Source organism: Arthrobacter sp. NA-172, from assembly GCF_043952055.1.
GTDB lineage: Bacteria > Actinomycetota > Actinomycetes > Actinomycetales > Micrococcaceae > Arthrobacter.
On sequence record NZ_JBINOT010000003.1, the window covers coordinates 388,494 to 848,496 of the forward strand.

381 protein-coding genes, 6 tRNA genes, 3 rRNA genes, 63 pseudogenes and 5 riboswitches (1 of these 458 running past the window's edge) are annotated in these 460,003 nt (G+C 63.2%); of the genes and pseudogenes, 267 read left to right on the forward strand and 186 right to left on the reverse strand.

The features are described from left to right. The 3 genes in view from ACF0H6_RS15825 to ACF0H6_RS15835 are tightly spaced (at most 8 nt apart) and all read left to right on the forward strand, a layout consistent with a single transcriptional unit that may run on beyond the window. On the forward strand, positions 1-260 hold the 3' portion of the coding sequence (locus ACF0H6_RS15825) for a 6-pyruvoyl trahydropterin synthase family protein (protein WP_395250526.1). The gene continues 139 nt to the left of window position 1, outside the view; 260 of the gene's 399 nt are visible here — the last part of the coding sequence; the start codon falls outside the window, past its left edge; it ends in the stop codon at positions 258-260. An 8-nt stretch (positions 261-268) separates the two neighbouring features. Continuing rightward, complete coding sequence (locus ACF0H6_RS15830) at positions 269-1,345, forward strand: glycosyltransferase family 4 protein (protein WP_395250527.1); 1,077 nt, start codon at positions 269-271, stop codon at positions 1,343-1,345. Continuing rightward, positions 1,342-2,529: a DNA glycosylase AlkZ-like family protein gene (locus tag ACF0H6_RS15835; RefSeq protein ID WP_395250528.1), complete on the forward strand. Its 1,188-nt coding sequence runs from the start codon at positions 1,342-1,344 to the stop codon at positions 2,527-2,529. Before ACF0H6_RS15830 ends, ACF0H6_RS15835 begins: the two co-directional genes overlap by 4 nt. Before the next feature lie 191 nt (positions 2,530-2,720). Here ACF0H6_RS15835 and ACF0H6_RS15840 read toward each other — a convergent pair. The 3 genes and pseudogenes from ACF0H6_RS15840 to tadA all read right to left on the reverse strand — a co-directional run. Beyond that, positions 2,721-2,864 (reverse strand): annotated as a pseudogene (locus tag ACF0H6_RS15840) (acylphosphatase); the annotation flags it as partial. Beyond that, the gene (locus tag ACF0H6_RS15845) at positions 2,861-3,247 is read right to left on the reverse strand and encodes a VOC family protein (protein ID WP_395250529.1); all 387 of its coding nucleotides are present in this window, start codon (positions 3,245-3,247) and stop codon (positions 2,861-2,863) included. The gene ACF0H6_RS15845 and the pseudogene ACF0H6_RS15840, both read right to left, overlap by 4 nt. 86 nt (positions 3,248-3,333) lie before the next feature. Further along, a complete protein-coding gene (tadA, locus tag ACF0H6_RS15850; RefSeq protein WP_395250530.1) occupies positions 3,334-3,843 on the reverse strand; it encodes a tRNA adenosine(34) deaminase TadA in 510 nt (169 codons plus the stop codon). A 23-nt stretch (positions 3,844-3,866) separates the two neighbouring features. Between tadA and upp the strand changes: the two genes are divergently transcribed. Beyond that, complete coding sequence (upp, locus tag ACF0H6_RS15855) at positions 3,867-4,502, forward strand: uracil phosphoribosyltransferase (RefSeq protein ID WP_395250531.1); 636 nt, start codon at positions 3,867-3,869, stop codon at positions 4,500-4,502. A 103-nt stretch (positions 4,503-4,605) separates the two neighbouring features. Here upp and ACF0H6_RS15860 read toward each other — a convergent pair whose 3' ends face one another. Together ACF0H6_RS15860 and ACF0H6_RS15865 are read right to left on the reverse strand one after the other, a co-directional pair. Next, positions 4,606-4,749 (reverse strand): hypothetical protein, encoded by a 144-nt coding sequence (locus ACF0H6_RS15860; RefSeq protein ID WP_395250532.1) that lies wholly within the window; start codon positions 4,747-4,749, stop codon positions 4,606-4,608. Next, positions 4,743-5,312, reverse strand: coding sequence for a TetR/AcrR family transcriptional regulator (locus tag ACF0H6_RS15865; RefSeq protein ID WP_395250533.1), 570 nt, complete (start codon positions 5,310-5,312; stop codon positions 4,743-4,745). Before ACF0H6_RS15865 ends, ACF0H6_RS15860 begins: the two co-directional genes overlap by 7 nt. A gap of 94 nt (positions 5,313-5,406) precedes the next feature. Between ACF0H6_RS15865 and ACF0H6_RS15870 the strand changes: the two genes are divergently transcribed. From ACF0H6_RS15870 to ACF0H6_RS15880, 3 genes are all read left to right on the forward strand, one after another. Next, positions 5,407-6,849: an MFS transporter gene (locus tag ACF0H6_RS15870; protein WP_395250534.1), complete on the forward strand. Its 1,443-nt coding sequence runs from the start codon at positions 5,407-5,409 to the stop codon at positions 6,847-6,849. A gap of 125 nt (positions 6,850-6,974) precedes the next feature. Beyond that, a complete protein-coding gene (locus ACF0H6_RS15875; RefSeq protein WP_395250535.1) occupies positions 6,975-7,352 on the forward strand; it encodes a VOC family protein in 378 nt (125 codons plus the stop codon). A gap of 55 nt (positions 7,353-7,407) precedes the next feature. Beyond that, the gene (locus ACF0H6_RS15880; protein ID WP_395250536.1) at positions 7,408-8,085 is read left to right on the forward strand and encodes an HAD-IA family hydrolase; all 678 of its coding nucleotides are present in this window, start codon (positions 7,408-7,410) and stop codon (positions 8,083-8,085) included. Here the strand turns inward: ACF0H6_RS15880 and ACF0H6_RS15885 are convergent. The 10 genes and pseudogenes from ACF0H6_RS15885 to ACF0H6_RS15930 form a co-directional block, all read right to left on the reverse strand. Beyond that, positions 8,020-9,087: a LacI family DNA-binding transcriptional regulator gene (locus ACF0H6_RS15885; protein WP_395250537.1), complete on the reverse strand. Its 1,068-nt coding sequence runs from the start codon at positions 9,085-9,087 to the stop codon at positions 8,020-8,022. The genes ACF0H6_RS15880 and ACF0H6_RS15885 overlap by 66 nt on opposite strands. Beyond that, complete coding sequence (locus ACF0H6_RS15890; RefSeq protein ID WP_395250538.1) at positions 9,084-10,379, reverse strand: neutral/alkaline non-lysosomal ceramidase N-terminal domain-containing protein; 1,296 nt, start codon at positions 10,377-10,379, stop codon at positions 9,084-9,086. The genes ACF0H6_RS15885 and ACF0H6_RS15890 overlap by 4 nt, the downstream gene beginning before the upstream one ends. Next, entirely contained in the window at positions 10,376-10,864 is a 489-nt protein-coding gene (locus tag ACF0H6_RS15895) for an amidohydrolase family protein (RefSeq protein ID WP_395250539.1), read from the reverse strand. Before ACF0H6_RS15895 ends, ACF0H6_RS15890 begins: the two co-directional genes overlap by 4 nt. Positions 10,865-11,536: 672 nt before the next feature. Further along, complete coding sequence (locus ACF0H6_RS15900; RefSeq protein WP_395250540.1) at positions 11,537-12,301, reverse strand: sugar isomerase domain-containing protein; 765 nt, start codon at positions 12,299-12,301, stop codon at positions 11,537-11,539. Then, a complete protein-coding gene (locus tag ACF0H6_RS15905) occupies positions 12,298-13,047 on the reverse strand; it encodes a 6-phosphogluconolactonase (RefSeq protein ID WP_395250541.1) in 750 nt (249 codons plus the stop codon). The genes ACF0H6_RS15900 and ACF0H6_RS15905 overlap by 4 nt, the downstream gene beginning before the upstream one ends. Further along, on the reverse strand, positions 13,044-14,309 hold the full coding sequence (locus ACF0H6_RS15910) for an AGE family epimerase/isomerase (RefSeq protein WP_395250542.1): 1,266 nt from the start codon (positions 14,307-14,309) through the stop codon (positions 13,044-13,046). The genes ACF0H6_RS15905 and ACF0H6_RS15910 overlap by 4 nt, the downstream gene beginning before the upstream one ends. Then, positions 14,306-15,838 (reverse strand): sodium:solute symporter family protein, encoded by a 1,533-nt coding sequence (locus ACF0H6_RS15915; RefSeq protein WP_395250543.1) that lies wholly within the window; start codon positions 15,836-15,838, stop codon positions 14,306-14,308. Before ACF0H6_RS15915 ends, ACF0H6_RS15910 begins: the two co-directional genes overlap by 4 nt. Positions 15,839-16,038: 200 nt before the next feature. After that, entirely contained in the window at positions 16,039-18,147 is a 2,109-nt protein-coding gene (locus ACF0H6_RS15920) for an ArnT family glycosyltransferase (protein ID WP_395250544.1), read from the reverse strand. A gap of 6 nt (positions 18,148-18,153) precedes the next feature. Beyond that, positions 18,154-20,309 (reverse strand): annotated as a pseudogene (locus ACF0H6_RS15925) (ArnT family glycosyltransferase). Beyond that, positions 20,306-21,653, reverse strand: a pseudogene (locus ACF0H6_RS15930) (glycosyltransferase). The pseudogenes ACF0H6_RS15925 and ACF0H6_RS15930 overlap by 4 nt, the downstream one beginning before the upstream one ends. Here ACF0H6_RS15930 and ACF0H6_RS15935 point away from each other — a divergent pair. After that, entirely contained in the window at positions 21,555-21,887 is a 333-nt protein-coding gene (locus ACF0H6_RS15935; RefSeq protein ID WP_395251381.1) for a hypothetical protein, read from the forward strand. The pseudogene ACF0H6_RS15930 and the gene ACF0H6_RS15935 sit on opposite strands and share 99 nt — an antisense overlap. A 37-nt stretch (positions 21,888-21,924) precedes the next feature. On the opposite strand, the gene ACF0H6_RS15940 is transcribed toward ACF0H6_RS15935, so the two are convergent. The 3 genes and pseudogenes from ACF0H6_RS15940 to ACF0H6_RS15950 all read right to left on the reverse strand — a co-directional run bounded on the left by ACF0H6_RS15940 (position 21,925) and on the right by ACF0H6_RS15950 (position 25,227). Then, positions 21,925-22,665, reverse strand: a complete 741-nt coding sequence (locus tag ACF0H6_RS15940) for a hypothetical protein (protein ID WP_395250545.1) — start codon at positions 22,663-22,665, stop codon at positions 21,925-21,927. Positions 22,666-22,667: 2 nt separating this feature from the next. Continuing rightward, positions 22,668-22,864, reverse strand: a riboswitch (cyclic di-AMP (ydaO/yuaA leader). 134 nt (positions 22,865-22,998) lie between these two features. Beyond that, positions 22,999-24,473 (reverse strand): annotated as a pseudogene (locus ACF0H6_RS15945) (sensor histidine kinase). A gap of 13 nt (positions 24,474-24,486) precedes the next feature. Continuing rightward, positions 24,487-25,227 (reverse strand): response regulator transcription factor, encoded by a 741-nt coding sequence (locus tag ACF0H6_RS15950; RefSeq protein ID WP_395250546.1) that lies wholly within the window; start codon positions 25,225-25,227, stop codon positions 24,487-24,489. Between the two features lie 337 nt (positions 25,228-25,564). On the opposite strand from ACF0H6_RS15950, the gene ACF0H6_RS15955 reads away from it, so the two are divergent. The 3 genes from ACF0H6_RS15955 (at position 25,565) to ACF0H6_RS15965 (ending at position 28,646) form a co-directional block, all read left to right on the forward strand. Next, positions 25,565-26,542, forward strand: coding sequence for a hypothetical protein (locus tag ACF0H6_RS15955; protein WP_395250547.1), 978 nt, complete (start codon positions 25,565-25,567; stop codon positions 26,540-26,542). A gap of 609 nt (positions 26,543-27,151) precedes the next feature. Next, the gene (locus ACF0H6_RS15960) at positions 27,152-28,021 is read left to right on the forward strand and encodes a winged helix-turn-helix domain-containing protein (protein ID WP_395250548.1); all 870 of its coding nucleotides are present in this window, start codon (positions 27,152-27,154) and stop codon (positions 28,019-28,021) included. 94 nt (positions 28,022-28,115) lie between these two features. Continuing rightward, entirely contained in the window at positions 28,116-28,646 is a 531-nt protein-coding gene (locus ACF0H6_RS15965) for a SixA phosphatase family protein (RefSeq protein WP_395250549.1), read from the forward strand. An 87-nt stretch (positions 28,647-28,733) separates the two neighbouring features. On the opposite strand, the gene ACF0H6_RS15970 is transcribed toward ACF0H6_RS15965, so the two are convergent. Together ACF0H6_RS15970 and ACF0H6_RS15975 are read right to left on the reverse strand one after the other, a co-directional pair. Then, complete coding sequence (locus ACF0H6_RS15970; RefSeq protein WP_395250550.1) at positions 28,734-29,666, reverse strand: LysR family transcriptional regulator; 933 nt, start codon at positions 29,664-29,666, stop codon at positions 28,734-28,736. Positions 29,667-29,780: 114 nt separating this feature from the next. Then, positions 29,781-30,014 (reverse strand): hypothetical protein, encoded by a 234-nt coding sequence (locus ACF0H6_RS15975; protein ID WP_395250551.1) that lies wholly within the window; start codon positions 30,012-30,014, stop codon positions 29,781-29,783. On the opposite strand from ACF0H6_RS15975, the gene ACF0H6_RS15980 reads away from it, so the two are divergent. Continuing rightward, a complete protein-coding gene (locus tag ACF0H6_RS15980) occupies positions 30,013-30,687 on the forward strand; it encodes an EamA family transporter (protein WP_395250552.1) in 675 nt (224 codons plus the stop codon). The genes ACF0H6_RS15975 and ACF0H6_RS15980 overlap by 2 nt on opposite strands. On the opposite strand, the gene ACF0H6_RS15985 is transcribed toward ACF0H6_RS15980, so the two are convergent. From ACF0H6_RS15985 to ACF0H6_RS16040, 12 genes and pseudogenes are all read right to left on the reverse strand, one after another. After that, positions 30,660-31,289, reverse strand: a complete 630-nt coding sequence (locus ACF0H6_RS15985) for a hypothetical protein (RefSeq protein WP_395250553.1) — start codon at positions 31,287-31,289, stop codon at positions 30,660-30,662. The two genes, ACF0H6_RS15980 and ACF0H6_RS15985, sit on opposite strands and share 28 nt — an antisense overlap. A 63-nt stretch (positions 31,290-31,352) precedes the next feature. Further along, positions 31,353-31,985 carry a TetR/AcrR family transcriptional regulator gene (locus ACF0H6_RS15990; protein WP_395250554.1) on the reverse strand — a complete coding sequence of 211 codons (633 nt, stop codon included), beginning with the start codon at positions 31,983-31,985 and terminating at the stop codon, positions 31,353-31,355. Next, a pseudogene (locus tag ACF0H6_RS15995) lies at positions 31,982-34,019 on the reverse strand (YhgE/Pip family protein). Before ACF0H6_RS15995 ends, ACF0H6_RS15990 begins: the two are co-directional and overlap by 4 nt. Further along, positions 34,016-34,732, reverse strand: coding sequence for an ABC transporter ATP-binding protein (locus ACF0H6_RS16000; protein ID WP_395250555.1), 717 nt, complete (start codon positions 34,730-34,732; stop codon positions 34,016-34,018). Before ACF0H6_RS16000 ends, ACF0H6_RS15995 begins: the two are co-directional and overlap by 4 nt. 75 nt (positions 34,733-34,807) lie before the next feature. Beyond that, a complete protein-coding gene (locus tag ACF0H6_RS16005; protein ID WP_395250556.1) occupies positions 34,808-36,265 on the reverse strand; it encodes a dihydrolipoyl dehydrogenase family protein in 1,458 nt (485 codons plus the stop codon). Between the two features lie 167 nt (positions 36,266-36,432). Further along, positions 36,433-37,119, reverse strand: coding sequence for an N-acetylmannosamine-6-phosphate 2-epimerase (locus ACF0H6_RS16010; protein WP_395250557.1), 687 nt, complete (start codon positions 37,117-37,119; stop codon positions 36,433-36,435). A gap of 27 nt (positions 37,120-37,146) precedes the next feature. After that, positions 37,147-38,106 carry an ROK family protein gene (locus ACF0H6_RS16015; protein WP_395250558.1) on the reverse strand — a complete coding sequence of 320 codons (960 nt, stop codon included), beginning with the start codon at positions 38,104-38,106 and terminating at the stop codon, positions 37,147-37,149. 664 nt (positions 38,107-38,770) lie between these two features. Next, complete coding sequence (locus ACF0H6_RS16020) at positions 38,771-39,688, reverse strand: dihydrodipicolinate synthase family protein (RefSeq protein WP_395250559.1); 918 nt, start codon at positions 39,686-39,688, stop codon at positions 38,771-38,773. 36 nt (positions 39,689-39,724) lie between these two features. Continuing rightward, a complete protein-coding gene (locus ACF0H6_RS16025; protein WP_395250560.1) occupies positions 39,725-40,543 on the reverse strand; it encodes an ATP-binding cassette domain-containing protein in 819 nt (272 codons plus the stop codon). Next, complete coding sequence (locus ACF0H6_RS16030) at positions 40,540-42,705, reverse strand: dipeptide/oligopeptide/nickel ABC transporter permease/ATP-binding protein (RefSeq protein ID WP_395250561.1); 2,166 nt, start codon at positions 42,703-42,705, stop codon at positions 40,540-40,542. Before ACF0H6_RS16030 ends, ACF0H6_RS16025 begins: the two co-directional genes overlap by 4 nt. 2 nt (positions 42,706-42,707) lie before the next feature. Then, complete coding sequence (locus tag ACF0H6_RS16035; RefSeq protein WP_395250562.1) at positions 42,708-43,664, reverse strand: ABC transporter permease; 957 nt, start codon at positions 43,662-43,664, stop codon at positions 42,708-42,710. Between the two features lie 29 nt (positions 43,665-43,693). Next, positions 43,694-45,334, reverse strand: a complete 1,641-nt coding sequence (locus tag ACF0H6_RS16040) for an ABC transporter substrate-binding protein (protein ID WP_395250563.1) — start codon at positions 45,332-45,334, stop codon at positions 43,694-43,696. Positions 45,335-45,695: 361 nt separating this feature from the next. Here ACF0H6_RS16040 and ACF0H6_RS16045 point away from each other — a divergent pair, with 361 nt between their 5' ends. Then, positions 45,696-46,424 (forward strand): FadR/GntR family transcriptional regulator, encoded by a 729-nt coding sequence (locus ACF0H6_RS16045; RefSeq protein WP_395250564.1) that lies wholly within the window; start codon positions 45,696-45,698, stop codon positions 46,422-46,424. Positions 46,425-46,919: 495 nt separating this feature from the next. Here ACF0H6_RS16045 and ACF0H6_RS16050 read toward each other — a convergent pair. Beyond that, positions 46,920-46,993 (reverse strand) — tRNA-Arg (locus ACF0H6_RS16050). A 284-nt stretch (positions 46,994-47,277) separates the two neighbouring features. On the opposite strand from ACF0H6_RS16050, the pseudogene ACF0H6_RS16055 reads away from it, so the two are divergent. Then, positions 47,278-49,113 (forward strand): annotated as a pseudogene (locus ACF0H6_RS16055) (phosphoenolpyruvate carboxykinase (GTP)). Between the two features lie 169 nt (positions 49,114-49,282). Here the strand turns inward: ACF0H6_RS16055 and ACF0H6_RS16060 are convergent. From ACF0H6_RS16060 to ACF0H6_RS16070, 3 genes are read right to left on the reverse strand one after another with little or no spacing between them, the layout of a single operon-like run. Continuing rightward, positions 49,283-49,732 (reverse strand): RrF2 family transcriptional regulator, encoded by a 450-nt coding sequence (locus ACF0H6_RS16060; protein WP_395250565.1) that lies wholly within the window; start codon positions 49,730-49,732, stop codon positions 49,283-49,285. A 23-nt stretch (positions 49,733-49,755) separates the two neighbouring features. Then, on the reverse strand, positions 49,756-50,208 hold the full coding sequence (locus tag ACF0H6_RS16065; protein ID WP_395250566.1) for a hypothetical protein: 453 nt from the start codon (positions 50,206-50,208) through the stop codon (positions 49,756-49,758). 26 nt (positions 50,209-50,234) lie between these two features. Then, positions 50,235-51,653: a phosphomannomutase/phosphoglucomutase gene (locus ACF0H6_RS16070; protein ID WP_395250567.1), complete on the reverse strand. Its 1,419-nt coding sequence runs from the start codon at positions 51,651-51,653 to the stop codon at positions 50,235-50,237. A gap of 148 nt (positions 51,654-51,801) precedes the next feature. On the opposite strand from ACF0H6_RS16070, the pseudogene ACF0H6_RS16075 reads away from it, so the two are divergent. Both ACF0H6_RS16075 and ACF0H6_RS16080 read left to right on the forward strand, forming a co-directional pair. After that, a pseudogene (locus ACF0H6_RS16075) lies at positions 51,802-53,975 on the forward strand (RecQ family ATP-dependent DNA helicase). A gap of 14 nt (positions 53,976-53,989) precedes the next feature. After that, a pseudogene (locus tag ACF0H6_RS16080) lies at positions 53,990-55,428 on the forward strand (MFS transporter). A 139-nt stretch (positions 55,429-55,567) separates the two neighbouring features. Here the strand turns inward: ACF0H6_RS16080 and ACF0H6_RS16085 are convergent. The 3 genes and pseudogenes from ACF0H6_RS16085 to ACF0H6_RS16095 all read right to left on the reverse strand — a co-directional run. Next, positions 55,568-56,736, reverse strand: a pseudogene (locus ACF0H6_RS16085) (DDE-type integrase/transposase/recombinase); the annotation flags it as partial. A gap of 276 nt (positions 56,737-57,012) precedes the next feature. Beyond that, positions 57,013-57,100 (reverse strand) — tRNA-Ser (locus tag ACF0H6_RS16090). 96 nt (positions 57,101-57,196) lie between these two features. Next, positions 57,197-59,457, reverse strand: a pseudogene (locus ACF0H6_RS16095) (prolyl oligopeptidase family protein). A gap of 119 nt (positions 59,458-59,576) precedes the next feature. Here ACF0H6_RS16095 and ACF0H6_RS16100 point away from each other — a divergent pair. Next, positions 59,577-61,543, forward strand: a pseudogene (locus tag ACF0H6_RS16100) (FAD/NAD(P)-binding protein). A 96-nt stretch (positions 61,544-61,639) separates the two neighbouring features. On the opposite strand, the pseudogene ACF0H6_RS16105 reads toward ACF0H6_RS16100, so the two are convergent. From ACF0H6_RS16105 to ACF0H6_RS16115, 3 genes and pseudogenes are all read right to left on the reverse strand, one after another. Continuing rightward, positions 61,640-65,958 (reverse strand): annotated as a pseudogene (locus ACF0H6_RS16105) (ExeM/NucH family extracellular endonuclease). Positions 65,959-66,333: 375 nt separating this feature from the next. Further along, entirely contained in the window at positions 66,334-67,113 is a 780-nt protein-coding gene (locus ACF0H6_RS16110) for a VOC family protein (protein ID WP_395250568.1), read from the reverse strand. A gap of 100 nt (positions 67,114-67,213) precedes the next feature. Beyond that, the gene (locus ACF0H6_RS16115) at positions 67,214-68,092 is read right to left on the reverse strand and encodes an undecaprenyl-diphosphate phosphatase (protein ID WP_395250569.1); all 879 of its coding nucleotides are present in this window, start codon (positions 68,090-68,092) and stop codon (positions 67,214-67,216) included. 153 nt (positions 68,093-68,245) lie between these two features. Here ACF0H6_RS16115 and ACF0H6_RS16120 point away from each other — a divergent pair. Together ACF0H6_RS16120 and ACF0H6_RS16125 are read left to right on the forward strand one after the other, a co-directional pair. Continuing rightward, a pseudogene (locus tag ACF0H6_RS16120) lies at positions 68,246-68,710 on the forward strand (ion channel); the annotation flags it as partial. Between the two features lie 64 nt (positions 68,711-68,774). Further along, positions 68,775-68,984 carry a hypothetical protein gene (locus tag ACF0H6_RS16125; RefSeq protein WP_395250570.1) on the forward strand — a complete coding sequence of 70 codons (210 nt, stop codon included), beginning with the start codon at positions 68,775-68,777 and terminating at the stop codon, positions 68,982-68,984. Between the two features lie 159 nt (positions 68,985-69,143). Here the strand turns inward: ACF0H6_RS16125 and ACF0H6_RS16130 are convergent. Continuing rightward, a tRNA-Ser gene (locus ACF0H6_RS16130) sits at positions 69,144-69,231 on the reverse strand. Between the two features lie 114 nt (positions 69,232-69,345). Between ACF0H6_RS16130 and ACF0H6_RS16135 the strand changes: the two genes are divergently transcribed. The 6 genes from ACF0H6_RS16135 to ACF0H6_RS16160 all read left to right on the forward strand — a co-directional run bounded on the left by ACF0H6_RS16135 (position 69,346) and on the right by ACF0H6_RS16160 (position 73,456). After that, positions 69,346-70,329 carry an NAD(P)H-quinone oxidoreductase gene (locus ACF0H6_RS16135; protein WP_395250571.1) on the forward strand — a complete coding sequence of 328 codons (984 nt, stop codon included), beginning with the start codon at positions 69,346-69,348 and terminating at the stop codon, positions 70,327-70,329. Positions 70,330-70,357: 28 nt separating this feature from the next. Further along, on the forward strand, positions 70,358-70,894 hold the full coding sequence (locus tag ACF0H6_RS16140) for a PadR family transcriptional regulator (protein WP_395250572.1): 537 nt from the start codon (positions 70,358-70,360) through the stop codon (positions 70,892-70,894). Positions 70,895-70,899: 5 nt separating this feature from the next. Further along, a complete protein-coding gene (locus ACF0H6_RS16145) occupies positions 70,900-71,361 on the forward strand; it encodes a GNAT family N-acetyltransferase (protein ID WP_395250573.1) in 462 nt (153 codons plus the stop codon). A 26-nt stretch (positions 71,362-71,387) separates the two neighbouring features. Beyond that, positions 71,388-72,041 (forward strand): bacterial proteasome activator family protein, encoded by a 654-nt coding sequence (locus ACF0H6_RS16150; protein ID WP_395250574.1) that lies wholly within the window; start codon positions 71,388-71,390, stop codon positions 72,039-72,041. A gap of 8 nt (positions 72,042-72,049) precedes the next feature. Next, positions 72,050-72,502: a hypothetical protein gene (locus ACF0H6_RS16155; RefSeq protein WP_395251330.1), complete on the forward strand. Its 453-nt coding sequence runs from the start codon at positions 72,050-72,052 to the stop codon at positions 72,500-72,502. A gap of 114 nt (positions 72,503-72,616) precedes the next feature. Continuing rightward, entirely contained in the window at positions 72,617-73,456 is an 840-nt protein-coding gene (locus ACF0H6_RS16160; protein WP_395250575.1) for an aldo/keto reductase, read from the forward strand. A 261-nt stretch (positions 73,457-73,717) separates the two neighbouring features. Here the strand turns inward: ACF0H6_RS16160 and ACF0H6_RS16165 are convergent, their stop codons facing one another. Further along, the gene (locus tag ACF0H6_RS16165; RefSeq protein ID WP_395250576.1) at positions 73,718-73,855 is read right to left on the reverse strand and encodes a hypothetical protein; all 138 of its coding nucleotides are present in this window, start codon (positions 73,853-73,855) and stop codon (positions 73,718-73,720) included. A 106-nt stretch (positions 73,856-73,961) separates the two neighbouring features. On the opposite strand from ACF0H6_RS16165, the pseudogene ACF0H6_RS16170 reads away from it, so the two are divergent. Beyond that, positions 73,962-75,863 (forward strand): annotated as a pseudogene (locus tag ACF0H6_RS16170) (acyltransferase family protein); the annotation flags it as partial. Between the two features lie 73 nt (positions 75,864-75,936). Continuing rightward, positions 75,937-76,086 (forward strand): hypothetical protein, encoded by a 150-nt coding sequence (locus ACF0H6_RS16175; protein ID WP_395251331.1) that lies wholly within the window; start codon positions 75,937-75,939, stop codon positions 76,084-76,086. 280 nt (positions 76,087-76,366) lie between these two features. Here ACF0H6_RS16175 and ACF0H6_RS16180 read toward each other — a convergent pair. Then, positions 76,367-76,439, reverse strand: a tRNA-Thr gene (locus tag ACF0H6_RS16180). A gap of 222 nt (positions 76,440-76,661) precedes the next feature. Between ACF0H6_RS16180 and ACF0H6_RS16185 the strand changes: the two genes are divergently transcribed. Continuing rightward, a complete protein-coding gene (locus ACF0H6_RS16185; RefSeq protein ID WP_395250577.1) occupies positions 76,662-77,405 on the forward strand; it encodes an HAD family hydrolase in 744 nt (247 codons plus the stop codon). A 6-nt stretch (positions 77,406-77,411) separates the two neighbouring features. Here the strand turns inward: ACF0H6_RS16185 and ACF0H6_RS16190 are convergent, their stop codons facing one another. From ACF0H6_RS16190 to tmk, 3 genes are read right to left on the reverse strand one after another with little or no spacing between them, the layout of a single operon-like run. Further along, on the reverse strand, positions 77,412-79,013 hold the full coding sequence (locus tag ACF0H6_RS16190; RefSeq protein WP_395250578.1) for an alpha/beta hydrolase: 1,602 nt from the start codon (positions 79,011-79,013) through the stop codon (positions 77,412-77,414). Positions 79,014-79,062: 49 nt separating this feature from the next. Then, positions 79,063-80,211 (reverse strand): DNA polymerase III subunit delta', encoded by a 1,149-nt coding sequence (locus ACF0H6_RS16195; protein ID WP_395250579.1) that lies wholly within the window; start codon positions 80,209-80,211, stop codon positions 79,063-79,065. Further along, entirely contained in the window at positions 80,208-80,852 is a 645-nt protein-coding gene (gene tmk, locus ACF0H6_RS16200) for a dTMP kinase (protein ID WP_395251332.1), read from the reverse strand. The genes ACF0H6_RS16195 and tmk overlap by 4 nt, the downstream gene beginning before the upstream one ends. Positions 80,853-81,004: 152 nt before the next feature. On the opposite strand from tmk, the gene ACF0H6_RS16205 reads away from it, so the two are divergent. Both ACF0H6_RS16205 and ACF0H6_RS16210 read left to right on the forward strand, forming a co-directional pair. Then, positions 81,005-82,189 carry a trans-sulfuration enzyme family protein gene (locus ACF0H6_RS16205; protein ID WP_395250580.1) on the forward strand — a complete coding sequence of 395 codons (1,185 nt, stop codon included), beginning with the start codon at positions 81,005-81,007 and terminating at the stop codon, positions 82,187-82,189. A gap of 10 nt (positions 82,190-82,199) precedes the next feature. Then, positions 82,200-82,538 (forward strand): DUF2516 family protein, encoded by a 339-nt coding sequence (locus ACF0H6_RS16210; RefSeq protein ID WP_395250581.1) that lies wholly within the window; start codon positions 82,200-82,202, stop codon positions 82,536-82,538. Between the two features lie 28 nt (positions 82,539-82,566). Here the strand turns inward: ACF0H6_RS16210 and ACF0H6_RS16215 are convergent, their stop codons facing one another. Further along, entirely contained in the window at positions 82,567-83,379 is an 813-nt protein-coding gene (locus ACF0H6_RS16215; protein WP_395250582.1) for a class I SAM-dependent methyltransferase, read from the reverse strand. Between the two features lie 131 nt (positions 83,380-83,510). On the opposite strand from ACF0H6_RS16215, the gene ACF0H6_RS16220 reads away from it, so the two are divergent. After that, on the forward strand, positions 83,511-84,257 hold the full coding sequence (locus ACF0H6_RS16220; protein WP_395250583.1) for a phosphoglyceromutase: 747 nt from the start codon (positions 83,511-83,513) through the stop codon (positions 84,255-84,257). 76 nt (positions 84,258-84,333) lie between these two features. On the opposite strand, the gene phoU is transcribed toward ACF0H6_RS16220, so the two are convergent. Continuing rightward, the gene (gene phoU, locus ACF0H6_RS16225) at positions 84,334-84,987 is read right to left on the reverse strand and encodes a phosphate signaling complex protein PhoU (RefSeq protein WP_395250584.1); all 654 of its coding nucleotides are present in this window, start codon (positions 84,985-84,987) and stop codon (positions 84,334-84,336) included. A 208-nt stretch (positions 84,988-85,195) separates the two neighbouring features. Between phoU and ACF0H6_RS16230 the strand changes: the two are divergent. Both ACF0H6_RS16230 and ACF0H6_RS16235 read left to right on the forward strand, forming a co-directional pair. Then, positions 85,196-86,402 (forward strand): annotated as a pseudogene (locus tag ACF0H6_RS16230) (sensor histidine kinase). Continuing rightward, positions 86,399-87,079 carry a winged helix-turn-helix domain-containing protein gene (locus ACF0H6_RS16235; RefSeq protein WP_395250585.1) on the forward strand — a complete coding sequence of 227 codons (681 nt, stop codon included), beginning with the start codon at positions 86,399-86,401 and terminating at the stop codon, positions 87,077-87,079. The pseudogene ACF0H6_RS16230 and the gene ACF0H6_RS16235 overlap by 4 nt, the downstream one beginning before the upstream one ends. Before the next feature lie 118 nt (positions 87,080-87,197). Here the strand turns inward: ACF0H6_RS16235 and ACF0H6_RS16240 are convergent, their stop codons facing one another. Beyond that, the gene (locus tag ACF0H6_RS16240) at positions 87,198-87,761 is read right to left on the reverse strand and encodes a hypothetical protein (RefSeq protein WP_395251333.1); all 564 of its coding nucleotides are present in this window, start codon (positions 87,759-87,761) and stop codon (positions 87,198-87,200) included. A 295-nt stretch (positions 87,762-88,056) separates the two neighbouring features. Between ACF0H6_RS16240 and ACF0H6_RS16245 the strand changes: the two genes are divergently transcribed. From ACF0H6_RS16245 to rlmB, 5 genes are all read left to right on the forward strand, one after another. Further along, positions 88,057-88,539: a CarD family transcriptional regulator gene (locus ACF0H6_RS16245; RefSeq protein ID WP_011690592.1), complete on the forward strand. Its 483-nt coding sequence runs from the start codon at positions 88,057-88,059 to the stop codon at positions 88,537-88,539. 97 nt (positions 88,540-88,636) lie between these two features. Continuing rightward, positions 88,637-89,419: a 2-C-methyl-D-erythritol 4-phosphate cytidylyltransferase gene (gene ispD, locus ACF0H6_RS16250; RefSeq protein ID WP_395250586.1), complete on the forward strand. Its 783-nt coding sequence runs from the start codon at positions 88,637-88,639 to the stop codon at positions 89,417-89,419. 26 nt (positions 89,420-89,445) lie between these two features. After that, positions 89,446-89,955 carry a 2-C-methyl-D-erythritol 2,4-cyclodiphosphate synthase gene (gene ispF, locus ACF0H6_RS16255; RefSeq protein WP_395251334.1) on the forward strand — a complete coding sequence of 170 codons (510 nt, stop codon included), beginning with the start codon at positions 89,446-89,448 and terminating at the stop codon, positions 89,953-89,955. 37 nt (positions 89,956-89,992) lie between these two features. Beyond that, complete coding sequence (cysS, locus tag ACF0H6_RS16260) at positions 89,993-91,456, forward strand: cysteine--tRNA ligase (RefSeq protein ID WP_395250587.1); 1,464 nt, start codon at positions 89,993-89,995, stop codon at positions 91,454-91,456. A gap of 91 nt (positions 91,457-91,547) precedes the next feature. Next, positions 91,548-92,543, forward strand: a complete 996-nt coding sequence (gene rlmB, locus ACF0H6_RS16265; RefSeq protein WP_395250588.1) for a 23S rRNA (guanosine(2251)-2'-O)-methyltransferase RlmB — start codon at positions 91,548-91,550, stop codon at positions 92,541-92,543. A gap of 82 nt (positions 92,544-92,625) precedes the next feature. Here the strand turns inward: rlmB and ACF0H6_RS16270 are convergent, their stop codons facing one another. Then, complete coding sequence (locus ACF0H6_RS16270) at positions 92,626-93,438, reverse strand: carbon-nitrogen hydrolase family protein (RefSeq protein WP_395250589.1); 813 nt, start codon at positions 93,436-93,438, stop codon at positions 92,626-92,628. Between the two features lie 31 nt (positions 93,439-93,469). Here ACF0H6_RS16270 and ACF0H6_RS16275 point away from each other — a divergent pair, with 31 nt between their 5' ends. Continuing rightward, positions 93,470-94,144, forward strand: coding sequence for a GntR family transcriptional regulator (locus ACF0H6_RS16275; RefSeq protein ID WP_395250590.1), 675 nt, complete (start codon positions 93,470-93,472; stop codon positions 94,142-94,144). Between the two features lie 4 nt (positions 94,145-94,148). Here the strand turns inward: ACF0H6_RS16275 and ACF0H6_RS16280 are convergent, their stop codons facing one another. After that, positions 94,149-95,516 carry an MFS transporter gene (locus ACF0H6_RS16280; RefSeq protein WP_395250591.1) on the reverse strand — a complete coding sequence of 456 codons (1,368 nt, stop codon included), beginning with the start codon at positions 95,514-95,516 and terminating at the stop codon, positions 94,149-94,151. A 142-nt stretch (positions 95,517-95,658) separates the two neighbouring features. Between ACF0H6_RS16280 and ACF0H6_RS16285 the strand changes: the two genes are divergently transcribed. Beyond that, on the forward strand, positions 95,659-96,345 hold the full coding sequence (locus ACF0H6_RS16285) for a DUF2848 domain-containing protein (RefSeq protein WP_395250592.1): 687 nt from the start codon (positions 95,659-95,661) through the stop codon (positions 96,343-96,345). A gap of 157 nt (positions 96,346-96,502) precedes the next feature. Further along, positions 96,503-98,611 (forward strand): annotated as a pseudogene (gene glgX / locus ACF0H6_RS16290) (glycogen debranching protein GlgX). A 69-nt stretch (positions 98,612-98,680) separates the two neighbouring features. Here the strand turns inward: glgX and glgP are convergent. Next, entirely contained in the window at positions 98,681-101,299 is a 2,619-nt protein-coding gene (gene glgP / locus ACF0H6_RS16295; protein ID WP_395250593.1) for an alpha-glucan family phosphorylase, read from the reverse strand. Positions 101,300-101,431: 132 nt separating this feature from the next. Between glgP and ACF0H6_RS16300 the strand changes: the two genes are divergently transcribed. The 9 genes and pseudogenes from ACF0H6_RS16300 to ACF0H6_RS16340 all read left to right on the forward strand — a co-directional run bounded on the left by ACF0H6_RS16300 (position 101,432) and on the right by ACF0H6_RS16340 (position 117,993). Then, entirely contained in the window at positions 101,432-103,513 is a 2,082-nt protein-coding gene (locus ACF0H6_RS16300) for an alpha-1,4-glucan--maltose-1-phosphate maltosyltransferase (RefSeq protein ID WP_395250594.1), read from the forward strand. 5 nt (positions 103,514-103,518) lie between these two features. Next, a pseudogene (gene treS / locus ACF0H6_RS16305) lies at positions 103,519-105,316 on the forward strand (maltose alpha-D-glucosyltransferase). A gap of 1 nt (position 105,317) precedes the next feature. Then, positions 105,318-109,003: pseudogene (locus ACF0H6_RS16310) on the forward strand (1,4-alpha-glucan branching enzyme). Between the two features lie 531 nt (positions 109,004-109,534). Next, positions 109,535-111,060, forward strand: a 16S ribosomal RNA gene (locus tag ACF0H6_RS16315). A 606-nt stretch (positions 111,061-111,666) separates the two neighbouring features. After that, positions 111,667-114,815, forward strand: a 23S ribosomal RNA gene (locus ACF0H6_RS16320). Positions 114,816-114,977: 162 nt separating this feature from the next. Then, a 5S ribosomal RNA gene (gene rrf, locus ACF0H6_RS16325) occupies positions 114,978-115,094 on the forward strand. The 16S, 23S and 5S rRNA genes sit together here, the layout of an rRNA operon. 470 nt (positions 115,095-115,564) lie before the next feature. Continuing rightward, positions 115,565-116,059, forward strand: a complete 495-nt coding sequence (locus tag ACF0H6_RS16330) for a hypothetical protein (RefSeq protein ID WP_395251335.1) — start codon at positions 115,565-115,567, stop codon at positions 116,057-116,059. Between the two features lie 73 nt (positions 116,060-116,132). Beyond that, positions 116,133-116,501: pseudogene (locus ACF0H6_RS16335) on the forward strand (GNAT family N-acetyltransferase); the annotation flags it as partial. A gap of 132 nt (positions 116,502-116,633) precedes the next feature. Continuing rightward, positions 116,634-117,993 (forward strand): annotated as a pseudogene (locus ACF0H6_RS16340) (FAD-binding oxidoreductase). A 75-nt stretch (positions 117,994-118,068) separates the two neighbouring features. On the opposite strand, the gene ACF0H6_RS16345 reads toward ACF0H6_RS16340, so the two are convergent. From ACF0H6_RS16345 to ACF0H6_RS16360, 4 genes and pseudogenes are all read right to left on the reverse strand, one after another. Then, the gene (locus tag ACF0H6_RS16345; RefSeq protein ID WP_395250595.1) at positions 118,069-119,475 is read right to left on the reverse strand and encodes a DUF4032 domain-containing protein; all 1,407 of its coding nucleotides are present in this window, start codon (positions 119,473-119,475) and stop codon (positions 118,069-118,071) included. A gap of 82 nt (positions 119,476-119,557) precedes the next feature. Continuing rightward, positions 119,558-120,641 (reverse strand): annotated as a pseudogene (locus ACF0H6_RS16350) (ABC transporter ATP-binding protein). Positions 120,642-120,848: 207 nt separating this feature from the next. Next, positions 120,849-121,652, reverse strand: a complete 804-nt coding sequence (gene otsB / locus ACF0H6_RS16355) for a trehalose-phosphatase (RefSeq protein WP_395250596.1) — start codon at positions 121,650-121,652, stop codon at positions 120,849-120,851. Beyond that, complete coding sequence (locus ACF0H6_RS16360) at positions 121,642-123,132, reverse strand: trehalose-6-phosphate synthase (protein WP_395250597.1); 1,491 nt, start codon at positions 123,130-123,132, stop codon at positions 121,642-121,644. Before ACF0H6_RS16360 ends, otsB begins: the two co-directional genes overlap by 11 nt. A gap of 185 nt (positions 123,133-123,317) precedes the next feature. Here ACF0H6_RS16360 and ACF0H6_RS16365 point away from each other — a divergent pair, with 185 nt between their 5' ends. From ACF0H6_RS16365 to ACF0H6_RS16380, 4 genes are all read left to right on the forward strand, one after another. Further along, positions 123,318-124,196: a DsbA family protein gene (locus ACF0H6_RS16365; protein WP_395250598.1), complete on the forward strand. Its 879-nt coding sequence runs from the start codon at positions 123,318-123,320 to the stop codon at positions 124,194-124,196. 248 nt (positions 124,197-124,444) lie between these two features. Beyond that, positions 124,445-124,521, forward strand: a tRNA-Thr gene (locus tag ACF0H6_RS16370). 558 nt (positions 124,522-125,079) lie between these two features. Next, positions 125,080-126,537, forward strand: a complete 1,458-nt coding sequence (locus ACF0H6_RS16375; protein ID WP_395250599.1) for a purine-cytosine permease family protein — start codon at positions 125,080-125,082, stop codon at positions 126,535-126,537. Between the two features lie 103 nt (positions 126,538-126,640). After that, positions 126,641-126,874: a fumarylacetoacetate hydrolase family protein gene (locus tag ACF0H6_RS16380; RefSeq protein WP_395251336.1), complete on the forward strand. Its 234-nt coding sequence runs from the start codon at positions 126,641-126,643 to the stop codon at positions 126,872-126,874. A gap of 543 nt (positions 126,875-127,417) precedes the next feature. Here the strand turns inward: ACF0H6_RS16380 and dctA are convergent. Beyond that, entirely contained in the window at positions 127,418-128,728 is a 1,311-nt protein-coding gene (gene dctA / locus ACF0H6_RS16385; protein ID WP_395250600.1) for a C4-dicarboxylate transporter DctA, read from the reverse strand. Between the two features lie 61 nt (positions 128,729-128,789). After that, positions 128,790-129,935, reverse strand: a complete 1,146-nt coding sequence (locus tag ACF0H6_RS16390) for a PrpF domain-containing protein (RefSeq protein ID WP_395250601.1) — start codon at positions 129,933-129,935, stop codon at positions 128,790-128,792. A gap of 126 nt (positions 129,936-130,061) precedes the next feature. Between ACF0H6_RS16390 and ACF0H6_RS16395 the strand changes: the two genes are divergently transcribed. After that, positions 130,062-130,979, forward strand: coding sequence for a LysR family transcriptional regulator (locus ACF0H6_RS16395; RefSeq protein ID WP_395250602.1), 918 nt, complete (start codon positions 130,062-130,064; stop codon positions 130,977-130,979). 151 nt (positions 130,980-131,130) lie between these two features. Here ACF0H6_RS16395 and ACF0H6_RS16400 read toward each other — a convergent pair whose 3' ends face one another. Continuing rightward, positions 131,131-131,811 carry a TetR/AcrR family transcriptional regulator gene (locus tag ACF0H6_RS16400; RefSeq protein ID WP_395250603.1) on the reverse strand — a complete coding sequence of 227 codons (681 nt, stop codon included), beginning with the start codon at positions 131,809-131,811 and terminating at the stop codon, positions 131,131-131,133. A gap of 239 nt (positions 131,812-132,050) precedes the next feature. Between ACF0H6_RS16400 and ACF0H6_RS16405 the strand changes: the two are divergent. The 5 genes and pseudogenes from ACF0H6_RS16405 to atzF all read left to right on the forward strand — a co-directional run bounded on the left by ACF0H6_RS16405 (position 132,051) and on the right by atzF (position 140,802). Then, positions 132,051-133,566: pseudogene (locus tag ACF0H6_RS16405) on the forward strand (amino acid permease). A 41-nt stretch (positions 133,567-133,607) separates the two neighbouring features. Next, positions 133,608-134,495 (forward strand): urea amidolyase associated protein UAAP1, encoded by an 888-nt coding sequence (locus ACF0H6_RS16410; protein ID WP_395251337.1) that lies wholly within the window; start codon positions 133,608-133,610, stop codon positions 134,493-134,495. Further along, positions 134,492-135,181: an urea amidolyase associated protein UAAP2 gene (locus tag ACF0H6_RS16415; protein ID WP_395250604.1), complete on the forward strand. Its 690-nt coding sequence runs from the start codon at positions 134,492-134,494 to the stop codon at positions 135,179-135,181. The genes ACF0H6_RS16410 and ACF0H6_RS16415 overlap by 4 nt, the downstream gene beginning before the upstream one ends. Before the next feature lie 2 nt (positions 135,182-135,183). Further along, positions 135,184-138,874, forward strand: a pseudogene (gene uca, locus ACF0H6_RS16420) (urea carboxylase). Next, complete coding sequence (gene atzF / locus ACF0H6_RS16425; protein WP_395250605.1) at positions 138,871-140,802, forward strand: allophanate hydrolase; 1,932 nt, start codon at positions 138,871-138,873, stop codon at positions 140,800-140,802. The pseudogene uca and the gene atzF overlap by 4 nt, the downstream one beginning before the upstream one ends. Before the next feature lie 126 nt (positions 140,803-140,928). Here atzF and ACF0H6_RS16430 read toward each other — a convergent pair whose 3' ends face one another. From ACF0H6_RS16430 to ACF0H6_RS16440, 3 genes are all read right to left on the reverse strand, one after another. Further along, positions 140,929-142,989 (reverse strand): phosphocholine-specific phospholipase C, encoded by a 2,061-nt coding sequence (locus ACF0H6_RS16430; protein ID WP_395250606.1) that lies wholly within the window; start codon positions 142,987-142,989, stop codon positions 140,929-140,931. A 127-nt stretch (positions 142,990-143,116) separates the two neighbouring features. After that, on the reverse strand, positions 143,117-143,968 hold the full coding sequence (locus tag ACF0H6_RS16435) for a phosphatase PAP2 family protein (RefSeq protein WP_395251338.1): 852 nt from the start codon (positions 143,966-143,968) through the stop codon (positions 143,117-143,119). Positions 143,969-144,088: 120 nt separating this feature from the next. Beyond that, entirely contained in the window at positions 144,089-145,252 is a 1,164-nt protein-coding gene (locus ACF0H6_RS16440; RefSeq protein ID WP_395250607.1) for an ROK family protein, read from the reverse strand. A gap of 255 nt (positions 145,253-145,507) precedes the next feature. Here ACF0H6_RS16440 and ACF0H6_RS16445 point away from each other — a divergent pair, with 255 nt between their 5' ends. The 6 genes from ACF0H6_RS16445 (at position 145,508) to ACF0H6_RS16470 (ending at position 152,486) form a co-directional block, all read left to right on the forward strand. After that, the gene (locus ACF0H6_RS16445) at positions 145,508-146,443 is read left to right on the forward strand and encodes an ROK family protein (RefSeq protein ID WP_395250608.1); all 936 of its coding nucleotides are present in this window, start codon (positions 145,508-145,510) and stop codon (positions 146,441-146,443) included. 80 nt (positions 146,444-146,523) lie between these two features. After that, the gene (locus ACF0H6_RS16450; protein ID WP_395250609.1) at positions 146,524-147,714 is read left to right on the forward strand and encodes an alanine racemase; all 1,191 of its coding nucleotides are present in this window, start codon (positions 146,524-146,526) and stop codon (positions 147,712-147,714) included. A gap of 28 nt (positions 147,715-147,742) precedes the next feature. After that, the gene (locus ACF0H6_RS16455) at positions 147,743-148,150 is read left to right on the forward strand and encodes a hypothetical protein (RefSeq protein ID WP_395251382.1); all 408 of its coding nucleotides are present in this window, start codon (positions 147,743-147,745) and stop codon (positions 148,148-148,150) included. Positions 148,151-148,164: 14 nt separating this feature from the next. Further along, positions 148,165-149,277 (forward strand): APC family permease, encoded by a 1,113-nt coding sequence (locus ACF0H6_RS16460; RefSeq protein WP_395251339.1) that lies wholly within the window; start codon positions 148,165-148,167, stop codon positions 149,275-149,277. Between the two features lie 112 nt (positions 149,278-149,389). Beyond that, positions 149,390-150,430, forward strand: coding sequence for an SIS domain-containing protein (locus ACF0H6_RS16465; RefSeq protein WP_395251340.1), 1,041 nt, complete (start codon positions 149,390-149,392; stop codon positions 150,428-150,430). A 310-nt stretch (positions 150,431-150,740) separates the two neighbouring features. Then, positions 150,741-152,486: a diguanylate cyclase gene (locus ACF0H6_RS16470; protein WP_395250610.1), complete on the forward strand. Its 1,746-nt coding sequence runs from the start codon at positions 150,741-150,743 to the stop codon at positions 152,484-152,486. Positions 152,487-152,560: 74 nt separating this feature from the next. On the opposite strand, the gene ACF0H6_RS16475 is transcribed toward ACF0H6_RS16470, so the two are convergent. Continuing rightward, positions 152,561-153,184 (reverse strand): PadR family transcriptional regulator, encoded by a 624-nt coding sequence (locus tag ACF0H6_RS16475; RefSeq protein ID WP_395250611.1) that lies wholly within the window; start codon positions 153,182-153,184, stop codon positions 152,561-152,563. Positions 153,185-153,391: 207 nt separating this feature from the next. Beyond that, positions 153,392-153,535 carry a hypothetical protein gene (locus ACF0H6_RS16480; RefSeq protein ID WP_395251383.1) on the reverse strand — a complete coding sequence of 48 codons (144 nt, stop codon included), beginning with the start codon at positions 153,533-153,535 and terminating at the stop codon, positions 153,392-153,394. 291 nt (positions 153,536-153,826) lie between these two features. Between ACF0H6_RS16480 and ACF0H6_RS16485 the strand changes: the two are divergent. Together ACF0H6_RS16485 and ACF0H6_RS16490 are read left to right on the forward strand one after the other, a co-directional pair. Beyond that, positions 153,827-154,027, forward strand: a pseudogene (locus ACF0H6_RS16485) (GGDEF domain-containing protein); the annotation flags it as partial. Positions 154,028-154,139: 112 nt separating this feature from the next. Further along, positions 154,140-155,057 carry a putative bifunctional diguanylate cyclase/phosphodiesterase gene (locus tag ACF0H6_RS16490; protein ID WP_395251341.1) on the forward strand — a complete coding sequence of 306 codons (918 nt, stop codon included), beginning with the start codon at positions 154,140-154,142 and terminating at the stop codon, positions 155,055-155,057. Positions 155,058-155,355: 298 nt separating this feature from the next. Here the strand turns inward: ACF0H6_RS16490 and ACF0H6_RS16495 are convergent, their stop codons facing one another. From ACF0H6_RS16495 to ACF0H6_RS16525, 7 genes and pseudogenes are all read right to left on the reverse strand, one after another. Continuing rightward, positions 155,356-155,970, reverse strand: a complete 615-nt coding sequence (locus ACF0H6_RS16495) for a PepSY domain-containing protein (protein WP_395250612.1) — start codon at positions 155,968-155,970, stop codon at positions 155,356-155,358. A gap of 358 nt (positions 155,971-156,328) precedes the next feature. Further along, on the reverse strand, positions 156,329-156,553 hold the full coding sequence (locus tag ACF0H6_RS16500; RefSeq protein ID WP_395250613.1) for a hypothetical protein: 225 nt from the start codon (positions 156,551-156,553) through the stop codon (positions 156,329-156,331). Between the two features lie 148 nt (positions 156,554-156,701). Then, positions 156,702-157,808, reverse strand: coding sequence for an ABC transporter substrate-binding protein (locus ACF0H6_RS16505; protein WP_395250614.1), 1,107 nt, complete (start codon positions 157,806-157,808; stop codon positions 156,702-156,704). 64 nt (positions 157,809-157,872) lie between these two features. Continuing rightward, on the reverse strand, positions 157,873-158,112 hold the full coding sequence (locus ACF0H6_RS16510; RefSeq protein WP_395251342.1) for an ABC transporter permease subunit: 240 nt from the start codon (positions 158,110-158,112) through the stop codon (positions 157,873-157,875). 31 nt (positions 158,113-158,143) lie between these two features. Beyond that, positions 158,144-158,470, reverse strand: a pseudogene (locus ACF0H6_RS16515) (ABC transporter permease); the annotation flags it as partial. 285 nt (positions 158,471-158,755) lie between these two features. Beyond that, positions 158,756-159,367 (reverse strand): ABC transporter ATP-binding protein, encoded by a 612-nt coding sequence (locus tag ACF0H6_RS16520; protein WP_395250615.1) that lies wholly within the window; start codon positions 159,365-159,367, stop codon positions 158,756-158,758. After that, positions 159,342-159,614 (reverse strand): ATP-binding cassette domain-containing protein, encoded by a 273-nt coding sequence (locus tag ACF0H6_RS16525; protein WP_395250616.1) that lies wholly within the window; start codon positions 159,612-159,614, stop codon positions 159,342-159,344. Before ACF0H6_RS16525 ends, ACF0H6_RS16520 begins: the two co-directional genes overlap by 26 nt. Positions 159,615-159,953: 339 nt before the next feature. On the opposite strand from ACF0H6_RS16525, the gene ACF0H6_RS16530 reads away from it, so the two are divergent. Both ACF0H6_RS16530 and ACF0H6_RS16535 read left to right on the forward strand, forming a co-directional pair. After that, positions 159,954-161,600, forward strand: a complete 1,647-nt coding sequence (locus ACF0H6_RS16530; RefSeq protein WP_395250617.1) for an ATP-binding protein — start codon at positions 159,954-159,956, stop codon at positions 161,598-161,600. Beyond that, the gene (locus ACF0H6_RS16535) at positions 161,597-162,268 is read left to right on the forward strand and encodes a response regulator (RefSeq protein ID WP_395250618.1); all 672 of its coding nucleotides are present in this window, start codon (positions 161,597-161,599) and stop codon (positions 162,266-162,268) included. Before ACF0H6_RS16530 ends, ACF0H6_RS16535 begins: the two co-directional genes overlap by 4 nt. 6 nt (positions 162,269-162,274) lie before the next feature. On the opposite strand, the gene ACF0H6_RS16540 is transcribed toward ACF0H6_RS16535, so the two are convergent. Beyond that, a complete protein-coding gene (locus ACF0H6_RS16540) occupies positions 162,275-162,592 on the reverse strand; it encodes a hypothetical protein (RefSeq protein ID WP_395250619.1) in 318 nt (105 codons plus the stop codon). A 129-nt stretch (positions 162,593-162,721) separates the two neighbouring features. Between ACF0H6_RS16540 and ACF0H6_RS16545 the strand changes: the two genes are divergently transcribed. The 13 genes from ACF0H6_RS16545 (at position 162,722) to ACF0H6_RS16605 (ending at position 171,898) form a co-directional block, all read left to right on the forward strand. Continuing rightward, positions 162,722-163,537: a hypothetical protein gene (locus tag ACF0H6_RS16545; RefSeq protein ID WP_395250620.1), complete on the forward strand. Its 816-nt coding sequence runs from the start codon at positions 162,722-162,724 to the stop codon at positions 163,535-163,537. Between the two features lie 177 nt (positions 163,538-163,714). Next, the gene (locus tag ACF0H6_RS16550) at positions 163,715-164,875 is read left to right on the forward strand and encodes an extracellular solute-binding protein (RefSeq protein ID WP_395250621.1); all 1,161 of its coding nucleotides are present in this window, start codon (positions 163,715-163,717) and stop codon (positions 164,873-164,875) included. Then, on the forward strand, positions 164,872-165,402 hold the full coding sequence (locus tag ACF0H6_RS16555) for a hypothetical protein (RefSeq protein WP_395250622.1): 531 nt from the start codon (positions 164,872-164,874) through the stop codon (positions 165,400-165,402). The genes ACF0H6_RS16550 and ACF0H6_RS16555 overlap by 4 nt, the downstream gene beginning before the upstream one ends. Beyond that, positions 165,293-165,835, forward strand: coding sequence for an ABC transporter permease (locus ACF0H6_RS16560; RefSeq protein ID WP_395250623.1), 543 nt, complete (start codon positions 165,293-165,295; stop codon positions 165,833-165,835). Before ACF0H6_RS16555 ends, ACF0H6_RS16560 begins: the two co-directional genes overlap by 110 nt. 130 nt (positions 165,836-165,965) lie before the next feature. Beyond that, positions 165,966-166,703: an ABC transporter permease gene (locus tag ACF0H6_RS16565; protein ID WP_395250624.1), complete on the forward strand. Its 738-nt coding sequence runs from the start codon at positions 165,966-165,968 to the stop codon at positions 166,701-166,703. A 32-nt stretch (positions 166,704-166,735) separates the two neighbouring features. Then, positions 166,736-167,845: an ABC transporter ATP-binding protein gene (locus ACF0H6_RS16570; RefSeq protein WP_395250625.1), complete on the forward strand. Its 1,110-nt coding sequence runs from the start codon at positions 166,736-166,738 to the stop codon at positions 167,843-167,845. Beyond that, on the forward strand, positions 167,842-168,345 hold the full coding sequence (locus ACF0H6_RS16575; protein ID WP_395250626.1) for a glycerophosphodiester phosphodiesterase: 504 nt from the start codon (positions 167,842-167,844) through the stop codon (positions 168,343-168,345). The genes ACF0H6_RS16570 and ACF0H6_RS16575 overlap by 4 nt, the downstream gene beginning before the upstream one ends. Before the next feature lies 1 nt (position 168,346). Then, on the forward strand, positions 168,347-169,393 hold the full coding sequence (locus tag ACF0H6_RS16580) for an inositol monophosphatase family protein (RefSeq protein ID WP_395250627.1): 1,047 nt from the start codon (positions 168,347-168,349) through the stop codon (positions 169,391-169,393). Further along, on the forward strand, positions 169,380-169,634 hold the full coding sequence (locus ACF0H6_RS16585; protein ID WP_395250628.1) for a hypothetical protein: 255 nt from the start codon (positions 169,380-169,382) through the stop codon (positions 169,632-169,634). Before ACF0H6_RS16580 ends, ACF0H6_RS16585 begins: the two co-directional genes overlap by 14 nt. Then, positions 169,609-170,247 carry a DUF6454 family protein gene (locus ACF0H6_RS16590; RefSeq protein ID WP_395250629.1) on the forward strand — a complete coding sequence of 213 codons (639 nt, stop codon included), beginning with the start codon at positions 169,609-169,611 and terminating at the stop codon, positions 170,245-170,247. Before ACF0H6_RS16585 ends, ACF0H6_RS16590 begins: the two co-directional genes overlap by 26 nt. Before the next feature lie 45 nt (positions 170,248-170,292). Next, on the forward strand, positions 170,293-170,469 hold the full coding sequence (locus tag ACF0H6_RS16595) for a hypothetical protein (RefSeq protein WP_395250630.1): 177 nt from the start codon (positions 170,293-170,295) through the stop codon (positions 170,467-170,469). 143 nt (positions 170,470-170,612) lie between these two features. Beyond that, positions 170,613-170,915 carry a DUF4193 domain-containing protein gene (locus tag ACF0H6_RS16600; protein WP_028266109.1) on the forward strand — a complete coding sequence of 101 codons (303 nt, stop codon included), beginning with the start codon at positions 170,613-170,615 and terminating at the stop codon, positions 170,913-170,915. A 437-nt stretch (positions 170,916-171,352) separates the two neighbouring features. Beyond that, positions 171,353-171,898, forward strand: coding sequence for a hypothetical protein (locus tag ACF0H6_RS16605; RefSeq protein ID WP_395250631.1), 546 nt, complete (start codon positions 171,353-171,355; stop codon positions 171,896-171,898). Between the two features lie 82 nt (positions 171,899-171,980). Here the strand turns inward: ACF0H6_RS16605 and ACF0H6_RS16610 are convergent, their stop codons facing one another. The 5 genes from ACF0H6_RS16610 to ACF0H6_RS16630 all read right to left on the reverse strand — a co-directional run bounded on the left by ACF0H6_RS16610 (position 171,981) and on the right by ACF0H6_RS16630 (position 177,101). After that, positions 171,981-173,540, reverse strand: a complete 1,560-nt coding sequence (locus ACF0H6_RS16610; protein ID WP_395250632.1) for an APC family permease — start codon at positions 173,538-173,540, stop codon at positions 171,981-171,983. Between the two features lie 320 nt (positions 173,541-173,860). Continuing rightward, positions 173,861-174,247 carry a flagellar assembly protein FliW gene (locus tag ACF0H6_RS16615; RefSeq protein WP_395250633.1) on the reverse strand — a complete coding sequence of 129 codons (387 nt, stop codon included), beginning with the start codon at positions 174,245-174,247 and terminating at the stop codon, positions 173,861-173,863. After that, a complete protein-coding gene (gene flgL, locus ACF0H6_RS16620) occupies positions 174,244-175,131 on the reverse strand; it encodes a flagellar hook-associated protein FlgL (protein WP_395250634.1) in 888 nt (295 codons plus the stop codon). Before flgL ends, ACF0H6_RS16615 begins: the two co-directional genes overlap by 4 nt. A 3-nt stretch (positions 175,132-175,134) precedes the next feature. After that, entirely contained in the window at positions 175,135-176,556 is a 1,422-nt protein-coding gene (gene flgK, locus ACF0H6_RS16625; RefSeq protein WP_395250635.1) for a flagellar hook-associated protein FlgK, read from the reverse strand. A 44-nt stretch (positions 176,557-176,600) separates the two neighbouring features. Next, positions 176,601-177,101: a flagellar protein FlgN gene (locus ACF0H6_RS16630; protein ID WP_395250636.1), complete on the reverse strand. Its 501-nt coding sequence runs from the start codon at positions 177,099-177,101 to the stop codon at positions 176,601-176,603. A 297-nt stretch (positions 177,102-177,398) separates the two neighbouring features. Here ACF0H6_RS16630 and ACF0H6_RS16635 point away from each other — a divergent pair. The 20 genes and pseudogenes from ACF0H6_RS16635 to ACF0H6_RS16730 all read left to right on the forward strand — a co-directional run bounded on the left by ACF0H6_RS16635 (position 177,399) and on the right by ACF0H6_RS16730 (position 191,568). Next, positions 177,399-178,266 (forward strand): annotated as a pseudogene (locus ACF0H6_RS16635) (flagellin). Between the two features lie 108 nt (positions 178,267-178,374). Next, positions 178,375-179,769 (forward strand): flagellar filament capping protein FliD, encoded by a 1,395-nt coding sequence (fliD, locus tag ACF0H6_RS16640; RefSeq protein ID WP_395250637.1) that lies wholly within the window; start codon positions 178,375-178,377, stop codon positions 179,767-179,769. 193 nt (positions 179,770-179,962) lie between these two features. Beyond that, the gene (locus ACF0H6_RS16645; protein WP_395251343.1) at positions 179,963-180,214 is read left to right on the forward strand and encodes a flagellar protein FliS; all 252 of its coding nucleotides are present in this window, start codon (positions 179,963-179,965) and stop codon (positions 180,212-180,214) included. Further along, entirely contained in the window at positions 180,204-180,494 is a 291-nt protein-coding gene (locus ACF0H6_RS16650) for a hypothetical protein (RefSeq protein ID WP_395250638.1), read from the forward strand. The genes ACF0H6_RS16645 and ACF0H6_RS16650 overlap by 11 nt, the downstream gene beginning before the upstream one ends. A gap of 135 nt (positions 180,495-180,629) precedes the next feature. Further along, the gene (locus ACF0H6_RS16655; protein ID WP_395250639.1) at positions 180,630-180,974 is read left to right on the forward strand and encodes a flagellar basal body rod protein FlgB; all 345 of its coding nucleotides are present in this window, start codon (positions 180,630-180,632) and stop codon (positions 180,972-180,974) included. Continuing rightward, positions 180,971-181,363 carry a flagellar basal body rod protein FlgC gene (locus ACF0H6_RS16660; protein WP_395250640.1) on the forward strand — a complete coding sequence of 131 codons (393 nt, stop codon included), beginning with the start codon at positions 180,971-180,973 and terminating at the stop codon, positions 181,361-181,363. Before ACF0H6_RS16655 ends, ACF0H6_RS16660 begins: the two co-directional genes overlap by 4 nt. Next, the gene (fliE, locus tag ACF0H6_RS16665; protein WP_395250641.1) at positions 181,363-181,734 is read left to right on the forward strand and encodes a flagellar hook-basal body complex protein FliE; all 372 of its coding nucleotides are present in this window, start codon (positions 181,363-181,365) and stop codon (positions 181,732-181,734) included. Before ACF0H6_RS16660 ends, fliE begins: the two co-directional genes overlap by 1 nt. Continuing rightward, positions 181,734-183,345 (forward strand): annotated as a pseudogene (gene fliF, locus ACF0H6_RS16670) (flagellar basal-body MS-ring/collar protein FliF). Before fliE ends, fliF begins: the two are co-directional and overlap by 1 nt. After that, positions 183,342-184,280, forward strand: a complete 939-nt coding sequence (locus ACF0H6_RS16675; RefSeq protein WP_395250642.1) for a flagellar motor switch protein FliG — start codon at positions 183,342-183,344, stop codon at positions 184,278-184,280. The pseudogene fliF and the gene ACF0H6_RS16675 overlap by 4 nt, the downstream one beginning before the upstream one ends. Continuing rightward, positions 184,243-184,377 carry a FliG C-terminal domain-containing protein gene (locus ACF0H6_RS16680; RefSeq protein WP_395250643.1) on the forward strand — a complete coding sequence of 45 codons (135 nt, stop codon included), beginning with the start codon at positions 184,243-184,245 and terminating at the stop codon, positions 184,375-184,377. The genes ACF0H6_RS16675 and ACF0H6_RS16680 overlap by 38 nt, the downstream gene beginning before the upstream one ends. Next, a complete protein-coding gene (locus tag ACF0H6_RS16685) occupies positions 184,367-184,999 on the forward strand; it encodes a FliH/SctL family protein (RefSeq protein WP_395250644.1) in 633 nt (210 codons plus the stop codon). Before ACF0H6_RS16680 ends, ACF0H6_RS16685 begins: the two co-directional genes overlap by 11 nt. Then, entirely contained in the window at positions 184,996-186,327 is a 1,332-nt protein-coding gene (locus ACF0H6_RS16690) for a FliI/YscN family ATPase (RefSeq protein ID WP_395250645.1), read from the forward strand. Before ACF0H6_RS16685 ends, ACF0H6_RS16690 begins: the two co-directional genes overlap by 4 nt. Then, positions 186,324-186,815 (forward strand): flagellar FliJ family protein, encoded by a 492-nt coding sequence (locus tag ACF0H6_RS16695; RefSeq protein ID WP_395250646.1) that lies wholly within the window; start codon positions 186,324-186,326, stop codon positions 186,813-186,815. The genes ACF0H6_RS16690 and ACF0H6_RS16695 overlap by 4 nt, the downstream gene beginning before the upstream one ends. Continuing rightward, positions 186,812-187,522, forward strand: coding sequence for a C40 family peptidase (locus tag ACF0H6_RS16700; protein WP_395250647.1), 711 nt, complete (start codon positions 186,812-186,814; stop codon positions 187,520-187,522). Before ACF0H6_RS16695 ends, ACF0H6_RS16700 begins: the two co-directional genes overlap by 4 nt. Continuing rightward, a complete protein-coding gene (locus ACF0H6_RS16705; RefSeq protein WP_395250648.1) occupies positions 187,522-188,157 on the forward strand; it encodes a hypothetical protein in 636 nt (211 codons plus the stop codon). Before ACF0H6_RS16700 ends, ACF0H6_RS16705 begins: the two co-directional genes overlap by 1 nt. Continuing rightward, positions 188,144-189,136, forward strand: coding sequence for a flagellar hook-length control protein FliK (locus ACF0H6_RS16710; RefSeq protein ID WP_395250649.1), 993 nt, complete (start codon positions 188,144-188,146; stop codon positions 189,134-189,136). Before ACF0H6_RS16705 ends, ACF0H6_RS16710 begins: the two co-directional genes overlap by 14 nt. Further along, a complete protein-coding gene (locus ACF0H6_RS16715; protein ID WP_395250650.1) occupies positions 189,136-189,576 on the forward strand; it encodes a flagellar hook assembly protein FlgD in 441 nt (146 codons plus the stop codon). The genes ACF0H6_RS16710 and ACF0H6_RS16715 overlap by 1 nt, the downstream gene beginning before the upstream one ends. A 46-nt stretch (positions 189,577-189,622) precedes the next feature. Then, a complete protein-coding gene (locus tag ACF0H6_RS16720; protein WP_395250651.1) occupies positions 189,623-190,795 on the forward strand; it encodes a flagellar hook protein FlgE in 1,173 nt (390 codons plus the stop codon). Between the two features lie 17 nt (positions 190,796-190,812). Further along, on the forward strand, positions 190,813-191,076 hold the full coding sequence (locus ACF0H6_RS16725) for a hypothetical protein (protein WP_395250652.1): 264 nt from the start codon (positions 190,813-190,815) through the stop codon (positions 191,074-191,076). Between the two features lie 270 nt (positions 191,077-191,346). Beyond that, a complete protein-coding gene (locus ACF0H6_RS16730; RefSeq protein ID WP_395251344.1) occupies positions 191,347-191,568 on the forward strand; it encodes a hypothetical protein in 222 nt (73 codons plus the stop codon). 67 nt (positions 191,569-191,635) lie between these two features. Here ACF0H6_RS16730 and ACF0H6_RS16735 read toward each other — a convergent pair whose 3' ends face one another. The 3 genes from ACF0H6_RS16735 to ACF0H6_RS16745 all read right to left on the reverse strand — a co-directional run bounded on the left by ACF0H6_RS16735 (position 191,636) and on the right by ACF0H6_RS16745 (position 193,968). Beyond that, positions 191,636-192,910, reverse strand: coding sequence for a type II toxin-antitoxin system HipA family toxin (locus ACF0H6_RS16735; protein ID WP_395250653.1), 1,275 nt, complete (start codon positions 192,908-192,910; stop codon positions 191,636-191,638). Then, the gene (locus ACF0H6_RS16740; protein ID WP_395250654.1) at positions 192,907-193,155 is read right to left on the reverse strand and encodes a helix-turn-helix transcriptional regulator; all 249 of its coding nucleotides are present in this window, start codon (positions 193,153-193,155) and stop codon (positions 192,907-192,909) included. Before ACF0H6_RS16740 ends, ACF0H6_RS16735 begins: the two co-directional genes overlap by 4 nt. 144 nt (positions 193,156-193,299) lie before the next feature. Next, positions 193,300-193,968: a TetR/AcrR family transcriptional regulator gene (locus tag ACF0H6_RS16745; RefSeq protein WP_395250655.1), complete on the reverse strand. Its 669-nt coding sequence runs from the start codon at positions 193,966-193,968 to the stop codon at positions 193,300-193,302. A 437-nt stretch (positions 193,969-194,405) separates the two neighbouring features. Between ACF0H6_RS16745 and ACF0H6_RS16750 the strand changes: the two are divergent. The 3 genes and pseudogenes from ACF0H6_RS16750 to ACF0H6_RS16760 form a co-directional block, all read left to right on the forward strand. Further along, positions 194,406-194,831 (forward strand): annotated as a pseudogene (locus ACF0H6_RS16750) (NAD(P)-dependent alcohol dehydrogenase); the annotation flags it as partial. After that, positions 194,806-195,159: a zinc-binding dehydrogenase gene (locus ACF0H6_RS16755; protein ID WP_395250656.1), complete on the forward strand. Its 354-nt coding sequence runs from the start codon at positions 194,806-194,808 to the stop codon at positions 195,157-195,159. The pseudogene ACF0H6_RS16750 and the gene ACF0H6_RS16755, both read left to right, overlap by 26 nt. Before the next feature lie 78 nt (positions 195,160-195,237). Continuing rightward, positions 195,238-196,824 (forward strand): arylsulfotransferase family protein, encoded by a 1,587-nt coding sequence (locus ACF0H6_RS16760; RefSeq protein WP_395250657.1) that lies wholly within the window; start codon positions 195,238-195,240, stop codon positions 196,822-196,824. A gap of 16 nt (positions 196,825-196,840) precedes the next feature. On the opposite strand, the gene ACF0H6_RS16765 is transcribed toward ACF0H6_RS16760, so the two are convergent. The 4 genes from ACF0H6_RS16765 to ACF0H6_RS16780 all read right to left on the reverse strand — a co-directional run bounded on the left by ACF0H6_RS16765 (position 196,841) and on the right by ACF0H6_RS16780 (position 201,518). Then, a complete protein-coding gene (locus ACF0H6_RS16765) occupies positions 196,841-198,292 on the reverse strand; it encodes a purine-cytosine permease family protein (protein ID WP_395250658.1) in 1,452 nt (483 codons plus the stop codon). 61 nt (positions 198,293-198,353) lie between these two features. Beyond that, entirely contained in the window at positions 198,354-199,220 is an 867-nt protein-coding gene (locus tag ACF0H6_RS16770; RefSeq protein ID WP_395250659.1) for a carbon-nitrogen hydrolase family protein, read from the reverse strand. Positions 199,221-199,267: 47 nt separating this feature from the next. Beyond that, positions 199,268-200,617 (reverse strand): APC family permease, encoded by a 1,350-nt coding sequence (locus ACF0H6_RS16775; RefSeq protein ID WP_395250660.1) that lies wholly within the window; start codon positions 200,615-200,617, stop codon positions 199,268-199,270. A 10-nt stretch (positions 200,618-200,627) separates the two neighbouring features. Beyond that, positions 200,628-201,518, reverse strand: coding sequence for a carbon-nitrogen hydrolase family protein (locus tag ACF0H6_RS16780; protein ID WP_395250661.1), 891 nt, complete (start codon positions 201,516-201,518; stop codon positions 200,628-200,630). An 81-nt stretch (positions 201,519-201,599) separates the two neighbouring features. Here ACF0H6_RS16780 and ACF0H6_RS16785 point away from each other — a divergent pair, with 81 nt between their 5' ends. Then, a complete protein-coding gene (locus ACF0H6_RS16785; protein ID WP_395250662.1) occupies positions 201,600-202,418 on the forward strand; it encodes a FadR/GntR family transcriptional regulator in 819 nt (272 codons plus the stop codon). Here the strand turns inward: ACF0H6_RS16785 and ACF0H6_RS16790 are convergent. Then, positions 202,321-203,274, reverse strand: coding sequence for a hypothetical protein (locus ACF0H6_RS16790; RefSeq protein ID WP_395250663.1), 954 nt, complete (start codon positions 203,272-203,274; stop codon positions 202,321-202,323). The genes ACF0H6_RS16785 and ACF0H6_RS16790 overlap by 98 nt on opposite strands. Beyond that, positions 203,219-204,004, reverse strand: a complete 786-nt coding sequence (locus ACF0H6_RS16795; RefSeq protein WP_395250664.1) for an alpha/beta fold hydrolase — start codon at positions 204,002-204,004, stop codon at positions 203,219-203,221. Before ACF0H6_RS16795 ends, ACF0H6_RS16790 begins: the two co-directional genes overlap by 56 nt. Positions 204,005-204,214: 210 nt before the next feature. Here ACF0H6_RS16795 and ACF0H6_RS16800 point away from each other — a divergent pair, with 210 nt between their 5' ends. Genes ACF0H6_RS16800 through ACF0H6_RS16825 form a run of 6 tightly spaced genes read left to right on the forward strand, consistent with a single transcriptional unit; the run spans position 204,215 to position 207,335 of the window. Further along, complete coding sequence (locus ACF0H6_RS16800) at positions 204,215-204,976, forward strand: phosphatase PAP2 family protein (RefSeq protein ID WP_395250665.1); 762 nt, start codon at positions 204,215-204,217, stop codon at positions 204,974-204,976. 9 nt (positions 204,977-204,985) lie between these two features. Further along, positions 204,986-205,636: a DedA family protein gene (locus ACF0H6_RS16805; protein WP_395250666.1), complete on the forward strand. Its 651-nt coding sequence runs from the start codon at positions 204,986-204,988 to the stop codon at positions 205,634-205,636. A gap of 26 nt (positions 205,637-205,662) precedes the next feature. Next, positions 205,663-206,337, forward strand: a complete 675-nt coding sequence (locus tag ACF0H6_RS16810) for a response regulator transcription factor (protein ID WP_395250667.1) — start codon at positions 205,663-205,665, stop codon at positions 206,335-206,337. An 11-nt stretch (positions 206,338-206,348) separates the two neighbouring features. Next, a complete protein-coding gene (locus ACF0H6_RS16815; protein ID WP_395250668.1) occupies positions 206,349-206,795 on the forward strand; it encodes a hypothetical protein in 447 nt (148 codons plus the stop codon). Further along, positions 206,686-207,168: an ATP-binding protein gene (locus ACF0H6_RS16820; RefSeq protein WP_395250669.1), complete on the forward strand. Its 483-nt coding sequence runs from the start codon at positions 206,686-206,688 to the stop codon at positions 207,166-207,168. Before ACF0H6_RS16815 ends, ACF0H6_RS16820 begins: the two co-directional genes overlap by 110 nt. Beyond that, positions 207,150-207,335, forward strand: coding sequence for an ATP-binding protein (locus ACF0H6_RS16825; protein ID WP_395251345.1), 186 nt, complete (start codon positions 207,150-207,152; stop codon positions 207,333-207,335). The genes ACF0H6_RS16820 and ACF0H6_RS16825 overlap by 19 nt, the downstream gene beginning before the upstream one ends. Positions 207,336-207,347: 12 nt before the next feature. Here the strand turns inward: ACF0H6_RS16825 and ACF0H6_RS16830 are convergent. The 4 genes and pseudogenes from ACF0H6_RS16830 to ACF0H6_RS16845 form a co-directional block, all read right to left on the reverse strand. Then, positions 207,348-208,480, reverse strand: a pseudogene (locus tag ACF0H6_RS16830) (ABC transporter ATP-binding protein). A 35-nt stretch (positions 208,481-208,515) separates the two neighbouring features. Continuing rightward, a pseudogene (locus ACF0H6_RS16835) lies at positions 208,516-210,119 on the reverse strand (ABC transporter permease). 4 nt (positions 210,120-210,123) lie between these two features. Beyond that, complete coding sequence (locus ACF0H6_RS16840) at positions 210,124-211,182, reverse strand: iron ABC transporter substrate-binding protein (RefSeq protein ID WP_395250670.1); 1,059 nt, start codon at positions 211,180-211,182, stop codon at positions 210,124-210,126. 177 nt (positions 211,183-211,359) lie between these two features. Beyond that, a complete protein-coding gene (locus ACF0H6_RS16845; RefSeq protein WP_395250671.1) occupies positions 211,360-211,932 on the reverse strand; it encodes a Chromate resistance protein ChrB in 573 nt (190 codons plus the stop codon). A gap of 137 nt (positions 211,933-212,069) precedes the next feature. Between ACF0H6_RS16845 and ACF0H6_RS16850 the strand changes: the two genes are divergently transcribed. The 15 genes and pseudogenes from ACF0H6_RS16850 (at position 212,070) to ACF0H6_RS16920 (ending at position 223,636) form a co-directional block, all read left to right on the forward strand. Then, entirely contained in the window at positions 212,070-213,176 is a 1,107-nt protein-coding gene (locus tag ACF0H6_RS16850; protein ID WP_395250672.1) for a COG4280 domain-containing protein, read from the forward strand. A 124-nt stretch (positions 213,177-213,300) separates the two neighbouring features. Then, entirely contained in the window at positions 213,301-213,555 is a 255-nt protein-coding gene (locus tag ACF0H6_RS16855; protein WP_395250673.1) for a flagellar FlbD family protein, read from the forward strand. Positions 213,556-213,559: 4 nt separating this feature from the next. Further along, positions 213,560-214,387 (forward strand): motility protein A, encoded by an 828-nt coding sequence (locus tag ACF0H6_RS16860; RefSeq protein ID WP_395250674.1) that lies wholly within the window; start codon positions 213,560-213,562, stop codon positions 214,385-214,387. Further along, entirely contained in the window at positions 214,384-215,178 is a 795-nt protein-coding gene (locus ACF0H6_RS16865) for a flagellar motor protein MotB (RefSeq protein ID WP_395250675.1), read from the forward strand. The genes ACF0H6_RS16860 and ACF0H6_RS16865 overlap by 4 nt, the downstream gene beginning before the upstream one ends. A 72-nt stretch (positions 215,179-215,250) precedes the next feature. Further along, the gene (locus tag ACF0H6_RS16870; protein WP_395250676.1) at positions 215,251-215,724 is read left to right on the forward strand and encodes a helix-turn-helix transcriptional regulator; all 474 of its coding nucleotides are present in this window, start codon (positions 215,251-215,253) and stop codon (positions 215,722-215,724) included. 10 nt (positions 215,725-215,734) lie between these two features. Further along, positions 215,735-216,133, forward strand: a pseudogene (locus ACF0H6_RS16875) (VOC family protein); the annotation flags it as partial. Between the two features lie 301 nt (positions 216,134-216,434). Next, a pseudogene (locus ACF0H6_RS16880) lies at positions 216,435-216,863 on the forward strand (hypothetical protein); the annotation flags it as partial. A 244-nt stretch (positions 216,864-217,107) separates the two neighbouring features. Beyond that, positions 217,108-217,227 carry a hypothetical protein gene (locus ACF0H6_RS16885; protein WP_395251346.1) on the forward strand — a complete coding sequence of 40 codons (120 nt, stop codon included), beginning with the start codon at positions 217,108-217,110 and terminating at the stop codon, positions 217,225-217,227. 260 nt (positions 217,228-217,487) lie between these two features. Beyond that, positions 217,488-217,961: a flagellar motor switch protein FliN gene (gene fliN, locus ACF0H6_RS16890; RefSeq protein WP_395251347.1), complete on the forward strand. Its 474-nt coding sequence runs from the start codon at positions 217,488-217,490 to the stop codon at positions 217,959-217,961. After that, a complete protein-coding gene (gene fliO / locus ACF0H6_RS16895; RefSeq protein ID WP_395250677.1) occupies positions 217,962-218,498 on the forward strand; it encodes a flagellar biosynthetic protein FliO in 537 nt (178 codons plus the stop codon). 41 nt (positions 218,499-218,539) lie between these two features. Continuing rightward, on the forward strand, positions 218,540-219,349 hold the full coding sequence (gene fliP, locus ACF0H6_RS16900; protein WP_395251348.1) for a flagellar type III secretion system pore protein FliP: 810 nt from the start codon (positions 218,540-218,542) through the stop codon (positions 219,347-219,349). Next, complete coding sequence (fliQ, locus tag ACF0H6_RS16905) at positions 219,349-219,624, forward strand: flagellar biosynthesis protein FliQ (protein ID WP_395250678.1); 276 nt, start codon at positions 219,349-219,351, stop codon at positions 219,622-219,624. Before fliP ends, fliQ begins: the two co-directional genes overlap by 1 nt. 1 nt (position 219,625) lies before the next feature. Further along, positions 219,626-220,387 (forward strand): annotated as a pseudogene (locus tag ACF0H6_RS16910) (flagellar biosynthetic protein FliR). Next, the gene (locus ACF0H6_RS16915) at positions 220,387-221,529 is read left to right on the forward strand and encodes a flagellar biosynthesis protein FlhB (protein ID WP_395250679.1); all 1,143 of its coding nucleotides are present in this window, start codon (positions 220,387-220,389) and stop codon (positions 221,527-221,529) included. Before ACF0H6_RS16910 ends, ACF0H6_RS16915 begins: the two are co-directional and overlap by 1 nt. A gap of 58 nt (positions 221,530-221,587) precedes the next feature. Then, positions 221,588-223,636: a flagellar biosynthesis protein FlhA gene (locus ACF0H6_RS16920; protein ID WP_395250680.1), complete on the forward strand. Its 2,049-nt coding sequence runs from the start codon at positions 221,588-221,590 to the stop codon at positions 223,634-223,636. Here the strand turns inward: ACF0H6_RS16920 and ACF0H6_RS16925 are convergent. Beyond that, positions 223,578-224,306, reverse strand: a complete 729-nt coding sequence (locus tag ACF0H6_RS16925) for a hypothetical protein (protein ID WP_395250681.1) — start codon at positions 224,304-224,306, stop codon at positions 223,578-223,580. The genes ACF0H6_RS16920 and ACF0H6_RS16925 overlap by 59 nt on opposite strands. Before the next feature lie 67 nt (positions 224,307-224,373). On the opposite strand from ACF0H6_RS16925, the gene ACF0H6_RS16930 reads away from it, so the two are divergent. Further along, positions 224,374-224,670, forward strand: coding sequence for a hypothetical protein (locus ACF0H6_RS16930; protein WP_395250682.1), 297 nt, complete (start codon positions 224,374-224,376; stop codon positions 224,668-224,670). A gap of 4 nt (positions 224,671-224,674) precedes the next feature. Then, positions 224,675-224,935 (forward strand): carbon storage regulator CsrA, encoded by a 261-nt coding sequence (gene csrA, locus ACF0H6_RS16935; RefSeq protein ID WP_395250683.1) that lies wholly within the window; start codon positions 224,675-224,677, stop codon positions 224,933-224,935. Positions 224,936-224,943: 8 nt separating this feature from the next. Here the strand turns inward: csrA and ACF0H6_RS16940 are convergent, their stop codons facing one another. Further along, positions 224,944-225,540 carry a hypothetical protein gene (locus ACF0H6_RS16940; protein ID WP_395250684.1) on the reverse strand — a complete coding sequence of 199 codons (597 nt, stop codon included), beginning with the start codon at positions 225,538-225,540 and terminating at the stop codon, positions 224,944-224,946. Between the two features lie 144 nt (positions 225,541-225,684). Here ACF0H6_RS16940 and ACF0H6_RS16945 point away from each other — a divergent pair, with 144 nt between their 5' ends. The 3 genes from ACF0H6_RS16945 to ACF0H6_RS16955 all read left to right on the forward strand — a co-directional run bounded on the left by ACF0H6_RS16945 (position 225,685) and on the right by ACF0H6_RS16955 (position 227,437). After that, a complete protein-coding gene (locus ACF0H6_RS16945) occupies positions 225,685-226,518 on the forward strand; it encodes a sigma-70 family RNA polymerase sigma factor (protein WP_395250685.1) in 834 nt (277 codons plus the stop codon). 89 nt (positions 226,519-226,607) lie between these two features. Continuing rightward, complete coding sequence (locus ACF0H6_RS16950) at positions 226,608-226,943, forward strand: ArsR/SmtB family transcription factor (RefSeq protein WP_395250686.1); 336 nt, start codon at positions 226,608-226,610, stop codon at positions 226,941-226,943. 35 nt (positions 226,944-226,978) lie between these two features. Then, positions 226,979-227,437, forward strand: coding sequence for an SRPBCC family protein (locus ACF0H6_RS16955; RefSeq protein WP_395250687.1), 459 nt, complete (start codon positions 226,979-226,981; stop codon positions 227,435-227,437). 5 nt (positions 227,438-227,442) lie between these two features. On the opposite strand, the gene ACF0H6_RS16960 is transcribed toward ACF0H6_RS16955, so the two are convergent. Continuing rightward, positions 227,443-228,984: an MFS transporter gene (locus ACF0H6_RS16960; protein ID WP_395250688.1), complete on the reverse strand. Its 1,542-nt coding sequence runs from the start codon at positions 228,982-228,984 to the stop codon at positions 227,443-227,445. Between the two features lie 82 nt (positions 228,985-229,066). Here ACF0H6_RS16960 and ACF0H6_RS16965 point away from each other — a divergent pair, with 82 nt between their 5' ends. The 8 genes and pseudogenes from ACF0H6_RS16965 to ACF0H6_RS17000 all read left to right on the forward strand — a co-directional run bounded on the left by ACF0H6_RS16965 (position 229,067) and on the right by ACF0H6_RS17000 (position 240,626). Beyond that, positions 229,067-229,615, forward strand: coding sequence for a TetR/AcrR family transcriptional regulator (locus tag ACF0H6_RS16965; RefSeq protein WP_395250689.1), 549 nt, complete (start codon positions 229,067-229,069; stop codon positions 229,613-229,615). Positions 229,616-229,720: 105 nt separating this feature from the next. Continuing rightward, positions 229,721-229,818: riboswitch (glycine riboswitch) on the forward strand. A gap of 186 nt (positions 229,819-230,004) precedes the next feature. Beyond that, positions 230,005-232,867 (forward strand): annotated as a pseudogene (gcvP, locus tag ACF0H6_RS16970) (aminomethyl-transferring glycine dehydrogenase). A gap of 12 nt (positions 232,868-232,879) precedes the next feature. After that, a complete protein-coding gene (gene gcvT, locus ACF0H6_RS16975) occupies positions 232,880-234,028 on the forward strand; it encodes a glycine cleavage system aminomethyltransferase GcvT (protein WP_395250690.1) in 1,149 nt (382 codons plus the stop codon). A gap of 397 nt (positions 234,029-234,425) precedes the next feature. Continuing rightward, positions 234,426-234,809 carry a glycine cleavage system protein GcvH gene (gene gcvH / locus ACF0H6_RS16980; RefSeq protein ID WP_395250691.1) on the forward strand — a complete coding sequence of 128 codons (384 nt, stop codon included), beginning with the start codon at positions 234,426-234,428 and terminating at the stop codon, positions 234,807-234,809. Beyond that, positions 234,806-236,125 (forward strand): serine hydroxymethyltransferase, encoded by a 1,320-nt coding sequence (glyA, locus tag ACF0H6_RS16985; RefSeq protein ID WP_395250692.1) that lies wholly within the window; start codon positions 234,806-234,808, stop codon positions 236,123-236,125. Before gcvH ends, glyA begins: the two co-directional genes overlap by 4 nt. Before the next feature lie 143 nt (positions 236,126-236,268). Then, positions 236,269-237,681, forward strand: a complete 1,413-nt coding sequence (locus ACF0H6_RS16990) for an L-serine ammonia-lyase (protein WP_395250693.1) — start codon at positions 236,269-236,271, stop codon at positions 237,679-237,681. A gap of 377 nt (positions 237,682-238,058) precedes the next feature. Next, the gene (locus ACF0H6_RS16995) at positions 238,059-239,132 is read left to right on the forward strand and encodes a lipid II:glycine glycyltransferase FemX (protein WP_395250694.1); all 1,074 of its coding nucleotides are present in this window, start codon (positions 238,059-238,061) and stop codon (positions 239,130-239,132) included. Between the two features lie 13 nt (positions 239,133-239,145). Beyond that, positions 239,146-240,626 (forward strand): annotated as a pseudogene (locus ACF0H6_RS17000) (threonine/serine exporter ThrE family protein). 24 nt (positions 240,627-240,650) lie between these two features. Here ACF0H6_RS17000 and ACF0H6_RS17005 read toward each other — a convergent pair. The 4 genes from ACF0H6_RS17005 to ACF0H6_RS17020 form a co-directional block, all read right to left on the reverse strand. Then, positions 240,651-241,961: a type II toxin-antitoxin system HipA family toxin gene (locus tag ACF0H6_RS17005; RefSeq protein WP_395250695.1), complete on the reverse strand. Its 1,311-nt coding sequence runs from the start codon at positions 241,959-241,961 to the stop codon at positions 240,651-240,653. Further along, the gene (locus ACF0H6_RS17010; RefSeq protein WP_395250696.1) at positions 241,954-242,181 is read right to left on the reverse strand and encodes a multiprotein-bridging factor 1 family protein; all 228 of its coding nucleotides are present in this window, start codon (positions 242,179-242,181) and stop codon (positions 241,954-241,956) included. Before ACF0H6_RS17010 ends, ACF0H6_RS17005 begins: the two co-directional genes overlap by 8 nt. Before the next feature lie 124 nt (positions 242,182-242,305). Further along, positions 242,306-243,145 carry a siderophore-interacting protein gene (locus ACF0H6_RS17015; RefSeq protein ID WP_395250697.1) on the reverse strand — a complete coding sequence of 280 codons (840 nt, stop codon included), beginning with the start codon at positions 243,143-243,145 and terminating at the stop codon, positions 242,306-242,308. Positions 243,146-243,160: 15 nt separating this feature from the next. After that, positions 243,161-243,928, reverse strand: coding sequence for a uracil-DNA glycosylase (locus ACF0H6_RS17020; protein ID WP_395250698.1), 768 nt, complete (start codon positions 243,926-243,928; stop codon positions 243,161-243,163). A gap of 149 nt (positions 243,929-244,077) precedes the next feature. Between ACF0H6_RS17020 and ACF0H6_RS17025 the strand changes: the two genes are divergently transcribed. The 6 genes from ACF0H6_RS17025 to ACF0H6_RS17050 all read left to right on the forward strand — a co-directional run bounded on the left by ACF0H6_RS17025 (position 244,078) and on the right by ACF0H6_RS17050 (position 249,946). Beyond that, on the forward strand, positions 244,078-244,413 hold the full coding sequence (locus tag ACF0H6_RS17025) for a DUF3263 domain-containing protein (RefSeq protein WP_395250699.1): 336 nt from the start codon (positions 244,078-244,080) through the stop codon (positions 244,411-244,413). A gap of 49 nt (positions 244,414-244,462) precedes the next feature. After that, positions 244,463-245,092 (forward strand): LytR C-terminal domain-containing protein, encoded by a 630-nt coding sequence (locus tag ACF0H6_RS17030; protein WP_395250700.1) that lies wholly within the window; start codon positions 244,463-244,465, stop codon positions 245,090-245,092. A 136-nt stretch (positions 245,093-245,228) separates the two neighbouring features. Then, a complete protein-coding gene (locus ACF0H6_RS17035; protein ID WP_059388209.1) occupies positions 245,229-245,432 on the forward strand; it encodes a cold-shock protein in 204 nt (67 codons plus the stop codon). Positions 245,433-245,488: 56 nt separating this feature from the next. Then, complete coding sequence (locus ACF0H6_RS17040) at positions 245,489-246,817, forward strand: ABC transporter substrate-binding protein (RefSeq protein ID WP_395250701.1); 1,329 nt, start codon at positions 245,489-245,491, stop codon at positions 246,815-246,817. A gap of 299 nt (positions 246,818-247,116) precedes the next feature. After that, positions 247,117-248,745 carry a chaperonin GroEL gene (gene groL / locus ACF0H6_RS17045; protein ID WP_395250702.1) on the forward strand — a complete coding sequence of 543 codons (1,629 nt, stop codon included), beginning with the start codon at positions 247,117-247,119 and terminating at the stop codon, positions 248,743-248,745. A 139-nt stretch (positions 248,746-248,884) separates the two neighbouring features. Then, positions 248,885-249,946, forward strand: coding sequence for an RNase H family protein (locus tag ACF0H6_RS17050; RefSeq protein ID WP_395250703.1), 1,062 nt, complete (start codon positions 248,885-248,887; stop codon positions 249,944-249,946). A gap of 92 nt (positions 249,947-250,038) precedes the next feature. Here the strand turns inward: ACF0H6_RS17050 and ACF0H6_RS17055 are convergent, their stop codons facing one another. The 4 genes and pseudogenes from ACF0H6_RS17055 to ACF0H6_RS17070 all read right to left on the reverse strand — a co-directional run bounded on the left by ACF0H6_RS17055 (position 250,039) and on the right by ACF0H6_RS17070 (position 253,398). Beyond that, the gene (locus tag ACF0H6_RS17055) at positions 250,039-250,329 is read right to left on the reverse strand and encodes a WXG100 family type VII secretion target (RefSeq protein WP_269997655.1); all 291 of its coding nucleotides are present in this window, start codon (positions 250,327-250,329) and stop codon (positions 250,039-250,041) included. 192 nt (positions 250,330-250,521) lie between these two features. Continuing rightward, a pseudogene (locus tag ACF0H6_RS17060) lies at positions 250,522-251,948 on the reverse strand (sensor histidine kinase). A gap of 2 nt (positions 251,949-251,950) precedes the next feature. Beyond that, positions 251,951-252,661, reverse strand: coding sequence for a response regulator transcription factor (locus ACF0H6_RS17065; protein WP_395250704.1), 711 nt, complete (start codon positions 252,659-252,661; stop codon positions 251,951-251,953). 86 nt (positions 252,662-252,747) lie between these two features. Beyond that, entirely contained in the window at positions 252,748-253,398 is a 651-nt protein-coding gene (locus ACF0H6_RS17070) for a LysE/ArgO family amino acid transporter (RefSeq protein ID WP_395250705.1), read from the reverse strand. Positions 253,399-253,467: 69 nt separating this feature from the next. On the opposite strand from ACF0H6_RS17070, the gene ACF0H6_RS17075 reads away from it, so the two are divergent. Together ACF0H6_RS17075 and ACF0H6_RS17080 are read left to right on the forward strand one after the other, a co-directional pair. Then, positions 253,468-254,376 carry a LysR family transcriptional regulator ArgP gene (locus ACF0H6_RS17075; protein ID WP_395250706.1) on the forward strand — a complete coding sequence of 303 codons (909 nt, stop codon included), beginning with the start codon at positions 253,468-253,470 and terminating at the stop codon, positions 254,374-254,376. Positions 254,377-254,485: 109 nt separating this feature from the next. Beyond that, positions 254,486-254,680 (forward strand): hypothetical protein, encoded by a 195-nt coding sequence (locus ACF0H6_RS17080; RefSeq protein ID WP_395250707.1) that lies wholly within the window; start codon positions 254,486-254,488, stop codon positions 254,678-254,680. Between the two features lie 11 nt (positions 254,681-254,691). On the opposite strand, the gene ACF0H6_RS17085 is transcribed toward ACF0H6_RS17080, so the two are convergent. From ACF0H6_RS17085 to ACF0H6_RS17095, 3 genes and pseudogenes are all read right to left on the reverse strand, one after another. Beyond that, positions 254,692-256,335: a DNA repair helicase XPB gene (locus ACF0H6_RS17085; RefSeq protein WP_395250708.1), complete on the reverse strand. Its 1,644-nt coding sequence runs from the start codon at positions 256,333-256,335 to the stop codon at positions 254,692-254,694. A gap of 10 nt (positions 256,336-256,345) precedes the next feature. After that, positions 256,346-258,807 (reverse strand): annotated as a pseudogene (locus ACF0H6_RS17090) (helicase-associated domain-containing protein). 49 nt (positions 258,808-258,856) lie between these two features. Further along, positions 258,857-259,072: a hypothetical protein gene (locus ACF0H6_RS17095; RefSeq protein WP_395250709.1), complete on the reverse strand. Its 216-nt coding sequence runs from the start codon at positions 259,070-259,072 to the stop codon at positions 258,857-258,859. Positions 259,073-259,303: 231 nt separating this feature from the next. Here ACF0H6_RS17095 and ACF0H6_RS17100 point away from each other — a divergent pair, with 231 nt between their 5' ends. From ACF0H6_RS17100 to ACF0H6_RS17110, 3 genes are read left to right on the forward strand one after another with little or no spacing between them, the layout of a single operon-like run. Beyond that, complete coding sequence (locus tag ACF0H6_RS17100) at positions 259,304-259,687, forward strand: cold-shock protein (protein ID WP_395250710.1); 384 nt, start codon at positions 259,304-259,306, stop codon at positions 259,685-259,687. Positions 259,688-259,694: 7 nt separating this feature from the next. Next, the gene (locus ACF0H6_RS17105; RefSeq protein WP_395250711.1) at positions 259,695-260,270 is read left to right on the forward strand and encodes a DUF3027 domain-containing protein; all 576 of its coding nucleotides are present in this window, start codon (positions 259,695-259,697) and stop codon (positions 260,268-260,270) included. Positions 260,271-260,314: 44 nt separating this feature from the next. Beyond that, positions 260,315-261,616: an MFS transporter gene (locus tag ACF0H6_RS17110; RefSeq protein WP_395250712.1), complete on the forward strand. Its 1,302-nt coding sequence runs from the start codon at positions 260,315-260,317 to the stop codon at positions 261,614-261,616. Positions 261,617-261,705: 89 nt separating this feature from the next. Here the strand turns inward: ACF0H6_RS17110 and serC are convergent, their stop codons facing one another. Further along, positions 261,706-262,836: a phosphoserine transaminase gene (gene serC, locus ACF0H6_RS17115; protein WP_395250713.1), complete on the reverse strand. Its 1,131-nt coding sequence runs from the start codon at positions 262,834-262,836 to the stop codon at positions 261,706-261,708. A 339-nt stretch (positions 262,837-263,175) separates the two neighbouring features. Here serC and ACF0H6_RS17120 point away from each other — a divergent pair, with 339 nt between their 5' ends. The 10 genes and pseudogenes from ACF0H6_RS17120 to ACF0H6_RS17165 all read left to right on the forward strand — a co-directional run bounded on the left by ACF0H6_RS17120 (position 263,176) and on the right by ACF0H6_RS17165 (position 276,044). Further along, positions 263,176-263,871, forward strand: a complete 696-nt coding sequence (locus ACF0H6_RS17120) for a metal-dependent transcriptional regulator (RefSeq protein WP_395250714.1) — start codon at positions 263,176-263,178, stop codon at positions 263,869-263,871. A 125-nt stretch (positions 263,872-263,996) separates the two neighbouring features. Next, positions 263,997-264,204, forward strand: a riboswitch (cyclic di-AMP (ydaO/yuaA leader). Positions 264,205-264,206: 2 nt separating this feature from the next. After that, positions 264,207-265,025, forward strand: a complete 819-nt coding sequence (locus ACF0H6_RS17125) for a M23 family metallopeptidase (RefSeq protein WP_395250715.1) — start codon at positions 264,207-264,209, stop codon at positions 265,023-265,025. A gap of 130 nt (positions 265,026-265,155) precedes the next feature. Continuing rightward, positions 265,156-265,337, forward strand: a riboswitch (cyclic di-AMP (ydaO/yuaA leader). A 5-nt stretch (positions 265,338-265,342) separates the two neighbouring features. Beyond that, positions 265,343-266,123 (forward strand): annotated as a pseudogene (locus ACF0H6_RS17130) (NlpC/P60 family protein). A 514-nt stretch (positions 266,124-266,637) separates the two neighbouring features. Further along, complete coding sequence (locus tag ACF0H6_RS17135) at positions 266,638-267,138, forward strand: HNH endonuclease (RefSeq protein WP_395250716.1); 501 nt, start codon at positions 266,638-266,640, stop codon at positions 267,136-267,138. A gap of 37 nt (positions 267,139-267,175) precedes the next feature. Continuing rightward, positions 267,176-267,799 (forward strand): molybdenum cofactor guanylyltransferase, encoded by a 624-nt coding sequence (locus ACF0H6_RS17140; RefSeq protein ID WP_395250717.1) that lies wholly within the window; start codon positions 267,176-267,178, stop codon positions 267,797-267,799. A gap of 31 nt (positions 267,800-267,830) precedes the next feature. Next, complete coding sequence (locus ACF0H6_RS17145; RefSeq protein ID WP_395250718.1) at positions 267,831-268,148, forward strand: DUF6457 domain-containing protein; 318 nt, start codon at positions 267,831-267,833, stop codon at positions 268,146-268,148. Beyond that, entirely contained in the window at positions 268,145-269,551 is a 1,407-nt protein-coding gene (locus tag ACF0H6_RS17150) for a molybdopterin molybdotransferase MoeA (protein ID WP_395250719.1), read from the forward strand. Before ACF0H6_RS17145 ends, ACF0H6_RS17150 begins: the two co-directional genes overlap by 4 nt. A 62-nt stretch (positions 269,552-269,613) precedes the next feature. Next, the gene (locus tag ACF0H6_RS17155) at positions 269,614-271,971 is read left to right on the forward strand and encodes an FdhF/YdeP family oxidoreductase (protein ID WP_395250720.1); all 2,358 of its coding nucleotides are present in this window, start codon (positions 269,614-269,616) and stop codon (positions 271,969-271,971) included. Position 271,972: 1 nt separating this feature from the next. Then, a complete protein-coding gene (gene fdhD, locus ACF0H6_RS17160) occupies positions 271,973-272,839 on the forward strand; it encodes a formate dehydrogenase accessory sulfurtransferase FdhD (protein ID WP_395250721.1) in 867 nt (288 codons plus the stop codon). Between the two features lie 170 nt (positions 272,840-273,009). Continuing rightward, a pseudogene (locus ACF0H6_RS17165) lies at positions 273,010-276,044 on the forward strand (alpha-mannosidase). A gap of 9 nt (positions 276,045-276,053) precedes the next feature. Here ACF0H6_RS17165 and ACF0H6_RS17170 read toward each other — a convergent pair. From ACF0H6_RS17170 to ACF0H6_RS17190, 5 genes and pseudogenes are all read right to left on the reverse strand, one after another. Next, positions 276,054-276,875, reverse strand: a complete 822-nt coding sequence (locus tag ACF0H6_RS17170) for an amino acid ABC transporter ATP-binding protein (RefSeq protein WP_395250722.1) — start codon at positions 276,873-276,875, stop codon at positions 276,054-276,056. Further along, positions 276,862-277,528: pseudogene (locus ACF0H6_RS17175) on the reverse strand (amino acid ABC transporter permease). The gene ACF0H6_RS17170 and the pseudogene ACF0H6_RS17175 overlap by 14 nt, the downstream one beginning before the upstream one ends. A 15-nt stretch (positions 277,529-277,543) precedes the next feature. Further along, positions 277,544-278,362 carry an amino acid ABC transporter substrate-binding protein gene (locus ACF0H6_RS17180; RefSeq protein ID WP_395250723.1) on the reverse strand — a complete coding sequence of 273 codons (819 nt, stop codon included), beginning with the start codon at positions 278,360-278,362 and terminating at the stop codon, positions 277,544-277,546. A 184-nt stretch (positions 278,363-278,546) separates the two neighbouring features. Further along, complete coding sequence (locus tag ACF0H6_RS17185) at positions 278,547-279,329, reverse strand: hypothetical protein (protein WP_395250724.1); 783 nt, start codon at positions 279,327-279,329, stop codon at positions 278,547-278,549. Next, positions 279,326-280,051 (reverse strand): hypothetical protein, encoded by a 726-nt coding sequence (locus tag ACF0H6_RS17190; protein ID WP_395250725.1) that lies wholly within the window; start codon positions 280,049-280,051, stop codon positions 279,326-279,328. The genes ACF0H6_RS17185 and ACF0H6_RS17190 overlap by 4 nt, the downstream gene beginning before the upstream one ends. 250 nt (positions 280,052-280,301) lie before the next feature. Between ACF0H6_RS17190 and ACF0H6_RS17195 the strand changes: the two genes are divergently transcribed. Beyond that, on the forward strand, positions 280,302-281,972 hold the full coding sequence (locus ACF0H6_RS17195) for an ABC-F family ATP-binding cassette domain-containing protein (protein ID WP_395250726.1): 1,671 nt from the start codon (positions 280,302-280,304) through the stop codon (positions 281,970-281,972). Continuing rightward, positions 281,969-283,883: pseudogene (locus ACF0H6_RS17200) on the forward strand (ABC transporter ATP-binding protein). Before ACF0H6_RS17195 ends, ACF0H6_RS17200 begins: the two are co-directional and overlap by 4 nt. Positions 283,884-283,898: 15 nt before the next feature. On the opposite strand, the gene ACF0H6_RS17205 reads toward ACF0H6_RS17200, so the two are convergent. The 5 genes from ACF0H6_RS17205 to ACF0H6_RS17225 form a co-directional block, all read right to left on the reverse strand. Beyond that, positions 283,899-284,366, reverse strand: coding sequence for a GGDEF domain-containing protein (locus ACF0H6_RS17205; RefSeq protein ID WP_395251349.1), 468 nt, complete (start codon positions 284,364-284,366; stop codon positions 283,899-283,901). Next, positions 284,341-288,198, reverse strand: a complete 3,858-nt coding sequence (locus tag ACF0H6_RS17210; RefSeq protein WP_395250727.1) for a response regulator — start codon at positions 288,196-288,198, stop codon at positions 284,341-284,343. The genes ACF0H6_RS17205 and ACF0H6_RS17210 overlap by 26 nt, the downstream gene beginning before the upstream one ends. Before the next feature lie 205 nt (positions 288,199-288,403). Then, entirely contained in the window at positions 288,404-288,820 is a 417-nt protein-coding gene (locus ACF0H6_RS17215; protein WP_395250728.1) for an NUDIX domain-containing protein, read from the reverse strand. Then, positions 288,817-289,272: a DUF6314 family protein gene (locus ACF0H6_RS17220; RefSeq protein ID WP_395250729.1), complete on the reverse strand. Its 456-nt coding sequence runs from the start codon at positions 289,270-289,272 to the stop codon at positions 288,817-288,819. Before ACF0H6_RS17220 ends, ACF0H6_RS17215 begins: the two co-directional genes overlap by 4 nt. Position 289,273: 1 nt before the next feature. After that, positions 289,274-289,346 (reverse strand) — tRNA-Arg (locus ACF0H6_RS17225). Positions 289,347-289,473: 127 nt separating this feature from the next. Here ACF0H6_RS17225 and ACF0H6_RS17230 point away from each other — a divergent pair. From ACF0H6_RS17230 to ACF0H6_RS17240, 3 genes and pseudogenes are all read left to right on the forward strand, one after another. Further along, positions 289,474-290,235, forward strand: a complete 762-nt coding sequence (locus ACF0H6_RS17230) for a hypothetical protein (RefSeq protein ID WP_395250730.1) — start codon at positions 289,474-289,476, stop codon at positions 290,233-290,235. Positions 290,236-290,368: 133 nt separating this feature from the next. Continuing rightward, positions 290,369-290,815 (forward strand): STAS/SEC14 domain-containing protein, encoded by a 447-nt coding sequence (locus ACF0H6_RS17235; RefSeq protein WP_395250731.1) that lies wholly within the window; start codon positions 290,369-290,371, stop codon positions 290,813-290,815. Next, a pseudogene (locus ACF0H6_RS17240) lies at positions 290,805-292,326 on the forward strand (putative bifunctional diguanylate cyclase/phosphodiesterase). Before ACF0H6_RS17235 ends, ACF0H6_RS17240 begins: the two are co-directional and overlap by 11 nt. Before the next feature lie 108 nt (positions 292,327-292,434). On the opposite strand, the gene ACF0H6_RS17245 reads toward ACF0H6_RS17240, so the two are convergent. Further along, positions 292,435-292,812 (reverse strand): hypothetical protein, encoded by a 378-nt coding sequence (locus tag ACF0H6_RS17245; protein ID WP_395250732.1) that lies wholly within the window; start codon positions 292,810-292,812, stop codon positions 292,435-292,437. 169 nt (positions 292,813-292,981) lie between these two features. On the opposite strand from ACF0H6_RS17245, the gene ACF0H6_RS17250 reads away from it, so the two are divergent. Next, a complete protein-coding gene (locus ACF0H6_RS17250; RefSeq protein ID WP_395250733.1) occupies positions 292,982-294,064 on the forward strand; it encodes a hypothetical protein in 1,083 nt (360 codons plus the stop codon). Here ACF0H6_RS17250 and ACF0H6_RS17255 read toward each other — a convergent pair. After that, the gene (locus tag ACF0H6_RS17255; protein ID WP_395250734.1) at positions 294,050-294,676 is read right to left on the reverse strand and encodes a hypothetical protein; all 627 of its coding nucleotides are present in this window, start codon (positions 294,674-294,676) and stop codon (positions 294,050-294,052) included. The two genes, ACF0H6_RS17250 and ACF0H6_RS17255, sit on opposite strands and share 15 nt — an antisense overlap. A 33-nt stretch (positions 294,677-294,709) precedes the next feature. Between ACF0H6_RS17255 and ACF0H6_RS17260 the strand changes: the two are divergent. From ACF0H6_RS17260 to ACF0H6_RS17315, 12 genes and pseudogenes are all read left to right on the forward strand, one after another. Next, positions 294,710-295,551: pseudogene (locus tag ACF0H6_RS17260) on the forward strand (inositol monophosphatase family protein). Between the two features lie 170 nt (positions 295,552-295,721). Further along, complete coding sequence (gene pcrA, locus ACF0H6_RS17265; RefSeq protein WP_395250735.1) at positions 295,722-298,280, forward strand: DNA helicase PcrA; 2,559 nt, start codon at positions 295,722-295,724, stop codon at positions 298,278-298,280. A gap of 271 nt (positions 298,281-298,551) precedes the next feature. After that, positions 298,552-299,721, forward strand: coding sequence for an ADP-forming succinate--CoA ligase subunit beta (gene sucC / locus ACF0H6_RS17270; RefSeq protein ID WP_395250736.1), 1,170 nt, complete (start codon positions 298,552-298,554; stop codon positions 299,719-299,721). Between the two features lie 11 nt (positions 299,722-299,732). Continuing rightward, positions 299,733-300,635 (forward strand): succinate--CoA ligase subunit alpha, encoded by a 903-nt coding sequence (gene sucD, locus ACF0H6_RS17275; protein WP_241708187.1) that lies wholly within the window; start codon positions 299,733-299,735, stop codon positions 300,633-300,635. A 143-nt stretch (positions 300,636-300,778) separates the two neighbouring features. Then, positions 300,779-301,183, forward strand: coding sequence for a tautomerase family protein (locus ACF0H6_RS17280; protein ID WP_395250737.1), 405 nt, complete (start codon positions 300,779-300,781; stop codon positions 301,181-301,183). Between the two features lie 200 nt (positions 301,184-301,383). Beyond that, the gene (gene iolC, locus ACF0H6_RS17285; RefSeq protein ID WP_395250738.1) at positions 301,384-302,385 is read left to right on the forward strand and encodes a 5-dehydro-2-deoxygluconokinase; all 1,002 of its coding nucleotides are present in this window, start codon (positions 301,384-301,386) and stop codon (positions 302,383-302,385) included. Then, positions 302,382-303,311 (forward strand): deoxyribose-phosphate aldolase, encoded by a 930-nt coding sequence (locus tag ACF0H6_RS17290; RefSeq protein WP_395250739.1) that lies wholly within the window; start codon positions 302,382-302,384, stop codon positions 303,309-303,311. Before iolC ends, ACF0H6_RS17290 begins: the two co-directional genes overlap by 4 nt. Before the next feature lie 20 nt (positions 303,312-303,331). Continuing rightward, positions 303,332-305,260, forward strand: a complete 1,929-nt coding sequence (gene iolD, locus ACF0H6_RS17295; RefSeq protein WP_395251350.1) for a 3D-(3,5/4)-trihydroxycyclohexane-1,2-dione acylhydrolase (decyclizing) — start codon at positions 303,332-303,334, stop codon at positions 305,258-305,260. Between the two features lie 33 nt (positions 305,261-305,293). After that, entirely contained in the window at positions 305,294-306,805 is a 1,512-nt protein-coding gene (locus ACF0H6_RS17300) for a CoA-acylating methylmalonate-semialdehyde dehydrogenase (protein ID WP_395250740.1), read from the forward strand. Between the two features lie 84 nt (positions 306,806-306,889). Further along, positions 306,890-307,801: a sugar phosphate isomerase/epimerase family protein gene (locus ACF0H6_RS17305; RefSeq protein ID WP_395250741.1), complete on the forward strand. Its 912-nt coding sequence runs from the start codon at positions 306,890-306,892 to the stop codon at positions 307,799-307,801. A gap of 33 nt (positions 307,802-307,834) precedes the next feature. Then, positions 307,835-308,848 carry a Gfo/Idh/MocA family protein gene (locus tag ACF0H6_RS17310; protein ID WP_395250742.1) on the forward strand — a complete coding sequence of 338 codons (1,014 nt, stop codon included), beginning with the start codon at positions 307,835-307,837 and terminating at the stop codon, positions 308,846-308,848. Positions 308,849-308,856: 8 nt separating this feature from the next. Then, a complete protein-coding gene (locus ACF0H6_RS17315; protein ID WP_395250743.1) occupies positions 308,857-309,726 on the forward strand; it encodes a sugar phosphate isomerase/epimerase family protein in 870 nt (289 codons plus the stop codon). Between the two features lie 82 nt (positions 309,727-309,808). Here the strand turns inward: ACF0H6_RS17315 and ACF0H6_RS17320 are convergent, their stop codons facing one another. Together ACF0H6_RS17320 and ACF0H6_RS17325 are read right to left on the reverse strand one after the other, a co-directional pair. Further along, complete coding sequence (locus ACF0H6_RS17320; RefSeq protein ID WP_395250744.1) at positions 309,809-310,810, reverse strand: sugar phosphate isomerase/epimerase family protein; 1,002 nt, start codon at positions 310,808-310,810, stop codon at positions 309,809-309,811. After that, the gene (locus ACF0H6_RS17325; protein WP_395250745.1) at positions 310,807-311,985 is read right to left on the reverse strand and encodes a Gfo/Idh/MocA family protein; all 1,179 of its coding nucleotides are present in this window, start codon (positions 311,983-311,985) and stop codon (positions 310,807-310,809) included. Before ACF0H6_RS17325 ends, ACF0H6_RS17320 begins: the two co-directional genes overlap by 4 nt. 157 nt (positions 311,986-312,142) lie before the next feature. Here ACF0H6_RS17325 and ACF0H6_RS17330 point away from each other — a divergent pair, with 157 nt between their 5' ends. From ACF0H6_RS17330 to ACF0H6_RS17380, 11 genes and pseudogenes are all read left to right on the forward strand, one after another. Further along, positions 312,143-312,397: a LacI family DNA-binding transcriptional regulator gene (locus ACF0H6_RS17330; protein ID WP_395250746.1), complete on the forward strand. Its 255-nt coding sequence runs from the start codon at positions 312,143-312,145 to the stop codon at positions 312,395-312,397. Next, entirely contained in the window at positions 312,363-313,163 is an 801-nt protein-coding gene (locus tag ACF0H6_RS17335) for a LacI family DNA-binding transcriptional regulator (RefSeq protein WP_395250747.1), read from the forward strand. The genes ACF0H6_RS17330 and ACF0H6_RS17335 overlap by 35 nt, the downstream gene beginning before the upstream one ends. Before the next feature lie 208 nt (positions 313,164-313,371). Next, the gene (locus ACF0H6_RS17340) at positions 313,372-314,367 is read left to right on the forward strand and encodes a substrate-binding domain-containing protein (protein WP_395250748.1); all 996 of its coding nucleotides are present in this window, start codon (positions 313,372-313,374) and stop codon (positions 314,365-314,367) included. Positions 314,368-314,431: 64 nt separating this feature from the next. Continuing rightward, positions 314,432-315,490 (forward strand): ABC transporter permease, encoded by a 1,059-nt coding sequence (locus ACF0H6_RS17345; protein WP_395250749.1) that lies wholly within the window; start codon positions 314,432-314,434, stop codon positions 315,488-315,490. Between the two features lie 12 nt (positions 315,491-315,502). After that, a complete protein-coding gene (locus ACF0H6_RS17350; RefSeq protein ID WP_395250750.1) occupies positions 315,503-316,438 on the forward strand; it encodes an ATP-binding cassette domain-containing protein in 936 nt (311 codons plus the stop codon). 125 nt (positions 316,439-316,563) lie between these two features. Next, positions 316,564-317,559 (forward strand): Gfo/Idh/MocA family oxidoreductase, encoded by a 996-nt coding sequence (locus ACF0H6_RS17355; RefSeq protein WP_395250751.1) that lies wholly within the window; start codon positions 316,564-316,566, stop codon positions 317,557-317,559. Further along, positions 317,559-318,377: a Gfo/Idh/MocA family protein gene (locus tag ACF0H6_RS17360; protein ID WP_395250752.1), complete on the forward strand. Its 819-nt coding sequence runs from the start codon at positions 317,559-317,561 to the stop codon at positions 318,375-318,377. The genes ACF0H6_RS17355 and ACF0H6_RS17360 overlap by 1 nt, the downstream gene beginning before the upstream one ends. Beyond that, positions 318,361-318,603 carry a hypothetical protein gene (locus ACF0H6_RS17365; protein WP_395250753.1) on the forward strand — a complete coding sequence of 81 codons (243 nt, stop codon included), beginning with the start codon at positions 318,361-318,363 and terminating at the stop codon, positions 318,601-318,603. The genes ACF0H6_RS17360 and ACF0H6_RS17365 overlap by 17 nt, the downstream gene beginning before the upstream one ends. A gap of 35 nt (positions 318,604-318,638) precedes the next feature. Beyond that, a pseudogene (locus ACF0H6_RS17370) lies at positions 318,639-319,743 on the forward strand (Gfo/Idh/MocA family oxidoreductase). Further along, positions 319,743-320,546 carry a TIM barrel protein gene (locus ACF0H6_RS17375; RefSeq protein ID WP_395250754.1) on the forward strand — a complete coding sequence of 268 codons (804 nt, stop codon included), beginning with the start codon at positions 319,743-319,745 and terminating at the stop codon, positions 320,544-320,546. The pseudogene ACF0H6_RS17370 and the gene ACF0H6_RS17375 overlap by 1 nt, the downstream one beginning before the upstream one ends. After that, the gene (locus tag ACF0H6_RS17380) at positions 320,543-321,583 is read left to right on the forward strand and encodes a Gfo/Idh/MocA family oxidoreductase (RefSeq protein WP_395250755.1); all 1,041 of its coding nucleotides are present in this window, start codon (positions 320,543-320,545) and stop codon (positions 321,581-321,583) included. The genes ACF0H6_RS17375 and ACF0H6_RS17380 overlap by 4 nt, the downstream gene beginning before the upstream one ends. A gap of 91 nt (positions 321,584-321,674) precedes the next feature. On the opposite strand, the gene iolB is transcribed toward ACF0H6_RS17380, so the two are convergent. From iolB to ACF0H6_RS17420, 8 genes and pseudogenes are all read right to left on the reverse strand, one after another. Continuing rightward, positions 321,675-322,568 (reverse strand): 5-deoxy-glucuronate isomerase, encoded by an 894-nt coding sequence (gene iolB, locus ACF0H6_RS17385; protein WP_395250756.1) that lies wholly within the window; start codon positions 322,566-322,568, stop codon positions 321,675-321,677. A 17-nt stretch (positions 322,569-322,585) separates the two neighbouring features. Further along, the gene (locus ACF0H6_RS17390; protein ID WP_395250757.1) at positions 322,586-323,326 is read right to left on the reverse strand and encodes a GntR family transcriptional regulator; all 741 of its coding nucleotides are present in this window, start codon (positions 323,324-323,326) and stop codon (positions 322,586-322,588) included. A gap of 216 nt (positions 323,327-323,542) precedes the next feature. Then, a complete protein-coding gene (locus ACF0H6_RS17395; RefSeq protein ID WP_395250758.1) occupies positions 323,543-323,992 on the reverse strand; it encodes a hypothetical protein in 450 nt (149 codons plus the stop codon). Positions 323,993-324,019: 27 nt separating this feature from the next. Then, on the reverse strand, positions 324,020-324,421 hold the full coding sequence (locus tag ACF0H6_RS17400) for a cupredoxin domain-containing protein (RefSeq protein ID WP_395250759.1): 402 nt from the start codon (positions 324,419-324,421) through the stop codon (positions 324,020-324,022). A gap of 301 nt (positions 324,422-324,722) precedes the next feature. Then, positions 324,723-325,544, reverse strand: a complete 822-nt coding sequence (locus ACF0H6_RS17405) for an IclR family transcriptional regulator (protein ID WP_395250760.1) — start codon at positions 325,542-325,544, stop codon at positions 324,723-324,725. Positions 325,545-325,664: 120 nt separating this feature from the next. Next, positions 325,665-326,925: pseudogene (locus ACF0H6_RS17410) on the reverse strand (aminopeptidase P family protein). A 31-nt stretch (positions 326,926-326,956) separates the two neighbouring features. Beyond that, positions 326,957-327,145 (reverse strand): annotated as a pseudogene (locus tag ACF0H6_RS17415) (MFS transporter); the annotation flags it as partial. 567 nt (positions 327,146-327,712) lie between these two features. Beyond that, a pseudogene (locus tag ACF0H6_RS17420) lies at positions 327,713-328,018 on the reverse strand (FCD domain-containing protein); the annotation flags it as partial. A 15-nt stretch (positions 328,019-328,033) separates the two neighbouring features. Between ACF0H6_RS17420 and ACF0H6_RS17425 the strand changes: the two are divergent. Both ACF0H6_RS17425 and ACF0H6_RS17430 read left to right on the forward strand, forming a co-directional pair. Then, positions 328,034-329,095 (forward strand): annotated as a pseudogene (locus ACF0H6_RS17425) (purine-cytosine permease family protein); the annotation flags it as partial. Positions 329,096-329,106: 11 nt separating this feature from the next. Beyond that, a pseudogene (locus ACF0H6_RS17430) lies at positions 329,107-330,069 on the forward strand (polysaccharide deacetylase). Between the two features lie 130 nt (positions 330,070-330,199). On the opposite strand, the gene ACF0H6_RS17435 reads toward ACF0H6_RS17430, so the two are convergent. From ACF0H6_RS17435 to ACF0H6_RS17445, 3 genes are read right to left on the reverse strand one after another with little or no spacing between them, the layout of a single operon-like run. After that, the gene (locus tag ACF0H6_RS17435; RefSeq protein WP_395250761.1) at positions 330,200-330,358 is read right to left on the reverse strand and encodes a matrixin family metalloprotease; all 159 of its coding nucleotides are present in this window, start codon (positions 330,356-330,358) and stop codon (positions 330,200-330,202) included. Further along, positions 330,345-331,133, reverse strand: coding sequence for a peptidase M10A and M12B matrixin and adamalysin (locus ACF0H6_RS17440; RefSeq protein WP_395250762.1), 789 nt, complete (start codon positions 331,131-331,133; stop codon positions 330,345-330,347). Before ACF0H6_RS17440 ends, ACF0H6_RS17435 begins: the two co-directional genes overlap by 14 nt. A 47-nt stretch (positions 331,134-331,180) precedes the next feature. After that, positions 331,181-332,326 (reverse strand): VIT1/CCC1 transporter family protein, encoded by a 1,146-nt coding sequence (locus tag ACF0H6_RS17445; protein WP_395250763.1) that lies wholly within the window; start codon positions 332,324-332,326, stop codon positions 331,181-331,183. Between the two features lie 268 nt (positions 332,327-332,594). Here ACF0H6_RS17445 and ACF0H6_RS17450 point away from each other — a divergent pair, with 268 nt between their 5' ends. Further along, positions 332,595-332,783 carry a hypothetical protein gene (locus ACF0H6_RS17450; RefSeq protein ID WP_395250764.1) on the forward strand — a complete coding sequence of 63 codons (189 nt, stop codon included), beginning with the start codon at positions 332,595-332,597 and terminating at the stop codon, positions 332,781-332,783. Positions 332,784-332,820: 37 nt separating this feature from the next. Here the strand turns inward: ACF0H6_RS17450 and ACF0H6_RS17455 are convergent, their stop codons facing one another. After that, positions 332,821-333,141, reverse strand: a complete 321-nt coding sequence (locus tag ACF0H6_RS17455) for a hypothetical protein (RefSeq protein WP_395250765.1) — start codon at positions 333,139-333,141, stop codon at positions 332,821-332,823. A gap of 14 nt (positions 333,142-333,155) precedes the next feature. After that, positions 333,156-333,276, reverse strand: a riboswitch (SAM riboswitch). A 116-nt stretch (positions 333,277-333,392) separates the two neighbouring features. Then, positions 333,393-334,927, reverse strand: a pseudogene (locus ACF0H6_RS17460) (sodium:solute symporter). A gap of 304 nt (positions 334,928-335,231) precedes the next feature. Here ACF0H6_RS17460 and ACF0H6_RS17465 point away from each other — a divergent pair. The 3 genes from ACF0H6_RS17465 (at position 335,232) to ACF0H6_RS17475 (ending at position 337,808) form a co-directional block, all read left to right on the forward strand. Beyond that, the gene (locus tag ACF0H6_RS17465; protein WP_395250766.1) at positions 335,232-335,807 is read left to right on the forward strand and encodes a helix-turn-helix domain-containing protein; all 576 of its coding nucleotides are present in this window, start codon (positions 335,232-335,234) and stop codon (positions 335,805-335,807) included. 250 nt (positions 335,808-336,057) lie between these two features. Then, the gene (locus tag ACF0H6_RS17470) at positions 336,058-337,470 is read left to right on the forward strand and encodes an ammonium transporter (RefSeq protein WP_395250767.1); all 1,413 of its coding nucleotides are present in this window, start codon (positions 336,058-336,060) and stop codon (positions 337,468-337,470) included. Next, positions 337,467-337,808: a P-II family nitrogen regulator gene (locus ACF0H6_RS17475; RefSeq protein ID WP_395250768.1), complete on the forward strand. Its 342-nt coding sequence runs from the start codon at positions 337,467-337,469 to the stop codon at positions 337,806-337,808. Before ACF0H6_RS17470 ends, ACF0H6_RS17475 begins: the two co-directional genes overlap by 4 nt. Before the next feature lie 63 nt (positions 337,809-337,871). On the opposite strand, the pseudogene ACF0H6_RS17480 reads toward ACF0H6_RS17475, so the two are convergent. Continuing rightward, positions 337,872-339,861, reverse strand: a pseudogene (locus ACF0H6_RS17480) (amino acid transporter). Positions 339,862-340,364: 503 nt separating this feature from the next. Between ACF0H6_RS17480 and ACF0H6_RS17485 the strand changes: the two are divergent. The 13 genes and pseudogenes from ACF0H6_RS17485 (at position 340,365) to ACF0H6_RS17545 (ending at position 357,692) form a co-directional block, all read left to right on the forward strand. After that, on the forward strand, positions 340,365-340,625 hold the full coding sequence (locus tag ACF0H6_RS17485) for an META domain-containing protein (RefSeq protein ID WP_395250769.1): 261 nt from the start codon (positions 340,365-340,367) through the stop codon (positions 340,623-340,625). A gap of 134 nt (positions 340,626-340,759) precedes the next feature. Beyond that, positions 340,760-341,825, forward strand: a pseudogene (speB, locus tag ACF0H6_RS17490) (agmatinase). Further along, positions 341,822-343,490, forward strand: a pseudogene (locus tag ACF0H6_RS17495) (thiamine pyrophosphate-binding protein). The pseudogenes speB and ACF0H6_RS17495 overlap by 4 nt, the downstream one beginning before the upstream one ends. A gap of 180 nt (positions 343,491-343,670) precedes the next feature. Next, positions 343,671-344,153: a MarR family winged helix-turn-helix transcriptional regulator gene (locus tag ACF0H6_RS17500; RefSeq protein ID WP_395250770.1), complete on the forward strand. Its 483-nt coding sequence runs from the start codon at positions 343,671-343,673 to the stop codon at positions 344,151-344,153. Between the two features lie 11 nt (positions 344,154-344,164). Continuing rightward, positions 344,165-346,207: an MFS transporter gene (locus ACF0H6_RS17505; RefSeq protein ID WP_395250771.1), complete on the forward strand. Its 2,043-nt coding sequence runs from the start codon at positions 344,165-344,167 to the stop codon at positions 346,205-346,207. Between the two features lie 248 nt (positions 346,208-346,455). Next, a pseudogene (locus ACF0H6_RS17510) lies at positions 346,456-348,190 on the forward strand (ABC transporter ATP-binding protein). After that, on the forward strand, positions 348,187-350,283 hold the full coding sequence (locus tag ACF0H6_RS17515; protein WP_395250772.1) for an ABC transporter ATP-binding protein: 2,097 nt from the start codon (positions 348,187-348,189) through the stop codon (positions 350,281-350,283). The pseudogene ACF0H6_RS17510 and the gene ACF0H6_RS17515 overlap by 4 nt, the downstream one beginning before the upstream one ends. 83 nt (positions 350,284-350,366) lie before the next feature. Beyond that, complete coding sequence (locus ACF0H6_RS17520) at positions 350,367-350,783, forward strand: acyl-CoA thioesterase (protein WP_395250773.1); 417 nt, start codon at positions 350,367-350,369, stop codon at positions 350,781-350,783. Between the two features lie 52 nt (positions 350,784-350,835). Then, entirely contained in the window at positions 350,836-351,576 is a 741-nt protein-coding gene (locus ACF0H6_RS17525; protein WP_395250774.1) for a copper homeostasis protein CutC, read from the forward strand. A gap of 184 nt (positions 351,577-351,760) precedes the next feature. Further along, complete coding sequence (locus tag ACF0H6_RS17530; RefSeq protein WP_395250775.1) at positions 351,761-353,683, forward strand: DUF5107 domain-containing protein; 1,923 nt, start codon at positions 351,761-351,763, stop codon at positions 353,681-353,683. A 143-nt stretch (positions 353,684-353,826) separates the two neighbouring features. Next, positions 353,827-356,060: pseudogene (locus ACF0H6_RS17535) on the forward strand (McrB family protein). 91 nt (positions 356,061-356,151) lie between these two features. Continuing rightward, positions 356,152-357,343: pseudogene (locus ACF0H6_RS17540) on the forward strand (McrC family protein). Positions 357,344-357,446: 103 nt separating this feature from the next. Then, complete coding sequence (locus tag ACF0H6_RS17545; protein WP_395250776.1) at positions 357,447-357,692, forward strand: PLDc N-terminal domain-containing protein; 246 nt, start codon at positions 357,447-357,449, stop codon at positions 357,690-357,692. Here ACF0H6_RS17545 and ACF0H6_RS17550 read toward each other — a convergent pair. Further along, positions 357,634-358,101 carry a very short patch repair endonuclease gene (locus ACF0H6_RS17550; RefSeq protein WP_395250777.1) on the reverse strand — a complete coding sequence of 156 codons (468 nt, stop codon included), beginning with the start codon at positions 358,099-358,101 and terminating at the stop codon, positions 357,634-357,636. The two genes, ACF0H6_RS17545 and ACF0H6_RS17550, sit on opposite strands and share 59 nt — an antisense overlap. Before the next feature lie 153 nt (positions 358,102-358,254). Between ACF0H6_RS17550 and ACF0H6_RS17555 the strand changes: the two genes are divergently transcribed. The 8 genes from ACF0H6_RS17555 (at position 358,255) to ACF0H6_RS17590 (ending at position 365,899) form a co-directional block, all read left to right on the forward strand. Next, positions 358,255-358,632, forward strand: coding sequence for a hypothetical protein (locus tag ACF0H6_RS17555; RefSeq protein ID WP_395250778.1), 378 nt, complete (start codon positions 358,255-358,257; stop codon positions 358,630-358,632). A 61-nt stretch (positions 358,633-358,693) separates the two neighbouring features. Then, positions 358,694-359,841, forward strand: a protein-coding gene (locus ACF0H6_RS17560; RefSeq protein WP_395250779.1) for an IS3 family transposase whose coding sequence is annotated in 2 segments (ribosomal slippage) — positions 358,694-358,967 and positions 358,967-359,841 — 1,149 coding nt in all. Because the reading frame shifts where the segments join, the coding sequence is not laid out codon by codon here. A gap of 43 nt (positions 359,842-359,884) precedes the next feature. Beyond that, a complete protein-coding gene (locus tag ACF0H6_RS17565) occupies positions 359,885-360,925 on the forward strand; it encodes a glycosyltransferase (RefSeq protein WP_395250780.1) in 1,041 nt (346 codons plus the stop codon). Positions 360,926-360,927: 2 nt separating this feature from the next. Next, positions 360,928-361,215, forward strand: coding sequence for a hypothetical protein (locus tag ACF0H6_RS17570; RefSeq protein ID WP_395250781.1), 288 nt, complete (start codon positions 360,928-360,930; stop codon positions 361,213-361,215). A gap of 409 nt (positions 361,216-361,624) precedes the next feature. After that, positions 361,625-362,263, forward strand: coding sequence for a DUF6318 family protein (locus ACF0H6_RS17575; protein WP_395250782.1), 639 nt, complete (start codon positions 361,625-361,627; stop codon positions 362,261-362,263). Positions 362,264-362,739: 476 nt separating this feature from the next. Beyond that, on the forward strand, positions 362,740-364,062 hold the full coding sequence (locus ACF0H6_RS17580) for an ISL3 family transposase (RefSeq protein ID WP_395250783.1): 1,323 nt from the start codon (positions 362,740-362,742) through the stop codon (positions 364,060-364,062). Continuing rightward, positions 364,055-364,690, forward strand: coding sequence for a hypothetical protein (locus ACF0H6_RS17585; RefSeq protein ID WP_395250784.1), 636 nt, complete (start codon positions 364,055-364,057; stop codon positions 364,688-364,690). The genes ACF0H6_RS17580 and ACF0H6_RS17585 overlap by 8 nt, the downstream gene beginning before the upstream one ends. Before the next feature lie 138 nt (positions 364,691-364,828). After that, on the forward strand, positions 364,829-365,899 hold the full coding sequence (locus ACF0H6_RS17590) for an alkene reductase (RefSeq protein WP_395250785.1): 1,071 nt from the start codon (positions 364,829-364,831) through the stop codon (positions 365,897-365,899). 71 nt (positions 365,900-365,970) lie between these two features. Here the strand turns inward: ACF0H6_RS17590 and ACF0H6_RS17595 are convergent, their stop codons facing one another. The 3 genes from ACF0H6_RS17595 to ACF0H6_RS17605 all read right to left on the reverse strand — a co-directional run bounded on the left by ACF0H6_RS17595 (position 365,971) and on the right by ACF0H6_RS17605 (position 371,149). After that, positions 365,971-369,612 carry a TM0106 family RecB-like putative nuclease gene (locus ACF0H6_RS17595; RefSeq protein ID WP_395250786.1) on the reverse strand — a complete coding sequence of 1,214 codons (3,642 nt, stop codon included), beginning with the start codon at positions 369,610-369,612 and terminating at the stop codon, positions 365,971-365,973. Between the two features lie 65 nt (positions 369,613-369,677). Further along, the gene (locus tag ACF0H6_RS17600) at positions 369,678-370,760 is read right to left on the reverse strand and encodes a DUF1648 domain-containing protein (RefSeq protein ID WP_395250787.1); all 1,083 of its coding nucleotides are present in this window, start codon (positions 370,758-370,760) and stop codon (positions 369,678-369,680) included. Then, positions 370,757-371,149, reverse strand: coding sequence for a GntR family transcriptional regulator (locus ACF0H6_RS17605; protein WP_395250788.1), 393 nt, complete (start codon positions 371,147-371,149; stop codon positions 370,757-370,759). The genes ACF0H6_RS17600 and ACF0H6_RS17605 overlap by 4 nt, the downstream gene beginning before the upstream one ends. 169 nt (positions 371,150-371,318) lie before the next feature. Between ACF0H6_RS17605 and ACF0H6_RS17610 the strand changes: the two genes are divergently transcribed. Further along, positions 371,319-371,777 (forward strand): nucleoside deaminase, encoded by a 459-nt coding sequence (locus ACF0H6_RS17610; RefSeq protein WP_395250789.1) that lies wholly within the window; start codon positions 371,319-371,321, stop codon positions 371,775-371,777. Between the two features lie 108 nt (positions 371,778-371,885). Further along, on the forward strand, positions 371,886-372,323 hold the full coding sequence (locus tag ACF0H6_RS17615; protein ID WP_395250790.1) for a CBS domain-containing protein: 438 nt from the start codon (positions 371,886-371,888) through the stop codon (positions 372,321-372,323). 107 nt (positions 372,324-372,430) lie between these two features. On the opposite strand, the gene ACF0H6_RS17620 is transcribed toward ACF0H6_RS17615, so the two are convergent. Then, on the reverse strand, positions 372,431-372,727 hold the full coding sequence (locus ACF0H6_RS17620) for a hypothetical protein (protein WP_395250791.1): 297 nt from the start codon (positions 372,725-372,727) through the stop codon (positions 372,431-372,433). Positions 372,728-372,864: 137 nt separating this feature from the next. On the opposite strand from ACF0H6_RS17620, the gene ACF0H6_RS17625 reads away from it, so the two are divergent. Then, a complete protein-coding gene (locus tag ACF0H6_RS17625; protein ID WP_395250792.1) occupies positions 372,865-375,234 on the forward strand; it encodes a Tex family protein in 2,370 nt (789 codons plus the stop codon). A gap of 7 nt (positions 375,235-375,241) precedes the next feature. Here ACF0H6_RS17625 and ACF0H6_RS17630 read toward each other — a convergent pair whose 3' ends face one another. Then, the gene (locus ACF0H6_RS17630; RefSeq protein WP_395250793.1) at positions 375,242-377,164 is read right to left on the reverse strand and encodes a glycogen debranching N-terminal domain-containing protein; all 1,923 of its coding nucleotides are present in this window, start codon (positions 377,162-377,164) and stop codon (positions 375,242-375,244) included. A 197-nt stretch (positions 377,165-377,361) separates the two neighbouring features. Here ACF0H6_RS17630 and ACF0H6_RS17635 point away from each other — a divergent pair, with 197 nt between their 5' ends. The 6 genes from ACF0H6_RS17635 (at position 377,362) to ACF0H6_RS17660 (ending at position 382,491) form a co-directional block, all read left to right on the forward strand. Then, entirely contained in the window at positions 377,362-378,390 is a 1,029-nt protein-coding gene (locus ACF0H6_RS17635; protein WP_395250794.1) for a LacI family DNA-binding transcriptional regulator, read from the forward strand. 67 nt (positions 378,391-378,457) lie between these two features. Beyond that, positions 378,458-379,726, forward strand: a complete 1,269-nt coding sequence (locus ACF0H6_RS17640; protein ID WP_395250795.1) for an extracellular solute-binding protein — start codon at positions 378,458-378,460, stop codon at positions 379,724-379,726. Further along, a complete protein-coding gene (locus ACF0H6_RS17645) occupies positions 379,723-380,763 on the forward strand; it encodes a carbohydrate ABC transporter permease (protein ID WP_395251351.1) in 1,041 nt (346 codons plus the stop codon). The genes ACF0H6_RS17640 and ACF0H6_RS17645 overlap by 4 nt, the downstream gene beginning before the upstream one ends. Then, positions 380,760-381,653: a carbohydrate ABC transporter permease gene (locus tag ACF0H6_RS17650; protein ID WP_395250796.1), complete on the forward strand. Its 894-nt coding sequence runs from the start codon at positions 380,760-380,762 to the stop codon at positions 381,651-381,653. Before ACF0H6_RS17645 ends, ACF0H6_RS17650 begins: the two co-directional genes overlap by 4 nt. 55 nt (positions 381,654-381,708) lie before the next feature. Continuing rightward, positions 381,709-382,209 (forward strand): hypothetical protein, encoded by a 501-nt coding sequence (locus ACF0H6_RS17655; protein ID WP_395250797.1) that lies wholly within the window; start codon positions 381,709-381,711, stop codon positions 382,207-382,209. 3 nt (positions 382,210-382,212) lie between these two features. Next, positions 382,213-382,491, forward strand: a complete 279-nt coding sequence (locus ACF0H6_RS17660; RefSeq protein WP_395250798.1) for a hypothetical protein — start codon at positions 382,213-382,215, stop codon at positions 382,489-382,491. Between the two features lie 160 nt (positions 382,492-382,651). Here the strand turns inward: ACF0H6_RS17660 and ACF0H6_RS17665 are convergent, their stop codons facing one another. Continuing rightward, complete coding sequence (locus ACF0H6_RS17665) at positions 382,652-383,734, reverse strand: LacI family DNA-binding transcriptional regulator (protein ID WP_395250799.1); 1,083 nt, start codon at positions 383,732-383,734, stop codon at positions 382,652-382,654. A 148-nt stretch (positions 383,735-383,882) separates the two neighbouring features. Here ACF0H6_RS17665 and ACF0H6_RS17670 point away from each other — a divergent pair. From ACF0H6_RS17670 to ACF0H6_RS17695, 6 genes and pseudogenes are all read left to right on the forward strand, one after another. After that, positions 383,883-384,765 (forward strand): annotated as a pseudogene (locus ACF0H6_RS17670) (ABC transporter substrate-binding protein). A gap of 73 nt (positions 384,766-384,838) precedes the next feature. Then, positions 384,839-385,627 (forward strand): amino acid ABC transporter permease, encoded by a 789-nt coding sequence (locus ACF0H6_RS17675; RefSeq protein ID WP_395250800.1) that lies wholly within the window; start codon positions 384,839-384,841, stop codon positions 385,625-385,627. Next, positions 385,624-386,400 (forward strand): amino acid ABC transporter ATP-binding protein, encoded by a 777-nt coding sequence (locus ACF0H6_RS17680; RefSeq protein ID WP_395250801.1) that lies wholly within the window; start codon positions 385,624-385,626, stop codon positions 386,398-386,400. The genes ACF0H6_RS17675 and ACF0H6_RS17680 overlap by 4 nt, the downstream gene beginning before the upstream one ends. Next, positions 386,400-387,444 (forward strand): annotated as a pseudogene (locus ACF0H6_RS17685) (Gfo/Idh/MocA family oxidoreductase). The gene ACF0H6_RS17680 and the pseudogene ACF0H6_RS17685 overlap by 1 nt, the downstream one beginning before the upstream one ends. Positions 387,445-387,503: 59 nt before the next feature. Next, complete coding sequence (locus ACF0H6_RS17690; protein ID WP_395250802.1) at positions 387,504-388,625, forward strand: NAD(P)/FAD-dependent oxidoreductase; 1,122 nt, start codon at positions 387,504-387,506, stop codon at positions 388,623-388,625. 639 nt (positions 388,626-389,264) lie between these two features. Then, positions 389,265-390,455 (forward strand): glutamate--cysteine ligase, encoded by a 1,191-nt coding sequence (locus ACF0H6_RS17695; protein WP_395250803.1) that lies wholly within the window; start codon positions 389,265-389,267, stop codon positions 390,453-390,455. Positions 390,456-392,461: 2,006 nt separating this feature from the next. Here ACF0H6_RS17695 and ACF0H6_RS17700 read toward each other — a convergent pair. Further along, positions 392,462-392,947, reverse strand: coding sequence for a DUF4386 domain-containing protein (locus ACF0H6_RS17700; RefSeq protein ID WP_395251352.1), 486 nt, complete (start codon positions 392,945-392,947; stop codon positions 392,462-392,464). Between the two features lie 40 nt (positions 392,948-392,987). Beyond that, positions 392,988-393,410, reverse strand: coding sequence for a DUF4386 domain-containing protein (locus ACF0H6_RS17705; RefSeq protein WP_395250804.1), 423 nt, complete (start codon positions 393,408-393,410; stop codon positions 392,988-392,990). Between the two features lie 4 nt (positions 393,411-393,414). On the opposite strand from ACF0H6_RS17705, the gene ACF0H6_RS17710 reads away from it, so the two are divergent. Next, positions 393,415-393,585 (forward strand): hypothetical protein, encoded by a 171-nt coding sequence (locus ACF0H6_RS17710; RefSeq protein ID WP_395250805.1) that lies wholly within the window; start codon positions 393,415-393,417, stop codon positions 393,583-393,585. Here the strand turns inward: ACF0H6_RS17710 and ACF0H6_RS17715 are convergent. Together ACF0H6_RS17715 and ACF0H6_RS17720 are read right to left on the reverse strand one after the other, a co-directional pair. Then, a pseudogene (locus tag ACF0H6_RS17715) lies at positions 393,520-393,783 on the reverse strand (DUF4386 domain-containing protein); the annotation flags it as partial. The gene ACF0H6_RS17710 and the pseudogene ACF0H6_RS17715 sit on opposite strands and share 66 nt — an antisense overlap. 13 nt (positions 393,784-393,796) lie before the next feature. After that, a complete protein-coding gene (locus tag ACF0H6_RS17720; RefSeq protein WP_395250806.1) occupies positions 393,797-394,516 on the reverse strand; it encodes a DUF4389 domain-containing protein in 720 nt (239 codons plus the stop codon). A gap of 201 nt (positions 394,517-394,717) precedes the next feature. Here ACF0H6_RS17720 and ACF0H6_RS17725 point away from each other — a divergent pair, with 201 nt between their 5' ends. Beyond that, positions 394,718-394,996, forward strand: coding sequence for a helix-turn-helix transcriptional regulator (locus ACF0H6_RS17725; RefSeq protein ID WP_395250807.1), 279 nt, complete (start codon positions 394,718-394,720; stop codon positions 394,994-394,996). A gap of 601 nt (positions 394,997-395,597) precedes the next feature. On the opposite strand, the gene ACF0H6_RS17730 is transcribed toward ACF0H6_RS17725, so the two are convergent. Continuing rightward, on the reverse strand, positions 395,598-396,503 hold the full coding sequence (locus tag ACF0H6_RS17730; RefSeq protein ID WP_395250808.1) for an MSMEG_6728 family protein: 906 nt from the start codon (positions 396,501-396,503) through the stop codon (positions 395,598-395,600). Between the two features lie 164 nt (positions 396,504-396,667). Here ACF0H6_RS17730 and ACF0H6_RS17735 point away from each other — a divergent pair, with 164 nt between their 5' ends. Then, complete coding sequence (locus tag ACF0H6_RS17735; RefSeq protein WP_395250809.1) at positions 396,668-397,693, forward strand: adenosine deaminase; 1,026 nt, start codon at positions 396,668-396,670, stop codon at positions 397,691-397,693. Positions 397,694-397,733: 40 nt separating this feature from the next. On the opposite strand, the gene ACF0H6_RS17740 is transcribed toward ACF0H6_RS17735, so the two are convergent. Together ACF0H6_RS17740 and ACF0H6_RS17745 are read right to left on the reverse strand one after the other, a co-directional pair. Continuing rightward, a complete protein-coding gene (locus ACF0H6_RS17740; protein WP_395250810.1) occupies positions 397,734-398,648 on the reverse strand; it encodes a hypothetical protein in 915 nt (304 codons plus the stop codon). Between the two features lie 41 nt (positions 398,649-398,689). Beyond that, positions 398,690-399,352, reverse strand: coding sequence for a DUF6318 family protein (locus tag ACF0H6_RS17745; RefSeq protein ID WP_395250811.1), 663 nt, complete (start codon positions 399,350-399,352; stop codon positions 398,690-398,692). A 339-nt stretch (positions 399,353-399,691) separates the two neighbouring features. On the opposite strand from ACF0H6_RS17745, the gene ACF0H6_RS17750 reads away from it, so the two are divergent. Then, entirely contained in the window at positions 399,692-400,231 is a 540-nt protein-coding gene (locus ACF0H6_RS17750; protein ID WP_395250812.1) for a PhzF family phenazine biosynthesis protein, read from the forward strand. Positions 400,232-400,259: 28 nt separating this feature from the next. Continuing rightward, the gene (locus ACF0H6_RS17755) at positions 400,260-401,084 is read left to right on the forward strand and encodes a glycosidase (protein WP_395250813.1); all 825 of its coding nucleotides are present in this window, start codon (positions 400,260-400,262) and stop codon (positions 401,082-401,084) included. A 63-nt stretch (positions 401,085-401,147) separates the two neighbouring features. Here ACF0H6_RS17755 and ACF0H6_RS17760 read toward each other — a convergent pair whose 3' ends face one another. Next, positions 401,148-401,903, reverse strand: coding sequence for an ArsR/SmtB family transcription factor (locus tag ACF0H6_RS17760; protein ID WP_395250814.1), 756 nt, complete (start codon positions 401,901-401,903; stop codon positions 401,148-401,150). 751 nt (positions 401,904-402,654) lie between these two features. On the opposite strand from ACF0H6_RS17760, the gene ACF0H6_RS17765 reads away from it, so the two are divergent. From ACF0H6_RS17765 to ACF0H6_RS17775, 3 genes are all read left to right on the forward strand, one after another. Further along, the gene (locus ACF0H6_RS17765) at positions 402,655-403,065 is read left to right on the forward strand and encodes a hypothetical protein (RefSeq protein WP_395250815.1); all 411 of its coding nucleotides are present in this window, start codon (positions 402,655-402,657) and stop codon (positions 403,063-403,065) included. Between the two features lie 79 nt (positions 403,066-403,144). Next, positions 403,145-404,515, forward strand: a complete 1,371-nt coding sequence (locus tag ACF0H6_RS17770) for an MFS transporter (protein WP_395250816.1) — start codon at positions 403,145-403,147, stop codon at positions 404,513-404,515. Between the two features lie 382 nt (positions 404,516-404,897). Then, positions 404,898-405,476, forward strand: coding sequence for a hypothetical protein (locus ACF0H6_RS17775; RefSeq protein ID WP_395250817.1), 579 nt, complete (start codon positions 404,898-404,900; stop codon positions 405,474-405,476). Here ACF0H6_RS17775 and map read toward each other — a convergent pair. Beyond that, positions 405,448-406,230, reverse strand: a complete 783-nt coding sequence (map, locus tag ACF0H6_RS17780; protein WP_395250818.1) for a type I methionyl aminopeptidase — start codon at positions 406,228-406,230, stop codon at positions 405,448-405,450. The two genes, ACF0H6_RS17775 and map, sit on opposite strands and share 29 nt — an antisense overlap. A gap of 66 nt (positions 406,231-406,296) precedes the next feature. Here map and ACF0H6_RS17785 point away from each other — a divergent pair, with 66 nt between their 5' ends. Next, positions 406,297-406,599, forward strand: coding sequence for a helix-turn-helix domain-containing protein (locus ACF0H6_RS17785; protein ID WP_395250819.1), 303 nt, complete (start codon positions 406,297-406,299; stop codon positions 406,597-406,599). 3 nt (positions 406,600-406,602) lie between these two features. On the opposite strand, the gene ACF0H6_RS17790 is transcribed toward ACF0H6_RS17785, so the two are convergent. Beyond that, positions 406,603-407,934, reverse strand: coding sequence for a DUF2254 domain-containing protein (locus tag ACF0H6_RS17790; RefSeq protein ID WP_395250820.1), 1,332 nt, complete (start codon positions 407,932-407,934; stop codon positions 406,603-406,605). A 222-nt stretch (positions 407,935-408,156) separates the two neighbouring features. Between ACF0H6_RS17790 and ACF0H6_RS17795 the strand changes: the two genes are divergently transcribed. Further along, positions 408,157-408,705: a hypothetical protein gene (locus ACF0H6_RS17795; protein WP_395250821.1), complete on the forward strand. Its 549-nt coding sequence runs from the start codon at positions 408,157-408,159 to the stop codon at positions 408,703-408,705. Positions 408,706-408,858: 153 nt separating this feature from the next. After that, positions 408,859-409,209 carry a hypothetical protein gene (locus tag ACF0H6_RS17800; protein ID WP_395250822.1) on the forward strand — a complete coding sequence of 117 codons (351 nt, stop codon included), beginning with the start codon at positions 408,859-408,861 and terminating at the stop codon, positions 409,207-409,209. A gap of 22 nt (positions 409,210-409,231) precedes the next feature. Here the strand turns inward: ACF0H6_RS17800 and ACF0H6_RS17805 are convergent, their stop codons facing one another. Further along, a complete protein-coding gene (locus ACF0H6_RS17805; RefSeq protein WP_395250823.1) occupies positions 409,232-409,435 on the reverse strand; it encodes a hypothetical protein in 204 nt (67 codons plus the stop codon). A 374-nt stretch (positions 409,436-409,809) separates the two neighbouring features. On the opposite strand from ACF0H6_RS17805, the gene ACF0H6_RS17810 reads away from it, so the two are divergent. From ACF0H6_RS17810 to ACF0H6_RS17825, 4 genes are all read left to right on the forward strand, one after another. Continuing rightward, the gene (locus tag ACF0H6_RS17810) at positions 409,810-410,190 is read left to right on the forward strand and encodes a hypothetical protein (protein WP_395250824.1); all 381 of its coding nucleotides are present in this window, start codon (positions 409,810-409,812) and stop codon (positions 410,188-410,190) included. Positions 410,191-410,243: 53 nt separating this feature from the next. After that, complete coding sequence (locus ACF0H6_RS17815) at positions 410,244-410,918, forward strand: RES domain-containing protein (RefSeq protein ID WP_395250825.1); 675 nt, start codon at positions 410,244-410,246, stop codon at positions 410,916-410,918. Positions 410,919-411,463: 545 nt separating this feature from the next. Then, a complete protein-coding gene (locus ACF0H6_RS17820; RefSeq protein WP_395250826.1) occupies positions 411,464-411,985 on the forward strand; it encodes a hypothetical protein in 522 nt (173 codons plus the stop codon). 250 nt (positions 411,986-412,235) lie between these two features. Beyond that, positions 412,236-412,844 (forward strand): hypothetical protein, encoded by a 609-nt coding sequence (locus tag ACF0H6_RS17825; protein ID WP_395250827.1) that lies wholly within the window; start codon positions 412,236-412,238, stop codon positions 412,842-412,844. A 191-nt stretch (positions 412,845-413,035) separates the two neighbouring features. Here the strand turns inward: ACF0H6_RS17825 and ACF0H6_RS17830 are convergent, their stop codons facing one another. Beyond that, on the reverse strand, positions 413,036-413,335 hold the full coding sequence (locus ACF0H6_RS17830; protein WP_395250828.1) for a hypothetical protein: 300 nt from the start codon (positions 413,333-413,335) through the stop codon (positions 413,036-413,038). Positions 413,336-413,613: 278 nt separating this feature from the next. After that, positions 413,614-414,111, reverse strand: a complete 498-nt coding sequence (locus ACF0H6_RS17835; protein WP_395250829.1) for a cysteine peptidase family C39 domain-containing protein — start codon at positions 414,109-414,111, stop codon at positions 413,614-413,616. Between the two features lie 203 nt (positions 414,112-414,314). Between ACF0H6_RS17835 and ACF0H6_RS17840 the strand changes: the two are divergent. After that, positions 414,315-414,593, forward strand: a pseudogene (locus ACF0H6_RS17840) (GNAT family N-acetyltransferase); the annotation flags it as partial. Between the two features lie 65 nt (positions 414,594-414,658). After that, on the forward strand, positions 414,659-414,979 hold the full coding sequence (locus tag ACF0H6_RS17845; protein ID WP_395250830.1) for an antibiotic biosynthesis monooxygenase family protein: 321 nt from the start codon (positions 414,659-414,661) through the stop codon (positions 414,977-414,979). An 82-nt stretch (positions 414,980-415,061) separates the two neighbouring features. On the opposite strand, the gene ACF0H6_RS17850 is transcribed toward ACF0H6_RS17845, so the two are convergent. Both ACF0H6_RS17850 and ACF0H6_RS17855 read right to left on the reverse strand, forming a co-directional pair. Then, positions 415,062-415,559 carry a DUF2306 domain-containing protein gene (locus ACF0H6_RS17850; RefSeq protein WP_395250831.1) on the reverse strand — a complete coding sequence of 166 codons (498 nt, stop codon included), beginning with the start codon at positions 415,557-415,559 and terminating at the stop codon, positions 415,062-415,064. A gap of 154 nt (positions 415,560-415,713) precedes the next feature. Beyond that, positions 415,714-416,253: a hypothetical protein gene (locus ACF0H6_RS17855; protein ID WP_395250832.1), complete on the reverse strand. Its 540-nt coding sequence runs from the start codon at positions 416,251-416,253 to the stop codon at positions 415,714-415,716. A gap of 250 nt (positions 416,254-416,503) precedes the next feature. Here ACF0H6_RS17855 and ACF0H6_RS17860 point away from each other — a divergent pair, with 250 nt between their 5' ends. Further along, positions 416,504-417,067 carry a YceI family protein gene (locus ACF0H6_RS17860; protein ID WP_395250833.1) on the forward strand — a complete coding sequence of 188 codons (564 nt, stop codon included), beginning with the start codon at positions 416,504-416,506 and terminating at the stop codon, positions 417,065-417,067. An 18-nt stretch (positions 417,068-417,085) separates the two neighbouring features. On the opposite strand, the pseudogene ACF0H6_RS17865 reads toward ACF0H6_RS17860, so the two are convergent. Next, a pseudogene (locus ACF0H6_RS17865) lies at positions 417,086-418,061 on the reverse strand (aldo/keto reductase). A 179-nt stretch (positions 418,062-418,240) separates the two neighbouring features. On the opposite strand from ACF0H6_RS17865, the gene ACF0H6_RS17870 reads away from it, so the two are divergent. Next, a complete protein-coding gene (locus tag ACF0H6_RS17870; protein WP_395250834.1) occupies positions 418,241-418,882 on the forward strand; it encodes a hypothetical protein in 642 nt (213 codons plus the stop codon). On the opposite strand, the gene ACF0H6_RS17875 is transcribed toward ACF0H6_RS17870, so the two are convergent. Further along, positions 418,826-420,061, reverse strand: a complete 1,236-nt coding sequence (locus ACF0H6_RS17875) for a hypothetical protein (RefSeq protein WP_395250835.1) — start codon at positions 420,059-420,061, stop codon at positions 418,826-418,828. The genes ACF0H6_RS17870 and ACF0H6_RS17875 overlap by 57 nt on opposite strands. Positions 420,062-420,309: 248 nt before the next feature. On the opposite strand from ACF0H6_RS17875, the pseudogene ACF0H6_RS17880 reads away from it, so the two are divergent. Next, positions 420,310-421,244 (forward strand): annotated as a pseudogene (locus tag ACF0H6_RS17880) (2-hydroxyacid dehydrogenase). Positions 421,245-421,407: 163 nt separating this feature from the next. Here the strand turns inward: ACF0H6_RS17880 and ACF0H6_RS17885 are convergent. The 5 genes from ACF0H6_RS17885 to ACF0H6_RS17905 form a co-directional block, all read right to left on the reverse strand. Beyond that, positions 421,408-422,097, reverse strand: a complete 690-nt coding sequence (locus tag ACF0H6_RS17885; RefSeq protein WP_395250836.1) for a DUF6308 family protein — start codon at positions 422,095-422,097, stop codon at positions 421,408-421,410. Positions 422,098-422,181: 84 nt separating this feature from the next. Next, the gene (locus ACF0H6_RS17890; protein ID WP_395250837.1) at positions 422,182-423,036 is read right to left on the reverse strand and encodes a hypothetical protein; all 855 of its coding nucleotides are present in this window, start codon (positions 423,034-423,036) and stop codon (positions 422,182-422,184) included. Next, a complete protein-coding gene (locus ACF0H6_RS17895; protein WP_395250838.1) occupies positions 423,021-423,992 on the reverse strand; it encodes an ADP-ribosylglycohydrolase family protein in 972 nt (323 codons plus the stop codon). The genes ACF0H6_RS17890 and ACF0H6_RS17895 overlap by 16 nt, the downstream gene beginning before the upstream one ends. Further along, positions 423,989-424,588 (reverse strand): ADP-ribosylglycohydrolase family protein, encoded by a 600-nt coding sequence (locus tag ACF0H6_RS17900; RefSeq protein WP_395250839.1) that lies wholly within the window; start codon positions 424,586-424,588, stop codon positions 423,989-423,991. The genes ACF0H6_RS17895 and ACF0H6_RS17900 overlap by 4 nt, the downstream gene beginning before the upstream one ends. Further along, the gene (locus ACF0H6_RS17905; protein WP_395250840.1) at positions 424,585-425,538 is read right to left on the reverse strand and encodes an ARPP-1 family domain-containing protein; all 954 of its coding nucleotides are present in this window, start codon (positions 425,536-425,538) and stop codon (positions 424,585-424,587) included. Before ACF0H6_RS17905 ends, ACF0H6_RS17900 begins: the two co-directional genes overlap by 4 nt. 92 nt (positions 425,539-425,630) lie before the next feature. On the opposite strand from ACF0H6_RS17905, the gene ACF0H6_RS17910 reads away from it, so the two are divergent. From ACF0H6_RS17910 to ACF0H6_RS17950, 9 genes are all read left to right on the forward strand, one after another. After that, positions 425,631-426,059: an NUDIX domain-containing protein gene (locus ACF0H6_RS17910; RefSeq protein WP_395250841.1), complete on the forward strand. Its 429-nt coding sequence runs from the start codon at positions 425,631-425,633 to the stop codon at positions 426,057-426,059. A gap of 46 nt (positions 426,060-426,105) precedes the next feature. Next, positions 426,106-426,318 carry an NrtR DNA-binding winged helix domain-containing protein gene (locus tag ACF0H6_RS17915; protein ID WP_395251353.1) on the forward strand — a complete coding sequence of 71 codons (213 nt, stop codon included), beginning with the start codon at positions 426,106-426,108 and terminating at the stop codon, positions 426,316-426,318. A gap of 133 nt (positions 426,319-426,451) precedes the next feature. Next, the gene (locus tag ACF0H6_RS17920) at positions 426,452-428,899 is read left to right on the forward strand and encodes a hypothetical protein (RefSeq protein WP_395250842.1); all 2,448 of its coding nucleotides are present in this window, start codon (positions 426,452-426,454) and stop codon (positions 428,897-428,899) included. Between the two features lie 381 nt (positions 428,900-429,280). Further along, positions 429,281-430,318, forward strand: a complete 1,038-nt coding sequence (locus ACF0H6_RS17925) for a hypothetical protein (RefSeq protein WP_395250843.1) — start codon at positions 429,281-429,283, stop codon at positions 430,316-430,318. A 170-nt stretch (positions 430,319-430,488) separates the two neighbouring features. Continuing rightward, positions 430,489-433,119 (forward strand): hypothetical protein, encoded by a 2,631-nt coding sequence (locus ACF0H6_RS17930; RefSeq protein WP_395250844.1) that lies wholly within the window; start codon positions 430,489-430,491, stop codon positions 433,117-433,119. A 560-nt stretch (positions 433,120-433,679) separates the two neighbouring features. Beyond that, positions 433,680-434,312, forward strand: a complete 633-nt coding sequence (locus ACF0H6_RS17935; protein ID WP_395250845.1) for a hypothetical protein — start codon at positions 433,680-433,682, stop codon at positions 434,310-434,312. Positions 434,313-434,346: 34 nt separating this feature from the next. Beyond that, positions 434,347-435,894 carry a hypothetical protein gene (locus ACF0H6_RS17940; protein ID WP_395250846.1) on the forward strand — a complete coding sequence of 516 codons (1,548 nt, stop codon included), beginning with the start codon at positions 434,347-434,349 and terminating at the stop codon, positions 435,892-435,894. A 128-nt stretch (positions 435,895-436,022) separates the two neighbouring features. Continuing rightward, positions 436,023-437,393 (forward strand): DNA cytosine methyltransferase, encoded by a 1,371-nt coding sequence (locus ACF0H6_RS17945; protein ID WP_395250847.1) that lies wholly within the window; start codon positions 436,023-436,025, stop codon positions 437,391-437,393. 109 nt (positions 437,394-437,502) lie between these two features. Continuing rightward, entirely contained in the window at positions 437,503-437,928 is a 426-nt protein-coding gene (locus ACF0H6_RS17950) for a very short patch repair endonuclease (protein ID WP_395250848.1), read from the forward strand. Between the two features lie 117 nt (positions 437,929-438,045). On the opposite strand, the gene ACF0H6_RS17955 is transcribed toward ACF0H6_RS17950, so the two are convergent. The 8 genes and pseudogenes from ACF0H6_RS17955 to ACF0H6_RS17990 all read right to left on the reverse strand — a co-directional run bounded on the left by ACF0H6_RS17955 (position 438,046) and on the right by ACF0H6_RS17990 (position 444,818). Next, on the reverse strand, positions 438,046-438,531 hold the full coding sequence (locus tag ACF0H6_RS17955) for an ATP-binding protein (protein WP_395250849.1): 486 nt from the start codon (positions 438,529-438,531) through the stop codon (positions 438,046-438,048). Next, positions 438,528-438,791: a hypothetical protein gene (locus ACF0H6_RS17960; RefSeq protein WP_395250850.1), complete on the reverse strand. Its 264-nt coding sequence runs from the start codon at positions 438,789-438,791 to the stop codon at positions 438,528-438,530. Before ACF0H6_RS17960 ends, ACF0H6_RS17955 begins: the two co-directional genes overlap by 4 nt. Beyond that, positions 438,788-440,350 carry an IS21 family transposase gene (gene istA, locus ACF0H6_RS17965; RefSeq protein WP_395250851.1) on the reverse strand — a complete coding sequence of 521 codons (1,563 nt, stop codon included), beginning with the start codon at positions 440,348-440,350 and terminating at the stop codon, positions 438,788-438,790. Before istA ends, ACF0H6_RS17960 begins: the two co-directional genes overlap by 4 nt. A 234-nt stretch (positions 440,351-440,584) precedes the next feature. After that, positions 440,585-440,731, reverse strand: a pseudogene (locus tag ACF0H6_RS17970) (sigma factor); the annotation flags it as partial. Positions 440,732-440,750: 19 nt separating this feature from the next. Next, positions 440,751-441,101, reverse strand: a complete 351-nt coding sequence (locus ACF0H6_RS17975) for a hypothetical protein (protein ID WP_395250852.1) — start codon at positions 441,099-441,101, stop codon at positions 440,751-440,753. Between the two features lie 490 nt (positions 441,102-441,591). Beyond that, entirely contained in the window at positions 441,592-442,182 is a 591-nt protein-coding gene (locus tag ACF0H6_RS17980) for a hypothetical protein (RefSeq protein WP_395250853.1), read from the reverse strand. A gap of 785 nt (positions 442,183-442,967) precedes the next feature. Further along, positions 442,968-443,636, reverse strand: coding sequence for an MFS transporter (locus ACF0H6_RS17985; protein WP_395250854.1), 669 nt, complete (start codon positions 443,634-443,636; stop codon positions 442,968-442,970). Between the two features lie 693 nt (positions 443,637-444,329). Next, complete coding sequence (locus ACF0H6_RS17990; protein ID WP_395250855.1) at positions 444,330-444,818, reverse strand: MauE/DoxX family redox-associated membrane protein; 489 nt, start codon at positions 444,816-444,818, stop codon at positions 444,330-444,332. Between the two features lie 1,251 nt (positions 444,819-446,069). Here ACF0H6_RS17990 and ACF0H6_RS17995 point away from each other — a divergent pair. Next, positions 446,070-446,258, forward strand: a complete 189-nt coding sequence (locus ACF0H6_RS17995; RefSeq protein ID WP_395250856.1) for a YegP family protein — start codon at positions 446,070-446,072, stop codon at positions 446,256-446,258. 516 nt (positions 446,259-446,774) lie between these two features. On the opposite strand, the gene ACF0H6_RS18000 is transcribed toward ACF0H6_RS17995, so the two are convergent. Next, on the reverse strand, positions 446,775-447,140 hold the full coding sequence (locus ACF0H6_RS18000) for a TfoX/Sxy family protein (RefSeq protein WP_395250857.1): 366 nt from the start codon (positions 447,138-447,140) through the stop codon (positions 446,775-446,777). 120 nt (positions 447,141-447,260) lie between these two features. Between ACF0H6_RS18000 and ACF0H6_RS18005 the strand changes: the two genes are divergently transcribed. Then, a complete protein-coding gene (locus ACF0H6_RS18005) occupies positions 447,261-448,013 on the forward strand; it encodes a GAF and ANTAR domain-containing protein (protein WP_395250858.1) in 753 nt (250 codons plus the stop codon). Positions 448,014-448,413: 400 nt separating this feature from the next. Here ACF0H6_RS18005 and ACF0H6_RS18010 read toward each other — a convergent pair whose 3' ends face one another. The 7 genes from ACF0H6_RS18010 to ACF0H6_RS18040 form a co-directional block, all read right to left on the reverse strand. Then, complete coding sequence (locus ACF0H6_RS18010) at positions 448,414-448,773, reverse strand: T6SS immunity protein Tdi1 domain-containing protein (RefSeq protein WP_395251354.1); 360 nt, start codon at positions 448,771-448,773, stop codon at positions 448,414-448,416. A 265-nt stretch (positions 448,774-449,038) separates the two neighbouring features. Further along, entirely contained in the window at positions 449,039-449,479 is a 441-nt protein-coding gene (locus tag ACF0H6_RS18015) for a hypothetical protein (protein WP_395250859.1), read from the reverse strand. Between the two features lie 147 nt (positions 449,480-449,626). Continuing rightward, on the reverse strand, positions 449,627-449,863 hold the full coding sequence (locus tag ACF0H6_RS18020) for a WXG100 family type VII secretion target (protein WP_395251355.1): 237 nt from the start codon (positions 449,861-449,863) through the stop codon (positions 449,627-449,629). Between the two features lie 131 nt (positions 449,864-449,994). Beyond that, positions 449,995-450,189 (reverse strand): hypothetical protein, encoded by a 195-nt coding sequence (locus ACF0H6_RS18025; RefSeq protein WP_395250860.1) that lies wholly within the window; start codon positions 450,187-450,189, stop codon positions 449,995-449,997. Positions 450,190-450,637: 448 nt separating this feature from the next. After that, positions 450,638-451,909: an RNA polymerase sigma factor gene (locus tag ACF0H6_RS18030; protein WP_395250861.1), complete on the reverse strand. Its 1,272-nt coding sequence runs from the start codon at positions 451,907-451,909 to the stop codon at positions 450,638-450,640. A gap of 7 nt (positions 451,910-451,916) precedes the next feature. Further along, entirely contained in the window at positions 451,917-452,336 is a 420-nt protein-coding gene (locus ACF0H6_RS18035; protein WP_395250862.1) for a YciI family protein, read from the reverse strand. Positions 452,337-452,546: 210 nt separating this feature from the next. Further along, entirely contained in the window at positions 452,547-453,782 is a 1,236-nt protein-coding gene (locus tag ACF0H6_RS18040; protein ID WP_395250863.1) for a flavin-containing monooxygenase, read from the reverse strand. A gap of 161 nt (positions 453,783-453,943) precedes the next feature. Between ACF0H6_RS18040 and ACF0H6_RS18045 the strand changes: the two genes are divergently transcribed. Both ACF0H6_RS18045 and ACF0H6_RS18050 read left to right on the forward strand, forming a co-directional pair. Then, the gene (locus tag ACF0H6_RS18045) at positions 453,944-454,303 is read left to right on the forward strand and encodes a VOC family protein (protein WP_395250864.1); all 360 of its coding nucleotides are present in this window, start codon (positions 453,944-453,946) and stop codon (positions 454,301-454,303) included. An 84-nt stretch (positions 454,304-454,387) separates the two neighbouring features. After that, positions 454,388-454,999, forward strand: coding sequence for a glyoxalase (locus ACF0H6_RS18050; RefSeq protein WP_395250865.1), 612 nt, complete (start codon positions 454,388-454,390; stop codon positions 454,997-454,999). A gap of 77 nt (positions 455,000-455,076) precedes the next feature. On the opposite strand, the gene ACF0H6_RS18055 is transcribed toward ACF0H6_RS18050, so the two are convergent. The 6 genes from ACF0H6_RS18055 to ACF0H6_RS18080 all read right to left on the reverse strand — a co-directional run bounded on the left by ACF0H6_RS18055 (position 455,077) and on the right by ACF0H6_RS18080 (position 459,357). Further along, the gene (locus ACF0H6_RS18055) at positions 455,077-456,162 is read right to left on the reverse strand and encodes a thioredoxin domain-containing protein (protein ID WP_395250866.1); all 1,086 of its coding nucleotides are present in this window, start codon (positions 456,160-456,162) and stop codon (positions 455,077-455,079) included. 156 nt (positions 456,163-456,318) lie between these two features. Next, positions 456,319-457,032: an ABC transporter permease gene (locus tag ACF0H6_RS18060; RefSeq protein WP_395250867.1), complete on the reverse strand. Its 714-nt coding sequence runs from the start codon at positions 457,030-457,032 to the stop codon at positions 456,319-456,321. Further along, complete coding sequence (locus ACF0H6_RS18065; protein ID WP_395250868.1) at positions 457,025-457,813, reverse strand: ABC transporter ATP-binding protein; 789 nt, start codon at positions 457,811-457,813, stop codon at positions 457,025-457,027. Before ACF0H6_RS18065 ends, ACF0H6_RS18060 begins: the two co-directional genes overlap by 8 nt. Positions 457,814-457,874: 61 nt before the next feature. Continuing rightward, the gene (locus tag ACF0H6_RS18070) at positions 457,875-458,651 is read right to left on the reverse strand and encodes an alpha/beta fold hydrolase (protein ID WP_395250869.1); all 777 of its coding nucleotides are present in this window, start codon (positions 458,649-458,651) and stop codon (positions 457,875-457,877) included. Between the two features lie 50 nt (positions 458,652-458,701). After that, the gene (locus ACF0H6_RS18075; RefSeq protein WP_395250870.1) at positions 458,702-459,082 is read right to left on the reverse strand and encodes a type II toxin-antitoxin system VapC family toxin; all 381 of its coding nucleotides are present in this window, start codon (positions 459,080-459,082) and stop codon (positions 458,702-458,704) included. Positions 459,083-459,090: 8 nt separating this feature from the next. After that, positions 459,091-459,357, reverse strand: a complete 267-nt coding sequence (locus ACF0H6_RS18080) for a type II toxin-antitoxin system Phd/YefM family antitoxin (RefSeq protein WP_395250871.1) — start codon at positions 459,355-459,357, stop codon at positions 459,091-459,093. Positions 459,358-459,612: 255 nt separating this feature from the next. Between ACF0H6_RS18080 and ACF0H6_RS18085 the strand changes: the two genes are divergently transcribed. Next, the gene (locus ACF0H6_RS18085; protein ID WP_028266315.1) at positions 459,613-459,816 is read left to right on the forward strand and encodes a cold-shock protein; all 204 of its coding nucleotides are present in this window, start codon (positions 459,613-459,615) and stop codon (positions 459,814-459,816) included. The last annotated feature ends 187 nt before the right edge of the window (positions 459,817-460,003 follow it).

Here is a 460,003-nt window from a genome sequence, read left to right on the forward strand (position 1 = left end):
CGATTGTGCTGGACATCGGCGCCGCCGGATCCATCGTGGATGGGGTGCTGGACGGCCTGAACTACCGGAACCTTGACGAGCACCCCGACTTTTCCGGCCAGCTCACGACGACGGAGGTCCTGGCGCGCGTCATCGCTGAGGCGGTTGCCGCGAAGGTCCGCGAGGGCGACGACGGCGGTGCGCTCGCCGGCGTCGACATCGTTCTTCGCGAGCATCCCGACGCGTGGGCAGGCTACTCGCTTGAGTTCCCGGGCAAGTAACCAGCCTTATGGTCGCGATCCGCTTTCTCATTCCCGGGAACGTCAGGCACAGCTCCGGCGGCAACAAGTACAACGCCAAGCTCGCCGAACACCTCTCCGCCCTGGGCGCCAACGTAGAGGTGCGGACGGTCGACGGCGGCTGGCCCGTCGGGCGGACGGAGGACCGAGGCCGGTTGGCCGGGGAGCTCGACGGCGCCACAACAGTGATTGCCGACGGTCTGGTGGCGTGCGGAGCACCTGACGAAATTGCCGAGGCGACGCGAGGTGCAGCCCGCGTTTGGATTCTCTCGCACGCGAGGCTGACAGGGCACCCCGACTTGGAGACGCGGGCCTTGAAGGCAGCCGCGGGCATCATTTGTACGAGTTCCCATGCCGCCGCGGAGCTGACCTTCGCCTACGGGGTAGACGACATTCTTGTGGCCACGCCCGGCGTCGAGCCTGTGGAGATCGCCTCGGGATCCCAGCCGCCCCGCATCATCGCCGTCGCTGCGCTCTTACCAAACAAAGACCAGATGTTGCTCGTGGAGGCGCTGAACGAACTGCGGGATTTGCCTTGGACTGCGGCGTTGATAGGCAACATGCACGCCGATTCCGCCTACGCGGCCAAGGTGAGGGCCGCCGTCGTCGGCTTGGGCCTGGAAGGGCGTATCGCCATCACAGGAGAACTCAGCGGCAGCCGCCTCGAGCAGGAATGGCGGGCGGCGGACCTCAGCGTCCTCGTTTCGAAGTCGGAAACGTTCGGAATGGTGGTCACCGAGTCCTTGGCCCACGGCCTTCCAGTGCTCGTTCGGAAGGGAACGGGCGCGGTGGAAGCGCTCGGGGACTCGGGCGCCGGGGCGGCCCTTCGACTTGGCCACGGCCCGGAACCTCTGGCACGGGCTCTCGAAAGCTGGCTAAGGAACGCCGCGCTGCGACAGACTTGGCGGGCGGCAGCATTGAGAGCCCGGGACGTCCTTCCGGGCTGGGATTCAACAGCATCCACGGTCCTCGAAGCACTCCTTGCCGCGCCGAGACAGCAGATCAGGGCAATACCGACGCCGGGGCTGCCGCTGATGCCGGGCAAACGGTGCAGAATGGGGCCATGACGTCGGCTGTGCTTTCCACGCAAACACTCACTCCGGAATTGCTCCGCGCTTGGGCCTGGCATAGGCAAGGCCTGGACGGCTCGCTCATTGGCAAGACGTCCGAGGAAGTCCTGGACCGCGCCGGTTGGGCCCGCTCCGTGGGCGGCGCCAATCCCTACCTGACGCTCTTCGCCCGCGCCGGAATTAGACGCGAACAGGTGGACCGGGATGTTGCGGAGCTCAGGATCCACGAACTCCCCACAGCCCGCGGTTGCACTTATGTCCTTGGCCGGAACGATTTCGCGTGGGGCCTGCAGGTTGGCCGGGACGCCGCAGCGGCGCCGTTCAAGGTCCTGGCCCGGCTCGGCGTCGAACGCGGCGAGATCACGCTGCTCGAAGAGCAAGTGCTGCACACCCTCACCGAGTCCAGCGACCCCATGGACCCCAAACAACTCAGGGACGAGCTCGGCGAATCCGTCCGTAGCCTCGGCGAAGAAGGCAAGAAAAAGGGTGCGGCCACCACCCTCCCCACGGCGTTGGGACTCCTGCAGGCCGACGGCCGCATCCGCCGCGTCCCCGTCAACGGCCGCCTCGACCAGCAGCGCTACGCCTACACGTCCTGGGTGCTGCCGCCCAGCCCCATCGATCACGACGCCGCCCGGGCACTCCTGCTCGAACGGTACCTCCGTTGGACCGGGGGAGCGACGTTCAAGCAGAGCCAGTGGTTCACCGCATTTACCGTCGCGCAGAGCAAAGCGGCGCTGGCCGCCGTGGGCGCCGTCGAGGTGACCACAGCCGCCGGCGAGCGGCTCTGGATGCTGCCCGACGACGTCGAGCGCCTTTCCGCGTTCAAGGCACCGCAGGAGGAACAGATCCAGCTGTTGGCTGGGACGGATTCTTTGGTGCTGTTGCGTCGGAATTCCGCGGACATGCTTGCTGGCGAGGACCGGGGCAGGAAAGTTCTGGACACGACCCTGGCGCTGCAGGCCGATCTGTCCGACCACCCGATCCTGAACCGGGGCCGGATTATCGGGCTATGGCAGTACGATCCGGGCAAGGAACGGATCGCGGCTTGGACCTTCGCAAAGCCGACGGCGGCCGTCGCGGCGCGGATCGCTGAGGTGGAGCGCTGGATCCGCGAGGACCTCGGTGATTTCCGCTCGTACAGCCTGGAACTCGCCCGCGTCGCGGCAGAAACGCATTGACGCGCTGGATGAGGCCAACGCGGAGAACTAGGGCGCCCCCCCTGCGCACGGACCGGCTTAGCCGACGTCGAACCCGGAGAACTCCCCGGTGGCCGCAGTGAATGTGGCATCCACGTGGCGCACGCGGCCAGGGCATCCCGGGACTTGAGCCACTCCAGCAAGGAATCGACGGCCTCCGGATCACCCTCCGCGATCACCTGCACCGAGCCGTCTAGCCGGTTGGCCGCTTCGCCGGTCAGTCCCAGCTGCCGGGCTTGGTGCAGTGTCCAGTAGCGGAAACCCACGCCTTGCACGCGGCCCGTCACCGTGGCCGTGATCCGCACAGCGGAGCTCATGTGGCGCCCGATCCATACGGTCGCGTGATCGCCTCGAGGAAATGCCCGTCCGGATCCGCGAAGTAGACGCCGCGACCGCCGTCGTTATGGTTGATTTGCTGCGGACGGGACCGCGCCGGGTCGGCCCAGTAGGAGATGCCTCCGGCTTGGATCCTTCCGAATATTCCGTCAAAGTCCTCCTCGCTGACGAGGAAGGCATAATGCTGCGGCGTGATCGGGCCGTCCGCCGCGTCGAAATCGAGGGCCACTCCTTGATCAACAAACACGGTCATGAAGGACCACGTGGGCTGCGGCTTCGGCAGTCCAAGCACGTTGGCCAGGAACTCCGCGGAGCGGTGCTTGTCCGTGGCGTAGACGATCGTGTGGTTGAAAGAAACCGTCATGGCGCTCTCCTCAGGTGTGTTTTCTGAGACCATCTGACGTCCAACACCATGCACATTTCAAGAGCTCTCCGGCTGTAGCGGGCGGGCTACTTCCGGTGGGTTGCGAAAAAATTGCGCAGCAGGGCCGAACATTCGTCCTCGAGCACGCCGGGGTAGACCTCCACCCAGTGGTTGAGCCTGCGTTCCCGCAGGATGTCGAACACTGATCCGGCAGCACCGGCCTTCTCATCCCACGCGCCGAAGACCACCCGCGGAATCCGGGCCAGCACAATGGCTCCGGCGCACATCGCGCACGGCTCCAGCGTCACCACCAAGGTGCAATCCTCAAGCCGCCAGCCGTCTCCGCCTTCGCCCAACTCCAGGGCGTGACGCTGCAGAGCGGCGGCCGCCTCGCGGATGGCGACAATCTCGGCGTGCGCCGTCGGGTCGCCATGCGCCTCCCTTTCGTTCCGTCCGGCACCCAGCACGCCGCCGTCGGGCCCTAGAACGACGGCGCCGATCGGCACGTCCTCGGTATCCAGCGCCCGGCGGGCCTCCTCGAGGGCAAGACCCATCCAGGCCACGTGCTCTGCGTGATAAGGCTCGTTGGTGCTCATGCCTCAATGATAGTTTTGGAGTCATGCGCACACTCGTCGTGGACCACCCGCTGGTCGCTCACAAGCTCACCGTTCTGCGGGATAAGAACACTCCTTCACCGGTCTTCCGGCAACTCACCGAAGAACTCGTCACGCTCCTGGCCTACGAGGCCACCCGCGAGGTCAGGACCCAACCGGTAGAGATCGAAACCCCTGTCACCAAGGCGATCGGTACCGCCTTCACCAAGCCGACGCCCCTGGTGGTTCCCATCCTCCGCGCAGGCCTCGGCATGCTCGAGGGCATGACCAAACTGGTCCCCACCGCCGAAGTGGGCTTTCTGGGCATGGCCCGCGATGAAGAAACCCTGGACATCATCACGTACGCCGAGCGCCTCCCCGAGGACCTCACCGGCCGCCAGATCTTCGTCCTGGACCCCATGCTCGCCACCGGTGGCACCCTGCGTGAGGCCATCAAGTTCCTCTTCAAGCGTGGCGCCTCGGACGTCACCTGCATCTGCCTGCTGGCCGCGCCCGAGGGCCTGGCCAAGCTGGAGGAAGAGCTCTCCGAGGCCAACGTGAAGATCGTTCTTGCCTCGATCGACGAGAGGCTCAACGAGAAGGCCTACATTGTGCCGGGCCTCGGCGACGCCGGAGACCGCCTCTACGGCGTCACGGGCTAGTTCGCCGCGGCTGGCTAGTTCGGCGGCAACGCGGGGTCACTTACGGCCCATGTTGCTGCTCGAAATGGGCCGTAAGTGACCCCGCGTTGGACGCAGCCGAGCGTCAACCTGCCTGGGGCTGCGCCCTGCTCGCCTTAAGAACGATGGGCAGCTTGGCCCGGAGGGTGCATTCGAGCAGCTCCTCGGCGGTCGCGTCCTGTTCGTAGATCTCCGGGAGGCGGATGCCGATCAGGGTGTTCATCAGCATGCCCTGCGCCAGGAAGTCGCGGGCGGTTTCCGGGAGCAGGCCGGCTTCATCGCGGACCAGTCGGTAGATGTCCAGGAATCCTTCCTGGCCCTGGCTCCAATAGCAGGCTCATGGCCAGCCACGAATGCCTGCATCAACATCATGAGGATCCCGCGGTCCTCCACCAGGTCCGCATAGGCGATGGCCATGAGCTGCTTGAGCTGTTCCGGCCTGCCGTTCCCTTGGGCCGGATCGAGCTGGTGCAGTTCTTCGGCCAAGTCCCCGGCGTCGTACGCGGCGATCACAGAGCGGAACGCACGCAACAACTTGTCTTGGGCGCGGTCAAGCGCCTCCAGGAACAGCGTCTCCTTGGTGCCGAACATCCGCACGACGTACGGCTGGCTGATGCCCGCGGCTTTGGCGACTTGGTCGGTGGTTGAACCCGCGTAGCCGCGCTCGGCGAAGACGCCGGTAGCAGCTTCCAAGATTAGTTCGCGCCGTTGAGCCGCAGGTATGCGTTCGGAAGTTGCCTGGCTGCCTGAGCCTTTTTGCGGGGCATCGGTGCCCACTTTTTTGTTCACCACACTTGACATGTTATCAGTTGATAACTAACTTTTCCTTTAAGTAATCATTCGATTACAACAACCCCAAAAGCGGCAGTGATCCCGTGGAGTCATCATGAAACGCACCATTCCCCTCTGGCTGGCCATAGTGGCGGCCTCCCTACCCGTCTTCATGGCCACACTGGACAACCTTGTGGTCACCAATGCACTGCCCGTGATGCACAAAGCCCTCGGCGCGAGCGTTGAAGAGCTCCAGTGGATTGTCAACGCCTACTCCCTGAGCTTCGCGGCGTTCATGCTGCTGGCCGTCGGCTTGGGGGACCGCTTCGGCCGCCGCCATGTCTTCATCGCGGGCCTCACCATCTTCACCCTGGCGTCCGCAGCGGCCGCCGTCAGCACGGAACCGTGGCAGCTCATCACTGCCCGCGCGGTACAGGGTGTCGGTTCCGCTGCGCTCATGCCGTTATCGCTCACCCTGCTGGTGGGCTCTGTCAGCGACAAGCTGCGTCCGCTCGCCATCGGCATCTGGGGCGGAGTCTCCGGCCTGGGCGTGGCTCTAGGCCCGCTCATCGGCGGTGCCGTGGTGGAGGGCTGGAACTGGGAAGCCATTTTCTGGCTCAACGTCCCCATCGGAATCGTGTCGGTCCCGCTCGCCCTCGCGGCACTTCCGAACAGCTTCGGCGCCCGCGTCCGCGCCGACGTCGTGGGCCTCCTGCTTTCCGGCCTGGGGCTCCTCGGGCTCGTGTTCGGCATCGTCCGCGGGAACGACGCCGGCTGGTCCAGTGCCCAGGTTCTCAGTGCCTTGATCGGTGGTGGAGTCCTGCTGGTTGCCTTTGTTTTCTGGGAATCCCGGGTGTCCGCCCCGTTGCTTCCCCTTCGGCTCTTCCGCGACCGCAGCTTCACCGTGGCCAACCTGATCGGCCTGACCTTCAGCTTCGGGATCTTCGGCTCCGTCTTCATCCTCATCCAGTTCCTGCAGGTGGTACAGGGCCACGGTCCGCTCGCCGCTGGCGTCATGACCATGCCTTGGACCCTGGCTCCCATGTTTGTGGCACCCCTCGCAGGCCTGCTAGCGCCGAGGCTCGGCACCAAGACCTTGATAATGACTGGCCTCGCCTTGCTCACGGCAGGCATGTTCTGGCTGGCGGGGGTACTCTCGGCGAGCATCCCTTACGAAACGTTGGTGCCGGGCTTTGTTGCTGCCGGGATCGGTATGGGCCTGGTTTTCGCCCCGATGTCGACGGCGGTGCTCGCCAACATGCGCGCCGAGGATCACGCAAAGGCGAGCGGCACCAACTCCACGCTTCGGGAGATTGGTGTAGCCCTGGGTGTCGCGGTCCTGACGGCAGTGTTCACGGGAGCTGGCGGCAAACTGACTCCCACGGGCTACGTGGACGCGGCCATCCCCGCGATCTACGTGGGCGCATCAGTTCTGGTCCTTGCCACGCTGGTGGCGTGGCTCCTTCCATCCCGTGCAAGCGCCCGCAGCCTTGCCAAGAAAGCGGCAAGCCACGCCGAAACCGAAGCAGCAGCCGAGCCTTCCCTCCAAACCGCCTAGGCAAGAACGCGGCAACGCGGGGTCACTTACGGCCCATTTCGAGCAGCACCATGGGCCGTAAGTGACCCCGCGTTGGAGCGATTGGCCCCTACCGGTTTGCCGGCTCCGCGGATAGCCTTTGGCCCATGGACTGGAAACTCGAACTTGTATTTGTCCCCGTGTCCGATGTGGACCGCGCCAAAGATTTCTACGTCAACAAAGTGGGCTTCAACGCCGACCACGATGAGCGGCCCATGGACGGCATCCGCTTCGTCCAGCTGACGCCACCAGGCTCGGCCTGCTCCATTTGCATCGGCGAAGGCCTCAACGATGCCCCCCCAGGTACCGCGCCCAGCCTGCAGATGGTGGTGGGCAACATCGAGGAGGCGCACAGCCAGCTCAAGGCCAACGGGGTGGACGTCAGCGACATCGACATTCAAGACTGGGGCCACTTCGTCTACTTCGCCGATCCCGACGGCAACAAATGGGCCATCCAGTACATCCCCAATCGGCCCAACGGCTAGGACTCACGCCGTAAGAGTGGTGCGGCGAGCGCGGAAGCCCGGGCATCATGGATGAATGAACCTGCCTGCCGAATCCGTGAAAACCCTGGCCGTCCGTGCTGTCCTTTTCGATATGGACGGCACTTTGGTGGATTCCACCGCGATCGTGGAGCAAGTGTGGAGCGAATTCGCCGGCCGGTATGGATTGGACATCGACGAGATCCTGCGGACTTCCCATGGAGTCCAGGCCAAGGACACGGTGCGTCGCTTCGCCCCGGCTGGGGCCGACATCGACGCGCTCGCGGCGGAACTCGGCCAGATGGAACGGACCCGGACGGACGGGATCGTGGCGTTGCCGGGAGCCGCGGATCTGCTTCGGTCCTTGCCTGCCGACGCTGTCGCCATGGTCACCTCTGCCGATCGGATTCTCGCCGGGGTCCGAATGAAGGCTGCGGGACTCGAGACGCCTGCCACCGCTGTCACCTCCGAGGCCGTGACCCGCGGCAAACCGGACCCTGAAGGCTACCTGAGGGCAGCGGCGCTGCTGGGAGTCGAGCCGGCCGACGTCGTCGTCTTCGAAGATGCCCCGGCGGGCATCGCTGCCGCCCTCGCCGCCGGCATGCGGACCGTGGTGGTGGGCGACGCCGGTGGCCAAGCCGCAGAGGGACTGTGGCAGATCCCCGACTACTCAGCTGTCACTGTCACGGCCACTCTGGACGCTTCGGGTCGCCGGGTGATCGAGCTCCGGTTCTAGCGTCAACGGACTGGATGCAGGGCGGACCGGTCCTGTTGTTCCCCTGAGGACGAGGGTTCCCTCGAAAATGATCCTCGCTCCGGTCAGGCTGGTTGAGCCTGGGTTCTCGGAGAGGGCGGCGACGGCTCGCCGGGCTGCTGCACCGACATTGACCGCGATCGTCGAAAGGGCAGGAAACGTTGTGGTCGCAAGGGTGTCGTCGCATCCGATGACACTCAAGTCCTTCGGGACGTCCACGCCCGCGGCAGCGAATCCGCCCATCAGGCCATGCGCGATCACGTCGTCGAAAGCGATGACTGCCGTGACTCCTGACGCTGCCACTGAATCGCCGAGCGCCTTCGCGGCTTCGTAGGTGCCCGGATCCGCACTGAAATGCGTGACCTCGAGGGCGTGGACCTTTGAGAAGTTGTCCACAGCCGAGTGGCGCTGCTTGTTCGCCCATGATTGCGGGGGACCGCCGACGTAGGCTATGCGACGGTGGCCGAGCTCGGCCAAGTGCGTCAGCGCGGAGCGGATGGCTGCAGTGGTGTCCAGCAGTACCCGGTAGGTCTCCGGAACATCGCGGTTGATGAAGGCCACCCGCTGGGAATCGGCGATTTGCCGGATGCGGGACGATGCGAGCCGGGAGGATACGACGATCAACCCTTCAACCTGGGGAGCCATCCGTGAGATGAGACGGTCTTCCCGAGTGGGATCTTCATCTGTGTCCGCCAGGAATACGGATAGTCCGAGGTCGCTCGCGTAGTTTTGGGCCGCCCGGACCAGCGGAGGGAAGAACGGGTTGGCGATGTCCGGCACGATGAGTCCGATCGCGCCGGCGCGTCCTGTCGAGAGGGCGCGCGCGTGATGGTTCGGCACGTAGCCGGCGGCTTCGGCCGCTTGTTGAACCAGTGCCACCGTCTCCGGTTTGAGTAGGTTTGGCCGGGTAAAGGCCCTGGACACCGTTGAGGGGGCGATACCGAGTTCGGCCGCCAACTGCGTGATGGTTGGGCGGCCCGTCATTGGAGCTCACCCACGAGTGTCAATGCGGTATGGATCAGGACTTCGGCACTGCCAGGCGCGAAGGGGGCCGGCATGCCGTAGTAGCGGTGCGCGTCCTCCACCTCGTATCCTCCGAAGTCATATTCGTCTGCGGTCGGGAAGTATCCCGGGCACCCGTTGGTGTAACCCGTGACGAATACGGGCCCCTTGACCCCGGAAGCGATGGCTTCCGTTGTGGCCAGGAATGGTTCTCCGGGTAATCCTACGAGGGTCAAGCCGTGCCAGTTGAAGACGGTCACCGGTGCGTCCCAGGACATTTCGTCGTCGGGACTGCGGTCCATGGCCCATTGCTTCCACGAGTTGAGAAGGGATCGCCGGCCCGGATCCGCCGAAATCGCTTCGGCCTCCCACTGCCGCCGCAACTCCGCGGGGGAAACCGCGTCACGCGAATTCATTGCGACGCCGATGGTCCTCCGGGCGGCGGAAGTCACCCCGGAATGGGAATAGGAATCGGAAGCGGAAAGGGGTAAGAGCGGTGTCCCCAACGCGGATGCCGCCACATGTTCTCCGATCTTTCGTGCCTGCTCCATCGTCCTGCCGGCTGAGCCGGAAAGCGAGTACGACGCGTCGGCGGGATGGCCCGAGTTGATGTTCCCGGCGGTCCCGGGCAGGAAGAGGGCCACTGAGCCGGGGGAACGCTCCTCCAGGACGCTCCTGGTGAACGCGGGGTAATCGCCGCTGATGAGCCGGTTTTCCGGACCCAGGACTACCGGGTGGCAGGGATAGAGAACGAGCCAGGCAATCACTTCTCCGGCTTCGTCGCTGAACGTGGCAACCTGGACTGGCGGGTCCACGGCACGTTCGGGATGGCGTCTATTCCTGGCAACGTCCACTCCGCGCGATTCGCCGTATTTCAGGGTGGCAAGCCGCTGGGAGGCCACGGCGGTCTCCGCGGCCTCGTGGCAAGCCAAGACGATCGACTCCAGGAGAGCCGGGTCGTGGCCTCCAAGTCGGCCCGGCATGACGCACGGACCCGCGTGCGTATGCGTCGCGGTGATCGCGACCCGCTCCGGCGCAAATGGCAACCCGTGCGCGATGCGGGTGCACGTGTCTTCATGGAGGCCGCACACATCCACGGTGATCCAGCACGTGTCGTCGACAGCCAACGCCCGGACGGTCAGGGGGTCATGGACGCCGGTGCTCGGTTCCGTCCTCGCCGCGAAACCCGCCATCCGCGTGCCTGAGGGCGGCAAGATCTCGACGACGGCGGCGCCCACACGCAGGGTGGGCGGACCGCGATGGATGGTAATCATTCCGGTCCGCCCGACACTTTTCGGCCGGCTTGGAAAACCTCGGTAATCGTCCCTGCTTCGGGTCCTTCCGCGGTGATCAGGACAAAATCTGCCGGGGAACCGACTCGAAGGTGGCCTAGCCCCGGCCGGGTGCCCGGGATCACACGGGCGGGAGTGGACGTCACCATTTTGAGGGCCTCAGGTAGATCCAGGCCGACGTTGTGGATCACGTTACGGAAACCGTCCGGGAGGGTGGCGGCGGCTCCCGCGAGCAGATCTGTGCCCACGTGGGAGAGCCTCCCGCCAGGGGCAAGGTCCACGAGGCCGCCCACGGAAGTACGGTGGCGGCCAGGCTCGCTGCCGGCCAGCGCTGTGCTGTCCGAGACCAGATATGCGCGTTCGGGGGTCTTTGCCCGGATCATGACTTTCAGCGTGTCGCTGGGCAAGTGGTGGCCGTCCGCGATGAGTCCCGCCGTGAGGCGGTCGTCGGCGAGTTGAGTCCACAAGGCATTGGGGTGCCCTGGGCAACGTGGTGGCGATGCCGTTGCCCAGATGGGTGGACAGGCGTGCTCCCGCGGTGATGGCAGCCGTGATTTGTTCAGGACTAGCGTGCGTGTGCCCGATGGCCACTTCGACGCCGAGTTCGCGGATTTGGGTGATCTGGGCCGGCGCGTCGGACGTATGCGGAGAGACCGTGACGATGCCGACCATTCCGCTTGCGCGAAGCCAGCGCCGGACCTCCTGGACGTCCAAGGGGCGGACGAAGTGGGCATCGTGGACGCCGCGGGGACCGTCTTGGTCCGAGATGAAAGGGCCTTCGATATGGACGCAGGGGATGGCTGCCCGGGTGGTTTGATCAATGTCGCAAGCCCGCTTGATCTGTTCGAGAGCGCCGGTGATTGCCTCTTCCGACGCTGTCACGATGGTTGGCACCCACGTGGTGACGCCCAGCTTCGCCAGCTTTGCGCTCATGTCGATGATCGTTTGCGTTGTGACGTCAGCGGCGTTGACGTCCAGTCCGCCGTAACCGTTGACCTGCCCATCGATAAATCCCGGTGCGATGACAGGCAGCGCCTGCTCAGAATCTGTGTCCCGCACCGAAAGAATGGTCGTGTCGTAGGCGATTTCTATGTTGATCCCCCGGCGGGGGTCTTTGCCCACCATCGTTTTGGGGTGTGTCACAGCTTGTGTACCCGTCCTTTGAAACGTGAAATGAATTGCTGGTTGGCTGCGTCCCCGCCAGGTGCATTTCCTGATCTCCACAATGGCGGCTCAATGCCGATGTCGTTCAGCTTGCTGATGGTGGACATCATGAGCCAGTTCAGGGTGAAGGCATTGGCGAACGTGGACACGGCGGCCGTTCCCTCGATGGCCCCCGGCACCTTCATGACAGCGTCTCCGATGGGAACCTTCGTATCGATGTGGTGGTCGACGACGTCGTGCAGGTTCAGTTTTTGCGGATGCCGTGCAGGGTGGTCGCTGGCTGTTTCCGCTGCGTGCTCCCGCGAGGAAACGCCGATGGTCTTGACCGAGAGTTCCCGTGCCGTCAGGGCCGCGTCGATGAGGGCACTGTTGATGCCGTAAGCGTTGACCAGGATGAGGACATCCCCTGGTCCGAGGCCGGCGTCCTCGATGACGATCCGGCCGTAACCGGGAGTCCGTTCCATGGCCATTGAGCGGAGGGCGCCGTTGGAGAGCAGTGTGCCTTCGTCCAAAATGGCGGAGACGTGCATCAATCCGCCTGCCCGGAAGAACACTTCCTGGCTTGCCAGGTTCGAATGACCGCCCGGGCCGTAAATGTGTACCAGTTGGTCCTCGGCCACTTGGGCCGCGAGTATGTCCGCGGCGATGCTGATGTTTTCGGCTTCTTCCAGGCGGATGCGCCCGAGGAGCTCGGTGATTTTCCTGAGGTAGTCCTCCGAGAGCTGTTCGCTTGCGTTCATCGGGGATCCGATTCGGCGTCGAGGTAGATGGTGACGTTGGGGTGCGTGCGCAGCGCAGTACCGGGATGGTCTCCACTGATCGGCTGGCTCAGTGTGTTGTGGACGGCCGTCCTTTTGGCACGACCGGGCACGGAAGCGATGATTTCGGAAGCGTGCAACAACCGCGGAATGGAGACGGTGATGGCGCGCTGGGGAACGTCGTCGAAACTCGCGAAATGCCCTTCGTCCACCTGTTGCCGGCGGCTCACTTGGTCCAAGGTGATGACGCGGGCGGGCAGCGGGTCCGCGAGGTCGGCCGGGGGATCGTTGAAGGCAAGATGCCCGTTGACTCCCAGCCCGAGCAGGACGAGGTCAAAGGGATCTTGGCCCATCAGCGTGCCATAGCGCTGCGCCTCCTCTTCGGCGGGGTTCCCCGGGTTGATGCGGTGAAAGGTGGTCGGCGGAAGGTGGCTGAAGAACTTACGTTGCAGCCAGTTTCCGAATCCTTGAGGTGCGTCCGCCTCAAGCGCGAGGTAGTCGTCCATATGGAAACACGTTATGCGGCTCCAATCGATGCCGGGTTCCTGGACGAGCGCATGAAGCGTTGCCTCCTGGCTGGGAGCTGCCGCCAGCATCAGCCGGACCTCCCGTTCGTTCCGGAGCGCCCTGCGTAGCGTTTCCGCTGCGTGCGCGCCGGCGTGTTTTCCCAAGTCGACCCGGTCCGGGTGTGCGGAAACGGCGGGGCTGTAGGTGGTCAGTGCTGTCACGTGTGAGTCCTTCGGGTTTCTAGTTCAGTGGTCAGGAGGAGCGATCGGGCTATATGGAAGGGGTCCTTGACTGGCAACGCCACGACCTTGTCGAGTGGTTTGCCCTCACGGTCGCGAATTTGCAGCCACTCCTGGCCGGAGGGGTCCGGAAAGGTATCGAGGGTGTAGGACCAGATCCGCTCATGCCAGTCCAGGAGGTCGGGACGCCCGAAACGCTCGGCGAGCAGCCTGCTTGCGTAGAGAGCTTCAACCTGGACCCACCACAGCTTGGTGTCCCACGTTTGGGTCACCAGGGCCTCGTAGGGGTCGTTGCCGAAGAGCCTGCCCCGAGGTTCTGCCCCGGTGATGTCGATGTATCGGAAGATGCCCCCGTGCCGGTCGTCCCAGCCGACTTCCAGGGCCTGGACGGCAAGGTCCGGTAGCCAGTCCGGAATACGAGGTGCAAGTTCGGGGATGATCTCGACGGCTTCCATGACCATCCAGAGCATCTCCAACAGATGACCGGGGGTTCGGTGGCGGGCCAGGAGCGTGTCCAGGTCATCGGTGCTGTCCGGCCGGTATTCCCACCAGGAGCCGGCCTTCCACATGCCTTCGGAGGTTCCGTCCCCAAGCAGTTGGGAAAGCGCAGCGCCAGCTGTTTCGGCGCTTTCAGCAGAGCCGCTGGCCAAATGCAGTTGGGCGCCCACATTCAGCAGCAGCATCAACCCGGCCGCGTCCTTGAATCCGGCCCGGACGGGGTATGGCTCGGACGGAGCGGTCCGTGCCTCGATCCTTTTTTCGGCGTGGGCGAGAAGTGCATGGGCTGATTGCAACCACTCTTCACGTTGCCGGCCTGCGGCTTGGGGAAGCCGGGCTGCCCCCGCCAGGCCCAAGGCCGCAAAGAGGTCAGCCAGAACGCTGACCGCGATCTCCCCGTGTGGCCCGGACGGTAGCGCCTGCCCCGCAGCCGATGTGCGGTATGCCGTCATACTGCTGTCCAGGATGGCGTGTGCTTGGATGAACCTGGCCGTTTCAATCGACAGGGTGGCCCACAATTTGGGATCTTCCGCGATGATTCCGGCCTCGCTGTCGAGCGCAATCCTTGAGCAGAGCCAAGCCCAGCGGCCTTGGGACCACGTGTATTTTTCGTTCGAAAGCAATCGCCCTGAGTTGGAAAAGCACGTGAATACTCCGCCGTCTTTCCTGTCGACTCCGTTCTCGAGCCACCAAGGGAGGACGCCCTTGAGCAGCTGATCCCGTATTTCGGACGCGGTTGTGCTCATGCCACGGTGCTTTCGACGGGAAGCGACGTGGCCGGCTCAAGGTCCCGGTCCAAGGACTCGACAAGGGCGTCGGACGCCTCATTGTGCCAGGGGCGCAACCAGCCGAAGACGCAATAGACGATGACGGAGGCAAGAACGGGAGCGGCCACGTTGATTGTCTGCGCACTGGCCGTGCCCAGGCTCGCGATGGGAGCAGCCAAGGCGTACTTCGCGAGTGCGAAGACGATCAAACCGGTGGCCCACGAGAACAAGGCTGCCGAGGGGCCGCAACGACGGAACGGCCGCAACATCCCCAGCAGCATGGGAACGGCGATCGGCCCCACCAAAGCCCCGAACCAGAGGATGATCAGGCCCAGAACCCCGCCGAACGAATCCGCGCTCAGGGCAATGACCATCGACAATCCGATGAACAGGAACGTGGAAATCCGGCCTCCCAGTAGTTCCGCACGCGAAGTCAGGGGCTGCCTGGAACCGCGCAACGCGGGGATGATGTCCCGGATGACGACGGCGGAAATCGCGTTGGCGTCCGAAGAGGTCATGGCCATCGTGTGTGAGAACATTCCGGCGACGACCAACCCGACCAGGCCGGCTGGCAGCAGCTGCTGGGTCAGAAGCGCATAAGCCTGATCTGGGTGCGTCAGATTGGGCAGGATCAGCGGTGCCGCCCACATGGGGAAGAAAAGCACCAGTGGCCACACGAGATAGAGTGCGCCCGAAAGCAGGACCGATTTGCGGGCCGCTGAGCCGGACGGGGCCGCAATGAAGCGTTGAGCCAGATTCCAGGTTCCGCCGTTGTAGGAAATCGTGCTGATCAAGCAGTAGGCAAGGAAGAACCCGATGGTGTAGTCGCCAGCGAATGGCTGGGAGTGGGAGGCTGGCAGGCGGGACCAGATTCCCGCGATCGAGGAAACGCCCCCGAGTTTGGCCATGGCGACGATGAGCATCGCGATCCCCGCTACGGACTGAATGATGAATTGGCCCATATCCGTCAATGCGTCCGCCCACAAACCGCCAACGGTCGAATAGATGAGCGTGACCCCGCCGACGATCAGGATGCCGACGGCGATCGGAACCCCGGCGAAAACGTTCAGGAGGATCGCACTGGCCGCCCACTTTGCCGCAACATCGAAGATTTTCAATGCGGCACCGGACCAAGCCAGTACCTGCTGCGCGGGCAGGTTGTAGCGTGTGGCCAGGTATTCGAGCGGGGAGATGATTCCCAGACGCTGCCTCAGGCGCGGCCAGCGCGGGGCGAAGAAGACAGCGCCAACAAGGCAGGCGATGGTGATGGTGAGCGCCCACCAGACATACAGTGCGAAACCGGTGGTGTAGGCGATGGCGGCGTAGGCCACGAAGACAGCTGCCGAATAGCCGGACATGTGGTGGGAGATTCCCGCCAGCCACCACGGCATCTTCCCGCCGGCTGTGAAGAAGTCCGCGGCGTTTTTCACTCGACTCTTGGCCCACCAGCCGATCCCAATCATGACAACGAAGTAGGCCCCTAAAACGAGCCAGTCGGCGAAATTCATACATCCTCCTTGATGCAACGAAAGCTTGGAAACGGGATCTGCAGTGGCGTCCACTTTTCTCTGCAAACGTTTGCAAAACAAGGGTCTTTTTGAAAGTTTTCTTCCGGGTCCTCCTCAGCTGGCGCGAGAGCGCCGCGTCAGCCCGCCCAGCCCGCTCAGCCCGCTCAGCCCGCTCAGCCCGCTCAGCCCGCTCAGCCCGCTCAGCCCGCCAGTGCGTACACCGTGGTTCCGCCGATGGTCTGCGCCGGGTAATTCGCAGCCACCCATTGTGCGATCTGGGCCGGAGCATCCGATCCACTGCTGCCCTGCATCATCCCGCTGGCGATGAAGTAGTGGATCTTGCCATGTGCCACGAGTTGCTGGAACTGCTGGAGCGTGGGGGACGGGTCCGTGCCGTTGAAGCCGCCCACTGCCATGACGGGCAGTTCGGTGGCCAGTTGGTAGCCGGCGGCGTTGTTGGAACCTACGACGGCGGCCGCCCAGGTGTACTTCGACGCTCCGGTTTTCAGCGCGGTAACCAATTCCGACGACGGCGTGGTGGCACCGAGCAGTCCGCCCATGCCCCCACCTTGGCGGTTACCGCCAAAGGCGCCGCCCTGCGTGCTCGGCTGCTGGAGAGCTTGCGGGGGAGTGTTGTTTTGGCCTGTGTTGTTCTGGCCGGCTTGTCCGAAGCCGTTCCGGCCGCCGAAACCACCACCGAAACCGCCGAACGTAGTCGTTGGACCGGCGCTGGGGATCGCGCCGCTGTGCGCCACGGATGCGGTAGAGAGGGAGTACGCCAGCGGACCGGCAAGGGACGCCGTCAGGGCGAGCACCGCCGTCGTGCGCTGAAGGATATGGGAGGTGAAGCGTCCCGCGGGCAGCAGGCCGGCTGCGGCTGCGAGGGCGCCCATCAGGACCAGCCAGCGCAGCCACGGACCATACGCGGCGGTGCTGCCCAGGAGATCGAACGCCGTGAGTCCGGCTGCGGCCACTGCCACGGCGAGCATTATCGCGGCGACAAGCTGCGCGCGGTGTTGCCACAGAAGCACCCCGCCCAAGCCAGCAAGTCCGGCGATCCCAGGAGCCAGCGCTACTGCGTAGTAGGGGTGGATGATGCCTGCCATGAAGCTGAAGACAAGCCCGGTGACCAGCACCCACCCGCCCCACACGATCACCGAGGCGCGGACGGGATCCGTGCGCGGGGCACGCCGGCCCAGCCACAGCAGTCCCGCTCCAAGAACCAACACGGACGGCAGCAACCATGCGATCTGGCCGCCGAACTCGCTGTTGAACATCCGGAAGAGACCGGGAACCCCCCAGCCGTTCCCGCCCCCGACGCTGCCGGTCTCTTGGCCACTGAGCCGGCCAAGGCCGTTGTAGCCAAGCGTCAGTTCCAGGATCGAGTTGTTCTGGGAACCGCCGATGTACGGCCGCATGTTCGCCGGGATGAGTTCGACGACGGCGAGCCACCAACCGGCCGCGACCACCATCGCTGCGCCGGCGCCGAGCAAGCGGAGGAGGCGACGGCCCACTCCGCCCTGCGCGGCAACCACGTAGGCCACCGCAAACCCGGGTACCACCAGCAGTACTTGGAGCTGCTTGGTGAGGAATCCGAAGCCCAGGAATACCCCAGCCAGGAGGAGCCACCGCAGCTTGTTGTCTTGGATGGACCTGAGCGTGGCGTAGCCTGCGGCGGTCATGAGCAGCACCAGCAGCGCGTCCGGATTATTGAACCGGAAGATGAGCGTGGCCACCGGGGTGATGGCCAAGACAGCGGCGGCCAGCAGCCCGGCCCGGTGGGCGAGCCGCGGATCGCCTGTGGCCGGGGCCGCGGCTCGCCGGACCGCCAAGTACAGGATCCATGCCGTGGCGACTCCCATGAGGGCCTCGGGAACCAGGATGCTCCAAGAGCTGAGCCCGAAGATCCGCACCGAGAGGTCCATGATCCAGAGCGACGCCGGCGGCTTGTCCACCGTGATGGAGTTGGCGGCGTCGGACGATCCGAAGAACCAGGCGGTCCAGTCCTGAGAACCGGCTTGGGCTGCCGCGGAATAGAACGGGTTGGCCCAGCCGGAAGCGCCGAGGTTCCAGAGATACAAGACCGCGGTCGCGATGAGTACGCCCGCGAGTTCCAGCCGGTGCCGGAGACCATGCGGGTCATGGGCGCGGACGGTACCGCTTCGCGTGGAACCGGGGCGGACGCGGCCCCGGTTCCGGCCCCGGTTCCGCGGGGCGTCCCCTTCGGGATGTGCCGGATCTACCAACGCCGACGGCGGAGCCGGTTGCGCCGGCTTGGAACCGGTGTCTGTGGAAGCGGAAGTAGTCATCGGACCCTACTTTGTCAGCTTGTAGACGGTGGAGCTGCCAACCGTCTGGGCTTGGAAGTTGGCCTGGACCTAGGCTTGCCACCTCGGAGCTGCCGCTTTGGCCTCCGAATCCACCGCCGCCCCCCATGCCGCCGCCTGCGATGTAGTAGCTGATCTGGCCCTTGGACACCATGTCCTGGAATTCTGCCAGCGTGGGGTAGGGATCGCCACCGTTCCAGCCACCGAGTGCGATCACGTTGGTGTTCGTGGCGAGCTCGAGGCTGGCAGCCTGGGTAGCCCCCGAAACAGCCGCGGACCACTTGGTGGTGGTTGAGGTAAGCAATGCGGTCAATGAGGAGTCGGCCGTTCCTTCGGAGCCGGGGCCCCCTGCGGCCTGGCCGCCGGCACCGGGCGCGCCCGTTTGACCGGCTGCGCCTGTCTGACCCGGTGCGCCTGTCTGACCCGGCGCGCCGAACCCGCCGGCACGGTTTCCGAAGCCGCCCGAGGCGGCGCTGGCGGGACCCGACGTCGGGATGGAACCGGAGTGGGCGGTAGCCGCCGTCGCGATGGTCCACGCTGCGGTACCGAGACCGCCAGCCAGAAGGGAAACGACGACGACGGCGGCGGCCGCTGCGCTTCGGAACCTGCCGGCGGGGTTCTGGCCAGTCGAATTCTGGGCAGCCGAATTCTGGCCGGCCGAATTCTGGGTGGGGCGCAGGGAGTCGAGGCGAAGCAGGATCGCCACTGCCGCCACCACACCGAGGATGACGATCACGATGCGAAGCCACGGAAGCCATGAAGCGTCGCGGCCCAGGAGAACTGCGGACCAGATGGAACTGCCGAGGACCACTATTGCCAGGACGATCCCTGGCGGGCAGATATCCGCGGCCACGCCAGAGCTCCACGCTGCCGATTCCCACCAAAGCGGCGATGGCCGGAGCGAGTGCTACCGCGTAGTACGGGTGGACAGTGCCGCTCATGAAGCTGAAGACCCCCGCGGTGATCAGAAGCCAGCCACCCCACAAGATGAGTGAGGCCCGGGTGCGGGAAGCACGGACTTCCCTGCGGGTGAACCACAGGCCGGCCACAAGCAGGATCAGTGCGGTGGGCAGAAGCCAGGAGACCTCACCGCCGAAGCTCGTCCCGAACATTCGGGTGATCCCGGCAGTTCCACCGAAGCCGGTGTTGCCGCCACCCGCACCGCCACCACCGAAGCCGCCGGCGGGGCCGCCAGCGCCTCCTCCACCGGGCATGCCTCCGCCGGAGCCGGTGATACGGGACAGCCCGTTGTAACCAAAGGTCAGTTCAAGGAAGCTGTTGGTGGTTGAGCCTGCCATGTAAGGGCGTGCCGAGACGGGAGTCAGCTGGAAAAGAACGATGTAGCTGCCCGCGATCACTGCGATGCCGGCCACTGCGCCGAGCAGGTGCAGCAATCTCCGCCGCAGCGTGGTGGGCGCGGCCCAGAGGTAGGCGAGTCCAAGGCCCGGAACAATCAGGAAACCCTGCAGCATTTTGCTCAGGAACGCGAGGCCCACCACGGCGCCCGCCGCTGCGAGCCACTTCCAGCCTGCACGTTCGATCGCGCGGGTAGTGAAGTAGGCCGCCAGTACCAAGCACAAGGTGAGCATGGCGTCGGGATTGTTGAAGCGGAACATAAGGGCTGCCACCGGGGTCAGCGCCAGCGCGCCGCCGGCCATCAAGCCTGCTCCGGGACCGGACACCCGCTTGACCGTCAAATACAGGAGGCCGACGGCGGCCACGCCCATGAGCGCCTCGGGTACGAGCATGCTCAACGGCGAGAAACCGAAGATCCGGCCTACCAGGGCGGGGATCCATAGCGACGCCGGCGGCTTGTCCACGGTGATGGCATTGCCGGCGTCGAGCGAGCCGAACAGCAAGGCCGTCCAGTCTTTGGTGCCAGCCTGGATGGCTGCGGCGTAGAAGGAGTTTCCATAGCCGGTGGCCGCGAGGTTCCAGAGGTACAGGAACGCGGTGGCCACGAGGAGTCCGGCGGCGGACGGCCGTACCCAGCGGGGCTGGTGGCCAAAGGCGTATCGGGTCCATCGGGGAGTGGGTCCGGTGGTGCCGGGAGTCGAGGGGCCGGTTGAGCGGCGGCCGTTGGCCGCCTCGGCAACGTCGGTTCCGGCCGTTTCTGCGCTCGCGGGAGAGATCGTGGAGGTCATGATGCTGCCGTTTCTGTGAGCGTGCTGGCTTCTGCGATGGGTTCAGTCGGCTGTTCTGCCTGGGAGGGCTGCGCCTGCTGTATTGGCTGCGCCGTTTGTGGGCGCTGCGCCGTTTGTGAGAGCTGCCCCGTTTGTGGAAGTTGCGCCGTCGGCTGGCGGAAGACCCACAGGCGGAATAAGAGGAAGCGGATCGCAGTGGCGGCGAGGTTCGCTCCGACCACCGTGAGGAGTTCACCCCAGCGGTCCGGCGTCGTCGTACTATGCACCAAGGAGAGGGCCCCGGAGGTGAGCGCGAGGCCGATACCGAAGACGATCAGCCCCTCGAAGTGGTGCCTGACAGGGTTGCCGCCCTGGATGCCGAACGTGAAGCGCCTGTTGGCGCCCGTGTTGGCGATGGCCGTGACGAGCAGCGCCAGGAAATTGGCTAACTGCGGGTCCATGAAGCCGCGGCACAACAGGAAGATCAGCACATACGCAAGGGTTGACGCGGCACCGATCGCTGCGAACCGGACCAGTTGCCCGAAGAGGCTGCTGCCCCGGCTCTGTTCGGCGGTGCGGGACGACGCCGGGAGCGGGCCCCTGGCGAGCGCGGCGCGCAGCTCCGGGATGGGGATGCGGCCGGAGACCAGATCCCGGGTGAGCCGGGCCATGCCACGCATGTCGGCCAGCGCGGTGCGGACCACGTCGACGCTGGAATCGGGATCGTCGATCCAGTCCACGGGTACTTCGTGGACCCGCAGGCCGCAGCGCTCGGCGAGGACCAGGAAGCTCCGTGTCGAAGAACCACGAGTTGTCCATGGTGTAGGGGAGGATCTGCTGGGCCACGTCGGCCCGGATTGCCTTGAACCCGCACTGGGCGTCACTGAAACGTGCACCCATGAACGAGTGCAGCATCAGGTTGTAACTGCGTGAAATGAATTCGCGCTTGGGGCCTCGCACAACCCGCGAGTTGCGCGTGAGCCGCGTGCCGATGGCAAGGTCCGAATGGCCCGAGATCAGCGGGGCCAAGAGTGGCGCCAGTGCGGCGAGATCCGTGGACAGGTCCACGTCCATGTAGGCCAGAACCGGCGACGGCGAGGCGAGCCACACTTTGCGGAGGGCGTTCCCGCGTCCTTTTTCCTCCAGGTGGACCACCACGAGCTCGGGCAATTCCCTGGCCACTCGTTCGGCAATTTTCAAAGTGCCGTCTGTGCTGGCGTTGTCCGCCACCGTGATGCGAAAGCCGTGCGGAAAGGAGTCACGCAAGTGGCCGTGAAGCCTGCGCAGGCACTCTTCGAGGTCGCGTTCCTCGTTGAAGACGGGGATGGTGACATCGAGAACCGGGACGGTGGTGCGGGTGTCCACGGGGGCGCGCCGCACGCTGCTGCGCTGAAGGGGGATCGCGGGATGAGTAGTAAGGCCCGGCGGCACCACCGCGGGGTCCTTCAGGGTTCCGGAGGTGGATTCGATGAGCGTCATGTATCCAGAGTGGCCTTGGCGAATATGAAGGCTTTAGGCGGAACCTGTGACCTGGCTGTGGATGTGCGGCCGCCGTCGCGAATCACTGAGTGGCCACAATACGTCGAGGTCCGCCCTTGAAAGGACGGACCTCGACGTATTTTGTGCGGTTTTTGGCTTAGTACCAGTTGTGGGACAAATGGAAGGACCACGCAGCGGACGGAGATCCGTAGCGTTCCTTGATGTAGTTCAGGCCCCAGCGGATCTGAGTCTTGTAGTTGGTCTGCCAGTCGGCCCCTTCGGACGCCATCTTTTCGGCCGGCAGCGACTGGCTAATGCCGTAGGCGCCGCTGGAAGCATTGGTGGCAGTGGTGCGCCAATCCGATTCCTTGTTCCACAAGGTTGTCAGGGCGGACATCTCGCCCTGACCCCAACCGTAGGAGGAAAGAATGCTGGCGGCGTAGGCCTGGGCGCCGGAGGGATCATCGACTGCGACCGGTGCGGCCGGTGCCGCTGGAGCGGGGGGCGCGACGGGCGCGACGGGCGCGGCAGCCTGGGCCGCGACGGCGGCTGGAGCGGGGGTGGCCGTCTGGCTCGGAGTCGGCGTGGCGCTCGGGGTGGCACTGGCGCTCGCGCTCGCCGACGGTGTGGCCGCGGCGGAAGGGGCGGCACTCTGCTGAGCAACTGCACCGGAATCGGACGTGCGGCTCATGTCCTGGGCATTGATGGCTTGACCGGCAGCATGGGTGGCTGCCCCGGCGCCGAGGAACACAGCAACAACGCCGGCAACAACGGCCATGCGTTGGGTGGTGCCGAGGTTTGCGGCAGCCCGTGTCAGGGCGGAACGTGACTTATTCTTCCGGGCAGGTTCGCCGCGGTGGCGCGCAACAGAGCGCGACTGATTCTTGGAACCAGACATGGTGATTGCCTCTCAACGCCTGCGGAGTTAGCTGTCGGATTCGGATGAGGTCATCCGGCCGTGGCCACGGAGAATCGTGGCGCTGCGGCTTCACCCCTAGGGCCGGCTCAACATGAGCGCTTGCCCGGAGACCTGGGTCCCCCGTCTCTGCCTAGAGTGTTGGGCACCGGGGAGTGGCAGAGCTCGGCGTCTACCCGGAGGTGGCCGGAATGATCCTGCGCACCCATTCGACGGTACAGGAGGTTTTCGCTTAAGTCACATTTGAGTAACGGAGATCACGACGGCGGTGTGCCGACTTGCGCTTGCCGCGCACCGCCCTCGTAGCTTATCCGTCTAAGCGGCTCCGAGTGCAGGAAGCCGTACGGCGAACTCCGTCCGGCCTGGTCCGCGAGACCACTTCAACGGTGCCGCCGTGGGCCTGGACGATGGATTCCACAATCGACAGACCCAGCCCGGATGTTCCCTCGGAACCGGAGCGGGCGGCGTCGGCACGGGCAAAGCGCGAGAAGATCCTGCCTTGGAAATCAGGCGCAATCCCCGGGCCGTTGTCCGTCACGGTGACTACGGCGCTCCCATCGGCCGAGCGCATGACTCCAGTGACCACAGTGGTTCCGGCCTCCGTGTGTTTGCGGGCGTTGGAGAGCAGATTGGCCAAGACCTGGTGAAGCTGGGTGGTGTCGCCGCGGACCGTGAGGGGCTCGTCCGGAAGCCGGAGCTGCCAGACGTGTTCGGGTGCCATGACTTTCTCATCGCTGACGGTTTCGATCACCAACTGTGTGAGGTCCACATCGCCGAACACGGGCGCTTTGCCCTCGTCCAGCCGGGCCAACAGAAGGAGGTCTTCCACGAGGGTGGTCATGCGTTCGGACTGGCTCTGAACCCGGCCCAGCGACTTCCGGCCGTCTTCCGTGAACGTTTCGGTCATGCGCAGCAGTTCGGTGTAGCCACGGATGGCGGTCAGCGGAGTGCGCAGCTCGTGCGAGGCGTCGGCCACGAATTGTCGTACCTTGGTTTCGCTCTGCTGGCGTGCCTCCAAAGCGCTGGAGACGTTGTCCAGCATGAGGTTCAGAGCATGGCCGACGCTTCCCACCTCGGTGCCCGGATGGGACGCCGACGGCGGAACGCGCACCGCGAGTGCCACTTCGCCGGCGTCGAGCGGAAGCTTCGACACTTTCGTGGCGACGTCGGAGAGTTCCTCAAGGGGACGCATGGTGCGGCGGATCAGCACAGTTCCCGCGAGTCCAATCAGCACCAGCCCGCCCAAGGAAACCAGCACCATGGTCCATACGAGCGAGGCCTCGGTGTTCTCCTTCGTTGCGAGAGGCAGGCCGGTGATGATGACGTCGCCGTAGGGGGTCTTGGTGGCCACCAGCCGGTAGCCGCCGTTCGAGAGGGTCCGATCAACCGGATGCCCGTCTTGGGGCAGCGTCAACAGGATGCCGGCGTCGCTGGACGAAAGGGGCTTGCGGGTGGCGTCGGAGGACAAGAATCCATCGTTGCTGCTTACTTGCCCGCCGAGGATACGCGCATTCAGGGTGCCGACGCTTTGACCGCGGGCATCCAACGGATCCGGCCGTCCATTGGGATCGCCTACGGGCGGGCGGCCATGCGAGGCCTGCATCAATTGATCGTCGAGCTGCTTCGTGAGGAACACGTCCATGGAGGCGTAGCTGACCACGCCAACCGCCCCGCAGATGGCCACCAGGAAGTCCCATGGAGACCAGGATCAGGCGCGTGCGCAAGTGCCAGGTTGAAGGGTTGAACCAGTGATGGTCGGTCTGGCGGGGGATACCCGAGAGCGCGGACATGACTGCGCCCCGGCTATTCGGCAGGCTTGATGACGTAACCGGCTCCGCGCACGGTATGGATCATCGGCAGGTGATTGGCTTCGATCTTCTTGCGCAGGTAGGAGATGTAGAGCTCCACGATGTTGGCTTGGCCGCCAAAATCGTAGTCCCACACGCGGTCCAGGATCTGGGCCTTGCTGACCACGCGCTTGGGGTTTTCCATCAGGTAGCGCAGGAGCTCGAACTGGGTTGCCGTGAGCTGGATTTCTTCGCCTCCGCGAGAGACTTCGCGGGTGTCGACGTTCAGAGTCAGGTCGCCCACCACCAGCTCGGCCGTGTCCATCGCGGCCACGCCTGAGCGCTGGACCAGGCGATGCAGGCGCAACAGGACTTCTTCCATGCTGAATGGCTTGGTGACGTAGTCGTCCCCGCCGGCGGCCAAACCCACGATGCGGTCCTGCACGTCGTCCTTCGCGGTGAGGAAGAGCGCGGGTACCTCAGGCGCAAAGGCGCGGATCCTGCCCAAGAGTTCAACGCCGTCGAACCCTGGAAGCATGACGTCCAGCACCAGGACATCGGGCCGGAAGTCCTTGGCGAGCTTTACCGCAGCGGGTCCGTCGCCCGCCACAGCTACGGACCAGCCCGCCATGCGGAGGCCCATGCTCATGAGTTCGGCGAGGCTGGGCTCGTCGTCCACTACAAGGGCGCGGATAGGTGATCCGTCCGGGTGGGTGAGCTGCGGAAGGTTGTTGGTCATGGAGTGCGAGGATGCCATGGGACAACTCTCCAGTCTGCCGGTTTGCCGGTGCTTAGCCGATGCTGTGAGCACGCTGTGAGTCTCAGCCTAGCCACCTGTCCGGAGGTTGTGCCGGTTCGGGGAGGAGCGGCGTGGGATTCTGCTGGATCATTCCTCAGTCCAGCGGGGCGATCCGCATGATTACGGGCGTCGCCGCGCGTTTGCCTTGGATGATCCAGCAGAATCCACCTCAACGTGCGCTTAGGTCACAGGAAGGCCTGCAGGTTGACACAGGCAACGCACAGCAAAGCGGCTGACGCTGTTTGGGACAAGAGCAATCACGACCAAACAGTCTCGATTTCCGATGGAGAACACCATGGATCAGCAAAACAACCCCTCCGTACCTGGTTCCGAGCCGGAGAATCGGCACCCGCAGCCGGTGATCCGTCCGCTCGATGAGGCTGGGCAGCCGGTAGCCGAGCAGGCACCCATGGCCGAGCCTGCCGCTGGCCAGCCTGCCGGCGAGCAGCCGGGGCAGCCTGCCGCTGGTTGGGGTGCGCCGCAGCAGCCTATGGGTCAGCAGCCTATGGGTCAGCAGCCTGGCGCTGGTTGGGGTGCGCCGCAGCAATATGCCGCCGGGCAGGACCGTCCCTCGTTCTTCAAGAATTGGACCCTGAAGAAGAGCCTCCTTGTCGGAGGTGCCGCTGTGGTGGTCGCCGCGGCGGCCGGAGCCGGTGCCTATGCGGCGGGAAACGGGACTGCGGCCACCACTACCAATGCTCAGGGTCCGGGCGCGGGCGGCCAGGCCGGCTCTAACGGCCAGGGTGGATTCGGTGGTCCGGGCGGCACGAACGCGGGTCCGGGCGGGCTCGGCGTCGGCATGGGCGGCCTCAACGCAGCGGTCCACTCGGAATACGTGGTTCTCCAGAACGGCAGCTACGTCACCATGGCGGGCCAACTAGGTACGGTTACTGACATCTCCGCGAGTTCCATGACCGTCAAGAGCGAGGACGGGTTCACTCAAACCTACGTCCTTGGATCGGACGTCGTGGTGGCACAGGGCCTGAGGCAGCGGGGGAGCAGCTCCAGCGGTACCACCCTGACACTCGCTGATGTGAAAGCAGGCTCAAGCGTGAGGGTTACGGCGCTCAAGGAGTCCGGCAAGTACACGGCCCAGCGCCATCCAAATCGTCACGGCCACAACCTCTGGCACCCAAGGTTCCGGCACTGCAAGCACCCCAAGCCCCGCTACCACCAACTAGCCCGGAATCCCCATCTAGGTAGCCGGGACATTCCCTTGGTGGGGGCCGGCATCCACGGTTCGCACGTCGGGTTGCTGTGGGGCGGGCGGTGACCGCCGAGATCCGGCCCATGAAAAAAGCGAAGCGGCGTGAAATCAGGCGCCATTTTGCGCTCCCATTAGCCTCAAACCGGGTTCTAGCAGACGGTTAGCCCAAAAATTTTCGTGAGAGCTCCACTCCCGATTGGACAAGACTTGTTTCACATCTCGAGATTCTAGGGCAAGCGCGTGACGCCAGTTGAGATTCAAGAAATGGCTATCTCATCAAATTATCTTCGAATATTGCATACATAATGCCCATTGTGACGAACGAGAATGGGTCACATTAGGACATGCTTGAATTGTGATGTGCGGCACAATAGTGTGATCCGTCTCGGAATGTGGACGGTTTGACCCTTTGTTACTTGCAAGTTCCCTTTGTTACGTTGCACACTTCAAATGTGAACAAGAACTCAACAGCATCTGCAGCCGCAGCGATCGAACCCAGCACACCCGCTGGTTTTTCGATGAGCTGTTGTCGAATGCATGCCTAACTTTCGATCCCAAAAAGTTTCAGGCATTCGCCCCCTGCCCAGCGTCGGGCGCCACTCCCCATCTCATTGCGGGGACAACACCAGCATTCGAAGCCGCGATGACGGCTATTCACTTTGAGGTAAGCAATCCATGTCAGTTGCATCAGGATACGTCCACATCTCCGTCCGTAACGCCAATAAGGCGGCGTCGAACACCGGCATTCGTCCCGGCTTCGGCAACCGCCCGGCCTACGCCCAGCCTGCTCTCCAGGGTGGCGGCCAGGCGCCCGGTTACGTGCCCCAGGGCTATAACCCCACTTCCTACGGGCAGCTCCGCGCCGTTCCTGCCAACGAGGCCTCGCCGATGACTGCACCCACGCCTGTCCTGGCTCCAGCAGACCGCGCCATCCGGCCCGTTGCCAACGACAATGTGGCCCGCGGTTTCGTGCTCTACATGGGCATCGACGAGGACACGGCGGCCGCCGCCGGAACCTCCATCGCCAAGCTCGCCCAGGAGATCCGGGCCTACGCCCAGTCCCTCGTTGCCGACGCGGAAAGCTATGCCGCCGTCGCGGTGGCACCGGCCAGTGCGCCAGGTTCCGCGCTCGACGTCGTCCGCTCGACTTTCGGTGACCCGACCGTTGGCAGCCGCCAGCGTTCCGAGGCGCTCCGCCCGCAGCCTGCGCAGGAAGCCCGCCCGTCCGGCGTCTTGATCGATCTCGCCCGCCGTGAAGTCCACCTCGACGGCGAGTCCCTGAACCTCACGTTCAAGGAATTCGAGCTCCTCAACTACCTCGTCGAAAACGGCACCCGCACCGTGGGCCGTGACGAACTTCTCGAGGGACTGTGGCGCAACGCCGAAGAGGTTCCCAACGAGCGCACCATCGACGTTCACATCCGGCGCCTTCGCTCCAAGCTCGGCCGCCTCGCGAACACTGTCCGCACCGTGCGCGGCCAGGGCTACCGCTTCTACGAGCACCCCGAGGTCATCGTCTGGGCGGCTCCGGAATACTCGATCTAACCTCGCTGCTCACCCAACTGGCTCGCAGTAGCCGTCGTTCTGACGCGTCTTAGCGACATCTGCTGCCAGTCAGTTGGGCTAGTAGGGTGGGGGGATGAGCGAGCATCACATCAAGCGGCTGGTGATCATGCGGCACGCGAAGTCGGACTGGCCCCTCGGGGTGCCCGACCATGAGCGACCTCTTGCCGAGCGTGGCCACCGGGAGGCTCCCCTTGCCGGGAAATGGCTCCTCAAGCACCACGTGATTCCGGACTTCATCCTCTGTTCGTCCGCGCTGCGGACCCGGCAGACCTGCACTTGGGTCTGCAGCGAACTGGGGGACAAGGCGCCGACGCCGAAACTCGAGGACGGCCTGTACGCCGCCTCCGCGCAGCGCATGTTGACCGTCGTCAACCATGTGCCGGAAACCGTCACCACGCTCATGATCTTCTCGCACATGCCCGGCGTTCAGGACCTCGCGATGCACTTGGCTTCCCGCGACTCGGACCACGACGCCTACATGGATGCGGCAACCCGGTATCCGACCAGTGCCATGACCGTGATGGAACTGGAGAAGCCGTGGGCTGAACTGGATGGGCAAGACGCCCGCCTGACCCACTTCGCCGTGCCCCGCCCCAAAAAGTAGCCCCACCCTCGGCGCGAACTGGCAGCTGATGCCCTCAAATTCGACGCGTGGGGGCATCTGCTGCCAGTTCGCGCGGAATGGTCCGGGCTAGCCGACGTCGAGGCCGGCGGCCACGTCCTGCAGCAAGCGCACCACGTGCCGAATGCTGGGGCTTGCCGTCATGGTTTTCCGGTAGACGAGGCCCACCTGCCGCTGCTGCATCGGATTGACCACGGGCACCGCCACCACGCCGGCGGGGAGATCGGGCCGGCCGAGCCGGGGTACCAATGCCACCGCCACGCCCATCTGGACCATCGCGATATGCGTGGAAAAGTCGGGGTCGTAGATCCGGATGTCCGGCACCCGCCCCAAGCCGGCGAGGATCGCCAGCAGTGCCTCGTTGCAGATGGCGCCTGCCGGTGTGCTGATCCACCTTTCGTCCACAAGGTCGGAGGGCTCGACGGCGGTCCGCCCCGCGAGCGGGTGCGCCGAGTTCAGCAGGACGTCCGCGGTGTCCATGCACAGGTTCTCGTGGACCATGTTCTCCGGAATGACCAGGGGCACCGAGTGCCAGTTGTGCACGACGCCGAGATCGGCTTCCCCGGTGGCGACCCTTTGGACGGCCTCGCGCGGGTCCTCGGCCAGGACCCGGATCTCGAGGTCCGAACCCGGGGCCCCTGGCCCCGAGACTGCCGTGCCAAGTTTCCTCAGCATCGGACCTACCAGCCCGCGGCAGGCGGTCGAGAATCCGACGAGCCGCAGTACGCCGCTTGGCTTCGCGGGATCGGCGAGCAGGGTGGCCTGCAGTTCTTCCAGCTCGCCCATGATGCGCCGTCCGTACTCGGCCAAGGCCATGCCCCGGTCGGTCAGCAGCACGCCGCGGCCATGGCGTTCCAGGACAGCCACGCCGCTCTGCTTTTCCAGCTTCTTGATCTGTTGGGAGACCGCGGAGGGGCTGAAGCCCATGGCCTCCGAGGCAGCCACCACCGAACCTTGTTGTTCCACGGCTACGAGGGCCCGCAGCGCCGCAATCTCAATCATGAAGCAAACATACATGGTTCGATGCAGAATTCAATGCTGGTGCTTCATCCACTCAACTGTCAGAGTTGAGTCGTGAATATCCGCCACTCAGCACTCGCCGTCCTTGTCGCCGTCCTATGGGGCCTGAATTTCGTCGCGATCGACTTCGGTCTGCACCCTGGCCGCGGCCTCAGCGGCGACAGTACAGCCGCAGACGTCCCGCCGCTGCTGTTCGTGGCCATCCGCTTCGTGCTGGTGGTCTTCCCCTGCATCTTCTTTGTCCGCAAGCCGGACGTCAGCTGGAAGGCGATCATCGGCGTCGGACTTTTCATGAGCGCGGGGCAGTTTGGCCTCCTTTACCCTGGGCATGGCTCTCGGCATGCCGGCCGGGCTGGCCTCGCTGGTGCTGCAGGCGCAAGTGCTCCTGACAGTGCTGTTGGCGGCGCGTTTCTTGGGGGAGCGGCCCAGCAGGCGTCAGTTGACCGGGGTGGTGCTGGGTGTTGCAGGGCTCGCCCTCGTGGCGGTGGGCCGCAGCCTCGTGGCTCCCGTGGTGCCCCTCATGATTGTGCTTGCTGCCGCATTGTCCTGGGCTGCGGGCAACATCATCGCGCGGAAGGCCAAGGCCGCGTCCGGATTGGGGTTGGTGGTCTGGTCCGGGGCTGTTGTCCCGCTGCCGCTTGCAGGCTTGTCGCTGATAGTTGACGGGCCTTCCGCAGTGGTCGGAACCCTCGCCAATCTCCAACCCGCCACCATCCTGAGCGCCCTGTATACCGCCATTTTCGCCTCGCTGGTGGGCTACGGGATCTGGAACCGGTTGCTCAGCCTGTACCCGAGCTCAGCCGTGGTGCCGTTCACGCTCTTGGTCCCGGTGGTGGGAATGACCGCGGCGTGGCTGCTCATCGCGGAGGTCCCGACGACGGCGGAACTCGCCGGCGGCCTCCTTCTGCTCGGCGGCGTGGCGACCGCCGTGCTACAGCGGCGCGCTGTTCCATCGGCACCGCTGCCCGAAGAGCCTCAGCGCTTGGGTGCCGCCTTGCGCTGAGCGGGGGATCCCGACGTCGGACGCTTGGGGGAGGCTGGCGGAGCTGGTTTCCGAGGGGTCGGCCGTTTCACAGCCCCCGACGCCGGACGGGCAGCGGGCCGCTGGGCGGGCCGTGCCGCCGGGGCAGGGCGCGATCCCGCCCGGGGTGCCTGCCGGGCGGCGGGACGGGACGCCGGACGTGACGCCGGCCGGGCCGTCGCCTTCGCGCGGTTCTTTCGGGCCCGGCGCGATGGCCATACCGCCCCCACGAACAGGAGCAACAGGGAACTGCAGCCTGCAACGGCGCCGAGGTAGAAGTAGATGTCCGAATCCTGGCTGCTTACCGCGCTGCCCAGGGCATTTTCGTCCTGGTTGAAGGCGAGGCCCCACATGCGCAGGAACGCGATTCCAAAGGCGACGAACAGGATCGAAGAAATGGAGCCGAGAACCAGCATGAAATATCTCCGCCGGGCGAAAACCTCGGCAACGGACGCCAGATAGCCCAACGCCAACACCCCGAGGAAGGTGTACGTCACCGTTTCCTCCAGCGTGATGGCAAGCAGCACCAGCAAGCCGGCGGACACCACGGCCGAGATGATCGCTAGCTTTCCGCTGTTCCCCATGGGACTAATCATCCCTGACCGGCTCGCGTCACCACGCTGTATGACGCGGCAGTTGCCATACCGTTACCGCAGCACGTAGCCGCGCATGATGGTCATGATGGCCGCAACGCTCTGCTCCCGGGTCCGTTCCGGATTGTAGGTCTGCCGGTCGAGTCCCACCACAAAGATGGCCCCGAACATGGCCGCTTCAAGGCTGCCGCGGGCAATTCCGGTATCCACGGTGTAGTTGCTGGAGACTTTCTCGATCGCCGCGCCGATCACGCCCAGCAATTCGCTGCGTAGCTCGACGAACAGCTTGCCCCACTCGCTGGGCGTGCGCCAGTTCTCGCTGATCCAGAGTCGTGCGAAAGAGGGGTAGTCGTCCATGAAGTCCATGGCTTGGCCCAGCATGGCTTCCATGGCGTCGAGCGGATCGGCGTGCAGGCCCTCGATCGTCTGGAGCCGGCCGAGCATAATGTCGACGCCGTGGCGCAGCAACTGTGCGATCAAATCGGCCTTGCTGCCGAAGTTGTAGTAGACCGTTCCCTTGGACACCCCGGCCGCGGCCGCGATTTCGTCCACCGTGACCCCCGCCGCGCCGCGCTCGCCGATCAGCTCCATGGAAGCGTCGAAGAGGCGCTGCTTGGTGGCGTTGGTGCGGGCCGGGCGCAGCTTTTTCTCCGCGGATTCTGTGGCCGCAGGCTCTTGCATGCTCATACCGCGATCTCCGGCTTCAGGGTCTTGAGGGTCCAGAACTTGTGCTTACGGACGGCCAGCGTGGAAAGCGCGGCCCCCAGCACAGTGTAGCCAAGCAGGCCCAGGACAATCGGCCAGATCATGGACAAGTCGCCGCCGTAGATCAAATGCCGCATACCTGTCACCACGTAGCCCATAGGCATGATCTCGTGCACCACGTGGAGCGGCATGGGGGTGGTTTGCCACGGGAACGTACCGCCCGAGGAGACCAGCTGGAGGACCAGCAAAATCAGCACCACGAACTTTCCAGGGGTCCCCAGCAGCGCCACGATGCCCTGGATGAGGGCCGTGAACGCCATGACGGCGGCCAGCATGAACAACCACATCCACACGGGATGCGCCGCGTTCAGGCCCAGCCCCAGGTCCACCACGAGGGTAAGGATGCTGGCTTGAAGCACCGACACTACGAAGAAGGGAAGCCAGCCTCCGACGGCGATTTTCCACGACGGGGCGTTCGACGCCAAGGCCCGCTGGGTGATGGGACGCATCGCCTGGACCAGCATGAACACGCCGATCCAGAGGGCCAACGTCAGGAAGAACGGGGCTAGGCCGGCACCGTAAGATCCCGCCTTGGCCTGGGAGACGTTGTTGACTGCGACGGGATCCGCGATCACCTTCGACACCGAGTTCTTTTGGGCGTCGTTCGGGTTGGGGACTTTGCCTGCGCCCTTCGCCAGTTCGTCGGCCAGGGTGTGGGCGCCGGTCGAGGCAGTGGCGGCACCGCTCGCAAGTTGCCCGGCGCCGTCGTCGAGCTTTGAGGCCCCATCGGCAAGGGACGCCGTGCCGTCGACGGCAGACTGCTCGCCCGCCGCCAAGGTGGAAGCCCCGGAGCTGAGCTGGTTCGCGCCAGCCGAAGCCCTGGCCGATCGCGCCTGTCAGTGCAGGCGTGGCACCCGCGAGTTTGGCAGCGCCAGCACTCACAGCAGCCGAGCCGTTGGAGAGCTGCTGGATCTGGGCGGCGTCGGCCGAGATCTTGGCCTTGGCATCAGTCACCGGGCCGGACGCGGCGGTGGCATCGAAGTCCGCCAGGATCTTGTTCGCCTGATCCTGAGTGATGACTCCGGCGGACACGAGCCGCGCGTTGGAGGCCAACACGCGGTCGCGCGCTCCGGCGTCGAGGGCTGAAAGCTGCCCGACGACGTCCTGGACTTTCGCGTTCAGCTGCGCGTTTCCGGCGGCTACCTGGGCGGCCCCGTCGGCCAGCTTTTGCGAGTCGGCCGGAAGGGATGCGGTCATGTTCTTCAGCTCCGTGAGCCCCGCGCTGAGCTGCCCGGCGCCGCCGTTCAGCTGATTGGCGCCGTCACGCAGTTTGAGTTGGCCCGCCAGGAGCTGCGACGCGCCACTGCTGAGCTTGCTGGTGCCGTCGTGGAGGGAGGCCGCGCCGTCGCTGAGCTTGCCGACGCCATCCGCCAGTTGGGCTGCGCCGTCGGATGCCTTGACGATGGAGGCGTGGATGGTGCCGAACCCTGTGAGCAACTGGTTGGCGGTTTCCTCGCCGACTTCCTTGGCCACTGTGGAGTGCAACGCGGTGGTGAGCTTGTCCACGATGGTGCTGAGGAGGTAGTTGTTCGCGTCGTTGGTGGTGACGTTGAGCATGGCCTGGTTGGCTGCATTGAAACTGCCCGGCGAAGCCAGGTTGGCCGAGAAGTCCTTGGGGATCTTCAGGGCGAACGCGTATTTACCTGATTCGACGCCGGCATCGGCCTCTGCCGCGGTGGTCACCCGCTGCCAGTTGAAGACGTGGCTCTCGACGAGGCTGTCGGCCACCTTCTTGCCTGCCTGCAGCTCGGCGCCATCGGCCGGCTTAGCTCCCGTGTCGTCGACCACCAGCGCGGCGTCGATCTGGTTGAGGTTGCCGTAAGGATCCCAGTTCGCGTACAAATATACGGCTCCGTAGAGCAGGGGCACCATGATCAACGCGAGGATGGTCAGCTTGGGCAGGAGCCCGCCGGTCATGCGCTTGAGCTCGGAGCGGGCCAGCCGCAGAACAGTCACTTTGCGGTCCTTTGCAGGGTTGCGGGTACTTCTTCGGGATCTTCTTGAGCGTCGTCGAGGGGTTCAGCGGGCTCGGCCGGAGCCGTGTGCGTGACCGCATTGCCGATCGCGGCGGCCGGGCCGTCCCAGTTGTCCGGGAGGGCAGAGACCACCGCGACGACGGCGAGCGGCCGCCCGGCGTCGTACGCCAATTGCTCCAGCCGGGGGAGCCAGTCCGCAGGGTCTGCGCTGTGCCGGTCCGGCGAATCGAGCACCAGGAGATCGAGCGCGGGGTCCGCGAGGGCCAAAGCCGTGAGGAGTTCCAGGCGGCGGTCCGCGGGGAGCTGCTCAATCCACAGCCCGGCGATGTCTTCGAAGCGATTGACCTTGAGCCACGGCTTGCTGAGGAGGGCGCCACGGTAGTGGCGGGGGATGAGGGCGAGGTCTTCGGTGACGAGGTCGCGGACGCTCAAGTGCTGCTCGGGCTCGTTGACGCCGGGGGCATCGATCAACGCGCTCGCGGTCCGGACTTTCTTGGTCTTGACCGAGTTGTCCCAGCTCAGGAGGCCATTGCTGGGTTTCATCCGGCCGCTCAGCGCCAAGGCCAATGCGGTGCGCTGGTCCTGTCCGTCACCGCTGACGAGGATCAGTTCGCCGCGCCTGGTTTCGAGGGAAGTGGGAGGGAGGAGATCGCCCCGGCGGCCGTCGATCTGGAGTTGCTGTACGGACAGCACAATTGGACCTTTCGCAGAACCTGTTATCTGCTCCAATCGTAACTGAACTGACCGGTCAGTTCAAATAGCCTTCCCTCACAGTCCGTATTTCTCAAGGAGGCGCAGCCACACTTCGCTGATCGTGGGGAACGACGGCACCGCATGCCACAGCCTGTCCAGCGGGACTTCGCCCACAATCGCTATGGTGGCGCCGTGCAATAGCTCGGCCACTCCGGGCCCGGCGAACGTCGCGCCCACCACCACTTTCCGGTCCTCGTCCACAACTAGTTGCGCCCAGCCTTCGTAATTGTCCGAATGCAGCTGGGCACCGGACACGTTGATGGGGATTTCCACCGACGATGCGTTGATGCCCTTCTGTAGCGCCTGCTTGAGGCTCGGGCCCACCGATGCCACCTCCGGGTCGGTGAACACCACGCTGGGGATCGCAAATTCGTCGGCCGTCTTTGCGACGGCGCTCCAAGGCTTCGGGGCGCCGTGCAGGGTGCCTCTGGCGCGGGCAACGATAGCGTCACCGGTGGCCCGGGCCTCGTACTTGCCTTGGTGGGTGAGGAAAGCCGAACCTGCTGCATCACCAGCGGCGTAAAGCCACAGGCCGCTGGTGCCGTCGCTGGCCGTCCCCTCAACCAAGCCGCTCGAGTCGGTGGTGAGACGCAAAGCCTTGCCGTCCTCGGCGTCGAGCCCCACGTTCTCAAGCCCCAGATTGTCCAGGGCAGGGCGCCGACCCGTCGCCACCAATAGTTCGTCGCAGACCAGAACGGTCCCGTCGCCCAGCGTCACACTGAAGGAATGGTCCTCGTGTTCGACGCGCGTGGTGTCTGTCCCGATGTGGAGCTCGACCCCGTCGGCCCTGAGCCCCGCCGCGACCAGCGCGGCCGCTTCCTCGGGAAATGTGCTGAGCAACCGGCTGCGGGCAACCAGCGAAACCCTTGAGCCGAGCCTCGCAAAAGCCTGGGCGAGTTCGACGCCGGCAACTCCGCCGCCCAGCACCACGAACCGTTCGGGGATGTGCTGCGCGGAAGTGGCACCGCGTGTGGTCCAGTAGGGGACGTTGCGCAGGCCTTCAATCCTGGGGATGACGGGCGTGGAGCCGGTGGCCACCACTACGGCATGGTGGGCCTTGAGGGCATAGCTGTTGCCGTCCTTGCCATCGACTTGGACTTCGCGCGGCCCCGTGATGCGTGCGCGGCCGCGAACGAGTTCGATTCCCGTGTCCACGAGCCACTGCACGGCGCCGTCGTCCTGCCACTTGTTCGTGAAGTAGTCGCGGTACTTCAGGACCGGTGCGGGGTCCAGGACCTTGGTAACGGAATCCGCTGCGCCCGGTACCGATTGGGCGGTGTGCAATGCGGTTCCCGGCCGAAGGAGGGCTTTGGAGGGTATGCACGCCCAATAGGAGCATTCCCCGCCCACGAGTTCTGCTTCCACAATGGCCACGGTAAGGCCACCCCGGACCGCCCTGTCGGCAACGTTTTCCCCAACTGCCCCCGCGCCGATCACAATGACATCGAATTCCCGGACATTCTCCTCAGCCATGGGAGAAGCCTACGCCCGGACGCAGGCTCGGATCAGGGGAACGGCGACGGATTCTGCTGGATCATTCCTCGGAGCAGAATCCATCGGGCCCGTATTTGAGCGGATCTCTTGTGACGCGACCCGAATGATCCAGCAAAATCACGCAGGGTTGGGTCCGTCGGCGGCTTTCAGGCGTCCAGCGCGCCCTTGAACCAGCCGGTAATGCTGGCCGGATGCGTGATGGCGGTTCCGACCACGACGGCGAACGCGCCCGCGTCGAGCGCTTGGCGGGCTTGAGCGGGGGTGTGGATGCGGCCTTCCGCGATCAGCGGCTTGCCGAGCCCGGCCCCGGCGATCTCAGCGAGGAGCTCCAGATCCGGGCCGTCAGTCTTCGAACGCTCGCCGGTGTAACCGGCCAGCGTGGTGCCGATGAGGTCGGCCCCGGCTTCGACGGCGGCAACGGCGTCGGCGTAGGAGCCGCAGTCGGCCATGACCAACGCGTGTGATTCCGCATGGATTCCGTCCACGGTGCGCTTGAAGCTCAGGCCGTCGGGCCGTAGGCGCCGCGTTCCGTCGATAGCCACCACATGGGCACCGGAATTCGCGACGGCGAGGGCGTGCCGGAGCGTGGGGGTGATGAACACGCCATCGTGCCCGTCCTTCCAGAGCCCGATCACCGGGACCTCGACAGCCGTGCGGGTGAACTGGACGTCCGCGAGGCCCTGGACACGGATTGCCGCAGCGCCACCAATAACCGCCGACGCTGCCACCTGGCCCGTGGTCCGGGGATCGCGCATGGGCTCACCCGGGTACGCCTGGCAGGAGACGATCAGCTGCGAGCGGAGGGCTTCGAGGCCGTCGGGGGTCAGGATCATGGGGTCTCCCTACAGAGGTTTTTAGTGTCAGTTCAGAACGAGCTTGGCGGCGCCTACGATGGCCGCGCTACTGCCCAGTGCCGCGCGAAGCACAGGAATGTCGGCGAGCGGGGCCATGAGTTCCTTGCGAATGGTGCGTTCCATGGGTTTCCACCAGTAGTCTCCGGCATCCGCCAAGCCGCCGGAAACCACCACGATTTCCGGGTCAAGGATGTTGACGAGTCCGCCGAGGGCCTGGCCGGCGGCACCAGCACCGACGCCGATTGCCTTAATGGCGGCAGCATGGTCGGCGGCACTGTCAGCCGAGACGGCACGCGCCAAAGCAAACACGGCGCGCGTATCCGGGACCTCGGGGGAACCGCCGAAGCGGACGAAAGATTCATGGATGGCCGGACCCGAAGCAATCGCCTCCACATGGCCCGAACCGCCGCAAACACAGGGCAGCGCCTTGCCGTCGTGATAGGCGTAAGGCGAAGCAAAATGCCCTACGTGCCCGCCTACAAAACGATGCCCCAAAACAGGAGTACCGTCCACCACGAAGCTGCCGCCAACCCCCGTCCCGAAAGCCACCATCAGCGAACTCGACGACCCCGCAGCAGCCCCACGCCACGCCTCTCCAAGAGCATGTGCATGCACGTCGTTGACCGCGCTGACTGCGACCCGCGGTAAGCCAAGGAGTTGCGCCAGCACGGCTGTCAGCCTGGTCCCGGCCCAGCCCCGAATCGCGTCGGTCGCCGAAATCACTTCACCATTCAGCGCATCAATAACGCCGGCCGAACCCACGCCAACACGCCCGACGTCGATTCCCTCGCCCGCCGCCCGCCGCATGAGCCGCCCCACGAGCCCGGCCGTCGCCCGCAAAATGGCATCGCCCCCGTCCCGATTGAGCGTAGGTATCTGCTCCTCGAACAACACCTCGCCCTCGCCCGACACAACCCCCGCAGCAGTCTTGGTCCCCCCAAGATCAACCCCGATCACGTACGTCATGTTTGTCCTCCGGATCGTTCCGTTGCTGCGTTCATTGTTGCTGGGTCACGTCTATGGTGCAGTTCGTCTCTGCTCAAGTCAGTTGTGGCTGGGACAGCGCGGACCCATCATTTCGCCGGCGCTTAGACACCTCCCGTCGTTCCGCTACGGTCGCTGAGCGACCTCCGCAGAACTCTGGTCGGCGATGCGCGCCTACACGAAACAATGCGCCCACGCTTTGCACTGTCGGCTCACCGATCGATCAGTCCGGCGGTCGTCCCGCCGATCGCCCGGCTAAGACCACCTCGCGCCAAGCGCGAAGCAGACGGTGCCGGAGACATCCAGGGCCCGTTCGGTTGGGTGGTTAAGCGGTAGCTGCGGCGGACGGGGTCGACCCCACAGGTGACATGTTTGCCCGAGTCTTTGGGTGGTTGTTGTTGACCTTCTCGAAGCCAAAGGTGACATGTTCGCTCGAGTGGCGGAGGGACGGTTTTGTGTAGTCCCGCATCGCCGACCAGAGCATTGCGGAAGTCGCTCAGCGACTGTAGCAGTGCGTCGGGAGGTGTCTAAGGGACGGCAAAACTGGACCTGCGACACGACCCGACCACCATCACGCACAAGAGTCGACGCTCGCCAACAGCCCCGACCACGGCACCAATCCAAGGTGACTGCAGGGTCGCGGACTTTAGACCAGCCCGTTGCGTTCCAGGATGACCCGGATTGCGGCGGTTTCTTCGGCGTTGAGGGAGAGCATCGGCGCGCTCATCGTGTTCGAATCGATGATGCCCATGATTTGGAGGGCGGTCTTGAAGGCGCCGAGTCCTGCTGCGCCGCCGGAGACTCGGCCGTTGGGGGTGTAGACGATGTCGAAGAGGTCGGCCAGGCGGTCTTGTTCGGCTGCGGCGGTGGTCCAGTCTCCGGCTTGCGCGGCGTCGAAGAGGCGGCGGTAACCGGCGGGGTCGACGTTGCCGAGGCCCGGGACCACGCCTTGGGCGCCGCCGAGAAGGGCACCGTCGACGACGATTTCGTGGCCCGTGAAGATGTCGAAGTTGGGGATGTCCTTGGCGGCGAGGAGGAGTTGGCGGAAGGAGACGTCGTCGCCGGAGGAGTCCTTGACGCCTGCGATGACGCCGTCGCGGCCGAGCCGGACCAGGAGGTCGGTGGGCAGTTTGAAGTGGGTGCGGACGGGGACGTCGTAGGCGAAGATCGGCTTGTCCACAGCAGCGTGGATGCTGCGGAAGTGGGTTTCGGTCTCCTGGGCGTTGCCGATGGCGTAGTACATGGAGGTGACCACGATTGCGTCGGCGCCGAGGTCCACAACTTTGCGTGCTTCTTCGATGACGCGGTTGGTGGTTTGCTCGTTGGCGCCCACGATCAGGGGCACGGCGCCGGCATTCGCGTCGGCGATCGTGGAGACGACGAGCTCGCGCTCCTCGTTGGTCATGTAGGGGACTTCACCTGAGGAACCGAGCACGAAGAGGCCGGACACGCCGCCGTCGAGCAGGTGCTTGGTGACGCTCTTCAGGGACGCGGTGTCAACGAGGCCGTCAGCGTGGCGGGGGGTGATGACCGGGGGAATGACGCCTTGGAACTGAGTAGACACAGAAATCTCCGTAGTTTGGATCTGAAAGGAAAAAAATTAGGTGTGGAGCAGGCTGGGAGCGGCGCCGAGCAGCTTCTTGGTGTAGTCGTTGCTCGGGTTGTCGAACACTTGGGCGGCCGGGCCTTCCTCCACGATCTCCCCGAAATACATGACGCAGATGCGGTCGGAGACGTAGCGGACGGTCTGGATGTCGTGCGAAATGAACACCATGCCGAGGTTCAGCTGGGTTTTCAGGTCGGACAGCAGGTTCAGGACTTGGGCGCGGACGGAGACGTCGAGGGCCGACGTCGGCTCGTCCGCCACGATGATGTCCGGGTCCAAGGCGAGGGCACGGGCGATCGCCACGCGCTGGCGCTGGCCGCCGGAAACCTGCGACGGCGTGACCTCGGCCGCCGATTGCGGCAAGCCGACCAGGGCCAGCAGTTCCTTGATTTTCGCTGAGCGGGACGTAGCGTTGCCGATGCCGTGGACCTGCAGGGGATCGGTGAGGATGTCCTCGATGGTCATGCGCGGATTGAGCGCCGTGGCCGGATCCTGGAAGACCACGGATACGGCACGTCCGAATTCCTTGCGCATCCGTGCGTTGCGTTTGATGGCCGGCTTGCCGTGGAAGAGCACCTGGCCCGACGTCGGGGTCTGGAGTCCCACGAGGACCGACGCCAAAGTGGACTTGCCGCAGCCGGACTCACCCACAATGCCGACCGTTTCTCCCCGGCTGATGCTGAAGTCCACGCCGTTGACGGCCTTGACGATGTTGGGCCGGAAGAGGCCGCCGGTGCGGGCCCGGTGGTGGACCTTGACGTCTTTGAGCTCGATGACCGGCGTGGCCGGGACAACCTGCGTAGAGTCACTCACTGTGCGTCCTCCTTCAGATGGCTGGCCCAGTAGTGGTCGCTGTCTGCCCCGCTGCCACCCACAGAGGTGAGGACCAATTGCTGGTTCGGATCGGCGTCGGGCCTCAACGAACGGGCCGCAAAGCGGTCGCCCGAAGCGAAGTCGCGCGGCGACGGCACGGTGCCGGGGATCTGGTGGAGGCGGACGGCGTCGGCCTCGATTGAAAGCACTGCGCCCAACAAGCCCCGCGTGTATTCGTGCTGCGGGTTCTGCAGGAGCTCCGAAGCCTGCGCAGACTCGACTACCTGGCCGGCGTACATGACCGTGATGCGGTGGGCGAGGGAGGCAACCAAAGCGAGGTCGTGGCTGACGAAGACCATGGCGAAGCCGAGCTGCTCGCGCAGTTCGTTCAACAGCTCGACTACCTGCTTCTGGACGGTGACGTCCAGGGCAGTGGTGGGCTCGTCGGCCACCACGATTTTCGGTGAGCGGGAGAGCGCCATGGCGATCAGCACGCGCTGGCGCTGGCCGCCGGAGAGCTCGTGCGGGTAGCTCGCAAGCGTGCGGACGGGATCGAGTTTCACCATTTCCAACAGCTCGGTGGGGGTCTTGCGGCCGCCACGTTTGGTCAGTTGGGTCAGCTGTTCCTTGATTTTCATGGACGGATTGAGCGAACTCAGCGCGTCCTGGTAGACCATGGCGATCTGCTCGCCGCGAAGGCCATGGTAAGCCTTGGGGTTGCTGTGCTTCGAGCCGGAATCCAGGAGTTCCTTGCCATCGAAGGTGATGGAACCGGTGATCTCGGCGGTCTTGGGCAGCAGGCCCATGATGGCCAGGGATGTGATGGATTTGCCGCAACCGGATTCGCCCACCAGGCCCATGGTTTCCCCTTCGCGGACGGTGAAGGAGACGTTGTCCACGATCGCGGTCGCGCCGAAGCGGCCGGGGAAACGGATGGACAAGTTCTTGACTTCGAGCACGTTCCGGGCGCTGGCGGGAACCTGGGGGAGCCGATCGGTGCGGGTGGCCTCGATGGAAGCCAGTAGTTCCAGTTCCCTGTCCAGCGCCGACATAGGGTCCAGCAGGGCATGGGCGTTTTCCGCAGCCGGCCTTGTATCAGCGGGCCTTGTATCAGCCGGCCGTGTATCAGTCAGGACCGATGCCGCATAAGCCTCCAGCGGGTCGCCGGTGGCGCCGCGAACGCCGTCGAGCTCGTGCTCTTCAACGACGGAAGGCTGGGCAACCGACGTCGCGATCTCAGTGTCGATGGCGGCACCGGCGCCAGCAACAACGGCGGTGGACCCGTCATCGTCTTTCACAACGGGAGCCTTGCGCAGCTTCGGATTTACCATGGCGTCGGTGAGGCCTTCGGCGAGGATGTTCAGTGCAAGCACGGTGAGCAAGATGGTGAGACCGGCGAAGGTGGTGGCCCACCATCCGCCGGAGAGGACGAGGTTCCGGCCGTAGGAGATGACGTTGCCCCACGACGGTGCGGGATCCTGGACACCGGCGCCGAGGAAGGACAGCGAGGCTTCGAGGATGATGGCGTCGGCAACCATGACTGTGGCGAACACCAGCACCGGGGCGGCGGTATTGCGGGCAATGTGCTTGAGAAGGATGTAGAAGCGGCCGGCGCCCATCACGCGTTCGGCGCGGACGTAGTCTTCACCGTATTGGGAGAGCACGTTGGCGCGGACCACGCGGGCAAGCTGCGGGGTGTAGATGATGGCGATCGCGATGATGATGGTGGGGACCGAGTTGCCGAATGCGGCGAGGAGTACTGCCGCGAGGGCGATGCCGGGGAACGCCATCAGGATGTCCATGAGACGCATGATGATCTCGTTGACGGCTTTGCTGGAGGTCGCCGCGAGCGAGCCGAGCAGGGCGCCGAAGACGAGTGCCAGGGCCACCGCTCCGAGGCCGATCATGAGGGAGGACTGCGAACCGTAGAGCAGTCGGGAGAAAACGTCCCGGCCAAGGCGGTCTGTGCCGAAGAAATGACCGGCATCCGGTGCTTGTGCCGGAATGAACGTTTCCAGGGGATCGTGTGGTGCGATCACAGGCGCGAAGATGGCGGCCAGGGCGATCACCACGAGGAACAACAGGGCAAAACGCGATCCCCAAGGCAGGGACTTGAAGCGGACGCCCGGGGCGCTGAGCCGTTCAGCAAGTTTGCTGCGCATGGCTATACCGTCCTGATTCGGGGGTTGATGAGCAGGTACAGGAGGTCCACCACGATGTTCACCAGAACGAAGGTGACCGAAATGGTGAGGACCACGCCCTGGACCAGGTTGACGTCCAAGTTGGTGATGCCGTTGAGGATCAGCTGGCCCATCCCGGGAAGTGCGAAGATCATTTCAATCACGACGGCGCCGCCCAGGAGATAGCCGACGCGCAGTCCCAGCACGGTCACCGGAGTGACCAACGCGTTGCGGAGGACGTTCTTGGAAACCACCTCGCGGTAGGGGACGCCGTTGCCGATGGCGGTGCGGACGTAGTCGCGGTCCAGTTCCTCGACCATGGACGTGCGGACCACGCGGATCAGGGAAGCGGAGACTGGGATGCCGAGCGCGAGGGCCGGCAGCGCCATCGAGTTGAGCCAGCCGCCAAATCCGGACTCCGGCGTCGCGATTCCACCCGACGGGAACAGGGGATTGTCACCGAGGGCGAACCACTGGATGAGCAGGATCCCAAGCCAGAAGGACGGGGTGGCGATCGCGGCGATAGAGAAGACCCGGACCAGCTGGTCCTGCCACTTGTCGCGGTACAGGGCACCGATGATGCCGAACACCAAGGACAGTACGACGGCGATGATCACGCCGAGGAAGGTCAGTTGCAGGGTCAGCGGGAAGGCCGAAGCGATCATGCTTGCCACGGACTTGGACGGCGGAGTGGTCACGCCAAGATCCAGGTGCAGTAACCTGCCGAGGAAACGGAAGTACTGGACGAACAGGGGATCGTTCAGGCCGTTTTCCTGGCGATACTGTTGCTTGGCTTCCTCGCTGGCGGCTTCGCCGAGGGCCGAGCTTGCCTGGTCGCCGGGGGCCGCTTGAAGGACGAGGAAAACCAACAACGTGATGCCCAGGATCATCAGGGGCAGCGCTGCGAGTCTGCGTCCAAGCAGACGCAATATCATGACCAATGTGTTCTCCGGTTACTTAGGTGCGGCGGCTAGGACGTACGCCCGACGCCGATGAAGGACAGGCCCGTAGTGGGTAGCGGCTTGAAGCCCGAGAGCTTCTTCTCGTCCCACGCACTCGGGAGCTGGCGGTGGAAGAGCGGGTACAGCGGGAGTTCCTCGGAGACGAGGTCCACGATCTGCCCGGTGATCTTCTTGGCATCAGCGGCTGCGGCCTGCGAGCCCTTGTCCATCAGATCCTGCAGTGCGGCGCTTTCCGGGGTGGTCCAGTAAGCACGCTTGGTCATCCAGGTGGCGCCGGAGTAGAACCAGCTCAGGAGCAGGTCTGCGTCGTTGCCGAAGACTGAGGGGTCGCCCGGGGCCGCGACCACGGAGAAGTCGGCCTTGCCGACCCTGTCTGAGTACAACGCGCCGGACTGCAAGTTCTTTGCGGTGACCTTGACGCCCGGGATCTTGTTCCAGGACTCCAACATCAGCGGTGCAACGTCCTTGACCCAAGCGGTATCCGTAGTGAGCAGCTCGAACTCGAGGTTGCTCACGCCGGCCTGCTTGAGGAGGTCGGCTGCCTTCTGGGGATCGTAGCCGTAGACGTTCTTGGCCTTGACGTAGTCCGGGTGGCCCTCCTGGAAGTACGACGACGCCGCCTTGGCGTTCCCGAACAAGGCCTTCTTGATGATGGCGTCCTTATCCAGGCCATAGTGGAGGGCCTGACGGACCAACTTGTTGTTGAACGGTGCCTTGGCGCAGTTGAACATCAGGAACAGCAGGCCGAAGGACTGCACGGATTCAACCCGGGACTTGGACTTGAGCCCGTCCATGTCCAGGTAGGGGACGTCCTCGATCGCTTGCACGCGGCCGGACTGTACTGCGGTGACACGGGCGGCCGCGTCCGACAGCAACAGCCAGGTCATGCCCTTGGCGAGTGCTGGCTTGGGCCCGTTGTAGTCGGCGAATGCTTCGAAGACGATCTTGTCGTCCTTGACGGCCGAGATCAGCTTGTAGGGGCCGGAGCCGACAGGCTTGGCGTCGAATCCCTTCTGATCGGCCGACGCGAGGGCCTTCGGAACCACCTTGACCACCGAGATTCGCGGTCCGAAGCCCGGGAAGGGGTACTTCAGGGAGAACTCGACCGTCTTGGCGTCAAGAGCCTTGACGTCTTTAATGAACGGGATGAACTGGGAGAACAAGGACTTGTTGGCCGGGTCCATCACGCGGGTGAAGGAGTAGACAACGTCGTCGGTGGTGACAGGGGCGCCGTTGTGGAACTTGGCACCGTCGCGGATGGTCACCTGGTACGTGGTGTCATTGACCTTTTTGGGGTCGCTCGCGGCCAGCGCGTTATATGGCTCGCGGGTTGCCGGGTGGAGTTCCACGAGGCCTTCGAAGATGTGCAGGTTGGCGGCCTGCGGCGTGGCGCCGGAGGACGTCAGTGGGTCGAAACCCGTGGACAGGGCATAGGAGATGCCTGCTTCGATGGTGAGGTCCTTGTTGACGGTAGCGGTGTTGTTTGCTGCGCCCGTCGTGGTGGAGGCAGGGCCGCCACATGCGGACAAGGTGGCCGTGAACGCTGCCGCGGCTCCAATCGCCCCTGTCAGCTGGAGGAAGTTGCGTCGGCTGGCGTCGTTGACCAGCGGCAGGTTGTTAATCGTGTTGCTCATAAGATGCCTCACCATTCAAGTTTTCTGGTTATCGGATGTAGGACATCCGATGCTCGTAAAGAAACTGTAAGGGCGGTCACACGAAGTCGTCAAGCGAGATATGGGTCACTGGCGACCCGGCTGGAGACTCTGGAGCTACCGGCGGGGGCTGCCGGTGGGCACTACGCCGCGGTTCACCTGCGCGGTCAACCCTGGGGATTCGGCCAAAAATAAGGGCGAACATCTATCAAGGAGATGGGACATCCGATATTGTATGTTGCGAAGCACTATATCCACGGTGGGCGCTAGGCTCACCTCAACATTAACACTGCACTGATTCCTTGTCCCGGTCCTCAAAGGATCCAGGCCAAGGATGAGTACTTTTGCAAGGAGAGCCATGACCACTTCCAGTGTCGTTCCGCAGGCGCGGTTCAGCGCACAGGCCCGGCTCAGGGCACTGCAGGCGGACATTATGGAATTGATCCTCGAACGCGAGCTCGAGGCGGGCGATCCTTTGCCCACCGAAAATGAGCTTTCCGTGGCGCTGGGGGTGGGGCGCAACACCCTGCGCGAATCCCTGAAAGTGCTGCAGGCCCTCGGGGTGATTGAGATCCGCCACGGCTTCGGTATGTTCGTGGCACCCAGCAACTTCGAGGCGCTCGCTGATGGCCTGACTTTCCGAGGCCGCTTGTCTCTGCGCCATCAGGGGCTCGAGGCTCTCCAGCTCGTGGATGTTCGCCAGGCCCTCGAATCGGGGCTGATCGGCTCATCGATGGATGTCATGACCACCGAACAGCTCGCTTTGATCGAACAGGCTGTCAAGCAGATGGAAGAGCTCGCCCAGTCCGGCGAGAACTTCGTTGCCGCCGACGCCGAGTTCCACCGTCGGCTGTTCGAACCCCTGAACAACGAACTCCTCATCAATCTCATGGGGGTTTTCTGGAAGGTTTACCGGAAGATCCACGTGGAAATCGGATCCGCCAATGAGGACCTCGTGGCCACCGCTGCGATGCACCGAAGCATCTACACTGCCGTCGCCACAGGCGATAAACCCGCTGCCGCCGAGTTGCTCAATCGCCACTTCGACGGAATCCGACGCCGCATCGGCGAGGCCGTCGCCGCGTAAGGCCGAGGACCACAGGCAAGGGCCGCCGTCGTACTTTTTCACGAAGTACGACGGCGGCCCTTTGCTTTTGCGCCCGCGGTCCGTTCCCTGGGCTGCCCTTCCTGACCTTGTTTGGTTTGAGAAGGCGCTTACGACACGGCGAGTCTCGTCATTCCGCGGCTTTGGCGTGCCAAAGAGGGGCAGGAAGGCGCGCGGAACGCAGGTGAAGGGGACGACGTCGGTTTGCCAGCAGCCTTAAGCCCTGGGTCGGCGTCGGATTCTGCTGGATCATCCCCCTTGTCGAAGGTCTCTGGCCGCGTGATTCGAGGGGTGACGGCCTCGGGCAGTGCCGATGATCCAGCAGAATCGTACGCGCACGTCCGGCCGCCTGAGTGAGGTCTGCTTGGAGTGGTGAAGGGAGCACTTCGCCTCCCTGGAGGACGGACGCCAACCAAGCCCGTGCCCGGAATTTAACGAAAAAAGACCCGCACCGGGGCCGGTGCGGATCTTCGTTTGTGCGCCCAGAGGGATTCGAACCCCCGGCCTTCTGTTCCGTAGACAGACGCTCTATCCAGCTGAGCTATGGGCGCATCTTGGTGATTCCAGGGAGTTTTCAAACTCGTTCCCCCCTCGAACCTCAATAAACTTTACGCGAGATCCCCGTCGGTGCCAAATTGACGAGGTGTAATCTGTCTAACTAGACCGGTCTACGTGACGTTGGTCACTAATTTTGCAACCTCCTCGATCAAGATCCGTGATTTTTAGGGGTTCTGCTTCGAGATCGTCAAGAGATCCCACGTCCGAACCCAGATTGGTCTACTCCGCGCACCCTAGCATTTAGGACACACCACTGAACCCGAGGAAGGGAACTACGATGGGCGATCTGGCGCGACTGCCGTTGCTTGAGAAGGCACCTACTACGCATGCACGCCTGTTGGCCTGGGTCGAGGAAGTAGCCGAGCTGACACAGCCGGACCGCATCCACTGGGTTGATGGCAGTGAAGCAGAAAACAAGAAGCTGACTGACGAGCTGGTCGAGGCCGGCACGCTGAAGAGGCTTAATCCGGAGACGTTTCCGAACTCTTTCGCGGCGTTTTCCGATCCTGCCGACGTCGCCCGTGTGGAAGAGCAGACCTTCATCTGCTCCGAAAACGAGCGCGATGCAGGCTTCACGAACAACTGGATGGCTCCGGCCGAGATGAAGCAGAAGCTGCGCAGCCTGTTCGCCGGTTCCATGCGCGGCCGCACCATGTACGTGATCCCGTTTGTCATGGGCCACCTGGATGCCGAGGACCCGAAGTTCGGCGTCGAGATCACAGACTCCGCCTATGTGGTCGCTTCGATGCGCATCATGGCCCGCATTGGCACAGACGTGCTGGAGCGCATTACGCAGACTGACGCGTTCTTCGTCCCCGCGCTGCACTCGCTGGGTGCTCCGCTGGAAGCCGGCCAGGCAGACGTTGCATGGCCTTGCAACCCGGACAAGTGGATTGTGCACTTCCCTGAAGAGCGTTCCATCTGGTCCTTTGGCTCTGGCTACGGCGGCAACGCCCTCCTCGGCAAGAAGTGCTACGCCCTGCGCATCGCATCTGTCATGGCCCGCGACGAAGGTTGGCTGGCAGAGCACATGCTCATCCTGAAGCTGACTTCGCCTGAGCAGAAGACCTACTACATTTCGGCTGCGTTCCCGTCGGCCTGCGGCAAGACCAATCTCGCCCTCCTGGATCCCACCATCAAGGGCTGGAAGGTGGAGACCCTCGGTGACGACATCACCTGGATGCGCTTCGGGAAGGAAGGCGAGCTCCGGGCCGTCAACCCCGAGGCCGGCCTTTTCGGCGTCGCTCCCGGCACCGGTTGGGGCACCAACCCCAACGCCATGCGCGCCATCGCCAAGGGCAACAGCATCTTCACCAACGTTGCCATGACCGACGACGGCGGCGTGTGGTGGGAGGGTATGACCGAGGAAACTCCGGCGCACCTGACTGACTGGCAGGGTAACTCCTGAACTCCTGGCTCCGAAAAGCCCGCGGCGCACCCGAACTCCCGCTTCTGCACGCCGATCGACCAGATTGACATGCTCGCCGAGGAATACTTCAGCCCCGAAGGCGTGGAACTGTCCGCGATCCTCTTCGGCGGCCGCCGGAAGACCACCATCCCGCTGGTCACCGAAGCCCGCGACTGGACCAACGGCATCTTCATGGGTTCAACGCTTTCCTCCGAGACCACGGCTGCAGCGGCCGGTGCCGTCGGCGTCGTGCGTCGCGACCCCATGGCCATGCTGCCGTTCATTGGCTACGATGCAGGCGATTACCTGAACCACTGGGTCAACCTGTCCGCGAAGGCCAACTCACTTGGGCAGAACCGGCTGCCCAAGATCTTCCTGGTCAACTGGTTCCGACGCACGGCCACGGGTGGCTTCGCCTGGCCTGGCTTCGGTGACAACGCCCGCGTTCTCAAGTGGGCCATCGAACGCCTCGAAGGCAAGGCCGACGCCGTCGAAACTCCCATCGGTTTCGTTCCGACCGGCGAGTCCATCGACCTTGAAGGCCTGGACATGACCCCCGCCGACGTCGAAGCCGCAGTCCGCGTTGACGCCGCCGAGTGGGATACCGAGCTGGCATCGATCGAGGAATGGTACGCAAAGTTCGGCGGCTCCCTGCCGGCTGCGCTGCTTTCCGAACTCGAGGGCCTGAAGTCCCGCCTGGCCTAGACCATTTAGTACCGACGGCGGTCCCGCACCTTGCGCTCAAGGTGCGGGACCGCTGTCGTCGTTTCCTCGGGGCCGTGGACCAGTCGGCTGAGACCCGACAAAGTTGCCTAATTTCTACACTCTGTAGGAGATTTTGGCCAGTCGGCAGTCCTTGAACTGCCAGCGGGAACTAGAGTGCGGGGCGCACGCCGAGTGATAGGAAAGCCGGCGCCATTTGCCGCAGATGCGGCAGGGAAGAAACGACGACGTCGTCCAGCTCACGGTAGAAGGCCTCACGGGCCCGGGCCAGGGCTCTTCGTAAGCCGCATTCGGTGATGAGGGGGCAGTCGCCGTTGACGGACTGGCATTCTGCGGGGTCCAGCCTGGTATCCAACTCCCGCAGGAGTTGCCCCACGGTGGCATACTGTCCGGCAGCGCTGCGCCTGGAACCGCCCTTGCGACCGCGTTCAACGTCGATCAGGCCGAGCTCCCGCAGCCGCACAATGGCTTTGCTGACATGGTGGTATGGGGTCCCCACCGCGTCTGCGATGTTCTGGGTCGTCAGAAGTACACCTGCGGGCGCGGACGACAAAACCAGGAGCGCGCGCAGGCTCACATCAGCGAAGGCGTTGATCTTCATGCCCTCAGCATACGGATTAAGGTCTAGTCCACCCAGACGATCGGCTCGTTGGTGTCGGCTTCGGCGTCGCCAAACGTGAAGCCGTGGTCGGTCTGGGCGTAGGGGATGACGGCCGCCATCAGGCCGCCGCTACGATGTTCGGCTGCCGCATGAATGCCATCTGAGCCGTGTTCCGGAAGGGTGACGTCGCTGGCGATCGCCACGGCCCGGTACCCTTCACGGCCTTGGCGCAGCAACTCGAGGATGTCCGCGAGCATCGCCTCCGTGTCGACGTTTCCCTCGGGGTCCGGCTCTCCGGGTGTGACCAAAACGAGCCGAAGTTCGTCGTCGTCGGCGAGTGTGACGGCGAAGGGCAGGAACCCGCCATTCTGTTCCAAGTGCTCTTGCGCCGTTGCCAGGGCGGCTCCCAAAGCCTCACGGACGTCGCGGAGTTCGCGATCCTCGGTATTTTCGAGGCCGTTCGTCGGGTTGTTCATGCTGCCGCTCGCCTTCGGGCCGCCGACTAAGACCGGACCAGCGCGAGCACGCGGTCGCGGACCTTTTCCATGGTGGCCACGTCTTTCGCCTCCGCGTTCAGGCGCAGGAACGGTTCCGTGTTGGACGGGCGAAGGTTGAACCACCAGCTGCCGTCCCTCGCGGTGAAGGTGCTGCCGTCCATGGTGTCGATATCGACGTCCGTGCCAGCGAAGTCTGCGCGAACACGCTCAATGGCGCCAGTTTTGTCATCGATTTCGGAATTGATTTCGCCGGAGGACACGTAAGGTTCGTACTGGCGTCCGAGTTCCGATAGCGGGCCGTCCTGCTCGCCGAGTGCCGCCAGCACGTGCATGGCTGCGAGCATGCCGGTGTCTGCGTTCCAAAAATCGCGGAAATAGAAGTGCGCTGAGTGTTCGCCGCCGAAAACGGCACCCTCTTCAGCCATGACAGCCTTGATGAACGAGTGTCCCACGCGGGTGCGGACCGCCTTGCCGCCATCCTTGGCTACGAGCTCCGGGACAGCCCGCGAGGTCAGCAGATTGTGGATGATCACAGGGGTTTCTTCACCAGCAGCCTGCGCGCGGGCGATCTCCCGACGCGCAACCATGCCCGTAATGGCAGAGGGAGATACCGGTTCGCCCTTTTCGTCGATGACGAAGCAACGGTCGGCGTCGCCGTCGAACGCCAATCCGATATCCGCACCGTGTTCGATAACCGCGGCCTGCAGGTCGCGCAGGTTTTCGGGTTCAAGCGGGTTGGCCGGGTGGTTCGGGAAGGAGCCATCCAGCTCAAAGTACAGGGGAACGATATCGAATGGCAGTGCGGGAAGCAGTTCGTCACCGAGCACTGCGGGAGTGGTCAGTCCGGCCATGCCGTTGCCTGCGTCGACGACGATCTTCAACGGACGTGAGTCGGTGAGGTCAACCAGGCCGCGCAGGTACTCGGAGTAGTCCTTCAAGACATCGCGGGCACTGACCTTTCCTTGCTCATCTGCTGCCGGGATGTTGCCGTCGTTGAGGTACTTCTCTGCCAGCGCTTGGATCTCCTTGAGGCCCGTTTCGGACGAGATCGGCTGTGCACCGGCTTTGGACATCTTGATGCCGTTGTATTCGGCAGGGTTGTGGCTCGCAGTGAACGTGGCCCCAGCCGCATTGAGGGCACCGCAGGCGTAGTAGAGCTCGTCCGTGGAGATGAGGTCCAGGAGCTGGACGTTAGCACCGCGGCGAGCAGCGCCGTCGGCGAATGCCTTGATGAATTCGGGGGAGGACGGGCGCATGTCGCCGCCCACCAACACTGTCTCGCCAGCCAGGCCCAAGGTGTCTACGAACGCCGCGCCAACCGACTCCACGATGTGGGAGGTGATGGATTCGCCGACGATTCCCCGGACGTCATAGGCCTTGAAGGAAGCCGAGAGGTCAAATGTGTTGTTCTGCTCGCTAGTCACGCGCTCAATCTTACTGTGGAGCACGGCCGGCATCACGCTTGTACCCGCGTATGTGGAAAACTCAGGCTTCCAGCTCTCCCAGAGACGTTTATCCACATAGATGAAGTTTCAGGTTCTGGCTGTCTGCGGGTGCTGGAATACTGAACCCATGCCCAACAATCCGGATGCTGCTCTTCTTGCAGCCGAACAGTCCACCACCCGCCTCCAAGCCCTTGAGGTGCTGAGGGAACTTGTGGGAAGTACGGATGCGCAATTCCACGACGGCCAATACGAGGCGATAGAAGCCCTTGTCGACGCCGGTCGTCGCGCCTTGGTGGTCCAGCGGACTGGTTGGGGCAAATCGGCCGTGTACTTCGTCTCGTCCCTCTTGCTCAGGCGGCGAGGCGCCGGGCCCACGCTCATCGTCTCGCCTCTGCTCGCACTCATGCGGGACCAAGTGGCGGCGGCAGCACGTGCCGGGGTGCGCGCCGTGGCGATCAACTCCGCCAACCAGCTTGAGTGGGACACCGTTCGCGAGCAGCTGGCTGCAGACGAGGTGGACCTACTCGCTGGTTTCGCCGGAGCGGCTCACGAATCCGTCCTTCCGGGAAAACCAGCTTCCTGAGCTCATTCGCCGAACGGGCCTCTTGGTGATTGACGAAGCGCACTGCATTTCGGACTGGGGCCACGATTTCCGTCCGGACTACCGGCGCATCTCCGATCTCATCGCGCAACTGCCGGCATCAGTCCCGGTTCTGGCGACTACCGCCACGGCCAACTCCCGGGTGGTCCATGACATTGAGGAGCAGCTCGGCGCGGGTGTGCTCACTATCCGCGGCGAACTTGGCCGGGAGTCCCTGCGGCTCGGCGTTTTGAAGCTTGCTGACTCGAGGGATCGCCTCGGCTGGTTGTTGACGCATCTGGCAGACATGCCTGGAAGCGGAATCATCTACACGCTGACTGTTTCCGCCGCAGAGGACACCGCCCGGTTGCTCGCCGAGGCAGGCCACAATGTCTTGTCCTATACCGGACGCACGGACCCTGCAGACCGTGAACGGGCCGAGCAACTCCTCAAGGACAACCAAGTGAAAGCGCTCGTGGCCACCTCGGCGCTTGGCATGGGGTTCGACAAGCCGGATCTCGGTTTCGTCATCCACCTTGGTGCCCCGTCATCGCCCGTGGCCTACTACCAACAAGTGGGCCGCGCCGGCCGTGGCGCTGCCAATGCAGATGTGCTCCTCTTGCCTGGATCCGAGGATCGCGAGATCTGGCAGTACTTTGCCACGGCATCCATGCCGTCGGAGGAAAAGGCCGCCGCAGTCCTCACAGTCGCTGGCCGAGTCCGGTTCCGCCTTATCCACTGTGGCCCTTGAGGCACGGGTGGACTTGCGTCGGACCCCGCTGGAACTCCTGCTGAAGGTCCTCGCGGTGGATGGCGCAGTGGAGCGGGTAGGTGGGGGCTGGAGGTCAACGGGACGTCCTTGGATCTACGACGCCGAGCGCTACGCCCGCATAGCCGAGGCCCGCGTGGACGAGCAAGATTCGATGGTGATTTACCAGGACACTGCAGGATGCCGCATGGAATACATCACCGCCGTCCTTGACGACGAGTCCGCACGTGCATGCGGTCGCTGTGACAACTGCGCAGGAAAGTGGTTCCCGGCAGACGTCGCAGCAGCGGCTGCCGACGCCGCAGGGCAGACTCTTCGACGTGCGGGTATCGTCCTCGAACCGCGGCTGCAGTGGCCCAGCGGCATGGATCGACTGGGCGTGGCCGTGAAGGGAAAGATCAAGCAGGAGGAGTTGTTGGCTGAAGGCCGAGTACTGGCCCGCCTGACCGATCTTGGCTGGGGCGGAGCCCTTCGCGAATTCTTTGCGGCGGGCGCGGCTGACCGCGAAGTCGATCCTGCCATGTTGCAAGCCTGCGTACAGGTTTTGCGCGAATGGTCGGCCGGAGATGGCCGGTCCGCCGGGTGGAGCGGTCAAGGGCGTCCAGCAGCTGTCGTGAGCATTCCCTCCAGAAAAAAGCCGTCACTGGTCGAATCCTTGGCACGGGGCATCGCCGGGATCGGCCAGATGCCGTATCTGGGTTCCCTCCAGCTTCAACACGGTGGACCGACGGGCGGAAGAGGCGGCAACAGTGCCTACCGGCTGGCCGGTGTCTGGGACCGCCTCGTGGTGGGACCGGAACTCGGACAGAGCCTCGAATCGCTGGACGGTCAGGGCATCCTCCTGGTCGATGACTTGGCGGACAGCCGCTGGACCATTACCGTCGCCGGCCGCGTCCTCAGGCAGGCCGGAGCGGGTTCGGTCTTACCCCTCGTCCTTGGCCAAGCAAGTTGAACGGGCCTAGCAGCTTGAACGGCCCAGCAGCGGACATCGAGCCCGAATCCAAGTGGCAGCCGCGCCTCGCCTTACTGGTTGCTGCCACGTTCTTCATGGAATTCCTGGACGGGACAGTCCTCACCACGGCGATGCCGAGCATCGCAGCCGATTTCAAGGTGGTCTCAGCAGACGTCAACGTCACAATGACGGCCTACTTGGTGACCGTGGCCATGGGAATTCCGCTCAGCAGCTGGCTCGCGGAACGCTTCGGGGCGAGGAGAATCTTCTGCCTGGCGATCGCGGTATTCACGACGGCGTCGCTGCTGTGCGCGGTGAGCCAGGATCTGACGTGGCTGACATTGAGCCGGGTAGCGCAGGGAGCAGGAGGGGCCATGATGGTGCCTGTTGGAACCCTCGTGGTGCTCCGTGGTACTCCGAAGCCGGAACTCCTCCGGGCCACAGCGTTCCTGATCTGGCCGGGACTTCTTGCTCCTGTCTTGGCTCCACTCGTCGGCGGAGCTTTCACCACGTATCTTTCCTGGCACTGGATCTTCCTGATCGATGTGCCCTGGGACTTGCTGCGTTCATTGCGGCTTTGAAGCTGGTTCCGCGGGCGGCGGGCGACACGGGCCGGCGGCTCGACTGGCTGGGCCTCGCGTTGACCACCTTCGGCGTCGGATCCCTTGTAGTGGGCCTGGAAGGCATTGGTGGTCATGGCGCCGGCCTGGTCCCGGCCGTCGTGCTGTTGGCCGGAGCGTCGGCTTTGGCCGGCGCGAGCTGGTGGATGCTCAAGGCCAAGGCCCCACTTTTCGACCTCCGGGTTTTCGCTACGCGCACCTTCCGCGCCACCTCTACCGGAGGGTTCGTCTACCGGCTGACCATCAGCTCGGTGCCCTTTTTACTACCGCTGTTATTCCAGGACGGCTTTGGCTGGGATCCGCTCAAATCCGGCGCCATGGTGGCGGCTGTCTTCGTCGGCAACGTCAGCATCAAGCCCGCCACCACCCCCATCATCCGGCGGTTTGGCTTCAAACCCGTGCTGGTTTTCGCCTCTTTCGCCTCGGCCGTCACCTTTGCCATGTGTGCCATGCTCACCGCAGGAACCCCGGAGCCCCTGATTTTCGCGTTACTGCTAGCCAGTGGCGCCTTTCGGTCTATTGGTTTCTCGGCCTACGCATCCGTGCAATATGCGGACATCGTTCCAGGGGAGCTTCCCTCGGCCAACGCAGTTTCGGCCACTCTTGTACAACTGGCAGCGGGGGCGGGCATCGCAGTCGGCGCACTGTTCTTACGCCTGTTCGATCATGTTTCCCTCTTCGGCGACGGTCCGTCCTCGGCCTACCGTGGCGCTTTCCTCGCCATGGCCGCCGCGATGCTCTTGAGCACGGCGGACAGCCTCACCCTGCACCGGCATGCCGGAGCCGAGGTGAGCCGCGGTGTTGTGAGCAAACCCGAGAAACGGCGCGGCTAGAGGTCCCTGGGGCGCCAATCGCCGGAACCTCCGTCACGGCGACTTCAGCGACTTTTGGCTCTCCCGCGATTCAGACGTGAGATCCCGCCCCTTTCACGCGCTGTGATGTCTCGGCACATCGTGGACACTTCATGTCTCGGGACATCGTGGACGGTTCATGTCTCAGGACATTGTGGACAGTTGGTTGGCCATAAATCCGCGGGGTTTGTTGTTGCCGACGTAGTTCGTGCCTTTCGGAGGGCGCTGGTGGCTGATGATTTCCGTTCCGCGGGTGTCGAAAAACATGATCGTTTCATCGTCGTAGAGGACGTGAATTTCGTGGCCGATGTATTCCTTGCCGAGTTTGAAGCGGGTGCCGACGACGGTGGCCTCGCCGTGTAGATTGGCGGTTCGCCGGACGCTGCGGCGTGCGTTCGCTTTGGTGGTTTCCGGGGTGGGCGGCTGCGGGGGCATGGCCTTCGGGGTGGTGTTCCATGCCTCGATCGGCGTTGTTCCGGGCGGGAGCGACTGGTGTTCGCGCTCGGTGTTGTAGTACTGGTCGAACGTGTCGATGTGGGCCTGGAGCTCTTCCATCGTGGCAGCCGGCGGTTGCTTGTTCAGGAATCTGTGCAGCGTCCGGTGGAAGCGTTCGTTCTTGCCCTGTGTGGTGGGTTTGTATGGTTTGCCGGTGATCGGTTCCACGCCTAGGGATTTCAGGTAGTCCACCAGGGCCCCGGTCCGTCCCATCCGGGTGGGGTTGAACGCGGATCCGTTGTCCGAGAGGAACTTCCGCGGTACTCCGTGGCGTTCGATCGCTGTTTTTACGACCCGGATGGCCGCTTCGCTGGTCTCTCCGCTCGCCACGAGCGAGGCCAGCGCCAAACGGGAGTGGTCATCGACGATCTGAAAGATTGCAACCTTCGTTCCCTTGGCAAGCATCCACTCGGTCGAGTCGATCTGCCAGCACCCGTTGGGCTCCGGATAAACGAACCTGCGAAGAGCGCTGCGGGGCTTCTTCCGTGGTTCCGGGACCACGACCCCGGCCCTGGTGAAGATCCGGGCCAGAGTCGCGCGGGAGGGCGGCTCGAAGCCTTGCCGGCGCATTTTCGCGGCCACACTCAAAGGCCCGTGGTCATAACCGGCCTGCTCCAGGGAATCCCTCGTCAACAGCGCCACTTCAACCATTCCCGAGCCGATTTGCGCCGGGCTGCTTTTCGGTTTCGTGGACCCCAATTCCATGGCCCTGATCGATCCGGAAGCCTCGGCCGCGGCCCTGACTTTATAGAACCAAGACCGGGACACTTTGTGCTGCCGGCAGAACCGCGCCACTGCACCCCTCGGAGCGTCCTCGGGCCATGTCGCCACCAAAAGCCGGATCTTGATATCCGGAGTGAAATTGCTCATGACCAGAGCAAATCCCGCCATAGTGTCCACGAAGTCCTGAGACACACTGTCCACGATGTCCTGAGACAGAAGTGTCCATTAAGTCATGAGACTCCACAGCCCCTTTCACGCGCTCAAAGAGCCAAGACCTCACGCATGGATGCCCCGCAAAAAGCTCAAAGAACGCAAAAAGGCCCCGGTCCGAAGACCGGGGCCAAAACGCGGAGACGGGGGGATTTGAACCCCCGGTGGAGTTGTGCCCCACACTTCATTAGCAGTGAAGCCCATTCGGCCGCTCTGGCACGTCTCCAGTTGCTATTGCTAGCCAACCAAGGATACGCAGAACTGGGCATCCAGCGCAAAACGGGGGCGCGGGCCGCCGTCGGGCGCTCAATCGTCGAGGGCGCTAGTGCCCAGCGCCTTCCTTGCCCGCGAGTGCCCGCCACAAGAAATGCTGGCTGCGGGCCTGGAGCGAGGCGGCCTGGCGGTTGTCCGAGGCACCGGCGTGGCCGCCTTCAAGTGCTTCGTGGAACCACACGTTGGGGATGCCCATTGCCTGCATCCGGGCCGCCATCTTCCGGGCTTGGACGGGCCCCACACGGTCGTCGGAGGTGGCAGTCCAGATGAACGTCTCGGGGTAGTCCACTCCGTCCCGCAGCAAGTGATAAGGCGAGAAGGTGCGGATGAATTCCCACTGTTCCGGGACGTCCGGATCGCCGTATTCCGCAATCCAGGAGTAGCCTGCCAAAAGTTTGGTGTAGCGGCGCATGTCCAACAGCGGGACGCCGCAGGAGATCGCTCCGAACAGCTCCGGATACTGCGTGAGCATATTGCCTACCAACAATCCGCCGTTGGAGCCGCCAACGCAGCCGAGGCGGCGTGGGCTGGTGACGCCTCGGGAGATAAGGTCCCGTGCAACGGCCGCGAAGTCCTCGAACGCGCGGTGTCGATTGGACTGCAAGGCTGCGCGGTGCCAAGCCGGTCCGTACTCGCCGCCACCGCGGATGTTGGCCACCACGTACACGCCGCCCCGGGAATGGGTTGCGGAGCCGTCTTCAGACTGGATGCTCTCGCTCCGGCGTTCCAGCCAAGCGCGACCGATCGCTCCGCTGTAGGCCGGGGTCCTGGAGATCTCGAATCCGCCGTAGCCCGAAAGCTGCGTAGGGTTCTCGCCGTCGAGGTCCAGATCCTTGGAAGCCACTTGGAAGTAGGGCACGCGGGTGCCGTCTGCCGAGGTGGCGAAGTGTTGTTGGACCTCGTAGTCCGCCTCGTTGAAGAACGACGGCGAGGACTTCACCACGGCGTGCTGGCTGGACACCCCGCCGTCGTGGCCGGCGTCGAGGGTATAAGTGGCGACGCCCGGGGAGAGTGTGCCGCGCATGAGAGTGGTGGGTGTGGTGAAGCCGGTTGCCACGAGCCAGTAGTCATTGCCGGCGTCGTCGCCTTCTTCTTCGTCCTCGTCGTCCACAGCGTAGGCGTTCACGTCGTGCAGCGGCGGGCACGCGTCCAGCAGGGTCACGGCCCAACCGCCGGCGGTGTCTTTATGGCCGGGATCGAGCACCCTGATCTCAGATGACACGTCATGCAGAAGGTTAAGAGGAGATAATCCCTCGTCCAGCTCCAGGACTGCAGGGAAGTGTGCTCATCCGGGGTGAACAGCACAGTGAAGTCGCGGTCCCCGGACAGATAGCCCTCGAAGTCGGCTGCCAGCAGCGATCCGGCCGGGTAGGTGGCGTCGCCAACCGTCCAGTCCTGCCGCGGACGGAACATGAGCCATCCGCGGTGGGAACTGAGGTTGACGTCCGTGGGGACATCGATGGCAAGCCACGCGTCGTTGCGCAGCACGGAGGTGGTCCGGTTGAAGAAATCGATCCAGTCCACGGCGAAGGTGCGTTCGAATCCCGGCGTTGAGTCGTGGGCAACAAGGGCCATCATGTGGTCTTCGGGGATCTCGAAAACCCGCTCGGCTTCGATCAATGTCTGGCCGCGCCGGAGCTTCACCCCGGTGCGCGCGTAGGACGAGCTGGTTTTCGGGAGGCCGTCAGCGGTTGTGGCAACAAGCAGGGTATCGGCGTCGAGCCAGCTCACGTTGCCCTTCGCCGTCGGAAGGTCGAAACCGCCGGCGGCAGGGTCGACGAAACTGCGGGTCTCGACGTCGAACTCGCGGTGGCGGTTGGCGTCGCCGCCGTCGGGGGACAGGGCGATGACGGCGAAACGATGTGGTTCGCCTTCAGCCGGGCGCAGGAAGTTGGCGCCGTGGAAGACCCATTCTTCGCCTTCAGCGGCGGCCAAGGCATCGATGTCCAGGAGCACATCCCATTCCGGGGCGTCACCGAGGTAACTTTCCCACGTGGTGCGGCGCCAGAGACCTTTGGGGTTCTGCTGGTCCTTCCAGAAGTTGTAGTAATGCTCGCCGCGCTTGTTGACCATGGCGATCCGGTCCGTGGAGTCCAGAACTTCGAGGATTCCGGCTTCCAAGGCGGGGTAGTCTGCGTCGTCGAGCAGGTCTTCGGTGCGGGCGTTTTGCTCCCGCACCCAGGCAAGCTGTTCCTCGCCGTGGATGTTCTCGAGCCAGATATTCTCGTCGACAGGTTCGGGGGCGGTTGCGGTTCCCTGGGCAGTTTCTTTGCCGGGCGCGGGCGCTTGATCAGCTGCTGTGGTGGTCATCCTTCATCCTAGAGTCACTGTCTGAGAAGGATGCAAGTCACAAGAAGTTAGGCTTGGGCGTGGATAAATCGCAGAACATGAGGGTGGGACTGATCGGGGCGGGTCCCCGTGGCACCAGCATGTTGGAGCGTCTACTGGCCAATTGGGCCGCGATGGAAACGGGTTCGCGCTCCCTGCACATCGACGTCGTCGACCCCTATCCGGCCGGTCCCGGACACGTCTGGCAGCCAGAACAGTCCCGGCTGTACCTCATGAACACGCAGTCGTTCTACCCCACCCTGATTCCCGAGGACGAGCGTCTAGCACCACCCTGGCCGGGGGTTCTTTCGATAAATGGCGGGCTTGGCAACGCTCCGCGGGCTGTCCGGGCCTGAGCACCGAGGAACGGGCCGAGCTTGGCGCCCTTGCCGCCCACGACTTTCCCAGCCGCGCCCTCTATGGCCGGTATCTGCGCTCTACGCTCGAGGAATTGCTGGATCGGCTCCCGCCCGGCGTCGAGATCGCCTTCCATCGGTGCCGCGCCGTCTCCGCGCATCCCTTGACGCCCGGGCCGACGCCTGAGCCGACGGATGGACCGACGGATGGACCGGCAGGCGCCTTGCCGGCGGGTACTGCGGGCGGAGGGTTCGACGTCGAACTCGACGACGGCGGCCACCTCACCGTGGATGCCCTCGTCCTTGCGCTTGGCCATCTTGAGTCCCGGCTCAACCCGGAGCAGCGTTCGTTCAGCGAAGCTGCGGGAGAGCTCGGGTTGCTGTACGTTCCACCGGCTGCGCCTGCCGACGTCGACTGGTCTGTTGTTCCCGACAGGGAGACGGTCCTGGTGCGGGGCATGGGCCTGAACTTCTTCGACGTGATGGGCCAGCTGACGGAAGGCCGCGGCGGACAATTCGTGGCGGGCGACGCCAGGCTCCCGGGAAAGCTTAAGTACTTGCCCTCGGGTCGTGAACCAAAAATCATCGCGGCGTCCAGGCGCGGTACTCCCTACCGGGCCAAAGCCGGGCTGGACGGTTACTACCCGAAGTCCGTGCGCTTGCGGTACCTGACGGAGGGCGCACTGGAGCGGTTCGCCATCGCGGGCATCCAGCCGGGATTCGACCACGACCTCTGGCCCCTCCTGCAGCGGGACACTCTGTGGGCCTACTACTCCACGTTGGCCGTTGCAGAGCCGATGGCTGTGTCTCATGCGACGGAATTCCTAGCTGCGCTCGAAGATCTTCTGAAGCCACACGCGCATGCCACCGTGCGATGGGAAAACCAGGTCGCAGAGTTGGTTACCGCCCACGTTGCAGCATCGCGCCGCCTGGATCTTCCAGGCCTCGCAGCGCCGTTGGCTGGCCGTTCCTTCGCGTCCAGGAAGGAACTCGACGCCGCCGTCGTGGACTACCTGGACGACGACGCCCGGCGCTCAGCGCTGGGTGAGTCCGATCCAGTGAAAATGGCCATCGGCGCTCTGCACACGGGACGGGCAATTCTGAAGAGTGCCGTGGCCGACGGCGGCATCACCGACGAATCGTGGGTGGGCGAGCTTCGGGGCTGGTTCGAGACTTTCGTTGAGGGACTCGCGAGCGGGCCTCCCGCTGTGCGGGCCGAACAGTTGGCAGCTTTGGCGCGTGCCGGCGTCGTGAGCTTCGTGGGTCCGGATCCGCGGTTCTACGTTGAACGGGCCCGGGGTGTCTTCCGCGCGGTGTCCGCCTGGGTACACGACGACGCAGTTGAGGCCAGGACGCTGATTGAGGCCATGTCTCCGGCCAACAGGGTGGGGGTGAGCATGTCCCCGCTCCTGCGGCAACTGCTCGACGACGGTTTGGTGCGGCCAAAGGTGATGATGACCGCAGAAGGAATGCCGGTGCAGACCTCGGGATTGGATGTCCAGGCCCACCCTTACCGTCTGGTGGGTGCCAACGGCTCCGTGACTCCCGGCATGTACGCCCTTGGCCTGCAGCTTTCCTCCGCCCAATGGGGAACGGCCATTGCCGCCGAAGCCCGGCCTTCCGACGGCCCGGCCTACCGAAGCGGCCAACGGACCCTCCGCGACGCAGACGAAATAGCCAGGGACATGCTCGGCCTACCCATCAAAAAATGAGCATGCTCCCCGCCCGTTCCTGCGAGTGGACATAATCCTGATATGTCCACTCGTCAGGCCCAGGGAGAGCATGCTCATCGGGGGTAGGTGCTGCGCTTAGCCCCTAAGGCACTTCTGGTACTCGAGCCAGGCGAAGGCATACTTGATCCAGCCCAGGACGTCGTACCACTTGCTTGGCAGGACCGGCGCCGTGCACTTCGGGGGCAGCGGAGCGGCAACCGTGACGGCAGCCTTCACCACAGTCCCGGACTCGACGGCGGTCAGCGCCAAGGTGCCTGTTCCGGCGGACGCTCCGCCGGGCACCTTGAGGTTTGCCGTTGCTGCTCCGGACGTTACAGCGACCGTTCCCAACTGCGTAACGATCCCCTTCGCATCCGTGAAAACGGCCTTGAGGGAGGCGTTCTGCGGACTGCCGAGCGAGGTCAGGTTCAGTTTGGAGACGGCCAAGGTCATGGCGTCCCCGCTCTTTACCCCCACCGCCGTGGTGTTCACGACCGAAACGGAACGGCGCGCGAAGTCCGGCGACACAGGATTGTGCGCCTTCAAATACTTGATCCACGCGTCACGGTCCACCAGTCCGGAGTCCTTGGTGTTGCTGGCCTCCGTGAAGACCCGGAAGTTGTCGCCACCTGCGGCCAAGAAGCTGAAGGTGCCGATCCGGTAGGACTTCGCGGGATCGATGAGCGCGCCGTTCACCCAAATAGCGGTGACGCGATCACCCGCCGCACGGGCGGCGTCGAACGTGTAGTTCACGTTCTTGGACACGCCCAGCTGCAGGTATGGCCGGCTCGGCACGGTGCCGTCCGCGTTGGTCTGCCATTGCTGCTCGAGAAGCGTCTTGAACTGCTTGCCGCTCAAGGACGTGGTCCAGAGGTTGTTCACGAAGGGCAGCACCGCGTTGGCTTCCGCGTACGTGATGGTGCCGTCGGGCGCGTAGTAGAGCTCGTTACGCAAGCCGCCGGGGTTCACGACGCCGATATCCGCCCCGCCAAGTTCTGTTGCCTTGAGCGTGTCCACCAAGGAGTCCGCCACGAGATTGCCCAGCGTGGATTCGCTGGCGCGATCATCACGCTTGGGAGCCCCGCCGGCGGGGTCCGGCGTGAATGCCGTGGTGATATCTGCAGTAACGGCACCAATGGGCTGATTTCCGACGGCGGCAGCCTCGGCCAGCGCCTTGTCCACGATGGCCTTGACCTGTGCAACCCGCGGATACGTTACGGACATGTCCGTTGTTGCGCGCTTGACGTTGCCCGCTGTGTAAGCCGTGACGGCCATGCTTTTGGTGTCCACGGTCAGGGTGATTCGTCCGATGTTTTCGCCGTAATTGCCGGTCTGGACAATCGGGCGGGTCTTGCCGGTCGGCTGGCCGTTGGCGTCGAGGATCGGGGCGTCCCAGGCGTATTCCTTGTGCGTGTGGCCGGTGAAGATGGCCGCTACATCGGGCGAGGTTTGCTTCACGAGCTTGGCGAACGGGCCGCCCGCAGCGACTTCCTGCTCGATCGTGACGCCTTCGGGCGTGCCCGATCCTGCGCCGTCGTGGATTTCCGCGACGATCACATCGGCCAGCTTGCCGGCCTTGATCTTGGCAGCCACCCGGTTGACCGCATCCACCGGGTCGCCGAATTCAAGGTCCGCAATGCCGGCCGGGCTGACCAATGACAGGGTTTCCTGGGTCACGGTGCCGATGACGGCCACCTTGATGCCGTTCATGTCAACCACCGTGTACTCAGGCAGCACCGGCGTGGTGGTGCCCTTCTGGTAGACGTTGGCTCCCAGAAGCGGGAACTTCGCGTTGTTGCCGCCGGCGATGACGCGGTCGCGCAGGTCCGCCCATCCGCCGTCGAACTCGTGGTTCCCCACCGCGGAGGCCTTGAGGTCAAGGGCGTTCAAAACATCGATAGTCGGCTGGTCCTTGGCCACCGCGGAAGCGAAGAGGGAAGCGCCGATGTTGTCTCCCGCGGAGATGAAGGCGGTGGCGCCAGGCGCCACCGCCGCACGGAGCTGTTCGAGGGTGCTGGCGAACAGGACAGTGTTGCTGTCGATCCGTCCATGGAAGTCGTTGATCCCCAGGAGCTGCAGGTCAACGCTGGCCGGGGTGGCCGGCAGGTTCAAGCCAACCACCCCACGGGATCGTGGTCGCTGGCCCGGAACTGGTCCGCGGCGTAGTAGTTGCCCACGTTGTTGTTGTACCTGCTGTACTCGAATGCGACTGACTCCACCGAGTTGATGTTCCAGATATCGGTTCCCGTGACTACATCGTGAGCGGCCGGGGAAGCCAGAATGTGATCGAGCGAGCCCACCATGCCACCGCCCAAATACGAGTGCTTGCCAGTGCTGGTTTCCAGATCCGCGTAGCCGGCGCCCGTGAGGACGTTGATCGGGTCTTCTTTGGAATAAGCGTTGAAGTCACCGATCAAGAAAACCTTGTCCGTGCCCTTGGAGGACTTCAACTGATCGGCAAAGCTCAGGAGCGACTGCGCCTGCTTTGTCCGGGCAACATTGGAGGCGCCTTGGCCCTTGTCCGTGTCGTCAGGAGTGACTGCTGAGCCCTTGGATTTGAAATGGTTCACGATGGCGATGAATTTCTTGTCATCGCTGGCCCCCACAGGCTTGAATACCTGGCCGAGGGGCTTGCGTGCGCTGGCGAAAGCGACGGTGTCGTTGTGGATGATCGACTCACCCAGGGGTTCTGCTGTGGCCTTCTTGAAAATGAAAGCCGTCCGGATCATGTCCTCATCGCTCAGCGGGGGAGCGTTGGCAGGCGTGCGGACGTAGTCCCAGATTCCCGGGGTTTCAACGTTGAGGGAATCTACCAACTTGGCGAGGGCATCGTCGCGGTTCTTGCCGAATTGCGCCGAGTTCTCGATCTCCTCCAAGGAGACGACGTCGGCGCCCGACTTGGTGACGGCGGAGACGATCTTTGCCTGCTGGCGCTGGAGGCTCTCGGCATTCGCCGCACCGCGGGCGTTGCAACCGTCCTTGACCGTGATTGGATTGCCGTCCCGGTCCGTGTAGTAGTTGCAGCCGGTGAGCTGGTCACCGGTGGTGGGGAAGAAGTTCAACACATTGAAGGAGGCGATTTTCAGGTTGCCGCCCACGTTGGCCGGGGCCTGGGGCCGGCTACCTGTGAAGCTGACGGGCTGCACGGAGTCTGCGGTGGCCGGGGTCAGCTGGGAGAGGGGCTGGAATTTCCAGGAGTTGTTCCCGTATCCGAGGATCACGTTGGTACGGAAGGTCGCTGCCGATCCGACCCGGACGGGATCGCTCGTGGTCAGGTAGGGGAGTTCCTGCGCCTTCGTGGACGCGTCCTTGAGGAAGTTGGTGGACGCGCCGTCGTCGAGCTTGATGCCGCGTAGGGCGTTGTCCGCAACCACCGCGTTGTACTCGGGCGAGCCGTAAGTCGCTACGGCAGTGGGCTGGACCAGCGGAGACGTCCCGGCGGCCAGACCGATCTCGCCGTACTGGTTGAGCGAGTAGTTGTCCGTCACGGTGAAGGCGCCCTGCGGCGCTATCAGCATGCCTTCGTAGCGCTCGCGGGTTGCCTCGTCGGCAGGGAGGGAGAAGTTGCTCGGCTTGACCTCGGGAGCGGCCTCGGTGAGCTTCTTGACTCCGGCCGCATCAGCGGTGAGCTGGGTCTGGTTGGAGAACTCGCTCACCACACCGGTGAGCTCGAGGAAGTCACCGATCCGGGTGTTGCCAACGGTTGACGGTGAGTAGACGAACAAGGCGTCCGACGCCGTCCTGGCCGCCGGATCGGTGTCGCCGCCACTACCGGGCGTCTGCACGTAGTAGCCGTTGAATCCGCCGGCGGCGTAAACGGCAGTGACTTTGCCGCGGGTGGTGACTGTGGCGCCGACGAACGGGCTGGCCGCGCCTGTGCCTTGAATTTCCGCGATCGTCTTGGCCGCCGGATCGGTATCGGGCGGAATGACGGCACCCGCCGCCGTCGGGGTGATCGAGGCACTAAGGCTCAGATCGGCCGCATTGTTGTTGGCGTCGGCTCCGTTAGTCCGGTTCAGGCTCTTGATGTCCGTGTTGCTTGCCGGTGCGAGGGCAGCTGCGGTCTCAAAGGTATTGGAATTGCCATAGCCGAGAAGATCGGCCACAGCGGCATTGTCCACTAGTGAACCCGTGGGGAGCGGGTTCACTGCGGTGCTTTGCTTCGCAAGGACGATCGTTCCGGCACTTCCGCTTGGGTTGAGCGTGCCGGAACCGTCGACGTCGGCGGCTGGCAATTCTGCCGCCGTCGAAGCCGCGCTGTTGCTGGCGCCCTTGATAAGGAAGTATCCCTTAGCCGGAATATTGCCGCTCAGGGGAGTGATGAAGGTGGGCGGATTGGCGTTGCTTGCTGCGCGATACTGGAGCGACCAGCCGTTCAGGCTAACAGCGGTATCGGAGTTGTTGTATAGCTCCACGAACTTGTTCCGGAACGGTCATCAGCGGGGCTGCAAGCAACCCCGCTGAAAGGACCATTCCGACTAAGAATTTCCCATTTTTAGATTGCACGTTCGAACTTTCATGAGGGCCCCGTGGGGCGCTGGGGATGATGCCCGTCGCAGGTGCGGGGGCGCATGAGGCTTACCCGGAGTCACTCCGGTTAAGCCTCATGTCCGAGCATCACATCAGCGCAGGGTGAATGCAGAGTGGCCGCGCGGTGACAGAACCAGCCAACCCAAGCGCATGCTCGGGGGGAATCAGGGGCGCAAAATCCGGGGCACAAAAAAGGACCCTGCTGCGGTGTTGGCCGTTGCTGGCCAACTCCCGCAGACAGGGTCCGCGATGTTGTGGGCTTATGAAGCCTGGTTCTCGATGAGCTTGAAGACGGCCCCAGTCGGGTCAGTCAGCGTGGCCATCCGGCCGTACGGAGTGTCCTCGGCCGGCTGAATCACGTTGGCGCCCAGTGACACGGCCTGCTCGATGCTTGCATCGACCTTGTCCACGGCGAAGTAAACGCCCCAGTTGGACGGCACTTCGGCAGGCAGGAAACCGGAAGCATCCATGATGCCGGCCTTGGCGTCGTCACCGGCGCCGAGGGTGGAGTAACGGAATTCAGGAGTGTCTCCCATGACCGTTGTTTCCCAACCGAAGACGTTCTGGTAGAAGGACACGGCCGAGGTGTAGTCCTTGGTCAGGAGCTCGTGCCAAGCAGGGGTACCCGTTTCCGCCGCGACCTCGTAGCCCTTCATCGCACCGAACTGCCAGGCGCCGATTGCCGCGCCGGAGGAGTCCGCGTACATCGCCATGGTTCCCTGTTCCGGAACATCCATCGGCTCCATGTACACCTGACCGCCGTTGGCTGTGGCTGCTTCGGTGGTGGCTTTGATGTCGTCAGTGCGCAAATACGTGGACCAGACGTCCGGCATCTGGCCCATGTCCTCTTGCTTCTGCATGATTCCGGCCACCATCTTGCCGTCCTTCGACGCGGTGATGTAGCCGCCATACACTTCCTGGTCCCCCGTCTCGTAGGTCCAGCCGAAGAGCGAGTTGTAGAAGGACTTGGCCTTCTCCGGGTCCGAGGTCATCAGGTCGATCCAGCACGGTGCACCGGGGGTGATATCAGGCTTAGGCATGTTTGCTCCTGTGTCGAGCCGAGGCCGAAGCCACGGTCATTCTGAGTGGTTGGTGGAGACAGACAAAACCCTATGCGTGGCCTCCGACAGTTTCAATGCCTTAGCCCATGACGAGCATCAGGACGAAGTAAATCGCGCCGCCGACTACTGAATAAATAGCGAACGGGGTCAGGGTCCGGGTTTCGAAGAAACGCAGCAGGAACTTGGTCGCGAACCATGCGGCGACGCCAGCGCAGAGCGCGCCGACCAGGAAAACGCCGCGCTCGTCGGCCATGTCCGGGCTGAAAAGTGCAGGTAGCTTGAGCACAGCGGCCGCACCGATGATCGGCGTCGCAAGCAGGAAACTGAACCGGGCGGCGTTCTCGTTGTTCAGGCCGGACAGCAAACCGCCCGCCATGGACGAGCCGGAACGGGAGATTCCCGGGATCAGGGCGGCTGCCTGGGCCGTTCCGATTCCCAAGGCGCGTTTCCACGAGAGTGTGGCGATTTCGGCGTCGGAAGCGGTTGCGCTCGCGTGCCGGGCTACCGGCTGCTGCCGTTCCCTTGACCGCAGGCGTTCGGCGGCGAACAGGATAAGTCCGTTGACCACCAGGAACGCCGCTGCGATCAGCGGGGAACCAAGGAGCTCCCGGATGGGCTTTTCCAAGGCGAGTCCGATGATTCCTGCCGGCACCGTGCCGATCACCAGCAACCAGCCTAGCTTCGCGTAGGTATCTGACGGCGAGATCTTCCGGTCCCTGATGGAACGTCCAAGTCCCTTGACGATTTCAATCCAGTCGCGCAGGAAAAAGAAAAACAGCACGATCGCTGTTGCCAGGTGGGTAGCGATCAGGAAGTTCAGGAAATGTGGCGCCTTCTGGTCCAGGCCCCAACCGAATAGTTTGGGCAAAATAACGCTGTGGCCGAGGCTGGAAATCGGGAAGAGCTCCGTAATTCCCTGCAGCAGGCCCATGATGACGGCCTGGATCATATTAATCATGCAGTTGATCCTAGTCAGCATCGGTTACTGGGAGGTGAACGTTTGCTGGGAGGAGGCCGCGCCGCCCCCAGGATTCGGGGCTAATCTCGCCCGACTCGCGACTAATATCGTCCAATGACGCAAGAACGATGGCGGCGGGTTTCCGAATGGCCCATGGTAGCGGCAGCAGTGCTGTTCCTGGTTGCCTACTCCTTCCAAGTTATCGCCAACCTCAACGAGTCCCAATCATTCATTGTCGACACCATTATCTGGGGAACCTGGCTGGTTTTTGCCCTGGACTACGCCATGTGCCTCGTGCTGGCGCGCCGCCGGGCCCACTGGTTCGTGCGGAACCTTCACGAGTTGCTGATACTGGCGCTTCCCGTTCTGCGGCCCCTCAGGCTGTTGCGGCTTGTCACACTCCTGAAGCTGCTCCATCGAACCGCGGGGAATGCCATGCGTGGCCGCATTCTCACCTTTGTCCTGGGATCCGCAGCTTTGTTGACCTACTGCGGCGCGCTCGCCGTGCTTGACACGGAGGAGAACGCGCCGGGCGCCAACATCACCAACTTCGGCGACGCCATCTGGTGGGCAATGGTCACCATCACCACAGTGGGCTATGGAGACCACTACCCGGTGACAATCGTGGGCCGGTGCGTTGCCGGCGGGCTGATGATCTGCGGGATCGCCGTCACTGGGTGTCGTGACCGCGTCAGTGGCGTCGTGGCTGGTGGAGCAAGTCTCGTCGGGGGCCGCGGCCGCGGCGACCGTTGCCGAGGAACCCATGAAGCGGGAGATCCGGCGGCTGGCCGAGCAGGTCGAACGGCTCACCACCCTGCTGGAAGCGTCCGACGGCGGCACGGGGCAAAGTGCCGAAGTGCAGGCTCCACCCGCAACAGGAACGGCGGACTAGGAATCTGGTACCCGGCGTCGGGCTGCTTGAGCGCCGTCTGGGGGACCGCACTTACTGAAGGCCGCCGGCGCCGCCGAACAAACCGAGAAAGCAGCAGATGCCCACAGAATGCGATTCTGTGGGCATCTGCTGCCAGTTCGCGCCCTAAAAGGCGCCACGCGGAAGGTAAGGGATTTGAACCCTTGGTGCGGGGTTACCGCACACTGGTTTTCAAGACCAGCTCCTTAGGCCGCTCGGACAACCTTCCCTGCCTAGTAGTGTTTCATAGGGAGTTGGCTGTGCCAAAAACCTGCCGCCGCGATGAACGCGGTTAAGGTGTCCGAAAGGACAACTGCGCTGAGTAAGGAATCGGGAGCACTCTATGAAAGCCGTCTTCATCTCCGAACCGGGCGGGCCCGAGGTCCTGGAAATCCGTGACGTCCCTGCGCCGGTTCCCGGCCCCGGCGAGGTTCTCATCGACGTCGTCGCCGCCGGCCTTAACAGGGCCGATGTGCAGCAGCGCCGCGGTTTCTACCCGCCGCCACCGGGGGCATCCGACATTCCCGGCCTTGAGGTCTCCGGCAGGATTGCCGCGTTCGGCCCCGGAGTGAGCAAGCCGTTTTCGGTGGGTGACAAGGTGGTGGCGCTGCTTTCAGGAGGCGGCTACGCGCAGCAAGTTGCGGTCCCGGCCGAGCAGGTTTTGCGATTGCCCGACGGCGTGGATCTGGTCACTGCCGCGGCCTTGCCTGAAGTGGCTGCCACTGTGTACTCGAACCTCATCATGACTGCCCAGCTGCAGGCGGGTGAGACGGTCCTTATCCATGGGGCAACCGGCGGCATTGGCACTATGGCCATCCAACTCGCCAAGGCGTATGGCGCAACGGTTGCGACCACGGCCGGAACGGCCGAAAAGGTCGGCACAGCGAAGGCCTATCTCGGAGCGGACATTGCCATCAACTATGCGGAGGAAGATTTCGCCGTCAGCCTCAAGGCACAAAACGGCGGCAAAGGCGCGGACGTGATTCTCGACGTCGTGGGTGCCAAATACTTGCAGCAGAACGTGGAAGCACTCGCGGACTACGGCCGGTTGGTGGTGATCGGGCTGCAGGGTGGCGTCAAGGGCGAACTCAACCTCGGCCAGTTGGTCAGCAAACGCGCCGCGATCATCGGCACAGCGCTACGTCCGCGGCCGGTCGCCGAGAAGGGCGTCATCATGAACGCCGTGCGCGAGTCGGTTTGGCCGATGCTGTCCGACGGCCGGATCAAGCCGTTCGTGGCCAAGTCGTTCCCGTTGGAGCAGGTCCGCGAAGCCCACGAGTACTTCGATTCCGGCGAGCACATGGGCAAAGTCCTGCTGTTGCTTTGAAAGCGTCCTGCCGCACCAAGGAGAGCGAATGTCCATCCGGTACAGCATCCTGGCCCTGCTTCAGGAGCGAGACCGCTACGGTTACGAGCTGCGCACGGCCTTCGAGGAACGGACGGGTGCCGTCTGGCCGCTGAACATCGGTCAGGTGTATACGACGCTGAACCGCTTGGAGCGAGATACTTTGGTCCGTAGGAACGGCGACGACGGCCACGGCCACGTGCTCTACAGCATCACCGACGCCGGGACCGCAGAGATCCGCCGATGGTTCGCAACTGCGGTGGACCGGGGAGTTCCGCCGCGGAATGAATTGGCCATCAAACTCGCGCTTGCGGTCACGACCGCGGGCACCGATGTCACCGCGCTCATCCAGGCCCAAAGGGAGATTTCCTTGCAGGAACTGCAAGTGCACACCCAGGCCCGCAAGGACGTGGCCGCCAACCAGAGAGTGACGGATACGGCCAGGCTTCTCGTCCTGGATTCCCTGATCTTCCATGCCGAGGCTGAGGCCCGCTGGCTGGATCTTTGCGAGGCCAGGCTGGTCCAGCAAGCCAACGGTTCCCGGTAAGTTCCATGGCAACGAACGCTGATGTCAGGATTCGGCTATTGGGCCCCGACGACGCCGACGCGTTGATCCGCCTCGCGGCGACCGACAACCTCTTCGACGAGGATCCTTCAGTCGAGCCTTCAGGCACGTTGACGTACGACGCCGCCCGTTCCTTTTTGGGCGACCCTTCCGTGCTGTTCTGGCTGGCTGAGTCGGGAGGGGAGACTGTTGGGTTCCTCCACTGTTGCATTCAGCGCCGGCGCATTCCCGGGCCATGGGCGGAGCTGCTTCTCCTGGAAATGGGGACCCATGTGGATTGGCGCCATCGCGGGATCGGCCGGTCCCTCCTGGCCGTCATGGAGGAATGGATGCGGGCGCAGGAAATAACCGAAGTCTGGGTCCCGGCCAACGTCTACGCCACTGGCTTCTACGAAAAATGTGGTTTCGCTCAGGACGAAGGCGAAATACTCGTCAAGGCTCTGGGCTGAGTTGCGGCCCGTGAGAGTATGAACGCATGAGCGATCAGGACGGCACTCAACCTCATGGCAAGAGCTTTGACGACATCCCGGTGGAGGGCACAACCTTGGACGCCGGCACCGCGCAGAGCACATCGGAAGCCGGTCCGAAGGACGGCGGCAAGCCTGGTGCCAAAAAGGGGAGCACACTGCAGGACCTCGTAGACGAACCTGCCAAAGTGATGCGGATCGGCACTATGATCCGGCAGCTCCTCGAAGAAGTGAAGAGCGCTCCCTTGGATGATGCAGCCCGGGGGCGCCTGGCGGAAATCCACGAACGCTCCATTAAAGAGCTCGAGGAGGGCCTCGCTCCGGAACTCGTGGAAGAGCTGGAACGCCTCAGCCTTCCGTTTCCCGGAAACTCCACTCCGTCGGATGCCGAACTCAGGATTGCCCAGGCCCAGTTGGTCGGTTGGCTCGAAGGGCTGTTCCACGGAATCCAGACTGCTATTGCCGCCCAGCAGGCTGCCCGGGAGCATGCTGTTGCCCAGCTGCAGCTTCGCCAGCTCCCGCCCGGAACTTTGATCGCCCCGGGCGTCGTTATTGGCGAGAATGGTGAGCCGCAACGTGCCCACCTCCCGGGTTCGGAACCGGGCCCTGGCAAACCGCCTCGCGTTGAAGATCCGGACCACGGTCCGGGCCAATACCTCTGAGCATGGGGTTGGGATTCTTTGCGACCGTCCGGCAGGGGCGGAAGGATGATGCTGAACTCGGCAGAGGATTGTGGAGGCGTGCCCACGATCGCTTTCACCGCGGCCTTGACCGGTATCACCAGGTCCTTGAGGGCGTGGAAGACGAAGAGCTCTATGGCGAACTCGTAGCCATTGCCAACGAATTGGCGGAGTTGTCGTCCAGGGTGCGTGCCATCTGTGTGGAGGCGCAGCTCCGTTCGCCCAGTGATGGGTTGGATATTCCCGGATCGCTTGCGGGTGTCCATCGTGCGCTGTCCAAAGCGGGGAACTCTCTTGCCACGACGGCGGAGGCCGCCGCGATGCTGCGTCTCGCCGTCGGGCCGGTTCCTGTGGGCGCGCTGTCGGTGCGACGACGCGCCGAAGCCGTTTATGAGCACGTGGAGGAAGCGGAACGCCAGTTGAGAAAGCAGACCGGTCCATAGGGTTCCCAGATAGGTGCAGGCGCGTCTATTCCCACATGGCAACTATTAAGCGCCTAGCTTAGACGGGCCGCAATGCGTAGCCACCCGGCGCGCGTGGCTGGCAGGATGGAGGCCATGACTTCGTCACCGAACCTTACTTTTAACGACGGCAACTCCATTCCCCAGCTCGGCTACGGGGTGTGGCAGGTTGAGGACGATGTAGCTGAAAAGGTAGTGCGTCAGGCCTTCGACGCCGGCTTCCGCCACATCGATACCGCCAAGATCTACGGCAACGAGGCAGGTGTGGGACGCGCCATCGCTTCCTCCGGCCTCACTCCCGAGGAAATCTTCATCACCACCAAGCTGTGGAACGCGGACCAGGGCTACGAGTCCACCCTCACGGCTTTCGAGGAGTCCATGAACCGCCTCGGCCTGGAAACCCTTGACCTGTACCTGATCCACTGGATGCAGCCCAAGCAGGACAAGTTCGTGGACACCTGGAAGGCGCTCATCGAGCTCCAGAAGCGCGGACGCGTCAAGTCCATCGGTGTCTCAAACTTCAGCAAGGAAGGCCTGCAGCGCATCATCGACGAGACTGGTGTGGTTCCTGCGATCCACCAGATCGAGCTGCACCCGTTCTTCAACCAGTCCGAACTCCGTGAGTTCGCCGAGGCCCGGGGCATTTTGACCCAGGCCTGGCCGCCTTTGGGCCAGGGCGGCGAGCTCCTCGAGAACGCCACCATCGCGCAGATCTCTGCCAAGCACGGCGCCACCCCGGCACAGGTGGTTATCGCCTGGCACATGGCCATTGGCAACGTAGTGATCCCCAAGTCCGTGACCGAGTCCCGGATCCAGGAGAACTTCGCAGCACTTGGCGTCACCCTGGACGAGGCCGACATCGAGGCCATCAACGGCCTGGACCGAGGCGCCGAAGGCCGCATCGGACCGGACCCCGCGGTTTCCGACTTCGCGTAGTCGGCCCAAGTCGCCCTTGCGGCGTCTTTGAAAGCGCCTTTGAAAAGCGCCTCTGCAGGCAAAAAGGAAGCCCCGCTCATTCCACGGAATGGGCGGGGCTTTTTCGAGCTTCCTATCAGAATCGAACTGATGACCTTTTCATTACGAGTGAAACGGTGGGGTAGAGCGGACGCCGCGCAATTTCTCCGGGCATCGGTGATACTCCCAGATGTCCTCTTCGGAATCGGGAACGCGGCGGACATTGCTGGCGGGTATCCATGCTCATTGCGGCCGGCGGTCGTCGTCCTGCCAGCGTGCTTGTGCGTGGGTCTGGTTCCAGCGTTCGGCGTGCTTGTACGTGGGTCTGGTTCCAGCGTTCGGCGTGCGCGTACGTGACCCGTCAAGGGTGAATGATGCCATGGCGTAATCGTAGCGGGCACTGAAAGGGGACCTGCCCACCGAAATGGACGGGGCATATGGCGGCATCGGATAGAATCTTTTGCAGGTCTCAAGTTGGGGGAATTCCATGTCGATTCAAACGGCACCTCGTCATGCCACAAATCCCGCAGTGGCCAAGGCACAAAACAGAAGCAAAATCCGTCTCGACATCCAGGGCCTTCGCGCACTGGCCGTTCTTTCCGTCGTCGCAGATCACTTCTTCAAGTGGCCGACCGGTGGGTTCGTTGGCGTGGACGTATTCTTCGTCATCTCAGGCTTCCTGATCTCGGGCATTCTCTTGCGGTCCTACGAAAAGCAGGGGCGAATTTCCTTTGCGGATTTTTACCGGAAGCGTGCCCGTAGGATCCTCCCCGCCGCGCTGCTGGTTCTAGCGGTGACGATCGCTGCTGTCTGGGCTTTATTCCCCAGTGGGCGCGCAAAAGAGGTAACTTGGGACGGCCTGTTCGCCCTGGTATTCGGAGCGAACTGGCGGTTCGTTATCGCCGGTACTGACTACATGCAGGCCGCTGGCCCAGTATCGCCGCTCCAGCACTTCTGGTCATTGGCGGTCGAGGAACAGTTCTACGTGGCCTGGCCGCTCATTATCGTGGGAGTCCTCGGATTACTCGTACATCGCATGGGCTGGGATTTCGCCAGGGCACGACGGGTTCTGACGTTGTCAATGGTCATCATCGTCGCCGGCAGCTTCCTGATCTCGGTGGCCCAAACCGCCAACGCTCCCACGATCGCCTATTTCTCAACAACGTCCCGCGTGTGGGAGCTGGGCATCGGCGCGCTACTGGCTCTGATGGTCCCGGTGCTCCAGCGAATACCAGCCGCGGCCCGGCCAGCGCTTGGCTATGTCGGACTCGGCGGAATCATTGCCAGCCTTTTCGTCATCACATCGGAGACCCCGTTCCCGGCACCCGGAGCGGCGCTGCCGGTAATTGCCACGGCAATGGTTATCGCTTCTGGCACTGGCGGCAGCAACTTCCTGTACCCGCTCACGAATCGGGTGGCTGTCTACGTCGGAGACATTTCTTATTCCCTGTACCTCTGGCACTTTCCGATCATCATCGTCGGTGCGGCGCTCTTGCCCCGCACCCGTGCCGCCGTTGACCTGCTCTTCCTTGCCGCTATGTTCGCGGTTTCGGCTGCCTCCTACCATCTAGTGGAAGACAAGGTACGGAAATCATCGTGGCTTGAACCAGGCGGGAAAAGCGGCCGGCCCCAGCCCGTAGGCAACAGGTTTAAGTTGGTCGCGGTCGGCATGCTCGCTCTACTGATCTTTGCCACCACGGCTATGGCTCTTGCTGTTCCGAATACGCCATCTGCGGCCAGCGCCTCGGCACAGCCTGCTGATGCTTCGGTCACCCCGGAGCAAGCGTTGGCTGCCCAAGTGAAAGCGGCCGTGGATGCCGATGTTTGGCCCGAGTTGCAGCCAAGCGCTGACTCCCTCAATGGCAACTTCGTTCCTGAGTGGAAGGATGACAAGTGCCTGGACACGAACGACCAGAATGTCGCGAGGTGCGTGTATGGGGACGCCACAGCCACCAAAACGGCCGTCCTGCTGGGCGACTCTGCCGCCATCAGCTGGATGCCAGGCCTGCGTGAGTCCCTCGGTAAGCAGGGGTGGAAGATTCAGGCTCTGACGCTGGGCCAGTGCCCCGCGATCGAAGTACCGATGACCCGGCCCAATGACCCGACCTTCGCAGAGACTTGCAGCGCTCACCAGCAGTGGGCCTTCGAGAAGGTACGCCAGATTCAGCCGCAAATGGTCATCGCATCAAGTACCCTCGCGACACCAGCCCGAATGGTGGGGGCGAAGGGGGATCCCAATGTGTTCAACACTTGGCGTGACGCGAGCACGAAGACGCTCACCAAGATTCGGGGGCTATCCAAAGCGCAGGTAGTGCTTTTGTCCCCGCCGCCTAATGGCAAGAACCTTGAGGTGTGTGCTACCAAGATCAGCAAACCGTCCGATTGCGTGTCTGATGGCGGGCCGTTCAAAATCGTACTTCAGGCTAATAAGGATGCGGCGGCGGCGGTGCCCGGAGTGCGCTATGTATCGACCTCATTCCTGGTTCTGCACACAGGAGGGCGTCTGCCCCTCATTCGTTGGCAACACTCCGGTCTCTGTCGAGGGGGAGCACCTAACGCCGGCCTTCTCTGCGAAGCTGGCGCCAGTTCTTGGCCGCGCCATACTGGGCTAGCCTCTAGCTCCGGACCCCTTCCCCGGGGCCCGGGCGCGGGTATTAGCAGGTAGTGGCGTCGAGGGTGAAGACGGCCACGGAGCCACCGTATCCGGGCACGACAAGGGCCCCCACCCTCATAGATAGAGGGTGGGGGCCCTTTCGTGGCTCGTTCGCACTCATGCGCGGTCAGTTCCGGATATGCTCGCTGACGGACCGTGCGTACACCGTGGAGTACACCTGAGCGATTCCCGGCAAAGAAAAATCCCCTAGAACCGTTGAGTTCTAGAGGATTTCTTCGAGCTTCCTATCAGAATCGAACTGATGACCTTTTCATTACGAGTGAAACGCTCTACCGACTGAGCTAAGGAAGCACCGCGTTATCGTCCGGACACCGGCTGAATCACGCAAGATACAACTGTAATAGAGTCACCTCGTCCGGGTCAAAACAGCGCCGGATCCGGCCCCCGCGGTGCCGTTGTTGCGGAATTCACTCGCCCGTCGCGCCCGGTTCAGGCCGTCTTCGCGGACCGGGGGCAAGCTGGGCGGACTAATGTGGCCGCACGATTTCGGCCATCGACCAGCGAAGGGGACCCATGAGCATGGACAGCAGCAACAGGATCGACACGGACGACGCCGGAGCACACCGTGCGCAGCGGCTCCGGCTTGCTGTGCTGGACATGGTGGGCACCACCATCACCGACGATGGACGTACGGAACGTGCGATGTCCCGGGCGCTGCAGGAGACCGGCGTCGAGCCCGGCTCGCCCCGATTCGAAAGTATGCTCGGCTATGCCCTGGACACCATGGGCTTTTCGAAGCTGACCGTATTCAGCCACCTTTTCGAGGATGCGGCACGGGCAGGGAGCGCCAACAAGGCTTTCGAGCGTGCCTACGATGATCTGATTGCAGACGGCGGCGTCCGCGCAATCCCCGGAGCCGAGGAAACCATCGACTGGATGCGGGACTCCGGCATGAAGGTCTGCCTGGCCACGGGCTTCGGACGCCACACCCAGAACATGGTGCTGGAATCGCTGGGCTGGATGGGGAAAGCCGATCTCAGCCTGTGTCCTGCCGATGCCGGCCGCGGACGCCCTTACCCGGACATGATCCTCACCGCCGTGCTGGCTCTTGACCTGGATGATGTCCGCGAAGTCGCCGTAGTAGGGGACACAAGCTCGGACATGCTGTCAGGTGTTCGCTCCGGTGCCTCCGCGGTAGTGGGCGTCCTTACTGGTTTCCACTCAGAGGCTGCCCTGCGCGCGGCCGGCGCCACCGCCGTCGTGCCCTCAGTGAAGTCCTTGCCCGCCCTGCTGGAGCCCCGCGCCGCACGGCTCTAGCCAGTGTCAGCACATAGTGCCGTCGGAAGGTACCTTCCCGTCCACGAAGTAGTTGTCCACGGCGTCGGAAACGCACTGGTTGGAGCGGCCGTAGGCGGTGTGGCCTTCGCCGTGCCATGTGACCAGCGAGGCGTTGCCGAGCTGTTTCCGCAATGAACCTGCCCAGGCCACAGGAGTGGCCGGGTCTCCGGTGGTGCCGACAACCACAATGGGTGCCTTGCCCGAGTATTTGACGGGAGCCGGCGTGTGCACCGGTTTGTATGGCCAGTCCTTGCAGTTGACGCCGCCGTAGGCGAAGTAGTACCCGAACGTGGGGGAGACCTGCTTGAGCCGGGCTTCCTCGGCCCGCATTCCCGCAGTGTCCGTGACCATGGGGTAGTCAAGGCAGTTGATGGCGTTGAAAGCGAACGCGGTATTCGAGCTGTAGGTCCCGTTCGGTTCGCGGTCCGCGCCCAGGTCGGCAATCCGCAGCATGAGCGAGACGTCGCCCTTGAACGCGGCATCCAAGGCCTGCGTCAGGACAGGCCACGATTCGTTGCTGTAGAGCGGCGTGAACAAGCCGCTGACAAAAGTCGAGCCATTCACCAAACGCCCGTCCTTGGCGCGCTTTGGAGTCTGTTCGACGTCAGCGATGAGGTTGCGGATCTGTTGCACGCCGTCGTCGGCGCTTCCGGACATGGGGCATCCGGAGTGCGCCTGGCAATCCGCTACATAAGTGTGGAGTTCTTTTTCGAATGCCTCCGCCTGGCCGGCCGTGAGGTCCTCGTTGTTGAGGGCAGGATCGACCGCGCCATCCAGCACGAGCTTGCCGACGTTGTCCGGGAACTCCGAGGCATACGTGGAGCCCAGTGAGGTTCCGTAGGAGAAGCCAAGGTAGTTGAGCTTCGCGTCGTTTAGCGCAGCGCGGAGGATGTCCATGTCCTTGGCGGAACTCTCGGTGTCAATGTGTGCCAGGGCTGGGCCGGACTTTTCCACGCATTTGGCGATGATGGCTTTGTTATCTGCCAAATCCGCCGCGATGCCCTGGTCCGTGTCTAAGCGGTACACTTGCTCGCGGGAAGCGTCGCGCTCGGAATCGCTGAGGCATGTCACCGGCGCCGAGCGCTTCACTCCGCGGGGATCGAAGCCCACCAGATCGAAGCTGGACCGCAGCTTGCTGGTGAAGTGGGTTTTGGCGGCGTCTCTGACAAAGTCGTAGCCCGAGGCCCCGGGGCCACCCGGGTTCACCAGCAGTGAGCCCTTCTTTGTGCCTTGGCTCTGGAGTCGGATCGCGGCGATGGAGATGGTGCCGCCATCGGGCTTGGCGTAGTCCACCGGCACCTTGAAGTTGGCGCACTGGAATCCCTGCTCGCAGGACGTCCAGGTCACCTTTTGAGAGTAGAAACTCTCCAAGCCCGCAGGTGCGGCGGCCGCGATGGACGGATCTGGCGTGCTGACGCTGGTGGACCCATTGCTGGACCCGTCGTTGGGTGCCGGCATGGAGAACACGCAGCCGCTGAGCAGCAGGCTCGCGGAAACAGTGGCGGCGACTGCCGCCGCCGCCCGCCGCAGCGAGGGGAACCGTGTCCGGGAAGGGGACCCGGAGGGCCGGCGTCGTGCGGGCGTCATGCGTTACTCCTCGTGCTGGGGAAGCGTGCTGTAGTTCTAAACTATCGGGCTATTGCTGAATCAGGCTGCTCGCCATGGACTCGACGGCAAGCAAGGGGGCCACGTTGGTGGTGGTGATCCGCACGCGCGCCTTGTTGATGGCATCCATGCGCGCCAGGGTGATCTCCGGCGTGGAGCCCGCGGCATACGCTTCCAATTCACGCCTGAGTTCAACGTTGACCAGTTCTACGGCGTTGCCCATCTGGATCACCAGGACGTCCCGGTAGAAGGACAGCAGATCGGTCAGGGTGCGGTCCAGGGAATCAGTGATGGAGCGCTTGGCCCGCCGCTTCTGGTCGTCTTCAAGTTGCTTCACCTGGCTCCGCATGGACGGCGGCAGTGTGCCCGACTCCGGAGCGCCCAGGCTCGCCAGGAGGGAGATCTTCTCAGCGGCATCACGTTCGTCGTTGGAGCTGTTGGCTTCATCCGTAGCAATCTTGACCAGTTTTTCCGCCATCATCACGGCTGCGGTGACACCGTGAAGGCCCAGCGGGAAACGGACGGTCTCCAGCCGGCGCTCGCGTGCTTCCGGATCGCGGGCCAGCCGTCGCGCAATTCCGATGTGGCTTTGGGCTGCGCGGGCGGCCCGGTCCGCAATGGCGGGGTCGACGCCGTCGCGCCTCACCAGCAGCGCGGCGACGTCCGACGCGGGCGGGAGCCTGAGGCTTACAGGGCGGCAGCGCGAACGGATGGTGACCAGCACATCCGCGGGCGACGGCGCACACAGCATCCAAATGGTCCGCGGCGTGGGCTCCTCGATGGCCTTGAGGAGCACGTTGGTGGTGCGCTCGGCCATCCGGTCCGCGTCCTCCACCACAATGATGCGCCAACGGCCGGTCGCCGGCCGGTCGCCGGCCTTGGAGACCAACTGGCGGGCTTCGTCGATGGTGATGGTGACCTTCTCCGTGCGGACAAAGGTCACGTCTGAGTGAGTCTCGCCAAGGATGGTCCGGCACGAGGCACACTCGCCGCAGCCGCGAAGGGCACCGTCATCCTGTTCGCAATTCAGCGCCGCGGCAAACGCCTTGGCCGCATTGGAGCGGCCCGAGCCCGGCGGCCCGGTGAACAGCCAGGCGTGCGTGAGCCCTTCACCTTGGGCCGCGGAGCGCAATTGCGCGACGACGGGCGCTTGGCCCTGGAGTTCATCCCAGACTGTCATGCGCGGCTCCGGAGCAAGTCCTGAACACGCGAGAGGATCCGGGTGGCGAGGTCCTCGATGGCATCGTTGGCGGGCAGCACGAGATAGGTTTCCGGGCGGGCCGTTGCCAATTCCAGGAACGCCGCACGGATGCGGGCGTGGAAGGCGTCGGGCTCTGACTCGAGCCGGTCCTCGGTGGCGTCCCCCGCAGTTCTGCGGTCCCGGCCATCACCCGGATGGACATCCAAAAGGACCGTCAAGTCCGGTTCGAGGCCTTCGGTTGCCCATTCGTTGAGGCGCCTGACGTCGATGGTTCCGAGGTCACGACCGGCACCCTGGTAAGCGACGGAAGAGTCGATGTAGCGGTCCGTGATGACCACCGAACCCTGCGCCAAGGCAGGACGAATGACTTGGCTTGCATGGGCGGCCCGGGAGGCAGCGAACATAAGGGCTTCGGTCCGAGGGTCGATGGTGCCATGACCGTGGTCAAGCACCAGGGACCTTAGCTTCTCGCCAATAGGCGTACCTCCGGGCTCGCGGGTGCGCAGCACGGGAAAGCCGAGGGACTCAAGGGCCGCGGCCAGACGGGCGGCTTGCGTGGACTTGCCTGCCCCGTCGCCGCCCTCGAAGGCGATGAAGAGCCCAGGGCGCTGGTCCGGCATGGGGCTCTGGTCCTGCTCAAGGCGCTGCGTAGTCACGGATCTAAGCGTACAGAGGAACACTGACATCACCGGACGACGGCGTCCTGCCGCCCGCGCGCGGCCCGCCCGTAACACCTTTCCAGCACTCACCCCTCCGGCCGTAGGCTGGGCCAATGAGTCTTTCCCGAGAACATGCCGCGGATCTGTCCCCTGACACTGTGGTGGTGGCCGCAGGCCGGCCCGAACGGAGCCACGACCAACCCGTCAACCCGCCCATCGTTCTGTCCTCCACGTACTTCGGCACGGGAGCACTCAGCGACGGCGATCGTGGCTACGGACGCTATGCCAACCCCACCTGGGATCCCTTCGAGGAAGCACTCGCGCAGCTTGAAGGCGCCGAACTGCCGGCCCTCCTTTACGCCTCGGGCCTGGCTGCGGTCAGCTCTGCGTTGTCGCTGGTGCCCGCCGGCGGGGTCCTGGTCATGCCCTCCCACAGCTACGCGGGATCGCTGGTCATGGCAACCGAGCTCGCTGCCAAGGGTCTCCTGGAACTGCGGACCGTCGACATCGCGGACACCGACGCCGTGAAGGAGCAGCTCGCCCCGCTCGGCGGCAAGCCAGCCAGCATGCTCTGGATTGAAAGCCCCACCAACCCGATGCTCGGCATCGCCGATGTTCGCGCCCTGGCCACCGCAGCCCATGAGGCCGGCGCCATCGTAGTCACGGACAACACCTTCTCCACACCGCTGGTGCAGCAGCCCCTCAGCCTGGGCTCCGACGTCGTCCTCCATTCGGTGACCAAATACCTTGCCGGCCACTCCGACGTCGTGCTCGGCGCCTTGGTGACCTCAAATCCGGACCTGCGCGCGGAACTCCTGCACCACCGCATCATCCACGGTGGCATCGCCGGTCCCTTCGAGGCCTGGCTCGCCCTCCGAGGCCTCCGCACGCTGGCGCTGAGGATCGAGCGCTCGCAGGCCTCCGCAGCGACCCTGGCCGCGCGGCTGAGTACCCACCCGCGGGTCGAGTCCATCCGTTTCCCGGGGCTGCCCAGCGATCCCGGCCACGAACGCGCGAAGTCCCAGATGAAGGGCTTCGGTTCCATCCTGTGCATCCAGCTCGCCGGCGACGGGACGCGCAGCGGAGCCGACGCCGCTGATCAACTGGTTCGTGCGTTGGAGCTGTGGCTCCCGGCGACGTCGCTGGGTGGCGTCGAGTCCCTCATCGAACGCCGACGCCGGCACACGGCCGAACCGCTGAGCGTGCCTGACAACTTGGTCCGGATGAGCGTCGGGATCGAGAACGTCGAAGACCTCTGGGCGGATTTGGAGCAAGCGCTTAAGTCGCTTGACCGCTAGGCTTGAGGACGTGGACGGAAAAATCTTGATTTCATACATCCAGAGTGGGATTTGGTTCATTCTGGGACTGGTTGCCTTTGCCTTGGAGCTGTGGGCGCTGGTGGATTGTCTGCGCCACAAACCCTCATCCTTTGAAGCAGCGTCCAAGCGCACCAAGACCTTCTGGCTCGCCCTGACCGGCGTCGCGGCCGTCATCGGTGGCTTTTCCGTCCTCACCGGCGGCGGAGGCCTGAGTATCTTCGGGATCGCTGCTGTCACGGCGTCGTGCGTCTACTTGGCTGATGTCCGTCCCGCGGTCAAGGAAATCGGCAACAGCGGCCGCAGCCAGGGCCCGTACGGCCCCTGGTGACCGTAGCCGGCTCCCAGCCACCGCAAGCTTAAGCCGGGACTACCGCTGCCCAATCGACCGTAAGTTCCCCCAAGCGCCAACGCGACATCCCGTCCTGAAGCGGCCAGCCGGCGTCGCGCATTGACCGGCACATGGCGGTCCACCGCTGCTTGTTGCCGAACGAGGCAAGCGGCGCCGCCTCCAGCCATGCCTGGTCCATCGCTTGCAGGAAAGTATGGATCCGTTCGCCGGGAACGTTTCGGTGGATGAGCGCCTTAGGGAGGCGTTCGGCCACGTCGGAGGGCAGTGCGAAGCCGCCGAACCGCATGGACAAGCTCAGGCTCACCGGTCCGTCCGCGCCCAGCGCCACCCAGGTCACCCGGCGGCCGATTTCATCGCACGTGCCGTCAATGAACAATCCTTCCGGTGCCAGGCGCGACTGCACCAAACCCCAGATCCCGGCCACATCCGATTCCTCGTATTGCCGCAACACGTTGAACGCCCGCACCAGGACCGGTTTGCCTGGAACCGGAAGCTCGAAGCCACCCACGTGGAAGCTCAACCCGGGCCGTTCCAGGGCCCTGGCGGTCCGGACGCGTTCAGGTTCGATCTCGATCCCGCACACGCGCACGTCGGGGCGGACTGTCTGGAGCCTTTCGAAGAGTTCGACGGCGGTAGCCGGGGAGGCGCCGTAGCCGAGGTCCACCACCAAAGGGTCGACGGCGGAGCGCAGCCGCCACGCCTGCGGGCCCACCAGCCAGCGGTCCAGGCGGCGCATGCGGTTGGGATTCGTGGTGCCCCTTGTGACGTTGCCGACGGGTTTGCCGCGCCTGCCCTGCACCCGCTCCGCCTTCTGCACCACCGTCCCACTTTATCCTCCAACGCGGGTTCACTTACGGCCCATCCAGCGCCCAAACACCGGCGCTAAGTGACCCCGCGTTGCCGTTCGTAACGCCCGGCGTGGCATCGGGACGCTCGGCTAGGATGAAAAGCATGACTTACAAGCTGATTCTGCTGCGCCACGGCCACAGCGACTGGAACGCCAAAAACCTGTTCACCGGTTGGGTGGACGTCGACCTGAATGACCAAGGGCGCGAGGAAGCAGCCCGCGGCGGGGAACTCCTGGTCGAAAACGATATCCTCCCGGACATCCTCTACACCTCGCGTCTCAAGCGCGCCATCAACACGGCCAACATCGCCTTGGACAAGGCCGATCGCGGTTGGATCGATGTCAAGCGTGACTGGCGCCTCAACGAACGCCACTATGGTGCACTGCAGGGCAAGGACAAGGCACAGACCCTCGCCGAATTCGGTGAAGAGCAGTTCATGGAATGGCGCCGCAGCTACGACACCCCGCCGCCGGCCCTCTCCGATGACAGCGAATTCTCCCAGGCCCACGATCCCCGTTACGCAGACCTCGGCGACGCCCTCCCGCGCACCGAATGCCTCAAGGACGTCCTGGTGCGCCTCCTTCCGTACTGGGAATCGGACATCAAGGAAGACCTCAAGGCCGGCAAGACCGTCTTGGTCACCGCGCACGGCAACTCCTTGCGCGCCTTGGTCAAGCACCTTGATGGAATCAGCGACGGGGACATCGCCGGCCTGAACATCCCCACGGGCATCCCGTTGGTCTACGAGCTGGATGAGGACTTCCAGCCGCTCAACCCGGGCGGAACCTACCTCGATCCCGAGGCTGCAGCGGAGTCCATCAAGGCTGTAGCAGCGCAGGGCAAGAAATAAGTTTCTGGAATAACGAACGCCGGCCGGCCCACCTCGCAAGGTGGGCCGGCCGGCGTCGTTATCTAGTTAAGCGGGGCTAGAAGCCTTCCGGCGCCCATTCGCCAGTGACCAGGTACGTCACCTTGCGGGCAACCGAGACGCCGTGGTCCGCGAAGCGCTCGAAGTAGCGGCTGGCGAGGGCGACGTCCACTGTGGTGGCTGCAGTCTCGCCCCAAGCGGGATTTGCGATCGCCCTGAAGACGCTCAAGTGCAGATCGTCCACACTGATGTTGAGCTTGAGGATGTCGCGGGCAACTTCGAGGTCCCGCGACTCCAGCAGGAGGGTGACCTTCTGGCTGATTTCGAGGTCGAGCCGGGCCATGTCCTTGAACGTTGCCGTCAGTTGCTCGGGGATGACCGTGGCCGGGAATCGCAGGCGGGCCAGCTGGGCAACGTGCCGGGCGAGGTCACCCATGCGTTCCAGCGAAGCACTCATCCGCAGGGACCCGACGATCATCCGGAGGTCGCTGGCCACAGGGCCTTGGAGTGCCAGGATATCGATGGCCCGCTCGTCGAGGCCGTTCTGCAGGAAGTCGATCCTGGCGTCAGCCGCAATGACATCCTGGGCGAGATCGACGTCTGCCCCTTCGAAAGCGGTGGTCGCGTTCTGGATTGCCTCAGTGACCAGCTTTGAGATCTCTATGAGATCTTCACCGGCCTGGATGAGCTCCTCCTGAAAAACCTTGCGCACGGTGGCGTCCTCTCCTTGGCAATCTCCTCCGCACCCCCTCGGACGGCGCGGAAAATCAACACAGCTATCTATGATCCAACTAGTAAGAGTGGCAGCGGTCCGTTAACGGCTGCGCATCTTTAGGTGAACGTTAGCTGAATCGGGGCCGTTTGGTGACTGTTCCATATTTTGCGGTGTTTTCAGCGCATAAGCTAGATCCGTGGATCCAGTGCTCATCGGTGTCATCGCAGGTCTTGCCGGCCTGTCGTGCGGCGTCTTTGGCGTGCTCGCATTCAGGCTCAGCGAGCGGCAGCGGAAAATCGTGGACTTGGACGTCACCGAACCGCTGCTTCCGGAGGGTGCCGCCGAGGTGCTGTCCGTCGTCGGGCGCGCTTTTGTGGTGGTGGACGCGATCGACGGCGTCGTCCGGGCCAGTCCCGCGGCCTACGCTTACGGCCTTGTCAGAGGCCACACCGTGGTTCACAAGCAGCTGCTGGATATGACCGCAAAGGTTCGGCGCGACGGCGTGATCGCTGGAGAAGACTTTCGAGTTGCCCCGTGGTCCGCTGGGCAAGGGCACCATCGTGGTACAGGTCCGCGCAGCCATGCTCGGATGGGAATATATCGTGCTTCTGGCCGATGACCGTACCGAAATTACCCGCACTGAGGAGATCCGCAACGACTTCGTTGCGAACGTCTCACACGAACTCAAGACGCCGGTGGGTGCCATTTCCCTGCTGGCCGAGGCACTTGAGGCAAGCCCGGACGACGAAGAAGCCGTCCGTCGCTTCGCCAAGCGCATGCACAAGGAATCGACGCGGCTCGCTGCCCTGGTCCAGGACATCATTGAGCTGTCCCGCCTGCAGGGCGCCAATGTGGCGCAGCGTGGGCACCCGGTGGACATCAACACGGTGATCGCCGAGGCAGTGGATCGCTCGCAACTTCCGGCCGAGCTCAAGAACATCAAAATCGTGGTCGGGGGCCGCACGGAAACCATGGTTTTCGGCGACCAGGACTTGTTGGTGACCGCTTTGCGGAACCTGATCGACAACGCCATCCGCTACTCGCCGGAGAATACCCGTGTGGGAGTCGGTGTCCGCGCCAAAGAAGGCGTGGTGGCCATTTCCGTCACTGACCAGGGCGAGGGACTTAGCCCCGAGGACCAGGAACGCATCTTCGAACGTTTCTACCGTGTGGATGCGGCAAGATCCCGGCAGACCGGCGGAACGGGCTTGGGACTGAGTATCGTCAAGCATGTGGTGTCCAACCACGGCGGCGAGGTCACAGTCTGGTCCCAGTCCGGGCAGGGTTCCACTTTCACCCTCCGCCTTCCGGAGATGGAAGGCCAGGAGAACAACGACGCCGGGGCGAAGCCCCGAAACGCGATTCAAACCACGGGCGCCGTACGCGCCCTTGAGCAAGGAGCTGGCGCTTGAGCAGGATTCTGATCGTGGAGGACGAGGAGTCCTTCAGCGACCCCTTGTCCTACCTTTTGGGCAAAGAAGGCTTCGATGTCCAGGTCGTGGACAATGGCAGCGATGCCTTGGTGGAGTTCGACCGCAACGGTGCCGATCTGGTGCTGCTGGACCTCCAGCTCCCTGGTACCCCGGGCACTGAGGTGTGCCGGCAGCTGCGGCAGCGTTCCAGCGTCCCGGTCATCATGCTGACCGCCAAGGACTCGGAAATCGACAAGGTAGTTGGCCTGGAACTCGGCGCGGACGACTACGTCACCAAGCCGTACTCTTCGAGGGAACTCGTGGCGCGCGTGCGTGCCGTGCTGCGTCGCCAGGGCGAGCCTGAGGAACTCATCACCTCGACTGTGCAGGCCGGTCCGGTCCGGATGGACATCGAACGGCACGTGGTCAGCGTCAACGGTGAAGGTGTAGCGCTTCCGCTGAAGGAATTCGAACTGCTGGAGATGCTGCTTCGCAACTCCGGCAGGGTGCTGACCCGCGGGCAACTGATCGATCGCGTCTGGGGTTCCGATTACGTGGGGGACACCAAGACCCTCGACGTCCACGTGAAGCGTCTGCGCAGCAAGATCGAGCCCGACCCCTCGGTTCCCCGCTACCTGGTGACGGTGCGCGGCTTGGGCTACAAGTTCGAACCCTAACCACCCGCAGGCCCGGAATGGCTTGCAGCCGCCTTACAGGGCGAATAGCAAAAGGAAGGGCTCCCACTGAACTGGTCCAGTGGGAGCCCTTCCTTTGTGTCTTCGGGGTCTAGCAGGCCTAGTGGCCGGTGCTGCTCGCGCTCGGCGTCGGGGTCGCGGTGCTGGTGGCTGAGCTCGTTGCCGAACCCGTGACCGAGGGGCTCGGAGTGGCCGTGGCCGGAATGTACTTGGCGTATTCCTTCAATGAACCATCCAGGACGGGGAACTGCACCATACGGGAATCGGAGCCGGCCTTGATGGTCACGGGGGCCATAGATCCCGGCTGCCCTCCGGTGGTGCTCAGGATGACGGCTTCGGTGGTGTCGGTGAGGTAGGTCTCGGACTTGGCCTTGACCGGAATCGTCGCTTGCGATCCGCCGGCGCCACTGATGGTCAGTGTGGCATCAGTCGAAGAGGTGTTGAACACCGCACCCACCACGCGGCCCGGCTTGTTGGCGTCCGTGGACACAATGAGCATGTTGCGCAGCTGCAGCGAACCGAGGTCTTCCCTGACGCCGTCCGACGGTGCATACTGCTGGTTGGTCTGCTGGGGATTGATGTAACCACAGCCGGCCACGGACAAGAGACCGATACCGACGGCGGCCGCCGTCATCGCCAGCTTGCCGCGCTGGACACGGTTCATCGCAGTAATGCGCACGACACGTACTCCTCTTAGAGTCATTGGAACACTTTTCAGGCATAGCCTATCGGCAAACCCGCTGAAACAAGGATTCCGATCACCATTGTGGCGGGCCGTCCCAAGGCGTATCGTGTTCCGGAGCATTGCGTCCTATGCACTTTTATGCCCTCCCGTCAAGAGGGTGCCGGAGGGCTGAAAAGGCCATTTTCCGCGTATTTACAGGGTTCAGGACCCCTCTCCGTGCCAATCGTATGCCTTAAGCGTGATAAACTGGTCTGCGGGAAAGGGGAAAGTCCACATGGTTTTTGAGGTCGGCGAGACAGTAGTTTACCCTCACCACGGTGCAGCAAAAATTGAAGAAATCAAGATGCGCACCATCAAGGGCGAAGAGAAAATGTATCTCAAGCTCAAGGTGGCTCAGGGTGATCTGACCATTGAAGTTCCAGCAGAAAACGTAGACCTTGTTGGGGTTCGCGACGTAGTGGGCAAGGAAGGCCTGGAGCACGTATTCGACGTTCTCCGTGCCGAGTTCACTGAAGAGCCCACCAACTGGTCCCGTCGCTACAAGGCAAACCTGGAGAAGCTTGCTTCCGGTGACGTCATCAAGGTTGCTGAGGTCGTTCGCGATCTTTGGCGCCGGGATCACGATCGCGGCCTTTCCGCAGGTGAGAAGCGGATGCTGGCCAAGGCCCGGCAGATTCTGATTTCAGAACTGGCGCTGGCTGAGAAGACCGACGAAGAGAAGGCCGCAAGCGTTCTCGACGAAGTTCTGGCTTCCTAACTAAAAGATTCAAAGATTTGAGCCCCGGCAGCAACAGCTGCCGGGGTTTCCTTTTGCCCGCCCCGCGGGCGGGTGGGCACCACGTAGGCTTGAGCGCATGACTACACCATCCCAGCGCGAGGCCACCGCCGTCGTCGTTGTTGCGGCCGGCTCGGGCGAGCGGCTTGGCTACGGCATGCCCAAGGCAAAGGTGCCGCTGGGCGGCGAGACCATTCTCACCCATGCCCTTCGCGGCGTCGCGACGGCGGATGTCGCCCGCCAGATCTGCGTGGCCATCCCCGCAGGGGACGTGGAGTTGCACGCGCTGTGCGAGGAATTTCGGCAGGAGTTGGGTGCTGACGGGCCGCTGGTGACAGTGGTCGACGGCGGGGCCACCCGTGCCGCTTCGGTCCGGGCCGCCCTGGAGGCGGTCCTCGAGGGAACGCGCGCCGTGCTCGTTCACGACGCGGCACGCGCGCTGACCCCGGACAGGGTCTTTCATCGCGTCGCCGTTGCGCTCTCTGCCGGCGCGAAGGCCGTTATCCCGGCCATGCCCGTGGTGGACACGGTCAAGACGGTGGCGGTAACGGAAGGGGACGACGCCGGAATCGCACCTGAGATTGTCACAGGCACCGCCCCCCGGGAGCAGCTGCGGGCCGTGCAGACGCCTCAAGGGTTCGACTATGAGACTTTGCTGCGTGCCCACGCGGCGGCCGCCGAATTCGACGATGCCCAGTCCGCGGCAGTCACGGACGATGCCATGCTGGTCGAGCTTCTTGGCGTGCCCGTCCACGCGGTCCGCGGCGCCAGCCAGTCGCTGAAGATCACCACACCGTTGGATCTCATCATCGCCGAAGGCCTCCTGGAAGGTCCGCTCGGAGTCCGGTGGGTGGAAGGCTGATGGACGTTCAATCCGGGAACCCCGCCATGCTGTTGCCGCGCACGGGCATCGGCGTCGACGTGCACGCTTACGCTCCTGAAGACGAGCCGCAGCCGCTCTGGCTGGGCGGGTTGTTTTGGGAAGGGGAGCGTGGTTTGTCCGGTCATTCCGACGGCGACTGCGTTGCCCACGCTGCTGCCGATGCCCTCTTCTCTGCTTGCGGCATCGGTGATCTGGGCACGCATTTCGGCACCGATCGGCCCGAATTCGCCGGCGCGTCCGGGGCGAAGCTGCTCGGAGAAGCGGCGAGGATTGTCCGTTCTGCGGGTTTCGAGATCGGAAACGTGGCGGTGCAGTTCGTCGCCAACAGGCCAAAATTCGGTCCGCGACGCGAAGAATCGCAGCGAGTCCTGAGCATCGCCGCAGGAGCTCCCGTCAGCGTCACGGCAACCACCAGCGACGGGCTCGGGTTCACGGGGCGCGGCGAGGGTATCTCCGCCGTCGCCACAGCCCTTGTCTACGCCGTGCCGGCGGCAGCGCAAGGCGATAGCGACTGAGCGAAGGCCGCTGCCGCACATCGGCTAATCTGGAGCGGTGACCCTGCGCTTTTACGACACCGCATCCGCCGAAGTCCGCGACTTCGTTCCCCTTGAAGCCGGCAAAGCCAGCGTCTACTACTGCGGAGCCACAGTGCAGGGCATGCCGCATGTGGGACATGTCCGGTCCGCGATCGCCTTCGACCAACTGACCCGTTGGCTCGAATACCGCGGGTTGCGCGTGACCGTTGTCCGCAACGTCACGGATATCGACGACAAGATCCTCGCCAAGTCGGCCCAGTCCTTCGGGCCGGATTGGGCCGAGGAGTCCAGCGCCAAGCCTGAAGAAGAATGGTGGGCCCTTGCCTACCGCTACGAGCAGGAATTCGAGCAGGCCTACGATGTCCTCGGCGTTTCCCGCCCCACGTACGAACCCCGCGCCACAGGCCACATCCCGGAGATGCACGCACTCATCCAAAGGCTCATCGACCGAGGCCACGCCTACCCGGCCCTCGACGACTCCGGTGATGTCTACTTCGACGTCCGCTCTTGGAGCAAATACGGCTCACTGACGCGCCAGAACATCGACGACATGCAGGGCGCGCAAGATGTCGAGCCCCAGTTCAGCAACAGGAAGCGCGACCCCCGCGACTTTGCGCTGTGGAAAGGCTTCAAGGACGGCGAGCCGACGACGGCGAGCTGGGTTTCGCCGTGGGGAGCCGGCCGCCCGGGCTGGCACCTTGAATGCTCCGCCATGGCTACGAAGTACCTGGGTCAGCAGTTCGACATCCACGGCGGCGGACTGGACTTGCGCTTTCCGCACCACGAGAACGAGATGGCGCAGTCCCAGGCCGCCGGAGACGGCTTCGCCAACTTCTGGCTGCACAACGGCATGGTCACCTACGAGGGTGGAAAAATGTCCAAATCGGTGGGAAATACCGTAAGCCCAGCCGAGATGCTGGAACTCGCGAGCCCCCGCGTTGTCCGTTATTACCTCGGTCAGGCTCAGTACCGCTCCGTCCTGGACTATCGGCCCACTTCACTGCAGGAGGCTGCGGCTGCCGTTGAACGCATCTACGGATTCGTGGCGAAGGCTTCCAAGAAGTTCGGTGGCGACTTCGAGGCCCACCCTGAGTCCAGTCCCGTGCCCGAAGCCTTCGCTGCCGCCATGGACGACGATCTCAATGTGCCACAGGGCCTGGGCGTACTGCACGAAACCGTCCGGGCCGGGAACACCGCTCTGGCATCCGGGGACGAGGTCGGGGCGCAGCAGGCGCTCCAAGCCGTCATGGCGATGACCACTGTTCTCGGACTCAACGATGTCCGCGGCGAAGTCCAGGAAAACTCCGAAACCGTCCAGGCTCTTGATGTTCTCGTAGAAGCCCAGCTGAAGGCGCGTGCCGAGGCCCGGGCCAACAAAGATTGGGCGGCTTCCGACGCGATCCGCGACACACTCGCGGCGGCCGGAATCGCCGTCGAGGATGGCGCCGATGGTGCCAGCTGGACCCTGAAACGGGACTGATTCCAGCGGCAAAAGGTGCCCGTAGTTTCGATTTAGGTTGATTCAGTAGACTTGATTGCAGACGTACTCAACACAATCAAGGGTGGAATTCATGGCCAACAACGGTCACCGGGCTGTCAAAAAGAAGAAGGGCCCCACCACTGGAACCGGGGGCCACGGTCGGAAGGCCCTGGAGGGCAGGGGTCCAACCCCTAAAGCCGAGGACCGTGAATACCACAAGGCGTTCAAGAGCAAGCAGCTGTCCGAGCGCTCGGCGGCCAAGCGCGCAGCCGGGGGCAGCACCCGCTCCAACCCGGGCGCACGCTCGGGCCCGAAGGGCCGCGCTACCGAAGAAGTAGTTACCGGACGCAACTCTGTAGTGGAGGCGCTGCGCGCCGGAATCCCCGCGAAGGCACTCCACGTGGCCATCCGGATCGAAATGGACGATCGCGTCAAGGAGTCCCTCAAGCTCGCGGCCGAACGTGGCATCCCGCTGCTGGAAACAGGCAAGCCCGAGCTGGACCGCATGACCGACGACGCCGTCCACCAGGGCCTCGTGCTGCAGATCCCGCCGTACGAATACCAGGACGCCTACGACCTCGCCGAGGAGACGGTCGCGAAGTGGAAGAAGGGGTACATCCCCAACGCGCCCCTCTTCGTTGCGCTCGATGGCATCACCGATCCCCGCAACCTCGGCGCCATTATTCGCTCGGTTTCCGCCTTCAGCGGTCACGGCGTGATTGTGCCCGAGCGCCGCTCGGTCGGCGTCACTGCCTCCGCCTGGAAGACCAGTGCCGGTGCTGCGGTGCGCGTCCCTGTGGCCCGGGCGTCCAACTTGAACAACGCCCTCAAGCAGTTCAAGGACATGGGTATCTTCGTGCTGGGCCTGGACGGCGACGGCGACGTCTCGCTGCCGGATCTGTCTTTGGCCACCGATCCCGTGTGCATCGTGGTGGGTTCCGAGGGCAAGGGCCTCAGCCGCTTGGTCCGCGAAAACTGCGACCAGATCATCTCCATCCCGATCGACTCCGCCATGGAATCGCTCAACGCGTCCATGGCCGTTGGCATCTCCCTGTACGAAGTCTCAAGGCAGCGCGCCGCTAAGTAACTCCCACCAACGCTCGCTCACTTACGGCGCTACAAACAGCAACGCTCGCTTACTTCTTTGGTGAGCGAGCGTTGCTGTTCCTTTAGATCTCGCGGCGGTTAGCCAGTACGGGGAGCTTGAGCCGAGCGTCGTCGACGACGGCGGGGTCCAGTTCCGCGAACAAGAGCCCGGCTTCGGCGTCGAGCTCTTCCAAGACCGTTCCCAACGGGGACACGACGACGGAGTGCCCCACTCCGGTGGGAGCGGCACCCTTGGGTTCAATCCCCGCTGTCGCAGGGTCGCCCTGGCCGCAGGCGAGCACAAAGGTTGTGGTGTCGATGGCCCGGGCGCGCGCAAGCAGCTTCCATTGTTCAGCCTTGCCGGGCCCGGATCCCCAAGACGCGGACACGATGTTCACCGCGGCGCCGCGGACGGCGTTGGCGGTAAAGAGCGCCGGGAAACGAATGTCGTAGCAAGTGGCTAGGCCAAAAGTCAGGCCGCCGGCGTCGAACGTCACGGGTTCGGTGCCAGCATCAACGGTGTCCGACTCGGCAAAACCGAAGGCGTCGAAAAGGTGGATCTTGTCGTAGCTGGCCTCCACCCCGGGGCCGGTTGCGATCAGGGTGTTCCGGACCTTGCCGTTCCCGCTGCCGTCGGATCCCAGCCCGGGGGTGAACATGCCGGCAACGATGACGATCTCAAGTTCCTTGGCAATCTCGCGCACCCGGCTGGCCCACGGACCATCCAGGGGCTCGGCAATGTCGATCAGGGAATTCCCGAATGCCCGCATGGTCGCCTCCGGGAAGACCACCAGCTCGGCGCCGCCCTCCTTGGCCCGGCGGGCGTAGGCTTCCAACAGGAGCAGGTTGTCTGCCAGCTCGCGGCCGCTGATGAGTTGTGCAAGTGCGATTCGCACAGTTACCTCCAAATTGGTGTATACGTAAAGTATGCAACGGAGATCAGGTGACGCGGCGACAGGCCGGCAAAAAGCCTACGAGTACTTGCGCGACCAGATCCTTGTGGACCCTGGCATGCAGGGAAAGTTTGTCAACGAACAGGAACTCGCTCATGACATTGGTGTTTCGCGTACGCCGGTCCGCGAGGCACTCCTTCTGTTGGTGTCGGACGGCCTGATCGAACTCATTCCGAACAGGGGTGCGCTGATCCCCGTGATTTCGGGGAGGCAGATTGCGGAGCTCTTTGAGTTGCGCGGCGTTCTTGAACGGCATGCTGCGGCTTCCACCATTCGCGCGGGCTCGGTTCCCCATGAGCTGATGGAACTGACCCTCAAGGAGCAGCGGGAGTTGATCAGCAATTTCGGCGGAACCGCTGACAACGTGCGCGGACGTGCCACGGAGTTCATCCGGCTGGACCAGCATTTCCATCAGCTCCTTATCGATGCAGCGGAGAACGAGCTCATTTCCCAGACCTACAATAAGCTTCGCGCCCGTCAGGTGTTCATCGGCGTCGAAGCGCTTTTCCGGACGCAGGACCGGCAGAGCCTGGTCTGCGACGAGCACGAGATTATCATTGACGCGCTCAGGCGAGGTGACGTCGAGGCCGCCCAGACCGCCATCGACCGCCACCTTGCCGTCACTCTGGACGTGGTCCTGCGCGCTTAGCGTCTCAACCCTTGTGGATAACGGGCTCACTGTCGACCAAGGCATGCAGGTAGTCCTCGTCCTCGGCGACATTCGAGTCCCGTCCCAAGGCGAGCCCGACCACAGTCAATCCGCAAGCTACCGCCACGTAAATCGCCACCGGAATCCAGCTGCCGAAAGCTGCCAGCACCCAGGTGAACATCAACGGCGCGATTGCCCCACCGATCACGCCTGCAAAGGTGTAGGCCAGCGAGGATCCTGTTGATCGCAGCCGCGGGGAGAACTGTTCCACGACGAAAGCCGCCTGCGGGCCGTACATGAACGAGTGGGCCAACAGACCCAGGACGATGCCGACGATGAGGATGACCGGCGACTTTCCCTCAAGGAGTACGAAGAATACGAATACCCACACCGCCCCGGCCACCGCTGCGGCCCCGTAGAGAAGACGGCGGTTGATCCGGTCGGAGAGTGCGCCGGCCAGTGGGATGGACACGAGCTGGAAAGCGGATCCGATCATGACAGCCACCAGTAGCTGGTTGCGCGGAAGGCCCAGGGCAGTTGTTCCGTAGGTGAGGGTGAATACCGTGAACATGGCATAGAGGACGTCCGGTCCTACGCGGCTGAGGATCGCAGCGATGAGCGGCCGGAGCTCATGTTTGAAGACTTCGGTGATAGGTGCGTTGGGAGCATCTCCGCGGGCTTCGATGGCCTTGAACACGGGCGTGTCTTCCAGCTTCAGGCGTATCCACAGGCCGAAACCGACCAGCACGGCGGAAACAAGGAACGCGATGCGCCAGCCGTAGTCAAGGAAGCCCTGCTCCGGGAGCACCGTGGTGAGCAGCGCCAGTACGCCGTTGGCCAGCAGGTTGCCTGCGGGCGGTCCAACTTGGGCGGCAGATGACCAGAAACCTCGCCGGCGCGGGTCGCCGAACTCGCTGGACAAGAGGACAGCAGATCCCCACTCGCCTCCGACGCCCACGCCCTGGGCGAACCGTAGGGCCACCAGGAAGGCGCCAGCCCATATGCCCACGTTGCCGTAGGTGGGCAGCAAACCGATGAGGAAGGTGGCGGCGCCGATCAGCACCAGCGTGGTGACCAGTACTTTCTTGCGACCGATCCGGTCACCGAGCCGGCCGAAGATGACGCCACCGATTGGCCTCGAGACGTAACCGACGGCGTATGTAGAGAACGCAAGCATGGTTCCGGTCAGGGGGTCGCTTGCAGGGAAGAAGATGGCTGGAAACACGATTGCGGCCGCGGCTGAGTACACGGCGAAGTCGTACCACTCCAGAGAGGTGCCGGTCAGGCTGGCAGCAAAAGCCCTGATCAGACTCTTGCGGTCCACGGAGCCCTGAAGTGCGGGCGGTACCTCAGCGGAATTGTTGGGGGCCATCAGGCGTCCTTTCTTTCTTGTGACTGGCATCACCGGTGATGCATGTTGTATACATTAGGCATACGATCTTCGAAAAGCGAGCGATTTTCGTAAACAGCGCGTAAATTCACCCATCCCCCTCACAGGAACTAAGGACTACACCATGACTGAGCTGACATTCGAACTCCCCAACGGCACCTCCGTTGCCGTCCCCGTGAAGAACCTGTTGAACGCCGGTTATGCGGGCAGGGAGCAAGACGAGGTCCAGGCGCACATCGCCGAACTCGCTGAACTCGGTGTCCCTGGTCCCAGCGTCACGCCTGCTCTCTACCCGGTCTCCCCGTACCTCGCCGGCCAGCCCGACGTCGTCGACGTCCAGCATGGCCGGACGTCCGGTGAAGCAGAATGGGCGATGATCATAAGCGATGAGGGAGCGCTGCTCACCGTGGCCTGCGACCACACTGACCGCGCACTCGAGATCCACGGAGTCGCGTGGAGCAAAAACGCCAGTCCCGACATCCTGGGCCGCAAAGCCTGGAAGCTCGACGACGTCCGGGAGCACCTCGACGCTATAACCATCCGGGGCTGGGTCACCGACGCCGAAGGGCAGGAGACCCTCATTCAGGACAGCACAATGGGCGCTCTGCTCACTCCTGATTACTGGATTGATGTCTTGCAGGAACGAGGCCTCAACGAACCCGGCACCGTCCTGCTGTCCGGTACCGTGGCCATGGTCCAGGGAGTGGATCAGTTTGCGCCGCAGTGGCGGGTGGAGCTCGGCGATCCCGTTACGGGTGAAACAATCGGTGCAGGGTACCGCGTCCGGGAAATGGCGGCTCCCATCGGCTAGAGAAGCGTTTCAGCAGGTGAACGGCCCATTCGGGTGTGCGGAAGGCCATGGGGCAGCACCGCGCCTGCGCGATCACTGCGCCCGCGCACTCTCACGCGCACTGTCATATGAGCAGCAGGCACGGGAGATTTGGCGACGGAGACTAAACTCTCAATCAATGGTTATGCCGATTTTTGACACCGCATCTACAATTGACGCCCCACGGCCTTCGCCGCTCGGGCTGAGTGCTCTGCGGCCTGGAACGTCCGACGGCGGGACGCCCCCGCAGGACCGCGTCAACGTCGCAGTTTGGGCGCCCGGACTGGCCCGGGTGGAGATCGCCTACAAGACCCCGGGAGATTCACTGGAAGGTCCACCTCCTGCCCAAACTCGAGGACGGCGTGCACCACGGGATCGTGGACGGATTGCCGTTCGGCACCCGATACGGCTTCCGTGCCGCGGGCCCCGGGGAAACCCTGCCGCTCTCCGTGCCAGCGCCGGACTTCGACGCCGACGACGCCGAGCAACTGCTGTTGGATCCTTACGGCCAAGCGGTGCATCAGCGCGGAGAGCAGCTGAGTTCGGTGCGCATGGAGTCGGTCTTTGACTGGGGTGACGACCAGCCCCTTCGTACGCCGTGGCGGGAAACCATTGTCTACGAGGCCCATGTCCGTGGCCAAAGCATGCTTCATCCGGATATCCCCGAGCACCTCCGCGGAACATACGCAGGTATGGCCCACCCGGCCATGATCGAGCATTTCCAGTCGCTTGGGGTGACGGCCGTCCAACTGCTGCCCATCCATTTCCATATGGACGAGCAGCACCTCCAGTACTTGGGCCTGACCAACTACTGGGGATACAACACTGCCGCCTTCTTCGCCCCCCACGCTGACTACGCCACGCAAGCCGCCCAGCAGGCCGGTCCCCACGCCGTCCAGGACGAATTCAAAGGCATGGTGAAGCTCCTCCATGCCGCGGGGATCGAAGTGATCCTCGACGTCGTCTACAACCACACGGCCGAAGGCGGACCCGACGGCGATACCTTCAGTTTCAGGGGTTTGGGTGAGCAGCAGTACTACCGGCACGATGCGCACGGCCGTTACCTTGACACCACCGGCTGCGGGAACACGCTCAATTTCGCCGAACCCAGGGTAGTGGATTTGGCGATTGATTCTCTCCGCTATTGGGTGGAGGAATTCCATATCGACGGTTTCCGTTTCGACCTCGCCGTGACGCTGTGCCGCAATGCGGGCAATGAGTTCGATCCGGCTCACCCGTTCTTGAAGCGTATCGAGGAGGACCCGGCCCTCTCCAAAGCCAAACTCATTTCCGAACCATGGGATGTGGGCTACGGCGGATGGCAGACCGGACGGTTCCCGAAAGGGTGGGTTGACTGGAACGACCACTTCCGGGACGGTGTCCGCCGCTTCTGGCTCTCGGATCGGGGCGCTGCCGAAGCCGGAATGTCCGGAGGCAATGTGGGCGTGCTCGCCGACGCCTTGACGGGGTCCACCCGGGTCTTTGAACCTTCGGGACGCTCCAGGCTGGCCTCACTCAACTTCATCACGGCCCACGATGGCTTTACCTGGCCGACCTGGTGTCCTACGACCGTAAGCATAACGAGGCCAACGGCGAGCAAAACCGCGACGGCCACGGCGACAACCGCAGTTACAACCACGGATTCGAGGGCCGCACGGAAAACGAGGCGATCCTCGCGGCACGTGCCCTTTCCAAGCGGAACCTCATGACCACGCTGATGGCCTCCATGGGCGTACCCATGATCACTGCCGGCGACGAGCTCGGGCGCACGCAGCAGGGCAACAACAACGCCTACTGCCAGGACAATCCCCTCACCTGGATCGACTGGATCCAGACCCCCGAGTCCCATGAGATGCTGCGGAGCACCAAACGCGTAATACGGCTCCGCAAGGAGTTCCTGAAAGCCCAGGACGCCAGCTTCCCGGAAGGCGAGACGGGCATGGATTGGTTTGATGAAAAAGGCCAGCCCATGACGGCGGCGCGCTGGCACGATCCCTCCCTGCGGGTTGTGCAGCTCCTGGTCAGTTCTGAGGGCGGTGCGTACCGCGGCCTGATCGTGATTAATGGGAATAAGGATGACCAGAAGATCGTCCTGCCGAAGGTGGTTGCGGAATCCGGCGCGGGAAGCCGAATGTTCGAGCTCCGCATGACCACGTCCGAGCTCAATGACCGCAGGCAAGGCGCGTTGGTTGCGGCAGGCGAGCGGGAAGTCGTCCAAGGCAACACGATCAACATCTACCGCACCTAGAAGCCGGCTGGCGCTGTTTAAAGAACCGGCAGGGTGGGCCTGTGCCCACCCTGCCGGTTCTATCCAGCGTTACGCGTTGACGATAAGCCCAAGCTCGGCCTTCGAGGCCAGTGAGGCGTGCTTCGGGAAGACGCGGACGGTGTAACCGAAGGATCCCGAGCGGTTGATCTGGACGGTGCCCGTGAAGAGGTGGCGCCCGTTGCCGAGATCCTCGAACGAGCTCAGCTCGGCCACGGTGATGTCCTCCAGCTCATCGCTTTCTTCGGCCCGCCCGTACGCCACTTCGACGCTGACGTCGTCCGGCGTCAGGGTGTGCAACGCGATGTAGGCGTTGACCTGGAGGGTGTCGCCAATCTGCGGCTCCTCGGAGACGCCGACTGAGTCAACGTGTTCCACGATCAGCTGCGGCCAAGCGTCACGGATCTTGGTGGTCCAGGCTGCCAGTTCCTTCGCTTCCTTGAAGGAACCGGCCACGGCACGGCGCCCCGATTCCGCGGCCGGGCGGTACAGCATGTTCACGTAGTCGTGGAGCATGCGATCGGCCGAAACTGCCGGGCCCAGGTGCGCCAGGGTGTGCTTGATCATGGAAACCCAGTGCGTCGGCACCGCTTCCGGACTGGACTGGGATGGACCGGCAGCGCCGGCGCCCTCGGACACCGTTGAACCGTAGAAGCGCGGGGCAACTTGGTTCTCCAGGAGTTCGTAGAGGGCCGAGGCTTCAATGTCGTCCCGTTCGGAGGGCGACGCGTCGTTGTTGGCAGTGGGGATCGCCCAGCCGTTTTCGCCGTCGTACATTTCGTCCCACCAGCCGTCCAGGACGGACAGGTTCAACGAGCCGTTGATGGCTGCTTTCATGCCGGACGTCCCGCAAGCCTCCAACGGACGCAGGGGGTTGTTCAGCCACACGTCACAGCCCGGGAAGAGGGTGCGGGCCATGGCGATGTCGTAGTTCGGCAGGAACACGATCCTGTGCCGCACGGCGGGGTCGTCTGTGAACTTAACCAGATCCTGGATCATTTTCTTGCCTGCGTCGTCTGCGGGGTGCGACTTGCCGGCAATGACCAGCTGGATGGGGTGCTTGGGATCCAGCAGCAGTGCCTTCAGGCGGGCAGGGTCGCGCAACATCAGCGTCAGGCGCTTGTAGGTCGGGACGCGCCGGGCGAATCCGATCGTCAGGACGTCGGGGTCAAGCACGGTGTCGGTCCAACGCAGTTCGGCATCGGCGGCGCCGCGCTTCTTCCACGCGGCGCGGAGCCGGCGTCGAACGTCATCCACGAGGGACACGCGAAGTTCGCGGCGAAGTTTCCACACGTCCTCGTCGCTGACGTTGTAGGCCAGGTCCCAACGGCCCAAAGCCTCGGCCTCGGTTCCAAACTGGTGGCGGGCCAACTCAGAGATGCGCGGATCCACCCACGAAGGCACGTGCACGCCGTTGGTTACCGAGGTGATAGGGATTTCCGAGTGGTCGAAGCCCGGCCACAGCCCGGAGAACATCTCACGGGATACGACGCCGTGCAGCTTGGCCACGCCGTTGGCCCGCTGCGCCAGGCGCAGGCCCATGACGGCCATGTTGAAGACCGCCGGGTTGCCGCCGTCGTAGTTTTCACGGCCGAGTTCCAGGACATTGTCCACCGGCACATCGGGCGCCAGCCCGGCTTCGAAGAAGTGCCTGATCTGCACGGTCTCGAAGCGGTCGATACCGGCCGGGACGGGCGTGTGCGTGGTGAACACGGTGGACGCACGTCCGGCGGCCAGCGCCTCCGACCACGTGAGCGGTGAATCCGAAGACATGAGCTCCTGGATGCGTTCGATGCCCAGGAAGCCGGCGTGCCCCTCGTTGGTGTGGAAAACCTCGGGAGCCGGGGTGCCCGTGAGCCGCTGGTAGACGCGCAGCGCCTTCACGCCGCCCATGCCGAGCAGGAGTTCCTGCTGCAAGCGGTGATCGCCACCCCCGCCGTAAAGGCGGTCCGTGATGCCGCGTGCGGCGTCGTCATTGCCGGGCACGTTGGAATCGAGCAAGAGGAGGGGAACGCGTCCGACGTCGGCCCGCCAGATGTGCGCGTTGAGCTTGCGTCCGTTGGGGAGCGGCAGCGAAATCATCACCGGCTTGCCGGTGCCGTCCTCGGACGGTTCGCGGAGCAGCGTGAGCGGGAGGCCGTCAGGATCCAGCACCGGGTATGTTTCCTGCTGCCATGCGTCCCGGGAAAGCGACTGCTTGAAATAGCCCGCTTGGTAGAGCAGTCCGACGCCTATCAGCGGCACGCCCAGGTCCGAAGCCGCTTTGAGGTGGTCGCCGGCCAGGATACCGAGGCCACCCGAGTACTGCGGAAGCACTTCCGTGATGCCGAACTCAGGGGAGAAGTAGGCGATGCATGCCGGGGCATCGGGGCCCAAGCCTTGGTACCAGCGCGGCTCACTGAGGTAGCGGTCGAGGTCCGCCGCAGCGTGTTGCACCCGCTCAACAAGCTCATGGTTGGAAGCAAGTTGTTCCAACTGCTCACGGCTGATTGATCCGAGAAGGCTGATGGGATCGTGACTGCTCTCCTCCCACAATTCTTGGTCGAGGCCCGCGAAGAGCTCTCGGGTGGGCCGGTGCCACGACCAGCGCAGGTTGGTCGCGAGACGCGCCAACGGCTGGATCGGTTCGGGGAGCACGGTTCGGACTGTAAACCTTCGGATTGCCTTCACGAGCGCCACACTAATCGACTCAGCGGACAGCAGGAACAGCTTTCGGTTTCTTTTAGGTAAATGACACATTGCGCCGGAGCGTCTTAGGCCCCCCCTTCGCAAAATGTGACTTTTCTCGCTAACGTCGAGGTTGTGACGACTACTGCGACACCGCGATCCAGCTCAGCATCCAAGTCCAAACAGAAGCCCGGTATTACCGAGGGTCTCAGATTCGGCAGGTTCCCCATCACGGCCGTCCAGCCTGTGATCGAGGAAGGCCGGTTCCCGGCCAAGGCCCTGCCGGGCGAAGGCCACCTGGTGATAGGTGCCACGGTCTTCCGTGAGGGCCACGACCAGCTTGGAGTGAGCGCCGTCCTGCTCGATCCCAAAGGCAAGGAACGCCAGCGCGTGCGGCTCGCACCGGCGCCGGGCGAGCGTGGCAAGGGAACCGACCGTTGGGAGGGGCTGCTGACCCCGACTGCGCCGGGAGCCTGGAGTTTCGCGATCGAAGCCTGGCACGACCGCTACGGCACGTGGCACCACAACGCCGAAGTGAAAGTCGAAGCGGATATCGACGTCGAACTCATGCTCGCCGAAGGTGTGGCCTTGCTCGCGGAGGCATCCGGAGAGAGCACACGAAGTGTGGCGGACAAGCGTACCCTTCGTGCCGCCTCTGAAGGACTTGCCGATACTTCGAAGACTGCCGAAGAGCGCCTTGCCGCCGGCTTCAGCGCGGAGGTTGCGGCCGTCGTCGAGCGCCAGCCGATCCGCGAAATGGTGACCGTCTCGGAACAATACCCGCTCCTCGTTGAGCGTGACCTCGCCGGCCGCGGCGCCTGGTACGAATTCTTCCCCCGTTCCGAGGGTGCCGTTTTCGATCCTGTCAACGGAACGTGGACCTCCGGCAACTTCACGACGGCGGCCAAGCGGCTCGACGCCGTCGCGGACATGGGCTTCGACGTCATCTACCTGCCCCCCATCCACCCGATTGGTTTCCAGCACCGCAAGGGCCGCAACAACACCCTGACTCCGGGTCCGCAGGATCCGGGCTCGCCGTGGGCCATCGGCTCTGAAGCAGGCGGCCACGACGCCATCCATCCGGAACTGGGAACGTTCGAGGATTTCGACGCGTTTGTGGCGCGAGCCAATGAGCTGGGACTCGAGGTGGCGCTGGGCCTGGCGTTGCAGGCCGCTCCGGACCATCCTTGGGTGAAGACCAACCCGGAATGGTTTACCACCCGCGTGGACGGCAGTATCGCGTATGCCGAAAACCCGCCCAAGAAGTATCAGGACATCTACCCGCTGAACTTCGACAACGATCCCGCCGGGCTGTCCAAGGAAATCCTGCGGATCGTCTTCCTGTGGGTGAGCCACGGCGTGAAGATTTTCCGCGTGGATAACCCCCACACCAAACCGGTGTGGTTCTGGGAGTGGCTGATCGGCAAGGTCAACAAGAAATTCCCCGACGTCGTTTTCCTCGCCGAGGCGTTCACCCGCCCGGCGATGATGCACGCACTGGGCCGGGCCGGCTTCCAGCAGTCCTACACGTACTTCACCTGGCGGAACACCAAAACCGAATTGGAATCGTATTTCCAGGAGGTCAGCCACGAATCCCCGGCTTACTTCAGGCCCAATTTCTTCGTCAACACCCCGGATATCCTCACCGAATACCTCCAATACGGCGGCCCGGCAGCGTTCCGCATCCGCGCCGCACTGGCAGCCACGGCCAGCCCCCTCTGGGGCGTGTACGCCGGATTCGAGCTGTACGAGCACGTGGCACGTCCGGGTGCCGAGGAGTACATCGACAACGAGAAATACGAGTTCAAGGACCGCAACTGGGATGCCGCGGCGGCCTCCGGGCACAGCCTGGCCCCTTACATCACCCGGCTCAACGCCATCCGGAAGGCCCACCCGGCCTTGGGCGATCTGCAGAATCTGACTGTGCACCACAGCACGGATGACGCCACGGTGGTGTTCTCAAAGCACAAGACCCTGCCCGACGGCCGCAAGGACACCTTGATCATCGTGGTCAACGTCGATCCTCACAGCACCAGGGAGAGCACCGTGACCTTGGATCTCTCCGCCCTTTCGCTGGACTCTGCCGACTTCACCTCCAATGGACGCTTCTGGGTGGATGATTTGGTCAGCGGCGAAAGCTGGGAGTGGGGCGAGTACAACTACGTCCGGCTGGACGCCCATGTAGAACCGGCACACATTCTCAACATCCGGAGGTAGCCTTAGTGAGCTTCAATCCGCAGGGTCAGAGTCAGTACTTCACGCCGAAGAACACTTTCGAGCTGAACGCCCCAGGCCTTCAACATGACCCTCATTGGTATCGGAAGGCTGTCTTCTACGAAGTGCTGGTAAGGGCCTTCGCGGATGCGAACGGCGACGGTTCCGGTGACTTCCACGGTCTGATCGACAAGTTGGATTACCTGCAGTGGCTCGGGGTGGATTGTCTGTGGCTGCCGCCGTTCTTCGATTCGCCTTTGCGTGACGGTGGTTACGACATTTCCGATTACACGTCCGTTTTGGACGAGTTCGGCACCATCAGCGACTTCAAGCGACTCGTGGCCGAAGCCCATGCCAGGGGCGTCAGGGTCATCATCGACCTCCCGCTGAACCACACCTCGGACCAACACCCTTGGTTTCAGGAGTCACGCAAGAACCCGGATGGCCCGTTCGGGGACTTCTACGTGTGGAGCGACACCGACGAAAAGTACCAGCGACGCGCGCATCATCTTCGTGGACACGGAAGAATCGAACTGGACGTTCGATCCCATCCGGCGGCAGTTCTTTTGGCACCGTTTCTTCAGCCACCAGCCCGACCTAAACTTCGAAAACCCCAAGGTGGTCGAGGCGCTCCATGATGTGGTCCGGTTTTGGCTTGACCAAGGCATCGATGGGTTCCGGGCCGACGCCATCCCATACCTCTTTGAAGAAGAGGGCACCAATTGCGAGAACCTGCCGGCCACCCATGGCTTCCTGCGGGACCTCCGGAAGATGGTGGACGAGAACTACCCGGGCCGTGTGATCATCGCCGAAGCGAACCAGCCGCCGCACGACGTCGTGGAGTACTTTGGCACGGAGGAAGAACCGGAGTGCCACATGGCCTTCCACTTTCCCATCATGCCGCGCCTGTACTACGCGCTCCGCGACCAGAAGGCCGCACCGATTATCGAGACTTTGCGCGATACCCCGGGAATCCCGGCCGGGGCGCAATGGGGAACCTTCCTGCGCAACCATGACGAGCTGACCCTGGAAATGGTCACGGCCGACGAACGTGCTGCCATGCTGGGCTGGTACGCGCCGGACCCACGGATGCGCGCCAACATCGGCATCCGGCGCAGGCTTGCGTCGCTGCTGGATAACTCCCGATCCGAGATCGAGCTCATCAACGCGTTGTTGCTGTCCTTGCCCGGTAGCCCCTTTCTGTACTACGGGGACGAAATCGGCATGGGGGACAACATTTGGCTCGACGATCGCGATGCCGTGCGCACGCCAATGCAATGGAATCCGGACCGGAACGCAGGCTTTTCCGACGCCGATCCCGGGAAGCTCTACCTGCCGGTCATCCAGTCGCTGGTCTACAACTACAGCATGGCGAACGTCGAGGCCGAAGCGGCCCACTCCGGCTCGCTCCTGCGCTGGACCCGGCAGATCCTCAGCGTCCGGAAGAACCACGCGGCTTTTGGGTTGGGGGAATTCCGGCACGTTCCGGCAGACCACGAGGTGGTCCTTGCTTATCTGCGGGAACTCGGCGAGGACAATCCGGAGGGCGAGGACGCAGAATCCATCCTGTGCGTTTTCAACCTCTCCCAGCATCCGGTGGCTACCACTTTGGATATCCCGGAATACGCCGGAAGGGGCTTGCGGGATGTGTTCGGAGGCCAGCCGTTCCCGGGCATCGGCGCCGACGGTTCGTTGACCCTCACGCTCGGCAGCCACGACTTCTTCTGGCTCCGGATACGGAAGGCGGGTTCCACCGGATCCGCTCCCTATACCCAAGCTATTCCAGTGCTCTCCATCGAAGGCTGACATGAGTCTCTTGGCGCCCATTACTGACCTAGCACCCCTGCTCAAGGAATGGCTGCCCCGGCAGCGCTGGTTTCCGGTCAAGGCAGGGCCATTCGACCTCGACTTCGTCGGCTCCTTTGCGCTCCACGAGCCAGCCGGCGGCATCGGTTTGGGAGTTCAGCTACTGTCCGTCTCTTACGCGACGGCCGACGGCGGCCGGCAGACTGACATCGTCCAGGGCCCGCTGAGCTACCACTCGGCTCCAGCGGCCGATTTGGCGACTGCCCTGGTGGGCCAACTCGACGGAGCGGGCGACGGCGGCCCGTCGGTCTGGGTGTACGACGCACCCCATGATCCAGTTTTCGTGACCGCTTGGCTTGAACTCATCCGGAATCAAGCCTCGGCCGAACCAGGGAGGGGGAGTGCACCGCGATCGGACATACCGTGCCGGGCAGCCTGCGGCTGCCCACTGCCTCAGGATCCGTGCGTGTTTCTTCCGGTGAGCAGTCCAACACTTCGGTGATCGTCGACGACGGCGTCTCCGCGGCGATCGTGAAGATCTTCCGCGTCGTGTCGGTCGGAAAGAACCCCGAGGTGGAGGTGGGAGCGGCCTTGACCTCGGCGGGTACGAAGGAAGTGCCGTCCACCCTTGGATGGATTACCGGAACATGGGAGGTACGGACACCCCTGGGCCGCCACGGCACGGCTTCGGCGGATTTCGCCGTTGCCCACGAATTCCTTGCCGGCGGGCAGGACGCTTGGCGCCTCGCCGTCGACGCTGCGGCATCAGCCAGGGACTTTGCAGCTGAAGCCCGGCAGCTGGGCCAGGCGACCGCCACCGTGCACCTGCGGCTCGCGGAAACCCTCGGGACCGCCCGGGAACGCGTTCCGGGCCAGGACATCACGCCCGAAGTAGCCCGGCGCGTCCGTCAGTCGTGGGCTGAGGCGGGCACCGCCGTCGGGCCCCATGAGCAGCAGCTCGAGGCACTCCTGACGCAACTGTCGGGCAAGGAAGCCGGGACGTTGCAGCGCATCCACGGGGACCTGCACCTGGGCCAGATCCTCTTGGTGCCTGGCGCCGTGGGAGAACCGGCCCGGTGGGCGATCCTGGACTTTGAGGGCGAACCCCTGAGGCCGATCGAGCACCGTAATATTCCCGACGTTCCCCTGCGTGACGTCGTCGGGATGCTCCGGTCGTTCGACTATGCGGCCGGTGCGGCCATCCGCGAGAACCCCGGCGCCCGGATTCCCGCCACGTGGGTTGACGACTGCGCCGAGGCGTTTCTGGCCGGCTATAGCGACATCACCCCTGGAACGATTGACCGCCGCTCGCCGCTCTTTGTGGCATTGTGGCTGGACAAGGCCTTATACGAGGTGATTTACGAGCTGCGGAACAGGCCGGACTGGTTGCCCATTCCGGTCAATGCTTCGCGGCAGCTCCTCGGAAATACGAGCCCCGGCACGGATGCCGCGGCGACATCGGAAGGTAAGGAAATGACAGGCTCTGCACGTACCGAACGGCCCCGAGTCCCGCTGTATGTGGACGCCGCTACCCTGGGCCGGGTGGCCGCTGGTGCGCACCACGCCCCGCACTCGGTGCTGGGCGCACACCTTGACGATCACGGTCACGTCACCATCCGCACAGTCAAGCACATGGCGGAGTCGGTCGCTGTGGTCACCGAAGCCGGTTCCATGCCGATGACCCACGAGACCGACGGCGTCTGGGTGGCGGTTCTCGAACCGCTGCAGCCTGGCCATGTGCCGGACTACCGCCTGGAAGTGGTTTACGGCGATTCCGCACCGAAGACCGTGAATGATCCTTACCACTACCTTCCCACCGTGGGCGAGGTGGACCTGCACCTGATCGGCGAGGGACGGCACGAACGGCTTTGGGACACGCTGGGTTCACATGTCCAGCACTACAGCTCACCGCTGGGCGATGTGGACGGCGTTTCCTTCGCTGTCTGGGCGCCCAACGCGCAGGCGGTCCGGGTCAAAGGCGATTTCAACTCCTGGGACGGTCGCGAGCACGCGCTGCGCTCCCTCGGGTCTTCAGGCGTCTGGGAGGTCTTCATCCCGGGCGTTGTAGCAGGGGCGTGCTACAAATTCGAGTTGCTCACTAAGGCCGGCCATTGGATAGAGAAAGCCGACCCGCTCGCCTTCGGCACCGAAGTTCCGCCCTTGACCGCGTCACGCGTAGTGGAGTCCAGCTACCGCTTCAAGGACGATGCCTGGATGACGGCACGCGCCAACAGAGATCCCCACAACTCGCCCATGAGCGTCTACGAAGTCCACCTCGGGTCCTGGCGCCTTGGGCTCGGGTACAAGGAACTGGCCAAGGACCTGGTGGAATACGTCAAGTGGCTTGGCTTCACCCACGTCGAGTTCATGCCCGTTGCCGAGCACCCCTTTGGTGGTTCGTGGGGTTATCAAGTCACCTCCTATTTCGCTCCGACCTCCCGCTTCGGACACCCGGACGAGTTCCGGTTCCTGGTCGATTCCCTGCACCAGGCGGGCATCGGCGTCATCTTGGACTGGGTTCCGGCGCACTTCCCGAAGGATGCTTGGGCGCTTGCCCGATTCGACGGCGAAGCCCTGTACGAGCACTCCGATCCTCGCCTCGGCGAGCACCCGGACTGGGGCACTCTCATCTTCGACTTCGGCCGCACTGAGGTTCGCAACTTCCTGGTTGCCAACGCCTTGTACTGGCTCGAGGAATTCCACATCGACGGCCTCCGTGTGGACGCCGTGGCCTCCATGCTCTACCGGGACTATTCGCGCGAGGAAGGGGAGTGGTTCCCCAATGTCCACGGTGGACGCGAAAACCTTGAGGCCATTTCGTTCCTCCAGGAAGTCAACGCCACGGTGTACAAGACGCATCCAGGCGTCGTCACCATTGCCGAGGAATCCACGGCGTTTCCCGGTGTCACTGCCCCGACAAGCGGCGGCGGCCTGGGATTCGGCATCAAATGGAACATGGGCTGGATGCACGACTCCCTCAAGTACATCGCCGAAAACCCGGTGAACCGTCGCTGGCACCACGGCACGGTGACGTTTTCAATGGTCTACGCCTTCACGGAGAACTTCCTTCTGCCCATCAGCCACGATGAGGTAGTGCACGGCAAGGGATCCATGCTGCGCAAGATGCCGGGGGACCGTTGGCAGCAGCTCGCCAATTTACGCGTTTTCCTGGCCTACCAGTGGGCGCACCCGGGCAAGCAGCTCATCTTCATGGGCACCGAATTCGGCCAGGAGGCCGAATGGTCAGAACAGCACGGACTTGACTGGTTCCTTGCCGACATCCCCGCGCACCGCGGTTTGCAGTTGCTCATCCGTGAGATGAACTCGCTGTATAGCTCGACGCCGGCACTCCACGTCCGGGACAACGAGCCCGGCGGCTTCCAGTGGATCAACGGTGCAGACGCGGACCGCAACGTGCTGACCTTCATCCGTTGGGATCATGAGGGGAAGCCCCTTGTGTGTGCCATGAACTTCTCCGGAGGCCCGCACCAGGACTACGTGCTCGGGGTGCCGTCAGCTGGCGTCTGGCAAGAAGTGCTCAACACCGACGCCGAGGTGTACGGCGGCTCGGGAGTCATCAACAGCGGCGAACTGATTGCTGCCGCACCGGGGGCTGAAGGCCAGCCGGCGGCATTGACGGTCACCTTGCCGCCGCTCGGGGCGTCCTGGTTCACGCCCGCGGGGTAGTTGTCTTTGCTTGGCCGCGTAGCACCGGCTGAGCTCGAAGGGCCCGGAAGCCCTGAGTTTCCGGGCCCTTCGCATGTCATTGGTGAGGTGGAGGAAGCCGCCCCCAGCGTGTTTTGCCACCCCGGAAAAGTGGTGGTAGAGTTAATACCCGCGCTGCTCCCCAGTGGAGATCGGTGAAGCTGACTGAAGTCCTCGTAAAACAGGCAAGATTCGTTGTGAAGAAATTTCTCGTGAAGAATCAGTCAAGAACGCCGATTTGACTAGGAGGCAAGCAGCCGGTAAGTTTGGAAAGTTGCTCCGGAGCGATCTTGGACCGTGTGGTTTGGGTGGTGTCGGGTGTGTCTGTTGTTTGAGAACTCAATAGTGTGCCAAGTTTGTTGATACCGGTTTATTTTATATGAATTGGTTGATTTGCCGGGCTGCCCGCACCCCCGTGTGTGGTGGTCTGGTTTTTTGGCTGGTTTCAAATTTTGTGCAGCTGTTTCTGCCGTTATTTCCGGTGGTTGTGGTTGTGTCTGTTTTTGTTTTACTTCAACGGAGAGTTTGATCCTGGCTCAGGATGAACGCTGGCGGCGTGCTTAACACATGCAAGTCGAACGATGATGCCCAGCTTGCTGGGTGGATTAGTGGCGAACGGGTGAGTAACACGTGAGTAACCTGCCCTTGACTCTGGGATAAGCCTGGGAAACTGGGTCTAATACCGGATACGACTAGTCTGACCGCATGGTCAGGTTGGTGGAAAGCTTTTGTGGTTTTGGATGGACTCGCGGCCTATCAGCTTGTTGGTGGGGTAATGGCCTACCAAGGCGATGACGGGTAGCCGGCCTGAGAGGGTGACCGGCCACACTGGGACTGAGACACGGCCCAGACTCCTACGGGAGGCAGCAGTGGGGAATATTGCACAATGGGCGCAAGCCTGATGCAGCGACGCCGCGTGAGGGATGACGGCCTTCGGGTTGTAAACCTCTTTCAGTAGGGAAGAAGCGAAAGTGACGGTACCTGCAGAAGAAGCGCCGGCTAACTACGTGCCAGCAGCCGCGGTAATACGTAGGGCGCAAGCGTTATCCGGAATTATTGGGCGTAAAGAGCTCGTAGGCGGTTTGTCGCGTCTGCTGTGAAAGACCGGGGCTCAACTCCGGTTCTGCAGTGGGTACGGGCAGACTAGAGTGATGTAGGGGAGACTGGAATTCCTGGTGTAGCGGTGAAATGCGCAGATATCAGGAGGAACACCGATGGCGAAGGCAGGTCTCTGGGCATTAACTGACGCTGAGGAGCGAAAGCATGGGGAGCGAACAGGATTAGATACCCTGGTAGTCCATGCCGTAAACGTTGGGCACTAGGTGTGGGGGACATTCCACGTTTTCCGCGCCGTAGCTAACGCATTAAGTGCCCCGCCTGGGGAGTACGGCCGCAAGGCTAAAACTCAAAGGAATTGACGGGGGCCCGCACAAGCGGCGGAGCATGCGGATTAATTCGATGCAACGCGAAGAACCTTACCAAGGCTTGACATGGACTAGTAAAGCGCAGAGATGCGTTCCCCTCTTGAGGCTGGTTCACAGGTGGTGCATGGTTGTCGTCAGCTCGTGTCGTGAGATGTTGGGTTAAGTCCCGCAACGAGCGCAACCCTCGTTCTATGTTGCCAGCGCGTGATGGCGGGGACTCATAGGAGACTGCCGGGGTCAACTCGGAGGAAGGTGGGGACGACGTCAAATCATCATGCCCCTTATGTCTTGGGCTTCACGCATGCTACAATGGCCGGTACAAAGGGTTGCGATACTGTGAGGTGGAGCTAATCCCAAAAAGCCGGTCTCAGTTCGGATTGGGGTCTGCAACTCGACCCCATGAAGTCGGAGTCGCTAGTAATCGCAGATCAGCAACGCTGCGGTGAATACGTTCCCGGGCCTTGTACACACCGCCCGTCAAGTCACGAAAGTTGGTAACACCCGAAGCCGGTGGCCTAACCCTTGTGGGGGGAGCCGTCGAAGGTGGGACCGGCGATTGGGACTAAGTCGTAACAAGGTAGCCGTACCGGAAGGTGCGGCTGGATCACCTCCTTTCTAAGGAGCGCCTTTATCGCCCTTTTCCTGCCGCATGGTGGGTGGGGGGTGTATTGGAAGCAAAGCCCATTGCGCAGGCGTCTGTTCTGCGGTGGGTGCTCATGGGTGGAATATCAACGAATCAAATTTTTTTGGCATGGCCTTTTCCGTGGTTGTGTCCTGGTGCCAGTACGGCGTCCTGTGTGTCCTGTGTCCCTTTTGGGGGGTGCGGGTGCGGGGTGTTGGGAACGTGCCGGGGTGTGGGTTGCGGGGGTTGTGTTTGGCGCACTGTTGGGTCCTGAGGCAACAGGCCCGTCGCTGGTGTCACCTTTGTGTGTCCTTCCCTGTTTTGGGGGTGGGGTGCTGGGGTGGGGTTGGTGGTGGTTTTGGGTGTTTCTGGTTTCCTGGCTGCATGGCTTTTCACGCTGTTTGGTGTGGGGGGTGTGTGGTACGGGGTTGTTGTTTGAGAACTACATAGTGGACGCGAGCATCTGACATGGGCAGGCCTTTTGGGGTTTGTTCCGTGTCTACAGCAATTTCTTTTTATGAACCTGGTGCCGGTGTGCGCTCCTTCGGGGGTGTGTGTCGGTGTCTGTGGTTCTCTCGAAATTTGTGTTGTTTTTGTGTGGTCAAGTTTTTAAGGGCACACGGTGGATGCCTTGGCATTAGGAGCCGAAGAAGGACGTAGGAATCTGCGATAAGCCTGGGGGAGTTGATAACCGAACGGTGATCCCAGGATGTCCGAATGGGGAAACCCCGCCAGACGCGTTTTGCGTGATCTGGTGACCCGCATCTGAACACATAGGGTGCGTGGGGGGAACGCGGGGAAGTGAAACATCTCAGTACCCGCAGGAAGAGAAAACAAGAGTGATTCCGTTAGTAGTGGCGAGCGAACGCGGATGAGGCTAAACCGTTCCATGTGTGATAGCCGGCGGGTGTTGCATGGGCGGGGTTGTGGGACTTTCCGTACTGGTTCTGCCGGACCGGTGGGGTGAGAGTGTGGGCATAGGTGAACGGTCTTGAAAGGCCGGCCGTAGAGGGTGTGAGCCCCGTAACCGTAATGTCGTGCACCGCCTGAGAGGATCCCAAGTAGCACGGGGCCCGAGAAATCCCGTGCGAATCTGTCAGGACCACCTGATAAGCCTAAATACTTCCTAATGACCGATAGCGGACCAGTACCGTGAGGGAAAGGTGAAAAGTACCCCGGGAGGGGAGTGAAACAGTACCTGAAACCGTGTGCTTACAATCCGTCGGAGCATCTGCAGCTTGTCTGTATGGGTGTGACGGCGTGCCTTTTGAAGAATGAGCCTGCGAGTTAGTGTTACGTCGCGAGGTTAACCCGTGTGGGGTAGCCGTAGCGAAAGCGAGTCTGAACAGGGCGAGTGTAGTGGCGTGATCTAGACCCGAAGCGGAGTGATCTACCCATGGCCAGGTTGAAGCGACGGTAAGACGTCGTGGAGGACCGAACCCACTTCAGTTGAAAATGGAGGGGATGAGCTGTGGGTAGGGGTGAAAGGCCAATCAAACTCCGTGATAGCTGGTTCTCCCCGAAATGCATTTAGGTGCAGCGTTGCGTGTTTCTTGCCGGAGGTAGAGCTACTGGATGGCCGATGGGCCCTACAAGGTTACTGACGTCAGCCAAACTCCGAATGCCGGTAAGTGAGAGCGCAGCAGTGAGACTGTGGGGGATAAGCTTCATAGTCGAGAGGGAAACAGCCCAGACCACCAACTAAGGCCCCTAAGCGTGTGCTAAGTGGGAAAGGATGTGGAGTTGCGAAGACAACCAGGAGGTTGGCTTAGAAGCAGCCATCCTTGAAAGAGTGCGTAATAGCTCACTGGTCAAGTGATTCCGCGCCGACAATGTAGCGGGGCTCAAGTACACCGCCGAAGTTGTGGATTTCAGAGTATAGACAAGCCTTCGTGGTTCAGTCCTCTGGAGTGGTAGGGGAGCGTCGTGTGGGCGGTGAAGTCGCGGTGGAAACCAGCGGTGGAGCCTACACGAGTGAGAATGCAGGCATGAGTAGCGAAAGACGGGTGAGAAACCCGTCCGCCGAATGATCAAGGGTTCCAGGGTCAAGCTAATCTGCCCTGGGTAAGTCGGGACCTAAGGCGAGGCCGACAGGCGTAGTCGATGGACAACGGGTTGATATTCCCGTACCGGCGAAGGACCGCCCATGCTGATCGGGGGATACTAACCGCCCGGAGCCTGCCCAATCACCCTTGTGGTGTGCGGGTTTTGGCCGAGCGCGGGATCTGATCCCGGGAGGTAAGCGTATTAACAGGTGTGACGCAGGAAGGTAGCCGGGCCGGGCGATGGTTGCCCCGGTCTAAGGATGTAGGGTCAGCGATAGGCAAATCCGTCGCTGTGTCTTGGATGACGTGCCTGAGATCTGACGGGACTCCCGCAAGGGGGGATCCGGTGATCCTATGCTGCCTAGAAAAGCATCGACGCGAGGTTCGAGCTGCCCGTACCCCAAACCGACACAGGTGATCAGGTAGAGAATACCAAGGCGATCGAGAGAATTATGGTTAAGGAACTCGGCAAAATGCCCCCGTAACTTCGGGAGAAGGGGGGCCCCAACCTTGAACGGTACTAGCGACCGGGAGGGGATCGGGGCCGCAGAGACCAGGGGGAAGCGACTGTTTACTAAAAACACAGGTCCGTGCGAAGTCGCAAGACGATGTATACGGACTGACTCCTGCCCGGTGCTGGAAGGTTAAAGAGGACCGGTTAGCCGCAAGGCGAAGCTGAGAATTTAAGCCCCAGTAAACGGCGGTGGTAACTATAACCATCCTAAGGTAGCGAAATTCCTTGTCGGGTAAGTTCCGACCTGCACGAATGGAGTAACGACTTCCCCGCTGTCTCAACCATAAACTCGGCGAAATTGCAGTACGAGTAAAGATGCTCGTTACGCGCAGCAGGACGGAAAGACCCCGAGACCTTTACTATAGTTTGGTATTGGTGTTCGGAGTGGCTTGTGTAGGATAGGTGGGAGACGTTGAAGCCCGGACGCCAGTTCGGGTGGAGTCATCGTTGAAATACCACTCTGGTCACTTTGGACATCTAACTTCGGCCCGTGATCCGGGTCAGGGACAGTGCCTGATGGGTAGTTTAACTGGGGCGGTTGCCTCCTAAAAAGTAACGGAGGCGCCCAAAGGTTCCCTCAGCCTGGTTGGCAATCAGGTGTCGAGTGTAAGTGCACAAGGGAGCTTGACTGTGAGAGAGACATCTCAAGCAGGGACGAAAGTCGGGACTAGTGATCCGGCGGTACATTGTGGAATGGCCGTCGCTCAACGGATAAAAGGTACCTCGGGGATAACAGGCTGATCTTGCCCAAGAGTCCATATCGACGGCATGGTTTGGCACCTCGATGTCGGCTCGTCGCATCCTGGGGCTGGAGTAGGTCCCAAGGGTTGGGCTGTTCGCCCATTAAAGCGGTACGCGAGCTGGGTTTAGAACGTCGTGAGACAGTTCGGTCCCTATCCGCTGCGCGCGCAGGAAATTTGAGAAGGGCTGTCCTTAGTACGAGAGGACCGGGACGGACGAACCTCTGGTGTGTCAGTTGTACTGCCAAGTGCACCGCTGATTAGCTACGTTCGGATGGGATAACCGCTGAAAGCATCTAAGCGGGAAGCTCGCTTCAAGATGAGATTTCCAAACACCTCGTGTGTGAGAGGCCCCCAGCCAGACCACTGGGTTGATAGGCCGGATGTGGAAGACAGGACTAAAGACTGTTGAAGCTGACCGGTACTAATAGGCCGATAACTTACATCACACCAACAAAACTGCTTGCGTCCACTATGTGGTTCCCAGACAACAACACTGTTGCACGGGGACAAAAAACCACAACTGAATAACACGACTGTCACAACACAACAGCCGCAACCACAACACTTCCCACACCACCCCCCCAAGGGTTGGTGACGGGTGAAAAGGTTACGGCGGTCATAGCGTGGGGGAAACGCCCGGTCCCATTCCGAACCCGGAAGCTAAGACCCACAGCGCCGATGGTACTGCACCCGGGAGGGTGTGGGAGAGTAGGACACCGCCGGACAACCAGTACAGGTCGAGACCCCCCAACCACCAGGTCGGGGGGTCTCCCTCATTAACCCCCCAAACCACACCACCCAAACCAAACCCGGCCCCGGCTGGCCGGCCCGGGGTCATGGGAAAAAACGTGGGTAAATCCCGGGCGGGTCATGCGCGGTCCGGCCCAGCCTGTACGGCGCCGGAAGCCCTCGTCCCTGCAACCCCCGGAACCTCGCGACGCACAAAATTCTTGCGGGTGCGCTCAATCCCTGTCGACACCGGAATTCACGCGTCGAAACCCATTTACCGTATCGCCCAGCTGCAAGCCCCCCAGCCTGCCGGCCTGGCCACCCGCCGTCGACCCCAAACCAGACACCCGCCGTCGAACACGGCAGGAGCGTCCGGCCATCAGGGCCTATTGGCGAGCTGGCGGCACCCCCGTGGGCCCACATAAGTGAGCGTGCGCCGGAAGGGAGGGCGGTAGTGTTGATGCACATGGAGAGCCTTTTCAGTCACGCCGCGTCGGACTCGGAATCCCAGCCAGACCAGTCCGGTGAGTTGGAGCCCGTGGTGTGCACCGTCGTCGTGCCCTCACCTGTGGCGCATGCGTTCATGGGCTTTACCGACCACCCGCATTTGTGGTGGCCCATGGAGGACCACAGTGTCTATGGATCGGGCTCGCATGTTGAATTTGAGGAGAACCTGATCCTCGAGACGGCGGACGACGGCCGCACCTCGGTATGGGGAACGATCGATGATTGGCAGCCGCCGTTGTCCTTCCATGCGAGCTGGTATCCGGGCAGTACTGCGATGTGGTCCACTGAGGTTCGCGTGGCTTTCCGGGCGGTTGACGGGGGTACTGAGGTGCGCCTGGTCCACGACGGCTGGGAAGGTGCCGAGGATCCCGTCGGCACCCGTGCAAACTACGCGGCTGACTGGCCAGGAGTTCTTGAGCGTTATGTCCGGTTCATGGGCGGCGGAAGTGAGTAGAATCCGTCGCCTTCAAGCGGCCGATTGGCGGTTGCTGCGCGACGTGCGGCTCGAAATGCTCTCGGACACTCCCATGGCCTACGTGGAGAGCCTCGCTGCGGCGCGACGCCAGACTGACACGCAATGGCAAGAGCGCGCTGCCACTATGTCGGACGACTCAAGCGTCACTCTGGTGGCGGACGACGGTACCGACGGGAGCAGGATCCGCGGACTCATGCGCGTAGTGATCAAACAGCCACAGGATGCGTCCCGGCCGCGGCAGGCCATGCTCATCAGCGTGTATGTTGCGCCAGAGCACCGCGGTTTGGGCCTGGCGGGCCGGTTGCTTGATGAGGCTTGTGCTGTAGCAGGCGCTGAACTTGGCGCCGGTGTGATCGAGCTTGGCGTCCACGAAGACAACGCCCGCGCCAAAGGTTTTTATGCTAGGCATGGATTCGAAGCTACTGGAGCCTCCCGCCCCTACCCGAAGGACCACGCCAAGCGCGAAATCGTTATGGCCCGCAGGCTTCCGCCGCTCTCGGTGGACTACACAGCAGGAAAAGCCAACGACGGCGCAAGCGAAGCCGGCCGATTCGTGGAGGGGCTTGCCGCCGCGCTCACTCCCGGGCAAATCGCCGTCGACGAACCCACCCGCAGAATCTACTCTGTGGACCAAGGCCCTGTCTTGGACTTTCAGTTGCCTGTGGCCGTGGTGTTTGCCGAATCCAGGGAAGATGTCCAGCACGTGGTGCGTAGCTGCGCCCAGCACGGGGTTCCGATTGTTGCGCGCGGCGCCGGAACCGGTGTTTCTGGTGGTGCCCATGCCAGCGAGGGGTGCATCGTGCTCAGCCTGGAACGGATGAATCGCATTCTGCAGCTCAACCCGGACGACGAGACCGCCGTCGTCGAGCCTGGTGTGGTGAACGCTGATCTGAACGCTGCGGCGGCAGAACACGGGCTGATGTATGCGCCGGACCCCGCAAGCTACAAGGTGTCCACGATCGGCGGCAATGTGGCCACGAACGCCGGCGGCCTTCGGTGCGCCAAGTACGGCGTGACCCGCGACTCGGTGCTGGCGCTCGACGTCGTCCTGGCCGACGGGTCTCTCATCCACACCGGGCACCAGACCTTCAAAGGGGTGGCCGGTTACGATCTCACGGCCCTGTTTGTAGGCTCCGAGGGCACTCTGGGGATCGTTGTGGGCGTGACGGTGCGCCTGCGTTACCTGCCCCGCGATGTCCAGACTGTTGCCGCCTTCTACCCGGACTTCCGTGGTGCCGCCGCGGGCGTCCATGGCGGTTGGAAGGGCGCGTATCCAGCCCGCCATCATGGAGATGCTCGACGCCGGAACGCTCGCGCAGCTCGACGAGCTGTACGGCTCGGACCTCCGTGAACGCGGGCAGGCCTTGCTGTTGATTCAGACCGACGGATTCGGGGCGGCCGCGGAAGCCGCGCTGGTGCGGGACGTCCTGGCGGCCGGCGGCGGCACGGTCACGACCGAGTCGGATGCGGAAGCCGAGCGCCTCATCGAGATGCGGCGCTCAAGCCGAGGGGACGAAGCGGACAACGAATACCGGGTAGGCGAGGACGTCGCCGTTCCGAGGTCACGGTTGGTGGACTACGTGGCCGCGCTCGAGGCGATGGCCGCCACCCACAATGTCCGGCTCAAGGTCGTGGCCCATGCGGGCGACGGCAACCTGCATCCCACCTTCTGGGTGGACCGCGTGGACATGAACGTCGACGAGGACGCGATGGCCAGCCTCAACAAGGCCCTTGACGACTCCATAGATACCGCACTGGAGATGGGTGGAACCATCACCGGCGAGCACGGGGTGGGGCAGTACAAGCTGCGCTGGCTAGGCCTTGAGCAGCCCGAACCTCTCCGCGAGTTGCAGCAACGCATCAAGGTGCTATTTGATCCAGCTGGGATCTTCAACCCCGGTAAGGCTATATAGCTAAACCCCGGAGTTTGTGTACAGGTCGGGCCCCTTAAGGCGGCTCTTAAGGGGCATCATCTGTACACAAACTCGCTAGTCGTCCGAATCCGGGTATTCGTCGTCGTCGTACCGGGACTCTTCGTTTTCGACTTCCAGGATCTTGAGCAACGCAGTGTCCGGATTGAGCATGATCGCTGCCTCGTCGCGCCGGTGGCGCAGCACGGTGTCCAGATACGACTGGACGGCCTCAGCCAAGGGGATGTGCCGGTCCTGCTTCTGGCTCATGTACCAGCGGTGTTCGAGGACTTCGTGGACCACTTCTGCTGGCTCAAGCTTGCCGGCGAGGTCGCGCGGGATGGACCGGACAATCGGCTCGAAGATCTGGCTGACCCAAACGTGCGCGCTGATTTCCTCGTCAAGGTCCGGGTTGTTGTCCGCCCGGAACGAATCCATGTCGTTGAGCAGGCGGCGGGCTTGGTTCTGTTGGGCATCCAAACCGGTGAGGCGGAGCAAACGGCGTTGGTAGTGGCCTGCGTCCACCACTTTCGGCTGGAGCTGGATGGTGGAGCCATCCGCGGTGGTTTTGATGGCGTATTCCTCGACGTCGAAGCCGAGTTCGTTGAGGCGGCGGATGCGCGCGCCCACTCGCCAGCGCTCACCGAGTTCGAACGATTCCTTTTCGGTGAGTTCAGCCCAAAGCCGGCGGTACGAGTCCATGATGAGCTCCGACGTCGCCACCGGGTCCACCTCCTCGATCAGGCCGCCTTCGAGCAAGTCCATGAGTTCCCCGGCGATGTTGACACGGGCGATCTCGAGATCGTACTCGCGCTGGCCCACGGAAAGGTCAGGATAAAGCTCGCCGGTTTCGGCATCGACGAGGTAGGCGGCGAACGCGCCGGCGTCGCGACGGAACAGGGTGTTGGAGAGCGAAACATCGCCCCAGTAGAAGCCGATCAGGTGCAGGCGCACCAGCAGCAGGGCTTGGGCGTCGATGAGCCTGGTCAGGGTGTCGCGGCGCAGCATCTGCGAAAAAAGCGCGCGGTAGGGCATAGAGAACTTGAGGTGCCGGGTGACCAACACGGGGTTCAGCGGCTTGCCGTCAATGGTGGAGCGGCCGGTAATGACGGCAACCGGCTCGACGCAGGGAACGTCCAGCCGGGCCAGCTTACGGAGCATGTGGTATTCATGCCGGGCGATGTGCTCCGACGTTTCCTTGATGGCGATGACGGAACCGGCCAGATGGGCGAACCGCACGATGTGACGGGAAATGCCGCGCGGCAGTGCGGCCAGGTTCGCGGCAGGCCAGTCCTCGAGGGCAACGTGCCAGGGCAAGTCGAGGAGCTCGGGATCCGCTGCGGCGGCCGTGATGTTGAGGGATCCGATCACGCTCGCCGGCGGGGCGGTGTCATTGGCGCTGGCGGCCTCAGTGCGCGGGAGTTTGCCGACCTGCGCGTAGTCGGTAGGTTCGTCATGCCACTGGGCACCGCTTTGCTCGCTCATGGGTCAATTCTTCCGTATGGGGGCTGCTGTTAACGACGACGGCGGCCCGTCCACTCGGAAGGGCCGCCGTCGTTATTGCGGGTTAGTCGCCCAGGCGCAGGCCCGTCTTGGTGTCGAACAGGTGCACGTGACCGGACTGCGGGCGTACTGAGATAGTCTCGCCCTTCATCGGGGGACGGCGGCCATCGACGCGGGCCACGATGTCGTGGCTCTTGCCGTCAAGCGTGGTGTGGCCGTAAACGTAAGCGTCGGCACCGAGCTCTTCGACGACGTCGACCTCGACCAGGAGGCCTTCGCCTGCACCAACGGTCTCGAGGTCTTCCGGACGGGAACCGAGCGTGACGGTCTTGCCGTGTGCCTCTTCGAGGACGTCGTGCGGTACCGGGTAGACCGTTCCACCGAACTGCACACCGCCGTCGACGACCGGAAGTTCCAGCAGGTTCATAGCGGGGGAGCCGATGAAGCCGGCCACGAAGACGTTCTTCGGCTTGTCGTAGAGGTTGCGCGGGGTGTCGACCTGCATCAGCAGACCGTCCTTCAGCACAGCCACGCGGTCGCCCATGGTCATGGCCTGCGGCCTGGTCGTGGGTCACGTAGACCGTGGTGACGCCGAGGCGGCGGGTCAGGGACGCGATCTGGGTGCGGGTCTGGACACGGAGCTTGGCGTCCAGGTTGGAAAGCGGCTCATCCATGAGGAAGACCTGCGGGTTACGGACAATTGCACGGCCCATGGCAACACGCTGACGCTGGCCACCGGAGAGTGCCTTCGGCTTGCGGTTCAGGTACGGCTCGAGGTCAAGAAGCTTCGCGGCTTCGCGGACGCGCTCGGCGCGCTCTTCCTTGGAGACTCCGGCGATCTTGAGTGCGAAGCCCATGTTGTCCGCAACGGTCATGTGCGGGTACAGCGCGTAGTTCTGGAAGACCATGGCGATGTCGCGGTCCTTCGGCGGAACGTCCGTGACATCGCGGTCGCCGATCAGAATGCGGCCCGAGTTCACATCCTCAAGACCTGCGAGCATGCGCAGGGAGGTGGACTTACCGCAACCGGAGGGTCCAACGAGGACCAGGAATTCGCCATCGGCGATGTCGATGTTGAGCTTATCGACGGCGGGCTTTTCTGTGCCCGGGTACAGACGCGTAGCGTTATCAAAAGTAACTGTTGCCACAGTTATCAATCCCTTCACCGGCAGGTACGTGCCGGACGATCCGTTGTGAATGGTTCATGTTTATTCAGTTGGACTCCCCGCCCTGAGCTGAAGCCCAGGCAGGGGAGTTCGTGTGACGCCGCACGGTAGTTGTGCGTCACATCACACCCCAGAGTATGGCAGCACTCTCCGCTATTCGCGAAAATGTTACGAAGGTCACATGTGAGTTCAGTCTCCTGCGAGTTCGCGGCGCCGCTCCCGCAGGACCGTTTCCAAGAGTTCCGCCACATGGACGGGCGCTTCGACCCGGAATTCAGCCTGGGTGAACCCCAGCCCGACCTTCACTCCGAGGTCGCCCGCACCCAACCTGGCAATCGCGTCTTCATCGGTAACGTCGTCGCCGGCGAAGATGATCCCCGTGGCTCCCGTGGCCTGGCGCAGGAACTCGACGGCCTCGCCTTTGGAAGAGTGCACCACCGATGTCTCAAGCACGCGCTTGCCGTCCTTGAGGAAGACTCCGGGGCGGCCCTCAAGAACCGCCCGCGCGGCGGCGACGGCGTCCTCCGCCACGTCGTCGGCTGCAAGGCGCGTATGGAGTACGACGCCGGCAGGCTTGTCCTCGAGCACGGTCCCCGGAGCTTCCTGCGAGATTCCAGCCAAGACCTCGCGGACTTCGGCGAGGAGCTCACGTTGGGTGTCGTCGAGCTGGAGCTCCGCCGAGCCTGCGCCCAGCCATGCCTCAGCGCCATGGCTGCCGATCAGAAGCGTTGCCTCCGGGGGAGAGGCGACCGCCCGCAGACTTGCCAGTGCCCGCCCGGAGATGAGCGCCGTCGTCGTCCGTGGAAGTTTGGCGAGTTCAGCGAAAGCGGTGGCTGACCGTTCAAGTGGCCGGGCGTCGTCGGCACGATCCACCAGGGGCGAGATGGTGCCGTCAAAGTCCATCGCCACCAAAAGCTGGTCTGTTCCCGCGATCCGGCGGACGGCGTCGAGCAGTTCCGGGGACAAGCTCAGCGGGGGAGTTTCAGGAGTCATCGCGCACCACGGTTTCGGCCAGGGCCGCGAGGAACTCGGCGGACCAGTGATCGACGTTGTGGTCGAGGATTTGCTTGCGCATGGACTTCATCCGGCGACGGGATTCGTTCGGAGGCAGGTGGACGGCCCTCATGATGGTGTTCTTGAGTCCGTCGATGTCGTGCGGATTCATGAGGAGTGCTTGCTTGAGTTGATCGGCCGCGCCGGTGAACTCACTAAGGACCAAGGCGCCCGTGTTGTTGGTCCGGGCTGTGACATATTCCTTGGCCACAAGGTTCATGCCGTCGCGCAACGCCGTCACCAGCATGACGTCGGCCGCGAGATACAGGGCCACCATCTCCTCGACCGGGTAGCTGTGGTGGAGGTAGCGGACGGCCGTGTTCTGCATCGTGTCGTAGCTGCCGTTGATGTGGCCCACGGTGCCTTCAATATCCTCGCGCAGGAGCCTGTATTGCCGTACGCGCTCGCGGCTGGGGCTCGCCACCTGGATGAGTGTGGCGTCCTCCACAGTGAGCCGTCCTTCCTTGAGGAGTTCCTCAAAGGCCTTCAAGCGGTGGGGGATGCCCTTGGTGTAGTCGAGGCGGTCCACGCCCAGGAGGATGGTTTTGGGGTTGCCGAGGTCCAGGCGGATCTGCCGGGCACGTTCGATGATGTCCGGGCGCTCCGCGAGTTCGCTGATTTGGTCTACGGCGATGGAGATCGGGAAGGCCTGTGCACGGGCAATATGCGTGATCCGGCCACCCGGTCCCTTGACGTGGATCTGTTGCTGTTTGACGCTTGCGCCAATGAAGCGGCGTGCCGAGCGCATGAAGTTTGCCGCGTCACTTGGGCGTTGGAAACCCACCAGGTCAGCGCCGAGCAGGCCTTCGATAATGGCCTGGCGCCACGGCAATTGGGCGAAGATCTCCGGCGGCGGGAACGGGATGTGGTTGAAGAAACCGATGCGCAGGTCCGGGCGTGCCTGACGGAGCATGCTCGGCACCAGCTGGAGCTGGTAGTCCTGCACCCACACGGTGGCGCCTTCGGCAGCGTGTTCGACGACGGCGTCGGCGAACCTCTGATTGACCTGACGGTAACTGTCCCACCAAGTGCGGTGGAATTCCGGCGGGGCGATGACGTCGTGGTAGAGCGGCCACAGCGTGGCGTTGGAGAAGCCTTCGTAATACAGCTCAACATCGTCGGTGCTGAGGTCCACGGGAACCAAGTCCATGCCGCCGTGGTTGAAAGGCTCCAACGCCTCGTCCGGGGCGCCGTGCCAACCAACCCACGCGCCATCGGTCTTGGTCATCATCGGCGCGAGGGCTGTCACCAAACCGCCGGGCGAACGGCGCCACCCGTCGTCGTTGTTATCCCCGTCCTCGCTGGTGCAGCGGTCCACGGGAAGGCGGTTCGAGACCACCATGAAATCGTATTTCGCTGACTTTGACGCCGGCGTGGTCTTGGGTGTGGAATCGAGTTTTTCGCTTGACGTTTCTTGCATTGATGCCCCTGGAATTGCTTTTGGCCCAACTCCTACCCTACCGGCGGGAATCATCCGGGACACCTGCTCGTTCCTCAGACTGGAGTCAATGACCTCAGCTTGGCTGTCAGTCTTCTCCCGTAAACTGGCCCCGTTGCCATAGCTAGAACAACTAGACCAACGCCGTCGATTAACCCGAGGAACTGATGAGCCCCGCAAACGAACCACGCCTGTCCAAGGCAGAGCGCACCGCCCAGGCCCGCGAAAAGGCCCGCCAGATCCGTGAGGCTCAGGTGAAGAAGGACAAGCGCAACAAGTTGCTGGTTGGCTGGGGCATCGTGGTTGCCGTCGTCGCGATCCTCGCGGTCATTGCCCTCGTGGTTACTCAGAACATTGCGAACAACGCTCCGATTGCGGACCAAGGCCCGACGCCGGCCAACGTGAACGTGCACGGCGGCGTGACGCTGCTGAAGGGCACCGATGTGACGAAGGTGGCCGCCGGCACGGTAAACCTGGCGGACCTGCCGGCAGCTCCGGCGACCAAGCCCGCCACCGTGACCGCTCCCGGCGCCGAAGCTGAAGCCGGAAAACCGGTCAAGGTGGTGGCCTACATCGACTTCATCTGCCCTATCTGCAAGAACTTCGAGACCACGTACAGCCAGCAACTGACTCAGTTGCGCAACGACGGCAAGATCACCTTGGAGTACCGTCCGTTCGGCTTCCTTGACGCCAGCTCCAGCACCAACTACTCCTCTCGCGCCGCCAACGCCGCGGCGTGCGTGGCCAACACGTCGCCGGACAAGTACTCGGCACTCGTTGACCTGCTGTACGCACAGCAGCCTGCCGAGGGCAGCGCAGGTATTTCGGACAACGACCTCAAGAAGCTGGCCACCCAGGCGGGATCGGCCAACATTGACTCTTGCATCGACAACAAGACGTACCGCCCGTTCGTCAAGGTAGTCACCCAAGAGGCGAAGAATATCGGGATCTCCGGCACGCCGACGGTCTTCATCGACGGTCAGCAGTGGGACAACAAGGCGGACTTCATGACAGTGCTGAATGCGGCTGTCGCAGCGAAGAAGTAGCTCTTGCAGGCCTGAGGCCTGAGGCCTGAGGCCTGGTCCTGCAACCTGCCGGTCCGCGCCCGCTGCCGCACAGCGGCGGGCGCCGGCTCGGCGGGAGTCCGCGGAATTTCCGTGGGCGGGAGGTCCTGGGCTACCCTTATCTAGCGCTCTTGCGCACCAACTCCGGTCCGCCGGGGTAACCCGCTCCGGCTTGCCGGGGCAACCCGCTCCGGTCCGCCGGGGCAACCCGCTCCGGTCCGCCGGGGTGCGCCTCCTTAGCTCAGTTGGCCAGAGCACCGCTCTTGTAAAGCGGGGGTCGTCGGTTCGAATCCGACAGGGGGCTCCATTTGTGGGCCCATCTTCCGCGCAATAAGTGTCGCGCTGGACTTGCGGACCGTTTTGAAAGTCACCTAGGCGTATCCGATTGGACCCGGGCCAAAGTGCTTGCCGCCAGCCTTGAAGGCACTGCCGACCGCGAAGCCGGGCAGTCACGACTCAGCGCCGACCGAGACCAGGGAACCCGCCCGGCGCGTCCGTGGCCTAAGCTTCAGGTTGCAGCCCGAAAGCCCGCAAAACGCGGGGTCAGCAGTCAGGGGTGCGTCGTGGCACCGGGGTGCCCGGTACGTGATTCCTGCCGGTCACTCGTACGAAAACACTCAGCCTATTTAAATTCACGGCGTTAGCCCGTGTTTATCAGAGATAAACAGAAGTTGCACACAGCGGCTACAAATGGTGCTCCTGCCTAGATACCGCGTACCTCGAACGTGCAAGTGCACATACTCAGGTGATCGTGTTGCCCCTAGTCTCTATTCGGCTGTTGTGCAGATCACAATATGCGCGGCCGCCATCGTCGGCGGCGGTCGGTTCCCAGAGGGGCCGACTCGAGTTCAAGGAAAGATGGATTTTGACCACCTCAACAACGGGCCAAGCCCAAAGCGGCGGACTTGAAGTCCGCTCTATCGACTACGTCCCATTGGGCGAGCGCCACGGAAAAGTGTCCAGTATCGGGCCACTGTGGTTCATGAGCAACGCGCAGATTGCCACACTGGCAGTGGGACTGATCGGCGTCACCACTGGCGGCAACTTGGTCTGGTCCCTGATCGCGATTGCCGTCGGTGTGCTCGTCGGGACGCTCTTCATGGCGGCCCATTCCTCGCAGGGGCCTCAACTGGGCCTGCCTCAAATGATCCAGTCGCGCCCGCAGTTCGGATACATCGGCGCCCTTTTGGTCTGGCTTTTCGCCTACCTCCAGTACGCCGGCTTCAACATCTTCAACACGGTGCTCGCCGGGCAGGCCATCGCAGGCTCCGTTCACGTAGGCTCGGACAACCTTTGGTTCTGGGTCGTGACGGTCGTCGCCGTCGTTGTCGCCCTTTTCGGATACGACCTGATCCACCGCTTCGAGCGCTACCTGACCTATCTCACGATCGCGATGCTAGCGTTGCTGACCATAGCGGCGCTCACCAAACTCGACCTCCCTGCAAATGCGCTAAACCTCGGCGACTTCCAGCCTGTGCCTTTCCTCGCCCAGCTGGGTGTTGCCGCGGGATACCAGATTTCCTGGGCGATCTACGTTTCTGACTATTCGCGGTACCTGCCCCCGAGCGCCGCGCGCCGAACCTTCAGCTACACCTTCTGGGGCAGCGCGCTCGGCGGAATCTGGGTGATGTTCCTCGGGGCGTTCATCGCTTCTTCCGCGGGCAAGGACTTCGACACCATAGGGTCGATCCGGGCGACGGCGGACAAGCTCTTTGGCGGCTTCGGCTCCATCGCTCTCTTCATCGCTGCCCTCGGCCTTGTCTCCGTCACGGCGCTGAACATGTACGGCGGCTCGCTGACCCTCATCTCCTCAATCGACAGCCTCCGGAAGATCAAGCCGACCCTCAAGCTGCGGATCGTCACCATAGCGATCACTGCCGTCATCTCCGTGGTACTCGCCAACGTCGCCTCCGACGACTTCCTGGCCAACTTCAACGACTTCCTGCTGCTGGTGCTGTACTTCTTCATCCCTTGGACCGCAGTGAACCTCATGGACTATTTCGTCGTCAGGAAGGGCCACTACGCCATCGCCGAGATCTTCAAGCCCGACGGCATCTACGGACGCTGGGGCTGGCCCGGCATCATCTCCTACCTCGTCGGCTTCGCGGTGATGATTCCCTTCTTCTCCGCGGGAAAGCTTTTCATCGGTCCCTCGGCCCAGGCGATGAGCGGTGCAGACATCTCCCTGTTTATCGGGCTGCCCGTAGCCGCCGTGCTCTACTGGCTTCTCGCGCGTAGGACAAACGTCGCGGCCGAGACCGCGGTTGCAGAAGCTGAGGAGGCAGAGCTCGACATCGCAGCGCATGAGAACGTGATGCCGTAGCACCACAGCGCATCTGAAAAGGCGATGCAAGGCATCGTCAGCACACGATGGCACACGTCGCTCGACGTGTGCCATCGTGATTTTGTGGCGGCGATGCCGCGAAGTGGTATGTGGCGATGCCACGAAAATGACTGCACCGGTAACCCGTCAGTTCGAATTCGAACTCGAGGTCGCCGCCGTGATCGGACGCAGCGGAACGACATTTATGGTGTCCGGTGCCGAAAGATACATCGCTGAGTACACGATTCTCTGCGACGGAGCTCGCGCGACCTCCAGGAATAGGAGATGCGTGTCGGCCCCGGGCCCGCGAAGGCGAAGGACGCAGCCACGTCGTTAGGTCCCTTCCCCGTCTTGCCGGGAGAGCTCGAGCCATGTCAGAGCGGCTCGGGATGGAAGAAATTCCGCCAACAATCCAGGACGTAATTCAAACGGGAAATTCCGCTTGCGTGATATCACTGTCATAAATCTCACGTTGACGGCCAATCGGAAAATCACGCCAAAGGATGGCAGGGACAAGGCCTGACAGCAAATGAGATCGCGGAGCGAACGCCGATACCGGATCATATGTCCGAAAATTAGTTTCGAGCCTCGCCGTAAGAATGCTGGTGAACATGGCAGCAGTCGTGGCGGAATGGTGAAGGAGGCAGGTGGCCATCGGGCCAGCCTGCCTCCTTCTGTTTGTGTCCCTCCGCCGCGCCCGTCGGTCGGGTTTTCTGTTGCGATTGAAATGGGTGGAGGGCTCATGCCTGCCGGTATTGACGGCAGCTGGTGGGGCCCGATGGGGCTTGTGCGGGCGGTGCCGCCGCGGATCGGGCCAAGTCCCTGCGGTGTTCGGCGCGGGCGCCCCGAACGAGGGGACAGTCGAGACCGTGTCTGGAGGTCAGTGGGCCAGGGCGGGCTCGGTCAATTGCACGGGCTCTGCCTCGGTGGGCACATATCCTGCTTGAAGTTCGGAGCGGAGTTTCTCGATGTCCAGGGCGCCTTGCCATTTGGCGACGGCGACGCAGGAGACGATGTTGCAGAGCGTGCTGGTGAGGGCGCGGGCTTCGCTCATGAAGCGGTCGATACCTACGATGAGGGCTACACCGGCGACAGGCAGTGTGGGTAGGACCGTCAGGGTTGCGACGAGGGCCACGAAGCCGCTGCCGGTCACGCCGGCCGCGCCCTTGGAGGTCAGGAGCATCATGCCGAGCATGAGGAGGATCTGGCCCCAGCTGAGTTGGATGTCGCAGGCCTGGGCGATGAACATGGAGGCGAGTGTGAGGTAGACGGCCGTCCCGGTGAGATTGAAGGAGTAACCGGTGGGGACGACGAGTCCGACGACGCCGCGGTCGCAGCCGATGCGCTCGAGCTTGGTGAGCAGTCGGGGAAGGACAGGTTCGCTTGAGGATGTTGCGAGGACGATGAGTATTTCGTCCTTGAAGTAGCGCAGGATCCGCCACAGGCTAAAGCCTGTGAGCTTTGAGAGGATGCCCAGCCCGACGACTACGAAGACGATGCACGCGGCGTAGAACGCGAGAATCAGCATGCCGAGGTTGCCGATGGAGTGGGCTCCGTACTTGCCCACAGTGAAGGCCATGGCGCCGAAAGCTCCGAGCGGAGCGACCTTCATGATGTAGCCGAACATGACGAACAGCAGCTTGTTGAAGCTGTTCACGACGTTCAGGGCCAGGACGCCGGGTGCGCCCAGCTTGCTGAAACCGAAACCGCACAGCAGGGCAATGACGAGCACGGGCAGGACGTCACCGTTGGAAAAAGCTCCGACGAAGGTTGCGGGGATGATGCTGAGAATGAAGTCCACGGGGTTGCTGCTGGGCAGCTGCTTCGTGTAAGTGGAGGCGACCGAGGGGTCCAGGTGGGTCGGGTCGATGTGCATTCCGGCGCCGGGTTGGAACAGCAGGACCGAGCCGAGGCCGAGGGCCAGTGCCAGGGCGGTGAGCACGTAGAAGAGGCCGAGGGAGCGGGCCAGGGTGGGGCCGACCTTTTTCGTGTCGGTCAGCGAGGTGATGCCACCGACGATGGTGCAGAACACGATGGGCGCGATCATGAATTTTACGAGTTTGACGAAGCCGTCCCCAACGGGTTTGAGGGATGAGCCAAGATCGGGCCATAGTGCTCCGACAAGGATGCCTAGGGCGACGCCGATGAGTACCTGGACGTAGAGGTGTCCGAGGATGGGTTTGATCTTCATTGAACAACTTCCTGGATGAACGGCCCCATCAAGAATGATGACAGGGACTGGGCTGTGTGGGCTAGGCCGGCAATTCGGCCGTTTGAGCGACGGCGATGTCGGCGGTGGCAAGGTGTCTGGCGGCCCGGTGCAGGGCAACCTCGGTGACCTGCCCGTTCTCGTCCGTCATCACTTCTGTGGTGATGACGCCGGCAGGTGTGCCGATGCGCAGCAATCGTGGAACTCCCGGCCCCGGGGCGTGGGCGGGGGCCAGCGCCTTGGCCACGACCGATCCCGGCAGTGCGGCTGCGAGAGTGAGAGCGACTGCTGAGGTGAGTCCGATGGCCGGATGGGGCGTGAGCATCGACAGCATCCGCACACGCAGGTCGTGGCTGTCCGCCGCGATCGGCCTGCCATCGGCCGCGATGTAGTTCCCAGGCGAAGCGATGACACCAACCTTCGGCACGGCGTTCTGCGGCGGATCCTCCGGCTTCCTCAGCCCCATCATCAGACCAGCCGACGCGCGGGCCTCAACCAGTGTTGGCAAGTGTCCGGAGAGGTTGCCGGCCATCGACGACAGGTCGATCCCTGCCTCATCGGCCGGAATGAGCGCTGCAGGTGCCCCGGCGTCGACCAGTGTTGCCGTGAGCATGGCCCCCGCGGCCGCAATCTCGTTCGTGACGCTCCCCGTTGGTAGCACCGCCCCGGTGCTACCGCCCCACGGGGCGTGGAAGGACAGTCTGACGGGAACGCCAGGCGCGGAGCTGCCCGAGACCCGGGCAAGGCCCGACGTCGGGATGCTGCCCCCCGGGGTGGTGATCGTTCCGCTGAGCACTGCCCCGGTGTTCAGGTTACGCATCCTGACCCGCGTGATGCCCTCGGCCGGGGGAACGATGCCGGACTGGACCGCGTACAAGGCGATGGCAGTGGCGCAGTTACCGCAATTGGAGCCCAGTTCCACGGATGGATCTCCAATCCCGACCTGAGCGAAGAGATAGTCAAGATCGGCCTCCCCGCCAGGTGTGGGCCAGATGACAGCGGCTTTCGACGTCGTGGAGGTCCCGCCGCCAACGCCGTCAAGCTGCCGGGCATCTGCTGCCCCGAAGGCATCTGCCAGCAGTGTGCGGATCTCCTCTCGGCTTCCCGCGTGAGCCGCCATGTCGTCGGCTGAGAAGAGCCAGCACTTACTTGTGCCACCCCGGTACCAGTGGCCTCGGAGGAGTCCCATTATCGTCTCCCTTAGGTGTCGTAGTTTCGCGCTTCACAGCGCATCGTCCTTCTACGATCCGCGACGGGACACTTCAGCACAATCACAAGAAAATCAATAGCCCTATAGTTTTGCTAAACTCATTCCATGCCCGACCTCGACCTGCACAGGCTTCATCTGCTCCGCCAGGTGGGCCGTTCCGGCTCACTGACATCTGCGGCGACAGCCCTCTCTTTTACGACTTCGGCCGTATCGCAGCAAATAGCGAAGCTCGAACACGAAGTGGGTGTCGCGCTGGTCGAGCGACACCCAAGGGGTGTGGAGCTCACAGAAGCCGGTCATGCCCTCCTGGGATACGCCGACGACATCGACAGAACGATTGAAGCCGCCCGGGCCGAGATGGAAGAGTTCGCTGGGCTGCGGCGGGGCCAGCTGCGGATGGGGGCGTTCCCGACCGTGGGTGCTTCCCTCATGCCGGATGTGGTGCTCGCGTTCCGCGCCCGCTATCCGGATGTCGCCGTGACGGTCATCAGCCTCCGCCGGGACGGCCTGCTGGAACGGTTGCGCCGGCGGGACATTGAACTCACCCTCCTGTGGGACTATCCCTGGCAACGGATTGACGACGATGATCTGACCCTGGTTAGGCTCACGAACGACCCCACGATGCTCCTCGTACAGCGCGACCACCCCCTCGCGAAGCGCGGCTCAGTACGGATCGACACCTTGAAGGACCAGGAGTGGATCGTCCGCGATGAACATCCCGTCGCCGACGTGCTCCGCCGGGTGTGCCGCGATGCCGGGTTCGAGCCCCGAATCGCCTTTGCCGCCAACGACTACCAAGAGACACAGGGCATGGTCGCGGCTGGCATCGGCATCGCCTTAGCCCCGCAACTGGCCCTGAGCGCGCTCCGTCCCGACGTCATCGCCGTTCCGCTCGCTGGCGCCCCTCAGCGCAGAATCCTTCTAGCCCACCTCGCCAACCGGAGACTCAGCCCGGCGGCCAAGCAAGCTACGGCCGTTTTTCAGTCGACCGCGAAGCGGACGCAAAGTCTGCACAACGATTAGCTGGCGCGCCTTCCGTTTGGACGGCGCACGGCTGGTACCCTGGCCGCGTCGGATTCATCGACGACCCAGTGGTTTCCGACGCGCTCCGCCTTGATGGCGCCGTGAGCGACAAGGTTACGCGCCCGGGACGGGGAGTGGCCCAGTAGCACCCCTACCCGAACTTGCGGATCAGTCCTGCGCTCATGGCCCGTACTTCATCCAGTTCCGCGGCCATCCCGGCAAGGACAAGGCCCGCGTCCGCCGTCTCCAGGGCTGAATCGGCGCCCACGAGGCCATCGGCACGGAGGTTGATCAGGGATTCGACCAGGCGAAAAAGGAGATCCCCACACGATGATGCGCCTTGCGGGCCAGCCGGGGCGAATTCCTCCACGGTTTGGCCCAGCTCCCGGTATAACTGCCGGAGTTGCCGCCGGTCATCCATGAAGCGTCGGAATCTGGGGGCGCGGGCTTCCGGCAGGTGGTAGAGGACGCCAAGGTTCCAGCGGGCGTTGCACAACTGGGTTCCGTCGTAGAGTGCCACCGCGTGCAAGCGGGCTGCAGCGGTCCGGGGATCGGACGGCGGCGGGCCGCCATGTACAGCGCTCGCGAACGCCAGGCCTCCCGCCACGGTGCCGTCGAGGAGTTCCGCCAGAATGTCGTCCTTGGTGCCGAAGTGGTGGTACAGCGATGACTGGCGGATCCCGACGGCGTCTGCGATCGCCCTGGTGGAGGTGTTGGCGAATCCTTGGCTTGTGAAGAGTTCGGAGGCGGCATCGAGGATCTCGTCCCGGGCTGTTGCGCCAGGGCGCACGGGTTGCTGTTTGCGGGGTCTGCCCGGTCCGGCTGAGGTCACCCCACATTCTTACATCGCCAGAGTCGCCTTCGTGCCCGATTCCGCGATCGTCGGCCCGGTCCAGTCTCAGGTGATTTTAAGTTCACATGCCGGAAACGCGCGGTCATCCACCTTTTACATCGGCGAAACGGTAACGCGACATCCGGCTGGAAAACTATCAATTGACCGGTATTGCGGGCGACTGTCAGAGACTACCGCTTGCGAGGTCACCATCCCCCGTTCCAGACTCGGAGAAACCGATGACTTCCACCCTTTCGACGGCTCCCGCCCACGCCGACGATGCAGACCTGACGTCGCTTGGCTATCAGCCGACGTTGCATCGCAAACTTGGCCGCTATGCTTCCTTCGCCGCAGGTTTTTCGTTCGTCTCCATCCTGACCACCATCTTCCAGTTGTTCGGTTTCGGCTACTCCTTTGCCGGGCCGGCGTTCTTTTGGACCTGGCCGATCGTTCTGGTCGGCCAACTGCTTGTAGCGCTGAACTTCGCCGAACTGGCTTCGCGGTACCCGATTTCCGGTGCCGTTTATCAGTGGTCGCGGCGGGTTGGCGGCGAAACCGTTGGTTGGTTTGCCGGCTGGTTCATGTCCATCGCCCAAGTGATAACTGCCGCCGCTGCGGCCATCGCCCTGCAGGTGGTCCTGCCCCAGCTTTGGGACGGATTCCAGCTGGTCGGTGGTGACCCCGCGTTGACTACCGTCACCGGGGCGAGCAATGCCGTTATTCTCGGCGCTGTGCTGCTGGTCGCCACTACAGCGATCAACGCCGTCGGTGTGAAGCTCATGTCTCACATCAATTCGATCGGCGTCACCTGCGAACTGGTCGGGGTCGCCGCCGTGATCCTGGCGCTCGTTTCCGTGGCGCAACGCGGCCCCGACGTTGTCCAGAACACGCAGCTCGTCAGTGGTTCGGATCTCGGACCGGTGGGCGCGTTCCTCGTCTCCGGCTTGATGGCCGCGTACGTGATGGTCGGGTTCGATTCCGCCGGTGAACTGTCCGAGGAGACCAAGAACCCGCGCCGCACCACGCCGCGCACCATCATCTCCGCGCTGCTGATCTCCGGACTCGGCGGCGGGCTGATGATCATCGGCGCCCTGATGGCTGCCCCGAGCCTCGACGACGGCAACTTGGCCAGTCAAGGCCTGCCCTACGTGCTGACCGCAGTCCTTGGGACCTTCTGGGGCAAGATCCTGTTGGTCGATGTCGCGATTGCCATCTTCGTCTGCACCCTCGCCATCCAGACCGCCGGCTCGCGCCTGGTCTTCTCCATGGCCCGCGACCGCCAGCTCCCCGCCGCGGCGGCACTGTCCGCGGTCAACCCGCGGAGCGGCACACCGCTGTGGCCTTCGGTGATGGTGGGCCTTCTCGCGATCGCCGTCCTGGCCATCAACATCGGTAACGCCGCCTTGTTCACCACGCTCTGCAGCGTCTGCATCGTGATGCTCTACCTCGCCTACCTGCTGGTCACAGTGCCGCTGCTGATCAACCGGCTGCGCGGAGACTGGCATCGCACGGGCAAGACGATGCCCGATGGGCTGTTCTCGCTCGGACGGTGGGGGCTTCCGATCAACATCCTCGCAGTCCTCTATGGCGCCTTGATGGTGGTGAACCTCGCCCTGGCCGCGGCCCGAGGTCTACGACCCAACCGGCGACAACGGACTCCTGCTGTTCTCTGCACCCCTGATGGTGGGAGCGGTGTTGGTCCTGGGCATCTGGGTGCGGAAGCGGAAGACCGCTGACCTCCCTCCGGCCGGATGACGCCGCCACCCAACGGAAACTGCCAGAGAGAAATGACCGACATGACACAGACCCTCGAACCCAGTGAAACTGCCGTGGGGACGGCGATAACAGCAGGGGCCCGCGCCCATGCGCGCTCGCAGCACGGCCGGACCTCCGAGACAATGATCCACGTGGCCGCCACCACGGCCCCGGAACGCCTGACGGCCGGGTTGGACGCCCGGGCACGCGAAGCAGTGACGTGGGCCGAATCGCTGGCCTTCGGCCGCTACGCGCACATGGAACTTGCGAGAGGGACACGGCTCCGGCTGACCGACCCCGACGGCGACGCTTGCGTCCATGCGGTTCTCTTCCGCGGCGGGGCGCACCACGAGCGACTCAATGTCGCGGATACCGTCAAGGTGCCGTGGCAGGCTTACCTCGGGCACGGCCACCCGCTGCTATCCGACGCCGGACGGCTAATGGCCACGGTCGTCGCCGATTCCTCGGGGCGCCACGACGCCCTCACCGGCACCACACATAGGGCCGGCAACGAGGTCAAGTACGGCGCGGGCAGCGCCCACAGCGCGTCACCGGCCGGCCGCGAACTGCTGAGTCTCGGCGCACTCAAGCATGGGATCAGCCAGCGGGAGCTCCCGCCGTCGCTGTCCTTCTTCAAAGGCATCAGTGTGGACTCCGACGGCGGCATCCGGTTCAGCGGCAGCGCCGGAGCGGGAGCCGCCGTCGAACTCTTGCTCCACATGGACTTGGTGCTGGTGCTCGCCAACACCGCCCATCCCCTCGACCCCCGCCCTACCTTCACGGGCAGTGCAGTGGACATCGTCGCCTGGCAGGCCCCGCAGGACCTCCGGGCCCTCGCCGCTGGAGAACTTGGGCTCGATCCGGGGCCGGAGCACCTCCTGGCGCTGCAGAACACCGAACACGACCACAAAGCGAGGACCTCCGCATGAATGCCATCACTGCCGCAGTTCCCCAGCGAGATGCCCAGCGCCGGCCAGATGCCCAGTCCGTTGCGCTGGGTTCCGGACAGGTCATCCTTGACGAATATGTCGAAGCCCGAGGGCCTTGGTCGGCAGTAGTCTCAGCCGGGGATGTGCTGACCATCGTGGACCTCGAAGGAAACCAAGCCGTGGATTGCCTCCTCTACTCGGCCTCCGACGCCGCCACCCGCTACTCTGCCGCCGCCACCATTGCCGCCCAGCGGTCCATCATTCTCACCACGGGGTCCGTCCTCCGCTCGGACGACGGCGATGCCCTGATGACCGTGGTGGCCGACGAGGTGGGTGTCCACGACACTATCGGCGGAGCCTGCTCCCAAGAGTCCAACACGCTACGCTACGGCCACCACACGCACGAACAGCATGCCTGCGTGGAGAACTTCCTGATCGAAGGATCCAGATGGGGCCTGGGGAAGCCGGACCTGGTCTCGAACATCAACTGGTTCATGAACGTACCGGTCGATCCCGATGGCGCCCTCGGTATCGTGGATGGGCTGTCCGCTCCCGGCAAGCGCATCGCGCTCCGCGCGGAAACGGACGTGCTGGTCCTGGTCTCCAACTGCCCCCAGATCAACAACCCCTGCAACGGCTTCAACCCCACGCCCGTGCGCATGATCGTCACGAGCCCGGAGGCATGACCATGAACCGTTTCGATACCCTGCTCGTCGCCAACCGCGGCGAGATCGCCTGCCGAATCATCGAGTCCGCCCGAAAGGCCGGGTTGCGGACCGTCGCAGTATTCTCCGAAGCGGACCGCGGCGCGAAGCACGTTCGCCTCGCAGACGAAGCCGTGCTGCTCGGACCGGCGCCGGCGAAGGATTCCTACCTGCGGGTCGACGCCATCATTGCGGCCGCCGCCGCAACCGGTGCCGGCGCCGTCCACCCCGGCTACGGTTTCCTCTCCGAAGATGCCGGGTTCGCCGAGGCCGTGGAAGCCGCGGGGCTGGTGTTCGTCGGCCCGACCCCCGAACAGTTGCGGATCTTCGGGACCAAGCACACCGCCCGGGATGCGGCGCAGCGGGCCGGCGTGCCCATGATCGCCGGTTCCGGCCTGCTGGAAGACCTCGACGCGGCCATCGAAGCCGCCGCGCGGATCGGGTTCCCGCTGATGCTGAAGGCCACCGGTGGCGGCGGCGGCATCGGAATGGCCGTGTGCCGGAACGAAGCAGATCTGACAGAGAGCTACGCCCGCGTAGCAAGGCTCGCCAGCTCCAGTTTCGGCACCGCAGGAGTGTTCGCCGAACGTTACATCGAGCACGCCCGCCACGTGGAGGTGCAGATCTTCGGCGACGGCGAAGGCCGCGTGGTGAGCCTGGAGACCGCGACTGTTCCCTGCAACGCCGGCATCAGAAGGTGTTGGAAGAAGCACCCGCGCCGGACCTGCCGGCAGCACTCCGGGAAGAGCTCCACCGCAGCTCCCGTGCCCTGTGTGCCTCGGTGGGGTACCGCTCGGCGGGGACCGTGGAGTTCGTCTACGATCCCCTCCGGCAGGAGGCATCGTTCCTTGAGGTCAACGCACGGCTCCAGGTGGAGCATCCGGTAACCGAGGCGATCACCGGCGTCGACCTCGTGGAGTGGATGCTCGACCTGGCCCAAGCATGGCCCGTCCTCGCGGGTATCCCCGAAAGCGTTCCGGTGACGGGCCACTCGGTCGAAGCCCGTATCTATGCCGAGGACCCAGCCCGTAACTTCCAACCCAGCGCCGGGACCGTCACCAATGCGCAGTACCCGAGCACCGACGTCGTGCGTATTGACGCGTGGGTGGAGACCGGCAGCGAGGTGACCACCAACTACGACCCCCTGTTGGGCAAACTCATCACCTTCGGCGACACCCGGGATGCGGCGTTTGACGCCCTCTCTAAGGCTCTTGCTCAGACCCGCATCGACGGCATCGAGACCAACCTGGGCATGTTGCGCGCAGTGACTGGGCTAGATGTGGTTCGGGCTGCGAACCATTCCACAAGCACCCTGGACTCCGTGGGCGATCCCGAACCCCGCATTACGGTCGAGCGCCCGGGCCTCCAGACAAGCGTGCAAGACTGGCCGGGCAGAACCGGGCTCTGGAAGGTGGGGGTGCCGCCCAGCGGGCCGATGGACGATCTGTCCTTCCGGCTGGGGAATAAGGCCCTGGGGAACGCGGAGGGTGCGCCAGGCTTGGAATTCACCATGGCCGGGCCCGCTCTGCGGTTCACCCACGCCACCACCGTGTGCGTGACCGGAGCCGACGTCATCGTCACGCTTAACGGCGAATCTATCCCAGCCTGGGAACCTATCACGGTACCAGCCGGTGGCCTTCTGGACATTGGCTCGGCCGACGCGGCCGGTTTGCGCGGCTATGTCCTGTTTCAAGGCGGACTCGACGTCCCTCACTACCTCGGTAGCGCCTCCACTTTCGCCCTCGGTCAGTTTGGCGGCCACGGCGGCCGCGTGCTCCGCGCCGGCGACGTGCTGCGCACAGCTGACCGGCTGCCGGCGGATACCCCTTCGCAGCCGGTTCCCGTCGAAAGCCGCCCGGCGCTCACGTCCCACTGGGAATTGCAGGTGGTCGAAGGTCCGCACGGCGCCCCTGAATTCTTCCGGCGCGAGGACATCGACGAACTCTTCGCGGCCGACTACGAGGTGCACTTCAACTCGGCACGCACAGGTGTGCGGCTGATGGGCCCCAAGCCGCGCTGGGCACGCACCGACGGCGGCGAGGCAGGACTGCACCCCTCCAACATCCACGACACCCCCTATTCCGTGGGCGCGCTCGACTTCACCGGCGATACCCCCATCCTGCTCGGCCCCGATGGCCCGAGCCTTGGCGGCTTCGTCTGCCCGGTCACGGTGGTGACCGGAGAACGCTGGAAGCTCGGCCAGCTGCGTCCCGGCGACACAGTCCGCTTCGTCCCGGTGACGCATGCGCAGGCCCCGTCGGCGAAAAGCCTCGAACCGGGACGGCAGCTGATCCTGCCCGATGGTGCTGCCACCCGCACAGACGGCCTGGCCGCCGTCGTGCGCGCCGGCACGCCAAAGGGCGACGGCGACGACGGCGTGCTGGGACGCATGCCCGGAAGTGAGATGCGGCCCGCGGTCACGTACCGCCGTTCCGGTGACGACAACCTTCTGGTCGAATTTGGCGACATGGTCCTGGACCTCGGCCTCCGCGCGCGGGTCCATGCCCTGCACCAGCACATCGAGGAGCTCCGGATCCCCGGAGTGGTGGACCTTACGCCCGGGATCCGTTCATTGCAGATCAAGGTGGATCCGTCGGTTCTGTCCACCCGGCTGCTGTTGGGCTTCGTCCAGGAGATCGTGTCCGCGCTGCCCGCGAGTTCGGAGCTCGTGGTGCCGAGCCGCACTGTCCGGCTACCCCTCTCCTGGACGATCCGGCCACGCGCGAAGCGATCCAACGCTACATAACCGGCGTCCGGGACGACGCTCCGTGGTGCCCTTGGAACATCGAGTTCATTCGCCGCATCAACGGCCTGGACTCGGTGAATGACGTTTTCGATACCGTCTTCAACGCCGAGTACCTGGTCCTGGGCCTTGGCGATGTGTACCTTGGCGCTCCTGTGGCCACGCCGCTTGACCCGCGGCACAGGCTGGTCACCACCAAGTACAACCCCGCCAGGACGTGGACGCCGGAGAACGCGGTAGGCATCGGCGGGGCCTACATGTGCATCTATGGCATGGAGGGGCCCGGCGGCTACCAGTTTGTCGGACGCACCACCCAGGTGTGGTCGCGCTATGCGGACTCTGAACCCTTCGAACCGGGATCGCCGTGGCTCCTGCGCTTCTTCGACCGCATTTCCTGGTACCCCGTCAGCCCCGAAGAGCTGCTTGACCTGCGTGCCGACATGGCCGCCGGCCGTGGCCGGGGTGTAGAGATCGAGGAAGGTACCTTCTCCCTTGCCGAACACGAGGCATTCCTGGAGGAGAACAGCGAATCGATCGGTGTCTTCAGGGATCGGCAGGCGGTGGCATTCTCAGTGGAACGCAAGGCCTGGGAGGACGCCGGCGAGTTTGACCGCGCGGAAGTCGCAGCCGCCGTCGCCGTTCCCGACGTCGGCGAGGTAGTAGTGCCCGACGGCGGAACGCTCGTTTCTGCGCCGTTCGCCGCCAGCGTGTGGAAGGTGGACGTCGCACCTGGAGACCGCGTGATCCAGGGACAGCCGCTGGTCTCCCTTGAGGCTATGAAGATGGAAACCGTCCTGTCCGCACCGTGCGACGGCGTGGTGCACCAAGTGCTCCCGACCGCCGGCTCCCAAGTGGTGGCCGGTGAGGCCATGGTGGTGCTCGTGGGCGCGGATGAACTGAGCGAACCTGAACTGGAAGAGGCGGCAGCATGACCACCCACGGGACAAAGACCGGTACAGCCACCGCCAAACGCGTCAAGGACGCGTTGGCCGCGATTGACGCCGTGGGCCGGCCCGAGATCTGGATCGAAATCCGCGGAGAGGAAGAGTTGCTGGCCGAGGCGTCCCGGATCGACGCCGCGGTGGCATCCGGCTCCGAACTGCCTCTGGCGGGGCTCCTGCTGGCAGTCAAGAACAACGTGGACGTCGCCGGTATCACGACGACCGCGGCCTGCCCCGGGTTCGGGTATGAGCCGGCGGAAGACGCGGTAGCCGTGGCCCGGCTGCGCGATGCGGGTGCGCTGGTGCTCGGCGCGACGAACCTTGACCAGTTCGCAACAGGGTTGGTCGGTACCCGGAGCCCGTATGGGGCAGTCCGGGATTCGCGGCGGCCTGATCGGATCTCCGGGGGATCAAGTTCAGGTTCGGCCGTGGCCGTGGCGCTGGGACTCGTGGACATCGCCATCGGCACAGACACCGCCGGCTCCGGACGTGTCCCGGCCGGACTACAGGGAATCGTGGGTATCAAACCCACCCTGAACGTGGTCTCCACCGCCGGTGTTGTCCCGGCATGCCGATCGTGGGACGCCGTTACCATCCTCGCCCGCGACCTGGGCACCGCCGAACTGGCCATGGGCATCATGGCCGGCGAATCCCGGACGTGGCCCACAGACATCCGATTTGCCGCGCCGGCGCGGCCCCGGATCGCCTACCCGTCATCACTCCCGGCGCTGCCCCCGGCCTGGGCCGCCGAATTCGGCACCCAGATCGAACGGTTGCGATCAGCCGGCGTGGAGGCCGAGCCGATCGAACTGGACGTTTTCCTGGAGGCGGCACGACTGCTTTACGACGGCGCGCTGGTGGCCGAGCGTTATGCCGCGGTCGGGAGCTTCATTGACGGGCAACTCTCCGGCGGCGCACTCTCTGGCGAGGCGGCCGCCGCCGTGCTGGATCCGACGGTAGCGGGCATCGTCCGGGCGGCTGGCCGTCTGCCCGCCCACCAGTATGTTGCGGACACCGCGGCGCTGGACGAACTGAAGCGTGCGGCGCTGTCCCGGCTTGAAGGCTTCGATGCTTTGATCGTGCCGACGGCACCCTTCCATCCGACGCTTGGGGAGGTCGCCGCGGATCCGATAGGCGTTAATTCCCGCATGGGGACGTACACGAACTTTTGTAACCTGTTCGATCTATGTGCAGTAGCTGTCCCGGCGGGCGTTGTGGCGGAAAGCGGCAGCGACGACGACGGCGGAGCGCCGTCGTCGTCTCAGTTCGGCCTGACGGTGGTCGGCCGGGCATTCGACGACGCCGTTGTCGCCGACGTTGCTCGCCGCATCGAGCGCAGTCCGGCGAGGCCAGAGCTCTTCGCGGCCGGCGCCGCGGTGGCGCGCGTATCCTCGGCGCCGTGGCCCGCAGGGGCGGGGGCCGCCGTCGTACCCTTGGTGGTGGTGGGCGCCCACCGGAAGGGCCAGCCGCTCGTGACAGAGCTGGAATCGCGCGGCGCCTTCTGGGACGGCCCGGTCAGGACTGCGCCCCGCTACCGGATGGTCTCGCTGGACACCCGACCGCCCAAACCCGGTGTGGTCCGCTCCGAGGATGGCGCCGAACTCGCCGCTGAGCGATGGTTGCTCTCCGAGGCGGCCCTGGGCTCCTTCCTCTCAGAGCTGCCCGAACCCATGCTGTTGGGCTCTGTGCTGCTGAGCGATGGTTCGAGGGCAGTGGGCTTTGCGTGCGATGCGGTCGCGGCGTCCCAAGGTGAGGACATTACGCACTTTGGGGACTGGTTAGCCGCGCCAGCGGCCAGCTTCGGTTCCGCGCCGGCGGCAGACACTGAGCCCGGAGCTGGACGGGAGTCGGCTTGGAAAGGCATCTGGCGCGATGCCGGGACGGCACTTGTCAGGGGGCTGCAGCGGGGGAGAGCTTAGGAAGGAGACCGGACGGCCTGCCCGCACGGGGTGCGCGGGCAGGCCGTCAGCTCTTGAACGCTTGAACCGTCAGGGTCAGAAGAGTTGCTCGAACCTATCCGAGGGCAACGGCGGGCGACGGCCCGGTCATCGGCCCAGCTGGGGGTCGGACGTGAGCGCCCGGCCGTCGTCGAGGCGCCCTGCAAGGTTGCGCACGAGCTTTGGATCTGACGCGGCGGTGATCTTGAGGTCGTACCAACCGCCGTGAGTCGGGATAATGACGGTTTTGGCCTGGCCCGGGTTGAGAGCGAGTACCTGCGATCCGGCGCCATACGCGTCCGTGAGAGTGAGCGAGGCCGCGGCCGGGCCAGCGTTCTCGATCAGGAAATGCGCGTGGCCGGACTTGCCGTCGCGGGTGACGGTCGCGCGGATGTCCGCGGCCGCCGTCGTGCCGGCGTAACGGCGGTACCAGCCCGCCGGGCCGTGCATCTGCACGTCGTATTCGGTGCCAAGCGCCCACGACGCGTCGAGGGCCGCGCCCGCACCGATCGTGTACGAGTACGGTCCCGCCGGAAGGAGATTCGAGCGGACCTGGACGTGGGCACCCAGCTCGCCCTGGTTCGACCAGCGAGCCGAGAGCTTGCCGCCCGCAACAGCGGCCTCGACGCCGAGCTCGTAGCCGAGCGGGCGCGAGGGGCGCGTGCCCTTCTCCTGGGCCGGCATCGAGTTGACCGCGGGAGGCGTCGGCACATAGCTCGGGTGCCGGTTGTGGTCCGCGGGCTTGAAGGCCGAGGTGTCCGGCAGGGCAGGGGCAGCGCCGCCATTCCTGGAGAAGTCGAACGCGCTCGTGAGGTCGCCGCACACGGCGCGGCGCCACGCCGAAATGTTCGGGGACTTCACGCCGAAGCGGGACTCGAGGAAGCGCACGATCGACGTGTGGTCGAACGTCTCCGAGCAGACCCACCCGCCCATGCTCCACGGCGAGACGACCAGCATCGGCACGCGCACGCCGAGGCCGTAGTGGCCCGGGACGTCGGACTTTCCCGAGAAGGTCATCCGGCCGTCGTACCACTCGCCGTCGGTCGAAACGGTGGACGCGCCGGGGATCTGCGCGGTGTTGGGGTGCGGCGGCACCACGTGGTCGTAGAAGCCGTCGTTCTCGTCGTACATGAAGAACACGGCCGTCTTGCTCCAGACATCCGGGTTGGACGTGAGGATGTTCAGGATATTCGCCGTGTACCAGGCGCCGAAGTTCGGCGGCCAGTTTGAGTGCTCCGTGTAGGCCTCAGGACCCACGATGTACGAGACCTGCGGGAGATTCCCGCTTGCGACGTCGTCACGGAAGATCCGGAACAGGTCGTCGCCGGCCTTCGCTTTCGTGCCGGTCAGCGCCTTCTCGTAGAGCGGGCTGCCGGGCTTCGAGTTCTGGTACTGGGTGAGGTAGAGCAGCGAGTTGTCGCCGTAGTTGCCGATGAACGCGTCGCTGGTCCAACCCCAGTAACCCCCGGCGGTGAGACCGTCTCCAACGTCCTGATACACCTTCCAGCTCACGCCCGCCTTCTCGAGTTCCTCGGGGTAAGAGCTCCACGAGTAGCCGACCTCTGCATTCCACAGGTCGGGGCCGCCGGCCTTGTAGTCGTTGCCGTCCCAGCCGGTGAACATGTAGTAGCGGTTGGGGTCGGTGGGGCCAAGGAGCGAGCAGTGGTACTGATCGCAGATCGTGAACGCGTCCGCGAGGCCGAAGTGGAACGGGACGTCGCCACGCTCGTAGAACGCCATGGTGGCCTCGGACTTGGCGGGGAGCCACTTGTCATACTTGCCCACGTTGAAGGCCTCGTGGGTGAGCTTCCACGAGTGGTCGAGGTCTTCCATGAACTGCGTGCCGAGATTCGGCGCGGTTGGGTGGTAGGGGAGGACGTCCCGCGTTCCGTTGTTCTGCGCGAACGCATCCTTCCCGCTCGGAAGGATGGCCGGATGCGGGTCGCCGAACCCGCGCACGCCCTTGAGCGTGCCGAAGTAATGGTCGAAAGCGCGGTTCTCCTGCATGAAGACGATCACGTGCTCGACATCCTTGATCGAGCCGGTGGCACGGTTGGCCGAGATGGTCGCGGCGCGCGCAATGCTCTCGCCGAGCATCTCCGAGATGGCCGTGCTGGCCGCGGTGGCTCCGGATAGTTGAAGAAAACGCCGACGGTTCAGATCTGACATGAGCTGCTCCCAGTGCTTGGCTTAACCGATGAAGACCCCCGAACGACTTTTCCAGCACCAAGCAAAGGCCAAGTGCAGGAAAGGCAAATTTTGGGGCAACATGTGGCCGCCTCGCCGGAGCCAGTGTTCACCCGCTTTGAGTCTCGCCTCGGGAGTGGCCGGGCTTCTCGGACTTTCGGGCGGTGAGGTAAAGGCGGTGGGCGGTGATGACCAGGACCAGCCAGGCGGCACCGAGGGTCCAGGCCGCCAAGACGTCGGTGAGCCAGTGGTGGCCTAGGAATACACGGCTCAGGCCGATGGTCAGGGCAAAAAGGGCCGCAGCGGTCACTGTCCAGGCACGGGCCCGGCGGGAGCGGCAACGCAGGATGACCAGGTAGGCGATGATTCCGGCGATCACGAACGAGTTCAGCGAATGCCCGCTGGGAAACGAGGGGGAATACTCATAAGGCGGCACGGCGTCGCTGAGCGGGGGACGGGCGCGGCCGATGAGCTGCTTGCCGGCAATTGTCATGAGGAGGGAGCCCGCCGCCGCGGTCACAATGAGGATTGCGGGGGTCCAGGAGCGGCGCCGGAGGACCAGAACTGTGGTGGCGATCGCGGCCAGGATCGGCATTCCGATTCCTCCGCCCAAATCGGTATAGGCGGTGGCCGCGGCGTCCAGCGCGGGGCTGCGCAGGGTCTTCGCTGCCTCCAAGACCGGGTGGTCCAGGGCAGCCACGCCATCTGCTTCTGTCACTGCCTCGTACACCCCGCCGGTCGCGAAGGCCAGCAATGATGCGACTACTGCTCCGGCGGCGAGGACCAAGATCAGCGCACCGTACGGGCCGAGATGGGCGCTGAGGCGTTGTGCGCTGGTGGCGAGCCACCTTCCCGCGGGGGTCTTCCACCGCGCCAGATCAGCGTCACCGAGGAACCGGTCGTCAGTGAGTTCGGCTTTGTCCCCGGCCGACTCGTCGTCCGACGTGCCTTTGGTTTGAATGCCCATGGTCTTCCGCCTCAGATCGTGGATGGATTTGATCAGTAAGCTTACCTTCTAAGCTGTTGGTTGACCGGACGCCGGCGGAAGGGACAGCTCTGCCGCTCAGGCCCATCGGGGGCGTTATCTCAGATCCGCGGTGATCTCCTGAGCTGGAGGCAGCGAGGGCAGCCCGTCGGGCATGACGCCGAGCTCCTGGTAAACCTTCTGCAAAGCGGCAACAGCCGCACCCAACGCCCCGGCGAAGTCGCCCAGCGAGGTGATTGTCAAACGGGTATGGAATTGAAGGTTCTGCACGATTGCCTCTTCGTACCTGGGCAAATGGGGGCCCAGCGATTTCGCAATGCCACCACCTAAGACGACGATTGAGGGTTCGCAGCTGACGATAACAGCGGTCAGCGCGATCAGGAGTGCCTGATCGAATTGGGCCCTGAGAGCCCGGATCTGGCTGTTATCAGAATCGTTGAAAAGATCGGCCGGGCTCTCCAACTCAATCCCAAGGTCCTGGGCACGCAGAAGCAGGCGCGGACCCGTGAGCATCTGTTCCAGACGTGTGCCAAGGGGCCCGACGGGAAGATGGCCAAATTCTCCCACCATCCCCCGGGGCCCGCGGATAATATGCCCCTCGAGGGCAAGTCCTACACCCAGACCGGCTCCGATCGTGAGCATTGCCGCGGTAGGGGAGTCCCGAGCGGCACCAAATTTTTGCTCACCAAGGAGTGCGAAGTTCGCATCATTATCCAGTAGGACTTGGCGGCCAACAGCGGACTCGAACGTGGCGAGGAACTCTTTGTCTTCAACCTGCGGCAGATTCGGTGCATTCGAAACGGACCGGTCGGTTCCGCTTACCGCACCGGGCAACCCGAGCGCAATCTGCCGAGTATCTGGCCAGAAATCACCGGCCGCGATTCTCGCTTGATCATTAAGCCAGAGAGCCAGAGCACCGCCGTCAAGTAGCTGCGGTGTCCTAACTTGCGATCTTGCCACGGGCTGGGCAACCAGGCTTACGACCACGAAACGGGTTGTGGAGGCTCCGAGATCTATCCCCAGCACATAGGAGCGTTGGGCGACCACGTCGATAAGGATGGAGGGCCGCCCCCGCCCTTCGGCCGGTGCGCCCGGGACCTCGAAGACGAGACCTTCGTCCAGTAGCTGCTCGATGGTTCGAGAGACGGTGGCGGCAGAGATGCCCGTTGCGTCAACAATCTGCCCCCGGGTGGTCGGATGCGCGCGGAAGAGTTCCGTCAGCACGGCGGCGCGATTGATATGGCGAGTGTGTTGAACCATCGGCGCTTCACCTCCCATATTGGTGCACCGTGAGACTAAATATACCTGCTCGTCCGCTGGATCAAGGGCAGATTGGGCCTTCCTCTCGATAGACGGCGGCAAAATATGACTCGAACCCTTGACGCCTGCCCACAATGCTCTATATTTATCTTCACATTGAAATTAAATAGGTAGACCTTGGATCCCACACACGAAGTGAACCGAATTGTCGCTCACACGAAAACAAAAACATCCCCGAAGTACACAGGAACGCACATGTCAAACCAAACCGCTCGACTGCTCACTCCCCATGTGATCGGGGTCGATCTGGGTGGTACGAAACTCCATGTCGCACTTGCCGGAGCAGATGGCGAGATCATCAGGGAAGCCGTTGTACCCACAGGAGAGCGACGGGGTGCCTACCTGGTCGATCACATAGCGACCGCCGTCAACGAACTTGTGGAGTCCAATGGCGTGGGTATCGGCGCGGTAGGGGTCGGGGCCGCGGGCGCATTCGATGCTTCCAGCGGCGGTTTCAACCTCACGTCAAATCTCGGCGACCTCGCCGGAACCGACTTTGTTGCACGGCTCGAAGACGCATTCGGTTGTCCAGTGGGTGTGGATAACGACGTGAACCTGGCAGCTCTGGGCGAATGGAAGCACGGTCATGCTGTCGGATTCGAGCAATTCGTGTTCATCGCGGTCGGTACCGGCCTCGGAATGGGGATCATCGCCAACGGCAACATCGTGCGCGGCTCGCACAATGCCGCCGGCGAAATCGGATTCTTCCCCTTCGGCGCGGACCCGCTTGACCCAGCAAATCATCGTCGCGGTCCACTTGAGGAAGCGGTCGCCGGCGACACTATTGCAGCGCGTTATAACGCAGTCACGAACAGCGCCGTCAACACGCGTGAGGTGTTCGACCGTGCGACGCTCGGAGACGCCGCCGCACAGGCAGTCATTGACGCCGAAGCACAGCTGATAGCGCGAGCGATCGTGAGCGTGAACGCGGTCCTGGACCCGAGCCTCGTCGTCCTTGGTGGCAGCATCGGATCACGCGGAGACTTCCTGAGCCGGCTTCTTCCGTGGCTCGGGAAGTTTGGAACACCGGACCTGGACGTGCGCACGAGCTTACTCGGCAACAGTTCGACCGTTTACGGCGCACTTGAACTGGCACGAGCCACCATCACCCACGACCCTCTCCGCTACTAGTGCTTCGATGATGCCCAGCAGCAGATCGATCTGACCCATTCGAAGCCAAGTCATATCCAACCGACAGAAAAGAAAATCACATGTTCCTCGATCTCCTGCGTCGTCGCAACCAGGAACTGATTGACGCCGCAATCAGATTCCATCAGGCCGGGCACCTCCCAGCCAACACCTACGTCCTCGATGCAGACGCGATAGCCCACAACGCCGCAATCATCACCGACGAGGCCAAGCGGCTCGGTCTGACCGTATTTGCGATGACCAAACAGATCGGCCGCAATCCCGACATCTCCAAAGTCCTGGCTGCTGCGGGACTTCCGGCCAGCGTCGCCGTCGACATGCACTGTGCCCGCGCCACCGTCTCGGCAGGAATGTCTCTTGGCCACATCGGGCATCTTGTACAGGTCCCCAAAGCCGAGGCGGGTGCGGCAGCCGCCATGGCACCGGAGAACTGGACCGTGTTCAACCTCGAGAAGGCACGCGAGGCGGCAGCCGCGTCCGCTGCGACCGGGCGCAATCAGAGGCTTCTGGCCCGGATATACGCTGACGATGACGAGTTCTACACCGGCCACGAAGGCGGGTTCCCGGCAACCGCGATCCTCAAAACGGCCGACCTCCTCGACAGCCTGGAATCAGCACACTTCGGCGGAATCACTACCTTTCCCGCGCTCCTGTTCGACCCGGCGGCTCGCCGGATCCGCCCGACCCGGAACCTGGCCACCCTTGAAGCCACGGCCTCGCTGCTGCGTGGTTCGGGCCGGGAACACATTGAGATCAATGCGCCCGGCACCACCTCGACCGTGATGCTCCAGGCATTGGCCGACGCCGGCGCAACCCAAGTCGAACCCGGACACGCGCTGAGCGGGACAACACCCTTGCATGCGCTCGAAGACCTTCCCGAACGTCCCGCGACCTGCTATCTGAGCGAGGTCAGCCATCTCTACGGCGGCCGCGCCTATTGCTTCGGCGGCGGAACCTACGTCGACCCGGTCTTTCCCAAGTACCAAGTAAAGGCAATCGTGGGCCGGAGCCCGGAGTCGGCCCGCATTGTTGACGCGAAGCTCCCACCCGCGGAAGCGATCGATTACTACGCACAGCTGTTCCCGGAAAAGGACAACAAGCTCAGTGTCGGAGAGAGCGTCGTCTTCGGCTTCCGGGCTCAGGCATTCGTTACCCGCGCTTACACCGCAGCCATTTCCGGGCTATCTACCGGAAACCCCCGCGTCGAGGGCATCTGGTCCTCCGACGGCTCCCCGACAACATGGCCGTACTAACTGCCACCCCAAAAGGAAAGAATCCACCATGTCCACCTCGCAAACCTCTTTACCAAGGCCATCGCGGTCGCAGTCCCTCAGACGAAACAGCCTGACCGTTGTCGGCTCTGTCGCCATGTGCATGGCCTTCATGGGGCCAGCGACCAGCGTTGCATTCAACACCGCACCGGCTGCTGCCGGGGCCGGCTTTGCGCTGCCCCTCTCGATCGTGCTCGCCCTCATCGCCTGCCTGTTCATGGCCAGCACCCTGGCCGCTTTTGCGAAGAAGCTTCCGGCATCAGGATTCGCCTATACGTACAACACCCACGGCTTCGGCCCGTCCGGTGGTTTCCTGTCCGGCTGGTTGCTCCTGCTCAGCTACGGAATGCTCGCACCCATGCTCCTTTCCGCGATCGGTTCTTACAGTTCCCAATTCCTGCAAGACCAATTCCGCTAACCGTCCCTTGGCAGCTGATGACCGTAATCTTCGCCGTCATCGTGTGGGCCATCAACGCCTCCGGCGTATCAGAATCAGCGAAAGCCGCCCTGCGTTTCCTGGTCATCGAGGTCGGCGTCGTCCTCGGCCTGGTCGGGACGATCCTTGGACACGGTGGGGCCGAAGGGCTCTCCTTCGGCCCGTTCAACCCCACGAACTCAATCACAGGTATCGGTGGTTTGGGCACGGGAATGCTTTGGGGCATTCTCATGTTCATCGGCTTCGAATCTGTCTCCACCTTGGGTGAAGAAGCGAAATCGCCCAAACGCAACATTCCCATCGCGTTGTTCAGCGCTGTCATCGTTATCGGTGTTTTCTATGTCCTGACCTCGTATGCGGCCGCTGTCGGATTCGGCCAGTCCGGGGCGGACGCATTCGCCGCCGATCAGTCCCCGTGGACAACGCTGGCGAACAAGTTCTGGGGGGCCAGCTGGGCGCTCGTCCTCACCGTGTTGGCGAGCCAATTCGCGAACTTCATCAGCGGAACCAACGCCGTTGTCCGGGTCATCTTCTCGATGGGCCGCGAGGGAATCCTGCCCAGAATTCTCGGCCGCACCAGCAAACGCCAGGTGCCTCAGTTCGCCCTGACCTGCTACCTCGCTTTTGGGCTGGTGTTCGTGCTCGTCCTCGGATCTCTCACCGACCCTCTGACCTTGTACGGGTTCGCCGGTACCATTCTCGGCCTCGGAATGGTCGTGATTTACATTTTGCTGAGCATCTCTGTCATCCGCTTCTACCGCAAGGAGCATCCAACGGAGTTCGGGATCTGGCGGCACGGAATCATCCCCGTTGCCACCGCACTGATGATGCTGCTGCCGCTTTGGGGCCAGATCAGCCCGGTGCCGGCCTTTCCCAACAACCTTGCTCCTTACATCATCGCGATATGGATCCTGATCGGCGTCGGCTATCTGATGTATCTCAAGCGGAAGAAGCCCGAGCTGGTGACCGCAATGGGCCGGGTCTTCGAAGAAGACCCCTCCCCTGGTGAATCCCCCGACGGCAGCTCCGCTCCCGAGCCCTCGAAGGCAACTTCCGCTGTTTCGACAACCAAACCGAAAGCGTCAATGGAAGACGGAAGGCAGTCATGAACCTCACCGAAACGGAAATTGACGCGGTGAGACCCGCAAAAAAGTTTCGAAGCAAGATCGTGCCGCTCACCAGGTCTGTCCTATGAGCATGCCAGCGATGCCCGGCCAATTCATGCGCTCAGAGATTGCCGAGCAGCCCTCCAGGTGGACCGATCTGATCCGAAGCCAGCGCGCAGATATTACGGCCGCGGCAGCACTGCTCACCTCGACGCAACCAGAGCTGCTGGTTTTTGTTGCGCGGGGGTCCAGCGACCATGCCGCCATGTACGGCCAGTATCTGGCGCACAACCTTCTACAGATACCCGCGCTTCTATCAACCCCCAGCACGGTCACGGCGTTCGGCACCGCACTGCGCTACCCACGATCGGTGATGATTGCGGTTTCCCAGTCGGGCGAATCGCCGGACTTGCTCGATACGGTCGTCTCAGGAAAGCGCGGCGACCTGCCAATCATCGCCTTGACGAACAACGACTCGAGTACGCTTGCCGGGATCAGCGACATCCACGTGATGCTCTCAGCGGGGGAGGAGATCTCCGTTGCAGCGACCAAAACGTACACTGCGGAACTCCTGGGTCTTTATGCTCTGTTCTCGCTCGCGTCAGGGGTCTCTTGGGAGGCTATCGAGGACAGGCTGGCGCTGGCCGTAAAGGTCGCGACGTCGATCGTGGCTGACATGGGTCCGGAGGTGTCGCATCTCACAGAAACCATCAACGGGTCCGATCGAGTACTTGTTGTCGGTCGGGGATACTCAATGTCCTCGGCAAAGGAGGGCGCCTTGAAACTCATGGAAACAAATGCCCTGGCGGCCTCGGGATGGAGCGCGGCAGATGCAACACACGGGCCGCTTGGTCAAGTCATTCCGGGAACCCCAGTCATACTGCTCACCGCAAGTCGCGCCGGCCGCGAGTCTGTTGAGACGTTCGGCGCTGCTGCCGAGGCTTTGGGGGGCCGCACGATCACCATCGGGGTCCCGAACGCGGAATTTGCAGGCAGTGCGCTGTTGGCCAACATCAACTGGGAAGCGGTCGACGCCGGATTGATTCCACTTCTTGAGATCATCCCTATCCAATTTCTCGCGCTGGAACTCGCATTGAAAAGGGGGAAGAACCCGGATCAGCCGACCGGACTCAGCAAAGTGACCAAAACATTTTGACGTGCGCAGAAAAGAAGGGCCCCGAAAGTTGGACGCTCTGCTCTATGGCTGACACTAAACCGAACAGGGCCGGAGGGGTCGCCCCGCCGCAGCTGGACGCCTACGGACTGGGTTCGACCTTTCCACGCCGGCAGCGAACAACGCGGCAGCCAACGGCAAGTTGGCCGGCCCCCGTGCCGCACCCCGGGACGGTATCGAACGGATCGGCGATCTGACCTCCTGCTTCCACCGCGGCTGAGGTAACGACGGCTGCAGGGCTGGCGACGCGGTGGGTTTTGAGGAACCCACCGCGTCTGCAAGCATGGACGCCATGGGTACCCCGTCGAAAGAATATTCCCATGGCGGGCCCGATGCGGCGGCTACTGGAGCCATGGCCGCCTTGAACGCGCTTCCATCGATGGTCGGCTATTGGGACCATGAACTGCGCAACCGGATGGCCAACGATGCGTATATCGAGTGGGTCGGTATGAGTCCGGAACGAATTCGGGGCATGCACATGAAGGATGTGGTCGGCGAAGCCGCGTTCGGAGCGAACCTCCCGTACGTCCAGGGTGTGCTCGAAGGGCAGCCGCAGCAATGGCGCAAGTCAATCATCAATTCATCCGGACAGAGCCGCGACGTGCAGCTCTCGTATATCCCCGATGCATCCGGGGGCAAGGTTGCCGGGTTTTACGCTCTCGTCACTGACATCACCGAACAGGCTGATGCTGAGCGCCGCGCGGAAGCCGACGCCGCACGCTACCGGACGCTCGCAAGGAGCATCCCTGGCGTCTTTGTGCTCCTTTTCGACTCCGATTTGCGCTACCTGGTGGCCGAAGGGCAGGCTCTGGAAACCTTCGGTCACACCAGCGGAAGCGTGGAAGGCCGCACCATCCATGAAGTTTTCCCTCCGGCACTCGCCGCCGAACTGGAGCCACGTTACCGAGCGGCGCTCGCGGGCCAGGAGGTGACCTGGACACGCGTTCTTGAATCCCGTGCATTCAGCCTCAAAGCCGGTCCGGTCCCCGGCGGGGCCGGGGGGCAGGCGGGTATGGTGATCGCCGTGGACGTCACGGAGAGGCTCCAGAGGGAACAGACGTGGGCGGCACTGCACGAAATTGCCACCGCAGTGGCACGCAGCGCTGAGCCGTCCGACATCACGGAAATGGTTTCGAGCATCCTTCGGCGCCTCTTCGCGGTGGACTCAGCCGCCGTCGTCCGGTTTTCCGGCCTGAGAACGGCCGAGATCGTTTCCATGTCGCCAGGGCTGCCCGCCGGGATCGATAGGGTGCACCACTTCGCGCCCGACGACGAAATGGCCTCCGCCAAGGTCGCGGCGACCGGACAGCCGGCCCTCGTGGTCTACAGCACGGAAGGCGGACGCGGGGGCGAGCAGATGATCTCCGGAGGCTTCGAAGCCTCGGCGGCAGCACCGATCAAGGTCCAGGGGCTCGTGTGGGGAGCTGTGGTGCTAACCTCCCGGTCGCGCGACGGCGTCGGGCAGGAAATGCTGGAAAGGCTCACGGAATTCGCCGAACTCGTCGAAATAGCCATCGGCAACACCGAGGCCTGGACGAGCCTCGAAAAGCAGGCTGCAACCGATGTTCTGACCGGCCTGCCGAACCGTAGGAGCTTCCAGACCCGGATGGAGCGTGAGATCGAAAAAGCAGAGGACACCGGCGGGCAGCTAAGCGTCGTGGTCATAGACGTGGATCGCTTCAAGGACATCAACGACAGCCACGGGCACGCCGTCGGAGATTCCGTCCTCACCGCGTTGGGCAGCAGGCTCCGTCGCTCGGCACGAAAAGGCGAAATGATTGCCCGATTGGGTGGTGAGGAATTCGTCTGGCTCCTGCCCGGGGTGCCTGCCGTGGAAGCGGCCGCAGCCGCCGAACGCATCGGGCGGGACATAGCGGGAACTCTTTTCGACGTTGCCGGCCAAGTCACCATTTCCTCGGGTGTGTGCGACCTGTCAATTGCCGGTTCCTCGCAGTTGTTGGACTGCGCCGACCGTGCGCTGTATGCGGCCAAACGCGCCGGACGTAACCGCAGCGTCCAATACGACAGGACCCTTTAGCGCCTGACAGCAGAGCTTCCGAGGCCGCGAGGGGAACGGGATCCATTCCGCATCGCGGCCCCGGAAACGCCGCACTAATCAGCGAGGATTTGGTAAAGCGCTCGCCGTGTTTCGTCGATCTTTTCCATTGCGGCGGTGCGCTGTTCGTCGTTCGCAGCGAAGCGGAACTGGTGAATAACACCCATGAGCTTTGCCACGCTCTGGTGAAACGCGGGACCTGATCCCTCTGGATCGGTATTCCACGCATTTTCCAGCTCCTCTGCGTGCTCGGCTACGTATGCCTTCCCGGCGTCGGTGAGAGTGAACTCGGTGCGCCGGCCTTCGCCGACCGGAGCGATGAGATCTTCGTCAACCAGCTGTTGCAGCGTCGGATAGACAGAGCCCGGGCTGGGACGCCAAGACCCGGAGGTCTTCTCGGCGATCGTCTTGATCAGGCCGTATCCGTTGGATGGGGATTCGGCCAGCAAGGAGAGGATCGCAAAGCGAACGTCGCCCTTGTTGGCGCGACGCGCTCCGCCAGGACCGAAGCCCGGTCCAAACCCCGGGCCGAAGCCCGGTCCGAAACCGCGGCCGGGTCCAAACCCGCGTCCAGGTCCGAATCCGCCATGCCCGTGGGGTCCGCGATGGCTCCTGCCACGCTCGAAGCGGTCCATTCCAGGTCCGCCAGCCATGTGTTTGTTGTCGTGAATGCCTTTCATAACGGCATCGTCCTTCCGTGTTGTGTAAGTTGCCCTCAGGGCTCGCAGGTTGTCCTGCGATAGTTAACGATATATCGGAGAATGTCGTTAAGCAAGGGATCGACCATGCCGTTTACTTTTCGTACACGTCGGGGTGATAAGAAGTGGTTCGTGCATCCTGATGGCGGTAGCCGTATGCCTTCCCTCCTGCGTCCACTTCCGTCGTCATTAGGGGACCTTGGGGCGGAGGCAATCGTTGTACCCGGCACTGCTTTGGCTGCGGATATTGATGGCATGTTCCGCCAAGACCGTAGCCTCAGGGCCGTCGCCGTCGAGCAAAGCGGCGCGTTTGAGCTCCTGACCCGGGACCAACTGGAATTCATGCTGACTGGCCGGCTCGGATACGGGCGCGCGCTGAACACCCGAAGGACAGCCTTGGAATTGTTGCCTCCCGGGGCCGGGTCCATGGCTGCCGACCTAGACCTTCAGTCCGCCGCGCAAGCCGTTCTGGCAAGGCCCGAATGGCAGCGATACCAGGATGTGCTGGTCCTCAGTGACGCGGGTCCCCGGATAGTCACGGTGTCGGACATCTTCGAGGCCGTTTCCGCGCTATTTCGCCACGCGTCACTCCACGACCCCCTGACGGGGCTGCCCAACCGGCGGATGTTCGAAGAGCATTATCCCGACATCAGTGCGGGTGCCGGGGCGCCCGGCGTCGGGATCCTCTTCATCGACCTTGACGACTTCAAAGGGGTCAACGACACTTACGGCCATCGCGCCGGTGACGCTGTCCTGGTCGAGTTCGCCAAGCGCCTTGCCCATAGCGTCAGGTCGCGGGACTCCCTGGTGCGCTTGGGCGGTGACGAGTTCGCTGTCCTCCTCACCGACGTCGACGAAGACACCGCCGCTGCGATTGCAGCCAGGAATCCTGGACAGCTTGGAAGAACCATTCGCCCACGACGGCTGCGAGCTGCACGTGGGTGCGACCATCGGCCTGGCCATGGGAATCGACGTCGTCGAAGAGGACACGCTCCCGGGCGCCGAGGTTCTGCTCCGGCATGCGGACGGGGCAATGCTCCGGGCAAAACAGGAAGGCAAACGGCGCATCGGACGCATGAGGGCGTCCCGGGAACCGGCCCGGCAGGCACATATCCGACGTCGGCTGGCCTCGGCCGTTGACGAATCAGCGCTGAGCCTCCAATACCAGCCGGTCCTGGACCTTGCGACGGGGGAGGACGCCGGCGTCGAAGCGCTCGTTCGCTGGGACGATCAGGAAATTGGTCCGGTGGGGCCGGATGAGTTCATTCCTGTTGCAGAACATACCGGCCAGATTCTCAGGATCGGCGCATGGGTCCTGGATCAGGCCTGTGCCCAGTCGCGGGCCTGGACTGACGCGGGGACGCCCCGGAAGATCGCCGTGAACGTTTCCCCGGTCCAGATCGCTGCCGGAACGCTTCCATCGGACATCCGCGCGGCCCTGGGCCGTCACGGAGTCCCGGCCGGGATGTTGGAAATCGAGATCACCGAAGGCATTGCCATAGCGGATGTTCCCGCCGCGGCATCGCAATTGCGTGAACTGATCGAGATGGGCCTTGGAGTCGCACTGGACGATTACGGGAGTGCCTATTCGTCCCTGGCCATGCTGAGGGTCCTGCCCTTGACCACGCTAAAAATCGACAAGGCCTTCATTAGGGATATCGACGTCGAGCCGCACGTAGCGACGATCGTCCGCGGGCTGATCCAAACGCTTAACTCCATGGGAGTCCGGGTGACGGCCGAAGGAGTGGAACGCCAGGAGCAGCTGGATATCCTGCATGATCTGGGCTGCGACACGGCCCAGGGATACTTGATATCCCGGCCCATGGCTCCCGCTGAATTTGGGAGTACCAAATGAATGGCACGGGGGGCGAGCAGTTCCCGCAGTCAGCTTGCCGCAGTCATTCGGAGATCGACGCCGGCACGGCAAGTTCGGTTACCCTGGTCTGCCGCCCAACTCGCGAGCAGTTTCAACCGTTCGCGCTGACCGCAGCGAGGGTTGCGACTTCAGCACACGGCGAAGCCGGGCACACGGTTCAGGGGCCTCCCGGCGGAGGAATTGCGATGATTCCCGAGCAATCACCACACCGGTGATAGAGCTGTGGGCGGACACAGCCTGATGCCGTATCCGCCCACGCAGGTGGTTGAGTTGGGGGTTAGTGACCGCCGCCGGGGCCGCCGGTTTCGGTTGCGGTGACCTTGAAGTTCGCATCCAGCTTCACGGTGGCGTGCGTGCCGTCCGACTTGGTGATGTGGGCTTCGTAGGCGGCGCTGCCGTCGTCTTCGGTGGTCATGTTCTCCACCGTGGCGCCGGAGTTGGCTGCCAGTACAGCAGCTTTGACCTTGGTCGCCGTGTCACCGGTGAGGTCGGTTTCGTTTCCGTGGTGGCCGCCCTTCCCGCCGCCCGGGCCGCCGGTTTCGGTTGCGGTGACCTTGAAGCTCGCATCGAGTTTGACGGTGGCGTGCGTGCCGTCCGACTTGGTGATGTGGGCTTCGTAGGCGGCGCTGCCGTCGCCTTCGGTGGTCATGTTATCTACCGTTGCGCCGGAGTTGGCTGCCAGCACAGCGGCCTTGACCTTGGTCGCCGTGTCACCCGTGAGGTCGGTTTCGTTACCGTGCGTGGGCGCGCCCGAGGCGGGAGCGGATGGGCTGGCAGTCGAAGTGTCAGTGGTTGCGGCGTTGGCAGGCAAGGCCATGGCGGTGAGAGCCCCGCCGCCAGCGACGGCGCCCACTAGGGCAACTCCCGCAGCGATTTTCCGGACTTTGTTCACGATGGTGCTCCTTAGAGATTCAACTCCGACGTTTTCGAAGCTATCCCCATCCTCGAACCCGACACTTTGGTGGCTCTATACCTACCCTGTGTCTGAACTGTGATAATTCGGGCGAGCTCACAGGAAAGGGCGGATCAGCGGCCCAACTCCGGGTCCTACCCCGATTCCGTTCCTAGTCGAGCGGGCGTGGAGGGGGGTCCGTCGACGGCGTCGTGACCTGGCGACCTGCTTTTGGTTCATCGACGCAGTAAATGACTGGCGCCACCGGAATTTCCCGCGTCGAAATGGATTTAGCGGGGCGCCAGACCGGATGCATGTCGAGAATACGCGGCGCGATGGTCCGTTCATGAACCGGTTTCTAGTCCCCGGAACGTTGGGTGGCTTTTTCCTGGATCGTCCCGCAGGGCACGGACGGGTGTATCTCGAGGGTGTATTTGCTCGTGTCGTGTTGGGTGACAAGTATTCCGTACCGGTGCTCGAGGGCAGCGGGTATCAGCTGGTTGACGGCGTCGGTGAGCAGGTCGTCCCTGCTTTGGGTCTGGCCGACGGCGATGTCGAGGCGGAACGGTGTGGTCTCGTCCACGGTGGTGTCCTTGTCTGCCGGGTTTCGCGACCGCAGGCTAGTGCCGCGGAAAGAGGTTCGATCGGTCTGCGTGGGTGTCACGCAGACCGATCGAGGTGTCACTGGCTGCTGGCGATGGAACGCCTAGGCCGGTTGTTTGGGGATGAGATTATCCGTTGGCGTCAGCAGGGGTGCTGGTGGCGGTGTAGCCCTCAAGCTTGAGCGCGGCCTGGGCGTACTTCTGGGTGAAGGTGTCGGCGATGTTGACCTTGGAGGTGTCAACGCCGATGGTCTTCTCCTCGTCGAAGATCGTCTTGGGGCCACCTGCAGGCATGATGCCGTCCGGGAGGAACTGACCCTTGTCCTGGTTCAGCGCGGCGACGTACTGGTCCTTGGAGATGGTGCTGTTCTGGACGTAGGACTGGGGCAGCTTATCGGCGATCTCCTGGGCGGAGTGGGTGCTGATCCAGTGCATCGTGTCCACAAGGGCGTTGACCACCTTCTGGGCTGCGTCCTCGTGGGTCTTGACCCAGTCCGACTGGGCGAGGAGGCCGGCCGACGGCAGGGTGCCGCCAAGCGCTGCCTTGGCTCCGTCGGAGGTGGCGAGGTCGATCGCAGAAACGGCGAGGTTCTTGTTCTCAAGGGCGCCAACGGTGGGCTGGGTGGTCATGACGCAGTCAGCGGAGCCGCGCTGGATCGCCGCGATTGCGGTTGCTCCGGCGCCGACGGCGATCGTGTGGTAGTCGCCCTTCGCGAGGCCGGCCTTCGCAGCGATGAACTGGGTAAGTTCATCGGTTCCCGAGCCGAGGTCGGTGACGCCGACGGTCTTGCCCTTGAGGTCTGCACCCGTTTTCACGTTTGCCTTGGGGTTGCACATGATGCGTTCACCCGGGGCGCTCGAGAGCTGCACGAGGTTGATGACGTTCTTGCCCTTGGACTGGAAATCGACGGTGTGGACGTACCACGCACCGGCCATGTCCACCTGCCCGGATGCCATCGCGTCTTCGGCGCCAACGCCACCCTGGGACTCGGTGGAAAGCTCCATCTTGACGCCGTACTTCTGGTAGTAGCCGAGCTGCTCTGCGAGCTGGTACGGCAGGTAGATCTGCTTGTCGATGCCGCCGACCATCATCTTCACGGTGGGCATCGAGGCGGTGTCCGCTGCAGCGCCGCCGCTTGCAGAGCTGTTGCTGCTTGCGGCGCTGGTGCCGCAAGCCGCGAGGCTCAGGGCGATCACTCCGGCAGCGCCGACGGCGTAGATCTTGTTCTTCATCATGGTTGTGCTTTTCCTTCTTTTGTGAGGATTCGAGCGTTGGGTAAGTGATTGAGGACGGCGAGCGTCAGATCGCCTGGGCTTCGGACCGGTTTGGTGGACGCCATTTGAGCAGCGTGTGCTCTAGCAGTGCGATGAGGTATTCCGCTCCGAGCGTGATGACTGCGATGATCACCATGCAGGCGAAGACCGTATTGGGATCGAAAGTCCCTTGTGCCTGGCTGATGATCAGGCCGATTCCTTGCTGGGCGCCGAGCACTTCGGCAACAAGCGCACCGATGATCGCGAAACCGAACGCCGTGTGCAAGCTCGCAATGATCCAGGTCGATTGCCGAGGGAATGGTCACGTGGATCGCTACCTGGAGCGGCGATGCACCCAAGACGCGCACGTTTCCGACCAGGTTCTGATCCACCTCGCGGACGCCCTGGAAGGCGTTGAAGAAGACGACGAAGAAGACCAGTACGGCTGCGAGCAGCACCTTTGGGAAGACGCCGAGGCCGAACGCCACGATGAAGATCGAGCCGAGGACGATTCTGGGGATGGAGTTCACGATCCGGATGTACGGGCCGACAACTTCGGACAGGTACTTGTTCGAGCCGAGAAGGATCCCGAGCACGACGCCGACGAGCGTTCCGAGCAGGAAGCCGTAGATCGCTTCCTGCATGGTGACCCAGAGGTTCTCCCAGATGGTGCCGAATGCCGTGCCCTTGGTGAAGAGATCGACCAGGCTGTTCCAGATTTCGGACGGCTGCCCGAAGAAGAACTTGTCCACCCAGCCCTCCGTCGTGAACCACTGCCAGCCACCGATCACGATGACCGCGAGGATGGCGCGGCCGGCCCAGACCCACGTGGTGCGGCGCGTCACGGCACGCCGGGCGGAAACTTTCAAGCTCTCTCGCTTGTGCTTGCTCTTGCTCTTGCACGGGAGCACCTCTGCTGATTGTGGTTGTCATGCTGCTGCACCTGCCGATTGCTTGTAGGCGCGGGTGACTTCGTCCTTCAGGGACTCCCAGATCTGGCCCTGCAGCTCCAGGAAGCGCTCCTCGTGCCGGATTTTCTGGACATCTCCACGCGGCCTGGGCAGATCGATGTCGAAGACATCCTTGATCGTGCCGGGGCTGCTGGTCATGATGACCACCTTGTCGGCGAGTGCGACGGCCTCGTCGAGGTCGTGCGTGATGAACAGGACAGAGGGGCGAAGTTCCTCCCAGAGCTGCAACAGCTCGTTCTGCATGATGGCCTTGGTCTGCACGTCAAGAGCGCCGAACGGCTCATCCATCAGCAGGATCCGGGGGTTGTTGATCAGCGCCGCCGCCATGGCGACGCGCTTGCGCATGCCGCCGGACAACTGGTGCGGAAAGCGGTCCTCGAAGCCGGCCAGGCCCACGCGGCGCAGCCAGTCCCTCGCGAGCAAGGTGGCTTCCTTCTTGGGCGTTCCGAGCAGGACCGGGCCGATCAAGACGTTTCCGAGAACGGTCTTCCACGGGAAGAGCGCGTCCGCTTGGAACATGTAGCTGACGCCGTTGGTGATGCCGTCAACGATCTGGTCGTGGACCCTCACTGAGCCGGCGCTTGGCCGCTTCCAGGCCGGAAACCTGAGCCAGGGTGGTGGACTTGCCGCACCCCGTCGGTCCGACGATCGCGCAGAACTGGCCCGGTTCGACCCTCAGCGTCACATCTCGGATCGCAGTGAACGTCTCGTTCTTGGGCGTGAGGTAACGCTTCGTCAGGCCGACGATGTCGATACCTGCCGCGTCGTCGGCCCTTTCGGGGGCCGTTGGCGGCCCGTGGTGATGGTTAGTATCCATGTGCTAAGACCTCTCTGTCTTGTGGTTCAACGGCATCGTGAAACCTGGGGAGTCGCTTTCCCGCGTGATGTGGATCACGGAAACTATGTAGAGCTTAGGAAGTGATCGTTCGTGCCAGAAGACTTCAGTAGCTTGTGGGCCTTAACAGCAAAAGTGCAGGTTTTGTGCGTTTCTGCACGCCGTAAATCCCATAGTGGCCGTGAACTTTGTCACCTAAGCTGCTAGTTAGAGAGTAGGAAGAGGTTGGCAGTGCACCCCGAGTTGCGTGGCTTGCGATTATCAACTGCGATCGTCCATGTCTGAGCCGTTTGCTCGGACCGGACCCACGGTGGAGTCCAGGTGAGGTTTTCAGAGGCCGTGAAGGCTCTGCGTTCGCGCTGGGGCGCCAGGCCCCTTGCCTCCCAGATCCTGGTGTGGTTGCTCTGCATCCTGTTGGTCACGGTCACCTTGGGTGCGCTTCTCTACACCCAAATCAGTAACCAGACCCTTGAGGATCAATACCGGCTCCGGGCGTTGGGGATCGCCACAACAGTGGCGCAAATGCCGGAAATCGTGACGTCGCTGGGCAACGGAGATCCACAACAATCCATTCAGGCGATCGCCACAAAGGTCCAGGCGGAAGCGCAACCGGCGTACGTCGTCGTGAGCGACCGCACCGGGAAGCGGTACTCCCACCCGAACCCGGACCTCATTGGCCGGACCCTTGAAGAACCGGTCGCCGTCCTGGACGGGCAGACCCATGTCGGCATCGACAAAGGCAGCCTGGGCGCCTCAGTCAACGCCAAGGCGCCGGTACGCGCGGCGGACGGAACCGTGGTGGGGCAAGTCTCGGTCGGGATTCTGGAAACCAAGGAAAGCAGCGAGCTCGTCCAGCAGGTTTGGCTGATTGCCGGCTATTCGGCGGTTGTGCTCTTGATCAGCGCCACTGGTTCAGCGCTGCTGGCCCGCAGAATCAAACGGGTCACTTTCGATCTGGAACCAGTGGAAATCGCGTCGCTCCTTCAAGAGCGCGAGGCGCTGCTGCACGGCATCCGGGAAGCGATGATCGGGTTCGACGACGACGGCCGCGTCACCGTTATCAACTCCGAGGCTCGCTCGCTGCTTCATCTGGAAGAAAATGTGCTGGGAGAGAAGATCGAGGACATTCTGCCCACAGGCCGGCTTCGTTCCCTGCTGACTGGCCAGATCAGCGGAACTGACCAGATTGTCATCACCGAAGACGCGTTGCTGGTAGTGAACCGGATGTCAGTTGCCTTGGCCGGACGAAGCATAGGCTCGGTGGTCACACTTCGCGACCGTACCGAGGTTGAAGGCCTCGTGCGCGACCTTCGCTCGGTGGAGGGCCTGATGGAGGCCCTGCGCGCCCAGGAACACGAGTACGCCAACCGTCTCCACGTGGTGGACGGACTCCTGGAACTCGGGGATGTGGACCAGGCGCGGAACTTCGTATCGCGGATTTCGGACACCTCGCGATCGCTCGGAGAGGGCCTGCGCTCGCGTATTGAGCCACCCGAACTCGCTGCGCTTTTGCTGGCCAAAATCACCGTGGCCGCCGAGCAAGACGTGAAGATAGCGGTCACCGACGATTCGCAGTTGCGCCAGCCGTTCCTGGAAACACAAGCGCTACTGACGATCGTCGGGAACCTCCTGGACAACGCCGTCGAGATTCTTTCGGACCAATCCACACCCCGTGAGGTGACCATCCAGCTGGACGATTCCTCGGGCGTCTTCATCAGCGTGACCGACAATGGGCCCGGTGTTCCCGCAGAATTGGTAGGCAAGATTACCGCCGATGGGTTTACCACCAAGGAACCCCGGCCGGGTATGCGCCGCGGGATAGGCCTTGCGCTGGTGAGCCGGATCGTTCACCGCGCAGGCGGCACTATGGATGTTTTCCCTGGCCCCGGGGGCCGCTTTGAAATCTGGTTGCCGGAACCGCAGACGGAAACCGAGGACCACGTCATGACAGGAATAACAATCGAATGATCCGCACATTGGTAGTCGACGACGACTTCCGCGTAGCGCGCATCCACGCCAGCCGCGTCGCAAAAATCGAAGGGTACGAATGCGTCGGGGAGGCCCACACTGCGGCGGAAGCCAGGGAAGCCGTTCAGCGGCTCAAGCCTGATCTGCTGCTCCTCGACGTGTACCTCCCCGATGAAGACGGCATCAGCCTGTTGCGGTCGCTGCAGGGAGCGGGAGAAAAGCTCGACGCCGTCATGATCACTGCCGCCCGGGACCTTGAGACCGTGAGGGCGGCCATGCGCGGCGGAGCGGTGTATTACCTCGTCAAACCGTTCGGCTTCGAGCAACTTCAAACCCAGCTCGAGGCGTATCGGCGCTGGCGGCGGGAGGCGGAGTCCCGGACCATGGCCGATCAGGCGACCGTGGACCAACTCTTCAGCCTGCGCCGGACGGCTGCCCCTGCCCAAGCCTCGCGGCGTCTGCCGCCCACCATGCAAAAAGTGCTCGACATGGTCATCCATGCCACCGAGCCCTTGGGTGCGTCGGAGATCGCGACCGGTGTGGGCATCAGCCGGCCCACGGCCCAGCGGTACCTGAGCGAACTCGAACGCAAAGGCCTCGTTGACCTGCATCTGGCCTACGGCACTACCGGGCGTCCGCTGAATACGTACCTGGCCAGGAAGGTTTGACGGCAGTTAGTGGGCAGAGCGCCGATTGCGCGCTTGGTGGGCCAATTGGACGAAGCCAAGAATGAATGCGGCCTCCACCAGCACCATCGGTCCGAGCCACAGCAGCTCGCCCTTGGCGATGAAAACGGCTGCCCCGATGAGGACGCTCATAGTGCCGAGAGCCAGCGCGTAGACAGCGAAACCGAAGGCGACTCTTGCGCTGCGCACTCCGGTCCGGAAACCAAAACCCTGAGGTTCTCCTCCGGGGTACCCCGCGACGCGGTCAGGTCCCGCGGGCTTGAGCCGGTCGAACTCATTCCAAGGATCCTGATCCTGCTCGGTCATGGTTCCATTATCCCGCGAATCCCGCGAGTCCCGCGAATCCGGCGGAACTTGGGTTCCGTTGCCATCTTCGAGCCCGGCCAGCTGCGTCATTTTCGGGAAACGTTCGGGAAGGTCGTGAACAATGGGGCCATGATGCCCGAAGAACTCACCGCGCCACCGCGGATCAAGGACACCGCTGCTATTGGTGAAGAGCGCCAAAATACTGCCTTCCGAACCGCCGCGTCGAAGGTACCAGAAGTCACTCTCTGGTTTTGGGTGGTGAAGATCCTCACCACCGGGATGGGCGAAACGACGTCGGATTTCCTGGTCCACCAGTTCGAACCGGCGGTCGCCCTGGCCTTCGGCTTCGTGGCACTGGTGATTTCCTTGGTCCTGCAGTTCTCGGTACGCCGCTACATCCCCTGGGTGTACTGGACCGCCGTCGCGATGGTCAGCGTGTTCGGCACCATGGCCGCCGACGCCGTTCACGTCGTTCTTGGCGTCCCCTACCTGGCATCAACTGTGTTCTTCATCGTGGCGCTGGCCGCCGTTTTCCTACTGTGGTACCGCAGCGAGAAGACGCTCTCGATCCACAGCATCACCACCCGGCGTCGGGAGCTCTTTTACTGGGCTGCCGTACTCACGACCTTTGCGCTGGGCACAGCCGCCGGAGACCTGACCGCCTACACGCTGGGTCTTGGGTACTTCGCTTCAGGCATCATGTTCGCGGTTGCTATCGCCGTACCAGCGCTGGCCCGCTGGCGTGGCTGGCTTGCTGCGATCCCGGCCTTCTGGTTCGCGTACATCCTGACCCGGCCGCTGGGAGGGTCCTTCGCTGACTGGACGGCCGTTTCCGTGGATCGCGGTGGTCTCAACTGGGGCACCGGCCCTGTCAGCCTGGTCATGGCGGTGGGGATAGCCATCCTGGTTACCCTTATGACGATCTCGCGGCGAACCCGCGCTTAGGACACTCCGGGTCCGCCCCATATTTCGTACTGTTGTTCGTATGTCCTGACATATTTGCGTTAATTCTGTTTCCGGTTAACCCCGGCTTCATAGCGCATGCCCCGCTCCTTCACCTTGCCCTTGGATGGTAGTTCCTGCATTTGGGGGAATTTTCCAGACAACCTGAAGGAAGCACCCATGATCAACCGCTACCTCGTCGCGGCAGCCGTCGCCGTTGTTGCAGCCACCGCTGTGACCGGCTGCGCGCAAAGCAGTACCGCGTCGGCCCAGAATAATGGCGCCGGCGCATCGTCTGACAAGACGATCACCGTGTTCATCAGCGGGGACACCAACGTCCAGAACCTGTGGGAAAAGAGTCTCGTTCCCGCGTTCGAAAAGGCCAATCCTGGCTACCACGTGAAGGTCACGCTGGATCTGCACGGCGAGCACGACGCCCAGACCCTCGCGAAGCTGACCAGCGCCACGGAGCAGAACAAGGAACCTGACTTCGATCTGGTGGACGGCGGGTTCGTGTCCAAGGCCTCCGCAGCCAATCTGCTGACTTCGGTGAGCTCACAGACGATTTCGGCTTTGAACGATGTCCCGCAGGATGTCATCAAGGCCGGTGGCACCGGTGGCATCCCCTACCGCGGCTCCGCGGTTCTCCTGGCATACGACACCAAGACAGTTGCCACTCCGCCGAAGACCCTTGACGATTTGCTCGCTTGGATCAAGGCAAACCCGGGCAAGTTCACCTACAACTCGCCGAAGTCGGGCGGGTCCGGCGGTGCATTCGTTGCCACCGTTTTGGACAAGTTCGTCCCCGCTGACGCCCGCGCCAAGATGACGGTGGGCTACGAGAAGGACCTCGAGAAGTACTGGGACCAGGGCTTCGCTACGTTGAAGGATCTCAACTCGTCCGTCTTTCAGAGCGGTGTCTACCCCAACGGCAACCAGCAGACCCTTGACCTACTCGCCAAAGGACAGATCTCCATGGCCCCGGTCTGGTCTGACCAGTTCATCACCGGCCTGACCAACGGCCAGATCCCGTCCACCGTGAAGGCAACCCAGATCAGCAACCCGTCCTTCACGGGCGGTGCCGCCTACCTCGGCATTCCCAAGTCCTCGCCCCGCCAGGAGGGGGCGCTGAAGCTTGCCAACTTCGTCCTCTCGCCGGACGCGCAGACCACGATCATCAAGGAAATGTCCGGTTTCCCTGCCATCAGCCTGGACAAACTGCCGGCTGATGTGAAGGACAAGTTCAAAGACGCAGACACCAACAACCTGCGTAAGGGCTACTTCGACCAGATGGGCAAGGACCTGAACAACCTCTGGGACCAGAAGGTTCCCGGCCAGTGACAACCACGCTTCAAAAGCCGGCGGATCTGCAACAAACAGTTCCGCCGGCTGGTGCCACGCGCCCCAAGCGCCTGGGCCAGCGCGCCATCGGCTTCTTCATGGCCCTCCCGCCGATCCTGTTGATCGCACTCTTCGTCGGTTTCCCGATCGTGCTCGCCTTCGGCTTCAGCATCGGCCTGACCGGTGGATTGAACCACACCATCGCCACCATTGGCCAGAACGTGCACGAGGCAGACGCCTGGTGGGGAACCTTGGCGGCGTACCAAGAGATGTTCACCAACAAGCGCTTCCTCGGGGACCTTCTGGTCACGGTCATGGTGACGTTGGTCAGCACGGCAACGGTCATCTTCGCTGGCCATGGGCATTGGGCTCTACCTCAAGCTCAAGGGCGGCCGGATGGCGCGTCTTCTCTCTGGCTTGGCGATCGTGCCGCTCTTCATCCCGGTGGTCATCGCCTCGTGGGCGATCCTGACGTTCTACTCAGGGACGGGCTTCCTGCGAAGCGTCTTTGCCCTCGTCGGGCTTGACTTCCCCGTGTGGGCGTTCACCATGGTCACGGTCATCATCGGTTCGGTCTGGACGTCCCTGCCTTTCGCCGTGCTCATGGTCTCTTCCGGACTGCAGTCCGTGCCGAACGCCATGATCGAAGCAGCGCGCGACGCCGGTGCCGGCTCCTTGCGCACGATCGTCTCGGTGATCGTTCCCATGGCGGCAGTCCCCATCATCATCGCGACGACGTTCACGGCCATTGGAATTGTTGGATCGTTCACGGTCCCGTACTTCACTGGGCCCAATTCACCGAACATGCTCGGAGTGGACATGTCCAACTACTTCTCTGCCTTCAACCAGCCCCAGCAGTCGGCGGTCATGGCCTTCACTGTCTTCCTGATTGCCTCCGGAATCGCCGCGCTCTACGTGTGGGCAAACTTCCGTTCAGCCAAGGAACAGGGGAAAGTCTGATGGCTATCACAGCTGCTTCCCGCACACGGGATGGTTACCGCAACCGCCGCCCGCTCACGCTGGACTCGATCATCCGCAGTGCGCTGGTGGGCCTGTTCGTGGCGCTCATGGTCGTTTTCATCCTGGCCCCTTGCTCTGGCTCGGCGTCCGTGCCTTCGCCGGTAATTGGACCTTCCCCAACCTTCTTCCCGATGATTGGACCCTGCGCTGGTGGCAGGTTGTCATCAACGACGGCGCGCTCGGCGTCGCAGTGCAGAACTCCTTGTTCTTCGCGCCGCTGACAGTGCTCGTTTCCGCCATCATTTGCTTGCCGGCGGCCTACGCGTTCGCCCGCTTTGATTTCCCGGGACGGCGTTTCTTCCTGATCAGCCTGTTCGCGACCAATGCCTTCCCCAAGATGGGGTTGTTTGTCACTCTTGCGGCGCTCTTCTACGCGTTGAACCTGATGAACAGCGTGCTGGGAATCCTGGTGGTGCACGTGCTGGGAACGGTGGTCTTCATGACGTGGATCCCGGCGGCAGCGTTCGCTGCGGTGCCGCGCAACCTGGAAGAAGCAGCGCGCGACGCCGGAGCCTCCAAATTGCGCGTGTTCGCTTCAGTGACTCTCCCTATGGCACTGCCGGGGATTATCGTCGCAGCTGTGATGTCGTTCCTGGCGTCCTTCGACGAAGCGCAAGGAACGTATTTGGTAGGTGCGCCGGCCTTCATGACCATGCCCACCCAGATGTACAGCCTGGTGCTGAACTACCCCACGCAGGTGGCCGCCGTCTTCTCCATTCTGCTGGCCATCCCCTCCGTCGCCCTCATGCTCGCGGCGCACAAACACATCCTCGGTGGCCAGCTCGCCGAAGGCTTCCAGATCAAATAGCGCCCTTGCGCTCAACGTCAGACAGAGAACCCATGACAACCCATGAATCCCTCACCAGCGCGGAGCTCCACGACCGGCCAGCTGCCAGTGACAACGCCCCCGCGGCCCCTGACGGTCCGACACTCTCCAACGGAGGCCTCAACATCCGCGGCCTGCACAAGGTCCTTGGCGGCCGCACGATCATTGACAACCTGGATCTGGCCGTCAAAGAAGGGGAACTAGTGTCACTTCTGGGGCCTTCCGGTTGCGGCAAGACAACTACCCTTCGCATGATCGCCGGTTTCCTGGAACCCGATTCCGGCTCCATCGAGGTGGAAGGCCAGGAAGTCTCCCACCTTGGCGCCGAGAACCGGCCCAGCGCGATGGTGTTTCAAAACTACGCGCTGTGGCCCCATATGACCGTTGCCAAGAACGTCGGCTTCCCGCTGAAGTTACGGAAGATGTCCAAGCCGGCCATCCAGGCCAAGGTTGACGCCGTGCTGGAGTTGGTCAGCCTGTTGCACCACAAAGATTCCAAGCCTGCCCGCATTTCCGGTGGCGAGCAGCAGCGCGTGGCATTGGCTCGGGCGTTGGTCCAGGAACCGAAGCTCTTGCTCCTAGATGAGCCGCTGAGCAACCTGGATGCGAAACTGCGTGTCAAAGTGCGCGAAGACATCCGTAACATCCAACAGGAGTTGGGCATCACAACGGTCATTGTCACGCATGACCAGGAAGAAGCGATGTCCATGTCCGATCGGATCGCCGTCATGAATGCGGGCAGGATCGAACAGTACAGCACCCCGGAAGCGCTCTATGCCCGGCCGGAAACGGAGTTTGTTGCCACCTTCATCGGCAGCATGAACCGGGTGGAAGGCCGCTTTCACGACGGTGTCATCACCGCGGGCCCGGACATTCTCGGGATCCGACCCGAGGACGTCATCCTGGGTGATTCGCCCTTCGCCGGTGCGCTCCCGGCGACTGTCGAGAGGGTGGTCCCGCGCGGACATTTCCAGGAGGTGTACTTGCGTCGCGCCGACGCCCAGCTTCGCAGTTTTGTCACCGGTGAGATCATGCGGCCGGGCCAGCAAACATACGCGGCAATACGCAAGGCCATGACTTTCAGGGACGGACGGCTGGTAGCCGAGGCGGGAGCGGCACGTTGAGCCGCATCGCCTCGACGGAAAAGACCCGCGCGACGGCTCACCGCGGGGACTCGAGCAACTTTCTGGAAAACACGCTCCCAGCCATCAGCTCGGCCATCGAGGCCGGGGCGGACCTCGTGGAAGTGGATGTCCGCGTCACGAAGGACGGGCAGGTAATCCTGCTGCACGACGCTTCCCTGCTCAGGATCTGGGGCCTGGACTCCGACGCCGGAGACATCGACTATGAGCGGATCAGCCAGTTGGGTGCGGGGGAAGAACGCGTCCCACTGCTCTCGGATGTGCTCGAGCTCTTCCGCGATGGCCGGTCCACCCTGCTTATCGACATGGAGGAACAGGGCCCCGCAGAAGCGGCTGCCGCCGTCGTCCGGGCAAGCGGTGTAGAGGTGTCCTGGTGCGGAAACCTGGACGGGATGAGGATCATCCGCACCCTTGACCCGGCAGCCCGGATCTGGCTGCCGTGGAACAAGAGGGTCGCTCCGCCGGCAGACCTCGCTGGCTGAGTTGAACCCCGAGTTCGTCAATTCGGAGTACGTGGTCCTCAGCAATGATCTGGTAAAGCAGATCCACGCCTCAGGGATCAAGGTTGCATGCTGGACCGTGGACAATCTCGAGTCCATGCGGTGGGCACTTGGACTCGGCGTCGATTCGATTACCAGCAATCAGCTGGATCTCCTTCAAAGCACCATCGCCGAAGATTCCGAAACGTGGAAATCGGCCCAAGGGCCAAGGACGTTGGCCGGGGATGAGATTCTCGAATCCCGCAAGGTCGCGCTTGAACTCGCCGAATGGGTCATCGGGTACATGCGCGACGCCGAACGCGGGGAGGTTTCGGTCAAGGCTCACCCCGCCGACCTGGTCACGGAAGTCGATGTCGCCGTCGAGCGTTATGTCCGCGAAGTGATCGCGGCACGGCTCCCGGGCCACACGGTGGTGGGCGAAGAAATGGGTGGCGTCGCGGTGCCCGGCGCGCCGTGCTGGTACCTCGACCCGGTCGACGGAACCACGAACTATGTAAACCAGATTCCCTGGACGGCGTTCTCGTTAGCCCTGGCCGTGGACCGCAATCCGGCAGTGGCTGTTGTCGCAGATCCTTGGCGAGGCGAGATTTTCGAAGCTGTGGTTGGCTGGGGAGCGCGCCTGAACGGCCGGAAGCTGTCTCTTGCTTCTGATGGGGCCCCTGCGGAAGCTCTCTTGGCTGGAACGGTGGTGGCAACGGAACTTGCCGGACATCTGCCGTGGCCCGGAATGCTGGAACTCTTGGATGCGCTCGGTAAGAGGCATAGCATCATGCGGATCATGGGATCGGCGACCATGACGGTGGTGGGCATTGCCGCCGGACGCGGCGCCGGAGCCGTCATCGGCGGCTTCAGCCCGATCGACCACCTCGCGGCGACCCTCATTGTTCACGAGGCCGGCGGCGTTGTCCTCAACTCCGCCGGTGAGATGGACATGTTCCCCGAACAAGGCGGTGTGCTGGCCGCCCGTCCGGAGCATTCTGGCGAACTCCATGAACTCTGGATTCAGGCACGTGCAGATGCCGGCGAATGAGGGGCTGGGTTCGCTTGCCGACGCCGTTTCCACCCTTGACCGGCGAAGCCGCTTCGAATTGCTTCGGGAAGTCCACCTCGACTTTCCGACTTACCACCCGCAAGGCATGGCGTTCGCGAAGGGACTGACGTTCCTGTCGTCCGTGGAGATCCTCGATCCGCCCGAGGCCCGCCGCGGACCCGGCCTTGCGCAGCCCCGGGCAGGGGAGCGGCCACGTGTTTGTCCTCGGGGGCGGCGGTGAGTTGCTCCGCGATATCCTGCTTGGCGAGGACGCCGTGTACCACCCGGGTGGAATCGATTACGACGGCTCCCAGGTGTGGGTTTCGGTGGCGGAATACCGGGCCGAGAGCAGTAGCATCGTCTATACGATCGATCCGGACAGCTTCGAGGTGCGGGAGCGGTTCCGGGTGGATGATCACATCGGATGGATTCTCCGCGATCCCTGGCTGGACTTCGTCTTCGGCGGAAGCTGGGGTTCCCGGCAGTTCTACACCTGGGACACCGAGGGCCGCCTGGTGGACACGTGGGAGAACCCCGGCCACTTCGTCGATTATCAGGATGCCCAGCTTCTTGGTCCGGGCCTCTTGTTGTGCAGCGGGATTTCGTTACTGCCCCGGTCTGATGGCACGTTCCTTGAACTCGGGGGACTGGCCCTCATGGAGCCATTGCGGCAACGAATCACGCGGGACGTCCCCGTCAGCGTGTTCAGCAAGGCCGGCCATGTCATCACCCGCAACCCGGTTACCGTCACCGCAAGTTCATCCGGGCTCCTGCTTCACGCGGCGCCCGACGACGGCGACGACGCCGGCGGAACCCGGATACTGAGTTACCGAATCATTTTAACACTGCTGTGACAGTCCGGAAACGGGTCGAGAACTGGGCGCGGATAGCGTGGCCGCATGATCGTATCCATCATGTCCAAGGTCAGTGCCTGGCTCGAGGCCGCCTACTTCTATGAGGCGGCTGAACTGGGGGCCTCCGGGGCCACTGAAGCCACCCGGTACGGCTGGCTTCCGGCTCTCAGCGGTATGGCCATTGCCGATGCACAAGCCCGGAAAATCAGGCGTGACGAGTAGCCGGAACCCTTGAGATTCCGGGGGTCCCGGGTAGCTAAATGTCTTGTTGGACACACTATTCGTTGATGGCGTGTACTATGCCCTAAACTGCTTCACTGAGGTGCCTGAAATGGCACTATGCAGCAACGAAAGTGAACACATCAATGGCTACCGATTACGACGCCCCACGCAAGACCGAAGAAGAGTCTCCCGCCGAATCGCTCGAGGCCCTGCAGGCGTCGCGCGGCTCCGGTGCCCAGACTGCCGTCATCGACGTCGACGAGAACGATACAGCCGAGGGCATTGACCTTCCCGGCGCCGATTTGTCCGGCGAAGAACTGACCGTCATCGTTGTCCCGGAGCAGTCCGATGAATTTACGTGTTCATCGTGTTTCTTGGTCCGTCACCGATCGCAGATTGCACTGGAAAAGAACGGCCTGAAGTACTGCCGCGACTGCGAAGGCTAGACCCGCGCGCAAAGCAGCCCCGCCAGACTGGGAACCAGCAACACCAAAACCAGTCGGGTGGGGCTTTTGCGTACTTGGCATCGCGAAGTCCCAGTCCTTTACGACCCTCTTTGCCCCCAATTGGTGGCGCGTGGACGCGGCGCGCCGTGTCGTAAGCGCTTTCCGAATCCAAAGAGGGTCAGGACGGCGCGCTGATCGTCAGGTGGCTGCGCACGGCGGCCTCCGGCGTCGTTATCCGGAATAACAAACGGAGGCGCGGAGCAGCGCCGGGACCTCGGAAAACCGCTGAAATCGGGCCGCTCGATGGCGACTCCGTGACCCATAACTCGATCCCCTAACAGTTGGGCGCCGAAGCGGATACGGAGTCCCCGAAAGGACCCCGACGCTCCTACGCTTGAGGTATCGATTCGCTCGAACACTCAAGGGGAGTGGCCCAAGTGAGAAAGTTTCACGTGTGGTTGGCAGCCTTGCTAGTGGCTGCCGGGCTTGGTCTCGTGGCACCAGGGACTGCCTCGGCAGCCCCGTATTGCGGAATCCTCTGGGGATCGTTGGCAAAGTCCGCCCCCGCCCTGACCCAGGCGCAAATTGTCAACGTCCGGACCGGCCAGCAACCCTGTTTTGACCGTCTGGTGATTGACTTGAACGGCACCGTTGGCGGCTATTCAATCCGGTACGTTCCGCAAGTACTGCAGGACGGCTCGGGACTTCCTGTTGCGCTCAGTGGCAACGCGTTCCTCCAGCTCACGGTCAATGCTCCGGCCTACAACTCCGCCGGGAACGCCACGTACAACCCGGCCGACAAGAGTGAACTGACAAACGTCGCGGGGTACAAAACCTTCCGGGAAGTGGCGTACGCCGGCAGCTTCGAGGGCTACACCAGCCTTGGCCTCGGTGTCCGTGCCAGGCTCCCCTTCAGGGTCTTCGCGCTGGCTGGCCCCGGAACAGGATCGCGCCTGGTGATCGATGTCGCCCATATGTGGTGAGGCGCGGCTGGCGGCTCGAACACACGCAGAAGCCCTGCACCGGGAAATTCCCGGAACAGGGCTTCTGTGCGTGTGGTCGGTGCTACTCAGGTACCACGAGGGCCGGGGTGTCCTTGCGAAGAGTTTCGCCGCGGAAGAACCCGGGCCGGACGCGGGCCATGATGACCATGACCACCGCGCCGAGGGCGAGAATGCCGATGCCGATGATGAACACCAAGCCGACGCCAAAGATTTCAGAACCGCTGCCAAAGTTCGGGGACCAGCTGTCCACTGCCGTTTGGATGAAGACCAGCGTGAGAACCACCCCGCCAACCACCGGGAAGAGCAGACGCATGAAGAAGTTGCGCACGCTGCTGAACACGCTGTGCCGGAAGTACCATGCGCAGGCAAACGCAGTCATCCCGTAGTAGAAGCAGATCATCAAGCCCAGCGCCAGGATGGTGTCGTTCAGGACGTTTTCGCTGACCACCTTCATGATGGCGTAAAACCCGCCGGAGATTGCGCCGGCCACGATGGTGGCGAACCCCGGGGAACCGAAGCGCTTGCTCACGGTGGAGAAACGGTGCGGCAGTGCGCCGTAGTGACCCATGGCCAGAAGGCTGCGGGCAGGGGAGGCCATGGTGGACTGCAGCGAAGAAGCGGTGCCCGAGAGTACGGCCAACGACATCAGGATGGCCAGCGGACCCATGACAGGCGAGGCAAGGGCGGCAAAGATGTTGGACTGGTTGTCCGGGTTGTTGAGCCCGATCCCGTCGCCGCCGATCCCAGCGACCATCATGGTGGCCACGATCACCGCAATGTAGAGCCCCAGCACGGCAATCGCCGTCGTCGTGCCTGCCTTGCCAGCTGTGCCCTTTCCACCTTTGGTCTCTTCGTTGACCGTCAGGCAGACATCCCAGCCCCAGTAGACAAAGACTGCCAGGGACATTCCGGCGGCGAATTGCTCGAAACTGCTGATCTTCGTGGGGTTGAACCAGTCCCAGCTGAACGCCAGCGCAGTGGGGGTGTCACCCGAAGCTGCGTGGGTGAGCGCCATGATGACGAAGACGCCCAAGACCACTACCTGGAACCCCACCATGGCGTACTGCACCAGTTTGGTGGCGTGCAGGCCCCGGTAGCTGACCCAGACGGCCAAGGCCACGAAGGCCAGACAGGTGGCGATGTTCAATGCCTTGTTGGAGGTGAGGTCGGCAAGATCGGGATTGCCGAAAACCTGGGCGAGGAAGAGGTAGAAGAAGTCCACCGCGACCCCTGCCAGGTTGGACAGGACAATGATGTTTGCCGCTAGGAGGCCCCAGCCGCCCATCCAGCCGATGAAGGGGCCGAACGCCTTGGTGGCCCAGGTGAAGGTGGTGCCGCTGTCAGGTGAGTCTGCGTTGAGCTCCCGGTAGGCGAATGCCACGAGGATCATCGGGATGAACGCCACGATGAAGATTGCGGGCAACTGCAGGCCCACCGCGTTCACTGCCGGACCCAGGGAGCTGGTCAGGCTGTAGGCGGGCGCAACCGAGGAAACGCCAAGGACGACGACGGCGAGGAGCCCCAGCTGCCCTGTCTTGAGTCCTTTGCCGCTGATGCCGTGTTCGGTGCCGGCTGGATCGTTGGCCCCCGCGGTAGCGCTTGGGCGGATTACTTGAGTCATGTGCTTGGCTCTTTCTAGATGGACCGAAAGTTATTGCTGGATGCTGCACTGGAAGCCGGCAATGGGGTCATCGAAAACTGGTGGCGGGCGGCGACGGTGGGGGCGCCCGGGCCGGTGGGGTAGTTCATGGTGGCTTGCTCTCCGGTGAGACAGGAGTCACTAAATGAATGACGTTCATTTAGTATGGACGTGGAGAAGCCCCGACACAAGTGGTTTGGCCAAAAAATTTTGGTTTGTGGCGGATTATCCGAGCGAGCGTCTGCCGGAAACGGCCTCAAAGCGAGCGAGCACCGGGTGCAAGCAAAGGGGGAGTGGGCTACTCAGGCACTGAGCTCGGCCCGCAGGGAGTACTCCCTGCCGTCCAGGACAAGCTGGGTGCAACGCCCGGTTTCCGGGTTCAAGACGATGGGCGCCGCGAGGTTGACCGTGGTCTTTTCAAGGGTCGGGTTGACCACCACCAGCGTGGTTGCCAATTCAGTCGCCTCCAGGCCGAGATCCTCCAGCGTCGAGCCGGGAATGGCCGGGGCGTAGTCCGGAACATAGACGGCGGCATCTGCCAGGAACATCCGGATGCGGGGGCTGGCGGACTCCAGCGCGTAGAGTCCCGGGGCGCCATCGATTCCCCGCAAGGCGAATCCCTCCGCGGTTTCCAGGCCCGGCATCGGCGCGGTGAAGCTCAGCTCGCGGGCTGCTTGCGCAGTACTCATTTCAGGAAGTCCATCAGCGTCGGTTGGAGCGTCTTGGCGGTGACCGCCAGGGCAACCTGGTAATTGGTTTCCTGCAGTTTCAAGTCCATGACAACCTTTCCCATGTCAGCGTCTTCGATATTCGAACGCTGTACCTCAAGCGAGGCCTTCAGCCCGTCCACGGAGTTCTGGGCGCTCATCAGCTTGGTCTGCCGTGCTCCGACGTCCGCGCGACCGTTGATCACGGACTTGATCTTGTCACCGATTGCCGTCAAACGGCTGCTGACATCCGCCCCGGAGCGGATATCCGCGACGACGTTGCTCACCAAAGCGAAAACCGAGGAGGCGCCGTCACCGAAGATCGCGCCGCCGTCGGCGTCTACCCGCACGGTCTGCGTCGCGTCAATCCGCCGTTGAACGCCCCCTCCGGGCGTTCCGTTGAACACTGGGGGAGTGGCGTTGCTGAATGCTCCAGCTGAATCCGAGTTTCCCGCAAAAACGTTGCGGCCGAGGTACTGCGTGTTCGCGCTACTCAGGAGATCCTTGTTGAGCCCTTCGATTTCGACGGCGATCGCCTCCTTGGCGGTGTCGTTGAGCGTGCCGTTGGAGGCCTGCACGGTGAGGTCGCGGATGCGGTTGAGGACGTTGGTCGCCTGGCCCAGGGCAGCGTCCGCCGTGGTCAGCCAGCCATTGCCGCCATTGATGTTATTCGAATACTGCCCGGCGGCGCTGATCTGTCCCCGCACGGCCAAGGCATTCGCCAGCCCGGCCGGATCGTCGGACGGCCGGGTGATGTTCGTGAGGTTGCTGGCCTTCTCTTGCAGGGCAGCGAGCTTCGCCTGACCCGCCTGAAGATTCAGTTGCGCGGTAGCAGCCATTGTCTGCGTGGTGACTCGGTTCAGCATGGGTTACCTTCCCACCAATCCGGTGTGATTGATCAGGACATCGAGGGTCTCGTCCACGGCGGTCATTGCCCGGGCGGCCGCCTGGTAGGCGTGTTGGTTGGTGAGGAGGCTGATGTTCTCCTCGTCGAGGCTGACGGAGGATCCTGAGGAACGCTGCCCGACGGCGGCCGTGCTCGCCGCGTCGGCTAGCTGCTGGTGCTGCTGTGCCGAGCGCGACGCCGTGCCGATCCCGGTGACGATCCCGGACCACATGGAGTCCGGGGAACCGGGCCCGACGCCGATTTGGGAGAGGGAGTCCGCAATGCTGCCGTCGAGGGCGCCGGAGCCCGGAGCTCCGGTGGCGATTCCTGCGGCACTCGTCGGGACGACGCTGAGGGACAACGCAGCGGGAGTGCCGGGGCTGGTCGCGAAGAAATCGAGGTTGGTGGCGCCGGTGGTGGAATGACCGGTGCGGTGCACTGCGTTGACGTCAGTCATGAGCTTGGTAGCGAACGCGTTGTACGACGCGGCGGCCTCGGCGATGGCCCCGCCGGCGCCTCCCGCTGCGGCCGGGGCGAGGAGGGAAACCGCGCCGGCGAGCTTGCCGCCGTCGAGCGGTACCGCCACACCGGGGCGGTCCGCCCACTCCAGCTGGACTGGTGAGCCGGCCGCGCCCATGGTTGCTTGGCCAGTCAAGGCGAGGTTGCGGTGCGAACTGCCGGAGACGATTGCATTCCCGCCGACGAATACATCCACGGTGCCATCGGCGTTGTCCCGGACAGATCCACCAGCCAAGGACGAGATAGTCTCAGCCACCTTGTTGCGGGCATCGATGAGCTCGTTGGCGGACCCGCCCGAAGCGGTCACGGAGCGGATGGTCGCGTTGAAGTTGGCGACCTGGGCTGCGGCATCGTTCAGGGTGGCAACGGTGCTTTGGGCTTCGCCGCGGACGCGGGTCCACTGCGCGTCCAAGGCCCTGTAGCCTGTCGAAACAGTATTGGCGAGCGCTGCACCCGCCTGAAGCAGCAAGCCGGCGGGCGCAGGCGCTCCAGGGTTGTTGGAGACTCCCTGCCACGAGGACCAGAAAGTATGCAGGGCCGTGGATATCCCGGCGGAACCAGGTTCCTGGAGGGTCCCCTCAATGCTTTGGAGCTCGGTGGACCGGTATCCGGCGTAGCCGGCCTGTGCAGCAGTGGAACGGACCCCGGCGTCGAGAAAGCTGTTGCCCAAACGGGCGATTCCATCGACAGACACGCCTTGGCCTGCCTGGACTCCCGTCGCGACAAGTCCCGTGCGGGCGGGGGCGCTGACGGCCGATTGCTCAATGCGTTGCCTCGTGTAACCGTCCGTGCCGGCGTTGGCGATGTTCTGCCCGGCCACGTTGATGCCCTGCTGCGCTGCGGTGAGGCCCAAGTAGGCCGTGTTGAGTCCGCCGAATGTGCTCACTGCTTTGTCCTTTGGTGGTCCGGTCTACGTCCGGTGGGTTTCGCTCAGAATTGCTGGTCGAAAAAACGGGATCGGGCCGATTCCCCGGTGCTGCCATGGGAGCCTGTCCGGCCGTGGGCATCGTAGGTTCCGGCCGCCGGCTTCAGGTCCGCCATGGTTTCCTGAGTGGAACGGACGGCCGCGCGCAAGAACTGATCGTTGGAGTCACGCAGTTCCTTGATGGTGGCAGTCTGTTGCTGCATGGCGTTCAGGTGCGAGGACAGAACGTCTGCCCAGGCCTCGTCAGGGGCAGCCGAAGCCAGCGCGCTAAGCGACGATTCGGCAGGCAAACCCCATTGCGCCGCCACTGCCGCCACTTCCACTGTCCGGGCAAGCCCAGCTTTGGACAAGTGTTCCAGTACCTGCTCGACTTCCCGTGTGCCGTGCGGTAACCAGCGGGATTTGCCCGCTGTGAGTAGCAATTGCTCCTCCTCAAGCTTGAACGTCAGCAGATCCAGCAGCTCGCGTTCTCGCCACAGCAGGGCCGACAGTTCATGGATGGCCATGTCGGGTCAACTCCAGTTCCGGGTGTTTCATGGGTGCGATCGCGCGGATTCGGCACTTCCCCTGTGCTTCACCGCGTTGAAGGCAACTATCGACCACCTTCGCCTGCGCGTTAGTAACTCTCAATACACGTTCAATGAACTTTGTCCAGTCAAGCGAGGTGAGGCCATGCGTCGAGTACGGCTCAAAATTAGCCTCCGCGTTTTCCTAACCACCGGCTTCCCGGTTCCGATAATCAAAAGTGACAGGCCACGGATGGCCTGGGAGCAGTACCGGACCCAATCACGGAGGAATACACCATGGGCATGGCAATCAACAACAACCTGATGGCTAACAACGCATACCGCAACCTCAGCAACACCCAGAACGCAGTGTCCAGCTCGATGGAGAAGCTCTCCAGCGGCCTGCGCATCAACCGCGCCGCGGACGACGCTGCCGGTCTGACCATCTCCGAGGGTCTCAAGTCCCAGGTGAGCGGTTCTGCGATCGCAGCCCGTAACGCACAGGACGGCATCTCGGTCATCCAGACCGCTGAAGGCGCCCTCGGCGAAGTCGGTTCCATCCTGGCCCGCGTGCGTGACCTCGCTGTCCAGGCCGGTAACGACTCGAACAACGCCGCGTCCCGCGGGGCGATCAACGCCGAGGCCAAGAGCTTGTCCGATGAAGTGGCCCGGATCGGTTCGTCCACCAACTTCAACGGCATCAAGCTGCTCGACGGTACCGCCGGTACCGCCGGCGTCATGTCGCTGCAGATTGGCGCGGGTTCGACCGCCAACGACAAGGTGGGCGTTGATTTCAACCCGGCCAACCTCGCCGCTGTCAACACGGCACTGACCGCCATCACCGGCGCCGCAGGCGGCGCCAACGACGGCTTCAAGGACGCCGGTACGGTGACGACCACGCTCGCCAGCCTGGACACGCAGATCGCGAGCATCTCGTCCGCCCGTGCCGGCCTGGGTGCAAGCCAGAACCGCCTCACGCACGCGATCAACATCCTGAACGTTTCCGGTGAGAACCTCCAGGCCGCACAGTCCCACATCGCCGACACCGACATGGCCGCCGAAATGGTGAAGTTCACCAAGAACAACATCATCGCCCAGGGCAGGCACCGCCATGTTGGCCCAGGCCAACCAGTCCGGCCAGGGCGTCCTCAAGCTCCTCGGCTAAACCCGGACGCGGATCCATCGTCGCCGGTGGCGGTCAGCTCGGGTCCCTATACCCGTCTGGCCGCCATTGGCCGTTGACGCAGCAGCATAACTTTGGAAGGAACCCTCGGTGGGTACATCTATTGACGGCCTCGCCAGCGGCCTGAACACTACTTCGATCATCGATTCGCTGATGGCCGTTGAGGCGTTGCCACAGCAACAACTTCAGTCCAAGGTCGCCACCGACCAATCGATGATCAACGCTCTGGGAAGCCTCAACACCCGTCTGACTGTGTTGGGCTCTCTGGCCTCGGCCGCCTCGGCGTCCGGCGCGACTAATCTGTTCACGGCCACCACAAACAGCCCGGCCGTCACTGCCACGGCCTCCACTATGGCTGCCGCAGGCTCGATCGATGTGACCGTGACCCAGCTGTCCTCCACGAAGATCGGTGTGACTCAGGCCTTTACCACCTGGCCCACCGACGCGTCCGGCAACCCGGCACACCTGACCCTGGTTGGCAAGACCGGCAAAGCCACCGAAATCACTCCGGCTTCCACGAGCCTTGACGATGTAGTCAAAGCCGTGAATGCCGCCGGCGGGGGGGCGACCGCGGTGAAGGTCCCGGCCGGAAATGGTACCTATCGCCTGCAATTGACCTCCAGCATGAGTGGCGCGTCCGGCGACTTCCGGGCTTATCAGGGCACCGCCGCCGACATCACGGCAGGGACCGCAACGGACTTGTTCGCACAACCGACAGCTGCCATCGTCAAGCCAGCGGCGGATGCACAGGCCATCCTGTATGCGGGAACCCCCGCGCAGCAGACCATCACCTCGTCCAGCAATACGTTCAGTGAGGTCCTCACGGGAGTCGCAGTGACCGCGACTGCCGTGAGCTCCTCGCCGGTCACCGTCACTGTTGCAAGCGACACTGCCGGGATCTCAAAGAAGGCCAGCGACCTGGTCTCCTCGGTGAACGATCTCTTGGGCTACATCGCAACCAGCAGCGCGGTGAGCACCACTACAAGCGCCGCCGGTGTCGCCAGCGCCAAGGGCGGTATCTTCACCGGAAACAGCTCCGTCCGGGCTGCCAGCGATGCCGTCACCGAAGCGGTGGTAGCCCCGGTGAATGGTAAGTCGCCCTCCGAGTACGGCGTCGTCATCCAACAGGACGGCACATTTACTTTCGACAGCACCAAGTTTGCCTCGGCGATGGCGGCCGACCCAGCCGGTACCCAATCGGCTCTTTCGCAGATCGCCACAAGGGTTGCCGCGGCCACGACGAACGCCTCGGACCCGGTGAACGGCTCCATACCGCAGCTGATCAAGGGACAGCAGTCCGAAGTGTCGGACCTGACGTCCCAGATCGCCGACTGGGACACCCGGCTCGCGGACCGCCGCACCGCCCTCAAAGCCGTCTACACCAACATGGAGGTCCTGCTGGGGAACCTGAAGTCACAGTCTTCCTGGCTCTCCGGCCAGATCTCCGCCCTCTCCTCTTCCTCATCCTCGTCGTCAGGAAAGTAAACCGTGACCGCTACCGCCCTCCGTGCCAGCCAGCTCAACCAGTACAACACCGACGCGATCCTCTCGGCCCCTCCCGCACGGCTCCTGACCATGCTGTACGACCGTCTCCTCCTGGATCTGGGCCGGGCCCGAATTTGCCCAGGAAAACGCCAATTGGGGTGTCGCGAGCGAAAACCTGCTGCATGCGCAGGCAATCGTCACCGAGTTGTCCTCCACCCTGAAGACCGATGTGTGGGACGGTGCCTCGGGCTTGCTGAGCATCTACCAGTACGCGATGGAAGCCATGATCGGAGCCAACATCTACCGCGACGTCAACCGGACCAAGGAATGCATCGTGCTCCTGGAGCCACTTCGGCAAGGCTGGCATGACGCAGCTTCGCAGCTGCCGGTTCAGGGCGCAGCAACCGGGACCGCAAGGATGAACGGCACGCTCGGTGTCGGCTGATTCGATTCGGCAATGGTCGGAGATCCTGAACCGCCTGGAAACCGACATTGCCGCCGCCTTTTCCGACGGTGAGTTTGTGCCATGGAGTCCTCCCGCCGATGCCGGGCCGCTGCCGCTGGAGCTGGCGGACAGGGCGCAGCGCCTCCTCGACGCGCAGCTGGAATCGATGACCATCCTCGACAAGATTCGGGGCGACGCCCTTGCCCACTTGGACGCCCTCAGCACAGTCCCGGGTAGCCGGAATCCCTCCCGTCCGTTGATCCTCGACGTTCAAGGCTGATCAGGTTCAGAAAACAATCCCCAAATCGGTTAACGGATCGCCCCCGCGTGCCGATAGTGGAAATCGAGCAGGGATCGCTCGATGCACGGCCATGGATCGGCCTCTTCACTTCTATTCGCGAAGGCAGGCCGTCTCGTGTTCGATTCAGTGACTTCTGTTGCCCTTGGTAGCGCCCTTGACGGGCTGACCCTGCGCCAGAACACCATCGCCAACAACATCGCGAACATCAATACCCCGAACTATCACGCCAAGCGGGTGCAATTCGAAGACGCCCTCGCCGCATCGGTGGCCTCCGGTGACGGGTCCGCCACGGCAACGGTCTCCACATCCCAAGAGCCCACGCAGCTCAACGGCAATAACGTGAACCTGGACACCGAAACACTTTCCAACGTGGACACCGTCCTGCGCTACCAATTTGCGTCCCGGGCCATCGGCGGCGAAGCCACGGCCCTCCGCACGGCCATGAGGACAAGCTCATGACATTCGATGCGATCGGGATCGCCAGCTCCGCCCTGACAGTGCACCGTAAGTGGCTCGATGCCGTTTCGGACAACCTGGCCAATATGAATACCGTGAGCCGCACCAGCGGCAAGGCCTTCCAGGCCCGCTACGTCGAAGCGGCCGAGGGCAGCAACGGAACCGGCGTCTACGTCAAAAGCACACCTCAAGGCAGCCCGACAGGCAGGCTCGTTTACCAGCCAGACCACCCCTTGGCCGACGCCCAAGGCTATGTGCGTTATCCCGACATCGACCTCGCCGAACAGATGGGTTCCCTGATCGTGGCCCAACGCGGATACCAGGCCAACGCGCAAGTGGTGGACCGTGCCCGTGATACTTACCTTGCAGCGCTTGAGATAGGAAAACCCTGATGGCATTGAACCCGATCGGTGCGATTCAAGGCGCCGGAGGTGGGCTCGGAGTGCAGGGCGTCAGCGGCACCGGCTATGCAGACAGCACAAGTAGCACCGGCGGAGCCACCGGAGCCACCGGAGTGTCAGGGGTCACCGGAGCGTCGGGCGGCAACGGGTTTGCTACCACGCTCACGGGTGCCATGGACAACCTCCAGTCACTGCAATCGACGTCGAACCAGCTTGCTGTGTCCGCAGTGACGGGCAACCTGGATGACATCCACAAGGCGACCATCGCCGCCACGCGCGCCCAGATCACCCTGGAATTCGCGGCCACGATAAGGAACAAGGGCGTTGACGCGTTCAACGAGATCATGAGGATGCAGGCCTGATGCCCCCACAGATTGCCGCTTTCTTTCGCAAGTTCGGGGAAGGAATCAAAGGGTTCACCACAGGGCAGCGCACCATCGCCATCATCGGTATCGCCGTCTTGGTCCTCGGCGGGGTGGCCTTGTCAGCATGGCTCGGCAAACCGTCGTACTCCCCACTTTTCTCCGGTTTGAAGGACACCGACGCCAACAGCATCGTGGAGCAGCTGCGTAAGGACAATGTTCCGTACGAGCTCAGCAACGGCGGCGCCACCATCCTGGTTCCGGACGACAAGGTCAACGATGAACGGCTGAAAGCGGCCGCAGCGGGCCTCCCGGCAGCCGCAGCCACGGGGTATTCGCTGTTGGACAAACTTGGAGTGACTTCCTCTGAATTCCAGCAGTCCGTTACCTACAAGCGCGCGCTCGAAGGCGAACTCGCCACCACCATCCAAGCCATGGACGGCGTCAAGACTGCCGCCGTGCAACTCGCCATTCCGGCAAAAACGGTCTTCACTGCCACGACCCCGGACGCCACGGCATCGGTGTTCGTCGAAACACAGCCTGGCATCACGCTGTCCGCAGACAAGGTCCAGGCGATTGTGCACTTGACGTCCGCGTCGATCGAAAACCTGAAGCCAACAAATGTCTCGGTGGTGGATTCCCAGGGCAATGTCCTCTCCGCCGTGGGAACCGGCGCTACCGGATCGTCGTCGAAACAGGCGGCCGACTATCAGCAGCGCACCTCCGATTCGGTGAAGGCCGTCCTGGACAAGGTGGTAGGCCCGGGCAACGCCACGGTGGCAGTCGCTGCCGACGTGACGGCGGAATCCGCGCAGCAGCGCAGCGAGACGTTTTCCACCTCCAAGGATGCGGCTCCGCTGAGTGAAACCACCAAGACGGAGAAGTACACAGGAACCGGAAGCGGCGCTTCAGGCGTCTTGGGTCCGGACAATATTGCCGTCGCCTGGCGGCACGAATGGCAACGGAACCTTCGACTCCACCGATACAACCAAGAACAACGCGGTCAACAAGGTCACCGAAGACCGGACCATTCCGCAGGGCGCGGTGAAGCGGCAGACCATTTCCGTCGCCATCAACCAGTCAGCGGCCGGCGGACTCAATGTCAACTCGGTCAAGGCGCTCGTGACTTCGGCCGCCGGCGTCGATCCGACCCGCGGAGACGTCGTCACTGTTGAGGTGCTCCCCTTCAGCACCACGGCTGCCGACGCAGCGACACAGGCGCTAAACGCGGCCAAAGCCCAGACGGATGCCAAGCAACAGTCCGATTTGATGAATACGCTCATCCTGGCGGGCAGCATCCTGCTGGCAGTGGTTGCGCTGATAGTCCTGGTGATGATCCTCCTGCGGCGCCGGCAGCAAAGAGAGCCGGTTGACCTCGGCGAACGGGTTGACTACGAGATGCTTCCGCACGTCGTCACGCCCGTACTCGAAGGGCCGCCCGCCACCTCGGCGATTGAGATGCCGCAGCCCCTTCCCGCCTTGCCGATGCAGGGAGCAGAAGCGCTCGACGGCGAGCGGCGGCGCGCCCAGATTGAAGCCATGGTTGCCGAGAACCCCGCCCGGACCGCGGACTACCTGCGCGGACTTATGGACGAAAAGCAGCCGGTATGAGGGCCGGGGAACTCGGTTTCGAGATGAACGCCTTGACCGGTGCCCAAAAGGTGGCCGTGGTGCTGATGCAGATGAGTCCGGGCAGCGCAGCCTCCGTCATGACCCAGTTCTCGGAGTCGGAAGCCGAGGACATCGCCGCGGAGATCGTGCGCTTGCGCCGTGTTTCCTCTGCTGTGGCAGACCACGTCTTGACCGAGTTCCACGACCTTGCGGTCAGCGGGCGCCGCACGGCCCGCGGCGGCCAGGAATTCGCCGTCGGGCTCCTGGAAGCGTCCTTCGGCGCGGACAAAGCCGCCGGATTCATGGACCGTCTCGCTTCCACCATGGCCGGGAAGTCCTTCGAATTCCTGGAGATGATCGACTCCGGGCAGATCCTGGCCCTGATCGACAGCGAGATGCCGCAGACCATTGGTTTGATTCTGGCGCATTTGCGGCCGGGCAAGGCTTCTGCGGTCATGGCCGGACTGGGCGACATCCAACGGAGCGAAGTGGCCCGTTGCATCGCCACGATGGGGATGGCTTCCCCCGAAGCCGTGGGAATCGTGGCCGAGACCCTCAAAGTGCGTGCCGGTGCGGTCATGTCGCAAAGGAAGTCGAGCGAGATTGTCGGTGGCATCCAACCACTGGTGGACATCATCAACCGATCCGACGTCAACACTGAACGCTCCGTGCTGGACGGCTTGGAATCCCTTGACCCGGACCTCGCCACGGAAGTTCGCGCCCGGATGCTGACCTTCGTGGACATCGTGAAGTTGGAACGCCGCGATATCCAGCAGATCCTGCGCGGCGTCAGCCCCGAAGTGCTTGCAGTTGCCATGAAGGGAGCGCCCGCCGTAGTGCTCGAGGCCGTGCGCACCAACGTTTCCGGCCGCAAGCCTGGAGATCCTGGAGTCCGAGATGGCTTCTGCCGGGCCGGTGCGTGCCTCCCAGGTTGAAGAGGCCCGGGCCGAGATTGTCCGTTCCATCCGTGAACTCGAAGCTGAAGGGGCCATCGTTGTCCGGCGCGGCGAGGAGGACGACTTTGTCTACTGAGGCCGCCACCGTGACAGCCATGGAGTTCGCGCGGGTGGTCTTCCCCGATGTCCAGCCGGCTGCCCGGTCCGGCAGGGAAGACCGGGGCTACACCCAAGGCCACGCGGCGGGGTACGCCGCCGGGATCCGGGCTGCGGCCGTTCAAGAGCAGCGTCTCCGCGAACAGCTCCGAACTGAACACCACGCAGTACTCGACGCCGGTCGCTCGGCTGTGGCGCACGCTGTCCGTGCGCTCGAAGCCGCGGCCGCCGCGTCCCAGCAACGCCAGGGCCTTGCGTTGGAGGAAGCCCAGGAGGTCTTGGCGGCAAGCGCGATCGAGCTTGCAGAAGCCATCCTGGGCTACGAACTCACTCAGGGGAAGAACACTGCCCGCGCCGCCTTGGCCCGCGCGCTGGGGGCGGCGTCCGGCGTCGAGACCGTGACCTCAGTCCGGCTCAACCCCGCAGACGTCGCGGCACTGGCCGCCGTCGACGCCGGGAACCCTGCCGGCGTCGAGCTCAAGGCAGATCCGGCACTCAACCCGGGGGACGCGATCGCTGAGCATCCACAGGGCTGGCTGGACGCCCGGCTAAGTACCGCTTTGGACAGGGCCAAGCAGGCCCTTCTCGGGAACGACGCATGAGCGTCACCGACTACCGGCCGCACGCGGACCGTTTCGCAGCCGCCCTCGCTTCCGCGGCCCCGCAGCGTGTGGGCACCGTGACGTCCGTGCTCGGCCTTGGCCTTGAAATCGCTGGTCTGGATTGCGCCGTCGGAGATCTCGTGACGGTGGGCGACGCACCCGGGCTCGACGCCGAAGTGGTCGCCTCGGTCAGCGGCGCCGTGCGTTGCATGCCACTTGGACGGTTGACCGGAGTGGCCGCCGGGGACCCGGCACGCTCCAAGGGCACTCCGATCCTTGTCCCTACCGGTCGTGGACTTTTCGGGCGCGTGCTCGATGGGCTCGGGCGCCCGATCGACGGGAAAGGCCCACTGCCCGCCAGTCCCATGGTCCCCGTGGATAACGAAGCGCCGTCGGCCATGCACCGTGCCCGGGTAGACACTCCGCTGCAGACCGGCGTCCGCGTCCTGGACACCATGACCACCCTTGGCCGCGGCCAGCGCATGGGGCTCTTTGCGGGCTCCGGCGTCGGCAAGTCCTCGCTGCTATCCATGATTGCGCGTGGGACCGATGCCGAAGTGTCCGTGATTGCCCTGGTGGGGGAGCGCGGCCGTGAGGTGCGCGAGTTCCTGGAAGACGACCTTGGCCCCGAAGGCCTGGCACGTTCCGTGGTTGTAGTGGCCACGTCCGATGAACCTGCGCTGATGCGCCTTCGCGCGGCAGTGACGGCCACCCGCATTGCCGAATCGTTCCGCGAAGCGGGCAAAGACGTGGTGCTCATGATGGATTCGCTCACCCGCGTTGCCATGGCCCAGCGCGAGATCGGCCTTTCGGCCGGCGAGCCGCCCGCTACCCGCGGCTACCCGCCGTCGACCTTTTCCGTCCTCGCCCGGTTGCTGGAACGTGCCGGAACTGCCGAAACCGGCTCCGTGACCGGGATCTACACGGTGCTGGTGGACGGTGACGACCACAACGAACCGATCGCCGACGCCGCCCGCTCGATCCTGGATGGACACGTCGTGCTGGATAGAAAGCTCGCTGTCACGGGGCACTTTCCGTCGGTGGACGTGCTTGGTTCAGTGTCCCGCGTGGCCTCAAAGGTCAACACTGGCGATCGCACGGCGCTCGCGGCATCGTTGCGCCGGGTACTTGCTGCGCGTCGCAACGCCCAGGACCTGATCGACGTCGGCGCATACCACCGGGGCAGCAACCCGTTGGTTGACGCGGCACTGGACAACGAGTCAGCGATCAACGGCTTCCTTCAGCAAAGCATGGACGAATCGACCCCGTACAGCGAGTCATGGCCGGAGCTCTTCCGGCTCGCGGCAAGCCTCGAAGGAGCAGCGTGAACCGTCAATTCTCCCTGGCCGGGCTGCTGCGTCTGCGCCAGACCCAACAGGATGCCGCCGCCAGCGGATTGGCCCGGGCCAACTCCCGGTCCGCATCCATGCGGGACCGCCGGGCCGCTGCCCGCGAGGAGCTGGCAGAGTCTGCTGGAACCGCGGGGACCTCGGCCTCGCTGCTGGCGATTGCCGCATCCCGGGCGTCGGCGCAGAGCATGTTGTCCGAACTTGACGCCTTGGCTGCCAGCGCGGAGGCCGAAGCCGCCGAGGCCCGCGCGGAATACACCGAAGCCAAGCGCCGGGCGGTGGGACTTGAGAAGCTCGAAATCCGGCACACTGCCGCCTTCGAGGCATCCGCTTTGCACGCCGAGCAGGGGATGCTGGACGAGATTGCTTCGTCCGCGTGGCACAGAAGTGCCGCGCAGCCAGCCCCTGTCTACCCGGCGGCAGCGGCAGCACCTGCAGCACCGAGTGGGCGGAAGGCCAACTCATGACTATGACCGAGGCCATCGGGCACATCCAGAGCATCCAATCGATGCTGCAGCAACTGAGCCAAGGCGTTCTCCCGCAAGCCACTGCCACCACCGGCGGAACGGCGGCCACTTCAGCGGATGCGGCCTCCTTCGCGCAAGCGTTGAGCACCGCCGTCGGGGGTTCGCAGTCGTCCGGCACCGCCGTGGGCGGCTCCCAGGCGTCGGGCATGAGCCAGCTAGCCTCCGCCTTGGGGCTTGACAGCTCTGCCCTCACCGGCGCCGGGGCCCTCACCGGCCTCAACGGAGCCACGAGCACGGGCGCGCTTTCCGGTGTCAGCACCGGGGCTGCGGGTGGCGTTACGGGCGATGCCGTGGTGGCCGACGCCAAGAAGTACATTGGCGTGCCGTACGTATGGGGCGGCACAAACCCGGCGACGGGCATGGATTGCTCAGGCTTCGTGCAGCGCGTCTTCAAGGACCTCGGCGTCGACCTGCCCCGCGTGGTCAGCGATCAGATGCAGAAAGGCACGCCAGTGGCGTCCCTGGCGCAGGCCAAGCCCGGCGATCTCTTGGTGAGCTTCGGCGGCAACCATATCTCGATCTATCTCGGCAACGGCAAGGCAATCGACGCGCCCGTGCCCGGCCAGACCATCCAAATCCGCGATGCGTGGGAGCAGCAGTCCAATCTGACTGCGATCCGCCGCATCGTCCCCGCGGGAGGCTCGTGATGCAGTTGCCCCCCGCAGGTGCCCCTGCCCCCCGCTCGGCGTCTCCGCAATCCGGTACCGCTTCCGGCACGAAGTCTGGGGCGGCCGCTGGCTTTGATGCCGTGATGGGCGGCGTGCTGGCGTCCGGCGCTCAGGCATCCGGCGCTCAGATGCCGGGCGCTCAAATATCCGGCGCTCAGGAAAAGCAAACGTCCGACGACGGCGGCCGAGGAAAGCCTGACTCCGCGGACTCCGGGACGGCCGTCCGAGCCGGTGAACACCGAATGGCAAAGGACGCCAAAGATGCGGCCAACATGGCCGACACGGCGAATGCTGCGAATGCAGCTGGAAGTGCTGCCGCCGCTGCCGGAACAGCGACGGCGGCCGTCGCTGCGCAGGCAACTGCGCTGGGTCTCGGCTCGGATCAAAGTTCGAGTCTTGGCGCGGGCAAGGACGGGCTGGCAAGGGGTACAGCCCAGCTCGAGGCGCTTGCAGGCACGCCTGCGGCGCCCAGGCTTTTCGATGTCCGGAGCGGCATCAATGGCCGCCGGTTCGACGCCTGGCGGACCAGGCGCCGTAACAACGGCCACGGTCCCGCAGAGGGAAAACGCAACCGCTCTTTCGGGCGAGGGTGGTGCTGCAATGGCTTCGGGTAAGGCCCCGGCTACGCTGGCTGGCACAGCCATGGTTGCCGCTTCCGGGACCGCCGTCCCTCCGGACGCTTCCCCTGCGTCTGCCAGCGCTTCAGGCGCGACGCCGTCTGAGCCCGTGACGTCCGGCTCCCGGCAAGCGGGTCTATTGACACTTCCAATCCAGAACAATCCGGTTCGGGCCGGCACAGTCAAAGCCAGCCCAGCCCAGCCTGGACCAACCCAGCCCGGACCAACCCAGTCCGGACCAATCCAGCCCGGACCAATCCAGGCAGCAAGCGCGACCGGTCTCGAAGCCGCGGACAGCGTCACCGCAACCCTGGCAGGGGAGCTTGGCGCCGCCGTCGTACTTCCTGCCGGAAAACCAGGGACGCAACAGGACCCTCAAAGTGTGCCCGGAACGGACGCTCCCGCTGCTACGGGAGCAGGAATTCCCGCTGGTATTCCTGCGGCTGTGCAACCGCCACAGCCGCAGCAGCTCAATTCGACGCCTGCCCCCGTTCTGGCCACGCCCGTGCCGCAAGCAGATCCCGCGAAGCTGCTGCCGCAAGTAACCGGCCCCCTGTTCTCCCTTGCCTCGGCGGCCCCGGGGAGCCACGTGATGACGCTGAAGATGTCGCCGGAGGACCTTGGCCCGCTGACTGTCCGGGCCCATATCGACGGCAACGGCGTGCGGATCGAATTGTTCGCCCCAGGAGAAGCGGGCCGCGAGGCAGTCCGCAGCATCCTGCCGGAACTGCGGCGCGGACTCGGGGAATCCGGTTTCGGGGCCAGCCTGGACCTGTCCGAACACAGCGCTCCGGCCGATGCCGGCGCGGGCGGCGCGGGCGGTTCGGACCCGCGGGACCGGCGCCCGGCGGAAAGCCCGGCGTTCCCACGCGGCAGCGACAGTGAGCCGGTTCGCATGGCGCGGACCGCCGTCGTACTTCCCCGAAGCAGTACCAGCAGGCCTGGACATTCTCGTCTGATGAAGGAGAACCAATAGTGAGCATCCAGCCCATCGCGGCAAGCAGCGGAGTCCAGTCTGGAACCACTGTGCCCAAACCGGCGCAGACCCTGGACTCGAACACCTTCATGAAACTTCTGGTGACGCAGCTGAAGTCCCAGGACCCTAGTGCCCCCATGGACACAAACCAGATGATGAGCCAGACAGTCCAGCTCTCCATGATGGAAAAAATGACCGAGCTCACCTCCGGTTCCAAGGAGAGCTTTTCGCTCCAGATGCGCACTGCCGCAGCGCAGATCATCGGCCACAACGTCAGCTACGCGCTGGCGGACGGCACCAAGGGATCCGGCGTCGCGAGCTCGGTGTCCTTCTCCGGGAGCGTTCCGGCGGTGGTGATCGGGGGAGTGAACGTTCCGCTCGATTCCGTCAGCGGGATCACGGACGCAGCCGCGCCCCCAGCCGCCACCCCCACTGCCTGACGTTCCACAAACCTCTGCCACGAACCACCCGAAGAAAGGCAACACCATGCTTCGTTCGCTGTACTCCGGAATCTCCGGCCTCCGAGCCCACCAGACCATGCTGGACGTCACGGGCAACAACATTGCCAACGTGAACACGGCCGGCTTCAAGGCCTCCTCCACCCAATTCCAGGACACGCTCTCCCAGATGACGCAGGGCGCCGGCGCACCGCAAGCCGAAATCGGCGGCACCAACCCGGCCCAGATCGGTCTGGGAGTGCGCGTGGCAGCGGTCAGCACCAACTTCAGCCAGGGTTCATCCCAGAACACCGGGCGAGCCACGGACATGATGATCTCCGGCGACGGTTTCTTCATTACCAGCAAGGCCGGACAGCAGCTCTACACGCGTGCCGGCGCCTTCGACATGGACGCCGCAGGCCGGCTCGTGAGCCCCGACGGCGGCATTCTGCAAGGCTGGTCTGCCACCAATGGAACGGTGAACCTTGGCGGCCCTACTGGCCCCATCGCGCTCTCGCCGAACACCACGTCGGCCGCAGTCGCCACCACCAAGGCCTCGCTGAACGGCAACCTCCCGTCCGACGCAGCCCTGGGCACCAGCGTTGAGCGCCAGGTCAAGGTGTACGACGCCGCCGGAGCTTCCCGCAGCCTGACCCTGACCTTCAGCCGTATTGCGGCCGGTTGGAATGTGGCCGGGGCAGACGCCAACGGTGCCACGGCCAACTCGACACTTGCGTTCGCGAACGGTGCCCTGACATCCGGCGGCAGCATGACCGTCGGCGGGACAACGGTGGACATGTCCACCGTTACCGGCTTCGCGGCCATGGATACCCTGACCGTCGCCAGCGAGGACGGCTCTGCGGCCGGCAAGCTGGAATCATTCACCCTGGGCGGTGACGGCTCGCTAATCGGTTCGTTCAGCAACGGCAGCAAGCAGGTACTCGCGCGCGTAGCTCTGGCCCACTTCACCAACCCGGGAGGTCTCGAGAAAGCCGGCAGCTCCACCTACGTGGCAACCGCCAACTCCGGGACGCCACAGTTGGGCGCCCCGGGCGACGCCGGACTTGGTACCGTGACTGCCGGTTCCTTGGAAATGTCCAACGTGGACTTGTCCCAGGAATTCACCAACCTGATCGTGGCCCAGCGTGGCTTCCAGGCCAACGCCCGCATCATCACGACGTCGGACGAAGTCCTGCAGGAGCTGACCAACCTGAAGCACTAAATCCCCGGAGAACATGGTTGTCTCCTAGTTTCGGCTTCGGAATGTTCATCGTGGTCGACCAGGCTCTCTTCATCATCGAAGTGCTCCCCGACAGGGCTGCCGCCGGGCGGGATCTCGGTCTATCCCAGCTCGGTACCAACCTCGGTCAGACGATCGCCCCGATCGTCGCTGGCGTGGTCGTCGCCATCTCCGCTGGCGCCTACGGCCCGGTCTGGATCGCTGCAACGGTGCTTGTGCTCATCTCGGCGGTCGCGATCATCCCGATCAAACGGGTGCGATAGCGGTTCGCTAAGGGTCAGATCGACAAGATGGTTCTATGCTTACGGGTTTCGTGACTGGTTCTCCTGCGACTCGCGGAACACCTCGATAAGGGCGGTGCCGAAACCTCCTCGAGAGTGCACCAATCGTCGCAGGCTCTAGCGAAATCCTCGCTCAGCTCGTCCCTCCGTCGGCGGCGGAATTGTCCCGACGTCGTCTGGACAATTCGGTCTGGTGTCGAACCAATTGTCCAGACACCATCTGGACAATTGAGATGGAGTCACAACGTTGCGGTGCTCAACAAGCTCGATGACCAGGAACTCCGCAGATGGCATACATCACGAGCAGTGAAGCATGGGTGGTCGGTGGCTGTCCCTGGAGCATCAGATCATCACCAGACTCCACTCCCGCACGGGCGCGGCCCCGAACAACCTCGAGGCCCTAGTCCGAGGTCGTGGACCCGTCGGCGATCGTCGCTTAGGTGGGACGGCCTGAGGCCCCGACCATCTCAGTAGCTGCCGCGCCGAAGGGTGACGGCGGGTCCCGGCGGCGGCCCTCAGCGCACGGTCCGCGTCCGAAATGTCAGGTGGCCGGCGGCGTCTGACCGGCGAGGGCGCGGCGGGCCGTCCCGCCCGCAAGCAGTTCGCCGGCCCGCGCTGCGACGAGTTCGCCCAGGAAGCCAATCTCCTCAGGTGCGGGCACCTTGGCCGCCGCCGCGGCCGCCGACTCCAGCACGGTAACCGCCGTCGCCCGCGCATCCCCGGCATCCATGCCCCACGATTCACCTTCCCGGATGACGTGATCCAGGGTGAGGTAGTTCAGCCTTGATTGACCGCCCACGACATGGCCGGCGTTGTTGCTCGGGGCGTACAGCAGCAGGGTGGGGGCGATGTCGTAGAGCGGGGCGAGCAACACTTCGCCTCCGTCCCGAAGCAGCATCGAATAGTTTTTCGAGTGCGCATCACCGTTGCCGATCACGAGGTTGAAAGTGATGGCCCGCAGCAGCGCGCGCCGGAATTCCCGGTCGTCCCGGGTATGCGGTGCCGCGGCTCGCGCGAGCTGGGTCAGGCGGGACGGCGGGGCGGTGGAAGGTTCGTACTTGGAGGTGCTGGCCAGCGCCAGGGCCTGGGTGAAGTCTTCCTGGTGAAGCCGGCTACCGTCCGGAGTCCGGTCGTACCGGGTCACGACGATTGCTTGGCGGGACCCGAACGTCTCCAGATGCGCTTGTGCGGCGGGCAGTCCGGCGGCAGCGGCCACCTTCAGCGCCCAGTCTTCAGAGGCGAGCAGGTGCGGCACCGGCGAATCGAGCGGCTCCGGTTTGATGATGTGCGTGGACACTGCCCCGCGGCCCGGCCAGGCCCAGCCGTCATCGTGCCGGCTTAGCAGCACCTTTGACTGAATCCCGCTCAGCGAAGCGGTAACCGCGAAGTCATCGGGCAGTTCCCAGGCCGGCAGTGCCTCGACGACGCCGACGACCTCATCGAAAGTCATCGGCTGGGATTCGACCGGTCCATTAGGGGACGTACCTGTCGGGAGCGCCTGGACGGCGCCGGCACAGTCGGCGCCAAGGATGGAGAGCAGCCCCAGGGCGTCAGGGGTCGAGAGCCCGTTCTCTGAAGCGAGATGCGAACGAACTTGGCCCTCCGGCAGGAGCCCGTCAAAGTAGTTGTACACCGCGGGCCCGTCGATCTTCTTCCGGTTCACCGGCAGCGACAGGGACAGCAGAACGGAGGAGACGCCGTACTCGCCGACGACGTCCGGGTCGTACTGGAACGACATCCTCAGGCCAGACCCGGCCAGGACGCCGACGTGCACCCCGTGCAGGAATACTTCCAGGCTCTTGTTCCGCGGGCTCATGCCTTGACCTGCAGCTTCGCGAACCGCGGGACCAAGGCGACATCGCGGCCTAGCACCCGTATGGCGTGCATGGCGACGACTACGGAGACTGCTTCGCCGTGCTCGAGCCTCACGATGGTCCGTCGTGCGATGCCGAGCCGGTCCGCCAGGTCCTGTTGGGTCAGGGACGCTTCCTTTCGGGCATCGCTGATGGCCTGCCCCAGGGAGACGGCGTCGACAGCCCGGTAGAACGGCGTTTGTGACATATATTGATCGTACGGGCCTAATCTTCATTTGTGCCAGATATGTCCCATTTGCCCACGACGAGGGTTCGTGATGATCTGGCACACGCGCTGTCCTCGGGCCGCAGACAGGCAGGCATGGTTTCGGGCTCGCTGGAGATGGCTAGCTCACTTCATCAACCGGCTGAGGCCGTCAAGGATGAGGTTTAGCCCGAAGTCGAACTCGTCTCCGAAGTCGTAGCCGGGTTTGAGGACGTGTTCGGTGGCAATTTCCATCATGTGGGGGTATTGCCCAGTCGAGAAACGTTCGACGATCGGCGCTGTGATCGCGGAGGCGGTGTCCCGGCCATCGAAGGGGAGTGCGGCTTCCTGGAGCGCGAATCCGTAGATGTAACTGTCGAGCAGGGCATAGGCGTGGGCTGTCATCTGAACCGAAAAGCCCGCCGCCCTCAAGGTACCCAGCGTCGCTTCGTGGTGGCGTAGGTTGGCTTCGCCAGGGGAAGAACGGCTTTCCAGCAGCCCGATCGCCCACGGGTGGCGTTTCAGCGCGCTGCGCACCGCGTGCGCCCGTCGGTACATTTCCTCCCGCCAGCCGCCCGAGGGGGAAGGTATTGCGATTTCGCTGAAGACCATGTCAACGATGCCGTCTAGGATCTCATCCTTATTCGCCACGTAGTAGTAAAGCGACATGGGTTTCGTTCCCATGCTCTGGGCGAGCGAGCGGATGGTCAGCGCGGCGATTCCCGACTCGTCAGCGAGCTCCACAGCGCAACCGAGCACCCTCTCGCGGCTCAGCGCAAGGCGCCGCGGGGGGAGGTGCTGTGCAGTATCCGGCATCGGGACTCCTCGGACTTTTGGTGATTAGTGCAGTGCTCTAGCGATTTAGTACATTGTACGATAATCTTTTTGGTACAGCGTACGAAAAAGTGGCTGCAAACTGCCATTGTCTGGAAAGGAACGGCCATGACCTCTGCTCAGCATGCTGCGGAGACTCCGATTTCGAGCGGCCCACCCGCGGCGCAGCCGCACGCTCCCGGCACTATGCGGGCCATCGTGCAGGAGGCCTACGGTTCAGCCGACGTTCTGCACATGGCGCAGATCCCCAAACCGAATATTGCCGGGAACGAGGTGCTGGTTCGGGTCCATGCTGCAGGCCTGGACCGGGGCCCTGGCATGTAACCCGGGGCCTGCCATACGCGCTGCGTCTGGCCTTCGGCATCCGGGCCCCCAAAAACCCGGTCCCCGGGCTGGACCTGGCCGGCACGGTCGTTGCGGTGGGAGCGGCAGTGACCCGGTTCGCCGTCGGGGACGAAGTCTTCGGGGTCGGGAAGGGCACTTTCGCCGAGTACGCGACGGCCCGCGAAAGCCAGCTTGCGCTCAAACCGGCGAACATCAGTTTTCAACAGGCCTCCGTGGTCTCGGTTTCCGCTTGCACTGCGCTGCAGGCCCTTCGCGCTGCGGGCCAGATAACGCCGGGCCGGAAGGCGCTGGTCCTTGGCGCCTCCGGCGGAGTGGGCAGTTACGCTGTTCAGCTCGCCAAAGCAGCCGGGGCCGAGGTCACCGGCGTTTGCAGCACAGCGAAAATGGACTTGGTGCGCTCGCTTGGCGCTGATCACGTCGTCGACTACACGAAGCAGGACTTCGCCGACGGCACTGAACATTACGATCTGATCCTTGATATCGCCGGGAACCCCACGCTGGCACGCCTCCGCAGGGCGCTCACCCCTAGCGGCGCGGCCGTTATCACCGGCGGCGAAGAAGGCGGCTTCCTGGACCGGCAGTATCGACAGGCAATTCCGGGCCCTGGCGCTGTCCCCGTTCATCAGCCAGAAGCTCACCATGGTTATGGGCACGCAAGGCGTTGCAGACCTCGAATACCTTGCCGGGCTGCTCGACGCCGGAACCCTTACCCCGATCATCGACCGCAGCTATCCGCTGGAGCAGGTTCCGGACGCCATGCGCTATTTCGACGCCGGCAGAGTGCGGGGAAAAATCGCGATCACCATCCAGGAAGCCCAAGGCAACTGAAACAGGCACTGGCAGTACCCAGCAAACTTGCAGCTCCTGCCCGGTTCCCGCACTGTGTTCCGGTTCTATCCTGAGGGGGTGGAGCAGAGTGCGGAGTCCGGGAGTGGCGATCGGGAAGCCTCGCGGAAAGACCGTGAGTCCCGCTTCAAGTTGAGCCGGCGGGGGTTCCTTACCGGTGCGGGGATGGCAGGCGCGGGATTGGCAGCCGGGCTCGGCATCGCCAGGACAGGTGTGTTGCCCGGAGGAACGGCTCCAGTCAGCGCGGCTACACCGATGGCGGCAGCGTCGCCCTCGCCGTCGGCGAGCAGCACCGCTTCCGCCCCTGCGGTCCGCAGCTTCCTCTCCACCGCCTTGACGGCACCGCACGTCACCAGCTGGTCCACGGGCCCTACCGGTGCGGGCCTGCTGTTCATCGGGCCGATGGGCCACGGCACTAACGGGTTGATCATGGACAACCGGGGCGAACCGGTGTGGATGGAACCGACCGGTGCCGGCGTGACCGACCTTCGGGTACAAGCCTTCGAAGGCCAAGCGGTGTTGACTTATTGGACTGGAATCGGGACGGGCGGACACGGCGCCGGAAAAGGCATCATCATGGATGTCCACTACCGCACCGTGGCCGAAGTCAACACAAGCAACGGGCTGCAAGCGGATCTGCACGAGTTCACCATCACCCCCGCCGGAACGGCCTTGATGATCTCCTATCCCACAGTCCAGCACGACCTGACGTCGGTGGGCGGACCTGCGCAGGGCTACATGTTTGATTGCCATGTCCAAGAAATCGGCATCCGCTCCGGCAAGGTCCTCTTCGACTGGACGGCCTCGGACCATGTCGACCTGACTGAGTCCTATCTACGCCCGTCCGATAACCCCAAGGCCGACGGCTCCGACGCAACGAAAGCGTTCGATCCGTTTCACCTCAACTCCGTGGACGAGAGCGGGGACGCACTCCTTGTTTCGTCCCGCCACACGCACACCGCCTATTTGATTGGCCGTTCGGATGGGAAGATCCGCTGGCGCCTGGGCGGGAAACGCAGCGACTTCTCGATGACTCCGGAATCTGTCTTCGCTTGGCAGCACGATGTTCGGCGCCGGCCCAACGGCACCATCAGTATGTTCGACAACCACTACAACCAAGGCACCACCGGGACATCCCGCGGCCTGCTGCTGGCCGTCGACGAAAAGGCGCGCACCGCCGTCGTCAAGCAGGAGTTCAGCAGGGGCGGCCACCGGGGCGACGCCGAAGGGAACCTTCAGTTCCTGGACAACGGGCACGTCTTGGTGGGCTGGGGCGCGGACCCTGCCGCCACCGAATTCACTCCTGACGGGAAAGCGGTATTCGAGGCGACCGGCTTGGGGGACGCGTCCTACCGCGCCTACCGGTCTGCGTGGACCGGACACCCGGACACTGTCCCCGATCTGGCCGCGGTTCCGGGTAACGGGTCCACAATGCAGCTTTACGCCAGCTGGAACGGCGCAACCGAGGTTGCCAAGTGGAGATTCCTCACCGGAACCGGTCCCGGGTCCATGTCCGAAGCAGTGACGCTTCCGCGGCGCGGCTTTGAGACCTCGACGGCGGTGGCCGTTGCGCCGAAGGCCGCCGTCGAGGCTTTGGACAAGTCCGGCAACGTTTTGGCGACATCCACGGTCATCGCCACCGCCTGAGTCTTGTCTGACCGCGTTACGGCAATATGTGTTCGCGCGCGGCTGCCTCCAAGGCCTCGGCCTCTTCCCTGGCCAAGCGAGTCTCTGCCTCGACGTCGATACGCCGGGTCATCAACCAATACAGCCCGGCGGAGACGGGGAGTCCGATAAACAGCGAGATGTCGGCGCCGTCGAGGGCGTGGGCTATGAACCCGACGAAGAGCTTACCGGCCGAGAAGAAGGGAATCATCACCACAAAGCCGACCACGTAGGAGATGATGCCGGGCCAGCCCCAGCGTCCGTAGATCCCGTCCGGCTTGAAGATCTCGGCGATGGCGTAGTGGCCCTTCCGGACGATGAAGTAGTCGGTGAGGTTGACCGCCGTCCACGGAATGAAGAAGTACAGCACCAGGAGCAGGAAGTCGTTGAAGTTGGCCAGGAAGTCGGCCGAGGCAAGGTTCGCCAGCACCACGGAAATGAGGGCAGTGATGGCGATGGTGATGATCCGGAGCCTTAGCGTCGGCCGGATCTGCCGCACGCTGTCGATGGACGATATGAGGGTCAGCGAACCGCCATACATGTTGAGGGCAGTCACGGAAAGCAATCCCAATGCGGCGACGAACAAGGCGATGCCACCGAATCCGCCGAAGAGCTGATCGGCCGTGGACTTGATCGAGCCGATGGTTTCGAAGTTCTCGCCGGCCGCAGCGCCAATGTACGCGCCCAGGAACATCACCCAAATACCGCCGAGTGCGCTGCCCCAGAACGTCCACCGGAAGGTTCCCCGTCCGCTGGTCGGCGGAAGGTAGCGGGAGTAGTCCGAGACGTAAATGGCCCAGGAGATCTGGTAGCCGGCCGCGACCCCCAGCTGGCCCAGGAACGGCACCAGATGGAAGTCGGCCAGATTGTATGCGCCGGCGGGAATGGCCAGTTTCACGGCCGCAATGGTGAGCAGAGCCAGCATGATGATGGTCAGGTAAGTCAGGTAGCGCTCAAAGGCATGGATGAGGTCGTAGCCGAACAAGGCGATGACGACGGCGACAACGGTGACCACCCAGAACCACAGGTTTTGGGACCCGAAGTTCACCGACTCCGAGATTGCCTGGCCGGCCAGGATGGTGTTGAAGATGTTGAAGCCCGCGTACTGGAGATAGGCGAAGAGCCACACCAGCAGGGCGCCGATGTAGCCGAACTGCGGCCGGGACTGGATCATCTGCGGCAGTCCGAGTTGAGGGCCCTGCGAGGAGTGCGCGGCCATGAACAGCGTGCCGACGAGCACTCCGATGGCGATCGCGAGCAGCGACCAGATCAGGTTGCCGCCGGTAGTGATGCTGATCAACCCCACTGCCAGGGTGGCAATCTGGGCATTGCTGACGAACCATAGCGGTCCGATGTGCGAGACCTTGCCGTGCCGCTCGTTCAGTGGAACATAGTCGATCGACCGGACTTCCAGCCCGCGGCCTGATCCTTTGTCCGTCGTAGTGCTCATGGCGTTTCTCCTTCGACACGTCGGTCCGTCTTGACTTTGGTTTAGCACAGAGTGGCCCTGCCTAGAAGGGATCGTGAGATTCCTGATGGAGGGACCGTGGAGCCCGCTCCCGGGAGCGGGCTGACTTCAGAGGAGCCGGTGGTGCTTCCACATGGGAAATTGGTCCCGGGCCGCCTGAACAGCGTCTGTTGAAATGTCCAGGGTTGCGGTGTCCGGCTCCGTACCCAGGGCAATGCAGGACGGTCCCCATCGGATCAATGAGCATGCTGTAGCCGATGGACACCGGCGGAGTTTGCGAGACAGCCGCCACGAACACCCCGTTTTCTATTGCCCGGGCCTTGGCCAAGGTGGCCCATTGCTCGGTCTTGGCCGTGCCGGGAACCCAGGAAGAACAGACAAGGAGAACCTGGGCCCCTGCATCGGCCAAGATGCGCGCCAGTTCGGGGAAACGCAAGTCGTAGCAGGTCATCAAGCCGAAGGTTGTGCCGCCGCATGAAAAGGTGACGGGTAGGGGCTCCGGGGCCGGCTTGATGTACTCCGACTCGCGGAAGCCCTGGCAGTCGAAGAGGTGTATCTTCCTGTAGCTGGCAAGGCGGGAACCGTCCGGACCGAAGACCACCAGTGTGTTGAAGGCCCGGTCCCGTTCTCCGGATCCTTCCCGTTCTCCGGACGCTTCGAGTAGACCGGCGACTACCGTGATGCCGTGACGTCCCGCCATGGCGGACAGCCTCGCTGCGACCGGTCCGTCAAGGGGTTCGGCCATGTCCACGAAACTCCGGTCCACCCGGCTCTTCTCATACGTTGCGTACTCCGGAAACACAATGAGGTCAGACCCCTCCTGGACGGCCCGGGCACAGTAGTTTTCCATCAGCTCGAGGTTTCGCTCAACGTCGGTGCCGGAATCGATCTGGGCTAGGGTGATGCGCACAACTGTCCTCGTCTCTCAGTGATCCGGCATCACACTCTGATCTGTCTTCATACAAGGGCAGTTTCTTTTTCCTCCATCACCATTTCCGGGGGTGCTTTCCGGAAGCCTTTGGTGATGATGCCCAGGACAACGATGCCGACGCAGAGCCAGATTAGCCCAAGCGTAATGGCGTTCGAATCCAGCTGGGAGAGCAGGAAGCCGTCGATGATGGCTCCCGCCGCCGGCAGAACAACGTAGAACAGGACGCTGAGGCGGTGGCCCGAGCGTCGCTGCCTCAGATAGTAGGCAATGACGGAAACGTTGACGAGAGTGAAAGCCGTAAAGGCGCCGAAGTTGATGAACGATGTGGACGTGGCAACGTCCAGGAACATGGCGATGATTCCCACCGCGCCGGTAATGACCAAGTTGAAAACAGGTGTGTTGAACGACTTGTTCAGCGTCCCGAACACTTTCTTCGGCAGGACCGAATCCCGGCCCATGGCGTAAAGCAGGCGTGAAGCGCTGGCCTGTGCCGCGAGCCCGGAGGCAAACTGGGACACGACGAGTCCAGCCAGGAAAATGGCGCCGAAGAATTGTCCACCGATCTTCAGGGCAATGTCCGATGCCGCTGACGCTGAATCGTCGAAGGTCCCGCCTGGGTGGATTAGTTGGGTGGTGTAGGAGACGACGACGAAGATCGCGCCGCCAATGAGTGCCACGAGCATGATCGCCTTCGGGACCGTCTTTTTTGGCTCGATGGTTTCCTCGGTGAGGGTGGATACGGCGTCGAAGCCCAGGAACGAGTATGCGGCGATTGCGGCTCCGGCGGTGATCTTGTCGAAGCTCGACGTGTCGTTGAAGAAGGGAGCGGTGCTGACCAAGGCGCTCGCGCCGGAGGTTGAGACCAAGGTTCCCACGGACAGGGCAACGAACAGGACAATCACCAGAAGCTGAAAAGCCATCAGTAGATAGTTGGCCTTGTCCGCGACTTTGACGCCAACCACATTCAGCAGCGTGGTGATGGCAATGAACGCCAGAATCCAGACGCCGATGGGAATATCAGGGAACTGGGCTGTCAGGTAAGAGCCGCCGATCAGCCAGATGACCATCGGCAGGAACAGGTAGTCCAGCAGGACGGCCCAACCAGCCAGGAACCCGATCCGGGAATCGATGGATCGCCTGATGTAGGTGTACGCGGAGCCCGCCACGGGATACGCAACAGCCATGCGTCCGTAGCTCTGGGCGGTGAAGAGCATGGCGACCATGGCCACCAGATAGGCCGACGGCGATGCGCCGCCGGTGGTCTCTGCGATCACTCCGAATATCGCCAGCACGATCAACGGGGTCAGATAAGCCAGCCCGAAGAGGACCAGCGAGGGCAGTTTTAGGGCGCGCGTGAGGCTCGGTTGCGTTGTCACCGGTGGTTCCTTAGGAGTTGGAGGACCGCGGGGTCCACGTGGTCGGGTCGAAGCGGCCTTGGTAGACCGGCAGCTCGATGGCCGGTTCGCCGGCGCGGAATTGGGACCAGGGACGGTTGAGGTTTTCGGTTCCGTGCGTGCGGACATGTTCGACGGCGGAAAGGTCCAGTTCCGCAGCGAGAAGGGTCGGGGCGTCGTCGTCGGCCTCGGCAATGGTGTTTCCCTCAGGGTCGACGATCAAGCTCAGCCCCTTGCCAGTCGGGCCCGCGCAGTTGACGCTGACCATGAAGACCTGGTTCACAATGGCGTTTGCCTTGGCGAGGACGAGTTCTTGCTTGCGGTCCGGCGTCGTGGTTTTCACGACGTTGAGGATGACTTCGGCGCCCATCCACGCCAGCTGGCGGGTTACCTCAGGGAACCACGCGTCGTAGCAAATGTTCAGGCCCACCCTGCCGATCCCTTCCAGGTCAACGGTGGTGAATCGGTCGCCGGGGTCGTAGGGCTCAAAGGGGCGCCAAGGGAAGACCTTGCGGTAGTAGCCGGCAAGATCGCCATCCGGGGAAAGGACCAACTGGGTATTGAACAATTGACCCTCAGGGCCGCGTTCGCAGACGCTGCCCGGAACCAGCCAGATGCCCAGGTCCGCTGCGAGCTGCCGCAGCTCGTTGACGCGCGGGCCGTCCAGCGGCTCGGCCGAGTCCTGCAGCACTTCGGTACGTTGCAGGTCCGGGTTGGAATCCCCGAAGAGGTGCAGCTCCGGGAAAACCACGAGCTTGCTATGCGGTTGGATCGCGACGGCGGCGGCGACCTCGTCTGCGAAGGCCTGGAGCGGCTCGCCGATCAGCCGGGGCGGCGCTTGGGCGGCGATGAGGGGAAGGATGCGTTGCACGGTTTTCTCCACGTTGTCGTTGTGACTCGTCTCATATTAGATCATAATGATCTAATAAAGGGAAGGTGGATTTTGCCCCGTAAAGTAGCGAACATGACCCGTCAGCTTGAAGACACCACCGGCGACTCGCCCATCGAAGCTGCCCCTCTGCTTGGCATCGACCGCAGGAGCGCGATCGACGCCGTGCGGCTGCGGATCGGGATGGCCATCTCCTTGGGGCTGCTGCAGCCGGGCGAGAGGTTGCCGGACCAACAGGACGTCGCGCTCGGCCTGTCGGTGAGTCCGATCACCGCGCGCAGGGCCTTGGCAAGCCTGGCCGACCAGGGCATCGTGGTGCGCCGTCGTGGACGCGGCGGCGGAACGTTTGTCGCTGACGAGCCGCCGCGGAGCGTCTTGGAGCAGCTTGCCGCGTCCCCCGCCGAATCACATGCGGTGAACCGATTGGTGGACCGGCGCCTGCTTTTCGAATGTGCCGTAACGCATTTCGCCGCGGTCAATGCCACGGGTGAGCAACTCGACGAACTGGAGCGGCTCACCCAGGAAATGGCCGCATCGAGCAACTGGTCGGAGTACCACCAGACCGATGAGCGGTTTCACCGGCTAGTCGCGGCGTCCTCTGCTTTAGGCCCGGCCGTCGATGTCTACAACGAGGCCTTGGCGGAACTGTATGCGTACTTCATCCCGTACCCCATAGAGCTTCTCCACGAATCCAACCGGGATCACATTGCACTTGTGGATGCATTGCGGGCCGGTGACGGTCGCGGCGCCGTCGAGGTGTCGTGGCGGCACGTCGACGTGTTGCACAAGACCATGTTCATGGGTCTGGCAGCCGCCTCCGTGCCACCTCAACAGCGAGTCGTTCCCGGCTGGCGGCCCGGTCTGCCACCTTGCGGTCCCGCTCTGCACGGGTGATGGTCCATTCCGTGGCGGCAAGCTCTTGTTGCAACGCAACCAGCTTGTCCTTCGTGGCTTTGACCTCGACGGCGAGCCGCTCACCGCGGTCCACGGCCTCCGACTTTTCACGCTCGGCCCGGGCCAGTTCCAGGTCGGCCTTGACCGCATTGTGCTCTGCCTCGGCCAACGCGACTTTCGCCTTCTCGCGTTCGCGCTTTGAGTCGGCGCCTGCGCGCTGCCGGCCGCCGTCGTCGGGCACTTCCCCGGCGGGAGGCGCCGCCGCAATGGTCGCAAAGTCGGGCAACGCCACCGCCCCGAGAAGGTCCACAGCTTCCAAACCGTTCGTGGAAAGTGTGCGCACCAGCATCCCGCTGCGGAGCGCCACGGCGGCGCCGGGATCCGTCATGGCGGCCCGCAAGGTGGCCTCGATTTCCACCGCTGCGGCGCCGCTCACCTTGACGCCCAGGCCTTCGGCTATGGCGCGGGCCCGCTCGACGGCGGCCGCCAAGACCCGCGGGCGCTGCTGTCCCAGCGATCGCAGGCGGCTGGGGTCCTGCTCTTCCTGGGCCTTGCCGAGGGAGGCTCCAAGCTCCAGGACCACGGCGAATTCCTTGGCGCCGTGCCGGACCAGCATGTTGACCGCCCACGCCGGCGTCGAAGGCTTGGGCAACTGGGAGATCTGCTTCGCCAGCTCCGCATTCCCGCCGGACTTCGCCTCCTTTGCCCGGGCACTGCGGACCGCCGTGAACGCGGAAGGAACCAAAGTGTAAAGTTCGACGGCGGTCGCGGTCAGCTCCACGGTGGCAGCCAGAGCCCGGCTAATCGGCGAGGAATTGAGCGAGCGCGCCTGCCATGACCTCCGGCTCCCATCCATGGTTGGCGCCTGGAATGGTGGCCTTGCGTGCACTCGGGATGTTGGCCACGATGGAGTCGGCTGCTTTGGGCATGATCGGAATGGTTTGCTCGCCGACGATCGCGAGCGTGGGCTGGGTGACCCCGGACCACAATTCGGCGCGAGGCGCCGACTGGGACCACGCGAGGGATTCGGCGTCGGCCAAAAGGCTGGGGCCCAATTCGAGCATGATGGGCCATCCTGGACTGTTCTTGGCGCCAGCCAGCCACTCCGGCGGCATGTCCTTCATGTAGTACTCGATGGTGCCGGCCTTGTCGCCGGAGGCGATCCGTTCCTGGAGCCCGGCGAAGAACTCAGCCCCGCCAGTGCCGAGTTCATCGCTCAGGGGGACTTCCCACAGCGCGAGCTTCGTGACAGGTAGGCCCGCTGCCGCGGCGGCCAGGGAAATTGCACCACCGGAAGAGCTTCCGAAGAGGGCCGCCGAGCCGCCTGCGATCTCGATGAGCGCCGCCAGATCGTCGATATCGTCCTTCAATGTGAAGGACGAAGCGTCCGCGCTTTCGCCGCGCCCGCGCCTGTCGTAGTTGAAGACCGTGAACCCATTCGCCGCGAGGAGCTTTCCCATCTCCGTCGTGGTGGGGTCGAAACCCCTGAATTGCATAGCACCAGCGACCAGGACCACCGCCGGGCCGTCGCCGTGCTGCTCATACCCGATGCGGGTACCGTCTTTCGAGATCGCAAATTCGGACATCCCAAATCCTTCGAAGTAGAGGGCAAGCGTTCCTCAACTCTGTGCCCGGCACGTCGCGCGGTCAAGAGAGCGCAGTCAAGAGAACAGGTCAAGAGAACAGGTCATGAGGAGGGTGCCCGGTGTGGGGGAGTTCTTAAGAGCTTCTTAAATACCCTCAGGCAGAGTGGAAACAGGCCGCGCAACGGCCGCCAACTTGAACCGGAGAATCCCATGTCACAATTCGCCAGCCGGAACGCCGCTGGAGCCGGCGCGTGCGCCGTCGTCCGCAACAGGGTGCCCCTGCTTCCGCAGCCCAGGTATTGGCTATTGTGGGCGATTGCCCTGTCTGCAGCAGTCCTCGCCATCGGCTTCACTGTGCAGATGGCTGCGGGCGTGACCGCTGGAGAACTGGGCGTTGACCAGGAACTCAGCCGCCACCACGTGGCTGCGCTGACGACGCTGGCCATGGCCCTGAACACCCTCTTCGCCCCGGTGGCGGGAGCCTGCATTATCCTGGCTATCGGTTTGTACCTCTTCCTGGTGCGCAAGTCCTTCGTGCGGGCCGTCATGTTTGTCCTGGTGGCGTGTTCGGGATGGGCGGCCAGCGAAGTTTTCAAGCTCATCGTTGCCCGCTACCGGCCCAATCCTGCGCTTCTTTTCGATCCGCTGGCCCCGGAAACCGGGTCCAACAGCTTTCCCAGCGGCCACACCGCCTTCGCCGTAGCCCTCGCCTTTGCCCTGTACTTCCTGGTGCGGGGCACCCGGTGGGGCGTTATCACCGCTTGGGCCGGAGCCGTCGTGGCCGTCGTGGTGGCATGGTCCCGGATATACATCGGGGTGCATTACCCCAGCGATGTGGTGGCATCCTTCCTGGCAGCCACCGCCGCTGTCATAGCGTTGTCCGGTCTCTGGAACCGATACGCGCCGCGGTTCTTGGGAGCTGCCCCAGACGAAGCCCCAGAAGAAGCCCCATCAAACTCCAACGGATCCTGAGGAGGACCAATGCACGCACTGTCTGCCATGCCGGCATTCCTTGACCCCGCCAGCCTTCTCCAAGGCTTGGGCCCGGCCGCGCTGGGCGTGGTGGCGCTCATGGTGTTCATCGAATCCGGGCTGCTTTTCCCCTTTCTGCCCGGTGATTCATTGCTGTTCACCGCAGGTTTGCTCCACCAGCAACTGCAAGTAGGACTGCCCGTATTGATCGGCATCGTGACGGTTGCCGCCATCGCCGGAGACCAGATCGGCTACATGCTTGGCCGGAAGTTCGGCCGGCGCTGGTTCAAGGACGATGCCCGCATCCTGAAAACCGCACATTTGGACAAGGCCGAGGAATTCTTCAAACGCCGTGGTGGACCGGCGATTGTCCTGGCCCGCTTCGTTCCGGTGGTGCGGACATTTGCACCACTGAGCGCAGGAATTGCCCGTTATGACTACAAATCCTTCACCCTCTGGAACATCGCGGGCGCCCTCATCTGGGGATCGTCGGTCACCCTCCTGGGATCATGGTTGGGACACTTTGACTTCGTGGCAAAGAACATCGACGTCATTGCCGTCATCATGGTCGCGGTCTCGGTCCTGCCGTGGGGAGTCGAATTCCTGAAGCAACGCCGGAAAGCCAAAGTTGGCGCCACGAACGGGCAGGCTGACGAGTAAGAGGCGTTTGACGGAAGAATGGCAGCATGACAACAGCTGAGCGGCCGTCCATCCTTCTGATCGAGGATGACGCCGCCCTCGGGCCGCTCATCAGTGAGCTGCTCGAGCAGGACTTCTCCGTCCGCCTGGCCGTCAACGGTCGCGATGGCCTCCACCTCGGCCTCACGCAAAGCTGGGACGCGATGGTCATTGATCGCGGGCTGCCCGTTATGGACGGCATTTCCCTGATCGAAGCCCTTCGCGCCAAGGGAATCGCCACCCCGATCCTCATCCTGACGGCGCTCGGCGCCACTGATGAGAAGGTTCGGGGCCTCGACGCCGGCGCGAATGACTACATGAGCAAACCGTTCGATGCAATGGAACTGGCCGCCCGACTGCGGGCCCTCACCAGGACGTACGAGCTGCCGCCCAGGACCTTGGGGATCGGGGATTGGGAGCTCGACGCCGGTGCCCGCGCCGTGCGTTCCGTGTACGGTGACGTGGTTACCCTGACACCGAAAGAAGCCGGGCTACTCGAAACCCTGGCCAGCGAACCCGAACGGGTTTTCACCCGTGAAGACCTCATCAACGCCCTGTTCAACCCTACGGACCAGCCCGGCGTGATTGATACCTACGTCCACCACTTGCGCCGCAAGATCTCCAAAACGGCGATCCGGACAGTCCACGGCCTCGGATACCAGATCGGCAACCCCCATGACTGAGGACCCGCGATATGACTGACAAGCCGGACCAGGCGACGCTGCGCAAAGCCTCGCTCAAGATCGCCCTGCGTATCAGTGCGGCCTGCGCGGTCTTGGTGCTCTGCCTCCTGGCCGCCGCCGCGATCTATCTTTTCAACCAGGCGCAGCAGTCCGGATTGCCTGGATCGAGTGAATCCGATTCGGTCTACGCGTTCGTGGATACCAAGGATTTCCTCAAGGCCATGATCGTCGCCGGAGTTGGCGGGATCCTCCTTGCTGGCGGCATCGGCTGGCTCAGTGCGCGGAGCGCCATCAGGCCATTGAGCGAAGCCCTGGCTTTGCAACGACGCTTCGTGCAAGATGCCAGCCATGAATTGCGCACACCCCTGCGCCATCCTGGATGCCCGCGTCCAGCTTGCCCAACGCGATGCGGCCCAGGACTCGAAGACAGGCCAGGCGCTCGCCCGGATCCGCAATGACACGGCGACCCTCACCGGCATTGTCAACGAATTGCTTGTGGCTGCCACCGGCTCGCCGCCCGATGCCGACTCGGAGCCAAGCGACCTCGCCAAGGTCGCCGCCGCCGTCGTCGAGAGTTTGCAACAGCTCGCCGGGGAGAAGGACGTCCGCGTCACCTTCACTGAGAACGGCCGCCCCTACGCACTCATCGACAGCAACGGGTTCCGTCGTGCTGTCCTGGCATTGGCAGACAACGCATTGGAACACACTCCCGCGGGTGGCCAGGTGGAAATCACGACGGCGGTGCTCGGCAACCGGGCAGTGGTCACCGTCTCGGACTCCGGAGCCGGGATCATGGGCGTGGACCAAGCAGGATCTTTGATCGCTTCGTGAAGACACGCAGCCCGGAAGGCACGACAGGGCCGCGCAGCTTCGGGATCGGCTTGTCGCTGGTCCGGGAAATCATCACAGCGGCCGGAGGCTCTGTGGGGGTCGAGCGCAGTGGCCCGCGCGGAACGGTCATGAAGATCACGCTGCCGCTTGCCCTCGCGCAGCCGTAGAGCAAGGAACCGTCAGCCCTCTGCCGGGAAGGCCACGCCTTCGCCCACCACGCGGAGGCACAATTCCGTCCCGGGTTTGGTGATGGATGCGTTCCAGTGGCGGATGGTGATGATTTCGCCGCCCCCTGGGACCGGCCGGGGGGCGCCCTCGGTGGCAGCACCGTCGCTGGAAGTGCGCGGCGCGAGCTTGATCCGGACGGTGGTCTCGGGTCCGAAGTAGTCGGTATCGACCACGACGCCGCGGATGGGGCCGTCGGGGGCGATCCGGATCTGCTCCGGGCGCAGCATCAACTGCACAAGGCCCTGTGCCGGGGGACGGCGAACCGGAATTCCGCCCAGCGAACACGTAGCCAAGGATCCCTCCATCCAGGCGTCCAGGACTGACGGCGTCGCCGAGGAATTCGGCCGTGGCGCGGTCTGCGGGACGGGTGTACACCACGAACGGGTTACCGATCTGTGCCAGCTTCCCGCCGCGCATGATCGCTACTTGGTCCGCGAAGGAAAGGGCCTCGGCTTGATCGTGCATCACCAGGATGGTGGTAACGCCGGCGTCGCTCAGGACCTTTGCGACGGCGCGTCGCGTGGCGACGCGAAGGCCGGCGTCGAGGGCCGAGAACGGCTCGTCGAGCAGCATCAGCTCCGGTTCGCGGGCCAGGGCGCGGGCAAGCGCCACCCGCTGCTGCTGGCCACCGGAGAGTTGGTGAGGCCGGCGCTTCGCCATGTCCGCATCGAGCGACACCATGTCGAGGAGCTTCCTGGACCCGCGTCTTCACGGCTCGGCGGCCGCCGTCGAGCGTTGATCTGTCCAGCCCGAACGCGATGTTTTGTCCCACCGTAAGGTGCGGGAAAAGGGCTCCGTCCTGGGCGACGTAGCCTACTTGGCGCCTATGCGCCGGTAGCCAGACGCCGTTCCCGGCCACCACCTTGTCATTGAGGCTGATGGACCCGGTATCCGGGTGTTCGAAACCGGCGATCAGTCGCAGCAAGGTGGTCTTGCCGGAGCCGGAGGGTCCTACGATGGCGGTGGTCCCGCCCTTGGCCACGGAAAGATTCACGCCCTTGAGCACCGCCTGGGGTCCGAAGTTCTTGGTGACCTCGGCGATGTCCAGGTGGCTGTTGGTGGTGGGCGCCACGGATGCCGCGATGCGGGGTGACGGAAGGCTTGAGGGGGGTTGTTCGGTCACTGTCCGGCTACTTTCTTGGACTGTTGGAAAAGCAGGTACGTCATAGGGGCTGACAACAGGATCATCAGGAGGGCGTAAGGCGCAGCGCCCGAGTAATCGATCTCGCTGCTCTTGCTCCAGAACTCGGTGGCCAGGGTGTGCGTGCCATTGGGGGACAGCAGCAGTGTTGCCGTCAGCTCATTGACGATGGCGAGGAAGACCAGCGCGGCCCCGCCGGCTGCGGCGGGAGCGGTCAACCGCAGGGTTACCTTCAAGAAGGACACCAGCGGGGCCTTCCCGAGGGACTGCGCGGCTTCGTCGAGTTCTTTAGGTGCCTGGGACAGTCCGGAGCGGATGTTGACCAAAGCCCGTGGCAGGAACAACAGCACGTAGGCGGCCACCAGGACTCCGGACGTCTGGTAGACACCCGGGACCATTCGGATGCTCACGGTCACGAACGCGAGGCCCACCACGATTCCGGGCAAGGAACTGGTCACGTAGTTGGAGAGTTCCAGCATCTTGCTGAACCAGCTGGGGTGCCGCACGGCCAGATAGGCCATGGGGAAGCCGACGACGATAGTCGCCGCGGCGCCCAGGGAGCCATAAGCGAGGGTCTGGAGTAACGCCGGGAGGAATTCCTCGGCCGACCAGACACCGGCGCCTCCCGCCACCACCCAGCGCAGGACAAACCAAATCGGCAATCCGAAGGCCAGTGCCGTGAGCGCCAGCAAGGCGAGCTGGGAGGGGAACCTGGTAGTGGCCAAGTGGCAGCCTCGTCGGCTTCGACTGGGCGCCGGACCCGATGCGGGCGTAGCGCGCAGTGCCGCGGCTCCTGACTTCCGCGAGGAGCAGGATGAGGCAGAAGAACACCAGGACGCTTGCCAACATGTTGCCGGCGGTGCCGTTGAACGTGGATTGGAACTGGGTCATGATCGCCGTGGTGAACGTGTCGAAACGGATCATCGCGAACGCGCCGTATTCGGCCAGCAGGTGCAATGAAACCAGGAGTGCGCCGCCCGTCATCGCGATCCGCAGCTGTGGCAGGACGACGCGGAAGAAGACCGCCCACGGCCCCAGGCCGAAGGGATGCCGCGGACTGTTCGATCGCTGGGTCAAGGCGTCCCAGCGTGGCCGCAGCGGGAATGTAGACGAGGGGGAAGTAAGACAGGGTGGCAATGAGCACGCCGGACCAGATGCCCTCGAGGGAGGGGACTGCGGATACCCACGCATAGCTGTTGACGAACGCGGGGATGGCCAACGGTGCTGCCAGGCCCACGGCCCACCAGCGGTGCCCGCGAAGTTTGGTGCGTTCCACAAGCCACGCTCCGCCGACTCCCAACACCAGGCACAGAGGCACAGTGAAGACCACAAGCATCACCGTGTTCAGCAGCAGCTCGCCAACGCGCGGCCGGAAGATCAGCCCGGCGGCCGTGTTCCAGCCGGTCGCCGCCGTCATGTAAATGACGTACCCGAGCGGGATGAGCGAAAACAGTGCGATCAGCACTGCCAGGAGGGACAGTGCGGAAACGCCGAAAGGCGGGCGGGGGCGCTTGCCCCTGCCCGCCGTCGTCGTGCTGCCCGACGTCTTTGAACGGACGGGAGCCGATAGATCAGTGGTCACAGAATTACAGCAGTCCTGCCTTGGTCATCAGGTCGGTGACCTTCGTGGAGTTCAATTTGGCCGGGTCCACAGTGGGAGCCTGAAGATCCTTGATGGGAACGAGTTTAGCGTTGGAGTCTACTTTGGACGCGATGGCGTACTCGTAGGAGGTTCCGTTCTTGAGGACTTCCTGGCCCTGCTTGCCGGTGATGAACTTGATGAAGGCCTGCGCAGCCGCTGAGTTCTTGGAAGACTTCAGCACACCGCCGCCAGAGACGGACAGGAAGGCGCCCGGATCCTGGTTCTTGAAGAAGTACGGGGTGACCTTGTTGGAGTTCTCGCCGGTCTTGGCCTGATCGCCGTAGTAGTAGTAGTGGTAGATCAACGCGGCATCGACCTCGCCGGCGTTGACTGCCTTCATGGCGGTGCTGTTGCCCTTGTAGGCCTTGAAGTTGTCCTTCATGCCCTTGAGCCATTCAGTAGTGGCGGCCTCGCCCTTTTGTTCCAGGAGGGCGGCAACGATGGCTTGGAAGTCGGCGCCCGACGGCGACGCTGCCCACCGGCCCTTCCACTCCGGCTTGGCCAGATCCAACATGGACTTCGGCAGCTTGTCGTCGCTGATCTTGTTCTTGTCGTACACCAGGACGGTGGAGCGGGCGGCGATGCCCGTCCACTTGTTGGTGGAAGGACGGTACTCTGCCGGAACCTGGTCCACGGTGGCCTTGTCGATATCGGCGAAGAGGCCGGCGTTCTCAACCTGAGCCATCGCCGGGGAGTTCTCGGTGAGGAAGACGTCGGCCGGGGACGCCGCGCCTTCCTGGATGATCTGGTTGGACAGTTCGGTATCGGAACCCTGGCGAACGGTGACCTTGACGCCGGTTTCCTTGGTGAATGCGTCCACCCATTCCTTGGTGAGGGTGTCGTGCTGGGCGTTGTAGACCGTGATTTCACCTGTCACCTTGGCGCTCGCCGAGGCGTTGTCGGTGGCTGCGGAGGATGCAGTGCCGTTGCCGCAGGCGGCGAGGGTGAGGGCTGCGGTGGCGGCGAGTGCGATGCCGGCCAGCGCATTTGCGCGAATCTTCATGAGGGCTTCTTTCTGCGAGCAAATCTTCGGGAGCCCGGGGGATGAGGGTCAGGCTCACAGATTGAAACTTTAGGTTAGCCATACCTAAATTGCCATCCAGAATGCTCGATCGTGACCGGAATCACATGTATTACGCAAGGTTTGCATGACCTAATGCGAAAGGGGGTCCGGCGCCGCTCAGTGGGCCTCGGATTCTTCTGCGTAGACCCTGCTTGCGTAGTCTTCCAGGGCTTGTGCGCATTGGGCGAGGGCGGCGTCCGCTTCCTTTGAACCAGGTGCGCCGAACGTATCCCGCGTCCGGATTTTGGCGAGCCAATTGACGAGCTTTGTGCAGTCGACCTCGTTTTCTTCGAGTTCGGCGTAGGTGAAGTGGTTGGCCTGGTACTCCTTCTCGATTCCGGCGAGGAAGTCCGTGCAGCGGTCAACGATCTCTTCGTACTCATCGGTGCGGGCCGATTGGTAGAGGTTCAGGATGTGGGAATCGCCGGCCAAGACGGTGGAGGACATGAGGATGGCCGTTCCGGGCATTTCCAGGATCTCGTGGCGCAGTTTCTGGAGCGCCCGCTCCGCTGCGGGCGCCTTCGGCAATGCGGCGATCGAGTTTTGCAGGTAGACCGCGCCCAGCCCTTTGAGCCGCCGCCACACCGCAGCGCGCAGCCTCGTGGGTTCGGAAGGAATGCGGTAGACGAGGATCAGCCATTCGGCTGTGACGCTCGCGTCCGGACTGTCGGGCGAATCGGCAGGGCTCATGATGGGATTTTACCGTAGAATCTGTTATGTATGCAGAGTCACGATCAATAGGTTCATAAGCTAACCGCCGTTACTTTTACGCCTCCGAGAGAGAGCGACACCCGTGAATACCACCGCGTTACTCCTGTCCGTCTTCCGTGGCCTGCCTGGTCGAAGCAGTAGAAGCCGCCACTATCGTTCTGGCGGCAGGTACTGCGCGCGACTGGCGTTCGGCCCTTTCCGGCATGGGCGCCGGGCTGCTGGTCCTGGCCGCCGTTGTCATCGTCTTCGGACCCGCGATCGCTTTGATCCCCCTCGATGTTTTGCGTGTCATGATCGGGGGACTCCTGCTTGTCTTCGGCCTCCAGTGGATGCGCAAGGCCATCCTTCGCGCCAGCGGCCACAAGGCCCTTCACGATGAGGACGCGATTTACCAGCGTGAACTCGCCGCGGCCAGGTCCGCGTCAGGAATTTCGCGCTTCGGAGTGAGCGACTGGTACGCGTTCACGCTCGCCTTCAAGGGCGTCCTGCTTGAAGGGCTGGAGGTCGCCTTCATCGTGGTCACCTTCGGGAACATCCAGGGTCAACTTGGGTTGGCCGCGTGGGCTGCGGTGGCCGCAGTCGTTCTGGTGGCCGTTGCGGCGATCATCGTGCGCGGCCCGCTCTCCCGGGTACCTGAAAACACCATGAAATTCATCGTCGGCATCATGCTGACAAGCTTCGGAATCTTCTGGGGAGCCGAAGGTGCCGGGGCGGTTTGGCCGGTGGCGGACCTTTCCCTGCTGATCATCATCCCGGCTTTGGCCGTGGTTGCCTTAGCCATCGTGGTGATACTCCGCCGGCGTCCTTCCAAATCCGCGGCAGCTCCCGCTCTCGCTACTGTGCCCGCGCCAAGCATGTCCTCCCCGGGATTCGCTGGTGGCATCCGGGCTGAAGGATCCCTCGCAGCAGGGGACTCCGGAAGCGCGCCCGCGGCGCAAGCCGTGGCGACGACCCCCGGCGCGACCCCCGGCGTGGCCCCCGGTGCGACCCCACACGACCTGCCGCGCAGGACCTCGGTGGCGACCTCCCTCAAGCAGTTCGGCCTTTTCTGGTACGACTTCATTATTGGAGACGACTGGAGGGTAGCCCTTGCTATTGCCGCGTCCTTCGCAGTCACCGCTTTGCTGAGCACTGCAGGTGTTGGCGGCATCTGGTGGATCGTTCCGGTCGTTGCCGTACTCACGCTTCCCCTGGCACTTTCCCGACTGGTCCGGAGGTCCTGACCGCGGATCCCGCCCCGGCGTGCCTCGGGGTCGGCGCCGCCGTTCCTAACGGGGGCGGGCCTCCGGCCGACAGTAGGAAGTGAATCGCCATCCAGCGTCTTCCTACCTAAAGCAGAAACGGCCCATGATCGTTGTCACCCGCCTGAACGGCACCCGCTTTGCCGTGAATCCGGACATTATTGAACGGATCCACGAAAGTCCGGACACCCATTTGGTGACCCTCGACGGCGCTACTTACGTGGTGCGGGAAACCCTTGTCGAGGTGGTGGAACTGATTGCGAACTACCGGTCCTACATCCTTCGGCGGGCACAGGATCTCCCCACCGTGACGGGTTATCCCTTCAGCCTGGTCCGCACCCCGGAACCGGACGGAAAGTAAATCCATGGATCCCTCAACAATCATTGGCCTGCTCTTGGCCTTCGGCTCAGTGGTTGCCATGGTGACCCTCGAGGGCGCCAACCTCTCTGCGCTCCTCATTCCCGCGCCCATGGTCTTGGTCTTCGGTGCCACCCTTGCGGTGGGCCTGGCCGGAAACACCTTCCGCGACACCATCCGTGCGTTCAAGGACCTGCCCAAGGCTTTCAAGGGAAAAACGGACAAGCCACAAGACAGCATCGACCAGCTGATCGGTTTTGCTGAGAAGGCCCGCAGCGAAGGCCTCCTTTCCCTCGAAGAGGCAGCTGCCCAGGAGACGGATCCGTTCCTTGCGCGAGCCCTGCAGAACATAGCCGACGGTACGGATACCGAAGAGCTGCGTATCCTCATGGAAGACGAGATCGACACCAAGATGCGCAGCGACCACGTCGCCGCAAAATTTTTCGCGAGCCTGGGTGGCTACGCACCCACCATCGGCATTATCGGCACGGTGGTTTCACTGACCCACGTGCTTGAAAACCTCTCCTCGCCAGACCATCTGGGTCCCATGATCGCCTCGGCGTTCGTGGCCACCTTGTGGGGTTTGCTGTCTGCGAACTTCATCTGGCTGCCGTTCAGCTCGCGCCTCAAGCGCCTGTCCGAGCTGGAAATTGAACGCATGACCCTCCTCATGGAAGGCATGCTCGCGGTTCAGAACGGAACCCAGCCGCTGCTGCTGGCCGAACGGCTCCGCGCCATGGTTCCCGCAGACCGTCTCGGCAAGAACAAATCCGCGAAGAAGAGCAACGACGACGACGGCCGCCCCGGCAAGTTCGCTTCGTCCAAGGCAGCATGAGGTCCCGACGCCGTCGCGGTTCAGCTCCGGCGGAGGAACACGTCGACGAACGCTGGATGGCCTCCTATATGGACATGGTCACCGTGCTGATGTGCATGTTCATCGTGTTGTTCGCCATGTCCACCGTGGACCAGACCAAATTCGACAAACTGCGCAACTCCCTGGCCACCGGCTTCGGCACGGTGGTGAGCCAGAAAGTCGACACGGCCACAGGCACGGTGGTTCCGCCGGAGTACGCCAAATCCGATGCACAGGGATTCTCCTCGATGGACCTCGCCCTCAAGGAAGTCGATCGGCTCAACGCCTTGCGCGATGAGATGAAGTCGAAGCTCGACGCCGCAGGGCTGGGCGCCAATGTGCAGTTCCAGATCAACGAACGCGGCCTCACGGTGAAACTCGTGGGCTCGCAGACTTTTTTTGAACCCGACAGGCCGGAGCTCACGGCCCGCGCCAGCCAGGTCCTGGGGACGATTTCTCCCGCCTTGGCCAGCGTCGGACTCGAAATCATGGTGGAAGGCCATGCCGCCAACGGGGTCACCTCCTACCCTTCCACCTGGGAGCTCTCCTCTGCGCGTTCCGTGAATGTCCTCAGGTACTTCGTTGACCGTGGAGGCATTCCTGCGGGCCACATTGGTGCTGTCGCATTCGGCTCGGCCCGGCAGGTCAACGACGATTCCACGGAAGCGCTGATGGAACTCAACCGCAGGGTGGACGTCGTCGTTCTTTCAGACAAACCCGAAGTGGTCCGCGCCCTGATCCCGGAGGCACTCAAGGCGAGGGCGGGGCAGTAGGCCCGCAATTGGCTAGGCCCCAGGCGGCCGGATTCCGTGGAAATGGCCGGCGCGCCGGGGTACGCTCAGGTCATGACCCCGGAAGATATCGCCAGGCTCACTTATTTGCGCCGCGCGCGTGATCTGATCGACCGCGAGTACGCAAAGCCCCTGGACGTACCAACCATGGCGAACCATGCTTTCATGTCGCCGGCGCACTTCTCGCGGCAGTTCCGGGCCGTCTACGGCGAGACCCCCTACAACTACCTCATGACGCGCCGGATCGAGCGGGCGATGGCGCTCCTCCGCGGCGGAATGAGCGTCACCGATGCGTGCATGGAAGTCGGTTGTACGTCTCTTGGGTCCTTCAGCTCGCGATTCACCGAGCTGGTGGGATTGACACCCAGCACGTACCGCGCACGGGAACACTTGGCCGTAGCCGCTATGCCTGCCTGCGTGGCTAAGATCCGCACCCGTCCCAGCCGAAAAGGACAGCCAGCCCCCGAAAAACCCGGCCAAAACGAACCGAGCAGGATTCGAGAAGCGCTGGTCGTAGCGGCGGACTAACGTCATTTCCATGACTATTTCACTGCAGTACTCACACATCACTGTCAACGACGTCGACGAAGCCCTCGGTTTCTATCAAGGGGCTCTCGGCCTTGAGGTACTCAACGACGTGGCCCAAGGCAAGTTCCGTTGGGTCACCCTCGGCAGCACGGCCCAGCCCGGTGTGGAGATCGTGCTTTCGGAACCCCACGCCGGCCGTTCCAAGGCCGACGGCGATTCCCTCCAGGAGTTGCTCACCAAGGGCGCCCTGGGACCCATCGTGTTCCGCTCCGACGATCTCGACACGCTTTTTGAGAAAGTCAGGGCTTCCGGCGCGGAGGTCATGCAGGAGCCCATCGACCAGCCGTGGGGTCCCCGCGACTGCGCGTTCCGCGATCCGTCCGGCAACATGGTCAGGATCAACCAGGGCACCGGCCGCCTAAGCAATCCTGGTGACGCGCAAACGGTTCTGCGCTACGCGTATTCCCTGGCGCCACTGGAATTCCATGTGCGTCAGGGAGCATCCGCGTCGCCACCTAAAATCCGCGTCGCCAGGGATCAACCGCGTCCCCACCTAGAATCCGAGTCGCCTTACGCCCACGCTTTCCTTGCCGATAGTGGCAACCGTGAGTGAACAGGAAGATCAATCGGCGTCACGGCAGCGCACCGTGGACGTCTACGACTTCCGTAGGCCTACCACCTTGCCTCGCCAGCACAGCCGGGTCCTGGAAGTGGCCTTCGAGACTTTTGCCCGGCAATGGGGAACCCAGCTCACCGCCAAGGTCCGCGTGAAATCCACCGCGACCTTGGAACAGCTCATCATGCAGAGCTATGACGAATACGCCGCGTCCCTTCCTTCGGTCACCTCCATGGTGTTGTGCCGCATCGAGGGCAGCGAATCGCGGCTGGTCATGCAATTTCCCGCCACGGCCGCCCTCTCCTGGGTCACCCGCATGTTGGGCGGAGGCACCGAGATGGCCGTCCCGGACCGAAAATTCACCCAGATCGAACAGGCACTCATCAGCCGCATGGTGGAAGACGGGCTGGAGGACCTGAGCTATTCATTGGGCGCCCTTCTGACCACTCCGGCGCGCATGGATGTCATCCAGTACAACTCCCAGTTTGCCCAGGCCGCGGCTCCTGCCGAGCTTATGATCGTGGCCTCCTTCACTGTGAAGGTGGGCGACAGTGTGGCCGCAGCGAGCCTCGCGATTCCCGCCGACGTCCTCCTTTCCGGGCTCGGCGACGTGAATCCCACAGTCCACAGCGGTGACGCCGAGGCCCTTGTCCGTGCCCAGGTCACCCAGGTCCCGGTTGACGTGGCCATCCAGCTGAGCCCCACTCCGGTGACGCCCGCGCAGAGTCCTGGGCCTCGCCGTCGGGGATGTCATTGCGCTGCCGCATCTGGAGAACCGGCCGTTCAACGTCACCATCAACGGCACCCGGCTTGCAACTGCCGCGCCTGCCCGCAACGGCTCACGTGCAGCCGCAGTCATCGTCAAAATCGAGGAGAACCAGCGATGAGCATCACCCTGACCCTGCACGAGTCCGCGGCCGAGCGCCTGGCAGTGCAGTTGCCGACTCCTGCCGCGCTGCATGTTTCCGGTATTGTCCCGCCCCAGGCAGCCGCGCCGTATGCGCCTCTCGCCGTCACGGCCACTTTTGTGGGGGCAGTGACAGCGGACTTCGCGCTCGTCCTCACAGACCGTTCATTCCTGGCCGCCGCGGGTGGCGGGCTAAGCGGTAGCGGTGTGGTGTCCGCCGTCGACGTGCTGCGTCCGGCGATGGAACAGGCAGCTTCAACGTTCGACGCCGGAGTGCTGGGGGAGTTGCGCGAAGAAGACGCCACGGCCCTGCTGTCCGACCCCGAAACGGCCGTTTTTGAATTGCGCCAGTCTCCGGCGGGCGACGGCGGGCAATCATTTGGCTGGTTGGCCGTCCGCGTGCGCGAACACGGAACCGTGCAGGACGCCGCTGCCGCACGGAACGCCCAGTCCGGTGCGGTTTCGTCACGCCTCGGACTGATCAGCAACGTCGAAATGGCCCTGACCGTGGAGATCGGCCGTACCCGCATGTCCGTGCGCGACGCCCTCGCCCTGGAACCGGGCAAAGTGATCGAGCTGGACCGCTCGGCCGGTGCCCCCGCGGACGTCCTGCTCAACGGGCGCTTGATCGCCCACGGTGAAGTTGTTGTGGTGGACCAGGACTACGCAGTGCGCATCACCCGTATCCTCGACGTCGCCGAGGGAATCTACTAGATGGATTCGATCATCCTCGGGCTGCGTGTGCTCGTCGCCCTGGGTGCGGTGCTGGGGCTCATTTGGTTCCTGCAGCGCCGCGTGCTCAAAGGCAGAGGCAAAGGCAAAGGCCGACGCCGGGCCAACACCACCCTGGCGGTAGTCAGCCGGCAGACTGTCGGCCAAAAGGCTTCGGTGGTGGTGGTCGACGCCGGAGACAAGCGGTTCCTTTTGGGCGTCACCGAACATGCCATCAACGTCCTGCACAGCGGTGACGTTCCGCTCGAGCTGCCGGAAACCACGACGGCGGAGGCCCGGATCCCGGCCGAACCCCAAGACGTGCGGACGGAAAGTTTCGCGGACATTTTCCGCGAGGCCGGCAACGGACCGGCTCCGGAGTTCACGAGTGCAGGGCCCCAAGCTACTGAACTCAGGCGCCGCAGCGAGGTCCATCGCCGCGGCGAGCTGGACAAGCAGGCGCAGCCCCTGCACGGCTCCATCCTTGCCGGTTCAACGTGGCGGCAGGCCGCCGAGGCCATCAGGGGACGTCGGAATTGATCCTGAATTCTGGGGCTGTCGATGCCCCGCGTCCGGGCCGCATGTGGTTTGCCGTGTTCGGCGTGCTGCTGCTGACGGCCCTTTTCTTGTGGCTGGGCATGTCCTCCGGGCATGCGGCACCGATCGCCCCCACGCTACCCACTGCCCCCGCGGTCCCGAGCGCACCGGCGTCGCCGTCGAGCGGCAACGTCAGCATCGACATCAACGGACTGGACGGCAAGCCTTCCACCGCCGTTGTGACCCTGATCGGGATCACGCTGCTTTCCGTGGCCCCGGCACTCCTGCTCATGATGACCTCGTTCACCAAGATCTTCGTGGTGCTGGCCATGACCCGGAATGCCTTGTCCCTGCCGTCCGTCCCGCCCAACCAGGTGCTGGCCGGGCTGGCATTGTTCCTCTCGCTGTTTGTCATGTGGCCCGTGATATCCGAGATCAACACCGTGGGCATCCAGCCCTACCTGAACGGTACGCTGGACTTCAACGGCGCTGTCTCGGCCGGATCCGCACCACTTCAGCACTTCATGGTGGCTCACACCCGCCAAGAGGACATTGCCCTCATGACCCGCGCGGCCAAGATGGACAATCCCGCCAACCCGCAATCGGTTCCGCTGCAGACGCTGATCCCGGCGTTCATGATCTCTGAGCTCCGGGCCGCCTTCATCATCGGCTTCGTGATCTTCATTCCGTTCCTCGTGATCGACATCGTGGTCTCGGCCGCGCTGATGTCCATGGGCATGATGATGCTCCCGCCGGTGATGATTTCCTTGCCTTTCAAGATCCTCCTGTTCATCCTGGTGGACGGTTGGGGATTGGTGATCACTGCACTGATCCAGAGTTATTCGAGCGGCTGATGAATACCAACGCAGTCCTGGACATCTGCCTCCAGGCCCTCATCATCGCCGCGAAGCTTGCGGCCCCGGCTTTGATTACCGCCCTGGTGGTGGGCCTCGCTATCTCCCTGCTGCAGTCCATCACCCAGCTGCAGGAGGCCACGCTCTCCTTCGTGCCCAAAGCTGTAGCGGTGGCGGTGGCCCTGGTGGTGTGCGGACACTGGATGATCACGGAGATGGTCTCCTTCACCAACGAGCTCTTTGCCCGGATTCCCGGGCTCATCGGCGGAGCGTGACGTGCAGCTCCCCATCACCCAGTCCTGGCTGGAGGTCCTGTTGCTGGCCTCCATCCGGATGACGGCCTTCCTACTGGTGGCTCCTCCCTTCTCGCACAACTCCATCCCGGCCCGCATCAAGGCGATGCTGGGCTTGGGCCTCGGCTTGGCCGTCACCCAGCGGCTCTCCGTGGGGTACGCCCCGAAGGATACGGCGGGATTCATCACGGCCGTGGTCGCTGGAGCTCGTGACGGGACTGGCGTTGGGCTTCCTTGTTTTGCTGGTCTTTTCAGCCATCCAGTCTGCGGGCAGCCTGATGGACCTCTTCAGCGGCTTCCAGATGGCCCAGGCCTTCGATCCCCAGATGATGGTCAACGGAGCCCAATTCACCCGCTTGATGCAAATGGCCGCCCTCGCCCTGCTTTTCGCCTCGGACGGCTACCAATTGGTGATCGCCGGCCTGACCGGCAGTTTCACGGCGTTGCCGCTGGCCGGGGGATTGGGCAACTGGCCAAGCCGGTTGACGCGATGGTCTCGGCGGTCACTGGAATGTTCCTTTCCGCCGTGCAGATCGCCGGACCGTTGCTGGTAGTGCTGATGCTCGCCGATATCGGGTTGGGGCTCCTCACCCGTGTGGCGCCCGCCCTCAATGCTTTCGCAATGGGCTTCCCGCTCAAGGTCTTCATCACCTTGGCGCTGGCAGGATTCCTCTTTTTGGCCCTGCCACGGCTCGTGGCCATGCTCGCTGAACAAGCGGCAAACACCTTGATGGGGGTGGGCTGATGTCGGATTCACAGGAAAAAACCGAGAAAGCCACCGACAAACGGATGCGGGAAGTCCGTTCCAAAGGACAACTTTCCCGCTCGCAGGACCTTACCGCGTGGCTCGCCGTCGGTTCCGCGGCCGCGATGATCCCTGCCACCATCGAGCGGGCTTCGAATGCCGCCGCGGACCAGTTGTTCAGCGTCCGCAGCGTGATTGCCCACCCTGAGCCCGCCAAGGCCATTGCGGCCCTTGAATCCGGGTTCGGTTCCTTGGCCGGGGTTTTGGGTCCCCTGTTCATCGTGGTCATGGTGGTGGTCCTGGCGGGCTCAGCGCTGCAGGGCGGCATTCATTTCAAGAAGTTCCGGGCCGAATTTGAACACTTCAACCTGCTCAGCGGACTCAAGCGGATCTTCGGCGCGCAGGCACTGTGGGGTGGCGTCAAAGCGCTCCTGAAGACCGCCGTCGTCGGGCTCGTCCTGTATGCGGTGGTACAGGGCCTCATCCCGGTGCTGCTCACCGCCGGGGGCCTGCCGGTGTCCGGCATCATTTCCGCCGCATCCGGCGGTATCAGCGCATTGATCCAGTTCGCCGTGCTGGCGGGTGTGGCCCTGGCCGGCGCGGACATCTTCGTGGTCATGCGCCGCAACCGCAAGAAGACGCGGATGTCCAAGAAGGAAATCCAGGACGAAAACAAGAACAGCGAAGGCGATCCGCTCATCAGGTCCCAGCGCCGCTCCCGCCAGTTGAGCATGAGCCGGAACCGCATGATCGGCGCCATCGCGGACGCCGACGTCGTGATCGTTAACCCGACGCACGTAGCCGTCGCGCTCAAGTACGACGCCGGCAAAGCGGCACCGCGCGTTGTGGCCAAAGGGGCGGGGGTCATCGCTGCCCGTATCAGGCAAGAGGCAGAGGCGAAATCGGTTCCGATGGTCCAGGACATCCCGTTGGCAAGGGCGCTTCACTCGGCCTGTGAGCTGGGACAGGAAATTCCGGTGGAGCTTTACCGGGCCGTGGCAGGAGTCCTGGCGTTCGTGATGTCGCTCAAGGCCAGGGGAGCGGTACGCGGAATGCACCATATGCCCGGTGTCGCATCAGCCTTCGCCGGAACCGGCGGAGCCGCAGGAGCCAGCGGAGCCACAGCAGGAGCCCCCGCGTGAAACGCAGCAGTTCCCAAGCCAAAGCCAAGCCACAATCTTCCCCGAACAGGACACAGCAATGAACAACAGATTCGCCAGGCTCACCGTGCCGGTGGGAATCGTGGGCATTGTGCTGCTGCTGGTGGTTCCTGTTCCAGCGCCCTTGCTGGACTTCCTGATCGTCTGCAATATCTTGTTGGCACTGCTGATCCTGCTCACCAGCATGTTCGTCAAGAAGCCGCTGGACTTCTCGGTGTTCCCGTCCTTGCTGCTCGTGGCCACGCTGTTCCGTCTTGGGCTCAACGTCGCCTCCACCCGGCTGGTTCTGGGGCAGGGCTTCGCCGGACAAGTGATCGACGCCTTCGGCAAAGTCACCGTGGGCGGATCCATGATCATCGGCGCCGTCGTGTTCCTGATCCTGGTGGTCATCCAGTTCGTGGTGGTCACCAAGGGTGCCGAACGCGTGGCGGAGGTGGGCGCCCGATTCACCCTGGATGCCATGCCCGGTAAGCAAATGGCCATCGACGCCGACCTCAATGCCGGCCTCATCACCGATGCCCAGGCGCGCAAGCGCCGAGCCGACGTGTCCGCCGAAGCCGACTTCTACGGTGCCATGGACGGTGCCTCGAAGTTCGTCAAGGGCGATGCCATTGCCGGCATCATCATTATCATCATCAACTTCGTGGGCGGCATTGCCATCGGCGTGCTGCAGCGTGGCATGAATGTTGGCGACGCCCTGAACTCCTTTGGCCTGCTGACGATGGGCGACGGGCTCGTGACCCAGATCCCGGCGCTCCTCATGGCCGTGTCAACAGGCATGATCGTCACCCGGTCCAATGCCGAGGAAGACATGGGCCGCACGGCTTCCTCGCAGCTCATGCAATCGCCCAACGCGATGCTCATCGCGGGAGTCGCCGCGGTAGCCATGGCCCTCATCCCCGGCATGCCCATCCTGCCGTTCCTGCTGGTAGGTGCCTTCCTGCTGTTCGCTTCCAGGCGACTGGCGACGCAGCAGAAGAAGCAGCTCGAGGTTGACGACGCCGAGGAAGCAGCCACCCAGAGGTCCGAAGAAGATCCCAACGAGCGGCTCATGCAGGACATGCGCGTCCATCCCGTGGAGATCCTATTGGCTCCGGACCTGGTGGACATGGTCTCCGGCGCCTCGGACGATCTCCTGGCCCGGGTGCGCTCCCTGCGCCACAAGATCGCCATGGAGCTGGGGATCGTCATCCCGCCGGTCCGCACGCGCGACAACATGGAGCTGCCGCCTGCCAGCTATGCCATCCGCATTGCCGGGGTGGAAGCCGGACGTGGCACGGCGCCATCGGGCAAGTTGCTGGCGCTGGGCGACTTCCTGGACGCCTTGCCCGGCACCTCCACTGTGGAACCGGTCTTCGGGCTGGCCGGAAAATGGATCCCCACTGAAATGCGGCACAGTGCAGAAATGACCGGGGCAACTGTGATTGACCGGGTGTCCGTGCTCGTGACGCACCTGTCCTCGATCGTCTCGGCCAATGCCGCGCGGCTCCTCACCCGCGAAGACGTCCGGGTCTTGACGGAAGGCGTGCGGAAGCAGAGCCCTGCCGCCGTCGAAGAACTCATTCCGGGCCTAATGTCCCTTGCCGAGGTCCAGCGGGTCCTGCAGGGACTGCTCGAGGAACAAGTTCCCATCAACGATCTCCCGCGCATTTACGAGGCACTGGCCCTTCGCGCCAAGGTTTCCACAGAGCCCGAGGCGCTGATCGAAACCGCCAGGCAGTCCCTCGGGCCGGCGCTCGCTGCCAAGTTCCTGGACGGCACGGTCCTCAACGTGATCATGATCGATCCGCTCCTGGAACAGTCCATGCTCGAGGACATGCGCCCCGGCGAAGGTGGCACGCAGATCGTCATGAGCCAGGCGCGCCTGGACGCCGTCCTGACGTCCGTCAAGGCGTCCGTGGAATCAGCGGCCGCTGCGGGAAGGCAAGCCGTGTTGGTCTGCGCCCCGGCGTTGCGGCCGGCCGTCCGGCGGCTCGTGGCGGCTCCCGACGGCGGTGTTCCCGTGTTGTCCTACCGTGAAGTGACATCAGTCAACCTTCAGATCGAAACCGTGGGGGTGGTCCGCCATGCCGAAGCAATCCAGTCCTAGATACCGCCTGAAAGGCGCATCCCTGGATGCCATCCGGGAGAAAGCCGAGCAACTGTACGGCCCGGGGGCGCGGATCGTCGCAGCCGAGAAGGTCACCAATCCCGGGATCGTCGGGCTCTTCGCTGCCAACCGCTACGAAGCGACTATCGAGGTTCCGCCGGGAGATCCGGTGGTTGTTGCGGGTGCAATGGTGAATGATGGCGAGGAGGGCCCGACGGCGGAGGCACGGCTTGGCGTGGCGGCACACGCGTTGCAGGGGCCCGCCATTGCCGCTCTGCTGGAGCAAGCGGACGCGGCTGAGTTGGACCTTCACCGTCCGTCCGCAGCGGTATCCTCCGCATCCGTATCCACTGCCGCCGTATCCACTGCCTCGCCGGACTTCGCGGGATTGTTGGATCAGCTCGGCAAAGAATTTCAGGCGCGTTCCGCCGAACCGCCAACGCAAGCGACGCTCGCCGCCCTGCCGGCCGCCGCCGTCGTCGAGCACGCCGTTTCCACTGTGCTGCCTGTCCCTGCCCTGCCACCGGTTCCACTCTGCGGCAGTGGAAACCTCATCGTCCTTTTGGGCCTCGGTGACGACGCCTTGGGAGCCGCACTGGAAATGTCCATCGCGGAGGGCGGCGCCGACGTCCGGACAGCCGGAGCGTTGACCGCTTTCGGGCACCTCCATGTGACGGGGCGTCAGGGTGCGACTGCGGCCCGCGCCCAGGCGGTGCTCACCGGCCAAACCGTCACTGGTGGCGTATGGCCTGGGGAAGTCGGGCGAGGCCGTGACGCATGCCGCACGCATCGCCAGCCTCGCGGCAGACCAACTGTGGCTGGTTGCCGACGCGGGGCGGAAAGCGGAAGACACCAAGGCCTGGGTGCTGGCACTCTCCGCCGGCCTGGCCGCCGGGCGGGCTTCGCTCGACGCGCTCGCGGTCTTCGGTGCGGCGGAAACCGGGAGCCCGGAAACCGTCAACGGCCTTGGCCTCCCGGTCGGCTGGGTGGACGGCAAGGCAGCCCGCGTTGCGGTGCTCGGAAAGGTAGATTGAGAGCATGCTGGTACTGACACGCAAGCCGGGCGAACAGATCATGATCGGTGATGACATTGTCATCACCGTCATGGAGGGCCGCGGCGACGGTGTGCGGATCGGAATCCAGGCGCCCCGCGGCGTATCCATCCAGCGCCGCGAAGTGGTTGAGGCGATCGCTGCTGCCAACCTCGCGGCAGCCCAGGCAGGGCCCGAGGCCGAGGAACTCCTCGCGGGGCTGCGTCCGCCCGCCCCGAAACCGGCCAAGGACCAGACCAAGGACTGAGCCAGGGATTAGCCAGGTTTCAGGAATTCCTCGAGGAGCGGCAGGGAACAATCCTTCGTCACAGCCAACGCGCGCTGAATATTGGCAGTCACCGCTAACAGCATGACGTCAGCCGCGGCATCCGGATCAGCTGCGGCATCCGGATCAGCCGTGGTGCCGGGCGCGCGGGATCCCAGCTGGAGGGCCTCGACGTTGGCTGCAGCGGTAGCCCCGACCTGGTTCAGCAGGAGCACCATGGCGTGATGGTGTTCCTGAAGCAGTTCCGGCCAGATTCCCGGCGGCGCGACGGATGCGATGGTCGGCAAAGTCGCGTTCGCAGGGGCGCCCCATTGGATGGCCACGGCCGAAGATTCAATGTTCCGGGCGAGGGTGTCGAACCGCAGGTTTTCCAGGACGTTCTCTACGTCAGAGGCTGTGAAGTTCAGCCACCGCCAGTTGCCGGCCCGGACGTGGAACAGCTGTGATTCCAGCCGGAACAACAACAGTTCCAATCGTTTCCGCTCACGCCACAGCGTCGCCGATAACTCATCTGCCCCCACGGTTCCCCATTCCCCGGTTTTGGCCTGCAGAACGTGGTTCCGAGGACCGTTTAGCATCTTTTTCATGAGCGTACACGCGTTGTTATTAATCAGATGATATGTTCGCTGAATAGATGTCTGTTCCGAGTATTCTTTGATCCGCTGCACCGTCTCAGCAGCTGGCTCCGGGATCGCTGGAATCAGGCTTTTGCAACTCAATAATCCGGTCTCATGGGGGGACTACTCTTGAATCGCGAAGAACGCAACGAGTTGGTGCTGCAGCATCTGCCGCTCGTTGGCTACTTGGTGTCCGAGCTCTGCGCCAGAGCTTCTCATTTGTCGCGCGACGATTTCGCGTCGGTTGGGTCCGTGGCGCTGATAACGTCCGCCGATTCTTTCGATCCGAACCTCGGAGTCCCCTTCGGCGCTTTTGCGCGCCGTAGGATCGTCGGAGCCTTTGCAGATGAGATGCGGTCCAGTGACTGGGCTACACGTTCTGCACGCAAACGCATCAAGGAAACCATGTCTGTCCAGGAAACCCTGTCGGGTGTCCTTGGCCGTACCCCGACAGTGGCCGAAACGGCTTCAGCCTTGGGCGTCGAACGCAGCGTGGTTGAAGCAGCCCTCGCCGACGCAGCCAGGACTCTTTCCCCGCTGGACGACGTGGTGGTAGACACCGTTGCCGCGGACACTATTTCCCCTGAGCATTCAGTCCTGGCCGATGAGCGCCTCAAGTATCTTCGTGCCGCCGTCGAGGCCCTGCCGGAAAAGATGCGCTACGTGGTCGAAGAGATTTACTTCGCCGGAAGAACCGTCAAGGAACTCGCCGAGGAACTCGGTTCCACCCACGCTGCGGTGTCTCAACAGCGCGCCGAGGGCATCCGGCTCATGCGGGATGGCCTTTCGGCGCACTATGCTGACGACCCCGAGCAAAGCTATGAGCCCCAATCACGGATTACCGCCCGACGCCGGCACGACTACCTCTCGACGCTCGCCACCGCTACTTTGGGCGGAATTACCCGTGGTTTCAGTTCCCCCGAGGTGGCATTCAACCGCGCCATCTAGTTTGACCGAGAGATATCAGACGGTGACTCAGCACCCCTGATGAAATTCAACCCCTTGACTTTCACATGCTTAAGCGAATACTTAAGCATGTGCTTAACAATCAAGGCGCCGCGGATCTCGATTCCGTCTTCCACGCCCTTGCCGACCCCACGCGAAGGGCCATCGTGGCCCGGTTGTGCGAAGGGCCAGCGTCGGTCTCGGAATTGGCGAAGCCCTTCGCCATGAGCCTTCCGGCGATTGTCCAGCACCTCCAGGGCCTGGAACAAAGCGGACTGGTGCGCAGCGAGAAAATCGGGCGGGTCCGCAGCTGCAGCATCATCCCCGAAACGGTTCGGGAGGCGGAGGCCTGGCTTGGCTTGCGCCGGACCTCGGCCGAGCGCCGGCTGGACCGTCTGGAAAGTTTTCTCAACCAAACCACCCAATAAACCAAGACCACCAGCCAATCAATCAAGGAGTAGCCATGAGCACCCCCATCACTCACGCAAGCTTTACCCTCGAACGCAAACTCGACGCCCCGGTGTCGCGCGTCTGGTCAGCATTTTCGGATTATGGCAACAAGAAGAAGTGGTTTGTCGGCCCGGAAGAGTGGACGCAGGGTGAATCGAGCCTCGACTTCCGCGAAGGTGGATCCGAGACGGACACCGGTGGCCCCGAAGGCGGCTTCGTGTCGAGCATGAAGTCGGTCTACCACGACATCGTCGAGAACCAGCGGATCGTCTACAGCTACGAGATGTATCTCAACGGCGAGAGGATGTCAGTTTCGCTGTCCACCATCGAAATGGAGTCCGACGGCGACGGAACCCGCCTTACCTTGACCGAACAAGGTGCCTACTTCACCTCGGAAGACCATGTGGAGGGCCGCAAGGAGGGCGCCGAGGGACTCCTCGATGCCCTCAAGGCCTTCGTGGAAGGCAACTGACGGCCCTACTTTGCGGTCGGCACGCGGCGGAGCACGACGGCGGCAAGGACTGCCGCTCCGGCCATCAGTACCAGCCCGATCGCCGCGGTGATGTGGACGCCCGATTCAAAGGCTGCACGCGCCGCGGCGGTCAGGGCCCCGGCCAAAGGCTGCGGCAGCGTCGCGGCGGTGTCCATGGCTCCGGCAAGCGTCTCCCGCGAGCGATCGGCCGCATGGCCTGCCAGTTCAACCGGAAGCACCAAGTGCTGCTGGTAGGACGCGGTCAGGATGGAACCAAGCACGGCCGTACCCAGTAATGAACCGAGCTCGTAGCCGGTCTCGGAAATCGCCGAGGCTGCGCCCGCCTTGTCGGCAGGGACTGCGCCCAGGATGAGATCGTTCGAGATGGTCTCAGCCGAACCAACTCCCACGGCCAGAAGCAAGAGTGCCGTCAAGAGATAGCCGGGCCCTTGGCCGTGGTTTCCGACTGCTGCCACGAGATATCCCGCCGCGCTCAGGGTCAGGCCGAACGCCACCACCAGTCCCGGACGGATCCGCTTGACCAAGGGAACCACCACGAGGCCTGCCACGATGGTGGCGAGCAGTGCCGGAACCATGGTAATTCCAGCCTCCATGGGGGACCGTCCCTCCACAAGCTGCAGATGCTGCGCGAAGAAGTAGATGAACCCTGTCATGGAGAACAGGGACAGGATGTTGGCCGTAATGGCCGTGCTGAACACCTTGTTGCCAAAAAGCCGCACGTCCAACATGGGGGACGTCAATGCCCGCTGTCTGCGGACAAAGACGATTCCCATGGCCAGGCCGAACGCCACGAAAGCTGCGGGGCCCGGACCGAAGCCGTGAACTGCGATCTCCTTGATGCCATAGACAACCGGCGCCATGGTCAGGATGGACAGCACAATGCTGGGGACGTCCGGCTTGCCTGGGTTGCGATCCTTGGACTCGGGAATGAGAAACGGGCCGAAAGCGATCAGGGGCAACAGCAGGGGGACGGCCACCAGGAAGACGGCTCCCCACCAGAAGTGCTCCACGAGCCAGCCACCGAAGATCGGCCCCAAAGCGGCGCCGCCGGAGAACCCGGCTGCCCACACGGCGATGGCAAGCCGGCGGCGGTTCGGATCCGGGAAGATGTTGCGGATCAGGGACAGCGTGGACGGCATCAGCATGGCGCCGAAGATGCCCAGCCCGGCGCGTCCCGCGATGAGCCATTCGGCCGACGGCGCAAAGGCTGTGGCTGCGGAAACGGCGGCGAAGCCGGTGCCGCCGATCAACAGCAAACGACGCCGGCCGATCCTGTCGCCCAGATTGCCCATGGATACCAGCAAGGCGGCCAGCACCAACGCATAGGCATCCACGATCCACAGCAGCTGCACGCCCCCCACGTCCAGCGTCCGCGCGATTTCCGGCAGGGCAAATGTCAGCGCGGTATTGTCCACAGCCACCAGCAGTACGGGGAACATCAAGAGTGCCAGGGCAGTCCAATCGCGCCACTGGGCGGATTGGGTCGAAGGGGTGCGGGGGTGCTGGGTTGTGGATGGGCTGAACATGAAGATAACTATACCGTCTGGACGGTATAGTTTCAATCTCACCTATCTAACTGTTGTATCGAACTAAGGGATGATGGACACCATGCCGCGAAAACCTATTGCCCGGGACGCTGTCCTGGATGCCTTTGAAGCCCTGTTGATCGAGGTGGGGGAGCGTGCCGCTACGCTCGACGCCGTCGCCAAACGTGCGGGCGTTTCCAAGGGCGGCTTGCTCTACCATTTCCCCAACAAGGAAGCCATGATCAGTTCCTTGCTGGAACGCATGGACGCTTTGGCCAAGCTGGACATCGAGGCGATGAAAGCGGCCCCCGAGGGTGCCTCCGCTTTCTTCATCAAGTCCTCCCTCTGGGCCGATACCCCGATGGACCGCGTGTTTGTGGCCGCTACGCGGCTCGCGGAAGTAGCCCATGAAGAAACCCGCAGGCGCTTCGCCGGAATCCAGCAACAATGGCTGGATGTCCTTGCCGATGAAGTAGGGCCGGAGATGGCGAAGGCTGTCCGTTATATGGGCGATGGGCTGTACTTCAACGCCATGCTTGAAGGCGGAGCCGGCGATACAGAAGGTAACGCAAGCGAAAGGAATGCCGACGTCGTCGCGCTGCTCGCCGCCGTCGAACGCCTCCGTGACTGAGCGCGGTGACTTTATTTGCGGACGCGGGCAGTCCGTAGGACAATTGACACTTGTGGCAGCCGTCACCGGCAACCACGATCTGATTCACATAACTGAATACGCCTTTGACCTGCGGCGGGAGAGTCCTGCAAGCAAGTGATGCAGGCGCCGTAGGAGCAAACCCTCCCCAGGAATCTCTCAGGCCCATGTACCGCCGCGGCAAGGCAACTCTGGAAAGCAGCAAGCTGTTTACCGGTGTCCTGGACACCCGAACATGCTGTGCTCACCGACGGTGCAAGCGAAGCAGTGCCACAAGCACGTTTCGCGGAAACTCTCAGGTCCAATACAGAGCGGGGAGGAACCCGATTAGCTATGGCGTACCCTGCGCCCCTTAGTAATGGAGTTCCTTCGTGACGGTTAATTCAACCTCCACCACGTTCGTTGACCGGCACATCGGTGCCCAACGCCAGGCCGACATTGACATCATGCTCAAGTCTGTTGGCTACGACAGCGTCGATTCGCTCGTGGACACCGCGGTTCCCAACGACATTCGCCAGGACGTGGCACTGACTCTGCAAAACGCCCTGAGCGAGGTGGAAGTACTTGCTGAGCTGCGCAAGTTGGCCTCCAAGAACAAGACGGCTGTGCAGATGATCGGCCAGGGCTACTACGACACGGTCACGCCACCGGTGATCCGCCGCAATATCCTCGAATCTCCGGCCTGGTACACCGCCTACACCCCGTACCAGCCGGAAATCTCCCAGGGCCGCCTCGAAGCCCTGCTGAACTTCCAGACCATGGTCCAGGACCTCGTCGGCCTGCCCATCGCCAACGCCTCCTTGCTGGACGAAGCCACGGCGGTCGCCGAAGCAGTCCTCATGATGCGCCGCGCGAACAAGAACAAGACGGCGCACGACGGCAAGACTGTCCTTGACGCCGACTGCCTCCCGCAGACCATCGCGATCGTCAGGGGCCGCGCCGAGGCGCTGGGCTTCGAGGTCGAGATCGCTGATCTGTCCCAGGGCCTGCCCGACGGCGACATCAACGGTATCGTCCTGCAGCAGCCGGGCGTTTCCGGCCGGGTGTTCGACCACGCCGCCGTGATCGCCGCCGCCAAGGAACGCGGTGCCCTGGTCACGGTCGCCGCAGACCTTCTCGCCCTCACCCTCATCACGCCTCCGGGCGAGCAGGGTGCCGACATCGCCGTCGGCTCCACCCAGCGATTCGGCGTTCCGCTGTTCTTCGGCGGTCCGCACGCCGCGTACATGGCTGTCCAGAAGGGCCTCGAGCGCTCCATGCCGGGCCGCTTGGTGGGCGTTTCCAAGGACGACGCCGGTACTCCCGCCTACCGTCTCGCCCTGCAGACGCGCGAGCAGCACATCCGCCGCGAGAAGGCCACGTCCAACATCTGCACCGCTCAGGCTTTGTTGGCCATCGTCTCCTCGATGTACGCCGTCTACCACGGACCCGAGGGCCTGAAGGCGATCGCCGAGACCGCCCACAACCACGCCCGGACCCTGGCGGCCGCGCTGAAGGCAGCGGACCTCGAGGTCCTGCACGGCAGCTTCTTCGACACCGTTACCGTCCGCGTGCCGGGCAAGGCTGCCGAGATCGTTGCAGCTGCCGAGGCCAAGGGCATCAACCTGCGCGGCATCGACGCCGACACTGTGGGCATCTCGGTTGACGAGACCACGACGACGACGGTCCTCGCCGACGTCGTCAGCGTGTTCGGTGCCTCGCCCGCCGGCTCGGTAGAGGGCTTCGCGCTGGATGCCGCCGTCGAACGTACTTCCGACTACCTCCAGCACCCGGTGTTCAACACGCACCGTTCCGAGACCCAGCTGCTGCGCTACATCCGCAGGCTTTCGGACCGCGACCTCGCGCTGGACCGCACCATGATCCCCTTGGGTTCGTGCACCATGAAGCTGAACGCCACGGCCGAGATGGAAGCCATTTCCTGGCCGGAGTTCGCCTCGATCCACCCCTTCGCTCCGGATTCCCAGACCGAGGGCTGGCGTGAATTGATCACGGACCTGGAGTCCCAGCTGACTGAAATCACCGGTTACGACCAGGTCTGTCCATCCAGCCGAACGCCGGATCCCAGGGTGAGCTCGCGGGCCTGCTTGCGATCCGTGGCTACCACCACTCCCGCGGCGATGAGCAGCGCAACGTCTGCCTGATCCCGGCGTCGGCGCACGGCACCAACGCCGCCTCCGCAGTCCTGGCCGGTATGAAGGTTGTTGTTGTCGCCACGGCCGCTGACGGCACCATCGACCACGCGGACCTGCAGGCAAAGATCGAAGCCAACAGGGACGTGCTCTCGGCCATCATGATCACCTACCCGTCCACGCACGGCGTGTACGACGCCGACGTACGGGAAGTGTGCGATTCCGTCCACGCAGCCGGTGGCCAGGTGTACATCGACGGCGCCAACCTGAACGCCCTCGTAGGCTTGGCGCAGCCGGGCAAGTTCGGCGGCGACGTGTCCCACCTGAACCTGCACAAGACCTTCTGCATCCCGCATGGCGGCGGCGGACCCGGCGTTGGCCCGGTCGCAGCCAAGGCCCACCTGGCGCTGTTCATGCCCGGCAACGCCGCGGCATCGTCCGAGGGCGGCGTTTCTTCGCAGGGCACTCCCATCTCAGCTTCCCGCTTCGGTTCCGCCGGTGTGCTGCCGATTTCCTGGGCGTACGTGAAGCTCATGGGCGGCGAAGGCCTCACCGAAGCCACGAAGTCCGCGCTCCTTGCCGCGAACTACATTGCCTCCCGCCTCAACGAGCACTTCCCCGTGCTCTACACCGGCGAAGGCGGACTCGTTGCCCACGAGTGCATCCTGGACCTGCGCGAACTGACGGCCAAGACCGGCGTCACCGCCGAGGACGTGGCCAAACGCCTCATCGACTATGGTTTCCACGCTCCCACCCTGGCGTTCCCCGTTGCGGGCACCCTCATGGTGGAGCCCACCGAGTCCGAGGACCTCGGCGAGATCGACCGTTTCATCGAGGCCATGATCACCATCCGCAAGGAGATCGACCAGGTGCTGCCCACGGCGAGTTCACCGTGGAGAACAGCCCGCTGCGGCACGCGCCGCACACGGCTGCCGCCGTCGTGAGCTCCGACTGGAACCGTGTGTACTCCCGCGAGCAGGCCGTCTTCCCGGTCCACCACCTCAAGCAGGACAAGTACTTCCCGCCGGTAGGCCGCATCGACGGCGCCGCGGGCGACCGTCACCTGGTCTGCTCTTGCCCTCCGATCGAAGCCTTCGAGAACTAAGGATCGACCAACATGACTGAGAATTACACTGCGCTTTACGAAGAGCACAAGAAGCTCGGCGCTTCCTTCACCGATTTCGGTGGTTGGCAGATGCCTTTGAAGTACTCCTCCGAATTGGCCGAGCACCACGCCGTCCGCCAGTCCGCAGGCCTTTTCGACCTCTCCCACATGGGCGAAGTCTGGGTCACGGGCCCGCAGGCTTCCGCGTTCCTGGACTACGCGCTGGTAGGCAAGATCTCCGCCATGTCCGTGGGGAAGGCCAAGTACTCGTTGATCTGCCAGGAAGACGGCGGCATCATCGATGACCTCATCACATACCGCCGCCCGTCGTCCGTTGAGGGCTCCGACAAGTTCCTCGTGGTGCCCAACGCCGGCAACGCCAAGGTTGTTGCTGAGGCTCTGGCCGAACGTGCTTCAGGCTTCGACGTCGTCGTGGAGGATGCTTCCGCAGCCACCTCGTTGATCGCCGTCCAGGGTCCCAAAGCCGAGAGCATCCTGCTCCGCCTGGTCCCTGCCGCCCAGCACAGCCTCGTGACGGAGCTGAAGTACTACGCCGCCGTCGAGGTGCCTTTCCTTGTGGCCGGTGCCTCGTCCGAACTGCTGCTCGCCCGCACCGGCTACACCGGCGAGGACGGCTTCGAAATCTTCGTAGACAACGATTCCGCTGCCGCCCTGTGGCAGGCCATCGCAGCCGTTGCCGAAGATGGCGAATTGGTCCCTGCAGGCCTGGCCTCGCGTGACTCGTTGCGCCTTGAAGCCGGCATGCCGCTCTACGGCAACGAGCTCTCCCGCGAAGGAAACCCCTTCGCGGCAGGCTTGGGTCCGGTCGTCTCGCTCGCCAAGGAAAGCGACTTCATTGGCCGCACAGCACTCGAAGCATTGAAGGCCGACGGCGTCGGCACCACCAGCGGCCGCAAGCTGGTTGGACTCAAGGGCCTCGGCCGCCGTGCCGGACGCAGCCACTACTCGGTCCTCAAAGATGGCGTAGTGGTCGGCGAAGTCACTTCCGGCCAGCCGAGCCCGACGCTCGGTTACCCGGTAGCGTTGGCGTATGTCGACGTCGAACACGCTGAAGCAGGCACGGCTGTGGACGTAGACTTGCGCGGCAAGTCCGAGCCCTTCGAGGTTGTCGCCTTGCCGTTCTACAAGCGGGCGAAGTAGTTCGCCTCGCTTCAAGCCCGTCGGACCCGACATCCTCTGCATGCTCGGTCGCGTAGACGCCCGCTGAGCGGACGTGACGCTCCCTTAGACGCATGCTGCCGGATGCCGGGCCCGAAGGGGCTCGGTACCTCACCTTCGGTGCCGCCCACTGAAACTGGATCGGCCCACGGGAACCACGGGCCACCGACTAAACCTGAAAGGGCCACTGTTCTTTTCCGGAACTGTTGGCCCCGAAAACTGAACTTGGCATGGGCAGGTGAGTGGATTCCGGAAGCGTGCGTCTAAGGGAGCGTTACGTCCGCCCAGCGGGCGTCTTCGCGACCGAGCACGCGGAGGGATTCGCTCACCCGCCACCCAACCGACCAAACTGTTTTAGACCAAAGCAAAGGAAAAGCACATGGCAAAAGTTGCACCTGAACTGCAGTACTCCGACGAACACGAATGGGTCGCTCGGGAAGCGGGCAATCTTGTGTCCGTTGGTATCTCCGCCGTGGCCACTGATGCCCTCGGCGACATTGTGTACGTTGACTTGCCCGAGGTCGGCGCGGATGTGACTGCGGGGGAGACCTGCGGCGAGGTTGAGTCCACCAAGTCCGTGTCGGACCTGTACTCCCCGGTGACGGGCGAGGTCACGGAAGTGAACTCCGCCGTCGTCGACGATCCTGCCCTGATCAACAACGATCCGTACGGTGCGGGCTGGCTGTTCAAGGTGGCCGCCGAATCCGACGGTCCGCTTCTCTCCGCTGAGGAATACGCTTCCAAGAACGGTGGCGAGCTGTGAGCGCGGCTTCCGCAACCGCTTTCGAGCAGGTTGTTTCGCCTTCCCTGGACGCGCTGCTCTCTGATCTGGATCCGGAGATCGCGGGCAAGATCGACGACGAACTCACCCGCCAGCGCAATGGCCTGGAAATGATCGCCTCGGAGAACCACACTGCCGTGGCTGTCATGCAGGCGCAGGGTTCGGTGCTGACCAACAAGTATGCCGAGGGCTACCCGGGCAAGCGCTACTACGGTGGCTGCGAGCACGTAGACGTGGTGGAGCAGCTGGCCATCGATCGCGTGAAGGCCCTGTTCGGTGCCGAATACGCGAACGTGCAGCCGCACTCCGGCGCCCAGGCGAACGCGTCCGTGATGCACGCCCTCATCAAGCCGGGCGACACGATCATGGGCCTGAGCCTGGCCCACGGCGGACACCTGACCCACGGCATGCGGATCAACTTCTCCGGAAAGCTCTACAACGTGGTCCCGTACGGGGTTCGCGAGGACTCCCACACGGTGGACATGGCCGAGGTGGAGGCCTTGGCACTGGAGCACAAGCCGGCACTGATCGTGGCCGGATGGTCCGCCTATGCGCGCCAGCTGGACTTCGCGGAGTTCCGCCGGATCGCCGATCTGGTGGGCGCGTACTTGATGGTGGACATGGCGCACTTCGCGGGCCTCGTGGCCGCGGGCCTGCACCCGTCCCCGGTCCCGCATGCCCACGTCACGACGTCCACCACGCACAAGACTCTCGCCGGTCCGCGCGGCGGGATCATCCTCTCCAACGACGCCGACATCGCCAAGAAGATCAACTCTGCAGTCTTCCCGGGTCAGCAAGGCGGCCCGTTGGAGCATGTCATCGCGGGCAAGGCGGTCGCGTTCAAGATCGCCGGCACGCCGGAGTTCAAGGAGCGCCAGGAGCGTGTGCTTTCCGGTGCCCGGATCCTGGCCGAACGCCTCGTCCAGGAAGACGTCACCGTGAAGGGGATCTCCGTGATTTCCGGTGGCACCGACGTGCACCTGGTGCTCGTGGACCTGCGCAACTGCGAACTCGACGGCCAGCAGGCCGAAGACAGGCTCGCCGCGATTGACATCACGGTGAACCGCAACGCGGTTCCGTTCGACCCGCGCCCGCCGATGGTCACCTCGGGTCTGCGGATCGGCACCCCGGCCCTGGCCACCCGCGGTTTCGGCGAGGCGGCGTTCCGTGAAGTTGCGGACATCATCGCCGAAGCACTGATCGCCGACGCCGACGCTGATCTCTCGGGTCTGCGTCACCGCGTGGAGGCTTTGGCCGCCGCGCACCCGCTCTACCCGGGCGTTGCGAACCTCAGCTAGCTGCCTCAGGGGCCGACCCCTTTGAGTTTGTGTACACGTATTGCCCTTTAGGGGCGTGATAACGGGCACGATCTGTACACAAACTCGGAGGGGTCCGGCCGCCCCCAACCCGACCACCCACTTACGTAATTAAGGAAACCGACATGGCTGTTGGCGTCTTCGATCTTTTCTCTATTGGGATTGGTCCTTCGAGTTCGCACACTGTGGGGCCGATGCGGGCTGCCGCCGTGTTCGCGGGCGAGTTGAAGGACTCCGGCGTCGTGGAACGCGTGGCATCCCTGCGCGTTGACCTGTACGGTTCCCTGGCTGCCACGGGCCGGGGGCACGGGACCATGACCGCGGTGCTGCTGGGCCTGGAGGGGTACCACCCCGAGGAGATCCTCCCTGAGGAAGTGGAGGAACGGCTTGCGTCGATCGCGGAGACCGGTCAGCTGAACCTGGCTGGGGAAGTATCCCTGCCGTACGGCGAAGCGGACATGATCCTGCACCCGCTCACGGTTCTGCCCCGGCACACGAACGGTATGAAATTCCAGGTTGCAGACGCCGACGGCGAGACCCTCCACGAGGCGACGTTCTTCTCCGTAGGCGGGGGATTCATCGTCCGGGAGGGCGAGGAAGACGCTGCCCGGAAGGAGTTGGAGGAATCCAAGAAGGAACTCCCGCTGCCCTTCCGCACCGCCGCGGAATTGATGGGCCGTTGCGCGTCCAAGGGCCTGGGCATCAGCGACATCATGTTCATCAACGAGCGCGCCTCACGGAGCGAAGAGGAAATTCGTGAGGGCCTGCTGCACATCTGGTCCGTCATGGAAGCCTGCGTCGAGACGTCCCTGAAGCGTGAAGGTGTGCTGCCCGGCGGACTGAAGGTCCGCCGTCGGGCCCCCGACTGGCACGAGCGGCTCTTGAAGGAAACCAAAGACCAGGACCCTGATTACCGGGACCCGAAGTACTGGCAGGAATGGGTGAACCTGATCGCCCTGGCGGTGAACGAGGAAAACGCCTCGGGTGGTCGGGTGGTCACCGCTCCCACGAACGGCGCCGCCGGGATCATCCCCGCGGTGCTGTACTACGCCCTGCATTTCGCTCCCGGGATGGACAAGGCCACGCAGCAGGACCGCGACGACGTCGTGGTGAAGTTCCTGCTGGCCGCGGGGGCCGTCGGGGTGCTTTACAAGGAACAGGCCTCGATTTCGGGTGCCGAGGTCGGCTGCCAGGGCGAGGTCGGCTCCGCGTCCTCGATGGCCGCCGCTGGCCTGGCGGAAGTCATGGGCGGCTCTTCAGGACAGGTGGAGAACGCCGCGGAAATCGCGATGGAACACAACTTGGGTCTGACCTGCGATCCGATTGGCGGGCTCGTGCAGATCCCTTGCATCGAACGCAACGCGATCGCGGCAGCCAAGGCAATCAACGCCGCGAAGATGGCGCTCTGGGGCGACGGCACCCACCGTGTTTCGCTCGATGAAGTCATCGTGACCATGCGCGAAACCGGCAAGGACATGTCCTCCAAATACAAGGAAACTGCCATGGGAGGCCTGGCCGTCAACGTCGTCGAATGCTGACACCCATCTCCTGGTGAGCGAGGTGGCGTCCGCCGGTTGGCCAGGTTGGCCTAGCAACGCCGCGGAGGCCATGGCTGCGAAGGCCGACCACAGGCTGCTGCTGCGGCCGGTCGAGAGTGGCGGAATGGGGCGGTAGACGATCATCGGATCCTCCTGGTTCGGATGGTGTGTTGATACCACTTTCCGCCTCCGGAATAGTTGTGGACTTTGGGGAACCTTTGCCCTGCCTGTGAGAAAAACGAACGGCATCCATGTGAAGGCGTCGGAACGGGCCAGGCGGTAGCTCTCCGTGAGGGCCGATAGACTTGAGGCTGAACGCCTGCGCCGCACACCGGCGCCTGCTGCCTCAAGTACGCAACTGATTGGACACGGCCCCCTTGCGAGAATTTACCGCACGCTTTGCCACCGCCGAGGAAATCGAACACTGGGACAAGCACGTCACGGCCAACCCCAACGGCGGCAACCTCCTCCAGTCCGAGGCGTTCGCGGACGTGAAACAGCACTTCGGGTGGAAGCCCCTGCACCTCGTTTACGAATCCCCGGACTACAGCAGCTACAACCTGGTCTTGGAGAAGTCGTTTCCGCTGCTTGGCAAGCTGTGGTACCTCATCAAGGGCCCGGACGTGGCCGGCGTCGAGGACATTCCCGGGATCATCAGGGCTAACCAGGAATTCGTGAAGCGGAGCAAACTCGGGGTGTTTGCCATCAAGATCGAGCCGGACATTGTCCTGACTGATGGCGCGCGCGCCGCGATTGAGGCCACCGGAGTGGTCAAGACTCCCAACTTGCAGCCGAACGACTCCACAGCCCTGCTGGACATTTCCCCGGAAGAGAACCAGCTCCTGCGCAACCTCCATTCCCGTGGCCGCAACGCGGTTCGCCGGGCCATCCGCGAAGGCGTCGAGGTCCAGGACATGGAACCCACGGAGGAGAACTTCCGTTCCATGTATGCGCTGATGACCAACACCGTGGAAGCGAAGTCCCAAGTGCGGGTCCGCGAATTCGGGTATTATCGCCAGTTTTGGACCAATTTCATCGAGCGTGGCCAGGGCAGGCTTCTGTTTGTCTTCGAAAACGGTGTTCCATCGGTTGGTGCGTTCGTTATCAACTACGGCCGGAAAGGCACGTACAAGGACGGCGGCTCCCTGCAGAAGCGTTCACAGTACGGCGATTCGCACTTGGTCCAATGGACGGCCATTAACCAGGTCAAGGAACTGGGCTGCACTGAGTACGATTTCTGCGGCACGCCGCCCGCAGACCGGCTCAAGGACACCTCGCACCCATTCCATGGACTCGGGCTCTTCAAGACCAGCTTCAGCAAGACCGTCACAGACTTCGTGGGTTGCTATGACCAAGTCATCAACCCGCTGAAGTACAAGCTCTGGACGGCAGCCGGAGAGCGCATCGCCCGGCAGATCTACACCCGCCGTACGGGCCAGCAGTTCTACTAGAGGAAACACCCGCGTGACTGACCGCCCCGACAACAGGCCCACCACGGACGGCTTGCCCAAGACGCAGCCGCTCAATCCATCCCAGGTGCGCCCAGAACGCCAACGCCAAACGGATGCTCCGCAAGCTCGTGCAGGGTGAGAATCCTCCCACTGCGCCCATGAGCATCGTGGATCGCTTAGCGGGAAGTCCCTACGCGAACCCCATCATCCATGTGGGTGGTGTTGATGAATCGGCCCGCAAGACCATCGACTTCGCGCTGCACATGGCCGAGTCCATGTTTCGTTACGGCGCGGGCGCCTTGGAAGTCGAGACCAGCATCATCGCGGTCACGGCTGCGCTCGGCCTGAAGAACATCGAAGTCGACATCACCAACCAGTCGGTCCAGATCAACTACGCGCCCAAAGACCAGACCCCTCTGACCCTGCTGCGTGTGGTCCGTTCCTGGACCAACAACTACGCAGGTCTGGCCCAGGTCTCACCAGCTCGTCACCGACATCGTGGCCGGCGGGGTGGGCAGGGTGGAAGCCGTGCGCCGGCTGGATGACATCATCCGGAGCAGCAAGCCATACCCACGGTGGATGGTCACTATGGCATTCGGCGTCTTCTCCGCTGTTTTCGTCGGGGTCCTGGGCGGGGGACTTGGGGCATCCGCTTTGGCTTTCGTCTCGAACATGCTTGTCAATCTCGTGGCCCGGCAATTGGGCAAGTGGCGCACGCCCGATTTCTTCGTGACAGCGGCCTGTTCCTTCCTGGTCACGTTCATCGCACTCATGCTCCACTGGACCGGGGCGAACATCCCGCCGTCCATCGTCGTGGCGGGCGGCATTCTCCTGCTGTTGCCAACAGGGCGGCTCGTCTCTTCCGTGCAAGACGCCATCAATGGATTCCCCGTGACTGCGGCCGGACGTTTCCTGTCCACCATCCTGACCTTTGGCGCGATCGTCGCGGGTATCGCCGTCGCGGTGGTTGTGGGTGACCTCATCGGCAGCGCCGCGATCGACGTCACGCAAACATTCCCCGAGGCGTATCCATTGTGGGGCCAGACGATCCTGATCGCCATCGCCGTGATTGCCATCGGCATCACCGAGCAGACCCTGCTCAAACTTCTACTCCCGACGGCGGCAGTGGGTTTGGTTGGCTACTTCGTCTTGTGGGGGGCTTCCAACCTGGGCTTCGGAGACCGGCTCTCGCCGGCGATTTCCGCCGTGATCATCGGCCTGCTCGCCCGCATGGTGGCGCTCAAGCTCGGGGCGCCGCAGTTGGTGGTGGCCGTCCCGGCAGCCCTCATCCTGTTGCCTGGGCTGAAGATATTCCGTTCAATGTATGTGTTGACGGTGCAGGAAGCGGACGTCTTGCTGGGTTCGGGTGGCATGCTCAACGCCGGAGCAATCGTGCTAGGCGTGGCCGCAGGAATCGTGCTGGGCGACAACCTTGCCCGGCCGCTGACCAAGGGACTGGCGAGCAACGAACGCCGCCGCGTGCGCCGGCGGTAATGGAGTCTAGGGTGCGCGCGGAGTTCACCCATGCTCAGCGCGCGGAACTGATGGTACCGGTCCCAGGGTGAGCAGCGACGGGTGGGCGGCGCCAACGCCCGCGGGCTTACCGTTGAGAAGGTTGCGGGTGCCGTGGGCGATGTACCAGCGCACCTTCTCTCCGACGGCAGACGGGTCCGTCCCTCCGACGGCCTCGTCAAGTTGTTCGAGCGTATCGGTAACGGCCGCTTTCGCGTGCCGCTCGTCGATTCCCCAAGAGACCCCTTCTGCAACAAGGTCTTCGACCGTTAGTGACGGCTGATAGGCGCGCGAGTTGATTCGCAGGGACATGTTCAACTGGCCGTTGGGTGCGAGGGCATGGGACGATACGTCGTAAAGCGGCGCCAGCGTGACCGAGCCGTCGGCGCTGCGAAGGATCGAGAAGTTTTTGGCGTGGGCGTCGGTGTTGCCGACCGCGGTATTGAAGGCCGTATGGGCGAGCAGCTTCTCTCGGTCGTCGGAGCCGCCCCCGAGGATATCCCGACGGCGTTGGAGCAGTCCGGCAAGATTCCGCAGGTTGGCGCCCGGATTGACACCTTCGAATTTGCTGTCTGTGTCCCAAGGGAGGCCAAGGGCTTGGGCGCCATCCTCCTGGTGGATGCGTTCAACGCTCCGGCCGGCGATCCTGCGGTCATAACGCTCCAGGACGAGGACAGTGCGGCCGGCGAAGGTTTGCACTCCGCTGGCGTAGTTGGTCAGCCCGACCCTCCTGGAGAGATCCAGGCAGTAGGACTCGGTGTGCAGGGCGAGCTCGTTCCCCGCCGCCACCGGCTTGATGATGTGGGTGGACGCGGCGCCATCGACTCCCGCGTGCCACAGCCCGTCCAGCAGGGCCAAGGTGGTCTTGGGCTGGTACCCGGCCAAGGAGCCGCCTCCGCCGACCGCGCCCAAGGCATAGTCGTTGATGAGAGTCAGGCGCTCCGCGATCTGTTCGGCGGTAACGGGCTCGTAAGACTCTTCAGGCTCCCCGGGGTCCCCGCCGATTCGGATGGCACCGGCAACGTCCCGGCCCGCGTAGGAAACGAGCGCATATACGTCATCACGGTTGGCATTCGCCTGCCGCGCCAGGTTGGACCGTCCGGAGCCTTCCGGTAACAGTCCGCCGAAGAATGCAGTGGCGGCCGCTGGTGAGGACTTGCGAGGGCCAAGAGGGAGGTTGGCGGAGAGGATACGTGAGCCGACACCGAACCTGTCCATTCCGGCATCTGAGGATTCGAAGACGACCGTGTCAGGACCTGCCCGGACCAGATGGCCGATGACCGTGCCGTACAGGTGGACCTCCTGCGCCTCAGCCACGGTCCGCCCCTTCCCGGAAGGACAGTTCAATGCCAAGCTTTTCCATGACGGTGAAGAACTGCCCGTTGAGCACCTTTGGCTTTCCGGTCTCAAGTTCGGACAGGTACCGCTGACTCACGCCGAGGCGGTCGGCGAGCTCGCGTTGGGAGAGGCGGGCGCGCTGGCGGATGCCGTAAACCACCAGGCCGAGGTCTGAGACCGACTTCATGACGCCGTGCACCGGACCTCCTGATGAGCTTTTCGTAATAGAGGCAATTTGATTACCTTTTCGTAATCATATCCAATTTAATACGACAATGTAGTCACAGTTGCCCGTTGGGGAAAGCTCGGATCGTCCGCCGGCGCTAGATCTGCCCGATCGGGAGTTTCTTCTCTGCCTGGAAATCGTCCTCCACGCGGCCTTGGGCCCAGTATCCGGAGAGGGATACTTGGGAACGCTCCAGCCCACGCTGCTTGAAGAAGATGTCCCGCAGGCCCTTCATGTAGCCGCGTTCACCGTGTGCAAACACGTCCACCCGGCCGGTCAGCCACTCTGCTTCGTTCAACGCATCAAGGAGGATCGGGCTCGATCCAGCCGGAATGCCGGCACGGAAGAGCCAGCGCAGCTCGAGGCCCAAGGGTGCCGCGATGTCCAGGATGTCGGCGTCGCTGTCGACTTCAAGGAAAGCAATGCCCTTGGCATCTGCTGGCAGGGATTCAATCACGGCGGCAATCGCCGGGAGCGCGGCGTCGTCGCCCGCGAAAAGGTACCAGTCGGCGTCGGGCGCTGGATTGTAGGCGCCGCCCGGACCTGTGAAGACCAGTGCATCGCCCGGCTGGGCAGCCAGGGCCCAAGGCCCTGCCAGGCCTTCGTCGCCGTGCACCACAAAGTCGATTGCCAGTTCCCGGGCTGCCTCGTCCACCCAGCGGACCGTATAAGTGCGGGTGTATGGCCACTGATCGCGGGGCATGGTCTCGCGGATGGACCACAGATCCAGGGGCAGCTCGTAGTCGACGCCGGGCTGCGGGAACACGATCTTCACGTAGCGGTCCACAAAAGCGTTGTTCACGTAACCGGCAAAACCGGGTCCGCCTGCAATGATGCGCACCATGTGGGGTGAAAGCTGTTCCGTGCGCAGCACAGTCAGGCTCACCTGGGGGCGGGTATTGCGGGATGCCGACGACGTAGCGGGCAGAGATGTCATGTAGGCAAGCCTAAGCTAAGGCAACGGTGGGAGTTCCCAGATGACGGGATCTGCGCCTTGATCAACCAGCGAGGAATTGGCCCGGCTGAACGGGCGCGAACCGAAGAAACCCCGGGACGCGGACAGCGGACTGGGATGAGCGGAGATGATCGCGGGCGCGCCTTCCAACAAAGGCTGCACCGCTTCGGCGTCCCTGCCCCACAGCATGGCGACGAGCGGACTCTGCTGTCCCACAGCGGCGCGGCGCCGGGCGACGGCGGTGACTGCCGCCGTCGTGATGGCCTCCCAGCCCTTGCCCCGATGCGAGCCGGCGGCACCTGCCGCGACGCTCAGGACCCTGTTCAACAGGAGGACGCCTTGGCCTGTCCAGGCGGAGAGATCGCCGTGGACCCTCGGTGGCAGGCCGAGATCCGCTTCCATCTCCCGGTAGATGTTTGCGAGACTGCGGGGAATGGGCCGGGTGTGCCCCGAAACCGCGAAGGAAAGCCCGACGGCGTGTCCCGGCGTCGGGTAGGGGTCTTGGCCGAGGATCAGCACCTTGACGTCGGCCAGCGGCTGCCGGAAGGCACGCAGGATGTTCGACGCCGCCGGCAGCACTTGGGTTCCCCGGGTTGCCTCGCTGGCCACGAACGCGAGCACTGAGCGCAATTCATCCTCGACGCCGGACAGTGCCTCCGCCCAGTCCGGGGCCATCAAATCCTCCAAGGCCATTCCCGGGAGTGCCTCGAATTCGGGGGAGTGATCCTCGAACCCGAACTCAAACAATGCTTCTTTGCCTACCACCCAGCCATTGTCCCTGTACTTGGGCGGTGGGGGAAAGTGCCGAGGTGGAAAGCGGCGCCGCGGTCCGGCGGGGCAAATGACATCCTTGTTATTCGCCCGTTACCATGGGCGGGGGACAATATTCAGTCAATGCGTCAAAGGAGTGTGTCGTGGCAGAACCCGCACGGGAACCCATGGCGTCCGAAGCAACTGGATTGGTGCTTGCGGACTTGTCCGCCGAGCTCCGCAGCGATTCGCCGCTGGGCGAGCGTGAGCAGCAGATGCTCGCCTTGGAGCGGCAGTGGTGGAAGTATGCCGGCGCCAAGGAGCAGGCGGTCAGGGAGCTGTTCGATCTCTCTGCGACGCACTATTACCAGCTCCTCAACGCCCTCATCGACACCGAGGATGCTCTCGCGCATGATCCTATGCTGGTCAAGAGATTGCGTAGACTACGTATGTCACGTCAGAGGGCCCGCACTGCGCGCCGTCTCGGTTCCGACGCATAGAGCACCCGCTGATCACCCAGCAAGCAAGCAGCAAGGACAAGGCTTCACCATGACCAAATTTGCCCGGGATGAATTCGACCGTGTCCCGCAAAGCTCGTCGCGCCAAGGTGTCCACCGGCTCGTCGCGTCGGCCTCCCGGCCCGCGCTCTGGCCCGTGCTGGTCCTGGGCGGTCTTGCGTTGGCCGTGGGCCTCGTTGCCTTCCTCGTCCTTCCGAAGCTTGGGTTAACCTCCTCGACCACGCCGCAGGCTGCCATCGCGGCGGGCGCCTCCAAGAGTCCCACAGCTTCGCCGACTGCCAGCGGCCCGGCTTCTGCAAATGGCTCAGTCCAGCCGTCCAGCCAGCCGAGCCCGAGCGCAACTTCCAGCACGCCCACGGCTAGCACCGCGCCTAGCACGGCGCCGCTGGACAAGACCGCGGCAGTCGCGGTCTACAACGGCACCACCACCGGTGGCCTGGCTGCCCGTGTTGCCGGCGTAGTGCAAGGCGGCGGCTGGCCGCTGTCCACGGTCGCAAACTGGGGCGGCATGCCCCAGCAGACCTCTTCCGTCTTCTACAACGGCGCCGCCCAGAAGGGCAATGCGGAAGCGCTCGGCAAGCTGCTGGGGATCGCCAACCTGGTGGACAGTGCCGAATTCCAGCAGCCGGTGGTCGTCATTCTGGGGCCCGGCTACAAGTAACTCGGTTACGCCTCAATAACATTGCGGCCACCCTCACCCAAGGTTGCGCTACTGCAACGTGACTGTGGTTACAGTAGTTGTGAGCTGGCCCGGAGATCCCGGAAGCTGGCCACTGCTAGTTGAAAGTGTGGGGATCATGGCTTTGGGAACCGTCAAATGGTTCAATGCCGAAAAGGGCTACGGATTCATCACCGTGGATGAGTCCGGTGACGACATTTTTGTACATTGGTCCGCCATCCAGATGGATGGCTTCCGTGCGCTCGAAGAAGGACAGCGGGTCGACTTCGAACTCGGTGAGGGCCAGAAGGGCCCGCAGGCAGAGAGCGTGCGGCTTATCTAGTGGGTGTTGCGGCAACGAGGCATTTCAGGCACCTAGGGGCGCGGCGGACACGGCTCTTGGATGCACAGCCATCCGGAGGGCGCCGGTCCCGGACATTTTCGCTGGTAGCACCCCTCCTCGCAGGCTGTGCAGCGTTGGCCGTCGGATTGGCCGGGTGCTCCGCCCAGGTGGGAAACGCGCGGCTCGACGCCGTCACCCCCAGTGGAGACGGCGTCCTGCACATCGGGATGATCCTGGACAATACCGGCAGTTCCGCGTTCCTTAACGAGTCCGAACTTGCAGCAGCCAAGCTGGCCGTCAAGCAGATCAACGACGCCGGCGGTTACAAAGGCCATCCTGTGGAGTTACTCCCGGCATCGGCGGCCAGTGACGGCAGCAGCGCTGCGGCCTTCACTGCCGACACTGCGTCACAAGCCAAGGCGTTGCTTGCGGCCCACGCCGACGTCGTGGTGGGGCCAACGGATTCGAGCCATGCGCCCGCCGCGATCGATATTCTTTCGCCTGCCCGTATTCCGCTCATCTCACCCGCAAACACCGCGTCGGGGCTCAGCAGCTACAAGAGCGGCGGTTTCTACTTCCGAACCTCGGCCGCCGACGCCGCCCAAGGCAGCGTCCTGGCGAAGCTGGCGCACGATTCCGGTGCTAAGACACTCTCCGTTCTGCACGAAGCCGGGGACTACGGTACGCGCGTCTCCGCGGCGGTCATGGATGCTGCACGCAGCCTCGGCATGAACGCTGTGTCCAACGTGGAATTCGCGTCCGGCAAAGCAGCTCCGGCAGCGGCGAGCATCAAATCCGGGACGCCGGACGCCGTCGTCGTGGTTGCCCGCGATGGTGCCCAAGGCGCCCTGGCCGAGCTGATGAACGCGGGGCTGAGCGGCAAGAAACTGATCCTGAGCGACGGCGCTATACGCCAGTACGGATCCGCCCTCGGTGCCGGCGGCCTCGACGGTGCGCGGGGGATTCTTCCGGGCGTGTTCCCGGGCGTGGACTTTCAGGCCGGACTGACGGGGATCGATCCCAAACTCAAGGACACGACGTACGCCGCTGAAACGTACGACGCCGTCACCCTCGCGGCGCTTGCTGCTGCGGCTGCGGACGACGACGCCGGGGCATCGATCGCTGCTTGGCTCACCACCGTGGCCGGCGGGACGCGTCCGACGTCGGGCGCCGCGGCATCAAAAGAGCGCGCGTCTTGCACGTCATACAAGGACTGCGTCGAGGTGCTGAAGGCGGCCAAACTGCCGGATTACGACGGCGAATCCGGCACCATAGGATTCGACTCCAACGGCGACGTCACATCGTCCAATTACATGGTTTTCACCTACGGCGCTGACAACACTGCGCGGGTGAGTGGCAAGGAGACGGCCTCGCGGACCCCGTGATGGCTTTGCTGGTAGCGAACTCCCTTGGCGTGGCGAATGGTTTCCAGCACTTTCTGCTTGCACTCTCCTCGGGTGAGTGCTAATTATTGATTAGCACTCTCAAGCACTGACTGCTAATGCTTCGTGCGGCTCCGGCCGCTCGGAAGATGGTGGCGGTGCATGGGGGAACAAAGAACACCTTGCTGGGGTGAGATCCGGACCACGCGGCGTACAGAGGCCGAATGCGAAGGATCGTCCGTCGCGGGCACCGCAGTAAAGGCACCTTCTGTAACGACTGTCCCGAAAGGACTACCGCCGTTATGGCCAAGATCATTGCATTTGATGAAGAGGCACGCCGCGGTCTCGAGCGGGGTCTGAACATCCTCGCCGACGCCGTCAAGGTCACCCTCGGCCCGCGTGGACGCAACGTCGTCCTCGAAAAGAAGTGGGGCGCCCCCACGATCACCAACGATGGTGTTTCCATCGCCAAGGAGATCGAACTGGACGACCCGTTCGAGAAGATCGGCGCGGAGCTGGTCAAGGAAGTTGCCAAGAAGACGGATGACGTCGCTGGCGACGGTACCACCACCGCAACCGTTCTGGCCCAGGCCCTGGTCAAGGAAGGCCTGCGCAACGTAGCTGCCGGCGCCGACCCGCTGTCCCTGAAGCGTGGCATCGAGAAGGCTGTTGAAGCCGTCATTCGCGAGCTGCTCACGTCCGCCAAGGAAATCGAGACCAAGGAAGAGATCGCCGCCACGGCTTCCATCTCTGCCGGCGATACCGAAATCGGTAACCTCATTGCTGAAGCCCTGGACAAGGTCGGCAAGGAAGGCGTCATCACGGTCGAGGAGTCCAACACCTTCGGCCTGGAGCTTGAGCTCACCGAAGGCATGCGCTTCGATAAGGGTTACATCTCCGCCTACTTCGTCACCGACGCTGAGCGCCAGGAAACGGTCCTCGAAGACCCGTACATCCTGATCGTCAACTCCAAGATCTCCAACGTGAAGGAACTCGTTGCGGTCCTGGAGAAGGTCATGCAGTCCAACAAGCCGCTGCTGATCATCGCCGAAGACATCGAGGGGGAGGCCCTGGCCACCCTGATCGTCAACAAGATCCGTGGCACCTTCAAGTCCGTCGCCGTCAAGGCTCCGGGCTTCGGTGACCGCCGCAAGGCACAGCTCGCCGACATCGCCATCCTCACCGGTGGCCAGGTCATCTCCTCCGAGGTCGGCCTGTCCCTTGAGAACGCAACCCTCGAACTGCTTGGCAACGCCCGCAAGGTAGTTGTCACCAAGGACGAGACCACCATCGTCGAAGGTGCCGGCGACGCTGACGCCATCGCCGGTCGCGTGGCTCAGATCCGTGCCGAGATCGAGAACTCCGACTCCGACTACGACCGCGAGAAGCTGCAGGAACGTCTGGCCAAGCTGGCCGGCGGCGTTGCAGTCATCAAGGCCGGTGCCGCAACCGAGGTCGAGCTCAAGGAACGCAAGCACCGCATCGAGGACGCAGTCCGCAACGCGAAGGCTGCCGTTGAAGAAGGCATCGTCGCCGGTGGTGGCGTTGCCCTCATCCAGGCCGGTGCCAAGGCGTTCGCCAACCTGCAGCTCGAAGGCGACGAAGCAACGGGCGCCAACATCGTCCGCGTTGCCATTGACGCTCCGCTCAAGCAGATCGCCTACAACGCTGGCCTCGAGCCGGGCGTTGTTATCGACAAGGTCCGCGGCCTGCCGTCGGGCCACGGTCTGAACGCTGCAACCGGCGTTTACGAGGACCTGCTGGCTGCCGGCGTCAACGACCCCGTAAAGGTCACCCGCTCGGCCCTCCAGAACGCTGCCTCCATCGCTGGTCTGTTCCTGACCACCGAGGCCGTTGTTGCCGACAAGCCGGAGAAGAACGCTCCGGCCATGGGTGGCGGCGACGACATGGGCGGCATGGGCGGCTTCTAAGCCCCCGCGCTGGCCTACTAGCCACACGCACGACGGCGGTTCCCACCTCAGGTGGGGGCCGCCGTCGCCGTTAACGGACGCTCGCTCACCTTTGTGGGGGAGGGCGGAAGTGTCGGGGCGGTCTGGCAGGATGGAAACCATGACGATTATTGCTGCAGCCGATGGTTCTGCCCTCGGCAATCCCGGGCCTGCCGGTTGGGCCTGGTACGTGGACGACTCTTGCTGGAGGGCCGGCGGGTGGCCGCACGGAACCAACAACCAAGGCGAGCTCATGGCGGTGCTGGATCTCTTCCGGGCCACGGCACATGTTCCAAATGAAGAGCTCAGGATTCTCTGCGACAGCCAGTACGTCATCAATTGCATCACCAAATGGATGCCAGGATGGAAGCGCAAGGGCTGGCGCAAAGCTGACGGAAAGCCCGTCTTGAACGTCGATCTGCTCAAGGACATCGACAAGGCCATTGTGGGCCGCAAATACACGTTCGAGTGGGTCAAGGGGCACGCCGGCCACGACCTCAACGAGGCCGCCGATGAGCGGGCCCGGGCCGTCGCCACTGCATTTCAGCAGGGCACCTCAGTTCCGAGCGGGCCGGGCTATCCGGGAGCAGGTGATGCTCCACGATCCTCCTCCGGTGGGTCTCAGCCCGGTGTCTCAGCGCCCCAGGGTGTACCCGTGGAAGCGCCTTCCCTTTTCGACGATGCCGATGAAGATGCCGACGGCCCCGAGGAAGACCTCACATTGTTTGGCGGTCAGGACCTTTCCATCGAGTCGGAGCTGAAAGCTGGGCAAGAGGTGTTCACCGAGCCCACTCTGTTCGCTGAATATGAAGACGTTGCGGCGCTCGGCCAGAATGGCGGTCGCTCTGACGAAGAAACCGTCATCCTTCTGGAGAGGGAACTCCTGAGGCCGGAAGTCAGGGAAGACCTCGGACGTACGGGGATCCTGCTTCACCCGGACTTCACTGAAATCGGCAGCTCGGGACGGTTCTGGTCCCGCGATGAGCTCATGATGGCGATGGAGGAAGACCCGAGGCAAGCTGAGGAGATTGAGGTCATCTCGGCTGACCGCATCTCCAACAACACCGTGCTGCTCAGCTACAGAAGTTATGGGCGAGCCGGCTCGGCACTTCGGAGCTCGATCTGGTTGCTGGACGACGGCCGGTGGCGCTTGCGCTTCCACCAGTCGACGCCGGAGAAGTAGTTTCGGGGAAGCAGTAGACACGGCACGCCGTAGCGGCCAGGCGTCTGGAACCCGCAGGAAGCGTTCATCCCGTGGGTTCCCTGCCGCAGCGGCTAGTAGCTGAACCGCTGCGTGTTGCCCTGCTCGGTCTGCAGGTAACTTGCCGCGGCGGAGGACAGTGCCAGATTGATCGATGCCAGCGATGCCTCGACCTTGTTTTGGGTCAGCGTCCATTCTGAGACGAGGGCCTGAAAATTGTTGGCGGCCGATCCCTTCCACGTGGCCTGAAGCTCGTCCAAACCACGTTTCATGGCCTGCACGTCGGAGCTGATGCGATCCACCGTGGCCTTGACGTTGGCTGACTTGAGTTGGAGCAGTTCTGTATCGACGGAGATAACGCTCATAGGGGCGTTGCCTTTCAACTAAAGGTGTCCGCAGGTGCGGCTGGCGTGTGGTCCACAAAACGAGCCTAAAAGCCGTCTAAAGACCTTGCCAGAGCCGAACCTTCCTATGTGGATAACTCGCGCTAGTCAGAGACCTCCGCCTCGGCAACGCCTTCAGCAATACTCACGTCTTCAGGCATCTCGGACATCTCGTCACTGGAAAGGGAGGCTGACAGACAGGGTTGCCCCGCCGCCGTCGGTCTCTTCGACCCTGACCGTACCGCTATGCGAGCCCACGATGGCCGCCACGATGGCGAGCCCGAGGCCGCTGCCACCGGTCTCCCGCGTACGGGAAGTATCCGCCCGGTAGAAGCGCTCGAAAATCCGGGGCAATTCCTCGGCCGGGATGCCGCTGCCGTGGTCCCGCACTTCGAGGACGGACAACATGCCGGACGGAGTGTTCCGCACCCCCACCGCGAGCTCGATCGGCGTTCCTTCGGGGGTGTAACGCAGGGCGTTCCCCACCAGATTTCCCAAGACCTGCCGGAGCTTGGCCTCGTCACCTTGGACCGGGGCAGGCGCCGCCGCCCCGCCGTCGAGCCCTGTCAGTGAAATCTTTCGCTCGCCGGACGTCGCGTGGGAGTCCACTACCGCGTCGTTCGCGAGCAATTGCAGGTCCACAGGTTTGAGCTGCAGGGGCCTTTGTTCATCCAGGCGGGCGAGCAGAAGCAGGTCTTCCACCATGGATCCCATGCGTTTGGCTTCGCTCTCGATCCTGCCCATGGCCGTGCCTACATCTTCAGGCGTAGTCAGGGCCCCGTGGCGGTAGAGCTCGGAGAAACCGCGGATAGTCACCAAAGGGGTACGCAGCTCGTGGGACGCATCGGCAGCGAAGCGCCGCAGTCGCTGGCTTCGGACGCTGCGCGTGCGGCGAAGGACGCTTCGATGTGCGCGAGCATCGCGTTGAGGGAGCCGCCTAGGCGGCCGACCTCGGTGACGGGGTTTTCGATCTCGACGCGACGCGAAAGATCGCCTGCGGCGATGTCGGCTGCGGTCTTTTCCACGCGGGAGAGCGGACGGAAGGAGCGGGCCACCGTCCAGGTGGCGATAAAGAAGGCGAGCACCAGGGTGAGGAGCCCCACGCCGACCACCACCAGCGTGGCGTGTTCCATGACCTTGTCAACGGGGGACAGGGGGAGCCCGACAATCACTACGGCGTTTTGTCCGGTCCGATTGTCTACCACGTTGACCGCGACGACGCGCCAGTCGCCGCCCGTTGTGCCGCTTACCTGGAACGGTGCGTAGTTGCGGTTCTTGGCCTCAGTGGGACTGATGTTGGCGATGCTCGGCCGATCGGTCTTGCTGCCGCCGAACGAGTAGGGCTGCTGGCCCTGGACATATAGCGTCAGGGAGTAGTCCGTGGGCACGGCGGGGTTGGGCTCAGACAGGTTGGCGAAAGACTGCTGCTGTTGGGCGAGCTGGACCGCGGCCTTGAGCTTGTCGTCCACTTGCCCTTGAAGGTAGCTCTTGACCAGCGTCAGTGTTCCGGCGCCTGTCGCGGCCAGGGCGAGGAGCAGCAGGCCCATGATGATGGCGACCAGCTGTGTCCTCAGTGACGCAGATTTCCAACGGTTCAACAAGGTCAGCGCTTCTCGGCCGTCCGCAGCACGTAGCCAACGCCACGTTTGGTCTGGATCAAGGCAGCGGCGTCCGGATCAATGTCCACCTTGCGCCGGAGGTAGGAAATGTAGGACTCCACGATCGAGGCGTCGCCGTTGAAGTCGTACTCCCAGACGTGGTCCAGGATCTGCGCCTTGGAGAGCACCCGGTTGGGGTTCAGCATGAGGTAGCGCAGGAGTTTGAACTCGGTGGGGGACAGCTCGATGATGGTGCCGCCGCGGCGGACCTCGTGGGCGTCGTCGTCGAGCTTCAGGTCATCCACGCGGATGACGGCGTCGTCGTCTTCCATGGGCTGGGTCCGGCGCAGGACGGCGCGGATCCGCGCCACCACTTCGTCCAGACTGAATGGCTTCGTGACGTAGTCGTCGCCGCCCACGGTCAGGCCCGTGACTTTGTCTTCCGTGTCGTCCTTGGCGGTCAGGAACAGGACAGGGAAATGCTTTCCGGCGGCCCGAAGGCGGCGGGTAACGGTGAACCCGTCCATGTCGGGCAGCATGACGTCCAGCACCGCAAGATCGGGCGCGTGGAGATCGGCGGCAGCGAGGGCTTCGCGGCCGTTCGACGCCGCAACGACCTCAAAGCCAGCAAAGCGCAGCGAGGTGGAGAGCAGCTCACGGATGTTGGGTTCGTCGTCTACGACGAGCAGCTTGGCTTCGGGGCCGTTCTTTTTCATACATTCATGATGCTCCCAGTTTCTGGGAGTTGACTGGAAGCTTGTTGGGAGAATTATCGGGGTGCCGTGGTTATCTGGCTTGGCACTCAGGTGCCCATGGCCAGTCCGACGCCGAGCCCCACCATGGTCACAGCAATGGTGCCGTCGAGTATCCGCCACGACGCCGGGCGGGCAAAGAATCCGCGCAGCAGTTTCGCCCCGAAGCCGAGCGAACTGAACCACAAAACGCTGCCCGCCATGGCTCCGGCGCCGAACCACCATTGCAGCCCGGCCCCTTGCGCGTTGGCGACGGATCCCAACAGCACCACGGTATCCAGGTAGACGTGGGGGTTGAGCCACGTGAGTGCCAGGACGGTCGCCAGCGCGGCCCCCAGCCCCTTACGGCCGGCTGCTGTGGGCTCGGGCACCGATGACCCGGCCCCCGTGGTCACGAGCGCTTGCGGCCTGAGGATCCGCCGCGCCGCCATCACTCCGTAGGTGACAAGGAATGCCGCACCCACAAAACGGAGAACGACGACGGCGGCAGGCGCCGCGGTGAGCAGGGCACCTGTGCCGAGTACCCCCGCCGCGATGAGCACGGCGTCGGAGACTGCGCATACGGCAACGATTTGCCAGACATGCTCGCCGCGGATTCCCTGCCGCAGGACGAAAGCGTTCTGCGCGCCAATGGCGACAATGAGGGCAAGGCCAGTACCGAGGCCAAGGCCGGCGGCGTGGAAGATGTCGGGGGAGTTCATACTTCGAGGCTAAGTTTCACCTTCAGCATTAGTCCAGCTAAACATTCTTAGGCATCGTAAGATCAGCTTATGGCCAGATTCTCTTCTGAACAGCTGCATACCTTCGCCGCCGTGCTTACCGAGGGCACTCTTGACGCGGCCGCCCGATCGCTGAACATCACGCCGTCGGCCGTCTCTCAACGCCTCAAGGCGCTGGAGCAGGCGTCCGGGCGCGTGCTGCTGCAGCGCAGCAATCCGGTCCAGGCCACGGAGTCCGGACAAGTGGTACTCCGGCTCGCGCGGCAACTCGCCCAATTGGAGGTCGACGCCGAGCTGGAACTGGGCATGCCTGGCGAGTCGCCGATGGTCTCGGTGCCCATCGTGGTCAATGCGGATTCCCTGTCTGTCTGGTTCCTCAAAGCCCTGACGCGGGTACCTTCGGAGCTGAATGCTGTCTTCGATCTTCACCGGGACGACGAACAGTATTCAACGTCCATGCTGCGCGCCGGAACGGTGATGGCCGCCGTGACCGCGACTCCCGAGCCGGTACAAGGCTGCCGGGTGGAGCCGTTGGGAAGCATGCGCTACCTTGCCGTCACCACCCAAGGATTCCGGGCCCGGTGGCTTCCCGACGGGGTCAATGCCGCCAGCCTGAGTGCAGCTCCTGCCGTGGACTTTGACCGCAAAGATGAGTACCAGCACCGTTTCCTGGAACGCATGGGCGGCGCCGGGCGGGGGATGGAGCCGGCAGGACCGCGCCATTACGTTCCGTCAAGCCAGGAGTTTGCCGAAGCCATCCGCCTGGGGCTCGGGTGGGGACTGCTGCCTGAAGCCCAATGCGGCCGGGACATCGCCGATGGATACCTGGTGGAACTCGCGCCCGAGCGGCCGTTGGACGTGCCCTTGTACTGGCAACGGTGGCGGACGCCGTCGCGGATACTGGACGCCGTGACGGACGCTGTACGCAGCACCGCGGCGGAAGTGCTGCGCCCGGCCTGAGCCGTTGGGCAGGGATCTGCAGGGAACGCTCCTGCAGATCTGGCGGCCAAAAGCCAACACGCCGCGGGCACAGGCCTAAATTGTCGCAGGCCGGTTTCACACTGGAGCCATGGAAAACATTCAAGCCACCGAGTTCCACGTCACCTATCTGGACACGCTCTCCGGCCGCGTTGAGTGCGAGGCATTCAACGACCAGACCGCCGCCGAAAGGTTTGCCAACGCTCAGCTCGCGGATGAAGAAGCGTGGGCCGTCGTCGACGCCGTGTTGGCCACCCAGGAGCGCGCGCAACAACTGGTCGCATAGCTGGAACAGGCCTACCCGGCGGCTACGTCCTTGGCGTCCATGATCCGGTACGCGTAGCCCTGCTCGGCGAGGAAACGTTGCCGCCTCGCCGCAAAGTCCTGGTCCAGGGTGTCCCTGGCAACCAACGAGTAGAAGCGTGCCGCACGCCCGTCCTGCTTCGGGCGGAGCAAGCGTCCCAATCTTTGCGCCTCTTCCTGCCGGGAACCGAAAGAACCCGACACCTGGATGGCCACCGATGCCTCGGGAAGGTCGATCGAGAAGTTGGCCACTTTAGACACCACGAGGGTCTTGATCTCGCCCGCGCGGAAAGCATCAAACAGTTTCTGCCGCACCTTCACGGTGGTCTCGCCTTTGATCACCGGCGCATTCAGGCGCTCGCCGATCTCGTCCAGTTGGTCGATGTATTGGCCGATCACCAGTAACTGCTCATCCTGGCGCAGAGCCACCAACTGCTCCACCAGCTGCGTCTTGGTTTCCGACGTCGCGCACAAACGGTACTTGTCCGCATCCTCCGCCATCGCGTAGGCCACGCGCTCATCCCGGGGAAGGTCCACGCGGACCTCCACGCAGTCAGCTGGAGCAATGTAGCCCTGGGCCTCGATGTCCTTCCACGGAGCGTCGTAGCGCTTGGGGCCGATCAGGCTGAAAACTTCGCCCTCCCGCCCGTCCTCGCGCACAAGGGTAGCGGTCAAACCGAGCCTCCGCCGAGCCTGCAGGTCCGCGGTCATCCGGAAAATCGGGGCTGGCAGGAGATGGACCTCGTCATAGATGATGAGTCCCCAGTCGTGCCCGTCGACGAGCTCCAGGTGCGGGTAGAGGCCTCCGCGCTTCGTGGTCAGGACCTGGTAAGTGGCGATCGTGACAGGCCGGACTTCCTTGACCGCGCCGGAATACTCGCCAATCTCCTCCTCCGTCAAGGAGGTCCGTTTGAGGAGCTCGTCCTTCCATTGCCGGGCCGCGACCGTGTTGGTCACCAGGATCAGCGTGGTGGTGGAACTCGTGGCCATGGCGGCCGCGCCCACCAGTGTCTTGCCCGCGCCGCAAGGCAGGACCACCACGCCGCTGCCGCCCGCCCAGAAGTTCTCCGTGGCAAGTTTCTGATAGGGCCGCAGGTGCCAGCCGTCCTCGTTCAAAGCGATCAGATGCGGGGTACCGTCCACGTAGCCAGCGAGGTCCTCGGCCGGCCACCCGAGCTTGAGCAACAACTGCTTGAGCTGCCCACGCTGGGAAGAATGCACCACCACCGTTTCGCCGTCGATCCTTGGCCCCAGCAGCGGTGCGATTTTCTTGGCCCGGATGACTTCCTCGAGCACCGGGTAGTCGTTGGTCCGCATGACCAATCCGTGCTGTGGGTCCTTCTCCAGGCGCAACCGGCCATAGCGGGACATCGTCTCTTCGATATCAATCAACAGCGAGTGCGGAACCGGGAAACGGGAGTAGCGCAGCAGTGTGTCGAGAACTTTCTCGGCGTCGAGCCCCGCGGCGCGTGCATTCCATAGGCCCAACGGGGTGAGCCGGTAGCTATGGACGTGTTCGGGGGCGCGTTCCAGTTCGGCGAACGCCGCAATCGCGTGCCGGGCCTCGGTGGCGAGCTCGTGGTCGACTTCCAGCAGGATGGTTTTGTCGCTCTGTACGATCAGCGGACCGTCGCTCACTATCTGTTCCTCACTTGTGCGGATCGCCCACCGGTTCCACGTCGATAATGCGGTGGATGGACAAGACTTTTTCTGTGTCCCTCGCGGCGTCGAACACCCGGACGCGCCCGCCGGACACAGATACGGGAACAACTGTCTCGGTGTTGGAATTCCCCAAGCCGTCAACCACATTCATCGTGACCGCTTGCTTGAGGCGGATGGCCCTCTGCAACGTTTCGAGTCCCAGTTGCGTTGCCGCCTCACCCGTCGACTCGCTCTGGACCCCGCGATGGTGCCTGAGCACGGCAAGTTGGGCGTCGACGTCGTCGGCCGGTGGTGCAATCCTCGGCGCCGTGTAAACGGGGCGGACGCTGCCCGCCACCGCCGTCGTCCTCTTGTAGCGCACGACGGCGGACTCGGCCTCTTGCACGGCAGGCGACAGTCCCAGCTCGCGCAGCACCCTCGCGGTTTCCCGCGGGCTCGCCGAGGAGGTCAGCACGGTGGGGGCGATCCGGACAAGGCCCAGGCTTGCGGCACCCGGCTCGTGGACGAGTTCGGCAATCGCGGCCTCGTCATCGCTCTGGATGAAGCTAGGGCTACTGGCGACGCGAAGCCTGCCGTGCCGCGAGGCGATGTCCTTGATCAGGTATTGGAGCGGTTGTGGAACGTCGGTGGCGGAGTGGGCGCGCAGGAACGCGAGGATGGTCTCGGCATCCTGGCCGGCATCGAGCGCCCGCCGGATCGAATCTCCGGAGAAACGGAAGATGGTGGCCGGTCCTTTGCCTTCGGCCTCTGCCATGAGGAGCAGTTTTTCGCTCAATTCAGGCGCCAGGTATCCCGGGGCGACGGCGGTCAGGTCTGCCTGGAGCAAGACGTGGTTGACCGCAGCAGGCAAGTGTTCGCCAAGGATGCTGAGCGCCAGCTCTGGCTCTTCGGCGGCAATCGCGGAACCTAGCTGGGTGAGGGCTCCCGAACCCATAAGCCCCAGGATTTCCGCCTCGTGGAGGATGCCCCGGACCAGGGAGCTGAACCGCCGCGACATCCTGGGCTGGCTCCATTCGGCACGTTCCATGACGGCTTCGGCGTCGAGCACCGGGGCCTTGCCGTCCGGTGCCACGACCTCCCGGGTGAGCTCGTCGAGGATCTCGAGGATCCGCTTGCGGACCAGGGAGCATCGGGGCGTTGGGCCTCGGCGGACAATGCGTTGATGGCGTTTCCTGCGGAGCCCGAACGCGATCCTGTGGGCGCCGGGACGGGGAGTGTCTGCCCCACAAGCGACGGAGCGCGCTCGCTCGCAAGCCAGGCGTTGACCAGCCAGAGCCACTGTTCTTGGCGGGGGAGCGTGAGCCATTCCAATGACGGCGGCTGGACCCAGGTGGAGCTGTCCACGTCGAGGCGCAGCAAGCCGGAGAGGGCGCAAAGCTCCAGGATCAGGGCAGTCTCGGACATTTCCAGGCGGAGGCCGTCGGCCAGGCGCCTGAGCTCACGGATTCCTACCCCGCCGCTGCGCAGGGTAACCACGGGCTGCTCCCGGACCGCATGCAGGAGTTCGCCCACCAGCCGGAGTATCTCGGCGATGGCACCCATGGCGGCGTTCCGGCGCAGGGCGGCGCTTGTCTGGCCCAGTTCCGGCACGGGGGGTTTCAGGGTGAAATGGTCAACGATTGCGCCGCCGCGCAGGGATAAACCGACGCTGTGCGGCAGCTCGACATGGCTGGCGTCCAAGGGGACAAGCAGGCCGCGGGCCAAGAGCCAGTCCACGGGTCCGACGTCGCGGCCTTCATGCAGCACCGAGGCCTTCCGCTGCGCCTGCGGTACGGCACCCATGGCCCAGCCGCCGAACTTGTTGAGAAGAGGACGGGTGCGCAGCGGGGCTTCGGAGAGGATGTGCTCGAGATTCTCCGGCGTCGACGTCCAGCGCTGCAATGCCAGTGCCGCGTCCATCGGGGTTGTGGCAGCCAGGACGTTAGCCCCACTCTGGTGAAGCTCGGAAACGAGCTGAACTATGCGCTGGGCGAAGGCCGGTTGCAGCCGGACCAGCTCGGTGTAGCTGCGGCCCAAACCGGCAGGGTAGATCCCGATGACGTCCTTGAGGCTGCCCACGGGTAGGTAGAAGCGTTGCCGTCCGGGATTGTGCACTGTGGCTGGCGGATCGGCGCGGTGGATGAGTGCCAGATCCTGGAGTTTGTTCAAAATCGGTTCAAGGGCGGCAAGCGTGCTGCCGTTGATGCACTTTTTCAATCCCGCCGCGGAGGCGCTGTGGCCCGTGTCGGCGTTGGTGCAGAGGTGCAGGGTCTCCAGTACCTGCATTTCCGGCTTGTTGAGCCGTTCGAGGGCCCGTTGCACGCTGACCCGTGCGCTCGCCCTCGCTGCGAGTGCCGCGAAGTCCGGGGCGATGGGGGAGATGAGGTCCGGCCGCGCGGCAAACAAGGCCCGCAGCGAATCGTCGCTGCGCGCTTCCAGTTCCTTGCTGAGCGCGCGAATGAGGGACATCAGTTCAACGTTACCGCCAGCCGGGCCCGCCGTCGGGCTTTCCGGCGGCTCATTGCCGACGCCGTGCCCACACCGAGTCGAGCACCAACGCTGCCATCAAAATAAAGGCGACCGGCAGCCCGTACAGAGCGGTGGATGTCACCCAGACCGGCGCCACGTTGTTGCCCAAAGCGATCGCCATCACAGCGGCCACGGCTGCCAAGGACAAGACCGCGACGACGGCGGCAACGATCACGAGCGGGCGGCGGTAGCCGTGGGGAATCATGTAAGCAACGCTAACAGTCCCGCACCCCATCCGGTCCTCTGTGTCCGGGGTGAACAAGGGCGGCGGGATGTTCGTTCGCGGACCCAAAGCGCGAATCCGTGGCCGGGCAGGATAACCTTGAAGCAATAGACCAACACGGACCAGGCAGTTACCCCTATTCCCGCAGTATCCTGCGGATGCGGTGACGTGCCGGACGTGTCTCCCAAAGTAAGAACGAAGAAGGTTGATTACGTGCCCACCGGCAAGGTCAAGTGGTATGACAAGGACAAAGGCTTCGGATTCCTCGCTGCAGAGGATGGCCAGGAAGTATTCCTCCCCAAATCCGCGCTGCCCGAGGGCGTAGCGGAGCTCAAGGCAGGGACCCGTGTTGAGTTCGGCGTTGCCGACGGCCGCAGGGGAGCCCAGGCGCTGGGCTTGCGCGTGCTGGACAAGTTGCCGTCCATCGCCAAGGCCAAGCGCATGAACGCCCGTGAGCTCGCGCCAGTGGTGCAGGATCTCGTTTCCGTCCTCGACAACCTTTCGGGCACGTTGTCCGCCGGCAAGTACCCCGAGGGTGCCAAGGGGAAGGCCATCGCCGCAGCCCTCCGCAAGGTTGCCGACGAGCTGGAAGCCTAAAACTGCCATGACATCGGAATCCGCAGAAGCCGTTCCTGAAGTGGCCGGATTTGATGCCGTTGCTGGAGCGGCAGGAACGGCAAGAACGGCTGGCCCCGCTGAGCGGAAGCCGGCCGCGGCGAAACCTCGCACCGGCATCCCTGTGTGGCGGGTCGGCAAGCCGGATGCCTTCCTGGCGGCCGCCGTCGACGTCGCCCGCAATGCCGTGGAATCCATCGCAAATCCGGGTGAAGTAGGGCCGCCCATTGCTGCGCGCTCTGAAGGTGAACGCCTCGTCACGCACCTGTTCGAATCGCAACTCGCCGGTTACGGCGGTTGGCAGTGGTACGCCGTCGTGACCCGCAACTCGCGTTCAAAAGTTGTCACGGTCAGTGAGCTCGGCCTGCTGCCGTCGGAGGACTCGATCCTCGCGCCGGAATGGGTTCCTTGGGCAAAGCGCGTCCGTCCTGAGGACGAAGCGGCTGAGGAGCAGGGCGAGGACGCCCTTGCTGAAGGCAGCTCTGTTGATGGGGACAGCTCCGGCAATGGGGACAGCGACGCTGACGCCGAAGAAGCGGACGACGACGAAATCGAGGCTGACTAGCCGTTGAGGGACCCAGCGAGTCAATTCTTTGAAGGTGGAACCTAATGTCCACCTTCAAGTCGCTGGGTGTCCTTAACTACCGCATTTGGTTCCTCGGCGCCCTTGTTTCCAACATCGGCACGTGGATGCAGCGGACAGCTCAGGACTGGCTGGTTTTTGCCCATCTGAGCAACCACGATGCCGGCGCCATGGGCGTTACCTTGGCCCTCCAATTGGGTCCGCAGCTGTTCCTGGCCCCACTGGCCGGACTGCTCGCCGACCGCTACAGCCGGCGCAGGCTCTTGGTCATGACACAGTCGGCCATGGCTCTGCTGAGCGCTGGATTAGGAATCCTGGTGCTCAGCGGCGCCGCGCAGTTGTGGCATGTCTATGTATTCGCACTGTTGCTCGGCATTGTCTCGGCCCTTGACGCTCCCGTTCGCCAGACCTTCGTCTCGGAGCTGGTCACGGATGACTACCTCGCCAATGCCGTGGCCCTGAATAGCGCCTCCTTCAACGTGGCCCGCATGATCGGTCCGGCCGTGGCCGGCATTTTGACAGTTGCCGTGGGTCCGGGCTGGGTGTTCATGATCAACACCCTGACGTTCCTAGCGATGCTTGGCGCAATCCGGGCCATCCCCCTCGCAACCCTGCGCGTCCAGCCGCGGGCGGCCGCTGGCAAAGGCCGCATCCGTGAAGGACTCCGCTACGTGCGCAACCGGCCGGACATCATGGTGGTCCTGGTCGCGATCTTCATCATGGGCACCTTCGGCTTGAACTTCGTCCTCTTCATTGCGGCCATGGTCGGGACGGAATTCGGCATGGACGCGGGCGCCTTCGGGCTGCTCAACTCCATCATGGCAATCGGCTCGGTCGCGGGCGCGCTGCTGGCCGCCCGGCGTGGCCGGCCGCGGATGCGGCTCATCTTCGCGGCATCCGGCGGGTTCGGCATCGCGAGTGGCTGCGCTGCCTTGGCCCCGAATTACACCATGTTTGCCTTGGCCCTGATTCCGTGCGGGCTGTTCGCCTTGACCATGATCACGAGCGCCAACGGCTATGTGCAGTCAACAACGGAACCTGTCATGCGCGGCAGGGTCATGGCGCTCTACATGGCCATCTTCATGGGTGGAACCCCCATCGGGGCGCCCTTTGTCGGCTGGGTGTCCAACGTGGCCGGGCCCCGCTGGGCTGTCGGCGTCGCTGCAGCCGCCGGCGCCAGCACCGCCGTCGTCGGCATCATTTGGATCGTCCGCGCCCGGCAACTGAGGCTCCGCTTCGATCGAAGCGCCCGCGGATTGCGGTTCTTCCGTCTGGAGAGCCGGCCAGTCCAAGGCGGGGACGACGACGGCGACCCGCAGTTCACGTAACGGGCTGCGCCCTTCAATCGAACAGCGCCTATTAGCCAAAAGCGCCGGCGGGAAGGTTCCCGTCGGCGCTTCAGGCGTAGGTCGGCCCGTTACTTCTTCAGTTCGCCTACCACGAAGTCGATGCTGGCGAGCAGCGCCGAAACATCGTCCGGGTCGATGGCCACGAAGGTGGCGATGCGCAGTTGGTTGCGGCCCAGCTTGCGGTACGGCTCCGTGTCAACGATTCCGTTGGCGCGCAGCACCTTGGCGATGGCCGCGGCGTCGATCGAATCATCGAAGTCGATCGTGGCAATGACGTTGGAGCGGTCCTCGGCCTTGGCCACGAACGGGGTGGCGTACTCGGAGGCCTCGGCCCAGTTGTAGATGCGGCTCGCGGAGTCTCCCGTGCGTCCGGAAGCGAAGTCCAGGCCGCCATTGCTGTTGAGCCACTGAACCTGCGCGTCCAGAGTCACTAGAGTGGACAGGGACGGCGTGTTGTAGGTCTGGTTGAGCTTCGAGTTGTCGATGGCCGTCTGGAGATCCAGGAAATCGGGGATCCAGCGGCCACTTGCCTTGATGCGGGCGGCTCGCTCGAGGGCTGCGGGGGAGAAGAGGCCGAGCCACAGGCCGCCGTCGGAGGCGAAGTTCTTTTGCGGTGCGAAGTAGTACACGTCGGCTTCAGCAACATCGACATCCAGGCCGCCGGCTGCAGAGGTCGCGTCCACCAGGATCAGCGCGCCGTCGTCGCCGCCCTGGACCCGCTTGACCGGGGCGGCCACGCCCGTGGACGTTTCGTTCTGCGGCCATGCGTACACGTCCACGCCTGCCTCGGCCTGGGAAACCGGACGCGTTCCGGGTTCCGATTTGATGATGGACGAGGCCTCGAGGAAGGGGGCCTTGTTGGTGGCTGAGGCGAACTTGGAGCCGAACTCGCCAAAGGAGAGGTGCTGGGCCTTCTTTTCCACCAAGCCGAAGCTGGCGATGTCCCAGAACGCGGTGGAGCCGCCGACACCGAGAATCACCTCGTAGCCCTCGGGTGCACGGAAGAACTGGCTCAGGCCTTCGCGGACGGACCCCACCAGGTTCTTGACCGGTGCCTGGCGGTGAGAGGTACCGAGGATCGTTGCCGAGGCCGCGGAGAGGGCCTCGATCTGCTCCGGGCGGACCTTGGAGGGGCCGGCGCCGAAGCGGCCGTCCTTGGGCAGCAAATCGGCAGGGATAGTGATGCTGTTGTCGCTCACGGGATGCTCCAATGGTGAAGTAGCGGCCTAGATGGGTCGTGGCAGGTGGCAAGCTGCCCCCTTCGACTTCCCAATTCTGCCTGACCCTGCACGCCCGGGCAGAAACGAAGCTGTCATAGTCCACCACGTGGAAAGCAATTGTTTCGCCGGGCACAGGATGGCACGGCGTACCGGGCGCTCGACAGGCGCGGAAATTATCCGGAGTAATTCCAAATAAGCTAAGCTTGGAGCTGGCGCCCGGACCGGGACCGCCGGCGGTCCGGCCACCTGATCGACCACTAAGGCGGCTGCGGTACGGTAGAAAATACGCAAGATACTGTGCTCGAGGAGCTGAGCTGGATGACGGATCTGATCGATACCACTGAGATGTATCTTCGGACCATTTTGGAGCTTGAAGAAGAGAACATCGTGGCTCTTCGCGCACGCATCGCGGAGCGCCTGCGGCACTCCGGTCCCACCGTTTCGCAGACGATCGGACGGATGGAGCGTGACGGTCTGGTGATTGTGTCCAATGATCGGCACCTTGAGCTGACTGAAGCGGGCCGGAAACGCGCCACCGAGGTCATGCGCAAGCACCGGCTCGCCGAACGGCTCCTGGCGGACGTCATCGGCCTGGACTGGGCCTATGTCCACGATGAAGCGTGCCGCTGGGAGCATGTCATGAGTGAGCGCGTGGAACGGCGGATTTATGAGCTGCTGGACCACCCCACGGATTCGCCCTACGGCAACCCCATCCCCGGACTCGAAGCGCTGGGTGGAGCCGCGTCCCACGCCTTTACGGATGGCGTGGTCAACCTTCTTGACGCGATGAATGAATACTCACCTGAAAACCGGGTCACCGTCAGCCGTCTGGCTGAACCGATCCAGGTGGAACCGGAACTTCTGGTGCAGCTCGACGAGGGCGGAATCCGCCCCGGTGCCAGGGTTTCCCTGGAACGCGTAGGGGAGTACATCTCGGTTCGTGTGCCCAATATCGACGGCGCGCTGGAGCTGCCGCCTGAGGTTGCGTCGCACGTATTCGTCACGGTCGCCTAGCCGGCCCGGCGATGCGAGCGGCAAAGATAACGAAATTATTACCACGGGGCTTAATCCCCTAGAGTTAAATACCGGCGCCGATACCAAAGCGTTACCTGATCCGAAGCCGAGTTCTGCCAGTGGATCAGGTGGATTAGTCCATTCACTGGCAGAAGCGGAGGAACCACCATCGGCGGTCGAAAGACGGCCTTGGGGTGAAGTCCGCAGCGGAAGTGCAACCAGCGCAAGGCCCCTCCGGGTAGCTTGCGCTTCGCGCCCTTCGCGCGGACCGGGTCCACGATCTCTCTGGCCCGAATCCGACAGCTAACTTCGCAGGCTTGCCAGAGAGGAACACTTTGACCACGCAGAACACCAGGGGCCGCAGGCGCGCGTCCGGTCCTACTGCTGAGCTGCGGAGCACGCACGACGTTGCCCAGGGCCGGCCCCGCGATCCCCATCGCGAACTTCGCCGGCGCAAAGGTCCCTTGCGGCAGATGGCCGAATTCGCCGCCGCGAGCGGAGCAGGACAGAAGGCCGGAGTGGCCCTTGCTACTACGGGCCTCATCCTGACGGTCGCCATGCCGGGCACCGGCGCCATGACGGCCGCGGCCGAATCGAACCACGCCGCCTCGGCCGTGGGCACCCAGCCCGAGATTCCCGCCGCGGCAAGCGCCACGATCGACTTCAGCCGTGCTGCGGTCTCCACCACGGCGGATCCGGACACCAGGCTCAAGCAGCTCTTGAGCGCGCAGTCCGTCGGCACCATCAAGACGTCGTCCTCCAAGGGCGCCCTGGGGGCGCCGCTGGACACCCTGACCACGGCCTCGCCTTTCGGTTACCGGGTGAATCCCATCACGGGCGGTTTGGGGGAGTTCCACCGGGGCCAGGACTTCGTGGCCCAGTGCGGCACCCAGGTTCATGCGGCCGCGGCCGGCAAGGTCACTTTTGCCGGCTGGCATCCGTATGGCGGCGGAAACCGCATTGTGGTGGACCATGGCAACGGCCTGGAAACCACGTACAACCATTTGTCTTCGTTTAACGTCCAGGTGGGCCAAACGGTCAGCCGCGGCGATGTCATCGCATTGAGCGGCACCACCGGCGCCTCTACCGGCTGCCACCTCCACTTTGAAGTCATGGTCAACGGCGACGTCGTTGACCCTTTGGGCTGGCTGTAGCCAATCCGATGGAAGTCTCTCGCATGCTTGTCACACGCCGTGACCTGAATGTGACTTTTAGTTAAAACTCATGTACCGTCTTACACGCATCAACTTTTAGAGAGTTGTTGCACTCGGGTGGATTGCCTAGCTCTGCCACTGCCCGAGGTTCCGTTCGCAAAACATCGTCTGGCAGAGGCGGGGGACCCACTTTTGGTCATCTTCACCGATGGCCTTGGGGTTAAGTCGCACGACTTCCGAGAGGGAGAAGTGTGGCCGGATGACTCCCATCCGAATCCGACAGCTTACCTCGCGGGCATAGGGAGAGGCCTCTTAACGTGTCTTCACGCTCTACTGTCGCGCGCCACCGTGCCGCGGTCACCAAGACCAACTCACTTGCCGTTATCGCCAAGTCTGTCGGCAGCAACGCCGGTGGCGTAGGCCGTCAGGCAGCCGTCATCGCGGCTGCTTCCGGCCTGGTGCTCACTAGCGGTATCGCAGCCAACGCTGCAGAAACCAACGTCCCCCGCGAATCGACGTCGACCTCCGCCCTGGAAGTCCAGTCCATCGCCCAAGCCAGCATTTCGGCAGACTCCTCCGTGGCCATCAAATACGAGCGCCCCGCGGTCTCCACCGAAGCTGCTCCGGTGGTCGCGGCTCCGGTTGTCGCAGCTCCGGTTGCCACCCAGGAAGCTGCTCCGGCTCCGCAGGCTGCAACGGGTGCCGCTGCCGGCTCCTCAACGCTTTCTGTGACCGCTGCTGTTTCACCCGTCACCAAGGTTGCCAGCGGCAAGGGCGCAGCGATTGCTGCCGCAGCTTACGCCCAGCTTGGCGTTGCCCAGGATCTGCACCGCCCTGGCTTCGAACTCCCTGGCCGCTGTGGGCATCAACTTCCACGGCTGGCCGGCAGACTACCTCTCCCTCGGCCGTACGGTCAGCGCTGCTGAAGCTCAGCCTGGAGACTTGGTCTACTACCAGAACGGTGGCATGGGCAAGGCCCACATCGCCGTTTACGTCGGCAACGGCATGGCAGTCCACGGCGGCTGGAACGGTGGAACCACCGCCCTGTACAGCGTCAACATCGGCTCCGGCCCGGTCTTCATCCACGTTGGTGGCTAAATAGATTTGCCGGAACATCCCCGCTGGCTTTGGCCGCGGGGATGTTCTGTTTTAACCGGAGTGCGCCAAATCGACGCACCCAGTGCCTCGCGACGCGCAAAATACTTGCGGGGGCGCTAAATCCCTGTCGCCACTGGAATTCACGCGTCGAAATCCATTTGCCGTGTCGCTCAGCGCTTGCGCGGGGTTACAGGCCGGGTGGGAGCAGCAGCCATCCCAGGAACGCGTCCAATTCAGCCCTCCGGATCACGTCGGGGCGTTCACCCGACCGGGAAGCACGCTCCTCCCATACACACGTTTTGTCCTATAACCCGCAGATCCCTCTGGCCGTCGGAAGGTTCCCGCCACATGTCCGGCACATGAACTTTGCCCGACACAGCCACCGAACCGATGCACGGATTCGGTGATCTGGCATCCGCGTGTTTACTCTTATGGTGTCGATCCACAGCCCGTACATGCAGAGGGCAGCCGGCCCTCGCGCCCCTGACGGGTGCGGCCGTGAAGAGGTACGTGCATGCGCACACTCGTTCTGAATGCTGGATATGAACCGCTGGCGGTAGTAACCTTCCGCCGGGCGCTGGTCCTTGTGCTCACCGGAAAAGCGAGCGTAGTGGCCGAAGGCGACGAGCCTGTCGTCGGGCCACAGGAGATTCTCGGACGTCCCTCCGTGATTCTGCTCAATCGCTACATCCGGCCGAGATACAACACGATCACGGCGGTTACACGCCGCGGCGTTTTGCGCCGCGACGGTCATCGTTGCGCCTACTGCGGTAAAGCAGCCCACACCATTGACCACGTCCACCCCAAATCCAGGGGCGGCGCGGATTCCTGGGAAAACCTGGTAGCAGCGTGCCTGCGCTGCAACAACGCCAAGAGCAACCACACACCGGCCGAGATGGGCTGGAAACTGGGGTTCGTTCCTGCGGCGCCCACCGGGACTATCTGGCAGATCAAGGAGCTCGAGAAACCTGCGCCAGCATGGGATCCCTTCCTCCTGCCCGAATCGGCGGCTTGAACCGAAGCTGAGCCTGCTTCCCGGGTAATCTGGGCGGGTGGACTTTGATGCGGTGATCTTGGCGGGTGGTAAGTCCTCCCGCCTCGGAGGCGTGCCCAAAGCCCAGCTCAGGCACGGCGACGCCTCGCTCCTTCAGCGCGCCCTCGCCGCCGCGAACGGTGCCGGGAGTGTCGTCGTCGTCGGGCCGGATCCTGGAACATTGCCCGACGGCACGTTGACGGCCCGTGAGTCCCCGCCGTTCGCGGGACCCGCCGCGGCGATCGAAGCAGGACTCCTTGCCCTTGAATCCCACGCCCCCTCGACGGAGCCACCCAGGGAGAACCCCGCGCCTTGGGTACTAGTCATGGCCTGCGACATGCCCCTCGCCGGCGCCGCGGTTCCGGTTTTACTCAAGGAACTTGCCGGACACCCGGAGGCTGAAGGGGCCATGTCCGTCTCCGCCGATGGCCGGAAACAACCTTTACTCGGGATCTACCGATCTTCGGCGTTACAACGGGAAGTGCTGGCTTCGGCCCAACAGGGTGGCTTGGCCAACGCTTCAGTATTCCGCCTGCTTGCTAGGCTTGATCTGCTGGCCGTACCCGTCCCTGCCGGCTCCACCGATGACGTGGATACCTGGGACGATGCCGCGGCGCTTGGAGTGGACGGCGGCTTGCCGTGACAAAGGCTGTACCGGACTGTGGAGGCGGATCGTGAAGAGCCAGGAAGAAACGCTGGAGGAATGGTGCAGGAGCCTGCTGCAAGCGTATGAGCTTGAAGACGTCGAAATCGACATCAACAAGATCCTGTCCTTGGCGGGCGTCGCAGCCCATTCAGTGGTTAGGCCGGCAGCTCCCTTGACCACTTTTATTGCCGGTTTCGCAGCGGGACTCGCCGCAGGCTCGGGACAGGCGACTGAAACCGCCTCCATGGAGACCGCGATGGGACTGGCACGCACGCTCGCCAGTGACTATACGGACCCCGGAACCACGAACCCCGGAACCACGGACCCCGGAACCGACGCCGGATGACGGCTGCCCCTGAACAGCATGCCGTGACACCGGGTTCCGAGAGACCGGGTTCCGAGACGCCGCGTTCTGAGAAGCCGGGTTCCGAGAACGTTGAGCATGTTCCGCACGCCGACCACCTTTGGGCGGAGGCCCGGCAACTTGCCTTCGACTCCGCGACACCTATTCCTGCGGCGCCCGTGGCCCTGAAGGACGCCCTCGGCAGGGTCCTGGCCTTGGATGTCCACGCCTTGCAGGACCTCCCGCACTATGCCTCGTCTGCCATGGATGGCTGGGCCGTGAATAGCAGCGGACCGTGGATTTTGGCTGAGCCCGGCCACCGTTTGGCCCCGCACCAGGCGAGTCCGATCGTCACGGGTGGCCTGATTCCGCCCGGGGCCAAGGCGGTACTCCGGAGTGAAAGCGGTGCCTTGACCACCGACGAGGACGGTTTGCCGGTCCTCGCGCTTGGCGGGAACGCGAAGCCTGGGGAGCCGCGCAATGGACAACACATCCGCATCGCCGGAGAAGAAGCCAAAGAGGGCGAACTCCTGATCAAATCCGGCGTTCTCCTGAACCCGGCCCACCTCGCCCTCGCTGCCCTGGCTGGCCGAGATGAGCTGGAAGTCCTCGGCAAACCCCTCGTGAAGTTGCTCCTGACAGGCTCAGAAGTGGTGAGCGAAGGCGTCCCCGCGCCCGGGAGCGTGCGGGATACCTTCGGTCCCCAGCTTGGCGCCGTCGTCGAACTTCTCGGCGGAATCCGCGGCGAGCAAATCAAAGTGGGGGACTCCTACGAGGAATGGTTGACGGCCCTCGAGGAGGGCGAGTTGTCGCCTGAAACGCCACCGGCCGACGTCGTCATTACCACCGGGGGAACGGGCCGTTCAGGAACGGACCACTTCCGGCGGGCCATTGCGGAACTTGGCGGCCGCTTGCTGATTGATGGAATTGCGATGCGGCCGGGGCATCCCGCCGTTCTCGCTGAGCTGCCGGACGGGCGCTTTGTGCTGGGGCTTCCCGGGAATCCGCTGGCGGCCATGATGGTCCTTTTCACGATCGGCACGCCGTTGCTCGCGGGGCTGGGACACGGCAAGCTGCCCGCGGTGGGAGAAGTGCCTTGCGGCGCAATGCTCGACGCCGACCCCGGACGCACCCGCTTGCTTCCGTTCAGGTTCGTGTACGGCTTGGCATCGCCGACACAACATGCGGGGCCAGGGATGATGCGCGGCCTCGCCAGCGCGGACGGAGTCATGGTGGTACCGCCCCACGGCGTCCAAATGGGCGAGGCTGTGCCTGCTTTCCCGTTGCCGTGGGGGCCGCCGCTTCCCCGGCCGAAGCCCACGCAGGACAAGGCGAAGAAACCTCCCGCCAAGCCCGCCCGCAAGGTTTCGTCAGAACCTGTGGACTGGAGCGCCCTGACCGGCTGAGGACTTCCGGCTCCGAATGGACGCGGGTGGATTAGCGGGTCAGGCCTTGCAATGATGGGGTAATGAACAGGCATGCTCCCGAGCAGGACATCAATGAAGATGACCTCCAGATTCACCCGCCCAAGCGCTCCGCCGCCGGCGTCAAGGCAGTCACTGTGGCATTGGAGCGGGGCTGGTCCCAGGCCGGTGTGAGCCGGACCGTCAAGTCCATGCTCCGCGTCAACCAGCACCACGGCTTCGACTGTCCAGGATGCGCGTGGCCTGAGTCCATCACGGGTAAGCGCAGTCCCGCAGAGTTCTGCGAAAATGGGGCTAAAGCCATCGCCGAGGAGAGCACCACGCGCGTGGTAGATGCCGCGTTTTGGGCGGAGCACTCCTTGGCCGAGCTGGACAGCAAGACCGAATACTGGCTTGGCAGCCAAGGTCGCATCGCCGAGCCGGTTGTCATCCGCCCCGGCGAAACACACTATTCGCCGATCAGTTGGGTGGATGCTTTCGCCCTGATCGGCGAGCACGTGAATGCCACCACTCCGGATCGCTGCGTGTTCTACACCTCAGGCCGTACGGCGAACGAGACGGCTTTCATGTACCAGCTGTTCGCCCGCAGCCTGGGAACAAACAACCTGCCCGACTGCTCGAATATGTGCCATGAGTCTTCCGGCAGCGCGCTCAACCCGACCATCGGGATCGGCAAGGGCACAGTCTCCCTCGAGGACATCCACGAGGCGCAGCTGGTTCTGGTGGTGGGACAGAACCCAGGCACGAACCATCCGCGCATGCTCTCTGCACTGCGTGACTGCAAGAACAACGGCGGCAAGGTTGTGGCGGTCAATCCCTTGCCGGAAGCAGGACTCCTGAACTTCAAGGATCCGCAGTCCCTTAGTGGTGTGGTCGGTGGCGGCACGGACATCGCCGATGAATTCCTGCAGATCAAAGTCGGCGGCGACCTCGCACTGTTCCAGGCCCTGGGCCACCTCCTGCTGGAGGAGGAGAAGCGGCAGCCGGGCACCGTGGTTGATCGAGCTTTCCTCGAGGCGCAGACCGACGGCTTCGAAGCCTACGCCGAGGCAAGGGCAACCCTGGACTGGGCGGAAACGGAACGGGCTACGGGCCTGAGTCGCATTGAAATCACCAAAGTGGCCGGAATGCTGGCCGCTTCGAAGGGCACGATCATTTGCTGGGCGCTGGGCCTGACCCAGCAGCCGCACTCCGTGGATACGTTGCGCGAAATCATCAATCTGCTGCTCCTGCAAGGAAACTTCGGCAAGCGCGGGGCTGGGGCGTGCCCGGTCCGTGGCCACTCCAACGTCCAGGGCGACCGCACCATGGGCATCTGGGAGAAGCCTTCGGAGGGTTTCCTGGCGGCCCTGGATAAGGAGTTCGGGTTCACGACGCCCCGGGAACACGGCTACGACTCCGTGGAAACCCAGCATGCCCTGGAAAAGGGTGACGTGGATGTGTTCGTTTCGATGGGCGGCAACTTCGCGGCGGCGGGCTCGGACACCGTCGCGCTGGAGGAAGGGCTCAAGCGTGCCGGGCTGACGGTGCACATCTCCACCAAGCCCAACCGCGCCCACGTGGTCCACGGCAAGACGTCGCTGATCCTGCCCACCCTGGGCCGAACGGACACAGACGACAAACACCCAGGCGGCCGGCAAATCCTCTCCGTGGAGGACTCCATGTCCGTTATCCACTCCACCCAGGGCCGCCTGACCCCGGTCTCGGAGCACCTGCTCAGCGAACCCGTCATCGTCGCACGCATGGCGCAAGCCGTCCTCGGCGATGGCCACCCGGTGGACTGGCGTGCCATGGCTGAAGACTACGACGTCGTCCGGGACCACATCTCCCGCGTGATCCCGGGCTTCGAGGACTTCAATGCAAGGGTCCGGACCAAGAACGGTTTTGTGCTGCCCAATCCGCCACGGGACACCCGGACGTTTGCCACGGACATCGGCAAAGCGCGCTTCACGGTGAGCCCGTTGGAGTACCTTGAGGCCCCGGCCGGCCATCTGATCCTGCAGACAGTCCGTAGCCACGACCAGTACAACACCACGTTCTATGGGCTCGACGACCGCTACCGGGGCATTTCCGATGGCCGGAGGGTCATCCTGGTCCACGAGGACGATCTCAGCGAGTTGGGCTTCGCGGACCGGGACATGGTGGACGTCATCTCCACCTTCGCTGGAACGGAGCGCCGGGCGGACAAGTTCCGGCTGGTTGCATACCCCACGGCCAAGGGGTGCGCTGCCGCGTATTTCCCGGAGGCCAACGCCTTGGTCCACCGGGAGCTCGTGGCCCGCATTTCCAACACTCCCGGCTACAAGGCCATGACGGTGCGGTTCGTCAAGCATGGCGAAGCGGTTAAGCACGGCGAAGCGGTTAGGCATGGCGAAGCCGTTTCCGAGACGGCAGGAATCTGAAATGGGACGTGTGACCGAGCGCCGCAGGGTGCACCGCTTTGTCCTGGACGGCTCGGCCGAGGCGTTGGAGCACCCGGTCCGTTACCGCGAGGACTTCCTGGCCGTCGAAGAGCCGCTCGAGGTGCGCCTGGGCCACATGTCCTTCTCGGTGACAATGCGCACTCCCGGGGACGACTTTGATCTTGTGGCGGGTTTCCTGGTCTCCGAGGGCGTCATTTGGGACCCGGCCCAGCTCATCTCGCTGCGCTTCTGCGCCGGCGAAGATGAGAATGGCGTGCAGACCTTCAATGTGGTGGAAGCGCAGTTGCGTCCCGACGTCGTCCTTCCGGACACAGGGCGCAACGTCTACACCTCCAGTTCATGCGGGATTTGCGGGACCGACTCCATCGAAGCTGTGCGCAAATCCTCGCATTTCAGCCCAGCGCAGGATCCCCTGGAGGTGCGGGTGCAAGTTATCGCTTCCCTTCCAGACAGGCTCCGCGAGGCGCAGGCGGTCTTTGACAAGACCGGTGGAGTGCATGCAGCCGGACTCTTCAAAATCCACGACGACGGCGGGGCCGAGCTGTTGTGCCTCAGGGAAGACGTGGGCCGGCACAACGCCGTGGACAAGGTGGTGGGCTGGGCATTGCGCGAAGGGTTGCTGCCCTTGAGCGGCACTGTCCTGCAGGTCTCCGGAAGAGCATCATTCGAACTCGTCCAAAAGGCGGCGCTGGCCGGAATCCCGGTTCTGGCAGCCGTCAGTGCGCCCTCGAGCCTCGCCGTGGAACTCGCCGAGGAAACCGGCCTGACTTTGGTGGGGTTCAGCCGGGGGTCCAGTCTGAATATCTACGCGGGCAGTGGCCGGGTGGGGGTCCCAGCGAACAAATAGGGATTTCCGTGGATGGCCCTCAATCGCTTGGCTATTGGTCCGGAACCACGTAGATTTTTATCCATCGAATGGAATCGTTGTTTCCCCCGACCAGGGACCTTGCCGATTTAGCCTGCCCATAGCGGTAAGGAAGCACCTCCACCCAGCCCACCGCCAAAGGGGACTTCACATTGCACGACGACCGCCGGATCACTGAGAAGCGGCTCGAACGTTTTGTCCGGGAGCGGATAGCCCCCGCGATCTATGGCCGCGTGCTGCCCCTGGAACTCAGTACGTGGGAGGTTACCGGGGAGCCGGTTCCGGTCTCGGAAGCGCTCCACCAGGTCTTTGAACCCCAGGAGCACGGAGCCGCGTGGGGCAAGGCATGGAGCACCAAGTGGCTGCGGCTCCGGGGCGAGGTACCCGAGGGGTGGGGAGCTGCCGATGGCACCACGGTGGAGATCGTCGTCGATCTTGGCTTCAGCAACGACGCTCCCGGATTCCAGTGTGAAGGCATTGCCTGGCGCCCGGACGGCACCATCATCAAGGCCATTTCCCCGCGCAACCAGCACGTCCCGCTGAAGCTTTTGGGTGGCGGCCTCTCGGTGGACTTCTACGTCGAAGCCGCGGCCAATCCGGATCTCAGCCAGGGCTGGACCTTCGCGGCAACTCCCCTGGGACAAGTCCACCTCCGGAGACGAGCCCCGCTACCGGCTCGGACGCATAGCCATAGCCGAGCTCAACGAGATGGTGTGGGAGCTCCACCAGCGACATCTGGACGCTCAGCGGGCTCATGCACGAGTTGCCGTTCGAGCTTCCCCGGCGCCACGAGATCCTCCGCGCCTTTGAGCGCATGCTGGACGTCATGGACCCGGACGACATCGCGGGCACCGCAGCCGCCGGCAGGGAAACACTGGCCGATGTCTTGAGCCGTCCGGCGTACGCCTCGGCCCATGAGCTGCTTGCCACCGGCCATGCCCACATTGACTCGGCGTGGCTTTGGCCGGTCCGCGAAACCATCCGTAAGTGTGCCCGCACGTTCTCGAACGTCGTTGCCCTCATGGATGAGAACCCCGACTTCGTTTTTTCCTGCTCCTCGGCGCAGCAATTGGCCTGGATGAAGGAGTTCTATCCTGAGCTGTTCGTCCGGATCAGGGAAAAAGTCAAAGCCGGTCAATTCATACCGGTAGGCGGCATGTGGGTGGAGTCAGACACCAACATGCCCGGCGGCGAGGCCATGGCCCGCCAATTCGTGGAGGGCAAGAGCTTCTTCCTGCAGGAATTCGGTGTTGACTGCCAGGAAGCTTGGCTGCCGGATTCCTTCGGATATTCCGGGGCCCTGCCACAGATCGTGAAATCTGCGGGCTCGCGCTGGTTCCTGACCCAGAAGATCTCCTGGAACCAGGCCAACAAGATGCCGCACCACACGTTCAATTGGGAGGGCATCGACGGCACGCGGCTTTTCACTCACTTCCCGCCCGTGGACACCTACAACGCCGAACTCCACGGCCGCGAACTCGCCCACGCCCAGCGCAACTACCGGGAACACGGCCGGGGCACCATTTCGCTGGTCCCCTTCGGCTATGGCGACGGCGGTGGAGGCCCCACCCGCGAAATGGTTGCGGCAGCCCACCGAACGGCGGATCTCGAAGGCTCCCCGAAGGTGCGCATGGGAACCTCGAAGGAATTCTTCACGCAGGCCGAGGCCGAGTACCATAACCTACCGGTCTGGGTGGGGGAGATGTACCTTGAGCTGCACCGGGGCACCTACACGAGCCAGGCCAACACGAAGCAGGGGAACCGCCGCTCGGAGCACCTGCTGCGCGAGGCCGAACTGTGGTGCTCGACGGCGGCAGTCCGGACTGCCGGTTCGTTCACCTACCCGGCAGCTGACCTGAAGCGCTTGTGGCGCCTTGTGCTGTTGCAGCAGTTCCACGACATCCTGCCGGGCAGCTCGATCGCATGGGTCCATCAGGATGCCGAGCGGAACTACGCAGCAATCGCCCGGGAGCTGGAGGCCATCATCGCGAACGCCGCCGCGGCCCTTCTCGGCGAGGGAAACACGATGTTCCTCCTCAACGCGTCCCCGCATGAACGCAGCGGGGTTCCCGCGCTCGCCGCTGCCGAGCCGGTTCACCCGGACAGCCCCGTGACCGTCACAGAGAGGGCCGGCGGCTACGTCCTGGATAACGGCTTCATCCGTGCCGTGCTCGACGCCAACGGATTGCTGACTTCCCTCTCTGACTACTCAACCGGTCGCGAGGCGATTGCGCCGGGGCAGTTTGGCAACCATCTTGAACTTCACCGGGACACGCCCAATGAGTGGGATGCCTGGGACATCGATGAGTTCTATCGCCGGAACGTCGTCTCGGTGGTCGATGCGCGATCGGTGACGCTGGAGCGCGGTGGGTGGGACGCCGTCGTCGTCGTGGAACGGACAGTAGGATCCTCCACCATCACCCAGCGAATTTCCCTTGAGGCCGGCGCGGAGACCCTCGGAATTTCCACCACGGTGGACTGGCAAGAACACGAGAAGCTACTGAAGATCGGGTTCCCGCTGGATGTCCGGGCGGACCGTTCCGCCTCGGAAACGCAATTCGGGCACGTTTTCCGGGCCACCCACACCAATACCTCCTGGGAAGCAGCCAAGTTCGAATTCTGCGCCCACCGCTGGATCCATGTCGCAGAGCCCGGTTACGGCGTGGCCATTTCCAATGCGTCGAGCTACGGGCATGATGTCACCAGGGCCATCCGCGACGACGGCGGAACCACCACCAACGTCCGTGCGTCCCTGCTGCGCGCCCCCAAGTTCCCGGACCCGAAGGCAGACCTCGGTTTGCACGTCCTGGAGCTGAGCATCCGGCCTGGCGCCACCATTGGCGATGCCGTGGAGGAGGGCTACCGGAGCAACCTGAAGCCGCGGCTGGTGGCTGGCGGAAAGCCCGTGGAACCGCTCTTCACAGTGTTCAACCAAGCGCTGGTGATCGAAGCCGTCAAGCTCGCTGAGGACGGTTCCGGAGACGTCATTGTGCGGCTCTATGAATCTCTGGGAGAACGTTCCACAGGCCTCATCACAGCCAACTTTGACTCACGGGAGGTGCGATCCGTGGATCTCTTGGAGCGTCCTGTCGAGGCTCCCGGCGTGGTGCCGGGGACGGACGCCGCCGAGCTAACCCTGCGTCCGTTCCAGTTGGTCACCCTGCGCTTCAGCTCACCCAACTGCTAGTTAGTTGGGTCAGACGTCGTGTTGCAGGCGCTTGACGAATTGCTTGGTGCGTTCCTGACGCGGCTCCCGCAAGACTTCCGCAGCTGGTCCTCGCTCGACCACTACGCCGGCGTCCATGAAGATGACTTCGTCGGCAACCTGCCGGGCGAAGGCGAGCTCGTGGGTCACGATCACCATGGTCCACCCCTCGTCGGCGAGTTCCTTGATGACGCCCAGCACTTCGCTCACGAGCTCAGGATCCAGGGCCGAAGTTGGTTCGTCGAAAAGCAGCAGTTGGGGCTTGAGGGCAAGGGCCCGCACAATTCCCACCCGTTGTTGCTGGCCGCCTGACAGCTCGAAAGGGTAGGCATCGCGTTTGTCCGCGAGACCCACCCGCGCCAGGAGCCGTTCGGCCTCGGCCACTACTTCCGCCCGGGGCCGCTTCTGGACTTGCAGCGGTCCCTCGATGATGTTTTTGAGTACCGTCATGTGCGGGAACAGGTTGTAGTGCTGGAACACCATGGCGCTGCGGTCCCGAAGGGCGGCGATCTCGCGCTTGCCCACGGTGCCGGCGAAATCGAGGGTCAGTCCCGCTCCGGAGCCGCGCACGGTGCCGGCATCGGCGTCCCCGAAGGTGACCGTGCCGGCGTCGGGCACTTCAAGGCCGTTAAGCGATCGCAAAACGGTGGTTTTCCCCGAACCGGAGGGCCCGATCAGGGCAACCACTTGGCCGCGGCGCACGTCGATGTCGATGCCGCGCAACACCACGTTGCTGCCGAAGGCTTTGGCGAGGTCGCGGGCGGACAGGACAAGTCCGTTGCTCGGCAGGAGAGGAGGCTCAGTGGGCGACATAACGGTCCAATCTGCGCTCCAGGGCGGACTGGCCCGTGGAGAGGACGAGGCAAATGACCCAGTAGACCAGCGCGGCTTCGAGATACAGGATCATGAATTCCTGCTGAACGCGGCGATCTGCTGGGCGTTGCGGAAAAGCTCGGTGACCAGCATGAGTGAAGCCAGCGAGGTGTCCTTCACGAGGGAAATGAAGGTATTGGACAGCGGAGGCACCGAGACCCTATGGCCGCTTGCGGGAGGATGATCCGCACGAGCGTCTGTGGCCGCGACATGCCGATGGTGTGCCCAGCCTCCCATTGGCCCTTCGGCACGGACAGGATCGCGGCGCGGATGACCTCGGCCGCGTAACCTCCCACATTGAGCGAAAACGCGATGATGGCGCTCGGCCACGGTTCCAGCTTCACCCCGAGGCTCGGGAGGCCATAGAAGATCACGAACAATTGCACCAGCAGGGGAGTTCCGCGGATCACGGAGACATAGAAGCGCGCGACGCCGGAGAGCAGCCTGTTGGGGCTCAGGCGCAAGAGGGCAACGAGCAGCGCCAACGCCAGTCCAAAGGCGAACGATGCCAAAGTCAGCGGAATGGTGCCTGTGACGGCACCTCCGATGATTGGGCCGAAGGAACTCCAGACGAGGTCCCAGTCGAAGGTCATCAGTCCGGCACCCGGCTACTTGGTAACGTCTGTGCCGAAGTACTTCTCGGAGATCTTAGCCAGGGTGCCGTCGGTTCGAAGGTCCGTGAGCGCTTTGTCGACCGCGGCCTTGAGTTCGGTGGATCCCTTGCGGAAGACCATGGCGCTTTGGGTCTTGTCAGTGGTTTCTGCTGCGATCTTCAAGCCCGAGTCCGGGGTGGTCTTGGCGTAGTCGAGGTAGGTCAGTTTGTCGTTCACCGTTGCGTCCACGCGGCCTTGGCGGACGAGGGTAGCGGCCTGCGCCCAGCCCTCGACCGACTGGACGTTGGCGCCTGCGTCGACTGCCATCTTGTAGAAGTTGCTGGTCAGGGACTGGGCGGTTGTCTTGCCCTTGAGATCGGCGAAGCTCTTGATGGACGAGTTGTCCGATTTGGTCACCACAACGCCGGTGGAGACAGTGTAAGGCTCGGAGAAGTCGTATTTTGCGGTGCGCGTGGAATTGATGGAGATCTGGTTGGCGATGGTGTCGAAGCGCTTGGATTCGAGGCCGGCGAAGATGCCGTCGAACTGGGTCTCCTGGAAGGTTGCCTTCACGCCGAGCTTGCTGGCCACGGCCTGGGCGATCTCGACGTCGAATCCCGTGAGGGGACCGGCCCCGTTCTCGTGGAAGCTGAACGGCCGGTAGGTGCCTTCGGTGGCGATGACGATCTCGCCCTTGGACTTGACGGCAGACAGCGAGGTGTCTCCACCCGACGTCGACGACGGCGAGGAACCCCCGCCGCACGCGGTAAGGGCCAGCGCGACGGCGGCAAGGGTTATGGACAGTGCTGTGCGGCGGGTAGGCAAGCTCTTCATGAATGCCATCTTAGTCACGGGTCCGCTGCGGCTGCCGGGCGGCCGTCGCAGAAGGACGCTTAAAAAGGCTGAGTGGGGGCGGTCCCCAACAGCCCGCCACCACTCATCCCCCCAATTGTGATCTTGCACGCGCCACAGACCCTGGAAACCCGTTCATTGATTCAAAGGTCAGGCTGCATCGCCTTCACACATTCATGATTATGCCACGACATAATGGTTTTGTGAAAGAGGATGTCCGGTTTGTTTCTACCGTTTCGATGACGTTACCGCTCGGGTACTGCGGCGTGCAACGGCCTTGGACAGCCAGATGCCCCCCAAACCAAGGGCACTCGCCAAAGCAGCCGAATAGTTGATGAGCGGCCGGAGCCAGGTGTTCGATTCCGGGATGAGCGGAAAAAGCTGCGAAACAATCAGCAATCCAAGGCCCAGGAGCAGCATCGCGGAAGAGAGCCGCAGCAGGACCGGACCGGAGCTTCGCACCGATCGCCATATTCCCGGGACCAGGCGATGCGGCAACGAAGCCAGGGTAGAACCTTCCTAAAGCCGCGTAAATCTCAAGCGACGGCCCCCAGGTCAACCCCGTCAGGCCGACAGTAGAGCCTCTGGTGTCCGAGACGAAAAAGAAGCAAGCCGTCAGGACCGCAGTGATCGTCAAAACGGCCAAACCCAACGGCCCCCAGATAGCACGCTCTCCGCTAGGTGAATCGAACGCGCGGGCCACCTTGACGCCCATCAGCAGGAACGTTCCGCAGAGAAAGAACCGGAGCAAGAGGTTGCAGAGGTTGAAGCCGCCAAGCAGTCCGTCAATGAAAAGGTAAGGGCCCTCGATACTGAGCAGGATGTCAAGGGAAATCGACGCGAACAGGACAAACATCATCCGGTTCTCGCCTCGTACGGCGCTCGGAATGCGGATGGCTGTCAACGCGAGGCAGACGAACAGTGTGGCCCAAGGCAGAACGGCGGTCATCCCAGGTTCTCCCAGATTCTGTTGGAGCGGTCGAGTTCCTGTTCTTGGCGACGCAAGGTCTTGCCCAGGGCGTGCAGACGTTCTCCGGCCAGCAGCGCCAGTTCGCCTTCGGTCATCCGGTCAAGCGCCTCCCGCCTGGCCTCAGGGGACCAGCCGGCTTCAGCCTCCGTGACAAGGCCGCTGGCCACAAGGCCTCCGGCCGGTCCGACGCCGGCGGCCCGGGACGTTGCCAAGGCCAGTTCCGGCGGTAGCCGGTTGGCCGTGAGATGCGCGGAAAAATTTTGCGGTGCGATTCCGGTGGCGTCGCTGACCCGGTGGCGCAGCTCGCCGTCGTCGATCGCGTCCACCCAGTTCCTGACGGAAGTCGAGTGCGGCGTGACCGCGAGCACGAACCCCGGGACGCCGTCCAGGTGCTCGGAACGCTCCACGACGGTCCGCAGCAAATCCGGGGTGGAGATCTGGCTGACGAGCTCGGCGTCCGTGGGCGGAACCGGAGTCCCGCGAAGCGACGCGTAGGCCTCGAATTGGGCCAGGGCGTCGAAGGGATTCACATCGAAAGCCCGGCTGATGCTCACCAGGGAGCTCTCTGCCACCTTGCCCCGGACCAACTGTTGGGCCAGCGTTGTGCGCTTCACTCCCGAAAAGCGGCAGACATCGGCAGTGCTGGCGTCCGGGGCGATCCCGTGCAGCCAGCGTTGGAACGCCTTGGAAGGGAGGGACATGAGCCACTTTCTGTAGAGATGTGCCCCGCCTGTTTGGGTGAGCAAGGACGGAACCGCGGATGCAAGGGCTGCTGGGATCGATTTTACGATGCGGGCACATTGAATTATGCTTGATTCTCGAACCCGCTGGTCCGCACACCCCCCAAGTACGGACCGGCGGGTTCTTCCATGCCCCGGCATTATTGCATGGCCAGCCACTCCATAAAGCCGGCCTTTCCGCTCGCGAGCGGAGCAGTGAGAGGATAGACCAATGACTGCAACGCTTGTCGCCAAAGAGCTCTCCGGCGGCCACGGTCACCGCACCTTGTTCTCGAAGCTCTCCCTCACAGTTGCGCCTGGAGACGTCGTGGGTGTTGTCGGCGCCAACGGTGCCGGGAAGTCCACGCTCTTGCGCATTCTTGCCGGAGCTGACCGCCCCCAGGAGGGCACAGTCAGCCTTGCCCCCAGCGACGCCTTTGTGGGGTGGCTGCCCCAGGAACACGAACGCACCCCCGGCGAAACGGTGGCCGCCTACATTGCCCGGCGCACGGGTTGCGCCCAAGCCACGGCAGACATGGAAGCCGGGGCCGAGGGCCTCGCCGCCGGGACGACGGACGCCGATGACGCCTACGCTCTCGCTTTCGATCGCTGGATGGCATCGGGAGCGGCGGACCTTGAGGACAGGATCCCCGCTGTGCTGGCGGATCTCGGGCTCGAAGCCGGGCCCGATGCGCTCATGACGGGACTGTCCGGCGGGCAGGCCGCGCGCGTCGCATTGGCCGCGCTCCTGCTGAGCCGATTCGACGTCGTGCTCCTCGACGAACCCACCAATGACCTGGACCTTGACGGACTCGCCCGGCTTGAATCGTTCGTCCAGGGCCTGCGCGGCGGCGCGGTGCTGGTCTCGCATGACCGCGAGTTCCTGGCCCGTTGCGTCACCAGGGTGCTGGAACTGGACCTTGCCCAGAACAGCGTGGCGGTCTACGACGGCGGTTACGATTCCTTCCTCGAAGAACGGGCGGTAGCAAAACGCCACGCCCGCGAACGGTACGAAGAGTTCGCCAACACCAAAGCCGACCTGGTGTCCCGGGCCCGGACGCAGCGCGAATGGAGCTCGCAAGGTGTCCGCAACGCCATGAAGAAAAGCCCGGATAACGACAAGATCCGCAGGGCCGCGAGCGTTGAGTCTTCGGAAAAGCAGGCCCAGAAGGTCCGGCAGATGGAATCGCGGATCGCCCGGCTTGACGAGGTGGAAGAGCCCCGAAAGGAGTGGCAGTTGCAGTTCAGCATCGGCCAGGCTCCACGCTCCAGCTCCGTCGTCGCGACGTTGCGGGACGTCGTGGCCCATCAAGGCGATTTCACGCTGGGGCCCGTCAATCTCCAGCTCAACGCCGGCGAACGCATTGGCATCACAGGACCCAACGGCGCTGGTAAGTCCACTCTCCTGCGCCTCCTGCTGGGGCTTCAACGGCCCGACGCCGGCGACGCCTCCATGGGTGTCTCCGTGGCGATCGGCGAGATCGACCAAGCCAGGGGTTTGCTGGCCGGACACCTCACGCTGGCCGACGCGGTCGAAGCTGTCCTTGCTGACTGGAACTCCGCCGAGGTCCGGACACTCCTGGCCAAGTTCGGCCTCAAAGCGGACCACACCGCCCGGACCGTGGATTCCCTGTCTCCGGGCGAACGCACCCGTGCGGCGCTCGCGCTGCTCCAGGCCCGCGGCGTCAACCTGTTGGTCCTGGACGAACCCACCAACCACCTCGACTTGCCTGCCATCGAGCAGCTTGAGGATGCACTGGATAGCTACGATGGCGCACTCCTCCTCGTCACGCACGATCGCCGCCTGCTCGAAAACGTCAGGCTCGATTCCCGCTGGCACCTTGACAACGGCACTGTGACCGAACTGCAACGCACTTCCGGAATGGGGCATCACAAGCCATGAGCATGGATGGCGTCGCCTGGCGCTCGCTCTACAACATCACCAGCGCCAAGAGCGGTTCCCAGCCGTTCTCCAAGGAGACCCTCAAGCGGGTCATGGGGTTCGCGAAACCGCACCGCAAGCGGTTGATCGCCTTCGTGGCGACCTCCATCGTGGGTGCCTTTCCTGGCTGTGGCCACACCGGTGCTGGCAGGCCAAGTGGTGGACGCGATCATTGCCCGCTCCGGGGTGGATGTGGTGATAGGACTCGCCGCGCTCATCGCCGCAGTGGCGGTGGCTGACGCGGGGCTGGGCCTCGTGACCCGCTGGTTGTCCTCGGTGATCGGCGAAGGCGTGATCGTTGATTTGCGGACACGGGTGTTCGACCATGTGCAGCGCATGCCCATCGCGTTCTTCACCCGTACCCGCACCGGAGCCCTCGTCAGCCGCCTCAACAACGACGTCATCGGCGCTCAATCGGCGTTCGCGGGAACCCTGTCCGGGCTGGTCAGCAACGTCGTCTCCCTGGCCTTGACTCTCGTGGTCATGCTCAACCGCTCGTGGCTGGTCACCGTCCTGGCTATGGTGCTGCTGCCGATCTTCCTCATTCCCGCCCGGCGCATGGGTTCCAAGCTGGCCGACCTGCGCCGAGAAGCCGCGTCCCACAACGCGGCTATGGGAACCCAGATGACCGAGCGCTTTTCCGCGCCCGGCGCCACGCTGGTCAAACTGTTCGGCCGCCCGGACGAGGAATCCGCCGAGTTCGCAGCCCGTGCCGGCCGGGTGCGGGACATCGGCGTCCGCACAGCCATGCTGCAGTTCACCTTCATCACCGCGCTCACCCTCGTTTCGGCCTTGGCCCTCGCGCTCGTCTACGGCCTGGGTGGCTGGCTCGCGCTCAGCGGGCAGCTAGCAGCCGGCGACGTCGTCGTCCTGGCACTGTTGCTCACCCGCCTCTACGCGCCGCTTACGGGGTTATCCAACGCCCGCGTGGAGATCATGAGCGCTTTGGTCAGCTTCGAGCGAGTCTTCGAGATCCTGGATCTTGATCCCCTCATCAAGGAAAAGCCCGACGCCGTAGCAGTGCCGCCGGGGCCGGTTGCGGTGGAATTCGACAACGTCCGCTTCGCCTACCCTTCCGCGGACAAGGTGTCCCTCGCGTCGCTGGAGGACGTGGCCACCCTGGACACCCGCGGCGGCGAGGAAGTCCTGCATGGAATCAGTTTCCGGGTAGAGCCTGGGCAGACCGTGGCGTTGGTTGGTTCATCAGGTGCCGGCAAGTCCACTGTGGCGCAACTGTTGTCGCGCTTGTACGACGTCGATTCCGGCGCCGTCCGCTTGGGCGGCTTTGGGCCGGGGACCGGGCTGGACGTTCGCGACGCCACGTTCGATTCCCTCCGGGACACTTTGGGAATGGTCACGCAGGACGGCCACCTGTTCCACGAAAGCATTGCCTCCAATCTGCGCCTGGCCCGGCCGGGCGCGAGCGACGAGGAAATGTGGGATGTACTGCGGCGGGCCAGGCTCGAAGACATGGTGCGGTCCCTGCCCGATGGCCTTGAGACCGTGGTGGGGGAGCGTGGCTACCGGCTTTCGGGAGGTGAGCGTCAACGGCTCACCATTGCCCGGCTCCTCATCAAGCAGCCGAAAGTTGTCATCCTCGACGAAGCCACCGCCGCACTGGACTCCACGAACGAAGCTGCCGTGCAGGCAGCCTTGGGCGAAGCGCTCGAGGGGCGCACCGCCGTCGTGATTGCCCACCGGTTGTCCACTATCCGCGCCGCAGACGCGATCCTGGTGGTCGAGGACGGTTACATCGTGGAGCGCGGAACCCATGCCGAGCTCCTCGCCGCGGACGGCCGCTACGCGGAGCTGTACAACACGCAGTTTGCCGAGGCCACGGCTGTGGCCCAGGAGGCTGTTCCGGAGCTGTAAAGCGTGCTGTGAGGTTCAGCTCCGGACGATGTGGCGAACTTCCGGAGCAACTTCCAAGCGGTTCCGCCCTGCGGCTTTGGCCGAATACAAAGCCATGTCGGCCTCTTTGAGGAGCCGTTCACTGCTGACCCGGTGGCCCGGCAGATAGGCCGAAAGCCCCGCGCTGAGAGTCAGCGTGCCCGAGGGGTTCCCGGAATGCGCAATGCCTAGGTTCCGTACCGCCTCCAGCGCACGGACCAGCCTTGTTTCCGCCCCGGATGGCGTCTGGCCCGGCAGGAGGAAGATGAATTCTTCACCGCCGAAGCGGTAGATTCCGTCGCTTTCCCGCCCATGGCTGGCCAACGAGTCCGCAACTGCCTGCAGCGCGGAATCGCCCGCCGGGTGGCCATAAATGTCGTTGTACTTCTTGAAATTGTCCACGTCGCAGATGGCCAGGCTGTAGTCGGTTCCGTAGCGCTCACTCTGATGGTGCAGCTGATCCAGGTCCTTCCGAGAGCCTCAGGCGGTTATGGAGCTTCGTCAGGGGATCGGTCCGGGCTTGTTCCGCGAGGGCGGCGCGGTAGCGGGCAAGGTCCGTGTGCAGCGACGTCACCCTTTGCGCCACCAGAAGCCGGGTATGCAGCGCGAAAGGGTCAAGTGGCTTCGCAACGTAGTCGTCGGCACCCGCATGCATGCCTGCGACGACGTCGTCCCGTGAATCCTTCGAAGTGACAAGGACGAGATACGTGTAGGAATCCTCTTCCACGGAGCGGATGGCCCGGCAGAGCTCGAGTCCATCGAGTCCGGGCATCATCAGGTCCGTCACGACAACCTGCGGCCGGTGTTGCTTGTACAGCTCCCAGGCGGAATTTCCGTCCGCGGCCACGATGCACTCATGTCCTGACCGCTCCACGGCGGCCTTCGCGACCAAACGCGAACCGAAGTCGTCGTCTGCCACCAGCACTTTCATGGGGACACCGAGAGGGCACGGTCCAATGCCTGCGTCAACCAGGGTCAGCTCGGCTTCAAGTTCGGCGAGAAGTGCGGGATCAACGCTCTCCGCCTTGAGTGATCTGCGTTCCATTTCCTCGCACATTCTCGCTGCGCGGGTGGCTCCAATGTTGGCTGCTGCGCCCTTCAGCTTATGGACTATCTGCCTGAAGGCCTCGCCGCCTCCGTTGTCCAAGGCTTGGCGGAGGGCTTCCAGGCTGGGCTGGATGTCCTCCCGGAAAGCGTGGGCCGCGGCAGGCAGCAGCCCCAGCCCATCCGCCGGTCCGAGGTCACGCAATGTTTCCAGCCGCGCGGGATCGAGGGCGGGCTCGGTGTTTGCCTTTATCGAGGGTGCAGGTATCCACCTGGCGAGGACCTGTTCGAGCTTGTCCACGTCCACGGGTTTGGTGAGATAGTCGTTCATGCCAGCGGCGAGGCAACGCTCGCGGTCCTCATCCAGGGCGCCGGCTGTCATGGCGATGACCGGGAGCTTCCTGCGGCCATTTTGCCGCGCGCGGATGGCCTTGGTGGCCTCGAAACCGTCCATGACGGGCATGTGGCAGTCCATGAGGACGGCTGCGTACTCGGTGGCTGCAGTGGCGGCAACTGCTTCGCTTCCGTCAGCTACAACGTCGGCTTCGTACCCAAGCTTCGCGACCATGCTCCGGGCCACGAGCTGATTGACCTCATTGTCCTCAACAACCAGGATCAGCCCGCGCGAAGGCTGGCTAATACTTACCGGCACCACCGTCGCCACCGGGGAATTAACCGGAGCAGCAACCGGACGGGTCGCCACAAGACGCATCAGCCGATCGTAGAATTCGGAACTGCGCACGGGCTTCGTCAGCCACTGCTGGACCCCGGCGGCCGCGAGTTCGGACTTGTCCACATTCATGGTGGAGGTCAGCATGATGATCCGGGTCGATTCCAGCGCGACGTCGGCGCTGAGTATGTGGGCGAGTTCGAGCCCGTTCATGTGGGGCATCATCATGTCGAGCACGGCAATGTCGAACGGCCGTCCGGCCGCAGCCTCCTCGCGGCAGCGTTCCAACCCCTGTTGGGCGTCGCCCACCGCCTCCGGATTCATCCGCCAGGCGGCTAATTGCGTCTCGAGTACCAGCCGGTTGGTCGCGTTGTCATCCACCACCAGGACCCGGAGGCCCGTCAGCTGATCCGGAGAGACCGACGGCGGAACCGTGGCAGGACTCGACACTTCCAAAGGAAGGGTGGCCCAGAAAGTGCTGCCGTTTCCCAAGGTGCTGTCCACCCCGATCTCGCCGCCCATTACCTCGGTCAGCCTCCGTGAGATCGCCAGTCCCAGGCCTGTTCCGCCGTATCGCCGGGTGGTCGAGGCGTCTGCCTGTGAGAACGATTCGAAGAGCCTGAGATGATCACCGGGATCGATTCCGATCCCGGTGTCCCGGACTTCGAAGCGCACCCGAACATTCCTGGCACCGTTTTCCACCACCCGCACGCTGATGACGACTTCCCCCGCGGGTGTGAACTTCACTGCGTTTGACGCGAGGTTGAGCAAAATCTGCCTGATGCGCCCGGCGTCGCCCACCAGCATCGCCGGAACTTCCGGCCGGCAGTACGCGATCAGTTCCAGGCCTCTGGCCTGTGCGGACTCAGCCAGGAGGGCTGCGAGCTCCTCCACGAGGGTGCGTGGATTGAACGGAGCGGGGTCCAGGTCGACCTTGCCCGCTTCGAGTTTCGAGAAGTCCAGAATGTCGTTGATCAGGGTCAGGAGGGCTTCGCCCGCACCCTTGACTCCCTCGGCATATTGGCGCTGGCTATCTTCCAAAGGAGTGTCCAGCAGCAATCCGGTCAGTCCAATCACGCCGTTCATCGGGGTGCGGATTTCATGGCTCATGGTCGCCAGGAACTCCGATTTCAAGCGGCTGGATTCTTCGGCGGCTTCACGGGCAGTCACCAGTTCTGCCTGTGCGATCCGGCGCTCTGTGATGTCCTGGGCTATCGCTGCGACTCCATGGACGCCGCTAGTGCCGCGGATCGGAGACAACGTCAGGGAGACGGGCACGATGGAGCCGTCGCTCCGGACCCGTTCTGTTTCGAAGCTGTGGGTTTCCTTCCCGGCTCCGATCGCTGCCAAGAGCTCTTCTTCCTCCGCGCGGAGGTGCTCCGGAATGATGATTGAAACATGCCGTCCAATGGCCTCGGCGGCGCTGTACCCGTAGATTCGTTCGGCCCCGGGGTTCCAACTGGTGATGACGCCGTCCACGGTCTTGCCGACGATTGCATCTGCTGAGGAGTTGACGATCGCGCCCAGGCCTTCAAGTTCCGCCGTGCGCTGAGCAACCTTGGATTCGAGATCCCGAGTGAGGCTGATGTTTTCCAGGATCATGAGTACCTGGCGGGTAACGGCCAGGGCAAGGACGGTAAGTCCGACGGCCTGAAGGAAGGGATCGCTGGGACGCCCGACGCGTATGGGAGCCACCATGACTGCGCCGAAGACGGGGACATAGGGGAGGAGTTCCAAGGCAAGCGTGTAGATGCGTCGGTCCTGCCGCGGACGTCGGCCATAGGGGACAAGCGGAGCGACGGCGATCAGCAGGAAGGCTGCGATCCAGCCCAAGGCCAGCGGTGTCCCGGTCACCCCGGTGACGCCGTCGGAAGTCAGGTCCACGTAGGTGCTGTCAGTGATCGCCAAGATGAGGAGCCCGCCACCCAGGCAGACCCACCTGAGACGTTCGCCCGGGGCCCTCCGCATGGTGAGCACCAGGACGATGGAGACCATGATGATATCCGCAACCGGATAGGCAAGGCCTGTGATGCGGACTAGGGGCTCCTGCCCTTCAGCCTTGACCATTGATCCGAGCACAGTGGCCCAGCTCATGAAAAGCACCGCCGAGGCGATCACAGCAGCGTCCAGGAGTGTCCGCAAGAAAGCAACCTTGGAAACCCGGGGACGCGGGAACAGATAGACGGCGATCGCGGCGGGGACCGCGTATCCGACGAAGCCCGCGTCGGCCAGCGAGGGATAGGGGTAGTTGTGATCCCTCGTGAGCCCGAAGAAGGTCCAGATCGATTGAGCTATGGCCCAGACAAGGGTGGCGAGTGCCATGACCCACCACGCGCGGGAGCTTTCGTCTTTGCGCCGTGCTGCCCGGGCGCAACTGACAGTGGCGAGCAGCACGGCCGCCAGGATGGCGAGATCCCCGGTTGACTGCGCTGCCGAGGTGCCTTGGTTCGCCCCGAGGACAAGGGCCAGGACAATCAATGCCGCCCCTGCGGCAACAGCCGTCCACACGAGAGCGGGCCTTGACCTGCGTTGCCCGCTCATGGAGAAAGACAAAGCGTCGCGGCGCTCGTCAAGAGATTGCATGCGATCCCCCAGCTGGACCTGACAATGCAGACCTGAATTAAGTGCAGACCTGGATTAAGTTAAGACAAACCTTGCCACCACCAGCTTAAAAGCTCCACTGGTTATGGGAGGCAATACGGGGAATATTAAGTATTCTCGCCACGCAAATTATCCGGCGCCCTGTCCGGCGCCCTGTCCGGCCCCGAATTGCCGCGGCCGGAGGCTCCTACTTTTGCGCAAGCAGGGGCAGGACGTGGTCCGTCAGGAGCGGGGCCAGATCGTCCGGAAGTTCAGCGCTGAGGTCCAGCCAGCGGATCTCTGCGATCTCGGCCGAGGGATGGGCGTCCCACGTGCCCGGGGCGGTGAACACGGTGGCCTCGATATCCGTAGCTGCCTCGTTGGCGGCGACGGCGAGCCAGACACCCAAGGGCTCCAGGTCCGCGGGACCGACGTCGATTCCGACTTCCTCGGCCAGCTCGCGGGATGCTGCTTCCGCCGCGGTTTCACCAGGTTCGGGCTTGCCTCCCGGGTGCATGAACTTGTTAGTCCCGCGTTTGCGCACCGTGAGCAGACGCCCGGCGTCGTCGTATACGCAGACCGCGCTGACGACGATCAGGTCCTTGGCCGGGCTGTCCTGGGTCATTGCTCTCTCCTGAGCCGGGATTCCAGCAGCAGGTCCTTGGCCGGCCCGTGGACGTCCCAGGCGTAGCTGAAAGCATCCGGCCCATCCCAGCGGTAGTTTACCCGGTAGTCATCGGGATCGCACCAGTGCCGGTCCTCATTCGCGCTGCCAGTAAAGCTCATGCGGTGGAAGGGTTTGCCATCCGGGAAGTAGACGTCCAGGGCCGCAGGCGATTCCGCGGGCCGCAGGAGATATTCGCGGAAGGCCGGCCCGGTGTGCGTAGGCCAGGACATGGTGCCGTCCTCACGAAGGAGGAGGCCGCCGTCGGGCGTTTCGGAATAGCGCACGACGCCGGTAAAGGTGCCGCGGGTGCCGCTCGCCCGGTCCCAGAGGGACCGATCCACGGTCCAGGAGCCTTGCAGGTATGCCCGCAGGTCTTGCGTCGGTGACGATTCGCGCAGTTGGTCTTTCAAGTGCCCTCGATTGGAATCGAACCAACGACACCGGCTTTAGGAGAGCCGTGCTCTATCCACTGAGCTACGAGGGCTTGTGCGCCTGCTAGGAAGCCCCTGGGGGCCGCTGGCCGGGCACGCATACAAGCATACAAGCTGCCGGGCGGGCCCCGGAACATTGGCATCAGGCACCACTGCGGCATCCGGCGCTAGGCTGGCCGGATGAGAGAGCAGATGACCGTGCCCGAAGCGCCCGGCGGCTACCTCCCGGACCTCGCCACCGTCCGCTCGAACATCGGCGGCTGGGCACAGTTGAGCGTGGTGCAGTATTTCGTGGCTGAATCGGCGGTGATCGAGGCCTGGCGTGGACCCGAGGCGTACCACCGCCGGACCGGCTTCATCAGCGATCTTGGCGCGATCAACTGCGGCGTTTACGAACAGCGCAACGTATGTTCTCCACTGCATGTGCTGATGAATACGTCCTTCGTGGTGCAGGGCCTTGGAATGCTGTTCGGGGCACTCCTGCTCAGTTCCGCGCTCCTGTGCATAGCTGCCCGTCCCGGTCTCCGCATCCAGCAAGGTGCCGCGTACCGCAAGGCGTGGGCCACCGCCGTCGCGATCCGCGCCCTGACAGGTGTCTCCGGGCTGGGGACTGTCATTGTGGGTTTTGTGCCGGAGGACCTCAGGTCCCCCTGGCATCTCACCGGCGCGCTCATGTTCTTCGGGGGCGGGGCACTGGCGTTGGTGGGGCTCGGACTGCTGTGGCTGCCGCACACGCGGATGAGTTGGTTCATTCTGGTGTGCGGAACGGTGTCATTTGGCGCGCTCGTGGTGGGTGGCCTGACCCGGATGGATGTCCCGGAGCCTGGAACCTTGGAACGGCTGATGGGCTATCCGATCACCATCGGATTTTGCGCTGCCGGGCTAGTGGTAGCGCAAAGGGTCCGGGAAGTGCGGCGGACGGCGCGGTTCGCGAAACACTGATGTCTCCCGGGTAGCCTCATGTGAGTGAGTGTGTGCATTATCATGAGTGCACTCACCGGAATGGCGCCGGGCTGAGGGTTCCACGCAGTTTTGGCGCAGACTTGATTGATCGACACGGCAGAACATAGGACCCATGACCGCCCAGGCACTCCCCGTCCACGATTCACGGCTTCCCGACGACGCGTTGGATGCTCAGCCGGAAGAGGGCTTCGCTGATGCTGCTTCAATCAAAGTCAGCTTGGCGGAAGATGGCATCGTGGACGTCATCCTGCCGCCCAACGCGGTTGTCCGCTCACCGGAAGCCCGCGCGGCCGCGGCCGCCGTCCGCGCGATCGCGGACGGGCATAAGCTGCCCGTACTGATGACCGTGACCGGAGTGCTATCCGTCACGGACGACGCGCGCTTGGCCTACACGAACTCCGTGGTTGTATCGGCATGCGCCTTGCTGGGGGAGAGCCCGGTGGACAGGGTGATTGCGCACTTCCTCTTGCGTGCGAAGCCCGGTGCCGTACCAGGTCGGTTCTTCACTTCCGAGGCAGAAGCGCGTGACTGGTTGAGAGAGCACCACCGTGAATCCTGAGCCTCAGGACCCTCGGCTCCTTGCCCTCGTTGAAGGGGTAGTCCGGATCGCGGACGGCGACCTCAGCACGAGGATCCCGGTTTCCGGTCCGCGCGATGAAGTGGCTGCCGTCATCACCGGGATCAACCTCATGGCTGACGATCTTCAAGCTATTTACCAGGAGCTCGAGGAACGGGTCGAGAACCGCACCGCCATGTTGCGCGAGGCTCAGATCGAACTCGAACGCATGGCGCTCACTGATCCGCTGACCCAGCTGGCCAACCGCACGGCGCTCGACAGGGCATTGAGTTACGAGCTCCTCGAAGCGGAGCGCGGCGAACTGCCTCCCGCGTTGCTCGTTTTGGACTTGAACTCCTTCAAGGGGGTCAACGACACGTTGGGGCACAGCGCAGGGGACACCGTCTTGAAAGTCACTGCCCGGCGCCTGCTCGCCGCGGTCCGCGATACCGACATGGTGGCCAAGGCTCGGCGGTGATGAATTCGCCGTCATGCTGCCCAAATCCAATGCAGCACACGCTCGCGGGGTCGCTAAACGCATCCTCCGGGCCGTGGGCGAGGGCATCGACATTGGCGAAGTCCGGATCGTCTGTGGAACGAGTGTGGGGCTCCGGGTTGCCGAGGCGGGGCAGTCAGTGGACGATCTCGTCATGGAAGCCGATACGGCCATGTATGCCGCAAAAGCTGAGCAGCGGAGCAGCGTCAAGGTTTTCGAGCCGGCTCTTTTGTATGCGCGCCGGCTTCAAGGCCTCATGATCTCGGAGCTGCGTGAAGCCATCCGGACTGATCAGCTAGTTCTCCACTACCAGCCGGTGGTCGAGTTGGGCTCGGGCCGGATAGAGGGCGCCGAAGCCCTGGTGCGGTGGAACCACCCCGCCAGGGGGTTGCTGATGCCGGATGCGTTCATTCCCCTGGCCGAGGAAACAGGCATCATCATCGATCTCGGCTATTGGGTCCTCCGCCACGCCATGCGGCAACTGCGCGAGTGGCAGGATGGTCCAGGGGTCGACCATGACTTCAGCATGCGGGTCAATATTTCGACAACCGAACTGCAAAGCCTGGAATTGATCGAGCATGTGCGGGAAGTACTTGCCGAAACCGGGGTGGAGGCATCAAGGCTGGTCATCGAACTCACGGAGTCGATGGCAGTCAACGGAAGCGACATCGACAGATACTCGCTGACTGGCCTCCGGCGCTTGGGGATCCGCTTGGAGATCGACGACTTCGGCACCGGGTATTCGTCCATCAGCTATCTACGCAGCCTGCCCGTCAATGTGGTCAAGATCGACCGCTCCCTGATCCAAGGCCTGGGGACGGATGACAAAGAGCGGGACTTTGTGGCGGCAGTTCTCCAACTCATCCACGCGTGTGGGATGCAGGCCGTCGCCGAAGGCATCGAAACGGCGGAGCAGGCGGCAGAGCTTGCCCGGCTTGGCTGCGCCAGTGGTCAGGGATATTACTTTGGCCGACCCATGGCGCCGGAAAAATTCGCGGAACTACTGCGGGGCACTTGAGCGAACCTGATCCTCAACGAATGTGCGAGCAGCAGAAAGGGCACCGGACCGAGGTCCGGTGCCCTTCTGTTGCCGCTACTTGTTGCCGCTACTAGTCAGTAGTTGCTACTAGTTGGCGGGGGTGGAGTTGGGCCACCAGCCAATTGCCTGCGGCGTGACCTGGGTGGTTGCGTTGGGCCACCAGCCAATTGCCTGCGGCGTGACCTGGGTGGTTGCGTTGGGCCACCAGCCAATTGCCTGCGGCGTGACCTGGGTGGTTGCGTTGGGCCACCAGCCAATTGCCTGCGGCGTGACCTGGGTGGTTGCGTTGGGCCACCAGCCAATTGCATGGGCTGAGTTCTTGGCGACGTTCGGCCACCAGCCAATGGCTACCGACGACGAGTCCTGCGAGGGGCTCTGGCTGCTGGCGGACAATGCTGCCGAGCCGGTGATTCCGGCGAACAGGATTGCTGTGGCAGCAACGAGAGCGGCGATGGTTCTTTTCATGCGGAAGCTCCTGATTTATGTGACTGCTGAGACTGAAGTGAACGAAGTGAAGCACGCTCATTATAAGAGTAACGACACGCCGTGTCACGAGTGCTAAGTCACCTCGCCCGGAAAGATGCTAAATACGTGCCCGCGCCATTGACCGGGCGCCTCGGGACATAATGGAACCATGCGAGAAAAGAAAGTCGCGCCCTCGTACGCCGAAGTGGAACTTGAGGCAAGGGGTCACCGGGCCAGCCATGACTTCACCAAGGCCGCCGATGGGGCGCGCTCAGCTGCCGGCATGGCGCGGGACGAAGGCGATTCCGCGGGGTGGTGGAACATGACTTTCCTTCAAGCAGAGAATCTTCTGGACGCCGGCGATTTCGCCGAGTGCACCACGTTGGCCCAGGCCCTCTCGGAGGCCTCACTGGCTATCGCTTCGCCCCAACATCGTGCCCGGGCGTTGACCTTGATGGCGAACTCCCTTCGGAGCGAAGGGCTCTTGGAGATGGCCACCCGGGCCGCGGCGTCGGCAGTTGGACTAGTCGACGACGACGAGGACATGGAAATCGACGTTCACGCACGGCAGGCGCTAATCGCTGCGTTTGGTGAGTCCGGCAAGCTTGAAGAGGCTTGGAAGGAATGCTTGTCTCTCTCGGCAAGAATCTCCGATGAGATGGATGACCAGTTGGCGGGCAAGGCGTACTGGGTGATCGGCAATGTTGCGTTCCTTTGCGACAAAGTCGAGGAAGGGCTCCAGTACCACGAGCTTGCTGCCGAAACTTTCTCGCCGTCCCGGAACCTCGATGTGTGGGCCAAGTTCAACAAAGCATCCGCCGCGATGAGGCTGGCTGCAGAAGTGGCGGATGCGGCGACCCTCCGGTGCATTGAACGGGCGGAACTTGCCACGGATGTCGTGGGAGGCAGCGAAGAGGAAATTCTCCTGCTTCGACTTAACCGCGCACATTGGAACTATTTGGCGGGAGATGCCGGAGCGGCGCTTGAGCTACTGGAGGAAATCAGTGGCTCCGCCGATCAGCTGCCATCGCAGATCGCAGGGGAAATATTCCTCCTGATGGCGCGCGCCCAAGCCGATACCGGGCGTGAGCAAGAGGCGAAGGAAAGCCTTATAGAAGCGGCTGATCGCTTCGACAAAGCCGGCGCCCATCAGCGTGCACTCCAGGCCCGGGAGATGCTCTCTCCGGAGCCTGCGTTCTCAACAGGAGTAGCGCGGCGCAGAGCGCCAGTCAGCCGCTTAGGCAGTTTTTGAACGCCGCCGCCCCAGTACCAAGGCCGCACCGCCGGCCAAAAGGCTCAGCAGGAACAGCACCCAGCCCACAACGGTGAGCGTTGACGCCAAAGCCACCTGGCCGGCGTCGGGCACTACGGATCCCAGCGCGGCGTCGACCGCTATGTTGCTCCACAAGCGGACTACGGCGAACAGCAAGGGAGCCGCCCACAGCGCCCAACGCAGAGCCTTGCCAGCCACATTGGTGCCGACCAGCAGAAGCCACGTGAAACCGAAGATCAGCGGAAACAGCGTTCCGGCGGTTTTGTGGATGTAGCTGAGTTGGCCGCGGGCGTCGTCGGTCATGGCGCCGTGCAATTGGTGGACGTAGTCCGTGGAGAATCCGCCAATGAGGGAATCGGGCATGGCCATGCCGCCGGACAATTGCGTCATCTGGTTCAGGGTCAGGAGATGCACGTACCAAAACAGGAAGAGGCTGGCCACCACTCCGGCAATCACCACGAGCCTCGCGTTGCTCTGTGCCTGCTGCGGTGATCGCTGCGTGGTGGGGTTGATCACCGACGGCAACTGGTGCTGCGGGACGGCGGCATTGGCGCCGTGCTTCTTGATGCGTTGGGCTGGGGTCTTGGCCATGTCATTCATTATCCCGGCACATAAGCTGGACTCATGACCACCGGCAGGCATTCCGCTACAGAACTTGACCCTTCGCTTGACGACTACGAACTGGCTGCGGCCCTGTCCGGGAAGCCGGGCAGCTTGCCCTGCTGATGCGGATGGGCGGTTTGCAGGGAGAACGCAAGACTTCGGTTTCGGACGTTGTGACGGCCGCGGACCACGCGGCCGAGGCGTATGTCCTCGAGCAATTGCGCCGCTGCCGCCCGGATGACGGCATCCTGGGCGAAGAAGGAAGCTCAGTGGCGGGAAGCAGCGGCCGCACTTGGGTGATCGACCCCGTGGATGGCACCTACAATTTCCTGCATGGCTCCACGTATTGGTGCTCGGCGATTGCCTTGAGGCGCGATTTGCCGGCATCACACGGTATCGCCTCTGATCCCGAGGTCATCCTCGGTGCGATCTACCAGCCGGAGCTGGACAAGCTGTGGACCGGCGGCGAAGGCCACCCCGCGACGCTCAACGAGGAACGAATCTCCGGCCCGTCAAGCAAGGCCATTAGCGAGCTTGGCGCCGCAACATACATCCACCCCACCTGGCTTGCCGATCCCCGGGCCGCGATGCCGTGGCACGCGGCGGCCGTGTCGGTCGCTTCGCTGCGCATGTTCGGATCCGGCTCCTGTGATCTCGGCCGGGTGGCCGACGGCGAGCTGGGTTGCTGGTTCCAGCACAGCTGCCCCGAGTGGGACTGGCTCCCTGGCAAGGCGATCGTCCGCGCGGCAGGTGGGGACACCGACGTCGTGCGTGTCAACGGCCTGGACTGGTTCATCGCGGGAGGTCCAACGGCGGTCCGCGAGCTCCGTGCTGCGCTCACCTCGGTCCCGCAATTTACCTGAGCATGCTCTCCTCTGGTTACTAGAGGTGGACATAGTGCGTTTATGTCCAGTGGTGCTGGCCAGGGCTGCGCATGTCCCTCGCGAGTGGGGGTGGGCGAAAAATGGGCATGTCCCCCTGTGGCGCTGGGCGGCCCTTTGTGTCAGGGCCACCGCCTAGACTGGTAAACACCATGGATATGTTGTTTGACCCATACGCAGATGGCCCTTTCAAAGCCGCCAGCCGAGCCACCACCAAGGACGCTCCCGCCATGCTCTCGCACGCCGGAAGCGGCCTGCCGGGCTGGGGAAGCGGCATGCCCGACGCCGGCCGCCGCCTTGCGCAGGAAGGCAGCTTCGGCGCTGGCGGAGATGTCGCGCCCGGCAGCGGGGCGGGCCGGGGCCACTCCGGGCTGCCGTCTGCGGAGGCACTGCTTGAGGGATTGAACCCGGAGCAAGAGGAAGCCGTCAAACATGCCGGCAGCCCATTGCTGATTGTGGCTGGCGCAGGTTCGGGCAAGACCCGCGTGCTCTCCAACCGCATCGCCTACCTGATCGCCACCGGTCGCGCCCACCACGGCGAGATCCTTGCCATCACGTTCACCAACAAAGCTGCTGCGGAAATGCGGGAACGCATCGAGGCCTTGGTGGGCAACCGTGCCAAGACCATGTGGATCTCCACCTTCCACTCCTCCTGCGTGCGTATCCTGCGCCGCGAGGCCGCCAATGTGGGGCTGAACTCGAACTTCTCGATCTACGACTCCGCGGACTCCCTGCGCCTCATCACTCTCGTGGCCAGAAGCCCGGCCCTGGACCCCAAGCGCTTCGCGCCCAAAGCCATCCAGCACAAGATTTCGGCCCTCAAGAACGAGCTCATTGACGACGACGCCTTCGCTTCCAGCGCCAACCACAACGAACCTTTCGAGCAAGCCGTCGCTGAGGTCTTCAAGGGCTACACCCAGCGGCTGCGCCAGGCCAACGCCATGGACTTCGACGATCTCATTGCGCAGACCGTCTACATGTTCCGGGCTTTCCCGGCGCTCGCAGAGTCTTATCGCCGTCGTTTCCGGCATGTGCTCGTGGATGAATACCAGGACACCAACCACGCCCAGTACGCCCTGGTCCGGGAAATCGTCGGCGAGGGCCAGCAAGCGAGCGAGCTGACCGTCGTCGGTGATTCCGACCAATCCATCTACGCCTTCCGCGGCGCGGACATCCGGAACATCGTCGAGTTCGAGAAGGACTATCCGGAAGCCCGCACCATCAAGTTGGAGCAGAACTACCGCTCCACGCAGAACATCCTCAGCGCTGCCAACTCAGTCATTTCCCGCAATCCGAACAGGCCGGACAAGAAACTCTGGACAGCCGAGGGCGACGGCGAAAAGATCATCGGCTACGTGGGTGAAAACGAGCACGACGAAGCGCAGTTCATCGCCAAGGAAATCGACCGACTCCAGGATGAGGACGGCCTGCGTCCCGGCGACGTAGCCATCTTTTACCGCACCAACGCCCAGTCCCGCTCCATCGAAGATGTCCTGGTCCGCGTGGGCCTGCCGTACAAGGTGGTTGGCGGTACCCGGTTCTACGAGCGCAAGGAAATCAAGGACGCCCTCGCGTACCTCCGGGTCCTGGTAAACCCGGACGACGACGTCAATTTGCGCCGCGTCCTCAACGAACCCAAGCGCGGAATCGGCGATCGTGCCGAAGGCGCGGTGGCAGCCTTGGCCGAGCGTGAACGCAGTTCCTTCATGGCAGCGGCACGCAAGGCGGACCAAGCTCCCGGTATGGCCACCCGTTCCGTGAATGCGGTCCTGGGTTTCGTGAAGCTCCTGGATGACCTGGCCGAGGTGGCTTCCGGCTCGGGCGCTGCGGCTGCCCTCGAAGCGGTCTTGGAACAGACCGGATACCTCGCCGGGCTTCGTGCCAGCACCGATCCCCAAGACGAATCCCGCGTCGAGAACCTCGCCGAATTGGTGGCTGTGGTCCGGGAATACGAGCGTGACAACCCTGAGGGCACGCTGGGCGAGTTCCTTGAGCAGGTCTCCCTCGTGGCCGATGCCGACCAGATCCCGGATGCGCCGGAGGGTTCCGAGGACGCCGCCGCCGCCGTCGAGGAGGCCAAACGCATGGGCGTGGTGACTCTCATGACCCTCCACACGGCCAAGGGGCTGGAATTCCCCGTGGTCTTCCTGACCGGCATGGAACACGGCCTTTTCCCTCATCAGCGCTCCGCGACCGATCCCAAGGAGCTGGCGGAAGAGCGTCGCCTGGCCTATGTGGGCCTCACACGGGCGCGAAAGCGCCTCTATGTGACCCGCTCGGAAGTCCGCAGCATGTGGGGACAGAGCCAGTACAACCCTGCCAGCCAATTCCTCGAGGAGATCCCCACCGATCTCGTGGAGTGGAAGCGCGAAGGCACCTCCCGGCAGTCGGGCTGGGGGAGCGCCCCCATCGGCTCCGGTCGTTACGGCGGATCCTTCTGGGGCGCGGGAACCTCCCGGGGTGCCGCTCCCAGCGCTACCGCAGGGTTCGACGCCGACGTGCCGGCCGCCGTCGTACGCAATCGTGTTCAGCCGCAAAAGGAAGTGGTCGCGGTTGTTGTAGGCGACAAGGTCAACCACACCAGCTTCGGCAACGGCACGGTGATCGGCGTTGAAGGCGCCGGTGACAAGACCGTGGCGAAGGTCAAGTTCGACGTCGGCGAAAAGCGATTGCTGTTGCGTTACGCACCGCTGACCAAACTGGATTCCTAAGCGTCTTGTGCTAGCACAACGGGGGCCGGACGCGCCGGAAAACCGCGTCATATAGCGGTTTTTCTACGCGTGATAGAAGTGTGTGGTTACTCACTTAACGGGTACTGTAGAACCGGCTGGCCTCCCCAGGGGGCTAAAGTTCGAGAGGAACTTGCGCAATGTGACCGGCTGCCTGGCGGCCGTTCGATGCGCACCTATCCGCAGCCGGTTTTCGCGGTCACCGTGGTTCCGGCTGTACAGAAACTACTTCGACGTAGAAGGACACTAAACCGTGGACCTGTTTGAATATCAGGCGCGCGATATGTTCGAGGCGCACGGTGTACCCGTGCTCGCTGGCATCGTGGCGCACACTCCTGAAGAAGCAAAGGCTGCAGCCGAGAACATCGGCGGCGTCACCGTCGTCAAGGCGCAGGTAAAGGTCGGTGGCCGTGGCAAGGCTGGCGGTGTCAAGGTCGCAAAGTCTGCTGACGAAGCGCTTGAGCACGCCACCAACATCCTTGGTATGGACATCAAGGGCCACACCGTCAACAAGGTCATGATCGCCCAGGGCGCCGACATTGCTGAGGAATACTACTTCTCCGTCCTGCTGGACCGGGCAAACCGCAACTACCTGGCCATGTGCTCGGTTGAAGGCGGCATGGAAATCGAGCAGCTTGCCGTAGAGCGCCCGGACGCACTCGCCAAGATCGCCATCGATCCCGCCGTCGGAATCGACCAGGCCAAGGCCGACGAAATCGTTGCCGCCGCTGGTTTCTCCGAGGAACTGCGCGGAAAGGTTGCCGGCGTCATCCTCAAGCTCTGGGATGTCTTCAAGAAGGAAGACGCAACCCTCGTTGAGGTTAACCCGCTGGTCAAGACCGGCGCTGGCGACATCGTTGCCCTCGACGGCAAGGTCTCCCTCGACGAGAACGCCAGTTTCCGCCACGTCCACCACTCGGAACTCGAGGACAAGGACGCCGCTGACCCGCTCGAGGCCAAGGCCAAGGCGCAGGACCTCAACTACGTGAAGCTCGACGGCGAAGTGGGCATCATCGGCAATGGCGCCGGTCTTGTCATGTCCACCCTCGACGTCGTTGCTTACGCCGGCGAAAACCACGGCAACGTCAAGCCGGCCAACTTCCTGGACATCGGTGGTGGAGCTTCCGCCGAGGTCATGGCCGCCGGCCTGGATGTCATCCTCGGTGACGAGCAGGTCAAGAGCGTTTTCGTGAACGTCTTCGGTGGCATCACCGCTTGTGACGCCGTGGCAAAGGGCATCGTCGGCGCACTGGCCGAGCTTGGCACCAACGCCAACAAGCCGCTGGTTGTCCGTCTAGATGGCAACAACGTCGAAGAGGGCCGCCGCATCCTGGCCGAGGCCAACCACCCGCTGGTTACCCTGGCAGCCACCATGGACGAGGGCGCCGAAAAGGCCGCCGAGCTCGCCAACGCAGCGAAGTAAGGGACGCGAACATGAGCATTTACCTGAACAAGGACTCCAAGGTCATCGTCCAGGGCATCACCGGTGGCGAAGGTACCAAGCACACCGCCCTGATGCTCAAGGCCGGCACCAACATTGTGGGCGGCGTCAACGCCCGTAAGGCTGGCACCACGGTGCTGCACGGCGACAAGGAAATCACCGTTTTCGGCACCGTCAAGGAAGCCATCGCGGAGACCGGCGCCGACGTCTCGATCGTCTTCGTTCCGCCCGCATTCACCAAGGCCGCCGTCGTTGAAGCCATCGAAGCAGGCATCGGCCTGGTTGTTGTCATCACCGAAGGCGTGCCGGTTCAGGATTCCGCCGAATTCTGGGCACTCGCCCAGGCGACGGTGGACGCCGACGGCAAGCAGATCACCCGGATCATCGGCCCGAACTGCCCTGGCATCATCACCCCTGGCGAAGCCCTGGTTGGCATCACCCCGGCAAACATCACGGGCAAGGGCCCCATCGGCTTGGTTTCCAAGTCCGGTACCTTGACCTACCAGATGATGTACGAGCTGCGCGACCTCGGCTTCTCCACTGCGATCGGCATCGGTGGCGACCCCGTCATCGGCACCACGCACATCGACGCCCTGGCTGCATTCGAGGCTGACCCGGAGACCAAGGCAATCGTCATGATCGGCGAAATCGGTGGCGACGCTGAAGAGCGCGCAGCCGACTTCATCAAGGCCAACGTCACCAAGCCGGTTGTCGGCTACGTTGCTGGCTTCACGGCCCCCGAGGGCAAGACGATGGGCCACGCAGGCGCCATCGTCTCCGGCTCTGCAGGTACCGCACAGGCCAAGAAGGAAGCTCTCGAAGCAGCAGGCGTGAAGGTCGGCAAGACGCCGTCCGAGACCGCCAAGCTGCTCCGCGAGGTCTTCGCAACGCTCTAAGCGACACCCCCGACGGCGCCCGTCACCTTCCACGCGAAGGTGACGGGCGCCGTCGTCGTTTAAACTGTTGGACATCCGGGCGAGCTTGTGCGCACTCAAAATAGTTTGTTAGCATGTCAGGACAAACTATTGAAGGAGAATCCATGCCGCTCGTTCGCATCGACGTCAACGAAGGCCGCACTCCCGAGCAGCTCGGGGACCTCAGCGGGCGCATCCATGGCGCCATCCTCGCCGAGTACGGCATTCCTGAGCGGGACTATTTCCACATCCTGACCGAGCACGGTCAGGGCCAAGTCGTCGCGCAGGATGCCGGTCTTGGTTTTGAGCGCACTTCCGGCGTTGTCATGATCCAGATTTTCACGCAGGGCGGACGGAGCCGCGAAGCCAAGCAGTCCTTGTTTGCTGCCATCGCCGCAGAGCTCGGCGAGATTGGCATTGCTGGTGAGGACGTCTTCCTGGGCTATGTGGAAAACACGGCTGATGATTGGTCCTTCGGCTTTGGTCGCGCCCAATATGTCACTGGTGAACTCACCGTTCCAGCGAGGTAACTCCCGCTGTTTGGTGCGAATTCAAGCATCAGTTGAGGCTATTACGTTTCGTTGTAAATATGTCAGTACAAACCTTTGACAGGACATGAATTCTGGTGCAAAGTAGTGCTTGTGGCCCCGCTCACGTGCGGGCCGGCCAAAGCACCGGAGCTCTCACCGTCCCGCAACAAGAGTTCACAACAGAAAGGTCCGCGATCACCGTGACCCACGAACTGCTCACGATCGGGCGCATCAGCGTTGATATCTACCCGAACGACATTGGGGTCGGACTGGAGGACGTGCAGTCTTTCGGGAAGTACCTTGGTGGCTCGCCGTCCAACGTCGCGGTAGCGGCCGCCCGCCATGGCCGCCGCGCCGGGGTCATTACGCGGACGGGCGATGATCCGTTTGGCATCTACCTGCACCGCGAGCTGCACAAGTTCAACGTCGACGACGCATTTGTCACCCCGGTGCCGGGCCTTCAAACCGCCGTTACCTTCTGCGCGATCCAGCCTCCGCACGATTTCCCGTTGTACTTCTACGGACGTTTCCCCACAGCGCCTGACCTTCAGATCAGGGCCGAAGAACTGGACCTGGAGGCAATCGAGAACGCCGGGATCTTCTGGTCCACCGTCACGGGTCTCTGCCAGGAGCCCAGCCGCTCGGCCCACCTCGCAGCCCACGAAGCCCGTCCCCGCACCGGCCTCAAAAACGGCCAGTACACCATCCTGTACCTGGATTACCGGCCCATGTTCTGGGGTTCCGAGGAAGAGGCCCGCGCCGAGGTTGCGAAGATTCTGCCCCATGTGACCGTCGCCATTGGCAACGACAAGGAATGCGCGGTCGCTGTGGGCGAGGGGACGCCGGATGAGCAGGCTGACCGCCTGCTGGCTGCCGGCGTCGAGATCGCCGTGGTCAAGCTCGGCCCCGAAGGCGTCATGGCCAAGACCCGCACCGAACGCGTTGTCTCCGCTCCGGTCCCGGTTGAGACCGTCAACGGCCTGGGTGCCGGTGACTCTTTCGGCGGGGCGTTCTGCCACGGACTCCTGTCCGGCTGGCCGCTGGCCCGGGTCTTGGATTACGCCAACGCGGCCGGGGCGATTGTCGCCTCCCGGCTCTCCTGCGCCGATGCCATGCCGACGCCGGAGGAAGTCACCTCGTTGCTGACCGAACGCGGCCGCCTGACCACCGACTCTGCTGTTTCCGAAGGAGCAACACGTTGAGCTTCAATGATGACCCCCGCCGGTACGAGCACCTGAGTGCCATTCGGCTTGAGGATCCCGACGCCGTGGCCCGCGCCGCAGCCGCCCGCCGTCGCCACCCGGGCCTGAAGTACGGGGTCCAGAACTTCATCGTCGCGGCTGACCATCCGGCCCGCGGCGCCCTGTCGGTGGGCAATGATCCGACGGCCATGGCGGACCGCCGGACCCTGCTGGACCGGTTGCAGATCGCCTTGGCGAATCCCGCCGTCGACGGCGTTCTGGCCTCGCCGGACATCATGGATGACCTGCTGCTCCTCGGAGCCCTGGAGGGCAAGCTCGTCTTCGGTTCCATGAACCGCGGAGGGCTCGCAGGGCTGGTCAACGAAATCGACGACCGCTTCACGGGGCACACCGCAGCAGCCCTGGACGCACTGGGCGCCGATGGCGGGAAGATGCTCACCCGGATCTGCCTCGGGGACCCGGATACGGCGTCGATCCTGGACGCCACGGCCAAGGCGGTGGACTCCCTCGCGGCGCGCAAGCTCATCGCCATGGTGGAACCGTTCCTGTCCGTTCGCGAGGCAAACGGCAAGGTCCGCAATGACCTCTCCGCCGACGCCGTCATCAAGTCCGTAGCGATCGCACAGGGCCTCGGTTCCACGAGCGCTTACACCTGGATGAAGCTGCCGGTGGTTGCCGAGATGGAACGCGTCATGGCCGCCACGACGCTGCCCACGGTCCTTCTGGGCGGGGATCCTGACGCAGGCCAGGACGAAGTGTTCGCCAGCTGGCAGGCCGCGCTTGCCTTGCCTGGAGTCCAGGGGCTGACTGTGGGACGCACCCTTTTGTATCCGGCCGACGGAGATGTGGCCGGGGCCGTTGCCACCGCCGCCTCGCTCTTGAAGACGCCAGAGCTGCTGAAGACACCTGCGAAAGTATCGGAGTAAGAGTAATGTCAACGCGCAGAATGACGGTCGCCCAGGCGGTTGTCGAGTTCCTGTCCAAGCAGTACACCGTGGACACCGTGGGCGGGAGCGAGTACCGGGAGCGCCTCATCCCGGGCACCTTCGGAATCTTCGGACACGGCAACGTAGCCGGTGTGGGCCAGGCCCTCAAGCAGTACCAGCAGCTTGATCCGGCAATCATGCCGTACTACCAGGGCCGCAACGAGCAGGCACAGGCGCACCAGGCTGTCGGCTATGCCCGGCACACCCGTCGTCGCCAGACGTTCGCAATCAGCACCTCGATCGGCCCCGGCTCGAGCAACCTGCTGACCGGAGCGGCCCTGGCCACCACCAACCGGCTCCCGGTCCTGCTGCTGCCGAGCGATACTTTCGCCACCCGCGCCGCTGACCCGGTGCTGCAGCAACTCGAGCTGCCCTACGCCTACGACATCACAGTCAACGACGCTTTCCGTCCGCTCTCGAAGTTCTTCGACCGGGTCTCCCGCCCTGAGCAGCTGTTCTCCGCGTTCCACCATGGTCTGCGCGTCCTGACGGACCCGGCCGAGACCGGAGCGGTGACCATTTCGCTGCCGCAGGATGTCCAGGCCGAAGCACTCGACGTGCCGGAGGAGTTCCTCGCCGAGCGTGAGTGGCGGATCCGTCGCCCGGAAGCCGACGACGACGACATCCGCCGCGCAGCCGAGGCCATCCGTGCCGCCAAGCGTCCGCTCATCATCGCCGGCGGTGGCGTCCTCTACGCCTTCGCCAACGAAGAACTCGCGAAGTTCGCCGAGCTGACCGGCATCCCGGTAGGCAACACCCAGGCCGGCGTCGGCGTCCTGCCGTGGGACCACAAGTTCTCGCTCGGAGCCATCGGCTCCACGGGCACGACGGCGGCGAACGCCATCGCCGCCGAGGCTGACCTCATCATCGGCATCGGTACCCGTTACGAGGACTTCACGACGGCGTCGCGCACGGCATTCCAGAACCCCGACGTGCGCTTCATCAACATCAACGTGGCCGCGATCGATGCTTACAAGCACGGCACCACGCTGCCGATCGTCGCCGATGCCCGCAAGGCGTTGGTCAAGCTGAACCGGGCCTTGGGCGGCTACCGCGTCGGCGCGGACCTCGAACAGAAGATCGCGGCCGAGAAGCAGCGCTGGGACGGCATCGTGGATGCGGCCTTCGACACCCGCTTCACGCCGCTGCCGGCGCAGAACGAGATCATCGGTGCCACCAACCGGGCCATGGACGCGGCCGACGTCGTGATCTGCGCCGCCGGTTCGCTGCCGGGCGATCTCCACAAAATGTGGCGCGTCCGGGATCCCTTCGGCTATCACGTGGAATATGCCTACTCGTGCATGGGCTATGAGATCCCCGGTGGCCTGGGCGTCAAGCGCGCCGCTCTGGCGGAAGCCGCCGCGGGCGGCGCAGACCGCGACGTCGTGGTCATGGTGGGGGACGGCTCCTACCTGATGATGCACACCGAACTGGTCACCGCCGTCGCCGAACGTATCAAATTGATCGTGGTCTTGATCCAGAACCACGGCTACGCCTCCATCGGCTCGCTCTCCGAGTCGCTGGGTTCGCAGCGCTTCGGCACCCAGTACCGGGTCCTGGACAAGCAACAGCACTCCTTCGACGCCGGCGAGAACCTGCCCATCGACCTTGCCCTCAACGCCGAATCCCTCGGCGCGAAGGTGATCAGGATCGAACCGGGCGAGAAGGTCATCGCAGAACTCGAACAGGCCATCCGCGACGCGAAGGCCGCCCCGGAAGACACCGGACCGATCGTCATCCATGTCGAATCGGACCCCCTGCTGGACGCCCCGAGCTCCGAATCCTGGTGGGACGTGCCCGTCTCGCAGGTCTCCGAACTCGAATCCACCCAACAGGCCTACCAGACCTACACCGACCACAAGAACCGCCAGCGCAAACTGCTCGGCTAGACCCTTTCAAGCTACAGACAAGGAAGTCCGCACATGTCGACGACGACCACCCTGACCACCATCAAGCATTTCATCAACGGTGTTGAAACTGCCGGCGCAGGCGATCGCAGCCAGCCGGTCTACAACCCGGCCACCGGTGCCGTGTCCGCTCAGCTTCGCTTGGCGAACCGGGCCGATCTGGACGCCACAGTGGCCGCTGCGAAGGCCGCGGCGGAAAAGTGGGGCGATTTCTCCCTGGCCAGGCGCACAGCGGTGCTGTTCAAGTTCCGTGAACTCGTCGCCTCGCACGTGGATGAACTCGCGGCCCTGATCACGGCCGAGCACGGCAAGGTCATCTCCGATGCCAAGGGCGAGATCGGCCGCGGCCTGGAGGTCATCGAATTCGCCTGCGGCATCCCGCAGTTGCTCAAGGGCGACTATTCGGACCAGGTTTCCACCGGCATCGACGTTTTCTCCTTCCGGGAGCCCCTCGGCGTGGTCGCCGGTATCACCCCGTTCAACTTCCCGGTCATGGTGCCGCTCTGGATGGCGCCGATGGCGATCGCCACCGGCAACGCCTTCATCCTCAAGCCCTCCGAACGCGACCCCTCCGCGTCTATGCTGCTCGCCAAGCTCTGGAAGGACGCCGGCCTGCCCGACGGCGTGTTCCAGGTCCTCCACGGCGACAAGGAAACCGTCGACGGCCTGTTGACCCACCCGGACGTGGACGGCATCTCCTTTGTCGGCTCCACCCCCATCGCCCAGTACGTCCACGAGACGGCAACCAAGCACGGCAAGCGCGTGCAAGCGCTCGGCGGGGCAAAGAACCACGCGATCATCATGCCCGACGCCGACCTGGACAACGCCGCCGACCACCTGGCCGCTGCCGCGTTCGGTTCCGCAGGCGAGCGCTGCATGGCCATCTCGGTCGCGGTTGCCGTCGGGGACGCCGCAGAGCTGCTGGTCAAGAAGGTCGAAGAACGTGCCCTGGCCGTGAAGGTCAAGAACGGCACCGAGCCCGACGCCGAAATGGGCCCGGTCATCACCCCGGCCTCCAAGGAACGCATCGTGCGGATCGTCACCGAAGCCGAAGCCGCGGGAGCGGCGATGGTCGTGGACGGCCGCGACCTCGTGGTCCCGGGCCACGAAGAGGGCTTCTGGGTTGGCCCCACCGTGATCGACCACGTCAAGACCGAAATGACAGCTTACACCGAGGAAATCTTCGGACCTGTGCTCGTGGTGGTCCGTGTGGGGGACCTGGACGAGGGCATCAAGCTCATCAACTCCAACCCCTACGGCAACGGCACGGCCATCTTCACCTCGTCCGGGGCGAACGCCCGCAAGTTCCAGCGCTCCGTCACTGTGGGCATGGTGGGTATCAACGTGCCCCTGCCCGTGCCGGTGGCCTACCACTCCTTCGGCGGCCGGAAGGCCTCGCTCTTCGGTGACAAGCACGTCTATGGTCCCGAAGGCGTGTCCTTCTACACCCGTGGCAAAGTGGTCACCTCCCGCTGGCCCGAACCCACCCACGCCTCCGGCGCCTCCTACAACTTCCCCTCCAACTAGCTCCGAGTTTGTGTACAGATCGTGTCCCTTAAACGGCCGCTTTAGGGGCACGAGCTGTACACAAACTCCGGTAAGGATTGAGCAATGACAGAGAACAAACTCATCATCGGTACGGCGCCGGACTCCTGGGGAGTCTGGTTCGCGGATGACCCTAAGCAGACCTCCTGGGAACGCTTCCTGGACGAAGTGGCTGAGTCCGGCTACAAGTGGATCGAACTGGGCCCCTACGGCTACTTGCCGAATGACCCCACCCGCCTCGCCGAGGAACTCAAGCAGCGCGACCTCAAAGTCACGGCTGGAACGGTCTTCACGGCCTTCCACCGCGGGGCCGCGCAGTACGAGGAAGCCTGGGAGCCCGCACGCAAGGTTGCCGAACTGACGGCTGCCATGGGCGGCGAACACATCGTGGTCATTCCGGCCATGTGGCGCGACGACGTCACCGGCGAGGCCGTGGAGAGCGGTGAACTGTCGCAGGAACAGTGGAATGATCTGTTTGCCGGCCACAACCGCATGGGCAAGGTGTTGCTGGAAGACTTCGGCCTCAAGCAGCAATTCCACTCCCACGCAGATTCCCACGTCGGCGCCCAGGCGGATATCGAACACCTGCTCGCCGAGACGGATCCCCAGTACCTCAACCTGTGCCTGGACACCGGACATGCGGAATATTGCGGAGCCTCCAGCCTGGAGCTGATCAAAAACTACCCGGACCGCATCGGCTACCTGCACTTGAAGCAGATCAACCCGGAGGTCCTGAAGACCGTCAACGAGGAAAACATGACCTGGGCGGCCGCCAACCTGGCCGGCGTCATGACCGAACCGCCGAACGGCCTTCCGGACTTGCGTGCAGTCATCGAAGCCGTTGAAGGACTTGACCGCCCGATCTTTGGCATTGTGGAACAGGACATGTACCCCGTGGCCTTCGACGTTCCGATGCCCATCGCCAAGCGCACCCGCAACTACTTGCTCTCGTGCGGCTCCCGCACGGCTGTCAACTAGCCTCGCAAGCTCAGATACCTAAGGACAGAAACAATGACTGACATTCTCCGCGTGGCCGTCATCGGCGCAGGCCGCATGGGCGCCGACCACATCAAGCGGCTCAGTACCCGCATCCACGGCGCCGAAGTAGCCGCCGTCGTCGATGTCGACCTCGCCCGTGCGCAGGCCGCCATCGCAGGGATCGACGGCGCCGTCGCCCTCGCCAGCGCCGAAGAGGCCCTCAACAACGGCGACGTCAATGCAGTGCTCATTGCCACTCCGGGGTTCCTGCACGAGGAAATCCTCTACAAGGCGCTGGAGAAGGACTTCCCGATCCTCTGCGAAAAGCCGCTCACCCCGGACGCCGAGAGCGCTTGGAAGGTTGTCCAGGCCGAAACGGCACTCGGCCACAAGCGCATCCAAGTGGGCTTCATGCGACGTTTCGACGCCGAATACGCCGCCTTGGGTTCGGTAATCCGCGATCATGAACTCGGCGAGCTGCTCATGCTGCACCACCAGCACCGCAACCCGAACACCCCCGAGGGCTTCACCAACGAGATGCTCATCAATGACTCCGTGGTCCACGAGTTCGATGCCATCCGTTTCTTCACCGGCGAGGAAATCACCTCCGTGCAGGTCCGCCTGGGCAAGGCCACGCGCAACGCCCCGAACGGCCAGCACGACCCCCAGCACGTCCTGATCGAGACCGAGTCCGGTGTCCTGGCCGACGTCGAAATCTATGTGAACGCGAAGTTCGGCTACGAAGTTGCCACCCAGGCATCCTTCGAGGACGGCATCGTGAGCATCGGTAGCGACAGCGGTCCTTACTTCCGCAGCGCCGGCCGCTGGGGCGGCAAGGTCACGCCAGGTTTCGAAGAGCGCTTCGGTGCCGCGTACGACGTCGAGGTCCAGGCTTGGGTCGACGCAGCCCGGCGCGGCGAAATCGGCGGACCCACCGCCTGGGATGGCTACGCCACCGCTGCTTGCTGCGAAGCCGGCGTTGAGGCCCAGAAGTCGGGCGAAAAGGTCACGGTACAGCTCAACACCAAGCCCGAGCTGTACAAGTAGGAGTGGCCATGAAGATTGCCCTCGATCCCACCCCGTTCCACCACAGCCACAGCCTGCTGGAGTTTCCGAGGCTGGCCGCCGATCTCGGCTACAAATACCTCCAGCTGACCCCGCACGCTGACTTCATCCCGTTCTTCAACCACCCGAAGGCCGACGACGAGCTGGTTGGCCAGTTGAAGAAGGCCTGCAAGGATGCCGACGTCAGGGTAGCCTCGGTGCTTCCCGTGCTGCGTTGGTCCGGCCCGGACGAAGACGCCCGCGAGGCCGCTGTCCGTTATTGGAAGCGTGCCATCCAGATCACCGTGGACCTTGGCGTGCAGACCATGAACACCGAATTCAGCGGCCGCCCGGAAAAGGCCGAGGAATCCGAAAGGGCCTTCTACCGCTCCATGGAAGAACTTCTTCCGATCATCGAGCGCGAGGGCCTGGATGTGCTGATCGACCCCCACCCGGACGACTTCGTGGAGGACGGGCTCGCCGCCTTGCGCGTCATCCGGGGTGTGAATTCGCCCAACATCGGCATGGTCTACGTTGCCTCCCACACGTTCCACATGGGCAACAAGCCGCTCGACATCATGCGGGCCGCGGGGGACAAGCTGCGCCTCGTCCACGTGTCCGACACCATGGACCACCATGCCTCCCACGGGCTGCGGTACATCACCAACCCGCCCGGCAATGCAGTGCGCGTGCACCAGCACCTCAAAATCGGCGACGGCGACGTGAACTGGGATGAGTTCTTTGGCGGACTCAAGGAAATCGGCTTCCTGGACAGGGACAACACCGTCATGGTGTCCAGCGTCTTCGCCGAGGACGACAACGCCAACGAGGTCTCCCGCTACCAGCTGGAGACCATGGGCAAATACATCGCCAAGGTCTGAGGAAACACCCGAGTTTGTGTACAGATCAGGTCCCCTAAGAACGTTCTTAGGGGACCTGATCTGTACACAAACTCGAGGCTTGCTATGCGGCGAGAGCAGCGTCGGCGTCCCGCAGGACCTTGGCCGCCACCTCGAGTCCTTCGATCCGGCCGAGGGAGGTGTCTTCGTGCTCGATGTTGACCAGCATGCCCGGATCAACCTCGTGCAGGGCACGCAGGAATTCGGTCCAGAACGCCGTGTCGTGTCCGCGGCCGAGGGCCACGAAGTCCCACGCAGAGTCCTTCGGCCACTCATTGGCCCACTCGTCGCCACCGAGGTTGGTGCGTTCTTCGTCGGGGGAGAGCCTGCGGAAGCTGTTGTCGAGGACGCCGTAGAGGGCAGCATTGCCGGTGTTGACGCGGACGTCTTTGGCGGCGGCCTGGAAGATCAAGGGCCCGAGTTCGCGGACCACGGCGACCGGGTCCATTTGCTGCCAGAACAGGTGCGAGGCGTCCAACTCGACGCCGACGTGCGTGGCGCCCGTGAGTTCGATGAGCTTGCGCACGTCGGCGGTGTTGAACACGATGTTCTGAGGGTGCAGTTCGAGGGCGACCTTCACGCCGTGGTCAGCGGCCAGACGGTCCGTCTCGCGCCAGAACTTCGCCGCGATATCCCATTGGTAATCCAGCACGTCCAGGGCTGCCGAGTTCCAGGCGTTGACCACCCAGTTGACCGTGGTGGCTCCAGGCTCGCCCCCGGGCAGCCCGGACATGGTGACCACCCGGTCCTGGCCCAGCCGTTGTGCCAGCCGGATGGAGCGGCGGATGTCCTCGGCGTGCTTCTCGCCGATCTCACGCTTGGGGTGCAGGGGGTTGCCGTTGCAGTTCAGGCCTGCGATTGCGACGCCTGTCCCCTCGAAGATGCCGAGGTAATCGTCCCGCGCGGCATCCGATACCAGGATGTCGTCCATGGTGGGGACGTGGACTGCGGGCAGGAACCCGCCGGTGTTGATTTCGATGCCGGTCAGCCCGAGGTCAGCGATGACCTTCAAGGCTTCGGGAAGGGAGCGGTCGTGGAGGATTGCGTTGTAGACGCCGAGTTTCATAGCGTGACCATCTTTCCGTTGTTGAGCGCGGATTCCGTGACAGCACCGAGCAGTTCCATGTTGCGGACGCCTTCGTCGAACGTGGCGCAGCGGGGGAGGGACTCGGCCTCGGGAAGGCCGGCGACCTCTTCGAGGAACGCGCGCGCCTGGTAGCCGAACGCGTCGTTCTGGCCGAATCCCACTTCGGGGGCGTCCATGGCGAGGCCACCGGCGATGTACGGGTGGCCGGGCCCAGGATGCACCTGGCGGTACCCGTTCTCGTTGCCGGAGCCGTCGTTAAGGAAGAGCTGGATTTCGGAGGGGCGGCGCTGGTCGAACTTTGCCGCACCGTTCTCGCAGAACACTTCGAAGTTGAGGCTGTTGGCATGGCCGGCGGCAACGCGGGAGACTTCAAAGCTGCCCGCACCGCTTTCGAACGCTGCGTTGAAGGCGGCGTAGTCGTCGTTCTCCACGGCTTCAAAGGTGTCGCTGACCGCGACGTGGTCGTGGCCCATCACGGCGGCGAGGGGCAGGGGGCGCTTGTTGATCACGGTGCTGAGGCGTCCGCCACTAATGGATTTGATGTCGCCGCACAGAAACTCGGAGACGTACGTGAGGTGGCTTCCGACGTCGGCCAACGCCCCTGAACCGGGGCCGCCTTTGTAGCGCCAGCTCATGGGGGCTGACGGGCTGAAGCCGTAGTCGGTCCAGTAGCGGCCGCTGAAGTGCAGCACCTTGCCAAGGACCCCGGTGCGGATCAAGTCGCGGATGTAGGCGATGCCCGGTGTGCGGCGGAACGTGAAGCCGATGCGAGCGATGCTCGAAGCGTTGCGGGCCGCTTCCGCCATGGCGCGGGCATCCTCGAGGGAGTCGCTCAGCGGCTTCTCGCAGAGGACGTGCTTGCCCGCAGGCAGGAGCCCCTCGACCACTTCGCGGTGGAGGGAATTCGCGATGACCACGCTGACGACGTCGATGTCGTCCGCCTCTGCGATCGCCTGCCACGAGGTGTCATGGCGTTCGTAGCCAAACCGCCGGGCAGCGAGGGAGCCGAACTCCGCGTTCACGTCGCCGATCGACACGAGGCGCACCGGCGGAAGCACCGGGCTGTAAAGGGCGGAAGCAGTGCGGTAGGCCGCCGCGTGTGCTTTGCCGGCCATTCCCGCGCCGATGACGGCGACTCCTAGGCTCTCAGCCATTGATTTCTCCTTCGAAATTCAGCCCGGGTGTCGAACACCCTTTTCGGCTTTTTGGAGCGCTACAATTTAGCACTGGACTCAAAGCCTAATCATGTGAGTATGTCCTGTCAATGTTTCGCGACTATCCTCTATAGAACAGAAGAAAGGCCCCTGAAGCATGAGTCCGGCAAGCCCCAAAACCCGCCGCCCTACGATCTATGACGTTGCCAAACATGCCGGCGTCTCGCCGTCGTTGGTGTCTTTGGTCCTCCAGTCGCCGGAGAGGGTCAGTGACAAGCGTCGCGAAGCCGTTCGGGCAGCAATGTCGGAGCTCGGCTACCGCCCCAGCCGGGCCGCTACCACGCTGGCGAGCAACCGGACAAAGAGTGTTCGGCCTGGTGATCGACGACTACCGGAACCCGTGGTTCGTTGACCTGCTCAGGGGGATGGAGTCTGTTCTCTCGGACCTCGGGTACCACGTCATGCTGGCCGACTCCCAGCCCGGCGAAAACCGCATCAAGGAGGCCTCGGACGGACTTCTCGCAATGCATGTTGACGCCTTGGTGATTGCCGCGGAACCTAGCGAGTCCATGCTCGCCGGAACGTGGGTTCCCACAGTGGTTGCCGGGTGGCGCCGCGGGGTGCCAGCCGGCGCCGACCTCATCACGAACGACGACGACGGCGGGGGCGGCATGGCTGCTAGCCACCTGCTGGGGCTCGGTCATACCCGCATCGGCCACCTCTCGGGGTGCGACGGCGCGTCAGCCCACCGGCGCGCCGGTTTCCGACGCCGGATCGAGGCGGCCGGCGTCGAACTCTTGATTGCCGAGTCGCAAGGTACCTCGGAGGAGGACGGCTACAGCTCCGCGTCTTGGCTCCTGGACAACCATCCGGAGACGACGGCGATCTTTGCCGCCAACGACACCATGGCTCTGGGCGCATTCGCTGCCCTTAGGGCGCGCGGACTCGATGTGCCCGGCGACGTCTCGGTGATCGGCTACGACAATTCCCCGCTGGCCAAGTCGAGGTACCTGGACATCACGTCGGTAGACAATCGCAGTGATGTGGTCGGGATCGACGCTGCGCACAGGCTCCTCGCGAGGATCGAGGACCCTGCCCTCAGGCCGGAGCGCACGCTGATTGATCCTGTCCTGGTTGTCCGCAACACCACGGCGAGGGTGTCGCACGGCGCATCCTGATCCCCACCGCCACCCTCGCCTCGCACGCTCGGCCAGGGAACCTTGGCGGGGTGGGCCCATGTCATCAAACGATCCTTTCACGTAAAAACATCCTAATGTCAGGACAAAGTCTTGACAAAGGGTGAGGTAAGTCACCATGATCTGTTGTAGAGGGCCTCGAGCTCCTGCAGAGTGGCAGGGCCGCAACCCTTATCAAAGGAGATAAATCGTGAAGAAGTTTTCCTGGCGGAAGGCGGCGCTTGTGGCGGCCGTTGTTCCGATGATGGCCCTAAGTGCATGCTCCAGCACCGGCGGCAAGCCCGCGGACAGCGCGAACGCGGCCGGCGGCGGACAAGCCGTCAGCACTCCCCGAATGAAGGTGGCACTGATCACCCATGCCGCAGCAGGCGATACCTTCTGGGACATCGTCCGCAAGGGTGCGGAGGAAGCCTCCGCGAAGGACAACGTTGACCTGCTGTACACCAGCGACCCCGAAGCCGGGCGCCAGGCCCAGCTTGTCCAGCAGGCCATCGATCAGAAGGTTGACGGCATCGCCGTCACCCTCGCCACTCCGGACGCACTCAAGGATGTCCTCAAGAAAGCCACCGACGCCGGCATCCCCGTGGTGAGCCTCAACGCCGGAGAGAGCGTTTCGGCCCAGCTCGGCGCTTTCACGCACTTCGGCTCGAACGAGAAGCTCGCCGGCGAGGCCGTGGGTACCAGGCTCGCGTCGCAGGGTTACAAGCACCCGGTCTGCGTGATCCAGCAGCAGGGCCACGTCGGCCTCGAAGCCCGGTGCGCCGGCGTCAAAGCGAAGGTCCCCGGAACCGAAATCCTCTACGTTGACGGCAAGGACATGACCGCTGTCCAGTCCACCGCCACCGCGAAGCTCCAGGCAGCCAAGGACGCTGACGTCATTATCGGCCTTGGTGCTCCGATCACCCTGACCCTGCTCAAGTCCGTCACGGACGCCAGCAGTTCCGCCAAGGTGGCCAGCTTCGACCTTAACGCGGACCTCGCGCAGAAGATCGTCGATGGTGCAGTGATCTTCACCGTGGACCAGCAGCCGTGGCTCCAGGGCTACATGTCCGTTGACTCCCTCTGGCAGGCAAAGCGCGGCGGCTTCAAGCTCGGCGGCGGCCAGCCTGTCCTGACCGGTCCCACCATCGTGGACAAGTCCAACGCCGCCGATGTCCTCAAATTCGCCCAGCAGGGCGTCCGCTAGATCCAGAATTCCGGCCGCGCGGCGGGTGACCGTCGCGCGGCCTGACTAACAAGGAGTTCTTCCCATGGCAAACACAGCAACCCTGCCGCCGGCGCCGGCTTCGGCCCCCGGCGATGAACGGATCGGGCGCCGCAGCCCCGTCCAGAAATTCCTGGCGAGGCCCGAAGTCGGCGCCCTGGTAGGAGCCGTCGTCCTTTTCATTTTCTTCGCGTCGGTGTCCCCGACGTTCACGCAACCGAACGCCCTCGCTACCGTGCTGTATGGTTCCTCGACCATCGGGATCATGGCGGTAGGGGTATCGCTGTTGATGATCGGCGGCGAGTTCGACCTCTCCACCGGTGTCGCAGTGATCTCCTCGGCCCTGACGGCCTCCCTGTTCAGCTGGAACTTCTCGCTGAACGCGTGGGTCGGCGTCGCACTGGCCCTGGTGGTCTCGTTGGGAATCGGTTTCATCAACGGCTGGATCCTGGTCAAGACGAAACTTCCCAGCTTCATCGTCACCCTCGCCACCTTCCTGATGCTCACCGGCCTGAACCTGGCCCTGACGCGCCTCATCGGTGGGTCCGTGTCCTCGCCGTCCATCTCCAAGCTTGACGGTTTCGATTCTGCCCACGCGGTGTTCGCCTCCTCGATCAGCATCGGCGGGGTCGAAATCAAGATCACGGTGTTCTTCTGGATCATCCTGGTGGCCATCGCGTCCTGGGTGCTGCTGCGCACGAAGGTGGGCAACTGGATCTTCGCGGTCGGCGGTGACGCCAACGCCGCCCGTGCCGTGGGTGTTCCAGTGACGAAGACCAAGATCGGCCTGTTCATGGCAGTCGGCTTCTGCGGCTGGATCCTGGGCATGCACAACCTCTTCGCGTTCGACGCCGTGCAGTCCGGTGAAGGTGTGGGCAACGAATTCCTCTACATCATCGCCGCAGTGATCGGTGGCTGCCTCCTGACCGGCGGTTACGGCTCGGCGGTGGGCGGCGCGATCGGTGCCTTCATCTTCGGTATGGCCAACAAGGGCATCGTCTACGCACAGTGGAACCCGGACTGGTTCAAGTTCTTCCTCGGCCTGATGCTGCTGCTGGCCACCATTGTGAACTTGATCGTCAAACGCCGCGCGGATCTCAAGTAAAGGGACGGATCAATGAATGCGAAACAGATCGACCAACAGACCCTGCTCAAGGATGAGAAGGATCCGCTGACCCACACTCCCGTTCACCTGCTCTCCCTGGACGGGGTGGGCAAGCATTACGGCAACATCATCGCCCTCCGCGATGTCACCATGGCCGTGGACAACGGCCGTGTCACCTGCGTCCTGGGCGACAACGGTGCCGGCAAGTCCACGCTGATCAAGATCATCGCCGGCCTGCACCAGCACGACGAAGGCACGCTGCACATCTTGGGCGATGTCCGGAAGTTCAACTCACCCAGGGACGCGCTCGACGCCGGTATCGCCACGGTGTACCAGGGCCTGGCCGTGGTCCCGTTGATGCCGATCTGGCGGAACTTCTTCCTCGGCTCGGAGCTGACCAGCGGCTTCGGCCCGTTCAAGAGCATGGATGTCCAGAAAATGAAGGACATCACGCTCAAGGAACTGGCAGAGATGGGGATCGACCTGCGCGACGTGGAACAGCCCATCGGCCAGCTCTCCGGCGGTGAGCGCCAGTGCGTGGCGATCGCCCGGGCTGTGTATTTCGGCGCGAAGGTCCTGATTCTTGACGAACCGACGGCCGCGCTGGGCGTCAAGCAGTCCGGCGTCGTGCTCCGCTACATCCTGCAGGCCCGCGACCGCGGACTGGGCGTCATCTTCATCACCCACAACCCGCACCACGCCTTCCCTGTCGGTGACCGGTTCCTGCTGCTCAAGCGTGGCAAATCGATCGGCTACTACGACAAGAAGGACATCACCCTGGACGAGTTGACGGCCCAGATGGCCGGGGGCGCCGAACTAGCCGAACTCGCGCACGAACTCGAACAACTCGGCGGCCACACCGAAGCACTCAAAGCAGTCCAGGCCGAAGTTGCCGGTGTGACCGAAGTCGCTGACACCTCAACGGAAAACAGCCCCCGGCACGCTTAGCGGTCAGGGACACAGCGGTCAGGGAAACAGGCAGACGGAGACGGGGGTCCCACGGAAGACCGGATGGGCCCCCGCTCGCCATGCCATCGCGGGAAGATGCACGACGTAGCAGACGGGAAGACAGCATGCCGATCCGGGTTGGCGTTATTGGCGCCGGTGTCATGGGCGCAGACCACATCAAGAACCTCTCCAGCACTATCAGCGGGGCCGAAGTCACTTTTGTGGCAGACCTCGACGCCGGACGTGCGGCGGCCGCGGCGCCGCCATCCGCACGGATCACCACAGATCCTTCCGAGCTGATCAACTCCAGCGAGGTCGACGCCGTCGTGGTCGCTTCGCATGACTCCACCCACGCCGGACTAGTGCTGGAATGCTTCGAAGCGATGACCCCTGTGCTGTGCGAGAAGCCGCTGGCTCCTACGCTCCTGGAAAGCCGGGAAGTGGTGGAGGCAGAAGCCGACATCTTGGCTGCAACGGGTGCCCGGCTGCTTTCCATGGGTTTCATGAGGCGGTTCGATCCCGGTTATGTCGCCCTGCGGGAATCCACCCAGGCACGCATCCAAGGCGAGCCCCTGATGGTTCACTGCATCAGCAGGACGGCGGCCGCGGGACCGGGGACGAGTTCGGAATCCGCCATCACCAATTCGGCGATCCACGAGCTCGACATCATCCCCTGGCTGCTCGGCTCGCCCATCACTGAAGTGTCGTGGCAAGCTGGGCGGAGGTCCCGGCACACTACTGGTGATCTGAAGGATCCAGCCTTCATGCTCCTGCGCGCGGCTGACGGCACCCTGGCCACCCTCGAGCTCTTCCTCAACGCGCAGTACGGCTATACCACCCGGTGTGAGGTCGTATCGGAGCTCGGCACTGCGGCCCTGCCGGAACCCGCCGCGCTGGCCGTGAACCAGGACGGACAGCGGCGCGCCGAAATCCCTGCTGACTGGCGCCCGCGCTTCGCAGACGCATACCGCTTGCAGCTCCAGGCCTGGATCTCAGCCCTCGAACGGGGCGAACCGGCTCCCTTGGCCACAGGTGAGGATGGCTTGCGGGCATCGCAGCTTGCCCAGGCCATGATCCGTTCGCTCCACAGCGACGGCGCCTTTACGAAAGTGGTGTACTGATGGTTTCGTCCGGTCTTCCTGTTTCCCGGGTGCCGGATTCCTTTGACGCCCCCGCGCTGCGCTGGGGAATCATGGGCCCGGGATGGATCGCCGAACGCTTCACTGAATCGGTCCAGGCGCATTCGCGGCAGGTGATCGCCGCCGTCGGATCCCGTTCTTTGGCCCGGTCCAAGGCGTTCGCGGACGCTTTCGGCGTGCCGACCACCTACGGGAGCTATGAAGAGCTCGCCGAGGCTCCGGAGATCGACATCGTGTATGTGTGCACGCCGCACAACTTCCACCACGCGGCTGCCGTGCTCGCCATCGACGCCGGCAAACACGTCCTCATCGAGAAACCGATCGGCCTGAATGCTGCTCAGGCGCGGGATATCGCCGCGCGAGCCAAAGCAGCCGGCGTTTTCGCCGCCGAAGCCATGTGGAGCTTCTTCCTGCCGAAGTTCGACGTGATCCGGCAAGTGCTCGACGCCGGGACGCTGGGTACCGTGACCACCGTCCTTGCGGAATACGGCGAGCACTTCGAGCGGAGCCACCGAATCTTCGACCCCGCACTGGCTGGTGGGCCTCTGCTGGATCTGGGCACCTACCCGCTGGCCCTCATCACCGAGGTCCTGGGCGCGCCGGAACGCTTGAGCGCTTTCGGCCAGCGGCACGAATCCGGCGTCAACGCCCAGCTTTCCGCCATCATGCAATTCCCCGGCGGAAAGCCAGGCCGTGATGAATACGCACCTGCACAATTTCACCCCCACCGCGGCAACGATCGTTGGCTCCGAGGCCACGTTGACCATCGACGGCCCCTTCAACATGCCCGGCGGGTTTGAGGTCCGGTTCCCGGACGGGACGCGGCTTCGCTATTCCGAACCTGCCGGGGCGCACTTCGAAGGCTTGCACTACGAGGCCGCAGCGGTAGCCCGCGCCATCGCGGCCGGGGAGACTGAAACCCCGCAGCGCACGTTGGCTTCCTCCATCCGGACCATGGAAGTTGCCGACGAAATCCGCCGCCAAGCGGGCCTTGAATTCCCGGGCGAAGGCAACGCGCCCGCCTGAGCAATTGTTGTACTGACTATCGAAAGGACGGGCCCATGGCCTACATCGAACAGCATTCCGCCGGACTTCCCACGCCCGTGCGGCTGGGCCTCATAGGCTCCGGCTGGATGGGAGCGTTCCACGCAGAGAGTGTAGCCCGACGGATCCCTGGTGCGGTCCTGGCGGCCGTCGCCGATCCCAACGTTGACTCCGCGGCTTCCGTGGCTGCCCAGCTTGGTACGGCGAAAGTCACTGCGGATGCAGCGGACATCCTGGCCGATCCGGACATCGACGCCGTGATCATCGCCAGCCCGGCCCGGTTCCACGCATCCCTCATCGCCCAAGCCGCCGCGGCCGGCAAGCATGTGTTCTGCGAGAAGCCCGCTGGGCAGAGCCTCGAAGAGCTCGACGCCGCCCTGCTCGCCGTCGATGCGGCCGGAGTGCATTTCCAGATCGGTTTCAATCGCCGCTACGCCACCGACTTCCAGGCCGCCAAGAAGGACCTGGCTAACGGCGTTGCCGGCGAACCGCAGCTCCTGCGCTCACTGACCCGCGACCCTGGCACCGGGAGCATTGGACACGCGGCCAGGATTCCGGCATGGACGATTTTCGCTGGAAACCCTCATCCATGACTTCGACACCCTGAACTGGTTCAACGAAGGCGCCGAACCCGTGGAAGTCTACGCTGCGGCGGACGCGCTCGTGGAACCGAGCCTGCGCGATCAAGGATTCCTGGACACCGCCGTAGTCACTATCCGCTACAGCAACGGTGCGTTGGCGGTGGCCGAAGCGAATTTCAGCGCACTCTACGGCTATGACGTCAGGGGTGAAGTGTTCGGCTCCAAGGGCATGGTCCAGGCCGGACGGACCACTGAAACCGCAGCCCTGCGGTACACCGCTGATGGTCTTTCCGCGGATACTCCTCGGCTCAACGTTGAGCTTTTCCGCGAGGCCTACACCGACGAACTAGTGGATTTCACGGCGGCAGTCCGCGCTCGCCGCGATGGCACGCAGCCGCCGTCGGGCGCTTTCACCCTCACGCCGGGGGCCGCGGACGCGCGGCGCGCCCTGGCGATGGCGTTGGCCTGCATCGAATCGGTCCAGCAAGGCCGCCCGGTGGCAGTTACGGCTGTCTCGAGCAACAGCAAGGCCGGTGTCTGATGCGCTTGGCCGTTTGCGCGGAAATGGTCTTCACGGAGTTGCCGTTCACCGAACGGGTGCGGCGGATCCATGAGGCCGGATTCGACGTCGAACTCTGGGACTCACGGACCAAGGACATTGTGGCGCTCAAGGCGAGCGGCGCAGTCTTTTCCTCGATGACCGGATACACCTCCGGAAGCCTCGTGGACCCGGACACCGCCGATGACGTGGTGAGGACAGCTGAAACCCTGATTCCGACCGCGCTCGAACTCGGCGTCAGCCGCATGGTGGTGCACTCGGCGGAGCTTATCGACGGGCAAGCTGCCCGCCCGGTGTACCGCCCCAACGGGGGCATGTGGCTCACGGGTGTGCGCACCCTGGAGCGACTTGGTTCGCTTGGCGAGAAGCATGGCTTGACGTTCTGCCTCGAAAACCTCAACACAATATTGGATCACCCCGGCATTCCCCTGGCCCGTGCCAAGGACACCTTGGCGTTGGTGGAAGCGGTGGGACACCCCAACGTGAAACTCATGCTTGACCTGTACCACGCCCAGCTCGGCGAGGGGAACCTCATCGAGTTGGTCCGCACCGCCTTGCCGCATATCGGCGAAATCCAGGTGGCGGACGTGCCCGGCCGCTGCGAGCCCGGGACCGGCGAAATCAACTACTCGGCGGTGGCCCGTGCGCTCGCGGCTGCCGGCTACGAGGGAACCGTGGGCATGGAGGCGTGGGCCAGTGGCGACGACATGGCCGCGCTTGAGGCCTTCCGGAGTGCGTTCGCTCCCCAAGACAACAAAGTACTTTCAACGGAGGTAGCACTATGAAGGACGTCGTTCTCGGATTGGTTGGAGTGGGGCGGATCGGCGTCATGCACGCCAACAACATCGCAGCGCTCAACGGGGAACTCAACGCCCAGGGCATCAACGTGACGCTGCGGCTCACGGACGTCGCAGAGGAACACGCGCGCCGGGTGGCGGAAGGCCTCGGCGCGGAATTCCTGCCGTCCGTGGAAGCACTGATCGCCTCCGGCGTGGATGGGCTGGTCATTGCGACCGGCACGGGCACGCACCCGGAGCTGATCCGCGCGGGTGTCGACGCCGGGATTCCGGTTTTCTGCGAGAAGCCGGTGGCGATGAATGTGCCGGATTCGCTGCCCGTCCTTGACCATATCCGCGCCAAGGGCGGAGTGGTGCAGATCGGCCACCAGCGCCGCTTCGATGCCGGCTATCTCGAGGCCAAGCGCGCCTACCAGACCGGGGAGCTCGGTTGGATCCACTCGCTTCGCGCCGTGACCTGCGATATGGCGCCGCCTCCCGTGGAATTCCTGGCGACCTCCGGCGGGCTGTTCCGGGATTGTTCGGTTCACGATTTCGACATCCTGCGTTGGCTGACCGGCCGCGAAATTGTGGAGGTCTATGCAAAGGGTTCCAACAACGGAGATCCTGCCATCGGCGAAGTGGGCGATGTGGACACCGCGCTGGCGTTGATCACCTTCGACGACGGGACGGTTGGCACAGTGTCAGCAACCCGCTACAACGGCGCCGGGCACGATGTCCGCCTCGAAATCCAAGGTTCCAATCGATCCCTCATGGTCGGCCTGGACGAAAAGACCGCCATGGAATCAGCCGAGGCCGGAATCGCCTTCCCCTCCGGCGAACCCCACAAGACCTTCGCCGAACGCTTCGACCAGGCGTACCGCTCCGAAATGGCGGCCTTCGTCGAGCTGGTCCTGGGACTCAGGGATAACCCGTGCACCCCGGACGACGCCGTCGCGGCCTCCCGTGTGGCCGATGCCGCGCAGGAGTCCCTGGTAAGCGGGGTCCCGGTCAAGGTGGCGCTTGCCACGGCCGAGGCCAGTTAAGCGAGCCAAGCGACGCTCGCTCACTCATGAGCCGTTTTCCCGCAACGCTCGCTCCGATTTTGTGAGCGAGCGTTGCGGGATTCTAGCCTTGTTAGCCGCCGAACGGCAGCCGCGGGTCGATATCCTGTCCGTCCCAGCTTTGCCGCACCCAGCCGTGGTGGGGATCGTCGCTGATGAGCCATTCGCGTACGGGCCCCGGGCCGGCCATGACGTTCAGGTAGTACATGTCGTAGCCGGGGGCAGCCATGGCGGGGCCGTGCCAGCCGTAGGGAACCAGCACGACATCGCCCGTGCGCACCTCTGCGGCCACATCGATCGGGCGGCTGTCGGAAGCGTAGACGCGCTGATAGCCGATCGCATCTGCATCGGCGGGGGCTCCGGAACCGTCAGCAACCCGCGTCTCGAAGTAGTAGATCTCCTCGAGCTGGGTCTCGCCGTCCTTTTCCTCGTCGTGCTTATGCGGGGGGTAGGAGGACCAATTGCCCGCGGGAGTGATCACTTCGCAGACAATGAAACGGTCCGCCTCGAGGGCGGCAGGCGTGCCGAAGTTGTGGACCTGGCGAGAGCAATTGCCTGCTCCGCGTAGCTCAACGGGGGTTTCCGCAGCGGTCACCAGCCTGGTGGGATACGAGGTGTTGGCCGGGGCCGTCGCGACGGCGACGCGGCCGCCGTCGTGCGAACTGATGGTGACGGCGGCATTCGTGCCGGAATACAGGACATCGCTGGGGCCATGGAAAACCGACGCCCTACCGGCCAGGTGATGCTCGACGTCGTCGACCGTCACCGTGAAGGAGCCGCTGAGCGGCACAATGATCCGTTCCTCTGCCGCAGAGGGGAGCTCGACGGCGGTGCCCGCGGCGAGCGTGGCGACCTTCAGCCCCGTGTGGGCCCAACCGTCCACAGCCAAGGCGGAATCGGAGGTTCCGAGCGAAATGTCCCAATCGCCGTCGTTGGCGGTTCCCAGTGGATAGACCCAGTTGGCCATGAAGTGGTGTCCTTGCGTTAGCGCTGTACGAGTGTCATTTCAAAGCTGTAGGAATCGGCGCGGTAGACGTGGTGGCCGGTTTCGACCATGCGGCCCGTGTCGTCGACGGCGGTGCGTTCCATGGTGACCAAGGCCGAGCCGACTTCAGCTTCGAGCAAGGGCGCCTGGTAGTCGTTGGCGATCATGGCCCCGATCCGCTGCGAGGCGAGGCGGAAGTTGACCCCTCCGCGGCGCAGGATGGCATAGAGGCCCTCCGAAGCGAGCGCGGACTCGTCCATGGTGGCGATGTCGTCCCGGACCCAGTTCTCCATGAGCGCCAGGGGCTTGCCGCCCACTTTGCGCAGGCGGGTGAAGTGGTAGACCTTCGAACCGGCCGGCAATTGGAGGGCGGTCAGCGTGGCTGCGTCGGCCTCCATGTGCGAGAAGCTGAGGACCTGCGTTGTGGGCTTCTTGCCGTTGTTGGTCAGGTCGTCATAGAGGCTGGAGAGCTCAAGGGGCCGGCGGACCTGGCTCGATACCACCTGTGTGCCGACGCCCCGCTTGCGGACCAGCAGGCCCGAACGCACCAGTTCATCCATAGCCTTGCGCATGGTGGGCCTGGACAAGTTGAGCTGGGCGGCGAGATCGATTTCGTTGTCCAAGCGGCTGCCGGGCTCCAGCACTCCGTTGTGGATGGCGGCCTCGATGCCCTGGACCACCTGGTGGTACAAGGGCACAGGGGAAGAACGGTCGATTGTGAGGCCAAGTTGGTTCGCCATTGCATGCTCCCTCGTGTCCCGGGACTGTCCCGGACGTGGCAGCATGTCCTTTCATGTTCGCTTGATAGGACATACTGCTTTACTGATGATAGCAGGAGGGGTGCGCTGGTCAAGGGTGATAAAGCTGGGCGTTTTTGGGCATTTGAGGGTGCAGTTTGGAACATGTCCAGACATCAGAACGAACGTGGCGGGCGCGCAACTACTGCGGCGTGCCTTTCAGCGGCGGCGCTTGCGGATGCCGCGTCGCTGCCTGAGAAATCCGACGGCGGCAAGCACTGCGCCCAGTCCCTCGGCGATTGCGCTGAGGGTCTTCTCGAAAAACCATACGGGTTCGTACATGGACGGGATCGGACCTATCGCCGGGATGTCGACATACCGGTAGAGGAGGACCACCACGAAGGCGCTGCCGGCGACCAGCAGCGCCGCCGCGTACGCCGGCCGGCTGCCGCGGACCAGAACATACAGGCCGACGACGAGTGCGGCGGCGGCTTCGAGGCGGAACAAGTTGCCTTGCCCGATTCCGTCCGGGGCGGCCAATTGGTAGCCGGGGGCAAGCTGCAAGTGCACTATCGCGTCGATCACCAAGGCCGCCACGACGAGCAACCGCAGAACGATGTCCATCGGCTTGCGCCGCGCCCGTTGAAGGGTCCTCATCTCACTGCTCATTTCGGCATGCTCATTCATCGCGCTCATTTATTTCACGACCAAAATTCCATGCATATTGGAGTGGTACGTGCAGTGGTAGGGATAACTGCCCGGTGCGGTAGGCGCGGTGAACTCGGCTGTTCCGCCCCCGCCCGCCACGGCCGCGTCGAAGGCCTTGCCGTCGTCGGAAGTGACGGTGTGCGCCTGGGCGTCTTCGTCCTTCACTGTGATCTTGGCGCCGGGGCTGACCGACACGGGTCCTTGATAACCGAAGTCCTTGATGGTGATGGTGAGCTGCTCGGAACTACCCGACGGCGGAGCGCTCGCGGATGCGGCGGAAGCCGGGTTCGGCGATGCGCCCTGGCCGGTTCCGGACGCCCCGCACCCGCCCGCGGCGATCAGGGCGGCTGCTGCAACAATGAAAATCATGGCCTTGGGGTTCGTTCTCATGATTGATTCCTGACTGCTCATACCGCGCGACTGGCACCCACATTGATGAGACGTACCGGGGAGCGCTCAGGTTCACCAACACGGGCAAATGCCGGCTCAGGAGACAAGCAGGCGTCGAACAAGCAACAGTGCGGACATGCCCAGTGCGGACATGCCCAGCCTTAGCCCGGAACGGTGGACATGTTGCTTATATGTCCGCTGCTGGCGCCCGAGGTCGAGCATGTCCCTCGGGGTCGGATGCATATGTCCGCTGCTGGGGCGTGGGACCGGGCATGTCCCCTGGGGTAGCGGGTGATTCGGGCTACTGCGGCGCCCGGCCGCCGAGCCGCGTGGTGATTTTGTGGGCCGCGTCCCGGCAGGCCTCGCCGAGGCTTGCGAGCGTGTCCTGGGAGACCCGGAACTTGGGCGCGGGGATAAGAACGGAGGCCACAATGTCTCCGCGGTGGTCATACACCGGCGATGCGACGCCGACTTCCTCGATGGATGTTTCGCCGAAATTGATGGCCCAGCCCCTCTCCACAGAGTCCCGAATCCGGAGCAGGTAGGCCTCGAGTGCTTCCTCGTCGAGGCCGGGCAGGGTGATGGAGCCGCTGCGGAGAAGCTTGCGCACTCGGTCCGAATCTTCGGTAGCGAGAAAGACCTGCACCGAGGAGCTGAGTGCCTCGTTGTAGCGGGCGCCCAATGGAGCGAGGTGCTTGACCTGGTGACGGCTGGCGATCTGTTCCACGCACATGGATTCGCTTCCGTTCCACACCATGAGTGCGCTGGTCTCGCCGGTCCGTTCGCTCAGTTCCCGCAGCACGGGATAGGCCACGCGCCGCTCTTCGAGTTCTGCAAGCAGAGGGCCGGCGAGGGCTATCATCCCCAAGCCCAACCGGAAGCGGCGGGAATCGGCGTCGCGCTCCACGAGGTGTTCCTGCTCAAAGGTCGCCAGGATGCGGGAAACGGTGCTTTTGTGCAGGCCGATCCTGCTGGCGATCTCGGTGACTCCCAGTAGGGGTTCCTCGGCAGTGAAGCTACGGAGCACGGCAATGGCGTTCACAATGACCGAGGTGCTCTTGGCGTCGCCGTTGCTGGTGGGCTCGCGGGTATCGCTGGTTTCGCTGATTTCCGGGGGAGTCATAATGCTCACTATATTTCTTCGCGAATGGTGGTCTGAGCATGCTCTCCCCAAGCCCTGAGCAATGGACATATGCGCATTATGTCCAATGGTCCAGGCGAGGGGAGGGCATGCTCGGTGGGGTTAGGCGCCGATGATGCTGTATTCCGGGCCGAACGGGAACTTGGTGATGTTCTCGGCACCGTCTTCACCGACCACCAGGATGTCGTGCTCGCGGTATCCGCCGGCACCCGGCTGGCCGTCGAGGACCGTGATCATCGGTTCCATGGAGACCACCATGCCCGGCTCCAGGAACGGTGTCGATGTCCTCGCGCAGCTCCAGGCCGGCCTCGCGGCCATAGTAGTGCGAGAGAACGCCGAAGGAGTGCCCGTAGCCGAACGTGCGGTTGGCCAAAAGACCGTGGGACACGTAGATCTCGTTGAGCTCGGCGGCAATGTCCTTGCAGACAGCGCCGGGCTTGATGAGTTCCAGGCCGCGCTTGTGGACCTCCACGTTGATGTTCCACAGTTCCAGCGAGCGGGCATCGGGTTCGCCGTAGAACAGGGTGCGTTCCAGCGCCGTGTAGTAGCCCGAGGTCATGGGGAAGCAGTTAAGGGACAGGATGTCGTGTTCCTGGATCTTGCGGGTGGTGGCCCAGTTGTGGGCTCCATCCGTGTTGATCCCGGACTGGAACCACACCCAGGTATCGCGGATCTCGGAGTCAGGGAACGTCCGGGCGATTTCGTGCACCATGGCTTCCGTGCCGATCAAGGCCACCTCGTACTCGGTGATCCCGGCCGTGATGGCGTTGCGGATCGCCTCGCCGCCCAGGTCGCCGATGCGGGCGCCATGCTTGATGATTTCGATTTCCTCGGGAGACTTGATCATGCGCTGGCGCATCGCAGCCCGGGCGACGTCCACAAGCGTCGCGCCGGAGAATGCGGCCTGGATCTTGTTGCGGTTGTCCAGCGGGAGGGAGTCGTCCTCCACGCCCAGGCGCCGGACGTTGATGCCGCGGGTCCGCAGCACTTCCTGAATGGCAAAAATGTAGTTGTCCCGGCGCCAGTCGGTGTAGACCAGGTTGTCTCCGTAGCTGCGGCGCCACGGCATTCCGGCGTCGATGTTGGCGGTGACAGTGACCGTGTCATCCGCCGTGACCACCATGGCGTAGGACCGGCCGAAGTAGGTGAACAGGAAATCGGAGTAGTACTTGATGGAGTGATAGCTGGTCAGGACAACGGCGTCGAGGTCCTTTTCGGCCATGATCCGGCGAAGACCGGCGAGGCGCCGCTCGAACTCTGCGTCGGAGAAGGTCAGCGAGACCTTCTCCCCGTTGTTGAGGACCTTGAGGCGCTCAAGCTTGGAGACGTCGTTGACTGCTTCAGCCTGGGAGGTGATGGTCACGTGGGGTGTTCCTTTCAATGGAGGGGTTGTTTCAGTCCTGCTGCAGGGGCTTCTTGGAAGTCTCCACAGCGAAGAGGACCGCGATGGGGGAAACAATGGAGGCCGCCACGAGGTACCAGCCGGGTGCCAGCTGGTTGTGGGTCAGGCCGATGAGGAGCGTTGCCATGAACGGGGCGGTGCCGCCGAACAGGGCGTTGGACAGGTTGAAGCTGACGGCGAAGCTGTACGGGTTGCATTCAACGCAACACTGTTGCACCAGATTAGGCGTGATCCTCACCACAAGTCAATGCTTATTTTTTCTCTTCTTCCGTTACCGCGAAATTCACACATTGAGCCAGCGGCCACGGCGATGGCGTGGATGGGAAAACCAGATAGTTGCGCCAAATGAGACAGGGTTGCGGCAAATGAGGTGGAAGGAAGCGCACGACGGCGGCCCGCGCCTTTCGGTGCGGGCCTGTGCGGGTCTGGAGCGGGCCTAGTGCATCCTCACCCCCGGCCGCCGTCGTGCGCTTAAAACCGTTCCCTCCAAGGCGCCTTCGTGGCACACTAGGGGAACTATCGAGTGACTGGGGGGATCCGGGTCAGGAGATTGGTATGCGCGCTCTGATGCACCCCCGCACCTCGCTTCGCCACTTAGTGGGGAAGAAGCCATGATGATCGGTTGGGCTTACCTCATGGCGGGAATAATGACAGTCGACTCGCTCTTGCTGGGATTGCTGCTGATGAATCTGAAGTGGCCCAGTCGCTGGAAAAGGGGCGGTTAAGCCCAAGGTTCATGCCGAAGGACCTAGAGCACCTTCCGGATGGTCTCTTCGAAACTCACCACGTGGTGCAAGGCGAGCGCTGCTGCGCGGTCCTCGTCGCCGTCGGCGATTGCGGTGAGTAGCTCGGCGTGCTCCGCAACGTGACCGCTCACCGAAGGCATCTTGTCCAGCATGTGGCACCAAATCCGGGTCGCCAGGTTGTCGTAGCGGATCAGCACATCTTCAAGGTGCGGGTTGGCGGCGGCCTTGTAGATGAGCCGATGCACTTTGATGTCGTAGCGCATGAGTTCTTGCTGCGCGGCGTCGTGCGCTTCCAGGCCGCTGATCGCGGCACGGAACAGCCCAACGTCGGGCCCAAAATCTTGGTCGCCTTTGTGATCATGGCCGCCCAGGCGACCATCGCGTGGTTCGGCTACAAGGCCATTGCGGCTTTCGAGAAGTGGACCGTACCGCCAACGATCGTTGTGCTGATCGCCATGTCCGCTGTGGCCTGGTTCGGCATGAACATCGATTGGGCCTACGCGGGTCCTCCGGGGGCTGTCCTTGAAGGCGGCGCGCGAATCGCGGCCATGACCACTGTGATGACCGTTATCGGCATCGGCTGGGGCATCACCTGGTTCACCTACGCGGCCGACTACTCACGCTTCGTGAGCAAATCCGTTCCGAAGCGCAAGGTCTACCTCGCCTCGGTGTTCGGCCAGTTCCTGCCGGTCGTGTGGCTGGGCATCCTTGGCGCTAGCCTCGCCACGAAAAGCGGCACGGCTGATCCCGGCCACCTCATCGTGGACAACTTCGGCGTCCTCGCCATCCCGGTGCTCTTCCTGGTGCTCCATGGTCCGATCGCCACGAACATCCTGAACATCTACACCTTTTCCGTTGCTGCCCAGGCATTGGACATCAAGGCCAAGCGCCGTTCCCTGAACCTCTTCGTCGGGATCCTGGCCCTGCTCGGCGTCGTATTCTTCATTCTGCAGGAGGATTTCGCCTCGACACTAAGCACCTGGCTCGGCGGCCTGGTGGCTTGGGTGGCCGCTTGGGGCGGCATCATGCTGGTGCACTACCTGTGGGTGGACAAGCGCAACCCGACCGGCGTCGAACGCCTTTTCGACCCCGTGGGTACCCGGCGTCTCCCGGCGTTCAACTGGGCTGGAATCACCGCACTCCTTGTGGGCATTTTCGCAACCTGGTTGTTCATGTACGGCGTGCTGCCGATTATGCAAGGCCCCATCGCCACGGCCATGGGCGGGATTGATCTCTCGTGGCTCGCAGGTGGAATCGTGGCCGCCGCCGTCTACCGTGCGCTCGGCCCGCGTGTTCACGCCCGCTACCTTCTGGTGCCTTCGGTAGGGGCTGCGGCGTCGCAGCCGGTTGCGGAAGACGCCGTCGCCAATCTGGTCAACGACTGAAAGGAAACCCGATGACCACCAACGCTTTTCCTGACGAATCACACCCCATCAGCTGGCCAGAAGGCTTCAAGGCTGCGGCGTCGTTCACTTTCGACGTCGACGCCGAATCCTGCACCATCGCTCACGATCCCACGAGTACACGGCGCATGTCCCTCATGAGCCACCAGTCGTACGGGCCCAGTGTCGCTGTCCCGCGGCTTTTGAAAATTCTCGAACGCCAGGAAGATCCTGGGAACCTTCTTTATTCCGGGCTTCACGGCCGAGAGCTACCCCGACGTCGTGCGGCGGATCGTCGACGGCGGGCACGAAGTTGCCCACCACGGCTACCTGCACGAGCCCATGCAAGGAATCGACGCCGCCACCGAGGCCAGCTACATGGACCGCGGGCTCGAGGCCCTCGCCAAGGTGGCCGGGGTCCGGCCGGTCGGATACCGCGCACCGTGGTGGGAGCTGAACTGGCACTCGCCGGCGCTGCTCGCGGACCGCGGATTTCTCTACGATTCAAGCCTGCTCGACGGCGACGCCCCCTACCGCATGGCGGTTGCCCCGGGTGATTCGCGGGACACTGATTCGCGGGACATCGTGGAGATCCCGGTGGATTGGGCGCTGGACGACTGGGAACAATACGCGTTCTACCCGGGAGTGACAGGCAGCGGCGTGATCGAAAGTCCGGCCAAGGTCCTGGAGATGTGGACCCTGAAGCTGAGGCGCACCACGCTCAGGGGAGTTGCTTCGTCCTGACCAACCACCCGTTCATTTCGGGCCGTCCGTCCAAGGCGGTTGCCCTGGAGCAGCTGATCGAACGAGTCAAGGCCATGGACGGGATGTGGGTGACCACCCTCGAACGGATTGCGGAACACACCAAAGCCACAGTCAAAGAGGTCCACACCCACGCCCGGATCGAGATCCCGAGCCATCCTGGCGCCGGAGCCATCTTCAAGCCCGCCAGAGTGCGCGAACCCTCCCTCACCTAGGCCCGAATCCCGCCCTTCCCCCAGGAAGCATGTCCAGCCTTGGCCATGAGCAGTGGACATAGTGCTGATATGTCTAGTGTTTGAGCCCAGGGGTGGGCATGTCCCGTGGGGGAGGCAGGGGAGCGCCGGGCTACAGGTCGTCCCGGCATGGGGCCGAGGCCAGTTTGTACAGGCCGTTCAGGTCCCCGGCGGCCAAGCCGTCGGGTGCGCCGATTTCGGGGTACATGAGCTGGACCGGATCTTGCACATGGTCAAGGCCCACCACGTGGCTCAGTTCATGTTGGATCACCGCCGAGACGTACTTTGAACCTCCGGGGATGCCCAGCAGTTCGGTGATTTGCGGGGCATCCAGGTGCCAGGCTTCCCGTCACATAGCTCTTGGGCCCGGTACCGAAGCTGTACATGGTGCTTCCACCGGTGCCGATGACTGTTCCAGCCAATGCGGGCGCCGCCTCGGGGGTGGTCCATGAGATGAGCAGGGGTGCCCAACGGTCCCCGTAAAGCGCCGGTTGGTATGGCTTGCGCTTCTCGGAAGGGTTTTCGGTGCTTGTGCCGTCGTCGATGAATTTGAGGCCGGTGGCTGCGGCGATCTTGGCAATCGCATCATTGATGAGCCCGGCAGAACCGGCTGGGGCGAGGGCGGCGTTGACCACATAGTGCAATGGCCGGCACGGGGAGTAGCCCACGGGCGTGCCGTCTGCGTTGGTGGCCAGGAATTTGTAGGAGGCGCTGGCCTCAGCCGGCTTGGCGGGGGTGCCGAGCGGGTGACCGGCCTCCTCCAGTCCCAGCGGCGGGGTGTCCGGGGCACGGGCGGCTTTGCGCGCGGCCTGCCCGGACCCGGCGCTCTGCGTGGGAGCCGCGCCCTGGGCGGAGCTGGGGCTTGAAGGCCGGGCCGAGGAACCGGGGAGCAACGCGGTGATGCCGGGATCGCCGCGGAGGAAACCACTGATCAGCACGGCCACCGCGGCCACGACCGCCACCACCATCAGATTTCGGACCAAGGCCAGGACGGTGCTGGAACGCGGAGGCGGCGGACCGCCGTCGTTCCCGAAGTTAGAATGCAATTCTTCCCCCAAATCATTGATTCCCCGCGATGAGCGGTTCCTCGCTGTTATCCGATTGCAGCGCCGAACACGAGCCCCAGCCCGTAGGTTGCGGCGGCCGCGCCGAGGCCGATGGCGAGCTGCCGGAGGCCGCGGGTCAGCGGTGAAGTTCCGGACAACAAGCCGACGACGGCGCCCGTCGACAGAAGCGCGATGCCCACCAACGTACCGGCCACGGCAAGCGCTGCGAAGCCGGTCATGCCGAAGATAAACGGCAGGATGGGAACGATTGCTCCCGAAGCGAAGAAACAGAAGCTGGAAATGGCAGCGCCCCAGGCGGATCCGACAGCCTCGTGCTCGTTCACCGTCTCCTCCGCTTCAGGATGGAGCGAAAAGCTGGGATCGCAATCGCAACTGTAGAGGCCCATGCGTTCGGCCGCCCGGTGCTCGGCAGCCTCGTGGGACATGCCCCGGGCCAGGTAGACGAGGACCAATTCGTTGTGTTCGATGTCCAGGGACGGGGCCGCAGTCAGAGTGGCCTGGGTGGGGCGGGTGGCCTTCAGGAGCTCCAGTTGCGAGCGGACGGAGACGTATTCGCCGGCTCCCATGGACAGCGCGCCCGCCAACAGGCCGGCGACACCGCTGAACAGGACCACAGTGGCCGGGACGCCCGTGGCTGCCATGCCCATGACGAGCGAAAGGTTGCTGACCAGGCCATCGTTGGCCCCGAAGACGGCGGCGCGGAAGGTGCCGGACAGGCGGTTCCGGCCGCGGGTCGCCAGGCCCCGGACTACTTCTTCGTGAATTTGTTCGTCGGCCGCCATGGCACGCGTTGCGGCCGGATCCTTCGCGTAAGGGGAGCGGCCTTCGGCGCGTTGGGCGAGGGCCAGTACGAAAACCGAACCGAAGTTCCGGGCCAGGAATCCGAGCATCTGGCTGCGGATGGAGGCTGCCTTCGGCATACCTGCGTGTTCACCGAGGAGCTTGAGCCAGTGCGCCTCATGGCGGCCTTCGGCCTCTGCGAGGGCCAAAAGGATCTCGCGTTCTTCGCCGTCGCGGCGCTGGGCCAGTTGGCGATACACGGCGGCCTCGGCGCGTTCGTCGGCCAAGTACTGCCGCCAACGCTTGATGTCCGACGACGACGGGGGAGCCGTTTCGCTCCGTGTGTCCTCGAACGGGCTGTTTGGATGCGGGGATTTTGTGTGCGGGCGCACCGGGACTCCTGGGTTGCTGGGGCGGGCTTCATCGCCTCATTGCAGCTTCACTTTATCGCCATTTTCCGCGGTTTTTCGGCTGGCAATCCTTAGCGATAGTTTTAGGCGCACCTCAAACCGGCCACCCCGCCCGCTGGGTCTTGACCCTCGGATGGGGCAGTGCTGGGATGGATGGACAGGGTCCACGAATTGGCGGGGTAGCGTGGTGACCGGCTGCCTCATGTGCCTGTGCGATGGGCTCAGCGGCACGTCGAACGGAGGTTGCACCATGGACAGCACCGAGACCCACGCCCCCCACCCCGACCGTCCCACGGTCGAGACCGATCCCGCCTATGACTACAGCGAAGACCTGGAGGTGGACGAGGACTGGGAGGAGCAACCCGAGGTCCTCGACGACGACGAACGGGTAGTCCCGCTCGACGCCGAGGAGCGCCGTGAGGACGAAGAGATCGAATAGCTCCGACTCGCTGAACCGACTTGCTAAATCCCGGCGCCTAAAACGCGCTCAGGATGAAATGCCGCTCGACGCCCGCGCGGTGCCCGGTTGCCGCAACCGTGAGGGTGAGCTTTCGCGTCGCCGGGAACCAGCGCGCAGGCTGGACCGCTTTTGTCAGTGCTTGGGTAATAAGCCGCGGCTCGTGATGCCAATGGCGTTCCAGCCGGCCGTCCACCACGAACGTGATGGAGCCCCGCGAGAGGTCGACGCCGGGAATCACCCGGACGAACTCGTCAACCCGGCGGGGACGGGACAACAACGGGGTGCTGGAGCGGGTGGTGAGTTGGACTGTGGCGGTGGCGCCGTTTTCGAAAGGCATGGCCTTCTCCTGTGGAGTTGCTCTTGCCCGCTCGGTTGTCTCTGGTCCGGGGTCGGGCCGCTTCTTCATCCGAACCACCCGTGAACATGGGGTTGGCGTGTGGCAAGTCGGAGCTTGGCGCCACATCTCTTGAAGCTGTTCCTACATTACATGCAGACGCGGCGCCGCACCCCTCGAAGGAGAAGGTGCGGCGCCGTCGTCGTGATTACTATGCCGTCGTGATTAATTCGCAGTGACTAATTCCGTGAAGCTCAGTGGGTGGCCACCGGGTGGACATCCACGGGGAGATCCTCGGTGACCGCTCCGGCAACGCGGCGTTCCCAGGCCTCGCGGACCGCGGGCTCCGTGGGAGGCGTGAGCAAGGAGAGCACCACGTAGACCAGCAGCGACGCGCCAAGGCCGTAGTAGATGGGCTCGTTGGCGTAGACGCCGTCTTCGCTGGCGATAATCCCTGTTGCGTAGGCCACCAGCAAGCCCAGTGTCAGCACGGAGCCGACCGCCATGGACCACGCAGCGGCGATGCCCGTGCCGCGCTTCCAGACCAGGCTCACCCAGAATGGCGACCAGGAGGCCGCCCACCAGGATGTCGTACGCGATGGTCAAGGCAACAACAACGTCCTGCGCTGCCATGGAGATCAACACCGCCACAATGCCCAAGCCGAGGACCCAGTAGCGGTTGGCCTTGACGTCGTGCTCGGGGTTTTCGGAGTCGTTGGTGTTGATCGTCTTGCCGAACCAGCTGGCCACGAACGGAACCACGTCGGCGCGGGCCACCGTTGCTGCGGCAATGAGGGCTCCGGAAGCGGTGGACATCATCGCGGCGACTGCTGCGGCCATGACCAGGCCGCCGATGCCGATCGGCAGGATGTGGGTGGCCACCTCGGCGTAGACAACGTCCTTGCCCAGGGCCTTGACGTCGATGTTGGGCAGGGCAACGCGGGCGGCCAGGCCGATCAAAGCGCCGGCGACGCCGTAAAGGACGCAGTAGATGCCAGCGGTGGCGCCGCCCCAACGGGCCACCTTGGGAGTCTTGGCGGTGAAGACGCGCTGCCAGATGTCCTGGCCGATCAGCAGGCCAAGGGTGTACACCACGAAGTACGTGATGATGGTCTGGGCGCCGATCCCGTCCAGCTGGAAGAAGCTGGCGTCAACACGGGCACGGATGCCGTCGAAGCCGCCTGCGGCGTTGAGTGCGAACGGGAGCATCAGGAAGAAGATGCCGATTGTCTTGATGATGAACTGCACCTGGTCTGCGAGCGTGATGGACCACATGCCGCCGATCGTGGAGTAGATCAGGACGATGGCGCCACCGACGGCGATGGCGAGCCAGCGCTCCCAGCCGAACAGGACAACGAAGATGGTGGCGTAGGCGCCGGTGGACGTGGCGCACAGCATGAGGGTGTAGGCCAACATGACGATTCCGGAGGTCTGCGTGGCCCGCTGGCCGTAGCGCAGGCTCAGCATCTGGGAGACCGTGTAGATCTTCAGCCGCTGGATGGTGCCGGCGAAAAGCAGGCTCAGGAGGAGCACACCCGAACCGATGGCGACCACCAGCCACATGCCGGAGATGCCGAACTTGTAGCCGAGGCCGACGCCGCCAACCGTCGAGGCACCACCGAGGACGACGGCGGCCATGGTGCCGGTGTAGAGCATCGGACCCAGGCCGGCGGCCTGCCACCAGGAAGTCGCTGTTGTTCTTGGTGCGGGATTTGCCCCACCAGCCGAAGGCCAGCATGGCGAGCAAATACACCACCACGATCGCAATGTTGATGAACGAAGAGTCCACGGTTGGCTCCTGAGACTGACGCGCAGAGTTTCTGGGGAATTCCGACGCCTTCCCGCTCGGAATGCATGCGGGTCGCGGAAGATCTCTGCGCTGGTGATTGGGGAGAGGAGTCTGTGATGTGTGCCTCACAAACAACACTTGTTGCCTATGAGGATACGTAGTGATGCGAGTTACAGTCAAGACGCCGCCGTTCCCAGGACGCGCGACGCCAACACTTCAGGTGGTTTAAACGACGGCCATGCCGGCGATCCGGCTACTATTGCTGCAATGACAGGGCCGCAGCAACGGCCTGAAAGGTTCGTGAATGAAGGCTCTCCCCGTTGAACCGAGCAACGTACCCGTTGCCATCGGTTCGAGAATCCGTGCCGCCCGCCAATCGCAGCGGCTCACCATAGAACAGGTCGCTGACGCCACAGGCCTGACCAAAGGGTTTCTGAGCCGCGTCGAGCGGGACCTGACATCGCCGTCGGTCGCTTCCCTGGTGACGCTTTGCCAAGTCCTTTCGGTATCGATTGGCGATCTTTTTGCTGCCCCCGAAACCCACTTGACGCGGCGCGATGATGGTCCGCGGATTTCGCTCGGCGGGCAGGGGATCGTGGAGCGGCTCCTGACAGCCCGGTCCGAACGCCGTTTGCAGATTCTGCAGGCCACCATCGAGCCTCGCGGCCGGGGAGAAGCCGAACTTTACGCCGTTGACTGCGACGTCGATGTCCTGCACGTGGTGAAAGGGCGCATCAAGCTGATCCTCACCAACGAGGAGTATGAGCTCGAAGAGGGGGACACGCTCTCCTTCCCGGGCCGCGAACCCCACACGTGGGTCAACCCCACGGACGAGCCCGTTGAGGTGCTCTGGATCCTGGTGCCTGCAGCCAGCCGCTGACGCGATCCTCGCGACACGCCTCCCGTTACACGCCGGAAACCTGGCGGACTTCAGAAGTTAACGCACCGGTCTGCCGTGTTACGTGCCCGAAATGATTCGTGCCGAATGCCGAAACAGGGCGGCGGTACGTTCGAGTCAGGTTTACTCGTCAAGGTCGGTATCTCGCCAGATATCAGGACCTGTTCGTTTTAAAAAATGGTCTCGCCGTGCGGGCGCCATGGAGCGCCGTATATGCAGGAAGGCTCCCGAAATGAACTCAGCACTTTTTAGCGTAGGGCTGGATGTTAATCCCCAGACCCTGGATCCCGGCTCCACAGCCTGGATGCTCGCAGCTTCCGCCCTTGTACTTCTCATGACGCCCGGTTTGGCGTTCTTCTATGGCGGCCTCGTCCGCATGAAATCGGTCCTTAACATCATGATGATGAGCTTCGGCGCGATGGGCGTCGTTGCGGTGGTCTGGGCCCTGTGGGGCTACGGACTCGCGTTTGGCCCGGATACGCTCGGCGGCTTCATCGGAGACCCCTTCGCGAACTTCGGACTCAGTGGTCTGGCCAGCGTCATTGGCGGAAAAGCCCCCGGGCTGCCGGACATGGTGTTCATAGGCTTCCAGGCCACCTTCGCGATCATCACCGTTGCCCTCATCAGTGGAGCGGTGGCCGAACGTGTCAGGTTTGGCCCATGGCTGTTGTTTGCCGGCCTCTGGGTCACCATCGTCTACGCGCCCATTGCCCACTGGGTCTGGGGCGGCGGCCTCTTCGGTTCAACCGGGATCATCGGCAGCAAGATCTCAGCCCTAGATTTCGCCGGTGGCACCGTAGTCCACATGAACGCAGGCATGGCCGGACTGATGCTGGCCGTAGTGCTTGGCAAGCGGCTCGGATTCATGAAGGACCCCAACATCCGGCCGCACAACCTCCCCTTCGTCATGCTTGGAGCCGGTCTCCTGTGGTTCGGCTGGTTCGGTTTCAATGCCGGCTCGGAACTGGCGGCTGACGGAATAGCCGCGCTCGCCTGGACCAACACACTCCTTGCAACGAGCGCAGCGCTCCTCGGCTGGCTGCTTGTCGAGAGGCTCCGCGACGGCCACGCCACCTCCCTTGGTGCCGCATCCGGCGCCGTCGCGGGCTTGGTGGCAGTCACCCCGGCGTGTGGATTCGTGGATCCGATAGGTGCGATCCTCATCGGCGTGGTCGCGGGTGCAGTGTGTGCACTGGCCATCGGGCTCAAGTTCAAGATCGGCCTTGACGACTCCCTGGACGTTGTTGCCGTCCACTTTGTCGGCGGACTGTGGGGGACGCTGTCCCTTGGATTCTTCGCCGTCCCGTCCGCCAAGACGGAAGGCGGTCTCCTTTACGGTGGCGGCCTGACGCAGTTCTGGCCCCAGATATTGACGGCCGTGATTGTCACTGTGTGGACCGCGGTGATGACCACGCTGATTGGCCTCGCCATCCATAAGACAGTGGGCATGCGTGTCAAGGAGCATGAAGAACTGACCGGCATAGACCTCACGGAGCACGCGGAAACGGCTTACGAGCTGGCCATGGTGGGCGGATCATTCCGTCCAGGGGAGCAAAACGGGAAAGCTCCGTCGGGCTCCGGCGGCGACGAGGAAATAAGCGCAAACGGGAAAACAGAACGGATCCGCAGCAAGGCCTCGACGTGAAACTTGTCACGGCCATCGTGAGGCCGGAGCGGATCGATGAGGTCCGGCAAGCTTTGGAAGTCTATGGGGTCAATGGGATGACTGTGAGCCAAGCGAACGGCTACGGCCAGCAGCGGGGCCATGTGGAGGTGTATCGGGGCGCGGAGTACAGCTCGGATCTGCTCCCCAAGGTCCGTGTGGAGGTCCTGGCCATCGACGATCTGGTGGACGGAATAGTGGACGCCATCATCGCGGGTGCCAGTACGGGCCAATTCGGGGATGGCAAGATCTGGACCATCGAGGTCTCCCAGGCTGTGCGCGTCCGGACCGGGGAGCGTGGGGCCTCGGCGATCAGCTAGAAAGACTGTGTTGGTGCCGCGTCCCTGGGGAGCGGCACCAACACTGCCATGTTCAGCCCATGTTCAGCCCACGTGCACCCAGGGCCTGCGGGTGATGTCCGGCTCCGCTTCGCGCAGCACTTCCCGGGTCACCGGGGCGATTTCGCCCACGCCGAAGAAGAGGAACTTGCTCAAGTTGGCGATCGGATTTCCCTCGGTCCAGCGGAAATAAATGTGCGGCATGAGGCCCGTGACGTCGCGGATATGGAGGAGCACCGCAGCCACAGTGTTGGGCACGTTGTTGCTGTGGATCTCCAGGATCTTGAAGCCGTGCCGGAGCTTGCCTTCCACCAGGAAGTTCCTGCTCAAAATCGGAGCTGTCGTCCACGATGATCTCGATGAAGATCGCATCGCTGTCTTCCGGCAAGTGGTTGGCCTGCTGGGCATGCTGCAGCTTCAATTGGTACCGGTCGGCGCTCAGCCGCTTGGGCTCGTGGGCGATGATCCGGATGGGGCCTTCCTCATTGGTGGCCGTGAATTCGAGCGCCATCTGGTCCATCTTGATATGGGTTGCTCGCAGCTCGAAGGAACGGCGTACCCGCGAAGCGAAGCTCACCAGGACGATGCCGAGGATGAAAAGCGCCGCGATCCTGATCCCGTCCGGGCGTTCCACCACATTGGCCACAGTGGTGTAGGCGAAGACAACCGCCACAGCACCGAAGGCGAAGGTCTTGACCTTCTGTTTCTTCCTGCGGGCCGAGAGCGTGACCGCGATCGAGGCGGAGGTCATGAGGACCAGCACACCGGTGGCGTAGGCGCCGCCTTGCGCCTCCACATTCGCTTCGAAGACCAGCGTGATGATGAAACCAACGGCAGTGAAGACCAGGACCAACGGACGGACGGCCTTGGTCCACGCCGGGGCCATGCCGAAGCGCGGCAAGTAACGCGGCACCAGGTTCAGCAAGCCAGCCATGGCGGAGGCGCCGGCAAACCACAGGATGGCGATGGTGCTGATGTCATAGACGGTGCCGAAGCCGTCGCCCAGGAATTGGTGCGCAAGGAATGCGAGGGCTCGCCCGTCTGCTTTCCCTCCCGGCCGGAATTCAGCGGCAGGAATCAGGAACGTGGTGATGAAGCTCGAAGCCACCAGGAAGGCACTCATGATGAGTGCCGCCGTCGTGAGCAGTTTGTGGGTGCCGCGGATGCGGCCCACGGGATTTTCCTCCGTGTCGCTCGCACTGCCCTTGATCTGGGGCATGACCGCGACGCCGGTCTCGAACCCCGAGAGGCCCAGGGCAAGTTTCGGGAAGACCAGGAGCGCGATACCCACCATGACCAATGGGTTGCCGTGCTGCTGGTTCAGGGCCGCCCACCAGTCGGTCACCACGTGTGCTTCGGTCACCACGTGCGTCAGGCCGACCGCGACGACGACGGCGTTTAGCACCAGATAGATACCCACCAGGACCACTGCGACGTTGATGGCCTCCTTGAAACCACGCAGGAACACAACGCTAAGGCCGGCGATGAGGGCCAGGGTGATGGTGATCTGCTGTCCATGGAGCCACTCCGGAGCGAAAGGGTTTTCGATCGCGTGGGCGCTCGCGTCCGCGGCGGAGAGGGTCATGGTGATCATGAAGTCCGTGGCCGCAAAGCCCAGCAAGGCCAGAACGAAGAGTTTGCCGCCCCAGCGGGGGAGGAGGCGCTCGAGCATTGCGATGGAGCCTTCTCCGCGGTGACTTTCGGAAGCAACGCGCCGGTAGACCGGCAGGGCGCCGAGGAGGGTGACCGCAACCAGGACGATCGTGGCCAACGGTGAGACGATGCCGGCCGCGAGCGCCGCAATGGCGGGCTGGTAGCCGAGGGTGGAGAAGTAATCGACGCCGGTGAGGCACATGACCTTCCACCAAGCCTGGGGAGTGTGGTCATCGTCCGGCTTGCCGTGGGGGCCTTGGCGCTTTCCGGATGTTTCCGGCATGCCGTCGAGCAGCCAGCCCTTGAATTGCCCCTTTTTGATTTCACCGGCGGGTTTGCGCCGGTCAGAGGATTCGGCCGGCGGCCTGGTCAGCGTTGTCACATGGTCCTTTCGTGCAGCCTGGAAGCTGCTCCTGAAGGAGCGTACGGGCGGGCCGGAAGAGGGGCGTCCGTTTTTATGGAATCTTTACGCCACCTGTGATGGGGGTCACACGTCGGCGCGACGCATTCACGCATATGGCATGTGAGCGGCATTAAGTAGGCGTCCCATCCGATGACAAAACCGTCTCCGGTATATACGCTCCGATCAGCGTTCACATACCAGGGGGCACAATGAAGCGCACGGGCCGTTACCGACGAAAGCTGGTAGCTCTGCTTTTTCTTGGCACAGCGCTGACTTCCTGCGCATCCAACCAAGCGCGGGAACCTGGAACCGCCGTTCCTACCCCTCCTCAGACCAGCACGCCGCCCCTCATGACTACGTCCGCACCTCCTCACGAGATTTGTGAGCCATTTCTGCCCTCCGCCCCCTGTACCGAGTACATCAGCATCGCCGGGACAGCCAACGGCGCTGACCTGCCATGGGTGGCATCAGGAGGAGTCGTTGTGCATCTGAACTCAGTGGATGGTTCCCTCCAGCTCGCAGCCAGAACCCCGTGCGCCCCGGTCGGCGGGCCGGCAACAATCAAGGGCAACACGCTGACCGTTGGCAAGCTTGCGGTGGGGGCCGTGGGATGCGCGGGCGATGCTGCGACGGAGCAACAGTGGGTTGTGGAATTCCTGAGGCTGCCCATCGAGATGTCATATAGCCAGGGCACGCTCATCTGGAAGAACGGCGCCGATGCGCTCAGTTTCAAAAGCAAGTAGCAATCGGAGGTGAAGGGGCCGCGCTGGGATCCGTTCTTCTGTAAACATGTGATGCATATAAGGCAACTTTGAGTGTATGATTGCTGTCACAGTCATCCATCCGATCTCACCTATTCACTAAGGAGTGGCGCATTTTGGAAGAGCTTCGTATTGAGGCCAATGGCAACCTTGGTCCCATTGATTCGGCCCGAATCCCGCGCTATGCCGGTGCTGCCACTTACGCCCGTTTGCCCCGCCTTGACCAGGCTTTCCAAGGCTGACGTCACGGTGGTCGGCGTTCCCTTCGACTCCGGTGTTTCCTACCGCCCCGGAGCCCGCTTCGGTGCCAACCACGTGCGTGAAGCCAGCCGCCTGCTCCGCCCGTACAACCCGGCCTGGGACGTCAGTCCCTTCGAGAACATCCAGGTTGCCGACGCCGGCGACATGGCCGTGAACCCGTTCAACATCAACGAGGCCATCGAGACCATCCAGCAGAACGCGCTGGATCTGACCGCGAACGGCAGCAAGCTCGTCACCCTCGGTGGCGACCACACCATCGCCCTGCCGCTGCTCCGCGCCGCCGCAGAACGTGCCGGCGAGCCCGTTGCCATGCTGCACTTCGACGCCCACCTGGACACCTGGGACACCTACTTCGGCGCCGAATACACCCACGGCACCCCGTTCCGCCGCGCCGTCGAAGAAGGCATCCTGGATACCGAGGCCATCAGCCACGTCGGTACCCGCGGACCGCTCTACGGCAAGAAGGACCTCGATGACGATCACCGCTTCGGCTTCGGCATCGTCACCTCGGCCGACGTCTACTACCAAGGCGTCCTCGAAACCGTGGCCAAGATCCGCGACCGCATCGGCAACCGTCCGCTGTACATTTCCGTGGACATCGACGTCCTGGATCCGGCCCACGCTCCGGGTACCGGCACGCCTGAGGCCGGAGGCATCACCAGCCGCGAGCTCCTCGAAATCATCCGCGGGTTCCGTGGCATGAACCTTGTGGGAGCGGACATTGTCGAAGTTGCGCCGGCCTATGACCATGCCGAAATCACCGGAGTCGCCGGCAGCCACGTTGCCTACGAACTGGTCACCCTCATGGCAGACAACGCCGTCGAAGGCAACCGCCACGGCGCCCTTAACGGCTACGCAGCCCAGGCCCTCGGCCAGGAATCCCGGCGCCCGGCCGGTTTTTCCGCGGCGGTCACGAAGTGACGGACCAGCGCAACGGCGGGGACCTCGTCGTCGAGACGCTTGAAGCGCTCGGCGCAAAGACGGTCTTCGGTATCCCGGGCCAGCACGCGCTGGGCCTCTTCGATGCGATGGGCCGCGGCAATCTGCACTTCGTCTCCTCGCGTGTAGAGAACAACTCCGCTTTCGCGGCGGACGGCTACTCCCGCGCTACAGGCGAAGTCGGGGTGCTGTTCCTGTCCACCGGTCCCGGCGCGCTGACGTCCTTGGCGGGGCTGCAGGAGGCATATGCCACGGGCGTGCCGATGGTCGTCGTCGCCAGCCAGATCCCCTTGGAAGGTCTGGGCGCGCGCCGCAAGGGCATGCTGCACCAGCTCGACGACCAGAAGGCCTCGGCCGCGAACGTCACCAAGAGCCAGCGCCTCATCCAGCACGCGTCCGGTATTCCCTCGGCCATCCAGGACGCCTGGACCGAGGCGATTTCCTCCCCGCAAGGCCCGGTGTGGATCGAAATTCCGCAGAACGTGCTCCTGGACCCCATCATGGTGCCGCCGGTGGAGGACGCCCTCGCTGAAGCGGCCGATAACCCGCCCCGCGTGGAGTTGGTCCGCGAGGCAGTGAAATGGCTCTCGACGGCGGAGCGTCCCGCGATCATCGCCGGTGGCGGCACCCGCCGCGGCCACGCAGAAAAAGCGTTGCTCTCGATCGCCGAGAAGCTGCGTGCTCCGGTCATCTGCACCCCCGGCGGCAATGGAGCCTTCCCCTGGCACCACGAGCTGTCGCTGCAGTCCTGGATCGAAGACCGTCATATGACGGACGTGCTTGAGGACGCCGACCTGCTGATCGTCGTCGGCTCTTCCCTGGGCGAGGTGACGTCCAACTATTTCACCTTCGAACCGCGCGGGCGCATCATCCAGATCGACGCCGAGCCACGCGTCCTGGAGTCCAACCGGCCCGGCCTGGGCGTCCGCGCCGACGCCGGGCAGGCCCTGGCTGCGTTGGACTCTGCCTTGGACGAGGTCCTGTCTTCGGACACCGGAGCCAGCCGCAACTGGCGCGGTACTTCGCCCGAGGAGCTGGTCAAGGAATCCCTGGCCAAGGTCAAGGCACGCCTTGAATCCCATGGACCTCGGCAAGGAACTGGCTTTCATGGCCGATATCCGTGAGGCCGTTCCGGCCGATATGCAGACCTTCTGGGACATGACCATCTCCGCTTATTGGGGATGGAGCTGCTGGGATTCCCGCGAGGGGCAATTCCACTCGGCCCAAGGCGCCGGCGGTCTCGGCTTCGGCTTCCCGGCGGCCATCGGCGGCGCCGTGGGGCTGGAAACGGTCGGCAAGCCGAGCCGTGTGTTGGCGGTCTCCGGTGATGGTTCCTCCATGTACTCCATCTCCGAGCTCGCAACCGCCAAGCAGCACAACATTCCGGTCACCTGGCTGATCGTGGACGACGGCGGCTACGGCATCCTGCGCGAATACATGGTGGGCGCCTTCGGCAAGGCCACGGCCACCGAGCTCGCCCGTCCGGACTTTGTGAAGCTCGCCGAGGCGTTCGGCGTCCCGGCCCGCCGTGTTGCCCCGGAAGAAGTCGGGGACGCGCTCCGGGAAGGTTTCGCCGCGGACGGCCCGAACGTCGTCGTCGTCGAAACCCTCCTGAAGATGTTCGGCCCCACTCACCTGGGCGACTGACTCACCTCCTACCCCCACCTCCCAGCGCGAGCTGGCAGCACGTGCCCTCAAATTCGAATTTTGAGGGCATCAGCTGCCAGCTCGCGCTCGGCGTTTAACGCACCTCACACTTTATTAGTTTCCCAAAGCAATCAATTAGGCGTATAGTTGCTTTAGGCAAACAAAAGTGAGGTGTCTTCCATGGCTGTCGCATCCAGCACAGCAACCGAACTCGTCCATCAGATTTTCGATCTCCAGAGGGTCTTGCGTTGCATCGTGACCGCGAACATCGCGAAGGATGCCGACGTCGGATTCGCCTTGCAGGGGGTGATGCGCTTCATCGGCGAGGGGGAGTCCCGGGCCACGAAGCTCGCCTCGCGCCTCGGCGTCAGCCCGCCGGTCCTCAGCCGGCACATCGCCGAACTGGAAGAACTCGGTTTGGTGGTCCGGCGCCCGGATCCCGCGGACGGCCGGGCCCAACTGGTGGCCCTCTCCGAAACCGGCATTGAAAAGGTCCGCGACTTCGAAGAACAGCGCAGCATGAACCTGCGGGCCTACCTCGAGGAGTGGAGCGAGGAAGACGCCTTGGAGGCAGGGCACGTGCTGGAGAAATTGACCACATCACTCAACCACTCAGTCCGGGCAACGGCGGCCGGCTCCCACCACTCGAACCACACAGCTTAGGAGCAGCAGCAATGACAACCCGAATACAAGAACGTTCGACGGCGGTGCCCGCGTCATCCGCGCCCATGACGCACCGCCAGATCATGGAAGCCCTGACAGGCCTCCTCGCGGCCTTCTTCACCGCTATCCTGAGCAGCACCATCGTTGCCAACGCCCTGCCGACCATCATGTCCGATCTCCATGGCACCCAAACGGACTTCGCGTGGGTCATCACGGCCGCGCTCCTCGCGAACGCCGCCACGACGCCGATCTGGGGCAAGCTCGCCGACCTCTTCGACAAGAAATTGCTGGTCCAGCTGAGCATCGTGGTCTTCGTGGCCGGCTCGGTCATGGCTGGTTTCTCCCAGAGCATTCCCTTCCTGCTGACCGCCCGCGTCGTCCAGGGCATCGCCATGGGCGGCCTTACTGCCTTGGCCCAGGCCATCATCGGCACCATGATTCCGCCGCGGGACCGTGGCAAGTACTCGGGCTACATGGGTGCGGTCATGGCGGTCGGTACCGCAGGCGGACCGCTCCTTGGCGGGTTCATCGTTGACAGCCCGCTCGGCTGGCGCTGGACGTTCTTCGTCTGCGTGCCGCTCGCCGTCGTCGCGCTCATCCTCCTGCAGGTGACTCTCAAGATCCAGCACATCAAGCGCCCGGCCAAGATCGACTGGCTTGGCTCCATCCTGCTGACCTCGGGCGTCAGCCTGCTCCTGATCTGGGTTTCCTTCGCCGGCAACCCGGACTACTACGACTGGATCTCCTGGCAGTCCGCGCTCATGGTCGGCGGCGGAGTACTTCTCCTGGCCCTGCTGGTGCTGGTCGAATCCAAGGTTGCCCAGCCCATCATCCCGCTGAAGATCATCTCCCAGCGCACCACCGCCCTGGCGATCCTGGCCTCCGTGGCCGTCGGTATCGCCATGTTCAGCTCGTCGACGTTCCTGGGCCAATACTTCCAGGTAGCCCGGGGCGCCACGCCTACCGAGGCAGGCCTTCTGACGCTGCCCATGATTGCCGGCAACCTGATAGGGTCTGTGGTTTCGGGCCAGCTCATCAGCCGCTTCGGCAAGTGGAAGCGCTTCCTCTTGGCGGGTACTGTGCTGCTGGCCGGCGGCCTTGCCTTCACCGGCACCATCGACCACACCACCGAGCTGTGGATTACCTGCTGCTACACCGCCATCTTCGGCCTGGGCCTTGGCCTGCTGATGCAGAACCTGGTTCTCGCGGTCCAGAACACCGTCCGCGCCCAGGACATCGGTACGGCCAGCGCGTCCGTGGCATTCTTCCGCTCCGTCGGCGGTGCGATCGGCGTTTCGGTACTCGGCGCGATCATGGCCACGCACGTCAAGGACCTTGCTACGCAGGCGCTCGTTGCGGCCCACATCCCGGTGAGCGGTGGCTCAAGCAATGCGGGCATGGACCTGACGGACTTGCCCGCCCCGATCCGCGACATCATGCGTGCCGCCTATGGGGATGCGACCGCCCAGATCTTCATGATCTCTGCGGCCATTGCCCTGGTCGCGTTCGTCGCAGTGCTGTTCATCAAGGAAGTTCCGCTGCGGAAGACCGTGGATGCAACACCTGAGAAGGAACTGGTGGCAAACGCTTCCGGCGAGGCCGGCATGACACTGGACACGTCGGCGCTGCCGGTAGTCGAGCCTGCCGCTGAGCGCCACCAGGCAGCCGACGACGGCGGCACCCCCTTGGGTGCCAGCCGGTCCCGTGCCGCGATTGAGAAGGAGCACGACGAGCTGGACCTTGAGTTCGCCCGGATCCTGACCCAGGAACGGCCGGACCATGCACCCGTCTTGCGAGAAGTCCAGGAGCAGCTTGCCCGCACCCAGCGCCTGCTGGCCGAGCAGCAGGTTCAGTTGAGCCAGACGCAGCGCGAACTCCAAGTACGCGTGCACGAACAGCAGGCTACCGCGGCGGAACAGTCCCGGATCGCCGAGGAGCTGGCCGCCTTGCGCAAGGAACTCAAGCGTGAGCGCCGCCGCCAGGAAAGGGCTGCCTTGCTGCTCCTCGCCGGCGACAACCCCAAAGCCGGAGAGGCCGGGCGTCACGCGGGCTAAAGGGAGGCGCGCCGGCTAACCGCCGGCTAGCCGCCGACTAACGGTCGGCGGGACGCGGGCCGCTGCAGAGAGCTTGGAAGCGCTGCAGCGGCTCAGCTACGCCGCAAGGATGATATTTAGCGATCGATATTTCGCTGAGGCAACGGATTTCGTAGAGTTGAGGGACTAATACTGTCGGCGCCTCCTGCTATCTGTAGAACCCACTGGCGCTTAACTCATTCGCGCACTCTTATTAAGGATCCGTGGGCATGCTTGTCACCCTGATACGGCGCTACTCCAAGCCGTATTTGCCGCAGATACTGGCCGTCATCGTCTTCCAATTGGCGTCCACCATTGCAACCCTCTACCTTCCAAGCCTCAACGCCAAGATCATCGATGAAGGGGTTTCCCGCGGGGATACCAACTACATCTGGCAAACCGGGGCCTTGATGCTCGTCGTCGCATTGGGCCAAGGTGGTTGCGGCCATTGCCGGCGTGTACTTCGGTTCACGCGTGGCGATGGCCATGGGCCGCGACTTGCGTAGGGACGTCTTCCGCAAGGTCAGCAGCTTTTCGGCCAAGGACGTCAACACATTCGGCGCACCTACCTTGATCACCCGCGGCACCAACGACGTCCAGCAAGTGCAGATGCTCATGCTCATGGGCCTGAACTTCATGGTGTCCACGCCCATCATGTGCGTCGGCGGCATCATCATGGCCGTGCGGGAGGACATCAGCCTCTCCTGGCTCGTCTGGGTGTCGGTTCCTGTCCTCGTGGCAGTGGTCGGTTACCTGGTGGTTCGCCTCATGCCGCTCTTCCGCTCCATGCAGATGAAGATCGACACCATCAACGGCGTGCTCCGCGAACAGATCATCGGCATCCGTGTTGTCCGGGCCTTCGTCCGCGAACCCTATGAAGCAAAGCGGTTCGCCGACGCAAACAAGGATCTGACCTTGGTTTCCGTCAAGATCGGCAACTTGTTCGTCCTGATGTTCCCGGCCATCGGCATGATCCTGCACCTTTCGACGGCGGCAGTGCTGTGGTTCGGCGGCCAAAGGGTGGACGCCGGCAACATGCAGGTGGGCTCCCTGACGGCCTTCCTCCAGTACCTCCTGCAGATCCTCATGGCCGTCATGATGGGTACGTTCATGGCCATGATGATCCCGCGCGCCTCCGTGTGTGCGGACCGCATTGGCGAGGTCCTCGACGTCGAACCCTCCATTCACGATCCCGAGGCGCCAGTGGCGCCGGCGGAGAAGAAGGGCCGCGTCGAATTCCGCGACGTCACCTTCAAGTACCCGGGTGCTGAAGCTCCTGTGTTGAGCAACATTTCCTTTACGGCTGAGCCCGGCCAGACACTTGCCATCATCGGTTCCACGGGTGCAGGCAAGACCACTTTGGTGTCATTGCTGCCGCGGCTGTACGACGTCGCGTCCGGCGATGTCCTGCTCGACGGCGTTCCGGTCACCAGCCTGGACCGCAACGAAATCAGCAGCCGCGTGGCCACCGTGCCGCAGAAGCCGTACTTGTTCTCCGGAACCATCGAGCACAATCTGCGCTTCGGCAAGACCGACGCCACGGATCAGGAACTCTGGGATGCGCTGGAGACCGCGCAGGCCAAGGACTTCGTGATGGAAAAGTCGTCCGGCCTCAACCGGCGGGTAGCCCAGGGCGGCATCAACGTCTCCGGTGGCCAGAGGCAGCGCCTCTGCATCGCCCGGGCCCTGGTCACCCAGCCCAAGGTCTACCTTTTCGATGACTCCTTCTCCGCACTGGACGTGGCCACTGACGCCCGGCTTCGCAGGGCCCTCAAGGACAAGACGCAGGACGCCACGGTCATCATCGTGGCCCAGCGCGTCTCGACCATCGCGGATGCGGACCAGATCCTGGTCCTCGACAACGGCAGAATCGTCGACCGCGGTACGCATGAAGAACTCCTGGAAACGTCACCCACGTACCAGGAGATCGTCGAATCCCAGCTGAGCGCGGAGGAAGTGGCATGAGCGAACAGAATCAGCAAAAGCGTGGCTGGGCCGGGAAGGCTGAGGCGGCCAAAGAGGCACGGGCAGCTCAGGAAGCGAAGGACGCCGAGGCAGCGGGCGCCGTGGCCGTGGCGGACGACGACGATATCGAAGAGGCCGAGTACACGCCCGGCGAAGCCGACGGCGGGATGTTCGGAAACCTTCCGGCAAAGAAAGCCAAGGCTTTCGGGCCGTCGGCAAAGCGCCTCCTGGGGCTGCTGAAACCTGAGTCCGCCGGCGTGGTTTTCGTCATCGGCCTCGTGGTGGTCTCCGTTGTCCTGAACGTCATCGCGCCGAAGATCCTCGGTAGCGCCATGGATGTCATCTTTGGTGGCGTGATGGGCAAGCAGTTGCCTCCCGGCGTCACCCAGGCGGCGTTCGCCGAAGGTCTCCGGCAAGCGGGCCAAAACAACTTCGCGGACATGGTGTCCAAGATGGAGCTCACCAACGGGATCAACTTCTCCAAGCTGACGTTCCTGATTTCGATCGTGCTCTTGATGTACTTCGTGGCCAACATCTTCCTGTGGGCCCAGGGTTACGTCCTGAACAAGATCGTCATGAGGGTCATCAACCGCCTCCGTAACGACGTCCAGACCAAGCTCAACCACTTGCCCTTGAACTACTTCGATACACGTCAGCGCGGCGACATCCTCTCCCGCGTGACCAACGACGTCGACAATGTCCAGCAGGGACTCCAGCAGGCGTTTTCGCAGCTGGTCAGCTCGTTGCTAACGGTTGTGGGCATCACGGTCATGATGTTCATCGTGTCCTGGCAGTTGGCCTTGATCGCGCTGGTTGCCTTGCCGCTCTCCGGTGTCCTTGCTGGTGTGATTGGTTCGCGCAGCCAGAAGCTGTTCGCTGCCCAGTGGAAGAACACGGGCTCGCTCAATGGCCAAATCGAGGAATCGTTCTCCGGCCACGAACTGGTCAAGGTCTTCGGGCGTGACGCGGACATGCTGGAGCGTTTCGACGAGCGCAACGAGGCGCTGTACAAAGCCTCGTTCGGGGCACAGTTTGTTTCGGGCATCATCTTCCCGGCCATGAACTTTGTCTCCTACCTCAGCTATGTGGGCATCGCCGTCGTCGGTGGTTTGCGCGTTGCATCCGGTTCCATGAGCCTTGGCGACGCGACGGCGTTCATCCAGTACTCGCGTGAGTTCACTCAGCCCCTCGGCCAGATCGCGGGCATGGCCAACATGCTGCAGTCCGGTGTGGCTTCCGCTGAGCGGGTTTTCGAGTTCCTCGATGCCGACGAAGAACTGCCTGAGAACGCCGCCCGTCACTTGCCGCCGCGTACGGACGGGCACGTCGAATTCGAGAACGTGTCCTTCAGCTACGTTGCGGACAAGTCGTTGATCGAGAACCTGTCCCTCAGCGCGGAACCGGGACACACTGTGGCGATCGTCGGGCCCACCGGCGCGGGCAAAACCACACTGGTCAATCTCGTCATGCGTTTCTACGAGCTCAACTCCGGCCGTATCACCCTGGACGGGGTGGACATCAAGGAGCTGAGCCGTTCCGAGCTCCGCTCCAAGGTGGGAATGGTGTTGCAGGACGCTTGGCTGTTCGGCGGCACCATCTACGACAACATCAGGTACGGCAACCTCGACGCCACCGAGGAGCAGATCATGGAGGCGGCCAAGGCCACGTACGTGGACCGCTTCGTGCGCGCCTTGCCGGATGGGTACCAGACCATCATCGACGAGGAAGGCAACAACGTCAGTGCAGGCGAGAAGCAGCTGATCACCATTGCGCGGGCCTTCGTTTCCGACCCCTCACTACTGATCCTGGACGAAGCCACCAGCTCAGTGGACACCCGTACCGAGCTGTTGCTGCAGAAGGCCATGGCTGCCCTCCGCACGGACCGCACCAGCTTTGTCATCGCGCACCGTCTGTCCACCATCCGCGACGCCGACACCATCCTCGTGATGGAAAACGGCAGCATCGTGGAGCAGGGCAACCACAACGAACTGCTCGCATCGCAGGGCGCGTACTATCGCCTGTACATGTCGCAGTTCGCGGGTGAGGATGCCGGAGAAACCGTGGTGGATGATTCGACGGCGGTGCACACCTGAGCGCGGATATAGCGGCGGGGGCGGATCCGGCGGCTACGGAAACGCCGGAGACCCCCGGCCAGCGCATCAAGGTGCTAGTCCCGATGCGTTGGGGAGACATGGACGCGTACGGACACATCAACAACGTCCAGATCGTGCGCATGCTCGAAGAGGCCCGCATCGCGGCCTTCGGTCCGCCGCGTGGTGCCGGACTCCCCGGAGTGGAGCCGCCGGTGTCCGTCTTCGACTCTGTTGAAGACGGAGTCATGACCCTTGTGGTGGAGCATAAGGTCCGGTACGTCCGGACCCTGGAATACCGGAACATTCCGGCGGTTGTTGAGATCTGGGTCGGCGCCGTGAAGGGGGCAAGTTTTGACCTTCACTACGTCATCAAGGATCCCGTGACCGGTCAGGACTGTGTCAACGCAAGTACCCATCTAGCGTTCGTCGATGAGTCCACCGGCCGTGTCCGCAGGCTCACTCCCGAGCAGAAGCAGCAGCTGGAGCCCTATCGGGCCTGAGCGAAGCGTTACAGCAGCGCCCTGTGCACCCCGGTGGCCGTAGAGTTTCCCCATGAAACTCGAGATCGTCGCCGTTGGTGCCCAGGGCGCTGCCGTTGCCGCCGAAGAAGGCGCGGAGCGGATTGAACTTTGCAGCGCCTTGGAGCTCGGAGGACTGACCCCTAGCCAAGGGCTGATGGAGGCAGCCCAAGAGGCCGCGGCCGGACGGCTGGAGATCCACCCGCTCATCCGTTGCCGGCCGGGCGATTTCCTGTACTCGGGCGCGGATTTGGACACCATGGGCCGCGAGATCCGGTTCCTGCTCACCCAGGGAGCCCACGGAGTGGTGATCGGTGTGCTGACTGCCGCTGGCCAAATCGACATCCAAGGCACGCGGAAGCTTGCCGACACGGCATTGGAGACCAACCCCAACGCCCAACTGACATTTCACCGGGCCATCGACCAGACGCCGGACCCAACGGCCGCCGTCGGGCAACTCGTGGAACTTGGATTTACGCGGGTGCTCAGTTCCGGCGGTGCTGCCGCCGTTAGCGAAGGGATCGCGACCCTTGAGCGCATGGTCCAGCGGGCGGCGGGGCGGCTTGAAGTCATGGCAGGCGGCGGACTCGCCCTGGACGACATCCCAGCCCTGCACGCGGCAGGGCTTAGCGCGGTCCACTTGTCAGCGAAGAAGACCGTGTCTACATGGATAAACGGCGCCAGTTCCGTCAATGCGCCCGGTCCCCACGACCCGACGGCGTACATGGTCACCGACCGCGACTTGGTCAGGGCAGCCCGCGCCGCCACCCGCTGACCCTCCCCAACTGATCCCCACCGCCACCCTCGCCTCGCAAAGTCCCCACCGGCTCCCAGCCTTCATAACGACATCTAGTGCGAGTTAGTTGGGTGGATCCCTTTACACGGGGGCGTCGTGGGGTCGAGGATGGGTGAAACATTGCGATCGAAAAAGGCTTACAGGAGTCATAAAAGTGCAAAATGTGTCCTTTTCCACCATCACCCTGAACATGGCCGAACTGGGTCCCAACAGCCCCTTGCCGGTGGTCATGGCGGAGCTGGACCAGCCGTACAGGATCGGCGAAGGCGTTCCGGAGGAATTGCAGGCCGCCGCCCGCTACGGCCAAGTGCCCAACATGTTCCCGTACCTGATGCAGGACGGCTACTCACGCGAGCGGACCGCACACGAAGTGCCCGCCGTCGTCCTGGAGAACAGCAAACTGCGGGCCGTCGTCCTCCCGACCCTGGGCGGCAGGCTCTGGGAACTCTTCGACAAAGCCTCGGGCAAGCACCTCCTCCACACCCACGGGACGCTGCAGTTCGCCAACATCGCGCTGCGCAAGGCCTGGTTCGCCGGGGGTCTCGAATGGAACATCGGCACCCGGGGGCACTCGCCCACCTCGTGCGATCCCCTCCACACCGCTATTATCAAGACGCCCGAAGGCCATGACGTCCTGCGGATGTGGGAGTTCGAGCGCCTCCGCGGAGTGGTCTTCCAAGTGGACATGTGGCTTCCGGAGGACTCCGACGTGCTCCTCACCGCGGTCCGTATCCGCAACCCGCATGACCACGACGTCCCCATGTACTGGTGGAGCAACGCAGCCGTCCCCGAAACGGCGGAGTCGCGCGTGATCGCTCCCGCCACGGAGGCTTTCGGCAGCGACTACACCACGGATATCGCCCGCGTCCGGCCCACCGAGCACCAGGGGATGGATGCGACTTGGCTCGTCAACAGCCCGCACGCGGCGGACTTCTTCTTCGATATCCAGCCCGGACACCGGCACTGGATTGCGGCGGTAGATCACGACGGCGACGGCCTCGCCATGCTGTCCACGAGCCTCCTGCGTGGAAAGAAGTTGTTCGTGTGGGGTCAGGGCGACGGCGGCAAGCGCTGGCAGGAATGGCTCAGCCCGGGCGCCGGGCCGTACGCGGAAATCCAGGCCGGGCTGGCGCAGACCCAGTTCGAGCACCTAGTCATGCCCGCCGGCGCCGAATGGAGTTGGGTAGAGGCCTATGGGAATGCGAAGCTGGATCCTGCGACCTCGCACGGCCAGGATTGGGATGCGGCCGTGGCCCACGCCAGCTCCCGGCTCGAAGACCTGGTCCCGGATGCCGAGTTGGAAGACGCCCTCAACGAAGCCACGAGGAACTACGCGCTGCTACCGGACGAAATGTTGCTGCGAGGCAGTGGTTGGGGTGCTTTGGAGAGCGCCCGACGGCGGCGCTCAGGCAGCGGGTGGCTGGACGAGGCCGGCACCCCCTTCTCCGATGATGCAACTCCTGACGCGATCGAGGAAACAGGCCCTTGGCACAGCCTGCTGGATGGGGCGAGATTCCTGGGCGCGGAGACCTTCGTGGCTGGAGCCGATTGGGAAGAATTGCTGGCCAAGGATGGCGGAGCGGAAGCGCAGTTCCACTTGGCCACGATGAAGCACGCCCGCCAGGACCTCGCCGGTGCGGTCGTCGGGTACGGTGCGGCCCTCGAATCGAACGGCCTCTCGCACCGTTCCACCGTCCTCGCCCACCGGGGCCGGGCCCTCGCCCTCCTCGCAACGGACAACATCGAGGAAGGGCTGAGTGAGCTCGCGGTCGCAAGCCGACTTGACCCGTCCAGCGTCCCCCTTCTCAGTGAAGCCATGACCCTCAGCATCCGGCACGGAAGCCGGGCCCAGGCACTCGCCTTGGCGAGCGAGGCACCTGCCGGAATGTCCGACGTCGGACGCGTCCGTTTCCTGACGGCGCTTGCCCTCGCGGGGGTCGGCAGGGGCCCGGAGGCGGCAGCGACGCTGCGGGACGGCGTCGAAATACCGGACATCCGGGAGGGTGAGGATGGGATCGCCGCCTTGTGGCAGGAAGTCTGCCCTGAGGAGCCTGTGCCTGCCAGCTACCGCTTCGCAATGCACTGAACTTCCGTAGTGCACCGGCTCGGGGCGCCTGCGGCAGGAAGCAACTTGTGGGACGCGTGTGGCAGAACAAAAGTGGCGGGACGCATGTGGCGGGGGTGCCGAGTTTGCTGATGCCAGCACCAAGGTAAACCATGTAAGTTGGCATGGTGACTCCCTCCACCAAGACTCCGCTGACCCGTGCCCCCGGTATCTCCAAGGAGATCGAAGATGCGGCGTGGTTCGTGCTGGGCCCGGGCCTGCAAGGCAAGGGTTCAGCGCTCGACGCCGGTACCCGCACCTGGACGGTGGACGCCGCCTCCGAGCTTTTGGAACGGCTGGAACGCGGCGTCGAAGACTCCAAAGCGCCCATGATGACCAATCTGCGCCAAAACCTTGAAGGGGCAACGCGTGAGGCCAAGCTGCTCGCCGTCGAGCTCTTGTTCCTTCAGTCGCTGCCGCTGGCGCACGAGGTCAAATCTCTCAAGGTGAAGCGCGCCCGCGTTGCCGAAGCCGCGTCCTGCTCGATCCCGAACCCAAGCTGCCGAAGGAGCTGTACCAGGGGATGACGGATCACGGCGTCATCCGTGATCGGACGGCGGAGTTCAACTGGACTATCTGGGACCACCTCACATGGCTCTGCCGTTTCGTGGCACACGTGGACGGGCAGTCGAACGCAAGCATCAACAAGGCACTGAAGGACCCGCTGAAGTTCCACGAGCTCGCCGCGGAAACGCCGGAGGACCAGCCGGCCATCAGGCGGAGCATCGAATATCTGGCGTGGCCAAGCTACTTCGAGCCCGTGGTCGCCGACGTGGAACGCCGGGAAATCCGGGATGCGTTCGCTTCCCTCGTGGGTGGCGCCCACGGCGAGACGGAAAACGACATCACCGCGGACATCCACCGCATCCGATTGCACCTTGACGAACAGGCAGGGCAACGCATCGATTGGTACGGTCGCCAACTCGTTAGCCAATGGCGCAAAGTGGGCGACCCCGGACGGCGCGCCTGGCTGCTGCGCACCCATCAGGACTCCGCCGAACTCCTCGCCGCCTGGCAGGAAGAGGAAAAAGCAACGCTCGACGTCGAACACCTCCGCGAACTTGCGCCTGGCGTGACCGCAGGAGTGGTCCAGCATGCCGTGGACGAGGACTACAAGCACCTCGGCTACGTGGAGCGGGAGGATACCAAGACCGCTGTTTTCGCGTTCCTGACCGTGATGAAGCCGGGCGACCTCGCGCTGGTCCAGAGCTCCGGAGCCATCAGGATCGGCGTGGTCCTGGGCGAACCGGAACACTACGAGAACAACCGCCGGCTCCGCCGCAAAGTGCGTTGGTTCGACGAGACCCACCCGATTGCCGAGGCTCCGCGGCACGTCCAGCGCCAGCTCGCCACTTCGGGGATCGTCGTGGACGTCACGAAGGTCATCCAGTCGCTGCAAGCCCTGCTGCCTGCGGAAGCCGAGTCCGACGGCGAGGAAACCGCCGCCCCGGACGCCGTCGTCGAGCCCGTGGTTGAAGGGTTCCGCCCCCTCACGGAGGAGTTCGCAGCGTCTCTCCACATGGAGCTCGAACCGCTCAAGGAGATTGCCGAACTCCTGGAAGAGAACCGCCAACTGGTGCTCTACGGCCCTCCGGGGACAGGCAAGACCTACCTCGCCAAGCACTTGGCGGCCGAACTCGCTGGCGATAGCACCGACGAGCGCGTCAAGCTGGTGCAGTTCCACCCGTCCTACGCGTACGAGGACTTCTTCGAGGGGTACCGGCCGGACAAGACCGACGACGGCCAGGTTTCGTTCAAACTGGTCGCCGGACCGTTGCGTCGGTTGGCCGAAGAAGCCGCTAAACCTGGGAATTCCAACAAGCCGTACTTCCTCATCATTGACGAGATGAACCGGGCCAATCTGGCGAAAGTGTTCGGTGAGCTGTACTTCCTGCTGGAATACCGCGACGACCGCATCTACCTCCAGTACAGCCCCAACGAACCGTTCAGCCTGCCGGACAACCTTTACATCATCGGCACCATGAACACGGCGGACCGCTCCATTGCCATGATGGATGCGGCCATCCGCCGTCGCTTCGCGTTCGTGGAACTGCATCCCAAGGTGGAACCGATCCGCGGTTCCCTCCGGCGGTTCCTCACGGCCCGCGGCCTGGACACGCTCAACGCGGACTTGCTCGACGCCCTGAACGACTCGATCGACGATTGGGACCGGGACCTGATGATCGGTCCCTCCTACTTCATGAAGAACGCCGCTCAGAACCCCTCCGGGCTTCGCCGGATCTGGAAATACGAGCTCATGCCGCTTCTGGAAGAGCACTACCACGGTCAGCTGAACCGGGCCCAGCTGGAGGAGCGCTTCGGTCTGGACCAGTTGTTGGGTCGACTTGCAGTCCGCTAAGACGGCGCCTCCGCGGCCGTCCCGCGCTCCGGGTATCGGAAAGCCTGCGGTCCGCGCTTCAACGAAGGCTCCGGCTGTGCGGCACCTCGTCATGGACGAGCTCTCCGGTGGAATAGTGGACAAGCTCGATCCGGATACCGCCGCGCTGCTCAATTCCAGCGGGCTCGCGAAGGCCTCGCCCATGGGGATGGGGATCTACCGGATCGAGCCCGTGGGCAAAGTCGGTTCCGTGCGGACGCCCACCGTCCAGTTCGAGGTACGCCCCAAGGACCGGCTTGGATTGAGTCGGCTCCTGTTCCTCCTCAGCTACGCCGGGGATCAGGGCTTCCGCGAGGATTCCGTGGCCGCCGTCGAGCATAAAGACCTCTGGAGCGCCCTGGCCGAGTCCCTCGCCCAATTGGCGGAACGGGCCCTCAGCCGCGGCCCGCTGCAGGGCTATCTCACCGTGGATGAGTCCCTTCGGACGGTCAAGGGCCGCATCAGGATCTCGGACCAGATCTCCCGCCGGCCCGGAATGCTGGTCCCGTTGGAAGTCTCCTATGACGAATTCACCGAGGACATTGCCGAGAATCGCATACTGCGTGCCGCACTCGAGCGGATGGGCAAAGTACCGGGCGTGCGGCAAAACCTCCTCAGCCGTTTGCGGCAGCTCAAAGGAAAGCTCGACGCCGTCACGCGCCTGCAGTCCGGCGCGCCCCTTCCGCGGTGGCAAGCGAATCGGATGAACCTCCGCTACCACCCCGTCCTCCGCTTGGCCGAGCTCATCCTGCGGAATGCCTCTGCGGAAGCGGGTGAGGGGAAGCAGCAGACGGCCTCCTTTGTAGTGGACATGTCCACTGTGTTTGAGGAATTCGTGGGTGTGGCTTTGCGGGCGGCCATGCGGGCACATCCGGGTGAGATGAGGCTTCAATACAGCGCCACGCTCAACGAAGCTGTGCGGGATTCGGACCGGCTCACAGTGCGCCCCGACGCCGTGCATTTCCTGGGCGGCAGGCCCGTGGTCGTGTACGACTCCAAATACAAGGCAGCCACCGATTCCGGAGCATCGCTGAACGCGGACCATTACCAACTGCTGGCCTACTGCACGGCCTTGCAAGTGCCCACGGCCTGGCTGGTGTACGCGGGATCCGGCGAGATGAAGTTGCGGAGGATTCTCAATACGGACATCGACATTGTGGAGTACCCGTTGGATTTGTCGCGGCCTCCGGCGGAGATCCTCGCCGCCGTTACGGATCTCGCGCAGCAGTCGCTGGGGAGAAGTGGTGAGGCAGGCGCGGCTGTAGTGCGTTTCCCGGTGGTCGTGTTCCGGCCCGTTCCGTAGGGGCCTGTTCCGTCGGCGATGCGGGCGGACTAGCCTAAGGTTAAGGCATCGCAGATGGAGGCATCATGCACGGCACGAAGAACAAGAAGAACAAGAAGTCCTGGAAGGACATGACCCCTGGGCAGCGCGTTGGCGTGGTGGTGATGGGAGCGGGCCAAATAGCGCTGCTGGTGGCTGCACAACGCAGCATCACGAAAACTCCCGAGGCCCAGATCCGGGGGAACAAGGTCCTGTGGCGTGCTGCGAGTTTCATCAACTTCTTTGGACCGCTGAGCTACTTCCTGTTCGGCCGCCGTCGAGGAACTGCGTAAGCTGATTCTCCAAAGCCGAACGGTCCCGCAGCTCGCATTCCCATACGGTGAGAACCTCCCAACCTGAGGTTCTCAGCCGTTCCCGCTGTAGGGCGTCGCGCTCCCGGGTGCGGTTTCGCTTGGCGTCCCAGAAGTCCGCGTTGGCCGTTGGTGCGTGCTGGCCAGCCTTGCAATCGTGGAAGTGCCAGAAGCATCCGTTGACGAAGATGACCTTGTGTCGCCCGGCAAACACGAGATCGGGACTGCCGGGCAGCTTCGCTCCGGCGGCCTGCCCATGAAGCCGATACCGGTAGCCCTTGGCATGCAGCAGCCGGCGGACCAAGAGCTCGGGCTTGGTGTTCTTGCCCCGGATCTTGGACATGTTCAGGCTGCGTTGCTCCGGCGTCAGCAGATCGCGGCTCTCGCCCATATCCCCAGTTTACGCAGCCCTCACCTTCCGATCCTCGCTCACATTTGCGGCCGTAAGTGAGCGAGCGCCCGCGGGGAACAGCGTTACGGCAAATTCTTCGCGCCTCATGCGACTGTTAGCATTTCGAGCATGGGTCGAGGCTTGTTTCAGCGTATGGTCGGCATTGTTATCGCAGTAACTGTCGGCGGTGCGGCGGCTCTGTTGTGGTTCGCTATTGCGTCGACCGGAAATTCGGCGGTCGCGTCGCGGGCTGAGGGAATCGTCCTTGGCGTTTGGAGTGTGCTCTACGACTCCGAAGCCCCGCAACCTAGCGTGATTCTTGCAGCCATCGCCTTTGCCCTTTTCCTCTCCGTCGGGGTGGCGCTGTTGGAGCGACGTATCGCCAACAGATCACGCCGCTCCGCGAATCCCCAAACACCCTTGGCGCCGAAGATTGTCATGGCCGAAACACGGGGCGTGTTTGCCGGCCCAGTGACCGTGACCGTGCTGATCCCCGCGCACAACGAGGAAGCTGGTTGGGTCCCCGAGTAGGAGTCCAGTGTTTGTGTGAGTTTCGTGTCCGAGAATGGACACAGGAGGAAATTCACGAATCATGGCACGCAGACACACCCCTGAGCAGGTCATCGCCAAGGTCCGGCAGGGCCAGAAGATGCTCAACGACGGCCGCCCGATGGTCGAGGTCATCAAGGCGCTCCAGGTCACCGAGGCGACCTGGTACCGCTGGTTGAACCAGTACGGGTCCGAGAAGAACGCCGAGGCGTCCAAACGGACCAAGGAGCTGGAGAAGGAAAATGCCCGCCTCAAGCGCCTGCTGGCGGAGAAGGAACTGGCCATCGACATCCTCAACGAGGTGGCGAAGGGAAAATTCTGAGCCCCGAACCCCGCCGCCGTGCCGTGCGCATGGCGCTGGAAAAGTTCGGGGCGTCCGAACGCTTCGCGTGCGCGGTCCTGGGGCAAAACCGGTCTGCGTTCCGCAAGAAGAAGCCCGAGATGGGATTTGAGGAAGCCCGGCTCCGGGCAGCCCTGCGCACCGTTGCCGGGCAGCACCCCGCCTGGGGCTGGCGGAAAGCGCGCTGGCACCTGCTGGCCCAGCCTGAGTGGGACGGCGTGGCGCTGAACAGGAAGCGGGTGCGGCGGCTCTGGCGCGACGAAGGCCTTGTCTGTAAACCCAGGGCGAGGAAGAAGCGCCGCACCGGGCCCGGCGCCGGTGAACAGAAGCGCCTCACAGCCCAGTACCCGATGCACGTGGTCAGCTTCGACTTCCAGTCCGACGTGACCTCCTGCGGACGGCACATCCGCTTCTTCAACGTCATCGACGAATACACCCGCACCGCGCTGGCCATCATCCCGCGCCGCTCCTTCAAAGCCACCGACGTGGTCGCAGTCCTCGAGAACATCATCGCCGAAACCGGCACCGTCCCGACCTACCTCAGGTGTGACAACGGGCCGGAGTTCACCGCCGCCGCACTGATCGAGTGGTGCAACACCGCCGGCGTCGACACGGCCTTCATCGACCCGGGATCACCCTGGCAGAACGGCTTCATCGAATCCTTCAACGCCCAATTCAGAAGGGAACAACTCTCCGGAGAAATCATGGACACCATGGCCGAAGCGAAGTATTTGGCCGAGGAATGGAAAGCTATCTACAATCATGAACGGCCCCACGGATCCCTGGACGGCATGACGCCAAAACACTACTGGGAAAACTGGACGCAAGAAAACCAATCAGCTATCGCATAGACGCTGGACTGCTAACGGGGGCCCAACCAAAGCCTCACTCCCGTTGACCATCGCATCACTTTTATCTCAGTCTCACCGGCCCGAACGCGTGATTGTTGTTGCGGACAACTGCACTGATTCGACTGTCACGCTTGCGCGGCAGGCCGGGGTTGAGGTTTTCGAGTCGGTCAACAATACGAAGAAGAAGGCCGGCGCCCTCAACCAGGCGCTGAAGTGGCTGCTCCCCGGTCAACGGGACAACGACGTCGTCATGGTGATGGACGCCGATACAAGCCTTGACGATGGGTTCCTGGAGACTGCAGTTTCTCGGCTGACAAACGATAGGGCCTTGATGGCTGTTGGTGGCCTTTTCTATGGGGAAGAGGGTCATGGGATTATCGGCCAGTTCCAGCGCAACGAATATATCCGGTATTCACGTGAAATCGGACGTCGACGTGGTCGTGTATTTGTGCTGACTGGTACGGCTTCGATCTTCCGTCCCCGCGCCTTGCGAACGGTCGCCGAGAGTCGTGGTGAATCGATCCCCGGAATTCACGGCGATGTCTATGACACAGCATCGCTGACTGAGGACAACGAGCTGACGATTGCCTTGAAGTCCCTCGGTGGTCTCATGATTTCCCCAATGCAGTGCACAGTAGTCACCGAATTGATGCCCAATTTCCGCACCTTGTTGGCACAGCGATTGCGTTGGCAACGGGGCGCTTTGGAAAACCTCGGTGCTTACGGCGCCACCCCGCAGACTCTTCGGTACTGGGCCCAGCAGTTCGGCATTGGCTATGGCGTCATTGCCCTCAGCGCCTATCTCCTGCTCATTCTTTTGATGATGTTGTCTCTGGATAACTGGGTCTGGTTTCCGTTTTGGCTGGGAATTGGCATCGTTTTCTCTATTGAGCGGGTGATGACGGCGTGGAAGGGTGGCTGGCGAGCACGCGTTTTGGCCGCTACGCTCTTTCCGGAATTGTTCTTCGATATGTTCCTCAATGTGATTTATGTCAAGGGAATCATTGATATTTCCCTAGGTCGCCAAGCCAAGTGGAAACACCTCAACCATTCACAGGCCAGCGGATCCTCGAAGGCCGCGTAACTATGGCTATTTCTGCTTCAGTTCCTACTGGAATCCTGTTTCCTGAAGAAATCCTGCATTCAGAGTGGTTCGCAATTTTGGCGACCTTCGTTGCGATCAATACTTTGATGTATGGCGCGTTGGCCATCGCTAAAATCTTGCCGAAATTGCACCCTACCGACTGGATCCGCACACGGAATCAACGGGCGGAAACCCGAAGCATCCATCCCGATGCTCCGGCCGTTAACGAGGCCACGGACTTCGTCAACACTCGGACGGTACGCGGCAGCGGGTCGAGCCAAGTGCCGTGACCCTAAGTCATTCCTGGATGGGCAACCGTCGGAGCTGCCCGGCTTTGTTCCATATGGGCGCACCGAATTGACGGCGCCGACATAAGTTACCGCGACGAAACATCGTGGTGACTTCGCGGTTCCTTAACCCCGGTAGTGTCGGAGTCATGTCCCGGCGGGGGAGTCCCGTCGACGGATAAGTCGGTGAAATTGGTACTGACGACAGGGAAAGTATGGGCTCCAAAGGCCTCGACGACGGATGGGCGGCCCGGCCGCGGTCCCGTCGTTGAGGCCTTTGGTCCGTGTTGCTCTTGCTGGACCCGGCGTGAACTGATGACGGAGCCTGTGGATAACTTTCGACGCTCCGTCGCCGTTTCCGTTACTCTTTTGGAAACGCTCAGTCTTGAAAACTATCGGGGAATAGCAAACCATGACTTTACGTACCTCCAATTCCATTCGCATTTTGATCATTCCTGCGTTTGTCGCCGTGCTGGCTTTGACTGCATGCGGAAGCAGCAGTCAGCCGAAAGTCGAACAGTCTGCGTCGGCTGCCGTTTCAGCGAGTCCGGCTGTCACTGCCACTCCGATTCCTCTGGCGGCCTACAAGCCGGCAGACGCCAAAGGGAAAGCGGAGAATGTCCCGGTTCCGGTGCTGCCGGATGCCGCGAGAGCGAACAGCAAGGAAGGGGTGGAGGCTTTTACAGCTCATTGGTTTCGAGCGATGAGTTACGCCTATGAGACAGGGAACGTTGGGCCACTCGGCAAGATCACAGGAGTTAACTGTGAGATGTGCGAGGGGGTCAAGAGGGTCGTTCCAATGGCATATGCCCGTGACAGGTGGCTTAGCGGGGGCGTCTTTTCGACACCTTCGGTATCTTCCACTTTCAAGCCTCAACCAGACCAGAGTATTCCTGTAATTGTCCAAGTAATCCAGAGCAAGATTCACTACTGGGGCCCCGACGGAACTGAGTATCGACAACCCACCGAGGCGACCAATACCGGCAACGTCGCCTTCGTCCGATTTGTCGACGATTCCTGGAGGCTTGACGGGCTGAACCCCCTGCAATGAAGGAGAGAAGCTGGCTCGGAATCGTTCTACTATCTGTCGCACTGTTCCAATTTGTCAGCCTGGATGTTCAGCCAGCCATTGCCTCGGCTGACAATGGAGAGGTTGGCTGGACAGGTACTGGAGTCAAGCCGATTGTATACACCCGTGACCCTCAATCCGGCGAAATTGTCCAGCGCCTTCCGGCCACGTCAGTGAAGATCCCAATCAGTACAAGGCAGATCCCCAATGCCAAGCGGACGACAATTCCTTGGCCAAAAAGTGCCTTCCCGGCCAGATCCAATGCCCACCCCGTGAGCCTGGAGGGAGTGCCGGAATTCCGGTTATCTGGCTCTTCGCAGATGAGCATGGTTAGAGCCGTCTGAGGCTGGTGGCAGCGGGGCTTGTGTAGCCGTTGCGGCGTGGTGCGGCGGGAAAGAGGTCAGGGCCTCTTTGAATTGGTAGCGACCAAGCAACCAATACCCAAAAGAGACCCTGACATGAATAACTTTATGTCCTGTTCCTGCGGTCGCTGGTGCACACGCGCGGACGCGCTGCTCGGTGTCGAGGGAATCCATGTCCGCTCCGTTACTGCAACCGGGACCGGTCTGGTCCTGCGCGTTGAAACCGGCGAAACAATGACCGGATGCCCTGACTGCGGCGTCGTTGCCGTGGGTCATGGCCGCCGGCAGGTCCGGCTCCATGACATTCCTTGTTTCGGCCAGCCGGTGCGGTTGCTATGGGCCAAGCGCATCTGGCGGTGCCCTGACCCGGACTGCCCGAGAACCACGTTCACCGAAGACCACACGCTGGCAGGTTCCCGGGCGAAACTGACCGCCCGGGCCGCTGCCTGGGCGACCGACGCGCTGGCCCGCTTCGATACCTCGGTCTCGGCCTTGGCCCACCAGCTCGGAGTGTCCTGGCACACCGTCTGGGACGCGGTCCGCGCCGAGGCGACCCGCCGGATCGGAGCCGAGGAACGGTTGAGAGGCGTGAATGCTCTCGGCGTCGACGAGCATGTCTGGTCCCACACCGGCCCGCCCGGGACAGGCATGGTCACCGGCATCGTGGACCACACCCGCGATGCCAAAGGCATTGTCCATGCCCGGCTCCTGGACCTCGTCCCGGGACGGTCCGGGAAGGCCTACGCCGACTGGCTCAAAGAACGCGGCGATGAATTCACCGCCGGAATCAAGACTGCGGCGCTGGACCCGTTCCGCGGCTACGCGAACGCGATCCGCGACGAACTGCCCGAGGCCATCACCGTGCTGGACGCTTTCCACGTCGTCAAGCTCGGTTCTGCCATGGTCGATGAGGTCCGCCGGCGCATCCAGCAGGACACGCTCGGACACCGCGGACGAAAGGGCGATCCGCTCTACGGGATCCGCCGGACCCTGCAGATCGGCGCCGAACACCTCACCGACAAACAAGCCGCCAGGCTGGACGCCAAGCTCACGGCCGGGGACCCGGACCAGGAAGTCACCTTGGCCTGGCAGTGCTATCAGAAGCTCCGCAACATCTACCACGCCCGGCCGGAGCGAGGACGGGAGCTCGTGAGCGAGGTGATCTCATCGTTCCCGTCCTGCCCGATCCCGGAAGTCGCACGGCTCGGCCGGACCCTGCGCGCCTGGAAACAGGCCATCCTTGCCTACTTCGAGACCAGCGGTGCATCCAATGGACCCACCGAAGCCATCAACGGCGTCATCGAAACCACCCGCCGCATCGCCCGCGGCTTCCGCAATTTCACCAACTACAGACTCCGATGCCTACTCGCCGCCGGCGGCCACCGCCCATACCGGATCAAACATGCCAACCATGCTTAAACGCGAAGGGCCGGTTATCTGGAAGGTCGCTCCGAAGGCAATTCCGAATCCCGTTTGGACTGACTGGAAGGCGAACAACACCGATCCGTCCTGCCTCTATGACCAAAAGCCTGAGGACCTCTTGCCCAGGATTGCGGCAAGGATCGCGACGGACTTTCGCAACCTTGCGATCAAACCGGCACATTTGACCGCCCAGCCGAGCCCGCACACACTCAAAGGCGCCGAAACCAATATCTTCGCGGACGCCGTGGAGCAGCAATTCGATGTGACGTTACTCGGCCAGCAGGTCCATATTGTGGCTACCCCAGTTGAATACACCTACACCTACGGGGACGGCAGCAGTTTCGGACCGACCTACTTCGCTGGCGGACCTCTACCGCAGGCGGAGTGGGGTCAAAAGACGAGAACCAGCTACGTGTACCAACAAACCGGTGACTTTCAGTTGTCGGTGACCACAACCTTCCGGGGCACTTACTCCGTCAACGGCGGTCCAAACCTGCCGATTCCTGGCACTGGCCAGTTTGCGACGCCACCGCAAACGGTGAGCGTCTGGCGCTCAATCACGCGCAACTACGCGGACAATTGCATCGTGAATCCGAAAGGGGAGGGCTGCCCGGGGGTTCCCTAGAGGTGCGCCAGCCCCAGAAGCCCCGGCAGGCCGGGTCGTCGCCTCAGCGGTGATGTGATCCGAGTCTCAAGGGGAATAGTTGCAGGCGCGTGGCAGTTGGCGCCCATGGACCCCGTTCCCGTTTGAAAGGCATTGCTCATGTTGTTTTCCCCATTGACCCTCGGCGAGATTGAACTTCCCAACCGCTTGGTCATGGCGCCGTTGACCCGCGTCCGTTCGGGCGCCGAAGGCATTCCTGGCCCGCTGGTCGTGGAACACTACCGCCAGCGTGCTTCCCTCGGGCTGATTGTTAGCGAAGGCACGTACCCCACCCCCGCAGGCCAGTCGTACCCGGGACAGCCCGGCCTCGTCACCGAGGAGCAGATCGCGGGTTGGAAGAAGGTGACCGACGCCGTCCATGCAGAGGGTGGCCGGATGTTCGCCCAGATCATGCACGGCGGGCGCGTTTCCCACCCGGACATCACCGGCGGTCACGAGATCGTGGCCCCCAGCGCCGTAGCCATCGACGGCGAAGTACGCACGCCGAACGGCAAGAAGCCGTACCCGGTGCCGCGTGAACTGAGCACCGATGAACTCCCCGCAGTAATTCAGGAAATCGTCACAGCGTCCCGGAATGCCATCGAGGCAGGATTCGACGGCGTTGAGCTCCACTCGGCGAATGGCTACTTGCTGCACGAATTCCTGGCACCCAACACCAACGTCCGCACCGACAGCTACGGCGGGTCCCCGGAAAACCGTGCGCGCTTCGTGATCGAAACCGTCAACGCGGTGGTTGAAGCCTTGGGCGCCAACCGGGTCGGCATCCGGATTTCCCCGGAGCACGCGGTCCAGGAGATCGCCGAGACCGACCCCGCCGAGGTCCGCGCCACCTATGAAGTCCTGGTGGACACCATCGCCCCGCTGAACCTCGCCTACCTCAGCATCCTGCACCACGATCCCAAGGGTGAACTCGTGCAGGACCTGCGCGAGCGTTTCAACGGCACGTTCCTCGTGAACACCGGCTTCGGTGTGGTGACCACGCGGGATGAAGCTCTGGCACTCGTGGCCGACGGTCACGCTGACGCCGTGGTGGTCGGCCGGCCGGCCATCGCCAACCCGGACCTTGCGCGCAGGTGGCGTGAGGGCCTCCCGCTCAACGAACCGGATGCGTCCACGTTCTACGGCGAAGGCGCAAAGGGGTACACGGACTACCCGTTCTACGCCAACTAGAACCAACGACCACGGCGGCGGCATCCTCCAAGGGGAGGGTGCCGCCGTCGTGCGTTAAGTTGGGTAGGGGGTCACGCGGAGGCTTGCTGGCACAGCCCGAGGAAACCGCCCAGCTGCTCCAGCCCTTCCGGTTGGGTCGGCAGGTAGTTGGTCAGTTCCGGTGAGCGTACGACGACGGCGCGCCACTGGCCGCGGGACACCGCCACGTTGATCCGGTTGCGTGAGAGCAGGAACTCCATGCCCCGAGGCACTTCAGCGGCAGCGGAGGCCGCCATGGAAACGATGACCACGGGAGCTTCTTGGCCTTGGAATTTGTCCACCGTGCCGACGCGCATTCCGTCGAGTCCGGCCGCTCTCAGTGAACGTTGGATCAGCTGCACCTGAGCGTTGTAGGCGGCCACCACCAGGATGTCCTTTTCGAGCAGAGGCCGCTCGTCAGGTGATTCCCGAGGATCCAGCCAAGCGAGGCCAAGATGTTCCTTGACTTGCCGTACCACCTCCTCGGCCTCTTCGGGCGACTGGGTTGAGTTGCCGCTGTGCTGGACATAGACGCATTCGACGCCGGCCCGGGCTCCAGACAGCCGCCGCGTGGAAGCAGCTGGTGCCGAATGCAGCCGGCCATCGTAGGACAGCTCGGAAACCGCGGCACACAGCTCGGGATGCATCCGCCACGATGTGGCCAGGAAGTAGCCGCGATCTGCGGGCAGCGTATGCGCGCCGCGAGCCAGCCAGCCGAGAGCAGACTCATCCACCGGCTCCGGGTGCTTGCCTTGAGTGACTTGCGGCAGCTGCTGGGGGTCGCCCAGCAGCAGCAACCTCTTCGTTGCCCGGCTCACCGCAAGGGTGTTGGCGAGTGAGAACTGCCCGGCTTCGTCAATGACCAGAAGATCCAATGACCCAGCCGGAACAGTGCGGCCGGTCATGGTCCAGGCCGTGCCGCCGATGAGGCAACCTCCCTGGGATCCAAGCAATCGCTCGACGTCGTCCTTGGTCTGCTTGGTCCACGGGACGGGGCCGTCGTGCTTCATTTCCTTGGCGATGAGGGAAGGGTCAACATTGGCTTTCACAACGGCATGGAGCATGTTCTCCACGACGGCATGGGACTGCGCAACAACCCCCACCTTCCAACCTTCGCGCACCAACCGCGCCACAACGTGCGAGCCCACGTAAGTCTTCCCTGTCCCCGGCGGCCCCTGCACGGCAAGGTACGACTGGTCCAGATCCCGCACGGCCGCGGTGATGGCGTCCACGTAGCCGTCGTCGCCGAGCCCGACGGCGGGTAGGACCGGGAGGCTGCCCAGCCGCGGCGGCACCCGGCGCAGCAGGTCCAGCGCCGGGTCCTTCGGCCACAGCGGGAGACTGGAACGAACTTTGACGGCCAGTTCGCTGAGGGCGTTTCTCTGCCCATCCGTAGGGACCGGACCGTCAGGCGTCAGTGCCATGGGCAGCTGCGAGTATTCGACGGCACCTTTGGGCAATCGCTCCGAAATGGTCACGATGTCCGAAGCACCGCCGTCTGATTCCTCAAGCGCATTGGTCCCATCGGAGCCGTCGGTCTCGATCACCTCCGTACCGGGCCGACCAGACCTGCCGAGAGCGCTTTCGATCTTGCCCTGGAATGCGTCAGGGAGCGGAGGATCGTACATCCGGAAGCACGTCTTACCCGGCGCGAAACCGGAGCCGTCGGCGGCGTGGCCGAACAGGCGTACCTGCCGTGCCGGGTTGCTGCGGGGAGTTGGCTTCGCCCAGTCCCGGACGACTTCGCCCCGTTCTACGATGAAGCAATCCCGGGTGTCCTCCCATTCGGAAACGGGCCGATCGAGGCGGTCGAAGTGTCCCCACCAGAATTGCTTATCCTCCCGCCGGTGAAAGCCCACTGCGGCGGCCACCAAGGCAACGGCTCGGTTGTCGTCGGAGGATAGGGCGCTGTCCGGCAGCTCCGCAAGGTAGTCGAGAAGCGCCGTTTCCTCCGGCGCAGCTTCGTATTTGTCCGGCTCGGTCTCAACAGGCAGCTCCGGTCCCGACAAAGCCAGGGCGAACGGTTCTATCGAACGCTCCGCTGCCAGCCCGAGCAGCCAGTTCCGCAGTTCCAGCGTAGAAAGACAGTCGTATTCGTTGTAGTCGGAGATGCCCGCGAGGATCGCGGCCGCCTCATCCGCGCGGTTCGCGTCGCGGGCCGTGCAGTAATCCGCGTAGGCAACCACGGAAGCTCCGGCGTCGGTCACTTCTCCGGAGCGCAAGTTCTGGCCCATATAGAGGGGTTCGAGCTTTTTGATGCTGTAGGAGTTTTCGGAGATGCGGATGCTGTGCCGCACGGTGTCGTAGAGGTCAACCAGAACGCCTTCGCGGAGGAGATTGTCCACGGCGGCCTCGCCCACGGTGTGAATCACGGACAGATTGCGCAGCGCGGTCTTCTCGTACGCGGCGTAGTGGTAGATCCGCATGTCCGGATACTTCATCCGGCGTTCTTCCACATACTCGAGAAAGTCGATAAAAGCTTGCCGTTCCTCAGCTCGCGAGTGTGCCCAGAACGGTTTGAAAACAGGCTTCCCGCCCGGTTCCGCGGGATTTTCGACGACTCCGAACAAGTACTCCAACCCCCAGCGGCCGGTCGCGGGATCTTGCCACAGCGGGTCTCCTTCGAAGTCGAAGAAGATGTCTCCAGCGTCTGGCCGAGGGAGCCGGTCCAAGGAGTTGGACTCCAAGAGGGAATAGCTGATGCTTTTGACCGCGCCGGACTTGTCCGTGTAATTGACGGTGCCATCAGGGATGGCTCCGCCGGTCTGCAGCCGGGCCTGTTCCTGCAACCGGCGCGTGGCTGAATCGGCGGCGTCGGGCATCCCGGCAAGCGCGTCGATGGTCAGGATGCCTGCATCGATGAGCTTCTTGCGGCGGGTGATTCTCATCCCGGCGACCATCAGCAGATCCCGATGGAGGCCCACCTGTTCCTTGCAATAGTCGCAGCGGCCGCAAGCGGTGAGCCCGGACGCACCCCACAGAACGGGCTCCGGCTGCGATCGATGCGCGCCTGTCAACGCAAGAAAACGCTCGCGGCGTTCACGGAACACGGGCAGGACATCGGCGAGGCGGTGGTTGCTGTGCACATAGTCAAAACCACCCGTGGTCCGCTCAACAGTTGCCCCGAGGACAAGCGTCAAATCCGGCGCGGGAGTAATTCCAGCTTTGAGGAGCTGATCGCCGTAGGCGGCCAGCTGCAGCAGGGCCGTAACCTTGGCGTGCCGGGCAAGCTTCGTGTCGAAAACCGCGTAGCTACCGTCCTGCTGCTTGACGAGGAAATCTGACCGCCCGTGGAACTGACCATCGAAAAATGCCGCTTGGAACACTACGTCCGCGCCGGATCGCAGCGCCTCGATCGACTCCGCATGCTTGGCCTGCAGGGAGGCGCGGTCCATCGCTTTGGCGGGCACGACGTCGTACACTCCAGTCCGGGCGACCGGATCCCAAGCCCCGAACTCGGCAACAAAGCGGTCCAGCACCCTATGTTCGTGAACGTCGCCCAGGAATGCAGTACGCTCGAGCATTTCGTCAACGCCGAAGTCCGGCTTGGGGGACCGGCCCAGCTTTTCGTCCAACTTGCGCAGCAGCTGGTACTCGCAGGTAGAGGCGGTCACGAGGTCGCTGGCGGAAAACACCAGGTCCTGCGCTTGCCCTGGATCTCTTGAATCGAGAACTTCTGAATCGAGAAAAAACACTGTGCCCCCAGACTGTTGAGCTGATCAAGCCAAGCTATCAGTGGGGCGCGACAAGATAGGCGGGGTCACTCTCCAAAGCGGAGGGTGATCACCAATCCGATCATTGCAACCACGCCGGCCAGGAGCATTGCGGACTTGGGATTGCCGAAGTTGATTGTCCATCCCAGGCCGAAGCGGCGGGGAACCATCATCGCGCTGTCTTCGCGGTTGACGTAGAACAGACCGCGCTTCCAGTTCTTGTCGTCGTCCCGGTGGGTCAGCCCGGTATCCTTCTCGCCTTCATCCGGTTCGCGGTTGTTCCTGGCCATGACCACCACCGCTACAAGGACACCGAAAAGAATCGGAATCACCACTACCAGCTGCGCCCACGACGCGACCGTTCCGGTCCACATCAGCAGTGATGATCCCATCATCCCCAGGTCGATCATCGCGACCAGTCCGAGCAGGGCCTTGGCTCCCAGCGTCAGGTACTGGCGGTACCAGCGTGCGGAGGCTACCGGATGCGCCGGGTCGATGTCGGCCCTGCCGCGGCAAATGGCGGCCGCGATACCCGCGAGCAGTGCGGTCACCCCGACCTGCACGAACACCAGGGAGAAGGCGGTGCCGATCGACTTGGTTGCCAAGCGGTTGGGTACGCCTTTCGCGCCGTAGTGCACCGCAAGCGTTTCGGGCATTGACGGGTAGATGATCACGCCGATCACCACCGTGGCGACGATGATGATCACCGCAGGGGCCAGCCAGAGCCAGGGAAACCGCGGCGGATCGGTCCGCAACCCGGTATCCACCGCGATGCCTTGGCGGACACCTTCATACCAGCCTCCGGCGGCCTTTGCGGCCCGGATCTCTTGGTTGGCAAGGAAGAAACAGCCGTACCAGGCACCGACGATCACCAATACCCCCAAAGGCAGTAGCAGGGTTTCACCCGTCACGCCGTAGAGGATGCCAGCGAGCACGACGGCGACAATCCCGCTCGCGAGCACCCGCCATCGGTAGATGCGCGTCTGCCCGGCCACCGACGGGTCGTCTGCATGCTGGGCGGGCACCCGGACCCCGAAGGGCACGGTCCTGCTGTTGATCGAGGGCAAGAGGAGAGCGATGGTGAGCATCAGTGCTGACAACACGGAACTCAGTGTGATGGCAACGGTCATGGCATGTCCTCTGGCTGTTTGATTCCAAATGAATCGAGTACGGACCGGCAGCTCTCGAGAACCTCGCCGGCTGGTAATCCCTTGGCGACGGCCTCGGCAAGCAGGATCCGTGCCCGCGCGGTCCACTCTGCGGGGAACAGGGGATTGGTGTCCGTAGAGGTCACCACCGCGCCGGTCTTGCGGTTGAGCCGGATGAGGCCCTCTTGCCGCAGCAGGTCGTACGCCTTGTTCACGGTGTGGAAGTTGATTCCAAAGTCTGCAGCGAGCGTTCTGGTAGGCGGCAACGAGCTGCCGTCGGTCAGCACGCCGTCGGCGATCGCCTCAACGATCCGGTCCCGAATCTGCTGGTAGATCGGTACATCGCTGGTGAGGTCGACGTTGAGGATCATTTCCCGCCTCCTGTCTTTACTCTATAAGTTATAGAACAAATGACCATGGCTTTCAAGAGTGCACTTGTGGCCAGCGGAGCCCGGTTTTTGAGAGGCTACGCTGGGCCTACACTGGGCCAACACAACGCCCACAAATCGCGCAACCACCCACGCGGAAAGCAGGCCACGAATGACCCAGCCAGATGCACACCTTTCGCCGGATCCCGCCTTCGAAGCCGCGTACCATGCTGCGCAGAAAAGCCTCCGAGAAGGTGGCATACCCATCGGTGCAGCGCTTGCCCGGGACGGGATGGTCATCGCGAGCGGGCATAACGAGCGCGTCCAAAACGGTGATCCCATCGCGCACGGGGAAATGTCTGCGCTGCGGGCCGCGGGCCGGCAGAAGAGCTATCGGGATACGACGCTCTACACAACCCTTGCGCCGTGTGCCATGTGTACGGGCACCATCATCCAGTTCAAGATCCCGCGCGTGGTGGTGGGGGAGGCCCGGACGTTCGACGGCGAATTCGAGCTACTTCGCTCACGGGGCGTAGAGGTTGTGGTGCTCGACGATCAGCGGTGCGTGGACATGATGCGCACGTTCCAGGAAGAGAATCCGGAACTGTGGGCCGAGGACATCGCGGAGTAGCCGGCTAAGGAATAGTGCTGGTCAGGGTCAGACCCCGGGCGTAGGCTGGCAACGTCGGCGTCGGTGCCGGGGGGTCCGCGTCGATACCCAATCGATGAAGGAGGACTCATGAGTGTTGTGCGCGAGTTCATGACCACCAATGCCCAGTGCGTCAAAGATGATCAGTCGCTGCGTACCGCGGCTGTGATGATGCGCGATCTGGACGTCGGATCCCTGCCGATCTGCGGCAGCGATGGAAAACTCAAAGGATTCATCACTGACCGCGACATTGTGGTCAAGTGCGTTGCCGAGGGATGGGATGCGGACCGGAAGGTTGCGGCCGATCTTGCCCAAGGAACGCCAATCTGGATCGATGCGGATGCCAGCATCGATGCCGCGATCGACCTGATGGAAAAGCATCAGGTCCGGCGCCTTCCTGTCATCACCGACCACAGACTGGTGGGCATCATCAGCCAAGGCGATATTGCCCGCAACTACGCCGAGCAGCGCGTCGGTGAATTGGTAGAGTACATCTCCGCCAAAACCCCCATGGCCCAGCTGGGCTAACCGCAACAGGACTAACCGCAACTTCCGCACCTCAGCGTCACGGCCCTCAGGCCGTGGCGCTTCTACGCAGCCAAGCGTACGCAGCCGCACGCACCCCGGCACCAGCCCTAAAGAAACGCCTCCCGGCCCGTCCCTTCCGTCAGAACCAGTTCCCCGTCCTCGATGGAAACCAGCAGGCTTTTAGGCCTTCCGTGGAGTTTCTTGGCTGCGCTCAGCTTGCGGTTTGTGACCTCGACGCCCACGGTGGACCCCTTGGCAGGCAACTCCACCGAGATCTCCGCCGCCATTCCCAGCATCATTCGTGTGGACACATCGCGCTCATGGTGAGCCTCTTTGTGATTGACCGTGACTTCCACGTCGTCCGCGTCGAAGCCGTCCTTCAGGATGACGAGCAGTTCTTGCATGATGCGCCTCTTCCTTGAGTTGCATTCCTTGACCGGCAATACCGCTTAGCCAGCGGCGGCCCCTCCACTGCAGCGATCCTTCCACTACAGCACTCCGCGCCGTCTTTAGGTAGGGCAAAGCGGTAAGGCAAAATGTCATGGTGACCCAACTTCCCCAGCACCAGTCAGCAGAAGCCGCCATCCACGCACAGATCGCCGGGGAACTCGGCGTCAAGGCATGGCAGGTCAAGGCCGCGGTGGACTTGCTCGACGCCGGATCCACCGTGCCCTTCATCGCCAGGTACCGCAAGGAGGTCACCGGGACGCTCGATGACACCCAGCTGCGCGAACTCGAGGAACGGCTCCGCTACCTGCGGGACCTGGAGGACCGCCGTCGAACGGTTCTTGAGGCGATTGCCGCACAAGGCAAACTGACCCCGGAGCTGGAGGCCGCCGTCGTCGGCGCCGATACCAAGTCCCGGTTGGAAGATATCTACCTACCTTTCAAGTCCAAGCGGCGCACCAAAGCGCAGATCGCCCGCGAGGCCGGGCTTGAGCCGCTCGCCGATGCGCTGCTCGCAAACCCGCAGCTCGACCCCGAGCGCGAGGCGGCAAAGTACTTGAACGCTGAACACGCCATCGACGACGCCGTCGCGGCGCTCGCCGGCGCACGCTCGATTCTGGTGGAGCGCGTCTCCCAGAACCCCGATCTCGCCGAGAATCTGCGGGAGCGGCTGTGGACGCAGGGGCGGATGGTTTCGCGGGTGAAGAAAGGCCAGGAAACCGAAGGCCAGAAGTTCAAGGACTACTTTGAGTTCTCCCAGGCGCCTTCCGGCATGCCCGGCCACCGCATCCTCGCGCTCTTGCGCGGCGAGAACGACGGCGTCCTTGAGCTTGATCTAGCCGAGGCAGAACCAGCCGACGACGCCGCCCTGGCCGCCGCCCGCGGCCGCTACGAGAACGCCGTAGCCAAGTGCCTCGGGGTCGCCGAGCGTGGCCGGCCCGCCGATTCCTGGCTCGTGCAGACCGCTCAGATTGCGTGGCGTTCGCGCATCCTGGACCGGCTGAGCAACGATCTGCGCGGCCGGATGTTCGCGCAGGCCGAGGACGAAGCCGTCCGCGTGTTCGCAGCCAACCTCCGCGATGTGCTCCTCGCCGCCCCGGCCGGAAACCGCGCCACGCTGGGCCTGGACCCGGGACTCAGGACGGGCGTGAAAGTGGCGGTCGTCGATGGCACCGGCAAAGTGGTGGCCACCGATACCGTCTATCCCCATGCCCCGGCCAAGAAGTGGGACGAGGCTTTGGTGACGCTGGAGCGTTTGGCGCGGCAGCACGGCGTCGAGCTCGTGGCGATTGGCAACGGCACGGCCTCGCGCGAAACAGACAAGCTTGCCAGCCAACTCATCAAGTCACTCGGAGCATCCGCAGGTCCCGCTACGCAGGGACCTGTCCAGAAGCTCGTCGTTTCCGAGGCCGGCGCCTCCGTGTATTCAGCCTCTGCGCTCGCCGCCGCGGAGCTGCCCGGCATGGACGTCTCCCTGCGCGGTGCCGTGTCCATCGCCCGGCGTTTGCAGGATCCGCTGGCCGAGCTGGTGAAGATCGAGCCGAAGTCGATCGGCGTCGGGCAGTACCAGCACGATGTCACGGCCGCGAAGCTGGACCGTTCGCTGGACGCGGTTGTCGAGGACTGTGTGAATGCGGTGGGCGTCGACGTGAACACGGCCTCGCCCGCGTTGCTGAGCCGGGTGGCCGGCGTTGGGCCGCTCCTGAGCGAAAACATCGTGGCGTACCGCAACGAGAACGGGCCTTTCGCCAAGCGCACCGATCTCAAGAAGGTGCCGCGGCTGGGGGCAAAAGCCTTTGAACAATGCGCCGGCTTCCTGCGGATCACCGGTGGAGCGGAGCCGCTCGATGCGTCGAGCGTGCACCCCGAAGCGTATTCGGTGGCTCGGAAAATCGTGGCTGCTGCTCATGGAGCCTCAGTCTCCACGCTGGATCCGCAGGTATTCGTGGATGGAACCTTCGGCCTGCCGACGGTGCGAGACATCATGTCGGAGCTCGAAAAGCCCGGCCGCGACCCTCGCCCTGCCTTTGCCGCAGCGACGTTCTCCGAGGGCATTGAGAAGATCTCCGATCTCAAGCCCGGCATGATCCTGGAAGGCACCGTCACCAATGTGGCGGCGTTCGGTGCGTTTGTGGATGTCGGAGTGCACCAGGACGGCTTGGTTCACGTGTCCGCGTTGTCCAACAAGTTCGTGTCGGATCCGCGCGAGATCGTGAAGTCCGGTCAGGTGGTGCGCGTGAAGGTCCTGGAGGCGGATCCGGAGCGGAAGAGGATTTCCCTCACGCTAAGGCTCGACGACGAACCGGGCCAGAGGCGCCCGTCGCCTCTGGCCGCGCCGGCCGCTAAGGGCGGGGCGGCCGCAAAAGCCGCGCCGGCAAAGGGAACGCAAGCAAAGGCCGCACCCAAGCCGTCCGCGGACACCGCAATGGCTGAAGCGCTCCGTCGGGCGGGCTTGGGGAAGTAGTCGGCGGTCAGTTCAGGAGCTGTCCGAGCGCTTGTGCGATCGGAACCGCTGAGGCCGCCGCCCACGCCTGGGGGCGGCAGGAGGCCGGATAGGGAATTGGAGGCGATGCCTCCTCAATTCCCAGACCGGAAAAAAGCTCGGGCAGCCGCCAGTCGAGGTTTTCGGCGGCGGTCAGGAGCCCGACGGCGAGCGTGCGGGCTTCGGCGTCGTAGCCATCCGCCATGAGGCCGCTGAGGATCATGGCGGTGTCGTGGGTCCAGACGGAACCTGCGTGATACCGGGTGGGCCAATAGGCGCCGTTCGTGGTGGAAATCGTGCGGATTCCGTATCCGGAGAACATGGTGGGTCCCATGAGGCGCTTGACCACGGCGGCCGTTTCTTCGGCGTTGAGGATGCCGGTGCCGAGCAGGTGACCCATGTTGCTTGCCACTGCATCAACCGGTTTTTTGTCCGCGTCCAGGGCCAGGGCAGGGTAGGGCCCGTCAGCATCGGCACACCAGAAGCCGGCCCTGAACCGCTCCGCCATGGCGTGGGCATAGTTGCGCCACTCCTCAGGGGTGCCTCCGGGGGAGCCGTCGCCGTGCCCGAATGTTTCCAGAAGCGCGGCCCCTGCCAGAGCCGCTGCGTAGGCATAGCCTTGGACTTCGCACAGCGCGATAGGTCCTTCGGCCAGTTCTCCGTTGTGGTGCCGGATGGAATCTCCGCTGTCTTTCCAGCCTTGGTTGGCCAGGCCTTGACCGGAAGTGTCCAGGTACTCCAGGAATCCGTCGCCGTCGGAGTCGCCGTGGTCGCGGAGCCATACCAGTGCCCGTTCCAGATGCGGCATCAGCTCCCGCACCTCAGATTCGGGCATCCCCGCCTGCCAGGCGTCGTGGAGAAGGATGATCCACAAGGGGGTCGCGTCAATCGTGCCGAAGTAGACGGGCGGCAGGGAGAGGCTGCCGTCGAGGTTGAACGTTGTCTCGGACCGGCGTACCTCGTGGAGGATTTTTCCCGGCTGCTCGGCGGTGCGGAGGTCGGTCCTGGTGCCTTGGCGTTTTGCCAGCGCCCGGAGCGTGCCGGCCGCCAGCGTTGTGTCGATGGGCAGCAGCATCCGGGCAGCGATCAGCGAGTCGCGGCCGAACATGGTGAAGAACCAAGGGGCTCCTGCGGCCAGGAAAGTGTCATCCGGGGACTGGCGATCAGCGATGCGGAGACCGTTGAGGTCACTGACGGCGCGGTGTAGGAGACGGGCAACCCGGGCCTGCTCGGCGGCCGGGGCGGCCGGGGCGGCCATCGGGGTCACCGAAGGTGTGGCCAGCGGAGGCGTGGCCGGCGCAGCCATGGGCGCAGCGCCGTCGTACGCCGTGGCTGTCCAGCCGAATTCGGCTTTGCCGTTGGCCTGGACCTCGACAGTCCAAATCATGGTGACGGTGGAACCGTCGGCAACGACGTCCGGCGACCCGGTGTGGGATAGCAGCAGGCTGGTGTCTTCGTCACGCCACTGCCAACCGTCCAAGGATGCCTCAACCGGGGTTTGCGAACGGTCTCCCCGCTTGATGGTCTCTACCGGGCTGTTGTCCGCGGCCAGGTTCAACTGGACGGTGAATTCCCGGGGCTCATCCAGTGCGGAGAGGATTTCGAAGGATTCGGTGATGCCCGGTGCGGCGGCGCTACGGGTCCGAGTGAAGGACACCAGGGGATCGGCAATGTCCGCGTTGGCCCGGAGGAAGCTCACGTAGCTGACACGATGCGCCCCGGTGGTCTGGGTGGAGACCCATTCAGGCTCGACGCCGTCCACCAGCACCACAGCCTCGGATATAACGCGCGCATCCGAGCAATAGACGCCCTGTGCGCCGGTGCCGCGGATCTGGCCGGCAGCGTCTGCCCAGGCTTGGATTGGTGCGGCGAACACTCCGGACAGGTTGTGCAGGTATGGCTGGTGGCTCACTGGCTCTCCTGGCTGGTGGGGCTGATTCTGGAAAGTTGATCGTTCAAAAAAGTGCGACGAAATCGTTGACAGGGCATTTTTGAACGTTCATATTATTGATAGATCTTGACAGAAAAGCACGGAGATCGAAACTCCCTAGGAACAAATATTGTCGGTAGTCCATCCGCTTTTGGATGGCTCAGAGGAAAGGAGGGCAGATGACCACGCGGATCACCATTGTTGATTTGGCGGAGGAACTTGGGGTGTCCAGGCAGACAATTTCGAACGTCCTCAACGCTCCCCACCGGGTCAAGGAAGCTACCCGGCTCCGCGTGGAGAAACGCATCGCGGAGAGCGGCTACCGTCCCAACTCGGCGGCGCGGCAGCTGCGGAACCATAAGTCCATGAATCTGGGCATGCGGCTTCCGCGGGCCAGCGACGGTATCAACGGCGCCGTGCTGGACGGTTTTCTGTACAGCCTGACCGAGGCTGCGCAGGCCCACGGCTACCGTCTCACGCTGTTCTGCGCGGATACGGACCAGCAGGAAATGAATCGCTTTGAGGAACTGCTCAGCGTGGCAGAGCTTGATGGTTTTGTCCTGACCGGGACGGACCGCGACGACGAACGTCCGGCATGGCTTGCAGAGCGGGGCGTCCCGTTTGTCGCCTTCGGGCGACCATGGGGGACCGAAGCCGGAAGCGCGGAATCTGCGCACTCTTGGGTAGATGTGGACGGCAGCTCCGGTGTTCGGGATGCCACTGAACATTTCATCGCCCAGGGGCACCGGAGGATTGGCTTTATCGGCTGGCCGGAAGACTCAGCCGTTGGTGATGACCGGCGCAACGGATGGCTCGATGCCATGACCAGCCATTTCCCGGCCGAAGAGTGGACCGCCTTGAGCTACCTCGGCGATGACTCCGCGAAAGTTGGTTCTTCAGGGGCGGCTGAACTCTTGGCTCAGGGAGTCACCGCTCTCGTCTGTGCCAGCGATTCACTGGCGCTGGGAGCCAGCAGCTTCCTCCGCCAGTCCCCGATTCCCGGCCTGGCTTCATCGGTGATCGGTTTCGACAACACCCCGGTGGCCGCCGCCCTCGGACTGTCCAGCGTGTCTCAGCCCGTGGCCGATGTGGCAGCCGAAGTCATGCGGCTCTTGCTTCGGCAATTCAGCCGTACTGCCATGGAACCCGAAAATTCCCTGCTCCGCCCCCGGCTGGAAATCCGCAATTTCCAAAGCTTCAACCGCTAACAATCTCACCTACGGCACATCCCCACACGGCTATTTCCTACTACTCAACAGACAAAAGGATCAGACAATGACGACTGAAGTGACCTCTCCCCGTAAAAAGCGCACGGCCCGCGTGCTCGCGATGTCAATCACTGCGGTGGCGGCATTGGCATTGTCGGCATGTGGCAGCGGCTTCTCGGGTGGATCCTCCGGGGCAGCGAGCACGGACGCCGGTGGCCCCGTGAGCGTGCTGATTGGATCTTCGGGGAGTGCCGAGACGGACGCCGTGAAGTCCGCCGTCGCGGATTGGTCCAAGTCTTCCGGCACCCAAGCCTCAGTCAACGTCGCGTCCGACCTTTCGCAGCAGCTGAGCCAAGGTTTCGCATCCGGCAAGCCCGCGGACGTCTTCTACGTCTCCGCCGACCAGCTGGCCAACTATGCAGGCAATGGTTCGCTGGAGCCTTACGGTGACCAGCTCGCCAACAAAGACGACTTCTACCCGGCCCTCACCAAGGCATTCACCTACAACGGCAAGCTCTACTGCGCGCCAAAGGACTTTTCCACCCTCGGGCTGGTCATCAACAAGGACCTCTGGCAGAAGGCAGGATTGACCGACGCCGACATCCCGAAGAGTTGGGACCAGCTCGAGACCGTGGCAAAGAAGCTCACCCAGGGGACTACGGTGGGCCTGACCTTCGGCCCGCAGTACGAACGGGTCGGCGCCTTCTTCGCTCAGGCCGGCGGCGGCCTTGCCAAAGACGGTAAAGCCACAGCCAACAGCGATGCAAACGTCCAGGCGCTGAGCTACGTGAAGAAAATAATGGACGACGGCGCCGCGAAGTTCAGCTCCGAGCTCGGCGCAGGCTGGGGCGGGGAAGCCTTCGGGAAGGGCCAGGCCGCGATGGCCATCGAAGGAAACTGGATCGACGGGGCGCTCAAGAAGGACTACCCGGCCATCAAGTACCAGATCGCCGAACTCCCTCAGGGTCCGGGCGGTAAGGGCACCTTGACATACACCAACTGCTGGGGCATCGCGGCAGACAGCAAGAACAAGGACGCCGCCAAGAAGCTGGTAGAGCAGCTCACCAGCAAAGGCGACCAGATGGGCTTCGCCAAGGCCTTCGGCGTCATGCCCTCCATCAAGTCCGCCCGTGACGAATGGACCACGGCCTTCCCCACGCTCGCTCCGTTCATGGCGGGCGCGGACTACGCCCAGACCACCCCCTTGCAAAAGGGCGGCGCCGACGTCCTGAAGGACTTCAACGCCCAGCTAGAACAGCTCAAGTCCAAAGACCCCAAGACCATCCTTGATGCCACTCAAAAGGAGCTGGAACCGGTCATGCAGAGCGCCAAATAGCCGTGGAAACGGCTAAACGGTCAAGAACCGGTATTTACGGCAGGCAAGGTCTGTCCGGCTGGATCTTTATCTCACCCGTGGTTCTCATCCTGGGCCTCTTCTTGCTGGTGCCGGTCCTCATGGCGGCGTGGGTCAGCGTGTCCGACTGGACCGGCCGCGGCAGTCCCTTCGGGGCTAACGTCAGTTTTGTAGGGGGCCAGAACTATCAAGCTATTGTCTCGGGCGGTAGTTTGGCCGAAAAGGACTTCGGGACCGCGCTGCACAATAACGTCTACTACGTCCTGCTGGTTGTACCCCTTCAGACTGCGCTGAGCCTGTTTCTGGCCGTCCTGGTGAACAGGAAGATCCTCAAGGGGCGTGGCTTCTTTCGGACCGCGTTCTATTTCCCATCCGTCACAAGCTCGGTGGCAATCACGGTTCTGTGGCTCTTCCTGTTCAGCACCAGCGGCGTCGTCAATAAGGTGGTGGGCCTGCTCGGCGGCCAGGGACCCAACTGGTTCCAAGATCCCCGGGGAATTGTCCATGTAGCTCTCGGCGCAGTGGGGATCCAGGGGCCTGCCGACTCCGGAGCAGACTTCCTGGGGGTCAGCTGGTGGGACTGGCTTTCCGGTCCCTCCGTAGCCATGACGGCCTTCATTCTCATGGCTGTCTTCACCACCTCGGGGACTTTCATGCTGCTTTTCATCGCTGCCCTGCAAAGCATCGGTGGAGAGATCCAGGAGGCTGCGCTCATGGACGGAGCCACGGGATGGCAACGCTTCCGGTTCGTGACGTTGCCGATGCTTAAACCAACCCTGTTCACCGTTCTGACCCTCGGCCTGATCGGGTGCTGGCAGGTGTTCGACCAGATCTACGTCGGAACGCAGGGCGGCCCGTCCAAGACCACCCTCACTCCGGCATACCTCAGCTTCAACTCCGCATTCAACAACCAGCAATGGGGGCAGGGTGCAGCGATCAGCTTCATTCTGTTCGGGATTATTGTCGTCTTCGCCCTGATCCAACGCTGGACTCTCAGAGACAAGGACGCCTCCCGATGAGTACCTTGACCGAGGAAAATACGGCGGCGCGGCCACGGAAGGCAGCCCCGCCAAGCTCCCGTCGCCGCATTGGCCGGCGGGGATGGGCGGTCTATCTCGTTCTGATTGGTCTGGCCCTGATCTACGTCCTGCCTTTCCTGGTCCAGCTGGCCACCAGTTTCAAGACTGAGCCCGAAGCGGCTGCGAACCCCCTGGGCCTGCTTCCGGCGACGTGGTCCGGAGCGGCCTACAGCCGCTTGTTCGCCAACTCGGACTTCCCGCAATGGGCCATGAACTCAGTCATCGTTACCGTCTTGGTCACGGCCGGACGCGTGTTCTTCGATTCCCTTGCGGGCTATGCCTTGGCCCGGATTCGTTTCCGCGGACGCTCTGTGGTCTTCGCCATCTTGATTGGCGTCATGGCTGTGCCCGGGGTGGTGCTGCTCATTCCCAAGTTCCTGGTCCTCAACCAGCTTGGAATGTATGACTCATATTCAGGCATGGTCCTCCCGCTGCTGGCCGACGCGGCGGGCGTGTTCATCATGAAGAACTTCTTCGAATCCATTCCCGCGTCGGTTGAGGAACAGGCCAGAATCGACGGGGCCGGAGTCTTCAGGACGTTCTGGTCGATTGTTCTTCCGATGTCCATGCCAGCCTTGATGACCATCATCATTCTCAGCTTCCAGGGCTCCTGGAACGAGCTCAACCACTTCATCGTCTCCACCCAGAGTCCGCAGCTGACCACGCTGACCAAGGGTGTCGCTCAGCTCGCCTCCGGGCAGCTCAGCCAAGGAACCCAGTACCCGTTGAAACTGGCTGCGGCCCTGCTGATGACCATTCCTGTGGCCGTCGTTTTCTTCATTTTCCAGAAGCGGATCATGAACTCAACTTCCGGAGCAGTCAAAGAATAAAACGCAGAGACCAACGACGGCGGCTGATAAGCTTACTAATATAGGAGGTTCGGAGATGACGATTACCAGCCCCGACCATGCACTTGACCTGGCCCGCCGCGCCTTGGCCCGTGAGGACCTTGGCCGTCTGGACTATTTGAGGGCCTTGCGGGAAGCGGTGCAGCAGGGATTGCCGCAGCGCGACATAGCCCGTGCCCTGCACATCACCCAGTCCGCCATCAGCCAGGCGCTGACGAAGGCTGAATCCAGGGGTGTGAAAGCTATCCCGGAAGGGTTCAGTGGAGCCAGCCCTTACGAAATCGCGGAGCGTTACGCGGCCGGCGACATTGACCGCGGCGAGATGATCCGCCAGCTATCCGTATGGCCCTATGTGAAGGCCCCGGACCACACGGAGCAGCTGGCAATGGAGTGGAAGGCGATCCTCCCGGCGGATCCTCCCGGAACGTTCGAAGAGGTGGGGGAGGCTTTCGACAAGGGACTCATCGACGGCGACGCCTACGACATCATCCTGGACGCGGCGGAGGACGCGCCGGATGTCCCCGTGACTACGCTGTAGAGCGTGACTACTGACGATCAGGCCGCCGCGCACCGCGCCCATCTGGAGCGCCTGTGCGCTGACAGCGGACCGCTGACCGCAGCTATCTGGTTCCGGATGAGGTGCGCGAGCTGGAAGCCGCGGGGGAGAGGTTCTATCCGCGCGAGCTGGCGACACTGGTCCACAACGAATCTTCCAGTCCTGGCCCGGTGGGAACGCGGCTACCTCGAGGCCGAGAACGGCACGGTCACCGGCCGTGACGCTGAGCTGGGAGGCCGCTGGGTGCCCCGCATCAGGTCCTGAGCACTATCGCAGCTTTTGGCGGTCGAGAACTGGCTTCATCATCATCGTTCGGGTGACTTTCCAGGCACCTTCGAATCTTCCGGCCACGCCAAGCCCCTGGTGCTCATCGATTGAAATCATTTGGAGGGAAAATCCGAGGTCGCGCCTCCCAGTGCGTGGGCTATCTGTATGCTTCCGCGGTCCGGCGTGCCCCGACCGAGCCGCGGCGGACCAGGGTCGCCGTGAATTTGGGCGCGGGCGCCTGGGGAGGCAGTCCTTGGATTTGGCGGATCAGTGCCTTGGCGGCCGCGACGCCCATGTTGTACACGGGCTGGGCGATGACGGTCAGCGGCGGGGTGGTCAAGCGGGTCCAGGCGAAGTCGTCGTACATCAGGAATGAGACGTCCGTGGGGATGGTCAGGCCCAGTTCCTGGATCGCTTCCACGATGCTGAGGGCGATGAGCCCGTCTGAGGCGACGAGGGCGGTTGCGGGGTCCGGCATGAGGAGCACCTCGCGCGTAACGCCGCGGATGGAGTCCGAGTCGCCGGCGTTCAGCCTTACGAGATCCGCGGGGAAGACAAGGCCTGCCTCCTGGTAGGCCTGCTGCATGCCCTCGAGGCGGTCTGCGATCTGCGAGGAATCCAGAACCATCCCGGTCCGATATGGAGAGTCCGTTTTGAGGGTCGAGATGAAGGCGATCCTGCGGTGTCCGGCGTGGAGGAGATACCGGGTGGACTCGTGTGAAATATCAGCCATATTCACCGCCATGGTCTCCAGGTCCAGGTCTCCGGCGCTTCGGTCCAGGAGCACCAGGGGCCGGCCGGCATCCTGCACACCTTGCAGGTGCCGAGTCTCCACTGAGGATGCAGGCGCCACGATCAGGCCGTCCACCCGCTTGTCCAGCAGGACCCGGACAGCGTCCACTTCGGCCGCCGTGTCCTCGTCGGTGTTGATCAGGATGACGTTGAAGCCGCTCTTCTTGGCTGTGTCCGTGATGCCCCGTGTGGCCAGGCCGAAGTGGGGGTTCTCGATGTCTCCCACGACCACCCCGATGGTGTTCGATTTCCCCGTGTTCATGCTGCGGGCCAGCTCATTGGGCCGGTATTCCAGTTGCTCGGCGGCCGCAAGCACCCTGCTCCGGACATCGTCGCTGACGGCCCCGTAATTTCCGAGGGCCCGCGCGGCCTGGGCCTTGGACACCTGTGCCGCTTTCGCGACGTCGGCGACCGTGACCTCGCGGCGCCTGGAACCATTGCTGCTCATGCATGCCTTCCGAAAGGGCCTTGACGGCCGGTGTGGCTTGGGTTACATTTTTGGCAACCCCTTGTTGAGTCCGGTCTCAATCCTAACCACTGAGACCGGACTCAACAAGAGGAATCCCGAAAGGCTTTACGGCCGCTTACCGCTTCTCATGATTGGAAAATTTGCTGTGACTAAACGACTGAACTTCCACCGCGGGGTGATCGTCGCGGCTGCTGTCGCAGCCCTCCTGGCACTGAGCGGGTGTGGCGGATCGACCTCTGCCTCGTCGTCGACCGCTGGAAACCCTTATGGCCTCATAGAATCCGGCACCATCCGGGTGGCCAGCCTGGGAGATGCCAAGCCCTACACGTTCACGGACGCCACTGGAAACTTCACAGGTTTCGACGTCGAACTCTTCAAAGATGTCGCGCACCGTGCCGGGGTGGACAAGGTTGTCTTTACCGGACAGGACTTCTCGGCGATCCTGCCGGCCGTCGCCAACGGACAGTTCGACGTCGGGGTCGCCGCCATCGGCATCACGGACAAGCGTAAGCAGACTGTGGACTTCTCCAACGGCTACCTCGCCGGATACCTGACCGTCCTGACGACCAAGAACTCTGGGATCAAGGATGTCAGCGGCCTTGCCGGAAAGCGGCTTGGCGTGGTCCAGGGCACCCTGCAGGAGGCCTACGCAGTGAAGAATTTCCCCACGGCGAACCTGGTGCGCTTCCCGGACAACAACTCCGCGATCTCGGCAGTGAACAGCGGTTCTGCGGACGCCCACTTCCTTGACTACGAGGCCGCCAAGTCCTACGAACAGCAGTTCGGCCTGGTCAGCGCCGCCGATATTCCGTCCTTTGACGCACCGGCCGGCTTCGCGCTGGCCAAGGACAAGACCGCCCTCAAGGATGCCCTGAACAAGGGACTGGCCGCGGCGATGCAAGACGGTACCCTGGGAGAAGCTCTACCAGAAGTGGTTCCCGGGCTCCCCGATGCCCACGCAGTACCTGCCCAAGGCTGAGCAGACCGCCAGCCCGGCGCCCAGCAAGTAAGCCATCTGCCAGCAGGCGGGCGGACCGCACCCGGTCCGCCCGCCCAACAGCCACCTAAGTCTGAGAGCAAACCATGGACTGGTTAAGCACCATCACACGTACATTCTTCGATTTCGGCGCGATGGCCGAGGTCCTGCCGCAACTGATCGGCGTCGGCCTCCTGAACACGCTGATCATTTCGGTCTCCGCCACAATCATCGGCGTCGCGCTGGGCATGGTGGTTGCCGTCATGGGGATCTCATCCTCTGCCTGGCTGCGCGTCCCAGCCCGCATCTACACCGATCTGTTCAGGGGCCTCCCGGCCATCCTCACTATTCTGCTGATCGGCCAAGGCTTTGCCCGGCTGAGCCAGTCGATCTTCGGCCCCTCCCCCTACCCGCTCGGCATTATCGCGTTGAGCCTTATCGCCAGCGCGTACATCGGTGAGATCTTCCGCGCCGGCATCCAAAGCGTAGACAAAGGCCAGGGCGAGGCGTGCCGTGCCTTGGGCATGAGCTACGCCAAGTCGATGCGGCTGGTGGTTGTGCCGCAAGGCATCCGCCGGGTGTTGCCGGCCTTGGTGAACCAGTTCATCGCCATCGTCAAAGACTCCTCGCTGGTCTATTTCCTGGGCCTGCTGGTGAGTGAACGCGAGCTCTTCCGGGTGGGCCAGGATGCCGCCGTGCTCTCGGGAAACCTCTCACCGCTGGTCATGGCCGGCGTCTTTTACCTGGTCATCACCGTCCCGCTGACCCACCTCGTGAACTACTTCGACAGCCGCTTCCGGACGGGCCGCCGTAGGCCGAGCGCGCCGAGCAGCGGCCTCAAAGAAGTCACAGAACTCGACGCGGCATCGCCGCTGACCACCGGGAGCAACACATGAGCGCCAGCACCAGCACCAACGACACCACCGCCGGTGTCCAGACGTTCCACGGTTCCAGCTTGGAGCTAAGAAACCTGACCATGGCGTACGGCGACATCGAGGTGCTGCGAAACGTCAGCCTGAACGTTGCCCCCGGCACCACCACATGCATCATCGGCCCCTCCGGATCAGGCAAGTCCACGCTGCTCCGTGGCGTCAACCGGCTCCACGAACCCAAGAGCGGCGATGTCCTCCTCGCGGGTGAAAGCGCTCTCAAGGTCAAACCCGACATCCTGCGCGGCCGCATCGGCATGGTGTTCCAGCACTTCAACCTCTTCCCTGACCACACTGCCCTTGAGAACGTGGCCCTGGCGCTGTGGAGCGTCAAGGGAATGCCCAAGGCCGCAGCCAGGGAACGCGCCCGGCGCAGCCTCGCCGAGGTGGGGCTCGCGGAACGCGCGGACCACCGCCCCCGCGACCTCTCCGGGGGCCAGCAACAGCGCGTAGCCATCGCCCGGGCGCTGGCCATGGAACCCGAGGTCATGCTCTTCGACGAAGCCACGAGCGCACTGGACCCGGAGCTCGTCAAAGGCGTACTGAACCTTATGGCAGGCCTGGGACGGCGCGGCATGACCATGCTGGTTGTCACTCATGAAATGGGCTTCGCCCGGAAGGTGGCCGACCAAGTGGTCTTCATGGACGAAGGTGAGGTCGTGGAGTCAGGCACTCCTGCGGACCTCTTCGACAACCCCCGCAGCGAACGGCTCCAACGATTCCTCTCGGAAGTGCTGTAATGCCGAACCGTGCACCCGCTCCCATCCGCACGGCCGTCGTCGGATTCGGCGTTTCCGGAAAGGTCTTCCACGCGCCGTTGATCGCAGCGGACCCCGGCTACTCCCTCGACGTCATCGTCACGGCAGATCCGCAGCGTGCCGCGGAAGCGGCAAGGCTCTACCCAACTGCGCGGATCGTCCCCACCCCGGAAGCACTGTTCGCGCTGGCCCCGCATCTAGACCTCGTGGTGCTCGGCACTCCCCCGCTCACCCACTTCGACTTGGCGGCGACGGCGATCGCCCACGGTCTCCACGTAGTGGTCGACAAACCCTTCGCCACAACCTCGGCCCACGGTCAGGAGCTCATCACCCGGGCCTCCGACGCCGGAGTGCGGCTGACGGTCTTCCAGAACCGGCGCTGGGACGCCGACTTCCTGACGCTCCAGGAGATCATCCGGGAAGGAGCCCTTGGTGAAGTCCGAAGCTTCGAATCCCGATTCGAGTGGTGGCGGCCCGAAGGCTTCGGCAACTGGCGCGACACCGCCTCCCTGGCCGACGGGGGAGGCATCCTCCACGATCTCGGCGCCCACCTGATCGACCAGGCCGTCCAACTCTTCGGGCCCGTCGCTGACTGCTATGGGGAGACGGCAAACCATGGTCCCCATCCCGAGGCAGCCAACACTGAAGCCTTCGTCTCGCTGCGCCATGACTCAGGCGTCCGCTCCAGGTTGTGGATGAACGGCATGGCGGCGCAAGGTGGTCCGCGGTTCCACGTCCTGGGTTCCACGGCCGGCTATACCAAGTGGGGACTTGACAGCCAGGAGGCGGCCCTCGCAGCAGGCATGCCGCCGTCGGACCCTGAGTACGGTCTCGACCCCCAGAGGGTCCTGGGGAGTGCTGGGAGTCGATGGCTCCGAGACGCCCGTTCGCGCCGAGCGGGGAAGCTATCCCCGGTTCTATGGCGAACTTGCCTCGGCTCTCCAAGGCGACGGACCCCTGCCTGTCGACCCGGCCGGGGCCCTGGAAGTCCTCAGGATCATCGAACAGATCCACGCCTTCGCCTGACCGGCAGCTCCCGGCCGGCCGGCACCAAAGACAGACACAACACCAAGAAAGGGACACCCATGTCCTCCACTGCTTCCACCAAGCGCGTCGCCGTCATCGGCGGCGGCATCCTCGGCGTCTCCACCGCAGTCCATCTGCTCCGCGAAGGCGCCTCCGTGATCCTGCTGACCGAACGCGGCCTCGCCAGCGAAGCCACCGGACGCTCACTGTCCTGGCTAAACTCCGCCGGGGAACGCTCCACTCCATACCATCAGCTCCGAGTCGCGGGCATCGACCGGTACCGCACCCTCTTCGCCGCAGATCCACACCGCGAGTGGCTCCAGTTCGGCGGCGGCGTCATGTGGAACACGGCCGGACGGGCCGCGGACACCGCAGCACGCCACGCCTACGAGAAATCCGTCGGCTACGACTCCAAGCTACTGGAACCGCAGGAAATCGCAACCGCCACCCCCGGCATCAATCCAAGCGCTGTGCCGGAATCCGCAATTTTCAATCCCGGCGAAGGCTGGGTCAGCCTGCCCGATCTGGTGGACTTCCTCATGGAAGAATTCCACGCCCGCGGCGGTGAACTCGTCCTCAACGCCGGCAAGGTATCTGTCACGGTCGACACCGGCCGGACCACCGGCGTCGAAACCGCGGCAGGCGGAACCTACGAGGCAGACACGGTGCTGGTTGCCTGCGGCGCCGCAACACCCTCCGTCCTCGCACCCCTGGGCGTCAACATCCCCAACGGCTCCCCCCTGTCGATGCTCGTGCTGACCAAGCCCGTGAAGCACGACCTGAAGGCCGTGCTCAACACCCCGCGGGCCGCGGTCCGGCCCAACCCCGGCAGCGCGCTTGCCCTGGACCACGACTGGTACGAAGGGCACATCACCGAACACACCGACGGCTCCTTCAGCATCCCCGAGGACGTGGTCCAGGAACTCGCTGACGAGGCGTCCAAGCTCATCGCCGGGAACCCCGAACTCAAGCCGGCGTCCTGGAAAATCGGCTACAAGCCCATTCCCGGCGACGGCGAACCCGTCCTCGGCGAACTCGATCAAGTGCCCGGCTGCTATGTCGCCTTCACCCACTCCGGAGCCACGCTCGGCCTGATCACCGGCGAGCTTCTCGCCGGTGAGATCGTCACGGGCAAAAAGCATCCGATGCTGGCCACCTTCCGGCCAGGACGCTTCTCCTAGATCCGGCAGCCGGTAAATTGAACTGCACCACTCCAAGGGACGTAACCATTAAATAGGGAAAGCCCCCGGGAGGGGCTTTCAGCGGGTTGGGCAGTTGATGTCTGGTATTGGTCAGCGGTGATGCGCTCCTCCTCCCCGGGCACTCTTCGTGCCGCTGCCGGTTTTCGTATTTAGAGACTCTAATAAATAACCCGGCTGATCGTCCAGCGATATGACCAAGAATTTCCGGCGCCCATGAACGGCTCTTGTCCGCTCGGGACAGATCCATGATGCGTCAGTTACCGGTTCTGGTTTTTAACTGGCCCCGGGTGCGACAAGGCGGCCCCTTTCCGCTGAGTGACGTCAGTTTGGGGGTATACCTCAAACTGGCGTCAGGCAATTGGCCACACTGGCGACAGACTGGGGTCTGATGTGGCATTTCCCGACACCTTGCCGAGAAGATCTATGGGGCGACGCTGACACTCACCGCCGGCGATCTCGCAGACAGTACCTAAGGATTGGTCTGCGGTCTCGTTGGTGTTGGAAGTGCAATAGTGTTGCGGGCACGGCTGGCGTTGGCTTGGGGGCGTTCGACGGCCCCTGTGCGTGCCGATGCTGACTCGTGGTCCCGTTGTCGTTTTCGTCGGCCACACTTAGCACATGCGTACTTTTGGTGTTGAAGAAGAATTCCTGATCGTGGATCCCGACAGCGGGTACCCGTTGCCCTTGGCCGGAGAGGTGCTTCGCCTGCACGATCCCGGTCGTCAGGCGGTGAACCATCTGGCACCCTTCCAGATGCTGGCCGCCGAGCTTCAGCAGGAGCAGCTTGAAGTCATCACGCGGCCGCATGGCAGCCTCAGGGGACTCACCGCCGAGATACGGGCGGGTCGGGCGTATGCCGATTCGCTGGCCCGGAGGGCGGGCGGAAGGGTTGCTGCCTTGGCCACGTCTCCACTGCCGGCCGTACCGCACGCCACCCGCAACGCCCGTTATGACGCCTTGATGGAAATGTACGCTCTTACCGCCCGCGAGCAACTGACCTGCGGGTACCACGTCCATGTCTCCGTGGACTCCGATGAGGAAGGCGTCGCGGTCCTGGACCGGATCAGATCCTGGCTGCCGTCGCTCATCGCGTTGAGCTCAAATTCCCCGTTCTGGAACGGTACAGACAGCGGGTACGCCAGTTTTCGAACCCAGGCGTGGAATCGGTGGTCCACAGCCGGCCCCACTGAGGTCTTCGGCTCGGCGCAGGCCTACCACTCGCTGGTGGAGGGCCTGTCGGGAACGGGGGTCGTCACCAGCCCGGATTTTGACGCGCGTCTGTCCATCCGGCACCCGACTGTCGAGGTCCGGGTGGCCGATGTTTGCCTTGATGCCCGAGACTCCGCACTGATCGCCGCGTTGGTGCGGGCGCTGGTGGAGACGGCCGCCCGGGAATGGGAGGCCGGAGAGTCACCGGACATGGTTCCTGCCACAATCCTGCGTCAGGGGGCATGGCTGGCGAGCCGTTGGGGGGCTGACGGGGGGCTCCTCCACCCGGTAACGCACCGGCCGGACACCGCAAGAAATGTCTTCGACGCACTCTACGGCCATGTCCGGAAGGCCCTGGATGATACAGGCGATTCCACCGAAGTTGCGCGGTCACTGCAAAGGATCATTGATCACGGTACGGGGGCCACCCGGCAGCGGCAGGCATTCGACCGGAACGGCGGACTCGCCGAGGTCGTCGCCCATGCCACTGCTCTCACCCACCAGGAACCCCTCGGTTACTCGCTCTCGGCGAACCGTCTTCTCGAAAGGGGCGGAGAATCGGCTAGCCCCAGCACAGTCTTGGCCGCCACCTCCGGCTAGCGCCTACACGACGCGCCGTTTCCGGGGACTGGCCCCTTCAAGGGAATTGAAGGCAGCTGGTGGCATTCCAACGGGGTGTGGGCGGCAGGCGTAAAGCCGAGACGTAGCCGACGGTCGCGGGTTATGAGGGGGAGTTTCGCGTTTTGCCTGTCCCTGAAGCTTCCTTCTCACCACCACGATCCGGAAAAGTTCTTTGGATTTTTGCAACACGATTCGGTGTCAGGCCACACAAGCCCGTGCAGTCCCACCCACTAGGGGAGGAAAGCGCGCAATGTCGACAGCGAAGATGGGGCGAGGGATTGCACCGCTAAGCGCTGCCAACTGAACCTGCATCAAGGCTGCCCGAAACCGATCCCTCACCGGACACGTGTAAGCCGGCTCCGTAGTGGCTGCCGCACGTCGGCCGGTCTTCGGTGTCCTACAAGCCAGGTCCCAAACCATGAGCAAAAGCGGACCTAACTTAGAGCGCCAGAGGCGACTTGACGAGATTTCAGAGAGTGGCTATATTTTTTTCTCGTAAGAAAAAGAGAACGGAAGTTCCCCCGCCTTAAGTGGTTGTAGTTAGCTGTTTTAGGGGGAAGCACCGTTGCAGTAACCCCGGGTCGTCGACAGCTTGAGACGGCCAGAGCAACACCAGCAGTACCTGGTCGTCGGACAGCTTGAGACGGCCAGAGCAACACCAGCAGTACCGGGCCGTCAAGCAGTAGGAGACGGATACAGCAGTACCAGTAACACCTGGTCGTCGGACAGCTTGAGACGGCCAAAGCAACACCAGCAGTACCTGGTCGTCGGACAGCTTGAGACGGCCAGAGCAACACCAGCAGTACCGGGCCGTCAAGCAGTAGGAGACGGATACAGCAGTACCAGTAACACCTGGTCGTCGGACAGCTTGAGACGGCCAAAGCAACACCAGCAGTACCTGGTCGTCGGACAGCTTGAGACGGCCAGAGCAACACCAGTAATGGTCGGGGCGGGCGAGTTGAGAGCATCCTTATGCATTCCTTGCCCGCCCCGGGACCGTTAAGGGCTGCTGCCGGGTACACGGGTCCCAATTTCTTGGTTGGGACCAAACGGAAATCGCTCGTAGTTCACACGGACGTGAAACCCTCCGCAGAGGGTTCGACGGGTTGGCACTGTGAATGGCATCGACCACGACACCCTTACGCCCGGATCCAAGTCTCTTCTGCAGTGGCTGGTTCCTCCTCGCCTTCCTCCAGGGAAACGCATCACTCCCACTCCGCTTGGCGCGAGGTAATCCACTCTCCTGGCTGGGACGCAGCGCATAACGTCTCGAAAATCTACAGCTTTCCGAGACACTGACGTCGTCGTGTCTTGGAGTGTCTAAGGAATCGGCGTCGTGCCGGGCCGGCCCATGTCTTGGAAAGATGTCTCGTTGTGGATCGTCTCAGATTGTCGCAAGAGGCCAGTCCGCAGATCGTCCCGCAAGCCGGTCGTCCAGCGCGCAGCCGATCATGCTCATTGCCCGCCAAGGTCCCCCAAAATGCAACACGACGAATCGTCGTTCAAGCCCATGCGATGCAGACGGACCAAAACAGGGTATGCCGATACCGAACGATCACAGATGCCGCCATCAAGCGTTGAAGTCCACACCGACAGCGGAATCAACGCAGGCGTCCGGAACTCCGCATGCGATGTCTCGTGCGTCAGTTTGGGGTATACCCAAACTGATGTCAGGGATCCCTCCGGAATTCTGTCCGACCGGGGTGGTCTGGATCTTTTATGGACACATGAGGTGCGGAGTCTAAGATTTCAACTTGACACCCTGCTTCTGGGGCCTCGGCACCATGACCCGAAGGGTCCTGCGTTTCCCGGGTCTTCTGTTGGCTTAAGGATGTTTCTGGGCTGGCTCCGTCCGTTTTCGTCTTGTGTGATCGAGGGACCCTTGTGGTCGGCCGCAAGATTCGGCAGGGATGGTTGCGGCTATGCAGGGACGGAAACTCCAGGAGTGGTCACCCTGTTTGTCACCGAGTCCCGGGCCGCACTGCTCAGACCGCGGCGGAGACCCGGGCCTTCCGTTTGGGTGCTTTCACACCCCTGATCAGCAGGTACAAGACCATCCAAACCTCGGCCAGCGTGGTTGGAATCGCCACGAACGGGGTGAGTACCGTACCGACCTCGGGCCAAAGGAATACGAAGGGCAGGTGGGCAAGATAGGTGAAGCACGCGATGATCAGCAGCACACCCAGGCCCTTGGGGAACATGCCCGAGGTGAACGCGAGGTAGCCCATCGGCAGCAGCCAGAGTCCGAAGAAGATCTGGGCGATAAGGAACCCGGAGTGCTGCAGGTCCATCAGGAGCAGGACGAGGGCGTCTGCCCCGCCCGGGCCGAGTTTATGAGCATGAGCAATGCGCCAAGGACGAGGACGGCTCGGGAGCCCTGGTCGGCAGAGACCGCAATGGTCGTAGCGATGGCGCTGCCGGCTCCGTATGTCAGAAAAGCCCCAAGGAACAACGTCCCGATGCTCCGGGATGTCGCCGGCGGGCCTCGCTCAGCCCGGGAGCCCGGGGTGTTCATGGTTGTTCTGTTGTTTGGGTTGCGGGGTGATCGTGACGGGTTGGTGTGTGGTCGGTGGTCAGGGGCGTTGATTTGAAGCCTTTGACGATCAGCCAGATGCCCAGGGATAGTTCGAACACGGCGACGGGCAGTGCGGCGAGGACGGCGATCGGGGATACCTGGGAGTAGGCGCCGAAGAAGACTGCGATGTCGGAGGCAAGGAGCAGCGGGGCGCCGATGAATGCGATGACCGGCAGGATCCGGGGCACGAGGGCGGAGCGGTAGAACATATAGCCCAGGAGCAGGTCGCATGCGACGGGCATCAGGCTTTGCGAGAGCAGGAACGTCCAGTTGTATGTGGCGACCAGGCTGTGGCCGATCGTGACCAGTGCCGCCGAGTCCGTCCCGGCGGTGCCGGCAACGTCGTTTCGCAGGGTCATGATCGTGAGCAGGCTGATGACGCTGACGAAGATGAGGCAGGTTTCCAGGAAGTCGGGCGGCCACGAACGCCAGGGCCGCGGTTTGGCTGATTCGCTTGGCCAGCGGGTACAGCACGAGGGCGGTGCCGATGCCGGCCAGGCCGACGGTGACCTCGGACAGGGCGCCCCACTGTAGTGCGGCGGTGCTTCCGGCGCCCAGGATGAATGCGCCGGCGTCATCCTTGATGGGCTTGTAGAGCGCGAGGGTGGGGATGGAGACGAACGTGAGCACGTACAGTATCCCGGCGGCCAGGGAGATCCGCCTCGTCGGGTGCATTCGGGACCGCGGGACGGGTGCTTTGACCGGCGGGGTGATGTGGGTGTTTGTGGCCATGGTGTGTTCCTTCTCAGGTGGCAGGTAGGGGATCCGGCCCGAGCATGCCGGGTGCGTCTGCGGCGGGTGGTGGTTCGTGGGCGCCCATGTCGAGCCGGAGGGGCGGGTATTGGTCGGTCATCAGTGCGGCGTATGCGCTGACCCGGTACACCCAGCGGTTCATGCCCATGAGGAGGTCGAACACGCCGCGGGGGTAGCGGCCGGAGAACAGCAAGACGAGACCGGCGATGCAGACCAGCAGGCCGATCAGGCCGCTGCCGTAGGCCCAGGCGTTGCCATCGTGTATCTGGTTGTACCCGGCGAAGGCGGCGCCGGTGAACACGCCGATGATCAGGTAGTGCGGGAGCGCGAGCAGCCACCACTTCACCAACACGAGTCCGCGTGAGAGTGACTGCGGGTACTCAATGGAAAGTCGCGCCGGGTAGTTCGGATCCTCGGCCAGGCTGAACGGCGGATAGCGGTCGGTGCCCAGCGCACTATAGGAGTAGTAGCTGACCCGCCACGTCCAGCGCAGCACCCCGACGTTGAAGTCGAAGATCGCCCGCGGGTAGCGGCCCGTGAGCAGGATCGTGAAGAATGCCACCACCGACAGCACCAGGAAGACGATCCACAGGAAGAACAACACAATGGCGTGCGGGATGATCAGCAGCCATTTGACCAGCCACAGCCAGCGGCTCAGGTGCGGGGAATGCTCGCCCTCCAGAACCAGCGGGTACGCAGAGTGCAGCACCATGAGAAGTCCTTCCCTAAAGCCGTGAAGCCGGCCCTCATACGTGGGCGTCGGCGTCTCAGCGGCGGGCGGGGTCTTTCATCCGGCCAGGTCCGCGACTCGTGTCGGCGGTGGGGCACTTTTGCCCCGACACCCGCAACGGTATGCTGTTAAATAGGACATGTCAATGAAAACATGTCTGATTTGGCAGTTAGGATGGGCGGTATGGCTGAATGGGGTTTCCTGACTAATCACTTGCATGCGCTCTACTGTGTCGCGCGTCGTCCCGGAATCCGGATCCGGGAGATCGCCGAAAGCGTGGGGGTCCAGGAACGGGCGGCACACCGCATCGTGGCGGATTTGGTCGAAGGCGGTTACCTGAGCCGCCGCCGGGTCGGTAGTCGCAACTTCTACGAGCTGCATCCGAACCAGCCGATCCGCCGGGAAGGGCTGGACGAGGTCGCGGTCGGTGAGATTCTCGACGTGCTCCTCAGGCGGGAGTGAGGAGGCCCCCACCTAACACCTGCCGTCAACGCGTCCCGCTGGCGGCCGGTGCGCGGCACCAGTAGGGGCAAAGGCGCCGCAGGCGGGCGGGAGTCCTGTCAAAGGATCCTTTGTCAGGACCGAACGACCCGTTATGGGAGTTGGGTCGATGCCCGGTCTTCCGGTGATTCGCGGGACCTCCCTCGTCTCAGCAAGGTGTCTCACGTGGACTGTTCTCAACAATCACACATTTGGCCTTTGATGATCATTTGAGGCTTCGGCGGGGGACTATCGGCCATGCAGTCCCACTCCACGGGACGTGACCGGGGCTCTTCAAGTTTTTGAGCTCTAAGTCTCCAGCTTTCCAGGGTCGGCTCGTGTGCTTCCATATGTCGCAGGAACGGCGCACGTTGAGCGCTTCGAGCTTGGAGAGTAGGCCAGAAGGGATGTCGCTGCGGTGATGGTCGAGCAGCTTCCCCATGCCCCACCGCCCAAGGTTTTTGGGAGATTCGGTTTCTCCTTCAACCTTCCAATGCCAAGCTCGGATCAGCAGACGGCGGCGCTCAGGATCCTTTCTCAGGCACCTGAGCGCCGCTGTCGTTCGCGTTTGGATCTTTCGGCGTCAGGGTGCCGGGACAGGGAAGAACGCCCGCGGATCCTGGAGCAGGGCCGGATAGTCGAACTCTGAGCGATCGATGATTTTGGTGACCTCGAAGTTGCGCCCGAAACGGCCGTTTTCCAAGGTGATCGGGCGGCCGAGGATCTTGCCCAGGGCGAACTTGGCGCCGCCTTCAACCGGTATGAGGACGGGCGTGTTGCCGGGAAGGGTCCTGAAGGCCTCGTCCTGACGCTGGCGGTTACGCGTGGGCTTCTTCACCAGTTGCTTCGGTGCCTTGCGCGCGGTCTTGCCCGGGCGGCGTGACGTCTCGGAAGAGTAAACGAACTGGTAGTCGTCGCCGTCGCTGTTGGCCGGCTTCGACTTGCCGGGTGCCGGCATCCCTACCTTGTCGATCTTTTCGGGGTCAACGTCGCCCAGCGGTGAGCGAAGCACCCAGATGAAGTCCTCGTAGGGGTCCTCAGGGAGGAACTCGTGCCGGGGCTCGGGCCAGAGGTACTCCAAGTCGTTCGGAGTGTCAGGGAAAAGGTCGGCGTAGAAGCGCGGCTCTTTCTGCAGCAGCTTGGAGCGGTGGCTCAGGTGGAAATCGGCTTCGCCCAGCCAAGGCGGCATTGGAATCCTGGAGGCGTAGTCCGGGTGGGCCGCCTGGGGCGCGAATTCGGTGATGCTGGCGCGGGTGTTGTCCGGATTGCCCCGGGCAACCCACTCATCCACCATGGCCAGGCCGTAGAGCGTGAGCGCGGGGACGTAGCCCATCCACATGCGGATAGCCGGGTGGGAGGGCCGGCCGAACTCGGGGATCACCAGTGCGCGGAGGATCTGCAGGGCTTCGACACGCTGCTTGCCAAGCCTTGCGGTGTCCAAGACGGCAGCACTTTGCTTGAAATCGGGAAACGGGAGGAAGGTCTGCATCCTTTCAGTTTGGGGGCCGGACGGCGCAGAACCAAGTTGGCGCGGTGTGGTTTTGCCCTCTGAGGCTCCACCGAGTCCCTCACCGCCGCCGTTGGCAGGCGATCCTGGTCCCATGGACGGGTGGCCGTTGGGGATCGTTCAGGGATCCGTCCTAGTCTTGTCGGGTGGAAACTTTTGGCGAAACGACGACGACGGCGGCACCTCCAGTTGCCGAACTGCACCTGCACATTGAGGGGACCCTTCAGCCCGAGCTGATTTTTGCCCTCGCGGAGCGGAACGGGATTGAGCTTCCGTACGCGGATTTGGACGAGCTGCGAGCGCGGTACGAGTTCACAGATCTGCAGTCCTTCCTGGATTTGTACTACGCCAACATGGCGGTCCTGCAGACCGAACAGGACTTCGCGGACATGACCCGCGCTTACTTGGCCCGGGCGGCGGCCGGCGGAGTGCGGCATGCGGAGATCATGATGGATCCGCAGGCGCACATCTCGCGTGGGGTGGCGTTGGAGACGTGCGTGAACGGGGTGGCGTCTGCGCTCGCGACGTCGGTGGAGGAGTTCGGCGTCTCGACGCTCCTGATCGCCGCGTTCCTGAGGGACATGTCCGAGGAATCCGCGCTTGAGGTTTTGGAACAGCTCCTTGCCATGAACGCGCCGATCACGGGGATCGGCCTGGACTCGGCCGAGGTGGGCAATCCGCCGTCGAAGTTCCAGCGACTGTACCGCCGTGCAGCGGAAGCAGGACTGCGTCGGATCGCCCACGCCGGGGAGGAAGGGCCTGCTTCGTATGTTTACGAGGCCCTCGATCTGCTCGGCGCGGAGAGAATCGATCACGGAATCCGATGCATGGAGGACAACGCACTTGTGGCGCGGCTCGTTGCCGAGCAAATGCCGTTGACTGTTTGCCCGTTGTCCAACGTGCGGCTGCGCGCCGTGGATACCTTGGCCGATCACCCGCTGCCGGCAATGTTGGCCGCTGGGCTGAACGTCAGCGTGAACTCGGACGATCCCGCGTACTTCGGCGGCTACGTGGACGACAACTTCGAGCAGCTCGTCGCAGTGCACGGGTTGTCTGTTGCTGATCGGGCCCGACTGGCGTCCAACTCGGTGCGTTCATCGTTCGCGGACGAGTCCTTGAAGGCGGAACTCTTGGCCGAGGTTGAGGCCTGGGAGAAGGCCGAGGGGGAGTAGGCGGCAGGGGAGTAGGCCTGCTTCGACGGGTGCGCGTGGTCTAGCCGGCTCCGGGACAGCCTTCTCCCTGTGGGTTGACGATGCAGTTGTCTGCGTAGCGTTTGACTTGGGAGCGCCAGACTTTGACGATCTGGCCCGGGCTCGCCACCTGCGCTTGGCCGGTGACGGGAGTCCAAGCGCCGTTTCCGATGCGGTATTCGCCGTTGTAAAACGTCGTGACCGAGACCGTGAAGTCCCCAGTCGCCTTGTAAATGTGGCTGGTTCGGGTTTTCTCGCCCCAGCGGTCTTCTGGAATGTATCCGCCGGCGAACACTTGAGGCCCGAATGCGGTGCCGTCGCCGTAGCTGAAGGTGTAGTCGCTGGGAATCGCGCGGACTGTCAGCGCGGTACCAAGAATGGTGGTGGGGATTTCCTGGGTGACCGCTTCGGCGAACACATTGGTTTCCGCGCCGATAAGCGTGTGCGGGCTTGGTTGGATCCCGAGCGTGGCTGCGGCGATCGGGAGCTTTTGAAGGTCTTCTTGTGAAACACCGGGAAAGGGCTGCTTGTCGGCGCCTTGTGGTTTTCCTTCGCAGCGGGGCGAATCGAGGGGGACCACCAGGCTGGTGCTCCGGTAGACCCTATAGGTCTGGACCAGCGTCTGATCCTTGGGACAAATAATAGGAGTGCTGCAGAGCGGATCGGCGCCCAATGAGCGGTTGTTGAGGCATGCAGTCCGGACCTCTTCGTATTGATCGGGGAGATCCTTGCCTTCGACGATGGGAACGGCGAGCCCAGGGGCGCCTTGGCCGGGCGTGTCCAGTTTGGAACCAGCTGCCGCTGCGCAAGATGCCGCCACTTCTGCGTCTGAAGCACCCAGCTTGATCTCGACTTCAACGCCGCTACCGCAAGTGGTAGCCGCAGAGGCGGAGGAAGCAATCGAATTCGCGAAACAGAGGTTCAGAACGACCGTCAAGAGCCAAATCTTAATCAAGAACGGACTTTGGATTTTGAATTTCATGGCGTGGCTTTCGGCGCGTTCCCGACGTCGCCAAGCTCCCAGCCGCCGTCGCGCTCGACGACGAGAAATAGCTTTGCCGCAGGTGTGAGGTCCGCATCGAACTTCGTGCGGATAGTCCCGTCCTCGTTCCGGAACGCGATTTCATCCTGTTTGAATTGAACTACTCCAGCGATCTGACCATATTGATTCCGAATCATGGGTGATTCCGCGCTGGCAAACTGCAGCGTTCCTCCGCTGACCCACCCACCACGCCCGTAAGTGGCTTCCAAAGTGACTTTGAGGTCATTGCAGGTTTTACAACCTGCCCCGGTGACATCGAAGAGAGGATTTGTGTCGCCAGTTTCGTAGGCATATGAAGCGAGCCCCACCCAGTGCTTCATGAACGCTTGCAGCCCCTCCTTGGTGTGTGCCTTGGCCTCGGCGGGTATCACGGGAACCGGAACGTTCTGGGCTTTGCCCTTGTCATCCGCTTGCTTGTAACTAGGGGTGGGGGAGACCGTCGGACTGGGCGCGGTGCTTGCTGAAGGCGCAGGTGCACCTGTGCAACCGGCTAACGCCAGTGCGAGCAGCGCTATCCAAGCAGCGAGGGTCAAAGCCTGCCGGAGGCGGCCCCGGGATGGCGCGGCTCTGCGCGTATAGGCAGGAACGTGCGATGTCATGTCTCTAACCCCCATTAGATTGCGTGAACTGCACTCAAGGCTAGCTAAGCTGCACGGCAAAAGTCTCGTCACATAGTTCATATGTGGATAACTTGGGTCTGGATGCCTCGAATAAGTCGACCAGTTTCCATAACTGGCCCTGTATTTAGACGGCAGCTGGAAATTATCGTGTCAATGGAAGCGCCAGGCGGCAGCACCTCAAGCACAGGAGAAAAGAAATCTGATGACCCCAGTCGAGTCTCCACGTCCGTTCTCCCAAGTGGATGTCTTCGCCCCGGGCCCAAGGCGGGCAACCCGGTCGCCGTCGTCCATGGCGCGGATGGCCTCACCACGGAGCAAATGCGAGCCTTTGCCAATTCGACGAATTTGTCGGAGACCACGTTTCTGCTGACGCCTACCGATCCGGCAGCGGATTACAGGCTCCGCATTTTTACTCCACGAACAGAATTCCCTTTCGCAGGGCATCCGACCCTCGGATCAGCCCATGCCTGGCTCGAAAACAACGGCCAGCCGCACAGCCGGAATCACCTTGTCCAGGAATGCGGTGCCGGGCTGGTCAAGATCCGGCGGTCAGGCGCTGAACTGTCCTTCCAGGCTCCTCCGCTCACCAAATCCGGCCCGGTGGAGCACGCAGTTCTTGAGGGGGTCATCGGCGGATTCGGTGTGGGTGGGAGGGGTAAGCCGAACCGTCATCAAAGGGCACGTCGTACTCTAGCGCGCAAGCAGAAAGCCTTTGAGCATACTCAACCCCGCAAGCTACTGCGCAGTACCCGAGACCCGTCCATCACTTGTGCTTGTTTGGGCGTAATAGTGGGTCACGACACACGGTGTTTACCAAGAACAGTCGCCAGAATTTACAGAACATTGGCAGACTGCTGAAGGAATGTTCGCCGTTGAAGGAGACCCAGTGGCCAAGTCCACCGTCGAAAAAAGCAGTGCCCGTCTCAAGACCGTCCTGGACGTCTTGGCTGAGGGAACGTGGTCCGAGAAGTCGTTGAATGCCGGCGAGATCCTGGCAGAGGCGATTGTCCGTGTCCCGCTGGATGAGCGCGAGAGTGAGCTGCTCAGTGGCGGCATTCCGCGCGGCCATAAGAGCCTGACGACGGACACCGCGAAGCTGGTCAAGGCTGGCTGGCTGGTCAAGGGCCGTTCGGGCTGGACGATCACCGAGGACGGCCTCCGGGCCACCGTTGCTTTCGCCGAGCCGGACGAGTTCGCTACTGCGTTGGCTGAGGGCATCCCGGTTCCTGCAGAGACTCCCCTTCCCACAGCCCCTGTCAAGAAGGCTCCGGCCAGGAAGCCTGCGGCCAAGAAGGCGCCGGCTGCAGATAGGGTGCCGGCTGTAAAAGCAGCCGCGGAAAAGGCTCCCGCCGCCAAGGCAGCGCCCAGGAAAGCTGCCGCACCCAAAGCGGCTGCCGCCGTCGAGAAGCTGGACCAGCCATCCGCCGTCGCGATCGCGGGCGACTTCAACACGATTCTCGGCGCCCCCGAGGACTGGGCGCCGCAGTACGACCAGGTGCAGATGAAGTTCAACGCCCGTCGCAAGGTCTGGACGCTCGCGGCAACGCTCCCTGCCGGTTTCTACACCTACAAGATCGCGCTGAACCGTTCGTGGGACGAGAACTACGGCGCGTTCGGCGCGCGTGATGGTGCCAACCACGAGCTAAATCACGACGGCGGCAAGATCACCTTCACGTACGACCACACCACGCGGGACATCGTCACGAGCTAGCTGGTTCTCCAAGTTTTCTCCAAGTCCGAATTGGGACTTGGAGAAAACTTGGAGAAACGTGGTTCAGCTGTACATCAGCGAGCCCGGCGTCGTGAGCACCTCACCGGTCTCCAGCCATGTCTTCAGGCCGGAGAGGATCATCGGCCAACCGCCGTAGATCTGGTCGTTGCCGCCCTCGCGGAGGTCGCTGTGGGTGACTGTCAGGTGGCAGGAATCGCCCACGGCCTCGATTTCCCAGGTCACGCGGGACGTGCCCTCAGCCTTGACGTCCTCGCCCCAGAGCGCGCGCATGGTCTGGACGAGCCTGCGCGGGGGATCGACCTCCACGTTTTCGCCTTCGCCGAGAACCATTCCGTTCGCCTTCGGGTTGTGCATCTCGTAATGGCCGCCCGGCGTCCAGTCCGCCGTGTGAGTGTTGCCGAACTGGTACTTGCTGCGGGTGTCGCTGTCCGTGATGGCTTCCCAAAGCCGTTCGGGAGTGGTCTTGATGTAGATTTCGAAGATCTTTTCCACGGGACTTTCCAATCTGGTTTTGAGGTCGCTCAACGCAGCGGCCCATGGTTCTGCATATTTGCTCACCCAGCGGTCGTGGACGAGCCTGATGGGTACCGGATTCAGGAAATGGAGCTTCTCGCGGCCACGACGGCGGGTCACAACCAGCCCGGCCTCCTCAAGGATCCTGAGGTGCTTCATGATCCCGAAACGGGTCATGTCGAACTTTGCTTCAAGCGCACTCAGCGTCTGGCCGTCCTCGCGGAACAGCTCATCGAGCAGGTCCCTGCGGGTGGGGTCTGAGAGTGCCTTGAAGACGGCGTCCATAGATTCAGAATAGGTGACCATTTAGTCACATGTCAATGGTCATGCCGCATCCTACGAGTGCCTAACCACCCGCACTCGCTAATTCGTTAACTAAGTCCAGTAGGCATCACTCACGGCTTCGCCGACGAACGTCCGTAGGCTCCGTAGTGAGCTCCAAAAGACTCATTGGCTGTTCGTTCTACACGCAAGGTACGGCAGCGTCACCCCGCCTGGTCTCGAAGAATGCCAAGGACGCTAATCATGAAAACTACAAAACTCATGGCCGTCGCTTGCCTGCTGTTTGCTTGGATAGCCGCACCGTTTTCCGCCGCAAATGCCGCACCCTTGGCGTCTACGGGTCAGGGCACGATCGTTCTGGGCAACGACGTTTCCTGGCCCCAATGTGGCGGGGGCCTTCCTTCGGGCCAAGCCTTCGGGATCGTCGGCGTGAACGGCGGAAGGCCCGGAGCTGCTAACCCCTGCTTGGCCGGGCAGCTTCAGTGGGCTGCCGGTTCGGCGGGCGGGACGAGCCAGCCCTCGACCGCGTTGTATGTAAATACCGCCAACCCCATGAATTCTGGGTCCGCATGGTGGCCGGCATCCAATGCGGCCGGTGGCGCAGGCGTTGCGAATCCCTACGGGACCTGCGACGGCAGCGCCTCCCCGGCGTGTGCCTATATCTACGGATACACCATGGCCTTTGAGGACGTGAACCAGTACGGAGTCACCGAGCCCGCGAAGCAACAGTGGTGGCTGGACGTGGAGACCGGGAATGCCTGCGTCCGCCGATACCGTTGCCAACGCCGCAGACCTCGAGGGAATGACCGCCTACCTGGAGGGCATCGGTGCCCAGGTGGGCATCTATTCCACTTCATACCAGTTTGGAATCATTGCCGGACAGCCCGGTCCGAACAGCAGATTGAACGGACTCAAGAGTTGGCTTGCCGGAGCAACGTCGCCGGGCACCGCAGTGGCCTTGTGTTCGGCGTCCCCGCTGACAACCGGCGGGGTGGTCGCACTCACCCAATTCACCGCCGGCGACTTCGATTACAACTACTCCTGCATTCCTCCCGCGCCCCCAGCGCCCCCGGCGCCGGTAGCGACCCCCGTGAAGGCACCCGTCCCGACACTGACGGAAGACGCCGCAGGCCGGGCGAAGCCACAGTGGTTGCAGCCGCAATAGTTGATTGCGCTCACGCTGATGTCCGTAGAGTGACGCGTCGTTTCGTGACCCGGGGTAACCATGGACCAGACTGAGGTGCGTGAGCAACAAACCGCACCCCGGCCTGGCGATAGCAGCACTCAGCCTCGGGACGGCGTTGAACCCGCTGAATTCGTCCATGATTGCGGTCGCGCTGGTGGTGCTTCGCGAGGATTTCGCGCTCGACGTCGCCACCGTCACCTGGGTGATCACCTCCTTCTACCTCGCCTCGGCGGCGGGCCAGCCGCTGATGGGCCGGCTCGCGGATCGCTTCGGTCCGCGGCGGCTGTTCACCTTCGGCATGGCGGTGGTTGCCATCGCGTGTGCCCTGGCTCCGTTCTCGCCGAACTTCACGCTGGTTTGCGTAGCCCGTGCGCTCATGGCGGTGGGGACCGCGACGGCGTACCCGTGCGCCGTCGTGATGGTCTCGACCCTCAGCCGGCAAGCGAATATCAGCTCCACGCGGCCCTTGGGGCGAATCCAGATGGCGAACACGTCGGCAGCTGCGGTGGGACCCGTCGTCGGCGGCTTGCTGGTGAGCCTGGTCGGCTGGCAGGCCCTGTTCGCGATCAACGTGCCCATCTCGCTGATAGCGCTGATCGTGGTCCGGCGTGTGGCCCCGGCCGACGTCGGGCGCGAAAGCGGCAAGCTTTCCGTCCTCCTCCGCGACTCCGATATTCCCGGCATCCTGGCGTTCATCGGCTCGCTCACGCTTGCGATGATGGCGCTGCTCAACGTGATGCCGGCCTACCGCTGGTGGTTCCTGGCCGTCGCGGTGGTCATCGCAGGGCTGTTTGCGTGGCGAGAGTTGCGGGTCAGCCCGCCGTTCCTGGACCTGCGGTTACTCGGCCGGAACCGGCCGCTGTTGCTGCTGTACTTGGGTTTCGCTGTATTCAGCGCCGTCTATTACTTTGCGTTCTTCGGCCTTCCGCAGTTGCTACAGCAAGCCGGAAAGTACGACGCCGGCGTGGTCGGCCTGCTCATGCTTCCCCTTGCTGCCATGTCGGTTGTCATGACCCCGGTTACCGTGCGATTCATCGAGCGGTTCGGCGTGCGGTCCGTGATGGTCACCGGCGTCGTGCTCCTGGCGGTGGCGTCAGGGGCGCTGGGGCTACTGACCCTGTCTTTCTGGCCTCCGCTGGTGCTGGTGCTTACGGCGCTGATGGGTGTTCCGTATGGCGTGGTGAGCACGTCCTCGAATCAGGGCTTGTATCTGTCCGCGCGGCCCGAGGACAGGGGAGTGGCCGCAGGGATCTTCCAAACGTGCCGCTACCTGGGGGCCATCACAGCGACAGTGCTGATTGGTGTGTTCTACGGCTCCGGGGTAAACCAGCCGAACTGGGGACTCATGGTGCTGGTGATGCTGGGGCTCAGCGTTGTGGTGTTTGGCTTGGCGCTGGCTTGGCGGAAGCCTGGGTCCGCGACCGCCTGACGAGCTGGCGGCGGCCATCCGGATCGCACCAAAAGGGCTGCTCTGTTACGAGGTTCCGCGGCCCATTATCGCCGCTTCTGCCCCATTGAGTGGTGAAAACGCGAAATTGAGTACTCAAAACCTCAAAATTGAGTGGTCCTGAGCTCAAATTGAGTGGTGGCGGAGAAAATTGCCCAATTCGATTGTGAGTATTCATAAACAATCCATCGACCTGTTTAATTGAATGACTTGTTTAAATTTTCGAACCTGAATACTTTCGTCGGGAAGCAGCTGCTTCAACGGGCGTCATTGAGAAAGCCAAACAAATCATCGCCGGAGGTGTGTGACAGGAGCTTGATTTCTTTTGTCTGTAATCTGTGCGCAATCTACGGAAAGGCTGAACATGGGCGGTTGGGTGGACGTCGCGCAAATCATTAGTGCCCTGGCAACGTCGTTGGCGCTGATCTTCGTGGCCCGGGCCACGCGTCATTCACGGCAGACGGTGGAGGAATCGCAGCGGATGCGCCGTTTGGAGAGCGAACGTGACGACAGGGCCATCGCCGTGGCCGAACGCCGTCAGGCTTCACGCATTGTGTGTTGGCCGGTGAGAGGTGAAGTCGCTGGGAAAGTTCAGTGGGGGATTGAGTTGATCAACGCCAGCGACGCGCCGGTCTTTGGTCTTTCGGTCCACCGCTCTGAAGGCATGAGCCGGAAAGGTACTTCGATCCCCGAAATTCGAGCGACGGCCAAAATCCTGCCGCCGGGGCGTTACTTCGTCCCTGACCGCCAACGCTGGCCCGTTTATGTCCAACAGCAAGCGATCTTGGAACCGGTACCAGGTAACGCGGACTACATGCCCGCGATCTGTTTCATGGACAGCGACGGACGTAGCTGGGTTCGCGGCGCTGACGGCCAACTTGGTGATGCGACGGCTAGTCGAACCGGCTCTGATGTCACGAGTGCGCCTGCGTCGGCAAAGTGAGGATTTCTGCTCCGTCGTCGGTGATGGCGATGGTGTGCTCGCTGTGGGCTGTCCGGCAGCCTGTCGCGCTTCGGAGCGTCCACCCGTCGGCGTCGGTGATGAGTTCAGCAGTGTCGGCCATGACCCACGGCTCCAGTGCGAGCAGCAGCCCGGGGCGCAGTTTGAATCCACGGCCGGGCCGTCCGGTGTTTGGTACGTGCGGATCCTGGTGCATCGTTGACCCGATGCCGTGACCGCCGAACTCAACGTTGATCGGGTATCCCGCCTCGCTGAGGGACGAGCCTATGGCGAAGGAGATGTCGCCGATCCGGGCCCCGGGTACGGCAGCAGCTATCCCGGCGCTCAATGCGCGTTCGGTCGCGCGGATCATTGCGACGCTCTCCGTCGGCTTTGAGTCGCCCACGATGAAGCTGATGGCGGAGTCTGCGGCGATTCCCCTTTGGGAGACGGCGAGGTCGAGTGTCAGCAGATCGCCGTCGGCCAGGGTGTAGTCGTATGGCAGGCCGTGGAGGACGGCGTCGTTGACGGCCGTGCAGATGTAGTGTCCGAATGGCCCGCGCCCGAACGGCGGCTCGTAGTCGACGTAACAGGACTGCGCTCCGGCCTCAAGGATCATGGCGGAGGCCCACCGGTCGATATCCAGGAGGTTCGTGCCGACCGTGCTGCGACTCTTCAGTGCCTGCAAGATCTCAGCGACCAGCGCGCCTGTCTCTCTTGCCCGGGCCAGCTCGTTGGGGTTCAGGATCTCGATCATGCGGCGCCTTTCTCACATTTCCAATAACTATACCGGCCATATTATCCCGGTACTATAATCGGAGCCATGGTCAGGTTGCCACTCACTCCAGAAGAGGTCGAGCGCGGACAGCGCCTCGGTGCCTTGTTGCGTCGCGCTCGCGGAGAGCGCTCGATGCTCGAAACCGCGCTCGATGCAGGTGTCTCACCGGAGACCCTCCGGAAGATCGAAACCGGCCGCGTGGCGACCCCTGCCTTCCCGACCATTGCCGCGATCGCCGATGTCCTCGGGCTCTCCCTCGATCTAGTGTGGGCCGAGATCAACTTGCTGGAGCATGGCGCTGGACGGGCCAGTTCCCATCGCGACGCGCGGGAGCGGTTGGCCTCGTAAGACTCAATCCTTCGGCTGCATGCCGTCTGCGACGTCGAAAGCCTTGAGTACCGCTGCGCCCTCCGCGAGGAGGGGTTCACGATCCGCTGGCTGGGCCACAAGCCGGGCCACATCGCTCAGGAGAATCTCAACATACTGCCGCACGACGGCGCGGTGTTCCGCTTCGCCGAACCACACGAGATCGCCGCACACGCGCAGCAGAGCCCGGACGACCCGAGGCTCGTTCGCGCCGTACCGCCGCACCTGACCAAGAGCAAGGTCCACGAAATAGGCGAAATCGCGGGCCGGCACGTGCAGCCGCACGGTGCCTTTCGCGTCCTCAACGGCTTGCGGGCCGTGCTGCCGGAGTGAGAGTGCCGCGAGGATCGGGCCGAGATGGTCTACCGCTTGGTTCGCGGTGTAGGGATCGTTGATGGCGGGGGAGAGAGCCTTGGACGCGACATCGGCGAGTTGCCTGACGCCGAAAGCGACGTCCTGCTCAAGCGTTCGTTCGAAACCGATCCGAACACTCTGCGTGAGTGCCTGACGAAGTTGAGTGCCGCCGTCGGGGGCTAGAGGGCGTTCGCCCCCTCCGGTGCCGTCCCACACCCAAGCGAGCGGGGTCCCTGCGATAACGTGCCTGCCGATCATGGGGACTATCCGTGCCGTCAGGCCCAGCCTCGCGAGCGCCCGGACGAACGTCTCGACGTGGAAGGCCTGGACATATCCCGAGCGGGGTACCAGCAAGGCCGTGGCGCCGGGCGGCGGGTTTGGCATGCGAATACCGGGATCGCCCGGGACGAACGAGTGCTCGATCACCTTGAGCGTGGCTCTCTCGACGCTCTTCATGACTTGGTCCACCTGGATCGAGTGCGACAGATGGTGCGCGAAGAAGACCAGCATGACCATGCTGACAAACAGCAGCAGGAGCGCGCCGCTCACGGCGAGGCGCGGGTAGTCCAGAGTGCGCTGTCCTGCGGCGATACCGACCGTGTAGAGGCCCGCCGTGCTGTACGCGAACGTGGCCACGAATGCGCTGAGCGTCACCTGGTTGGGGATGTCGCGCAGGAAGTTCCGTAGGAGCCGCGGGCTGAACTGCGTCGACGCGAGTTGCAGGGCGACGACGGTAAGTCCGAGCACGACGGCGATGACGGTTACCATGGTGCTCGCGATCCCGATGAGCAGGTTCCGCGCGTCGTCGGACGTCCCTTGGAAGAGGAGCACAGCGAACGGCGATGACGCGTCGAGCTGTACTGCAGAAAGGCCTGCGCCGGCGATGATGGCGAGGACCACGGCGCACGTCGGCATCGCCCACAGGGCACTCGCAAGATACTCCCGAACGGCCTCACGGCTCACATGTCACACTTTCGGCCTACGGTCCTCGCCAGTCAAGGGGTTCGCATGCTGCTCGGTGTTGACGGGAGTTTCTTGCGGGGCCTTTTACTACTGGCCGCTGCTCGCTTAAAGATTTCGTACCTAAGTCCGTATGATCCTGGACTTAGCCACCACTACGTAAGTGTGAATAGATTTAATGCGATCGACAGCGGCCGCCACTTGCCCCCTGTCCGGGACGGCAGCTTGGTTGAGGTGCGTGGTCGCGTGTTCACCGGAGCGGATGGACACACTTACGCGCGCCCGAGAATGCATCCCGACGAACAGCACACCAGTTTGCGCGAGCAAGCCAAAGGTGACACCACGACAAGCAGAATCAGGGTCACGGGCTTTGAATCTTTTGAACGCCAGCACGCCCACCGGGGGCGCCCCTGGTACACGATTCGCGGCATTTTGCGAGGGATGAGCATCGAAGTTGATGCCGTCCTCGGTCCTCCAGAGCAATGGCTCGACAGCTGGGAGCTAGCGGACCCGAGGTTGGCAACATCGGAGCCTGATGTCCCGACGGAGTGGTTGCTTAGTCCAGAGCGCAAGGAGTTGCTGGAAGGAATATTTGCCAGCCATGAGCAGCGTATGGACTTCTATCCTCTTATTTCGTTGGGACTTAACGGCACTTACAGCGGCACCTTTCGCGTCAGCCTATATGTGATGGCGATCGACGAGAGCTTCGCATCCTGGGCAGAAAACTACAGCCCGGATGACCTCCTTGTTCGATCATTTGTCAGGGCGCTGTAGACAAGGGCATTTGCGGTAGTTGCGTGGTGATAATCTTTCCAACTGAAATCCTGGAGGCCCTCGATGGTTCGACTAATTTGGACCAAACAGCTCGTTAGTTTAGCGGCGGTGAGTCTCGTAGTATCGCTGGGGATTTCTTCGTGCGCCGCCCCAGTGAACATCACGGACACGCCGAGCAGCGTAGATGCGGCGCGGGCTCTGGCCCAGGCGATCGCCGACCGGGCGGGATGCGGATCGTTAGAGGACTACGACGTGAACGGACAGACAGGCCGGTGGACGTTCACCTGCCAAATGAACGATGCCACCTTTGATATCACCGCCTACGGCTCGCCTAAGGCAAGAAGCGAGCAGGAAGCCCAGTTGAGGTTCAGCGGTTGGCAGTATTGGTCCAAAGACTCATACACCGTCGTCGCCATCCCGAAATCCACAAGTAAATCCGCGAGTGGGGCAATCACTCCGGATTTGGAGCCATTCAAGAAAGCTTTGGATCACTCGACAAAGTAATTAGCCGAGTCAGCAAAGGCGGTCACCACGTGTGACGTCGTGGCCGCCTTTGTGGTTTGCGCCTGCGGGAGACCTCGTATGAGCGGGCCTGATCGACGGTGAGTCCGAGCACGACGGCGATGACCGTCACCATGGTGCTCGCGATCCCGATGAGCAGGTTCCGCGCGTCGTCGGACGTCTCCTGAAAGAGGAGCACGGCGAAGGGCGACGACGCGTCGAGCTGCACTGCGTAGAGGCCTGCGCCGGCGATGACCGCGAAGGATCACGGCGCACGTCGGCATCGCCCACAGGGCACTCGCAAGATACTCCCGAACGGCCTCACGCCTCACGTGTCACACTTTCGGCCTACGGTCCGTGCCAGTCAAGGGGTTCGCATGCTGCTCGGTGTTGGGACTGCCCACCGATTTCGTTGACTCTCGGGGTTCGAATAGGCGTCCCTGATCGCCCACAGATGGAGCTTGCCCTCGTCGGTCCGGTGCTCGGTGGCAGATGATTTTCTGAGATGACATGGCTGGCAGATTGCTGGCAAATAACGTGCATAACTCTGGCATGGTGCAGGCGTCCGGCGTATGCTTGGGGTTCGAGAGGAAGGACGCTGAGATGACCATTGCACCAGGAAGTCCCCGGCACAGGGCACGGTCGGTCTTCATGGAGACCTCTGAGGTCGTCCAGGAACTCTGCGATGTCCTGACGTCAAAGCTCGTTGCCGGCCTTTCCGGGGTCAAGGACCCGGGCCAGGTTCGCAAATGGGCCCGGGGTGACCTGCAGCCGACCCAGCCGGCTCAGCAGCGTCTTCGGTTCGCCCATGACGTGATCCAGGAAATCGAGAGCGCCCAAGGCCGGCGTGTTGCCCAGGCCTGGGCGATGTCGATCAACCCGCGCCTGGGCTACGAGTCGCCCATCAAAGCCATCCGGGAAGACCGGTTCCAGGAGACAGCAGCTGCAGCCAAGGCGCTGCTGGAAGATGCGTACGACGGGTGAGACGTCGACTTTGCACACAGACGGGCCTTTCCATCGTGGAGGGGCCCGTCATCATGTACCGCGTCTCCGTTGCCAAACCCGGACGCGGTCCGCTGAACCCTATGGAGCGCCCGTCGGACCCGGTCGTTGACCGCCGGGACTGGAACCGGTTCGACAGCCCGGGGCTGACCATCTACGGTGCGGACCAAAGGGCCGCTGCGTTCACGGAGTCCCTTGCCTACAAGGCGCCCTCCGCGAAGGACTACGCAGCTCTTGCCGAAGAGGCCCGCTTCCTGGGCATCGGTCTCGGCGAGCTCCTGACGGACCTGCGCGCGACGGGCATGCCGGTTGACGGCATGGACCCGGATTGGCGGCTTGACCGCGAAATCTACTGTCTGGAGTTTCCTGACCGGCCCTGGGTCGATCTGACCCACCCGGACACTGTTGTTACCATCAAAGCATCAGGCATCGCCGCTGCCGAGAGGATGTCCGTCGCCGATCTCACCGGTGATGACCGGGCCCTCACGACGGCTGTGGCACAGTGGATCCGTGCGCAGCGACTGGACGACGGCGCGCAGCCGGCCGGTCTAAGGTATCCGTCAAAATTTGGCTTCTCCGACGGCGACTACTGCTGGGCCGGCTTTCTCGCGGAACCGGACGACGGCTGCGCGTGCACCGGCTCCGAATTCTTAGCGACCGATCCCGACCTGGTCGAAGCTGTCCGGCGCACCGGAGTCCACGTCAGCTGAGATGCGATCGTCATCTGCGCCGTTATCGGCGTTTTGGAACTTCTTCTGGCTGTTCAAGGCCATTTTCGTTGTTGAAGCCGTCGCCCTCGTCGCGACCGGCTTGTCGACCCGGCCAAAGTATCAAGCCCGTTCTTCTACATTCCGATGATCGTCCTGGGTCTGACACTCGTCGTCTATCTCACGATCGCCGTCCTTCGGCTGTCGGCACTATTTCGTTCAACGGCTCGAGATCGGCGCAATTTGAAGCGGGGGGTGGCGCTCGACATACCGTCGGTAGGTTGGTGGAGCCCGCCTCGGAACTGGAAACCCGGCATAGCCCCTGACCGGACACCCTTAGTCCCGGATTGAAACTTGTGCAGAGAACTTCGGAAATGCCAGGAAAGCTACCGTGGCATTTCCGGCGCTGGTAGCTGGTAGGTTGTCGGCATTGGGGGTGCGGCGGGTGCTCCCAGTGCACTGAACGGATATCCCTGATGAGTGGTTGCTATGGGCAGCATACTGACATACCTGAGGCAGTAGCTGTGCCGGCGCATCGAAAAGCCCGGGTGATGCCCGTTGGTCGGGTTCTCGCGGTTGCCGCCGTCGCGGTGATTCTGACGGGCTGCACCTATGCCGAACCGGCAGCCGTGCCTGACGCCCAGACCCCGGAGGGGTCTGCGCCGATTCCCTATCCGAGTCCGACGCCCACATCGGCTGCCGCGTCATGGGGCGCCCCGTTGTCTGGACGGTTTATCAGCCAAGCGGCCCGGACCACCGGCGGCGTGCTCATCACGGGAACCGCGGCCGGGGCCACCCTCACGCTGGAAGGTGTCTCGATTGCTTCTAACCCGAATTTGAAAGTCGTGCTCAACAAGGGCGCGTTGTCCAAGGACCCGTCAGGGAACATGGTCGTTGAAGACCCGAACTCCGTGGACATTGGCGCGCAACTGAAACCCAGTCCAGGCTCTCAGTCTTTCCAGCTGCCACCGTTTCCGCCCTTCAAGGTTCAAAGCGTCACGATCGTGGACTGGCAGACACACGTTGCCTACGGCACAGCGGATCTAACGCCACCCGCCGTCAGCAAATAGCCCGGCTCTCCCGACTATTTGGCTCGACACCGCCTTCCCGACTAAATGCCGGTAAAGGGTCCGCTATCGAACACCCTTGCGCCGGATTCGAGTGCTGAGCGGCGCGCAAGTCTCAGCGCACCTGACATTTGAAGCCGATGTGGGGACCGACGAAGCCGAGGCTGATCGCTTTATGGCGCACCAGCGCCCGTAGGCCGATCCCCTGAGGGCAGCATCGACATGTCCATCAACGGGTGGGAGAGTGGGTGCCATGTCATTCTTTCCAGAGGTTGAGCGGCCGGCAGAACCACGTCCCGCACGGGTAGAAGTGCCGCTCTGGGTAAGCCCGCCGTCGAACGAGTTGCCTGTTCCGGTCGCGGTGACAACAGTTCTTGCTCGCCGGCCCGGTGCCGCCCTGTGCTTGCGCCGCATCGACGTATACAGTTCGGGCTTCGCGTTCGCCCTCTCGGTACGCGCCAGCCGTCTCGACGGTATGACAGATGAGCAGTGGATTGAGCTGATGGAGAATCTCCAACCGCAGCGTCCGTTCCGCAGGGGAGGTGCCCAAGGATCACTCCGGGTGGGAGTGGAACTACCTGACGGATCAAAGGCCATCGGCGGTGACATGTCACACCGCTATCCGTTCGACGGCGCGGAACCAGATCGTCCGCAGTTGACCGTGCGCAGGGGCGGGGGTGGAGGCTCCGGTGAGGACTGCGACTATCGTATGAACGCCTGGCTGTGGCCGGCGCCGCAGGCCGGTTCGCTTCGTTTGGTTTATGACTGGGCCGCCCTGGAGTTCAACGAAGGGTCGATCACCATCGAAACGACACCGCTGATCACCGCGCAGGAAAACGTACGGAGCATTTGGGCCCAGTAATCCAAGCCCGCGACCGGTACACGGGCCATGCTATTGGGCACGACCCCCACCTGCCGCCACGCCGAAGAGCATCGATAGCGTCCCGCATAGGGTTCCGCAGAGGGATCCCGCACCGGGCTACCTGGTGATAAATAACGCTGCGAAAGGACCGCCATTTATCGCTGCGGGTCACAGCCACGGGATTTTGTCCGTTAGAGTTGCCGCCCCCTGCGGTCCCAATCTTCCCTGCGGGCTTCATCTTCGTTCCAAAACCGTTCGTCGTTGCGGCGAACGCGGAGTAGGCGGCGGAAGAAGATCGCGTTGACTGCGAAGAGCCCGGCCGGGGGGAAAAAACCTACGGGCTCCCACTCTCTGCCCTGCACGATGCCCAGATTCAGCAGCATGAGGATGACGCTGAGGATGATTTGGGTCATCACGGCCCCGAAAGTCAATCTGAAGCTGCCACGTGTCATTCGTGGTTCCAGCCGCTTGCGGCCGTCTGTTTCCGCCATGTTCGGAGCCTACAACCGCGGCCTTGCGCGGAATAGGTTCGCGTCTGCTGCTGAGGACCGGAGTGTCCAGTGGGTCTCGACAAGATCCTCGTGCCGGCTCGCTTTGTCCACTCGTCAATTCCCAGTACTCCATCAGGTCGTCGGCCTCTCGGGCGCCGCGTCCCTTTAGGGTTCTCTAACGGGTCGCTGCTCAATTGACTCGCTGACTTGGCGCTATGACCTGTTCGTAAGCCGGTCCCTTTCCCGCCGTCAGAGGGCCACCTACTGCAACCGTGTCGTTACTCGAAATGGATGCCGCGGCCGGAGAAGTGGTCCCAGAAGGTCGGGAGGTCAATATGGATGCCTCTGCCCTGCAGTGGGTGCCGACTTGACGGGCGATGTATCCACAGATGGCCGGTATTTGTAATCCCCGCCACCACCGCAAGATGTCCGGATTTTCCCTCCCGTTCGAAGGAGTGTCCAATGGAGACCATGAGTACACCGGACTTGCCGGCAGCGTCGATGAACGCTTCCAGCGTCGGGAACTGCAACCGTTCGGCTTTCAGTCCGTAGTGTCGGGCGTGAGTAGCAAGACCTTCATGGTTCCATCCAGACTCTTCCGAGTACGCTCCGCCTTGCAGTAGTTCCTCGGTGATGGTTGCTGGAAGCGCTTCTAGACCTGGCTTAGGGCGCCCGTACGCCATACGAAGACAAGCGACTCCGCATGATCTTCCATCCCAGTATTCAGCCGCTTTTAGACTTGGAAACCCCAAGGCCTGCCAGTCATGGCTAACCATGGAACTGTAAAAGGGGTGGATTGCGGTCGTTTGGTCAGTTGGCGTGTCACCGAAGCTTTCTAAAGCCGATTCGCCGCTGGGAGCGTTTGCGGTATCTGCCCTGGTCGTGCTCGCGTGCCCTCATGCGCCGAGCCTAACCGGTAAAGAGGCATAGCCGCGTCTGTTCGCCCCGGTGAGGGCTTACGGGCGCGGAGCGAGGCAGAGATCATCCGGTGGCCACGATGCAACTTACAAGGATCCCCGGGATGGCTCGTCGCGGCTCTACACGACTCCTCGTCGAAGCTGTACGAGTCGCCAGCGAACACCGGTCCGGCGGTGTCGGTTCTGCGATGATGCGCTGGGTAGTCCGATCTGCAGCTCGAGCCATTGATTCTTCCCTCGTGCAGCTCACATCAGATGAGGCACGGGTCGATGCTCACCGCTTTTACGAGCGGCTGGGGTTTGTCGGGTCTCACCGTGGATTTGAGTTCCGGGTCTTCTAACCTATGCGCTTGCGCGAGGCGCCCGGTAAGGATCCTCTACCGGACGACCGTGAGAAGCTGAGTGAATGATTCTGGAGCACGCGATCCTCCCCGTCCGTCCCGGCAGTGAGTCCAATTTCGAAGATGCATTCCGGGCTGCTCAACCTCTGATCAGCAGGCAGCCGGGGTTCCGCCGTCTTTCGATTTCACGGTCGATCGAGTCCCCCAACCTGTATCTTCTCCTCGTTGAGTGGGATTCGGTCGAAACCCACACGGAAGGCTTCCGTGGGTCCGCCGACTATGAGGAGTGGAAGGAGTTGCTGCACCATTTCTACGACCCATTCCCCGTCGTCGAGCACTTCACGACGGTTACACAACCGATCGTCAACCTGACTAGCCGTGCGTAGCCGGCTGAGGGGCACGGGCTAGGAAAGCTGCCGGGGACATCCGTGTCGCACGGCCCGATGCGGTGGACTCCATGCCCAGGGTCTACGGCTGGGACTCGGTGACGGGGATCGTCTGTGTCTTGCGGAGCTGGGAAATGCCGATGACGGTGAGTGCGGACGTGCCCAGCAAGGTCAGGATCAACAGCCACAGCAGCGGGAGCTCGTGGATGGCGAGCTGCGGGATGCGGCGCGAGGGCACTGTCAATACGCCCACGAAAGCCCCCAGGAGCCCAAAATAGCTGCCGGTCATGAAGCTTCGGTGGGCGCGGACATTTCGTTTCTGTATAGCCCACAGCCCTGCTGTCAGTGTGCAGAACGTCAGCGCTGAGAGGGCATGGAGCCAGTTGAACCCTCCGTCGATGGTTCTGATTCCGAATGAGGTAAGCACCACGACGTACATGGCAACAGCCCAGATCCGGCCAATAATTCGGTGGACCCTGCCGCCTTTGATCCGGCGCAGCAAGTTCACGGCGCCGAAAATCAGTGAGTAGCCGGCGGCGATTGCGTGAATCGAGATCAGAACGGTCCAGGAGGAAGGCATAGTCCGGAGCCTAGCGGACCGTACCGCAGAGGCAGCCTTGGACGTGGCTGCATTTTGCCAGCTAGGGACACTCATCATCATCTAAGGGTTCGACCCCTACATCCAGGCCGGCCGTGCCGGACTTCGTCGGAGCACCTATTCCGACTCCGCGGACTTACGGAGCAGAAACCTTCTTGAGCCGAAGAATGCCAATGGTCCAAAGGATGACGAACACATGCACGAGAACCCATCCGATATTCGCTGGATCAGACAGGTTCCCGTCGATGAAAACCATCGCCAGCACGACTGACGCAGCAGAAACCACGATGGCGGCGATCAGTGGCGACCGGTCTGTTCCTTTCTGGGCGGCAAGATTCCAGATCCCGATGAGTACCCCGGAAATGGATACCACGCTGAAGCCCACGATGATGGCGACAACGGCTGCAATCCAGCCGGCCTCTGGGCGATTACCCGAAGACCACAGGTCCTGTATCTGCCCGTTCACCGCCACGGTGTTCGCAACGGTGAACACCGTGGCGGTGAACAATCCTGAAATCAACTCGAAGAGACCCAACCAGAAGCGCCAATGACGTGATCTCACCGCATTGTGAGGTGTAAGCCCGGCGACAGGTGCGTTGGTCATTGGCGATGGCTGCACATCGAGCCCCGCTGCCGCATCAACGTGATCCGGCTGTGGCTGAAAATCCTGATTCAAGTGGCGTGCCTCCCGCGTGTTTTGGGGGGCCGTCCCCGTCGCTCCAACAGGGATTCTATCTCGACGCGGCTTTGTACAACCGTCTTCGAACTTTGCCTGATGGTGGGTCCCGGGGCCGGTCGAGACTGAGAACTCCTGACAACTGGGAGTTCCCCATGGGCCGCGTCCGAGTCCTTGACTTCACGGACGGGCTCAACAAGGGTGGATACGACCGATCCAAGCGAAATTCTTGCGAATCAGGAGATCCATAATGACTCTTCCCAAAGGTTTGACCCCCGGCACCTGGCTGCTGGACATGTCCCACAGCGAGATCGGCTTCAGCGTCCGGCACGCCGGCATCAGCAAGGTCCGCGGCCGCTTCACGGACGCGACTGCTGAGGCCCGGGTGCGTGAGTCCCTGGCCGACGCGTCCCTCCACGCAACGGTCAAGACCGCGAGCTTCGACTCCGGCGATGCCAACCGGGACGCCCACGTCCGCGGCGCCGACTTTTTCGACGTCGAAAAGTTCCCGGAGATGACCTTCCGGGCCACCAGCGTGGAGGGCGACGGCGAGGATTACACCCTCACGGGCGATCTCACCATCCGCGGGATCACCAAACCGGTGGAACTGGAAGTGGAGTTCACTGGCGTCGCGGTTGATCCTTTCGGCGCCACCCGGGCAGGGTTCTCCGCCGAGACCGAGATCAGCCGAAAGGACTTCGGCCTGACCTGGAACGCTGCTCTGGAAACCGGTGGTTTCCTGCTGAGCGACAAGGTGAAGATCAACCTTGAGGCTGCTTTGGTCAAGCAGGCGGAGCCCGCCGCGGCGGAGTAGCCGCGGGGACGCCGGCGCTTAGGTGTCGATAGTGGACATGTTGGGGTAGCGGGCTCCGGCCGTTGATCCGGCCGGAGCCAGCTCATCGAGGCGCTCCAGGCCCTGCTCGGAGAGTTCGACGGCGGTGGCCCCCAGGTTCTCTGCCAGGCGTTCGCGCTTCTTGGTACCGGGGATCGGGACGATGTGCTCGCCTTGGGCCAGCAGCCACGCGAGGGCCAGCTGCCCCGGGGTGCACTGCTTCTGGTCTGCCAGTTCTTTCACCCGGTCAACGAGTTCCAAGTTGCGCGTGAAGTTCTCGCCCTGGAATCGCGGCGAGTGCCTGCGGAAGTCGTTCTCGGCGAAGTCTTCCGGGGTGCGCAGCTGGCCGGTCAGGAAGCCGCGGCCCAGAGGGCTGTAGGGAACGAATCCGATGCCTAGCTCGGCCAGTGACCGGGAAAACCTTCGTTTCGGGCTCCCGTTCCCAGAGGGAGTATTCCGTCTGCAACGCGGTGATGGGATGCACTGCGTGGGCGCGGCGAATGGTTTGCGGCGCAGCCTCCGAGAGCCCGAGGTGCCGAACCTTTCCGGCCTGGACCAGTTCGGCCATGGCGCCCACGGTGTCCTCGATGGGCACGGTCTTGTCCACCCGGTGTTGGTAGTACAGGTCGATGTGGTCCACGCCCAGGCGCTGCAGGCTCGCGTCACAGGCGGAGCGGACGTATTCGGGGCTGCCGTTGACACCCACGAAGGAGCCGTCCTCGCGCCGTTCGTTCCCGAACTTCGTGGCCAGAACGACGTCGTCACGGCGGCCCGCGATGGCCTTGCCCACGAGCCTTTCGTTGGTGAAGGGCCCGTACATGTCGGCGGTGTCCAGCAGGCTGCCGCCGGCGTCGAGGAACGCGTTGATGGTGGCAAGGGATTCGCTATCGTCCCACTCGCCGTAGAACTCACTCATGCCCATGCAGCCAAGGCCGAGGGCGGAAACGGTCAATGAACCAAGCGTGCGGTATTCCATGGGGTTCTCTCCTGTAGGTGGCAGAACGTGCTGGACGGCATGACGATGCTCAGAGAGAGGGTGCGGGTAGTGCCACTATAGGCATGTTGGGGGAGGGGGGACAACGACGACGTGAGTACCGCACCAACCTTCGACCAAGGATCTTGTGACAAGCGACGACTTGCTTCCGCCTGTAATCTGTGGCCAACCTCTACGAAAGGCTGGACATCGGCGGTTGGGCGGACGTCGCGCAAATCATTAGTGCCTCAGCAACGGCCCTGGCGTTGTTCTGCGTGGCTAGGGCCACGCGCCATTCGAGGCAATCGGCGGAGGAACCGCAGCTGATGCGGAGGCTGGAGACTGAGTGTGACGATAGGGCAATCGTTGCTGCGGAACGGCATCAGGCGTCAAGGGTCGCGTGCTGGCCAGTAAAAGGCGAACTTGACGGCAAAATTCAATGGGGGATTGAGCTGGTCAATTCAAGTGATGCACCGGTTTTCAGCCTTTCGGTCGAGCGAGCAAAAGGCGCCACTCGGAACGGCACTCCGATCCCGGAAATTCGAGCATCGGCAAAGATCCTTCCGCTCGGCCGCTATTTTTTCAGCGAACTCAAGAGATGGCGGGTCTATGTCGAGAGGCAACGCGTGTTGAAGCCCGGGCCGGGCAACTCTGACTACATGCCGGCGATATGCCGGCCATCAAGTTCATGGACAGCGACGGACGATTCTGGGTTCGAGGTGTTTGTCGCGCCTACAGCCCGATGTATTGGTGAACTCAGCGCGCACCTAGCCTTCCTTGTCGTCCCCAATCCGACGGAACGCTCGATGGGCAATCTCGCTTGACAGCTTGCCCGTCACCGATCTGGCCCGATCGAGGGTTTCGTGACCGATTTGTCGGGCGGCATCGACGCCCTCGGCTCCCGTCTCGAGTGCCTTGTCCCTTACATCCGCGGCTGCATCCACCCAACGCCTCGCGTCCAATGACTGTTGATTGAGATCGATCCCGAGCCGCCCGTGGAACTCAACGACGCCAGTTGCGACGTGATTGCTCGAATGCACCACAGCACCGGCCGTTATTGGGTGTAGCAGTACCTTTGTATTGGCCGTGACAGCAGCCGCATTCATGCGGGCCAGCAAACGCAAGGTGCTCCGCTCAATGAGGTCCAATCGGTTCTGCCGGGCAGCCCTCAGAGCGAGGCGGTGCCGGTTCAGCTCATCCGGCGACGCGTCTAGCACACGATCGAGTTCCAGCACCGCGATCCCGTCCTGCAGTTGGAAGCAACGAGCCAAAACGGCGAGCCACTCCTGAACCGTGGACTCGGCTACTTTGGCTGTCTTGGCGAGATCACCGATCTTAGCCTTGTTTTCCATTTTCCCGGCGAGTGCGTCGAGTTGGCGCAACGCGTATGCCTGGGTGCGCGTGAGCGTCACCGACGTGGACTGCACCTTCGACCAAGTGACATCCGAGACCCGACCCACATGCTCTCGGATAGTCATGGCCTCCTCAATCACGAGGTCCACTCCAATCATGTCTGCAAGCACGGCGTCCTTTTGGGCCCGGAGGAGATCGTCCACCTTCTCATCGATTTGGGCGAGGTAATCGGTGATCTCCTCCATGGACTGTCGCATGGCAAGCTGCGCCATGAGCCCCGCGGCACCAGCGAGAAGCGCCGGGTTGGTCACAATCGATGCGGGCCTAACGATTTCGAGGAGTCCCTTGATCTTGCCGTTTTCGGTCAACACAGCACGGCTGACACCCGCCTCCGAGCCCTTCATCAGCCCGAACTTCCTGAGGTCTTGCGCGGACTTCTGAGTCAACTTCACCCACCGGCCCGAGTTGGCGGCAATCTCGGAACCGGCCTGTACGACCCCAGCCGCGTTACCGACAGTAGGTCCGAGTCTTTGCAGTCCAAGATCCTTCGAAACCAGTCCCTCAGAGGCGAGGAATCGATCGACGGCCATTGGATCCCCGATGACGGCCAGGCCATCGCCATCACTGATCAGCTCAATTTCGTTATGCATCGTCGGCTCCTGAAGTGTTGGCTAGGGAAAGCGTCTTCTGAGTTGAGAGTTTAGCCGGGGACGAAAGTTAGTCGCTGGGTGAGCCCTGCAGGAACTCTGGCGCGCCGCACTGATCACAAACTGTATGGGCGATGCACTCAGTAGATTGGTGTTGGAACACGACATGCCGCCCGGCCAAATCGACCGGCACAGGAAGCAGGAACAGGGAAATGAGCGAATCCGCGCCGCGTGCTGCGAAGGTCAATCTGGTGACGGCCCGGCTGCGGGTGTGCCTGCCCGATCAGAACCTTCTGGACGCGATGGAACCTTCTGCCGACGTCGAGTTCGTAGTGTGGGATCTGACAGGTCCCGCACCGGCGGACGGCTTCGATCTGCTGGTGCCGCCCTACATGGGCACGCCCGACGCGCTCACGGCGCTGGATGGCGTGACGGTACGGCTGGTGCAGAGCCAGTCGATAGGGTACGACGGCGTCGCTGACGTCTTGCCGTCGGGTTGCCTTTTCGCCAACGCGGCGGGAGTCCATGAGACGTCAACGGCGGAACTCGCCGTGGGGATGATGATCGCCAGCCAGCGTGGGATTCCGGACTTTGTGCGAAACCAAGCAACGGGTACTTGGGGTGCTGACCAGCGTTCCAGCTTGGCGGACCGCCGAGTCCTCCTGATTGGCTACGGGGGAGTGGGAAAGGCTATTGAGGCCAGGCTGTTGCCGTTCGAAACGCACGTGACGCGGATGGCAAGCCGTGAACGGGACGATGAACATGGCCGAATCTACGGCATCGACTCACTGTACGCACAGTTGCCGCTGCACGAGATCGCGGTGGTCAGCGTCCCTCTGTCCGAGCACACCCGCGGGCTTGTGGATGCTAGGTTCCTCGCGGCCATGCCGGACCGCGCGTTGTTGGTGAACGTGGCTCGGGGTCCCGTGGCGGACACGGAAGCCTTGCTGCGGGAGACTTCTTCGGGACGGATACGTGCTGCGTTGGACGTGACCGACCCGGAGCCGCTGCCAGCCGGCCATCCTTTGTGGACGGTGCCTGTGTGTCGATCACGCCTCATGTGGGCGGGGCAAGCTCGGCGATGTTCCCCCGGATGGTCCGGTTGATCCAGAAGCAGACTTCCTTGCTGCTGGCTGGTCAGGAGCCGGTGAACGTCGTGCTGGGTATGGAATCAGTGGGCGGGTAGCGGTCTGCTGGACGGCAGGTCGAAGCTCAGAGTGCGTGCATTAGATGCCCCTACGGGCACGTTGGTGGAGGGTGGACAACGGGTTGTGGCGGGCCGGGGCAAGAGCCACTGGTGCGGCGCCCCTGCCTCTTGCCTTCTTGTCCGCGTTAGACGAAACCCGAGTTCAGTTCAACCGGTGGCGATCCACATTTGCTCCCATGCCGAGGTTCTTTCCGTGCATCCACAACACGACATCCATCGTGCGAAGGTTTGAAATATGCTCGGAAATCCCAGAGAGTTCCCTGATCACCGTGAGCCGTTGGGGGAGTGGGGAGTCGCCAGCCAAGGCTTCATGCCAGGTGTTCCATTGTCCTGCGGAGTCCTTAAGTCCCATTAATGGCCCGACCACAGAGTCGTAGATGGGAATCAGGCGAGGCCGTTTTCTCGCCCTGATTTTGCTGGCGGTTGTTGGGCCAACGCCCCATCGTGAAGCACTGGTACCCCTTAGAAGCTCCCAGAGTTTCTGTGCCGCACTTTCGTTGCCAATCAGCGCCTCGCGATCCTCTCCCTTGACCTCGGCGAGATCGATGTTTGCAGGAATGCACTCCAATATTTCCGTCGCCTTGTCGGCGTGGCTGTCCAAGAGTCCGATGGCCGCTTGAGGAGGAAAATCAATAGACAGGAAAGAAACCGCAACAATATCGTCGGCTGTGATTCTATTTGCGACCTCCTTTTTGTCTCCGCCTCCTGCCCACGTGTCAAAACGGCTTCCCGTCCGTGGGAGTCCGTCTTTGAAGGTCTTGCCGTAGTACTTCCGAACTAGTTTGGCTGCATCGTCTATGCGGGCTTCTGAAAGGATGTCTGGCAGTTTCATGGCTGTTCCTTCTTGAAATTCATTTTGACGTTTCGCATTGGGCTGTTGTTCGGTGGCGGAGCTATATCGGCGAAGGCGTCGGCCTCAACGCTTGCTTCTCGCAGCAGCGCGGATCTCCTCGATAGCCCCTGGGTATTGGTTTTCGAGCGTGGTGACCTGACCGCGAGCGTTCGGATGCTTGATGAAAACTACAAGCCGGGAATGTCCGCCGATTTCTAGTGGAAAGACGTTGTGTCTGGCGTCGGGTAGCCCATTCGATCCAGTTTTGGCGAACTCCGGTTTGTCCCTGAGCGCGGCTGCATGGGTAGCTTTGAAGGCGTTGGCCGCCTTGCTGCCCACGATGACGACGAGACCTGCCGACGTCGCTGACAAAATCCGTTCCATGTGTTTTGTCGAGCAACGCAGGGTCGCTTCTGAAACGCCGTCCTCGCCGTTGGACTTGCAGTGGACCACTTCGGTCATGACTGCTGCGTCGCTCCAGACGGTACCTTCGCCCAGCAACGATGTGGTCTGCTTTTTGATCCACTTCCAGTACGGCTCTGGTGAACCCCACATTGGCTGGCCGTCCGGGCTTGCAGAATCTACTTTCAGGTGTTTTTCGTCTTTCACCCACCCATGTTCAGGATTGAATCGATTGATCATGAAGTCCGCGATTTCGGAGTCCGACCAATCTGCTGTGGGGTATTTCTCGGCGAATCGTTTTGAACGCCATTTGGACTGTGCGTTGCCCGCGCTAATCGCCGGGTTCGATGAGAGGAAGATGATGCGCGCAGATTCAAGATTTCCCGCCCATGCCTCCGGAACCTGAAAAGGACCTTCGAAGCCATCCTGGGAGCTAACGATTTTGTGGCAAGGGTGGGTTCCTCCATCCTGGCGGGCCGCATCAACCTGATCGCATCGGGCGACGCTCAAGGCGAGTTGTTCTAGGTGTACCGGCACTTCAGTTCCTCTGTATTTGGTTGCAGCAATATCTGGCGTCCATAAGGCCTCTCGCTCAGGCTAGTTGGCCGAGCGGACATTTTGAGGATGTCGATGAATCGGGAATTCGGGCGCGCCCCCGGCAGCACCTGCCGCAGGTCTTCCAGCGCCTCCAACGGCGACACTCCCGCCACCCGAGCTCCATAGAGTGCAGCCACCGTCGGCGTCCGGGACTCCGCCCTTACACAGTGCAGTAGGACAGTTTTGCCCTCGGCGCGGAAGCCTTCGATGGTGGCGGCAGCCTCCTTTAGGACGAAGTCCGGTTGGGAGTTGTCCGAAGCCGCGGCGGAATCGATCACCCAGAAAGTGGCGTGGTCCGCAGCCGCAACCGATGGCACATCGTTGGTTCCGAGCCGGCATAGTGACACGACTGCGTTAATTCCTAGCTCGGACACCCGACCAAGTGAGCCCACACCGCCCAGCCACACGCCGTCGTCGTGTGGGTGCTGCACCAGCACATCGGTGCGGCTCCACATGCTGTAGTCGTGGCTCTCCGCGCGGGGCCAATCATGATCGCGGCGACCCTCTCCCCGGGCGAGTTCCATACCGAGTGTCATGAGATCGTGCGCGCGCATCCCGGGCCAGCCATGCAAGTTCCGTCGCCATTCGAAGGGCACGGCCGTGTAACCGTACGCAGCGCTCAAGAGGCCTCCCGCGATTGCGGCCACCGTGTCGGTATCTCGGCCGCCGCGGACGGCCTCTTCAAGGGCTGCCCGCAGGCGGGCCGGACCGGACATCGACAGGCTTGCAAAGTGGATGGCGCTCCAAGCTCCTTGGATTGCTTCCACCACCCAACCGTTGTGCTCGAAATCGCGGGGCCGGGACCGCTCAGCCACTTCGATCCGCTCAAGCCACACCGCAGCACGCTCGGCAGGGAGTAGCGGCAATCCGATTCGGACATCCAGGCGCCCCGTCAAAACGGCCTCCCGAATAGCGACGCACAACGCCCACAGGCTTCCTGTGCGTCCGGATCAGCGTGGGTCAGTGCGCTAATCACGCCGGCTTGGGTCATCAGTTCGGCTGGGTCCCGGTCCAGGTAGGCGAGGGCCAGCGGCGCGGTTCGCATGAGGGATCCGTTGCCACCGCTGCGGCCGGTTCGAGTGTGGAAGTCCGCGGCAGCAGCAGTGAAATCGGCGGCTTGGACCGTGCTCCGGCCAGCGGTCGAAGCCAGGCTGCGCGCCGCCGCGATTACCGAGCTGGTTTGCGCGCCCACGTCCTTTGCTTCGGCGGCCCAAGACGTCCAGGACTGGACAATCCTGGTCTGGGCGGCCGTCGAATTCGGAGCGGGAGTGGAGGAAGACTCGACCAGAGCCTCCGCGATCGAGATCGCCATGGACGTGTCGTCAGTCCATTCTGCGGGTTCGAAGCCGAACGGCCCGCCGCCCTTCATGGTGACTTCGGCGCCGTCGGGTAGCGGTGCACCAAATTCGTAGCCGGCTCCTAGTGCGTCTCCGGCGGCCATGGCCACGAGCACTCCGGCCGCGCGGTCGTTCTGCAATGAGTTGAGTTTCATGCGATCTCCATCAGGGGGTGGTGGGTGTTCCAACTGCTCAGGTGGGCCAGCTCGGGTTGGCGGTGGGGGAGTGCGACGGCGATGCCCGCAGCTTCCAGCGCTCCGGTCCGCTCGCCGACGTTGCGGCTGCGCAGGGAGCCGTGCTGTCGGATTTCGACGGCGGCCAGGCCGTCGTCGAACGTTCCGAAGGACAATGACTGCACAGCCGCAGCGAAGTCTCGAGCACTCTGACCGGGCATGGCCCCCGCGACCACGAGGTTCAAGGGCAGCAATTCGACGTCCAGGAGCGCGGATTCTACGAGTTGGCGGTAGTGCCGGCGGAACAGAGTATGTGTGCCGAAGACCTCCAGCAGCAGCGGCTGACGTCCTAGTCCGATCACCACTCCGCGCTGGCCTTCAAGCGGTTCCGGGGAGTCGGCGGCGTCGAAACGTCGGTTGGCCTGGTGCGCGTCGAGGTGGTCAAGCAGGGAGCTTGTGGCCGATGGGCCCCGAGCGGCGTCGAAGCGGCGCACGCGCTCCCAGATGCGGTCCTGCCGGCCGGCACCTCCGCGTTCCTCCGAGCGGGAAACGAGCTCGGCTCTGACGTTCAGGGGAGCGCGCCTGCCCTGGCGCCGGTGGCTGCTTTCGCCTGCTTGCCAGCGGCCGGCTTCCACACAGTACGTGTCGATCTCGCGCGTCTCGCCTGCTCCGAGGACGACGTCACTGGCGCAGGTCCGGTGCTGCTGGCCGCCCTCGAGCAGCTCACCTTCGAGGAGAAGGGCGGGCCGTGGCCCGTTGTTGGTGACCGTCAGCTTGCCCACCTGGGCTCCGCTAGCGAGTTCGGTCACGGCGATGTCGGCATGCGTGCCGGTGCTGATCCCCAGCTGTCCGGGGCCCGCCGTCCAGACGGGAAAGATGGTCAGCGGGCCAAGCGTGCTGCCGGCGCCGACGTGAAGTTGTTGCACCCTCATGGGAACCTCCTGATGATTTAACGCAAATCTGCGCTAACTGAGATCAGTATGCGCTTCTTGCATCTTTTGCGCAACCCTGCGATAAATAGTTTGTGAAGGATTCCAAGGACAGCTCCGGACTCTCCCTGCTCGACTACCCCCGGCCGTCGGTGGCCGTGGATGCGGCCGTACTGACCGTGGCCAACGGAAGCGTTTGTGTGCTCCTTGTCCGCCGCGAGCACGGCGATCGCGCGGGGGAGTGGGCTCTACCGGGCACGTTCCTCAGAGAACGCGAGCGGCTGAGTGACGCCGTGCTGCGGTGCCTCCGCGAGAAGGCAGGCATCTCAGGCCGGGTGCCGCAGCAATTGCACGTCTTCGACGACCCTGGTCGCGATGACCGCGGCTGGGTGCTCTCCGTGGCCCACGTTGATGTTGTGCCTTCGGCGGCGCTGGGGGAGGCATTAGCGTCCGACGGCGTCAGGCTGGTTTCGGTAACTGGCGAGACCTGGCGTCGTGGCCGACTTGCCGTACGGTCACGCTGAGATCGTGGCGAAGGCCGTGGAACGGATGCGAGCCGCTTATGCGGAAATGCCGGATCCCGGTGCTTTACTGGATGAGCCGTTCACGCTGCGTGACTTGAGGGCGCTGCATGAAGCCGTGGCGGGGGAGAGATTGATGCGGGACACGTTCAGGCGGTTCATGGAGCCAAAGCTTGTGGGGACTGGGCAGATGTCGGATGGGACGCGCGGGAGGCCTTCGCGGTTGTGGGTGCGTGGGTACGGGTTTCTAGTAGACAAATAGGTTGGCGGATCGGGACCTCATGGTTCCGACTGGGCTCCGCCCTCGGTTTCAGATCGACGCTCTGCGGCAGATCCGAGCCTCGGAGACGAGTGTCGTAGTCCGGGCGCTTGTGCATGAACCGTATTCTGATGAAATGCTCAACGAAACACGCGCACCCCAGTGGTCTGATGACGAGCTTGACGCACTTATCGACAGTTACGTAATCATGCTGAAGCTCGAGATTGCGGGTGCAAGCTACAACAAGCGGCAAAACAACCTGAAGCTCCAGAAAATCGTGAAGAGGTCGCATGCCTCTATCGAATTCAAGCTGTGTAACTTGAGCGCCGTTCTGGATGGGATGGGTCGGAGGTACATCTTTGGGTACAAACCGCGTCCCCACTTTCAGGCTGCCTTGCAGCACCGTGCTCTTCAGAGGCTGGGTGAATTTCCGCTCGCAGATGGATCGCATTCCGAAGGGGACGCTGCACTTCCCGAAATTGCAAATCGCGGTGGCGCAACCCCCTCTGCCCACCTGAATTCCATGACGGTATCAGGTGATACCTTTGAGCCACGCAGTGAGGGGGAGTTCGTGAACGACGAAGAGAGCGCATACTGGGACACGCTGGGAGAGTTGTGGGATAGGACAACCGGCGGAAGCGACGTAGCGGCAAAGCCGACGAGCGACGGATTGAGTCCATTGCCCACGGCGCCTCGGCCCGCGGGTGTTGAGGAGGCTTGCGCATGGTTCAAGAGCGGTCTAACTAGCGGTGCTATTCCCCGCTTCCTTTTCCTCGTTGGAGGGCCAGGAGCGGGGAAATCCCACGCCACGGCTCAGATTGTTGCCGGTTTAGACCCGATCGAGGCTCCGCAAGATGGATTGGCTCACCGGAGTTATCGATACAAGGCCGGAAACAGGGAACTCCTGCTCATCAACGACGCCACCATCGGTAGTAGTGAACACCGTCGGAACCCACTTACGAAAGACGTAGATGCGTCCGAGCACGCAGGCAAGCATCTAGTGGCCTGCGTCAATCGAGGCATCCTCGTTGAGGAAGCAGCTTCAACCAATGCCACGTCGCCGTCGGAATACTCCGCAGGTCAGGCTCTGGTGCGCTGGCTGGCAGGGGAAGCAATAGGCGAATCAAACTGGAATGTCCAAACCGATTGCGATGCGCCGTACCTTCGCGCGGGTCATCTTTTGGATGGGCCCAACATCGTGGCCGGTGTGCTTGTGGTGTTCGTCGACGTCTGCTCGCTATTCGAACGGCGTCCGGAGGTACATATCACCTCCAGCGACGCTAGTGGCATCGTTTTCGAAGCTGAACCGTATCGAATCGCTGACTTTGCGAAGCGCACAGCCATGGACTTCGTCACGCCAGCGGGCGCCTTATTCAGCAAAGTCACCGATTTCGTGTCGGCTGGCGCCTCATTTGAGGATTTCCAACCCTTAGTCGATCCGATCAGAGCGAATATCGAGTCGCTTCGCTCGAGTCGCATCCGTGCTGGGATCATGACCGTGGTACGTGGAGCCGAGCTTAGTTCCGGGCAGCGTATGACCTTCCGCGAGATATGGGGAGCAATCGCGCGTTGTGTCCTGGGCGACGCGCCGGATCGGGTGGGCAGGGACGAGCTCCGTGCTCTCGTGACGAGTCTTCAACCAAGCGACACCGACGCCGTTCTGCGATTCAAGGACCTCCAGTCGCTCGCCGGCCTGCGTTTCTCCCAGGCGATCTTCGGCGGCCGGAATCCGGGGTCGGAGAACTTCGATCCGCTTGGCAATCCGATTACCAAGCTCACCCATTTCGTGGACCCAATGAGGGACGCTATTCCGGGGCGCTACGATCGCAGCTGGGATTCTGGATGGGCGACACCCCTGGCCGATGCTTTCGCCGGCCCCGTAACAAACGGCTCACCGCTCGAAAGTCTAGAGGACGACCTCGATTCTCAGGATCCGTTCTCAGAGGTCTTGACTGAGTTCGATAGGACCGTAGACCGGGCGTTTGTCAAAGCAATGCACAGCCCGAAGATCGGAGATAAGGATCGTTACGCCTTCATCTCCTGGTACGGGGGATATCTCGGGCGCTTGTACGCTCTCGCCAATGGAATCCCCGCCTTCAGGCCACAGGTCGCGGCATGGACGCAAGCCTGGTATCTAAGTCCTAACCTTCCCGACGAGCTGGGATTTGGCCTTCGCACCCTACTGCGACCGAAGCGCAGGCCAGGGGATGTCGAATCTGCTTCGCTGATCCCTATTCTGGCGAGCCGTACTGATCCGATCGTTGGTGTGCAATCCGAGCCGAAGCTAGCCCTCAAGACGGGCGACGTCGAAATGAAGACACACAGGGATTCCGAGACGCTATTCCTCATACTGAGCGAACAAGGCAAGGAGATCTCCCGTATGCCATTGGACTTTCCTCTGGTAAGAGAAGCTCTGGCTTGCGGTCATGAGCACGCGGGGGTGACCGAAATGACAGATGTGACGTCCCCCCGTTTGGAGAGGTTTCGAGCCGCCCGCCTAATTCCCGCGCAACTGAATCAGGCGAACTACCGCATCGTGGTGGGGACCTCGGACTTCAGCATGACTGTAACTGGAGGCAAGTAATGGTCGCTGCGACCCACATCATTCTTCCCCTGAATCGGCCCCAATATGTGTCGGTGCCGGAAGCTTTCATCTCATCGCTGGCATGGAAGGTTCACGACCATCGTGCAAAAGAGGTCTCCGAAAACGGTGTTCCAGTAGGGTACATGTTCAAGTCCGAGACTTCCGGCACGGCGACGTTGAAAGTGAGGTCAACGGCGCCGGAGGGCCCGAGGCTGGTCGCTTACGGTAACCAGCTCGTTGTGCAGGGACTTGCAACGAACGCAAATTACGAGGTCGATCTGGCCTCAGCAGTGCTAAACAGCGTCGCGGGGGTGCAAGCTGAGAAAAGCAAGAGCCAAGCTGCCAGCCCTGTTACGCCCGCGTTTGCATTGCTCCAGGAATATGCGCGGTTTTCAAAGGACGAAAAACCCCCCGGACTTGGGAGGTATCCTGGAAGCCCTGTTCCGGTTGGGTCTCACAGACGACGATGGAACAACTTCAGCTGCCCGGCTCTGGCTCAATGCTGCTAACAAACGTTGCGAGATAGATCCGCTGTTGTCTGCAATTAATAATGCGACAAAGGCGGCGCTCCTTGAGGCGGGATATCCTGAACGACTCGAGGGCGATGACTCGCGCGCGCCGGAACTTGAACAGTGTGGGTTGTATCAGGGGACGCCCTTCGCTTGGTTTGCCAAGGCCTGGCAAAAGCTGACGAACGATGAATGGGTTAAAGCCCTTCCTGCGAGGGTTTGGGTCGACTGGGCAACCACCGTACTTCGCCTCGCGCTCGGACAGGGATTCCTGTGGGAAGCCGCCTGGTACGAGACCGTGGCTCGTCGGATCCTGAGCGGCAAACCGGGCAACTGGAGTGAGATCAGGGAACAGGTGCCGGAAATCCTTCCCTGGAAGTCGAGTCGCTCGTCTGTTGCGGTCAGGGACGTTGCCCCTCTGCTCTCCTGGCGGGTGCACCGTGGCTCAAAGCTCCGGAAGATTTTGGAAGATTGGCTGGAGTCACATCAAGCAGCTCACAAGGATTTTGCTGCGGTTCTGGATGCAATGTCAGAAGATGAGGAGCTCCGGGGATCCCTTACCTTGGCCTTGGGCAGCGGCGAACGGTCGGCTGTGAATACGTGGGAAGCAGTCAAATACGCATTGCTAAAGCGTGACGCTAGCGGCCCGTTCGCCGACTACTACGGACTTCTCCGGTCCAACGGGCGATTTCTTACCGTCGAACCCGGGACCGAGTGGATGGCGGTTGTGGCAAGTCTTGCCTGTGACGGACCTGGAAAGACCTCGGATGTGGCCACCCTAATGCTGAGTCTGGAGGAGCTCGGCTTGAGGCCAGAGGCCGGCGATCTGATTCAGCTACTTGAAAAGGCAGGACTGGCGCGCGGCAGTGCCGATGCCGATCGCGGCGTCATCATCGAAAGCGCTTTCTAGGAGACATTGTGGAGTTGGAATTGTTTGGTTCAGTACTGGGGCGGTGCCTGTCGTCCTTAGACACGCTGACTGCGGCGTACCTGCCTGAAGGTATAGATGATGCGACCGCGGCCGCCATCGTCCGGCGAGCGAATCAGCTTCGGCCCGCTGCGCCTCCCTACGCAATCCTTGTGTCAGTCGGCAGGGAGAGCGACGAAGATCACCTCTGCGTAAGGGTCTCCGCGCAAAACGCCATCAAATATCGTCAGGACGACCGACTCGCAGTGGTCGTGGGAAAACATCCCGATTTAGCCTCTTTTGTTCAGGCCTTCCGCGAAGTTCTCGGTCAGAATTTTCCTGAGGGCGCCGCTCAAGAGGTTTCGCTACAAACGGTCGCGGAAGCTGCCGTTGCCGAGGTAGCCGACGCAACCGAAATCGACACAACGATCGGCTGGGATCCGAACGTTGCGAGCACCAGACTCGCAGAGTGCCTTTACCTTCTGGCCGCCGTGCATAAGGAACTTCGTCAGGGAACGGAAAGTTGGAACACATACTGGTTTAGGCACGTAGGCATCGGCCTTACTCGACTCGTGGAGAAGATTCGCGCCACGAAGTTGGTGGCGCCGGAGTTGTCTATTGATGATGTCTTCAAGCGGTATACCTATGCTGCATTCCGGCTGCCTTATCCGCTTGGAGCTGGCCCAACCAGCTACTCCCCGAAAAAGTTCGTTGACGCCCTGCACTCGTACTGGGCCGACGAGACCACCATCATCGCAACTGCGAGGTCCTTGGGCCAGCTTGCCGGCAGCGAGTCGGGCCAACATGCACTGGAAGACGTTGATTGGTCGGGGATCGACAGCCAAATGGCCGCCGACGACAATCAGGCAGTCGCCCTTGCAAATTATTCACCAGAGGGGTCTGATCTTACCGAGGCGCTCAGCTCCCTGTCGGATCGTGATTTCGTCGAGCCCCTGGGCGAGGACCTAACAAACGCTAAATTCCAGATCACGGATGCTATCGGTAGATCCCTCACCGCGGTCGGGCCGAGTGATTCCAGTTCAGTCTCTGTTGCGAGCGCTCAAGCCGACAACCAGACAGGTGGGATTTCGTCCGAAGAAGTCCGTGTCAGGATTCCCATAACGGGCGGACCCTCGACTGGCGAACTTGAATCCACGGGCCTCACTTTCACGACCAAGGCAGCAAAGACTTACTGGTCCGGTTGCCTGGAGCTGGACGACTCTGGTGCGCTCTGGGCCGTCGGCCACATTCGCCGAGACGACGGCAAAGCTCCGTCGCGGCCACTGCAATTTGAGCTCAAAGTGCCAGCTGGGGATGTTCTTTCCGGCCGAGTGAATACCTCCCTATCATTTGACTTGTTTCTTGCGCCGTTCGACACTGCGGGATTGCTTTACATGCCCCTAAAGGAAAGAGGCGCCGCGGGAAAGCCCAAATACGTCGGCTCGGACCTCGACGGTGGGACTTTTGGGGCCACGCTCGACGGAAGTGCCTCCCAATATCGTTATATCGTCTGTACATCCGACGACGGGACTGTGCCCCTCTACGAAGGAACAGAGATGCAGCCGTTGAACGGGCGGTCTCGGGTCTTCGCGGTCGACGCGAGCCCCGTGAGTTTGGCGAACATTGTTGTCGGTGACAAGACGTTCGAGATACGGGCCGCGGAAAGTCGAGAGGCCCCTCAGTCGCCCATCGTTGCAGCGGTGAGTAGGGATCGGGTAACCAAGGATCGGCCCGACTTGGCAGTCCTCCAATCTATTCGAGGGCTGTACGAGTCGGTGCTTACCGAAGATTTGCTCGGCAGCGAGTGGAACGCGTGCATGGGGCATGTGGTAATGCCCGCAGATAGGACGTTCCCGCTTGAAGATCTGGAGGCCCGTGCTGGCCTCCTGATGAACGCCGATATGGCCACGACGTGGACAAGCGTCAGCGACTTCCGGGTACCTGATCACATACTATATTCGGCTGAAGCAGAAGAATTCCGAGCTGCGTTTAAAGCGTTGGACCTCCTAGGCGCTATGCAAACCCTAGATGCCGACGGTGCGAAGTACGTTGAATGGCCCTCGAAAACTTCCTGGCGCCACCTTTGGGAAAACCGAGGGGGCGAATTGGAACGGTACCTGACGGCTTATGCAGACCTCGTCGAAAAGGCCCGTTGGATCGGCGATCCGGCTGGAGTTTTCTGGGCCGCCTATCCTTTCGGTATTAGCGTATGGGAAACGGAACCTGCTGCGAAGTGCTCAGCGGTCCTCCTTAGTCCCTTGCATCCTGTGAGACTGGCATGGCTGGCGGGTGTGGAATCGGTTCTATGGGAATCCGAGTGGGCGAGACAACTTGCGGGAACTGTCGAGGGGTGGAATTTCCCCCTTCTCGGCCCGAAGGAAATGTCGAGTGGCCGCATGCTCGCCGTTCCAATGGAAACTGGGGACGATCAGTTGTTCCTCGGGTGGTCAATGCTGGTACGTGCGTCGATCGAGGGACCGGAGCCTCTGAAAGCGCCTGACCGAATTGGCGATCGGCCTGCGCCTGGAAGCGCAGCCAGCGGGCTGAACGCGACTGCTGTTGCAGCCGCACTGCGCAGTTATCGTCAGATGAACCCCCATGTTTCAACGCTGACGGTTGACTTGTCTGCGTCTTCAGAGTCAACTCGCCTCCACGAGGTCGACGAGGCCGTATTGAAGGAGATCGAGGCGTGGACTAGGAGGCCCGACGTTCCTTTGATCGGTGGGGCCAGCGATCTGGGACTCGAATCGCCGGTCGGGCGAGCCGCCCCGAGAAAAGATGGCGCGTTTGGTGCGCTCCGCTAAAGGGGTTCCGTTGACTTGGTCGAGATATGCTCCCGACAGCGCGAATATGAAGAGGTGCAACATCCGCATCCTCCAAGATGCTGGCGTGCACCTTGAAGTTCAGTCAGGTCAAGGTCGAAATCTGGGGGTACTGGGTGACGCGCCGCTTCGTCGATTCGAGTCAGTAACAGGCAGCGGAGCGTCAAAATCGTCATCAACTTCGCATCCTACTTTTCGCCCTGAAACGGGGTGGGAGCCACTTTCGAGGGCACTAAGACTTGTCGAAGGTGCTGCAAGCAGTCCCCAGATAATTTCAAAGCTGTTCAAGGCCAATTTGGTTAACGATTCTGCGGACTGGACAGTCTCGGGCGAAGCATTGATGAATCCCAGTGCGATGGCGGAAATCGTTCAGCACTCGAGCGGTGGTAGCCAGATGTTGTGGGAGTGGCGACCGCCCTTCCTTGACGCGTCGGCGGACGTTCCCCTCTTAGAACGCCGCCCGTTCGTCTCGGTGGCGAGGGTTCCCGGGAGCTTTCGCGCACAAATTAAAGAAACTGCTCGCAAAGGCCCAAGGCAGTATCGTGTCCGACGCGGCGCTTGACGACCTGCTCGGGCAGCTAGGGGCCCGTGGTGTCGGGCTGTCCTCGCTGTTGTCAATGGGTGGAACGCACGCGTCAGGGGCTCTTGGCTTCTACTTGGCCTTCGCTCTAATGAATCGTCTCAGTGAGGAGACCGACAATACGTACGTATTGCCCATCGATGCTTGCGATAGCTTTCTGAGAGCGCTCGCTCGCGATACGAATCAGGTCGAGCAGATGCGCCGCGCAGACCTTTTGATCGTCCGGATGAATGACGAAGGAGTCACCCTTTCACCAGTGGAAATTAAGTTCTACGGGCTCGGGTCGGAAGACACTAACGGCAACCTGCCCGGGCCGAGTGACGCGGCCATGAATGAGCCGCTGGAGCAAGTGTTTGCAACGGAAAAATTGTTGATTAGCGTAGCAGAGAGCTCGCGTCGCATTGCAGCTAGTGGTTCGCGGGCCGATAAGGCATTGTGGGCCAACGGGCTTGCGGCGCTGATTGAAGCCGCAATTCGTTTGCGGCCAGACGGTAGCGCTGAGCCGGAAGTTCTGGCGAAGCACCTTGAAAACCTCAGTCAACGGAAACCTCCAAGTCCGAACTGGTCAGCCCTTGGTGTGCTACTTCAAGCATGATGCCACTACCTCGGAGGGCGAAAACTTTCGAGCAGTGCATTCATTGGAGGGGGATGTCGCATCGCCCGGCTCAGGCTTTGGCCTTCTCGCGGCCAATGCAGGCCACGCCTTCGAGGCAGTTGCGGATCCGGAAAGCAGGTTGGTCCAGGAATGGAACAGCCTCGTTCAGTGGGCGCTCCGCAACCCAATTGAGCTCCCCGTGGCAACCAGCTCGGACCAAGACCCGCACGACGATGATGAGCCGGAGCAGTCGCAGTCACAGGAGCCCGACGTCGTTGAAGGGACGCATGCGCCCCAATCTGGCCATGTGGAGCGTGAGTTAGAATCGGAGGCGTCCCCGGAGGAAGCACCGGCCCTAGAGGATCCTTTGCTATCTGGCCAGCCCAGCGATCCCCGAAAAGAGGTGCGCCGCGAGGTGGCTGACGACGCTTCTTTCACCGGCGGTATTCGGGGCACAGGAGTTCGATTCAACGTAGGGCGAGTCCTTGGGACGCTCGGAGCCGCCGCGGCAGAGTACTGGCCAAGCAATACCGAACTGAACCAGATGAACATCGGCGTCGTCGGTGACCTTGGCACCGGGAAGACCCAACTCCTGAAGGCCCTTGTCTATCAACTCAGGGAGGGAAGCAGAACGAATCAGGAGACACCGCTGTCGATGCTTATTTTCGACTACAAGAGGGACTTCCAATCCCCCGATTTCTTAGAGGCCGTAGACGGTAAAGTCCTGAAACCGTACCGCATCCCGATAAATATCTTCTCCCTTCGCGAGGGATATTCTCCACTCGCCGCCTACCAGCGCGCCCAGCAGTTCGCCGACATACTGGATAAGATCTATGGCAATATCGGCCCAGTTCAGACGGACCGTCTTGTTACCTCCATCGTCAACCTCTACAAAGAGAAGCAGGGCTGTCCGCCAACGTTGGCCGAGGTCCTGACATCGTACAGCGACGGTCAAAAACCTGACGCTGTGACATCTATCCTTAAGCCATTCATTCTCGGCGAAATCTTCAGCGACGATCCTGAGGAGATGATTTCGTTCGAAGAAATGATGGAAGACAAAGTCGTCATTGTAGCTCTCAACGACTTCGGAACGGACGACAATGGGAAGAATGCTCTGGTAGTTTTATTTCTCAATTTGTATTACGACTACATGCTCAACTCCACGAAGTGGCCATTCGTCGGGAGCTCGCCCCAGCTCAGGAGGCTAAACTCCTTCTTGCTTGTGGACGAAGCGGTGAACATCATGAAGTACAACTTCCCTGTGCTCATGAACCTGATGCTGCAAGGCAGGGAATTCGGCTTCGGCGTTATTCTTGCTTCGCAATACCTCGACCATTTCAAAAAGGACGGGCGCAACTATGGGCAGCCCTTGTTGACCTGGTTCCTCCACAAGGTTCCTTCGGTGACGTTGAAGGAGCTTCAGCAGCTGGGGTTGCCCCATGTCACCGCAGATATCGCTGGCAAGATTTCGAGCCAGAAGGTGCATCATGCCTTATACAGCTCGATGAACTTTTCGGGAAAGTTCATCGAGGAGGTGCCATTCTTCAAGTTGATTGACAAGGGAGCAGGCGCCCCAAACTAGTGGCTACTATGACAGTCTCCGTGCTCCTGGATTTCGACTCTAGGCATCAAGTCTCGCTTCGCGACGCGCTCCAGTGCGCGGGCAGGATGTCGAGGGCATGCGTTTAGATGGGGGAGAATAGGAACCTTATGAAATACGTTGACCTGTTTTCCGGCTGCGGGGGCCTCTCCCTGGGGATCGATCGAGCCGGCGGCCAGTTGGTGCTAGCTGTCGAGAAGTCTGATATGGCTGCCCGCACCTTTTACCATAACTTCATTGATGATGCCTCCGATGCCGCGCAATGGGCGAGGTACGTCGAGTCACAAGAAGATAATCAAATCTCGTCCCGCCTGCTTGTACGCGAACTGAGCGTCCTACTCGGGAACACTGCGGCAATCGAGAGGCTCCGCTCGAACGCGCTCGACCTCGTGGTTGGTGGACCGCCGTGCCAAGGATTCTCCTTGGCCGGACGGCGCAATCCTGCGGATGTCCGGAACGAGCTTCCATGGCAATATCTGAAGTTTGTCGGGGTCACTGGCCCTCGGGCGGTAGTGATTGAAAACGTAGTCGGAATGGATCGAAGCTTTTCGCAAGGGGAGGAATCCTCCTTCCGTCAGTTGCAACAAGCTCTGGCCGAGACTGGCAATGGATATGTCGTCCAAGGTGTTCACGTCAACGCCGTTCACTACGGCGCCCCGCAGCACCGTCCGCGGCTGATGATCATCGCCCTTCGTGCGGACGTCGCGGCCGATCGTGGCGTAACTGCGACAGATGAAGCCTGGCGCTCGGATTTCGTCGACCAAATTGGCAGCGACATTCCATCATTGGCGCCACGCCCCACTAAGTTGAAGTCCGAGATAGAGCCCGTAGGTAATGCCGTAGGTGACCTTATGGCGAGGGGTACCGCAATCCCCGACGATTACTCTGCGGCCTACGTGCAGTCGTTATCGAAAGATTTTTGGCCGGGACGCAACTTGGTTGCAGCTGAGGTCCCGAACCATGTCCGTCGAAGGCACGGCGAGCGGACAACACAGCGGTTCCGCTTCTACCAGTTCCTTTCGCAGAACGGCCTAGACCAGCGACTCTTCAGCCACGCCGCACGGCTTCCGGAGGATGATGCGAAGCTTCTGTTGAAGCACCGACTACTCCAAGCGCCCCTGCCGGCGAAGTCGCCGGACGGTGTTTGCCTTGCCGACTCTCTGGACGATCTGGTCGAACTCGCCTACCTCCTTGCGACTAAGAAACACTCCCAAAAGGTGCTCGGTTGGAGGGAGCCTGCCAGAACAGTAGTGACGCTCCCCGACGACTATGTCCATCCCATCGAACCGCGGATTTTCACCGTTCGAGAAATGGCCCGATTCCAGGGATTTCCGGATCACTTCGAATTCCTCGGCAAAGAAACCACCGGCTCCGATCGGCGCCGCTTTGAGGTTCCGCAGTACTCGCAGGTCGGGAATGCTGTCTCACCCTGGCTGGCGCTCGCGGTGGGAAGAAAGATGAGCGCTCTCCTAGCTGACTAGATGGCGCGACGGCCAGCAACGATATTCGGGCCGGGTTTTGGTACCGAATTTGGAGTACGACTACCGCCCTCCATGTCCTTTTGAGGAGTCGGGCCCGTAAAATGGTTCCATGGCGGACTTCATGACCGCAGCGGAGCGTAGCGCCCATATGGCCAAGATTCGCTCAAAGAACACCAAACCGGAGTTGCAGCTTCGGAGTGTTCTGCACGCGGCTGGATTTCGCTATCGTCTCCATGACCCAGCTCTCCCGGGGCGGCCCGACCTAGTGTTCGCCGGTCGGAGAAAAGTCATCTTCGTAAACGGATGCTTTTGGCATGGGCACGACTGCCCAGTGGGCAGGCGCTTGCCCAAATCGAACACCGACTTCTGGGCGGATAAGCGGCGTCGAAATCAGGCTCGAGACGCCGCCCAGAGGTTGCGGTTGACTGAAATGGGGTGGGCCTATCTCGATGTTTGGGAGTGTGAAGTGGCTGAAAACTCAAATCTGGTGGTCGATGTTACGGTATTTCTGGAATGTAAAACCGTCGAACAGTGATTGGTGAGTATTTGAAGGTTTGGAAGCCACCTGATATTCCCTTTCGGGGCCATTGATATTGCCGGTGGGGGCCAGTGGCCGGGGTTGTGGGGGCCACCGGCTCCCACCGACGTGTTCTTACTGCTTCATGGCGGAGTGTTGGCGCATGTTGTGGTTGCCGGTATCGACCCAGATGGTGTTGTGCACGATGCGGTCCATGATCGCATCGGCGTGGACGCCGGAGCCGAGCCGCTGGTGCCAGTCTTTTTTGGCGTATTGGGTGCAGAACACGGTCGAAGCTGTGTCGTACCGGCGCTCGAGCAGCTCCAGCAGCATGCTGCGCATGCCTTCGTCGGGGTGGTCGAGAAGCCATTCGTCGATCACGAGCAGGGTGAAGGCCGCGTACTTGTTCAGGAATTTGGTTTGTCCCTGTGGCTTGTCCTTCGCCAGCGCCCAGGCTTCCTCAAGGTCGGGCATGCGGACGTAGTGGGCCCGGATCCGGTGCTGGCAGGCCTGTTTGGCCAGAGCGCACCCCAGGTAGGACTTCCCGGATCCGGTGAATCCTTGAAGCACGACGTTCTGCTGCCGTTCGATGAACGAACACGTGCCGAGCTGGGCGATCACGTCCGGTCCAGACCACGCTCGTCCACGAGGTCGAGCCGGCGCAGATCCGCGCCTGGGTAGCGTAGCCCGGCCCGCCGGATCAGTCCTTCAACTTTGGCGTGGTTGAACCCGGAGTGGGCCTCGTCGACGATCAGGCGGAGCCGTTCCTCGAAGGCCATGCCGAGCACGAGCGTCTCGTCCTGAGCCTCGAGCGCCTCCAGCATCGGGGCGGCACCCATCTCGCGGAGCTTGCGTTTGGTTTCGATATCGATCCCGCTCACTTGGCACCACCGGCGTAGTATTCGGCGCCGCGCACGTATCCGCCGTGTTCGGCCGGTTCATCCCGTGGTGGCCTGAGACCGGCGGCTTTGTCCTGATCTGTGGCCAGGATCGGCTGCAGATGCGCATACCGCGGGGACCGCACCCGGCCTGCCAACGCAAGCCGGCAGGCCGCCTGGACCCGTTCGGCCGAGTACCGCCGGGAGAGCCGCAACACGGCCAGTGCCGCGTCCAGGCCCTGCTCGTCGACCGGGACGGACTCGAAGATCCGGTTGACCACGGTCACCGCCGCCGGTCCGATCCGTCCGGCCCACTCCCGCACCCGGGCCGGGTCCCACTGCCGGTACTTCTCGCCGGCTGGCAGGTCGGCGTCGTTGGTGCGGTACTCGTTGGCCGCGCCCTCGGGCAGCAGCAGGTGGCTGGTCAGCCGTTCGGTGCCCCGGTAGGCCTGAATCACCCGATCGGTGATCCGCAGGTCCACCGTGGTGCCGATATTGGCAAAGGGCACCGAGTAGTAGTTCCTCTCCCAGACCACGTGCCCGTTCCGGCCCACCCGGCGCCCGTATGCCCACTTGCTGATCTCGTAGGCCGCCGCCGGCAGCCCCGTCAGCAACGGCTGCTCCTCGGCTGCGAACACGCTGGCCCTGGACCCGGCCCGCTTCTGGAACGGCTCCGCATTGTAGGCCGCCACCCGCTCGATGACGGCGGCCCTGAGCTCCGGCAACGAAGTGAACTGCCGCTGACGCAGCCCGGCGATGATCCAGGTAGCCACGTGGGCGACCGTGTTCTCCACGCTGGCCTTGTCCTTCGGGTGTTTCACCCTCCCCGGCAGCACCGCCGCCGAATAGTGCGCCGCCATCTCCCGGTAAGCGTCATTGAGCACGACCTCGCCCTCACGGGGATGCTTGATGACACCGGTCTTCAGATTGTCCGGCACGATCCGCGGCACCGAACCGGTGAAGGCCTCGAACATCGCCACGTGGGCCCGCAACCAGGTGTCCTGCTTCATGTTCAGGGCGGGTTCAACGAACGCATACCGGCTGAAAGGCAGGCATCCCACGAACAGATACACGGTCCTGGCCTTGCCCGCGACCGGATCGGCCAGCTGCATCGTCGGCCCCGACCAGTCGACCTCCACCGTCTGCCCGGCTTTATGCCCGACCCGGGATGCCGCCCCCGTGACCAACACATGCCGCTGGTAGGTCCTGCAGAACCGGTCATAACCCATCATCGGCTCCCCGGTAGCGGCGCATGAATCGGCGTACTCGCCATGCAGCAGCTTCAGCGTCACCCCGACCCGGGCCATCTCCCGGTGGACCTGCTCCCAGTCCGGCTGCGCGAACACGCTTTGATGCTCACCGCGCCCCGGGAACAACCGGGCATACACCTCGCGGTCCGTGCTGTCGGCGATATCGTCCCAAACCACGCCGGCCGCGTCGGCAGCCTCCAGCACCGCCGTGATGCTCTTGCGCGACATTCCCTGCGATGCCGCGATTGCCCGGCCTGAGAGGCCCTCGGCGCGCAACTGCAACACGAGCTTCGCTCTAATCTTCCGTACCATTGATGATTACTCCTTCCGCCGTGCGCCCTATACACACGACGGAAGGAGCCTAAACTCGGTGGCCCCCAGACACGCCACTACCGGCACCCAAGGCCGCTACTGCGCGCTCTGCCAACCGGCCCCCAAACACACGACAGATGGACCCCAAAAGCGCAAATATTCAATTGGCCCGCGAACTCCAGATCAGCCGAAGTAGTCTAAAAGAAATTGCGACCGCGAGGGGTGATTCAGCTTGGACATGGCCTTGGACTCGATCTGGCGGATCCACCAGATCGCGTAGGTGGAGAACCTGAAGCCCTTGGTGTAGTCGAACTTCTCGCCAGCACGGATCAGACTCAGGTTGCCTTCCTGAATGAGGTCCAGGAACCGCATTCCGCGGCCCCCACCCGCCGCCGCAGTCCTACCCGATCTTTGTCCAGGCGGTGCAGCTGGTCGACTCGAACACCTCACCATTCGCGAGGGTCACAGTGGCCGCACCTTTGACGATGTTGTTGTCCTTGATGCTCGCGTCGCTACCGGTTCCCGTCTTCCAGGCGTAGTAGCAGCCGACCGAGTTGGTGCCGTCAGGACCTGTTGTTGTGTAGGTGCCGGGCTGCACGTCCCCACCAACAACGTGAAGGCCGCTCTTGATCTGGCCGGCAGGAACCTGCTTCGTCGCATCGCTGAGTTTCTGTTCTCTGGGGGCCAAGTCCGCTTCTTTGCCAGCTAAGGCTTTCTCCTTGTCAGCTAGTTGTTGCTGCAGGGTCTTCACACCGGCGGCTGCTTATTGCAGCGTGCTGATCTGGACGTCCTTGTCCGATGCGGCGGAACGCAGCGTGCTGATGGTTGCGTCTCCGCTGGTGATTTTGGCGGTGAGCGCATCGTTGAGTGCTGCGTATTCTCTCGTAGAATTGACGGCTGGCCGCGCCGCGAAACGGAGTGGCGCCCCACCAATTAGCCCAGCGACAAGCGTTATTGGCACAACCACGCGAGCCCAGCGAGGGATCTGTTTAAACCCTCCCGCAGAGAAAAGTCTTTGACGACCGACCGCCGTCGTGCGCTCAGAGGAGGTGCCGACTTGCGGCGCCCGCGTTCATTTCCGGTGCTGCGGATGCTTCACGTTGGTCCGGACCAGGGCCGGTTCAGATGGTGTGTTCACTATCATTCATCCCCATACATGATTTTTGAGTCCCTGGCGCTATGCGGGCTCCGGTGCTCTAGCCTTTGGGGCCAGTGCACCGGATCCTGCGATCAAATAGCCGCTACTTGCTGCTGCCGTTGCAAGAAGCCATGGCGGTTGTCCCAGAGCCGCTATTCTTTGACACGCTCTGACCGTCCACCAAGATTTCGCAGGTGACGTTGGTCGGGCTCGTGTAATCGCCGGTGACGGTCAAAGAGCTCAGGTTGAAGCCCTTGGCGGTGACGTCCTTCTTCCAGTTGGCCGTAATGTCTTCGTTGGAGGTGCCTCCATCGGTCCAGTAGGAGACATGGGCCTTGCCGCTAACCCTGACGACGTACTCGATCTTGTGTTCCTTGTTCACCGAGTCGCTGACGCTCTGAGCCGCAGCGCCGATGATGGCGGTGACGATGATGGCGACGATCACGGAGAGAACGCCCAAGATAAGTCCGGCAGCAGAGGTTCCCTTCTTGGAGAACTTACGGGTCAACCCAATGACACCGAAGATGATGGCAAGCGGGCCGAGGAGGAAGGCAACGAAGCCGACGATCGGGATGATCGAGAAGACGATGGCGAGAATACCCAGAACGAGGGCGGCGGTTCCGAAGCCGCTGCCCTTCGAGGGCGCGGGGGCGGCCGGTGCCGGCTGGGCGTACGGTGCGAGTGGTTCGGTCATGATAGTTCCTTCGGGTTGAGCGATTCGGAGACAATGCAGGGCCGCGAGTGCGAAAGCGTTGAAATGACCCCTGCTCTTACTCTCGGCAACCTGCTGTGCTCACGTTAGGACCGGGGTCGGACATTTTAGGGGAGATTCTTGAAAACGCCAGTCAACTCTCCGGGGTCGGCCATCGCCACGAGTTCGGGGGCCGAAGTACTCAAGCCGTCTATGTTCCAATCTCCGCTAGTGGTCCGGTGATGGGATTCGGGCGCCTTTGCCCGATTGCACCTGGTGCACGCTGAAAAAAAAGTTCTGCGTCGAGGTTGCGCCGCACTTGGACCAGGGATGTCCCGAATGCGCATGACGATGGAAATCACAGTTGGGACGCTGATTTGCTCGCAGCGGCAAGAATCGCGGCGGCCAAGAGCCACAGGGTTGAGCAGAAGAAGAGAAAGCGAAGTGACTGCGGAGTCGTCACGTAACAAGGAGATCAGCTTGAAGAAATTTGTCCTGGCAATGGGGGTTGCAGTAATGGCCATGGGACTTGCGGCCTGCGGAGGAAGCCCGCAGGCATCTCCTACAGTGACCACAACCCAAACAGCCACCCCCACTCAAACTGTCACCGCTCCCGCTCCAACCGTTACGGTCACACAAATGGTGGTACCGGCTGCTGCGCCCGCACCTGTAGCCGCGCCGGCCCCGGCCGCGGCGGCACTGCCGGAAGATGCCGCCGGGGCCCAAATACCAGTTACGAACTGACTCGTGATGTTGCATATCGCCGAGTTAGGACCGACGAACTCAAGTCACCCCACTTGCAAGTGGTGCGGAGGCGAGATGCGAGTCAGAGGCCAGCCCGCCGTCGTCGTACTTTTAACGGGTGAATGCAAAAGGACCGGCCGATCGCGTGATCGGCCGGTCCCAAATGCAGATTCAAGAAACTGGCGGACCGTGTCCGGTTCCAGTTCGGGGAGCGGCCTTGATCCCTCGGCGGCTTCTTCGCCGCCGGTCTGGGCCAGGGACATTCCCTTGGTTTCGGGGCCATGAACAGGCACACCAGGAATCCGAGGGCGGTCAGTGATGCGGCAATAATCATGGTTGGGCGATGCCCAGTAGGTGAGCCCGAACGGCAGCGCGAAGTTTCCGAGTGCGGCACCGATGCGGCTGACGGCGGTGGTGATGCCGACGGCGCTGGCGCGAACTGGGGGGGAAGATTTCGCTCGGTAGGCACACTCCAGGATGCTGAGTCCTCCGGAGAAGAGGGCGTAAGTCACGAAGCAGCCCACAACGATGGCCACGGGCGCCGGCCGGACGAAGCCCAGGATGAAGAGCGGGATGGCCATGATGGCGAAGCTCAAGATGATCAGCGGCCGGCGTCCCCAGGTCTCGATCAGCTTCAGTGCCGGGATGCGGCCGGCAATGAAGACAAGGTCGATGATGATTGAGCCGAGGTTGGAAAGGTTTGCTTCGCCCATTCCGAATGCCGCACCCACTCCTGATCACGGACAGTTGTACCACCAGCGAGTGCAATTCATGACGTGGCACATTGGGCACCAAAGAATTACACAGGGAAGAGTCGCCGTTCCAGCAAAAATGCATGGAGCACAGCACTGGACAAGGCCCGCCCAGTTGTACTGGCAACAGGTACCGACTGGAGCACCATATGGCACGCAGCAGCTGTCCCGAGCCGCGCGCGCGCTCCGTGACGAGAGGCCTTTCGAGTAGTCGTTCGGCTGCACCTCTCGAACAACGTCACCATCGGTCCAAAAGACCATGATCGCATCTCGGTCGTACTTCCGGGCCCCGTTCTCCTTCGTGTAAACGAACACAAATTCGTCACCGAGGGTCAAAGCGCACTTACCAATTTGAGTTCCGCGAGGGCTTACCGAGATCGTCGCTTGCGCAACGGCTGCCCCCACGGCTGAACGCGCATAGCCGGCATCAATCGCCGCCTTCTTGGCCCGCTTTCTAAGCTCGTCTAGCTCCCCCTTCGTAGCTTCGCGGGTGAGGGCTACCTTCTGTCTGTCCCACGGAACATTGTCACTGGGCGTAGGCGCCGCAGAAGCGGCGTTCGCGCCGGTTGTACCGAGCGCGACGGATGCCGCTCCTGCGAGTATTCCCTTGAGAATTCCTCTTCTTCCGAACATGTTTTACTCCCTAATGATTTGTCATTTGCCTAGGGTGCGATAGTTGACGGTACCGAGTAGCCCAATCAACAACGCGCCCGAAATTGCGATCACGACGTTGCTGATGCCTAGTGGGCCGGACGTGAACATTCCGAGAATGACAATGGCGGCAATTCCGAGGTTTCTAGTCAAGAGGATCGGACGAATCTTTTGCCCGCCGGACCCCGCGCACCCACAATCTGTCTCGATTCTCCGAATGAGGACGGTGCCGATCGCGATCGAGAACACGATTAGCAGAAGCAGCAGGATGACCCCAGTGGCAAGCGTGAGATAGCCCGTGGCAAAGAGCATGCCCAGAACAAACTCGGTGGGAGGAAGATACGAGGCAATGAGTCTGGCTTGGATCGCGCTAGTGAGTCTGTAGCCCATCACTTGAGTCCAAAAGTCTGCAATACGGCCGAACTTTGATGTGCCCGACCAAATAAAGAATCCACCGCCAATAAGCCTGGCAATATCCAAGAAAATATCCATGCAAACCCCAATCATTCATACGGTGAACTGCTTTCTCCAACCTGCCTCGGCGAGGCGCCGGGTCCGTCGTCGCGACAAACCCAAGCTTTTCAAACCATTACCTAGGCTCTTCTGGACTGCCTTCCGAACCCTTCTGCCGCATTTGAAAGTACGTAATTCAGGCAATTGAGCCTGCAAGCGGCAACACAATGATCGCGACGGCAATCGCTACTTTGATTAGAGCGGGAATCCATTTTGACGCCATAAGTGATGCAAGCGCGACGACTATCACTACGGCTGCGGAGACGGTCGGAAGTTTCATGACGCAGTCATCCGCATCCCATGGCAAGCGACGGGACGCTGAGTTGATGCCGGTACATAATCCCCCCAAGGGTTAGGTCGACATAGCTTCGTTAGGAGGGTTGGTCATCCGTTGAGTTGACTATCCTCTCCTGAAAGAAAGATAAACCTGCGAATGCCCGTCTCCGTGTGGATCCGGTCAATCTCCGTGCGTTTTAGGCGAATCTCCGTGTGCAATTCGCCAAATTCAGTGGAGAGGAATCGGCGTCTACGTGTTTGGCGCTACCCGTGTCTACGTGCCACCCACCGCGCCGTCGTGCTTCACGACGCAACCACACAGGAGGTGAACGCGACTGCCCAGGTGCCGGGCGCCGTCGTACGCCTCGACCTCCGCGACGTGAGCGGCTGCCTGATTAGCGGAAGCCAAGCGTGTCGGCGTTCGCCAGCCCCGTTACTGGACGAAACAAAGCAAAGATTTGTTGACATGACGTAAGTCACTTTTTATATGCTGGTATTGGTCAAGCAGCTGGCTTCTCGATCGAAGACGAGGAAGTCAGACATGGCACCGAATCAATCCAGTCACCCGCATCTTGATGGTCAAAGGGGCGGCAACCTCGGTGTGCACGCTGCACTGCGCGGTGCAGCCTGGACGCACGACCCCTCCAATGAACCTTGGCGAGGCTACCTACCCCGACAAAATGCGGTTCAACAACTGTTTCGGCGGTGGCCATCCGTGCCCTCGCGCGAACTGGAACGCATCCGTCGCGTGCTCCTACATTGCGACGAACTTGCCCACTCGGCCGCAACTCACCGACTCTCCAAGCCGGCCCAGGCGTTGCTTGACCTCGTTACGGGCGAACTGGACCGGCGACATGAATCGGGAAACCATCACCCACTCAGCGGTCGTTCGGCGACCGGGCCTCGCGAACTGCCGAAGCTTTCTCTGGGACGCCGTCGGGGAGAACTTCGCTGATGGCCGGACACTTTGAAGTGTTCACCGACAACGGAGGCGCCTGCAGGGTCAGGCTGATTGACGAGTTCGGAGAAGAGCTTGCAGTATCCACGGCATTCTGCGACAAGGACGCTGCAGCCCGTGCGATCTATACCTTCCGTGAGATTGCGGCGAGTGGACTCATCGAGGACCACACTTCCCGGTTCTGAGCTGCTCAACTTTGTATGTGCCGATTAACAAGGCACCGGGTTGCCGAACATCGGCGGAAGTCGTCTACGTGTTTCGGGCTCGAACACGTAGGCATCCCTTTTGCGACACGTAGATGGTCCCTTTGTGACACGTAGATGGGCCGTTTTGGCACGTATTTTTCGGTGGCTCACCACTTAGACGACAATTCCACGCTTAGCCTTTAGGGCGTAGTGGGCAGCGCTTGCGTCGCTAACGGCCGGAATGAAGTGATTGCTGTAGTACGGAAAGTAAGGACGAAATGGGTAAGCGAACGGCCCCCGTCATCATTGGTTTGCTTGGTCTTGTACTCTTTTGCGTCGTATCTGTGATGTGGACAGTACGGACGTTCGAGATTGACGCCGAGAATCTGACAGAGGCCACGCCACCCGCGCAGGCGGCCCTGTGGCTCGGAAGTATCCTGGTTATTGCCGGATCCGTTGCTTGGCTTATCGTGCTCAGAAGGCGGGCATCAAAGGAGTAGCAGCCGCCCGCCCGGTTTACTTTTTCGACGAACGCGGCTTCGCGGCTTTTGGCGGGAGTGTCGTAACGTATGCGAAGGCCTTCTCGACCCACTCGGCCGTTGTTTCGTCGTCGCTGTTCCACGCTTCGGGCAGGCCGACGTAGCCGCCCATGCCGCGGCCTTCCGGACCGAACGGACGCGTCTGGTGCTCAGCCTCCAGCGCTTCCTTGTCGGCGTCGGAAAGCCTGACACCGATCATCGGGCCGAACAGGCCGGCGAACATATTGCCGTTCACGAAGGCGCCCAGGTTGCCGAACATCGGCTTAACCGCAACGTCCGGGTGGTCCGGCACAACCGCGCGGAAACGGTCTTTGTCGGCGTCGGACGGTTTGGGCATCTGCATCTGTCTACTCCGGGGTAGGGGATTGAAAGCCTAGGACTGCATGCAGCATACGACGGCGGGGTGCAGGCGGCCAGCGTCAGGGCACCGTTCTTCTTGTCAAACGAGACGTAAGATGGGGCAATGTCGAGTTCACCCGAAAACGAGCCTGCAGGCCAGCTGCAAGGCATTTTAGACCTTCAGTCTGTTCTGGTGGGCGCTGGGAATGCATCTGATTTCCTTACCGGACTCTCCAAACTCGCCGCTGCTTCGATTTCCGAAGCTTCCGGCGGCCAGGTCGAGTGCGCGGTCACCGTCAAAGTAAAGCGGCGCCCCCTTACTGCAGCGGGCAGCAGCGCACGCGCCGTGGAGCTTGACCGGCTCGAGCAGGCTATCGGTGACGGACCCTGCATCGAGGCGCTCCGGGAAATGTCCCCCGTGATCATCGACGACGGTTCGAGCGATCCGCGCTGGCCGGAGCTCACCAGGAAATTCGCCGGAATGGGCATTCATAGCTCGTTGGGAATTCCCATGGAAATCAGCGAGGACGCCAGTGCCGCGCTGAACTTTTTCGCATCCAAGCCAGGCATGTTCACCCCGGATGTCTTCCATAAGGCCGTGGGCTTTGCCGCCGCTGCCCGCAACATACTCCACCTGTCTGTGCGCATTGACTCCGCCCACCACCGCGCGGAGGACCTGGAGTCAGCCATGCAAAGCAGGACTGCCATCGACCTTGCGTGCGGAGTCATCATGGCGCAAAACAGATGCTCGCAGGCAGAGGCGATGGAAATCCTCACCAAGGTCTCCAGCAACCGGAACCGCAAACTACGGGACGTTGCCACCGAACTGATCGGACAGATCTCCGGTAACGGCATCGAAACCCACTTCGAAGGGTAGGAAGAGCCAGAGCCGGGGTAGTTTGGACGGCCCCGGTAAGCACACCGCTTCCACGCCTACCCGCCGACGATCGACCGCGACCTTTGGCATTTCACCGCTGGTCACAGCCCCGGGCCATCACGAAACCACGACGAGTGAGCAAAGTCAGGTCTAAGATCGGTCAATCACGCACGGATGGCCAGGTAACCCGTCCCACTTCATATTGTCTAAGCAAATGAGCCAAGTCAGGCGGTCAATTACGCCCCTGTTATGACGAAGCCGTGGCGCGCCCGGGACAGCATGACCAGCAGCTCTCGCTGTTACCGTCAACCACGTAGGTCGAATTGGGCATTGTCGACTCGCATTGGGCTAAACAGGAAATGCGACAGTGGCTAATAGGATACAAATCGGTCGAGCGGCCCTATGAATGCCGTAATGACCTCAATATGGGTGTGCATGTCGAGTGTCTGCAGGTTCTCCACCATCTTTGGGCCGCCGCCAGCAGGATCGGTACATAGCCGAAGCACTGACCAGGCTCCGGGGTACCGAATCGTTCGCGAGCCTGAGGATAAGGTTCGCAGAAGAGTTTTGACTCCATACATTTTGGGCTTTGCGTGTCAATCACAAAAAATGTCTCTGCAAATAAAGTTCGTACCAATCCGTGACGATAATCCAGCAACCGGAGCAGCTCGCCGTCCCAACCGATAATGTCGCCCATCGCAGTGGTCAAAATCGGGATCAAGGACCGAAAGCCTTTATGGGTGTCCGAGACGAGCTGCATCCAGTCATCCGGGTTGATCACCCGGAGTTAGCCGTCACGGAAGGTACCAATCCCGTAGTCGGTCCACAGCACGGCAAGTTCCGGTGGCACCAGCGGCCCGTACCTATTAATCGCCACCTATTAATCGCCGCTTGCGGCATGGTCCCGGTTGCAACGAAATCAGCGATGCCAGTCATGAAGCCCCTCCCAGACTCCGGTACTCGGAGCGTCGGTGCCATGACATCTGACAAATACCCAACCGACAAGGAGCGACTGCACCTATTTTTTAAGCTTCCTCATGCCAATTCGGGTAATTCTCAGGCTTCGGATACCAGGCAGGAATTTCGCGGGCCGGTCGGGGGTAGCGTTCAAGCTCCAGGAGGTAGTTCTCCGGTTGGGGGTCAAAGTCCCATTCGGACTTTTCATCGTAGTTGTACGTGACGTTGAGCTGTCCCGTGGATCGAACGATCTTCACATTTAGGGAGAGCCAAGTTCCATGCTCGGGCGTCGCACAAGCATCCTTCAACGCTGCACAGGCATCGTCGGCCAAATCTGGAATCGACTCATAATGCGGCACACCCTGGGCGTCCGTGCATTCACTGGACGCCTGCGCTAGTTGACCGACCTCTCCGTAAAACATGGTAATAATTTCCCAGTCATGCGAGGAGTACGCTTGAACTAAGGAATTTCCTAATGATGTCTGCAATTCTGCGATGCGATTATTCATTAACGCCCCTAATTTTTAAAAACAGCTTGCGTCCGTGAGACGGGACCGGCAACACCGGCTCCGGCGTGACTTTCACACCGGCGGCCCCCGTGGCGGCCGCGGCGATTCTGGCCAGGCTCTCGTCGGTAACGGTGAAGGAAGAGGCACTCACGCCGGCGAAGGCCGACAGGGCAGCAAGTGCTTCCCACGCACCCCGGGACCGTCAACCCAACGCCCGAAAGTCGCATTCAGCTCGTTGGCGGTGATTCCTTGCCAAGAACTCCCCAATACCTGGTCCGCACGGGCTTGCAACGCCACGACCCGGCGCTCCAGTTCACCCGCATGGGCGGCTAACGACCCGGAAAAGCCCTCCAGGGCCCCGCCATCAACGCGCACATCGGCCATGCTGGTCACCACCTGAAGGTTCAGAAAAGGAATCGACTCGTAATTAGGCTAAAGGATGGACATATCCCGGACAACCACCCAGCGTCCCGTCACGATGCTGCCGCCTGCCCGAGCGCGGTGGGAGTCGGGTCCTAGCCGAGCAGCCCCCCGTTCGCGGCATTGGTCGAGGATGAATTCAAGTCAGGAACCTGGCTATTAGCCAGCCCCGCGAAGGGGTCGGTGGCGGGTGCCGCAATAATCTGGTGGATCAGCGGAACCGGTGCGGGTGCCGGGCCTTTCACCGTGGGATCCGTCGGCAAAGAGGCCCCACGGAAGGTTTCGCGCATAGGACGTCCAAGCCCCATTCCCAACTGCGAATTAGCCGCCATTCTGAACGAACCGTCACACTTCTTAGTCGCTGCTTGGCCGGGCCGTACCATCCGGGACACCCTGAACCTCATCCACGACTTAGCCGGCTGCGCTGCATCGGGGTGCGAAACATGGCCGATCCGATTCGCGTTGGTTCCGCCAATCCCGCAGATCCCATGACGCAGCTGGCAGACGTGATCCTCGCGCTCTTCGACCGTATATGACAAGGGTGCGGGCGGCCGATGACAAGTTGAGCAATTCGGGCCTGCTCGCGGCACGCTGAGAGATCCTCGAGCGGGACGGCTGTCGAGGAGCACAGTTGCGTTTGGGCCGGCTTGTGTTGGCTTGGGCAGTGGCGACCGCGTCAGGCAGCTCGGGTAACGGCTGCTGGGGTCTTCGTGCGGAGTGTGTCCAGCGGCGGACGGATCATAGCGGAGGTTGTCGACGAGGCCCGCTGCCAACGTCGAGCTTGCGCTCGAGCGCCGCGCGTTCGGCGGCGTTCCCGCACAGTTCAATGGCCTGCAGTAGTGCAGACCGCGCCTCGTCGCGGCGGCCGAGCCGGATGAGCATCTCGCCGCGGATCGCGGGGAGCAGGTGGGATCCGGCCAGTTCGCCCCGTGATGTGATCGCGTCGACCAGCGCAAGGCCGGCCGCCGGACCGGAGGCCATCGCGACTGCGACGGCACGATTGAGTTCTATGATGGGTGATGGAGTCAGCCGTCCGAGGGCTTCGTAGAGGATGACGATCCGCTGCCAGTCGGTCTCCCTTACCGAGCGCGCCACAGCGTGGCATTCAGCTATCGACGCCTGAAGTCCGTACGCGCCCAGTCCACGTCCGGCCCCAACCGCCCGCGCGAGTGCCGCACGTCCGCGCCGGATAGCAGACTGGTCCCACAGCCTTCTATCCTGGTCCTCAAGAAGTACGGGGCGTTCGGAAGCATCGAGCCGGGCCGGAAACCGGGCGGCGGTCAGTTCCAACAGTGCGAGCAGCCCGAACACCTCCGGCTCGGGCGCGAGGCGCACCAACACGCGGGCCAGCCGGCGCGCCTCGCTGGCCAGATCCGGGCGGATCCATTCATCGCCGCCCGAGGCGAAAGAACCCTCCGTGAAGATCAGGTAGACGACCTGGAGCACCGAGCCAAGTCTCTCCGCTACCTCGTGACCTTCCGGTAGGGCGAAGGGCACGCGGGCAGCCGCAAGCGTTTTCTTGGCCCGTGTGATGCGCGCCTGGATGGTCGGCACCGGGACCAGAAAGGCCGCCGCTATCTCGTCGCTGCCCATGCCGCCGACCACCCGGAGGGTCAACGCGAGCCGCGCCTCCTTCGACAACACGGGATGGCATGAGATGAACATCAGCGCCAGTACGTCGTCGTCGATTGCTTCGGGGTTGAACAGCACGTCCGCGCCGGGTGCCTCCTCGGCAAGTTCGCGGGCAAGCAGGGTGTACTTCTCGTCGCGTGCCGCGAGCCTTCTGAACATGTCGATCGCGCGACGCCGGCCGGTGGTCAGCAGCCACCCGACAGGCTGGGCCGGTACTCCGTTGACCGACCAGGAGACGAGCGCCTCGGCAAGCGCCTCCTGTGCCAGGTCTTCGGCGAGCGTGAAGTCTCCGGTGTAGCGGGCGAGGGCGCCGACGATCCGGGCGGATTCCATCCGCCATACCGCTTCGACGGCGCCCCTCGCCTCGTGTCCTGTCATTGCCGGCTTAGAGCTGTCCGGTCTTCTCGCGCCAGGCGCGTTCCTTTTGGATCCATTCATTGTCCTGGGGGAACTCGTCGATGGTGGTGACGCGGCGGATCTCGGTCTTGCTGCCCGCCGTCAGGGGAGCCCGTTTGGCCCACTCGATCGCTTCCTGCTTGGAGGCAACGTCGAGGATGTAGTAGCCGGCGAACAGTTCCTTGGTCTCCCCATAAGGACCGTCGGTGACCACCGGCGTATCGCCGGTGAAGTCGACGACGACGCCATCGTTCGCATCATCGAGGCCCTCGGCCGCCAGAAGCACTCCGGCGCGGATCAGCTCGTCGTTGAATTTGCCCATGCTCTCCATGATTTCCGAGAAGTCGATGTTCGCGAAGTTGGCGTACGACTCGTCGGTTGCCCGCATGATCAACATGTACTTGGCCATTTCATACTCCTTGGTTCTGGAAGGTCGCCCTTCGACCTTCTCACCTATAGGTCGAACGGCACGAGGGCAGATCGACGCAAACCGAAAACTTATTTGGCGCACTGAGATGTCCGCAGGCTGACGGAACCCGCTGGATAGCGATCGCCACACTATTTGGTGCGATTCCGTGACGCTCGAGCCGGTCGGTGACCTCGCCGAGGGCCCTCAGCCTCACCGCCCCGCCACACACCCCGCAACATACTCGGCATCCACGCCCACCCCGCCAACGATCGACGAGTAGTGCCCCGTCAGCCAAGGAAGTCCAACCACATACAGCCCCGGATGCTCGGTGACTCCGCGGACATGGCGAGGGTAGCTCCATGCGTCCAAAACAGGCATGTCCACAAAACCAAGGCCCAGTTTGTACCCGGTTGCCCACAGCACTGAGGTGATTTTCTCGGCGGCGAGGTTGACCCGCGGCGACGAAGAAGGCAGCCAGTCGTCCGCCGGCGCTGGCGAAGACACAGGGGCGTCGATCCCCGCGGCGGCGATGTAGGCGTCCACCGCCCGTCCCATGCGTTGGCCGAACCCGGCCTCGACCGTTGCGAGGCGTTCGGGGAGGTCGTCCGTGAAGACGAGTTCGCCGTCGTCGGCTGCTTCCAGATGCCCGTGCAGCCGGACGCCCTGGCGGCCGAGCTCGCGGAGGTGGATGTCGTGGCCGCCGTCGGTGCCGGACAGCAGGGGGTTGCAGGCGAACCGTGCCGCGGGGGAGGGCAACTGCCCAACCGTCAGCGCGTTGACCCCGTACTGCGGCCCGCGGATTCCGGCCTGCAGGATCCAATAGATGATGTCCCGCCCGCGATACCTGCGCGGCGCCTCCGGACACATCGACACGGCCAGATGCACCTCACGCCCGGCCTCGAGCAGGTCTTCCGCGATCTGCCCGCCCGACTGCCCTGTCCCGACAATCAGCACGGCGCCGTCCGGCAACTGCTCCGGATTGCGGTAGTCGTGGACGTGAAGCTGCAGGACGCTACCGGGAAGTCCTGCGGCCAACGCAGGGATCTTCGGTATTTGATACGCGCCGGTCGCGAGCACCACGTTGCGCGCCCGCCAGCCGCCGTCGGCCGTTTCAACGCTGAAGCCACCATCCGACGTCGAGATCCGCGTGACGTCCGTGCCGGTCCGGACCGGCGCATCGATCCTCCGGGCATAGTCCCGGAAATAGTCCACCGCATCGTCGCGCGCCATGAACGCCTCTGGCTCCGGACCGGTGTACGGCATGCCGGGCAAATCCAGCGAGAAGTTCGGCGTGTTCAGCACGAACGCATCCCAGCGATCCTGCCACGCGCCACCCAGCGCGGCTCGCCGTTCAAGGACTAAATGCTCGACGCCGGATTGGCTGAGGAAGTAGCTCGTGGCCAGTCCCGCCTGGCCACCGCCGACCACGAGGGTGTCGATTTCCATGAGCGATCCTTCCGGTCCATTGGCAGAACTTTACGCCTGGCGATTCCGGTACGGGAGGAGGGGGTCAAATCGGAAGTACGGTGGACAGCACTGCTGGGACCGGTTGCGTGAAACGGACGAACTTGATGCACTCGTCCGGAAACGGTCCTAGAGTGTTGGCCATGGCTATCGCACGCTTCCCGGTTGTAGTGCTCGACTGTCCCGACCCCAAGATCCTCGCTGAGTTCTACAGCGCCCTGCTCGAATGGAAAGTCGAGCGGAACGACGACGACTGGTGGTCCGTCCGCGCCGATTACGGCGATTCGCTGGCCTTCCAGAAAGTCGATTCCTTCAAACCGCCGCAATGGCCGGGCCAGGACGTCCCGCAGCAGATGCACCTCGACGTCGTGGTCGAGGACCTCGACGCCGCTGAGGCAGCTGTTCTCGAGCTCGGCGCGACCAAGCACGAACACCAGCCGGGAACGTCATTCCGGGTGTTCCTTGACCCCGCCGGTCATCCTTTGTGCCTCTGCCTGGACTGATTGGTCAGGATCGGAGAAGCGCTCAGTGGGGCCTCGGCATAAAGTCGAGAGCACGAACCAGCCCGCCTCACTGAAGGAAACGCCATGACCTCCATAGAATCAGTCACCCTCGAAGTTCCCGACCCCACGGCCGCCGCCGCCTTCTACGAAGCCGCTTTCGGATTGGGCCCTCGCGTGCGCGTGCGGACCTCGGAAGCTCCGACGGCGGGCTTCCGTGGGTTCACGTTGTCGCTCGTCGTGTCGCAGCCGTCGACCGTCAGCAGCCTGATCGACTCCGCTGTGGAAGCCGGCGCCACGACGCTGAAGCCGGTGGAGAAGTCGTTGTGGGGCTACGGCGGCGTCGTCCAGGCTCCGGACGGTGCGATCTGGAAGGTCGCGACGTCGGCGAAGAAGGAGACCGGTCCGGCTACCCGCGAGGTCGAGAAGATCGTGCTCCTGATGGCAGTCGCGGACGTTGCCGCGAGCAAACGGTTCTACGGGGATCGGGGCCTCTCCGTGGGGAAGAGCTTCGGCAAATACGTCGAGTTCGCCATGCCGTCGAGTCCCGTCCAACTGGGGCTCTACGCGCGCCGCGCCCTCGCCAAGGACGCCGGCGTCTCACCTGACGGCAGCGGATCGCACAGGCTAACCATCGGCAGCGACGCCGGCCCGTTCACCGATCCCGATGGGTTCGCGTGGGAGGCCGCATCAGCGTGAGCCGGATGAGGTCCCTTTTGCACCGGGTGCCGGCGGGAGTCGCGAGTTTGAAATCGCTGCACCTGGGTCGACGCCTCTTACGTCCCCGTGCCCCCGCGGGCGATGAGGTCTGCCTGGAGGAACTGAACGAAGCTCAATCCGGTCGACGTGCCGCCGCCCCACTGCTTGCCGTCTACGAACGCCGTCGGGACGCCTTTGATCCCGCTGTTCAACGCGAGCCTGTTGGAGTACCGTGCCCACGCGAGGTACGTGCCGCCGTCGATGCACTTGGCTGCATCAGCGCCGGCTGACGAGGCGAAGGACTTCAGCTGCTGGTCGCTCAGGCCCGCAGATCCTCGAGCTGGCTGGACCGCGTACAGCTCGGCCATGAAGATCGCGTACCCGGCCGGGTGCTCGTCGGCGACGCACGCGGCAGCGGCGGCCGCACGTGACGGGTACCTGGTGGTGAATTCCGAATCGAGGAAAGCGACGGGCCGGTATTCCACGGTGATCTTCCCCTCGCTGCGCAGCAGATCAAGGGTTGTCGCGGAGGCTTTGTGGAAGTCGGCACACGAGGGGCAACCAAAATCCACATACACAACCACCTTGGCCGGCTGGCCCTTCGGTGCGGCCTCGATCCCTGGCGCATGCGGGTTGCCGTACGTCGGAGCGGCCGGGACGGGGGAGGGGAGGGCTGAGGCGTCGACGCTCGACGGCGGGACGGGGACCACCTGGCCGCCGGCACCTAGGGTGATCCCGCCGTTGGAGTTCATATTCGCCGGACTAGGCCCCTTGTCAGGGAGACGCGAAAGAGAGGGAGCCGGGCTGCCCCTCAACGGTCCGGAGCTCATGGTGATCCCGGAGGAAATCAGAGCCAATCCGAGCACGGCTGCGAGGATGCCCCCCGCAATTCCGGTGTAGCCCAGAACCAGGCCTGCAATGGCGAGCCCGCGGCCGCCGTCGCCGCTCCGTCTGATCCGCGAGAGAGCGATATGCCCGAAGACAACGCCGAGCAGGCTGATGCCGAACGAGCACACTAAGGAGGCGATGGCCAGTGGTTCGGTACGCCGATGCGGCGGGGGATAGGCCGGCCGCAGCTCGGGCCAAGGGTTGTTCTGGTTCCCGAAGGACGCCGAAGGCCGCGGAGGCCACGCAGGTGGCTCGGGCTGGTTGTAGTCGCTCATCTGAAGTGCTCCCTTCTCGCGTGCAGGAGCACTTCGCTCCCCCAATGGCTAGAGCATAGCGCCTACTGAGTACCTGCGGCGTCGCGGTTAATTGGCCCTACCGCGAGTCCCATCGGAACCAACGGATTCCGATGAACGCGAACACCGCGACGTAAGCTACGCACGCCAGGAGCGAGCCGGTGTCCTGGCCGCCCAGGCCGACTGGTTCAGGACATCCGAAAACAGCGTCATGAGGGCTCCGACGGGAGACCAGTCGGAGATGGCCTTGATTGTGTCGCCGAGGATGCCGGTTCCGCCCAGGACGCCGAGGAGCAACAGGGCGATCATGAGCAGCCGGCCGATCGCGCTGATGGCGTTGGTGGACCGGATTAACCCGACAAGGGCTTGCCCGATTGATAGGAAGACGGCAGCCCCGAGTAGGGCGACGGTGATGACCAAGAGGTACTGGCCAACATTCAGTGTCAGGCCGTGAACGATTGCACCGACGATCACCACGATGATGGAAGCGATCAGATTGGTTGCTACCTGCACGATGAGGCGGCTGGTCATGATCATCCAGTTCGGCGCCGGCGTTACCCGCAGCCTTTGCAGGACGCCGATGTCCCGGTCGTGCGCCAGGGCCAGCGTAAAGCCGAGCAAGCACGAAGTGAGCAGCCCAAGGGTCAAGGCCAAACCGATGATGAGGGTGGATCCTCCGAGCCGCGATTGCCCTTTGCCGAAGGTGGTGGCCACGAGGATCACGATCGGCAGTGCGGCGCTCAAGACAAGCGAGGTCTTGCCGTTGAGCATCACAATGGAGTCCGCGCGAAGCAGCGAACCCATCGCCAGGCCCAGCGGCGGGCGGGCGGTATCTACCCCGGCGTTAGTCACGGATCTCACTTCCTGTCAGTCCGATGAACACGTCTTCCAAGGTGGGCGCTCCGTGGGCTACTGACAGCACGCGCGGATCCTCCTTATGCCTGTCGATCAGCTCCGATGGTTCTCCGACCGTGAGAAGGACCCCATGATCGATGATCGCCACCCGGTCACACACGGCCTGTGCTTCTTCCATCGAGTGAGTGGTGAGGAGAATGCTGTTGCCTTCACCCCGGAGTTCCTCGATGCGACGCCAGAGTCCGCGGCGTGATTGCGGGTCCAGCCCGGCGGTTGGCTCGTCCAGCAGGAGAAGAAGGGGGTTGTGGATGGTGGCAATGAATAGCGCGAGCCGTTGCTGTTGCCCTCCCGACAACTGTTTGAACCGTTTGCCCAATTCTTGTTCGAGCCCGATGGCCCGCATGCTCGTACCGATCTGCTCTCGCGAGAGTTTCACCCCATAGAGCCCGCCGTAGAGCCTTGCGATCTGCTGAATGGTGAGCTCGGCCTGGAAACTGGAGGACTGCAGTTGCACTCCGAGCCGCGCCTTCGCGTCCAGCGGCTTTTCTTGAACGTCGATTCCGTCCACCAGCAGCCGACCGGATTTCGGCTTGACCAACCCCTCGATGGCACTCAGTGTGCTCGTCTTCCCTGCACCGTTCGGACCCAGGAGGCCGAAGATCTCACCGCGATGAATCTGAAAACTGACGCCGTCGACGACGGTCCGCTCGCCATAGGCGACGCGCAAGTCCCTGATGTCTAAAACCGACGGCTGTGCCGGCATATTCACTTCACTCATCGAGCCGCATCCCTCTCAGGCTGGCCGACCCACCCCATGGTAGGGCGCCGTTGCGATGAGTCTATATGCGGGAACCTCGTGTTCTCTGCGCCCGCTCCCAGTGCTCCCGCAGCATCCCGGCCAGCAGTTCGGGTTCGATCCGGTGCGGGGGATCGAAGTGGTGGCGATTCTCGAATACCTCGAGGCGGAAGTCAGGAAACACCGTGGACAGCCGTTCAGCAATCTCGCCATATTCATCCGGGTTGCTCAGGCCGCCGAGGACGAACAGCACCGGCCACTCAAACGCCGCCAACCGCGCCCGGTCCAGATCGTAAGTCTTGAAGTCTTGCAGGAACGCCCTGATGCCGGCGGGTCGCTTGGCCATCCACGGCGGCGGTCCGCCCTCCCGCGGAGGCGGAAGGACGACGTCGGGCTTCACACCCAGCCTCATGAACCCGGCCATGAACTCACCAGGCGGAAGCGCCTCAAGCAGTTCATATTGCTTCCACAGCTGCACGTGAGCCGGGCTCCAGTCCCAATTGCCGGCCCAAGCCGCCTCGAGGAGTGTGAGGCTCAGCAGGCGCTCGGGATGCTTGGCAGTACAGGCAAGCGCAGCCGCCCCGCCGCCCGAATAGCCGAGCAGATGGAACGTTTCCCAGCCGCGGGCGTCCGCCTCCCGAAGGATGCCCTGGATCTCGGTGTCCAGGCTCCATCCCCGCGGCGGCTCATCGCCGTCGTACAGCTCCAGGCCCTTCGCGACGGCGTCGACGTCAGGCCCCAGCGCTTCGATCAGCGCGCCATATGCCGGTTGGGCGGGAAGAACACTGCCCGGAAGAAGGATGACCCTAATCCGCTCCATGGCAGAACTGTACGCCTGTCCCGGGGCTGGCGGAGGGGGGGAGGAGCGGCCTAGTTTCCCGGCGAGAGGACAGTGACGCCAGCGTCAACAGCAGCGGCGAGGAGTTCGCCGTCGTAAGCGACCAACAGATCCGCCTGGAGCCTGATCGCGGTGGCCAGGTGGATTGCATCCGCACTCCGCAAGCGGCCGGGAAGCGCCGCCGCATACATCAGATCGGAACGGGCGACGTCCACCAGATTGATGCCGCTCAGAACGGTGTTGACTGGTTCCGCGCCCAGCCCCCGCCGACGCGCCGCGCAATGAAGCTCGGTGTACAGGAGCATCGACGCCACGAGCCGGTGTCCGCTTCCGGGGGCAGCCGAAAGATGCTCGGCGAGGGCGGCGGACTCCGGTTCATCAACGAGGAGCTTGAGGACGGCTGACGTGTCCACGTAGGTGATCACCGATCGCCGCGCAGATCGGCGAGCATGTCTGAGGTGCTTGTTTCGCTCTTGATGCGTGGCACTAGCCTGAAGTCCACGGGATCCTCAGCAGCAGGGCGGACGCCGCCTGACTGGAGCAGCCGTTCGAACGGCGATGCGGAAGGCGGAATGAGGGTGGCCGCAATTTCCCCGTTGTTGGTCACATCGATGATTTCGCCGTTCTTGACTCGCTCCAGAATCTTGCTGCTGTTGTTGCGCAGTTCGCGGTGCGGGATCGTGGTCATGATTGCCTCCGTAGCAATCGTAGCACCGCCCGTCGGGGGCGGATTGAGTGCGGCTCAGAAGACGAATTTTTACGAATACTAGCCATATGTCCAATCCCCTGTATGCTTGTAGCTGTTGTTGTGTTTGGCATTTGGTAGTTCAGGCAGTTCCCGCGGTTCATCAACCGCGACCTTCTGAAGTAACGGTGGAGAACACCCCACACCGGAGGCCCGACAGTCGGGACAACCTCCACCTTCAGTAAGGAAACTGAAAAAATGGCTACAGGTATCGTCAAGTGGTTCAACTCTGAAAAGGGCTTCGGCTTCATCTCCCCGGAAGATGGCAGCCAGGACGTTTTCGCTCACTACTCCGCCATCAACTCGGGTGGCTACCGCTCCCTCGAAGAGAACCAGAAGGTTTCCTTCGACGTCGAGCAGGGCCCCAAGGGTCCCCAGGCTGTAAACATCCAGGCTCTCTAAGCTTCGGATTTCAAAAAGCAGGGCCGGTCATTGACCGGCCCTGCTTTTTTGTGCCCATTTCTGGGTTATAGGACAAAACGTGTGTAAATCACGGGTGTGCCATGTGCGTCCGGCCCAGCCTTTGCGGGTTCAGGAGCCTTCCTGACCTTCTTTGGAGGAGCTCCTAGCGCAACACGCCGCCGACACG

Bases quoted from the DNA above. Each gene is read 5' to 3' on its own strand.
- ACF0H6_RS17980 (WP_395250853.1), bottom strand. From the start codon at position 442,182: ATGACCGAACCACTCGCACCGTACGCCCAGCCGGCACCGGCCGCCCCC.
- ACF0H6_RS17230 (WP_395250730.1), top strand. From the start codon at position 289,474: ATGAGAGAGCAGATGACCGTGCCCGAAGCGCCCGGCGGCTACCTCCCG.
- gcvH (WP_395250691.1), top strand. From the start codon at position 234,426: ATGGCAAAAGTTGCACCTGAACTGCAGTACTCCGACGAACACGAATGG.
- ACF0H6_RS18010 (WP_395251354.1), bottom strand. From the start codon at position 448,773: ATGCAGCTCGTCTCGGACACCCATAAAGGCTTTCGGTCCTTGATCCCG.
- ACF0H6_RS15980 (WP_395250552.1), top strand. From the start codon at position 30,013: ATGGCTCTCGGCATGCCGGCCGGGCTGGCCTCGCTGGTGCTGCAGGCG.
- ACF0H6_RS17400 (WP_395250759.1), bottom strand. From the start codon at position 324,421: ATGAGAACGAACCCCAAGGCCATGATTTTCATTGTTGCAGCAGCCGCC.
- ACF0H6_RS17050 (WP_395250703.1), top strand. From the start codon at position 248,885: ATGACGATTATTGCTGCAGCCGATGGTTCTGCCCTCGGCAATCCCGGG.
- ACF0H6_RS18080 (WP_395250871.1), bottom strand. From the start codon at position 459,357: ATGACCACGATCCCGCACCGCGAACTGCGCAACAACAGCAGCAAGATT.
- upp (WP_395250531.1), top strand. From the start codon at position 3,867: ATGCGCACACTCGTCGTGGACCACCCGCTGGTCGCTCACAAGCTCACC.
- ACF0H6_RS17505 (WP_395250771.1), top strand. From the start codon at position 344,165: ATGACAACCCGAATACAAGAACGTTCGACGGCGGTGCCCGCGTCATCC.
- ACF0H6_RS17550 (WP_395250777.1), bottom strand. From the start codon at position 358,101: ATGGGCGAGAGCCGCGATCTGCTGACGCCGGAGCAACGCAGCCTGAAC.
- ACF0H6_RS16845 (WP_395250671.1), bottom strand. From the start codon at position 211,932: ATGAGCCCTGCCGATTCGCCCGACAGTCCGGACGCGAGCGTCACAGCC.
- ACF0H6_RS15880 (WP_395250536.1), top strand. From the start codon at position 7,408: ATGAACCTGCCTGCCGAATCCGTGAAAACCCTGGCCGTCCGTGCTGTC.
- ACF0H6_RS17635 (WP_395250794.1), top strand. From the start codon at position 377,362: ATGACCACGCGGATCACCATTGTTGATTTGGCGGAGGAACTTGGGGTG.
- pcrA (WP_395250735.1), top strand. From the start codon at position 295,722: ATGGATATGTTGTTTGACCCATACGCAGATGGCCCTTTCAAAGCCGCC.
- ACF0H6_RS16535 (WP_395250618.1), top strand. From the start codon at position 161,597: ATGATCCGCACATTGGTAGTCGACGACGACTTCCGCGTAGCGCGCATC.
- ACF0H6_RS16410 (WP_395251337.1), top strand. From the start codon at position 133,608: ATGACACAGACCCTCGAACCCAGTGAAACTGCCGTGGGGACGGCGATA.
- ACF0H6_RS15975 (WP_395250551.1), bottom strand. From the start codon at position 30,014: ATGCCCAGGGTAAAGGAGGCCAAACTGCCCCGCGCTCATGAAAAGTCC.
- ACF0H6_RS17525 (WP_395250774.1), top strand. From the start codon at position 350,836: ATGAAACTCGAGATCGTCGCCGTTGGTGCCCAGGGCGCTGCCGTTGCC.
- ACF0H6_RS18030 (WP_395250861.1), bottom strand. From the start codon at position 451,909: ATGACAGGACACGAGGCGAGGGGCGCCGTCGAAGCGGTATGGCGGATG.
- ACF0H6_RS16525 (WP_395250616.1), bottom strand. From the start codon at position 159,614: ATGGATACTAACCATCACCACGGGCCGCCAACGGCCCCCGAAAGGGCC.
- ACF0H6_RS16110 (WP_395250568.1), bottom strand. From the start codon at position 67,113: ATGCCTAAGCCTGATATCACCCCCGGTGCACCGTGCTGGATCGACCTG.
- ACF0H6_RS17310 (WP_395250742.1), top strand. From the start codon at position 307,835: ATGACTGACATTCTCCGCGTGGCCGTCATCGGCGCAGGCCGCATGGGC.
- ACF0H6_RS16840 (WP_395250670.1), bottom strand. From the start codon at position 211,182: ATGAAGATTCGCGCAAATGCGCTGGCCGGCATCGCACTCGCCGCCACC.
- ACF0H6_RS17995 (WP_395250856.1), top strand. From the start codon at position 446,070: ATGGCCGGACACTTTGAAGTGTTCACCGACAACGGAGGCGCCTGCAGG.
- ACF0H6_RS17725 (WP_395250807.1), top strand. From the start codon at position 394,718: ATGGCTGAATGGGGTTTCCTGACTAATCACTTGCATGCGCTCTACTGT.
- ACF0H6_RS17030 (WP_395250700.1), top strand. From the start codon at position 244,463: ATGACCAAATTTGCCCGGGATGAATTCGACCGTGTCCCGCAAAGCTCG.
- ACF0H6_RS16220 (WP_395250583.1), top strand. From the start codon at position 83,511: ATGACTTACAAGCTGATTCTGCTGCGCCACGGCCACAGCGACTGGAAC.
- ACF0H6_RS16630 (WP_395250636.1), bottom strand. From the start codon at position 177,101: ATGGCCATCCATGAACTGTCGGCCCTGCTGTGGCGAGAACGCGAGCTG.
- fliN (WP_395251347.1), top strand. From the start codon at position 217,488: ATGGAACAGGCAGCTTCAACGTTCGACGCCGGAGTGCTGGGGGAGTTG.
- ACF0H6_RS17390 (WP_395250757.1), bottom strand. From the start codon at position 323,326: ATGGCGAACCAACTTGGCCTCACAATCGACCGTTCTTCCCCTGTGCCC.
- ACF0H6_RS18065 (WP_395250868.1), bottom strand. From the start codon at position 457,813: ATGAGTGAAGTGAATATGCCGGCACAGCCGTCGGTTTTAGACATCAGG.
- ACF0H6_RS16060 (WP_395250565.1), bottom strand. From the start codon at position 49,732: ATGAAGATCAACGCCTTCGCTGATGTGAGCCTGCGCGCGCTCCTGGTT.
- ACF0H6_RS15970 (WP_395250550.1), bottom strand. From the start codon at position 29,666: ATGATTGAGATTGCGGCGCTGCGGGCCCTCGTAGCCGTGGAACAACAA.
- ACF0H6_RS17250 (WP_395250733.1), top strand. From the start codon at position 292,982: ATGCGAGAAAAGAAAGTCGCGCCCTCGTACGCCGAAGTGGAACTTGAG.
- tadA (WP_395250530.1), bottom strand. From the start codon at position 3,843: ATGAGCACCAACGAGCCTTATCACGCAGAGCACGTGGCCTGGATGGGT.
- ACF0H6_RS16805 (WP_395250666.1), top strand. From the start codon at position 204,986: ATGCACGCACTGTCTGCCATGCCGGCATTCCTTGACCCCGCCAGCCTT.
- ACF0H6_RS16445 (WP_395250608.1), top strand. From the start codon at position 145,508: ATGTCAAACCAAACCGCTCGACTGCTCACTCCCCATGTGATCGGGGTC.
- ACF0H6_RS17470 (WP_395250767.1), top strand. From the start codon at position 336,058: ATGAACTCAGCACTTTTTAGCGTAGGGCTGGATGTTAATCCCCAGACC.
- ACF0H6_RS16700 (WP_395250647.1), top strand. From the start codon at position 186,812: ATGACTATGACCGAGGCCATCGGGCACATCCAGAGCATCCAATCGATG.
- ACF0H6_RS17180 (WP_395250723.1), bottom strand. From the start codon at position 278,362: ATGAAGAGCTTGCCTACCCGCCGCACAGCACTGTCCATAACCCTTGCC.
- iolB (WP_395250756.1), bottom strand. From the start codon at position 322,568: ATGGCCAACTGGGTCTATCCACTGGGAACCGCCAACGACGGCGATTGG.
- ACF0H6_RS16940 (WP_395250684.1), bottom strand. From the start codon at position 225,540: ATGAAAAAGATGCTAAACGGTCCTCGGAACCACGTTCTGCAGGCCAAA.
- ACF0H6_RS18005 (WP_395250858.1), top strand. From the start codon at position 447,261: ATGTCGAGTTCACCCGAAAACGAGCCTGCAGGCCAGCTGCAAGGCATT.
- ACF0H6_RS17835 (WP_395250829.1), bottom strand. From the start codon at position 414,111: ATGGTTAGCCATGACTGGCAGGCCTTGGGGTTTCCAAGTCTAAAAGCG.
- sucD (WP_241708187.1), top strand. From the start codon at position 299,733: ATGAGCATTTACCTGAACAAGGACTCCAAGGTCATCGTCCAGGGCATC.
- ACF0H6_RS17315 (WP_395250743.1), top strand. From the start codon at position 308,857: ATGAAGATTGCCCTCGATCCCACCCCGTTCCACCACAGCCACAGCCTG.
- ACF0H6_RS17985 (WP_395250854.1), bottom strand. From the start codon at position 443,636: ATGGGCGAAGCAAACCTTTCCAACCTCGGCTCAATCATCATCGACCTT.
- ACF0H6_RS16455 (WP_395251382.1), top strand. From the start codon at position 147,743: ATGTCCACCTCGCAAACCTCTTTACCAAGGCCATCGCGGTCGCAGTCC.
- ACF0H6_RS17365 (WP_395250753.1), top strand. From the start codon at position 318,361: ATGCCCGGCGGGTTTGAGGTCCGGTTCCCGGACGGGACGCGGCTTCGC.
- ACF0H6_RS17300 (WP_395250740.1), top strand. From the start codon at position 305,294: ATGTCGACGACGACCACCCTGACCACCATCAAGCATTTCATCAACGGT.
- ACF0H6_RS16415 (WP_395250604.1), top strand. From the start codon at position 134,492: ATGAATGCCATCACTGCCGCAGTTCCCCAGCGAGATGCCCAGCGCCGG.
- ACF0H6_RS17615 (WP_395250790.1), top strand. From the start codon at position 371,886: ATGAGTGTTGTGCGCGAGTTCATGACCACCAATGCCCAGTGCGTCAAA.
- ACF0H6_RS16145 (WP_395250573.1), top strand. From the start codon at position 70,900: ATGGCAACGAACGCTGATGTCAGGATTCGGCTATTGGGCCCCGACGAC.
- ACF0H6_RS15845 (WP_395250529.1), bottom strand. From the start codon at position 3,247: ATGACGGTTTCTTTCAACCACACGATCGTCTACGCCACGGACAAGCAC.
- ACF0H6_RS17690 (WP_395250802.1), top strand. From the start codon at position 387,504: ATGTCCTCCACTGCTTCCACCAAGCGCGTCGCCGTCATCGGCGGCGGC.
- ACF0H6_RS15885 (WP_395250537.1), bottom strand. From the start codon at position 9,087: ATGACGGGCCGCCCAACCATCACGCAGTTGGCGGCCGAACTCGGTATC.
- ACF0H6_RS16045 (WP_395250564.1), top strand. From the start codon at position 45,696: ATGACCACTTCCAGTGTCGTTCCGCAGGCGCGGTTCAGCGCACAGGCC.
- ACF0H6_RS16690 (WP_395250645.1), top strand. From the start codon at position 184,996: ATGAGCGTCACCGACTACCGGCCGCACGCGGACCGTTTCGCAGCCGCC.
- fliE (WP_395250641.1), top strand. From the start codon at position 181,363: ATGGCATTGAACCCGATCGGTGCGATTCAAGGCGCCGGAGGTGGGCTC.
- ACF0H6_RS16440 (WP_395250607.1), bottom strand. From the start codon at position 145,252: ATGGTTCAACACACTCGCCATATCAATCGCGCCGCCGTGCTGACGGAA.
- gcvT (WP_395250690.1), top strand. From the start codon at position 232,880: ATGACTGAGAATTACACTGCGCTTTACGAAGAGCACAAGAAGCTCGGC.
- ACF0H6_RS17640 (WP_395250795.1), top strand. From the start codon at position 378,458: ATGACGACTGAAGTGACCTCTCCCCGTAAAAAGCGCACGGCCCGCGTG.
- ACF0H6_RS18025 (WP_395250860.1), bottom strand. From the start codon at position 450,189: ATGCGCGAAACCTTCCGTGGGGCCTCTTTGCCGACGGATCCCACGGTG.
- ACF0H6_RS17650 (WP_395250796.1), top strand. From the start codon at position 380,760: ATGAGTACCTTGACCGAGGAAAATACGGCGGCGCGGCCACGGAAGGCA.
- ACF0H6_RS17575 (WP_395250782.1), top strand. From the start codon at position 361,625: ATGACTTTACGTACCTCCAATTCCATTCGCATTTTGATCATTCCTGCG.
- ACF0H6_RS16960 (WP_395250688.1), bottom strand. From the start codon at position 228,984: ATGTTCAGCCCATCCACAACCCAGCACCCCCGCACCCCTTCGACCCAA.
- ACF0H6_RS17605 (WP_395250788.1), bottom strand. From the start codon at position 371,149: ATGATCCTCAACGTCGACCTCACCAGCGATGTACCGATCTACCAGCAG.
- ACF0H6_RS15985 (WP_395250553.1), bottom strand. From the start codon at position 31,289: ATGGGGAACAGCGGAAAGCTAGCGATCATCTCGGCCGTGGTGTCCGCC.
- fliP (WP_395251348.1), top strand. From the start codon at position 218,540: ATGTGGTTTGCCGTGTTCGGCGTGCTGCTGCTGACGGCCCTTTTCTTG.
- ACF0H6_RS17705 (WP_395250804.1), bottom strand. From the start codon at position 393,410: ATGACCCTGCGAAACGACGTTGCCGGCACCGCCGGGACGGACTCGGCG.
- ACF0H6_RS17680 (WP_395250801.1), top strand. From the start codon at position 385,624: ATGAGCGCCAGCACCAGCACCAACGACACCACCGCCGGTGTCCAGACG.
- istA (WP_395250851.1), bottom strand. From the start codon at position 440,350: ATGGTACGGAAGATTAGAGCGAAGCTCGTGTTGCAGTTGCGCGCCGAG.
- atzF (WP_395250605.1), top strand. From the start codon at position 138,871: ATGACCACCCACGGGACAAAGACCGGTACAGCCACCGCCAAACGCGTC.
- ACF0H6_RS16030 (WP_395250561.1), bottom strand. From the start codon at position 42,705: ATGCGCAGCAAACTTGCTGAACGGCTCAGCGCCCCGGGCGTCCGCTTC.
- ACF0H6_RS17915 (WP_395251353.1), top strand. From the start codon at position 426,106: ATGCCGGATCCCGGTGCTTTACTGGATGAGCCGTTCACGCTGCGTGAC.
- ACF0H6_RS18055 (WP_395250866.1), bottom strand. From the start codon at position 456,162: ATGAGCGACTACAACCAGCCCGAGCCACCTGCGTGGCCTCCGCGGCCT.
- ACF0H6_RS16710 (WP_395250649.1), top strand. From the start codon at position 188,144: ATGGCTTCGGGTAAGGCCCCGGCTACGCTGGCTGGCACAGCCATGGTT.
- ACF0H6_RS16135 (WP_395250571.1), top strand. From the start codon at position 69,346: ATGAAAGCCGTCTTCATCTCCGAACCGGGCGGGCCCGAGGTCCTGGAA.
- ACF0H6_RS17350 (WP_395250750.1), top strand. From the start codon at position 315,503: ATGAATGCGAAACAGATCGACCAACAGACCCTGCTCAAGGATGAGAAG.
- ACF0H6_RS18020 (WP_395251355.1), bottom strand. From the start codon at position 449,863: ATGGCCGATGTGCGCGTTGATGGCGGGGCCCTGGAGGGCTTTTCCGGG.
- ACF0H6_RS17380 (WP_395250755.1), top strand. From the start codon at position 320,543: ATGAAGGACGTCGTTCTCGGATTGGTTGGAGTGGGGCGGATCGGCGTC.
- ACF0H6_RS17860 (WP_395250833.1), top strand. From the start codon at position 416,504: ATGACTCTTCCCAAAGGTTTGACCCCCGGCACCTGGCTGCTGGACATG.
- ACF0H6_RS17845 (WP_395250830.1), top strand. From the start codon at position 414,659: ATGATTCTGGAGCACGCGATCCTCCCCGTCCGTCCCGGCAGTGAGTCC.
- ACF0H6_RS16570 (WP_395250625.1), top strand. From the start codon at position 166,736: ATGACAACCCATGAATCCCTCACCAGCGCGGAGCTCCACGACCGGCCA.
- ACF0H6_RS16005 (WP_395250556.1), bottom strand. From the start codon at position 36,265: ATGGCTGAGGAGAATGTCCGGGAATTCGATGTCATTGTGATCGGCGCG.
- ACF0H6_RS16585 (WP_395250628.1), top strand. From the start codon at position 169,380: ATGCCGGCGAATGAGGGGCTGGGTTCGCTTGCCGACGCCGTTTCCACC.
- ACF0H6_RS15940 (WP_395250545.1), bottom strand. From the start codon at position 22,665: ATGTCTGGTTCCAAGAATCAGTCGCGCTCTGTTGCGCGCCACCGCGGC.
- ACF0H6_RS17345 (WP_395250749.1), top strand. From the start codon at position 314,432: ATGGCAAACACAGCAACCCTGCCGCCGGCGCCGGCTTCGGCCCCCGGC.
- ACF0H6_RS17245 (WP_395250732.1), bottom strand. From the start codon at position 292,812: ATGAAAAGAACCATCGCCGCTCTCGTTGCTGCCACAGCAATCCTGTTC.
- fliQ (WP_395250678.1), top strand. From the start codon at position 219,349: ATGAATACCAACGCAGTCCTGGACATCTGCCTCCAGGCCCTCATCATC.
- ispF (WP_395251334.1), top strand. From the start codon at position 89,446: ATGCTGTTGCCGCGCACGGGCATCGGCGTCGACGTGCACGCTTACGCT.
- ACF0H6_RS16855 (WP_395250673.1), top strand. From the start codon at position 213,301: ATGATCGTTGTCACCCGCCTGAACGGCACCCGCTTTGCCGTGAATCCG.
- ACF0H6_RS16195 (WP_395250579.1), bottom strand. From the start codon at position 80,211: ATGACAGTCTGGGATGAACTCCAGGGCCAAGCGCCCGTCGTCGCGCAA.
- ACF0H6_RS17210 (WP_395250727.1), bottom strand. From the start codon at position 288,198: ATGCAATCTCTTGACGAGCGCCGCGACGCTTTGTCTTTCTCCATGAGC.
- ACF0H6_RS17355 (WP_395250751.1), top strand. From the start codon at position 316,564: ATGCCGATCCGGGTTGGCGTTATTGGCGCCGGTGTCATGGGCGCAGAC.
- fliO (WP_395250677.1), top strand. From the start codon at position 217,962: ATGGATTCGATCATCCTCGGGCTGCGTGTGCTCGTCGCCCTGGGTGCG.
- map (WP_395250818.1), bottom strand. From the start codon at position 406,230: ATGATCGAGATCCTGAACCCCAACGAGCTGGCCCGGGCAAGAGAGACA.
- ACF0H6_RS17875 (WP_395250835.1), bottom strand. From the start codon at position 420,061: ATGCATAACGAAATTGAGCTGATCAGTGATGGCGATGGCCTGGCCGTC.
- ACF0H6_RS16660 (WP_395250640.1), top strand. From the start codon at position 180,971: ATGACATTCGATGCGATCGGGATCGCCAGCTCCGCCCTGACAGTGCAC.
- ACF0H6_RS17555 (WP_395250778.1), top strand. From the start codon at position 358,255: ATGGTCGGCATTGTTATCGCAGTAACTGTCGGCGGTGCGGCGGCTCTG.
- ACF0H6_RS17155 (WP_395250720.1), top strand. From the start codon at position 269,614: ATGAACAGGCATGCTCCCGAGCAGGACATCAATGAAGATGACCTCCAG.
- ACF0H6_RS16810 (WP_395250667.1), top strand. From the start codon at position 205,663: ATGACAACAGCTGAGCGGCCGTCCATCCTTCTGATCGAGGATGACGCC.
- ACF0H6_RS16175 (WP_395251331.1), top strand. From the start codon at position 75,937: ATGTATCGACCTCATTCCTGGTTCTGCACACAGGAGGGCGTCTGCCCC.
- ACF0H6_RS17215 (WP_395250728.1), bottom strand. From the start codon at position 288,820: ATGACCCAGGACAGCCCGGCCAAGGACCTGATCGTCGTCAGCGCGGTC.
- ACF0H6_RS16330 (WP_395251335.1), top strand. From the start codon at position 115,565: ATGGAGAGCCTTTTCAGTCACGCCGCGTCGGACTCGGAATCCCAGCCA.
- ACF0H6_RS17455 (WP_395250765.1), bottom strand. From the start codon at position 333,141: ATGCCTTTCGAAAACGGCGCCACCGCCACAGTCCAACTCACCACCCGC.
- ACF0H6_RS18000 (WP_395250857.1), bottom strand. From the start codon at position 447,140: ATGCAGATGCCCAAACCGTCCGACGCCGACAAAGACCGTTTCCGCGCG.
- ACF0H6_RS17360 (WP_395250752.1), top strand. From the start codon at position 317,559: ATGGTTTCGTCCGGTCTTCCTGTTTCCCGGGTGCCGGATTCCTTTGAC.
- ACF0H6_RS16150 (WP_395250574.1), top strand. From the start codon at position 71,388: ATGAGCGATCAGGACGGCACTCAACCTCATGGCAAGAGCTTTGACGAC.
- ACF0H6_RS17920 (WP_395250842.1), top strand. From the start codon at position 426,452: ATGCTCAACGAAACACGCGCACCCCAGTGGTCTGATGACGAGCTTGAC.
- ACF0H6_RS17055 (WP_269997655.1), bottom strand. From the start codon at position 250,329: ATGAGCGTTATCTCCGTCGATACAGAACTGCTCCAACTCAAGTCAGCC.
- ACF0H6_RS17600 (WP_395250787.1), bottom strand. From the start codon at position 370,760: ATGACCGTTGCCATCACACTGAGTTCCGTGTTGTCAGCACTGATGCTC.
- ACF0H6_RS17235 (WP_395250731.1), top strand. From the start codon at position 290,369: ATGACCGCCCAGGCACTCCCCGTCCACGATTCACGGCTTCCCGACGAC.
- ACF0H6_RS17830 (WP_395250828.1), bottom strand. From the start codon at position 413,335: ATGGCGGAAACAGACGGCCGCAAGCGGCTGGAACCACGAATGACACGT.
- ACF0H6_RS16550 (WP_395250621.1), top strand. From the start codon at position 163,715: ATGATCAACCGCTACCTCGTCGCGGCAGCCGTCGCCGTTGTTGCAGCC.
- ACF0H6_RS16790 (WP_395250663.1), bottom strand. From the start codon at position 203,274: ATGGATGGGAGCCGGAGGTCATGGCAGGCGCGCTCGCTCAATTCCTCG.
- ACF0H6_RS17570 (WP_395250781.1), top strand. From the start codon at position 360,928: ATGGCTATTTCTGCTTCAGTTCCTACTGGAATCCTGTTTCCTGAAGAA.
- ACF0H6_RS17675 (WP_395250800.1), top strand. From the start codon at position 384,839: ATGGACTGGTTAAGCACCATCACACGTACATTCTTCGATTTCGGCGCG.
- ACF0H6_RS17750 (WP_395250812.1), top strand. From the start codon at position 399,692: ATGCGAGCCTTTGCCAATTCGACGAATTTGTCGGAGACCACGTTTCTG.
- ACF0H6_RS16390 (WP_395250601.1), bottom strand. From the start codon at position 129,935: ATGGGACTCCTCCGAGGCCACTGGTACCGGGGTGGCACAAGTAAGTGC.
- ACF0H6_RS17080 (WP_395250707.1), top strand. From the start codon at position 254,486: ATGGAAAACATTCAAGCCACCGAGTTCCACGTCACCTATCTGGACACG.
- ACF0H6_RS16190 (WP_395250578.1), bottom strand. From the start codon at position 79,013: ATGACGCCCGCACGACGCCGGCCCTCCGGGTCCCCTTCCCGGACACGG.
- ACF0H6_RS16735 (WP_395250653.1), bottom strand. From the start codon at position 192,910: ATGAGCCCGCGGAACAAGAGCCTGGAAGTATTCCTGCACGGGGTGCAC.
- ACF0H6_RS17170 (WP_395250722.1), bottom strand. From the start codon at position 276,875: ATGTCGCCCACTGAGCCTCCTCTCCTGCCGAGCAACGGACTTGTCCTG.
- ACF0H6_RS16600 (WP_028266109.1), top strand. From the start codon at position 170,613: ATGGCTACCGATTACGACGCCCCACGCAAGACCGAAGAAGAGTCTCCC.
- ACF0H6_RS17135 (WP_395250716.1), top strand. From the start codon at position 266,638: ATGCGCACACTCGTTCTGAATGCTGGATATGAACCGCTGGCGGTAGTA.
- ACF0H6_RS17760 (WP_395250814.1), bottom strand. From the start codon at position 401,903: ATGGACGCCGTCTTCAAGGCACTCTCAGACCCCACCCGCAGGGACCTG.
- ACF0H6_RS16365 (WP_395250598.1), top strand. From the start codon at position 123,318: ATGAGCCCCGCAAACGAACCACGCCTGTCCAAGGCAGAGCGCACCGCC.
- ACF0H6_RS17450 (WP_395250764.1), top strand. From the start codon at position 332,595: ATGGACAGCACCGAGACCCACGCCCCCCACCCCGACCGTCCCACGGTC.
- ACF0H6_RS17625 (WP_395250792.1), top strand. From the start codon at position 372,865: ATGGTGACCCAACTTCCCCAGCACCAGTCAGCAGAAGCCGCCATCCAC.
- ACF0H6_RS18050 (WP_395250865.1), top strand. From the start codon at position 454,388: ATGACCTCCATAGAATCAGTCACCCTCGAAGTTCCCGACCCCACGGCC.
- ACF0H6_RS16795 (WP_395250664.1), bottom strand. From the start codon at position 204,004: ATGTCCGAATTTGCGATCTCGAAAGACGGTACCCGCATCGGGTATGAG.
- iolD (WP_395251350.1), top strand. From the start codon at position 303,332: ATGACGGTCGCCCAGGCGGTTGTCGAGTTCCTGTCCAAGCAGTACACC.
- ACF0H6_RS15965 (WP_395250549.1), top strand. From the start codon at position 28,116: ATGAGCGAGCATCACATCAAGCGGCTGGTGATCATGCGGCACGCGAAG.
- ACF0H6_RS15900 (WP_395250540.1), bottom strand. From the start codon at position 12,301: ATGAACGCAAGCGAACAGCTCTCGGAGGACTACCTCAGGAAAATCACC.
- dctA (WP_395250600.1), bottom strand. From the start codon at position 128,728: ATGAAGATCAAACCCATCCTCGGACACCTCTACGTCCAGGTACTCATC.
- ACF0H6_RS17720 (WP_395250806.1), bottom strand. From the start codon at position 394,516: ATGGTGCTGCACTCTGCGTACCCGCTGGTTCTGGAGGGCGAGCATTCC.
- ACF0H6_RS16505 (WP_395250614.1), bottom strand. From the start codon at position 157,808: ATGATGAAGAACAAGATCTACGCCGTCGGCGCTGCCGGAGTGATCGCC.
- ACF0H6_RS15920 (WP_395250544.1), bottom strand. From the start codon at position 18,147: ATGACTACTTCCGCTTCCACAGACACCGGTTCCAAGCCGGCGCAACCG.
- ACF0H6_RS17190 (WP_395250725.1), bottom strand. From the start codon at position 280,051: ATGTCCCTCCCTTCCAAGGCGTTCCAACGCTGGCTGCACGGGATCGCC.
- ACF0H6_RS17320 (WP_395250744.1), bottom strand. From the start codon at position 310,810: ATGAAACTCGGCGTCTACAACGCAATCCTCCACGACCGCTCCCTTCCC.
- ACF0H6_RS17950 (WP_395250848.1), top strand. From the start codon at position 437,503: ATGGCGGACTTCATGACCGCAGCGGAGCGTAGCGCCCATATGGCCAAG.
- ACF0H6_RS16165 (WP_395250576.1), bottom strand. From the start codon at position 73,855: ATGGCATCATTCACCCTTGACGGGTCACGTACGCGCACGCCGAACGCT.
- ACF0H6_RS17500 (WP_395250770.1), top strand. From the start codon at position 343,671: ATGGCTGTCGCATCCAGCACAGCAACCGAACTCGTCCATCAGATTTTC.
- ACF0H6_RS16040 (WP_395250563.1), bottom strand. From the start codon at position 45,334: ATGGTGAGGCATCTTATGAGCAACACGATTAACAACCTGCCGCTGGTC.
- ACF0H6_RS17825 (WP_395250827.1), top strand. From the start codon at position 412,236: ATGTCATTCTTTCCAGAGGTTGAGCGGCCGGCAGAACCACGTCCCGCA.
- ACF0H6_RS17990 (WP_395250855.1), bottom strand. From the start codon at position 444,818: ATGGATATTTTCTTGGATATTGCCAGGCTTATTGGCGGTGGATTCTTT.
- ACF0H6_RS18035 (WP_395250862.1), bottom strand. From the start codon at position 452,336: ATGGCCAAGTACATGTTGATCATGCGGGCAACCGACGAGTCGTACGCC.
- ACF0H6_RS16395 (WP_395250602.1), top strand. From the start codon at position 130,062: ATGCCCGACCTCGACCTGCACAGGCTTCATCTGCTCCGCCAGGTGGGC.
- ACF0H6_RS15870 (WP_395250534.1), top strand. From the start codon at position 5,407: ATGAAACGCACCATTCCCCTCTGGCTGGCCATAGTGGCGGCCTCCCTA.
- groL (WP_395250702.1), top strand. From the start codon at position 247,117: ATGGCCAAGATCATTGCATTTGATGAAGAGGCACGCCGCGGTCTCGAG.
- ACF0H6_RS16740 (WP_395250654.1), bottom strand. From the start codon at position 193,155: ATGTCACAAACGCCGTTCTACCGGGCTGTCGACGCCGTCTCCCTGGGG.
- ACF0H6_RS17120 (WP_395250714.1), top strand. From the start codon at position 263,176: ATGACGGATCTGATCGATACCACTGAGATGTATCTTCGGACCATTTTG.
- ACF0H6_RS16820 (WP_395250669.1), top strand. From the start codon at position 206,686: ATGAATTGCGCACACCCCTGCGCCATCCTGGATGCCCGCGTCCAGCTT.
- ACF0H6_RS17545 (WP_395250776.1), top strand. From the start codon at position 357,447: ATGCACGGCACGAAGAACAAGAAGAACAAGAAGTCCTGGAAGGACATG.
- ACF0H6_RS17095 (WP_395250709.1), bottom strand. From the start codon at position 259,072: ATGATTCCCCACGGCTACCGCCGCCCGCTCGTGATCGTTGCCGCCGTC.
- ACF0H6_RS16915 (WP_395250679.1), top strand. From the start codon at position 220,387: ATGTCGGATTCACAGGAAAAAACCGAGAAAGCCACCGACAAACGGATG.
- ACF0H6_RS15950 (WP_395250546.1), bottom strand. From the start codon at position 25,227: ATGGCATCCTCGCACTCCATGACCAACAACCTTCCGCAGCTCACCCAC.
- ACF0H6_RS18070 (WP_395250869.1), bottom strand. From the start codon at position 458,651: ATGGAGCGGATTAGGGTCATCCTTCTTCCGGGCAGTGTTCTTCCCGCC.
- ACF0H6_RS17655 (WP_395250797.1), top strand. From the start codon at position 381,709: ATGACGATTACCAGCCCCGACCATGCACTTGACCTGGCCCGCCGCGCC.
- ACF0H6_RS16745 (WP_395250655.1), bottom strand. From the start codon at position 193,968: ATGCCGGATACTGCACAGCACCTCCCCCCGCGGCGCCTTGCGCTGAGC.
- ACF0H6_RS15830 (WP_395250527.1), top strand. From the start codon at position 269: ATGGTCGCGATCCGCTTTCTCATTCCCGGGAACGTCAGGCACAGCTCC.
- ACF0H6_RS17070 (WP_395250705.1), bottom strand. From the start codon at position 253,398: ATGAACTCCCCCGACATCTTCCACGCCGCCGGCCTTGGCCTCGGTACT.
- ACF0H6_RS16705 (WP_395250648.1), top strand. From the start codon at position 187,522: ATGCAGTTGCCCCCCGCAGGTGCCCCTGCCCCCCGCTCGGCGTCTCCG.
- fdhD (WP_395250721.1), top strand. From the start codon at position 271,973: ATGGGACGTGTGACCGAGCGCCGCAGGGTGCACCGCTTTGTCCTGGAC.
- ACF0H6_RS17765 (WP_395250815.1), top strand. From the start codon at position 402,655: ATGCCTGCGTCCGCCGATACCGTTGCCAACGCCGCAGACCTCGAGGGA.
- ACF0H6_RS16945 (WP_395250685.1), top strand. From the start codon at position 225,685: ATGGGGGGACTACTCTTGAATCGCGAAGAACGCAACGAGTTGGTGCTG.
- ACF0H6_RS16675 (WP_395250642.1), top strand. From the start codon at position 183,342: ATGAGGGCCGGGGAACTCGGTTTCGAGATGAACGCCTTGACCGGTGCC.
- ACF0H6_RS16475 (WP_395250611.1), bottom strand. From the start codon at position 153,184: ATGAAAGGCATTCACGACAACAAACACATGGCTGGCGGACCTGGAATG.
- ACF0H6_RS16595 (WP_395250630.1), top strand. From the start codon at position 170,293: ATGATCGTATCCATCATGTCCAAGGTCAGTGCCTGGCTCGAGGCCGCC.
- ACF0H6_RS16065 (WP_395250566.1), bottom strand. From the start codon at position 50,208: ATGAACAACCCGACGAACGGCCTCGAAAATACCGAGGATCGCGAACTC.
- ACF0H6_RS18045 (WP_395250864.1), top strand. From the start codon at position 453,944: ATGGCTATCGCACGCTTCCCGGTTGTAGTGCTCGACTGTCCCGACCCC.
- ACF0H6_RS16860 (WP_395250674.1), top strand. From the start codon at position 213,560: ATGGATCCCTCAACAATCATTGGCCTGCTCTTGGCCTTCGGCTCAGTG.
- ACF0H6_RS16865 (WP_395250675.1), top strand. From the start codon at position 214,384: ATGAGGTCCCGACGCCGTCGCGGTTCAGCTCCGGCGGAGGAACACGTC.
- ACF0H6_RS15835 (WP_395250528.1), top strand. From the start codon at position 1,342: ATGACGTCGGCTGTGCTTTCCACGCAAACACTCACTCCGGAATTGCTC.
- ACF0H6_RS16615 (WP_395250633.1), bottom strand. From the start codon at position 174,247: ATGAGTACTGCGCAAGCAGCCCGCGAGCTGAGCTTCACCGCGCCGATG.
- ACF0H6_RS17810 (WP_395250824.1), top strand. From the start codon at position 409,810: ATGACCATTGCACCAGGAAGTCCCCGGCACAGGGCACGGTCGGTCTTC.
- ACF0H6_RS16280 (WP_395250591.1), bottom strand. From the start codon at position 95,516: ATGGCCCCCAACAATTCCGCTGAGGTACCGCCCGCACTTCAGGGCTCC.
- ACF0H6_RS15915 (WP_395250543.1), bottom strand. From the start codon at position 15,838: ATGAATTTCGCCGACTGGCTCGTTTTAGGGGCCTACTTCGTTGTCATG.
- ACF0H6_RS17900 (WP_395250839.1), bottom strand. From the start codon at position 424,588: ATGAAACTCAACTCATTGCAGAACGACCGCGCGGCCGGAGTGCTCGTG.
- ACF0H6_RS17375 (WP_395250754.1), top strand. From the start codon at position 319,743: ATGCGCTTGGCCGTTTGCGCGGAAATGGTCTTCACGGAGTTGCCGTTC.
- ACF0H6_RS17695 (WP_395250803.1), top strand. From the start codon at position 389,265: ATGCGTACTTTTGGTGTTGAAGAAGAATTCCTGATCGTGGATCCCGAC.
- ACF0H6_RS17580 (WP_395250783.1), top strand. From the start codon at position 362,740: ATGAATAACTTTATGTCCTGTTCCTGCGGTCGCTGGTGCACACGCGCG.
- ACF0H6_RS16815 (WP_395250668.1), top strand. From the start codon at position 206,349: ATGACTGACAAGCCGGACCAGGCGACGCTGCGCAAAGCCTCGCTCAAG.
- ACF0H6_RS17730 (WP_395250808.1), bottom strand. From the start codon at position 396,503: ATGCAGACCTTCCTCCCGTTTCCCGATTTCAAGCAAAGTGCTGCCGTC.
- ACF0H6_RS16990 (WP_395250693.1), top strand. From the start codon at position 236,269: ATGGCTGTTGGCGTCTTCGATCTTTTCTCTATTGGGATTGGTCCTTCG.
- ACF0H6_RS16160 (WP_395250575.1), top strand. From the start codon at position 72,617: ATGACTTCGTCACCGAACCTTACTTTTAACGACGGCAACTCCATTCCC.
- ACF0H6_RS17585 (WP_395250784.1), top strand. From the start codon at position 364,055: ATGCTTAAACGCGAAGGGCCGGTTATCTGGAAGGTCGCTCCGAAGGCA.
- ACF0H6_RS17035 (WP_059388209.1), top strand. From the start codon at position 245,229: ATGGCTTTGGGAACCGTCAAATGGTTCAATGCCGAAAAGGGCTACGGA.
- ACF0H6_RS16275 (WP_395250590.1), top strand. From the start codon at position 93,470: ATGCAACGGAGATCAGGTGACGCGGCGACAGGCCGGCAAAAAGCCTAC.
- ACF0H6_RS16925 (WP_395250681.1), bottom strand. From the start codon at position 224,306: ATGGAGGTGCCCGAAAGCGGTCAACGCTCCGGCTGTCCGGACGTCGGC.
- ACF0H6_RS16965 (WP_395250689.1), top strand. From the start codon at position 229,067: ATGCCGCGAAAACCTATTGCCCGGGACGCTGTCCTGGATGCCTTTGAA.
- ACF0H6_RS17185 (WP_395250724.1), bottom strand. From the start codon at position 279,329: ATGACCGCCGTTCTGCCTTGGGCCACACTGTTCGTCTGCCTCGCGTTG.
- ACF0H6_RS16785 (WP_395250662.1), top strand. From the start codon at position 201,600: ATGACCCGTCAGCTTGAAGACACCACCGGCGACTCGCCCATCGAAGCT.
- ACF0H6_RS15890 (WP_395250538.1), bottom strand. From the start codon at position 10,379: ATGATTACCATCCATCGCGGTCCGCCCACCCTGCGTGTGGGCGCCGCC.
- ACF0H6_RS17905 (WP_395250840.1), bottom strand. From the start codon at position 425,538: ATGAGGGTGCAACAACTTCACGTCGGCGCCGGCAGCACGCTTGGCCCG.
- ACF0H6_RS16450 (WP_395250609.1), top strand. From the start codon at position 146,524: ATGTTCCTCGATCTCCTGCGTCGTCGCAACCAGGAACTGATTGACGCC.
- ACF0H6_RS17325 (WP_395250745.1), bottom strand. From the start codon at position 311,985: ATGGCTGAGAGCCTAGGAGTCGCCGTCATCGGCGCGGGAATGGCCGGC.
- ACF0H6_RS17665 (WP_395250799.1), bottom strand. From the start codon at position 383,734: ATGAGCAGCAATGGTTCCAGGCGCCGCGAGGTCACGGTCGCCGACGTC.
- ACF0H6_RS15990 (WP_395250554.1), bottom strand. From the start codon at position 31,985: ATGAGCATGCAAGAGCCTGCGGCCACAGAATCCGCGGAGAAAAAGCTG.
- ACF0H6_RS16345 (WP_395250595.1), bottom strand. From the start codon at position 119,475: ATGAGCGAGCAAAGCGGTGCCCAGTGGCATGACGAACCTACCGACTAC.
- csrA (WP_395250683.1), top strand. From the start codon at position 224,675: ATGCTGGTACTGACACGCAAGCCGGGCGAACAGATCATGATCGGTGAT.
- ACF0H6_RS16010 (WP_395250557.1), bottom strand. From the start codon at position 37,119: ATGATCCTGACCCCCGACGGCCTCGAAGCCCTCCGCTCGCAGCTGATC.
- ACF0H6_RS16720 (WP_395250651.1), top strand. From the start codon at position 189,623: ATGCTTCGTTCGCTGTACTCCGGAATCTCCGGCCTCCGAGCCCACCAG.
- ACF0H6_RS16955 (WP_395250687.1), top strand. From the start codon at position 226,979: ATGAGCACCCCCATCACTCACGCAAGCTTTACCCTCGAACGCAAACTC.
- ACF0H6_RS16465 (WP_395251340.1), top strand. From the start codon at position 149,390: ATGCGCTCAGAGATTGCCGAGCAGCCCTCCAGGTGGACCGATCTGATC.
- ACF0H6_RS17195 (WP_395250726.1), top strand. From the start codon at position 280,302: ATGACTGCAACGCTTGTCGCCAAAGAGCTCTCCGGCGGCCACGGTCAC.
- ACF0H6_RS17015 (WP_395250697.1), bottom strand. From the start codon at position 243,145: ATGACATCTCTGCCCGCTACGTCGTCGGCATCCCGCAATACCCGCCCC.
- ACF0H6_RS16185 (WP_395250577.1), top strand. From the start codon at position 76,662: ATGAGCATGGACAGCAGCAACAGGATCGACACGGACGACGCCGGAGCA.
- ACF0H6_RS15955 (WP_395250547.1), top strand. From the start codon at position 25,565: ATGGATCAGCAAAACAACCCCTCCGTACCTGGTTCCGAGCCGGAGAAT.
- ACF0H6_RS17850 (WP_395250831.1), bottom strand. From the start codon at position 415,559: ATGCCTTCCTCCTGGACCGTTCTGATCTCGATTCACGCAATCGCCGCC.
- ACF0H6_RS17610 (WP_395250789.1), top strand. From the start codon at position 371,319: ATGACCCAGCCAGATGCACACCTTTCGCCGGATCCCGCCTTCGAAGCC.
- ACF0H6_RS15875 (WP_395250535.1), top strand. From the start codon at position 6,975: ATGGACTGGAAACTCGAACTTGTATTTGTCCCCGTGTCCGATGTGGAC.
- ACF0H6_RS16205 (WP_395250580.1), top strand. From the start codon at position 81,005: ATGAGTCTTTCCCGAGAACATGCCGCGGATCTGTCCCCTGACACTGTG.
- otsB (WP_395250596.1), bottom strand. From the start codon at position 121,652: ATGACTCCTGAAACTCCCCCGCTGAGCTTGTCCCCGGAACTGCTCGAC.
- ACF0H6_RS16140 (WP_395250572.1), top strand. From the start codon at position 70,358: ATGTCCATCCGGTACAGCATCCTGGCCCTGCTTCAGGAGCGAGACCGC.
- ACF0H6_RS17105 (WP_395250711.1), top strand. From the start codon at position 259,695: ATGACATCGGAATCCGCAGAAGCCGTTCCTGAAGTGGCCGGATTTGAT.
- ACF0H6_RS18040 (WP_395250863.1), bottom strand. From the start codon at position 453,782: ATGGAAATCGACACCCTCGTGGTCGGCGGTGGCCAGGCGGGACTGGCC.
- ACF0H6_RS16920 (WP_395250680.1), top strand. From the start codon at position 221,588: ATGAACAACAGATTCGCCAGGCTCACCGTGCCGGTGGGAATCGTGGGC.
- ACF0H6_RS16800 (WP_395250665.1), top strand. From the start codon at position 204,215: ATGTCACAATTCGCCAGCCGGAACGCCGCTGGAGCCGGCGCGTGCGCC.
- ACF0H6_RS15860 (WP_395250532.1), bottom strand. From the start codon at position 4,749: ATGCTGATGAACACCCTGATCGGCATCCGCCTCCCGGAGATCTACGAA.
- ACF0H6_RS16545 (WP_395250620.1), top strand. From the start codon at position 162,722: ATGATGCCCGAAGAACTCACCGCGCCACCGCGGATCAAGGACACCGCT.
- ACF0H6_RS17815 (WP_395250825.1), top strand. From the start codon at position 410,244: ATGTACCGCGTCTCCGTTGCCAAACCCGGACGCGGTCCGCTGAACCCT.
- ACF0H6_RS16245 (WP_011690592.1), top strand. From the start codon at position 88,057: ATGGTTTTTGAGGTCGGCGAGACAGTAGTTTACCCTCACCACGGTGCA.
- ACF0H6_RS17065 (WP_395250704.1), bottom strand. From the start codon at position 252,661: ATGAAAAAGAACGGCCCCGAAGCCAAGCTGCTCGTCGTAGACGACGAA.
- ACF0H6_RS16240 (WP_395251333.1), bottom strand. From the start codon at position 87,761: ATGAACCGTGTCCAGCGCGGCAAGCTGGCGATGACGGCGGCCGCCGTC.
- ACF0H6_RS16540 (WP_395250619.1), bottom strand. From the start codon at position 162,592: ATGACCGAGCAGGATCAGGATCCTTGGAATGAGTTCGACCGGCTCAAG.
- ACF0H6_RS17925 (WP_395250843.1), top strand. From the start codon at position 429,281: ATGCGCGGTTTTCAAAGGACGAAAAACCCCCCGGACTTGGGAGGTATC.
- ACF0H6_RS16430 (WP_395250606.1), bottom strand. From the start codon at position 142,989: ATGTCAGATCTGAACCGTCGGCGTTTTCTTCAACTATCCGGAGCCACC.
- ACF0H6_RS17465 (WP_395250766.1), top strand. From the start codon at position 335,232: ATGAAGGCTCTCCCCGTTGAACCGAGCAACGTACCCGTTGCCATCGGT.
- ACF0H6_RS17775 (WP_395250817.1), top strand. From the start codon at position 404,898: ATGGGCGGTTGGGTGGACGTCGCGCAAATCATTAGTGCCCTGGCAACG.
- ACF0H6_RS17305 (WP_395250741.1), top strand. From the start codon at position 306,890: ATGACAGAGAACAAACTCATCATCGGTACGGCGCCGGACTCCTGGGGA.
- ACF0H6_RS16015 (WP_395250558.1), bottom strand. From the start codon at position 38,106: ATGACGTACGTGATCGGGGTTGATCTTGGGGGGACCAAGACTGCTGCG.
- ACF0H6_RS17330 (WP_395250746.1), top strand. From the start codon at position 312,143: ATGAGTCCGGCAAGCCCCAAAACCCGCCGCCCTACGATCTATGACGTT.
- ACF0H6_RS17785 (WP_395250819.1), top strand. From the start codon at position 406,297: ATGGTCAGGTTGCCACTCACTCCAGAAGAGGTCGAGCGCGGACAGCGC.
- ACF0H6_RS17255 (WP_395250734.1), bottom strand. From the start codon at position 294,676: ATGGCCAAGACCCCAGCCCAACGCATCAAGAAGCACGGCGCCAATGCC.
- ACF0H6_RS16115 (WP_395250569.1), bottom strand. From the start codon at position 68,092: ATGATTAATATGATCCAGGCCGTCATCATGGGCCTGCTGCAGGGAATT.
- ACF0H6_RS17520 (WP_395250773.1), top strand. From the start codon at position 350,367: ATGCGTTGGGGAGACATGGACGCGTACGGACACATCAACAACGTCCAG.
- flgL (WP_395250634.1), bottom strand. From the start codon at position 175,131: ATGCTGAACCGAGTCACCACGCAGACAATGGCTGCTACCGCGCAACTG.
- ACF0H6_RS16680 (WP_395250643.1), top strand. From the start codon at position 184,243: ATGGCTTCTGCCGGGCCGGTGCGTGCCTCCCAGGTTGAAGAGGCCCGG.
- ACF0H6_RS18085 (WP_028266315.1), top strand. From the start codon at position 459,613: ATGGCTACAGGTATCGTCAAGTGGTTCAACTCTGAAAAGGGCTTCGGC.
- ACF0H6_RS17405 (WP_395250760.1), bottom strand. From the start codon at position 325,544: ATGACTCCCCCGGAAATCAGCGAAACCAGCGATACCCGCGAGCCCACC.
- ACF0H6_RS17745 (WP_395250811.1), bottom strand. From the start codon at position 399,352: ATGACATCGCACGTTCCTGCCTATACGCGCAGAGCCGCGCCATCCCGG.
- ACF0H6_RS17945 (WP_395250847.1), top strand. From the start codon at position 436,023: ATGAAATACGTTGACCTGTTTTCCGGCTGCGGGGGCCTCTCCCTGGGG.
- ACF0H6_RS17515 (WP_395250772.1), top strand. From the start codon at position 348,187: ATGAGCGAACAGAATCAGCAAAAGCGTGGCTGGGCCGGGAAGGCTGAG.
- ACF0H6_RS18015 (WP_395250859.1), bottom strand. From the start codon at position 449,479: ATGAATAATCGCATCGCAGAATTGCAGACATCATTAGGAAATTCCTTA.
- tmk (WP_395251332.1), bottom strand. From the start codon at position 80,852: ATGCCGGACCAGCGCCCTGGGCTCTTCATCGCCTTCGAGGGCGGCGAC.
- ACF0H6_RS15910 (WP_395250542.1), bottom strand. From the start codon at position 14,309: ATGAGCACAACCGCGTCCGAAATACGGGATCAGCTGCTCAAGGGCGTC.
- ACF0H6_RS16285 (WP_395250592.1), top strand. From the start codon at position 95,659: ATGACTGAGCTGACATTCGAACTCCCCAACGGCACCTCCGTTGCCGTC.
- ACF0H6_RS16360 (WP_395250597.1), bottom strand. From the start codon at position 123,132: ATGCAAGAAACGTCAAGCGAAAAACTCGATTCCACACCCAAGACCACG.
- ACF0H6_RS17280 (WP_395250737.1), top strand. From the start codon at position 300,779: ATGCCGCTCGTTCGCATCGACGTCAACGAAGGCCGCACTCCCGAGCAG.
- ACF0H6_RS16870 (WP_395250676.1), top strand. From the start codon at position 215,251: ATGACCCCGGAAGATATCGCCAGGCTCACTTATTTGCGCCGCGCGCGT.
- ACF0H6_RS17075 (WP_395250706.1), top strand. From the start codon at position 253,468: ATGGCCAGATTCTCTTCTGAACAGCTGCATACCTTCGCCGCCGTGCTT.
- ACF0H6_RS17620 (WP_395250791.1), bottom strand. From the start codon at position 372,727: ATGCAAGAACTGCTCGTCATCCTGAAGGACGGCTTCGACGCGGACGAC.
- ACF0H6_RS17110 (WP_395250712.1), top strand. From the start codon at position 260,315: ATGTCCACCTTCAAGTCGCTGGGTGTCCTTAACTACCGCATTTGGTTC.
- ACF0H6_RS16470 (WP_395250610.1), top strand. From the start codon at position 150,741: ATGGGTACCCCGTCGAAAGAATATTCCCATGGCGGGCCCGATGCGGCG.
- ACF0H6_RS15960 (WP_395250548.1), top strand. From the start codon at position 27,152: ATGTCAGTTGCATCAGGATACGTCCACATCTCCGTCCGTAACGCCAAT.
- ACF0H6_RS17885 (WP_395250836.1), bottom strand. From the start codon at position 422,097: ATGAAACTGCCAGACATCCTTTCAGAAGCCCGCATAGACGATGCAGCC.
- ACF0H6_RS16610 (WP_395250632.1), bottom strand. From the start codon at position 173,540: ATGACTCAAGTAATCCGCCCAAGCGCTACCGCGGGGGCCAACGATCCA.
- ACF0H6_RS16765 (WP_395250658.1), bottom strand. From the start codon at position 198,292: ATGAGCACTACGACGGACAAAGGATCAGGCCGCGGGCTGGAAGTCCGG.
- ispD (WP_395250586.1), top strand. From the start codon at position 88,637: ATGACTACACCATCCCAGCGCGAGGCCACCGCCGTCGTCGTTGTTGCG.
- ACF0H6_RS17590 (WP_395250785.1), top strand. From the start codon at position 364,829: ATGTTGTTTTCCCCATTGACCCTCGGCGAGATTGAACTTCCCAACCGC.
- rlmB (WP_395250588.1), top strand. From the start codon at position 91,548: ATGGCCAACAACGGTCACCGGGCTGTCAAAAAGAAGAAGGGCCCCACC.
- ACF0H6_RS17150 (WP_395250719.1), top strand. From the start codon at position 268,145: ATGACGGCTGCCCCTGAACAGCATGCCGTGACACCGGGTTCCGAGAGA.
- ACF0H6_RS17395 (WP_395250758.1), bottom strand. From the start codon at position 323,992: ATGAGCAGTGAGATGAGGACCCTTCAACGGGCGCGGCGCAAGCCGATG.